This window comes from Allobosea sp. Root483D1 (assembly GCF_001429505.1).
In the GTDB taxonomy this organism is placed as follows: Bacteria; Pseudomonadota; Alphaproteobacteria; order Rhizobiales; family Beijerinckiaceae; genus Allobosea.
Map to the genome: position 1 here is coordinate 427,161 of NZ_LMJW01000020.1, position 360,934 is coordinate 788,094.

At 67.1% G+C, this 360,934-nt stretch carries 342 protein-coding genes, 2 tRNA genes and 3 pseudogenes (1 of these 347 running past the window's edge); 183 read left to right on the forward strand and 164 right to left on the reverse strand.

Features of this window, described 5'->3' with window-relative positions; genetic code table 11:
- Together ASE66_RS20615 and ASE66_RS20620 are read right to left on the reverse strand one after the other, a co-directional pair.
- On the reverse strand, positions 1 to 502 hold the 5' portion of the coding sequence (locus ASE66_RS20615; protein ID WP_057191569.1) for a helix-turn-helix transcriptional regulator. 584 nt of this gene lie to the left of the window's left edge; the window shows 502 of its 1,086 coding nt (coding positions 1-502); it begins with the start codon at positions 500 to 502; its stop codon lies off the left edge, out of view.
- 181 nt (positions 503 to 683) lie between these two features.
- Positions 684 to 944 (reverse strand): hypothetical protein, encoded by a 261-nt coding sequence (locus tag ASE66_RS20620; RefSeq protein WP_057191570.1) that lies wholly within the window; start codon positions 942 to 944, stop codon positions 684 to 686.
- A gap of 349 nt (positions 945 to 1,293) precedes the next feature.
- Between ASE66_RS20620 and ASE66_RS20625 the strand changes: the two genes are divergently transcribed.
- Both ASE66_RS20625 and ASE66_RS20630 read left to right on the forward strand, forming a co-directional pair.
- Complete coding sequence (locus ASE66_RS20625; RefSeq protein WP_162262515.1) at positions 1,294 to 2,190, forward strand: ABC transporter substrate-binding protein; 897 nt, start codon at positions 1,294 to 1,296, stop codon at positions 2,188 to 2,190.
- Positions 2,187 to 4,865 (forward strand): ATP-binding protein, encoded by a 2,679-nt coding sequence (locus tag ASE66_RS20630; RefSeq protein ID WP_057191572.1) that lies wholly within the window; start codon positions 2,187 to 2,189, stop codon positions 4,863 to 4,865. Before ASE66_RS20625 ends, ASE66_RS20630 begins: the two co-directional genes overlap by 4 nt.
- 32 nt (positions 4,866 to 4,897) lie before the next feature.
- Here the strand turns inward: ASE66_RS20630 and ASE66_RS20635 are convergent, their stop codons facing one another.
- The 5 genes from ASE66_RS20635 to ASE66_RS20655 all read right to left on the reverse strand — a co-directional run bounded on the left by ASE66_RS20635 (position 4,898) and on the right by ASE66_RS20655 (position 10,667).
- The gene (locus tag ASE66_RS20635) at positions 4,898 to 5,617 is read right to left on the reverse strand and encodes a response regulator (RefSeq protein ID WP_057191573.1); all 720 of its coding nucleotides are present in this window, start codon (positions 5,615 to 5,617) and stop codon (positions 4,898 to 4,900) included.
- A gap of 233 nt (positions 5,618 to 5,850) precedes the next feature.
- The gene (locus ASE66_RS20640; RefSeq protein WP_057191574.1) at positions 5,851 to 6,792 is read right to left on the reverse strand and encodes an ABC transporter permease; all 942 of its coding nucleotides are present in this window, start codon (positions 6,790 to 6,792) and stop codon (positions 5,851 to 5,853) included.
- Positions 6,758 to 7,717, reverse strand: a complete 960-nt coding sequence (locus tag ASE66_RS20645; protein WP_057191575.1) for an ABC transporter permease — start codon at positions 7,715 to 7,717, stop codon at positions 6,758 to 6,760. Before ASE66_RS20645 ends, ASE66_RS20640 begins: the two co-directional genes overlap by 35 nt.
- Before the next feature lie 145 nt (positions 7,718 to 7,862).
- Positions 7,863 to 9,650, reverse strand: a complete 1,788-nt coding sequence (locus ASE66_RS20650; RefSeq protein ID WP_057191576.1) for a peptide ABC transporter substrate-binding protein — start codon at positions 9,648 to 9,650, stop codon at positions 7,863 to 7,865.
- Positions 9,651 to 9,782: 132 nt separating this feature from the next.
- Positions 9,783 to 10,667: a LysR family transcriptional regulator gene (locus ASE66_RS20655; protein ID WP_057191577.1), complete on the reverse strand. Its 885-nt coding sequence runs from the start codon at positions 10,665 to 10,667 to the stop codon at positions 9,783 to 9,785.
- 144 nt (positions 10,668 to 10,811) lie between these two features.
- Between ASE66_RS20655 and ASE66_RS20660 the strand changes: the two genes are divergently transcribed.
- From ASE66_RS20660 to ASE66_RS20785, 26 genes are all read left to right on the forward strand, one after another.
- Positions 10,812 to 12,371 (forward strand): ABC transporter substrate-binding protein, encoded by a 1,560-nt coding sequence (locus tag ASE66_RS20660; protein ID WP_057191578.1) that lies wholly within the window; start codon positions 10,812 to 10,814, stop codon positions 12,369 to 12,371.
- Between the two features lie 13 nt (positions 12,372 to 12,384).
- Complete coding sequence (locus tag ASE66_RS20665; RefSeq protein ID WP_057191579.1) at positions 12,385 to 13,329, forward strand: ABC transporter permease; 945 nt, start codon at positions 12,385 to 12,387, stop codon at positions 13,327 to 13,329.
- Positions 13,326 to 14,210, forward strand: a complete 885-nt coding sequence (locus tag ASE66_RS20670) for an ABC transporter permease (RefSeq protein WP_082613606.1) — start codon at positions 13,326 to 13,328, stop codon at positions 14,208 to 14,210. Before ASE66_RS20665 ends, ASE66_RS20670 begins: the two co-directional genes overlap by 4 nt.
- Positions 14,207 to 15,172 (forward strand): ABC transporter ATP-binding protein, encoded by a 966-nt coding sequence (locus ASE66_RS20675; RefSeq protein WP_057191581.1) that lies wholly within the window; start codon positions 14,207 to 14,209, stop codon positions 15,170 to 15,172. Before ASE66_RS20670 ends, ASE66_RS20675 begins: the two co-directional genes overlap by 4 nt.
- Positions 15,169 to 16,041, forward strand: coding sequence for an ATP-binding cassette domain-containing protein (locus ASE66_RS20680; protein WP_057191582.1), 873 nt, complete (start codon positions 15,169 to 15,171; stop codon positions 16,039 to 16,041). The genes ASE66_RS20675 and ASE66_RS20680 overlap by 4 nt, the downstream gene beginning before the upstream one ends.
- Positions 16,028 to 18,103: a hydantoinase/oxoprolinase family protein gene (locus ASE66_RS20685; RefSeq protein WP_057191583.1), complete on the forward strand. Its 2,076-nt coding sequence runs from the start codon at positions 16,028 to 16,030 to the stop codon at positions 18,101 to 18,103. Before ASE66_RS20680 ends, ASE66_RS20685 begins: the two co-directional genes overlap by 14 nt.
- Positions 18,100 to 19,842, forward strand: coding sequence for a hydantoinase B/oxoprolinase family protein (locus tag ASE66_RS20690; RefSeq protein WP_057191584.1), 1,743 nt, complete (start codon positions 18,100 to 18,102; stop codon positions 19,840 to 19,842). The genes ASE66_RS20685 and ASE66_RS20690 overlap by 4 nt, the downstream gene beginning before the upstream one ends.
- Positions 19,839 to 20,996: a DSD1 family PLP-dependent enzyme gene (locus ASE66_RS20695; protein WP_057191585.1), complete on the forward strand. Its 1,158-nt coding sequence runs from the start codon at positions 19,839 to 19,841 to the stop codon at positions 20,994 to 20,996. Before ASE66_RS20690 ends, ASE66_RS20695 begins: the two co-directional genes overlap by 4 nt.
- A gap of 259 nt (positions 20,997 to 21,255) precedes the next feature.
- On the forward strand, positions 21,256 to 21,492 hold the full coding sequence (locus ASE66_RS20700) for a hypothetical protein (RefSeq protein WP_057191586.1): 237 nt from the start codon (positions 21,256 to 21,258) through the stop codon (positions 21,490 to 21,492).
- Between the two features lie 65 nt (positions 21,493 to 21,557).
- Complete coding sequence (locus ASE66_RS20705) at positions 21,558 to 23,309, forward strand: ABC transporter permease (RefSeq protein ID WP_057191587.1); 1,752 nt, start codon at positions 21,558 to 21,560, stop codon at positions 23,307 to 23,309.
- Positions 23,310 to 23,331: 22 nt separating this feature from the next.
- Complete coding sequence (locus ASE66_RS20710; protein WP_057191588.1) at positions 23,332 to 24,663, forward strand: AAA-associated domain-containing protein; 1,332 nt, start codon at positions 23,332 to 23,334, stop codon at positions 24,661 to 24,663.
- A gap of 85 nt (positions 24,664 to 24,748) precedes the next feature.
- Positions 24,749 to 25,825, forward strand: a complete 1,077-nt coding sequence (locus ASE66_RS20715) for a sensor histidine kinase (RefSeq protein ID WP_057191589.1) — start codon at positions 24,749 to 24,751, stop codon at positions 25,823 to 25,825.
- On the forward strand, positions 25,818 to 26,447 hold the full coding sequence (locus tag ASE66_RS20720; protein ID WP_057191590.1) for a response regulator transcription factor: 630 nt from the start codon (positions 25,818 to 25,820) through the stop codon (positions 26,445 to 26,447). Before ASE66_RS20715 ends, ASE66_RS20720 begins: the two co-directional genes overlap by 8 nt.
- On the forward strand, positions 26,444 to 27,358 hold the full coding sequence (locus ASE66_RS20725) for a LysR family transcriptional regulator (protein ID WP_082613607.1): 915 nt from the start codon (positions 26,444 to 26,446) through the stop codon (positions 27,356 to 27,358). The genes ASE66_RS20720 and ASE66_RS20725 overlap by 4 nt, the downstream gene beginning before the upstream one ends.
- 92 nt (positions 27,359 to 27,450) lie before the next feature.
- Positions 27,451 to 28,284: an NAD(P)-dependent oxidoreductase gene (locus ASE66_RS20730; protein WP_082613608.1), complete on the forward strand. Its 834-nt coding sequence runs from the start codon at positions 27,451 to 27,453 to the stop codon at positions 28,282 to 28,284.
- Positions 28,281 to 29,267: a Bug family tripartite tricarboxylate transporter substrate binding protein gene (locus tag ASE66_RS20735; protein WP_057191592.1), complete on the forward strand. Its 987-nt coding sequence runs from the start codon at positions 28,281 to 28,283 to the stop codon at positions 29,265 to 29,267. The genes ASE66_RS20730 and ASE66_RS20735 overlap by 4 nt, the downstream gene beginning before the upstream one ends.
- 4 nt (positions 29,268 to 29,271) lie before the next feature.
- On the forward strand, positions 29,272 to 30,354 hold the full coding sequence (locus tag ASE66_RS20740; RefSeq protein ID WP_057191593.1) for a 4-oxalomesaconate tautomerase: 1,083 nt from the start codon (positions 29,272 to 29,274) through the stop codon (positions 30,352 to 30,354).
- 17 nt (positions 30,355 to 30,371) lie between these two features.
- Positions 30,372 to 31,094 (forward strand): PIG-L deacetylase family protein, encoded by a 723-nt coding sequence (locus tag ASE66_RS20745; protein ID WP_057191594.1) that lies wholly within the window; start codon positions 30,372 to 30,374, stop codon positions 31,092 to 31,094.
- Entirely contained in the window at positions 31,091 to 31,780 is a 690-nt protein-coding gene (locus ASE66_RS20750; protein WP_057191595.1) for a 4-carboxy-4-hydroxy-2-oxoadipate aldolase/oxaloacetate decarboxylase, read from the forward strand. Before ASE66_RS20745 ends, ASE66_RS20750 begins: the two co-directional genes overlap by 4 nt.
- 50 nt (positions 31,781 to 31,830) lie before the next feature.
- Complete coding sequence (locus tag ASE66_RS20755; protein ID WP_057191596.1) at positions 31,831 to 33,003, forward strand: ABC transporter substrate-binding protein; 1,173 nt, start codon at positions 31,831 to 31,833, stop codon at positions 33,001 to 33,003.
- Positions 33,004 to 33,024: 21 nt separating this feature from the next.
- Positions 33,025 to 33,882 (forward strand): branched-chain amino acid ABC transporter permease, encoded by an 858-nt coding sequence (locus ASE66_RS20760; protein WP_057191597.1) that lies wholly within the window; start codon positions 33,025 to 33,027, stop codon positions 33,880 to 33,882.
- A complete protein-coding gene (locus tag ASE66_RS20765; RefSeq protein WP_057191598.1) occupies positions 33,879 to 34,886 on the forward strand; it encodes a branched-chain amino acid ABC transporter permease in 1,008 nt (335 codons plus the stop codon). Before ASE66_RS20760 ends, ASE66_RS20765 begins: the two co-directional genes overlap by 4 nt.
- Entirely contained in the window at positions 34,883 to 35,635 is a 753-nt protein-coding gene (locus ASE66_RS20770; protein WP_057191599.1) for an ABC transporter ATP-binding protein, read from the forward strand. Before ASE66_RS20765 ends, ASE66_RS20770 begins: the two co-directional genes overlap by 4 nt.
- Positions 35,628 to 36,335, forward strand: a complete 708-nt coding sequence (locus ASE66_RS20775) for an ABC transporter ATP-binding protein (RefSeq protein WP_057191600.1) — start codon at positions 35,628 to 35,630, stop codon at positions 36,333 to 36,335. Before ASE66_RS20770 ends, ASE66_RS20775 begins: the two co-directional genes overlap by 8 nt.
- A 33-nt stretch (positions 36,336 to 36,368) precedes the next feature.
- The gene (locus ASE66_RS20780) at positions 36,369 to 37,478 is read left to right on the forward strand and encodes a 5-methyltetrahydropteroyltriglutamate--homocysteine S-methyltransferase (protein ID WP_057191601.1); all 1,110 of its coding nucleotides are present in this window, start codon (positions 36,369 to 36,371) and stop codon (positions 37,476 to 37,478) included.
- Positions 37,475 to 38,434 (forward strand): catechol 2,3-dioxygenase, encoded by a 960-nt coding sequence (locus tag ASE66_RS20785; protein ID WP_057191602.1) that lies wholly within the window; start codon positions 37,475 to 37,477, stop codon positions 38,432 to 38,434. Before ASE66_RS20780 ends, ASE66_RS20785 begins: the two co-directional genes overlap by 4 nt.
- Positions 38,435 to 38,569: 135 nt before the next feature.
- On the opposite strand, the gene ASE66_RS20790 is transcribed toward ASE66_RS20785, so the two are convergent.
- Genes ASE66_RS20790 through ASE66_RS20805 form a run of 4 tightly spaced genes read right to left on the reverse strand, consistent with a single transcriptional unit; the run spans position 38,570 to position 45,652 of the window.
- Complete coding sequence (locus tag ASE66_RS20790; protein ID WP_057191603.1) at positions 38,570 to 39,241, reverse strand: AroM family protein; 672 nt, start codon at positions 39,239 to 39,241, stop codon at positions 38,570 to 38,572.
- 59 nt (positions 39,242 to 39,300) lie between these two features.
- Entirely contained in the window at positions 39,301 to 40,974 is a 1,674-nt protein-coding gene (locus ASE66_RS20795; protein ID WP_057191604.1) for an OPT/YSL family transporter, read from the reverse strand.
- Between the two features lie 47 nt (positions 40,975 to 41,021).
- A complete protein-coding gene (locus ASE66_RS20800) occupies positions 41,022 to 44,870 on the reverse strand; it encodes a hydantoinase B/oxoprolinase family protein (RefSeq protein ID WP_057191605.1) in 3,849 nt (1,282 codons plus the stop codon).
- Entirely contained in the window at positions 44,867 to 45,652 is a 786-nt protein-coding gene (locus ASE66_RS20805) for an IclR family transcriptional regulator (protein ID WP_057191606.1), read from the reverse strand. The genes ASE66_RS20800 and ASE66_RS20805 overlap by 4 nt, the downstream gene beginning before the upstream one ends.
- Before the next feature lie 403 nt (positions 45,653 to 46,055).
- Between ASE66_RS20805 and ASE66_RS20810 the strand changes: the two genes are divergently transcribed.
- The 11 genes from ASE66_RS20810 (at position 46,056) to ASE66_RS20860 (ending at position 56,385) form a co-directional block, all read left to right on the forward strand.
- Complete coding sequence (locus tag ASE66_RS20810; protein ID WP_057191607.1) at positions 46,056 to 46,748, forward strand: MtnX-like HAD-IB family phosphatase; 693 nt, start codon at positions 46,056 to 46,058, stop codon at positions 46,746 to 46,748.
- On the forward strand, positions 46,741 to 48,192 hold the full coding sequence (locus ASE66_RS20815; RefSeq protein WP_082613609.1) for an aspartate aminotransferase family protein: 1,452 nt from the start codon (positions 46,741 to 46,743) through the stop codon (positions 48,190 to 48,192). The genes ASE66_RS20810 and ASE66_RS20815 overlap by 8 nt, the downstream gene beginning before the upstream one ends.
- Positions 48,193 to 48,209: 17 nt before the next feature.
- Positions 48,210 to 49,133 carry an arginase family protein gene (locus ASE66_RS20820; protein WP_162262516.1) on the forward strand — a complete coding sequence of 308 codons (924 nt, stop codon included), beginning with the start codon at positions 48,210 to 48,212 and terminating at the stop codon, positions 49,131 to 49,133.
- The gene (locus tag ASE66_RS20825; protein ID WP_057191608.1) at positions 49,130 to 49,492 is read left to right on the forward strand and encodes an EamA family transporter; all 363 of its coding nucleotides are present in this window, start codon (positions 49,130 to 49,132) and stop codon (positions 49,490 to 49,492) included. Before ASE66_RS20820 ends, ASE66_RS20825 begins: the two co-directional genes overlap by 4 nt.
- Before the next feature lie 13 nt (positions 49,493 to 49,505).
- Positions 49,506 to 50,348, forward strand: coding sequence for an alpha/beta hydrolase (locus ASE66_RS20830; RefSeq protein ID WP_057191609.1), 843 nt, complete (start codon positions 49,506 to 49,508; stop codon positions 50,346 to 50,348).
- A 2-nt stretch (positions 50,349 to 50,350) separates the two neighbouring features.
- On the forward strand, positions 50,351 to 51,505 hold the full coding sequence (locus ASE66_RS20835) for a GNAT family N-acetyltransferase (RefSeq protein WP_057191610.1): 1,155 nt from the start codon (positions 50,351 to 50,353) through the stop codon (positions 51,503 to 51,505).
- The gene (locus ASE66_RS20840) at positions 51,502 to 51,894 is read left to right on the forward strand and encodes an EamA family transporter (protein WP_057191611.1); all 393 of its coding nucleotides are present in this window, start codon (positions 51,502 to 51,504) and stop codon (positions 51,892 to 51,894) included. Before ASE66_RS20835 ends, ASE66_RS20840 begins: the two co-directional genes overlap by 4 nt.
- Positions 51,891 to 52,310 (forward strand): DUF2147 domain-containing protein, encoded by a 420-nt coding sequence (locus tag ASE66_RS20845; protein ID WP_057191612.1) that lies wholly within the window; start codon positions 51,891 to 51,893, stop codon positions 52,308 to 52,310. The genes ASE66_RS20840 and ASE66_RS20845 overlap by 4 nt, the downstream gene beginning before the upstream one ends.
- A 70-nt stretch (positions 52,311 to 52,380) precedes the next feature.
- Positions 52,381 to 54,096 (forward strand): sensor histidine kinase, encoded by a 1,716-nt coding sequence (locus ASE66_RS20850; protein ID WP_057191613.1) that lies wholly within the window; start codon positions 52,381 to 52,383, stop codon positions 54,094 to 54,096.
- A complete protein-coding gene (locus ASE66_RS20855; RefSeq protein ID WP_057191614.1) occupies positions 54,093 to 55,472 on the forward strand; it encodes a sigma-54-dependent transcriptional regulator in 1,380 nt (459 codons plus the stop codon). Before ASE66_RS20850 ends, ASE66_RS20855 begins: the two co-directional genes overlap by 4 nt.
- Before the next feature lie 22 nt (positions 55,473 to 55,494).
- Positions 55,495 to 56,385, forward strand: a complete 891-nt coding sequence (locus ASE66_RS20860; protein ID WP_057191615.1) for a MipA/OmpV family protein — start codon at positions 55,495 to 55,497, stop codon at positions 56,383 to 56,385.
- Between the two features lie 213 nt (positions 56,386 to 56,598).
- Here the strand turns inward: ASE66_RS20860 and ASE66_RS20865 are convergent, their stop codons facing one another.
- From ASE66_RS20865 to ASE66_RS20890, 6 genes are all read right to left on the reverse strand, one after another.
- Complete coding sequence (locus tag ASE66_RS20865) at positions 56,599 to 57,660, reverse strand: ABC transporter ATP-binding protein (RefSeq protein ID WP_057191616.1); 1,062 nt, start codon at positions 57,658 to 57,660, stop codon at positions 56,599 to 56,601.
- Between the two features lie 9 nt (positions 57,661 to 57,669).
- Positions 57,670 to 59,859 (reverse strand): ABC transporter permease, encoded by a 2,190-nt coding sequence (locus ASE66_RS20870; RefSeq protein WP_057191617.1) that lies wholly within the window; start codon positions 59,857 to 59,859, stop codon positions 57,670 to 57,672.
- Between the two features lie 43 nt (positions 59,860 to 59,902).
- On the reverse strand, positions 59,903 to 60,943 hold the full coding sequence (locus ASE66_RS20875) for an ABC transporter substrate-binding protein (RefSeq protein WP_057191618.1): 1,041 nt from the start codon (positions 60,941 to 60,943) through the stop codon (positions 59,903 to 59,905).
- Positions 60,944 to 61,011: 68 nt separating this feature from the next.
- On the reverse strand, positions 61,012 to 61,812 hold the full coding sequence (locus ASE66_RS20880) for an inositol monophosphatase family protein (protein WP_057191619.1): 801 nt from the start codon (positions 61,810 to 61,812) through the stop codon (positions 61,012 to 61,014).
- Positions 61,812 to 62,813, reverse strand: coding sequence for an inositol 2-dehydrogenase (iolG, locus tag ASE66_RS20885; RefSeq protein WP_057191620.1), 1,002 nt, complete (start codon positions 62,811 to 62,813; stop codon positions 61,812 to 61,814). The genes ASE66_RS20880 and iolG overlap by 1 nt, the downstream gene beginning before the upstream one ends.
- Before the next feature lie 36 nt (positions 62,814 to 62,849).
- Positions 62,850 to 63,650, reverse strand: coding sequence for an SDR family oxidoreductase (locus tag ASE66_RS20890; protein ID WP_057191621.1), 801 nt, complete (start codon positions 63,648 to 63,650; stop codon positions 62,850 to 62,852).
- Positions 63,651 to 63,773: 123 nt separating this feature from the next.
- Here ASE66_RS20890 and ASE66_RS20895 point away from each other — a divergent pair, with 123 nt between their 5' ends.
- The 7 genes from ASE66_RS20895 to ASE66_RS20925 all read left to right on the forward strand — a co-directional run bounded on the left by ASE66_RS20895 (position 63,774) and on the right by ASE66_RS20925 (position 71,491).
- Positions 63,774 to 64,622 carry a MurR/RpiR family transcriptional regulator gene (locus ASE66_RS20895; protein WP_057191622.1) on the forward strand — a complete coding sequence of 283 codons (849 nt, stop codon included), beginning with the start codon at positions 63,774 to 63,776 and terminating at the stop codon, positions 64,620 to 64,622.
- Positions 64,615 to 66,522 (forward strand): bifunctional 5-dehydro-2-deoxygluconokinase/5-dehydro-2-deoxyphosphogluconate aldolase, encoded by a 1,908-nt coding sequence (locus ASE66_RS20900; RefSeq protein ID WP_057191623.1) that lies wholly within the window; start codon positions 64,615 to 64,617, stop codon positions 66,520 to 66,522. Before ASE66_RS20895 ends, ASE66_RS20900 begins: the two co-directional genes overlap by 8 nt.
- Positions 66,523 to 66,586: 64 nt before the next feature.
- The gene (iolD, locus tag ASE66_RS20905) at positions 66,587 to 68,425 is read left to right on the forward strand and encodes a 3D-(3,5/4)-trihydroxycyclohexane-1,2-dione acylhydrolase (decyclizing) (protein WP_057191624.1); all 1,839 of its coding nucleotides are present in this window, start codon (positions 66,587 to 66,589) and stop codon (positions 68,423 to 68,425) included.
- 161 nt (positions 68,426 to 68,586) lie between these two features.
- The gene (gene iolE / locus ASE66_RS20910) at positions 68,587 to 69,486 is read left to right on the forward strand and encodes a myo-inosose-2 dehydratase (RefSeq protein WP_057191625.1); all 900 of its coding nucleotides are present in this window, start codon (positions 68,587 to 68,589) and stop codon (positions 69,484 to 69,486) included.
- A gap of 13 nt (positions 69,487 to 69,499) precedes the next feature.
- A complete protein-coding gene (gene iolB / locus ASE66_RS20915; RefSeq protein WP_057191626.1) occupies positions 69,500 to 70,303 on the forward strand; it encodes a 5-deoxy-glucuronate isomerase in 804 nt (267 codons plus the stop codon).
- Positions 70,304 to 70,308: 5 nt separating this feature from the next.
- On the forward strand, positions 70,309 to 71,055 hold the full coding sequence (locus ASE66_RS20920; protein WP_057191937.1) for a hypothetical protein: 747 nt from the start codon (positions 70,309 to 70,311) through the stop codon (positions 71,053 to 71,055).
- A gap of 157 nt (positions 71,056 to 71,212) precedes the next feature.
- Positions 71,213 to 71,491: a hypothetical protein gene (locus ASE66_RS20925; protein ID WP_057191627.1), complete on the forward strand. Its 279-nt coding sequence runs from the start codon at positions 71,213 to 71,215 to the stop codon at positions 71,489 to 71,491.
- An 18-nt stretch (positions 71,492 to 71,509) separates the two neighbouring features.
- Here the strand turns inward: ASE66_RS20925 and ASE66_RS20930 are convergent, their stop codons facing one another.
- Positions 71,510 to 72,145: a hypothetical protein gene (locus ASE66_RS20930; protein ID WP_057191628.1), complete on the reverse strand. Its 636-nt coding sequence runs from the start codon at positions 72,143 to 72,145 to the stop codon at positions 71,510 to 71,512.
- A gap of 88 nt (positions 72,146 to 72,233) precedes the next feature.
- Positions 72,234 to 72,440, reverse strand: coding sequence for a hypothetical protein (locus tag ASE66_RS31495; protein ID WP_082613612.1), 207 nt, complete (start codon positions 72,438 to 72,440; stop codon positions 72,234 to 72,236).
- Between the two features lie 249 nt (positions 72,441 to 72,689).
- Here ASE66_RS31495 and ASE66_RS20935 point away from each other — a divergent pair, with 249 nt between their 5' ends.
- Entirely contained in the window at positions 72,690 to 73,166 is a 477-nt protein-coding gene (locus ASE66_RS20935; protein WP_057191629.1) for a hypothetical protein, read from the forward strand.
- A 67-nt stretch (positions 73,167 to 73,233) separates the two neighbouring features.
- On the opposite strand, the gene ASE66_RS20940 is transcribed toward ASE66_RS20935, so the two are convergent.
- The 3 genes from ASE66_RS20940 to ASE66_RS20950 all read right to left on the reverse strand — a co-directional run bounded on the left by ASE66_RS20940 (position 73,234) and on the right by ASE66_RS20950 (position 75,889).
- Positions 73,234 to 74,628, reverse strand: coding sequence for an amidohydrolase family protein (locus ASE66_RS20940; protein ID WP_057191630.1), 1,395 nt, complete (start codon positions 74,626 to 74,628; stop codon positions 73,234 to 73,236).
- Positions 74,629 to 74,779: 151 nt separating this feature from the next.
- Positions 74,780 to 75,637: a LysR family transcriptional regulator gene (locus ASE66_RS20945; RefSeq protein ID WP_057191631.1), complete on the reverse strand. Its 858-nt coding sequence runs from the start codon at positions 75,635 to 75,637 to the stop codon at positions 74,780 to 74,782.
- Positions 75,638 to 75,813: 176 nt separating this feature from the next.
- Positions 75,814 to 75,889 (reverse strand) — tRNA-Ala (locus tag ASE66_RS20950).
- A 110-nt stretch (positions 75,890 to 75,999) separates the two neighbouring features.
- Here ASE66_RS20950 and ASE66_RS20955 point away from each other — a divergent pair.
- The 4 genes from ASE66_RS20955 to ASE66_RS33735 all read left to right on the forward strand — a co-directional run.
- On the forward strand, positions 76,000 to 76,280 hold a 281-nt coding region (locus ASE66_RS20955; RefSeq protein ID WP_244495001.1), incomplete at its 3' end, for a YggT family protein.
- Positions 76,281 to 76,295: 15 nt separating this feature from the next.
- The gene (locus ASE66_RS20960; protein ID WP_057191632.1) at positions 76,296 to 76,610 is read left to right on the forward strand and encodes a DUF167 family protein; all 315 of its coding nucleotides are present in this window, start codon (positions 76,296 to 76,298) and stop codon (positions 76,608 to 76,610) included.
- Between the two features lie 71 nt (positions 76,611 to 76,681).
- The gene (locus ASE66_RS20965; RefSeq protein WP_057191633.1) at positions 76,682 to 77,401 is read left to right on the forward strand and encodes a carbonic anhydrase; all 720 of its coding nucleotides are present in this window, start codon (positions 76,682 to 76,684) and stop codon (positions 77,399 to 77,401) included.
- A 178-nt stretch (positions 77,402 to 77,579) separates the two neighbouring features.
- Positions 77,580 to 78,248 (forward strand): cold-shock protein, encoded by a 669-nt coding sequence (locus tag ASE66_RS33735; RefSeq protein WP_057191634.1) that lies wholly within the window; start codon positions 77,580 to 77,582, stop codon positions 78,246 to 78,248.
- Between the two features lie 104 nt (positions 78,249 to 78,352).
- Here the strand turns inward: ASE66_RS33735 and ASE66_RS20975 are convergent, their stop codons facing one another.
- The 6 genes from ASE66_RS20975 to ASE66_RS21000 all read right to left on the reverse strand — a co-directional run bounded on the left by ASE66_RS20975 (position 78,353) and on the right by ASE66_RS21000 (position 83,579).
- Positions 78,353 to 78,892: an MOSC domain-containing protein gene (locus tag ASE66_RS20975; RefSeq protein ID WP_057191635.1), complete on the reverse strand. Its 540-nt coding sequence runs from the start codon at positions 78,890 to 78,892 to the stop codon at positions 78,353 to 78,355.
- Between the two features lie 124 nt (positions 78,893 to 79,016).
- Positions 79,017 to 79,505, reverse strand: a complete 489-nt coding sequence (bfr, locus tag ASE66_RS20980; RefSeq protein ID WP_057191938.1) for a bacterioferritin — start codon at positions 79,503 to 79,505, stop codon at positions 79,017 to 79,019.
- Between the two features lie 112 nt (positions 79,506 to 79,617).
- A complete protein-coding gene (locus ASE66_RS20985; RefSeq protein ID WP_057191636.1) occupies positions 79,618 to 79,905 on the reverse strand; it encodes a bacterioferritin-associated ferredoxin in 288 nt (95 codons plus the stop codon).
- Positions 79,902 to 80,438 (reverse strand): iron response transcriptional regulator IrrA, encoded by a 537-nt coding sequence (irrA, locus tag ASE66_RS20990; RefSeq protein WP_057191637.1) that lies wholly within the window; start codon positions 80,436 to 80,438, stop codon positions 79,902 to 79,904. Before irrA ends, ASE66_RS20985 begins: the two co-directional genes overlap by 4 nt.
- Positions 80,439 to 80,607: 169 nt before the next feature.
- The gene (locus ASE66_RS20995; RefSeq protein WP_057191638.1) at positions 80,608 to 82,197 is read right to left on the reverse strand and encodes a DHA2 family efflux MFS transporter permease subunit; all 1,590 of its coding nucleotides are present in this window, start codon (positions 82,195 to 82,197) and stop codon (positions 80,608 to 80,610) included.
- A 176-nt stretch (positions 82,198 to 82,373) separates the two neighbouring features.
- A complete protein-coding gene (locus ASE66_RS21000; protein WP_057191639.1) occupies positions 82,374 to 83,579 on the reverse strand; it encodes an HlyD family secretion protein in 1,206 nt (401 codons plus the stop codon).
- Between the two features lie 149 nt (positions 83,580 to 83,728).
- Between ASE66_RS21000 and ASE66_RS21005 the strand changes: the two genes are divergently transcribed.
- On the forward strand, positions 83,729 to 84,403 hold the full coding sequence (locus ASE66_RS21005) for a TetR/AcrR family transcriptional regulator (RefSeq protein WP_057191640.1): 675 nt from the start codon (positions 83,729 to 83,731) through the stop codon (positions 84,401 to 84,403).
- Here ASE66_RS21005 and ASE66_RS21010 read toward each other — a convergent pair.
- From ASE66_RS21010 to ASE66_RS21020, 3 genes are all read right to left on the reverse strand, one after another.
- Positions 84,376 to 85,263: an alpha/beta hydrolase gene (locus ASE66_RS21010; protein ID WP_057191641.1), complete on the reverse strand. Its 888-nt coding sequence runs from the start codon at positions 85,261 to 85,263 to the stop codon at positions 84,376 to 84,378. The two genes, ASE66_RS21005 and ASE66_RS21010, sit on opposite strands and share 28 nt — an antisense overlap.
- 72 nt (positions 85,264 to 85,335) lie before the next feature.
- Positions 85,336 to 86,262: a DMT family transporter gene (locus tag ASE66_RS21015; RefSeq protein WP_057191642.1), complete on the reverse strand. Its 927-nt coding sequence runs from the start codon at positions 86,260 to 86,262 to the stop codon at positions 85,336 to 85,338.
- A gap of 171 nt (positions 86,263 to 86,433) precedes the next feature.
- Positions 86,434 to 87,468 (reverse strand): aspartate-semialdehyde dehydrogenase, encoded by a 1,035-nt coding sequence (locus ASE66_RS21020; RefSeq protein ID WP_057191643.1) that lies wholly within the window; start codon positions 87,466 to 87,468, stop codon positions 86,434 to 86,436.
- Positions 87,469 to 87,919: 451 nt separating this feature from the next.
- Here ASE66_RS21020 and ASE66_RS21025 point away from each other — a divergent pair, with 451 nt between their 5' ends.
- Both ASE66_RS21025 and ASE66_RS21030 read left to right on the forward strand, forming a co-directional pair.
- Complete coding sequence (locus tag ASE66_RS21025; protein WP_057191644.1) at positions 87,920 to 88,975, forward strand: hypothetical protein; 1,056 nt, start codon at positions 87,920 to 87,922, stop codon at positions 88,973 to 88,975.
- Between the two features lie 123 nt (positions 88,976 to 89,098).
- Positions 89,099 to 89,404 carry a hypothetical protein gene (locus ASE66_RS21030; RefSeq protein ID WP_057191645.1) on the forward strand — a complete coding sequence of 102 codons (306 nt, stop codon included), beginning with the start codon at positions 89,099 to 89,101 and terminating at the stop codon, positions 89,402 to 89,404.
- Between the two features lie 61 nt (positions 89,405 to 89,465).
- Here the strand turns inward: ASE66_RS21030 and ASE66_RS21035 are convergent, their stop codons facing one another.
- The 4 genes from ASE66_RS21035 to ASE66_RS21050 all read right to left on the reverse strand — a co-directional run bounded on the left by ASE66_RS21035 (position 89,466) and on the right by ASE66_RS21050 (position 93,838).
- Positions 89,466 to 90,902, reverse strand: coding sequence for a homospermidine synthase (locus tag ASE66_RS21035; protein ID WP_057191646.1), 1,437 nt, complete (start codon positions 90,900 to 90,902; stop codon positions 89,466 to 89,468).
- A gap of 83 nt (positions 90,903 to 90,985) precedes the next feature.
- Positions 90,986 to 91,798: a phosphodiesterase gene (locus ASE66_RS21040; protein WP_057191647.1), complete on the reverse strand. Its 813-nt coding sequence runs from the start codon at positions 91,796 to 91,798 to the stop codon at positions 90,986 to 90,988.
- Positions 91,799 to 91,921: 123 nt separating this feature from the next.
- Positions 91,922 to 92,458: a GNAT family N-acetyltransferase gene (locus ASE66_RS21045; protein WP_057191648.1), complete on the reverse strand. Its 537-nt coding sequence runs from the start codon at positions 92,456 to 92,458 to the stop codon at positions 91,922 to 91,924.
- Positions 92,459 to 92,692: 234 nt separating this feature from the next.
- Complete coding sequence (locus tag ASE66_RS21050; protein ID WP_057191649.1) at positions 92,693 to 93,838, reverse strand: type III PLP-dependent enzyme; 1,146 nt, start codon at positions 93,836 to 93,838, stop codon at positions 92,693 to 92,695.
- A 667-nt stretch (positions 93,839 to 94,505) separates the two neighbouring features.
- Between ASE66_RS21050 and ASE66_RS21055 the strand changes: the two genes are divergently transcribed.
- Complete coding sequence (locus ASE66_RS21055; protein ID WP_057191650.1) at positions 94,506 to 96,083, forward strand: glucan biosynthesis protein; 1,578 nt, start codon at positions 94,506 to 94,508, stop codon at positions 96,081 to 96,083.
- An 8-nt stretch (positions 96,084 to 96,091) separates the two neighbouring features.
- On the opposite strand, the gene ASE66_RS21060 is transcribed toward ASE66_RS21055, so the two are convergent.
- Positions 96,092 to 96,520 carry a RidA family protein gene (locus tag ASE66_RS21060; protein WP_057191651.1) on the reverse strand — a complete coding sequence of 143 codons (429 nt, stop codon included), beginning with the start codon at positions 96,518 to 96,520 and terminating at the stop codon, positions 96,092 to 96,094.
- A gap of 246 nt (positions 96,521 to 96,766) precedes the next feature.
- Between ASE66_RS21060 and ASE66_RS21065 the strand changes: the two genes are divergently transcribed.
- On the forward strand, positions 96,767 to 97,489 hold the full coding sequence (locus ASE66_RS21065) for an AprI/Inh family metalloprotease inhibitor (protein WP_057191652.1): 723 nt from the start codon (positions 96,767 to 96,769) through the stop codon (positions 97,487 to 97,489).
- Between the two features lie 21 nt (positions 97,490 to 97,510).
- Here ASE66_RS21065 and ASE66_RS21070 read toward each other — a convergent pair whose 3' ends face one another.
- Positions 97,511 to 98,128, reverse strand: coding sequence for a GNAT family N-acetyltransferase (locus ASE66_RS21070; protein ID WP_057191653.1), 618 nt, complete (start codon positions 98,126 to 98,128; stop codon positions 97,511 to 97,513).
- A gap of 163 nt (positions 98,129 to 98,291) precedes the next feature.
- Positions 98,292 to 98,888: a LysE family translocator gene (locus tag ASE66_RS21075; protein ID WP_057191654.1), complete on the reverse strand. Its 597-nt coding sequence runs from the start codon at positions 98,886 to 98,888 to the stop codon at positions 98,292 to 98,294.
- A 97-nt stretch (positions 98,889 to 98,985) separates the two neighbouring features.
- Here ASE66_RS21075 and ASE66_RS21080 point away from each other — a divergent pair, with 97 nt between their 5' ends.
- The 12 genes and pseudogenes from ASE66_RS21080 to lpdA all read left to right on the forward strand — a co-directional run bounded on the left by ASE66_RS21080 (position 98,986) and on the right by lpdA (position 111,767).
- Complete coding sequence (locus ASE66_RS21080) at positions 98,986 to 99,849, forward strand: LysR family transcriptional regulator (RefSeq protein WP_244495003.1); 864 nt, start codon at positions 98,986 to 98,988, stop codon at positions 99,847 to 99,849.
- Positions 99,850 to 99,929: 80 nt separating this feature from the next.
- Complete coding sequence (gene zapE / locus ASE66_RS21085) at positions 99,930 to 101,108, forward strand: cell division protein ZapE (RefSeq protein WP_057191656.1); 1,179 nt, start codon at positions 99,930 to 99,932, stop codon at positions 101,106 to 101,108.
- 2 nt (positions 101,109 to 101,110) lie between these two features.
- The gene (locus ASE66_RS21090; RefSeq protein ID WP_244495004.1) at positions 101,111 to 101,713 is read left to right on the forward strand and encodes a TetR/AcrR family transcriptional regulator; all 603 of its coding nucleotides are present in this window, start codon (positions 101,111 to 101,113) and stop codon (positions 101,711 to 101,713) included.
- Between the two features lie 245 nt (positions 101,714 to 101,958).
- Complete coding sequence (mdh, locus tag ASE66_RS21095) at positions 101,959 to 102,921, forward strand: malate dehydrogenase (RefSeq protein WP_057191657.1); 963 nt, start codon at positions 101,959 to 101,961, stop codon at positions 102,919 to 102,921.
- 85 nt (positions 102,922 to 103,006) lie between these two features.
- Positions 103,007 to 103,813 (forward strand): ATP-grasp domain-containing protein (locus ASE66_RS21100; protein ID WP_244495005.1); only part of this gene is annotated, 807 nt, incomplete at its 3' end.
- Position 103,814: 1 nt separating this feature from the next.
- Positions 103,815 to 104,145: pseudogene (sucC, locus tag ASE66_RS33345) on the forward strand (succinate--CoA ligase subunit beta); the annotation flags it as partial.
- A 9-nt stretch (positions 104,146 to 104,154) separates the two neighbouring features.
- The gene (gene sucD, locus ASE66_RS21105) at positions 104,155 to 105,039 is read left to right on the forward strand and encodes a succinate--CoA ligase subunit alpha (protein WP_057191658.1); all 885 of its coding nucleotides are present in this window, start codon (positions 104,155 to 104,157) and stop codon (positions 105,037 to 105,039) included.
- A 109-nt stretch (positions 105,040 to 105,148) separates the two neighbouring features.
- Positions 105,149 to 108,106 carry a 2-oxoglutarate dehydrogenase E1 component gene (locus ASE66_RS21110; RefSeq protein WP_057191659.1) on the forward strand — a complete coding sequence of 986 codons (2,958 nt, stop codon included), beginning with the start codon at positions 105,149 to 105,151 and terminating at the stop codon, positions 108,104 to 108,106.
- 94 nt (positions 108,107 to 108,200) lie between these two features.
- On the forward strand, positions 108,201 to 109,487 hold the full coding sequence (odhB, locus tag ASE66_RS21115) for a 2-oxoglutarate dehydrogenase complex dihydrolipoyllysine-residue succinyltransferase (protein ID WP_057191660.1): 1,287 nt from the start codon (positions 108,201 to 108,203) through the stop codon (positions 109,485 to 109,487).
- A 29-nt stretch (positions 109,488 to 109,516) separates the two neighbouring features.
- The gene (locus tag ASE66_RS21120) at positions 109,517 to 109,900 is read left to right on the forward strand and encodes an MAPEG family protein (protein WP_057191661.1); all 384 of its coding nucleotides are present in this window, start codon (positions 109,517 to 109,519) and stop codon (positions 109,898 to 109,900) included.
- A 16-nt stretch (positions 109,901 to 109,916) separates the two neighbouring features.
- Positions 109,917 to 110,345 (forward strand): VOC family protein, encoded by a 429-nt coding sequence (locus tag ASE66_RS21125; protein ID WP_057191662.1) that lies wholly within the window; start codon positions 109,917 to 109,919, stop codon positions 110,343 to 110,345.
- Positions 110,346 to 110,366: 21 nt separating this feature from the next.
- Positions 110,367 to 111,767: a dihydrolipoyl dehydrogenase gene (gene lpdA, locus ASE66_RS21130; protein WP_057191663.1), complete on the forward strand. Its 1,401-nt coding sequence runs from the start codon at positions 110,367 to 110,369 to the stop codon at positions 111,765 to 111,767.
- 119 nt (positions 111,768 to 111,886) lie between these two features.
- Here lpdA and folD read toward each other — a convergent pair whose 3' ends face one another.
- On the reverse strand, positions 111,887 to 112,741 hold the full coding sequence (gene folD / locus ASE66_RS21135; protein WP_057191940.1) for a bifunctional methylenetetrahydrofolate dehydrogenase/methenyltetrahydrofolate cyclohydrolase FolD: 855 nt from the start codon (positions 112,739 to 112,741) through the stop codon (positions 111,887 to 111,889).
- A gap of 167 nt (positions 112,742 to 112,908) precedes the next feature.
- Here folD and ASE66_RS21140 point away from each other — a divergent pair, with 167 nt between their 5' ends.
- From ASE66_RS21140 to ASE66_RS21160, 5 genes are all read left to right on the forward strand, one after another.
- Complete coding sequence (locus ASE66_RS21140; RefSeq protein ID WP_057191664.1) at positions 112,909 to 114,237, forward strand: cytosine deaminase; 1,329 nt, start codon at positions 112,909 to 112,911, stop codon at positions 114,235 to 114,237.
- Complete coding sequence (locus ASE66_RS21145) at positions 114,234 to 115,661, forward strand: FAD-binding oxidoreductase (RefSeq protein ID WP_057191665.1); 1,428 nt, start codon at positions 114,234 to 114,236, stop codon at positions 115,659 to 115,661. Before ASE66_RS21140 ends, ASE66_RS21145 begins: the two co-directional genes overlap by 4 nt.
- Positions 115,662 to 115,668: 7 nt before the next feature.
- Positions 115,669 to 116,250 (forward strand): NAD(P)H-dependent oxidoreductase, encoded by a 582-nt coding sequence (locus ASE66_RS21150; RefSeq protein ID WP_057191666.1) that lies wholly within the window; start codon positions 115,669 to 115,671, stop codon positions 116,248 to 116,250.
- A 93-nt stretch (positions 116,251 to 116,343) separates the two neighbouring features.
- On the forward strand, positions 116,344 to 116,817 hold the full coding sequence (locus ASE66_RS21155; protein ID WP_057191667.1) for a MarR family winged helix-turn-helix transcriptional regulator: 474 nt from the start codon (positions 116,344 to 116,346) through the stop codon (positions 116,815 to 116,817).
- A 204-nt stretch (positions 116,818 to 117,021) separates the two neighbouring features.
- Positions 117,022 to 117,957 (forward strand): DMT family transporter, encoded by a 936-nt coding sequence (locus ASE66_RS21160; protein ID WP_057191668.1) that lies wholly within the window; start codon positions 117,022 to 117,024, stop codon positions 117,955 to 117,957.
- 248 nt (positions 117,958 to 118,205) lie between these two features.
- Here ASE66_RS21160 and ASE66_RS21165 read toward each other — a convergent pair whose 3' ends face one another.
- Positions 118,206 to 119,108 carry an NAD(P)-dependent oxidoreductase gene (locus ASE66_RS21165; protein ID WP_057191669.1) on the reverse strand — a complete coding sequence of 301 codons (903 nt, stop codon included), beginning with the start codon at positions 119,106 to 119,108 and terminating at the stop codon, positions 118,206 to 118,208.
- Between the two features lie 104 nt (positions 119,109 to 119,212).
- Here ASE66_RS21165 and ASE66_RS21170 point away from each other — a divergent pair, with 104 nt between their 5' ends.
- Positions 119,213 to 120,298, forward strand: coding sequence for a LacI family DNA-binding transcriptional regulator (locus ASE66_RS21170; RefSeq protein WP_082613616.1), 1,086 nt, complete (start codon positions 119,213 to 119,215; stop codon positions 120,296 to 120,298).
- A gap of 4 nt (positions 120,299 to 120,302) precedes the next feature.
- Here the strand turns inward: ASE66_RS21170 and ASE66_RS21175 are convergent, their stop codons facing one another.
- The 5 genes from ASE66_RS21175 to ASE66_RS21195 all read right to left on the reverse strand — a co-directional run bounded on the left by ASE66_RS21175 (position 120,303) and on the right by ASE66_RS21195 (position 125,617).
- Positions 120,303 to 121,193, reverse strand: coding sequence for an NAD(P)-dependent oxidoreductase (locus ASE66_RS21175; protein ID WP_082613617.1), 891 nt, complete (start codon positions 121,191 to 121,193; stop codon positions 120,303 to 120,305).
- A gap of 49 nt (positions 121,194 to 121,242) precedes the next feature.
- On the reverse strand, positions 121,243 to 122,145 hold the full coding sequence (locus ASE66_RS21180) for a carbohydrate ABC transporter permease (protein ID WP_057191671.1): 903 nt from the start codon (positions 122,143 to 122,145) through the stop codon (positions 121,243 to 121,245).
- On the reverse strand, positions 122,138 to 123,091 hold the full coding sequence (locus tag ASE66_RS21185; RefSeq protein WP_057191672.1) for a carbohydrate ABC transporter permease: 954 nt from the start codon (positions 123,089 to 123,091) through the stop codon (positions 122,138 to 122,140). Before ASE66_RS21185 ends, ASE66_RS21180 begins: the two co-directional genes overlap by 8 nt.
- Before the next feature lie 60 nt (positions 123,092 to 123,151).
- Entirely contained in the window at positions 123,152 to 124,459 is a 1,308-nt protein-coding gene (locus tag ASE66_RS21190; RefSeq protein ID WP_057191673.1) for an ABC transporter substrate-binding protein, read from the reverse strand.
- A 105-nt stretch (positions 124,460 to 124,564) separates the two neighbouring features.
- Positions 124,565 to 125,617 carry an ABC transporter ATP-binding protein gene (locus ASE66_RS21195; RefSeq protein WP_057191674.1) on the reverse strand — a complete coding sequence of 351 codons (1,053 nt, stop codon included), beginning with the start codon at positions 125,615 to 125,617 and terminating at the stop codon, positions 124,565 to 124,567.
- 245 nt (positions 125,618 to 125,862) lie between these two features.
- On the opposite strand from ASE66_RS21195, the gene ASE66_RS21200 reads away from it, so the two are divergent.
- From ASE66_RS21200 to ASE66_RS21210, 3 genes are all read left to right on the forward strand, one after another.
- Positions 125,863 to 126,624: a FadR/GntR family transcriptional regulator gene (locus ASE66_RS21200; protein ID WP_057191675.1), complete on the forward strand. Its 762-nt coding sequence runs from the start codon at positions 125,863 to 125,865 to the stop codon at positions 126,622 to 126,624.
- 178 nt (positions 126,625 to 126,802) lie between these two features.
- Positions 126,803 to 127,777, forward strand: coding sequence for a 2-hydroxyacid dehydrogenase (locus ASE66_RS21205; RefSeq protein WP_057191676.1), 975 nt, complete (start codon positions 126,803 to 126,805; stop codon positions 127,775 to 127,777).
- Positions 127,762 to 128,586: an AprI/Inh family metalloprotease inhibitor gene (locus tag ASE66_RS21210; protein WP_162262517.1), complete on the forward strand. Its 825-nt coding sequence runs from the start codon at positions 127,762 to 127,764 to the stop codon at positions 128,584 to 128,586. The genes ASE66_RS21205 and ASE66_RS21210 overlap by 16 nt, the downstream gene beginning before the upstream one ends.
- Before the next feature lie 90 nt (positions 128,587 to 128,676).
- On the opposite strand, the gene denD (ASE66_RS21215) is transcribed toward ASE66_RS21210, so the two are convergent.
- The 8 genes from denD (ASE66_RS21215) to ASE66_RS21250 form a co-directional block, all read right to left on the reverse strand.
- Entirely contained in the window at positions 128,677 to 129,660 is a 984-nt protein-coding gene (gene denD, locus ASE66_RS21215; RefSeq protein ID WP_057191678.1) for a D-erythronate dehydrogenase, read from the reverse strand.
- Positions 129,661 to 129,686: 26 nt separating this feature from the next.
- Entirely contained in the window at positions 129,687 to 130,679 is a 993-nt protein-coding gene (denD, locus tag ASE66_RS21220; protein ID WP_057191679.1) for a D-erythronate dehydrogenase, read from the reverse strand.
- A gap of 20 nt (positions 130,680 to 130,699) precedes the next feature.
- Complete coding sequence (locus ASE66_RS21225) at positions 130,700 to 131,446, reverse strand: SDR family oxidoreductase (protein WP_057191680.1); 747 nt, start codon at positions 131,444 to 131,446, stop codon at positions 130,700 to 130,702.
- 39 nt (positions 131,447 to 131,485) lie between these two features.
- The gene (locus ASE66_RS21230) at positions 131,486 to 131,932 is read right to left on the reverse strand and encodes a GNAT family N-acetyltransferase (RefSeq protein ID WP_057191681.1); all 447 of its coding nucleotides are present in this window, start codon (positions 131,930 to 131,932) and stop codon (positions 131,486 to 131,488) included.
- Between the two features lies 1 nt (position 131,933).
- Entirely contained in the window at positions 131,934 to 132,608 is a 675-nt protein-coding gene (locus tag ASE66_RS21235) for a GNAT family N-acetyltransferase (RefSeq protein WP_057191682.1), read from the reverse strand.
- On the reverse strand, positions 132,605 to 132,931 hold the full coding sequence (locus ASE66_RS21240; RefSeq protein WP_057191683.1) for a hypothetical protein: 327 nt from the start codon (positions 132,929 to 132,931) through the stop codon (positions 132,605 to 132,607). The genes ASE66_RS21235 and ASE66_RS21240 overlap by 4 nt, the downstream gene beginning before the upstream one ends.
- Entirely contained in the window at positions 132,928 to 133,767 is an 840-nt protein-coding gene (locus tag ASE66_RS21245; protein WP_057191684.1) for an isocitrate lyase/PEP mutase family protein, read from the reverse strand. Before ASE66_RS21245 ends, ASE66_RS21240 begins: the two co-directional genes overlap by 4 nt.
- Positions 133,768 to 133,914: 147 nt before the next feature.
- Positions 133,915 to 135,753, reverse strand: coding sequence for an IlvD/Edd family dehydratase (locus ASE66_RS21250; protein WP_082613618.1), 1,839 nt, complete (start codon positions 135,751 to 135,753; stop codon positions 133,915 to 133,917).
- 337 nt (positions 135,754 to 136,090) lie between these two features.
- On the opposite strand from ASE66_RS21250, the gene ASE66_RS21255 reads away from it, so the two are divergent.
- Positions 136,091 to 137,275, forward strand: coding sequence for a pyridoxal phosphate-dependent aminotransferase (locus ASE66_RS21255; RefSeq protein ID WP_057191685.1), 1,185 nt, complete (start codon positions 136,091 to 136,093; stop codon positions 137,273 to 137,275).
- Positions 137,276 to 137,277: 2 nt separating this feature from the next.
- Positions 137,278 to 137,613 carry an NIPSNAP family protein gene (locus tag ASE66_RS21260; protein ID WP_057191686.1) on the forward strand — a complete coding sequence of 112 codons (336 nt, stop codon included), beginning with the start codon at positions 137,278 to 137,280 and terminating at the stop codon, positions 137,611 to 137,613.
- A gap of 6 nt (positions 137,614 to 137,619) precedes the next feature.
- On the opposite strand, the gene ASE66_RS21265 is transcribed toward ASE66_RS21260, so the two are convergent.
- Complete coding sequence (locus ASE66_RS21265) at positions 137,620 to 138,933, reverse strand: MFS transporter (protein ID WP_057191687.1); 1,314 nt, start codon at positions 138,931 to 138,933, stop codon at positions 137,620 to 137,622.
- A gap of 70 nt (positions 138,934 to 139,003) precedes the next feature.
- Positions 139,004 to 139,888: a tellurite resistance TerB family protein gene (locus tag ASE66_RS21270; RefSeq protein WP_057191688.1), complete on the reverse strand. Its 885-nt coding sequence runs from the start codon at positions 139,886 to 139,888 to the stop codon at positions 139,004 to 139,006.
- Positions 139,889 to 140,165: 277 nt separating this feature from the next.
- Here ASE66_RS21270 and ykgO point away from each other — a divergent pair, with 277 nt between their 5' ends.
- The 7 genes from ykgO to ASE66_RS32185 all read left to right on the forward strand — a co-directional run bounded on the left by ykgO (position 140,166) and on the right by ASE66_RS32185 (position 145,622).
- Positions 140,166 to 140,291 carry a type B 50S ribosomal protein L36 gene (ykgO, locus tag ASE66_RS21275; protein ID WP_038363015.1) on the forward strand — a complete coding sequence of 42 codons (126 nt, stop codon included), beginning with the start codon at positions 140,166 to 140,168 and terminating at the stop codon, positions 140,289 to 140,291.
- A 167-nt stretch (positions 140,292 to 140,458) separates the two neighbouring features.
- Positions 140,459 to 141,103 carry a tetratricopeptide repeat protein gene (locus ASE66_RS21280; RefSeq protein ID WP_156412258.1) on the forward strand — a complete coding sequence of 215 codons (645 nt, stop codon included), beginning with the start codon at positions 140,459 to 140,461 and terminating at the stop codon, positions 141,101 to 141,103.
- A gap of 183 nt (positions 141,104 to 141,286) precedes the next feature.
- Positions 141,287 to 141,700, forward strand: a complete 414-nt coding sequence (locus ASE66_RS21285; protein ID WP_057191690.1) for an MbcA/ParS/Xre antitoxin family protein — start codon at positions 141,287 to 141,289, stop codon at positions 141,698 to 141,700.
- Positions 141,694 to 142,422: an RES family NAD+ phosphorylase gene (locus tag ASE66_RS21290; protein ID WP_057191691.1), complete on the forward strand. Its 729-nt coding sequence runs from the start codon at positions 141,694 to 141,696 to the stop codon at positions 142,420 to 142,422. The genes ASE66_RS21285 and ASE66_RS21290 overlap by 7 nt, the downstream gene beginning before the upstream one ends.
- Before the next feature lie 216 nt (positions 142,423 to 142,638).
- Entirely contained in the window at positions 142,639 to 143,913 is a 1,275-nt protein-coding gene (locus ASE66_RS21295; RefSeq protein WP_057191692.1) for a S8 family serine peptidase, read from the forward strand.
- A complete protein-coding gene (locus ASE66_RS21300; protein ID WP_057191693.1) occupies positions 143,910 to 145,475 on the forward strand; it encodes an autotransporter outer membrane beta-barrel domain-containing protein in 1,566 nt (521 codons plus the stop codon). Before ASE66_RS21295 ends, ASE66_RS21300 begins: the two co-directional genes overlap by 4 nt.
- A 3-nt stretch (positions 145,476 to 145,478) precedes the next feature.
- Positions 145,479 to 145,622 (forward strand): hypothetical protein, encoded by a 144-nt coding sequence (locus ASE66_RS32185; RefSeq protein WP_156412259.1) that lies wholly within the window; start codon positions 145,479 to 145,481, stop codon positions 145,620 to 145,622.
- Between the two features lie 426 nt (positions 145,623 to 146,048).
- Here ASE66_RS32185 and ASE66_RS21310 read toward each other — a convergent pair whose 3' ends face one another.
- From ASE66_RS21310 to ASE66_RS21330, 5 genes are all read right to left on the reverse strand, one after another.
- Positions 146,049 to 147,083: a helix-turn-helix transcriptional regulator gene (locus tag ASE66_RS21310; RefSeq protein ID WP_156412260.1), complete on the reverse strand. Its 1,035-nt coding sequence runs from the start codon at positions 147,081 to 147,083 to the stop codon at positions 146,049 to 146,051.
- Between the two features lie 174 nt (positions 147,084 to 147,257).
- Positions 147,258 to 148,562 carry a nicotinate phosphoribosyltransferase gene (gene pncB, locus ASE66_RS21315; RefSeq protein WP_057191696.1) on the reverse strand — a complete coding sequence of 435 codons (1,305 nt, stop codon included), beginning with the start codon at positions 148,560 to 148,562 and terminating at the stop codon, positions 147,258 to 147,260.
- 194 nt (positions 148,563 to 148,756) lie between these two features.
- Entirely contained in the window at positions 148,757 to 150,196 is a 1,440-nt protein-coding gene (gene pyk / locus ASE66_RS21320; protein WP_057191697.1) for a pyruvate kinase, read from the reverse strand.
- A gap of 90 nt (positions 150,197 to 150,286) precedes the next feature.
- Positions 150,287 to 150,724, reverse strand: coding sequence for a DUF1036 domain-containing protein (locus ASE66_RS21325; RefSeq protein WP_082613621.1), 438 nt, complete (start codon positions 150,722 to 150,724; stop codon positions 150,287 to 150,289).
- Entirely contained in the window at positions 150,721 to 152,040 is a 1,320-nt protein-coding gene (locus tag ASE66_RS21330) for a glycerate kinase (protein WP_057191699.1), read from the reverse strand. Before ASE66_RS21330 ends, ASE66_RS21325 begins: the two co-directional genes overlap by 4 nt.
- Before the next feature lie 236 nt (positions 152,041 to 152,276).
- On the opposite strand from ASE66_RS21330, the gene ASE66_RS21335 reads away from it, so the two are divergent.
- Together ASE66_RS21335 and ASE66_RS21340 are read left to right on the forward strand one after the other, a co-directional pair.
- Complete coding sequence (locus ASE66_RS21335) at positions 152,277 to 153,062, forward strand: N-formylglutamate amidohydrolase (RefSeq protein WP_156412278.1); 786 nt, start codon at positions 152,277 to 152,279, stop codon at positions 153,060 to 153,062.
- A gap of 79 nt (positions 153,063 to 153,141) precedes the next feature.
- Complete coding sequence (locus ASE66_RS21340; RefSeq protein ID WP_057191700.1) at positions 153,142 to 153,384, forward strand: DUF2312 domain-containing protein; 243 nt, start codon at positions 153,142 to 153,144, stop codon at positions 153,382 to 153,384.
- A gap of 145 nt (positions 153,385 to 153,529) precedes the next feature.
- On the opposite strand, the gene pcaQ is transcribed toward ASE66_RS21340, so the two are convergent.
- Positions 153,530 to 154,492: a pca operon transcription factor PcaQ gene (pcaQ, locus tag ASE66_RS21345; protein WP_082613622.1), complete on the reverse strand. Its 963-nt coding sequence runs from the start codon at positions 154,490 to 154,492 to the stop codon at positions 153,530 to 153,532.
- Between the two features lie 185 nt (positions 154,493 to 154,677).
- Here pcaQ and pcaF point away from each other — a divergent pair, with 185 nt between their 5' ends.
- From pcaF to ASE66_RS21360, 3 genes are read left to right on the forward strand one after another with little or no spacing between them, the layout of a single operon-like run.
- Positions 154,678 to 155,886 carry a 3-oxoadipyl-CoA thiolase gene (gene pcaF, locus ASE66_RS21350; RefSeq protein WP_057191701.1) on the forward strand — a complete coding sequence of 403 codons (1,209 nt, stop codon included), beginning with the start codon at positions 154,678 to 154,680 and terminating at the stop codon, positions 155,884 to 155,886.
- Between the two features lie 49 nt (positions 155,887 to 155,935).
- Complete coding sequence (locus tag ASE66_RS21355) at positions 155,936 to 156,646, forward strand: CoA transferase subunit A (protein ID WP_057191702.1); 711 nt, start codon at positions 155,936 to 155,938, stop codon at positions 156,644 to 156,646.
- The gene (locus ASE66_RS21360; RefSeq protein ID WP_057191703.1) at positions 156,646 to 157,305 is read left to right on the forward strand and encodes a 3-oxoacid CoA-transferase subunit B; all 660 of its coding nucleotides are present in this window, start codon (positions 156,646 to 156,648) and stop codon (positions 157,303 to 157,305) included. The genes ASE66_RS21355 and ASE66_RS21360 overlap by 1 nt, the downstream gene beginning before the upstream one ends.
- A 74-nt stretch (positions 157,306 to 157,379) precedes the next feature.
- Here ASE66_RS21360 and ASE66_RS21365 read toward each other — a convergent pair whose 3' ends face one another.
- The 3 genes from ASE66_RS21365 to ASE66_RS21375 all read right to left on the reverse strand — a co-directional run bounded on the left by ASE66_RS21365 (position 157,380) and on the right by ASE66_RS21375 (position 161,298).
- Positions 157,380 to 158,813 carry an NAD(P)(+) transhydrogenase (Re/Si-specific) subunit beta gene (locus ASE66_RS21365; RefSeq protein ID WP_057191704.1) on the reverse strand — a complete coding sequence of 478 codons (1,434 nt, stop codon included), beginning with the start codon at positions 158,811 to 158,813 and terminating at the stop codon, positions 157,380 to 157,382.
- 10 nt (positions 158,814 to 158,823) lie between these two features.
- Positions 158,824 to 160,398 (reverse strand): Re/Si-specific NAD(P)(+) transhydrogenase subunit alpha, encoded by a 1,575-nt coding sequence (locus tag ASE66_RS21370; protein WP_057191705.1) that lies wholly within the window; start codon positions 160,396 to 160,398, stop codon positions 158,824 to 158,826.
- 312 nt (positions 160,399 to 160,710) lie between these two features.
- Positions 160,711 to 161,298 (reverse strand): nitroreductase family protein, encoded by a 588-nt coding sequence (locus ASE66_RS21375; protein ID WP_057191706.1) that lies wholly within the window; start codon positions 161,296 to 161,298, stop codon positions 160,711 to 160,713.
- Between the two features lie 195 nt (positions 161,299 to 161,493).
- On the opposite strand from ASE66_RS21375, the gene ASE66_RS21380 reads away from it, so the two are divergent.
- Both ASE66_RS21380 and ASE66_RS21385 read left to right on the forward strand, forming a co-directional pair.
- Positions 161,494 to 162,474, forward strand: coding sequence for a LysR family transcriptional regulator (locus ASE66_RS21380; RefSeq protein WP_057191945.1), 981 nt, complete (start codon positions 161,494 to 161,496; stop codon positions 162,472 to 162,474).
- Positions 162,475 to 162,552: 78 nt separating this feature from the next.
- Complete coding sequence (locus tag ASE66_RS21385; protein WP_057191707.1) at positions 162,553 to 163,161, forward strand: glutathione S-transferase family protein; 609 nt, start codon at positions 162,553 to 162,555, stop codon at positions 163,159 to 163,161.
- A 12-nt stretch (positions 163,162 to 163,173) separates the two neighbouring features.
- Here the strand turns inward: ASE66_RS21385 and ASE66_RS21390 are convergent, their stop codons facing one another.
- The 3 genes from ASE66_RS21390 to ASE66_RS21400 all read right to left on the reverse strand — a co-directional run bounded on the left by ASE66_RS21390 (position 163,174) and on the right by ASE66_RS21400 (position 168,694).
- Entirely contained in the window at positions 163,174 to 164,910 is a 1,737-nt protein-coding gene (locus ASE66_RS21390; RefSeq protein WP_244495007.1) for a DUF882 domain-containing protein, read from the reverse strand.
- Positions 164,911 to 165,168: 258 nt separating this feature from the next.
- Positions 165,169 to 167,052, reverse strand: coding sequence for a L,D-transpeptidase family protein (locus tag ASE66_RS21395; protein WP_057191709.1), 1,884 nt, complete (start codon positions 167,050 to 167,052; stop codon positions 165,169 to 165,171).
- A 151-nt stretch (positions 167,053 to 167,203) separates the two neighbouring features.
- Complete coding sequence (locus tag ASE66_RS21400) at positions 167,204 to 168,694, reverse strand: sigma-54-dependent transcriptional regulator (RefSeq protein WP_057191710.1); 1,491 nt, start codon at positions 168,692 to 168,694, stop codon at positions 167,204 to 167,206.
- A 203-nt stretch (positions 168,695 to 168,897) separates the two neighbouring features.
- Here ASE66_RS21400 and ASE66_RS21405 point away from each other — a divergent pair, with 203 nt between their 5' ends.
- Genes ASE66_RS21405 through ASE66_RS21415 form a run of 3 tightly spaced genes read left to right on the forward strand, consistent with a single transcriptional unit; the run spans position 168,898 to position 172,074 of the window.
- Entirely contained in the window at positions 168,898 to 170,739 is a 1,842-nt protein-coding gene (locus ASE66_RS21405) for a M3 family oligoendopeptidase (RefSeq protein WP_082613623.1), read from the forward strand.
- A 13-nt stretch (positions 170,740 to 170,752) separates the two neighbouring features.
- Complete coding sequence (locus tag ASE66_RS21410; protein WP_057191711.1) at positions 170,753 to 171,637, forward strand: methyltransferase domain-containing protein; 885 nt, start codon at positions 170,753 to 170,755, stop codon at positions 171,635 to 171,637.
- Positions 171,634 to 172,074, forward strand: coding sequence for an acyl-CoA thioesterase (locus ASE66_RS21415; RefSeq protein WP_057191712.1), 441 nt, complete (start codon positions 171,634 to 171,636; stop codon positions 172,072 to 172,074). The genes ASE66_RS21410 and ASE66_RS21415 overlap by 4 nt, the downstream gene beginning before the upstream one ends.
- 17 nt (positions 172,075 to 172,091) lie before the next feature.
- Here the strand turns inward: ASE66_RS21415 and ASE66_RS21420 are convergent, their stop codons facing one another.
- Together ASE66_RS21420 and ASE66_RS21425 are read right to left on the reverse strand one after the other, a co-directional pair.
- Positions 172,092 to 172,481: a PIN domain-containing protein gene (locus ASE66_RS21420; RefSeq protein WP_057191713.1), complete on the reverse strand. Its 390-nt coding sequence runs from the start codon at positions 172,479 to 172,481 to the stop codon at positions 172,092 to 172,094.
- Complete coding sequence (locus ASE66_RS21425; protein ID WP_057191714.1) at positions 172,478 to 172,693, reverse strand: type II toxin-antitoxin system VapB family antitoxin; 216 nt, start codon at positions 172,691 to 172,693, stop codon at positions 172,478 to 172,480. Before ASE66_RS21425 ends, ASE66_RS21420 begins: the two co-directional genes overlap by 4 nt.
- A gap of 158 nt (positions 172,694 to 172,851) precedes the next feature.
- Here ASE66_RS21425 and purL point away from each other — a divergent pair, with 158 nt between their 5' ends.
- The 3 genes from purL (at position 172,852) to grxD (ending at position 175,753) form a co-directional block, all read left to right on the forward strand.
- Positions 172,852 to 175,062: a phosphoribosylformylglycinamidine synthase subunit PurL gene (gene purL, locus ASE66_RS21430; protein WP_057191715.1), complete on the forward strand. Its 2,211-nt coding sequence runs from the start codon at positions 172,852 to 172,854 to the stop codon at positions 175,060 to 175,062.
- 72 nt (positions 175,063 to 175,134) lie between these two features.
- A complete protein-coding gene (locus ASE66_RS21435; RefSeq protein ID WP_057191716.1) occupies positions 175,135 to 175,371 on the forward strand; it encodes a BolA/IbaG family iron-sulfur metabolism protein in 237 nt (78 codons plus the stop codon).
- Positions 175,372 to 175,417: 46 nt separating this feature from the next.
- Positions 175,418 to 175,753 (forward strand): Grx4 family monothiol glutaredoxin, encoded by a 336-nt coding sequence (grxD, locus tag ASE66_RS21440; RefSeq protein ID WP_057191717.1) that lies wholly within the window; start codon positions 175,418 to 175,420, stop codon positions 175,751 to 175,753.
- Positions 175,754 to 175,854: 101 nt separating this feature from the next.
- On the opposite strand, the gene ASE66_RS21445 is transcribed toward grxD, so the two are convergent.
- The 3 genes from ASE66_RS21445 to tlpA form a co-directional block, all read right to left on the reverse strand.
- Positions 175,855 to 177,585, reverse strand: coding sequence for a carbamoyltransferase (locus ASE66_RS21445; protein WP_057191947.1), 1,731 nt, complete (start codon positions 177,583 to 177,585; stop codon positions 175,855 to 175,857).
- 77 nt (positions 177,586 to 177,662) lie between these two features.
- Entirely contained in the window at positions 177,663 to 178,655 is a 993-nt protein-coding gene (locus ASE66_RS21450; protein WP_057191718.1) for a hypothetical protein, read from the reverse strand.
- 116 nt (positions 178,656 to 178,771) lie between these two features.
- The gene (gene tlpA / locus ASE66_RS21455) at positions 178,772 to 179,380 is read right to left on the reverse strand and encodes a thiol:disulfide interchange protein TlpA (protein WP_244495008.1); all 609 of its coding nucleotides are present in this window, start codon (positions 179,378 to 179,380) and stop codon (positions 178,772 to 178,774) included.
- Positions 179,381 to 179,536: 156 nt separating this feature from the next.
- Here tlpA and argH point away from each other — a divergent pair, with 156 nt between their 5' ends.
- The 4 genes from argH (at position 179,537) to ASE66_RS21475 (ending at position 185,465) form a co-directional block, all read left to right on the forward strand.
- Positions 179,537 to 180,943 carry an argininosuccinate lyase gene (gene argH / locus ASE66_RS21460; protein ID WP_057191720.1) on the forward strand — a complete coding sequence of 469 codons (1,407 nt, stop codon included), beginning with the start codon at positions 179,537 to 179,539 and terminating at the stop codon, positions 180,941 to 180,943.
- Between the two features lie 130 nt (positions 180,944 to 181,073).
- Entirely contained in the window at positions 181,074 to 181,334 is a 261-nt protein-coding gene (gene lptM / locus ASE66_RS21465; RefSeq protein ID WP_057191721.1) for an LPS translocon maturation chaperone LptM, read from the forward strand.
- A gap of 7 nt (positions 181,335 to 181,341) precedes the next feature.
- Positions 181,342 to 182,631, forward strand: coding sequence for a diaminopimelate decarboxylase (gene lysA / locus ASE66_RS21470; protein ID WP_057191722.1), 1,290 nt, complete (start codon positions 181,342 to 181,344; stop codon positions 182,629 to 182,631).
- A gap of 134 nt (positions 182,632 to 182,765) precedes the next feature.
- Positions 182,766 to 185,465: a TIGR02302 family protein gene (locus tag ASE66_RS21475; RefSeq protein WP_057191723.1), complete on the forward strand. Its 2,700-nt coding sequence runs from the start codon at positions 182,766 to 182,768 to the stop codon at positions 185,463 to 185,465.
- Positions 185,466 to 185,502: 37 nt separating this feature from the next.
- Here the strand turns inward: ASE66_RS21475 and ASE66_RS21480 are convergent, their stop codons facing one another.
- Entirely contained in the window at positions 185,503 to 186,804 is a 1,302-nt protein-coding gene (locus ASE66_RS21480) for an aminotransferase class V-fold PLP-dependent enzyme (protein WP_057191724.1), read from the reverse strand.
- Between the two features lie 133 nt (positions 186,805 to 186,937).
- Here ASE66_RS21480 and ASE66_RS21485 point away from each other — a divergent pair, with 133 nt between their 5' ends.
- Positions 186,938 to 187,540 carry a glycoside hydrolase family 19 protein gene (locus ASE66_RS21485; RefSeq protein WP_057191725.1) on the forward strand — a complete coding sequence of 201 codons (603 nt, stop codon included), beginning with the start codon at positions 186,938 to 186,940 and terminating at the stop codon, positions 187,538 to 187,540.
- A 3-nt stretch (positions 187,541 to 187,543) separates the two neighbouring features.
- On the opposite strand, the gene ASE66_RS21490 is transcribed toward ASE66_RS21485, so the two are convergent.
- Positions 187,544 to 188,698 (reverse strand): trans-sulfuration enzyme family protein, encoded by a 1,155-nt coding sequence (locus ASE66_RS21490; RefSeq protein ID WP_057191726.1) that lies wholly within the window; start codon positions 188,696 to 188,698, stop codon positions 187,544 to 187,546.
- A 154-nt stretch (positions 188,699 to 188,852) separates the two neighbouring features.
- Between ASE66_RS21490 and ASE66_RS21495 the strand changes: the two genes are divergently transcribed.
- Positions 188,853 to 189,314: a TspO/MBR family protein gene (locus tag ASE66_RS21495; protein ID WP_244495009.1), complete on the forward strand. Its 462-nt coding sequence runs from the start codon at positions 188,853 to 188,855 to the stop codon at positions 189,312 to 189,314.
- Between the two features lie 4 nt (positions 189,315 to 189,318).
- On the opposite strand, the gene ASE66_RS21500 is transcribed toward ASE66_RS21495, so the two are convergent.
- The 5 genes from ASE66_RS21500 to ASE66_RS21520 all read right to left on the reverse strand — a co-directional run bounded on the left by ASE66_RS21500 (position 189,319) and on the right by ASE66_RS21520 (position 192,136).
- A complete protein-coding gene (locus tag ASE66_RS21500; protein ID WP_057191728.1) occupies positions 189,319 to 189,726 on the reverse strand; it encodes a type II toxin-antitoxin system VapC family toxin in 408 nt (135 codons plus the stop codon).
- Positions 189,727 to 189,735: 9 nt separating this feature from the next.
- Positions 189,736 to 190,005: an antitoxin gene (locus ASE66_RS21505; protein WP_057191729.1), complete on the reverse strand. Its 270-nt coding sequence runs from the start codon at positions 190,003 to 190,005 to the stop codon at positions 189,736 to 189,738.
- A 71-nt stretch (positions 190,006 to 190,076) separates the two neighbouring features.
- Positions 190,077 to 190,451: a response regulator gene (locus ASE66_RS21510; RefSeq protein WP_057191730.1), complete on the reverse strand. Its 375-nt coding sequence runs from the start codon at positions 190,449 to 190,451 to the stop codon at positions 190,077 to 190,079.
- A gap of 4 nt (positions 190,452 to 190,455) precedes the next feature.
- Positions 190,456 to 191,016, reverse strand: coding sequence for a hypoxanthine phosphoribosyltransferase (hpt, locus tag ASE66_RS21515; RefSeq protein ID WP_057191731.1), 561 nt, complete (start codon positions 191,014 to 191,016; stop codon positions 190,456 to 190,458).
- Positions 191,017 to 191,308: 292 nt separating this feature from the next.
- On the reverse strand, positions 191,309 to 192,136 hold the full coding sequence (locus ASE66_RS21520) for a zinc-ribbon domain-containing protein (protein ID WP_057191732.1): 828 nt from the start codon (positions 192,134 to 192,136) through the stop codon (positions 191,309 to 191,311).
- 271 nt (positions 192,137 to 192,407) lie between these two features.
- Between ASE66_RS21520 and ftsE the strand changes: the two genes are divergently transcribed.
- The 5 genes from ftsE to ASE66_RS21545 all read left to right on the forward strand — a co-directional run bounded on the left by ftsE (position 192,408) and on the right by ASE66_RS21545 (position 196,284).
- Positions 192,408 to 193,067, forward strand: coding sequence for a cell division ATP-binding protein FtsE (gene ftsE, locus ASE66_RS21525; RefSeq protein WP_082613625.1), 660 nt, complete (start codon positions 192,408 to 192,410; stop codon positions 193,065 to 193,067).
- Positions 193,054 to 194,031, forward strand: a complete 978-nt coding sequence (locus tag ASE66_RS21530; protein WP_244495011.1) for a cell division protein FtsX — start codon at positions 193,054 to 193,056, stop codon at positions 194,029 to 194,031. The genes ftsE and ASE66_RS21530 overlap by 14 nt, the downstream gene beginning before the upstream one ends.
- Positions 194,032 to 194,168: 137 nt before the next feature.
- A complete protein-coding gene (locus ASE66_RS21535) occupies positions 194,169 to 194,903 on the forward strand; it encodes a YdcF family protein (protein WP_082613626.1) in 735 nt (244 codons plus the stop codon).
- Positions 194,904 to 194,956: 53 nt separating this feature from the next.
- A complete protein-coding gene (locus ASE66_RS21540) occupies positions 194,957 to 195,739 on the forward strand; it encodes a lysophospholipid acyltransferase family protein (RefSeq protein ID WP_057191734.1) in 783 nt (260 codons plus the stop codon).
- Between the two features lie 59 nt (positions 195,740 to 195,798).
- Positions 195,799 to 196,284, forward strand: coding sequence for a hypothetical protein (locus ASE66_RS21545; protein ID WP_057191735.1), 486 nt, complete (start codon positions 195,799 to 195,801; stop codon positions 196,282 to 196,284).
- Positions 196,285 to 196,288: 4 nt separating this feature from the next.
- Here the strand turns inward: ASE66_RS21545 and ASE66_RS21550 are convergent, their stop codons facing one another.
- Positions 196,289 to 196,846: a gamma-glutamylcyclotransferase gene (locus ASE66_RS21550; protein WP_057191736.1), complete on the reverse strand. Its 558-nt coding sequence runs from the start codon at positions 196,844 to 196,846 to the stop codon at positions 196,289 to 196,291.
- Positions 196,847 to 196,985: 139 nt separating this feature from the next.
- Between ASE66_RS21550 and ASE66_RS21555 the strand changes: the two genes are divergently transcribed.
- Complete coding sequence (locus tag ASE66_RS21555; protein ID WP_162262518.1) at positions 196,986 to 198,044, forward strand: DUF2125 domain-containing protein; 1,059 nt, start codon at positions 196,986 to 196,988, stop codon at positions 198,042 to 198,044.
- Here ASE66_RS21555 and rpoH read toward each other — a convergent pair whose 3' ends face one another.
- From rpoH to hemC, 5 genes are all read right to left on the reverse strand, one after another.
- On the reverse strand, positions 198,045 to 198,941 hold the full coding sequence (rpoH, locus tag ASE66_RS21560; protein ID WP_057191738.1) for an RNA polymerase sigma factor RpoH: 897 nt from the start codon (positions 198,939 to 198,941) through the stop codon (positions 198,045 to 198,047).
- A gap of 320 nt (positions 198,942 to 199,261) precedes the next feature.
- Positions 199,262 to 200,296 carry an RluA family pseudouridine synthase gene (locus ASE66_RS21565; RefSeq protein ID WP_082613656.1) on the reverse strand — a complete coding sequence of 345 codons (1,035 nt, stop codon included), beginning with the start codon at positions 200,294 to 200,296 and terminating at the stop codon, positions 199,262 to 199,264.
- A 161-nt stretch (positions 200,297 to 200,457) separates the two neighbouring features.
- Complete coding sequence (locus ASE66_RS21570; protein WP_057191739.1) at positions 200,458 to 202,137, reverse strand: heme biosynthesis protein HemY; 1,680 nt, start codon at positions 202,135 to 202,137, stop codon at positions 200,458 to 200,460.
- 14 nt (positions 202,138 to 202,151) lie between these two features.
- Positions 202,152 to 204,116, reverse strand: coding sequence for a uroporphyrinogen-III synthase (locus tag ASE66_RS21575; RefSeq protein ID WP_057191740.1), 1,965 nt, complete (start codon positions 204,114 to 204,116; stop codon positions 202,152 to 202,154).
- 24 nt (positions 204,117 to 204,140) lie between these two features.
- On the reverse strand, positions 204,141 to 205,091 hold the full coding sequence (gene hemC, locus ASE66_RS21580; protein WP_057191950.1) for a hydroxymethylbilane synthase: 951 nt from the start codon (positions 205,089 to 205,091) through the stop codon (positions 204,141 to 204,143).
- 166 nt (positions 205,092 to 205,257) lie between these two features.
- Between hemC and tsaD the strand changes: the two genes are divergently transcribed.
- The 4 genes from tsaD to ASE66_RS21600 are packed head-to-tail and all read left to right on the forward strand — an operon-like array spanning position 205,258 to position 208,051.
- Positions 205,258 to 206,301: a tRNA (adenosine(37)-N6)-threonylcarbamoyltransferase complex transferase subunit TsaD gene (gene tsaD, locus ASE66_RS21585; RefSeq protein WP_057191741.1), complete on the forward strand. Its 1,044-nt coding sequence runs from the start codon at positions 205,258 to 205,260 to the stop codon at positions 206,299 to 206,301.
- A gap of 5 nt (positions 206,302 to 206,306) precedes the next feature.
- Positions 206,307 to 207,296, forward strand: coding sequence for an NAD(P)H-dependent glycerol-3-phosphate dehydrogenase (locus ASE66_RS21590; protein ID WP_057191951.1), 990 nt, complete (start codon positions 206,307 to 206,309; stop codon positions 207,294 to 207,296).
- A gap of 15 nt (positions 207,297 to 207,311) precedes the next feature.
- Complete coding sequence (locus tag ASE66_RS21595) at positions 207,312 to 207,641, forward strand: hypothetical protein (protein WP_057191742.1); 330 nt, start codon at positions 207,312 to 207,314, stop codon at positions 207,639 to 207,641.
- Positions 207,641 to 208,051: an EVE domain-containing protein gene (locus ASE66_RS21600; protein ID WP_057191743.1), complete on the forward strand. Its 411-nt coding sequence runs from the start codon at positions 207,641 to 207,643 to the stop codon at positions 208,049 to 208,051. Before ASE66_RS21595 ends, ASE66_RS21600 begins: the two co-directional genes overlap by 1 nt.
- Before the next feature lie 4 nt (positions 208,052 to 208,055).
- Here the strand turns inward: ASE66_RS21600 and ASE66_RS21605 are convergent, their stop codons facing one another.
- The gene (locus tag ASE66_RS21605; RefSeq protein WP_057191744.1) at positions 208,056 to 209,192 is read right to left on the reverse strand and encodes a DUF2235 domain-containing protein; all 1,137 of its coding nucleotides are present in this window, start codon (positions 209,190 to 209,192) and stop codon (positions 208,056 to 208,058) included.
- A gap of 258 nt (positions 209,193 to 209,450) precedes the next feature.
- Between ASE66_RS21605 and acs the strand changes: the two genes are divergently transcribed.
- Positions 209,451 to 211,403: an acetate--CoA ligase gene (gene acs / locus ASE66_RS21610; protein WP_057191745.1), complete on the forward strand. Its 1,953-nt coding sequence runs from the start codon at positions 209,451 to 209,453 to the stop codon at positions 211,401 to 211,403.
- Positions 211,404 to 211,418: 15 nt separating this feature from the next.
- On the opposite strand, the gene ASE66_RS21615 is transcribed toward acs, so the two are convergent.
- A complete protein-coding gene (locus ASE66_RS21615) occupies positions 211,419 to 213,218 on the reverse strand; it encodes a sensor domain-containing diguanylate cyclase (RefSeq protein WP_162262519.1) in 1,800 nt (599 codons plus the stop codon).
- 97 nt (positions 213,219 to 213,315) lie between these two features.
- Positions 213,316 to 213,771 (reverse strand): Fur family transcriptional regulator, encoded by a 456-nt coding sequence (locus ASE66_RS21620; protein ID WP_057191747.1) that lies wholly within the window; start codon positions 213,769 to 213,771, stop codon positions 213,316 to 213,318.
- Between the two features lie 129 nt (positions 213,772 to 213,900).
- Between ASE66_RS21620 and ASE66_RS21625 the strand changes: the two genes are divergently transcribed.
- From ASE66_RS21625 to ASE66_RS32765, 5 genes are all read left to right on the forward strand, one after another.
- Entirely contained in the window at positions 213,901 to 214,821 is a 921-nt protein-coding gene (locus tag ASE66_RS21625; RefSeq protein WP_057191748.1) for a metal ABC transporter substrate-binding protein, read from the forward strand.
- Positions 214,818 to 215,726 (forward strand): manganese/iron ABC transporter ATP-binding protein, encoded by a 909-nt coding sequence (locus ASE66_RS21630; RefSeq protein WP_082613629.1) that lies wholly within the window; start codon positions 214,818 to 214,820, stop codon positions 215,724 to 215,726. Before ASE66_RS21625 ends, ASE66_RS21630 begins: the two co-directional genes overlap by 4 nt.
- Positions 215,726 to 216,577, forward strand: coding sequence for a metal ABC transporter permease (locus ASE66_RS32190; RefSeq protein WP_200964634.1), 852 nt, complete (start codon positions 215,726 to 215,728; stop codon positions 216,575 to 216,577). Before ASE66_RS21630 ends, ASE66_RS32190 begins: the two co-directional genes overlap by 1 nt.
- Positions 216,574 to 217,422 carry a metal ABC transporter permease gene (locus ASE66_RS32195; RefSeq protein WP_057191750.1) on the forward strand — a complete coding sequence of 283 codons (849 nt, stop codon included), beginning with the start codon at positions 216,574 to 216,576 and terminating at the stop codon, positions 217,420 to 217,422. The genes ASE66_RS32190 and ASE66_RS32195 overlap by 4 nt, the downstream gene beginning before the upstream one ends.
- A gap of 133 nt (positions 217,423 to 217,555) precedes the next feature.
- Positions 217,556 to 217,816, forward strand: a complete 261-nt coding sequence (locus ASE66_RS32765; RefSeq protein ID WP_200964626.1) for a hypothetical protein — start codon at positions 217,556 to 217,558, stop codon at positions 217,814 to 217,816.
- Positions 217,817 to 217,848: 32 nt separating this feature from the next.
- Here the strand turns inward: ASE66_RS32765 and ASE66_RS21650 are convergent, their stop codons facing one another.
- Both ASE66_RS21650 and ASE66_RS21655 read right to left on the reverse strand, forming a co-directional pair.
- Positions 217,849 to 218,655: a transglutaminase-like domain-containing protein gene (locus ASE66_RS21650; protein WP_057191953.1), complete on the reverse strand. Its 807-nt coding sequence runs from the start codon at positions 218,653 to 218,655 to the stop codon at positions 217,849 to 217,851.
- Positions 218,656 to 218,763: 108 nt separating this feature from the next.
- Positions 218,764 to 219,516: an enoyl-CoA hydratase-related protein gene (locus ASE66_RS21655; protein ID WP_057191752.1), complete on the reverse strand. Its 753-nt coding sequence runs from the start codon at positions 219,514 to 219,516 to the stop codon at positions 218,764 to 218,766.
- A 160-nt stretch (positions 219,517 to 219,676) separates the two neighbouring features.
- Between ASE66_RS21655 and ASE66_RS21660 the strand changes: the two genes are divergently transcribed.
- Positions 219,677 to 221,737 carry a 3-hydroxyacyl-CoA dehydrogenase NAD-binding domain-containing protein gene (locus tag ASE66_RS21660; protein WP_057191753.1) on the forward strand — a complete coding sequence of 687 codons (2,061 nt, stop codon included), beginning with the start codon at positions 219,677 to 219,679 and terminating at the stop codon, positions 221,735 to 221,737.
- A gap of 6 nt (positions 221,738 to 221,743) precedes the next feature.
- On the opposite strand, the gene ASE66_RS21665 is transcribed toward ASE66_RS21660, so the two are convergent.
- Positions 221,744 to 222,223, reverse strand: a complete 480-nt coding sequence (locus ASE66_RS21665; protein ID WP_057191754.1) for an Lrp/AsnC family transcriptional regulator — start codon at positions 222,221 to 222,223, stop codon at positions 221,744 to 221,746.
- A 187-nt stretch (positions 222,224 to 222,410) separates the two neighbouring features.
- On the opposite strand from ASE66_RS21665, the gene ASE66_RS21670 reads away from it, so the two are divergent.
- Together ASE66_RS21670 and ASE66_RS21675 are read left to right on the forward strand one after the other, a co-directional pair.
- Positions 222,411 to 222,932: a cysteine dioxygenase gene (locus tag ASE66_RS21670; RefSeq protein ID WP_057191755.1), complete on the forward strand. Its 522-nt coding sequence runs from the start codon at positions 222,411 to 222,413 to the stop codon at positions 222,930 to 222,932.
- Between the two features lie 169 nt (positions 222,933 to 223,101).
- Positions 223,102 to 223,962, forward strand: coding sequence for a calcium-binding protein (locus ASE66_RS21675; protein WP_057191756.1), 861 nt, complete (start codon positions 223,102 to 223,104; stop codon positions 223,960 to 223,962).
- Positions 223,963 to 223,978: 16 nt separating this feature from the next.
- Here the strand turns inward: ASE66_RS21675 and ASE66_RS21680 are convergent, their stop codons facing one another.
- Together ASE66_RS21680 and ASE66_RS21685 are read right to left on the reverse strand one after the other, a co-directional pair.
- On the reverse strand, positions 223,979 to 224,662 hold the full coding sequence (locus ASE66_RS21680) for a nitroreductase (RefSeq protein WP_057191757.1): 684 nt from the start codon (positions 224,660 to 224,662) through the stop codon (positions 223,979 to 223,981).
- Between the two features lie 2 nt (positions 224,663 to 224,664).
- Positions 224,665 to 226,380, reverse strand: a complete 1,716-nt coding sequence (locus ASE66_RS21685; RefSeq protein ID WP_057191758.1) for a lysine--tRNA ligase — start codon at positions 226,378 to 226,380, stop codon at positions 224,665 to 224,667.
- Positions 226,381 to 226,582: 202 nt separating this feature from the next.
- On the opposite strand from ASE66_RS21685, the gene ASE66_RS21690 reads away from it, so the two are divergent.
- The 5 genes from ASE66_RS21690 to ASE66_RS21710 all read left to right on the forward strand — a co-directional run bounded on the left by ASE66_RS21690 (position 226,583) and on the right by ASE66_RS21710 (position 231,421).
- Entirely contained in the window at positions 226,583 to 227,662 is a 1,080-nt protein-coding gene (locus ASE66_RS21690; protein ID WP_082613630.1) for an ABC transporter substrate-binding protein, read from the forward strand.
- 92 nt (positions 227,663 to 227,754) lie between these two features.
- Complete coding sequence (locus ASE66_RS21695) at positions 227,755 to 228,555, forward strand: ABC transporter ATP-binding protein (protein WP_082613658.1); 801 nt, start codon at positions 227,755 to 227,757, stop codon at positions 228,553 to 228,555.
- Between the two features lie 25 nt (positions 228,556 to 228,580).
- Positions 228,581 to 229,357: an ABC transporter permease gene (locus ASE66_RS21700; protein ID WP_057191761.1), complete on the forward strand. Its 777-nt coding sequence runs from the start codon at positions 228,581 to 228,583 to the stop codon at positions 229,355 to 229,357.
- 87 nt (positions 229,358 to 229,444) lie between these two features.
- Entirely contained in the window at positions 229,445 to 230,824 is a 1,380-nt protein-coding gene (locus tag ASE66_RS21705; protein WP_057191762.1) for a PLP-dependent aminotransferase family protein, read from the forward strand.
- A gap of 153 nt (positions 230,825 to 230,977) precedes the next feature.
- Positions 230,978 to 231,421 (forward strand): DUF983 domain-containing protein, encoded by a 444-nt coding sequence (locus ASE66_RS21710; RefSeq protein ID WP_082613631.1) that lies wholly within the window; start codon positions 230,978 to 230,980, stop codon positions 231,419 to 231,421.
- On the opposite strand, the gene ASE66_RS21715 is transcribed toward ASE66_RS21710, so the two are convergent.
- From ASE66_RS21715 to uxaC, 9 genes are all read right to left on the reverse strand, one after another.
- The gene (locus ASE66_RS21715) at positions 231,376 to 232,236 is read right to left on the reverse strand and encodes a transporter substrate-binding domain-containing protein (protein WP_057191763.1); all 861 of its coding nucleotides are present in this window, start codon (positions 232,234 to 232,236) and stop codon (positions 231,376 to 231,378) included. The two genes, ASE66_RS21710 and ASE66_RS21715, sit on opposite strands and share 46 nt — an antisense overlap.
- A gap of 138 nt (positions 232,237 to 232,374) precedes the next feature.
- Entirely contained in the window at positions 232,375 to 233,844 is a 1,470-nt protein-coding gene (locus ASE66_RS21720; protein ID WP_057191764.1) for a mannitol dehydrogenase family protein, read from the reverse strand.
- Positions 233,841 to 235,121, reverse strand: coding sequence for a TRAP transporter large permease (locus ASE66_RS21725; RefSeq protein ID WP_057191765.1), 1,281 nt, complete (start codon positions 235,119 to 235,121; stop codon positions 233,841 to 233,843). The genes ASE66_RS21720 and ASE66_RS21725 overlap by 4 nt, the downstream gene beginning before the upstream one ends.
- A 3-nt stretch (positions 235,122 to 235,124) precedes the next feature.
- Entirely contained in the window at positions 235,125 to 235,658 is a 534-nt protein-coding gene (locus ASE66_RS21730; RefSeq protein ID WP_057191766.1) for a TRAP transporter small permease, read from the reverse strand.
- A 172-nt stretch (positions 235,659 to 235,830) separates the two neighbouring features.
- Entirely contained in the window at positions 235,831 to 236,814 is a 984-nt protein-coding gene (locus tag ASE66_RS21735) for a TRAP transporter substrate-binding protein (protein ID WP_057191767.1), read from the reverse strand.
- 96 nt (positions 236,815 to 236,910) lie between these two features.
- Positions 236,911 to 237,252, reverse strand: coding sequence for a cupin domain-containing protein (locus ASE66_RS21740; protein WP_057191768.1), 342 nt, complete (start codon positions 237,250 to 237,252; stop codon positions 236,911 to 236,913).
- Entirely contained in the window at positions 237,249 to 238,013 is a 765-nt protein-coding gene (kduD, locus tag ASE66_RS21745; protein WP_057191769.1) for a 2-dehydro-3-deoxy-D-gluconate 5-dehydrogenase KduD, read from the reverse strand. The genes ASE66_RS21740 and kduD overlap by 4 nt, the downstream gene beginning before the upstream one ends.
- Positions 238,013 to 238,849, reverse strand: a complete 837-nt coding sequence (kduI, locus tag ASE66_RS21750) for a 5-dehydro-4-deoxy-D-glucuronate isomerase (RefSeq protein ID WP_057191954.1) — start codon at positions 238,847 to 238,849, stop codon at positions 238,013 to 238,015. Before kduI ends, kduD begins: the two co-directional genes overlap by 1 nt.
- Positions 238,850 to 238,860: 11 nt before the next feature.
- Positions 238,861 to 240,264, reverse strand: a complete 1,404-nt coding sequence (gene uxaC / locus ASE66_RS21755; protein WP_057191770.1) for a glucuronate isomerase — start codon at positions 240,262 to 240,264, stop codon at positions 238,861 to 238,863.
- Between the two features lie 161 nt (positions 240,265 to 240,425).
- Here uxaC and ASE66_RS21760 point away from each other — a divergent pair, with 161 nt between their 5' ends.
- From ASE66_RS21760 to ASE66_RS21780, 5 genes are all read left to right on the forward strand, one after another.
- Entirely contained in the window at positions 240,426 to 241,163 is a 738-nt protein-coding gene (locus ASE66_RS21760) for a GntR family transcriptional regulator (protein ID WP_082613632.1), read from the forward strand.
- Positions 241,164 to 241,309: 146 nt separating this feature from the next.
- The gene (locus ASE66_RS21765; RefSeq protein WP_057191771.1) at positions 241,310 to 242,800 is read left to right on the forward strand and encodes an ABC transporter substrate-binding protein; all 1,491 of its coding nucleotides are present in this window, start codon (positions 241,310 to 241,312) and stop codon (positions 242,798 to 242,800) included.
- Positions 242,801 to 243,028: 228 nt separating this feature from the next.
- Positions 243,029 to 243,976, forward strand: a complete 948-nt coding sequence (locus ASE66_RS21770; RefSeq protein WP_057191772.1) for an ABC transporter permease — start codon at positions 243,029 to 243,031, stop codon at positions 243,974 to 243,976.
- Positions 243,973 to 244,830: an ABC transporter permease gene (locus ASE66_RS21775; protein WP_057191773.1), complete on the forward strand. Its 858-nt coding sequence runs from the start codon at positions 243,973 to 243,975 to the stop codon at positions 244,828 to 244,830. The genes ASE66_RS21770 and ASE66_RS21775 overlap by 4 nt, the downstream gene beginning before the upstream one ends.
- A gap of 28 nt (positions 244,831 to 244,858) precedes the next feature.
- Positions 244,859 to 246,256, forward strand: a complete 1,398-nt coding sequence (locus ASE66_RS21780) for an amidase (protein ID WP_057191774.1) — start codon at positions 244,859 to 244,861, stop codon at positions 246,254 to 246,256.
- On the opposite strand, the gene ASE66_RS21785 is transcribed toward ASE66_RS21780, so the two are convergent.
- The 5 genes from ASE66_RS21785 to ASE66_RS21805 are packed head-to-tail and all read right to left on the reverse strand — an operon-like array spanning position 246,257 to position 248,192.
- Positions 246,257 to 246,670, reverse strand: coding sequence for a DUF1801 domain-containing protein (locus tag ASE66_RS21785; protein WP_057191775.1), 414 nt, complete (start codon positions 246,668 to 246,670; stop codon positions 246,257 to 246,259).
- A 26-nt stretch (positions 246,671 to 246,696) separates the two neighbouring features.
- Positions 246,697 to 247,173: a DUF1801 domain-containing protein gene (locus tag ASE66_RS21790; RefSeq protein WP_057191776.1), complete on the reverse strand. Its 477-nt coding sequence runs from the start codon at positions 247,171 to 247,173 to the stop codon at positions 246,697 to 246,699.
- 10 nt (positions 247,174 to 247,183) lie between these two features.
- On the reverse strand, positions 247,184 to 247,405 hold the full coding sequence (locus ASE66_RS21795; protein ID WP_057191777.1) for a hypothetical protein: 222 nt from the start codon (positions 247,403 to 247,405) through the stop codon (positions 247,184 to 247,186).
- A 35-nt stretch (positions 247,406 to 247,440) separates the two neighbouring features.
- Positions 247,441 to 247,851 (reverse strand): SRPBCC family protein, encoded by a 411-nt coding sequence (locus tag ASE66_RS21800; RefSeq protein WP_156412281.1) that lies wholly within the window; start codon positions 247,849 to 247,851, stop codon positions 247,441 to 247,443.
- Positions 247,852 to 247,868: 17 nt separating this feature from the next.
- Positions 247,869 to 248,192, reverse strand: a complete 324-nt coding sequence (locus ASE66_RS21805; RefSeq protein ID WP_057191779.1) for an ArsR/SmtB family transcription factor — start codon at positions 248,190 to 248,192, stop codon at positions 247,869 to 247,871.
- Between the two features lie 208 nt (positions 248,193 to 248,400).
- Between ASE66_RS21805 and ASE66_RS21810 the strand changes: the two genes are divergently transcribed.
- A complete protein-coding gene (locus tag ASE66_RS21810) occupies positions 248,401 to 249,201 on the forward strand; it encodes an SDR family NAD(P)-dependent oxidoreductase (protein ID WP_057191780.1) in 801 nt (266 codons plus the stop codon).
- 21 nt (positions 249,202 to 249,222) lie between these two features.
- On the opposite strand, the gene ASE66_RS21815 is transcribed toward ASE66_RS21810, so the two are convergent.
- Complete coding sequence (locus tag ASE66_RS21815; RefSeq protein ID WP_057191781.1) at positions 249,223 to 249,804, reverse strand: DUF4337 domain-containing protein; 582 nt, start codon at positions 249,802 to 249,804, stop codon at positions 249,223 to 249,225.
- 81 nt (positions 249,805 to 249,885) lie between these two features.
- Complete coding sequence (locus ASE66_RS21820; RefSeq protein ID WP_057191782.1) at positions 249,886 to 250,812, reverse strand: tyrosine recombinase XerC; 927 nt, start codon at positions 250,810 to 250,812, stop codon at positions 249,886 to 249,888.
- A gap of 94 nt (positions 250,813 to 250,906) precedes the next feature.
- On the opposite strand from ASE66_RS21820, the gene ASE66_RS21825 reads away from it, so the two are divergent.
- The 3 genes from ASE66_RS21825 (at position 250,907) to ASE66_RS21835 (ending at position 254,327) form a co-directional block, all read left to right on the forward strand.
- A complete protein-coding gene (locus ASE66_RS21825; RefSeq protein WP_200964627.1) occupies positions 250,907 to 251,953 on the forward strand; it encodes an MBL fold metallo-hydrolase in 1,047 nt (348 codons plus the stop codon).
- Between the two features lie 146 nt (positions 251,954 to 252,099).
- The gene (locus tag ASE66_RS21830) at positions 252,100 to 253,020 is read left to right on the forward strand and encodes a UbiA family prenyltransferase (protein WP_057191783.1); all 921 of its coding nucleotides are present in this window, start codon (positions 252,100 to 252,102) and stop codon (positions 253,018 to 253,020) included.
- Positions 253,017 to 254,327, forward strand: coding sequence for an FAD-binding oxidoreductase (locus ASE66_RS21835; RefSeq protein ID WP_162262520.1), 1,311 nt, complete (start codon positions 253,017 to 253,019; stop codon positions 254,325 to 254,327). Before ASE66_RS21830 ends, ASE66_RS21835 begins: the two co-directional genes overlap by 4 nt.
- A 6-nt stretch (positions 254,328 to 254,333) precedes the next feature.
- Here the strand turns inward: ASE66_RS21835 and rnk are convergent, their stop codons facing one another.
- The 4 genes from rnk to ASE66_RS21855 form a co-directional block, all read right to left on the reverse strand.
- Positions 254,334 to 254,759, reverse strand: coding sequence for a nucleoside diphosphate kinase regulator (gene rnk, locus ASE66_RS21840; protein ID WP_057191784.1), 426 nt, complete (start codon positions 254,757 to 254,759; stop codon positions 254,334 to 254,336).
- Between the two features lie 327 nt (positions 254,760 to 255,086).
- A complete protein-coding gene (locus tag ASE66_RS21845) occupies positions 255,087 to 256,535 on the reverse strand; it encodes an aspartate aminotransferase family protein (RefSeq protein ID WP_057191785.1) in 1,449 nt (482 codons plus the stop codon).
- On the reverse strand, positions 256,532 to 257,524 hold the full coding sequence (locus ASE66_RS21850) for an NAD-dependent epimerase/dehydratase family protein (protein WP_057191786.1): 993 nt from the start codon (positions 257,522 to 257,524) through the stop codon (positions 256,532 to 256,534). Before ASE66_RS21850 ends, ASE66_RS21845 begins: the two co-directional genes overlap by 4 nt.
- Positions 257,525 to 257,646: 122 nt before the next feature.
- Positions 257,647 to 258,015: a transporter gene (locus tag ASE66_RS21855; RefSeq protein WP_057191787.1), complete on the reverse strand. Its 369-nt coding sequence runs from the start codon at positions 258,013 to 258,015 to the stop codon at positions 257,647 to 257,649.
- 243 nt (positions 258,016 to 258,258) lie between these two features.
- On the opposite strand from ASE66_RS21855, the gene ASE66_RS21860 reads away from it, so the two are divergent.
- On the forward strand, positions 258,259 to 259,200 hold the full coding sequence (locus ASE66_RS21860; protein ID WP_057191788.1) for a pentapeptide repeat-containing protein: 942 nt from the start codon (positions 258,259 to 258,261) through the stop codon (positions 259,198 to 259,200).
- A gap of 103 nt (positions 259,201 to 259,303) precedes the next feature.
- A complete protein-coding gene (gene cynS, locus ASE66_RS21865) occupies positions 259,304 to 259,792 on the forward strand; it encodes a cyanase (protein WP_057191789.1) in 489 nt (162 codons plus the stop codon).
- Between the two features lie 6 nt (positions 259,793 to 259,798).
- On the opposite strand, the gene ASE66_RS21870 is transcribed toward cynS, so the two are convergent.
- Together ASE66_RS21870 and ASE66_RS21875 are read right to left on the reverse strand one after the other, a co-directional pair.
- Positions 259,799 to 260,416, reverse strand: coding sequence for a glutathione S-transferase family protein (locus ASE66_RS21870; protein ID WP_057191790.1), 618 nt, complete (start codon positions 260,414 to 260,416; stop codon positions 259,799 to 259,801).
- Between the two features lie 154 nt (positions 260,417 to 260,570).
- The gene (locus ASE66_RS21875; protein WP_057191791.1) at positions 260,571 to 261,206 is read right to left on the reverse strand and encodes a class I SAM-dependent methyltransferase; all 636 of its coding nucleotides are present in this window, start codon (positions 261,204 to 261,206) and stop codon (positions 260,571 to 260,573) included.
- A gap of 258 nt (positions 261,207 to 261,464) precedes the next feature.
- Here ASE66_RS21875 and ASE66_RS21880 point away from each other — a divergent pair, with 258 nt between their 5' ends.
- From ASE66_RS21880 to ASE66_RS21900, 5 genes are all read left to right on the forward strand, one after another.
- Positions 261,465 to 263,204: an alkaline phosphatase gene (locus tag ASE66_RS21880; protein WP_057191792.1), complete on the forward strand. Its 1,740-nt coding sequence runs from the start codon at positions 261,465 to 261,467 to the stop codon at positions 263,202 to 263,204.
- Positions 263,205 to 263,224: 20 nt separating this feature from the next.
- Entirely contained in the window at positions 263,225 to 263,695 is a 471-nt protein-coding gene (locus ASE66_RS21885) for a hypothetical protein (RefSeq protein ID WP_057191793.1), read from the forward strand.
- Positions 263,696 to 263,708: 13 nt separating this feature from the next.
- Positions 263,709 to 264,398, forward strand: a complete 690-nt coding sequence (locus ASE66_RS21890) for an ABC transporter ATP-binding protein (protein ID WP_200964628.1) — start codon at positions 263,709 to 263,711, stop codon at positions 264,396 to 264,398.
- Positions 264,395 to 265,630 (forward strand): FtsX-like permease family protein, encoded by a 1,236-nt coding sequence (locus tag ASE66_RS21895; RefSeq protein ID WP_057191795.1) that lies wholly within the window; start codon positions 264,395 to 264,397, stop codon positions 265,628 to 265,630. Before ASE66_RS21890 ends, ASE66_RS21895 begins: the two co-directional genes overlap by 4 nt.
- Before the next feature lie 65 nt (positions 265,631 to 265,695).
- Positions 265,696 to 266,253, forward strand: a complete 558-nt coding sequence (locus ASE66_RS21900; protein WP_057191796.1) for a L,D-transpeptidase — start codon at positions 265,696 to 265,698, stop codon at positions 266,251 to 266,253.
- Here the strand turns inward: ASE66_RS21900 and ASE66_RS21905 are convergent.
- Complete coding sequence (locus ASE66_RS21905; protein ID WP_082613634.1) at positions 266,250 to 267,572, reverse strand: DUF3422 domain-containing protein; 1,323 nt, start codon at positions 267,570 to 267,572, stop codon at positions 266,250 to 266,252. The genes ASE66_RS21900 and ASE66_RS21905 overlap by 4 nt on opposite strands.
- Positions 267,573 to 267,692: 120 nt before the next feature.
- Here ASE66_RS21905 and ASE66_RS21910 point away from each other — a divergent pair, with 120 nt between their 5' ends.
- The 4 genes from ASE66_RS21910 (at position 267,693) to ASE66_RS21925 (ending at position 270,908) form a co-directional block, all read left to right on the forward strand.
- The gene (locus ASE66_RS21910) at positions 267,693 to 268,319 is read left to right on the forward strand and encodes a hypothetical protein (RefSeq protein ID WP_057191797.1); all 627 of its coding nucleotides are present in this window, start codon (positions 267,693 to 267,695) and stop codon (positions 268,317 to 268,319) included.
- A 110-nt stretch (positions 268,320 to 268,429) separates the two neighbouring features.
- Positions 268,430 to 268,930 (forward strand): hypothetical protein, encoded by a 501-nt coding sequence (locus ASE66_RS21915; RefSeq protein ID WP_057191798.1) that lies wholly within the window; start codon positions 268,430 to 268,432, stop codon positions 268,928 to 268,930.
- 293 nt (positions 268,931 to 269,223) lie between these two features.
- A complete protein-coding gene (locus ASE66_RS21920; protein ID WP_057191799.1) occupies positions 269,224 to 270,150 on the forward strand; it encodes an ABC transporter ATP-binding protein in 927 nt (308 codons plus the stop codon).
- A complete protein-coding gene (locus ASE66_RS21925; RefSeq protein ID WP_057191800.1) occupies positions 270,147 to 270,908 on the forward strand; it encodes an ABC transporter permease in 762 nt (253 codons plus the stop codon). Before ASE66_RS21920 ends, ASE66_RS21925 begins: the two co-directional genes overlap by 4 nt.
- A gap of 62 nt (positions 270,909 to 270,970) precedes the next feature.
- On the opposite strand, the gene ASE66_RS21930 is transcribed toward ASE66_RS21925, so the two are convergent.
- Positions 270,971 to 272,653, reverse strand: a complete 1,683-nt coding sequence (locus ASE66_RS21930) for a methyl-accepting chemotaxis protein (protein WP_057191801.1) — start codon at positions 272,651 to 272,653, stop codon at positions 270,971 to 270,973.
- A 181-nt stretch (positions 272,654 to 272,834) separates the two neighbouring features.
- On the opposite strand from ASE66_RS21930, the gene ASE66_RS21935 reads away from it, so the two are divergent.
- From ASE66_RS21935 to ASE66_RS21950, 4 genes are all read left to right on the forward strand, one after another.
- Positions 272,835 to 274,457, forward strand: a complete 1,623-nt coding sequence (locus ASE66_RS21935) for a peptide chain release factor 3 (RefSeq protein WP_057191802.1) — start codon at positions 272,835 to 272,837, stop codon at positions 274,455 to 274,457.
- A gap of 73 nt (positions 274,458 to 274,530) precedes the next feature.
- Positions 274,531 to 274,728 carry a type II toxin-antitoxin system VapB family antitoxin gene (locus ASE66_RS21940; RefSeq protein WP_057191959.1) on the forward strand — a complete coding sequence of 66 codons (198 nt, stop codon included), beginning with the start codon at positions 274,531 to 274,533 and terminating at the stop codon, positions 274,726 to 274,728.
- Positions 274,725 to 275,090: a type II toxin-antitoxin system VapC family toxin gene (locus tag ASE66_RS21945; RefSeq protein ID WP_057191804.1), complete on the forward strand. Its 366-nt coding sequence runs from the start codon at positions 274,725 to 274,727 to the stop codon at positions 275,088 to 275,090. Before ASE66_RS21940 ends, ASE66_RS21945 begins: the two co-directional genes overlap by 4 nt.
- A 208-nt stretch (positions 275,091 to 275,298) precedes the next feature.
- Positions 275,299 to 276,672, forward strand: coding sequence for a hypothetical protein (locus tag ASE66_RS21950; protein ID WP_156412264.1), 1,374 nt, complete (start codon positions 275,299 to 275,301; stop codon positions 276,670 to 276,672).
- A gap of 16 nt (positions 276,673 to 276,688) precedes the next feature.
- Here the strand turns inward: ASE66_RS21950 and ASE66_RS21955 are convergent, their stop codons facing one another.
- Both ASE66_RS21955 and ASE66_RS21960 read right to left on the reverse strand, forming a co-directional pair.
- Positions 276,689 to 277,912 carry a hypothetical protein gene (locus ASE66_RS21955; RefSeq protein WP_057191807.1) on the reverse strand — a complete coding sequence of 408 codons (1,224 nt, stop codon included), beginning with the start codon at positions 277,910 to 277,912 and terminating at the stop codon, positions 276,689 to 276,691.
- 31 nt (positions 277,913 to 277,943) lie between these two features.
- The gene (locus ASE66_RS21960; protein WP_057191808.1) at positions 277,944 to 279,236 is read right to left on the reverse strand and encodes an adenylosuccinate synthase; all 1,293 of its coding nucleotides are present in this window, start codon (positions 279,234 to 279,236) and stop codon (positions 277,944 to 277,946) included.
- A gap of 245 nt (positions 279,237 to 279,481) precedes the next feature.
- Here ASE66_RS21960 and ASE66_RS21965 point away from each other — a divergent pair, with 245 nt between their 5' ends.
- The 3 genes from ASE66_RS21965 (at position 279,482) to ASE66_RS21975 (ending at position 282,115) form a co-directional block, all read left to right on the forward strand.
- Complete coding sequence (locus ASE66_RS21965; protein WP_057191810.1) at positions 279,482 to 280,048, forward strand: dihydrofolate reductase family protein; 567 nt, start codon at positions 279,482 to 279,484, stop codon at positions 280,046 to 280,048.
- Between the two features lie 88 nt (positions 280,049 to 280,136).
- Positions 280,137 to 280,715 (forward strand): tyrosine phosphatase family protein, encoded by a 579-nt coding sequence (locus tag ASE66_RS21970; RefSeq protein WP_057191812.1) that lies wholly within the window; start codon positions 280,137 to 280,139, stop codon positions 280,713 to 280,715.
- Positions 280,716 to 280,903: 188 nt separating this feature from the next.
- The gene (locus ASE66_RS21975; protein ID WP_057191814.1) at positions 280,904 to 282,115 is read left to right on the forward strand and encodes a M20 aminoacylase family protein; all 1,212 of its coding nucleotides are present in this window, start codon (positions 280,904 to 280,906) and stop codon (positions 282,113 to 282,115) included.
- Positions 282,116 to 282,147: 32 nt separating this feature from the next.
- On the opposite strand, the gene ASE66_RS21980 is transcribed toward ASE66_RS21975, so the two are convergent.
- The 4 genes from ASE66_RS21980 to ASE66_RS21995 all read right to left on the reverse strand — a co-directional run bounded on the left by ASE66_RS21980 (position 282,148) and on the right by ASE66_RS21995 (position 287,451).
- The gene (locus tag ASE66_RS21980; RefSeq protein ID WP_057191816.1) at positions 282,148 to 283,833 is read right to left on the reverse strand and encodes a mucoidy inhibitor MuiA family protein; all 1,686 of its coding nucleotides are present in this window, start codon (positions 283,831 to 283,833) and stop codon (positions 282,148 to 282,150) included.
- A 159-nt stretch (positions 283,834 to 283,992) separates the two neighbouring features.
- On the reverse strand, positions 283,993 to 284,904 hold the full coding sequence (locus ASE66_RS21985) for a hypothetical protein (protein WP_057191818.1): 912 nt from the start codon (positions 284,902 to 284,904) through the stop codon (positions 283,993 to 283,995).
- A gap of 233 nt (positions 284,905 to 285,137) precedes the next feature.
- Complete coding sequence (locus ASE66_RS21990) at positions 285,138 to 286,760, reverse strand: ABC-F family ATP-binding cassette domain-containing protein (RefSeq protein ID WP_057191819.1); 1,623 nt, start codon at positions 286,758 to 286,760, stop codon at positions 285,138 to 285,140.
- An 82-nt stretch (positions 286,761 to 286,842) separates the two neighbouring features.
- Positions 286,843 to 287,451 carry a TetR/AcrR family transcriptional regulator gene (locus ASE66_RS21995; RefSeq protein ID WP_057191820.1) on the reverse strand — a complete coding sequence of 203 codons (609 nt, stop codon included), beginning with the start codon at positions 287,449 to 287,451 and terminating at the stop codon, positions 286,843 to 286,845.
- Positions 287,452 to 287,528: 77 nt separating this feature from the next.
- On the opposite strand from ASE66_RS21995, the gene ASE66_RS22000 reads away from it, so the two are divergent.
- On the forward strand, positions 287,529 to 288,131 hold the full coding sequence (locus tag ASE66_RS22000; RefSeq protein WP_057191822.1) for an NAD(P)H-dependent oxidoreductase: 603 nt from the start codon (positions 287,529 to 287,531) through the stop codon (positions 288,129 to 288,131).
- Positions 288,132 to 288,155: 24 nt separating this feature from the next.
- Here the strand turns inward: ASE66_RS22000 and ASE66_RS22005 are convergent, their stop codons facing one another.
- Complete coding sequence (locus tag ASE66_RS22005) at positions 288,156 to 289,037, reverse strand: type 1 glutamine amidotransferase (protein WP_057191824.1); 882 nt, start codon at positions 289,035 to 289,037, stop codon at positions 288,156 to 288,158.
- A gap of 112 nt (positions 289,038 to 289,149) precedes the next feature.
- On the opposite strand from ASE66_RS22005, the gene ASE66_RS22010 reads away from it, so the two are divergent.
- A complete protein-coding gene (locus ASE66_RS22010; protein WP_057191825.1) occupies positions 289,150 to 290,058 on the forward strand; it encodes a DMT family transporter in 909 nt (302 codons plus the stop codon).
- A 108-nt stretch (positions 290,059 to 290,166) separates the two neighbouring features.
- Here the strand turns inward: ASE66_RS22010 and ASE66_RS22015 are convergent, their stop codons facing one another.
- The 8 genes from ASE66_RS22015 to ASE66_RS32200 all read right to left on the reverse strand — a co-directional run bounded on the left by ASE66_RS22015 (position 290,167) and on the right by ASE66_RS32200 (position 296,974).
- Entirely contained in the window at positions 290,167 to 290,433 is a 267-nt protein-coding gene (locus ASE66_RS22015; protein WP_057191827.1) for a hypothetical protein, read from the reverse strand.
- 23 nt (positions 290,434 to 290,456) lie between these two features.
- Complete coding sequence (rpsU, locus tag ASE66_RS22020) at positions 290,457 to 290,723, reverse strand: 30S ribosomal protein S21 (protein WP_057191829.1); 267 nt, start codon at positions 290,721 to 290,723, stop codon at positions 290,457 to 290,459.
- 151 nt (positions 290,724 to 290,874) lie between these two features.
- Entirely contained in the window at positions 290,875 to 291,084 is a 210-nt protein-coding gene (locus ASE66_RS22025; RefSeq protein WP_057191831.1) for a cold-shock protein, read from the reverse strand.
- Between the two features lie 220 nt (positions 291,085 to 291,304).
- Positions 291,305 to 292,315, reverse strand: a complete 1,011-nt coding sequence (gene bla, locus ASE66_RS22030; protein WP_057191832.1) for a class A beta-lactamase — start codon at positions 292,313 to 292,315, stop codon at positions 291,305 to 291,307.
- A 71-nt stretch (positions 292,316 to 292,386) separates the two neighbouring features.
- A complete protein-coding gene (gene serA / locus ASE66_RS22035) occupies positions 292,387 to 293,976 on the reverse strand; it encodes a phosphoglycerate dehydrogenase (RefSeq protein ID WP_057191960.1) in 1,590 nt (529 codons plus the stop codon).
- Between the two features lie 217 nt (positions 293,977 to 294,193).
- Positions 294,194 to 295,372, reverse strand: coding sequence for a phosphoserine transaminase (locus ASE66_RS22040; protein ID WP_057191834.1), 1,179 nt, complete (start codon positions 295,370 to 295,372; stop codon positions 294,194 to 294,196).
- A gap of 89 nt (positions 295,373 to 295,461) precedes the next feature.
- Positions 295,462 to 296,316, reverse strand: a complete 855-nt coding sequence (locus tag ASE66_RS31505; RefSeq protein ID WP_082613636.1) for an HAD family hydrolase — start codon at positions 296,314 to 296,316, stop codon at positions 295,462 to 295,464.
- A 4-nt stretch (positions 296,317 to 296,320) separates the two neighbouring features.
- Entirely contained in the window at positions 296,321 to 296,974 is a 654-nt protein-coding gene (locus ASE66_RS32200) for a hypothetical protein (RefSeq protein ID WP_156412265.1), read from the reverse strand.
- Between the two features lie 633 nt (positions 296,975 to 297,607).
- Between ASE66_RS32200 and ASE66_RS22045 the strand changes: the two genes are divergently transcribed.
- From ASE66_RS22045 to ASE66_RS22055, 3 genes are all read left to right on the forward strand, one after another.
- Positions 297,608 to 297,946: an endonuclease domain-containing protein gene (locus tag ASE66_RS22045; RefSeq protein WP_057191835.1), complete on the forward strand. Its 339-nt coding sequence runs from the start codon at positions 297,608 to 297,610 to the stop codon at positions 297,944 to 297,946.
- Between the two features lie 678 nt (positions 297,947 to 298,624).
- Positions 298,625 to 298,993 carry a hypothetical protein gene (locus ASE66_RS22050; RefSeq protein WP_057191837.1) on the forward strand — a complete coding sequence of 123 codons (369 nt, stop codon included), beginning with the start codon at positions 298,625 to 298,627 and terminating at the stop codon, positions 298,991 to 298,993.
- 37 nt (positions 298,994 to 299,030) lie between these two features.
- Positions 299,031 to 299,291 carry a hypothetical protein gene (locus ASE66_RS22055; protein WP_057191839.1) on the forward strand — a complete coding sequence of 87 codons (261 nt, stop codon included), beginning with the start codon at positions 299,031 to 299,033 and terminating at the stop codon, positions 299,289 to 299,291.
- 4 nt (positions 299,292 to 299,295) lie between these two features.
- On the opposite strand, the gene putA is transcribed toward ASE66_RS22055, so the two are convergent.
- Positions 299,296 to 302,412, reverse strand: coding sequence for a bifunctional proline dehydrogenase/L-glutamate gamma-semialdehyde dehydrogenase PutA (gene putA, locus ASE66_RS22060; protein ID WP_057191961.1), 3,117 nt, complete (start codon positions 302,410 to 302,412; stop codon positions 299,296 to 299,298).
- 113 nt (positions 302,413 to 302,525) lie between these two features.
- Between putA and ASE66_RS22065 the strand changes: the two genes are divergently transcribed.
- From ASE66_RS22065 to ASE66_RS22075, 3 genes are all read left to right on the forward strand, one after another.
- A complete protein-coding gene (locus ASE66_RS22065; RefSeq protein WP_057191841.1) occupies positions 302,526 to 302,999 on the forward strand; it encodes an Lrp/AsnC ligand binding domain-containing protein in 474 nt (157 codons plus the stop codon).
- Positions 303,000 to 303,183: 184 nt separating this feature from the next.
- Complete coding sequence (locus ASE66_RS22070; protein WP_164470446.1) at positions 303,184 to 304,248, forward strand: ABC transporter substrate-binding protein; 1,065 nt, start codon at positions 303,184 to 303,186, stop codon at positions 304,246 to 304,248.
- 173 nt (positions 304,249 to 304,421) lie between these two features.
- The gene (locus ASE66_RS22075) at positions 304,422 to 306,038 is read left to right on the forward strand and encodes an acyl-CoA synthetase (protein WP_057191843.1); all 1,617 of its coding nucleotides are present in this window, start codon (positions 304,422 to 304,424) and stop codon (positions 306,036 to 306,038) included.
- Here the strand turns inward: ASE66_RS22075 and ASE66_RS22080 are convergent.
- From ASE66_RS22080 to ASE66_RS22095, 4 genes are all read right to left on the reverse strand, one after another.
- Positions 306,010 to 307,092 carry a GNAT family N-acetyltransferase gene (locus ASE66_RS22080; protein WP_057191845.1) on the reverse strand — a complete coding sequence of 361 codons (1,083 nt, stop codon included), beginning with the start codon at positions 307,090 to 307,092 and terminating at the stop codon, positions 306,010 to 306,012. The genes ASE66_RS22075 and ASE66_RS22080 overlap by 29 nt on opposite strands.
- A gap of 121 nt (positions 307,093 to 307,213) precedes the next feature.
- Entirely contained in the window at positions 307,214 to 308,308 is a 1,095-nt protein-coding gene (locus ASE66_RS22085; protein WP_057191847.1) for a CobW family GTP-binding protein, read from the reverse strand.
- A gap of 6 nt (positions 308,309 to 308,314) precedes the next feature.
- Positions 308,315 to 309,232: a DMT family transporter gene (locus tag ASE66_RS22090; protein WP_057191849.1), complete on the reverse strand. Its 918-nt coding sequence runs from the start codon at positions 309,230 to 309,232 to the stop codon at positions 308,315 to 308,317.
- A gap of 15 nt (positions 309,233 to 309,247) precedes the next feature.
- Positions 309,248 to 310,816 carry a D-alanyl-D-alanine carboxypeptidase family protein gene (locus ASE66_RS22095; protein ID WP_057191851.1) on the reverse strand — a complete coding sequence of 523 codons (1,569 nt, stop codon included), beginning with the start codon at positions 310,814 to 310,816 and terminating at the stop codon, positions 309,248 to 309,250.
- A gap of 187 nt (positions 310,817 to 311,003) precedes the next feature.
- Here ASE66_RS22095 and ASE66_RS22100 point away from each other — a divergent pair, with 187 nt between their 5' ends.
- The 3 genes from ASE66_RS22100 to ASE66_RS22110 all read left to right on the forward strand — a co-directional run bounded on the left by ASE66_RS22100 (position 311,004) and on the right by ASE66_RS22110 (position 314,476).
- Positions 311,004 to 311,909: a DMT family transporter gene (locus ASE66_RS22100; protein WP_057191853.1), complete on the forward strand. Its 906-nt coding sequence runs from the start codon at positions 311,004 to 311,006 to the stop codon at positions 311,907 to 311,909.
- A 142-nt stretch (positions 311,910 to 312,051) separates the two neighbouring features.
- A complete protein-coding gene (locus tag ASE66_RS22105) occupies positions 312,052 to 313,221 on the forward strand; it encodes an acetyl-CoA acetyltransferase (protein WP_057191963.1) in 1,170 nt (389 codons plus the stop codon).
- A gap of 61 nt (positions 313,222 to 313,282) precedes the next feature.
- Positions 313,283 to 314,476 carry an MFS transporter gene (locus tag ASE66_RS22110; RefSeq protein ID WP_057191855.1) on the forward strand — a complete coding sequence of 398 codons (1,194 nt, stop codon included), beginning with the start codon at positions 313,283 to 313,285 and terminating at the stop codon, positions 314,474 to 314,476.
- Between the two features lie 3 nt (positions 314,477 to 314,479).
- On the opposite strand, the gene ASE66_RS22115 is transcribed toward ASE66_RS22110, so the two are convergent.
- Positions 314,480 to 314,743: a BolA family protein gene (locus tag ASE66_RS22115; protein ID WP_057191964.1), complete on the reverse strand. Its 264-nt coding sequence runs from the start codon at positions 314,741 to 314,743 to the stop codon at positions 314,480 to 314,482.
- 102 nt (positions 314,744 to 314,845) lie between these two features.
- Here ASE66_RS22115 and ASE66_RS22120 point away from each other — a divergent pair, with 102 nt between their 5' ends.
- The 3 genes from ASE66_RS22120 to ASE66_RS22130 all read left to right on the forward strand — a co-directional run bounded on the left by ASE66_RS22120 (position 314,846) and on the right by ASE66_RS22130 (position 318,212).
- Entirely contained in the window at positions 314,846 to 316,480 is a 1,635-nt protein-coding gene (locus ASE66_RS22120) for a M14 family metallocarboxypeptidase (protein ID WP_057191856.1), read from the forward strand.
- Between the two features lie 174 nt (positions 316,481 to 316,654).
- The gene (locus ASE66_RS22125; RefSeq protein WP_057191858.1) at positions 316,655 to 317,272 is read left to right on the forward strand and encodes a J domain-containing protein; all 618 of its coding nucleotides are present in this window, start codon (positions 316,655 to 316,657) and stop codon (positions 317,270 to 317,272) included.
- A 67-nt stretch (positions 317,273 to 317,339) separates the two neighbouring features.
- The gene (locus ASE66_RS22130; protein WP_057191860.1) at positions 317,340 to 318,212 is read left to right on the forward strand and encodes an urea carboxylase-associated family protein; all 873 of its coding nucleotides are present in this window, start codon (positions 317,340 to 317,342) and stop codon (positions 318,210 to 318,212) included.
- Positions 318,213 to 318,224: 12 nt separating this feature from the next.
- Here ASE66_RS22130 and ASE66_RS22135 read toward each other — a convergent pair whose 3' ends face one another.
- The 3 genes from ASE66_RS22135 to ASE66_RS22145 form a co-directional block, all read right to left on the reverse strand.
- On the reverse strand, positions 318,225 to 319,232 hold the full coding sequence (locus ASE66_RS22135) for a trypsin-like serine peptidase (protein ID WP_057191862.1): 1,008 nt from the start codon (positions 319,230 to 319,232) through the stop codon (positions 318,225 to 318,227).
- A gap of 182 nt (positions 319,233 to 319,414) precedes the next feature.
- Entirely contained in the window at positions 319,415 to 321,418 is a 2,004-nt protein-coding gene (locus ASE66_RS22140; protein WP_057191864.1) for a protein meaA, read from the reverse strand.
- A 115-nt stretch (positions 321,419 to 321,533) separates the two neighbouring features.
- The gene (locus ASE66_RS22145) at positions 321,534 to 322,697 is read right to left on the reverse strand and encodes a mandelate racemase/muconate lactonizing enzyme family protein (protein ID WP_057191865.1); all 1,164 of its coding nucleotides are present in this window, start codon (positions 322,695 to 322,697) and stop codon (positions 321,534 to 321,536) included.
- A 148-nt stretch (positions 322,698 to 322,845) separates the two neighbouring features.
- Here ASE66_RS22145 and ASE66_RS22150 point away from each other — a divergent pair, with 148 nt between their 5' ends.
- Both ASE66_RS22150 and ASE66_RS22155 read left to right on the forward strand, forming a co-directional pair.
- A complete protein-coding gene (locus ASE66_RS22150) occupies positions 322,846 to 324,084 on the forward strand; it encodes a PLP-dependent aminotransferase family protein (RefSeq protein ID WP_057191866.1) in 1,239 nt (412 codons plus the stop codon).
- 31 nt (positions 324,085 to 324,115) lie between these two features.
- Positions 324,116 to 324,787 (forward strand): RraA family protein, encoded by a 672-nt coding sequence (locus ASE66_RS22155; RefSeq protein ID WP_057191867.1) that lies wholly within the window; start codon positions 324,116 to 324,118, stop codon positions 324,785 to 324,787.
- Positions 324,788 to 324,793: 6 nt separating this feature from the next.
- Here ASE66_RS22155 and ASE66_RS22160 read toward each other — a convergent pair whose 3' ends face one another.
- From ASE66_RS22160 to ASE66_RS22170, 3 genes are read right to left on the reverse strand one after another with little or no spacing between them, the layout of a single operon-like run.
- Positions 324,794 to 325,486: an SDR family NAD(P)-dependent oxidoreductase gene (locus tag ASE66_RS22160; RefSeq protein ID WP_057191868.1), complete on the reverse strand. Its 693-nt coding sequence runs from the start codon at positions 325,484 to 325,486 to the stop codon at positions 324,794 to 324,796.
- 14 nt (positions 325,487 to 325,500) lie between these two features.
- Positions 325,501 to 326,814: an MFS transporter gene (locus ASE66_RS22165; RefSeq protein ID WP_057191869.1), complete on the reverse strand. Its 1,314-nt coding sequence runs from the start codon at positions 326,812 to 326,814 to the stop codon at positions 325,501 to 325,503.
- Positions 326,815 to 326,860: 46 nt separating this feature from the next.
- Positions 326,861 to 327,259, reverse strand: coding sequence for a MarR family winged helix-turn-helix transcriptional regulator (locus ASE66_RS22170; protein ID WP_057191870.1), 399 nt, complete (start codon positions 327,257 to 327,259; stop codon positions 326,861 to 326,863).
- Between the two features lie 1,028 nt (positions 327,260 to 328,287).
- On the opposite strand from ASE66_RS22170, the gene ASE66_RS34015 reads away from it, so the two are divergent.
- Both ASE66_RS34015 and ASE66_RS34020 read left to right on the forward strand, forming a co-directional pair.
- On the forward strand, positions 328,288 to 332,165 hold a 3,878-nt coding region (locus ASE66_RS34015; RefSeq protein WP_413814283.1), incomplete at its 3' end, for an autotransporter-associated beta strand repeat-containing protein.
- 1 nt (position 332,166) lies between these two features.
- Positions 332,167 to 332,589: pseudogene (locus ASE66_RS34020) on the forward strand (autotransporter domain-containing protein); the annotation flags it as partial.
- 28 nt (positions 332,590 to 332,617) lie between these two features.
- Here the strand turns inward: ASE66_RS34020 and ASE66_RS22180 are convergent.
- From ASE66_RS22180 to ASE66_RS33355, 5 genes and pseudogenes are all read right to left on the reverse strand, one after another.
- Entirely contained in the window at positions 332,618 to 333,115 is a 498-nt protein-coding gene (locus tag ASE66_RS22180) for a DUF1178 family protein (protein WP_057191872.1), read from the reverse strand.
- 66 nt (positions 333,116 to 333,181) lie between these two features.
- Positions 333,182 to 334,045 carry a carbon-nitrogen hydrolase family protein gene (locus ASE66_RS22185; RefSeq protein ID WP_057191873.1) on the reverse strand — a complete coding sequence of 288 codons (864 nt, stop codon included), beginning with the start codon at positions 334,043 to 334,045 and terminating at the stop codon, positions 333,182 to 333,184.
- Between the two features lie 12 nt (positions 334,046 to 334,057).
- On the reverse strand, positions 334,058 to 334,318 hold the full coding sequence (gene grxC / locus ASE66_RS22190) for a glutaredoxin 3 (protein ID WP_057191874.1): 261 nt from the start codon (positions 334,316 to 334,318) through the stop codon (positions 334,058 to 334,060).
- 45 nt (positions 334,319 to 334,363) lie between these two features.
- Positions 334,364 to 334,863, reverse strand: a 500-nt coding sequence (locus ASE66_RS33350) for a ComF family protein (protein WP_244495014.1), incomplete at its 5' end; no start/stop codon positions are given.
- Between the two features lies 1 nt (position 334,864).
- A pseudogene (locus tag ASE66_RS33355) lies at positions 334,865 to 335,135 on the reverse strand (double zinc ribbon domain-containing protein); the annotation flags it as partial.
- Between the two features lie 179 nt (positions 335,136 to 335,314).
- Here ASE66_RS33355 and ASE66_RS22200 point away from each other — a divergent pair.
- From ASE66_RS22200 to ASE66_RS22235, 8 genes are all read left to right on the forward strand, one after another.
- The gene (locus ASE66_RS22200) at positions 335,315 to 336,445 is read left to right on the forward strand and encodes an alkene reductase (protein ID WP_057191875.1); all 1,131 of its coding nucleotides are present in this window, start codon (positions 335,315 to 335,317) and stop codon (positions 336,443 to 336,445) included.
- 117 nt (positions 336,446 to 336,562) lie between these two features.
- A tRNA-Glu gene (locus ASE66_RS22205) sits at positions 336,563 to 336,637 on the forward strand.
- 261 nt (positions 336,638 to 336,898) lie between these two features.
- Positions 336,899 to 338,362 (forward strand): SLC13 family permease, encoded by a 1,464-nt coding sequence (locus ASE66_RS22210; RefSeq protein WP_082613638.1) that lies wholly within the window; start codon positions 336,899 to 336,901, stop codon positions 338,360 to 338,362.
- Positions 338,363 to 338,468: 106 nt separating this feature from the next.
- Positions 338,469 to 339,644 (forward strand): glycerate kinase, encoded by a 1,176-nt coding sequence (locus ASE66_RS22215; protein WP_057191876.1) that lies wholly within the window; start codon positions 338,469 to 338,471, stop codon positions 339,642 to 339,644.
- Positions 339,641 to 341,020: a S8 family serine peptidase gene (locus ASE66_RS22220; protein WP_057191877.1), complete on the forward strand. Its 1,380-nt coding sequence runs from the start codon at positions 339,641 to 339,643 to the stop codon at positions 341,018 to 341,020. Before ASE66_RS22215 ends, ASE66_RS22220 begins: the two co-directional genes overlap by 4 nt.
- Positions 341,021 to 341,038: 18 nt before the next feature.
- Positions 341,039 to 341,590 (forward strand): RNA polymerase sigma factor, encoded by a 552-nt coding sequence (locus ASE66_RS22225; RefSeq protein ID WP_082613639.1) that lies wholly within the window; start codon positions 341,039 to 341,041, stop codon positions 341,588 to 341,590.
- Positions 341,587 to 342,339: an anti-sigma factor family protein gene (locus tag ASE66_RS22230; protein WP_057191878.1), complete on the forward strand. Its 753-nt coding sequence runs from the start codon at positions 341,587 to 341,589 to the stop codon at positions 342,337 to 342,339. The genes ASE66_RS22225 and ASE66_RS22230 overlap by 4 nt, the downstream gene beginning before the upstream one ends.
- A gap of 144 nt (positions 342,340 to 342,483) precedes the next feature.
- Positions 342,484 to 343,173 carry a L,D-transpeptidase family protein gene (locus ASE66_RS22235; RefSeq protein ID WP_057191879.1) on the forward strand — a complete coding sequence of 230 codons (690 nt, stop codon included), beginning with the start codon at positions 342,484 to 342,486 and terminating at the stop codon, positions 343,171 to 343,173.
- Positions 343,174 to 343,287: 114 nt separating this feature from the next.
- Here the strand turns inward: ASE66_RS22235 and ASE66_RS22240 are convergent, their stop codons facing one another.
- From ASE66_RS22240 to ASE66_RS22280, 9 genes are all read right to left on the reverse strand, one after another.
- Positions 343,288 to 343,620, reverse strand: a complete 333-nt coding sequence (locus ASE66_RS22240; RefSeq protein WP_156412267.1) for a cupin domain-containing protein — start codon at positions 343,618 to 343,620, stop codon at positions 343,288 to 343,290.
- Between the two features lie 29 nt (positions 343,621 to 343,649).
- Entirely contained in the window at positions 343,650 to 344,528 is an 879-nt protein-coding gene (locus tag ASE66_RS22245; RefSeq protein WP_057191881.1) for a branched-chain amino acid ABC transporter permease, read from the reverse strand.
- Positions 344,521 to 345,324 (reverse strand): ABC transporter ATP-binding protein, encoded by an 804-nt coding sequence (locus ASE66_RS22250; protein WP_057191882.1) that lies wholly within the window; start codon positions 345,322 to 345,324, stop codon positions 344,521 to 344,523. The genes ASE66_RS22245 and ASE66_RS22250 overlap by 8 nt, the downstream gene beginning before the upstream one ends.
- Positions 345,321 to 346,286 (reverse strand): branched-chain amino acid ABC transporter permease, encoded by a 966-nt coding sequence (locus tag ASE66_RS22255; RefSeq protein WP_082613640.1) that lies wholly within the window; start codon positions 346,284 to 346,286, stop codon positions 345,321 to 345,323. The genes ASE66_RS22250 and ASE66_RS22255 overlap by 4 nt, the downstream gene beginning before the upstream one ends.
- Positions 346,255 to 347,001: an ABC transporter ATP-binding protein gene (locus ASE66_RS22260; protein ID WP_057191884.1), complete on the reverse strand. Its 747-nt coding sequence runs from the start codon at positions 346,999 to 347,001 to the stop codon at positions 346,255 to 346,257. The genes ASE66_RS22255 and ASE66_RS22260 overlap by 32 nt, the downstream gene beginning before the upstream one ends.
- Positions 346,998 to 348,137 (reverse strand): ABC transporter substrate-binding protein, encoded by a 1,140-nt coding sequence (locus ASE66_RS22265; protein ID WP_162262522.1) that lies wholly within the window; start codon positions 348,135 to 348,137, stop codon positions 346,998 to 347,000. Before ASE66_RS22265 ends, ASE66_RS22260 begins: the two co-directional genes overlap by 4 nt.
- A gap of 92 nt (positions 348,138 to 348,229) precedes the next feature.
- Positions 348,230 to 349,795, reverse strand: coding sequence for a hydantoinase B/oxoprolinase family protein (locus tag ASE66_RS22270; protein ID WP_244495015.1), 1,566 nt, complete (start codon positions 349,793 to 349,795; stop codon positions 348,230 to 348,232).
- 5 nt (positions 349,796 to 349,800) lie between these two features.
- Positions 349,801 to 351,864 (reverse strand): hydantoinase/oxoprolinase family protein, encoded by a 2,064-nt coding sequence (locus tag ASE66_RS22275; RefSeq protein ID WP_057191887.1) that lies wholly within the window; start codon positions 351,862 to 351,864, stop codon positions 349,801 to 349,803.
- A gap of 4 nt (positions 351,865 to 351,868) precedes the next feature.
- A complete protein-coding gene (locus ASE66_RS22280) occupies positions 351,869 to 352,663 on the reverse strand; it encodes an IclR family transcriptional regulator (RefSeq protein ID WP_057191888.1) in 795 nt (264 codons plus the stop codon).
- Between the two features lie 176 nt (positions 352,664 to 352,839).
- Between ASE66_RS22280 and ASE66_RS22285 the strand changes: the two genes are divergently transcribed.
- Positions 352,840 to 353,724 (forward strand): LysR substrate-binding domain-containing protein, encoded by an 885-nt coding sequence (locus ASE66_RS22285; protein ID WP_057191889.1) that lies wholly within the window; start codon positions 352,840 to 352,842, stop codon positions 353,722 to 353,724.
- A gap of 3 nt (positions 353,725 to 353,727) precedes the next feature.
- On the opposite strand, the gene ASE66_RS22290 is transcribed toward ASE66_RS22285, so the two are convergent.
- The 6 genes from ASE66_RS22290 to ASE66_RS22315 form a co-directional block, all read right to left on the reverse strand.
- A complete protein-coding gene (locus ASE66_RS22290) occupies positions 353,728 to 354,573 on the reverse strand; it encodes an EamA family transporter (RefSeq protein WP_057191890.1) in 846 nt (281 codons plus the stop codon).
- On the reverse strand, positions 354,570 to 355,118 hold the full coding sequence (locus ASE66_RS22295) for an RNA pyrophosphohydrolase (RefSeq protein ID WP_320409777.1): 549 nt from the start codon (positions 355,116 to 355,118) through the stop codon (positions 354,570 to 354,572). The genes ASE66_RS22290 and ASE66_RS22295 overlap by 4 nt, the downstream gene beginning before the upstream one ends.
- Before the next feature lie 18 nt (positions 355,119 to 355,136).
- A complete protein-coding gene (locus ASE66_RS22300) occupies positions 355,137 to 356,801 on the reverse strand; it encodes a Na/Pi cotransporter family protein (RefSeq protein ID WP_057191968.1) in 1,665 nt (554 codons plus the stop codon).
- Between the two features lie 22 nt (positions 356,802 to 356,823).
- Positions 356,824 to 358,539: a putative 2-aminoethylphosphonate ABC transporter permease subunit gene (locus ASE66_RS22305; protein ID WP_082613641.1), complete on the reverse strand. Its 1,716-nt coding sequence runs from the start codon at positions 358,537 to 358,539 to the stop codon at positions 356,824 to 356,826.
- Positions 358,536 to 359,627, reverse strand: a complete 1,092-nt coding sequence (locus ASE66_RS22310) for a putative 2-aminoethylphosphonate ABC transporter ATP-binding protein (protein ID WP_057191891.1) — start codon at positions 359,625 to 359,627, stop codon at positions 358,536 to 358,538. The genes ASE66_RS22305 and ASE66_RS22310 overlap by 4 nt, the downstream gene beginning before the upstream one ends.
- A gap of 117 nt (positions 359,628 to 359,744) precedes the next feature.
- Positions 359,745 to 360,764, reverse strand: coding sequence for a putative 2-aminoethylphosphonate ABC transporter substrate-binding protein (locus ASE66_RS22315; protein WP_057191892.1), 1,020 nt, complete (start codon positions 360,762 to 360,764; stop codon positions 359,745 to 359,747).
- Positions 360,765 to 360,934 lie beyond the last annotated feature (170 nt).

The window sequence follows — 360,934 nt, forward strand, 5'->3', positions numbered from 1 at the left end:
CGAGCCGGCGGGCGATGGTGGCGGCACGGGAGACGACATCGCCGAGCCTCGCCAAGCGAACCTGGTCCTCCGGGAGATAGGCGCCGACATCCTCGCCGCGCTGGAAGGTCAGGCACCACAGGTCGTCGCCGGTCGTGACGCGCAGCCCCGCGAACCAGCCGAAGCCCATCGGGCGCAGGAAGTCGGCATAATAGTCCATGCGGGCCATGCGGTCCGGAGCGACGATGTCCTGGTCGACCATGATGCCGCTGCGCTTCATCAGCGGGATGCCGGCGTAACGGAAATCGCGTTGGTGCCAGCCATCCTTGACGTAGCGTTCCGCAAGCTCTCCCATCTCCGAGGTCGGCAGGACGAACGGGCCGCGCCCCTCCACGGTAAGGATCGCGGCGCCCTTCGACCTTGTGGCGCGCGCCACCATCTCCAGCGCCGCTTGCCAGGCTTCGGGATCGGTCGCGGCGTCGAGAAACATCGTCTCGGCGCGCTGCAGTGTCTCGTCGTCCATCGTCAACCCGAGCGAAGATGGTGCCTGCCACAGGAGCCGGAGCGATGGGGCCGGGGCGCAGCGGCATTTGCGATGAATGACGCCAAGCATCCTGCCGTAAAGTCAACCCGACAATCGAACAAGGAACTTGCGCGCTGGCTGGACGACACCGCGACATTCGCCCTGATAGGAGCTGGCAGTCTCAGATCGAAATCCCGCACTTGGCGTGCTGCTCGTTCTTGTAGCCGACCGCGGCCTTGCCGGTCGGAGCTCTCCACTGGCCCTTGGAGTTCTGGGCTGCGTAGCTGGCAAAGACATCGGCATAGCAATTCGGGTTCGAATAGCCTCGCTTCTTTGCGATCGACATGCCGGTCTGCTGCGCGGTCTTGCCCTCCTGCGCCCAGGCCGGGCTGGACAGCGCGATGACTGCCGCGACAACGGCATAGGTTTGCTTCGAGATCATCGGCGTTTCCTGAGTTGGCTTGCCTCACCTGCCGCGTCTCTTCGCTTGAAAAGTGCCCAGGCGAGGCGTCGAGAAGGATATTCGCAAGGTGCCGCCGCGCCTCACCCGATCGGGTGAGGCTGTCGGGCTGCCGGAACGGTCGCGCCGGAGTGCTTCTGCAGCGGCCGTCGCCTCTCGACGTGAGCGGGCGGAGCATGCCAGATTGCCGTCAGGGGAGCGGCCGGGCTCCGTGCTTCATTTGGTTCGCAGCATGCATCGCCGCTCCCTCCTGGTCGCCCTGGCAACCTGCGGCCTTACGATAACGGGACGGGCGGCCCGATCGGCGGAGCCGACGAAGCGGATTTCGATCGTGATCGGATTGCCGCTCGACCATCCCGTCGTGAGCGCGCGGACGGCCGAGCTGTATGGGCTGCTGGCTGAGCGAGGATGGGTCGACGGCAAGAACCTGCGCATCGCCTTGCGATCTTGGGGGACGAGCGCGGCGGACCTCGCACGGACCGCCGCCGAGGTGGTTCGCGACCGGCCGGACATCATCGTCGTCGGCTCCAGCGCCGAGACCGCAGCCGTGCTGGCCGAGACCCGGCAGATTCCCGTGCTGTTCGCGACAGCCTCCGATCCCGTGGGGAGCGGCTTCGTGCGTTCTCTCGAACGCCCCGACGGAAACGCCACCGGCTTCAGCAACAACGACCCGGTCATGTCGGAGAAATGGGTCGAGCTCCTGAACGAGATCGCGCCGGCGACGCGCCGCATCGGCGTGGTCTTCAATCCCCGTACGACGCCGGCAGCCGGCGCGACCTATCTCGCGCGCCTGCAGGCGACCGTGCCCGCCGGCGGGCCGGCCTTCGAGACCATCCACGTGAACGAACCCTCCGCCATCGACGGCGCGATCGCCGGATTTGCCGGCAAGGGGACGGGCGGCGGCCTGGTCTTCCTGCCGGACAGCTTCACCTTCCGCAATGCCGCGCTTTGCACCGCCGCCGCCGCGCGCCTGGCCCTGCCGGCGGTCTACCCGTTCGACACCTTCACCCTGCAGGGCGGGCTGATGTCCTATGCCGGCGCGCGCGAGGAGACGGCCGAGATGGTCGCCTCCTATATCGACCTCATCCTGCGCGGGGCCGACGTCGCCGAACTGCCGGTGCAGTTCTCGCGCAGCTTCGAGCTGGTCATCAACGAAAAGGCCGCTGCGGCCCTGGGGCTCATCCTGCCGGCCTCGCTGCGGATACGCGCGCAACGGATCTTGTCGTGACGCAGGGCGATCTGGTCGCGCAGAGCAATCCCCCGCGCCGGCGCGGCGAACTCGCCCGCAAATATGCGGTCTTCGTCGGCGTCGCGATTTGCCTCGCGCTCGGGCTCAACACGGCGATCACGACCTTCTTCGCCTTCTCGGACCAGAGGGCGCTCCTGGTCCGGGTCCAGCAGGAGCAGGCCAGGGCGGCGGCCCAGAAAATCGGAGCCTTCGTCACCGAGATCATGGATCATCTCGACTGGGCCTCGCAGAGCGGCGCGACCAGCAACTCGCCCGAGGAGCGCCGGCTCGACGGTCTGCGACTGATGCGGCAGGTTCCGGCTGTCCTGGAGCTGCGCCAGATCGATCCGGCGGGACGCGAGCAGCTCTTTCTGTCGCGCTATGCGCGGGACCGCGCGGATGGCGGCACCGACTGGTCGACCGATCCAGGCTTCCAGGCCGCCCAGGCGCAGGGCAGCTTTCATGGCGAGGTTGAATTCCGGCGCGGCTCTGAACCGCACATGGTGCTGCTCAGGCGAGCGGCGTCGCCTCCGCAGTGGACCGCGCGGGCGACCGTCAATCTCGTCTTCATCCGGGAGTTGGTCTCCCGGCTCAAGGTCGGCGAGGCCGGACGCGCCTATATCGTCACGCGCTCCGGCCGGCTGATCGCGCATCCCGATCTGCGTTTCGTGCTGCGCAACACCAACCTGGCCGCGCTTGTGAACGCGCATGAGGCCGCCGGTGCGGCCGGGGCCGGGCTTTCGGTAACGGATATCGAGGGCAGGCGCGTCCTGTCCGTCATGACCGCGGTCCCCGACGTCGACTGGAACGTGGTGATCGACCTGCCGGAGAGCGAAGCTTTCGCGCCGATCCATGCGTCGATCCTGCGCTCGCTGATGCTTCTGCTGCTGACCCTGCTCGTCACGGTGCTGGCCGGGATCATCCTCAGCCGCAAGCTCGTCGCGCCGATCAAGACCCTCGGCGAAGGCGCGGCGCGGATCGGCCGGGGCGATCTCGATGCGCGGATCGAGATCCACACCGGCGACGAGTTGCAGGAGCTGGGGGAGCAGTTCAACGTGATGGCCGGGCGCCTCGCGGAAGGCCGCGCCGTCCTGGAGGACAAGGTCGCTGAGCGCACCGCGGCGCTGGAGCAGGCCCTGCGACTGGCCTCTGCCGGGCAAAAGGCGGCGGAGGAGGCGACACGGGCGAAATCCCGGTTCCTGGCGGTGGTCGGGCACGATATCCGCACGCCGCTATCGGGCGTCCTCGGCGTGCTCGAACTGATCGACCGGCGCCGCCTGAGCCAACGCGACCGCCGCCTCATCACCATGGCCGCGACCTCGGGGGAGGCGCTGGTCGATCTGGCCAATGCGACACTCGATCTGTCGCGGCTGGAGGCCGGAACCGAAAACATTGATCGGCGCGATTTCGATCTCGGCGCGCTCCTCGGCGCGGCCGCGGCGCTGATGCGTCCGCTGGCGGAGCAGAAGGGGCTCATCCTGACGCTGCGCCCTCCATCCGAGGGGCTGCGGCTGCATGGCGATGCCGGCAAGATCCACCGCATCCTGATCAACCTGCTCCGCAATGCGGTCAGCTTCACCGAGCAGGGAGAGGTCGAGCTCACTGCCGAGCTGCAGCGCGTGCCGTCCGAGAAAGGCCTCGAGCTGCGGCTCGAGGTGCGCGACACCGGCATCGGCATCGACCGGGCGATGCAGCGCCAGATTTTCCGGGATTTCGTGCAGGTCGACCCGGAAACAGGGCGGCGCAATGGCGGCGTCGGGCTCGGCCTGGCGATCTGCAGCAAGCTGGCGGAATTGATGGGCGGCTCGATTTCTGTCGTCAGCGCCAAGGGGCAGGGCAGCACCTTTTCGGTCAAGCTGCCGGTGGCTGCGGCCAAGGCTGCGGCCCGGCCGGGCGAGATCGCGCCGGGACAATTGCAGACGATCCTCGTGGTCGACGACGATCCCGTGACCCGCGAGGTCGCGCGATTGATGGTCGGCAAGGCCGGCCACAAGGTGCAGGCCGCGGCCTCCGGCGAGGCCGCGCTCAAGACGTTGCGCAAGCGCAGCTTCGATCTCGTGCTGCTCGACATGCACATGACCGGGATCGACGGCATCGAGACCACCCTGGCGATCCGAGACTTGCCCGGCATCACGCAGCCCCGCATCGTCGCGCTGACGGCGGACGTCTCGCCGCAGACGATGCGGCGCATGCGCGCGGCGGGGCTGACCACGATCCTGTCTAAGCCGATCACCTCCACGGCCCTCCTGCAGGTGATCGGGCGCGGCAGCAATCGTGCCAGCCGGAGCCAGATCGTCGCCCTGTCGGCCGAGCAGCCCATCGACGCCGCCTTCTTCCACACGCAGCGCCGCCTGATCGGGCATGAGCGCACGCGGCAGCTCGTGGCGCTCTTCGCGACCGTGTCCGAGGCGATCCTGACGGAGATGCAGGCGTCCTTGCGGGCTCCCGACCGAAGCGAGCTGGGACGCCTGGCGCATCAATTGGGGAGCTCGGCCGGGGCGGTCGGCCTCGGGCAGGTCTTCGCGCTCGCCGCCACGCTCGAACGCGACGCGGCGAGCGCAGACCCGGAGGCGCTCGCGGCGGCGGTGGAGGCCCTCGGGCTGGCCCGCGATGATGCCCTCGAGGCCCTGGCCGGGCTGGCGGACGAGGCTCCTGCCGCGGCGGGTGTAACTTAGAGCACGCCGCGTTCGAATCGCCAGGGAACTGTCTAGACGTCGCGCTCGACCGGCACGCCGATCTTGTAGCCTTTTCCGCTGACGGTCGCGATAATCCCCGATTTGGCGGTGTCGCCCAGCTTTTTCCGCAGGCGCGCGACCAACGCATCGACGCTGCGCGCGTCGACATCGGTGAAGCGGTTGCTGATGACCTCGATCAGGTAGTCGCGGCTGAGGGGATGACCGTTGCTCTCGATCAGCGCAGCCAGCAGGTCGAACTCGCCTCTCGTCAGGCGCATGGGCTCGCCATTGTTCGTGGCGAGCTCGCGGCGCAGCAGGTCGATGGTGAACGGGCCGAAGGTGGCGACGGTGTCGCGGCGCGCCGTGTCGCGCTCGATACGGCGGCGACGCAGCAGCGAACGGGCTCTGGCGAGAAGGTCGCGCAGGTCGACGGGCTTGTTGACGTAGTGATCGGCGGCGAGCTCGAGGCCGACGATCCGATCGACATCGGCGTCGCGCCGGGTCACGAAGATGATGCCGGCATCGGAGACAGACTGGAGCTCCCGGGCGAGTTCGAAGCCGTCGCCGTCGGGCAGGACGACGTCGATGAAGATCAGGTCCGGCCTGAAGCGCCGCACCGCCTGCCGGGCCTGGACGATGGTCTCGGCTTCCTCGACCTGGAAGCCCTGGTCGGTGAAATAGCCGGCGATGACCGTACGGGTGACGGGATCATCCTCGACGATGACGAGCCGGTCGCGGAATGTCGCATCCATCAGCTCTGCTTCCCCTGGTCGACGCCCCGAGTCTCCCGCGATTCGCACCGGGCGGACGATTCACCGGGGATCGATGCGCCGCAAGCGATCGAGAGCCCGATTGTTGACCGCTGTTCACCGTGCAGTCAAAGCCCGGCCGGCTATCCACGGCCCGTTCCGCCGGAAGCCGGCGGAGGGCTCAGGACCGATAGCGCCGCCAGGCCGGATTGCCGGACTGGCGGCGTCTTGCACGCTCAGATCACGCGGCGCGGGTCGAGCGCGTCGCGCAGGCCGTCGCCGATGAAGTTGATCGACAGCACAGTCAGGAAGATCGCGGCGCCCGGGAACAGGGCCCAGTGCGGCGCGGTGTCGAGATGGTCCTTGGCGTCGAAGAGCAGACGTCCCCAGGTCGGGATGTCCGGCGGGAAGCCGAGGCCGAGGAAGGAGAGCGTCGATTCCGCGATGATCGCCGAGGAGACCTCGATCGTCGAGGCGACGATGACCGGCCCGAGCGCGTTGGGCAGGATATGGCGCATCATCTGGCGGGATTTGGTGGCGCCCTGGGCCCGGGCAGCCTCGACGAATTCCTTCTCGCGGAGCGAGAGGAACTGCGCCCGCACCAGCCGGGCGACCGGCATCCAGCGCAGGCCGCCGATGACGACGACGATCAGGATGAAGACGCCGCCCTCGACGCCGAAGACCGCCTTCAGCTGCTCGCGGAACAGGTAGATGATGAGCAGCAGCAGCGGCAGCTGCGGCAGCGACAGGAAGAGGTCCGTCACCCACATCAGCACGGGGTCGGCGAACTTGCGCGACATGCCGGCTGAGGCGCCGATCAGGACGCCGACGGTGGTCGCGACCACCATGGCGGCGAGGCCGACGGCAAGCGAGATGCGCCCGCCATACATCATCCGCGCCAGGATATCCTGGCCGAGATCGTCAGTGCCCAGGGGATGCGCCCAGGACGGGCCCTGCAGCTGCGCCGAGAAATCGATGTCGTTGATCGGCACGGGCCAGAACCAGGGACCGACGACGACGCTGAGGATCAGCAAAGCGAGGATGACCGCGCTCGCCATGGCGAGCTTGTGACGGCGGAAGCGCCGCCAGGTTTCACGCCCGGGCGAGACCGATACGCTTGCCGCGAGCACGGCCGCAACCGGATCAACGGAAGGAGATGCGAGGGTCGAGCCAGCCATAAAGCAAATCCGCGATGAGGTTGAAGAGGACGACCAGGCAGGCGAAGACGAAGGTCACGGCCATGATCACGGGTGTGTCGTTGGCGAGGATGGCGTCGATCAGCAGCGAGCCGATGCCGGGAATCCGGAAGATCTGCTCGGTGACGATGGCACCGCCGAAGACCGCCGGCATCTGCAGGGCGACCAGGGTCACCACCGGGATCAGCGCGTTGCGGGTGATGTGCCGCAGCGTGACGGTTTTCTCGCCGAGCCCCTTGGCGCGCGCCGTGGTGACGTAGTCGAGCCGGATCACGTCGAGCACCGCGGAGCGGACATAGCGCGTATAGGACGCCGCCTGGAACAGGCCGAGCACCGTGATCGGCATGATCGCCTGGCGGAACATCTCCCAATACCAGCGCCAGCCGCTCGCGGCGATGTCGGAGCGGTAGACGAAGGGAAACCAGTCGAGCTTGATCGAGAACAGCAGGATCAGCAGCAGGCCGGTGAAGAAGGTCGGCAGCGAGAAGCCGACGAAGGCAAGCGTGTTGGCGATCTGGTCGAAGACCGAATAAGGCCGCGTCGCCGCGTAGATCCCGACCGGCAGCGCGATGCAGAGGGCCAGGATCTGCGAGGTGCCGACGACGAAGAGCGTGGTCGGCACACGCTGCAGGATCAGGGTGTCGACATTGATGCGGCTGGCGAAGGAGAAGCCCCAGTCGCCCTGCGCCATCGCCGACAGCCAACGCAGATAGCGCACCATGACCGGATCGTTGAGGCCGAAGCTGGCGCGCAACGCTTCGCGCACCTCGGGCGGGACGTTGGGGTTGGTCGCCATTTCCGAAAACGGATCACCCGGCGCCAAAGCCAGAATCGTGAACAGAATCAAGCTAATGCCGAGCAGGCTCGGAATGGCGATCAGCAATCGCCGCAGAAGATAAGTCGCCATCAAGGATTCCCGTGAAGCGGGGTGTCGCTGGAGCGAGCCGCACGAGCCAATGGCGATGAGACACCATCGGGCCGAGCCGGCTCGCGCGGAAGCGGCAGGGGCCGNCGCGGACGGCATCAGCCGTCCGCGAGCGGTTTAGCCGGCCTCAGCTGCGATACCAGGCAGCCACGTTCCAGGTGTCGACGTCCCAGCCGCTGTGATCGTGCATCAGGTTGGTCACCGAGGCGGCGACGCGGGTGCGCGACAGCAGCGGCAGGATCACATTCGCTTCACAGAAGATCTCGTCGACCTTGATCAGCAGCGCGGCGCGCTTGGCCGGGTCGAGCTCCTTCTGGGCAGCCTTGTAGGCCTCGTCGGCCGCGGGGTCCGAATAACGCGAGACGTTCCGGCCCAGCCACTTGTTCTCCTTGTTGGCGACCTCCCAGGACACGAACTGGTTGAGGAAGCGCTCCGGATCCGGCTGCGGCTGGGTGGTCGTGTACATCTCGATGTCGACATAGAGCTTGGTGTAGGTGTCGGGGTTCGCCACGTCGGAGGAGAAGAACACCGAGGCGGTGACCGACTTCAGCTCGAGGTCGATGCCGGCCTTCTGGCAGGCCTGCTTGATGATCGCCTGCGTTTTCTGCCGCGGGGCGTTGATCGAGGTCTGGTAGACGTATTTGAGCTTCTTGCCGTCCTTCTCGCGGATGCCGTCGGAGCCACGTTTCCAGCCGGCGTCGTCGAGGATCTTGTTGGCCTTGTCGATATTGAACTCGTATTTGAGCTTCTGCGACCTGAACTGCTTGGGCTCGTTGACGAAGCTCGCCGTCGCCCTGCCGCCGCGGCCATAGATGAACTTCTGGATCGAATCGCGGTCGATCAGGAGGTTGAACGCCTGGCGTACCTTGGGATCCGACAGGGTCGGGTGCTTGGTCTTGACGCTGGAGCGTTCGCCGTCGACCTCGGTCCAGGGATCGGTGGTGTTGAGGATGATGAACTCGATGTCGCCCGATGGCACGGCACTGACCTTGCCGCGGCCGCCGGTCTCCATCTTCTTCAGGATCTCGTCCTCGACCTGCAGGTTCCAGGCATAGTCGAACTCACCGGTCTGCAGCACGGCACGGGCCGCGGAGACCGCGTCGCCGCCGCCCTTGACCTCGATCGTGTCGAAATGCGGCTGGTTCTTGACGTGGTAGTCCTCGTTGCGCGTGCCGGTGAGGATGTCGCCCGGCTTGAACTCGGCGAACTTGTACGGGCCGGTGCCGACCGGTTTCAGATTGGCCGGGGCCTCGCGCGACTTGGCGCCCTTGTACTCGCCGAAATGATGCTTCGGCAGGATCTGGCCGACGACGCCGACGAAGGGGTCGGCCCAGAACGGCGTCGCTTCCTTGAAGATCACCTTGACGGTGTGGTCGTCGACCTTCTCGACCTTGATGTTGGTGTAGGAGCCGGTGGTGTAGGCGGCGGTGGCCGGGTCGGCGGCATATTCCCAGGTGAAGACGACATCGTCGGCGGTGAAGGGCTTGCCGTCATGCCATTTGACGCCCTGCTTCAGCTTCCAGGTCACCACCTTGCCGTCCTCGGACAGCCCGCCATTGGCCCGCGTCGGGACCTCGGCGGCGAGCTGAGGCGTGAGGTTGCCGTCCTTGTCCCAGCCGGCCAGCGGCTCGAAGAAGATGCGGCCGGCGATCTGGTCCTTGGTGCCGCTGGCGAAATGCGGATTGAGCAGCGTTGGCGCCTGCCAGAGCAGGATCTTGAGCGGCCCGCCGCCGCCGGCCTTGGTCGGCTTGTAGGCCAGCGAGGCCTGCGCCATGGCGACATTGTTCCAGGCCAGGATCTGCGAGGCGAAGGGAGCCGAAATGCCGACCGCGGCCAGTTTTCGCATGAAGGATCGGCGGGAGATCGCGCCATCCTTCACGTTCTCGATCAAGCTGCTCAGCTTACGCTCGTCCATCATATTCCCCTGTTTTAGCTGGCCTATTATGAGGTGGCCCGAAGGGGAGCGTAATGCATGCTCGGCCCGGCGGCTATGGCCTCTATCGACGACAAATCGAGCGGTTTGCGCGCACGAAGAGCACGATGCTGCTCAGCCCGTCGCGATCTCGCGCGCGAGACTGGCGAGATAGCCGCATTCGTCGGCGGATTCGTTGTTCCACCACATCGCACACAGATTGTGCGCCGGGATCGGCGGATCGGCCTCGAGCACGCGCAGCGCGAGTTTCTCGCCCGAAAGATGGATCATCTCGCGCGGGATCATCGCCGCCCCGGTGCCGGCGCTGGCGAGGCGGGCGATCACGGTAAGCGGATTGCAGGTGTTGAGACGGCGCGGCTTCAGGCCATGTGCGCCGAACCACATCTGGATGGTGGTGAACAGGCCGGACGGCGAGCCGTTGGTGAAGATCGGCAGGTCGACGAGGTTCTCGGGCGTGGCGACGTTTCCGGGGAAGGGGAGTCCCTCGCCGATCACCCAGACGAGATCGATCAGCCAGAGCGGGACGATGGTGATCCCGTCATGGGCGCGCGGCTGCGACAGGAAGGCGATGTCGATCGAGCGGTCGAGCAGTAGCTGCTCCAGCTTCGTGCTGAAATCGACGGTGACGTCGACCTGCAGCTCGGCATGGCGGCGCGCCAGCTGGGCGAGCAGATCGGGCAGGATGGCGGCGGCGAAGGAATCGGCTGCGCCGATGCGCAGCAGGCTCTTGCCGCGCAAGCCATCCTTGCTATGGCGCTGCACCTGCTCGGCATGGGCCAGCATGCGCTCGACATCGGCATAGATAGCGTTGCCCAGCGTCGTCGGTACCGGGCGGTAGAGCGAGCGGTCGAACAATTCGCCGCCGAGGGTGCGCTCCAGCTCCTTGATGCGCAGGCTGACCGTCGGCTGCGACAGGTTGAGGTGCAGGGCGGCGGCGCGAAAGCCGCCCAGCCGCGCCGCCCAGTAGAACGCCTCGGCCTGACCAAAGGTATAGCGCATCGTTCAAGATGATAGCCGGAGGCAATCGAGCGGCAAGCACTTCCTATTTTTATTCGTCGCCCCGCCGATCTAGCTTTCCCTCGTTCGGCGCGGCGCCGGTCTCCGGCGCCGCCAAGGCATTGCCATAAAAACAGGGGGACTCCGATGCTGACCGTGCCGACAGATCGCCGTGCGTTTCTCGCAGCTGCAGCAGGCGGCGCCCTTGGCGGCCTCTTGCCCGCGAGCCTGCTCCACGCCCAACCGAACAATGGCAAGACGCTCACCATCGTCCTGCCGAGCAATCCGATCACCATCGATCCGATAAACCAGCTCAATCACGACGCCATGGTTCTCGGCCAGACCGTGTTCGAGAACCTGGTCGAATACGATGTCGATGGCGTGCTGAAGCCGCAGCTCGCCAAGGCCTTGCCGACCATCTCGGCCGACAAGAAGACCTACACTTTCGAATTGCGCGACGACGTCACCTTCCACAACGGCAAGAAGATGATGGCGGAGGATGTGAAATACTCCTTCGACTACCTGCTCGACCCCGCGAACAAGGCGCTGCGCCGTCCGATCTTCGGCAAGATCGCGAAGGTCACCGTCCTCGACCCGCTCAAGGTCCAGGTTGAGCTCTCCGAGCCTTATGGCCAGTGGGTCTATTTCCTGACCAAGTACATGGGCATCTTCCCCGCCGGCTCGCGCAAGGAGCTGGGCGACGACCATTTCAAGCAGAAGCCCGCGGGCGTCGGCACCGGCTTCGGCGTCTTCGAGGAGTGGAAGCCGAACGACTACATCAGCTTCAAGAAAAATCCGAACTACTGGCGCAAGGGCCTGCCGGCCTGGGACCGGCTCGTCGTCAGGATGATTCCGGAGGATGCGACGCGCGTCGCCTACCTGCTGACCGGCCAGGTCGACATCATCAGCGCCCCGCCGCCGCGCGAGTTCAACCGGCTGAAGACCATGCCTGGCATCACCGGCGCCTCGCGACCGACGCTCGGTGGCTCGCTGCTGATGTTCACCAACAATCTCAAGGCACCATTCGACGACGTGAACTTCCGCAAGGCGCTCGCCTGCGCGACCGATCGGAAGACCATCGCCGACAAGGTCTATTACGGCCTGCTCGACCCGACGGGCGGGCTCGCGCCGCCGCGGAGCTGGTGGTTCAATCCTGAGGCCGACAAGGAAATCGCCTTCGACATCGAGAGGGCGAAGCAGTTCCTCGCCAAGTCGAAATATCCGAATGGCGCCGAGATCGACATCAGCATCCAGGCTGAGCCCTATCTGCTCGACACCAAGGATGCGGCGATCTTCCTGCAGGCTCAGCTCGCCAAGATCGGCATCAAGCTCAACCTCAAGGTCTATGAGTTCTCGGTGCTGATCCAGCAGATCGCCCGGGGTGAGCACCAGATGGCGATGCAGGTCTACATGTCGCCCGGCGAGCCGACCTATACGATCGCCAACACGGTGATGCCGGGTCAGTTCCTGTCGAAGAGCACCGGCTACGACAATCCGGAGCTCAACGCGCTGATGTCGGCCGCTTTCGCCGAGACCGACGAGGCCAAGCTCAAGGACCTCTACGGGAAGATGCAGATGATCCTGGCCCGCGACGCGCCGATCGGCGTGCTCGGTTTCGTTCACGCCTCCAACCTCTGGCGTCAGGGCGTTCAGGACTTCAAGGTCAACCAGGCCCTGACGATGAGCGTCGGCGAGGTCAAGATCTGAGAGCGAGTCTGCAATGCTCCGCCTCGTCGCAGGTCGCATCCTCTCCTCGATCGGCACACTGCTCTTCGTCGGCCTCGCGCTCTTTGCGCTGACGCGCTCCGGTCCGGGTTCTCCGGCCCGGATCGTGCTCGGGGCCGACGCGACGACCGAGCAGATCGCGCAGTTCGAGCAGTCGCATGGCCTCGACCGGCCGTTCCTGTCGCAATATGCCGCCTGGCTCGGCGACGTCATGCGCGGGGATTTCGGCAAATCCTTCGTCACCGGCCGCGACGTCGCAGCTGAGATCGCCAATGCGCTGCCGGTGACGCTGGCGATCGTCCTCTTCGCCTTCCTGATCGCGCTGATATTCGGCATCGGCATCGGCGTGCTCGCCGCGCTCAAGCCGGGCGGCGTCTTCGACCGGGTCAGCCGCTTCGCCGCGGTGCTCGGCCTGTCGATCCCGGCCTTCTGGCTCGGCATCGTCCTGATCCGCTTCCTCGCCGTCGATCTGCGCTGGCTGCCGCCCGGCGGTTATTTCCCGCTCTCGGCCGGGCTGTCGCTGCACCTGCAGAGCATCCTGATGCCCTCGGTCTCGCTCGCGGTCTACTACATCGCGGTGCTCGCCCGGATGACGCAGGCGAGCCTGCAGGAGACCTTGCGCGGCGACTATGTCCGCACCGCCCGCGCCATGGGGCTCTCGTCCCGCCAGGTGGTGTTCTATGCGCTGGTCAACGCGCTGCCGCCGGTGGTCAACCTCGCCGCACTCTCCTTCGGCTACATGTTCGGCTGGGCACTGATCATCGAGCAGGTCTTCAACATCCCCGGCCTGTCGCGCGCTCTGCTGAACGCGATCTCGCAGCGCGACTTCCTGCTGCTGCAAGGCATCGTCTTCCTGTTCACCGCGATCTTCGTCTGCGCCAATCTTGGCGCCGACCTGATCAACCGCGTGCTCGATCCGCGCCAGAGGGCGACGGCATGAGCAATCTGCGCAAAGCCCTCGATGGCCTCGACTGGAGCGGCTGGCTCGGAGCCGGCATCGTCGGGCTGATCGTGCTCGCCGCGATCTTCGCGCCGCTGATCGCCCCTTATGATCCGCTCGCGCTCAACATCGAGGACAGGCTGGCCGCGCCCGATGCCGCGCACTGGCTCGGCACCGATCAGGGCGGCCGCGATGTGCTGAGCCGTATCCTGTTTGGCGCGCGCGCCTCGCTCTCGGTCGGGGTCGGCGCGGTGCTGATCGGCGCCCTGATCGGCGTCTCCGCCGGGATCTTCGCGGCCTACAAGGGCGGGTTCGGCGAGCAGATCGTGATGCGCATCGTCGACGGCGTCGCCTCGATCCCGCTGCTGGTATGGGCGATCGCGATCGTCGGCATCCTCGGCGTCGGGCCATTGCCGCTCGGCCCGCTGCTCCTGCCCAACGAGGTCAAGATCGTCGTCCTCGTCGGCGGCCTGTTCTCGCCGGTCTTCGCCCGCGTCACCTATGCCGTGGCGAGGCGCATCGCCGGCGCCGACTATGTCCGCGCCCGCTTCCTGCAGGGCGCCTCGCACTGGCAGATCGTCATCGGCGACGTGCTGCCGAACTGCCTGTCGCCGATCATCGTACAGGGCACGCTGCTGGTCGCGATCGGCATCGTCATCGAAGCCTCGATCAGCTTCGTCGGCCTCGGCGTGCAGCCGCCGCAACCGAGCTGGGGCACGATGCTCTCCGATGCCCGCAGCGCGATCTACTCCGGCGAATGGTGGCTGCCGGTTTTCCCCGGCCTCGCGATCTCGCTGACTGTGATCGGCTTCAACCTGCTCGGCGATGCGGTGCGCGAATTGTTCGATCCGCGCAGCGAAGCCAGGACGCTGGTCGCATGAGCGCCCCGCTGCTCAGCGTCGAGGGCCTGCGCGTCGGCTTCCGCTCGGCCGGTGGCGGCGTCGTCGAGGCCGTCCGGGGCGTCGATTTTTCCGTCGCGCCCGGTGAAGCCGTCGGCATCGTCGGCGAATCCGGTTCGGGCAAGAGCCTTACGATGCTCGCGGTGATGCGTCTGCTCGGCGCACCGGCGCGCGTGACCGGAGGGCGCGTGATCTTCGACAGCGAGGATCTGCTCGTGGCCGACGAGAAGCGCATGCGGGCGCTGCGCGGACGCGATATCGCCATGGTTTTCCAGGATCCGCAGAGCTCGCTCAACCCGGCGCTGACCATCGGCCGGCAGATCACCGACGTCGTGCGGGCGCATCGCAATGTTTCGATCGGTGAGGCACGGCGCATCGCGGCGGAAGCGCTGGAGCGCGTCGGCATCCCCGATGCGGGCAGGCGCCTTGCCTCCTATCCGCACGAATTCTCCGGCGGCATGCGCCAGCGCGCACTGATCGCGATGGCGATCGCCTGCCGGCCGCGCCTGCTGATCGCCGACGAGCCGACCACGGCGCTCGATGTCACCGTCCAGGCGCAGATCGTCGACCTGATCGCCGAATTGCGCCGCGAGCTCGGCCTCGCCGTCGTTTTCATCTCGCACAATCTCCGGCTCGTCGCCGAGATCGTCGACCGCGTCGTCGTGATGTATGGCGGCAAGGTCGTCGAGGACGGCCCGGTCGAGGCGATCGAGCTTGCGCCGCGTCACCCCTACACCAGCCTGCTCAAGGCCTGCGTGCCGAGCCTGACCGGCCCGGTCGGCCCGCTCACCGCCATTGAGGGCGCGCCGCCGCGGCTCGGCCGCCTGCCGGCCGGTTGCCCGTTCTCGCCACGCTGCCCCGACGCCGCCGAGAGCTGCAGCCATCAGATGCCGCCGCTCATCGATGAAGCCGGACACCGCGCCGCCTGCTGGAGGCCGCGATGACCGGTCCGGTCCTCTCGCTGCGCGGCGTCTGCAAATCCTTCCCGCAGGGCGGGCTGCTCGACCGCCTGCTCGGGCGCGACGACCGGCTCGTCGCGCTCGACGATGTCAGCCTCGACGTCATGCGCGGCGACGTCGTCGGCATCGTCGGCGAAAGCGGTTCGGGCAAGTCGACGCTGGCTGGACTTGCGGTCGGGCTGGCTCGGCCGACCTCCGGCGAGGTGCTGCTCGATGGCGTGCCGATGGCTAAGCTGATGCGCGACCATGCCGGGCCGTGGCGCCGGCGCGTCCAGATGGTCTTCCAGGATTCGAGCAGCGCGCTGAACCCGCGCAAGAGCGTCGACCGCTGCCTTGGCGAGACGCTGGCGCTGCAGGGCGTCCCGAGGGCGCAACGCGAGCGCGAGATCGCCGAACTGCTGACGCTGGTCGGGCTCGGCCCCGAAATCGGCCCGCGCCTGCCGCACGAGCTTTCCGGCGGCCAGCGCCAGCGCATCGGCCTGGCGCGGGCACTGGCGATGAAGCCGGAGGTACTGATCGCCGACGAGCCGGTCTCGGCGCTTGATGTCTCGCTGCAGGCGCAGGTGATCAATCTGCTCTCGCGACTGGCCCGCGAGCTCGGCCTGACGTTGCTCTTCATCAGCCACGATCTCGCTTTGGTGCGCACGCTCTGCAGCCGCATCGTCGTGATGCGCAAGGGGGCGATCGTCGAGCAGGGACCCTGCCTCGAGGTGCTCGACCGACCGCAGCATCCCTACACGCAAGCCCTCATCGCAGCCGTGCCGAAGGGCCTCGCCGGCCGGCGCACACCGTTGCCCGTGCGTGCCGACGCGGCGGCTCCAGAAACCCGGGAAGAGATCCATGGCGCAGCATAGCTACCGGGTCGGCATCGACATCGGCGGAACCTTCACCGATATCGTGGTGGCGCGCGATGACGGGCTGATCGAGACCCGCAAGGTGCCCTCGACCCCGGACGATTACAGCCGCGGCATCGCGCAGGCGCTGAAGGCGCTGATCGAGGATTACCAGACCACGCCCGACCGGATCACCGGCATCGTCCATGCGACCACGGTCGCGACAAACGCCATCCTCGAATACAAGGGCGCCCGTACCGGGCTTTTGACCACCGAGGGCTTCCGCGACGTGCTCGAGATGCGCCGCTTGCGCATCCCGGTGCTCTACGATCTGCAATACGACAAGCCGAAGCCGCTCGCGGCCAGGCATTTGCGGCTCGAGGCGCGCGAGCGGCTCGCTGCGGATGGCGCGGTACGGATCCCGCTCTCTCGCGAGGACGTGGTCGCCGCGGCGAAGCGCTTCCGCGAGGAGGGCGTCGAGGCGGTCGCGATCAGCTTCCTGCACGCCTACGCCAATCCGCAGCACGAGATCGAGGCTGAAGACATCCTGCGCGCCGAGCTCGGCGACGGCGTCTATATCTGCCGCGGCTCCGAGATCCTGCCCGAGATCCGCGAATACGAGCGCACCTCGACCGTGGTGGTGAACGCCTATATCGGCCCGGTCGTGCGCAACTATGCCAGCGCGCTGACGGCACGGCTCGCCTCGATCGGCATCACCTGCCAGGTCGAGATGATGCATTCCGGCGGCGGCATCATGCGGCTGGGCTCGGCGGTAAAGCGCGCCGCGTCCCTGGTCGAATCCGGCCCGGCCGCCGGGGTCATCGCCTGCGCAAGGCTGGTCTCGGGAAGCGACGAGCCCAGCATCATCTCCTTCGACATGGGCGGCACCACTGCCAAGGCTGCGCTGATCGAGCACGGCGAGCCGGCCCGCACCACCGAATACGAGGTTGGCGCCGGCATCAATCTGTCGAGCAAGCTGGTCAAGGGCGGCGGCTATCCGATCAAGATGCCCTTCATCGACGTCTCCGAGATCGGAGCCGGCGGCGGCAGCATCGTCGCCATCGACCGGATGAACCAGGTCTCGGTCGGTCCGCAGAGCGCCGGCGCCTGGCCCGGTCCGGTCTGCTACGGGCTTGGCGGCAAGCAGGCGACATTGACCGACGCCTTCGTGACGCTCGGCTACATCAACGATGTCGCGCTAGCCGGTGGCAGCTTCCCGCTCCAGGCCGATGCCGGCCGCGCCGCGCTGAACGACCAGGTCGCCCGCCCGCTCGGCCTCGACCTCCAGCAGACGGCGCGCGGCGTGCTGACGCTCGCGGTCACCACCATGACGCGGGCGGTCAAGGCGGTCTCGACCTATCGCGGCCGCGATCCGCGCCAGGCGATCCTGGTTGCCTTCGGCGGCAATGGCCCGGTGGTCGCTGCCGAAGTCGCGAGCGCACTCGGCATCCGCCGCGTCATCGTCCCGCGGGCCGCCGGCGTCTTCAGTGCGCTCGGCCTGCTGCGCTCGGATGTCGAGCAGGAGTTCGTGCGGCCGTCACGGCGGCGGGCGGGAGAACTGGACGATGCGGGGCTGGAGCAGCTTTTCGCCGAGCTCGGCGCGGACGCACGCAGCATCCTCGCACTGGAGGGCTATGACCTCGCCCAGGCCGAGTTCCGTTATTCCGCCGATCTTCGCTATGTCGGTCAGGCCTATGAATTGACCGTGCCGGCGAAACGCTTCGACATCGCCGAGCTGGGCGAGCTGTTCCACCGCGAGCACGAGCGCACCTATGGCCACCGCTCGCAAAAGGACGCGGTCCATCTCGTCAATGCCCGCCTGACGGTGCGCCTGCCGCTTGTCGCGCCGCGCCACCAGTTCGCGGCCGAAGCGCCGATGCGCCGCGCCGACCGACCGGTCTCCTTCAACGCCGGCGGAGCCACAGCCTCGATCGCCGTGATCAGCCGTGCCGATCTCGACAGTACCGCAAGGCGCGGCCCCTTCGTCGTCGAGGAGTACGACTGCACCTGCGTCGTCGGCCCCGGCCAGAGCGCAAAGCTCGACGAGGCCGGCAATATCGACATCGCCCTGGAGGCCGCATGAGCATGCGCGAGATCGACCCGATCACCCTGGAGGTGATTCGCAACGCGCTCGCCTCGACCGCCGACGAGATGGCGCTGATCGTGATGCGCTCGGCCTATTCGCCGGTGGTGCGCGACATCATGGATTACTCGACCGCGCTCTGCGACGCGCAAGGGCGGGTGATCGCGCAGGGGTTGACGCTGCCGATCCAGCTCTGCTCCTTCCCGCGCATCATGGGCTTCGTCCGCGAGCGCTATGGCGACACGCTAAAGCCGGGCGATGTCCTGATCGCCAACGACCCCTATGGCTCCGGCGGCCAGCATCTGCCCGATATCTACATCCTGAAGCCGATTTTCGTCGCCGGCCGGCTCTCGGGCTTTGCCGCGACCGTGGCGCACCACACCGATCTCGGTGGCATCGTGCCCGGTTCGGTCGCGATCTACGCGACCGAGATCCAGCAGGAAGGCCTGCGCATTCCGCTGCTCAAGCTCTACGAGGCCGGCGAGCCGGTCGAAGCGGTCTTCCGCATCCTCGAGGCGAACACCCGCTCGCCGGTCGAGGTGCTCGGCGACATCCGCGCCCAGATCGCAGCCTGCAATGTCGCCGAGGAGGGGCTGAAGACGCTGATCGGCCGCTACGGTGCGGAAAAGCTCGACGTCTATATCGACGCGCTGCACGACCATGCCGAGGCGATGATGCGCGATGTCATCCGCGCCCTGCCCAACGGGGTCTACCGCGCCACCGACTATATCGACGGCGTCGGCGAGAACCCGCAGCCGCTGGCCATCGTCGCGACCGTCACTGTCGCCGACGACACGATCGACATCGATTTCACCGGCACCGCCGACCAGGTCGCGGCCTCGATCAACTGCCCGATCTCGCTGCCGGAATCGGCCTCCTTCTGCGCGATCCGCTGCCTGTCGCAGCAGGACATTCCCAATTGCGAAGGTTACCTCAGGCCGATCACGGTCCGTGCGCCCGAGGGTTGCCTGGTCAATCCGCGCTATCCGGCCGCCTGCGGCGCGCGCGGCGTTGTCGGCTACCGCGTCTTCGACGCGATCATGCAGGCGCTGGCGCAGATCGTGCCCGAACGTGCGATGGGCGGCTCGGAAGGTGGCCCCTATCTGCTAGCAGGCGGCGGCACGCATGAGGGACGTCCCTTCGTGCTCAACGAGATGGTGGTCGGCACCTGGGGTGCCCGCGCCGGCAAGGACGGCATCGAGGGCATCTCCAATCCCGCCGCCAACCTCTCCAACCAGCCGGTCGAGATGGTCGAGGCCGACATGCCGGTCGAGGTGCTGCGCTATGGGCTCGTGCCGGATACGGGCGGGCCGGGCGAGTTCCGCGGCGGGCTTTCCTTCATCCGCGAATTCCGCTTCCTCGCCCCGATCCGCTTCGTGCTGCGCGGCGACCGGCGCGATCACCCGCCCTTCGGCTTAGAGGGTGGCAGCCCCGGCGCGCCCTCGGCCCACATCCTGATCCGCGCCGATGGCACGGAGCAAGGCCTGCCGACCATGCCGATGGAGAGCTTCAGCGCCCGTGCCGGCGACGTCTTCCGCCTGATCGGAGCGGGTGGTGGAGGCTATGGCGATGCGCTGCAGCGCGATCCGATCCGCGTCGAGGACGATCTGCGCGAGGGCAAGGTCACGCTGGCGGGGGCGGTGCGTGACTATGGCGTGGTCTTCGCCGCTGACGGCGCAACCATCGATCTCGCGGCCACGACGCGTCGGCGGGCCGAGCTTGCGGGAGCCAAGCCATGACCATGCCTCTGTTCGGCGCGGCTGCGCTCAACCAGAATCTTGTCGGCGAGCCTGGCAGCCGGGCGCGGCTGGAGACGCCGGCGGCGGTGCTCGATCTCGACCTGTTCGAGCACAATATCGCGCTGATGGCAGAGACCTGCCGTGCAGCGGGGCTTAAGCTCAGGCCGCATGCGAAATCGCATAAATGCGCCGAGATCACGCGCCGGCAGATCGCGGCCGGGGCGCTCGGCAATTGCTGCGCCAAGCCGGGTGAATTGCTGGCGCTGTTCGAGGGCGGCGTCCGCGACCTCCTGCTCAGCGCCCCGATCGCCAGTCCGGCCAAGATCGATGCTCTGGCGCGCGCTGCGGCGGCCGGCGGGCGCATCGGCGTCGTGGTCGACCGGGCCGATCTCGCCACCGCCTATGCGCAGGCGGCGCAGCGGCACGGCACCGTCTTGGACGTGCTGGTCGATCTCGATGTCGGGTTGAAGCGCAGCGGCGTCGCGACGCCGGCCGAGGCGGTCGAATTAGCTAAGCTCGTTTCGGGGTTGGCCGGCCTGCGCTATCGCGGCGTCCAGGCCTATCAGGGCCGCGTCCAGCATATCGATGACTTCGCCGCCCGCCGCGCCGCCAACCGGGAGATGGGGCGCCTGCTGGCCGCCATGATCGAGGCGCTGCGCGAGGCCGGCTTCGCGCCGGAGATCGTCTCGGGCGGCGGTACCGGCAGCCATCTCCTCGATGGCGAGGACCGATTGCTGACCGAGATCCAGGCCGGTTCCTATGTCTTCATGGACGAAGCTTATAACAGTGTCGACATGCATGGCCGGGGCGGTCCGGAATTCAAGCCGGCGCTGCGCATCGCCGTCACCGTGATCGGCCACAGCTCGCTCGGCTTCGCGATCACCGATGGCGGCAGCAAGAGTTTTGCGCTCGATGGCCCGCCGCCGCGCGTCTTCCTCAACGGCGAACTGGTCGGGCGGATCGAATGGTGCGGCGACGAATATGGCCGCCTCCTGCCGGAGCCGGGATGCGCGACCCTGCCGATCGGTACGGTTATCGAATGCACCGTTCCGCATTGCGACCCGACGATCAATCTGCACGACGTGCTGCACGTCGTGCGCGGCGTCGATCTGGTGGCACAATGGCCGGTCGAGGCGCGCGGCCGCGCCGACTGATCCGGAGCTGCGAGGTGCGGGCGGCGCTATACCAAGGTATCGGCCGCGATCCCATCGTCCGATTGATCGCGGCCGCGCCGGGGCGCAGAGAGGCGCTGTCTTCGCGGCGCTGACCGCGAGGCGCTTTCGCAACAGCCGGCTTTCCATCGCAGGGACGTGGCCACACCGACCGATCGTCCGCAGCACAGGCTGCGGCGCGCATCGGCATGCGCGCCCGCTCGCTTTTCGGACGGCCCCACCGGGATCGGAGAGGTGGGTCATGAGCAACGTCATCGCATTTCGGCATCCTGCAACCCGACCGGTGCCGGAACGGCCCGGCCTCAGCCGGACCGGCTGCACGATCCTGCGCGCAGCCACGCCGAGGCGGCAGGTCCTGGTCGCCGAATGGCGGGTCAATGCCACCGACGGGCGCCTGGAGTGCCGCTGGCGCAGCGAGGGCAACGAGGGCCGCGACGAAGACGGTAGTCGCCGCTCGCGGCACAGGCGTGCCGCCTGACCAGGTCGCCCAGCCCGCAAGTCCGGCCGCCCACCGCGGCCGCCTCCATTCCGCCGAGGTCCACCATGGCGTTTTCAACGAACCGCGATGCCGGGCGCAGCGCGCTTGCCGCCCTGACGCGCAACCGCGTCCTGCCGAATCTCTATGACCTCGCGGCATTCGCGCTGCTGGCTGCGCTCGCGGTCCTGGCGCTGCACGGCGCGGCGGCGATGCACGCGCCGCTTTCCGGCCTTGCGGCGGAGCCGGTCGTGCTCGATCCGGCGCTGCTGCCGGACTACGCGCTGCGCACCACCATCAGGATGTTCGCGGCGATCATCGCCTCGCTCGTCTTCACCTTCGCTATCGCGACGCTGGCGGCCAAGAGCCGGCGCGCCGAGATGGTGATCATCCCTGCGCTCGACATCCTGCAATCGGTTCCGGTGCTCGGCTTCCTGACTTTCACCGTCACCTTCTTCATGGGGCTGTTCCCCGGCAGCCAGTTCGGTGCCGAATGCGCCTCGATCTTCGCGATCTTCACCAGTCAGGCCTGGAACATGGCCTTCTCCTTCTACCAGTCACTGCGCACGGTTCCCCGCGATCTCGACGAGGTCAGTCGCAGCTTCGGCCTCTCGTCCTGGCAGCGCTTCTGGCGGCTGGAGGCGCCCTTCGCCATGCCGGGCCTGGTCTGGAACACGATGATGTCGATGTCAGGCGGCTGGTTCTTCGTCGTCGCCTCCGAGGCGATCACCGTCGGCGGCACCACGGTGCAATTGCCCGGGCTCGGCTCCTGGCTGGCGCTCGCCATCAAGGAGCAGGACTTCGCCGCGGTGGCTTGGGCGGTGCTGGCGATGGCGATCGTGATTGGCCTCTACGACCAGCTGCTGTTCCGGCCGATCGTCGCCTGGGCCGACAAGTTCCGCTTCGAGCAGACCGCCGGCCAGCAGAAGCCGCGCTCCTGGGTCCATGGCCTCGCCCGGCGCACCCGCCTGCTCAAGCGCCTGACGGCGCCGCTCGCCTGGCTGGGCGGCCGGCTGCTGCTGGTACGCTTCCACAGTGCGCCGTCGGCGCGCCGTGAGGTCAGTGCAGGTACCAGCAAGGCGCTCGACCGGGCCTGGCTCGCTCTGGTCCTCGGGCTCGGCCTCTGGGCGATGTGGACCGCGGTCGCCTATCTCGGGAAGAGCCTGTCCTGGTCCGATGCCTGGGACCCGCTGGCGCGCGGCCTCGTCACGCTGCTGCGCGTCACCGGGCTGATCGCCGTCGCCAGCGTGATCTGGATCCCGGTCGGCGTCTGGATCGGCCTGCGCCCGGCTGTCGCCGAGCGCGTCCAGCCCATTGCGCAGTTCCTCGCCGCCTTCCCGGCCAATGTGCTCTTCCCCTTCGCCGTCATCGCGATCGTCAGCACCGGCGCCAGCCCCGACATCTGGCTTTCGCCGCTGATGGTGCTCGGCACGCAATGGTACATCCTGTTCAACGTCATCGCCGGGGCGAGCGCCTTCCCGACCGATCTGCGCGAGGCGGCGAGCGTCTACCAATTGCGCTCGTGGACCTGGTGGCGGCGCGTCATGCTGCCGGGGATCTTCCCCTATTACGTCACCGGCGCGCTGACCGCGTCGGGTGGCTCGTGGAACGCCAGCATCGTCGCTGAGATCGCGAGCTGGGGCGACACCAGGCTCGAAGCCTACGGCCTCGGCGCCTACATCGCCAATGCGACCGAGGCCGGCGACTTCCCGCGCGTCGTGCTCGGCATCGCCGTCATGTCGCTCTTCGTCACGCTCTTCAACCGCCTGCTCTGGCGCCCGCTCTATGTCCTGGCGGAACGCCGGATGCGCCTCGACTGACCTTTCGCAGGAGGATGCTGCCATGACCGAGATCGTCGTGACCCGCGATTTCAAGGCCGACAAGGCGCCCCCGCTCGTCAGCGCCAGCCAGGTCTGCCAGAGCTATGACAAGGGCACGGCCGGCTCGCTCGTCGTGCTCGACAAGGTCGATGTCGACCTGCACTCCGGCGAGATCGTCGGCCTGCTCGGCCGCTCCGGTTCGGGCAAGTCGACGCTGCTGCGGGCGATCGCCGGGCTGATCCAGCCGAGCGGCGGCAGCGTCACCTTCGAGGGGCGGGTGGTGACGGGTCCCACCTCTGGCGTCGCCGTGGTGTTCCAGAGCTTCGCGCTGTTTCCCTGGCTGACCGTGCTGGAGAATGTCGAGCTCGGCCTGGAAGCGCAGGGAGTCGCGCCGGCCGAGCGGCGCAAACGCGCGCTGGCCGCGATCGACCTGATCGGCCTCGACGGCTTCGAGAGCGCCTATCCGAAGGAGCTCTCCGGCGGCATGCGCCAGCGTGTCGGGCTCGCCCGCGCCCTGGTCGTGCATCCCAAGGTCCTGCTGATGGACGAGCCGTTCTCGGCGCTCGACGTGCTCACCGCCGAGACGCTGCGCACCGACCTGCTCGACCTCTGGTGCGAGGGGCGCATGCCGATCGAGGCGATCTTGATGGTGACGCACAATATCGAGGAAGCGGTGCTGATGTGCGACCGCATCTTGATCTTCGGCTCCAATCCAGGCCGGGTCATCGCCGAGTTGCGGGTCGAGCTGCCGCAGCCGCGCAACCGCCTCGATCCAGCCTTCCGGGCCCTTGTCGAGGACATCTATGCCCGGATGACCGCGAAGGCCGGCGCGCCGGCGCGCGACGGCTTCTTCCCCGGCACCGGCATCGCGATGGCGCTGCCACGGGTCTCGACCAATCTGATGGCGGGGCTGATCGAGACGATCGCGGCTGAGCCCTACAGGGGCGAAGCCGACCTGCCGCCGCTCGCGGCCGAACTGCACCTCGAGATCGACGATCTCTTCCCCGTGGCCGAGACGCTGCAGCTGCTGCGCTTCGCCGATCTCGAAGGCGGCGACATCAGGCTGACCGCTGCCGGGCTGCGCTTCGCCGACAGCGATGTCGATGGGCGCAAGCGCCTCTTCGCCCAGCAGCTCGCCACTTACGTGCCGCTCGCCGCCCATGTAAGGCGGGTGCTCGACGAGCGCTCCAGCCACAAGGCCCCGGCAAGGCGTTTCCGCGACGAGCTCGAGGACCATATGTCGGAAGACTATGCCGCGACGACGCTGAAGGCTGTGACGAACTGGGCTCGTTATGGCGAGTACTTCGCCTATGACGAGGATGCTGACCTGTTCACGCTGGACAATCCGAGCTGAGGCGCCGGCGCGGGCTGGACAGAGCCGCCAGTGGCCTGTCTTGTCGGATGTGGCAGCCGAGCGGGCCAGCGGCGAGGGGCGGGGCATGATGCGCGATCGCGAGCGCATGCGCATCGAGAGGCCATGGCTCTGGCTCGGCCTTGTTGCGCTGATGGCCGCGATCTTCGCGGCCGATACGCTCACCAATCTGGAGATCGCGGTCGCCGTTCTCTATGTCGCGGTGATCCTGATCTCGGTCAGGTTCGACCGGCCGGTGGTGGTCGTCTCGTTCGGCCTGGGCAGCGCGGTCCTGACCGTCCTCAGCTATCTGCTGACGCAGCGCGGGGCCCAGGAGTCCGGGCTGGTGAACGGGGCGCTGAGCTTGATCGCGATTGCCGCCACGACCTATCTGGCATTGCGGATCGAGGCGGCCGAAGCGCGGGTGCGCCAGGCACAGGCCGAGCTGGCGCATATGTCCCGCGTCACGACCATGGGCGAATTGACCGCCTCGATCGCGCACGAGGTCAGCCAGCCGCTCGCCGGGATCGTCGCGAGCGGCCATGCTGCCCTGCGCTGGCTCGCGGCGACGCCGTCTGATGTCGGTGAGGCCAGGCGGGCATTGGAGCGCGTCGTGGCGGATGCCGACCGTGCCGGCGAGGTGGTCGGCCGCGTGCGCAATCTCGTGGCCAAGTCCCCGCCCTCACGGGACAGGCTCGACATGGTCGCGCTCATCGAGGAAGTCCTGACCCTGACCCGCAGCGAACTGCGCAGGCATCGCTTGGTGCTTCGTACCGACTTGGCCGATGATTTGGCGCAGCCGCTTGGTGATCGGGTCCAGCTCCAGCAGGTCGTGCTCAATCTGGTGATCAACGCAGCCGAAGCGATGGGCGGGCTGGAGTCAGGGCCTCGCGATCTGCTGGTCGGCGCTGCGAGCGACGGAGGCAGGATCACGGTGAGCGTTCGCGATACCGGCGTCAGCCTGACCCCGGCTGCGATCGAGCAGGTCTTCGAGGCCTTCCATTCGACCAAGCCGGGCGGGATGGGCATGGGCCTGGCGATCAGCCGCTCGATCGTCGAAGCGCATGGCGGGACGATCTATGCCGCCGTCAATCACCCGCGCGGCATGGTCTTCGGCTTCACCTTGCCGGTGGCCGGCGCGACATCGGAGCGGCAGCATGGATAGGCTGCAAGCGACCGTCTTTGTCGTCGACGACGATGTCTCCGTCCGCGAGGGGCTCGACAGCCTGTTCCGCTCGGTCGGTTATGCGGTGTCAGCTTTCGCTTCGGTCCGGGAGTTCGCGCTGCTCCGGCGGCCCGACATGCCGTCCTGCCTTGTCCTCGACGTCAGGATGCCGGGCCCGAGCGGCATCGACTTCCAGGCCGAGCTCGCCGGGCTGAATGACCCGATCCCGATCATCTTCCTCACCGGCCATGGTGACGTGCCGATGGCGGTGCGGGCGATCAAGGCCGGCGCCGTCGAATTCCTGCTGAAGCCGTTCCGCGAGCAGGATCTGCTCGACGCGGTGCGCGTGGCGATCGAAAAAGACGAGGTCCGGCGCCGTGACGAGGCGGCGCTCGCCGAGCTGAAGGCGCGTTTCGTGACGCTGACAGCGCGGGAGAAAGAGGTGCTCGCCTTTGTCGCCCAGGGCCGCCTCAACAAGCAGATCGCGGCCGATCTCGGCCTGAGCGAGGTGACCGTGAAAGTCCATCGCGGCCAGGTGATGCGGAAGATGGGCGCCGCGACGCTGGCCGAGCTGATCCGGCTCGCCGATCTCATCTCCGGAAAGGGACAGGCGGTCCGATGAGGGTGGACGTCCTTGGGCTGCAGGCCTTCGTCAGCATCGCCGAGCGTGGCAGTTTCCGGGCCGCCGCCTCGCATCTCAACCTGTCGCAGACGGCGCTCAGCCATCGCATCCGCAAGCTCGAGGAATCGCTGGGAACGCCGCTGTTCCTGCGGACGACGCGGCAGGTCTCGCTGACCGCGGCCGGCACGACGCTGCTGCCCCGGGCGCGGCGCATCTTCGAGGATCTCGGTTTCGCCATCAACGAGGTCCGGGTCGATCTGCGCGACGGTGACGAGCAGGTCTCGCTCGGCTGCCTGCCTACGGTGGCGGCGCATTGCATGCCGGCAGTGATCGCCGCCTTCGCTGCGCGCCATCCCGGCGTCGGCGTCCGCATCCACGACAACTCGGCTTCTGAGATCGCCGACAAGGTCCAGTCCGGCGAGGCCGAGTTCGGCGTCACCATCGTCGCCGCCAATCGCTGGGATCTCGAGCTGAAGCCAGTCGTCAAGGAGCCCTTCGTGCTGGTCAGCCATCGCTCGATGCCGCTGGCGCAGGCGACCTCGCTGACCTGGGCGCAATTACAGGACGAGCCGCTGGTCAGGATCAGCGCCGAGACCGGCAATCGCATCCTGATCGACGATGCGCTCGGCGCGCGGCGCGAGAGCCTGACCTGGCGCTACGAGGTCCAGCGTGTCGTCACCGCCGTCAGCCTGGTGCGCTCGCGCATAGGCTATGCGATCGTGCCGCAGCTCGCGCTCGATGTCGTCGATGCCGGCGATCTGGTCGCAATCCCGCTGCGCTCGCCGGCCGTCACCCGGACGCTCGGCATCATCACGCGCAAGTCAGTGCCGGTGCGTGCCGTTACGCGTGATCTGATGGCGCTGCTGAGCCAGGCGCTGAAGCGCAGTGTCGCGTCAAAGCGAGATGAATAAAACTAATCAATCGCTGCATTCTTATCATTTGATGGCAGAATGGCTTTGGCCGAACCTCGCGGCGGGACGAAACGCGCGAGGGGAGGCCAGCGATGGCAAGCGCCAACACGGCAGCGATCGCCTTCATCGGCTTCGGCGAGGTCGGGCAAAGCTTTGCGCGCGGGCTGCTGGCCAATGAAGGCGTTGCCATCCGCGCCTATGATCTGCTCTTCGGCAGCGCTGCCGGCGCCCGCCTCGAAGCGGCGGCGCAGGGGCTCGGCGTCGTCTGCATGGCTTCGGCGCAGGAGGCCTGCTCGGGCGCGGCCTTCGTCTTCTCGGCCGTAACCGCCGACCGGGCCGAGGCGGTGGCTACCGAAGCCGCAGCCTGGCTGAAGCCGGGACAGGTCTTCGTCGACGTCAATTCGGCCGCGCCCTCGACCAAGCAGCGGGCGGCAGCGGCCGTCAGCGCGAGCGGCGCCTACTATGTCGAGGCGGCCGTGATGGCGCCGGTGCTGAAGCCTGGCCTCAAGGTCGCGATCCTCAGCGGCGGCCCGAAGGCGCAGGCTGTATCGGGCGCGCTCAACGCGCTCGGCATGAACCTGACGCCGGTCTCGGAGGTCTATGGCCGGGCTTCGGCGATGAAGCTCTGCCGCTCGATCGTCATCAAGGGGCTGGAGGCGCTGATGGTCGATTGCGCCGCCGCCTGCGAAGCCTGGGACGTCAAGGATCCGGTCTTCGCCAGCCTGCACGCGACCTTTCCGTCGATCGACTTCCATGCGCTCGCCGCCGACATGCGCGAGCGCGTCGCGACCCATGGCGTGCGCCGCGCCGCCGAAATGCGAGAGGCGGCCGAGATGCTTTCAGTCGCCAGTCTTCACCCCGGCTTGGCGCAGGCGATCGCCGACGCCCAGCTGCGTGGGGCCCGTCGCAAGGAGGGCACACGATGATGCTGGATCGTCGCTCCGTCCTCGCCGGCCTTGGTCTTTCCGGCTTCGCTGGACTTGGGTCGGCGCGCGCCCAGGCGGACTGGCCGAGCCAGCTGATCCGGATCGTCGTGCCGTTCACGCCCGGCGGCAGTACCGACGTGCTGGCGCGGGTGATCGCCAGCAAGCTCGAGCGGGTTATTCCCGGCAAGGGCTTCGTCATCGAGAATCGTCCCGGCGCCGGTGGCATGACGGCGGCAGGGCAGGTGGCGAAAGCCGATCCCGACGGCCACACGCTGATGATGGGCCATATCGGCACGCTGGCCTTCGCGCCCTCGCTTTACGCCAATGTGCCTTATGATCCGGTCAAGGATTTCCAGCCGGTCGCGCTCGTCGCGATGCTGCCGAACATCCTGGCGATCAACCCGACGCTGCCGGCCAAAACCCTCGCGGAGTTCATCGCCTACGCCAAGGCGAACCCCGGCAAGCTGAATTACTCGTCCGGCGGGCAGGGCAGCGCCGCCCATATCGCCACGGCCTATTTCTGCCATCGCGCCGGCATTGAGGCCATTCACGTGCCCTATCGCGGCACGGCGCCCTCGGTGAACGATATCGTCGCCGGCAATATCCAGTTCACGCTGACCGGTGGGCCGGCGGTTCTGCCACTCGCGGAAGGTGGCCAGCTCCGGGTGCTCGGCGTCGCCGGGCGCGAGCGCGTCGGCTTCGCGCCTGACCTGCCGACGCTGGCCGAGAGCGGCCTGCCGGGTTTCGAGGCGGTGCAATGGTACGGGATCGTCGCGCCGGCGCGCACGCCGCCACGGATCGTCGAGAAGCTCAACCGCGAGATCAACGCGCTGCTCGGCCAACCCGACTTTGCGGCGACCCTGGCCAAGGATGGCGCCATTGCCCGGCCTGAACCGCCCGAGGGCTTCGGCAAGCTGATCGCCTCGGAGCTGGCGCTCTGGCGCGACGTCATCACCCGTGCCGGCATCAAGGCGGCGGAGTAAGGCGATGGGCCAGCTTGCCGTTCCCTGCATGCTGATCCGCGGCGGCACCTCCAAGGGCGCCTATTTCCTGGCCGGCGATCTGCCGGCGGATGTCGCTGCGCGCGACGCCTTCCTGCTCGCGGTGATGGGCTCGCCCGACAAGCGCCAGGTCGACGGCCTCGGCGGGGCCCACCCGCTCACCAGCAAGGTCGCGATCGTCTCGCCTTCGAGTGAACCCGGCTGCGATATCGACTTCCTGTTCGCGCAGGTCGGGATCGAGACGGCCTCGGTCGATACGACGCCGAATTGCGGCAACATCCTCGCCGGGATCGGGCCGTTCGCCCTGGCGCGTGGTTTGGTGAAAGCGAGCGGCGCGCGCACGACGGTGCGGGTCCGGACGATCAACACCGGCACGATCGCCGACCTGACCATGGATACGCCCGATGGCGAGGCGAGTGCCGAAGGGATTGCGCGCATCGACGGCGTGCCTGGGACCTCGGCGCCGATCGATATCGGCTTCCTCGATGCGGAAGGCTCGGTCTGCGGCGCGCTGCTGCCAACCGGCAATGTCGTCGATGTGATCGAAGGCGTGCCCTGCACGCTGATCGACAACGGCATGCCGGTGATCGTAATGCGGGCGGCCGATGTCGGCCGCACCGGCTATGAGCCGCGCGACCAGCTCAACGAGGACGCCGAGCTCAAGGCCCGCATCGAGGCCATCCGCCTCGCGGCCGGGCCGCTGATGAATCTCGGCGATGTCGCGAAGAAAGTCGTGCCGAAGATCGCGCTGGTCGCGCCGCCACAGGCGGGCGGGTCCATCTGCACCCGCAGCTTCATCCCGCATGAATGCCATGCCTCGATCGGGGTCTTCGCGGCGGTGACGGTCGCGACCGCTGCCGTGTTGCCGGGTTCACCTGCTGCCTTCGTCACAGTGATGCCTGAAGGGCGCGAGCGGACGCTTTCGGTCGAGCATCCGACCGGTGAGTTCACGGTGACGCTGACGGTCGGCGGATCGGTGGAGCAGCCGGTGGTCGAGCGGGCCGGGCTGCTGCGCACCGCGCGCATCCTGATGGCCGGACAGGCCTTCGTGCCGGCTGGTAGATTGTGAGAGAGGAGCGCATTGCGATGAGCGCCCAGAAGACAGGCCTGGTGATATCAGCCCATCCCGGCGACTTCGTCTGGCGTGCCGGCGGGGCCATCGCGCTGCATGTCAAGCGTGGCATGCGCGTCAAGATCCTCTGCCTGTCCTATGGCGAGCGCGGCGAGAGCCAGTTCGCCTGGAAGAAGGCGGGCGTGAAGATGGCGGAGGTCAAGGCCCAGCGCCGCGAGGAGGCGGAAGCGGCCGCCACCGCGCTCGGCGCCGAGATCGAGTTCATGGACGCCGGCGACTATCCGCTGCGCACAACAGAGCCGATGCTGGAGCGCACCATCGACATCTTCCACGAGCTGGGTCCGAGCTTCGTGCTGACCCATGCGCTCGAAGATCCCTACAATGTCGACCATCCCGAGGCGGCGCGCTTCGCGCAGGAGGCGCGCATCATCGCGCAGGCGGCCGGGCACAAGCCCGATCCCAACCGCGCCTATGCCGCCCCGCCGGTCTTCCTGTTCGAGCCGCACCAGCCGGAGCAGTGCAACTTCAAGCCGAACGTGATCCTCAACATCGACGAGGTCTGGGAGCAGAAGCGCCGGGCATTCGAGATCCTCGCGGCGCAGAAGCATCTCTGGGAATATTACACCCGCGTCGCGCTCAATCGCGGCATGCAGGGCGGCCGCAACTCCGGCAAGGCGATGACCTATGGCGAGGCCTATCAGCGCCTCTTCCCGGAAGCGCTGGAGACGCTGGCATGAACCCCGTCGTCATCCGCACCAGGAAGCGCGCTCCGGCCGCCGCGATGGCCGATCTCGCCGCGCTCGGCGTTTCCACCACCCATGAGGCGATGGGCCGAAGCGGGCTGCTGAAGCCCTATATGCGGCCGATCTACGCCGGCGCGCAGATTGCGGGCGGGGCGGTGACCGTGCTCGCCCAGCCCGGCGACAACTGGATGATCCATGTCGCGATCGAACAGGTGCAGCCGGGCGACGTGCTCGTTGTCGCCTGCACCACCGACAACACCGACGGCATGTTCGGCGACCTGCTCGCGACCTCGCTCAAGGCGCGCGGCGGCATCGGCCTCGTCATCGATGCCGGCGTGCGCGATGTCCGCACACTGACCGAAATGGGCTTCCCGGTCTGGTCGCGGGCGATCTCGGCGAAGGGCACGGTCAAGGCGACGCCCGGCTCGGTCAACGTACCGGTGGTCTGCGCCGGGGCGCTCATTCATCCCGGCGACGTGATCGTCGCCGATGATGACGGCGTCGTGGTGGTACCCAGGCGCGAGGCGGAGGCGGTCGCTGCCGCCGGCCGCAAGCGCGAGGCCAATGAAGACGAAAAGCGTAGGCGCCTGGCTGCTGGCGAACTCGGGCTGGACATGTACGCTATGCGCGACGGCCTCGCGAAGGCGGGCCTTACCTATCGCGACGACGAAGACGACTGAGCAACCCCGAAAAACGGGGATCAGGCACAACTCTCGGGAGGAACGATGACATGACAATTCGCAGGACTGTTCTCAAAGGTATGCTCGGCCTGGCGCTGGCCGCCTCGGTCAGCGGCGCGGCTCTGGCGCAGGACGCGGTCAAGATCGGGCTGATCCTGCCGATGACCGGCCCCTTCGCCTCGACCGGACGGCAGATCGCCGCGGCCGCCAATCTCTACATCCAGGAGAAGGGCGCGACCGTTGCCGGCAAGAAGATCGAGCTCATCCTCAAGGACGATACCGGCACGGCCGACGTCACCCGCCGTATCGCGCAGGAGCTGATCGTCAACGACAAGGTCACCGCGATCGCCGGCTTCGGCCTGACGCCGCTGGCGCTCGCAACCGCGCCGCTGGCGACGCAGGCCAAGACGCCGATGGTGGTGATGGCGGCCGCGACCGGGATCATCACCGAGCGCTCGCCCTTCATCGTGCGCACCAGCCAGGTCGTGCCGCAGATCGGTTCGCCGTTCGGCACCTGGATCGCCAAGCAGGGCACCAAGCGCGTCATCACCATCGTCTCCGACTATGGTCCTGGCCATGACGTCGAGAGCTCGTTCTCGGAGGCGTTCAAGGCCGGCGGCGGCCAGGTCGAGAACATCCGGGTGCCCCTGCAGAACCCGGACTTCTCACCCTTCCTGCAGCGCGTTGCCGACAGCAAGCCGGAAGCGCTGCTGGTCTTCGTGCCGTCCGGCGTCGGCGCCCAGTTCATGAAGCAGTTCGTCGAGCGCGGCCTCGACAAGAGCGGCATCAAGCTGATCGGCACCGGCGACCTGACCGATGACGACATCCTCAACGGCATGGGCGACATCGCGCTCGGCGTCATCACCGCCCAGCATTATTCCGCGTCCCATGACAGCCCGGAGAACAAGGCCTTCGTCGAGGGGTTCAAGAAGGCCAATCCCGGCATGCGCCCGAACTTCATGGCGGTCGGCGGCTATGACGGCATGCACGCGCTCTATGAGGGCCTGAAGAAGACCAAGGGCGAGGGCGGCGAGGCGTTGGTCACCGCGATGAAGGGGATGAGCTGGGTCAGCCCGCGTGGGCCGATCTCGATCGATCCCGAGACGCGCGACATCATCCAGAACGTCTATATCCGCAAGGTCGAGCGCGTGAACGGCGAGCTCTACAACCAGGAGTTCGAGACGATCCCGAACGTCAAGGACCCGACCAAGGCCAAGAAATAGGCCGGCCAAGGCGGACCCGACGTGCTCACCATCCTGTTCGACGGCGTCGCCTACGGCATGATCCTGTTCGTGCTGGCCTGCGGGCTGTCCGTGACCATGGGGTTGATGAACTTCATCAACCTCGCCCACGGCGCCTTCGCCATGCTCGGCGGCTATGTCACCGTGCTGGCGATGCAGCGGCTCGGCCTGCCATTCCTGTGGGCGCTGCCGGCGGCCTTCCTTGCCGCCGCGCTCGCGGGGCTGGTGCTGGAGCGGCTGGTCTACCGGCCGATGTACGCCAAGAGCCATCTCGACCAGGTGATGTTCTCGATCGGGCTGGTGTTCATGGCCGTCGCCGGCGCCGACTACCTGATGGGGTCGAGCCAGCAATTCGTGCATCTGCCGGCCTGGCTGAGCGGACGCTTCGATCTCGCCGGCATCGGCGTCGGTCGCTACCGGCTTTTCATCATCGTGCTCTGCGGCGCTTTGGCCTTCGCGATGCAGTGGGGCTTCACCCGCACCCGCTTCGGCAGCCGGCTTCGGGCTGCGGTCGACGATGCCCGGGTGGCGCGCGGCCTCGGCATACCCGTCAACCGGCTGTTCGCGCTGACCTTCGCCTTCGGCTCAGGCCTCGCGGGGCTAGGCGGCGCGCTCGGCATCGAATTGATGGGACTCGACCCGACCTTCCCGCTGAAGTTCATGATCTACTTCCTGATCGTCGTGACCGTCGGCGGCACCTCGACCATCTCCGGACCGTTCTTCGCCGCGATGCTGCTGGGGGTCGCCGATGTCGGCGGCAAGTACCTCGTGCCGCAGCTCGGCGCCTTCATCATCTACGCGCTGATGGTGGTCCTGCTGATCACCCGGCCGCACGGTCTCTTTGCGAGAGGTCGGGCATGAGTGCCGACAGCGTCGAAACACGCGTCCGGCGCTCGCTCTATGCTGCGCGCCGCTGGCACCCGGCCGAGATCACGTTCTGGGTCCTGGCCGTGGCGGCCTTCTTCCTGCTGCCGCGCCAGCTCCTGATCCTCAACGAGATCGCGATCCTCGGGCTCTTTGCCGTCTCGCTCGACCTGATCCTCGGCTATGCCGGCATCGTCTCGCTCGGGCATGCCGCCTTCTTCGGCTTCGGCGCCTATGCCGCCGGGCTCTTCGCCAAGCATGCCAGCGCCGATCCGCTGGCGGGATTGCTGGTTGGAATGGGGGCCGCCGGGCTGCTCGGCCTGCTGACCAGCCCGCTGATCCTGCGTGGCAGCGACCTGACGCGCCTGATGGTGACGCTCGGCGTCGCGCTGATCCTGGGGGAATTGGCGAACTCGCTCGGCGGGATCACCGGCGGCGCCGACGGCCTGCAGGGCATCGTGATGGGGCCGGTGCTCGGCCTGTTCGAGTTCGATATCTTCGGCCGGGTCGCCTATCTCTATTCGCTCGCCGTGCTGTTCGTGCTGTTCGTCCTGGCGCGGCGCATCACCGGTTCGCCCTTCGGCCTGTCGCTGCGGGCGATCCGCGACAACCCCTTGCGTGCCTCGGCCTCCGGCGTGCCGCTGCAATGGCGGCTGGTTGCGGTCTACACGCTGGCGGCGGCCTATGCCGGGGCGGCCGGGGCGCTGCTCGCCCAGACCACGCAGTTTGTTTCGCTGGACGTGCTCGCCTTCCATCGCTCGGCCGATTTGATGCTCGTGCTGATCATCGGCGGCGCTGGTTATCTCTATGGCGGGCTGATCGGCGCGGTCGCCTTCAAGCTGCTGCAGGACGTGATCGCGAGCTTTACGCCGCAATACTGGATGTTCTGGATCGGGCTGTTCCTGGTTCTGTTCGTGCTGGGCGGGCGCGAATTGATCCATGGTGGGATCAAGGCAGTGGCTGTCCGGATCGGGCGTCTTGTCCGGAGATCGCCGACATGACGGCGGCGCTCCGGACCTTCGACCTCTGCAAGAGCTTCGGCGGCATCACCGCGACCGACCATGTCGATTTCACGCTCCAGAAGGGTGCGCGCCATGCGCTGATCGGCCCGAACGGCGCCGGCAAGACCACTTTCGTTAATCTCCTGACGGGAGTGCTGCGCCCGAGTTCCGGCCGCGTCGAGCTCCTGGGTGAGGACATCACCAGGCTGCCGCGCGAAGCCCGGGTCGGGCGCGGGCTGGCGCGCACGTTCCAGATCAATCAGCTTTTTGCGACCATGACGCCGGTCGAGATGATCGCGCTCGTGACCTCCGAGCGGCTCGGTCGTGGCCGGCAACCCCTGCGCGCGCTCGATCGGGATGGAGAGCTCGTTGCCGAGACGGCCGAGATCCTCGCCCGCTTCAAGCTCGACGACATCATGGACGAGCGCATCGCCACCTTGCCCTATGGCAAGCAGCGGCAGATCGAGATCGCCGCCGCCTTCGCGGCGAAACCCAGCGTGCTCCTGCTCGACGAGCCGGCGGCGGGCGTGCCCGAGGCCGAGCGGCGCGAGTTGATGGCGATGGTCGCAGGCCTGCCCGAGGATGTCTCGGTGCTGCTGATCGAGCACGACATGGACCTCGTCTTCCGCTTCGCGACGCGGATCACCGTGCTCGTCAATGGCCGCCTGCTCGCCGATGGAACACCGAGCGAGATCGCCAATGATCCGGCTGTCCGTGCTGCCTATCTCGGGGAGCACGGCCATGGCTGAGCTCCTCACCGTCGAGCGCCTCAGCGCCGGCTATGGCGAGGCCATAGTGCTTTTCGACATCGACCTTTCGCTCGCCGAGGGCCGTTCGCTCGCGCTGCTCGGCCGCAACGGCGTTGGCAAGACGACGCTGGTCAACAGCATCATCGGCGTCACCCGCCGCCGCGGCGGCAAGATCGCGTTCGCCGGGCGAGACATCACTGCGGCCTCCCCCGAGCAGCGCGCCCATGCCGGCATCGGCTGGGTGCCGCAGGAGCGCAACATCTTCAAATCGCTGACCGTGCTGGAGAACCTGACCGCGGTGGCCAAGCCCGGCCCGTGGACGACCCAGCGTGTCTTTGCAATGTTCCCGCGCCTTGCCGAGCGAAAAACCAATCTCGGCAACCAGCTCTCCGGCGGCGAGCAGCAGATGCTGGCGATCGGCCGGGCGCTGATGCTCAATCCGAGGCTCCTGCTGCTCGACGAACCGACCGAGGGGCTGGCGCCGATCATCGTCGAAGAATTGCTGCGCGCCCTGAAGCGTCTGGTCCGCGAGGAGGGGCTTTCGGCGATCGTGATCGAGCAGCACGCCCGCAAGATCCTCGAACTCACAGACGAGGCGATCGTGCTCGAACGGGGCCGCGTCGTCCTCGCCGCGGAGAGTGCCGAGCTCCTTGCCGATCCCTCGCGGCTGGAGCGCCATCTCGGCCTCGCCGCCGCCTGATCCATCAAGAAATTAACGAGGAAAGGAAACGCCATGAGCCAGAGACAGAAGCCGCCGTTTCGGGGCGACATGGTCGGCAGCCTGCTGCGCAGCGCACCGGTCAAGGACGCCCGCGCCAAGCTCGCGGCCGGTGAGATCAGCCAGGCCGAATTGACCGCGATCGAGGACGAGGAGATCAAAAAGCTCGTCCGCAAGCAGGAGGAGGTCGGCCTGCAGGCGGTGACCGACGGCGAGTTCCGCCGCGCCTTCTGGCATTTCGACTTCCTCGACGGCCTCTCCGGCGTCACCAGCTTCGAGACCGATTCAGGCATCCAGTTCAAGGGTGTCACCACCAAAGGGCATGCGGTCCGCGTCACCGGCAAGCTCGATTTCCCGGACGACCACCCGCATCTCGCCCATTTCAAGTTCCTGGCTTCGACGACCAGCCGGGTGCCGAAGATGACGATCCCGAGCCCGTCCATGCTGCATTATCGCGGCGGACGGAAGGCGATCGACCCCAGCGCCTATCTCAGGGTCGAGGACTATTATGCGGATCTCGGCAAGGCCTATGCCAAGGCGATCAAGGCCTTCTACGATGCTGGCTGCCGCTATCTCCAGCTCGACGACACCAGCCTGTCCTATTTCTGCGATCCCGAGCAGCGCAAGATGCTGGCCGAGCGCGGCGACGATCCCGAGCAGCTGATCTTCATCTATCGCGACGTGCTCAACGCAGCGCTGAAGGCCAAGCCGGCCGACATGCAGATCACCACCCATACCTGCCGCGGCAATTTCAAGTCGACTTTCATTGCGTCTGGCGGCTACGAGCCGGTCGCCGAGATGGTCTTCAACGAGATCAATGTCGACGGCTACTTCATGGAGTGGGACGATGACCGCTCCGGCGGCTTCGAGCCGCTGCGCTTCCTGCCCAAGGGCGACAAGCAGGTCGTGCTCGGGCTGGTGACCTCGAAGTTCGGCGAGATCGAGAGCAAGGACAACCTCAAGCGCCGGATCGAGGAAGCCGCCAAGTTCGCGCCGCTGGAGCAGCTCTGCCTGTCCCCGCAATGCGGTTTCGCCTCGACCGAGGAGGGCAATGTCCTCGCCGAGGAAGAGCAGTGGGCCAAGCTCTCGCGCATCCTCGAGGTTGCCAAAGAGGTTTGGGGATGAGCGGGGAGCCCTGCTTCGACATCGCCCATCTCGGCCATGTCGAACTCTTCACCGACAAGCCGCAGGAGAGCCTCGACTTCTTCGTCAATATCTTCGGCCTGACGGAGAGCGGGCGCGAGGGCGACAGCGTCTATCTGCGCGCATGGGACGATTACGAGTTCCACACGCTGAAGCTGACCGCGGCGAAGACGACCGGCGTCGGCCATATCGGCTATCGCGCCACGAGCGAGGCGGGGCTCTTGCGGCGCGTCGCGGCGATCGAGGCGATGGGCTGCGGCATCGGCTGGACCGAGGGCGACCTCGGCCATGGCCGGGCCTATCGCTTCCGCGACCCGGACGACCATGTCTTCGAGATCTATTTCGAGACCAACAAATATGCCGCTCCCGAAAAGGAGCGGCCTGCCCTGAAGAACCAGGCGCAGCGCAACCATGGCCGTGGCTGCGCCGTGCGCCGGCTCGACCATCTCAACCTCCTGGCGCAGGACGTGGCGGCGATCCGCGATTTTCTGCCGAAGGCGCTGGGCAGCCGCGTCACCGAGCAGATCGTGCTCGATTCCGGCGAGGTCGGCGGCTGCTGGTTCACCGTCAACAACAAGAGCTACGACATCGCCTATACCCGCGACCACACGCCGGCGCGCGGGCGCTTCCACCACGTCACCTACGCCGTCGACCAGCGCGAGCACATCCTGGAGGCGGCCGATCTCTTCCTCGAGAACGGCGTCTTCATCGAGACCGGACCGCACAAGCACGCGGTGCAGCAGACCTTCTTTCTCTATGTCTACGAACCAGCCGGAAATCGCGTCGAGATCGCCAATGCCGGCGCCCGCCTGATCCTCGATCCGGACTGGCAGACGGTGACCTGGACGGAAGAGGAGCGGAAGAAGGGCCAGGCCTGGGGGCTGAAGACGATCGAGAGTTTTCACACCCATGGGACGCCGCCGACGGTGAAGGGGTAGAGCGCCTTTCGATCAGATGGGTCGCTGGAACCGTCATTGCGAGGAGCGTAGCGACGAAGCAATCCAGGGGGACGTCGAGCGCTGCCGCTCCTGGATTGCTTCGCTACGCTCGCAATGACGGCCAGCTGATTGCCCTCAAACCACTTCCGAGACGATCTTGGCGATCAGCGCATTCGACAGGATGACCGGGAGGCCGGCTGCGGCCGCCTCCTGACGGTGGCGCTCGACGAAGCCCATGCAGTCCATCAGCAGGACACTGGCGCCACGCTCGGCGAGCGCTTCGGCGGCCTCCGCAACGGACAGTCCATTGCCGCTATAAGGCGAGGCGGCGGCATAGATCGGTGGACGGGCGAGCGGCGCCCATTTCCCGGCTTCGGAGGAGATCTGTTCGGCGAGCGGCACGATGATGCCGAGCTGCTCATCCTGGACCAGCGCCGCGACCGTCGGAGGCAGGATGCGGTCCGGCTCGATCAGCCGCGCACGCTTGGTGGCGAGGCTCGCGAAATGCCCGGTGCAGAGCATCAGGATCGTGCTGCAGCCGGCCGCTTCGAGCGCGGCGAGCTTGGTTTGCGCTGCGCGCTCGGTGCGCTGGCGGTCGATCACGACTGAGGTGCCATCGAGCAGCTTGGTGATCAGGAGGGCGCCGCCGGCCTCGGGTGCGAAATCCCGGGCGATCTCCTCGCGCGACAGCCCGTCGAGCACGCCCGCATGCAGCCGCGGCAGCTCTAAGCGCAGCACTGTATCGAGGATCGGCGTGATGTCGGCGCGCGGCGCCTGGCCGATGGTGAGGGTGCCGAGTTTGCCCATGGGCCTTTCCTTCCGCAAACGGTGAGGTCCGGGCCGTTGCCAGCCCGGACCTCCGGTGTTCAGCGCTTGAAAAAATTCTTCGAGACGGAGTCGAAGAAGGAGAAGATCGCGTCGCCGGCAATGACACCTGCGGCGAAGACCTCCATGTCGCCTTCGCCGTTCGTGCCGCGCAGCTTCTCCCAGACCAGCCTGCAGAGGATGCCGGCCAGCACGGCCCAACCCGCCATCGGGAAGGCGATCAACAGGCCGGTGGCGAAGAGCACGCCGATCTGCCGCTTGGGTCCGCCGACGAATTGCAGGATCGCGCCGGGGATCGCCCAGAGGAAGAGTTGCCAGGCGACGCCGGGCGCGACGCCGGCCTTGATCGTCGCGGCATAGACCTTGTTGACGGGTGCGACGAGGTTCTGGTCGAAGAAGGACTGGTAGGAGACCAGCACGACCGCGCCGGCGATGACGAAGGCAAACATCGCGGCGAAGAGCTGCTGGCGGCGGCCCTCGCGCTCGAAGGCGGGATCGGCGCCGTTGCCGCGCAGCAGGTAGCCAGCCTTGAGATCGTAGCCCATGTCGGCGAAGGCAGGACCGGTCGCGGCCGAGAAGCCGACGAGCAGCGCCAGTGCCGGCATCGGGAAGCCGATGAGCATGCCGATGATCAAGGTGATTAGCGCGACAGCGAAGGCGGGGAACCAGCCAGAATGCATCGCGGCGAGGCCGACGATCAATTCATGCACATAGGCCGCGAAGGCGGCATAGAGCACGAACAGGATCAGCATGCCGATCGACATGTCGCTCATCAGTCCGCCGACCAGCGCGATGAAGATGGCGATGACGAGATAACCGATCGTGCCGAGCCCGAGCGCGCGCTTCACCTCCGCATCGGTGGTGCCCGATGCAGCCTCGGCCTGCTTCTGCGCCTCGCTGCGGCGGAAGAGCAGCAGGCCGACCTGCAGCAGCGCGACCAGGCCGGCGCCGATCATGAAGCCATGCGGGATATACGCCGCCATCAGGTCGCCCTTCGGGATGATGGTCTCGAAGAGCGGGCCGCCGAAGATCTGGCTGGAATAGCCGCGCAGCAACAGGCCGATGCCGAACATCGTCAGCGCCCAGATGTTGCCGATGAAGGCGACGCCGAAGGCTGACATCGGAATGCCGGAGACGGCGGCCGAGCCGGCGAAGCCGATCCAGGCCAGCGGCACCTTGACGAAGCCTACGAGGATGGCGGTGACGAAGCCGACGCCCATCAGCACCGCCTTGCGGCCGCCCTCGTCGCCGGCCTTGATCGCTTCGGCGGCGGCGACGCCCGGAGGCCAGGCTCCGGTCGCCGGGAAGACACGGGAATCGAACATCCGGTAGAGCAGGTAGCCATCGAGCAGCATGGCGAAGAAGGCGCCTGCCAGCATCGGCAGCACCAGGTCCGGCCGGCCGAGCAGCCAGGGGATGCCGACCGGCAGCAAGAGGCTGTTCGCCGCGCCGAAGGTGGCCGAGGAGATCGCGCTCTGGGCCAGGTTCTGGACATGGATCGAGCGGTAGCGCGCGAACATGGCGAGCGGCACACGCGCCAGCGCCATGGCGGCAAGCGCCCCGATCAGCGAGGTGTTGGCGGTGATGCCGAGCGACACCAGCAACTGCATCCCGATGATCGCGCCGAAGACGCAGAGGATCGCGATCAGCGCCAGCGTCGCCGGCTCGAACAGGCTGGGGTGCCGCCGAGGCACTCCGTCATTTTGCGTCGTCATGCCTCAATCCCCTTATTGGCCCCAGCGGGCGTCTTTCGCTTGATCAGTCAGGCAACAAGGATGCCGGTCTTGGCCTCGCCGACATCCTGGGAAGCATGGGCGGCATGCACGCCGTAGTCGCGTCTGGCCGCTTCCGGCGAGACGAGGCCGAGCGCGATGTCGCGGGCGATCGCCTCGCGCGGGCGCTCGGAGGCCGGGCCGTAGCCGGCGCCGCCGGCGAGCACGAGCTCGACGATCTCGTGCGGCTGCTTGACCTGGACGAGCTCGCCGGTGCCGACGTCCTTCAGCACATGGCCCTGCTCGTCGATGACCCGGCCTGAGGCGCCGCCGCCGGCCTTGCCCTCGAACAGGCCCGGGATCGGGTTGTTAACCCCTTCCGGATAGAGCGAGACCAGCGTCGGCAGGCCGTCATCGGAGAGCTTGCGCAGGCGCACACGCTGGCCGAGGCCGCCGCGCTGGCGGCCAGCACCGCCGGAATCGGTCAGATAGGTCTTCTCGACCACCAGCACCGGCACGCGCGATTCGAAGGTCTCGATCGAGGTGTTGGCCGCTGAGGTTGGGTAGAGCAGGCCCGACTTGCCGTCGCCATGGGCCGAGCCGCCCTGGCCGCCGCCGACGAAGAGCATGTCGGAATAGGTGTCGCCGGCCTGGTCTCGGCCATAGACGCTGGCCGCGACGGGCAGGCCGGTGAAAGCCTGCACCTGTTTCGGCGCCGCCCGCGACAAGGCGCGGAAGATGTTCGGCGCGAGATACCAGCCGGTGCGGGTGCGCAGGTTGACCGCCAGCGGCTTGTCGCAGTTCAGGATCGAGCCCTTGGGCGCATCTATGGAGAAGGCGCGGTAGCAGCCGGCATTGCCGCGCACACCCGGAGTGAGCATGCATTTCAGCGGGTAGGTGGCGTGCGCCATCGTGTAGTTGAGCGTGCAGTTCAGCCCGCCCTGCGGCAGCTGCGGCGGCGCGCCGGCAAAGTCGAGATGGATCGTGTCGCCCTTGACCGTCAGCGCCAGCGGATAGGTCATCGGCGTGCCGAGCGGATTGTTCGAGACGGTGCCGTGATAGACGCCGTCCGGCAGCGCGCGGATCGCCTCGCGCATCGCCTTCTCGGAGCGGCTCTGCACGACATGGGCCAGCGCCCGCAAATCCTGCATGCCGTAATCGGTCAGGAAGGAGGCCAGCCGCTCGGCGCCGATCGCATTCGCCGCCACGAAGGAGTGCAGGTCGCCGAGCACCTGCTCGGAGTTGCGGACGTTCTCGGCGAGCAGGCGGACCAGCGTCTCGTTGATCTTGCCGGCCTCGTAGAGCTTCATCGGCGGGATCTGGAAGCCTTCCTCGTAGATCTCGCGGGCCCGCAACGAATCCTTGGTGCCGCCGATGTCGGAGACGTGGCCGACGGTGCCCATCAGGCCGACGACGCGGTTGCCGAGGAAGACCGGGGTAACGATGGCGATGTCGAAGAGATGGCCGGCGCAGAGCCAGGGATCGTTGGTGATCAGGACGTCGCCGGGCTTCAGCGTCTCGGCCGGATAGCGCTCCAGCAGCGCCTTCACCGCGCGCGGCAGCGTCAGATTGAAGACCGGCATGGCACGGGGCGAGTGCGCCAGCGTCTCGCCTTCCGGATCGAGCAGTTCGCAAGCGAAGTCCTGCGCCTCCGAGATCACCAGCGAGAAGGCGGTGCGGCAGACGGTCAGCCACATCTCCTCGACGACGTTGATCATCCGGCTCCACATGATCTCCAATGAGATCGGATCGGCCTCGATGCGCCGCGCGGCCTCCGCCAGCGGCATGTCGGCGGTGATGGTGGTTTCGACCGCGTTGGCCTGGCCGACATGGATGATCAGGTTCAGGACATCGTCGATCACGACGCTGTCGCCGGGCGGGACGATCGTGGTCGCCTCGCGCTCCTCTATGATCGCCGGGCCGCTGATCGTGTCGCCCGAACGCAGGGCGTAGCGGTCGTAGACCTCGGCCTCGCTCCAGCCGCCCTCGAACCAGGCGCGGCGGCTGCCCTTGAGCTTGACCGTGGTGTCGCCGCCACCGGCCGCGCCGGAGAGCGAGAGCGTCGGCACCGGGCCGGCGCAGCGGACGCGGAAGTTGATCGCCTCCAGCCGGGCGCCCTCATAGACCGAGGTGTAGCGGGCCGAATAGGTCTTGCTGAAGGCGGCACGGATCGCTTCCAGGCTGGACGCGTCGATCGCGCCTGACGGCAGCGGCACCGAAATGTCGTGCATCTGGCCGACCAAGCGCATATCGGCCGAGCGCTCGACCGTGACGTCGCCAGGCTTCACCCCGGCCTCGATCAGGTGTTTGCGGCCCTCTTCCTCGAGCTCGGTCAGCACGCGGTTGACGGCGGCAGCGTCGAAGCCCTCGGAGAACTCGACCGGCAGCGAGCGCACCTGATCGAAAGAGAGCGGCGCGGCGAGGAAGCCGAGCGCCGAGGCTGCGCCCGAGGCCGGCGGGATGATGACCCGCTTGACGCCGAGCACGCGGGCGACGTCGACGGCGTGCGCCGGGCCGGCGCCGCCGAAGCCAACCATGGCGTAATGGCGGGGATCCTTGCCCTTCTCGACGAGATGGACGCGGGCGGCGGCGCCCATGCTCTCGACCACGACCTTGTGGATGCCCCAGGCCGCTTCCTCGATGGAGAGGCCGAGCGGCTCGGCGACAGTGGCGACGGCCTTGCGCGCCGCGTCCAGGTCGAGCGCCATGCGCCCGCCGAGGAAGAAGCCGGGGTCATAGTAGCCGAGCACGAGATTGGCGTCGGTAACGGTCGGCTTCTTGCCACCCATGCCGTAGCAGGCCGGGCCGGGATCGGAGCCGGCCGAATGCGGGCCGACCTTGAGCAGGCCGACCTCGTCGATCGCCGCGATCGAGCCGCCGCCGGCGCCGATCTCGATCATGTCGATCACCGGCGCCTTGATCGGCAGGCCGGAGCCCTTGGCGAAGCGGTTGACGCGGCCGGCCTCCAGCATCGGCGCGATCTCGGCGCGGCCGTCCTCGATCATGCAGGCCTTGGCGGTGGTGCCGCCCATGTCGAAGGAGATGACGTCCTTGTGGCCGGCAAGCTCGCCGAACAGCGCAGTGGCGAGGCCGCCGCCGGCCGGGCCGCTTTCGAGCAGGCGGATCGGGAAGGTGCGGGCCGTCTCGGGCGAGACCAGGCCGCCGGCCGAATGCATCAAGCGCAGCGCGCCACGGAAGGAGCGGGCGGAGAGCTCGCGCTCCAGCCGTTCGAGATAGCGCCGCATCAGCGGCTGGACATAGGCGTTGGCGGCGGTGGTGACGAAGCGCTGGTACTCCCAGATCTCGGCGACGACCTCGCTCGACAGGGAGACGGTGAGCTCCGGGCAGGCCTCGCGGACGATGCGGCCGGCTTCCTGCTCATGCGCCGGGTTGCGGTAGCTGTTGAGGAAGCAGATCGCGATCGCCTCGCAGCCGGCGGCGGCAAGCTCGCGGGCCGCCTTGCGCACGGCCTCGGCATCGAGCGCGGTCACGACCTTGCCATCGCGGTCCATGCGCTCGGGCACTTCGAGGCGGTGTTCGCGCGAGACCAGCGGATCGGGGAAGGTCAGGAACAGGTCGTAGATGTCGTAGCGCTGCTCGGTCCCCATTTCGAGGATGTCGCGGAAGCCCCTGGTGGTGATCAGGCCGAGCTTGGAGCCCTTGCGCTCGATCACGGCGTTGGTGACCAAAGTCGTGCCATGGACGATGTCGCCGACATCGGCGAGCGTGATCCCAGCCATCTCGACGAGTTCGCCAAGGCCGATCAGCGCCGCCTCGGACGGGTCGTGCGGGGTCGTCAGGCGCTTGTGCAGGAGGACGGAGCGCTCCTCACCGTCATAGAGGATGAAATCGGTGAAGGTGCCGCCGATGTCGAAGCCGATGCGCCAGCGATTGCTCATGGAGCAGTCTCCGAAAGTGAGAGTTTCAAGGGAAAGAAGCGCTTGTCCTGGGTCAGGGCCGCGATCTCGGCGGCGGCTTCGGCCAGGGAGTTGATGATGGCGAGACGCTCGCCGGGTTCGACCATCGCGGCCGGGAAGGAGATGCAGAGCGCGACCTCGTCGCCGGTGGCGGGATCGCCGACGCCGACCGAGATGGCGTGGACGCCGCGCACCGCCTCGTCATGGGATTCGGCGAAGCCGGCGCTGCGGACCTCGGCCAGCCGCGCCAGCAACTCGTCGATATCGCGGGGGGCGGTCTGCGACGGGGCGGTGAATCCGTCCTTGTAGAGCGCACGGACGTCCTCGTCGGACAGCCTTGCGAGGAGGGCACGGCCGGTGCTGGAGGCGAAGGCCGGAATGCGGTCGCCGATCGAGGTGACGACCCGCAGAGCGTGTCGGCCGGGATGGGCGGTGACGGCGATGATCTCGGTGCCGCGGCGGACACTGACATACGCGGTGTGGCCGATCACGTTGGAAGCGCACCCGACCACGGCGTCGGCGCGGTCGATCAGCGAGGCGGCGAAGCGATAGAGCTGGCCGACCTGGGCGAGCAGCAGTGCCGGGCGATAGCGCTTGCTGTCGCCGACCGTTTCCAGAAGCCCCTCGTCGCGCATCGCTCGCAGCAGGCGCGAGGCGTTGCTCTTGGGCATGCCCAACAGAGTGACGAGGTCGGTCACGGTCACGTCGTGACGCGTGCTGGAGAAGCAACGAAGCACGTCTGCGGCTGCCGTCAGGATGGACATCCGGTCGCTTCCAAAGAAAGTTCCATTAAATGGAACTTAAGTTGCAATAAAGGGAACAGTACGCTGAAGCGACGATGAGTCAAGACGTTTTGTGTCGCGGGGGTGTCTGGTCCGGTTCGAATCGTTCGTAGCGATGATGTCGGACGGGCAGGCCGCGAGCGGCGCGGGCGCTTTCAAATGATCAATTCGAGCCTAAACACAGTGTCATTTCGGGTCTCTCTTCGGTCGCCCGGGACGATGCACCCCGTCTCGCAAGGCGCGAAGCTCCAAAAAATGGAGACCCCTCCAAAAGGCGAGAGCTGCAGCCCGGATTGCAGCCCTCTTCAGCTCGATTTTTCAATGACTTGGCGTGTGGCACGGGGGTTGCTGAGGCGACACGCGGACTGGCTGGAGCACAGCGGGCATGAACTGGCAGGCAATCGTCGATTTCGACGGGACCATCTCACGCGAAGATACGACCGACCGAGTGCTGCAACGTTTCGCGGAACCAGGCTGGGAAGAGATCGAAGCGGATTGGGTCGCCGGGACGATCGGCTCGCGCGAATGCATGGAACGCCAGGTCGCGCTGCTGCGCGCCTCGCCCGACGTGTTCGACACCTTCGTGTCCTCGCTCGCGATCGATTGGGGCTTTGCCGCCTTCGTGCGGCTGTGCCAGCGCGCCGGGATTCCGGTCACGGTCGTCTCCGACGGGCTCGACCGTACCATCCATGCGCTGCTCGGTCGTGCCGGCCTGAGCGGCCTTGCCATCGTCGCCAATCATATCGAACCGCTGCCGGGCGATCGCTGGCGGCTGACCTCGCCGCATGCCGACCCCTCCGGCGGCTGCGCGAGCGGCACCTGCAAATGCCGCGTCGCCAGCAGCCTGAGCCGGCCGCTGACCCTTCTGGTCGGCGATGGCCGCTCCGATTTCTGCGTGGCCGGCCAGGCCGACCTCGTCTTCGCCAAGAATGGGTTGATCGCGCATTGCCGCGACAACGGCATCGGCCACCGCCCGTTCAAGACCTTCTCGGAGGCCGTCAGCCTCCTCGAAATCCTGCTGTCGGACACCACGACCGAACCGGCAGCCCCTGCACGCAAGGACATGATCAATGGATGACGGCTTCACCCTGCTCGACCGCGCCGAGCCGGTCGACACCTCCGCTGCGCCGGCTGCGCTGACGCTCGCCGAGGAAGAGGCCCGCCTGCTCGCGCTCGAGGCCGAGTACTGCTCGCATGGCGACACCGTCCACTACACGCAGTTCCCGAAGATCTTTTCGGGTTGCGAGGGCTCGTTCATGCTCGATGCGGCAGGCAATCGCTTTCTCGACCTGCAGATGTGGTACTCGGCCGTCAATTTCGGCTACGCCAATCCCCGCCTGAACAATGCGCTGAAGCGCCAGATCGACACGCTGCCGCAGGTGGCGAGCCAGTATCTCCATCGCGAGAAGATCGAGCTCGCGGCGATGATCGCTAGGGATGCGCAGCGCAAATTCGGCGCCAGGGGCCGCGTCCACTTCAATGTCGGCGGCGCCCAGGCGGTCGAGGATTCGCTCAAGCTCGTGCGCAACGCCAAGAACGGCAAGAGCCTGATGTTCGCCTTCGAGGGCGGCTATCACGGCCGCACGCTCGGCGCCTCGGCGATCACCTCGTCCTATCGCTATCGCCGCCGCTTCGGCCATTTCGGCGAGCGCGCGCATTTCATCCCGTTCCCCTATCATTTCCGCGGCCCCAAGGGGATGAGCAAGGAGGAGTACGGGCATCACTGCGTGCAGCAGTTCGCCCGGCTGTTCGAGAGCGAGTACAACGGCGTCTGGGATCCGAAGGTTCGCGAGGCCGAATACGCCGCCTTCTATGTCGAGCCGCTGCAGGGCACGGGCGGCTACGTCATCCCGCCGCCGAACTTCTTCATCGAGCTCAAGAAGGTGCTCGACCAGCATGGCATCCTGCTCGTCGTCGACGAAATCCAGATGGGCTTCTTCCGGACGGGCAAGCTCTGGTCGATCGAGCATTTCGGCGTGCAGCCGGACGTGATCGTCTTCGGCAAGGCGGTGACCAATGGTTTGAACCCGCTCTCCGGCATCTGGGCCAAGGAAGAGCTGATCAATCCGACCGTGTTCCCGCCGGGCTCGACCCATTCGACCTTCAACGCCAACCCGCTCGGCACCGCCGTCGGGCTCGAGGCGATGAAGATGATGGAGGAAGAAGACTACGAGACCATGGTCATGGCCAAGGGCGCGTATTTCCTCGAAGGCCTGAAGGGGCTGGAGCGCCGCCACAGAATCGTCGGCGAGGTCGACGGGCTCGGCATGGCGCTGCGCATCGAGATCTGCGAGCCGCATGACAGCTTCACCCCGTCGAAGCGGCTGGTCGATCTGATGTGCGACGAGGGCATGAAGGCCGACCTCGAAGCCGGCGGCAAACGCTATGGCCTCGTGCTCGACATCGGCGGCTACTACAAGAACGTCATCACCCTCGCGCCGGCATTGACCATGAGCTATGCCGAAATCGACCTCGCGATCGAGCTGCTCGACCAGCTCTTCGCCCGGGTCGCCAGCGCCTGAGCCGCGGAGACGGGCCGGTGCGTCTGCGTGTGATCGATCTCGATGGCAGCGTGGCGGCGCAGGAGCCGCTGCGCCGGCAAATCGACGCCGGCACCGCCGCGCGTATCGATGCCGCCGACCTCGCCGGCGCGCTGCGCATCGTCGCGGGCCGCCGGGCGAAGGCGGAACTGCTCCAGCGGCTCGGCCGGCGCGACGACGAAGGGCAGGGCGTGCCCGTTTTCTTCTACGGCTCGGGCGATTTCCATCACGTCACCTCGGCTCTGCTGAGCCGGGTCGAGGAGCCGGTCACGGTCGTGCATTTCGACAACCATCCCGACTGGGTCAGCTTTCCTGCGACGGTGAATTGCGGCGCCTGGGTCAACCGGGCGCTGGAGTTGCCTGAGGTGCGCAAGGTCGTGACGATCGGCCCGTGCAGCGATGATCTCGTGCGCCCGGAATGGCGGTTCGCCAACCTCCGGGCCGTGGCCGAGGGGCGGATCGCGCTCTACCCGTGGCGGCACGCGCCCTCGCGGGTCTGGGGTCGCTATGGCGACGCCGAGAGCTTCCGCCAGAAGGGCGGGCATCTGCACTGGCGCAATCTTGCGGAGGTGGATTGGTCCGACTTCCTCGACGAGCTGATCACTGCGATTCCGACGACCGCCGTCTGGCTGACGATCGACAAGGACGTGCTCGGGCCGGGCGATGCCTGCACCAACTGGGACCAGGGCGAATTGCCTCTCCGGCATCTGCTGGCGGCGGTCGAGCGGCTTGCAAGTGAGCGCCGGATCGTCGGTGCCGACGTCTGCGGCGACTGGTCGGAGCCGCGCTTCACCGATCCGTTCCGCGCGACGCTCGCCTATTTCGACCATCCGGCGCGCTTCAGGCCGACGCCCGAGCAACTCGCAGTCAACGCACGCGTCAATGCCAGCCTGATCGACTGCTTCCAGCGAGTGCTGCCATGAGCACCACCATCATCCTCTGGTTCGTAGCGTCGGTCGTTTGCGATGTCGTTGGCCAGCTCTGCTTCAAGATCGGCGCGGACAAGCTGCCGCAAGGCGCCGATTTCCGTGCGACTGCCGTGGCGATGGCGCGCTGCGGCTGGGTCACGGCCGGCCTCGCAACTTACGTCGCCGAGTTCTTCATCTGGTTGCGCATTCTGGCCGAGGTGCCGCTCTCGATCGCCTTTCCGATCGCCAGCGCCAACTTCCTCGCCATTTCCCTGGCCAGCGCCGTCTTCCTCGGCGAGCGCGTCGGCCGGCGGCAATGGCTCGGCTCCTTCCTGATCACCTGCGGCGTCATCGTCGTCGCCCGAACCGCCTGACGGACATGTTCCGATGACCATGCGCGATTTCAACGTCCGCCTCGCCGGGGACCGGACCGGCTTCCTGCTCATCCACGGTCTCGGCGGCACGCCGACCGAATTGCGCTTCGTCGCCCGCGCGCTGCATCGTGCCGGCCACACCGTCCATTGCCCGCAGCTCGCCGGGCATTGCGCCGGGGAGGCCGAGATCCTCGCCACTGGCTGGCGCGACTGGACGGGCAGCGTGTTCGAAGAGCTCGAGCGGATGCGCGGGATCTGCGACACCGTGATCGTCGGCGGGCTTTCCATGGGCGCGGTGCTCGCGCTGCATGTCGCCGCCCAGCGTCCGGACCAGGTCGATGGGCTCGCGCTTTACGCCCCGACCTTCCGCTATGATGGCTGGTCGATCCCTCGCTACGCCTTCCTGCTGAAATGGGTGATCAACACGCCGTTTGGGCGCCGCTACCGCTTCGTCGAGCGCGAGCCCTACGGGCTGAAGGACACGCGCACGCGCGCTCTGGTGGTCTCGTCGCTGGCGAGCGGCGACAGCTCGGAAGCCGGCCTGCTCGGCACGCCCTCGGGCTCGCTGAAAGAGATGTGGGACCTGATCGCCGTCACCCGTCGCGAGCTGGCGCAGGTCAAGTGTCCCGCCCTTCTGGTCCACCCGCGCGAGGACGATATCGCCGACCTGTCGAATGCCTTCGAGATTCAGCGCAAGCTCGGCGGGCTGGTCGATGCGGTGATCCTCGACGACAGCTATCACCTGGTCACCATCGACCAGCAGCATGAGATCGTGATCGAGCGCTCGCTGGCGCTGGCGGACCGGCTCGCCAAGGCCCGTGTCCCGGCGCTGCTGCAGATCGTAGCGGCGGAATGAGCATGGTCCAGGCCCGCATCCTGGCTGATATCGCGGATATCGCTTCCACCGCCTGGAACGCTTGCCTGCCGGGCGAGGCCGAGTGTCATGCCTATTACAGCGCCTGCGATGCGGTTGCGGCAGAGACCGGCATCGGGCTGCGGATGGCAGCGGCCTGCGCCGAGGACGGCGGCGAGGTCGTCGCGGTGGCACCGTTCTTCCGGCTGAACTACCGGCTCGACACGGCGCTGCAGGGCAAGCTCAGGAGCTTCGGCGACGCGCTGTTCCGCCATGTGCCCGGCCTCGTCACCCTGAAGCTGCTTTGCGTCGGCTCGCCCTATGCCGAGCGCTGCCATCTCGGCTTTTCGCCTAAGCTCGATGCGGCCGGGCGTGCGGCCGCCTTTCAGGTGCTCGCCACCGCGCTGGAGCGGCAGGCGGCGGAAGAAGGCGCTCATCTCGTGGTCTGGAAGGACCTGGCGCCGGCGGAGGACGACGGCTTCGGCGAGACTTTGAAACAGGCCGGCTTCGCGCGGCTCGGCAGCCTGCCGGTCGCGCTGCTCGACCTGCCCTTCGCCGATGAAGCGACTTATCTTGCCTCGCTTTCGGCGGCGACGCGCAAGGACATCAAGCGCAAGCTCGCCAAGGCCGATGAGGTGCGCATCGCCGTCCATACCGAAATCACCGGGCTGGAGCGCGAGATCGGTGATCTCTACGAGGCGACACGGGCGCAGAGCGGGCTCGATTATGGCGAGCTCGAAGTGCTGCCGCCGGGCTATTTCGGCGCGGTCTCGCGAGCACTCGGCGAGCGTGCGGTGTTCGTGCTCTACTGGATCGGCGAGGAGCTCGCCGCCTTCAACCTGCTGCTGGTCGAGCCCGACCGCGTGATCGATAAGTTCCTGGGCATGCGCTACCCGCTGGCCCGCGAGCATAATCTCTATGCTGTGAGCTGGATGGCGAATGTCCGCTTCTGCCTCGAGCGCGGCATCCCCAGGCTCCAGAGCGGCCAGACGGCTTACGCCTCGAAGCTGCGCTTCGGCAGCCGGCTGGTGCCCTCGACCCTGCATGTCCGACACCGGCTCGCGCCGCTGCAATGGGCGCTGCGTTCCTTAAGCCCCTGGCTCGGCTTCGAGCGCTTCGATCCCGATCTCGCGGCGCTCGCCCGAAAGAAGGCCGCATGAGCAGCATCTCGCCCCCGCAGACGACGCCCTGGGTGCGCCAGCTCGCGGTCTGGCTCGTCTTCATCGTGCTCGACACCGGTACGCAGCTCGCCTTCAAATGGGGCGCGGACGGGCTCGGCGACATGGATTTCGGCCTCGCCATGATGGCCAAGGCGGTGTCGCTGCCGGGCGTCTGGCTGGCGACGCTCGGCTATATCGGCACTTTCGTCGTCTGGATGGCGATCCTGCGCGACATGCCGCTCAGCCGCGCCTTCCCGATGACGGGGATGGTCTATGTCACAGTTCCGCTGCTCGCCTGGCTCACCTTCGGCGAGCAGATCGACCTGGTCCGCGCCGGTGGAATCGCATTGATCATTGCAGGCGTGGTCCTGCTGGGGAGTGATGAATGATGCGCGGGATTGGCTCGGCCTTCGTGGTCGTTGCGGCTCTGATAGCGGCGCTGCCGGCCGCTGCCGATCCGATGGGCGACATTGTCGGCCGCTGGCGTGACTCGGACGGTGAGTCTGAAATTGCCATCAGCCGGTGCGGCCCGGCGCTGTGCGGCAAGATCGTCTGGCTGAAAGAGGCACGCTTCGACATGTTCAACCCCGACGAGGGCTTGCGGAAGCGCTCGCTGCTCGGCCTCCAGGTGCTCTCCGGCTTCAAGCCGGCGAAGGGTGGGCTGGAGGGCGAAGGCTACAACCCGGCCGACGGCAAGACCTATCGCACCACGCTCGAACTGACTTCGGCCCAGAGTCTCGTGATACGTGGCTGCGTGCTCGGCGGCCTGATCTGTGACGACGATATCTGGTCGCGGCAGCAATGATTTCGGCCAACGCGGTGCCGCCGGCCAGCGGCCGCAAGTGAGGGGGATTGGGCCCGGCATGTCGATACGGATGACGTCGCTCAGGTTCCGGCTGGTGATCGGCTTCATGCTGGTCAGCGTGCCGGCGATGCTGGCGTCCGCCTATATCGCGGCCCGGCTGATCTCGGACGCCTTCGAGGAGAATGTCGAGCAGTGGCTCGGCGACACCTCGCGTTTTTTCGCGCTGGAGATCGCCGAGTCGACGCAGGAGGCGCAGCGCGTCGCGGGCGTGATCGGGCACCGGCTTGAACAGTCGAGCGATGACCACAAGATGCAGCGCACCGTCGAGCGCGAGTTCGCGGTGCTGAGTTCGGTCGGCTACGACCTGATCGCGATCTATCGTCCAGGCGGCGAGGTCCTGTTCAAGACCCGCGATTTCAGCAGCCTCACCCCCTTGCCGGCAGAGACCAGCCTCGGCCTGTTCCGGATCGAGACGGACGGCAAACGCTGGATCATGGCGGGCGCGGTCCAGGCCGTTCAGATCGGCGGCCAACCGGCCAACCTCCTGGTCGGGACCTGGCTTGACGAAGGCTCCTTCGGCGGCATCAAGGTGGTGACTGCGCTGGAGATCCGCTTCTTCGCGCTCTTCAACGGCAAGCCCGAACTGGTGATGCAGACGCATTCCGACCGCACGGCTACCGTGCCGGAGGACATACGGGCCCGATTGGAGGCCGGAGAGGAGGGGGTCTTCGACTCCGAGGCCGATGGCGGCGCCTACCGCGCCGTCTATTCGGGCCTGCGCGGCATCGACGGCCAGCTCGCGGCGATCAGCTTCATCGGCATGCGCAGCGAGGCGGGCTTCTTCGAGAAACTCGGCCGGGAGAGCCTGTTCCTCGGTATCTTCCTGCTCGGCAGCGCGATCTCGATCGTTGTCGGCATCCTGACCTCCGACCTGCTGGTGCGGCCCCTGCGTGCGCTGACCCATGGCGTGCGGGCGATCGCGGGTGGGGATTTCGGCCAGCGCGTCTCGGAGGGCGGCGGGCGTGAGATCGTCGAGCTCGCCAATGGCTTCAACGGCATGGCCGAACAGCTCGGCAAGCTGCAGGAACTCGAGGCGGAGCTGAGGCGAAAGGATCGGCTGTCGGCGCTCGGCCAGGCGGCGATGGTGATCGCCCATGAGGTGCGCAACCCGCTCGGGATCATCAAGACCTCGACGGAGGTGGTGCGCAACCGCGCCAAGCTTGGCGGCGCCGAGGAGAAGATGCTCGGCTACGTCATCGACGAGGTCCACCGCATCGAGACGCTGGTGCGCGACTTCCTCGACTTCGCCCAGCCGAAGCTGCCGGTGAAGGTCGAGCTCCCCCTACGCGCGGTGATCGACCGGGTCGCGGCGATCGCGGCGCCGGAGTTCTCCCGCCAGAAAATCGAGCTGGCGATCGAGGACCAGAGCGGCGGTGCGACCGTTCTCGGCGATCCCGACCAGTTGCATCAGGCCTGCCTCAACCTCATCCTCAACGCGATCGACGCGATGCCGGAGGGCGGCATGATCCGGGCGAGCGTGCGTGCCAGTGACGAGACGGTCTCGCTGACGATCAGCGATGAGGGTGCAGGCGTGCCGGACGCGATCCGCCCGGAGATCTTCAATCCGTTCTTCACCACCAAGGCCAAGGGCACTGGGCTCGGGCTGGCCAAGGTGCAGAGCGTGGCGGAGGCGCATGGCGGCAGCACGGCTTGCGTCTGCGAGCCGGGGCGGGGCGCCGCCTTCACCATCGCGCTGCAGCGGGCGAAACCGGGAGTGCCGGCATGAGCCATTCCATCCTGGTGGTCGACGACGAGGTGCGGCTCGCCGATGTGCTGGCGGCAGCGCTGGAGGATCTCGGCTATCGCGCCACGGCGGTGCACAGCGCCCGCGCCGCGCTCGCCGAGCTTGAACAGGCGCGCTTCGATCTGGTGCTGACCGACCTCCGGCTGCCGGTGATGGACGGGCGCGCCTTGCTGCGCGAGGTCCGCCGGCGCTGGCCAGAGGTCCCGGTGATCATCATCACCGCCTTCGCGGCAGTGCGCGACGCGGTCGACCTCGTCAAGGAGGGCGCGTTCGACTACATCGCCAAGCCCTTCGAGATCGACGACGTCTCGGCCACGATCAGGCGGGCGCTGCGCCTGGCCGACGTGGTGCGGGACAATGAAAGGCTGCGCAGCGAGCTCGAAGGCCGCTACAGCTTCGATACTCTGGTCGGCAACAGCGCCCCCTTCCGCCGCGTGATCGAGCAGGTCACGGAGGTCTGCGAGACCAAGGCGACCGTGCTGCTCAACGGCGAGAGTGGGACCGGCAAGGAGCTGGTCGCGCGCGCGATCCACTTCAACAGCCCGCGACGCGACAAACCCTTCATCGCGGTCAATTGCGCGGCGATCCCGGAATCCCTGCTGGAGAGCGAGCTTTTCGGCCATGTGAAGGGCGCCTTCACCGGCGCGCTCGCCAACCGTATCGGGCGCTTCGCCGCTGCTGATGGCGGCACGCTCTTCCTCGACGAGATCGGCGACATGCCGCTGCCTATCCAGGCCAAACTCCTGCGGGTGATCCAGGAGCGCAGCTTCGAACCGGTCGGCGCGACCCGGACCCAGACGGTCGACGTGCGGCTGGTCGCCGCGACACACACGGACATGCGCCAGGCCGTCGACCAGGGCAGATTCCGCGAGGATCTGTTCTACCGGCTCAACGTCTTCCCGATCCAGTTGCCGCCCCTGCGCGAGCGGGCCGACGACATCCCGCTGCTCGCCGCGCATTTCCTGGCGGAGCTCGCCGAGGCGATGGGCAAGCGCGCCACCGGCTTCTCGTCGCCGGCCATGGCCGCAATGAGCGCCTATGGCTGGCCCGGAAACATCCGGGAATTGCACAACTGCATCGAGCGGGCCGTGATCGTCGCGAAGGCGCAGACGATCGACGCAGCCGACCTGCCGCAGGACCTGTTCAACAGCAGCAGCCGCCGGAGCGAGCGGGACGGCTTGCCGCGCGATCTCGACGCCGAACTCGAACGGATCGAGCGCGAGTTCATCCTCGAGGCGCTGCGCCGTAGCGACGGCGTTCAGGTGCGCGCTGCGAAATTGCTAGGCATAGCGGAAAGAAGCCTTTGGCACCGCATTAAGAAACTCGGTATTAGGCTGGGCCGCGCGATCGCGGACTGACGACTCACGGGATGCCTTCTCCATGCTTTCTCTCGTACGTCACGAACGCCCAGCCGGCGCCCGGCGCCGGCACGTCGCCGTCCTGGCCGGGCTCGTCGCATTGCTCGCCCTCTCCAACGGGGCGGTGCGGGCGAATGACGATGATGACGACGACGATGACGATCCCAAGCGGGTCCTGACCGATCCGACACCGGCCAAGGGCTGGATCATCACGCTAGGCGGCTCCGTCCAGGTCGGCCCGCGCTATGACGGCGCGAAGTCCTTCGGCCCGTCCTTCATGCCGTCGCTCTCCTGGCGCCGAGTCGGCGAGCCGGCCGGTTTCAGCGCTCCGGACGACAGCTTGGACTACGCCATCTACGATACCGACCGCTTCGATGTCGGCGTCGTCGGCAGCTATAATGGCGGCCGCTATTCAGGCTCGACCTACCGGCTCCGCGGCATGCGCGACGTGCCCTGGGCGGTCGAGGCCGGCCTCTACGCCGAATATTGGGTTCTTCCCGACCGGCTGCGCACCCGCGTCGAGATCCGCCAGGGCTTCAACGGCCATCACGGCGTGGTCGCCGACTTCTCGGCCGATTGGGTCGAGCGGTTCGGCAGCTTCACCTTCGCCGTCGGCCCGCGCTTGTCGCTCGGCAGCGCCTCCTATATGCGCCGGAATTTCGGCGTCCTGCCGGGCGAGGCAGCGCTCAACGGCATGATCACGGCCTACAAGCCCGGCGCGAGTGCCAAGTCGGTCGGCCTCGCCTCGTCGCTGGAATATGCGTGGTCGCCGAGCTTCTCGACCACGCTGTTCGGCCGCTACGACCGGCTGGTCGGCGATGCCGGGAATTCGCCGCTCGTCGACAGGCTGGGGGAGCGCAACCAGTTCACGCTCGGCATCGGCGCGAGCTATTCCTTCCAGGTCGGCGGCTGAAGGCGCTGATTTCACGCGGGTAGCGCTCTGTCATTCCGGGGCAGGCCGACAGGCCTGAGCCCGGAACCCAGAACCGATGTCCCTTCCAAAAAGGCGCGTCGATTGCAGCGCCGGGATGATAACCCGCATCGGTTCTGGGTTCCGGGCTCGACGCTTCGCGTCGCCCCGGAAAGACAGCCTGTTCCCTCCGAAGGAAGCGGCTCCAGGGCGGGCTCAGGGAACCAGGATCACTCCGGAGCTGGCGAAGGAGAGCCAGACCGGCGTGCCCGGCGCCAGCATGTCGTCGACATCGTGGCTGATGACGAAGAGCTCGCCGACCGCGGTCTCGATCATCAGGTCGAGATGGTTGCCGAGATAGGCGCATTTGCTGACCTTGCCGGGCAGGGTGCCCTGGCTCTCATGGCGTTTAACCAGGAGGCTCTGCGGCCGGATCGCTGCCTTGGCCGATCCAGGCTGTAGGCCGCGCGCTGCCAATGAAACGTTCGCCGGACCGATCGCGACAGCAGCCCGCCCGTCGGCGACCGATGTCACGGTGACGCTGACCATGTTGGCATCGCCGATGAAGTCGGCGACGAAGGCGTCGGCCGGCTCCTCATAGAGCTGGCGCGGCGTGCCTTCCTGGGCGATGCGGGAATTCGACATCACGATGATGCGGTCGGAGACGGCGAGCGCCTCCTCCTGGTCATGGGTGACATAGGCGACGGTGAGATTGAGCGTCTGCTGCAGCTCGCGGATCTCCTCGCGCACGCGCCGGCGCAATTTGGCGTCGAGATTGGAGAGCGGCTCGTCGAAGAGCAGCACCTGCGGCTCCAGCACCAGCGCCCGGGCGACGGCGACGCGCTGCTGCTGGCCGCCGGAGAGCTCGGACGGGTAGCGCTTCTCGAAGCCCTTGAGGCCGACCAGGGCCAGCTTCTCCAGCGCCATCTCCTGCGCCTTGGCCTTGGGCAGCCCCTTCACGGTCGGGCCATAGGCGGCGTTGTCGAGCACGTTCATGTGCGGGAAGAGCGCATAGGACTGGAAGACCATGCTGACGTCGCGATCGGCGGCCGACAGCCGGGTCACGTCCTTGCCGCCGATCAGGATCTCGCCTTCGCTGGCGATCTCGAGGCCGGCGATCATCCGCAGCGTCGTGGTCTTGCCGCAGCCGGAGGGGCCGAGCAGCGTCACCAGCTTGCCGGCCTCGATCGAAAAGCTGACGTTGTCGACCGCCGTCACCGCGCCGTAGCGCATGCTGACATTGCGGAATTCGACGGAGGCGGGGCCGGCCTTGGACATGGGAGGCGCTTATCCTTGTTTGATCGGCTCGGCGGCGGAGGAGGCGAGGGCGGGCGTGCCGCGCCGGCCGAGCTTGCGCTCGCCGACGCCGAGCTGGATCAGGCTGATGCCGATCGCCATGACCACGATCAGCACCGAGGAATAGGCGATGGCGAGGCCGAATTCGCCGGCCTCGACCCGGCCGACGATATAGGCGGTGGCGAGGTTGTACTCGGCCGAGACCAGGAAGATCACGGCGCTGACCGTCGTCATGCTGCGCACGAAACTATAAACCAGCGCGGCGACGAGGGCGGGGCGCAGCAGCGGCAGCACCACCCGCCAGAGCGTGGTGAAGCTGCGGGCCGAGAGCGTGGCCGAGGCCTCGTCGAGGCTCCTGTCGATCTGCGACAGCCCGGCAATGCCGGAGCGCACGCCGACCGGCATGTTGCGGAAGACGAAAGCGATAACGAGGATCAGCCCGGTGCCGGTGATCTCGACCGGCGGCACGTTGAAGGCGAGGATATAGGCGACGCCGAGCACGGTGCCGGGAATGGCGAAGCTCAGCATGGTCGCAAATTCGAGCATGCCGCGCCCGGCGAAGCGCTGGCGCGTCAGGAGATAGGCGGTGAGCAGGCCGATGATCGCCGTCAGTGGCGCCGAGATCGCCGCGAGTTTCAGCGTGGTGAAGAAGGACGGCCAGGCCGAGCCGTCGAAATAGAGCCCGCGGCTGAAATCGATCGAGAAGCCGGTGATGTAGTGCTGCAGTGTCGGGGTATGGTCGCGTCCCATCGTCTTCACGAAGCCGCCCATCAGGATGACGACGTAGATCACCGCGGTCAGCGCGACCCACGGGCCAATGACGAGGGCGGAGATCCAGGTGATCCGACGGGGCAGAGGCGTCGGCAGGCCGGAATCGCCCTTGCCGGTGACGGTGGTGTAGGACTTGTCGCCGAGCCAGCGCTGCTGTGCCCAGAAGGCGGCCAGCGTGAAGCCGAGCAGGACGACGGCGAGGACTGCCGCCTGGCCCTGGTTGTGCGCGGCGCCGACCACGGCAAAGAAGATCTTGGTCGAGAGCACTTCGAAATTGCCGCCGAGCACCAGCGGATTGCCGAAATCGGCCATGCTCTCGACGAAGCCGAGCAGGAAGGCGTTGGCAAGGCCAGGGCGCAGCAGCGGCCAGGTCACGGTGCGGAAGGTGGTCCAGCGTTTGGCGCCGAGCGTCTGCGAGGCTTCTTCCAGGCTCGGCGCGATACCCTGGACGACGCCGATCAGCACGAGGAAGGCGATCGGCGCGAAGGCGAGCACCTGGGCGAGCAGCACGCCGGGCAGGCCGTAGATCCAGCGCGAGCGCGGCACGCCGAACCAGTCGAACAGGAATGTCGAGAACAGGCCGGAGCGCCCGAAGAGCAGGATCAGCGCCAGGCCGATGACGAAGGGCGGGGTGATGATCGGCAGCACGGTGAGCAGGCGCATCGCCCGCTTGCCCGGCATGCCGGTGCGCAGGATCAGCAGCGCGCAGGCGAGGCCGAGCAGGGTGGTGATGAGGCCGGTCAGCACCGCCAGGATCAGCGTGTTCCAGGCGACGCCGCAACTGGTGTTGGCGCTGAGGCAACCCAGCCCCCAGATCGTCGGGCTGAAGAAGCGCTCGACGAACTCGCCGAGGACGAGTGCGCCGCTGGAATCGACCAGAGCGCTGCGCAGGATCGTCGAGACCGGCAGGAAGATGAAGAGCGCGATCAGCATGATGACGATGCCGATCGAGGACGTCGTGAACAGGTCGCCACGGCACAGGCCACGATAAGCCAGGCCGTGGCAGAGCAGCAGCAGGAGCGAGACAAGCGTCACCAGCGCGCCGAAGCCCATGCCGGGCTGGGCGGCGCCAGCGCCACCGAGCAGGGCTGCCAGAGCCGGCATGCCCTGGTCCTTGAGCGTGATGGCAAAGCCCTGGGCGAAGAAGACGACGAGGCCGACAAAGCCTATCCAGGCCAGCAGCTTGCCGGTGGCGGCATTCTCCTGCCGGGCGCTGAGCAGGCTGGCGAGGACGAGGGCGATGCCGATCGGCATGAGCCAGGGCGCCGCCCCCGAGAGCACGAGCGCCAGTGCCGTACCGCTCTTGCCGAACGGGTAACCGGCGAGGTTCATCCCCTCGGGCAGATACCAGGGGATGAGCGCATAGCCGAGCCAGCCGGCCAGCAGCACAAGCCTCGTCGCGGAACGCATCGCTTCTCGCCTCTCGTCTCAGATGGCCGCGATCAGTCTGCGCTCACTTCGGCAGCGCCTTGATCTCCTTGTCCCACTTCGTCAGCAGGCGGACGCGCTCGGCCGAGGAGCCGTATTTGACGAAGTCGTAGTTGATCAACTTCATCTCCGACATCTTCGGCGCCTGGGCCGGAACCGGTGCGTTCTTGTTCGAAGGTACCTGGTAGGACTTCGCCGGCGCGGCCAGCGCCTGCGCCGCCGGGGTCAGCGCCCAGTCGTAGAACTTCTTGGCGTTGTCGAGATTGCGTGCGCCCTTGATGATCGACATCGAGCCGATCTCGTAACCGGTGCCCTCGCAAGGAGCGACCGGCTTGATCGGGTCGCCCTGCACGGCGAAGACGACGGCGTCGTGGATGAAGACGATGCCGACCGCGGTCTCGCCGAGGCTCGCCGCTTTGGCCGGGGCGGCGCCAGACTTGGTGTACTGGCTGATGTTCTTGTGCAGGGCCCTGAGATAGTCGAAGCCCTTGTCCTCGCCCATCAGCTGAACGACCGTGGCGAGCAGCGTGTACGCCGTGCCCGACGAGTTCGGGTCGGCGACCTGGACATCGTCTTTCAGTTTGGCGTCGAGCAGATCGGCCCAGCATTTCGGCTCGTTCAGACCCTTGGCCTTGATCTGCTGGGTGTTGAAGCCGAAGCCGAGCGCGCCGGCATAGATGCCGATCGAACGCTGCTTCGCCGCCTTCCACTGCGAGATGGACCAGTCGTTCAGGTCCTTGTTGGCCGGCGACTCGTATTCCTGCGTCAGGCCTTCCTCGGCCGCCTGAAGATGCGGGTCGCCGGTGCCGCCCCACCAGATATCGCCGCGCGGATTGGACGATTCCGCCTTGAGCTGGGCGTAGATCTCGCCGGCGGATTTACGGGTCATCGCGACCTTGATGCCGGTTTCCTTCTCGAAGGCGCCGCTCATGGCGCGGCACCACTCTTCCTGCACGCCGCAATACATCACGAGCGAGCCCTGGGCCTGGGCTGGGGCAGTGGCGAAAGCAGCCCCGGTGGCCGCGACCGCGAACAGTCCGGCGCGAAGCCGGTTCAATGACAGCATGTTTTCCTCCCGATGTCTGGTTCTGACTTGTTCTTGTTGGGTCGATAGTGACCGTTTGCTCGAAAAGATCAACGATCCTTGTGCCGGCTTACTATACCGGTGATGCGCTCCAACTCATCTTGCAGCTCCGGCGTGCAGCACAGGACCGGATTCCCTGCCGCGATGGCATCGCCGCTGAAGAAGTCGTTGATCCGGGCGCCGGCCTCGGACGCGATCACCAGGCCGGCGGCGACGTCCCAGGCGTTGATATGCAGTTCGGCATAGGCCTCGGTGCGGCCGTTCGCGACATGGCAGAGGCCGAGGGCGCCAGAGCCCGAGCGCTTCACGGATGCACCGGCAGCAAAGCCGCGCCCCGCCATGGCGAGGTAGTCTTCATTAGGGATACGCGTCGACCAGCCGAATTCGAGATAGGCGCTGCGGATGTCGGCCCTGCCAGACACTTTGATTGGCTCGCCGTTCATGGTCGCGCCGCGGCCGCGGCGGCCGAAATAAATCTCGCCCAGCGCAGGGGCGGCGATGATGCCGATCTCGGGTACGCCATTGAGCAAGAGCCCGATCGAGATGCACCAGTTGCGATCGCCACGAGCGAAGTTCGAGGTTCCGTCGATCGGGTCGATGATCCAGACCGCATCCGCCGCTTCGCCGCCGCCCTCTTCGCCGATGACGGCATCAGCGGGGAAGAGCACGGCGAGACGCTCGCGCAGGAAGGCTTCGACCGCACCGTCGGCGACGGTGAGCCAATCCTGAGCGCCTTTCATGCTGACGCCGAGACTGTCCTTGCGGCTGAAATAGTCGAGCGCCAGGCGGCTGGCCTCCTCGACCAGGCCGAGCACGGCATACTGGCGTAGGTCCAGCTCTGCAAGCGTCATCACAGCGCCTCGAGCGAAACGGCGACGGGCTTGCCGGTACGACGCGATTCCGTCGCGGCGTCGGCCAGGATCTGGGCCTTCAGCCCGTCGAGGCCGGACGGGGAGGGCGCGCGTCTGTCGCGGCAGGCCGTGACGAAGGCGTCGAGCTCGGCGCGGTAGGCGGCGGCGTAGCGTTCGAGGAAGAAGTTCTGCACGGGATCCGCCCGGAAGCCGGTGCCGGTCGCGATCTCGACCGTGGTCTCGTGGATATTGCCGGCGCGCAGCATGCCCTTGGAGCCGTGCACCTCGATGCGCTGGTCATAGCCATAGGTCGCGCGGCGGGAATTAGAGATCTGGGCGATGCGCCCGCTCGCGGTGCGCATCAGCACGGCGGCGGTGTCGACGTCGCCGGCGTGGCCGATCGCCGGATCGACCAGCGCCGAGCCGAGCGCGAAAACCTCGACCGGTTCCTCGGCGAGGAGGAAGCGGGCCATGTCGAAGTCATGGATCATCATGTCGCGGAAGAGTCCGCCCGAGCGCTTGACGTATTCGACCGGCGGCGGGCCGGGATCGCGCGAGATCACGCTGACGATCTCGATCGCGCCGGCCTCGCCAGAACGCAGGCGCCCTTCCAGCGCGGCGAAATTCGGGTCGAAGCGGCGGTTGAAGCCGATCATCAGCGGCTTGCCGGACTTTGCGACCACCTCGAGGCAGCGGCGGATGCGGCTGGCGTCAAGATCGACCGGCTTCTCGCAGAACACCGCCTTGCCGGCGGAGACCGCGGCCTCGATCAGGTCGGCATGGGTGTCGGTCGGGGTGCAGATCACCACGGCGTCGATGCCGCTATCAGCAAGGATCGCCTCCGTGCTGGCGATCTTGGCGCCTGAGGTCTGGGCGAGCGCGGCGGCGGCGTCAGCGGAGGCATCGGAGAGCGCGACCAGCTGCGCATCGGAGCGCGCGGCGACGTTGAGCCCGTGAATGCGCCCGATGCGGCCGGCGCCCAGCAATCCAAATCTCATCACGTCCGTGGTCCTGCGGTTCGAGAGTGTTTCGGGGCCTCAATCGTGCGCGCCGAGAATGGTCTGGTCGAAGTCGATATTGGCGCCGGTCATCAGCCCCGATTCGGATGACGCCAGATAGGCGACGGCCTTGGCGACCTCGCGCGGATCGATCAGCCGGCCGAACGGCCGGCCGGCCTGCGCCTTCTCCAGCCAGCCATCCTGCGCATCATGGCGCAGGCGCATGATCGCGTCTTCGCCCGGCGTCGCCATCCAGCCGATATTGAGGCCGTTGACGCGGATGCGGTCGGAAAGCAGCCCATAGGCGGCGTTGCGGGTCAGGGTCGCCAGCGCGCCCTTCGAGACGCTGTAGGCGGCGAGGAAGGGCTGGCCGCCATGGGCCGACATCGACTGGATGTTGACGATGCTGCCTTCGATCTTCTCGCGCCGCATCAGGTTGGCCGCATCCTGGATCAGGAAGAAGGGCGCGGTCAGGTTGACCGCCATGATGCGGGCATAGAGTTCGGGGCTGGTGTCGAAGATCGTGCCGCGATCGGTGTCGCCGGCGGCATTGACGAGGATGTCGAGCCGGCCGAAAGCTTGCTCGGCAGCAGGGACAATTCCGCGGACCGCGTCGAGATCGGCGAGATCGGCGGCGTGGAAGATCGCGTTGCAGCCGGTGGCCTTCAGGCTCGCTGCGACGGCCTCGCCCCGCTCGCGGTTGCGGCCGGTGAGGATGAGGCCGGCGGCGCCGCGCGCGGCGAATTCGCGGGCGATCGCCTCGCCGAGGCCCTGGCTGCCACCGGTGACGATGGCGGCCTTGCCGTCGAGTTCGCGGCGAAAGTCGGAAGGCTCGGACACCCCTGTTTCTCCCTGACGGCGCCATTGTCACAATGGCATATTATTTTTATTGCGCTTGACTAATAGAACAAACATTCCATTCTCTCCCGGCACAAGTCAAGGCCGCGAAAGCCCCTATTCTCCATGTCGTCGCCACAGCAGCAGGATCCGCCACGGGACGATTTCGACGGCTTCGTCGCCCTGCTGCGCGAGCGCGGGCCGAACCTGCCGAAACGTCTGCGGCAGGTGGCCGATTACGCACTCGCCAACCCCGACGACATGGCGCTCAGCACCGCGGCGCAGGTGGCGCAGCAGGCGGGCGTCCAGGCTTCGACGCTGGTGCGTTTCGCTCAGGCGCTCGACTATTCCGGCTTCAGCGAGTTGCAGCAGCTCTTCCGCTCGCGGTTGCGCCAGCAATTCCCCGACTACCGCGAAAGGCTGGAAGCCTTGCGCGAGAAGAGGGTGGCCGGGCCGAACATGGCGCAGGGGCTGCTGGACGGTTTCGTCGAGGCGAGCCGCAGCTCCCTGTCGCGGCTGCAATCGACGGTGCGGTATGACGATATCGACCAGGCGGCCGATCTGCTCGCCAAGGCCGAAACCATTATTCTGGTGGGCGCGCGCCGGATGTTCCCCGTCGTGTCCTATCTCGCCTATGTTTTCGGCAAGCTCGGCATCCGGGCCGTGTTGATCGACAATGTCGCCTCGCTTGGGCCCGAGCAGGCAGCGATCGCACGCAAGGGCGATGTCGTCGTCGCGTTGAGCTGCGCACCCTATACGCCGGCGACGATCGCGATCGCTGCCGACGCCCATCGCAAGGGCATTCCCGTCATCGCCGTGACGGATGGGGCACTCAGCCCGCTCGCTCAGAATTGTCTGTTGTGGATCGCTGTCGAGGAGGCCGACTACGGCGCCTTCCGCTCGATGACCGCAACCTTCGCACTCGCCATGACGCTTGCCGTCGGCGCCGCCGAGAAAGCCCGCTCCGATGCCTGAACCCGTGCTCGATTTGATCTCGATCGGCCGCTCCTCGGTCGATCTCTACGGCCAGCAGATCGGTGGTCGGCTGGAGGACATGGCCTCGTTCTCCAAGGCCGTCGGCGGCTGTCCGACCAATATCGCGATCGGCACGGCCCGGCTCGGCTTGAAATCGGCGGTAATCACCCGCGTCGGCGACGAGCAGATGGGCCGCTTCATCCTGGAGCAGCTCCAGCGCGAGGGCGTCGAGACCAGGGGCGTCGTCGTCGACCCCAAGCGGCTGACCTCACTGGTCATTCTCGGCGTGCGCGACGAGAAGACCTTCCCGTTGATCTTCTACCGCAGCGATTGCGCCGATGCGGCGCTCGACGAGAGCGAGATCGACGAGGCCTTCATCGCCTCGGCCAAGGCTGTCGTGGTCACCGGCACGCATTTCGCGATCCCGAATGCGGCCAAGGCTCAGCGCAAGGCGATCGCATTCGCCCGCAAGCATGGCCGCAAGGTCGTGTTCGATGTCGACTACCGACCCAATCTCTGGGGGCTCGCCGGCCATGCCGCCGGCGAGGAGCGCTATATCCGCTCCGACACGGTGACCCAGCATCTGCAGGCAATCCTGCCGGACTGCGACCTGATCGTCGGCACCGAGGAGGAACTGCACGCTGCCGGTGGCTCGGAGGACACGCTCGCCGCGATCCGCAACATCCGTGGGCTGAGCAAGGCGACGATCGTCTGCAAGCGCGGGCCGATGGGGTGTGTTGTTTTCCCAGGAGCCATTCCGGCCTCGATCGAGGACGGCATCAAGGGGCCGGGTTTCCCGGTCGAGGTCTACAATGTCCTGGGGGCCGGCGACGCCTTCATGTCCGGCTTCCTGCGCGGTTATCTCAGCGACGAGCCGATCGAGACCTGCTGCACCTGGGCCAATGCCTGCGGCGCCTTTGCCGTCTCGCGCCTGCTCTGCTCGCCGGAGAGCCCGACCTTCGCCGAATTGCAGTTTTTCCTGAAGCAGGGCTCGCCGCACCGGGCGCTGCGCCACGACGTCGCGATCAACCACGTTCATTGGGCGACGACGCGCCGGCCGCAGGCCGCGACGCTGATGGCGCTCGCCATCGATCACCGCTCGCAGATCGAGGCGATGGCCGATGAGGCTGGCGTGCCGCGTGAGCGCATCGCGGTATTCAAGCGGCTCGCCGTCGATGCCGCGGCGCGGATCGCCAAGGGCACTGAGGGTTTCGGCATGCTGCTCGACGGGCGCCATGGCCGCGAGGCGCTGTTCCGCGCCGGCGATCATGGCTTCTGGATCGCGCGACCGCTGGAGGTGCCGGGGTCGCGGCCGCTGCGCCTCGAAACCGATGCGGATGGCTCGCTCGGCGCAGCGCTGAACGAGTGGCCGGTCGACCATGTCGTCAAGGTGCTGGCCTTTTATCACCCTGGCGACGATGCCGAGCTGAAAGCGGAGCAGGAGGCGACCCTGAAGCGGGTTGCGCTTGCCTGCCGGCAGGTTGGCCGCGAGCTTCTGGTCGAGATCATCTGCTCGAAGAACGGGCCGCTCGGTGACGACACCATGGCCAGCGTGATGCGCCGGCTCTACGCGATCGGCATCAAGCCGGACTGGTGGAAGCTCGAGGGGCAGCCTACCGAGGCGGCCTGGGCTGCCGTCGATGCCGCGATCGCTGAGAACGATCCCTATTGCCGCGGCGTCGTGCTGCTCGGCCTCGATGCACCGCTGCCGGAGCTGGAGCAGGCCTTCAGGCTGGCGCAGACGGCGAAGACGGTGAAGGGTTTCGCAGTCGGGCGCAGCATCTTCGGCGAGGCGGCGCGCGGCTGGCTCGCCGGCACGCTCGACGACGAAGCCGCGACCGCGATGATGGCCGAGCGCTTCGGCCGGCTGGTCGACGCCTGGCAGGGTTCGAATTCCTGAGTTTGCAAGACGCTTGCGCTCGTCCATCACCGGATGAGCGACGGGCGCGCCGAGGAGACGCACGATGAGTACGGTCAGGCTCACCATGGCGCAGGCGCTGGTGGCTGCGATGGCGGCGCAGAAAACGGTCGTCGGCGGCCGGACGCTGCCGCTCTTCGCCGGTGTCTGGGCGATCTTCGGGCATGGCAATGTCGCCGGCCTCGGCGAGGCGCTGCATGGCGCCCGCGACATCCTGCCGACGCTGCGCGCCCATAACGAGCAGGCGATGGCGCATGCGGCGATCGCCTTCGCCAAGGCCTCGCGCCGGCGCCGGATGATGGCGGTGACGAGCTCGATCGGGCCAGGCGCGACCAATATGGTGACCGCTGCAGCGGTCGCGCATGTCAATCGCCTGCCGCTGCTCTTGCTGCCTGGCGATGTCTTCGCCGGGCGCCGGCCCGATCCGGTGCTGCAGCAGATCGAGGATTTCGGCGACGGCACCGTCTCGGCGAATGATTGCTTCAAGCCGGTCTCGCGCTATTTCGACCGGATCACGCGGCCTGAGCAGCTGATTCCCGCCTTCGAGCGGGCGATGCAGGTTCTGACCGATCCGTCGGAATGCGGGCCGGTGACGCTGGCGCTGTGCCAGGACGTCCAGACGGAAGCTTATGACTATCCGGAGAGCTTCTTCGCCGAGCGGATCTGGACGCCGCGCCGGACACGGCCGGACGAGCAGGAACTGGCCCAGGCTGTCGCGCTGCTGAAAGCGGCGAAGCGGCCGCTGGTCGTGGCAGGGGGCGGCACTCTCTACAGCGAGGCCGAGGGTGAGCTCGCCCGTTTCTGCCTGGCGCACGGTATTCCGAGCGCGGAGACGCAAGCCGGCAAGAGCGCCCTGCCGCACGACCATCCGCTCAATCTCGGTGCTATCGGCGTCACCGGCACCGGCTCCGCCAACGACGCCGCGAAAACTGCCGATGTCGTGCTCGCGGTCGGGACGCGCCTGCAGGATTTCACCACCGGCTCGCGGGCGCTTTTCGCCGATCCGGACTGCCGGATCATCGGCCTGAACACGCAGGTCTTCGATGCGGGCAAGCATGGCGGACAGCCGCTCGTCGCCGATGCCAGGGCCGGCCTCGCCGAGCTGGAAACCGCGCTGGCGGGCTGGAAGGCGCCGACCGGCTGGACCGCTCAGGCGCAGGCATCCCGCGATGCCTGGCTCACCACCGCCGCGCGCTATACCGCCGCGAGCAATCAGGCGCTGCCGAGCGATGCGCAGGTGGTTGGCGCGGTGCAGCGCCAGAGCCGGGCGAGCGATGTCGTGCTCTGCGCCGCCGGCGGGCTGCCGGGCGAGTTGCACAAGCTCTGGCAGCCGGGAGCGCCCGGCGGCTACCAGATGGAATACGGCTATTCCTGCATGGGCTACGAGATCGCCGGGGGCCTGGGCACCAAGCTCGCCGATCCCGCCCGCGAGGTCTTCGTCATGGTCGGCGACGGCTCCTATCTGATGATGAACTCGGAGATCGCGACCTCGGTGATGCTCGGGGTCAAGCTCACCATCGTCGTGCTCGACAATCGCGGTTTCGGCTGCATCAACCGTTTGCAGAACGCGACCGGCGGCGCCTCCTTCAACAACCTCTTGCGCGACACCCGCCACGAGGTGCTGCCGGAGATCGATTTCGCCGCCCATGCCGGCTCGATGGGGGCGATTGCGCGCAAGGTTGCGAGCCTGGCGGAACTGGAGTCCGCGCTCGCCGAGGCGCGCGGGCATGACCGCACCAGCGTCATCGTCATCGATACCGACCCGTTGATCTCGACCGATGCCGGCGGGCACTGGTGGGAGGTCGCGGTGCCCGAGGTTTCGGTGCGCGACGAGGTCAAGGCGGCGCGCAAGCGCTATGAGAATGCGCTCCAGGCGAGAGATTGATCGGGTTTCCCTCAAGCCCTCATCCTGAGGAGCAGCCGGAGGCTGCGTCTCGAAGGATGTTCCAGCTGGTTCTGGAGCCTCCTGGAGCATCCGTCGAGACGCGCTCTTGGAGCGCTCCTCAGGATGAGGGCTGAGGGTGTGATTTGAGAAGGACGAAGGACATGCCTATCCGCATCGGCGCCAATCCCATCGGCTGGTCGAATGACGATCTCCAGGACATCGGCGGCGCGACGCCGCTCGAAACCTGCCTGGCCGAGGCTCGCGAAGCCGGCTTCGTCGGCATGGAACTCGGCCACAAGTTCCCGCGCGAACCCGGGGCGTTGAAGGCGGCGCTCGATCCCTTCGGCATGGCCTGCATCTCCGGCTGGTATTCGGCTGAATTGCTGACACGCGATGCGGATGCAGAGCTGCGACGCCTGCGGCCTCATCTCGACCTGCTCAAGGCGATGGGCTCGACCGTGCTGGTCTTCGCTGAGACCTCGAACGCGATCCACGGCGACCGCAGCAAGCCCTTGTCGCAGCGGCCGATGATGGCTGATGAGGATTGGGCCGAGTTCGGCCGGCGCGTTACCCAGGTGGCAGAGCAGACGCTCGCGGAGGGCGTCAGGCTGGTCTACCATCACCATATGGGCACGATCGTCGAGAGCGAGGCCGATATCGACGCCTTCATGACGGCGACGGGCGAGGCGGCGCATCTCCTGCTCGATACCGGCCACGCGACCTGGGGCGGGGCCGATCCGGTCAAGCTCGCCGAGCGCTACCGCGCCCGCATCAGCCATGTCCATGCCAAGGATGTGCGCAAGGCGGTGATGGAGCAGGCGCGCCGCGAGGACTGGAGCTTCCTCGACGCCATTCTCGGCAAGGGCAAGGAATTGGGCGTCTATACTGTGCCGGGCGACGGCATGGTCGACTACCCCGCGGTGTTCAAGGCGCTGCCGGGCTATTCCGGCTGGGTCGTGGTCGAGGCCGAACAGGATCCCGAGAAAGCCCACCCGCTGACCTATGCCAAGAAGGGCGTCGCCCATCTCGAGCAGAGCCTGAAGGAGGCCGGGCTCGTCTGAGCCCGGGAACGTCATGTCGAAGTTGCTGGTCAAGCCGCAGGCACCCGATGCCGAGGGGCGCATCCACGAGGTCACGCCTGAAATGGCCGGTTGGGGACATGTCGGCTTTGCCGTGCATCGCCTTGCCGCCGGACAGAGCCTGTCGCGCCAGACCGGGGACAGGGAGCATTGCCTTGTCGTGCTCTCGGGCAAGGTTGCGGCCAACGCCGGCGGGCAGGATTTTGGCGTGATCGGCGGGCGTTCCTCGCCCTTCGAGCCAGATCCCTGGTCGCTCTATGTGCCGGCGGGCTCCAACTGGAGTGTCACGGCGCAAGGGACGTGCGAGCTTGCGATCTGCTCGGCGCCGGGCAAGCCGGGCGCTCGGCCGGCGCGCGTGATTGCGCCCGCTGATGTTGGCGCCCTGACGCGAGGGGAGGGCTCCAACACCCGCCATGTCCGCAACATCCTACCCGAGACGGAAGCAGCGGACGGCCTGCTCGTCGTCGAGGTGATCACGCCGTCTGGCTGCTGGTCGAGTTATCCGCCGCACAAGCACGATCAGGACAAGCTGCCGGCGGAATCGCTGCTGGAGGAGACCTATTACCATCGGCTGAGCCCGCCGCAGGGCTTCGGCTTCCAGCGCGTCTACACTGACGACCGCTCGCTCGACGAGACCATGGCCTTCGCGGATGGCGACGTCGTGCTGGTGCCGAGGGGCTATCACCCGGTCGGCGCGCCACATGGCTATGATCTCTATTATCTCAACGTCATGGCCGGGCCGAAGCGGGTCTGGAAGTTCCACAACGATCCCGCGCATGAGTGGATGCTGAAGGCGTGACGACCATGACGACGCAGGCCGAGCTGATCGGCGACGATGAGCTCGCCTATCTCCGCAGCCGGACGGCGTTCGTTGCCGGCGCCGGGATGACGCTCGACGATGGCTACCGGCTTGCGCATCTGCCGCTGATCGATCCGGGCCATCCCAAGGCGATCGCGCGCAAGGACGGCACACATTACGAGAACGGCCGGCACCCGCCGATCTATTCGCTGGTGATGCCGACGCCCGGCTTGCACGAGGCGCTGGCGTACCGGGAACTCGAACAGGAGCTGCGCGAAACTCCGGTTGCGAGCAAAATCGCCTGGGACATCGTCGCGCGGCGACAGCCGAAGCTGCACGCGACGGTATGCGGTTCGCTGTCGATCGGCGTGCCGCCGGTGATCGCCCCGGCCGCGCGGGATGCCCTGTCGCGCCTTGGACCGGTCGAGATGGAGCTGCGCGGCCTGTTCTCCGGCAATGTCAATCGCGGCCGGCTTTATCTTCGGCTCTACCCTGAGCGCCGCGACGGCCAGAATACCCTGCACCTCATGCAACGGGCGCTCGGGCGGCCGACCAGCGATCTCTACGTCGTCGGCATCTGGAACCTGAACGATGATCTCGACGTTGCCGAGGCGGCAGCGCTCGCGAGCCTGATCGAGCGCTGGTGGGATCGGCCGATCTTGCGCTTCACGGCCGATCATCTCTGGCTGATGGGGGCTCGGGATGATCTTGTGCTCGACTCGGAGATCGTCGAGACGCTGAGCCTGCGCTAGTTTGGCGGGTGGCGGAGTCAGCGTTACGGCTTGCCTTGTCGGCGCGACGGAGTTACCTCGCGCTCACAGCATTCTGCCGCCTCTGTGCGGCTCCGCGATCCCTCGGCCCGCCCCGTGCGTCGCGGCCAGGCGGATCGCCCAACCGACAGGATCGATCATGGCCCGCAAGAAATCGAAACCGCTCGACGCCGCCTACGTGCTGTTCGACGTGTTCTACGAGGATGGCTCGCGCAGCTCCAACCGCCGCGTTCCCACCGAATTACTGGGGGGGATCGACGGCGATGAACCGGCGCGCGAGACGATCATGGAGCAGGACCGCATCATCGCCGAGAAGTCGGGCAAGCGCCCGCTCGCGATCACGAGCCTGGTCCGCGCCGGCGAGGCTGAGAAGAACGCAGCCCGGCAGGCGGAGAAGGCCTCGCGCCGGTCGGGCTGACTATCGCTCGGTAGAAGCTTAGCGCTTGGCGCGGCGCCGGGCGGCCGTGGCTTGCGTCTGGCTGGTGCTGCTCAGAAGCGAGCCGACCAGATAGAGTGCGAGGCCGATGCCGACCACTGCTGCGAGCGGCTCACGCTCGCCGCGGCGCACCAGCGCCCGGCCGCCTTCGCGGGCGTAGTCGCGGCCGATGTCGAGATAGTCCTGCCCGCGGGCCGCATAATCCCGGCTGCGATCGAGCTGCTCGCGACCGCTGCCGACGAGATCGCGCCCGGCGCGAAGCGCCTGATCGCTGTAATCGCGCAGCATGGTTCCCCAGCCGCTCGTGTCCGGCTGCCAGCTCGAACGACGGGGCGTCATCGCCCAGGCGAGCAGACCGACGCTGAGGGCGCCGACGGCGAAAGCCGCGAGCGGATGCCGGTTGACGGTTTCCACCGCCGCTTCGCCGGTCTCCTGGGCATAGCGGCCAGCATCGCGCAACGTGTCGCGCGGATCGATCTCGGCCAGCTTCTCCTTGGCCCGGCCATAGCCGTCCTTGACGGTCTCGGCCGTGCGGTTGGCGAGGTCCGCGGCCCGCGCCGCGACGCTGCCCGTCGCCCGATCGATCTCGTCCTCGTTGGAATGCACGTCCGGCGGCAGGCGCTTGTCGTTGTCCATCGTTCGACTCCATGGGCTCGAATGCTTCATGGTCGAAACGAGGCAGCGGCGGCAGGGTTCCGCCGCTGCACGAGAAAGGTCCTGAGGGTCAGCGTGTCGCGCGCCGGGTGGTGCGAACCACGGTGGGAGCAGTAACCGCGCCGGCCGCGCCGCCGACGACTGCGCCGACCGGTCCGGCGACGACAGCTCCGGTTCCGGCACCAACTGCCGCGCCGCCGACGCGCTGCTCGACCGTTGAGCAGGCGCCCAGCCCCAAAGCCATTATGGCGAGGCCGGTGAGAGTGGATGTCTTCATGATCTGATCCTCCGTATTTACCGGGGCTGTAAACGCCCGACTGGCCCAGAAGTTGCCGCAAGGCGATGGCAGAGATTTCCATCGTTGGTTAAGCTCGCCGCGGCGAGTTCGACTCATCGCTAGGGCAGGATGCGAAAAAGTGGGAACCGGTTTTTCGCGGGGATCCTGCGCTAAGTTTCTAGAATCGATTACGTTTTATGGTTTTGGATCAGTTCGATTCAAAACCATCGTGATCTAGGGAGACTGCACATGAAGACGCTTCTGTTCTCCACCGCGCTTGCTCTGCTGACCATGGGACTTGCCGGTGCGCCGGCCTCGGCCCTGACCATGAAAGAGTGCAGTACCAAGTATCAGGACGCCAAGAAGGCGAACACGCTGAAGGGCCAGAAGTGGAACGATTTCCGCAAGGCCAACTGCGCCGATGACGACGCCTCGGACAACGATGCGGCGGCGGCAGTGACGGATGCTCCGGCCCCGGCTGCGACGCCCGCCGCGACCACGGCAGCCAAGCCGGCGACGGCCAAGCCCGCCGGCAAGGCCAAGGCCGCGGTCTTCCCGCGTGCGGTGGCGCCGAAATACTCGGACGAGACCGCGGGCAAGGCGCGTCTCAAGACCTGTGTCGACCAGTACAACGCCAACAAGGCGGCCAATGCCAATGGCGAGCTGAAGTGGATCGAGAAGGGCGGCGGCTACTGGAGCCAGTGCAACTCCAAGCTCAAGGGCTGAGCCGGGACTAGTGCGGCGCGCCCGGATCTCGGGCGCGCCATCTCACTTGGTCGAGCGTCGCGAAGCGTCAGGCCTTGCCGACGCTGCCGTAGACCATCCGGCCTTGATGGAAAGTGGCGCTGCGCGCCGGCACGCGCGCGACCGCTTCCGCCGAGCAGCTGGCGCCGACCAGGGTGAAGGCCGCATCGTCGCCGACCTTCGGCCAGGCGCGCTTGCCCTCGTCGTCGAGCGGGAGGATGCCGCCAGTGGCGATGGCGAGCGAGCGCGACAGGCGGAACTCGTCGGAATTCCGGTAGACCTGCGCGTAGAAATACGACCGCTCCAGCATGTCGCCGCTGCCGAAGGGCGACCAATGGTCGATCACGCTATCGGTGCCGGTCATCACGAAGACGCCCTTGTCCTGCAATTGCGGCAGCGGCATCGTCAGGGCGCCGAGCGGCACGGTCGAGGCGATCGTCATCTTCTGGGCCGAGAGGCGGGCGATCGTCTCGACCTGGAGGCCCGGCGCCATCGTCGCCAGCGCGAAACCGTGGCTGATCGTCACCTTGCCGCGCAACGCCGGGTTCTTCTCCACCGTGTCGATCATGTAGGTGATCGCGGCGGCGCCGGACGGGCCGGTCTCGTGCAGGTGGATGTCGACGCCCTTGCCGGTGTCGAGCGCGATCTGGAACATCGCGTCGAGCGATTTCTCCATCGCTTTGTCGACATTGGTCGGGTCGAGCCCGCCGACATATTGCACGCCCATCTTCATGGCCTCGCGCATCAGCCCGTCGACCTTGGAGTGCAGCAGGCCGTGCTGCGGGAAGGCGACGATCTCGCAAGCGAAGTCGTCGCGATGCTTCTCGAGCGCGAGCAGCAGGTGCTCGAGGCTCTTCAGCCCGCTGACCGGGTCGATGTTGCAATGGCTGCGGGCGGTCGTGGTGCCCTTCGACTGCAAGAGGGCGATCAGGCCCTCGGCGCGCTCCTGCGAGGTCGGCAGCAGGGTCGGGATCAGCTTCTCCTCCAGCGCGATCATGTCCATGATCGTCTTGCCCTGGCGTGGGCGCGGCGCCTGCCAGGGGCCGCCATAGAAGGTCTTGTCGAGGTGGATGTGCATGTCGCGCATCGCCGGCAGCGCGAGCTGGCCATCGGCGTCGTAGCGCGGCAGCGTGGCGGAGAGGGTGGCGCCGGCCGGGTGCAAAGCGGCGATCTTGCCGTCCTTGATCTCGAGCGTGTAGAGGCCGGTGCGGGTGCCGACCACGGTCTCGCCATCATAGTCGAAGCTGTCTTCGAGCCGGACGCCGCCGAGATAGTAGTGGCGGTGGGTCAACGTCGTGACGCTGGTCTTGCCAGCGTCCTTATCGGCCTTGCCCGGCGCCGCCTGAGTGCTGCCAGCGGACAGGCCGATGAGCGCGGCGGTGGTGGTGAACTGGCCCGACTGCATGAGAAAGCCCCTGCGGCTCTGGTGCTGCACGCTGCCCATGGTGTTTCCCCGATCTGAATTTGAGCTTGTGGCCCTGATCTACGGGACGGCCGCGAGCATTGGCAGCGATGTTTGCCCATGATGATCATTCGATTCGGCAATGATTAACGCGCTCAAGCCGATAGCCGATGATGGGCGGTCAAAAATCGCGCTATGGCTGCAGACCGCAGAAGGCGGCCAGCGTCCCGGCCAGGGCCGTGGTCGCGTCCGGGGCATTGTCGCGGTGGTAGAGCGCCAATTCGAAGCCGGTGACCTCCGGCAGGCCTTCCGCCGTGCCCAGCACGCGGTGGCCCTGTTGTCGGCAACTCGCAGGTAGCAGGGTCAGGCCGAGACCGGCGGCGGAGGCCGCGGTGAGGGCGGCGAGACTCGTGCTGGCGTAGCTGACGCGCCAGCGTATGCCGAGGCCATCCAGCGCCTCGCACAGTTCCGCACGGTAGAGCCCGTTCAGCGGGAACACGGCGAGCGGCACCGGCGCGCGCTCGATCGCGGGATGGGCGAGGCTGTCGAGCCAGAGCAGCGGCTCGGGCCTGGCCGCGCGCGGCGGCTGGCGGCGACGCTGCTTGACCAGGACGAGGTCGAGTTCCTCGCGCTCATAGGCGCTGTAGAGGTCGGCGCTGAGGCCGCTGGTCACGTCGAGGCGCAGATGCGGTTCGGCAAGGCTGAACTGCGCCAGCAATCCGGCGGTGGGCACGGTGAAATCCTCGGGCATGCCGAGCCTGAGTACGCCGTCGCGCCAGAATCCGGTCAGCGCATCATGCGCCTCTTCGTGCAGAGCAAGGATGCGCCTTGCATAGCTCAGGAGCCGCCCGCCCTCCTCGGTCAACTGGACCTGATGCGGATTACGCTCGAACAGCGGCTTGCCGAGCATCTCCTCCAGCCGCCTGACCTGCTGGCTGACCGTCGATTGCGACAGGGAGACGCGCTCGGCGGCGCGGGTGAAGCTCATGCTCTCGCAGACAGCGACGAAGCTCTGCAAGAGCTGCGGGTTGAACATGGGATAGCGAGTCATCGTCGCGCCGCCGGGCTGATCGTGGCCGATCAGGCGATACTAGGCGGCGTGGCCTGGACACGCCAAGGCGAGCCACTCCCGTTCGAGTAGGCAAGTCGCGGAGTCAGTGGAACCAAAGATGGTGCCGACCACGAATTCTGGCGGTTTTTCGGGAGATCAACGAATTGTCGTTGGCCTGGTGGAGCTGAGGGGATTCGAACCCCTGACCTCTGCAGTGCGATTGCAGCGCTCTCCCATCTGAGCTACAGCCCCCAGGGCGCTGGCCTTCTAGGCCTTGCGTCGCGCTTCTGTCAATCGCTTGCGACAGGAGTTTTGTGGGTGCCCTCTGGCGGAGCGCCCGGCCTTCTCGGAGATCCTGCTCGATGCGTTCCGTTCTCGACGTCGTGATGCTGGCGCTGAACCTCTATGTCTGGATCCTGATAGCCTCGGCGGTGCTGAGCTGGCTGATCGCCTTCAACGTCGTCAACACCCGCAACCAGTTCGTCTCGGCCGTCTGGGATTTCCTCTACCGCATCACCGAGCCGGCGCTGCGGCCGATCCGCAACATGCTGCCCAATCTCGGTGGCATCGACATCTCGCCGATCATCCTGCTGCTGCTGATCTTCTTCATCCAGAGCGTGATCCAGCGCTACATCTACCCCAANCGTGTTCTAGCCGGATGGCGGCCTGGTCCGTCACGACGGACGGGCTTGCGATCGCCATTCGCCTGACGCCGCGCGGCGGGCGTGACGGTCTCGACGGCGTCGAGATGCTGGCCGATGGGCGCGAGGTGCTGAAAGCCAGGGTCAGGGCCGCTCCGAGCGAGGGCGAGGCCAATGCCGCGCTGATCGCGCTCCTGGCCAGGGAATTCCAGGTCTCCCGCTCGCAGGTGTCGCTGACGGCCGGCGCGAGCGCGCGCCTGAAGCGCATCCTGGTTCACGGCGATGGCGAAGCGCTGGCGGCGCGATTGCAGAAGCGGCTTTGCGAGATTTGATGCTGCATTGCAGCAGAATCACTGGCGATGGCTCTTGACGAGGGTACTCGCCTTCTGGCCCAACTGCGCCCATGGACCAGCCAACGTCTCAGCCGTTCCCCCAGCGCCTGACGGAGGGGTATCGCGCCTTCCTCGACGATCGTTTCACGCGCGAGAAGAGCCGCTACGAGGAACTCGCCGAGAGCGGGCAGACGCCGAAGATCATGTTGATCGGCTGCTGCGATTCGCGAGTCTCGCCGGAGGTGATCTTCGATGCGAGCCCGGGCGAGATGTTCGTGGCGCGCAATGTCGCCAATCTCGTCCCCCCCTTCTCGCCCGACGATCAACTGCACGGAACATCCGCCGCGCTCGAATACGCCGTGCAGGCACTCAAGGTCGAGCATATCGTCGTGCTCGGGCATGGCCGCTGCGGCGGCATCAGGGCTTTCGCCGACGATGCGCAGGGACCGCTCTCGCCCGGCGACTTCATCGGCAAGTGGATCACGCTGATCGAGCCGGCGGCGCGCCGCTCGGGCGGACGCAGCCGCAATGAGAGCTTCGAGGCTTATGTCGAGCGCCTCGCTCTGCTCTCGATTCAGCAATCGCTCGCCAATCTGCGCACCTTTCCTTGCATCAGCATCCTCGAGGGCAAGGGCCGCCTGCACCTGCACGGCGCCTATTTCGCGGTCGCGACCGGCGAGCTGATGTTGCTCGATCCGCAGTCAGGGCAGTTCGTTCCGGCGGTCGGCGAGATGCCGAAAAAAGTGCAGATGATCCGCTGCTCGGAGGCCGAGCCGGGACAGGATGGTTGACGTCTGCTCCCGATAGGGTGAATTTTGAACAATCCGCCGCTTTAAACGGCGTCGCTGGGGAAAAAATTTGCAATCCGGCAGGATTTCGCCGGACGGGCATTTTTGCTGCGCCGCACCGATGACGAACCCGGAAGCTTGCGCTAGATTGCGCTCTCCCGGTCACTATCGTTGAAGCTGCATGTTCGATCGTCGCAAGCCCGCCGCCCCGGCGCCCTTCGTCACCCACGAGAATATCGAAGCCAAGGTCAAGTGGTTCGATCCGGAGAAAGGCTTCGGCTTTGCCTCTCCGGCGGATGGCTCTGGTGACGTGTTTCTTCACATCTCGGCCATCGGCCCGCAGGATCCGCAGGACCTGCAGCCCGGTGCGACCATCATCTGCGATCTCGGCGAAGGCCGGCGCGGCCTTCAGGTCGTCTCCGTCCACGAGATCGACGCCTCGACCGCGGCTCCCGCCGCGCCGCGTGGCGCCGGCGGTCCTGGCGGCGGTGGCCGTCCGTTCTCGCCGCGCCCGCCGCGTGACGATTTCGGCGGCGGCTATGGCGGTGGCGGCGGCGGTTACGACCGCGGCGGTGACCGCGGTGGCTTCGACCGCGGCGGCGATCGCGGCGGCTTCGATCGCGGCGCCAGCGCCCCGATGGAGGGGCCGTTCGACGGCGCGGTGAAGTTCTTCAACACCGAGCGCGGTTTCGGCTTCATTGCCCCGGACCAGGGCGGGCCAGACGTGTTCCTGCACGTCTCGTCGCTGAGCCGCAGCGGCCTGCAGCCGCCGATGGACGGGCAGCGCGTGCGCTTCTCGATTCGTGCCGGCAAGAAGGGCCCCGAGGCCGCCAACATCAGCTTCCTCTGAGAGGCTGGTCGCGAGCGGATGTGGTCGGTCAGGCTGAACCAGCCTGACCGGGACAATAGGTTTTGACATATCGATGAGGCGGCGGGCCGGAAGGCTCCGCCGCCTCAAACGCGTTCAAGGGCTTTGTGTGGCGGGGCTGGCAAGGTGACGCCGATCGAATCGCCGGGCCGGACGTCGCCGCCTTCGAGCACGATCGCCATGACCCCGGCCTTGCGGATCAGGTTTCCGTTCGCGTCGCGGCCGAGCACGGCCTTGAGCAGGCCGGGCTGGAAGGCCTCGATCTGGACGCACGGGTTGCGCAGGCCGGTGACCTCGACGAGCGCCTCGGAGCCGAGCCGCAGGCGGGTGCCGGCGGGCAGGGCGAGCAGGTCGAGCCCGCGCATGGTGAGGTTCTCGCCCATGTCGCCCGGCCGGAGCGGGAAGCCCCTGCCTGCGAGCTCCTCGAACAATTCGGCGTGGATGAGGTGGACCTGGCGCAGATTGGGCTGCGTCGGATCGACGGCGACGCGCGAGCGGTGCTTCACCGTCTCGCCGCAATGGGCGTCACCCTCGACACCAAGGCCGGCAAGCAGCCGAATCGTCGGCAGGACCGGCTTGCTGAAGCGGTGACCCTCGTCCCGCGCTACGGCTACGATCGTTCCCATCGCCCTGACCTCCATGCTGGTGGCCGCTCTCTGGCACGAGGCGTGACGATTCGGGAGCCGGGGGCGCGACAAAAAACCGGGCCTGTCACCAGGCCCGGTCGATCGCCCCTTCAACAGTGATCGTTCAATGCTCGTCGCCCTCGAGCCCGCCGACATGCTTCTGGGTGTAGAGTTCGAGGCCGATGCGGCCGATCAGGTCGAGCTGCGTCTCGAGGAAGTCGATATGGCCTTCCTCGTCCTTCATCAGCGCCTTGAACAGGTCCTCGGACGGGTAGTCACCGACATCGCGGCAGTACTTCGCCGCTTCCTGATAGAGGCTGCGCGCCTCGACCTCGGCCTTGAGGTCGCACTCGATCACTTCCTTGACGTTCTCGCCGATGCGCAGCGCGTCGAGCGTCTGCAGGTTCGGAAAACCTTCGAGGAAGAGGATGCGGTCGACGAAACGGTCGGCATGGACCATCTCCTCGATCGATTCCTTCTTCCAGGTCTTGGCCATGTCCTTCAGCCCCCAATTGTCGAGCATCCGGTAGTGCAGCCAGTACTGGTTGATGGCCGTGAGCTCGGAGCGCAGGCCCTTGTTGAGGTATTCGATGACCTTCTTGTCGCCCTTCATGCCGCTCTCCATCGCAATGAGTTACATTAGAATGATCCTAATGTAGAGCGGCCGGAGCAGAAAGGGAAGGGTAGATCGGGCGCTTTGCGGGAGAAAAATCGTGCCGCGTCGATCAGGCGGCGACGCGGTCGTCGTTCTCTTCGACACCCGCCATCATCAGGCCGACGGAGACATGCACGGCGCATTCGAGATCGCGGCTGGCGCAGCTATGGCACTGGCTGGCGCAGGCGGCGCGCGCCTCGGCGAGCAGGCTGCGCACCTCGCGGGCGCAGCGGCCGCAATCGGGACTGCAGCCGAGGCAGTCATAGGCTTCGCCCGCGGTGCGCGGCCCGCTGCCGTCCGGCGCGATCGTGTTCTTGATCTGCCGACAGGAGAGAACGTTGCAGGAGCAGACGATCACGCCCGGTGGCCCCCGGCGACCTTCGTCACCGTCTCCTCGCCATCGGCGCGCCGCAGCCGCACGATCACCTCGACCGAGGAGATCAGCATGCCTTCCGGCGCGACCGGCAGGCCCGAGACGTGGATCTCGGAGCCGGGAATGTCGACGACGCTCTCGTCGTCCTCGTTGTAGAAGTGGTGGTGCTCCGAGACGTTGGTGTCGAAGAAGGTCTTGGGACCCGACACCGAGACCTGGCGCAGCAGGCCGGCTTCGGAGAACTGGCGGAGCGTGTTGTAGACGGTCGCGAGCGAGAGCGGCTCGCGGGCGCGCAGCGCCTCCTCGTAGAGCATTTCGGCGCTGACATGGCGGTCGCCCTTGGCGAAGAGCAGCCAGCCGAGCGCCATGCGCTGGCGCGTGGGCCGGAGGCCGACGCTACGCAGCCGCGACTTGACCGCGCTGATCGGGCAGGCGGCGGGCGCCTTCTGCGGCCAGGGAATCTGTTGGTCCACCTGGGCTCGCACCGGGCTGCCATCCTTGAGGGACAGAATGCTCATGAACGCCTTCCAACTCGAAGATCGGTGTCTCCGTAGTTTAGAATTCATCTAAACTACTGATATTATTGGTATTTTTGCCTTCTCTGAAGCTAACTGTCAATTCTTCATACCCTGCGGCATGACGCATCAGGGGGTTGTCCACGGCGCAGGAGGCCTCACTCCGGAGGCATCAGTGCCCGCTGCCGCCGCCGCCCGGTGCGGCCGCCGGCGGCTTGCTCATGAAAATGGCGAGCAGCACCAGCGCGGCGAAAATGAAGGTCAGGCCGAGGAAGACATCGCCGAAAGCCATGACCAGCGCCTGTTTGTGAGCCCGCTGCGTCAGCAGCTTCAGCGCCATGGACTGGGCGGCGTCGCCGTACTCGATGAAGCGCTGGGTCATCGAGGCGAGGTTCTCCTCGGCGATCTGGCGCCCGGCGGCGACGGCTTCGTGCAGGCGGGCGATGTGCAGGTCGGTGCGGCTGTTGAGCAGGGTGTTGATCACCGCAAGGCCGACCGCGCCGCCGAGATTGCGGGTCAGGTTGTAGAGGCCCGAGGCGTTCTTGAGCTGCTGGGGCGGCAAGGTGCCGAGCGCCAGGTTGTTGATCGGCACCATGCACAGCATCAGCGAGCAGCCGCGCAGGATCTGCGGGATCAACAGTTCGTGAAAGTCCCAGTCGGCGGTGATCCCCGAGGCGAGCCAGGTGCCGAGCGCGAAGCCGCCGAAGCCGATCATCATCATGATGCGCGGGTCGAGCTTGGCCGAGAGACGGCCGGCGATCGGCGCGGTCAGGAACATGGCGAGGCCGGTGACGAACATGGTCTCGCCGATCATCAGCGCGTCATAGCCGCGGATGCGTCCAAGATAGACCGGGTAGAGATAGGTCAGACCATAGAGGCCGATGCCCATGGTGAAGGAGAACAGCGAGCCGAAGGCGAAGTTGCGGTTCCGGAAGGCGTAGAGATCGACCAGCGGATCGTCGCGCGTCAGCGCCCGCCAGAAGAACATGATGGCGCCGATGATCATCACGCCGGTGAACAGAACGATCTCGTGGCTCTCGAACCAGTCGAGCCGCGTGCCCTCTTCGAGCACGTACTCCATGCTGCCGAGGAAGGCGGCCATGGACAGGAGCCCGACCCAGTCGAAGCGCTTGAGCAGGCTGTGATCGGGCTTGTCGAAGTCGATCAGCTTCCACGCAGCGATGGTGACGGCGATGCCGGGCACGACATTGACCAGGAAGAGCCAGTGCCAGGAGAATGCGTGGCTGAGATAGCCGCCGACGGTCGGGCCGATGGTCGGCGCGAGCGTCGCGATCAGGCCGATCAATGGCGAGACGATCGGCCGCTTCGAGGCCGGGAAGATGGTGAAGGCCGCGGCGAAGACGCCGGGAATCATGCCGCCGCCGATGAAGCCCTGGATCGCGCGCCACAGGATCATCTCGTTGATCGAGCTCGAGGTGGCGCAGAGGATGCTCGCGACGGTGAAGCCGGCGGCGGCGATCGAGAAGAAGACGCGGGTCGACAGCGCCCGGCTGAGATAGCCGGAGAGCGGGATCATGATGACTTCGGCGATCAGATAGGCGGTCTGGACCCAGGCGATCTCATCGCTGGAGGCCGACAGGCCGGCCTGGATCTCGGCGAGCGAGGCCGAGACGATCTGGATGTCGAGGATCGCCATGAACATGCCGAAGACCATCGCCAGGAAGGCGAAGATCCGGCGCATCGGGATGGCGTCTTCGGCCGGCGCGGCAGCGGCCGGCAAGGCGGTCGTGGCGGTGGCCATGCCGGCCTCCAAGACAGGTTACAGCTTCGGGCTTCAGCTTGGGTTGCGGGCCGGGCCCCCGACCCGAGGAGCGCCGTGAGGCGCGGTGCGCTTTGGCCCAGAAGGGGCGATTGAACCTCAGCACATCGCCATTTCCCGGTCGGAAATGGCTCCTCGGGTCGAGGGCCCGGAAATCTTCAGTTGCGAGCGTTCGGCCGCGGATCGATCGAGACCACGACCGACATGCCCGGGCGCAGCACATGCTTGCCGGCCGATTCCGGCGACAGGGCGATGCGGACGGGCACGCGCTGGACGATCTTGGTGAAGTTGCCGGTTGCGTTGTCTGGCGGCAGCAGGGTGAAGACCGAGCCGGTGCCGCCGGCGATACCGCTGACCGTGCCGTCGAAGACCTGGCCGGGCAGGGCGTCGATGGTGATCTTCGCCTTGTCGCCGATCTTCAGCGGGCCGACCTGCGTCTCCTTGAAGTTGGCGTCGACATAGACCTTGTCGAGCGGGACGATCGACATCAGGCGCTTGCCGGCGCTGACGAGGTCGCCGAGCTGCATGTTGGTGTTGGCGATGAGGCCATCGATCGGCGCGGCGATCATCATGAAGGAGAGGTCACGCGTGGCCTTGTCCTCGGCGACCTTGAGCTCGTCGATCTGCCGGGCGGCCTCGACACGCTGTGCCTTCAGCACTTCGATATTGGCCTGTGCCTGGACGACGCCGGCCTTGGCGCTGGCGAGCGAGGCAACGGCCTGATCGCGCGCTGCGGTGGCGGCGTCGAGCGTCGCCTGCGAGCCATAGGACTTGGCGGCGAGGTTGTGAGCGCGCTCGAAATCCGCGGCGGTGCGGGTGACGGCGGCCTCGGCCGAAGCCTGCTGCGCCTGCGCCTGCAGCAGGCTGGCGCGGGCGGCCTCGACCTGGGCATCGATGCGCGAGAGCGTGGCCTTGGCGGTCGCGCTCTTGGCCTGTGCGCTCTCCAGCGCGATGCGCTGGTCGCCGTCGTCGAGCTTGACCAGTTGCTGGCCGGCCTTGATCTCCTGGTTCTGCGTCACCGAGATCGTGGCGATGTTGGCGGGCAGCTTGGCCGAGATCGTCGCCATCTCGGCTCCGACATAGGCGTCGTCGGTCGAGATGATGAAGCGGCCATTGCGCCACCAGTCGACACCGTACCAGAGCCCGGCGGCGAGGGCGGTGCCGGCGACGAGGATGAGGGCGATGCGCTTGGCGCCGCGCCGCTTGGGCGCCGGCTTGTCACCCGCCTGTGGCGGGGCGGCGGTGTCCTCACCGGCCTTGCGGGCCTCGATGGGAGCAGGCGTCTGCTCGAGTACTGGATCGACCAGCTTTAAACGGTCGCGACGCGGCTCGAGGCGCTTTTCAACGGCGGATTCGGCAGTCATGGTGACAATGCCCTGACGATCTGGTTTCGAACCGCTTGGTTCGATTGCGCTTGAAATAGCGCCGTACGCAGTGCATATCAAGAGGAAATCGAACCGATCGGTTCGATTATTTTTGCAAGCGCGAACATGCGCGAAACGGATGGAACACGATGACCGCGACGCTTGAGCCGCGACATATCAAGGTGATCTCTCGCAACCGGCGCGTCGCCGGGGCCGACCCCGAGAAGCGCCATCAGATCCTCGAAGGGGCGCATGCCGTGTTCACGGCGCGAGGCTTCGACGCGGCCAGCATGAACGACATCGCCGCGGCGGCGAACGTCTCCAAGGGCACGCTCTATGTCTATTTCGAGGACAAGGAACATCTCTTCGTCGCGCTGATCGAGCGTGAGCGCGAGAAGCAGAAGCAGGGCATGTACGAGGCGCTGGCCGAGGAGCCGGATCTCACGCTGGCGCTGACGAGTTTCGGCACGGGGCTGGTGCGCCTGCTGACCGGCCCGTTCGCACTGAGCGCCCACCGCATCGTGCTGGGGGTCGCCGAGCGGATGCCCGAACTTGGCCGCGAATTCTACGAGCGCGGCCCGATGCAGGGCGCGCGGCATCTGGCCGCCTTCCTCGATCAGCGCGTCGCCAAGGGCGAGTTGGCGATCGCGGACACGGCCCTGGCGGCGGCGCAGTTCGTCGATCTCTCGCAGTCGACCCTGATGCGGCCGCGCCTGTTCAATGCGCTGCGCACGCCGCCGAGCGAGGGCGAGATAGCCCATGTCGTCGGCGAGGCGGTGGCGACCTTCATGGCACGCTATCGGCGGCTGCCCGCGAAGCCCTGAGCTTTGGCGAAGCGCACGATATCGGCAAGGACCGGAGCGCGGCTGCGGAAACCGGTATTCAGCGCGAGCAGGATGCCGGCATGGCCGAGGCCGGGATAGGTCTTCAACTCGACTGCTGCTCCCGTCGCCCGGAGCTTTTCAGCCAGTGAGACGCTGTTGCGCGGCCTGACCGTTTCGTCCTCGTCACCAGTTGCGAGGAAGGCGCGGGGCGCGTGAGCGTCGGCGAAGCTGATCGGCTGGGTCTCGCGCGGTCGCGGGAACTCGCCGAAGGCGGCGATGCTGCGCGGATCGTCGAACGGCAGGAAATCATAGGGGCCTGCGAGCCCGATGGCGCTGCGCACGAAGCCCGGCGGCAGGCCGGCACGGGCGAGAAAACGCCGGTCCAGCGCCAGCATCATCGCGATATGGGCGCCGGCCGAATGGCCGCTCAGCGCAATGCCGGCAGCATCGCCACCATAGGCCGCGATGTGGTCGCGCACCCAGCGCAGGGCAAGTGCGCCGTCCTCGACGAAGGCGGGGAAACGCACTTGGGGCACCAGCCGATAGTCGGGGATGACCGTGACGAAGCCCTGCGCCGCGAAGGCGCGGCCGACGAAGGCATAATCGGCACGCTCGCCATTGTTCCAGCCGCCGCCATAGAGGAAGACCATGACCGGCGCGCGGTCCGCGCCTTGCTCCGGCACGTAGACGTCGAGCCTGTGGCGCGCGTCCGGGCCGTAGGCGATGCCGCCGGCTGCAAGGCGGCCGCCAGCATCGGCCGGGGTGAAGGCATTGAGCAGGCCGAGCGGCGAGCAGGCCGATAGCAGTGCCGAGCCGGCGGCGAGGACGGCGCGGCGGCCGAGGTCGATGAGAGAGGCCATGGCGATGCGAGGCTAGGATGAGGGCGACACTCTGGATAGAGCGCTACCCGCCGGCTGGATGCAGGATTTCGTCTACTGGCCCGTGACCTTGCGCGCCCTGATGCGCTCGCGATGGGCGGTGTAGAGGCCGGAGGCGATGATGATCGCCGAGCCGAACCAGGTGAAGGCGTCGGGCAGCACCGAAAACAGGATGAAGCCGAAGGCCGAGGCCCAGAGCAGCTGGACATAGGAGAAGGGCGCCAGCAGCGAGGCGTCGGCATGCCGGAAAGCCTGGATGATGAACCAGTGGCCGACAGTCGAGGAGACGCCGATGAAGAGGCCGACGAGCAGCGCCTCGGTCGACAGCGGCTGCCAGGTCAGCGGCTGCAGTGCGGACAGCACGAGGCAGCCGACGACCGCCGACCAGGCGAGCGTCGTCACCGGGTTCTCGGTCGCGCTCATCATCCGGGTGACGATCAGCGCGAACGCCCAGGTTACCGCCGACAGCACCGGCAATATCGAGGCGAGTTGGAAGTCGCTGCCGCCCGGACGGACGACGATCAGCACGCCGACCAGCCCGACCGCGGTCGCGGTCCAGCGGCGCCAGCCGATCTTCTCGCCGAGGATCGGGATCGACAGGGCGGTGACGAAGAGCGGCGAGACGAAGCTCGTCGCGGTCGCGTCGGCGATCGGCAGATATTTGAGCGACGAGACGAAGAGGATCGAGGAGACCGTGACGGCGACGCCGCGCAGGATCTGCATGCTCGCGCGCCGCGGCTTCAGCTGCTTGAAGCCGCCGGGGGCGGCGACGGCCAGCATGATCAGCGCAAAGGCCGCATAACGCAGCCAGACGACCTGGATGGCCGGCGTCGTGGCGGTGAGGTATTTCGAGGCGACGTCGGCGGCGGAGAGGAAGACGCTGCCGAGCAGCATCAGGCCGATGGCGCGCAGACTGTTGTCGTGCCGTGACGCAGGTCGCTGCGGCGGCTCGGCCGGAGCTGGGTCGACCGGCAGAGGCACTCTGGTCAAGGTGTCGGGCAAGGTCTTCGGCGAATCTCGGTGAGAGGCCGACCCTAGCCGAGGATCATGGCGAACCCTTGCGCAAATCCGGCACGGCCGCCATGCGTCGCGCAAGAAAAAGGCGGACGCAGGGCCCGCCTTGAAATTTTCTTTAAATCGCGGGGCCTGTTATCAGGCCGCCTGCTTGCGCGGCTGGATCAACTTGCGATTGACCAGCACCTCGGCGATCTGGACCGCGTTGAGCGCCGCGCCCTTGCGCAGATTGTCGGAGACGCACCAGAAGGCGAGTCCGTTCTCGACGGTGGCGTCCTCGCGGATGCGCGAGATGTAGGTCGCGTCCTCGCCGGCTGCCTCGTGCGGGGTGATGTAGCCACCGGGCTCGTGCTTATCGATGACGAGGATGCCAGGGGCGGTGCGCAGCACCTCGCGCGCCTCGTCGGCGGTGACGGGCTTCTCGCACTCGATGTTGACGCTCTCGGAATGGCCGATGAAGACCGGCACGCGCACGCAGGTCGCGGTCAGCTTGATCTTCGGATCGAGGATCTTCTTCGTCTCCGCCATCATCTTCCACTCTTCCTTGGTGAAGCCGTCTTCCATGAAGACGTCGATGTGCGGAATGACGTTGAAGGAGATGCGCTTGGGGAACTTCTTCACCTGGACCTCGCCGGCGGCGAAGACCGCGCGGGTCTGGTTGAAGAGCTCGTCCATCGCCTCCTTGCCGGCGCCGGAGACCGACTGATAGGTCGAGACCACGACGCGCTTGACGCCGAAGCGGTCATGCAGCGGCTTCAGCGCGACGACGAGCTGGGCGGTCGAGCAGTTCGGATTGGCGATGATGTTCATCTTGGTGAAGCCGGCAGCGGCCGCGGCATTCACCTCGGGCACGACCAGCGGCACGTCGGGATGCATGCGCCAGGTCGAGGAGTTGTCGATCACGACGCAGCCCTGCGCGCCGATCTTCGGCGACCATTCCTTCGAGACGGCCCCGCCCGCCGACATCAGGCAGATATCGGTGTCGGAGAAGTCGTAATGCTCAAGCGCCTTCACCTTCAGCGTCTTGTCGCCGAACGAGACCTCCGTGCCGATCGAGCGCGAGGAGGCGAGCGCCACCACCTCGCTGACGGGAAAAGCGCGCTCGGCGAGGATGTCGAGCATCTCATGGCCCACATTGCCCGTGGCGCCGACGATCGCGACCTTGAAGCTCATGCTGGAATTCCTTCTGGCGAAACCGGTTCAGCCTCCCCGGGAGGCCGTCGCCGCTGATCTCGCTTGCGGGTTCGGCCGGTTGACCCCGGCCGGGGGGGAGATCCCGGAATCGAGGCGACGTGTCAGTGCGACGTCCGGGTTTTCCCGGCCGTCGTTTTGGTCGTGGTTTTCGTCGTCAGAGCGAACGTCACGGAACCAACCAGAGCTGAACATCATCGCGAAGCCGGAGGAGAAGCGTCCGGCGCGCCATCCCAAACACAAGCCGCCGTAAAAAGTCAATCACCTGGCCCGTGGCGCCGACGTTAACCCTGCCTCCTTACCGGCCATTGACCCTGTTTCGTGATGGAAGGCGCCCGGTAACGGCCTGCTCATCGCGGCCAGCGAAAGCTCCCTGCGAGTGGGGCGAGGCGGCTTGCAGGGGAGCGAGCCGTCCAACGGGTTGGGTTCTGTCGTGTCCGGGGACGAGATCAGCACCATCTGGCAACGGTTCAAGCTGCGCCTGCAGCCGCGCCTGCAAGGCCTGGCTGCGACCGCTCCGGGCCGCTTCGACCTCGCCGCGCGACTGGTCGACCTCGCCGACGCCACCGAAGCCGGCTTCGCCCGGATCCTGCGGCCGGTGCGGCGTGCTTTGCGCTCCGGCGCGATCGGCTTGACCGGCGGCCTGGTCTGGCGCGGCCTCGCAGCGCTGACCGGCGTGAGCCTGACAGCCATGCTCGTGGCCGGCCTCTCTTCCGGTTCTTCGGAGCCAGCGCTCGCCAGCCTGACACTGACGGAGGCTTCGGCCGCTCCCGTGGTGCGCGATGTCCGCACGCAGGCACTGCCGATTGCTTCTGGACAGGAGGGCTGGGTGACGATCGGCCGCCCGATCGCGCTTTTCGGCGTGGAATCGCCGGAACTCGACAAGCGCAGCGCCTATGAAGCGCGGCGCAGCGAGGACGGCCAGCGTCGCGAGGACGTGCTGACTTTCGGCGCGTTCGACGACGGCAAATCGTTCCTGTCGCTCAAGTTCCAGGTCAATCGCGATGCGCAGGCGCAGAAGGCGCTTGCCGGCGTGTCGCAGCCCTTCGTGATCGGTCTTGTGCGCGAGAGCGCGGCGCGAGGCCTCTCGGTCGGGCGCAGCGGCGCGGCGACCACGATCGAGACCAAGTTCGGCACCGTCGAGACCGCCGATATCGGCCTGAGCGACGGCGCGGCCGGGCGGGCCTGCATCGCTTTCCGTCATCTCGACGCGGCGGCGCATCTCTCCTTCTCGGGCTGGTGGTGCGGCAGCGAGGCCAAGCCCGCCGACCGGGCGCAACTGATCTGCCTGATCGACCGGATCGACCTTCTGAGCGCCGGCGACGATCCGGAGCTGCGCGCCAATTTCGCCCGCACTGAGCTCAACCGCCGGCAGGGCTGCTCGGTGCCGCGGCTCGCCGCGACCGGCCGCAAGGGCTCCTGGCTCGACGCCGACGCCAAGGCGCCGGCCCTAAGGCCGACCAGCGGCAAGCAGGCGCAGGCGCGGTAACGGCCTCGTGTGGCTGTCCTGCACTGGCGAGCCGCAACAAAAGCATTAACTCTGAGGTTGTATCGTCAGCGACAGCCGATCCGCCGGCAGCTTCGGCGGAGGCAACCGCCTCAGGAGATCGTCATGCGTTCGCTTTCTCGCCTCGCCGCCGGCTTGGCCTTGTCCGTCGCAGCCGTCACCTTCGCTGCATCGGTCGCGGAAGCCCAGCAGCAACGCAAGCCCCTGCGCGTCATCGTGCAGAAGCGCAGCTATTTCGACATGGGCAATGTCGTGCCCGTCGGCAGCATGAACCGCTATGCGACGCAGAACATCGTGGCGAGCCCAGTCTATTCCGCGGCAGGCGAGCTTTATGGCGAAGCCACGCTGCCCTCGCGCATCGGCTCGGGCGCCAACCCCTTCGCCAACAGCTTCTCGACGCCGCGCTTCTGAGCGGCGGCAAGCTCGAAATGAAAAGGCCCGCCGTGAGGCGGGCCTTTTTTTATCTTTGGCGTCACCGCACCAGGATGTTGCGGAACTGCCAGGGGTCGGAGGTGTCGATATCCTCCGGGAACAGGCCCGGGCGGCCATCGAGCGGGGTCCAGTCGGTGTAGTAGCCGGCGACGGGGCCGAGATAGGGCTGCTGGATCGCAAGGCAGCGCTCGACGTCCATCTCCTCGACCTCGACGATGCCGGCGCGCGGGTTCTCCAAAGCCCAGACCATGCCGGCGAGCACGGCAGACGTCACCTGCAAGCCGGTCGCGGTCTGGTAGGGGGCCAGGGTGCGCGCCTCGTCGGTCGAGAGCTGCGATCCGAACCAGTAGGCGCCCTTCGCGTGGCCGTAGAGCAGCACGCCGAGCTCGTCGATACCGTCGACGACCTCGTTTTCCTCGAGGATGTGCTGTTCTTCCTGCGGACGACCGGCATTGCCGAACATCTCGTGCAGCGACAGCACAGCGTCATTGGCCGGATGATAGGCGTAGTGGCAGGTCGGCCGGTAGACGGCCTTGCCGCTGTCGTCGCGTACGGTGAAATAATCAGAGATCGAGATCGCCTCGTTGTGCGTGACGAGGAAGCCGTATTGCGGGCCGGGCGTCGGGCACCAGCTCCGGACCTTGGTCTCGGCACCCGCCTGCATCAGATAGATCGCGGCCTGCGATCCGGTCTCATGCGTGTGGGCGTTCTCCGGCATCCAGCGTTCATGCGTGCCCCAGCCCAGTTCGGAGGGCTGCAGGGCTTCCGAGATGAAGCCTTCGACCGACCAGGTGTTGACGAAGACGCCCTGCGGCTTGGGATTGCGCGAGCGTTGCGTGTCGCGCTCGGCGATATGGATGCCCTTGACGCCGGCATGTTGCATCAGCGCGGCCCATTCCTCGCGGGTGGTCGGCTGGGGCAGGTTCAGGCGCAGATCGGCGGCGAGGTTGAGCAGGGCCTTCTTGGCCAGCCAGGAGGCCATGCCGGGATTGGCGCCGCAGCACGAGACAGCCGTCGTCGACCCCGGGGCGCGGGCGCGCTTGGCGGCGAGCGTCATCTCGCGCAGCGCATAGTTCGAGCGCTCGGCCGGGCCCTTGCTCTGGTCGAAATAGAAGCCGAGCCAGGGCTCGTTGACCGTATCGATATAGAGGGCTCCGAGGCTGGAGCAGAATTCCATCAGGTCGCGCGAGCCCGTGTCGCAGGACAGGTTGACGCAAAAGCCCTGCCCGCCGCCAGCGGTCAGCAGCGGCTCGAGCATGGTCTTGTAGTTTTCGAGCGTCACGGCTTCATGGATGAAGCGGATGCCGCGCTCGTCCAGAAGGGCCCGGTTGTCGTCGTCGGGTGCGATCACCACGAACCGGCTCTTGTCATATTTGAAATGCCGCTCGATCAGCGGCAGTACCCCGCGGCCGATCGAACCGAAGCCGATCATCACGATCGGGCCGCTGATCTCGCCGTGTACGGGCCAATCCATCATTCTTTTCAACTCCTGGGTGGTCTGGTTGTGGGATAAGCGGACGCTGGTATGGGGCGGGCTCTCCGGCGTCAATGCCGGCGAACTCACTCCTTGCCGAGGCTGAACGGGTAGGGCCCCTCGAAGGCGCCGACATAGGCCATGTGCGAGATCAGGCCGGAGCCGGGCTGCCAGGAGTGCAGCATGAAGGCCGGCGGCTCCATCAGGAAGCGCGCCTGCGCCCCCGGCGTCAGGTCGAGGATGACCTGGTGGGCGACGCCGGGCACGACCTGGCCGATCGTGCCGGCATAGCGCACCTGGACCGGGCGGTGATGGTGGCCGCTGAGCACGCGCTCGATGTTCGGGTGTCGCGAGACGATCTCGGTCAGCCGCTCCGCGCCGTCCTTGAGCATGACCGCGTCCATGTAGCCGAGGCCGCAGGAGAAGGGCGGGTGGTGCGTGAACAGGACGACGGGCCGGCCGTCAGCTTCCGCCAGCGCCCGTTCGAGGACGTCGAGACGCATGTCGCAGATCGCGCCGGCGCTGGAGCCGGGCAGCAGGGTGTCGAGGCCGATCAGCCTGACAGGGCCGAGATCGGCTGAAAATTGGATGAAGCCGCCGGTGAGATCGGCATGGGGGCCAAGGTCGAGCCCGGCGACCATCGCCTTGCGGACATCGTGGTTGCCGGGGATCAGCAGCGTCGGCAGGCCGAGCGTCTCCAGCATCGAGCGGACGAGCGCATATTCCTCCGGCAAGCCGCTCTCGGTGAGGTCGCCGGTGATGACGAGGACGTCCGGCCGGACGGGCAGGGTGGCGACGGCTTCGAAGGCGCGCCGGGTCATGCCGATCGTGTCGGAGACCTTCAGGGCGAGCCGGCCCGGCGGGCAGATGTGCAGGTCGGAAAGATGGGCGATCAGCATGTCGTCTTCTTCGTCAGGGAGGCAGCCGGGACCGCCTTACCTGACGGCAGCCCGCGCGGCCAAGGCCGCGCGGGCTTCAATGACGTGATTTGATGACGGATCGACTACGATCCGAGTGCGCAGTCAGGCGGCGCGACGTCGGAGACCTTCCGCTCCGTCGGCTGCGACGAGCGCCCCCGTGGCTTTCAGCACGCCGCTCGCGCCCTGGAGCGCGCCGTCACGCAATTCCAGGCCGAGGAAGCGCTCGCGCTCGAACGGGCCGGGCATGGAAAGATCGGCTATCGGCTCAGGCGTGAAGCCGAAGCGCTCGTAATAGGGCGCGTCGCCGACGAGCAGGATCGCGCCATGGCCACGGCAAGCGGCGCGCCAGATCGCCTCGCGCATCATCGCCTTGCCGAGACCTTCGCCCTGCAATTCGGGCGCGACCGCGAGCGGGCCGAGCAGCAGCGCCGGCTTGCCATCGGCCTCGACATGCCAGAGGCGCACGGTTGCGACGACGACGCCGTCGCGCTCGGCCGTCAGGGCGAGGCCCTCGGCGGGCAGGCGGCCTTCGCGCAGGCGCTCGCTCGACTTCGACATGCGGCGCTCGCCGAGGCAGCGGTCGAGCAGGGCCTCGCGGGCCGGGACATCGGTGTCGATCTCGTCGCGGATCGTGATCATGACGCACCTCCTACCGGAGCGTCCGCCATCTCGCGGACCTTCCCGGCGCCGCCCGAACAGGCGGCCACAAGCAAACAGGGATGTGTGGAAGAGGGGCCGGCGGGAGCCACGTCCGCGCGCCCCATTCTTGGAGGCACGAACGCTCCGCCCGGTTTCCCGGGCAGCCTGCCGATAGGTGGCAGGGCGCTTCGCCGGACCCGATTGGTCAGGGGCGCGGTGGCGCGCCCCTATTCGTCAGATGACGTACTGCTTCAGCGGCGGGAAGCCGTTGAAGGCGACGGCCGAGTAGGTCGTCGTATAGGCACCGGTGCCCTCGATCAGGACCTTGTCCCCGATCTCGAGGCTGAACGGCAGCATGTACGGGGTCTTCTCGTACATGACGTCGACCGAATCGCAGGTCGGGCCGGCCAGCACGCAGGGAACCGTGGCGTCGCCGTCACGGATCGTGCGGATCGGGTAACGGATCGCCTCGTCCATCGTCTCGGCAAGACCGTTGAACTTGCCGATGTCGAGATAGACCCAGCGAACCTGGTCGTCCTCGCTCTTCTTCGAGATCAGCACGACCTCGGCCTCGATCAGGCCGGCTTCGCCGACCATGCCGCGGCCCGGCTCGATGATGGTCTCCGGCAGACGGTTGCCGAAATGCTTCGACAGCGCCTGGAAGATCGCATCGCCATAGGCCGGAACGCCCGGGATGGGCTTCAGGTAGCGCGCCGGGAAGCCGCCGCCGAGGTTGACCATCGACAGCGAGAGACCGCGGGTGGCGCACTCCTTGAACACGGCCGAGGCCGAGGCCAGGGCCGAATCCCAAGCGTTCACATTCGCCTGCTGCGAGCCGACATGGAACGAGATGCCATAGGCCTGCAGGCCGAGGCGATGGCCGTGCTCGAGCACGTCCGCTGCCATCTCGGGCACGCAGCCGAACTTGCGCGAGAGCGGCCAATCGGCGCCGGCGCCGTCGCAGAGGATGCGGCAGAAGATGCGCGCACCCTCGGCCTTGGTGGCCGTGGCGGCACGGGCGACCTTCTCGACCTCGGCCTGGCAGTCAACGGCGAACAGGCGCACGCCGAGCTCCATGGCGCGGGCGACGTCGCGCTCCTTCTTGATGGTGTTGCCGAAGGAGATGCGATCCGCCGTGGCGCCGGCCGAAAGAGCGAGCTCGATCTCGACGACCGAGGCGCAATCGAAGCAGGAGCCGAGCTTGGCCAGGAGGCGCAGCACTTCCGGCGCAGGGTTTGCCTTGACCGCGTAGAAGACGCGGGTGTCCGGCAGCGCCCGGGAGAAGGCGACATAGTTCTCGCGCACGACCTCGAGGTCAATCACGACGCAGGGACCATCCTCGCGGCGGTCACGCAGAAATTCACGGATGCGCTCGGTCATGAGACGCTTCTCCTACGGCGCAGGCGGCGCCGATGCGACATGAAGCCGGCTGACGCGTCAGCGATTCAAGGCGCGATGGAGACGCCGAGAACAGCCGAACGTGACATTCGGACTCTGATAACCGTCGCTTGGGGAGACCCCGCACGCCCGGCAATGAAGGACAAGCCTCTTCGGTGCTGGTCTTTGGAGGACCAGCGAGACCAAAAAAAGCCCGTTCCGTCGTTGCTTTAAGCTGCGTCCCCCGTGGAGATTCGGGGTTCGCCGGTTTCGCCTCCGGCTGCCAGTCGCTGTTCGATGACAGTTTCCCTTGGGAGGAAACCGGGAGCGTGATTTGAGGGGATATCCATCCCCCTCCATCCGTCTCCAACACCTGGGCGGCTGTCCGGCCTCTTGTCCGGATGCCCACCGACTGACACGCGGCCACAGGCACGTGCGAATTGGGTGAGCTCCATATACGGATGGGTGCCCCCGGCTTCAAGTTTTTTCTGACGGCCAGGATCGGATTTTTTAAAGGACGGGACGTGGGCGGGAGGGCGCTGCCGTCACGGTCTCTAGATGTTGGCCGACGTGGGCCGCGACTGTGCCCTAGACCAGCCCCATTTCATCGCCTAAGTCGTTGGCGCAGCGCGCCTTCGCGCGCTTTATTTCTATGGGGCGAGCTTCGATCATGACGGTTACCGATCGCCGGCGGGTTCTGGCTGGACTGAGCGCCGCCTTGTGCGCCACCGCCGCGCCGCAGGCTTTGCTGGCGCAGCAACCGGAGCAGGCGCCGCCGCAGCCGCGATTCGGCTTCGAAGAGGTCGCCCGCCGGGCCCGCGAGATCGCCGCCGTTCCTTATGAAGCGGGGCCGGCATTGCCGGAGGCGCTGACGCGGCTCGATTTCGACGCCTGGCGCGAAATCCGCTTCCGGCCGGAGCGGGCTTTGCTCGCCCAGTCGAATTCCGGCTTCCGCATGCAGATGTTCCATCCCGGCTTCCTGTTCACCCGCCCTGTGACGGTGAACGTGATCCGCGATGGCGTGCCGATGCCGGTGCCCTATGCCGCCAACCTCTTCGATTACGGGCGGACCAAGTTCGACAAGCCGCTGCCGGTCAATCTCGGCTTCGCCGGCTTCCGCCTGCACTATCCGCTCAACGATCCCCGCATCTTCGACGAGCTGATCTCCTTCATCGGTGCCAGCTATTTCCGCGTGCTCGGGCGCGGCCAGCGCTATGGCCTCTCGGCGCGCGGCCTCGCCATCGGCGCGGGCATGCCGGGCGGCGAGGAATTCCCGATCTTCCGCGAGTTCTGGGTGGAGACGCCGACGGCCGACGCCGAGCGCGTCACCGTCTATGCGCTGCTCGATTCGCCCTCGGTCGCGGGGGCCTATCGCTTCCATATCTATCCGGACGGCGACAGCGTGGTCGATGTCGGCGCGGCGCTGTTCCCGCGCAAGCCGATCGAGAAGCTGGGCCTGGCGCCGCTGACCTCGATGTTCTTCACCGGCGAGAACGACCGGCGCTTCCATGACGACTTCCGCTCCGAGCTGCACGATTCCGACGGGCTGATGATTCATTCCGCCACCGGCGAGTGGATCTGGCGGCCGCTGCGCAATGCCCGGGTCCCGGCCGCCTCGTCCTTCGTCGAGCGCAATGTGCGCGGCTTCGGCCTGATGCAGCGCGACCGCGTCTTCGAGCACTATCAGGATCTCGATCTCGCTTATGAATTGCGCCCGTCCTACTGGATCGAGCCGCAGGGCGACTGGGGCGAAGGCGTGGTCGAGCTGATCGAACTGCCGACCACCGACGAGACCAACGACAACATCGTCGCGCTCTGGGCGCCGAAGCTGGCGCTGGAGCCGGGCCGCGAGTTCCGTTTCGGCTACAAGCTGACCGCGATGGTCGATTCCAGCGACCTGCATCCCGGCGGGCGGGCGATCAACACCTATCAGGCCAAGCCCAAGGCGCTCGGCTCGGGCGAGCCGGTGACGGAGAATGCAAGGCGCTTCATCGTCGACTTCGCCGGCGGCGATCTCGGCTACTACCTGAAGCAGCCGGAAAAGGTCGAGATCGTGCCTTCGATCGCCTATGGCCGGATCAACCGGGCCTTCCTGGTGCCGAACCCGAAGACGGACGGTTTTCGCGCCTTCATCGATATCGTGGTCGAGCCGGGCCAGTTGGCGGAAATGCGCGCCTTCCTGAAGAGCGGCAGCAAGACGCTGACGGAGACCTGGAGCTTCCCCTGGCGGGCGCCCGACGCGAGTTGACGGCCAGCTTAGAACTGCGGGGCGGTCTTGCTGCGCGTCGGCTTGCGCCGCTTCTCGGGGGCAGCGGCGACGACCTCGATCTCGATCTTGAACTCGGGCAGGGTGAAGCCGGAGACGATCACCAGGGTCGAGGCTGGCGGCGGGGTGCCGACATGGGCGTCGCGTGACTCCATATATCCCTTCATATGGGCGCGGTCGGTGACATAGGCGTTGATGCGGACGATGTCCTTCAACGTCATCCCGGCTTCGCCCAGGATCGCCGCGATGTTGGCGAAGCAGAGATCGGCCTGCTCCCGGGCGCCTTCGGGGATCGTGCCGTCGGCCGAGATGCCGAGCTGGCCGGAGCAGAACACGAGGCGCTGGCCGGCCGGCAGCTCGGCGCCATGGCTGTAGCGGGCGAAAGGGGCGCGGATCGAGGAAGGATTGAGCGGCTTCATCTGATGGTCCGGATGGTCGGGGCACCGTTCTGCCATGCCGGGCCGCCACTGCAAAACCATGTTGAGACTTGACCGGCGCCCCCTTTGCGGCCTTGAAGGCGCTCATGTCACGTTCACGCGGCATGACCATAATGCCGCGGACGGTCAGAGCCGGATCCGATCAGGTTGGAACAACCCGGTCGGTGAATCCGTCTTTGCCTCTGTGGTACAGATCGGGCCGGGCTCCAGGCTATCAAGATGACGGGGATGAGCTTGAAGACTTCTGCGCTGCTGCGGGCTGCGAGCCTGCTGCCTCTCGTGCTGCTGACCGCTTGCGCTGGCTCGCAGCGCTTTGACGGGTATGGCTCCGGTTCGGGGCAGGCCGTGGCCCGGGCGCCGGTTTACGGCGAGCCGATCCAGTCGGCGCCGCCGATTCAATCGGCACCGATCACGTCCGAGCCACTGCCGCCGCCGGGAGGCTATCCGAGCGGGCCGCCGCCGCAAGCGGGCGGTTATCCGCCTGGTGGTCCGGCGCCGGGCATGCCGCCACAGAACGATCCGTTCTTCGATCCGCAGGCAGCACAGCCGGGGCAGCCGCCGCCAGTGCAGCAGCGCCCGGTCGAGCCGGCGCCGCCGAGCAATCAGGTCGCCAACGCCAATCCCGGTGCGACGCCAGGCGGCGGCTCGACCCGCGGTGGTGCGGTCTCCACGCGCGACGGCGTCATCGGCAACTGGACGGCGCAGGAGGCGACCGGCGGTTCCTGCCGGGTGCAGCTCTCGAGCTCGCCCTCGCTCGATCTCTACCGCGCCAACGCCACGGGCTGCAGCAATCGCGACCTGCAGCAGGTCAACGCCTGGGATTACCGTGACGGCGAGGTCTATCTCTATCAGCGCGGCGGCTCGGTGGTGGCGCGCCTGCGCGTCGGCAGCGGCGGCGCCATGAACGGCGCGATCACGAAATCGGGCGCCGGGCTCTCGATGAATCGCTGAGCCCGGCGCCTTGCCGTAAGGTCAGTGCCGCGAGGCGCTCCGGCCGAACAGGGCCGAGGGCCAGAAACTGCGCTGCAGCGAGAGCGACAGGGTCGCGAAGCTGCGGGCGTTGTCCATCGCTTCGTCGAGCAGGGTGAACGGCGTCGGCGCGCCGGTGGCGATCCGGCCCTCGACATCGGCGTAGCCGCCGACCATCTCGGCCTCGAACTTGCGCGCGAGATTCCGCATCGCGGCGTTCTCGGGCAGGCAGGTCATGTAGAGCGTGCGGATGTTGCGGTTGCGCGCCGCCGTGATCAGGCGGCCGAACAGGATTTCGCCGATACCACGCCGACGCCAGTCGCGCTCGACGCTGAAGGCGGCTTCGCCGGTCTGGACGATGATCTCCTCCAGCCCGCGCAGCTCCGCGGCGCCGCGGACCTCGCCGGCCTCGACATAGGCGTAGACGAGTCCGCCGACGCCGAAGGTGGTCTCGGCATAGCTCGTGAGAAACTCATCTGTGACCGCCGTCCCGAAACGCTCGCGCCGCGTTGCGGCGTCGAGGCGAAGCAGATGGGCGGTGAAGAGATCGCGCTCGGCAGGCCAGAGACGCCTGACCTCGCCGTGTCTGGCTTTGGCGCCAGCTTTGATCGAACGATTCAATTGCAGCTCCTGTGAAAGCGCGGATGGGCGCTACCCCCAGGAGGCGAATCTTCCCTAACTCGAAGCGCAAGATGCGCCTCCGATCTGGGAATACAAGAGGCGCGATTGCGGCAATTTACGGCTAACTGACTGTAAAAACGGCGGAAATGGTTAAGGGCGTGCGCTAACGCCACATCGTCGCGATCGAGGCTGCAAGGGCTGCTGCGAGCGCGATGTTTAGGACGCGCCACTGCCAAGCCTGCGTCAGCAGTTTCGCCAGAAGCAATCCGGCGACGCACCAGAGCATCAGCGACAGCAGCGCGAGGACGCCGAAGATGGTTCCGAGCAAGGCGGCGAGTTCGCCTGCGCCGCGGGCGAGTTCGCCGAACGAGGCGGCGGCGCCGAGCGTCATCGCCCAGCCCTTGGGATTTTGAAGCTGGATCCAGAGCGCGCCGGCAAAGCTCGTCGGCTTGGCGATACTCCTGTCGAGATGCGGCGGGCCGCTGCGCGCGATCCTGATAGCGAGCCAGAGCAGATAGGCCGAGCCGGCGAGCTTCATCGCGAATTCCAGCGACGGCATCGCCAGCAGCAAGCCGGCAAGGCCTGCCGCTGCAGCGACCGCCATCCCGGCCAATCCGATCGCGACGCCGATCATGAAGGGCAGGGAACGCCGAAAGCCGAAATGGGCGCCCGACGCAGTAGCGAGCGTGGTGGTGGCGCCCGGTGTCACGGTCGAGATGGCGGCGAAGGCGATGAGCGGCAGGACCTGGTCGAGTGACATGGGTGGCTCCGGGCGGGAGCCATGGGATTAGGTTTGCGTGACGGATGATGAAAACGAATGTTGAAGCGATGCAGCATTACGATTGATAATGCTCGGCATGCGCAATCTCGACCTCGAACTGATCCGGGCCTTCGTCGCCGCTGCCGACCATCGCAGCATGACCGTCGCCGGCAATGCGCTGCATCTGACGCAGAGCGCCGTCAGCCAGCAGATCATGCGGCTGGAGCGGCGGCTCGGGCAGGCTCTGTTCCTGCGCGAGCGGCGCGGGCTGAAGCTGACCGCGGCAGGCGATCGCCTGCTCGCCAAGGCGCGCCGGCTGATCGGCCTCAATGACGAGATCTGGGCGGAGATGACGACGGGGTTCGCCGGCGCGGTGCGGCTCGGCGTGCCCTATGACCTCGTCGGCATCTCCCTCGCGCCGATCCTGAAGGGCTTTGCCGAGGCGAGCCCGCTGGTGGAGATCTCGCTGGTCTGTGCCTCCTCGCCGCAATTGCTGGAGGCGCTCGGCAAGGGCGAGGTCGATCTGGCCCTGGTCGAGGAACCGCTCGCGGCGGCGGGAGGAGAATGCCTCGGCATCGAGCGGCTGGTCTGGGTCGGCGCCAAAGCCGGCACCGCCCATCTGAAGCAGCCTTTGCCGCTGTCGCTGGTCGCCGACACCTGTGCCTTCCGTCCGGCGGTGACTGAAGCGCTCGACGCACAAGGCCGCGGCTGGCGCAGCGTGTTCGAGAACGGCAATATCGATGCGACCACGGCAACGGTCAGGACCGACCTTGCCGTCACCGCCTGGCTCGCCTGCACGGTCCCGCCAGATCTCGACATCCTCGGCTCGGAGGAAGGCTTGCCCGAGCTGCCACCCTTCGCGATCACGCTGCATCTGTCGCGCTCGCAGCCTTCCGAGGCGGCGCGCGAGCTCGCCCGCTATCTGCGCGCCGGCTGGTTGCGTCCGCGGCAGGCCGCATAGCTCACCGGCCTCGCAGAGGGTTGCAGGCTGGCCAGCCCTGCCGTAACCCCAAGGACGACGCCCATTCCTGCCTGAAGGCCATGTCCGCCACGCTCCCCGAACGTTATGACGCTCTCGTCGCCTCGGGCGCGATCGAGCGCGATCCGGCGCAGGTCGCCGTCGTCAGGCGCTTGCAGGCGCTGTCTCAGACGCTCGCCATCCGCAAGCTGGCGAAGAAGAGCAGCGCGCTCGGCTGGCTGTTCGGCCGCAAGCAGCCGGCGGCGGAGGAGGTCAAGGGGCTCTATATCTGGGGCTCGGTCGGCCGCGGCAAGACCATGCTGATGGACCTGTTTTACGAGACGGTCCCGGTCGGGCTACGCCGGCGCGTGCATTTCCACGCCTTCATGGCCGATGTCCACGAGCGCATCCACGCCTACCGCCAGGCGCTCAAGGCCGGGACGGTCAAGGAACCAGATCCGATCGGGCCGGTGGCGGCCGAGCTGGCGGAAGAGGCGACCCTGCTCTGCTTCGACGAATTCACCGTCACCGACATCGCCGACGCGATGATCCTCGGGCGGCTGTTCACGAAACTGTTCGCTGACGGGGTCATCGTGGTCGCGACCTCGAATGTCGAGCCGTCACGGCTCTATGAGGGCGGACTCAACCGCGCGCTCTTCCTGCCCTTCATCGAGATGCTCGCCAGCAAGGTCGATGTGGTCAAGCTGGAGGCGCGCACCGATTTTCGGTTGGAGAAGCTCGGTGGCGCGCCGACCTATCACGTTCCCGCCGACGACGAGGCCAAGGCCGCGCTCGACAAGGCCTTCAGCCAGCTCACCGGTGTGGCGCAGGGCGCGCCGGTGACGATCACGATCAAGGGTCATGAACTGAAACTGCCGCAGGCGGCGGGCGGCGTGGCGCGGGCGAGCTTCGCCGATCTCTGCGCCCAGGCCTATGGCGCCTCGGATTATCTCGCACTCGCCCAGCACTTCCATACGCTGGTCCTCGACGACATCCCGGTTATGGATATGGAGCGGCGCAACGAGGCCAAGCGCTTCATCATCCTGATCGACACGCTCTACGAGAGCCATGTGAAGCTCGTCGCCTCGGCGGCCGCCGAGCCGACCGGTCTCTATCTCGCCCAGAGCGGCCGCGAGGCCTTCGAGTTCGACCGGACGGTGTCGCGCCTGATCGAGATGCGCTCGGAGGAATACCTCGCATTGCCGCATGGCCGGGCCGACTCGGCCGCGAGCGGCGACGCGACCGGGCTGGTGGAGACCTGACCTTGGCGACGCCGCGCGAGCCGAGCGAGATGCGCATTCTTTCGGTCGCCGGCGAGCATCTGCGCTTACACGGCCTGCGCCGCTTCACCGTGGTCGCGGTGGCGGAAGAGGCGGGCATGACCCATGCCAATGTCTACCGCTACTTTCCCTCGCGCACGGCGCTGATCGATGCGGTCGTCGATGTCTGGTTGAAGTCGGCCGAGCGCTCGCTTGCCGATATCGCCGACGGGCCGGACCCGGCCGAGGACAAGCTCGAGCGCCTGATCCTGGCGCTCGCAAAGGCGAACCGCAACCTGCTGCACGAGGAGCCGCATCTGTTCGCGGCACTGTCGCAGGCGGTGGCAAAGCGCCATGCCATCAGCCGGCGCAACCGCACCCGGGTGCGCGCCTTGTTCGAGCGCGTGATCGACGACGGCATTGCGACAGGGGCTTTCGAGCCGCGCGATCGCGACCGTGCTATCGCCTTCGTGATCGATGCCACGCACCGTTTCATCCATCCTGCGGCGCTGGAGCTGGAGGCGGATGTCCCGCAGGAGTCGGTCGACGCCAGGCTCGCTACGCTGATCAGGGTGGCGCTGCGCACGCTTGCGACCGGCGTGATCTAAAAAAATGACAGATTTTGTAAAATGTAACCGCCCATTTTCAAGAGAGGTTGACGGCGCGTTTTCCTGAGTTAGCTTCTAACGGATTGGTTTTGCTACGCATTCCGTGATCTGAAGGCCAAAAACGCCGCTTGAAGACATTCCAATGTCCAATTTTGGACAGGGTTGAGCCCGAGAGCAGCTTGGGTCAAAGAACCGTCGGCTTTTTGGCTTCACCTGCTTTCGCATCCAACAACAAGGATTCGGCAATGGCCCGCAAGAAGATCGCCCTTATCGGCGCCGGACAGATTGGCGGCACGCTCGCTCACCTCGCCGGTCTCAAGGAACTGGGCGACGTCGTCCTGTTCGACATCGCCGAGGGCATCCCTCAAGGCAAAGGCCTCGACATTGCCGAGTCCGCTCCGGTCGACGGCTTCGACGCCGGCTATAAGGGCACGAATTCCTACGAGGACATCAAGGGCGCCGACGTGATCATCGTCACCGCCGGCGTGCCGCGTAAGCCCGGCATGAGCCGCGACGACCTGATCGGCATCAACCTCAAGGTCATGAAGTCGGTCGGCGAGGGCATCAAGCAGTATGCTCCCAAGGCCTTCGTGATCTGCATCACCAACCCGCTCGACGCGATGGTCTGGGCGCTGCAGAAGTTCTCGGGACTGAAGCCAAACATGATCTGCGGCATGGCCGGCGTGCTCGACTCGGCCCGCTTCCGCCATTTCCTCGCCGACGAGTTCAAGGTCTCGGTCAAGGACGTCTCGGCCTTCGTGCTCGGCGGCCATGGCGACGACATGGTGCCGCTGGTCCGTTATTCCGGCGTCGCCGGCATCCCGCTGCCGGACCTCGTCAAGATGAAGTGGACGACGCAGGAGCGCATTGACGCGATCGTCGACCGGACCCGCAAGGGCGGCGGCGAGATCGTCAACCTGCTCAAGACCGGCTCGGCCTTCTACGCCCCGGCCGCCTCGGCGATTGCCATGGCCGAGAGCTATCTCAAGGACCAGAAGCGCGTGCTGCCTGCGGCTGCCGCGCTCAGGGGCCAGTACGGCGTCAAGGACATGTTCCTCGGCGTGCCGGTGGTGATCGGCGCCAAGGGCGTCGAGCGCGTCGTCAAGATCCGCCTCAACGGCGCCGAGAAGGAGATGCTGGCGAAGTCGGTCGCCTCGGTCCAGAGCCTGATCGACGCCTGCAAGACCGTCGATCCGTCATTGGCGTGAGACAGATGGGTGGCGTGATGGCCGGCGGTAACGTCGCCGGCCACAGCGTCGCCGCTTCTCCCTTTTCCGGCACAGGACATCAGGCATGAACATCCACGAATATCAGGGCAAGGCGGTTCTCAAGGAGTACGGCGCGCCCGTCTCCGCCGGCTTCCCGGCGCTCTCAGTGGCAGAAGCCGTCGAGGCGGCGAAGAAGCTGCCCGGACCGCTCTATGTGGTGAAGAGCCAAATCCATGCCGGCGGCCGCGGCAAGGGCAAGTTCAAGGAACTGCCGGCCGACGCCAAGGGTGGCGTGCGGCTCGCCAAGTCGATCGAAGAGGTCGAGAGCCACGCCAAGGAGATGCTCGGCAACACGCTGGTGACGGCGCAGACCGGTCCGGCCGGCAAGCAGGTCAACCGCCTCTATATCGAGGACGGCTCGGACATCTCGAAGGAGTTCTACCTCTCGGCGCTGGTCGATCGCGAGACCTCGCGCGTCGCCTTCGTGGTCTCGACCGAGGGCGGCATGGACATCGAGAAGGTGGCCCATGACACGCCGGAGAAAATCCTGACCTTTTCGGTCGATCCGGCCACCGGGATCATGCCGCATCACGGCCGCACCGTTGCCAAGGCGCTCGGCCTCGGCGGCGAGCAGGCCAAGCAGGCCGCGACAGTGCTCGGCCAAGTCTATGCCGCCTTCGTCGGCAAGGACATGGCGATGCTTGAGATCAACCCGCTGATCGTGACGACGCAAGGCCAGGTCAAGTGCTTGGACGCCAAGGTCTCGTTCGACTCGAACTCGCTCTACCGCCATCCCGAGCTGATGGAATTGCGTGACGAGACCGAGGAGGACGCCAAGGAGATCGAGGCCTCGAAACATGACCTCGCCTATATCGCGCTCGACGGCACGATCNTGGCGAAAGCCCCGCCAACTTCCTCGATGTCGGTGGCGGCGCCACCGAGGAGAAGGTCACGGCGGCCTTCAAGATCATCACCGCCGATCCGAAGGTGAAGGGCATCCTGGTCAACATCTTCGGCGGCATCATGAAATGCGACGTCATCGCCCGCGGCGTTATCGCGGCGGTGAAGACGGTCGGGCTCGAAGTGCCGCTGGTGGTGCGCCTCGAAGGCACCAATGTTGCCGAAGGCAAGGAGATCATCCGGACGTCGGGCCTGAACGTCATCCCGGCCGATGATCTCGACGACGCCGCGCAGAAGATCGTCGCCGCGATCAAGAAGGGTTGAGGTAAACCGATGTCCATCCTGATCGACAAGAACACCAAGGTCATCTGCCAGGGCTTCACCGGCAAGAACGGCACCTTCCATTCCGAGCAGGCGATCGCCTATGGCACGCTGATGGTCGGCGGCACCTCGCCGGGCAAGGGCGGTTCGCTCCATCTCGGCCTGCCGGTCTTCGACACCGTCGCCGAGGCGCGCGACAAGACCGGTGCGACCGCCTCCGTCGTCTACGTCCCGCCGCCGGGCGCGGCCGATGCGATCTGCGAGGCGATCGACGCCGAGATCCCGCTGATCATCTGCATCACCGAGGGCATTCCGGTGCTCGATATGGTCCGGGTGAAGCGTTCGCTCTCCGGCTCCAAGTCTCGCCTGATCGGGCCGAACTGCCCGGGCGTCGTCACTGCCGGCGAAAGCAAGATCGGCATCATGCCGGCCAACATCTTCAAGCCGGGCTCGGTCGGCATCGTCTCGCGCTCCGGCACGCTGACCTATGAAGCGGTGTTCCAGACCACGAACGAGGGCCTCGGCCAGACCACCGCGGTCGGCATCGGCGGCGACCCGGTCAAGGGCACCGAGTTCATCGACATGCTCGAGATGTTCCTCGCCGACGAGAAGACCACCTCGATCGTGATGATCGGCGAGATCGGCGGCTCGGCCGAGGAAGACGCGGCGCAGTTCATCAAGGACGAGGCCAAGCGCGGTCGCAAGAAGCCGATGGTCGGCTTCATCGCCGGCCGCACCGCGCCTCCGGGCCGTCGCATGGGCCATGCGGGTGCGATCATCTCCGGCGGCAAGGGCGGCGCGGAAGACAAGATCGCGGCGATGGAAGCGGCCGGTATCCGGGTCTCGCCGTCGCCGGCTCGCCTCGGAAAGACCTTGGTCGAGGTGTTGAAGGGCTGATCGTTAGGCGCGACGGCCGGGGCGACCCGGCCATGCGTTTCCCATCAGTGATGTAGACGATGGTCGGCGCGGGGCCGACCGTGATGCGGTAGGAAAAGGCAGGACGACCATGGCTCGCCAGGATATCAATGAGGCTCTCGCGCAGACCGGGTTCCTCTATGGCGGCAACGCGGCCTATATCGAAGATCTCTACGCCCGCTATCAGGCCGATCCGAAGTCGGTCGATCCGGAATGGCAGGGCTTCTTCGCCGGGCTGAACGACGACAAGCAGGCGGTCGCCGCCAACGCCAAGGGTGCGTCCTGGAAGAAGCCGAACTGGCCGATCCCGGCCGGCGGCGAACTGGTCTCGGCGCTCGACGGTAACTGGGCCGCGGTCGAGAAGGCGGTGGGCGAGAAGCTCGGCGCCAAGGCCAAGGCCGCCGGCGCGACATTGTCGGCTGCCGATGTCCAGCAGGCGACGCGCGACTCGGTGCGCGCGATCATGCTGATCCGCGCCTATCGGATGCGCGGCCACCTTCATGCCCAGCTCGACCCACTCGGCATCGAGAGCCAGAAGGACCCGGAGGAGCTGTCCCCGGCGGCGTTCGGCTTCTCTGACGCCGATCTCGACCGCAAGATCTTCATCGACAACGTGCTCGGCCTGGAGTTCGCCACCATCCGCGAGATGACGGCGATCCTGCAGCGGACCTACTGCCAGACGATCGGCATCGAGTTCATGCACATCTCCGATCCCGAGCAGAAGGCCTGGCTGCAGGAGCGGATCGAGGGACCGGACAAGGAGATCGCCTTCACTCGCGAGGGCAAGAAGGCGATCCTGAACAAGCTGGTCGAGACCGAGGGCTTCGAGAAGTTCCTCGACCTGAAGTTCACCGGCACCAAGCGTTTCGGCCTCGATGGCGGCGAGTCGCTGGTCCCGGCGCTGGAGCAGATCATCAAGCGCGGCGGCTCGCTCGGCGTGCGCGACATCGTCTTCGGCATGGCCCATCGCGGCCGCCTCAACGTGCTGACCCAGGTGCTGGGCAAGCCGCACCGGGCGCTGTTCCACGAGTTCAAGGGCGGCTCCTTTGCCCCCGACGATGTCGAGGGCTCGGGCGACGTCAAGTACCATCTCGGCGCCTCGTCGGACCGCGAGTTCGACGGCAACAACGTCCATGTCTCGCTGACCGCCAACCCCTCGCATCTCGAGATCGTCGATCCCGTCGTGCTCGGCAAGGTCCGCGCCAAGCAGGACCAGTTCGGCGACATCGTCGAGCGCTCCAAGGTGCTGCCGCTGCTGATCCATGGCGATGCCGCCTTCGCCGGCCAGGGCGTGGTCGCCGAATGCCTCGGCCTGTCCGGGCTGAAGGGCCACCGCACCGGCGGCTCGCTGCATTTCATCATCAACAACCAGATCGGTTTCACCACCTATCCGCGCTATTCGCGCTCCTCGCCCTATCCGTCCGACGTGGCCAAGATGGTCGAGGCGCCGGTCTTCCACGTGAACGGCGACGATCCGGAAGCGGTGGTCTTCGCCGCCAAGATCGCGATCGAGTTCCGGCAGAAGTTCCACAAGCCGGTCGTGATCGACATGTTCTGCTATCGCCGCTTCGGCCATAACGAAGGCGACGAGCCGGGCTTCACCCAGCCCCTGATGTACCGCAAGATCCGCGGCCACAAGTCGACGCTGGAACTCTATGGCACCAAGCTCGAGGCCGAGGGCGTGATCCAGCCCGGCGAGCTCGACCAGATGCGCGCCGCCTGGAAGGACAAGCTCGAGGTCGAGTTCGACGCTGGCCAGGCCTTCAAGCCGAACAAGGCGGACTGGCTCGACGGCCGCTGGGCCGGCATGAAGGCGATCCGCGCCGACGAGGACGATCCGCGTCGCGGCGCGACCGGCGTGCCGGAAGCGACCCTGAAGGAGATCACGCAGAGGATCACCGAGGTTCCGGAAGGCTTCAACGTCCACAAGACGATCCAGCGCTTCCTCGACAACCGCCGCAAGGCGGTCGAGAGCGGGCAGGGCATCGACTGGGCGACGGCAGAATCACTCGCCTTCGGCTCGCTGCTGCTTGACGGCAATCCGGTGCGCCTCTCCGGCCAGGATTGCGAGCGCGGCACCTTCTCGCAGCGCCATTCGGTCCTGATCGACCAGGAGAACGAGGCCCGCCACACCTCGCTGAACCATGTCCGCGAGGGCCAGGCCCGCTACGAGGTCATCAATTCGATGCTCTCGGAAGAGGCGGTGCTCGGCTTCGAATACGGCTACACCCTGTCGGAGCCGAATGCGCTGACCTGCTGGGAGGCTCAGTTCGGCGACTTCGCCAACGGTGCGCAGGTCGTGTTCGACCAGTTCATCTCCTCGGGCGAGCGCAAGTGGCTGCGCATGTCGGGCCTCGTCTGCCTCTTGCCGCACGGCTATGAGGGCCAGGGTCCGGAGCACTCCTCGGCGCGCCTCGAGCGCTTCCTGCAGATGTGCGCGGAAGACAACATGCAGGTGGCGAACTGCTCGACCCCGGCGAGCTATTTCCACATCCTGCGCCGGCAGCTTAAGCGCGACTTCCGCAAGCCGCTGATCCTGATGACGCCCAAGTCGCTGCTGCGCCACAAGCGCTGCGTCTCCGACCTCTCGGAGCTGGCCGAGGGCTCGACCTTCCACCGCGTGCTGCACGACGATGCCGAGCGCGGCAAGTCGACCACCAAGCTGGTCAAGGATTCGAAAATCCGCCGCGTCGTGCTCTGCACCGGCAAGGTCTATTTCGACCTGCTGGAGGAGCGCGAGAAGCGTGGGCTGGACGATGTCTACCTGATGCGCGTCGAGCAGCTCTATCCGTTCCCGCTGAAGTCGCTGGCGCAGGAGCTGGCGCGCTTCAAGGGCGCCGACGTCGTCTGGTGCCAGGAGGAGCCGAAGAACCAGGGCTCCTGGACCTTCGTCGAGCCCTATCTGGAGTGGGTGCTGGGCCATGCCGGCTCGAAGTCGAAGCGGCCGCGCTATGTCGGCCGCCCGGCCTCGGCCGCGACCGCGACCGGCTTGATGTCGAAGCACCTCGGCCAGCTCAACGCCTTCCTGGACGAGACCTTCGCGGTCTGATCCGGATTCATTCAGCGGAGCATGATCTTCCCCGAAAACCGGTTTCCACTTTTCGGGATCATGCTCAGACAAAAGACACGAGAAGAGGCCTGACATGGCGACCGAAATCCGCGTTCCGACCCTCGGCGAATCCGTCTCCGAGGCCACTATCGGCAAGTGGTTCAAGAAGCCCGGCGACGCGGTGAAGGCGGACGAGCCTTTGGTCGAGCTCGAGACCGACAAGGTGACGCTCGAGGTCAACGCGCCGGCGGCCGGCGTGCTTGGCGAGATCGTCGCCAAGGAAGGCGAGACGGTCGGTGTCAGCGCGCTGCTCGGCACGATCTCTGCGGGCGACGGCAAGGCCGCGGGATCGGCCAAGGACGAGAAGAAGGCCGATGCAGCCGTCGCGCAGGCCGCCGGCAAGGCCGGCGCCGAGACCTCGGCCGACGCGCAGAAGAAGGCCGGCGAAGTCGCCGGAGCCACGCCTGTGAAGCCGGCGACCAAGGCGGCGGACTCCGGTCCCGCCGTCTCCCGCCTCGCCGCCGAGAGCGGCGTCGATCCCTCGACCGTCGGGGCTTCCGGCAAGGACGGCCGTGTCACCAAGGGCGACATGCTGGCGGCGATCGCGACCGGCCCTGCTGTTGCCGCTGCGGCGCCGGCTGCTCCCATTCAGGTGCGGGCACCGTCGGCCCCCGACGACGCCTCGCGTGAAGAGCGGGTCAAGATGACCAAGCTGCGCCAGACCATCGCGCGCCGGCTCAAGGAAGCCCAGACCAACGCCGCCATGCTGACCACCTTCAACGAGGTGGACATGACCAACGTCATGGCGCTGCGCAACCAGTACAAGGACGTGTTCGAGAAGAAGCACGGCGTGAAGCTCGGCTTCATGGGCTTCTTCGTGAAGGCCTGCGTCCAGGCGCTGAAGGAGATCCCCTCCGTCAACGCCGAGATCGACGGCACCGATATCGTCTACAAGAACTACTACCACGTCGCGGTCGCGGTCGGCACAGACAAGGGCCTCGTCGTGCCGGTGGTGCGCGATGCCGACCAGCTCTCGATCGCCGGTGTCGAGAAGGAGATCGGCGCACTCGGCAGGAAGGCCCGTGATGGCGCCCTCAAGATCGAAGAGATGCAGGGCGGCACTTTCACCATCTCGAATGGCGGCGTCTACGGCTCGCTGATGTCGACGCCGATCCTGAACGCGCCGCAATCGGCGATTCTGGGCATGCACAAGATCCAGGAGCGGCCGGTTGTGGTCGCCGGCAAGATCGAGATCCGGCCGATGATGTATCTGGCGGTTTCCTATGACCACCGCATCATCGACGGCAAGGAGGCGGTGACCTTCCTCGTCCGCGTCAAGGAAGGCCTGGAGGACCCGGCGCGCCTCGTCCTCGACCTCTGAGGTAACCGCCCGTGGCGGGCATACACTTCATGGCGCTGCCGATCGCCGCGAGCATGGTCTTGCTCCTGGTCCATATCGGCGTTCAAGCCATTACGGTGACGCGTGAGTTCGGTTCGGCCTGGAATGCCGGACCTCGCGATGAGGAACTGAGGCCAAAGGGCGTTCTTGCGGGGCGCGCCGAGCGCGCGCTGCGCAACTATCTCGAAACGTTCCCCGCTTTCGGCATTCTGGCCTTGACCCTGGCGGCGATGGAGCGGGCCGATGGGCTGGGACTGTTTGGAGCGCTGCTCTGGCTCGTCGGGCGCATCATCTACCTGCCGCTCTACCTCGCTGGCATTCCGTACTGGCGCAGCCTGGCCTGGACCGCTGCTACTGGCGGATTATTGCTGATGGTCGTGCGAACGATCCTCTAGACGGGAAGGAGTAGCCGTGTCCTTCGGACCCAACCCGCCGCCAATCCAGGCGCATATCTGCGTCAAGGGCGGTGACGAGGCGATCGCCTTCTACGAGAAGGCCTTCGGCGCGCAGTGCACCTTCAAGGCGATGGCCGATGACGGCAGACGGGTGATGCACGCCAATCTGGCACTCTTCGGCGGCGAGGTCATGCTGCATGACGAGTTCCCGGAGTTCGGCGGCGATGTCATGGCGCCGAGTTCGCATGGCGGCGCCAGCATCGCGATCAGCATCAACCTGCCGGCCCCGGCCGACGTCGATGCCGCGATCGCCAAGGCTGAAGCCGCCGGTGCCGACGTCATCATGCCGCCGAGCGACGTGTTCTGGGGCGCTCGTTATGCACGGCTCCGCGATCCCTTCGGCCATGTCTGGGCCTTCAACGCGCCGCTGGCGCAGCAATCGTAAAATCTGACTGAAAGAGAGACCATGTCCTACGATCTCGTCGTCATCGGAACTGGCCCCGGCGGCTATGTCTGCGCCATTCGTGCCGCCCAGCTCGGCCTCAAGGTCGCGGTCGTCGAGAAGCGCAAGACCCATGGCGGCACCTGCCTGAACGTCGGCTGCATACCCTCGAAGGCGCTGCTGCACGCCTCCGAGATGTTCGACGAGGCGAGCCACACCTTCCCGAGCCTTGGCATCAGCGTCGGCAAGCCGAAGCTCGATCTGAAGCAGATGCTGGTCCACAAGCAGGAGACCGTCGACGCCAACGTCAACGGCGTCGCCTTCCTCCTGAAGAAGAACAAGATCGAGCCGTTCCACGGCACGGCCTCGATCCCGGCCGCCGGCAAGGTTGTCGTCACTGCCGAGGACGGCAAGACGCAGGAGCTCGAAACCAAGAGCATCGTCATCGCCACCGGCTCTGAATCGACGGCACTGCCGGGTGTCACCACCGACGAGAAGACAGTGGTGACCTCGACCGGCGCGCTCGAACTCACCGCCGTGCCAAAGGAGCTGCTGGTGGTCGGCGCCGGCGTGATCGGGCTCGAGATCGGCTCGGTCTGGGCCCGGCTCGGCGCCAAGGTCACGGTGGTCGAGTTCCTCGACCGCATTCTGCCCGGCATGGATGACGAGATCGCCAAGCAGTTCCAGCGCATCCTGCAGAAGCAGGGCTTCACCTTCCATCTCGGCTCCAAGGTCACCAAGGTCGAGGTCGCCAAGAAGGGCGGAGCCACCGTCACGGTCGAGCCGTCCGCCGGCGGCGAGGCCAGGTCGCTCAATGCCGACATCGTGCTGGTCGCGATCGGCCGGCGCCCGAACACGGATGGCCTCGGCCTCGACAAGGCCGGCGTTGCGACCGAGCGCGGCCGCGTCGTCATCGACGACCATTTCCAGACCAATGTCCCCGGCATCTACGCGATCGGCGACGTGGTGCGCGGGCCGATGCTGGCGCACAAGGCCGAGGATGAGGGCGTTGCCGTTGCCGAGATCCTCGCCGGCAAGCACGGCCATGTGAATTACGACGCCATTCCCGGCATCGTCTACACCGCCCCAGAGGTTGCCGCGATCGGCAAGACCGAGGAAGAGCTCAAGGCGGCGGGCGTCGCCTACAAGGTCGGCAAGTTCCCGTTCACGGCCAATGGCCGGGCGCGGGCGATGCGGCACACTGACGGCTTCGTCAAGTTCCTTGCCGACGCGGCGACCGACCGCGTGCTCGGCTGCCACATCATCGGCCCGCATGCCGGCGACCTGATCGCCGAGGTGACCGTGCTGATGGAGTTCGGCGGCTCGGCCGAGGACCTCGCCCGCACCTGCCACGCCCATCCGACGCTGGCCGAGGCGGTCAAGGAAGCGGCGCTCGCCGTCGACAAGCGCCCGATCCATATGTGAGCGGGGCCAAACGCGTCATTCTCGGGCGGCGCGCAGCGCCGGCCCGGGAATCTCGTGCAGAAAGAGGCGCTTTGTCGTCCTGCGATGCTCGGGTCTTCGCCCGAGCATGACGTGCCTTGTCAGCCTCGCCGCGCCCGGTAGGCGGTCAGCGTGTTGCGCAGCAGGCAGGCGATGGTCATCGGGCCGACGCCGCCCGGAACCGGGGTGATCGCGCCAGCGACTTCGACGGCCTCGGCATAATCTACATCGCCTGCGAGCTTGCCGTCCGGCATGCGGTTGATGCCGACGTCGATCACCGTGGCGCCGGGCTTCAGCCAATCTCCCTTGATCATGCGCGGACGGCCGACAGCCGCGACGACGATATCGGCGCGGCGGACCACAGCCGGCAGGTCGCGCGTGCGCGAATGGGCGATGGTGACGGTGCAGTCGGCTTGCAGCAATAACTGCGCGACCGGCCGTCCGACCAGTTCCGAACGGCCGACGACCACCGCTTCCAGCCCCGACAACGACGGCAGCGCCTGCTTCAGCAGCAACATGCAGCCGAGCGGCGTGCAGGGCACGAGGCCGTTCTTGCCGCCGGCGAGCAGCCCGGCATTGATCGGATGGAGACCATCGACGTCCTTGGCCGGATCGATGGCGTCGATGATGCGGCCGGTGTCGATATGCTTCGGCAGCGGCAACTGGACGAGAATGCCATCGACGCCGTCGTCGGCGTTCAACTCGGCGATCTTGGCGAGCAGCGCCGCCTCGGTCGTCTCTGCCGGCAGGCGGTGGGCGACCGAGTTCATGCCGATCTCGGCCGCGAGCTTCTCCTTGGAGGCAACATAGACCTTGCTGGCCGGGTCCTCGCCGACGAGCACGACATGCAGGCCGGGGGTGGGCTTGCGGGCTGCCTTGAGCGCCGCGACCTCGCGGCCGATCTCAGCCCGCAATTCAGCCGCTGCCGCCTTGCCGTCGATGATGCGTGCCGTCATGACCAGCTCCGTCCTGCGCATTCGTGCGTCCTCATGCGCGATCACCGGGCGGGCGGCAAGTATGGATGCGACGCCGCCTTGCCGATCTGCGTCTCGCTTGCTTGTTCTCGTCCGAGCCGGCCTGTATCGACCAATGTGCAGCAGCAGCCGGCAGGGGAGACAGCGACGTGACCACCGGCTTTGCGGCAATCCCGGCTTCCGGCAGCTATGTACTGCGCAATGCCAGGGCCCCTGCCTGCCTGGTCGAGGCCGGCAGCCTGGCGAGCGATCGTGACGGCCTGGCGCTGCTCGACATCGCCGTCGAGGATGGCGTCATCGCCTCGATCCTGCCCGCCGGCACGCCCCCGCTCGATGCCGTAGCGGCGCTCGATCTCGATGGCGGCATCGTGCTGCCACGCTTGGTCGACGTCCACACCCATCTCGACAAGGGCCATATCTGGCCGCGCCGACCCAATCCGGATGGCAGCTTCATGGGGGCGCTGAGCTCCGTCGCGGCCGATCGGGATGCGAACTGGTCGGCCGGGGACGTGCGGGCGCGCATGGAATTCGGCCTGCGCTGTGCCTATGCCCATGGCACGGCGGCGATCCGCACCCATCTCGATTCGCTCAGCAAACAGATCGGCATCTCCTGGCCTGTCTATGCCGAACTCAGGGCCGAATGGGCCGGGCGGATCGCATTGCAGGCCTCGCCGCTGTTCGGCATCGACGCTGTCGCCGATCCCGCGCATATGTCGGCGATCACGCGTGCCGTGACTGATCATGGCGACAGCCTGCTCGGCGCCGTCACCTATATGGTGCCGGAACTCGATGCCGCGCTCGATATGCTGTTCCGGACGGCGATCGAGCACGGCTTTGATCTCGATTTCCATGTCGACGAGACCAACGATCCCTCGGCGCGCTCGCTCGAGCACATTGCAGATGCGGCGCTGCGCCATCGCTTCCAGGGCAGGATCCTTGCGGGCCATTGCTGCTCGCTCTCGCTGCAGCAGCCGCAGGACGAGGCGCGCATCATCGGCAAAGTGCGCGAGGCCGGCATCGCCGTGGTCTCGCTGCCGATGTGCAACATGTACCTGCAGGACCGCCAGCGCGGGCGCACACCGCGCTGGCGTGGTGTCACCGCGCTGCATGAGTTGAAGGCGGCGGGCGTGCCGGTGATGATCGCGTCCGACAACACCCGCGACCCGTTCTACGCCTATGGCGATCTCGACCTCGCCGAGACGTTGCGCGAGGGCACCCGCATCCTCCAGCTCGATCACTCGGATCGGGATTGGACGAAGGCGGTCGCTGCGACCCCGGCCGAGATCATGGGCCTCCCGGGCACCGGCCGCCTCGCAGCAGGTGGTCCCGCCGACCTGATCCTGACGCGCGCCCGCGACTGGACCGAATTCTTCGCCCGGCCGCAGGCCGACCGGACCGTATTGGTCAATGGCCGCGCCATCGACCGCGCCTTGCCCGATTACCGTGAACTCGATCACCTCATGAGCCGCTCCGCATGACCGCACGCTACGATATCGACGCCCTGAAGCGCCGCCTGAACGGCATCCGCACCGAGGACAATCCGGGGCTGGTCAAGCAGAAGAGCCGCGACTTCTTCTGGTACTCGCCGAAGCTGAAGCGCCAGCTCGACCATGTCGTCGCCGACATCATCGTCTCGCCGGTGAGTGAGGCGCAGGTGCTGGAGACACTCTCGGCGGCGCATGCGCTCGGCATTCCCGTGACGCCGCGCGGCACCGGTACCGGCAATTACGGCCAAGCCATGCCGCTCTCAGGCGGCATCGTGCTCGACCTCTCCGGCTTCAACAAGGTGACGAGCATCGAGGCCGGGCGCTATGCCGCCGAGCCCGGCGCCGTGCTGGCCAAGATCGACCAGGAGACGCGGGCCCATTCGCGCCAGGAGATCAGGCTTCATCCGTCGACCTATCACACGGCTTCGGTCGGCGGCTTCATCGCCGGCGGCTCCGGTGGTGTCGGCTCGATCAAATGGGGCGGCTTGCGCGACTGGGGCAACATCATCTCCCTGCGCGTCGCAACGATGGAGGGCACGCCACGCATCCTCGAACTCCAGGGCGATGACCTGCACAAGGTCGCCCATGCCTATGGCACCAACGGCATCATCACTGAGGTCGAGATGCCGCTCGGCCCGGCCTATGCCTGGGTCGACGTCATCCTCGGTTTCGGCGAGCTGCGCGCGGCGACGGAATTCGCCAACGCGCTCGGTGAGCAGGACGGGCTGGCGCTGAAGAACCTCGCGGTGGTCGCCGCGCCCGCACCGCACGACTATTTCCTGCGCCACAGGAAGTTCCTGCCGCGCGAAAGCCATTGCGTCCTGATCATGGTCGCCGACTTCGCAGTGGAGTCGATGCTCGCATTCGCACGCCGCTTTGGCGGCTCGCAGCTGCTGATGCGTTCCGACAAGCTGACGGCGGAGGAAGCGAAGGGGCTGCCGCCGACCTTCGAGCTCGGCTGGAACCACACCACCTTGCGGGCGCTGCGGGTCGACCCGTCGATCACCTATCTGCAGGTGCTCTATCCCTTCCCGAACCAGGTCGATCTCGTCGACAAGATCCATGCCCGCTTCGGCGACGAGGTCACCTGCCATCTCGAATTCGTCCGCTTCGACGGCAAGATCACCTGCTTCGGCCTGCCGCTGGTGCGCTTCACCAGCGAGGAGCGGCTGGAGGAGATCATGGCGATCCATGAGGAGATGGGCGCACCGATCTTCAATCCGCATCGCTATACCCTGGAGGAGGGCGGGATGAAGCAGACCGACGAGGTCCAGCTCGCCTTCAAGCGCGAGGCCGATCCGCAGGGGCTGCTCAATCCCGGCAAGATGATCGCCTGGGAGGACCCGAACTACGACTACCGCTCCGGCAAGACCTTCCTGTTCCGCGCGCTCGGCGAAGCCGGCGTCGGCGCCTGAGCCATCCATGCGCGCACTCGTCCTCTACGCGCATCCCGATCCCGCGAGCTTCGGCGCGGCGGTGCACGAGACGCTCGTTTCGGGCCTGCGCCGGGCCGGGCATGAGGTCGACGATTGCGACCTCTATGCCGAAGGCTTCGACCCGGTTCTCAGCCGCGAAGAGCGCGTCGGCTATCATGATCTCGCCAGCAATCGAAGTTCAGTAGCCGGCTATGTCGAGCGCTTGCTTGCGGCGGAAGCGCTGTTTCTCTGCTTCCCGGTCTGGAACTATGGCTACCCGGCGATCATGAAAGGCTATTTCGACCGCGTCTTCCTGCCGGGCGTTTCGTTCAAGCTGGTCGACGGTTCGATCCGTCCCAATCTCTGGAATATTCGCCGGCTGACGACGGTGACGAGCTATGGCGGCTCGCGCTGGCGGACCTTTCTGATGGGCGATCCGCCACGCCGGCAGATCAAGCGGGGCTTGCGGGCGGTCTGCCATCCGGCAGCGCGGGTGTCTTACCTGGCGCATTACGATATGAACTGTTCGACGCCACAGAGCCGCGCCGCTTTTCTCGCCAGGGTCGAGCAGGAAATCGCACGGATTTAAGAGCCTGTCTGACAATTGTCATCGGCCTGTCATGAAGGCAGGCGATTGCACAGCCGGCGAAAAGTATCCGCAACCTTTTCCAAGGGCCGGCTCATGACCAAGTCCCTCGAAAAAAGCGTCGGCCGGGCTCTGCTGGTGACGGCGCGACTACACAGGGCACGGATGGGCGAGAGGCTCAACGCGCTCGGGCTCTTTCCAGGCCAGGAGCAGGCGCTGAAATCATTGCAAAGCGCGCCGATGACGATGGGCGAGCTCGCGATCTTGCTGCGGGTCAAGCCGCCGACGGTCTCGAAGACCATTGGCCGGCTCTCGCTGCAGGGCCTGGTCACCCGCGAGGGCGGCGGCCGCGACGGCCGGCTGGTGCAGGTCGCGCTGACCGAGAATGGCCAGAAGACTGCGGCGGCGCTCGATGCGGTCTGGAATCAGGTCGAGGAAGAGCTGCTCGAGAAACTCGATGCCAAGGAGCGCAAGCAATTGCGCAAGTTGCTGCGCAAGGCGGCAAAGGGCCTGTCGAAGGCCGGTGCCGATGTCGAAGACGCCGATGACGAGGCTGAAGACGCGGCCTGATATCGGGCGCGTCGGCAGCATGACTCGCATGCGCTGAGAGGCTGGTTTCAAGTCTTAAATCGGTTCATCTATGTCTCGTCATTCCTCCAGAGCATGCTCCGCAAAAGTGGGGACCACTTTTGCGATGAGAGCATGCTCCAACATTATGGGTTGGCGCGAATTCTGATCGATCGACCGTTTCGGTCGATCGGAAAGCGCGCCAGCATGACGAGACGCTCAGCCTTGTCGGCCGCTCCCGCTCCGCTTCCGGATACGCGCCGGACACGCCTGACCGCCATCGCCTTGATGAGTGGAGCGATCGTCTGCTTCTCGCTGCTCGATGCCTGCGCGAAATGGCTCGGCGGCACGATGCACCCGATGCAGGTGGTGCTGGCGCGCTATCTGGTCAGCGTCGCGCTGGTCTCGCTCCTGCTCAATCCCTGGAGCCATCCGGGCATCACCCGGACCAAGCGGCCCTGGCTGCAGGGCTTCCGCTCGCTGCTGCTGCTCGGCTCGACGGCGCTGAACTTTGTCGCGCTGCAATATCTGCAGCTGGCCGAGACGGTCTCGATCATGTTCGCAGCGCCTCTGCTGGTCGCGCTGGTGGCCGGGCCATTGCTCGGGGAATGGGCCGGCCCGCGCCGGCTGATCGCGATCGGCGTCGGCTTCCTCGGCGTCCTCGTGGTGACGCGGCCGGGGCTGGGCGGCCTGCACCCGGCGGCGCTGCTCAGCGTCTGCGGCTGCTTCTGCTACGCCTTCTACGCTTTGTCGACGCGGATGCTGGCTTCGAGCGATTCACCGCAGACGACGATGTTCTATTCCGGCATCGGCGGGGTGGTGATCATGCTGCCCTTGCTGCCGCTGTACTGGTCGTGGCCGGCCGACTGGCGGAGTTGGCTCCTGATGGGCGGCACCGGCTTCTTCGGGGCGGTCGGCCACTGGCTGTTGATCCTGGCGCATCAGCGGGCGCCGGCGACGATCCTGGCGCCGTTCATCTATTCGCAGATCGTCTGGATGATCCTGCTCGGCTGGTTCGTCTTCGGCCAGATCCCCGACCGCTTCACCTTCATCGGCGCAGGGATCGTCATCGCGTCGGGGCTCTATCTGCTCTATCGCGAGCGTGTCCGGGCCGTGCCCGAAGGCTCGGCCCGGCTCGATTGACCAGAGCAGGATGCGAAAAAGTGGAAACCGGCTTTTCGCAGAAATCCTGCTCTAACTCTTAGAATCGATCAGGTTTTATGATTTTTGATCGGCTCGATCCAAAATCATCGTGATTTAGGCACGGCCCTTGAAGCTTCCATCCGTGGATGGAGGCCATGATGACGGTTTTGCACCGCAACTGGCTACCGGCGGCTCCGTTCGGCACAATCGTGGTCCGGGCGTGTCCCGCCATGGCACGGGCGCTCGCGTCAGCCGAGCGAGACCTTGCTCTGCCCGGCGACGAAATCCGAGAGCATCGGCACATAGTCCTCGCCCTTGCCGCTGGCGACGGCCGCCGCATAGACGTTCTTGACCGCTCCACCGACCGGATTGGGAACGCCGGCGGCGTTGGCGAGGCTCTCCAGATAGCGGACATCCTTCAGCGCGTTGGAAAGCGTGAACTTGTGTGCATCCGGATCGCGCTCGAGCACGTATTGCATGAAGGTCCGGTAGAAACCGCACTCCATGCGCCCGCCGGTGATGACGCTGTCGAAGGTCTGCGGGGTGATGCCGACCTTCTGCGCCAGGGTCAGAGCCTCGGCGTAGATCGCGCCGTAGCCGAGGGAGAGGAAGTTGTTGAGCAGTTTCATCTTGTGGCCGTCGCCGACCGGGCCGAGATGGACGATCTTCTGGGCCCAGGCTTCGCAGACCGGGCGGATGCGCTCGAAAACCGCGCTGTCGGCGCCAATCATCGTCGAGAGTTGACCGAGCTTAGCTTGGGCGGGCGTCCCGCCCAGCGGAGCGTCACAGAGGTGCAGGCCCATGGCAGCGAGCCGTTCCGCCAGAGCGATCGTCGAGACCGGGTCGGAAGTCGAGCAGTCGACGATGATCGTGCCGGGCCTGGAGCCGGCGGCGATGCCGTTGGGGCCGCCCACGACCTGCTCGACCTGCGGCGAGCCGGTGACGCAGAGGAAGATGATGCTCGCCTTCTCGGCGAGCTCCTTCGGCGTGGCGGCTTCCGCCGCGCCCGCCGCCTTGAGCTCCTCGACCGGCCGACGATTGCGATGGCCCATGACCGTGAGAGGGAAGCCTTTGGCGAGAATGCAGCTCGCCATGCCCTGACCCATGTACCCGACGCCGATGAAGCCGATCGATTCTTTAGTCGTGCTCATCTTCAGTTTCTCCGAAATCTATGAGATGGAACAAGGTAATGCGGAACGATTTGGCCAAGAACTGGTTGAATGCATCGGCTTCTAGGCTTCAGGAGAAGCGTTTGATGGCGAATGACGGACACTCGCGCGATCCCTCGGGAGCAGGGAAGGCGGGTGTGAGACCCGGTGGGCGCGGGCGCGTAACCTTGCAGATCATCGCCGATCGGCTGGAGGTCTCGACCGCGACCGTCTCGCTTGCCTTGCGCGAAAGCCCGCTGGTGGCCGACGGCACGCGCCTGCGCGTACAACAGATCGCGCGAGAGATGGGCTACAGTTACAACCGTAGCGCGGCCTCGCTGCGGACCGACAGGACCAATATCCTCGGCGTCGGCTTCCACGACATCACCAATCCCTATTTTGCCGAGCTGCTCGCGGCGATCGAGGAGACGGCGGCCGCGCATGGCCGCTCGATCCTGCTCGGCACCTATGCTGAGAACCTGCAGCGGCAGGAGCGTGTCCTCACCACGCTCAAGGAATACCGCCCCGACGGCATGATCATCTGTCCGGCCGGCGGCACCACGGCCGAGACATTGCAGCACCTGTTGGCGGCGCAGGTGCCGCTGGTGCAGCTCTCGCGCGAAATTCCCGGCATCGGGCTCGACTTCGTCGGTTCGGACGACCGGCACGGCACGGTGCTCGCCGTCGAGCACCTGCTCGCGCTCGGCCATCGCCGCATCGCTTTCCTCGGCGAGAGCCCGCTGATCTCGACCGGCCGCAACCGCTACCGCGGCTATTGCGAGACGCTGGCCAAGCACGGCCTGCCGCTCGATCCGGTGATCGTCTATTCGGCCTATGGCACGCGCGAGAACGGGCTCAAGGGCGTCCAGAAGGTGCTCGACGCGGCGAATCCGCCGACCGCCGCGGTTTGCTTCAACGATCTCACCGCCTTCGGCGCCATGCTCGGCCTGCGCCATCGCGGGCTCGAGGCCGGCAGCGATTTCTCGCTGATCGGCTGCGACGACGTGCAGGAAGCGGCGCAATGGTATCCGGGGCTGACCACCGTCAAGAACTTCCAGGACGAGATGGGCCGCAAGACCGCGGAGATGCTGATCCGCCGGATCGCCGACCCGTCCGCACCGCCGCAGCGTGTGGTGCTGACGCCGGAGTTGGTCGTGCGCGGGACCACGGCGCCGCCGAAGGCGGCGCGCTGAGGCTTCAGATATCATTGTCCGGCTTGCGGTTCAGCGCCCGGTAAGCACGCACCACATGCGAGTCGTCGCGCCCGCCATGGCCGAGGCCGGAGGCGGCGAGGAACATCTGGTGTGCGGCTGCGGCGATCGGCAAGGCCGCCTTTGCGGCACGGCCGGCATCGAGGACGATGCCGAGGTCCTTGACGAAGATGTCGACGGCGCTGGCGACCGGCGGCTCGTCTTCGAGCATGCGCGGGCCGCGATCCTTCAGCATCCAGGACGAGGCGGCCGAGCCGCCCATGATCTCGAACAGCACCGCGCCGTCGATACCGGCCTTCTGCGCCAGCGAGAGCGCTTCCGCCGCGACCGCGATATGGACGCCGCAGAGCAACTGGTTGACGGTCTTCACCGTCGCGCCCTGGCCCGGCTTCTCGCCGACATGGAAGACCTTGTCGCCCATCGCGTCGAGCACGGGTCTGGCCTTGGCGAAGCTCTCCGCGGGAGTGCCGGCCATGATCGTGAGCGTGCCGCCCTGAGCGCCCTTGACGCCGCCCGAGACCGGCGCATCGACGAAGTGCCGGCCTGTCTTCGTCACGGCCTCGGCGATGGCCTCGACCTCGCCCGGCGGGCAGGTCGCCATCAGGATGACGGTTGCGCCGGGGCCCAACGCAGCGAGCGCGCCGGCGTCGAACAGGACCGAGCGGGCCTGCGCGGCGTTCACGACCATCAGTACGAGCGTGTCGGCATCCTCTGCTGCTGCGGCGGCGCTGTCGGCGGCGTGGCCACCGGCTGCCACGAGCGCGGTTCGCGCGCTCTCCCTCATGTCGAAACCGGTGACGTGGAACTGACGCTTGACGAGATTTTCGGCCATCGGCGCGCCCATGGCGCCGAGCCCGACGAAGGCGATGGAAGTCACGTGTGTTGGCCTTGGTGATGAGGCAGGCGGCACAGCCGCCCGCCGGGAGTTACTCCTTCACCGCGCCGGTCAGCGAGGCGACGTAGTAGTCGACGAAGAAGGAATAGAGCAGGGCGACGGGGATCGAGCCGAGCAGAGCGCCCGCCATCAGCGAGCCCCAATGGTAGACGTCACCCTCGACGAGCTGGGTCAGCACTGCGACCGGGACCGTCTTCTTCTCGGCCGACTGGATGAAGGCGAGCGCGTAGATGAACTCGTTCCAGGACAAAGTGAAGGCGAAGATGCCGGCCGAGATCAGCCCGGGCAAAGCGAGCGGCAGGGTGATCTTCCAGAGCGTCTGCAGCCTAGTCGCGCCATCGATCATGGCGCATTCCTCAAGCTCGTAGGGGATCGATTTGAAATAGCCGATCAGGAGCCAGGTGCAGAACGGGATCAGGAAGGTCGGATAGGTCAGGATCAGCGCGAGTTGCGAGTCGAACAGCCCGAACTGGAAGATCAGTGTCGCCAGCGGGATGAACAGGATCGAGGGCGGCACCAGATAGGCGAGGTAGATCGCGAGGCCGACATAACCTGAGCCCTTGAATTTCAGGCGCTGGATCGCATAGGCGGCGAGCACGCTGGAAAAGAGCGAGAGCGCGGTCGCGACCGTCGCGACCGTCATCGTCGTCAGCAGCCATTGCGGGTAGTCGGTCTGGAAGAGCAGCTTGTTGATGTTGTCGAGCGTCGGCGACTTCACCCAGAACGGGTTGTTGTTTTTGTAATCGAGCAGCTCGCCGTTCGGTTTGATCGCCGTGATCGCCATCCAGTAGAACGGGAACAGCAGCACGATCACGAAGATCGAGAGCGGCAGGTAGACCGTGATGAAGCGGCGCGGGCCCGACGACCAGTCGATGACGCCGGTCTGCTCCTTCTCGACGAGGTGCGGACGTTCCGCGGCAGCGTGATCAGTCATTGTCTTCTCCCTGCTGCCATTTGCGGCGGGCGAGCGCGAAGTAGCTGAACAGCGTGGCCAGCACGAGGAAGGGGATCATCGCCACCGCGATCGCGGCACCCTCGCCGAGCTGCCCGCCGGGAATGCCGCGCTGGAAGGCCAGCGTCGCCATCAGATGGGTCGAGTTGATCGGGCCGCCGCGGGTAATGGCGTAGACGAGCTGGAAATCGGTGAAGGTGAACAGCACCGAGAAGGTCAGCACCACCGCCAGAATCGGCATCAGCATGGGGAAGGTGACATGGCGGAAGCGCTGCCAGCCATTGGCGCCGTCGAGCATCGCCGCCTCATAGAGCGCCGGCGAGATCGTCTGCAGGCCGGCGAGCAGCGAGATCGCGACGAAGGGGATGCCGCGCCAGGTATTGGCCGCGATCAGCGACCAGCGCGCAGCCCAGGGCTCGCCGAGGAAGTCGATATAGGTGGTGCGCCAGCCGAGTACGTCGACCAGCACATAGGAAATGATCGAGAATTGCGGATCATAGATCCACCAGAAGGCGATCGCCGAGAGCACGGTCGGCACGATCCACGGCACCAGGATCAACGCTCTCAGCAGTGACTTGAAGGGCAGATGGTTGTTGAGCAGCAGCGCCAGCCAGAGACCAAGTGCGAACTTCCCGACCGTGGCGACGCCGGTATAGAGCAGCGTGTTCCAGACCGAGGTGATGAAAACCCGATCCTGCATCAGCGAGGTGAAGTTCTCGAAGCCGATGAAATGGCCGGAGCGGCCGATCTTCGTATCGGTGAAGGCGAGCCAAATTCCTAGGCCGAGCGGATAACTCAGGAAGATGAGCAGCAGGCTGGCGGCCGGAAGGAGGCAGAGGAAGATCAGGAAGGGCTTGTGGTCGAGCAGCCGGACCAGCCAGTTTTGAGGCAGGTGGTGGATGGTCCGGGCTTCCGCGGCGATCGTCATGGCGCTCTTTTCCGTGAAGCGGTCGCGCCGCCGGATGGACCGGCGGCGCGGCGTTGACGATCAGGTGCGATAGTAGCGCTTGGCGCGCCGCTCAGCCTCGGCGGCGGCTTCCTCCGGCGTCGCCTGGCCGCCGCAGACGGAAGCGACCATCTGGACCATGACGTATTCGGCGTTGACGGTGCCGGCAGCCTCGGTGATCGCGCCCTTGTAGCCGCTCCACAGCGCGCGCTCCCAGGTGTCGCGATAGACCAGGATCTTGGGATCGCTCTCCCAGACCTTGCTCTTCGCGTAGCCCTTGAGCGGCTGCGTCCAGTAACCGAAGCAGCCGGTCAGCCATTTGTCGTACTGCTCCGTCTCCATCATGAAGCGGAGGTATTCCTTGGCGGCGTTCGGGAACTTGGTGTGCTTGAACACCATGGCATTGATGACCAGCGCCGTCTCGGTCGGCCGTCCGACGCCGGCGCCGACCGGCATCGGCGCATGGTTGAGATCCTTGCCGATCGCCGCGATCTTCTCGTCCTTCGAGTTCTTGATCGAGAAGTAGAGCGACACGCCGTTCTGGGTCAGGCCGACCTCGCCCGCCGTCAGCGCCTTGTTGTTGCTGATGTCGAGCCAGGACAGGGTGCCCGGGATGAAGGTCTCATAGAGCGCCTTGGCGTATTTCAACGCCTCGATCGTCTCCTTGCTGTTGATCGCGACCTTGTTGTTCTCGTCGACCATGTAGCCGCCATGCGACCAGACCAGCCAGTTGCAGAAGGAGTTGCCGTCCCCGACCGCGTTGCCGAGCGCGAAGCCGGCCGGGTGGCCCTTGGCCTTGAGCTTGCGGCAGAGATCGAGGAAGCCGGCATGGTCGGTCGGGAACTTGTCGAAGCCGGCTTCCTTGACCCAGGCTTCGCGATAGACCGCCGGGCCGCCGGAGCCGCCCATCGGGATCGAGATCCAGGTATTGGTCTTGTCCTTCTTGCCGTATTTCTCGGCGACCGGGTACCAGCCGCCATGCTTCTTGCCGAGGTCCTCGGCGACCTGCGTCAGGTCGACCAGCTTGTCGGCGAAGATGTGCGGATCGTCGGCCCAGCCGACGACGATGTCGGGGCCGGCGCCGGTGTTGGCGGTGACGGCGGTCTGCGGGCGCAAATCTTCCCAGCTGGCATAATCGACGCGGACCTGAACGCCGGTCGCCTTGGTGAAGGCTTCGGTGTTCTCGTTGAAGATCGTCTGGTCGGGGTCGACGAACTTGGTCGGACGCAGCACACGCAGCGTCGCGCCTTTCTCGATATTGGCCGTCTGGGCGATCGACGGCGCGGCAAGTGTGGCGCCGGCTGCCAGGCCCGCGCCGCCAATCAATACGTCACGTCTGGAAATGCTCATCGCTTGTCTCCTCCGGGTTGCCGCGAGGCCCTGCATGGGAGCCTCGTCGCGATTTTGTCGGACGTCGCCGCCGCCGGAGTGTTCTCCGTGCGGCGGCGACGGAAGTCAGATGCGCTTGGTCGTCGCGGCGTCGAAGAGGTGGGTCACCGAGGTGTCGGGCCGGATCTTGATCGTCTCGCCGGGCTTGGCGGTGATGCGCTCGCGGAAGATGCAGGTCAGGTCCTGGCCGCCGCAGCGGACGACGACCTGCGTCTCCGAGCCCATCGGCTCGATGACCACGACCTCGGCGGGAAGGCCGGTCGGATCGAGGATGAGATGCTCGGGGCGGATGCCCAAAACGGCGGCCCGGTCGTTCGAATCGGCCGGATGCTTGCCGATCGGCCAGATCACGCCGCCTTCGGTCTCGAAGCCGTTGGCGCGGATCGTGCCCTTCAGCAGGTTCATCGAGGGGGAGCCGATGAAGGCGGCGACGAAGAGGTTGGCGGGGTTGTCGTAGAGATCGAGCGGGGCGCCCATCTGTTCGACGATGCCGTCATGCATCACGACGATCTTGTCGGCCATGGTCATGGCCTCGATCTGGTCGTGGGTGACGTAGACCGTCGTGGTCTTGAGGCGCTGGTGCAGCTCCTTGATCTCGGTGCGCATCTGCACGCGCAGCTTGGCGTCGAGGTTGGAGAGCGGCTCGTCGAAGAGGAAGACCTGCGGGTCGCGGACGATGGCGCGGCCCATGGCGACGCGCTGGCGCTGGCCGCCCGAGAGCTGGCGCGGATAGCGGTCGAGCAGCTTGTCGAGGCCGAGAATGCCGGCGGCCTTGCCGACGCGCTCGTCGATCTCGGCTTTGGGCGCCTTCCGCAGCTTCATCGAGAAGGCCATGTTGTCGGCCACCGTCATATGCGGGTAGAGCGCATAGTTCTGGAACACCATGGCGATGTCGCGCTCCTTCGGCGGCACGTCGTTGACGACGCGCGGGCCGATGCGGATCTCGCCGCCGGTGATGTTCTCGAGGCCGGCGATCATGCGCAGCAGCGTCGACTTCCCGCAGCCCGAAGGCCCGACCAGGATGACGAACTCGCCGTCGTCGATGTCGATGTCGACGCCATGAATGACCTGCGTCGAGCCATAGGCCTTGCGCACGTCGGCGATCTGGACGGATGCCATCTTGAGTTTCTCTCCCGCTCTTTAGGTTGCCCCGGGGTGCCTGACACAATCCCCGTCGGCGGCGCTGCAGATATCGGTTTCTGACGACCGATCGACACGAGACCACGCAAGCCAGGCGAGCCGCCTGTTGCGTCAACCTCGTTCCCGGATAAAGTCATACGATAGAAACGGGCGTGTCAAGCGCAGGACGGGCCGCGGGACAACCTCTGCGGCACCGTCGATCACGGAGGAAAAAGCGCGGTTCGATGCAGCTCCACGTCAATGCACGCGCGACAAGGCTCAATCCGGACCGACTGTTCGGCCAGGTGGCGCACAGGCTCGCGGTCGCGATCATCACCGGCGCCTCGCCAACCGGCGCGCTGCTGCCGAACGAGGATGACCTGAGGGACGAGATCTCGGTCTCGCGCACGGCCTATCGCGAGGCGGTGAAGTTTCTCAGCGGCAAGGGGCTGGTCGAGGCGAGGCCGAAGAGCGGCACGCGGGTGGCGCCGCGCGAGGCCTGGAACCTGCTCGATCCCTATGTGCTGGCCTGGCATTTCGAAGCCGATCCCAACGAGAAATTCATTCGCGATCTGTTTGAGCTCAGGCTTTTCGTCGAGCCGAGCGCGGCGCGTCTGGCAGCGCAGCGACGCAGCGACGCCGATCTCAAGCGGATCGAGGCGGCCTTTCGCGGCATGGTCGAGAACCCGCCCTATGCGGCGCCGACGGTCAATGCCGACCTTGCCTTCCACGAGGCGATCTTCGCCGCGACCCGCAATCCGCCGCTGCAATGCCTGGCGCCGGCCGTGTCCGCGACGATCCAGTGGTCGCTGTTCCTGAAGGCGCCCGACGACCGCTTCTTCTTCACGGCGTCGCTGATCGATCACGAGCGTGTCCTCGACGCGATAGTGCAGCGCGACGGCGACCTTGCTGCGGCGCGGATGAGCGGGCTGGTGATCGACAGCCTGAACAGCACTTTGGGTCTGCTCGCTGCGCGGGTGCAGGCAGAAGCGGCGAAAAGCGCGTGATTAAATCATACTATATCGGCCTGAATCGACAGCCAGGCCGAGATGGCATAACCGGCTCTGCAAGCAGCCCCAGTCTGCGGCTGCGGGAATTCCCCGGCGGCGCCCCAGCGGCTAGATTGATCTAATCGTTTTAAGAATTTGAAATCAAGCCACGCACGCGTTCCACGAAAGCAGGACCATGACCGCGCAGAACAAGATCGAGATCGTCATGACCGGGCCGCTGATGGCCTATGCCGCCGACCAGCTCAAGGAGCGCTTCATCGTCCACGAGCTCTGGAAGGAGCAGGATCGCAAGGCGGCGCTGGCCGCGGTGAAGGATCGGGTGCGCGGCGTCGCCGGCGGCGGCGCGCACGTGCGGATCGACGATGCGCTGTTCGATGCCCTGCCGAAGCTGGAGGTCGTTTCGAATTTCGGCGTCGGCTACGACAATGTCGATGCCAAGGCTGCCGGCAAGCGCGGCATCACCGTCACCAACACGCCTGATGTGCTGACCGACGAGGTCGCCGACCTCGCCGTCGGCCTCCTGCTCGCCACCGTCCGGCAGCTGCCGCAGGTCGACCGCTATCTGCGCGCCGGCAAGTGGCTCCAGGGCGCCTATCCGCTCACGACTTCGCTGCGCAAGCGCAAGATCGGCATCGTCGGTCTCGGCCGGATCGGCAAGGCGGTGGCGCGGCGGCTCGAAGCCTTCGACGTGCCGATCGCCTATCACGGCCGCTCGCGCCAGGACGACGTCGCTTATCGCTACTATCCCTCGCTGGTCGAGATGGCCCAGGATGTCGACACCCTGGTCTCGGTCGCGCCGGGCGGCGACTCGACCCATCACATCATCAATGCCGAGGTGCTGAAGGCGCTCGGGCCGAACGGCATCGTCGTCAATGTCGGCCGCGGTACGGTGATCGACGAGCAGGCGCTGATCGAGGCGCTGAAGTCCAAGACCATCCTCTCCGCCGGCCTCGACGTGTTCGAGGACGAGCCGCGCGTGCCGGCCGAGCTGATCGCGATGGACCATATCGTGCTCTTGCCGCATGTCGGCTCGGCATCGGTGCATACGCGCGAACAGATGGGCCAGCTTCTGGTCGACAATCTGGTTTCATGGTTCGATGGCAAGGGTCCCTTGACGCCGGTTGCCGAGACGCCATGGAAAAAAGCCTGATCACGATCCGAACCCGCCGGATGCGGCGAGGCGCGACAGTCGCAGCTCTGGCGCTGCTCGCGACCTTGCCCGCTGGAGCCCAGACGGTGCCGCTGCCACGCGGCGCCGCGCAGGCGCCCGAGGCGCTGAAGCCCTTCATCGGCGCCTGGGACCTCGAGAAGCTCGGCGCCACGCGGGAATGCACCGTGACCTTCGGCGCCGAGGCGGCCGGGCAGGGTCGTCAGGTCCGCTTTCCTGCCACCTGCCGGCGCGCTTTGCCGATCCTCACCGCGGTGGTCGCCTGGGATGTGGCCGATGGCGCCCCGAGGCTGCTCGACGGCCAGGGCAAGGCGGTGATCGTCTTCAGCGAGAAGGCCGACCCTGGCCGCCGCGGCAAGGGCAGCGACGGCGCGCAATACGGGCTCGATCCTGCCGGCTATGTCCGGGCGCAGCAGCGTCCGGCGCCGGGCCGGGCCGAGCTTGCGGCGACCGCGGCTGCCCGCCCGACAGCGATCGATCCGGCGAGCGCGCCGGCGGCAGGAAGCGTGCCTGGCCGCTACGCGGTGATGCGACAGGCCGGCCGCGAGGTCTGCAAGCTCGCTCTGTCGACGAGCCCCTCCGCCAACGCCGGCGCCTTCGTGACGAGCTTCGACGGGCTCTGCCCCGATACCGGGCTGACGATCTTCTCGCCCGTTGCATGGCGCTATGAGGCGGGGCGGCTCGAGCTGATAGCCCGCAAGGGCCACAAGGTCGACCTGGTCTTCGAAGGCGGGCAGTGGCGCAAGGATCCGGCGGTCGGCGCGCCGCTGATGCTGAAGAAGCTGCCCTAGACCGCTGCCGTCATGCTCGGGCTTGACCCGAGCATCTCTTGCTCATTTGGGACGAGATGGTCGGGTCAAACCCGACCATGACGCCCTGTATCACGCGACGAATTTCCCGCCGAGCTCGTCGTCGATATGGGCGCGGATGATCTCCTCGAAGCTCGATTCCGCTTTGAAGCCGAGCGCCGGGGCGCGTTTGGCGTCGAAATTGCGCGGCCAGCCGGCGACGATGGCGTCGATCACCGGATCGGGCACGCGCTTGATGCGCTTCACGACGTTCTCGCCGGCGACCTTGCGCAGCGCCTCGATCTGTTCGGCGACGGTCGCGGAGTAGCCCGGCATGGTCAGCACCCGGCGCGGGCCGATCGCGTTGGTGTCCATCGTCGCGGCGTGAACGAGGAAGCCGACGGCCGAGCGCGGCGAGGCGTGCCAATGGCGAACCTGGTCGGAAACCGGCAGCACCGCGTCCTGGCCGGCGAGCGGCTCGCGGATGATGTTGGAGAAAAAGCCGGAAGCTGCCTTGTTCGGCGCGCCGGGGCGCACACAGATCGTCGGCAGGCGGATGCCGACGCCATCGAAGAAGCCGCGGCGGCTGTAGTCGCAGAGCAGCAGCTCGCCGATCGCCTTCTGCGTGCCGTAGCTGGTCAGCGGCGTGGTGAAGAACTCATCCTCGATCTTGTCGTGGAAGGGCGCCCCGAAAACGGCGATCGAGGAGGTGAAGATCACGCGCGGCTTGTAGCCGTCGCCGACAAGGCGGATCGCGTCGAAGAGATAGCGCGTGCCGTCGAGATTGATGCGGTAGCCCTTGTCGAAATCGGCCTCGGCCTCGCCGGAGACGATCGCCGCGAGATGGACGATCAGCTCGGGGCGCGAGGCGATCAATTTCTCGGCCTCCCCCGGCTGCGACAGGTCGGAGATCAGGGACTCGAAGGAGAAGGGCGCGTTGGCCGGCGCCTGGGCCGGGAAGATGTCCTGCGCCGTCACCTTGTCGATCGCCTTGCCGCCGAGGCCGCCGTCGCGCGCCAGGCGCTCGATGAACTTGCGACCGACCATGCCGGCGCCGCCGATGACGAGGATATGCATGCTTTTGTCCGATCTATCTTCTGCGTTCAGTTGGGTAGATGGCCGCCGAGATCGTCCTCGATATGGACGCGGATGATCTCGTCGAAATCCTGTTCGGCTCGGAAGCCGAGCGACAGCGCACGCTTCGCATCGAAGCGGGTCGGCCAGCCCTTGACGATGTCGGCGGCGGCCTTGTCGGGGGCGCGCCGGATCAGCTTCACCGCCTTGTCGCCGGCGATGCGGCGCAACGCCTCGATCTGCTCGCCGACGGTGACGCAGACGCCCGGCATGCTCAGATTGATGCGCGGGCCGAGCTGTTCGCGGCTGAGCGACGCCCCGTGCAGCAGGAAGCCGACGGCCGAGCGCGGCGAGGCATGGGTGAAGATGACGTCGTCGCCGACCGGCAGCAGCGCCTCCAGCCCCTGCAGGGGCTCGCGGATGATGCCGGAGAAGAAGCCGCCGGCCGAGGCGTTGGGCTTGCCCGGTCGGATCACGATCGAGGGGAAGCGGATGCCGACGCCGTCGACGAAGCCTCGCCGTGAATAGTCGGCGAGCAGGAGTTCGCCGATCGCCTTCTGCGCGCCGTAGCTGGTCAGCGGCGTGACGTGGAACTCGTCGGAGATCGCCGGCGGGAAGGGTGCCCCGAAGATGCCGCTCGACGAGGAGAAGACGAGTTTCGGGACGTAAGCGTCGTTCTTCATGCTCTCCTGCCGGACCGCCTCCAGCAGATTGCGCATGCCGTCGAGATTGATGCGGTAGCCCTTGTCGAAATCGCGCTCCGCCTCGCCGGAGATGATCGCGGCGAGGTGGAAGATGATGTCGGGTCGCAGGGAAGCGAGCTCAGCTGCGACCGCAGCCGAACTCGAATCCTCGGTGCGGGTCTCAATCGGCCCGTCGAAGCCGGCCGGGCGCGGTGGCTCGAAGACATCGGTGAGCGTCAGCCGTGTGAGCGGCTTGCCGGCACAGGCGCCCTCGCGGGCGATGCGCGCCGCGAGCCGCGAGCCGATCATGCCGGCGGCGCCGCTGATCAGGACATGCATGGCGTTCCTCCCGCGCTGGTCTAAAGCGCGAAGCCGCCATCGGCGAGATGGATCTGGCCGGTGGTGTAGCTCGCCTCGTCCGAGCCGAGATAGACCGCGAGCCAGGCGATCTCCTCGGCGGTGCCGAGCCGGCCCATCGGCTGGCGATCGACGAAGGCCTGGCGGGCCGCCGCCTCGGTCGTCTTGGTCACCTTGGCGAGCTCGATGATGCGTTGATCGAGCGAAGGCGACTGGATCGTGCCGGGGCAGATCGCGTTCGAACGAATGCCCTTCTTGATATAGTCTGCCGCGACCGCCTTGGTCAGGCCGATCACCGCCGCCTTGGTTGCGCCGTAGACATAGCGGTTCGGGATGCCGCGGACCGAGCCGGCGCCGGAGGCGATATTGACGATCGAGCCCTTGCCGGCGGCGAGCATGCCGGGGACGAAGGCCTTGATCGTGCGGTGCATCGATTTGACGTTGAGGTCGAAGGAGAACTCCCAGGCCTTGTCGTCGCACTCAAGGATCGTGCCGTGATGGACGTAGCCAGCGGCGTTCACGAGGATGTCGATGGTGCCGACCTTCTCGGCGAAGGCCTCGACCGCCTTGGTCGAGAGCACGTCGAGCTTGCGCTTCTTCGCCTTCGGGATGCCGTCGAGCAGGGCAACGTCCTTGTCGGTCGCCCAGACGGTCGCGCCTTCGGCGACGAAGGCTTCGGCGATCGCCCGGCCGATGCCCTGGCCGGCTGCGGTGACGACCGCGACCTTGCCCTTCAAACGTCCTGCCATGTCGTTTCTTCCCTTAATTGTCCGATTATCGGAGGCTGGTTATCGAAGGCTCTTGCGCATGTGGATCAGCCGGCGATCCGGCAGATCCTCGTAGTGGGTGGTCTGGTAGCCGAGCCGCTCATACCAGCCGATGCGGTCGGCAAGCTTGACGTGGGTGTAGAGGTGGACGGCGTCGTGGCCGAGCGCCCGGGCGCGCTCCTCGGTGAAGTTCATCAGTGTCGAGCCGATCTTCTTGCCGGTGGCTGCAGGCGAGACGGCGATGCTCCAGAGCGTGAACTTCGCCGGCTCCTCCTCGAGCACGAGGACGCCGTCGAGCGCTCCCTCGCTCTCTGCGAGCCAGACCTCATGCTCTGCCAGCACCTGACGATAATCGGCGATGCGCGGCAGCGAGGGCACGCCGATGATGCCCTCGTTCGGCAGATAGGCGGCCTGCGTCAGCGCGACGATCGCCGGGATGTCATCCGTCGAGGCGCGGCGCAGAGCCATGTCAGGCGGCCCCCGCAGTCTTCATGCAGTCAGCCAGCGAGTTCTTCTGCTGGCCCTGCGCGTCGAAGTTCTCCGGCGCCAGCCAGTTCCGGAAGGCCTGCCCGACCTTCGGCCATTCACCGTCGAGGACCGAATACCAGGCGGTGTCGCGGTTGGCGCCCTTCACCACCTGGTGCTGGCGGAAGAGGCCCTCATACTGGAAGCCGAAGCGCAGCGCGGCGCGCTTCGAGGGCTCGTTGAGGTTGTTGCACTTCCACTCATAACGGCGATAGCCGAGCGAGAAGCCGTAGTCGCCGACGAGATAGACGGCCTCGGTCGCCATGCGCGTGCGCTGCATCGACGGGGAATAGGTGATCCAGCCGACCTCGAAGACGCCGTGCTCGGGCCTGATCTCCATCATCCAGAGATGGCCCTTGGCCTTGCCGTCGGCTTCGTCGATCACGGCGAAGGGAATGATGCCGGCCTTTCCCGCCATCATCGCCAGGAGCTCGCCATAGGCCTCGCGGCTTGGCGGAAGTGTCGAGGGCAGCCAATCCCAGACCGAGACATGGCCTTCCATGGCCTGCCAGATGTCGTCGAGATGGCGGGCCGGATCGAGCGGCTCGAGCCGGCAATAGCGGCCCTGCAGCACCTTGGCCGGCGGGAAGGAGCGGGGCGTCCAGTCGAGCGTCGTCATGCCTTGATCGTCCTGCGCCAGGCGGTGAAGTCGTGGGTGATCTGCCAGTCCGGGCCGAGCTCGGCGGCGATGGCGGCGGCGAGCGCCGAGCCCTCCGCCTCCCAGGCGATACGCTCGGCCTCGCCAGCGAAGTCGGAGGCGGCCTCGTTCGCCTCGTCATAGATCGCGTCGAACACGTCCATCCAGCTTTCCAGCCGGTCGGCGAGATCGTCGGACAGGCCGACATCGTCGGCATCGACCGGCTTGTGCTTGCCCTTGGCGTCGGTCAGCCAGAGGCCGCTCTTGCCGAGCCATTCCGGGGCGATGAGAAGCTGTCCGCTCACGAGCGCGCCTTCAGGTCGTCGCGGAAGAACGGGTTGAGCGGGGCCGAGGCGCCGTTGCCGGCAAAGCCCTTGAAGCTGCCCTCGTCCTTGATCAGGCGGGTCGCCTCGATGAAAGCGGCCCAGGCGGCGCGTGCCAGGGCGCCGCCGATCGAGATGCGACGCGCGCCGGCGTCGGCGATTTCGGACACGCTGAGGCCGAAATCGCCATAGACCAGGGCGTTGACCGGTTTGCCGCCGGCGGCCGCGACGATGGCCCCGATATCAGCGACCGTCCTGGGGCCAGGGGCGTAGAGCACGTCGGCCCCTGCCTCGGCATAAGCCTCGATCCGGCGGACTGCTTCCTTCAGTGGCTCGGGATGGCCAGTGAGGAAGCATTCGGCGCGGGCGGTCAGAAGCACGCCGGAGCCGGTCTCGTCGACGGCGCGGCGCGCCGCCTTGATACGCTCGACCGCGAGTTCGAACGGATAGAGCGTCTCGCCTGCGCGGCCGGTCGCATCCTCGATCGAGAGGCCGGCGACGCCGGTCGCGATGCAGAGCTTGACGTTGGCGGCGACGCCGTCCGGGGTATCGGCATAGCCGTTCTCGAAATCGGCGTTGACGGGTAAGTCGGGCACCGCCTTCACCAGGTCGACGAGGTGGGCCAGCATCATGTCGCGCGGCACGTCCTGGTCGGCTCGCCCCTGCGTGAAGGCGAAGCCGGCGCTGGTCGAAGCGAGGGCCTTGAAGCCCTGGCCGCGCAACCAGCGGGCCGAACCCTCGTCCCAGGGGTTCGGCATGACGAAGCAGCCGGATTCGTGGAGTTTGCGAAACGCGTCGACTTGCGAGCTGTAAGTCATTTTAAATCGTTTCAAATGAGCTCAGGGGCGTCATACTGTCGCCCCTGAGCCGATTTGTCAGCCCCGCTCCCACGCATCTGCCGGCGAGGCGCGATGCGCCGCGGGAATGGCCGGCGGCAGGAGTTCCGCCGCCGGCCTTCGCCTGCGTCAGTGGTTGTCGCGCGGAATGCCGAACTTCTTGTGGATCTTCTGGTACTTGACCGCCGGCTTCAGCACCATGCCTTCGGAGAGCTCGTCGACGATCTTGCGCTGGATCTCCTGCCAGGGCGTCTGGCTCTTCGGATACTTGTAGCCGCCGGCCGCCTTGAGCTCGGCGCGGCGCTTCTCCAGCTCCGCGTCCGAGATCAGCATGTTGGCGGTGCGCTTCTTCAGGTCGATGCGGACCATGTCGCCGGTCTTGAGCAGCGCCAGCCCACCGCCCGTCGCCGCTTCCGGCGAGGCGTTGAGGATCGAGGGCGAGCCCGAGGTGCCGGATTGGCGGCCGTCGCCGACGCAGGCGAGCGCGGTGACGCCTTTCTTGATCAGGTAATCCGGCGGCCGCATGTTCACGACCTCGGCCGCGCCGGGATAGCCGACCGGGCCGACGCCGCGGATGAACAGCACCGAGTGCTCGTCGATCCCGAGCGCGGGATCGTCGATGCGGTGGTGGTAATCCTCCGGCCCGTCGAAGACGACGGCCTTGCCCTCGAAGGCCATCGGGTCCTTCGGGCTCTCGAGATAGCGCTTGCGGAACTCCGGCGTGATCACCGAGGTCTTCATGATCGCCGAGTCGAACAGGTTGCCGGAGATGTTGAGGAACCCGGCCTCCTTCTTCATCGGCTCGTCATAGGCCTTGATGACCTCGCGATCGCCCGTGAAAGCGCCTTCGCAGTTCTCGATATGGGTCTTGCCGTTGGCGGTGATGGCGGGCTTGAGCCTGCCCTTGGCGATCAGCTCGGCGATCACGGCGGGCAGACCGCCAGCGCGGTAATAGTCCTCGCCGAGATATTCGCCGGCCGGCTGCATGTTGACCAGCAGCGGCGTATCGTAGCCGATCTTGGTCCAGTCCTCATTGTCGAGCTTGACGCCGATATGTTTGGCGATGGCGTTGACGTGGATCGGCGCATTGGTCGAGCCGCCGATCGCCGAGTTGATGACGATGGTGTTCTCGAAGGCTTCGCGGGTCAGGATCTTCGAGGGGATCAGGTTCTCCCAGACCATCTCGACGATGCGGCGGCCGGTGAGGTAGGCCATCTCGTAGCGGTCGCGATAGGGCGCGGGGATCGCGGCGGCGCCGGGCAGGGTCATGCCCATCGCCTCGGCCAGCGCGTTCATGGTCGAGGCCGTGCCCATGGTGTTGCAGTGGCCGGCCGACGGCGCCGAGGAGGCGACTAGGTCGACGAAGCCGCGATAGTCGATCTCGCCGGCCGCCATCATCTGGCGCGCCTTCCAGACGATCGTGCCCGAGCCGGTGCGCTCGCCGCGGAAGGAGCCGTTCAGCATCGGTCCGCCGGGCAGCGCGATCGCCGGGATGTCGACGGTCGCAGCCGCCATGATCTGGGCCGGCGTGGTCTTGTCGCAGCCGGTGGTCAGCACGACGCCGTCGATCGGGTAGCCGTAGAGGATCTCGACCAGGCTGAGATATTGCAGGTTGCGGTCGAGCGAGGCCGTCGGCCGCTTGCAGGTTTCCTGGATCGGATGGATCGGGAACTCGAAGGGCACGCCGCCCATCTCGCGGATGCCGTCGCGGACGCGATGGGCGAGCTCGAGGTGGTGGCGGTTGCAGGGGGCGATGTCGGAGCCGGTCTGGGCGATGCCGATGATCGGGCGGCCGGACTGCAGTTCCTCGCGCGACAGGCCGAAATTCATGGTCCGCTCGATATAGAGCGCGGTCATGTCGGCATTGGCCGGATTGTCGAACCAGGCCTTGGAGCGGAGCTGCTCCGGCTTGATCTTCCGCACCGGCTTCTTGCCGTTCGGCGTCTTGCTAGTAGGCGTCTTGGCCATCCTGTCATTCCCTCTCGCGGCCAGGCGGCCTTCGCGCCGCTTCGGCATCGTCTTTAAATCGATTTGATCGGCAGGTCATGCCGATCACGGGCAGAACGGCAAGGGCGCTTGCCGCAATCGCTGTATGCTGCATACAACGACTTGGCGCACCGTGCCAATCGCTCGGTGGCGCCTGCACCAGCAAAGGTCGCCACGGCGCAGTTTGCAAGTGTTCCAAATGCGTCCCTGTCCGGACCGGGACGCACGAGGCGCACTTGCGTGGCCGCCGGCTTTGCGGCCAAGACAGGTTCGGACAGGCGGCGGCGCAAGACCGGCCGCGAGCGAAGAGGAAACCGCCATGACGCTGCACGTCGTCCCTTCATTTGGCCGGATCGGCGAGGAGAACGCCTTCGCAGTGCTCGCCCGCGCGACCGAATTGCAGCGCCAGGGCAAGGACATCATCAATCTCGGCATCGGCCAGCCGGATTTCCCGACGCCGGAGCATATCGTCGAGGCGGCGGTGAAGGCGCTGCGCGACGGTCATCACGGCTACACGCCGGCGAACGGCATCCTGCCGCTACGCGAGGCGGTAGCGGCCGACCTGCACAAGCGTTTCTCGGTGAACGTCTCGCCGGAGGAGGTGATGATCGTGCCGGGCGGCAAGGTCACCATGTTCATGGCGATCCTGATGTTCGGCGAGCCCGGCGCCGAGATTCTCTATCCCGATCCCGGCTTCCCGATCTATCGCTCGATGATCGAATACACCGGCGCGACGCCGATCCCGGTGCCGATCCGGGAAGAGAACGGCTTTGCCTTCTCGGCTGAGGAGACGCTGTCGCTGATCACGCCGAAGACCAGGCTGCTGATCGTCAACTCGCCGGCGAACCCGACCGGCGGCGTCACGCCCAAGGCCGAGGTCGACAAGCTCGTCGCTGGTCTCGCCCGCTTCCCGGACGTGGCGATCATGTCGGACGAGATCTACGACCAGATGCTCTATGACGGCGAGAAGCATGTCTGCCTCTTGAGCTATCCGGAGATCCGCGACCGGCTGATCCTGCTCAATGGCTGGTCGAAGACCTATGCGATGACCGGCTGGCGCATGGGCTTCTCGATCTGGCCGAAGCCGCTCTACGACAATGCCCGCAAGCTCGCGGTGAACTCGCATTCCTGCGTCAACGCGCCGGCGCAATGGGCGGGGCTCGCGGCGCTGACCGGCCCCCAGGACGCAGTCGCGATGATGCTGGCGGAGTTCGACCGACGCCGGAAGGCCGTGGTCGCCGGGCTCAATGGCCTGCCCGGCGTCTCCTGCATCGTGCCGAAGGGGGCGTTCTATGCCTTCCCGAACGTGTCGCAGACCGGCTGGAAGGCGAAGAAGCTGGCCTCGGCCCTGCTCGAAGAGGCCGGCGTCGCCACGATCGGCGGGCCGGATTTTGGCGTCCATGGCGAAGGCTATATCCGGCTCTCCTACGCCAACTCGCTGGAGAATATCGAGCTGGCGCTTGGGCGCATGGGCGATTTCCTCAAGAACGCGAAGGCCGCCTGACCATGACGATCACCTGCCATCTGCGTTACGTCGTCGACCCCTATCAGCTCCCGGCCTTCGAGGCCTATGGCAAGGCGTGGATCCGCCTGGTCGAGCGGTTCGGCGGCAAGCACCACGGCTATTTCATGCCGTCGGAAGGCACCTCCAACGTCGCGCTCGCGATGTTCAGCTTCCCGTCCTTCGCCGCATACGAGACCTATCGCGAGGCCGCGTCCAAGGATGCGGAATGCCTTGCCGTCGTCGCCGAGAATGACAAGCATCGCTTCATCGTCAGCTATGAGCGCAGCTTCTTGCGGCCGGTCTTCGAGGACGACCAGGGCGTCAAGCGCGCGCCCTGATCGCGGTCAGCCGGACGACCTGACGCGCCCCGGCACCAGCCGCACCTTGCGCGGCGCCGCCAGCCAGATCGCCGCTGCCGAGACGAGGCAGCAGGCGATCGCCAGCAGGAAGGCCAGGCGATAACTGCCGGTGGCGTCGTGGATTGTGCCGGCCAGCCAGGGCCCGGCTGCGCCGCCGCCGAGCAGCGCCACCGTGACCGTCCCGAAGATCGCGCCGAAATGCGGCCCTTCGAAAATCTCGAAGACGATCGCGCCCATGACCGAGGTCAACGCATAGCCCAGAAAGCCCTGCGTGATCACCATCAGGTAGAGCAAAGCGGGTGACGGCGTGTGCTCCAGCGCGATCAGCGCGGCATAGCAGATGGCGAAGCCGAGACAGCCGGCCATCCAGATCCATTCGCGGCCGATCCGATCGGACAAGGCGCCGAGGCCAATCTGGCCAGGGATGGCGACGGCGCTGACCAGGCCTAGCGCCCAGGCGGCCGCGATTGGGCTGAAGCCGACCTCGATCAGGTATTTGGTCTGATGGACCTGCACGGCATACCAGGCGATCAGCGCGCAGAAATAGCCGAGCATGATCCACCAGAAGCGCGCGGTGCGCAGTGCCCGCGCCAGCGTCCATTCGATCGCGACCCAGGCCGGATCGACCACGGCCGCCTTGCGCTGCGCTGCACCGGTGCCGGCCGAGCCCGTCTCGCCGTCCGGCAGCAGGCCGAGGTCCTGCGGTCTGCGGCGAACGAGCAGATTGAGCGGGCCGAGCACCAGCAGCACGATCAGGCCCATGATCCAGCAGGCGGCGCGCCAGCCCTCCCGGCTGATGATCGATTGCAGCCACGGCAGGAGCAGCAACGCGCCGACGCCGACGCCGGAAAAGGCGATGCTGATTGCAAAGGCCCGGCGGCGCACGAACCAGTTCGGCAGGAACAGCGACTGCGCCGAAAAGCTCATCAGATTGGCGCCGCAGCCGACGAGGACGCCGAGCGTCAGATAGAGGTGCCAGGCCGCGCCGATCGCTGGCGCGAGCAACATTCCCGCCGCCAGCATCGCCACGCCGGTCTCGATCACGACGCGCGGGCCATGCCTGTCCATGACGCGGCCGACGAAGGTGCTGGTCACGGCCGAGAGCAGGAAGCCGAACGAGAAGGCGCCCGAGGCGAGTCCACGGTCCCAGCCGAACTCGTCGATCAGCGGCGGCAGCAGCAGCGAGAACGCCGTGCGCGCGTTGACGGCCACCGCCATGGTGACGAAGGCGATGCCGATGACGAGCCAGCCATAATAGAACGGCAGGCGCGCCGACCAATGCGGATTTGGTGATTGCATCCCGCATTGGATGGCCGGAGGCGTCGGGCGGTCAATCCGTGCCCGGCGCACTCCGGCCCTGCGTCACGGGTCAGGCCTTCGCGGCGCTCGCCGCCGCGTCGATGTTCGCGACGAGCTCGGCATCGAGGCCGAGCGAGCCGGCGAGACCGGCGAGGAAGTCCTTCTCGGCCGGGGTGTCCGGATTGATGGCGATCCGGGCGGCCGTATAGATCTGGGCGGCGAGCTCGGGGCTCTTGGCGCCTTCGACCAGCGTATCGACGCTCGCCGGGTTCGCCAGCTCGTTCGCGAGCCACTCATTGGCTTCGGCGTCGAGGCCGGCCTCGCGCAGGCCGCCCATGATGGCATTGCGCTCGGCGTCGTCGATATGGCCGTCGGATGCGGACGCCGCGATCATGGCGCGGATGAAGACCAGCGCATGCTCGTTCTTCGCCGCTTCCGGCTCGAAGCCGGAGCCGGCGGGAGCCGGCAGCGCCGCCTGCTGGTCGGCACCGAGCATCGGCTTGCCGGCCTGGTAGTTCTGGAAGGCCTTGTAGGCGAGGCCGCCGATAAGAGCGAGGCCGCCCATCTTGGCTGCCGAGCCAGCGATCGAGCGCCCGGCCGAGGTGCCGAAGATCAGCGCGCCAAGGCCGCCGAGCACTGCGCCGGCGGCGAGCTGGTTGCCGCCGAGCATGCCCTTGGCCTGCTCGATCAATTGCCCCGGTGTCTTGCCACCGGAGAACTGGCCGACGATGTCGGTCGTGCCCTGCTGTAGGCCGGTGTTGCGGGCGGCGTCCTGCACGCCCTGCGTCGCCTGGCCGAAGATCTGGCCGGCCATGCCGGCGAGGCCGCCGGGCTGCTGGACCTGCTGGGCGAGGTTGCCGAGCACGCCGCCCAGCCCGCCTGCCTGGCCGCCCTGGGCGCCAGCCTGGCTGCCCGCATTGACGAGGGCGTCGAGGAGGGACTTGGCGTTGAACATCGAGAAAGCTCCCTGATAGGTCTGCTGCCGCCGCAATCTAGGCATGCGCCAGCCGGGATACTAGGGCGGCCATGCGATTGCGACGGGAGCATGACGCATGCGATTCCGCGGCGGAAAAACGCGGCGGGGCCTTGCCAATCCCAGCAAAATCCTTATACAGCCGGCCATCGCATCAGGCGCGCATGTCGTTTGCTCGATGAGAGCCGGTTTCCGGTTCGCGTCGCCTTCAGTTTTTTGACCGGTTCCGCCGAAAGGCGGGCCGATGGGAGTACCGGCTATGAAGATCCGCAATTCGCTGAAGTCGCTCCGTGCGCGCCACCGCGACAACCAGCTCGTGCGCCGCAAGGGCCGCGTCTACATCATCAACAAGGTCCAGAAGCGCTTCAAGGCGCGTCAGGGCTGAGGCTGCGCGTGGCCTGAAGGCCGCGCTGGCAAGCTTCCTTGTCGAGATGAAAAGAGCGGGCTGCACGATGTGCGGCCCGCTTTTTTGGCTTGTGCCCGACCTCGTTCTCCAACGATCTCGCTGGGCCGTGAATTGACGTGCGACCCCATCGCGCCCACCTTGGGAGCATGAGGTTCTTTCGTCTTGCCCGTCTTGCACTGATTCCGGGGCTGCTCCTCGTAGCCGTGCCGGGGGTGGTCGCTCAGCAGGCGCCGCTGCGCGACGGCGCGGTGCCGAACGCCGACCGTGACGACAAGCCGAATCTGCCGGAAGCGCCGCTGCCGCGCAGCCCGGCCGCCACGCTCGACCGGCTGTTCGAGCGGCTCGCTGCGGCGAAGACCGCCGAAGAGGCGAAGGGTATCGCCAACCTGATTCAGCGACGCTGGGCCCGCTCGGGCTCGGACACGGCCGATCTGCTGATGACGAGGGCGCAGGACGCGCTGAAGGCGCGCGAGCTGCCGCTGGCGATCGAGCTGCTCGACCGCGTCATTACCCTGGAGCCCGATTGGGCCGAGGGCTGGAATCAGCGAGCCAATGCGCTGTTCCTGCAGGGCGATCCGATTCGCTCGATGCTCGACATCGCCGAGACGCTGAAGCGCGAGCCGCGCCACTACGGCGCGATGACGGGGCTCGGCACGATCCTGCGCCAGCAGGGCGACGACAAGCGCGCCATGGTCGCCTATCGGCGGGCGCTCGAGGTCTACCCGCAGCTCGAGGCGGTGAAGGACGCCGTCGACTCGCTCAAGCTCGAGGTCGACGGCCGCGACGCGTGAGGCGTTTCGCACGTCATGCTCGGGCCTGATCCGAGCATCTCAGGCCGGTCGAGGCTCCTATCAACACTTTCTCGTCCTGAGATTCTCGGGTCTCCGCTTCGCTGCGCCCGATGACGCGCCTTTGCGCTCTCTCTTGCCATTTGGCAGCATTTTATCTATATTCTGCCAAATGGAGATTATCTGATGAGCCAGCTCTCGTCGGTTCCGACGTCCCCCGCGGCCTTCTCGCCCGCCGCGATCACCGAAGCGGAGGCCGCGGCGATGTTCCGCGCAGCCGTGAACCTGTTCCGCGTGTGGGGGCTGACTGACGAGGACGCCGCGGTGCTGCTCGACCAGCCGGTGCGCAGCTATCGGCGCTGGAAGGCGGGAGAGATCGGCCGCATCGATCGTGATGCCAGGGCGCGGCTCTCCAACCTGATGGGCATCCACAAGGCGTTGCGCCTGATCTTCCGCGAGCCGCAGCGCGGTTATGCCTGGATCAAGGCGGGCAACGAGGCCTTCGGCGGCAAATCGGCGCTCGACGTCATGCTCTGCGGCGAGCTTACTGATCTGATGCGGGTGCGGCGCTATCTCGATGCGGAGCGCGGGCTCTGGTGAGTCCGGGCGACTTTCCGGTCGCGCCGGTCGCTTGGCCCGGGGCGGTCCGCATCATCCGCAGCGCCTTTCCGCCGATCGACCTGTTCGAGGATATCGCCGATCCGGCCGACTGGCCGCTGCTGATCCAGGCCGAGATGAAGACCAACCCGCGGCTGATGGAGACGATCGGCAATCTCGATCTGGTGCCATCGGCACGCCGCGTCTCGGGACCGGGCGCGAGCTGGTTGATGGCGCCGTTCACCCATGTCAGCCGCGACCGGCCGAGCCGGTTCAGCGACGGCAGCTATGGCGTGCTCTATGCCGGCGAGAGCTTCGAGACGGCGCTGTTCGAGACGATCCACCACCATGGCCGCTTCATGGCCCGAACCAGGGAAGCGCCGGGCTGGACCTCGCAGTTCCGGGAGCTGGTGCTGTCGGTCGATGCCGCCCTGCACGATCTGCGCGGCGAACGGGCCGGGGAGAGTCCGCTGCTGCGGCCGGAAGACTATGCAGCTAGCCAGGCGTTGGGAGCCAGGTTGCGTGCCGCCAAGTCGGAGGGCGTCGTCTATCCGAGCGTGCGCCGATCGGGCGGGGAGTGTGCCGGGCTGTTCTGGCCCGATCTTGCCGGGAATCCCGTCCAGGGCCGGCATCTCGACTATCACTGGAACGGCGAGCGGGTCGATCTCTACCGCGAGGCGGGGACCGGAAAGGTCTTCCGTATCAGCGAGGTCGCGTCCTCTTAGGCAGCGCGATGGAGCGAAAGCCGGCTTTTCCGTTCACTGGTCGGGAAGCAAGGATTCCATCGACTGCTCCGAGGCATCGAATGATGCGCGGATAGGCCATCAGGTATCGCGTGCTGCGTATTGACCGGTGCGGATTCGCCGCGGCAGGGTGCCGCAAGCGAGCTCTCGGGAGGGACTCGCATTCGTGTCGCCGGGGGCTGCGTGAAAATCCTGCCTATGCCTACCGTCGCGGCCCTGCTGCTGTCGACGGCACTCGTCAATCCGGCTGCGGCCCAGTCGCCCGGCCTGCTCACCGACCCCAACAGCTGGCGGACGCCCGAGTACAAGGCGCAATGGGGGCTCGAGACGATCCGCGCCGCCAATGCCTATGCGCGCGGCGTCGACGGCACCGGTGTTCTGGTCGGCATCATCGATTCGGGAATCTTCGCCGGGCATTCCGAGTTCATCGGCCGGTACGGCGGAGGCTACGACTACCAGTCGGAAACGGCGCAGGCGATTGACCGAGGCGGCCACGGAACCATGGTGGCATCGGTCATTGCGGCGAACCGGGACGGCAAAGGCATGCACGGCGTGGCGCCAGGCGCCATCCTGATCGTAGCGGGAGCAGACGACAGTCAAGGACTATTCATCGATGGTACGTTCGCGGCGAGAGCCTATGCCGATCTGCAGGCGCGCGGTGTCCGCATCATCAACAACAGTTACGGCGACGACCGCCCGGTTACGGCATTCACTCGGGACAGCTACCTGTCTGAGTATGGGTCGAGTGTCACGGCCTATCAGCGCGCTATCGCTGCAGGCGTTCTCAGCATCTGGGGCACGGCCAACCAGGGCCTGAATCAACCGAGCGCCCAGGCCGGCCTGCCTCACCTCTTTCCCGAATTGGAACGGGGCTGGCTCGCGGTTACGGCAGTCGGGCCGGGCTACGAGCCCGATTACACCAATCGTTGCGGCGTGGCCAAGAATTGGTGCCTGGCGGCACCCGGCGGCGGCGACTGGTGGTTCCCCAATCCCTATCCGGACGATCCCATCGTCGTCGCCGACAAGGACGGCGGCTACACCAAGGTGAACGGCACTTCCTTTGCTGCGCCACATGTCTCGGGGGCCGCGGCGCTGGTCTGGCAGATGTTTCCGTTCTTCAGCGCCGACCAGGTCCGCCAGACCTTGCTCGGCACGGCGCGCGATATCGGCGATCCCGGCGTCGACGAGGTCTACGGCTATGGCCTGCTCGATGTCGGCAAAGCGGTGCTCGGCCCGGGCCGTTTCGACTGGGGCGATTTCGTCGTCGAGCAGCCTGGCGGTGTCGCTTTCTTCGAGAACGACATCGTCGGCGCAGGCGGGCTGGTGAAGCGCGGCGCGGGCGAACTCGTGCTGACCGGCCACAGCACCTATGCCGGCGCCACACGGGTCGAGGGCGGTTTCCTCTCGGTGATGGGCAGCACACCTCGCCGACCAGCATTGCGGCTGCGGGCACGCTGGCCGGCACTGGCTTGATCACCGGCAATGTCGGCAATGCCGGTGCGGTCTGGGCCGGCGACCAGGACGGTATCGGTACCCTCACCATCGACGGCAATTATGTGCAGGAAGCCGGTGGCCTGCTGGTCCAGCAGGTCGGCTGGTCCGGCGGTCAGAACCATCTTGCGATCACCGGCACGGCGAGTCTCGCCGGTTGGGTCACTCTCGGCGGGCGCCCGCAGCTCCTGCCGCGCTCCCTTTCCGTGACGATGCTCACTGCCGATCAGGGCATCAGTGGCCAGTTCGCCGGTGTCGCGGGCCCGTTCGGCGACGGCAGCGCGCCCTTTCTCCAGGCGAGCCTGCGCTATCAGCCGAACACGGCCCATCTCGAAATCCGGACACTGCCCTTCGACACGCCGGGCATTTGCGCCTCGGCCAATCAATGCGCCGTCGGAGCCGCGCTCGAGCGCGGCCTGGCCGGCGCGGATCGGGATCTGCGCGACGTCGCCGGCCTGCTGCAGGCGGCCGGCACGCGAGATGGCGCCCGAGGCGCTCTCGCCAACCTCTCCGGCGAAGTGCATGCCGGCCTCTCCACTCTGGCCCTGAGCGGGGCTGCCCAGTTCGGGGGCATGATCTCACAGCGCCTCGGTGCGTTGCGCTCCGGGCAGGCCGGAGCCAGCCTCGCCGATGCACCGCTCGCCTATACGTCAAGCCTGGCGGCCAACCCGGCCGCGGCGATGCTGATGCGGCTGCCTTCACAGACGCCGGCGTCGAACAATGCCTGGGCACGCGGCTATGGTTTTGGCGGCAGGCTTGGCGGCGATGCCAATGCCGGCAGTACCACCTATCGCGGGAGCGGCATGATCGGCGGCTTCGACCGACAGATCACGCCCTCCTTCCTGGCTGGATTGAGCTTCGGCTACGCCAGCACCGACACCGATTTTCGTCGGTTCTCCGGCAAGGGCAGCATCGACGCTTACGAGGGCGCGCTCTACGGCAGCTTCACCAGCGGCAAGCTGCGCCTCGATGGCCTCGTCGGCTATGGTCGCCTCAATCTCGAATCCGAACGCAGCATCGATTTCGGCGGTCTCTCGCGGCAGGCGAAGGCGAAATATGACGGTGACCGCTTCACCGGCGCGCTGGAGGCCGGTTATGCCGTCGATCTCGGGTGGTCGACGATCGAGCCGCTGGCGGCGCTACGCTACACCTTCCTGCGTCAGGGCGGTTTCAGCGAAACCGGGGCCGGCAGCATTGGCTTGACGGCACCTGGGCAATCCGCTTCGAGCCTGCTCGGCAGCATCGGTTTGCGGCTGGCGCGGGAGTTCGAGCTCGGCGAAGGCCGCTTCGCGTTCGAGGCGAGGGGTCGCTGGCAACGCGAATTCCTCGATGACACCGTGGCACTCGATACCGCCTTTATCGGGGCGTCTGCAGCGAGCTTCGCGGTCAGTGGGGTGCAGATCGCCCGCGACAGTGCGGTGCTCGGCATTGGCCTGTCGGCGCGCGCCGGCCGCACTCTCACGCTGTTCGCGGACTATGACGTCCGCCTCAACAGCGACACCACGGCCCAAGCGGTCACGGCCGGACTGCGCACCACCTGGTAGCGTTTGGAATGGGCGTTCTGGCCCGACCTCGCCGGCAATCCCGTCCCGGGCCGGCATCTCGACTATCACTGGAACGGCGAGCGCGTGAACCTCTATCGGGAGGCCGGGACCGGCAAGGTGTTCAGGATCGGCGGACTGGTCGCATAGCTCACCGTTTGCAGGGGACAGCCGGATACTGCCCAAACGCAGGCCATATTCCCGCGCTCTTCGCTTGGGCGTAGTAACCGTCGCACATAGATACCTCTCGTCCCGTAGAGCGGCTCACGCAGCGCTTGTGAATGGCAGCGCAGGTGTAGATCTGCTGTTGCTGCGCTTGCTGCTGCCCCCTTTGCTGCTGGCTCAGGGCAGGGGCGGCGAGAAGCATGGTCAGCCCCAGCGCGGCCGTTCCGCCGATGACCGCTTGATATGCCCTCTTATGCATGACGAGATCCTCCCATGGCCCGCTCGAAAGCGTCGTCCCAGCCGGTGAGGGAACTCGTTCATGACGCCCCCGGCCGTGGATGACAGGGGATGGTTACCGATCCCGGCTGCGTCCAAACCTCTCAAATGAGAGGTGGATGCAGGCGCATTCGGCTATCCGGCGTTGGGGAGTGCCGTGCCGGACAGCAAGGCCACCAGGTCGACCTGGCGACTGACGCCGGTCTTGGCGAAGACGCCTTTCAGGTAGAAGCGGACGGTCTCGCGCGACAGTCCCAGCGCGGCCGCGACTTCGTCGGTCGAGTGCCCTTCCGACAGGCAGCGCGCGACCTTCGCCTCCGAAGGCGTCAGGTCGAACAGGCCGGTGAGAAGCTCCGCGGTGGGGGAGGTCGGGCGGTCGAGCTGCGTGACGATCAGCAGGGCCTTCGCGCCGTTGAAGACATCCCTCGCATTGCCGGGCAGCGGCAGGACGTGGAGGACGCCGGCGGCGGCCTCGTCGGCCGAAGGCAGGGGGATCGAGCTCGTGCTGTCGCGCCGGCCCAGAGCGGCCAATGTGGTCGTCAGGAGCTGGTTGCTCGCGGGATCGGACAGGCCGAGCTTGCCGTGGGCGAGGAAGACGATCTGCCGGGACAGGGCCTGAAGGGCCTGGTTCGCGGCCAGGACCCGATCTCCGGCGCCGAGCACCGCGGCCGGCATGCCGGCCTGGCCGAGCGCCTCGACGACGGCGCGCGCCTTTTCGAGGTTCAGCCTGGTCGAGAGGGCGGCGGCGCGGGCGAGATGTGGTCGAATGGCATCCAGCCGTGCGATTTCCTCGGCCGAGACCGGTCCGTCCGAGAACCGCCTTTCCAGATCGAAAACGGCGATGTCGCCATTCGGCATGGGCAGGATGCTGCCTGCTGCGTAGCCAAGACCCTGGGGGAAGAAGAAGGTCGTGTAGATGGCGCTCCGTTCCATTTCGGCGCGCCCATACAACTGATGATTTCCGAAGAAGCCGTGATGCTTGGCAGCGATGCCATGTTTCAATCGGATGTTGTCTTCCTGCGCCTCGCGGTTTGCAAGAAACCCCTCGAACAGGCTTCTCGCGCCGTCGGAGCTGGTCCAGTGCGTGATCTGCCGAGCGGCAGTCGTGAACAGGATTCCGCCGAAACAGCCGGCGAGTTCCGAAACGTCATGCAGGACGCCCGGCCACAATTCAGGGACGACAGCCGCCTCGTAGATGCGGTCTATCAATGTTTCCCGGTCCACCATCGTCCGTCGCCTGGCCAGTGATCACCTGAAACATTACTTTCTGCTTTGAACAATGTTGGTTGTCCATGGCAGCTTTCAGATACTCTTGAACCGTCGCGCGGCCCGCGGCTGGGCCGTTCAGACCCTCACCGCCTTCGCCTTCCGGTCAGCCCCACCGAAAACCCGCAGATACCGCGCGATCTCGGCCGGATCGCCGGTCGCCTTGTTGGGGTTGTCGGAGAGCTTGACCGCCGGGCGGCCATTGGCGCTGACGACCTTGCAGACCAGCGAGATCGGGTCGAGATCGGGCGTGCCGACCGGCGAGCAGCCGACGAAGTCGTTGGTCAGGTTGGTGCCCCAGCCGAAGCCGGTGCGGACCCGGCCATGGAAATGCCGGTAGGCCTCCTCGATCGAGTCGATGTCCATGCCGTCGGAGAAGATCAGGAGCTTGGTCTTGGGATCGCGCTCCTGGGCCTTCCACCAGGCGATGATCTGCTCGCCGGCCTCGATCGGCGGGGCGCTGTCCGGGCGAAAGCCGGTCCAGTCGGCGAGCCAGGACGGGGCATCGTCGAGAAAGGCTGTGGTGCCGAAGGCGTCCGGCAGCACGATCAGCAGGTTGCCGCCATAGACCTGGCGCCATTCGTCGAGCACGCGATAGGGCGCGCGCTTCAGCTCCTCGTCGCTGTCGGCGAGGGCAGCCAGCACCATCGGCAATTCATGGGCGTTGGTGCCGATCGCCTCGAGATCGTGCTCCATGGCGAGGAGGACGTTGGAGGTGCCGGTGAAGGTCGGCCCCAGGCCTTCCTTCAGCGCCTCGACGCACCAGCGCTGCCAGAGATGGCCGTGGCGCCGCCGCGTGCCGAAATCGGAGATGCGCAGGTCCGGCAGCTTCTTCAGCCGCTCGACCTTGTCCCAGAGCTTCGACTTGGCGCGGGCATAGAGCACGTCGAGCGCGAAGCGATCCCAGGCCTTGAGCGCCTGGCGCGAGCGCAATTCGTTGACGATGGCGAGGGCCGGAATCTCCCACATCATCGAGTGGGTCCAGGGGCCGGCGAAGGTCAGCTCGTACTGACCGTCGACCTTGCGCAGCTCGTACTCCGGCAGACGGAACTCGGCGAGCCAGGCGATGAAGTCCGGCGTGAACATCTGGGTCTTGCCGTAGAAGCTGTTGCCGGCGAGCCAGATCAGCTCCTTCTTGGTGAAGCGTAGTTCGCGGGCATGGTCCAGCTGGGCGCGCAGCTCGGCTTCGTCGATGACCTCGGCGAGGCGGATCTGCCTGGTGCGATTGATCAGGCCGAAGGTGACCTGCACCTCCGGATGGAAGCTCCTGATCATCTGCAGCATCAAGAGCTTGTAGAAATCGGTATCCAGCAGGCTGCGGATGATCGGATCGAGCCGCCAGCTGTGATTATAGGTCCTTGTCGCGATGTCGGTCAGGGCCATGGGCGTCGCTGGCTCGCAGAGGCTGATGGCTCAAGCAGTAGAGCAGCGGTGGCCGCAGGGGAATGGCGGCTGCCCGTCATGCTCGGGCTTGACCCGAGCATCTGATGCCGGAAAAAGCGCCCTGTCCTGCCAGCGATTCTCGGGTCTGCACTTCGCTTCGCCCGAGAATGACGCCTCCGGCGCATAGGGTAGGCTCACGCCTGCTCGACATGCTCCTTCGCGACGAAGGCGATGCGGACCATGTTGGTCGCCCCCGGCGTGCCGAACGGGACACCGGCGACGACGATCAGACGGTCGCCCTCGGCGGCGAAGCCCTCGCGCACCGCGAACTTGCAGGCGCGGAAGGCCATGTCGTCGACGTCGCTGGCGTCCTTGGTCACGACCGAATGGACGCCCCAGACCAGAGTGAGCCTGCGGGCCGTGGCGGCGTTCGGCGTCAGCGCGACTACGGTCGAATTCGGGCGCTCGCGGGCAATGCGGAAGGCGGTCGAGCCCGAGGAGGTCCAGGCAGCGATCGCCTTGAGATTGAGCGCGTCGGCGATCTCGTGCGCCGCCTTGGCGATCGCGTCAGCGCCGGTCGCCTCCGGTTCGGCCTTCTGCGATTCGAGGATGGAGCGGTAGATCGAATCGTTCTCCACCTCCTCGGCGATGCGGTTCATCATGGTCACCGCCTCGATCGGGTACTGGCCGGCGGCGCTCTCGGCCGAGAGCATGACGGCATCGGCGCCCTCGAACACGGCAGTCGCGACGTCGGAGACCTCGGCGCGGGTCGGCACCGGCGCGGTGATCATGCTCTCGAGCATCTGCGTCGCGACGACGACGGGCTTGCCCATGCGCCGCGCCATGCGGGTCATGCGCTTCTGCGTGCCCGGCACCTTCTCGATCGGCATTTCGACGCCGAGATCGCCGCGCGCCACCATGATCGCGTCCGAGGCCTCGATGATTTCCTGGAGCCGGGCCACGGCCTGCGGCTTCTCGATCTTGGCGAGCGCGAGCGCCCGCCCACGCACGATCTTGCGGAGGTCCGCCATGTCCTCGGGGCGCTGCACGAAGGAGGCCGCGATCCAGTCGACGCCGGCTTCGGCTGCGGCCTCGGCATCGGAGCGGTCCTTGTCGGTCATGGCCGAGACCGGGATCGTGGTGTCGGGGAGACTGACGCCCTTGCGCGAGGAGAGGCGGCCGCCAACTATGACCTTGGTCACGGCCTGCTTCGGCGAGGCCTTTTCGATGACGAGGCGGATCTTGCCGTCGTCGAGGATGAGATGATGGCCGGGCTCCAGCGCCGAGAGGATTTCGGGATGGGGCAGGTGAACGCGCTTGGCGTTGCCCGGGGCCGGATCGGAATCGAGGACGAAGCGGGCGTCCTTCTCCAGCATCACGCCGCCATCGCCGCCGAACTGGCCGACGCGCAGCTTGGGCCCCTGCAGGTCGGCGAGGATGCCGACCGGCCGGCGGAACTCCTTCTCCAGCTCGCGCAGCATTGCGACCTTTGCTGGCAGGTCCTCGCGCTGGGTATGGCTCATATTGATGCGGAAGACGTCGACGCCGGCCTTGAAGAGCGCAGCGCACATCTCAGGAGTGGACGAGGCTGGTCCCAGCGTCGCGATGATCTTGATCCGCCGTTCCCGCCTCATCGCGTCATTCCCCTGAAAAACCACATATGCCTGCCCAGTGCAGGCCTTGCCGATTCAAACGAATAGAGCAAGCCAATTGCCGCACCGCAGTCATGGGCGCGGCGCCGCGCCGGCCGTATCGGTGAGCTGGATCGTCCAGCCCTTCTGCTCGCCCGTGTCGACCTCGAAGAAGCCGGAGCGCTCATAGCCGCGCGCCAGGCAGTCCTCGATGCCGCGGATGGTGAACTCCTTGTTGCGCGTGCACATGACGGATTTGCCGGTCCACTCGCCACCCTTGTCGTAGTCGACGGCGTGGACGTAGTAGAAGCGCGCCGCCAGCGTGCCGCGCAGCAAGGTCTCGCAGGCGCGCGGCGCCAGATTCCACCAGCCTTCGGTGACCCAGCCCTGCGCATCGCGATAGCCGAGCGCGACGCCGATGCGGCTGCCGGTGGTGTTGCACATGCGCAAATCCGCCAGCGCGGGGCTAGCGCCGGCCAGGAGCAGCCCGGTCGCGAGTGCTGCTGGAAGAAGAAATCCGCTTCGGCTCATGTATCGTGTCTTGGATCAATCAGAATCACGCGGCAATCATTGACATTGGTCAGGGTCGGGCCGGTCTGCAATAGATCGCCGAGCGCTGAGAAGAAGCCCGTCGAGTCGTTCTGGCTCAGCGATTGGGCGGGATCGAGGCCAAGAGCGCGGGCGCGCGCCAGCGTGGTCTCGTCGATGACGGCGCCGGCCGGATCGGTTGCCTCGCCGCCGCCGCCATCGGTGCCGTCTGTGTCGCCGGAGAGCGCGACGATGCCGGGCTCGCCGGCGAGCGCGATCGCCAGGGCCAGCGCGAATTCCTGGTTCGGACCGCCGCGGCCATTGCCGGCGATGGTGACGGTCAGCTCGCCGCCCGAGATCAATGCGGCGCGGCGACCGGCGGCCTTGAGCTTCCGGGCACGGGCTGCCTGAGCGGCTGCGACGTCGCGCGCCTCGCCTTCGAGGTCGGGGCCGAGATCGATCGGCTCGTAACCGGCTTCAGCCGCGGCCTTCACCGCCGCGGCGATGGCGTCGGCCGGGCGGGCGACGATGCGGTATTCGCTGCCGGCGAAGGCGGGGTCGCCGGGCTTGGGCGTCTCGCTGGCGTCGTCCGCGAGCAGGGCCTGCGCCGCCGGTGGCAATACGAGTCCGTAGCGCGCGACGATGGCGCGGGCATCGGCCATGCTGCTCGGATCGGGCACGGTCGGCCCCGAGGCGATCGCTGCGGGATCGTCATGCGGCACGTCCGAGACCGCGAGCGTGAGTAGTCTCGCCGGCGCGGCGGCGAGCGCCAGCCGGCCGCCCTTGATGCGCGAGAGCCGCTTGCGGACGATGTTCATCTCGCCGATCGGCGCACCGGAGCGCAGCAGCGCCTTGTTGACCGTCTGCTTCTCGGCCAGCGCAAGCGTGCCGGCTGGCGCGACCCAATTGGCCGAGCCGCCGCCGGAGAGCAGCACCAGGACGAGGTCGTCGGCGGTGGCGGAGGCGGCGAGTTCGAGAGCGCGCGTCGCGCTGGCGATGCTGCCTTCGTCGGGCACGGGGTGGCCCGCGGCCAGCATCGGGATGTGACGGGTCTGCGCCTCATAGCCATGGCGGGCGACAGCATGGCCGATGAAGCGTTCGGGCGGCAGCTTCAGCGTGTCGAGATAATGGGCTTCGGCCAGCACGGTCATGCTGCCGGCGGCCTTGCCCGCGGCGAGCAGGATCAGGCGGCCGTTCGGCGGGGGAGGAGGCAGATGCGCGGCGAGCCAGCTCCGAGGGTGAGCCCTGGCCACGGCCGCGTCGAAGATCCGGCGTGCGGTCCGGTGCCGCTCCGCGATGACATCCTGCCGCTGCTCCAAGCGTCTTCCTCGTGCGAATCTGCTGCTGGCAATCGACTTTCGTCTTAGCCTCTTATCGGCCTCTTACTAGAGCATGTCCTCCAAAAGTGACTACCGCATTTGCGATCAGGACATGTTCCAGGATGGTGAGTGGCTACGGTTTCTTTTCGCGCCACCGTTCCGGGCGACGCGAAAGCGCGCTATGTCGCGCCGGAGCGGGCGCCGCCCGCGATGCGACGATGCAGTCCGAGGTCATGATGCGCGCGGACGAGGGCTTGCAGAGCGGTATCCCGGTTCGGCAGCCCGGTGAGGTCGAGATCATCGCGGGCGACCCGGCGACGGGCATCCTGCTGCTCTGCGACCATGCGACGAACGCGATCCCGCCCGAGCTCAACCTGCTCGGCCTGCCACCGCAGCAGCTCGAACGCCACATCGCCTACGATATCGGTGCTGCCGAGATGACGCGCGCCATGGCGCAGGCGCTCGGCGCTCCGGCCGTGCTCAGCAACTTCTCGCGCCTGCTGATCGATCCTAATCGCGGCCGCGACGACCCGACACTGGTGATGCGGATCTCGGACGGCGCCATCGTGCCCGGTAACGCCCGCATCGACGAGGCTGGCATAGCCGAGCGGATCGCGCGCTACTACGCGCCCTATGACGCGGCGATCGATACCGCGGTCGAGACGGCGCTCATGGCCGGCCACCCGCCGGCGATCGTTTCGCTGCATTCCTTCACGCCGTTCTGGAAGGGCGTGCCACGGCCCTGGCAGGCCGGGGTGCTATGGGACAGGGAGGGACGGCTGGCGCGAGCGCTGATCGCGGCGCTGCAGGCGGAGGGCGACCTGATCGTCGGCGACAACGAGCCTTACAATGGCGGCCTGCCGGGCGACACGATCGACCGTCATGCGACGCGGCGTGGCCTGCTCGATGCGCTGATCGAGATCAGGCAGGACCTGATCGGCGAACCGCATGCGGCCCGTGCCTGGGGCCTCAGGCTGGCGCGGCTGCTGCCGGGTGCGCTGGCTGCGGCGCGAGAGATGTGAACTCAGAGCCGTTCTTGCTTGACCTCGGCGCTCATCCTTGCGAACCCCTGCGGCCGAATTCCGAAGAAGGGTTTTGAGAATGGACGATCCGGTTGCAGGCGATCAGCTCAAGAGCATCGTGCAGCGCATCGAGCGGCTCGAGGAAGAGAAGAAGACGATCTCCGACGACATCAAGGAGGTCTATTCCGAGGCCAAGGCCAATGGCTACGACGTCAAGGTCCTGCGCAAGGTAGTCGCGCTGCGCAAGCGTGACCTCGACGAGCGCAAGGAGGAAGAGGCGATCCTCGACCTCTATCTGCAGGCGGTCGGCGAGAGCGCCTGAGAAGGCTGCGCGAGCCTTCGCGCAGCGTACGCGTTCAAGCCGGAATCGTCCCTCGGGCCCTTGCGACAGGCGGCCCGAAGAGACGGCTCCGGTGTCGCCGCCTGAACAAGGCGGCTTCGAGCGGCGTCGCCCTGCGCGCTCGCTCTCACGATCTGCCGGGCAGCTCTCCCGCGCGCCAACTCGCGGCGACTTCCCGCAGAGCCGTGATGAAGATCTGTGCCGACAGCGACAGGACGGCATCGGCGCGCGTCGTCAATCCGACTGGCCCCAGCGTGTCCTCGGTATAGGCCGGCAGCAAGGCCAGCAGGCCCCTGGCGACATCCTCGGCGACCACGCCTTCCGAAATGAACCAGATCGCATCGGTCTGCAGCAGGTAGCCGCGTGCGAAGGCGTCGGAGACGGTCTCGATCGCGCCGGCGCGGGGCTGGACGGAATTGGCGATCATGTAGCGTTCGACCGTCGAGCTGATGACCGAGCCCGGCGGCGGCATCAGCAACTGATACTGCGCGATCGCGGCGGGGGCGAATCCATCCGCGTGAAGCAGGGGATGTCCGGGCCGGACCACCAACGCGATCCGCTCGGAATACAGGTGCTCGAAGTTGAAGCCCGTCATCGTCTCCGGTGCGGCCATGCGTCCGATGACGAGATCGACGTCGCCGAGCCGGAGCTGCGCCATCAGCACATCGTTCGCTCCGGTCACGACCCGCGGCCTGAGGCGTTCATAGCGCTGCGTCACATGGGCGATGGCGGCCGGCAGGATGCGGGCCGACGCCGTCGGCAGCGCGCCGACTGTGAAGGCGTGCTCGGGGGACATCTCGTCGCCGCCCACCATCCGGACCCCCTGCTTCAGTGCCGTGACGCTGGCGCTCGCATAGCGCAGGAAGATCTCGCCTGCGCCCGTGAGCAGCATGGTGCGGCGGTTGGGCTCGAACAGGGCGACACCCAGAAGGGCTTCGAGCTCCTGCACCGTCTTGGAGATCGCGGGCTGGCTGACATGCAGCACCGAGGCCGCCTTGACCACGCTCTTCAGCCGCGCAACCTCGATGAAGCAGCGGAGGTGACGAAACTTGACGCGCCGATCCATCGACGACAGGCGCTGTTCGACCATGTCTCGATAACCTCTAGGTTATTATCTCGGGCGGTGATTTCATTTAACATAAGAGTTTGGCTGCTGCATATTCCCGATGCAAGCAGGCGCCGGCAGCTTCAGCACTGGCGGTCCGGGCAAAAGATAATTGCATTCGTCGCCTCCGGCGGCGGATGCATCCGAGGAAACAACAAGGGTTTTTCCGCATGAGCGAAGCCTTCATCTGCGCCTATGTCCGCACGCCGATCGGCCGTTTCGGCGGCTCCCTGTCCGCCGTGCGGCCAGACGATCTCGGGGCCGTGCCGCTGAAGGCCCTGATCGAGCGTCATCCGGGTGTGGATTTCGGTGCGGTCGACGACGTGATCTTCGGCTGCGCCAACCAGGCGGGCGAGGACAATCGCAATGTCGCGCGCATGTCGCTGCTGCTCGCCGGCCTGCCGAAGGAGGTGCCCGGCACTACGATGAACCGGCTCTGCGGTTCGGGCATGGACGCGGTCATTGCCGCGGCCCGCGCGATCAAGGCAGGCGAGGCCGAGCTGATGATCGCCGGCGGCGTCGAGAGCATGTCGCGCGCGCCCTTCGTCCTGCCCAAGGCCGACAGCGCCTTCTCGCGCCATGCCGAGATCCACGACACCACCATCGGCTGGCGTTTCATCAACCCGCTGATGAAGGCGCAATACGGTGTCGATTCCATGCCGGAGACGGGCGAGAACGTCGCCGCCGACTGCAAGATCAGCCGTGCCGACCAGGACGCCTTCGCCCTGCGCTCGCAACTCAAGGCCGTCGCGGCGCAGCAGAACGGCCGCCTGGCCAAGGAGATCGTGCCGGTCGTGATCCCGCAGCGGAAGGGCGATCCGATCCGCGCCGAGAGCGACGAGCATCCGCGCGGCGACACCACGCTGGAGAAGCTCGCCAAGCTGCCGACGCCGTTCCGCAAGGAGGGCGGTACCGTCACTGCCGGCAATGCCTCGGGTGTCAATGACGGCGCTGCGGCGCTGATCGTCGCCTCCGAGGAGGCGGTGGCGAAATACGGGCTGACCCCGCTGGCGCGCGTGCTTGGCGGTGCAACCGGCGGCGTCGCACCGCGCGTCATGGGCCTAGGCCCGGTGCCGGCGACGCGCAAGCTCTGCGAACGCCTCGGTCTCAAGCCAACTGATTTCGACGTGATCGAGCTGAACGAGGCCTTCGCCAGCCAGGGCATCGCCGTGCTGCGCGAGCTCGGCATCGCCGAGGACGGCGTCCATGTGAATCCGAATGGCGGCGCGATCGCGCTCGGCCATCCGCTCGGCATGTCCGGCGCCCGTATCGCCGGCACGGCCGCGCTGGAGCTTTCGCTCACCGGCAAGCGCCGCGCGCTCGCCACCATGTGCATCGGTGTCGGCCAGGGCATCGCCATCGGGCTCGAACACGTCTGAGCGGCAGCGGCCGACGGCACAATTCAACGGGTAACGGGAGAGGAAACGGATGACGCGCAAGGTCTATGACGGCCCGGCAGCGGCCCTGGAGGGACTGCTGTTCGACGGGATGACGATCATGTCGGGCGGCTTCGGTCTGTCGGGTAATCCCGAGAGCCTGATCCCGGAGGTCCGCCGGTCCGGCGTGAAGAACCTGACCGTGATCTCGAACAATGCCGGCGCCGACGGCTTCGGCCTGTGGATGCTGCTGGAGACGCGGCAGATCAAGAAGATGATCGCGTCCTATGTCGGCGAGAACAAGCTGTTCGAGCAGCAATACCTCTCCGGCGAGCTTGAACTCGAACTCAACCCCCAGGGCACGCTGGCCGAGCGCATCCGCGCCGGCGGCGCCGGCATCGCGGCGTTCTACACCAAGACGGGCGTCGGCACCGTCGTCGCCGAGGGCAAGCCGGTCGAGGAGTTCGAGGGTGGGCTCTATGTCCGCGAGACCTGGCTCAGGGCCGATGTCGCCATCGTCAAGGCGTGGAAGGCGGACACCGCCGGCAACCTCGTCTACCGGCGCACCGCGCGCAACTTCAACCCGAACATGGCGACCGCCGGCAAGGTGACGGTGGCCGAGGTCGAGGAGATCGTGCCGGCCGGCTCGCTCGATCCGGAGGCGATCCACACCCCCGGCATCTATGTCGACCGCGTCATCAAGAGCACGATCAACGAGAAGAAGATCGAGAAGCTGACCGAGCGCAAGAGGGAGACCGCCTGATGGCCTGGACCCGTGAACAGGTGGCCGCCCGCGCGGCCAAGGAGCTGAAGGACGGCTATTACGTCAATCTCGGCATCGGCATCCCGACGCTGGTGGCGAACTACATTCCCGATGGGGTGGACGTCACGCTTCAATCCGAGAACGGCCTGCTCGGCATCGGCCCCTTCCCTTATGAGGGCGAGGCCGATCCCGACCTGATCAATGCCGGCAAGCAGACGATCACGCTCCTGCCGAGCTCCAGCTTCTTCTCCTCGGCCGATAGCTTCGCGATGATCCGCGGCGGCCATATCGACCTGACCATCCTCGGCGCCATGGAAGTGGCCGCCAATGGCGACATCGCCAACTGGACCATTCCCGGCAAGATGGTGAAGGGCATGGGCGGCGCGATGGATCTCGTCGCTGGCGTCAAGAAGGTCATCGTGGTGATGGATCACGCCAACAAGGCGGGCGAATCCAAGGTGCTGGAGCGCTGCTCGCTGCCGCTGACCGGCGCGGGCGTGGTCGACCTGATCGTCACCGACCTCTGCGTCATGGCCTGCGACAAGGTGAAGGGCGGGCTCACCCTGATCGAGCTGGCGCCGGACGTCACGCTCGACGAGGTCAAGGCCAAGACGGCGGCGCCCTTCACGGTCGCGCCTGGTCTCGCGCAAGCCGCCTGAACGGCGCCTTCGAGAAAAAATAAAGCCCGCCCGGCGACATCGCCGGGCGGGCTTTTCCTTGCTGCCAAGCAGGCTCAGGCGATCTGCGGCAGCAGCTTGTCGATCGAGGCCTTGGCGTCGCCGTAGAACATCCGCGTGTTCTCCTTGTAGAAGAGCGGGTTCTCTATGCCGGAATAGCCGGTGCCCTGGCCGCGCTTGGAGACGAAGACCTGCTTCGCCTTCCAGACCTCGAGCACCGGCATGCCGGCGATCGGCGAGTTGGGATCTTCCTGCGCCGCCGGATTGACGATGTCGTTGGAGCCGATGACGATCGCGACGTCCGTCGAGGGGAAGTCCTGGTTGATCTCGTCCATTTCCAGAACGATGTCGTAGGGGACCTTCGCCTCGGCGAGCAGCACGTTCATATGGCCCGGCAGGCGGCCGGCGACCGGATGGATGGCGAAACGGACCTCCTTGCCGGCAGCCCGCAGCTTGCGGGTCAGCTCGGAGACCGATTGCTGCGCCTGCGCCACCGCCATGCCGTAGCCCGGTACGATGATGACGCTGTCGGCGTCGTTCAGCGCGGTCGCGACGCCGTCGACATCGATCGCGATCTGCTCGCCCTCGATCGCCTGGGCCGGCCCGGTGGTATTGCCGAAGCCGCCGAGGATGACCGAGATGAAGGAGCGGTTCATCGCCTTGCACATGATGTAGGAGAGGATCGCGCCGGAGGAGCCGACCAGCGCGCCGACGACGATCAGGAGATCGTTGCCGAGCGTGAAGCCGATCGCCGCCGCGGCCCAACCCGAATAGCTGTTCAGCATCGAGACCACGACCGGCATGTCGGCGCCGCCGATGCCCATGATCAGATGGTAGCCGATGAAGAAGGCGAGCAGCGTCATCAGGATCAGCGCCCAGATGCCGGCGCCCTGCACGTAGAGGATCAGCAGCAGCAGCGAGAGCGCGGCGGCGCCGGCGTTCAGCATATGGCCGCCGGGCAGCTTCTTGGCCTTGCCGTCGACCTTTCCGGCGAGCTTGCCGAAGGCGACGATCGAGCCGGTGAAGGTGACCGCGCCGATGAAGACGCCGAGGAAGACCTCGACCTTCAGAATTGATATCTCGACCCCGGTCTTGTGCGCCAGCACGCCGGCAAAGCCGGTGAGGGTCTCGCGTGCCGCCGCGCTCAGCGCCTGGACTACGCCGAGCTCGATATGGGCGTTGAAGCCGATCAGGACCGCTGCGAGGCCAACGAAGGAGTGCAGCGCCGCGACCAGCTGCGGCATTTCCGTCATCTGCACCTTCATCGCCACCTGCCAGCCGATCGCGGCGGCGATGGCGAACATGACGATGACGAGCCAGAGCTTGCCGCTGCCGGGACCGAAGGCCGTGGCGATGACGGCGAGCGCCATGCCGGCGATGCCGTACCAGACCGCGCGCTTGGCGCTTTCCTGGTTCGACAGGCCGCCAAGGGAGAGGATGAACAGGATGGCGGCGGAGATGTAAGCCGCTGAAACGATACCGATGCTCACCGCGACCCCCTCAGGACTTCTGGAACATGGCGAGCATCCGGCGCGTGACCAGGAAGCCGCCGACGATGTTGATGGAGGCGATCAGCACCGAGATCATCGCCAGGAAGACGACGAGCCAGCTGGATGAGCCGATCTGCAAGAGGGCACCGAGCACGATGATGCCGGAGATCGCGTTGGTGACGGCCATCAGCGGCGTGTGCAGCGAGTGCGACACGTTCCAGATCACCTGGAAGCCGACGAAGCAGGCGAGGGCGAACACGATGAAATGGCTCATGAAGCTCACCGGCGCATAGGCGCCGACGATCAGCATCAGCACCGTGCCGATGCCGAGCAGCATCAACTGGGACTGGGTCTGCGCCTTGAAGGCGGCGGTTTCCCGTGCCCGCTTTTCCGCCGGGGTCAGCTCCTTGGCCTTCTCCTTCGGCTTCTGCGCCGCGATCGCAGCCACCTTGGGCGGCGGCGGCGGGAAGGTGACGGCGCCTTCGAAGGCCACGGTCGCGCCGCGGATGACGTCGTCCTCCATGTTGTGGACGACCGTGCCGTCCTTGCCCGGGGTCAGATCCGTCATCATGTGGCGGATGTTGGTGGCGTAGAGCGTCGAGGACTGGGCCGCCATCCGGCTCGGGAAATCGGTGTAGCCGACGATCGTCACGCCGTTCGGCGTCACGATCTTCTCGTCCGGCTTGGTCAGCTCGCAATTGCCGCCGCGCTCGGCGGCGAGGTCGACGATGACCGAGCCGGGCTTCATCGCCTCGACCATGTCCTTGGTCCACAGCACCGGCGCATCCCGGCCGGGGATCAGCGCGGTGGTGATGACGATGTCGATCTGCGGCGCGAGCTCGCGGAACTTCTTGAGCTGCGCTTCGCGGAATTCGGGGCTGGAGGGCGCGGCATAGCCGCCGGTGGCGGCGCCGTCCTGCTGCTGCCCCTTGAAGTCGAGGAAGACGAACTGCGCACCCATCGATTCGATCTGCTCGGCCACTTCCGGGCGGACGTCGAAGGCATAGGTGATCGCGCCGAGCGAGGTCGCCGTGCCGATGGCAGCAAGGCCGGCGACACCCGCGCCGACCACCAGCACCTTGGCCGGCGGCACCTTGCCCGCCGCCGTGATCTGGCCGGTGAAGAAGCGGCCGAAATTGTTGCCGGCCTCGATCACCGCGCGATAGCCGGCGATGTTGGCCATGGACGAGAGCGCGTCCATCTTCTGGGCGCGCGAGATGCGCGGCACCATGTCCATCGCGATGGCGTTGGCGCCCTTGTCCTTGCAGAGCTCCATGAGCTCCTTGTTCTGCGCCGGATAGAAGAACGAGATCAGCGTCTTGCCGGCCTTGAGCCGCTCGACCTCCGCCGGCTCGGGCGGACGCACCTTGGCGACGATGTCGGCCTCGTCCCAGAGCTCCGCGGCGCTGTCGACCACCTTGACCCCGACGGCCCGGTAGGCCTCGTCGATGAAGCCGGCGGCAACACCCGCTCCGGCCTCGATAAGGCAGTCATAGCCTAGTTTCTGAAGTTGCAGCGCACTGTCGGGGGTCATGGCGACACGCGCCTCTCCCGCGAAGACTTCCTTAGGCGAACCGATCTTCACTACGCTCCCCCTTCTGCTGTGAGCCCGGCCGTCCAGCTTAGCGAGCAACTTCCAAACGTGCAGCCATGTCCTTATGGCATCCGACAGGCGCGGCGTCTTTGCAAGCGCCGAGGTGCTGGCGGGTAGGCCTCGAGTCGGCGCCCGCGGGATAGCGGCGCTGACGAGAGCGTGGCCTTTCCGGTGGGAATCGGGGCGCATCCGCAAAAAAACGCCCGGGGGAGGTTCCCCGGGCGGCATTTGTGTCTTCGAAGTGTTTATTCAGGCGATGAGCTTGAGCCCGGCCTGGGCGGCGCCGTTCAGCCCGAATTTCGATCAGCGGTGGGTGCGGAACCGGAGCTCGTCGTCGATGAAGGTCTTCTCCGGGAAGGCCGCCTCATTGGAGCCGAACGGCATCTGCGCCGTGAGCTTCCAGGACGCAGGGATGTTCCAGGTCTTGGCGACTTCAGCGTCGACGAGCGGATGGTAGTGCTGAAGGCTCGCGCCGATGCCGACATCGGCAAGCGTGGTCCACACCGCCAACTGCGCCATGCCGGTCGAATGCTCCGACCAGATCGGGAAGTTGTGCGCGTAGAGCGGGAAATTGGCCTGGAGAGCCTTGACCGGCTCCTGGTCCTCGTAGAACAGCACCGTCCCGGCACCGCTGGCGAAGCTCTCGATCTTCTTGGCTGTCGCGGCGAAATCGGCAGCCGGCACGACCGCCTGCAGCGCTTCCTTGGCGATGCTCCAGAACTTGTCGCTCTCCCTGCCGAAGAGAATGACGGCGCGGGAGCTTTGCGAGTTGAAGCTGGAGGGCGCCAGGCGGATCGCCTCCCGGATCAGGCCATCGACCTGCGTTTCCGAGATGGGCAGATTCTTGCCGAGGGCATATTGCGTACGGCGCTTCTTGAGCTTGTCGAGCATGGCTTCCTCATCTGTGAACGCGTGTCACGCCGGCAGGCCGATGAAACGGGAGTTTTCTCGGAGCGCCCCTTTTGGGCGCCCTTCCTGCGAGAGCGGGATTTGATGAGCGAGAGGTAGCGGTTCACTTGTCGCACCAGAATGCCCATATTGGGCACCAATCTGTTGCTCATTCAGGAACGCTTGCAGGAACGCTTCATGTCCGAGATCGACGATATCAGGAGCTTTGTCGCCGTCGTCGACGCCGGTGGCTTCGGCCGGGCGGCGCATAGCCTCGGCCTGGCGAAGTCGATCGTCAGCCGCCGCATCGCCCGGCTGGAGGCCGATCTCGGCACGCGTCTGCTCAGCCGCACGACGCGCGGCGTTGCCGCGACCGAGGCCGGGCTGGAGTTCAAGGTGCGGGGCGAACGCATCCTGTCCGAGCTCGCCGAGGCACGCGAGGCGATGGCGCAGCAATCGGAAGGCGTCGCGGGGCGCTTGAGGCTGTCGATGCCGCTCTCGTTCGGATACCGGCATCTCGCGCCGGTGCTGGCGGAACTCGCACAGCGGCACCCGCGATTGGAGCTCGATGTCGAGGCGAGCGACCGTCAGGTCGACCTGATCGGTGAGCGCTTCGACGCGGCGATTCGCATCGGCTCTCTCAAGGACTCCACCCTGGTCGCGCGCCGCATCGCCCCGGTGAAGGGAGCGGTGCTCGGCAGCCCGGACTATTTCGCCCGGCATGGCCGGCCGGAGACGCCGCTCGATCTCGCCCGCCACGAATGCCTGATCTATTCCGGCAACAGCGTCGTCGACTGGGGCTTCCGCGTGAACCGGCGCTGGGTTTCCGTGCGCCCCTCCGGCCGCCTGCGCTCTGACAATGGCGATACGCTGTTGCGCTGGGCCGAGGCCGGATTGGGGATCGCCGTACTGCCGACTTTCATCGCCAGCGACGCGATCCGCGCCGGCACGGTCGAGCACATCCTCTGGCGTTATCCGATGCGCGAGAGCGCCTTGCACGTCGTGCGCCCACCCGGCCCCTACGTGTCCGGCAAGGTGCGCGTGCTGATCGATCTGATGCTGGAGCGCTTCGGCAGCACCCCTGCCTGGGACCCCTGCCAGGCCGCCGTTCAGGCGAAGATCGCAGCCGGGGAGTTGGCTCCCGAGGACTATCCCGCCGACGAGCATCAAATGGCGTGAAGTCAGGCTTCACGCGAATTGGCGTGGCAAGCGGCGCGCCAGCAGTCAGTGTTCCTCCCACAACAACGGGAGATTGCCATGCTGCTGGTTGGAATGCTCGACAGCCCCTATGTGCGGCGTGCCGCCATCACCGGGACCTTGCTCGGCCTCGATTTCGAGCATCGCTCGGTCTCGGTGTTCCGGCACATGCCGGAGTTCCGCAAGATCAACCCGCTGATCAAGGCGCCGACGCTGGTCGCTGCCGACGGTACGGTGATCAGCGAATCGCTGCTGATCATCCAACATTTCGAGGACATCGCTGGCCGCTCGCTGCGGCCGACCGACAAGGCGGCGCGGGTCAGGGATCTCAGCCTGACCGGCATCGGCATCGTCGCCGCGGACAAGGCGGTCTCGGTCGAATACGAGCGCAAGCGGCCTGAGGAGAAGCGCTACGACAACTGGCAGGAACGCATCCTGTCGCAGCTCCACACCGCGCTCGACCTGCTCGACCAGGCGGCGGAGCGTGGCGAGATCGGAGCAGGGCCGGAACTCAGGCCCGGCGACATCGCCGCCGCGATCGCCTGGGGCTTCTGCCGTTTCGTCATTCCGGAATTCGCCCCGGAGGGACGCTGGCCGGCGCTGGCGCGTCAGGCCGCCGCCTGCGAGGCGCTCGACGTCTTCAAGGCCTGGCCGATCGACAAAGAGTGATAGCGGGTCGGCTCAGTTCTGGACGAAGGTGGTCGGCAGGGCCTTGACCGCCGGGCCGCTGAAGCCGCTGGTGCCGACATCGCTGGGCTCGGCGGCGGAGAAGCCGAGCGACGCGGCCGGGTTTGCACCGGCGACCCAGCCCTTGGCATGGGCCTCCGAGCCGGTCTTCGCCTTGGCGGTCGCGACCGTCGCGCGGCGGGTGGGAGGTGTCTCCGGCGCCGAGACCGCGGCGAAGAGCGAATCGAGGCCGGCGCGATCGGCGTTGTATTCGGCTGCCATCGGGGTGCTGCGCGGCTGCGCGGCGATCTGCGTCGTGGCCGGACGTTCGGGGGCAGCGCCCGGCAGGCGCGGCCGGATCGGCGGCGGTGGATGATTGACCGCGACCAGCTTGGCGCCGGCGGGCACGGCGTCCTCGGCTTCGTCGCTGAGCCGCAGGCCCTCGGTCGACAGGCTTGCAATCTCGACGGGGCGGGAGGGCGGCAACGGTGCCGAGACAGACCGGCCGGTCAGGATGGTTTCCAGCGCCGGGGCCGCCGCCGGCAAGTCGGTCGGCCGCCGCGGCGGCAGCGACGCCAGAATGAGCTTCTGCTCGGCTGCCGGTAGCGGCAGCGCCGAGGCCTCTGCCGCCAGGGTGGCAAGTTGCGGCGAGCCGGCTGGCAGATTCGGTACTGGCGGCGTCAGGCCGCTCGGGCGCGCGACGGGTAGCGCGGTCGCGATCGGGCTCGGCTTCGGCGGCTCGGGCGGCGCCACCTCGGCGGGGGCGAGCGCCGCGACCTGGGTTTCCGCCGGCGGTTGGGCCGTGGTCGTCGTCGCGCGGTTCGAGCGCTCGCGCAGAACGGCGCGGCCGGCAGGCTCGGGCTGGGCAGGCTGCCCGTTGAAGACAGCGAAACGGCCGCCATCGCCGTTATTGCTGTCACCCGCATAGGCCATGACCGTCGGCTGCGGAGCAGGCGCGCGGCGAGCTGCGGCGCGACCGCGGACTGGACGGGCGTCGGCTTCCTCGTCGTCGCCGCCGAACAGCGCGGCCCAGAAGCTCTTGCCGCCGCCGCTCGACGCCATGATCGCGCCTTCGTCGTAATCTCCGGCCGCATAGCCCATCACTGAGCCACCGCTGGACATGATCTCGGCCTTGGCGGTCTCGTAGCCGCTGAGCGGCTTGCCGTCGGCCGGTAGATGGACGGTCCGCTCATCGGGGAAGAGGCGCACGAGCTGATCGCGGGTCATGCGCGGCCAGGAGCGGACGGAGCCGGCGTCGAGATGGACGAAGGGCGTATGGGCGCCCGGATAGAAACCGACGCCGCCGCGCTGCATCCGCATCGCCGTCTCGCGCATGCGGGCGGTCGGGGTGTCCGGCAGGTAGAAGTCCATCGCCTTGCCGAGCATGTGCTGGCTGTGCTTGGCGACGCCGCGCGAGCGCCGGCGCAGCATGGAGTTGGTGCCGGGCGAGCGATAGGCGGAGACGACGTGGAAGGGCTGGTCGGAGCCGACCTTGCGATGGACTTCCCAGGCGATATCGAACAAGCGCGGATCCATCCGGATCGGCTCATCGGTGCGCCAGTCGCGCAGCGCCCAGTTGAGCTTCTCCAGCCCCGAGGAATCGTAGCGGCCGTCACGCTTGAAGGTGACGGTCGTCTCCTCCTTGGTGTGCATGTGCTTGACGGTGATGGTGCGGGTGTCGCCGTTGGCGACGGCGTTCTGCGTGCCGCGTACCCCCAGGACCAGGAGGCTCGCGCTGGCGATCAGGAGCAAGCCGACACGTTTGCTGCGCCGCAAAGAATGCGGGAGCCGTGCTGCGATCTCGGCTTTCGACCTGCTCACTCTGTCAGACCCGTCTCGAAGCGCCGGGCAAGCCGGAGCGATAAACGTGAAGGAACAGTTGCCGAGAAGGCTTAACGGGAGGTTACCGGCGAGGCAACTCCCCGCCGGAACCCCGGCAAGCAAGATTGCTCGCTACCGGCAGATCGTGGCGAAACCGTGCCGAATGGGACTTTTTCCAGGCCCTGCTGTTCAGGAACGTTGTTCGAGCGCGTTCCGTACCAGCCTGTGGAAACCGTAGATGTCGTCGAAGGTCGTGACGGCGCCGGCTTCGTTTACGACGATGGTCTCATAGACCAGATGGATCTGCAGGGGCTGCGGCAGCTTGATGGTGCGCTCCCCCGAACCGATCAGTCGCTTCAGCCGCTCGGCGGTCCATTCCGGCCCGAGCACCTGGTCGGCGAGGGCGAAGGGATTCTCGACGCGCACGCAACCATGGCTGAAGGCGCGCTTGCCGGCACCGAACAGGCTGCGATTCGGCGTATCGTGCAGATAGACGGCGTGGTCGTTCGGGAACATGAACTTGATCCAGCCGAGCGCATTGCGCTCGCCCGGCGGCTGGCGCACCGAGATGCTGCCGTTCTTGCCGCGTGTCACGACATAGCCGCGCCTTGCGGCGTAGTTCGGATCGTTGGCGAGACCCGGAAGGATCTCTTTGCGCATGATCGAGGGCGGAATGTACCAGGACGGATTGACGACGACATGGTCCATCCGGTGCGAGAACACCGGCGTCGCCGATTCCGGCTTGCCGACGATGACGCGCGACTCATAGGCGAGCTTGTCGCCGTGCATGACGCGCATCCGGTATTCGGGGATGTTCACGATCACGCGGTTCTCGCCGAGATCGCTCGGCAGCCAGCGCCAGCGCTCCATCTGAGCGACGATGTCGCTTTCCAGGCGTGTCGAAGGCGGCATCGCGAGCGCGGCGACGGTCTGGTCGCTGAGCACGCCATCGGCGCGCAAGCCCGCCTGCTTCTGGAAGTCGGCCAGCGCCAATGCGGTCGAGCGGTCGAAGACCGGCTCCTCGCTGCTGCCCAGGCCGAGCCGGGCACGGACGAGCGGCACGCGGGCATCGCGCATGCCGACCTTGAGGGAGGGGCCGGCCGGGATGCGGGCGACGGGCGTTTCGGACTTATGGGCGCGCAGCTCGGCGAGCTTGGCCTTCAGGCGCTGATAGCCGCCATGCTGGGGATTATAGGCGGCAAGCACCGCACCGGGATCGGTGGCGCCGGCGAGTTCCGACAGCACTTCGGTCGCCGAGGGCAACTCGAGCTTCGGGGTGATCAGCTTCGAGAGGCGGCGCGGATCGATGCGTCCGCCGCGGGCGTCGCGGGCGTAGAGCACGGCGAGTGCCGACAGCCGGATATCGGCCGCGGCGAGGCTGTCCTTGTCGGCGCTCTCGAAGACCGGCAGCAGGTAGTCGCCGGCGCGCAAGCCGTCGTCACCCGCGCGGCCGAGCCGGGCGACGATCTGCTTGCCGGCGGCGCTCAGATCCTTGCCGTCGATCCAGAATGGCCGGTTCTCGTTGGCGGCATAGGCGGCGACGATGTCGGCGCGCTCGCGGGCGGCGAGGCGGGGCAGGGCGGAGGCGATCTCGGCCTGCGCCGCGATCCGGCCGGAGAGTTCGAGCCCCGCTGGCATCGTCACCGCGACCTCGGGAAGCGGCGGCAGATCAATCTGCGAGGGCTTGGCCAGTTGCGGTTGCGGCGAGGGCTCGGCCGGCTTCGTCAGAGCCGGATCGACCGGTGGCATCTCGGGCTCGGGCAGGTCGAATTCGAGCTCGGCTGGGGCCTGATCGGGCCTGGTCGAGAGCGCGCCGGTGACCATCTCCTTGGCCTCGGCCGCTTCGGCCGACTGCAGGCTGGTCGATGGGCGCAGATCGAGCGTCACCTCCGCGGGGGCGGGGATGTCGAGCTTTTGCGGTTGGGTGTCGCTGTTCAGGATGACCAGGGCCGGCTGCTCGGGCAGCGGCACGCCGAGTTCGGCCGCCGCCTCCTGGGCAGCCGCGGGAGCGAGGAGCAGCGCGAGGCCAAGCGTGGTGGCTGAGACGGTTTCCGCCAGGCGGCGAAGGCGCATCGATTAACTTCCCAGTCCTTGGCCGAATCCACGCCGATAACTGCGTGACTCGGCCTGCTTCGACAAGATGCCGCCCTGCAACAGCGGCCGATATTCGCCCTCTGCAACCCGTCCCCTGTCGGTTGCAGAACGCGTTTCGCTGTGGACTAGCTCAAGCCGCGTCCGCCCCGTCGGAGGCGTCCTCGCCGTCGATCAGCCCGTAATCCTTGAGCTTGCGGTAGAGCGTCGAGCGTCCGATGCCGAGCTTGCGCGAGATCTCGGACATGTGGCCGCGATAATGGGCCAGCGCGAACCGGATGATCTCGCGCTCCAGCTCGTCGAGCGTGCGCATGTCGGAGCCGGCGACGAGGTCGAGCGCATTGGGATCGCGCACCGGAACCTGGATGACGCGCGGCGGCGCCTCGCCGCGCGGTTCGCTAGCGATCGAGGCTGGCGCCGGCGGGATCCGCACGTCGAATCCGTCCATCTGGGCGGCGATCTGCGGGAACTCGGCGACGGTGAGCTCGTCGCCATCGGAGAGCACGACGGCGCGGAACATCGCGTTCTCGAGCTGGCGGACATTGCCCGGCCAATCATAGTCGGCGAGCAGGCCGAGCGCCTCGGCGCTGATCCCACGGAGCTTGCGGCCCTCTTCGGCAGCGAAGCGGGCAAGGAAGCCGCGGGCGAGGTCGGCGACATCCTCGCGGCGCCGGCGCAGCGGCGGCAGGGTGATCGGGAAGACGTTGAGCCGGTAATAGAGGTCCTCGCGGAACTCGCCGCGCTTGACCTGCTCCAGCAGGCTCTTGTTGGTCGCCGAGATGATGCGGATGTCGACACGCACCGACTTCTTGCCGCCGACCGGATCGACCTCGCTCTCCTGGATGGCGCGCAGCAGCTTGACCTGCGCATCGAGCGGCAGTTCGCCGACCTCGTCGAGGAAGAGCGTGCCGCTATTGGCCTCGACGAACTTGCCGATATGGCGCTCGGTTGCGCCGGTGAACGAGCCCTTCTCGTGGCCGAACAGGATGGATTCGACGAGGTTGTGCGGGATCGCACCGCAATTGACGGTAACGAAGGGCTTGCCCCTGCGATCGCTGGAGCCTTGGATGGCGCGGGCCAGCACCTCCTTGCCGACGCCGGATTCGCCTTCGATCAGGATCGGAATGTTGGAGCGGGCGGCGCGTTCAGCCAGCTGGATGACGCGACCCATGTCCTGGCTCTTGCTGGCGAGATCGCGGAAGCCGAGCTGGCCGGAGGCGCGCCGCTTCATGTAGCGGATCTCATGCTCGAGAGCCCCGAGCTTGAGCGCGTTCTTGAGCGAGATCTGCAGGCGCTCGGCGCCGGCCGGCTTGACCACGAAGTCGACGGCGCCGGCACGCATCGCCGTGACCACGGTCTCGATCGAGCCGTTCGCGGTCTGCACGATCACAGGCACCTCGCTGCCGCGTTCGCGTAGCGCCGCGAGCACGCCCATGCCGTCGAGGCCGGGCATGACGAGATCGAGGATCAGGCAGTCGATACGGCGCGATTCGTCGACGAGAACCGCCAGGGCCTGCTCGCCGCCTTCGGCGAGCGCGACGTCGTAACCGAAGCGCTTCAGCATTGCATCGAGCAGCCGTCGCTGGACGGGATCGTCGTCGACGACGAGAACAGTGGCGGACATGAAACCTCGGCGGGCCAGGCAATTAGCCGGAATCGGCTGTTCCGTTTCGGGTCACTGTCGAGGAGAACGGTTAAGCGCCGCTTAAGCCGGCGAAGCCTTCAGGAAATCGGGCGGCTGTGACAGCGTCGCCGTTGATCGCGAGCGGCAGCCCGCGCATATGAGAGGGCCACAACCCTCCCCAACAGGCCGAGGCAGGATACGCAATGACCCGCTCCTTCGACCGCCCCGCAATCGCACGCGCCGCTTATGCCGGGGGCGCTGCCGAGGCGCTCGGCGTCTTGCCGGAATGGGACCTGACGCATCTTTATCCGGCAACGGATTCGCCGGCCTTCGCCGCCGATGTCGAGCGCGCCGCAGCCGAGGCGCGGCGTTTCGCCGAGCTCTATCGCGGCAAGCTCGCGGCGCTCGCCGCGCGCGACGATGCCAGCGCGGCGCTGGCCGAGGCGGTCAATGCCTATGAGGGGTTGGAGGACCTGGTCGGCAAGATCATGTCCTATGCCGGCCTGGTCTATTCCGGCGACACCACCGATCCGCAACGCGCCAAGTTCTATGGCGACACACAGGACAAGGTGACCGCGATCTCGACCGAGCTGCTGTTCTTCGGGCTCGAGCTCAACCGGATCGACGAGGTGCTGCTTGCCACGGTGGCGGGACAGGCCCCGCTCAGCCACTGGAAGCCCTGGCTTGAGGACCTCGCCAAGGACAAGCCGCATCAGCTCGAGGACCGGATCGAGGAGCTTTTCCATGAGAAGTCGGTCACCGGGCACGGGGCCTGGAACCGGCTCTTCGACGAGACGATCGCCTCGCTGCGCTTCAAGGTCGGCGACGACGACCTTACCCTCGAACTGACGCTGAACCGGCTGCAGGACGCCGACGGTGCCGTGCGCAAGCAGGCGGCCGAGGTGCTCGGTACCGTCTTCCGCCAGCATCTGCGCACCTTCGGCCTGATCACCAACACGCTCGCCAAGGACAAGGAGATCTCGGACCGCTGGCGCAAGTTCGCTGATGTCGCCGATTCCCGCCATCTGGCGAACCGGGTCGAGCGCGAGGTCGTCGATGCCCTGGTCGCGGCGGTGCGCGAGGCCTATCCGCGGCTGTCGCACCGCTATTACAAGCTGAAGGCGCGCTGGTTCGGCCAGGAGGCGCTCGACTATTGGGACCGCAACGCGCCGCTGCCCAAGGTCGAGCAGCGGACGATTCCCTGGACGGAAGCGCGCGACACGGTGCTCGACGCTTATGGCGCCTTCTCGCCGGAGATGGCGGGAATCGCGCAGCGCTTCTTCGACGAGCGCTGGATCGACGCGCCGGCCCGTCCGGGCAAGGCGCCGGGCGCATTCGCGCACCCGACCGTTCCGTCCGCGCACCCCTATGTGCTGCTGAACTACCAGGGCAAGCCGCGCGACGTGATGACGCTGGCGCATGAACTCGGTCATGGCGTGCACCAGGTGCTGGCCGGGCCGAACGGAGCGCTGATGGCGCCGACGCCGCTGACGCTGGCCGAGACGGCGAGCGTGTTCGGGGAGATGCTGACCTTCCGCAAGCTGCTCGACGGAACGACCGACCCGAAGCAGCGCAAGGCGATGCTAGCCGCCAAGGTCGAGGACATGATCAACACGGTCGTGCGCCAGATCGCCTTCTACTCCTTCGAGCGCAAGGTCCACGAAGCCCGCCGGCAGGGTGAGCTGACGGCGGAGAATCTCTGTGATCTCTGGCTCAGTGTGCAGTCGGAGAGCCTGGGACCGGCGATCCGGCTCGGGCCGGGCTACGAGACCTTCTGGGCCTATATCCCGCACTTCATCCATTCGCCCTTCTACGTCTACGCCTATGCCTTCGGCGATTGCCTGGTGAACTCGCTCTATGGCGTCTACCAGAACTCGGCTTCGGGTTTTCAGGAGCGCTATTTCGCGCTGCTCTCGGCCGGCGGCACCAAGCATCACTCCGAGCTGCTGAAGCCGTTCGGGCTCGATGCACGCGATCCGGCCTTCTGGCAGATCGGGCTCAAGATGATCGAGGGGCTGATCATCGAGCTCGAAGGAATGGAATGAAACGAGGCGCGCGGTGAGCTCCGTCGTCTTCGACCGCGCGCTCTATCGCCGCCGTCTCACGGCAGCGCTCGCAGCTGGCTATCCCGATTTCCTGCTGGCGCGCTGCGTCGCCGATCTCGACGAGCGGCTTTCCGCCGTGCTGCGGCGCTTCGAGCGGGCTGCCGATCTCGGCACGCCGCTGCCACTGGCGGGACCGGCGCTGCGGGCGCGGGCAGGTGAACTGCTGCGCATAGCGGAAGTGCCAGACGCCAGTGCCGGCCTCGTCGGAGACCTGGAGGCACTGCCCTTCACGGCGGAGTCGCTTGATCTCATCGCCTCCGTGCTGACGTTGCACACCGTCAACGACCTGCCCGGCACGCTGGTGCAGATCAGGCGGGCGCTCAGGCCCGACGGGCTGTTCATCGCCTGCCTGCTCGCCGGCCAGAGCCTGACCGAGCTCCGGCAATCATTGCTCGCGGCCGAGGTCGAGTTGACCGGCGGGGCGAGCCCGCGCGTCGCCCCCTTCGCCGATCTGCGCGATCTCGGCGCTCTGCTGCAGCGGGCTGGCTTTGCGCTGCCCGTGATCGACAGCGAGAGCGTGACCGTGCGCTATGGCGACATGTTCGGGCTCTTGCGTGACCTGCGCGCCATGGGCTGGGCCAATGCGCTGACCGAGCGTAGCCGCAAGCCGCTGCGGCGCGGCGTGCTGCTGCGCGCGGCCGAGCTTTATGCCGAGCGCTTTTCCGATCCCGACGGTCGCCTGCGCGCGACCTTCGAGATCGTCTGGCTCTCGGGGTGGGCTCCGCATGAGAGCCAGCAGAAGCCACTGCGGCCCGGCTCGGCCAAGGCGCGGCTGGCGGATGCGCTCGGCGTGAGTGAGATCGGCGCGGGCGACAAGGCGGGTGGGGACGAGCGATGAGCGAGAGGCCGGTCAGGCTCGGGCGGGCCGATTTCCGCCTGTTCCGCACGATCCCGACGCGCTGGGCCGACAATGACGTCTTCGGCCACGTCAACAATGTGATCTACTACAACTGGTTCGACACGGTGGTGAACGCCTGGCTGATCGAGCAGGGCTTTCTCGATGTGAAGGACAGCAGGATCGTCGGCCTCGTGGTCGGCACGCGCTGCGACTATTTCGAGAGCGTGGCGTTTCCGGAGATCGTCGAAGGCGCGCTTGCGGTCGAGAAGCTCGGCCGCTCCTCGGTGACCTACCGGATCGGGATCTTTCGGCAGGGCGGTGTGCTGACGGCGGCGCAGGGCCTCTTCACCCATGTCTATGTCGAGCGCGGCCCCCAGACGCCAGTGCCGATCCCGGCGAAGCTGCGTGCGGCCATGGCGGAGATCGGGGTGGGGTAGGCGGGGTTGGCCGCCACTCACGCAATCAGCAAACCGCAATGCTCGGCGAAAGGATCGAAGTCGCGATCCTGATGCAGGAGGCGATGGCGGTTGGCGATGCAGTAGGTCGCGATGATCAGGTCGGGCGTCTTACGGATGGTGATGCCACGGGCCTGCAGGTCGCGGTAGTGCGCAGCTCCCTCTCGCGCGAGAGCGGAAGAGAGCATGCGGGCGACCACAAACTGACGCAGCCTTGTCTCGATGGCGAGAGCTTGCTGATCGCTTCCGGCGCCCCGCAGGATCTCCAGCAGTACGATGTCGCCGACGAGAACGTTCTGTGTTTCCTCCAGCTCGCGCAGCCTGACCACCGGTGGTGAGCGATCGCCGCGAAGCAGCCCGATCCAGGCGGAGCTGTCGACGACGATCACCAGGTTTTGGCCGGATCGTCGATATCGCGCCGCATGGCGTCGAGATCGCCATCCCAGCCGAGTCCGTCGAGCTCTTTCAGGGCCTGACGCTGGCGATGCTGCTGCACCAGCTTGCGCAAGGCCTCCTCGACCGTCGCCCGCTTGGTCGGCAAGCCGGTTGCTTCCATCGCCTCGGCGAGCAAGTCGTCATTAAGTTCGATATTGGTCCGCATGGCGGCTCGATGTGTAATGATTGCGCAGATCATACACATCATACGCAGATGATTCAATCGGCGCGCTCCGCTGCGATTGTCTCACCGGCCGCTTTTAGGCTATTGCCCCCGCTTGAGATCGAGCCCTGCGCTCGCCCCCTCCGTCAGGAACAGGCCGCGTGATTCCCAACGACATCAAGATCACCCCGCAGCTGGTCGCCGAGCACGGCCTCAAGCCGGACGAATATCAGCGCTTCCTGCACCTGATCGGACGTGAGCCGTCGATCACCGAGCTCGGCATCGTCTCGGCGATGTGGAACGAGCACTGCTCGTACAAATCGTCGAAGATCCATCTGAAGACGCTGCCGACCAAGGCGCCCTGGGTGATCCAGGGGCCGGGCGAGAATGCCGGCGTGATCGACATCGGCGACGGGCTCGCGGTGGTCTTCAAGATGGAGAGCCACAACCACCCGTCCTTCATCGAGCCCTATCAGGGCGCGACCACCGGCGTCGGCGGCATCCTGCGCGACGTCTTCACCATGGGCGCGCGGCCGATCGCGGTGCTCGACGCGCTACGCTTCGGCGATCCCAGCCATCCCAAGACGCGGCACCTGGTCTCCGGCGTCGTCGCCGGCATCGGCGGCTACGGCAACTCCTTCGGCGTGCCCAATGTCGGTGGCGCCACCGGCTTCCATCGGCGCTATGACGGCAACAACCTGGTCAACGCCATGGCGGTCGGCCTCGCGCGCTCCGACGAGATCTTCTACGCCAAAGCCTCGGGCGTCGGTAAGGCGATCGTCTATCTCGGCTCAAAGACCGGCCGCGACGGCATCCATGGCGCGACCATGGCCTCGGCCGCCTTCGGCGAGGGCGCCGAGGAGAAGCGGCCGACCGTGCAGGTCGGCGACCCCTTCGCCGAGAAGCTGCTGCTCGAAGCTTGCCTCGAGATCATGGCCGCCGGCCATGTCGACGCGATCCAGGACATGGGCGCGGCCGGCCTGACCTGCTCGGCGGTCGAGATGGGCGCCAAGGGCGACCTTGGCGTCGAGCTCGACCTCAACGCGGTGCCCTGCCGCGAGGACGGCATGAGCGCCTATGAGATGATGCTCTCGGAAAGCCAGGAGCGCATGCTCATGGTGATCAAGCCCGGCCATGAGGAGCCGGCCGAGGCGATCTTCCGTAAATGGGGCCTCGATTTCGCCGTCGTCGGCAAGACCACCGACACGCTGCGCTTCGTCGTCAAGCATGACGGCGAGACGATGGCCGACCTGCCGATCAAGGAACTCGGTGACGAAGCTCCCGAATATGACCGGCCCTGGGTCGAGACGCCGAAGCGGCCGGTGATCGAGGCGGCAAGCGTGACGCCGCCGATGTCGAACGCGGAAGCCCTGCTCGCGCTGGTCGGCTCGCCGGACCTTTCGTCGAAGCGCTGGATCTACGAGCAGTACGACACGCTGATCCTCGGCAATTCGGCGGTGACGCCGGGTGGCGACGCCGGCATCGTGCGCATCGAGGACGGCCCCAAGGGCCTCGCCATGACTGCCGACGTGACGCCGCGCTATTGCGAGGCCGATCCGTTCGAAGGCGGCAAGCAGGCTGTCGCGGAAGCTTGGCGCAATCTGGTCGCCGTTGGAGCCTTGCCACTGGCCATCACCGACAACCTCAACTTCGGCAATCCGGAGCGGCCGGAGGTGATGGGCCAGCTCGTCGGCTGCATCAGGGGCATCGGCGAGGCCTGCAAGGCGCTCGATTTCCCGGTCGTCTCCGGCAATGTCTCGCTCTACAACGAGACCAATGGCGTCTCGATCCTGCCGACCCCGACGATCGGCGGCGTTGGTCTGCTCGCCGATGTGACCAAGCACGCGACTATTGGTTTCAAAGCCGAGGGCGAGGCGATCATCCTGATCGGCGAGACCAAGGGCTGGCTCGGCCAGAGCGCCTATCTCGCGACGGTCTGCGGCCGCGAAGAGGGCGCGCCGCCGCCGGTCGATCTCGCCGTCGAGCGCCGCAATGGCGAGTTCGTGCGTTCCCTGATCACCGCGGGCCGTCTCAGCGCCTGCCACGATCTGTCGGATGGCGGCCTTGCCGTCGCGCTCGCCGAGATGGCGATGGCGAAGGGCATCGGCGCCACCATCGCGGCTCTGCCCGCGGGGCCGGCTCATGCGGTGCTGTTCGGCGAGGATCAAGGCCGTTACCTGCTCTCGCTGCCGGCTGGCGCTGCCGAGGCGGTCGTTGCTGAAGCGAAGGCCGCAGGCGTACCGGCTGAGATCATCGGCAAGACCGGCGGCAGCGAGCTTGCCCTGCCGGGCGAACCCGCCGTCTCGGTCGCCGCCCTGCGCAAGGCGCATGAGAGCTGGCTGCCGGATTATATGGCCGGCAAGGCCGGATAGAGTTGTTTTGACGCATTTTCTTCACGCGAACCGGTTTCCACTTCGCTTGAAAATGCTCTGAGGAGATCAGCCATGGCGATGGAAGCAAACGAGATCGAGCGCATGATCAAGGCGGCGTTCCCCGACGCCGTCGTCGAGATCAAGGATCTCGCCGGCGATGGCGACCACTATGCCGCGACGGTGACCTCGGCCGCCTTCAAGGGCAAGTCGCGCGTCCAACAGCACCAGATGGTCTATGCCGCGCTGCAAGGAAACATGGGCGGCGTGCTGCATGCCCTTGCGCTGACGACGACGGTTCCCCAAGATTAGAACGAGTTCATCCGGCGGGCCTTGAACCCGCCGCAGGAGAAAAGACATGAGCGACGTCAACGCCCGTATCGATGCCGAAGTGAAGTCCAGCGACGTGGTGCTCTTCATGAAGGGCACGCCGCAATTCCCGATGTGCGGCTTCTCCGGCCAGGTCGTGCAGATCCTCTCTTACGTCGGCGTGCCGTTCAAGGGCGTCAACGTGCTCGAGGATCAGGAGATCCGCGAGGGCATCAAGGCCTATTCGAACTGGCCGACGATCCCGCAGCTCTACGTCAAGGGCGAGTTCGTCGGCGGCTGCGACATCACCCGCGAGATGTTCCAGGCCGGCGAGTTGCAGACGCTGCTCGAAGAAAAGGGCATCGCCGTCAAGCAGGCGAGCTGAGCCTCTTCATCTCCGCAGAATCGAAAAGGCGGCGCGTGAGCGCCGCCTTTTTTCATATCCGGATATGGCTGTTACCGACGGTTTCCCTACGAAGCAGACGCTCACTTCACCAGGAGCCAGTCCTCGACCACGAGCGCATCCAGTCCGCTGGTATAGAACATCAGGATCGCGTCCTCGCTGCTGTGCAGGATCGGCTTGCCCATGATGTTGAACGAGGTGTTGAGGATCACCGGCACGCCGGTGAGCTCGTGGAAGGCGGTGATCAGCGCGTGATAGCGCGGATTGCGTTCGGCCGTGACGCTCTGCAACCGCCCGGTCGCGTCCTCGTGGACGACGGCGGGAACGCGATTGCGCGCCGCCTCCTTCCAGGTCAGCGTGCGCTCCATATAGGGCGAGTCCTGGTAGTTCTCGAACCAGTCGGGCCCATGCTCGGCGAGGATCGAGGGCGCGAAAGGCCGGAAAGCCTCGCGATACTTCACCTTGGCGTTGAGCAGGTCCTTGGCGTCGGCCGGGCGCGGATCGGCGAGGATCGAGCGGTTGCCGAGCGCGCGCGGCCCGAACTCGGCGCGCCCCTGCGCCCAGCCGATGAGCTTGCCTTCGGCCAGGAGCTTTGCCGTCGCGGCGATGATCTCGTCGGGCGAGAGCTTGCGTAGCCTGGGCTCCCAGGCCGCCATGCGCTCGAAAGGTTCGGTCGAGAGCCTCGAGCCGAGATAGGGGCTCATCGGCCCCTTCGGCGCCCTCCAATCCGGATTCGCCTCGGCATGCGCGAGCCAGGCGGCGCCGATGGCGTTGCCGTCATCGGCCGGGGCGGAGGGGACATAAACCTGCTTGAAGCCGTGGCGGCCGACGATCTTGCCGTTGAAGGAGGAGTTGAGCGCGCAACCGCCGGCGAGCACGAGGTTTTCCGATGGGCAGAGCGCCGCCGTCTCGGCGAGCAGCGCCTCCATCATCTCGGCGAAGACATCCTGGCCGCAGCGCGAGAGATCGGCCCAGCCCTTGTCGAGCGCGTCGGCCGGACGACGGGCGAGGATGTCGGTGGCGACCTGCTGGACCGTCGCTGCGTCGGCGAAGGTGAGCTTGGTGCCCTCGACGCGATAGAGCTTGCGCAGCAAAGCCAGCAATTCGGGATCGCTTTTGCCATAGGGCGCGAGCCCCATGATTTTCCATTCCTCGCCCTTGGCTTGGTCGAAGCCGGCGAGGTCGGTGACGAAACCGAAATAGAAGCCGATCGATTCGCGGCCGCGATGGCGCTTCAGCTCGGTGAGACGACCGTCCTTCAGAGCGAAGATCGCGGAAGCGCCGGTCTCGCCCATGCCGTCGACGACGAGGCAGGCGGCGTCGCGGAAGGGCGAGGACCATGAGGCGTAAGCCGCATGGCTGAGATGATGGCCGTAGCGCTTGATCCCCGTGACCTTCGCCTCGCCGAAGGCGCGGTCGAGTCCCAGCAAGGTGCCAAGGCCGGCGCGCTGCTGTTGGTGATGCAACGAGGCGATCAGGGCGCGCTCGCTGCGCTCCGGCACGAGGGAGCGGTTGAAGGCGGGCGAGAGCTTGAGCAGCGCGTCGATGCTGAATGAGCCGGCACGGCTCATCTGGTCGAGGAAGCCGGTGAACTCCTCGCCCCAGCTGGTCGCGAGCCTGATCTGCGCGCCCTTCGGGATGTAGCGCTTGAGCAGGCTCTCCATTCGCACCGCCGTGTCCGGCTCGCAGTTCGGCGCTCGCTTGTACTGCAAATAGCGCTCGGTCGCTTCGGCGAACAGGACCTCACCGCCGGGATCGATAATGGCGATGGCCGGGTCGTGGAAAGTGGTGGCGAGGCCGATGGTGTAGCTCATGGCCGGCAGCGTATGGAGCAGCCGGCCGGCCATGGCAAATGTTGCAGATCGGTGACGCCGGTCGCGGCGTCAGTCGATCATTTGGCGAAGGCGATGCTGTCGGCGATCGCCTTGATCGCCGACTCGAGCGAGGGATACGTCGCTTCGTCGGCGCTGACGATCATACGCACGAAGCGACCATCGGCACCCAGGCCCATATACTGGGCGAAGCGCTTGCGGGCCGAGCCCTCAGTGATCGTGCCCGACAGCATCGCGCCGTCCTTGCTGCCGGCGAAGGCGACGGTGTCGCGCTTGGTGATCTCGGCCTTTTCGAAGCCGCGCGTCGTCTGCAGCAGCTTCTCGCCCACGGCGGCGAGCTGCCCGGCGGCGACCTGGCCACCGGTCTGGTAGCTGACGATCAGCATGGGCTGCGAGCCCTTGGGATCGACGTTCAGCGGGCCGGAGGTCATCAGCACGCCGAGGCCGCCGAAGGTGTCGACGACGCGGAAAGGCTCGCTGGCGCGGACGCGGAAGGGCAGCGCCGCGAGCTTCTGGTCGAGGGTCGGCTCGGCGCCGAGCGAGACGCTCTTCAGCATGGTGACGACATCATCGCCGTCGAGATCGGAATCCTCCGGTGCCTGCACCGTGATCATCACGGTCTTGGCGCCCTTGAGCAGCACGATCCATTTGTCGAAGGTCGTGCCGGCGACATTCTGCTGGCCGGTGAGGATGCGGCCTTTGCCGCCGGCCGTCTCGATGTCCTCGGCCTCGTCGATCACGATGTTCTGCTTGGCGAAGTTCGCCTTGGCGGTATCGGCGTTGCCGAACAGGGTCGACAATTGTGCATGCGCCTCGGGCGGCATCTCCACCACCAGGACCGAAGCCTTGGCCTCGGCATGCTCCAGGCCGGCGAACTTGGCCGAGGGGGCAAAGCCCTTGAGAGGGGTCAGCGAGACCGTGGTGCCGGAAATCGCGGTGCGCTCCTGCGCCGAGGCGCCGGTCGCCAGCCCGGCGACGAGCATGCAGCCCATCAGGAGATGAAGGGCGCTTCGGCCGGCATCCTGTGCCGCCCGTCTGATGGTCGTGATCATAAGCTCGCTCCGCTCGCAAAAACAGGCCGCCATCGCTGCGCTAAGGGCTGACGCAGCGGTCGGCTATCCCTTTTGTGAAGGTCAGGGCCCTGTTCGACGAGAGGGATACGCTTGGGTCAGCGGCGGCCGATCGCGGCGGTGATCATCGCCTTGGCATCGGCGCCCGCCCATTCTGCCGGGCCCTGGAGCAGAGCGAGCTCGCAGCCGGCAGGGTCGATCAGCAGGCTGACCGGCATGCCCTCGACCTTCTTCACGGCGCGGATGTCCTGGAAGACCTTGGCCTGCGGGTCGGCATAATAGGCGAGGCGCGTGATGTTCTTGTCGGCCAGCCATTTCTTCGGCTTGTCGGGATGGCGCGTGTCGATGTTGATCGCCACAACCTCGAAATCGGGGCCGCCGAGCGCACCCTGGAGCGCATCGAGCGCCGGCATCTCGGTGAGGCAGGGCAGGCACCAGGTCGCCCAGAGATTGACCAGCACGGTCTTGCCGCGGAAGGCCGAGAGGCTCATTGGCTTGCCGTCGGGGCCGTTGAAGGCGAGATCAGGCAGAAGCGCCGGCTGCTTCGCAACCTCGACGGCGGCGACCTCGCCCTTTGCGAGGGGACGCAGTATCTCAACCTTTGCCGCAGCTGCGCTGCAGACGGAATTGCCGGCTGCGCCCCGTACGGAGTAGAAGGCCGCAGCGCCGCCGAGCACCAGCAGCGCCAAGGCCCCACAGGCTAGCATCCGGCTATGCTTTCGAAACATCATAACCGAGCGCCAAGCTCCTTGTTTTTACGCAATTCCGAACGCAAAACCGCTGCGCACTTTTGCTGGAATTGCTCTAGCGCCATTTTCGACCGAGACGTCATCGTGCGTCCTTGAAGAGCAGGAAAGACCGCCGTGAGCAACCGCATGTGGGGTGGGCGTTTCGCCACAGGTCCCGACGCCATCATGGAGGAGATCAACGCCTCCATCGATTTCGACCAGCGCCTGTGGCGCCAGGACATTCGCGGCTCGCTCGCTCATGCCGCCATGCTCGCTGAGACCGGCATCCTGACGAAAGACGACGTGGACGTCATTTCAGCCGGACTCAAGGGCATCGAGGCCGAGATCGAGGCCGGATGCTTCACGTTCTCGCGCGCGCTCGAAGACATCCACATGAATATCGAGAGCAATCTCAAGGAGCGGATCGGCCTTGCTGCCGGGCGCCTGCACACCGCCCGCTCGCGCAACGACCAGGTCGCGACCGACATGCGGCTGTGGGTGCGCGACGCGCTCGACCAGCTCGACGAGCAGGTTGCCGATCTCCAGCTCGCTCTGGCCGAGAAGGCTGATATCCATGCCGGCTCGGTGATGCCCGGCTTCACCCATCTGCAGTCGGCGCAGCCGGTCACCTTCGGCCATCACCTGCTCGCCTATGTCGAGATGCTGGCGCGCGACCGCAGCCGGCTCAGGGATGCGCGCGAGCGGATGAACGAATGCCCGCTCGGCGCCGCCGCGCTCGCCGGCACCTCCTTCCCGATCGACCGGCACATGACCGCCAAGGCGCTCGGCTTTTCCCGGCCGACGGCGAACTCGCTCGATTCGGTCTCGGATCGCGATTTCGTGCTGGAGACGCTGTCGGCCGCCTCGATCTGCGCCATGCACCTGTCGCGCCTGGCCGAGGAGATCGTGCTGTGGGCGACGCCGCAATTCGGCTTCGTCAAGCTTTCCGACAAGTTCTCGACCGGCTCCTCGATCATGCCGCAGAAGCGTAATCCCGACGCCGCCGAGCTGGTGCGCGGCAAGGCCGGGCGCGTCTTCGGTGCGCTGCAGGGCCTGCTGACGATGATGAAGGGCCTGCCGCTGACCTATTCGAAGGACATGCAGGAGGACAAGGAAGGCACGTTCGACGCGGTGCAGACCCTGTCGCTCTGCCTTGCCGCGAGCGCCGGCATGGTCCGCGACATGCAGCCCGACCTCAAGGTGATGAAGAAGGCGGCCGGGCTCGGCTATGCCACCGCGACCGACCTCGCCGACTGGCTGGTGCGCGTGCTGAAGATGCCGTTCCGCGACGCCCACCATGTCACCGGCCGGCTCGTCGGCATCGCTTCCGCCAAGGGCGTCGGGCTGGAGAAGCTCTCGCTCGCCGAGATGCAGGAGGTCGAGCCGAAGATCAGCGACGAGATCTTCGGCGTGCTCGGCGTCGAGCGCTCGGTCAAGAGCCGCACCAGCTATGGCGGCACCGCTCCCGCCAATGTGAAGCGGCAGGCCAAGCGCTGGCTGAAGCAGCTCGCCAAGGACGGGACCCGTCATGCTCGGGCTTGACCCGAGCATCTCCTGAGCGAGATTCTCGGGTCTGCGCTGCGCTCCGCCCGAGAATGACGCCCGTGAGGCTCGCAAGCTTGCACGCCATTCGCTACACTCGCACCGAAGCTTCGCCTAAGGATCATCGTTCGTGCCGCAATCCCGCCTGAAATTCGGCCGCACCGTGCTGGTGGTCGGCGTGCTCGGCCTCGCGCTTGCGGCTTGCGGCCGCCGCGGACCGCTGGAGCCGCCGCCGAACGCCAAGAATGCGATCGACCTGCCGGATAAGCAGACCGGTGCGGTCGAAGACACGTTCAACTCGACGGAAGCTTCGCCGCTCGGCAAGCCGCCGAAGCGCAACAAGGCGATCGAGGTTCCCGAGAAGCCCTTCGTGCTCGACCCGTTGCTCTGAGCGTCCGATGCATCACTTCGCCTACCGCGACGGCGCGCTCTTCGCCGAGGATGTCGACCTGCGCGAGATCGCGGAGAAGGTCGGAACGCCGGTCTATGTCTATTCCTCAGCGACGATCGAGCGCCACTACCGCCTCTATGAAGCGGCGATGACGTCGACCACGCCTGGCAAGCCGGCGCATGTCTTCTATGCCATGAAGGCGAACAGCAATCTCGGCGTGCTGAAGACGCTGGCCGCGCTCGGCGCAGGCGCCGATACGGTTTCCGAGGGCGAGATCCGTAAGGCGCTCGCGGCCGGCTTCCCGGCCGACAAGATCGTCTTCTCCGGCGTCGGCAAGGCCGAGAGCGAGCTCGCTTTTGCCGTCGAGGCCGGCATCTTCCAGGTCAATATCGAGACCGAAGGCGAGCTCGACCTGCTGTCGAAGGTGGCGCAGCGCCTGGGCAAGCGCCAGGAGGCGGTGTTCCGGGTCAATCCAGATATCGGCGCCGGCGGCCACGCCAAGATCACCACGGGCTCCTCGGCCAACAAGTTCGGTGTCTCCTTCGAGGAGGTGCACCGGCTCTATGCCCGCGCCGCCAATATGGCGGGCGTGCGTATCATGGGGCTCGCCGTGCATATCGGCAGCCAGATTCGCGAGACGGAAGCGTTCGAGGCTGCATACGCCAAGATGCGCGATCTCGTGCTGGCGCTGCGCGCCGAGGGACACCGCGTCGACCGGCTCGACCTCGGTGGCGGGCTCGGCATCCCCTACGAAGTCCCCAGGAATTTCGACCATGGTCCGGGGCTGATCGAGGCCTATGCCGCGATGGTCGCCAAGCTGATGCAAGGGCTCGATGCCGAGCTCGGCTTCGAGCCGGGCCGGCTGATCGTCGGCAATGCCGGCGTCCTCCTGACCAAGGTGCTCCACCTCAATCCGCGCCCGACCAAGGAGTTCCTCGTCGTCGATGCGGCGATGAACGACCTGCTGCGGCCGGCGATGTACGAGGCCTATCACGAGATCTGGCCTGTAGAAGAGCCGGCTGAGGGCGCAAAGACGATCGCTTACGACGTCGTCGGGCCGATCTGCGAATCAGGCGACACCTTCACTACCGGGCGTGAACTCTCTGAACTGAAGCCCGGCGACCTCATCGCCTTCATGACTGCCGGTGCCTATGGCGCCAGCATGTCCTCGACCTACAATCAGCGCCCGCTGGTCGCCGAAGTGTTGGTGAAGGGCGACAAGTTCGCGGTGACGCGGCCGCGCCAGACCTATGAAGAGCTGATCGGCACGGATCGTGCACCGCCTTGGCTGCCCTGACGACGCTTCACAATAAGCGGAGCGCCTGTGGGCTCGGGCGCCTAGGTGCTGGTCACGCCACATTCCCGTGCTAGCCTCTTTGCTCGATCGATGAAGCCAGGAGAGGCGCCGCGGGGGGCGGCCCGGAGCATCGGATGAGCGAAACACCGCGCCGGACGGCGCTCGACCCAGTCCAGACGATCCGCAAGAGGCTGGAGCGCCTCACTGCGGCATCGCGGCTATCGCTGGCCTGGGAGCGCATCTGGCCGAAGCTGTGGGCGCCGCTGTGCGTCGTCCTGCTCTTCCTCGCCGTCTCCTGGTTCGGGCTCTGGCTGCATTTGCCCTGGTGGGGGCGGGCCGCCGGCTCTGCCATCTTCGCTTTGGCGCTGCTCGCAAGCTTCTGGCCGGCCGTCACCGGCCGCTGGCCGAGCCGCCGCGAGGCACTGGCCCGGCTCGACCATTCCATGGACGGCGCGCATCGTCCGGCGACCGCGCTCGAGGACACGCTCGCCGTCGGCGGTAAGGACCCGGTCTCGCAAGCGCTGTGGACGCTGCATCTGCAGCGCCAAAGCGCCCATGTCGCGGCGCTGAAAGTCGCGCCGCCGCAGCCGCACATGGCAGGGCGGGACAAGCGCGCGCTGCGGGCGGCGCCATTGGTCGCGGCCGTCGCCGGTTTCTTCGTTGCCGGGCATGAGGCCCTGCCGCGGCTCGCCGCCGCCTTCGACTGGCGCGGGCCGGCATTGGCCGCCGCCGCGGTCCGGATCGACGCCTGGATCGACCCGCCATCCTATACGCGCATGCCGCCGATCCTGATCGACTTCGCCAGACTCGCCAGCCCGAACTTCAACGTGCCCGAGAAGTCGACGGTGGTGGTCCGCATCGCTGGCAAAAGCGGCATGGATGTCGCGACCACCGGCCGGCTCGATGCCGTGCCGGCCGAAAGCAAGCCCGGCGAGGTCAAGCCAACTGATGCGAAGGCCGTGCCGGCGAATACCGTCGCGGTGACGGAGAAGCGCTATCTCGTCGCCGGCGACGGCACGTTGCGGATCACCGGGTCGGGTGCGCCTGCCCAGACGCTGAGCCTGCACGCGATCATCGACCAGAAGCCGGAGATCGCCTTCGTCGAACCGCCGAAGGCGGTCAGCGGCGTGCAGGGCGGGCTTGGGATCAGCTACCGCGCCAAGGACGATTACGGCATCGCCTTGGCCGAGGTGCTCGTCTCGCGCGTCGCTCCGCTTGCGGGCGGCCGCTCGCTGGTCGAGGCCCCGAAGCAGGTGCTGCCGGTGCCGTCCTCCGGCTCCGGCGAAGACGAGATGAAGAGCACGGTCGACTTCTCGGCCCACCCCTGGGCCGGCGCCAAGGTCAATATGAGCCTGCTGGCGCGCGACGAGACCGGACAGGAGGGGCGCAGCGAGACCGTCGAGGTCGTGCTGCCGCAACGGACCTTCACCAAGCCGCTGGCCAAGGCGCTGGTCGAGCAGCGGCGCAAGCTCGTCATGGACGTCGACAACCGCAGGAAGGTCCAGCTCGCGCTTGACGCGCTGCTGATCGAACCCGACCGCTTCATGAAGGAGACCGGCGTCTATCTGGGCATGCGCATGATCGGCGAGCGGCTGCGCCGCGCCGCCAGCGACGAGCAGCTCCGCGACGCCGCCGAGATGATGTGGGCCCTGGCGCTGCAGCTCGAGGATGGCGACCTCTCGGATGCGGAAAAGGCGCTGCGGGCCGCGCAGGAGAACCTGGCGCAGGCGCTGGAGCGCGGCGCCTCCGAAGAGGAGATGAAGAAGCTTACCGAGGATCTGCGCCGCGCCATGGACCAGTACATGCGCGAGCTCGCCCAGCAATGGCAGCGCCAGCAGCAGAATGGCGAGCAGAACCAGGCGCAGATGCCGGAGAATTTCCGCACGGTGACCCCGCGCGACCTGCAGAACATGCTCAACCGCATCGAGGAGCTGACCAAGCGCGGCGACATGGCCGAGGCGCAGCGCCTGATGGAGGAGCTCAACAATCTCCTCAACAATCTCAAGACGGCGCGCCCCGGCCAGCAGGATCCGCGCCAGCGCGAGATGAACCAGGCGCTCGGCGATCTCGACAAGATGACGCGCGAGCAGCAGCAATTGCGCGACGAGACCTATCAGCAGGACCAGCAGCGCCAGAACCGCGCCCAGCGCGGTCAACGCCCCGGCCAGCAGCAGGCCCGCCCGGGCCAGCAGGGCCAGCGCCAGCAAGGGCAGCAGGGACAACGCGGGCAGCGCGGCCAGCAACCCGGTCAGCAGCCCGGCGAGAACGGCGAAGAGGGCGAAGGCGAGGACGGCCAGAACGCCGAAGGCGGCCAGGGCCAGGGTCAGGGCCTGTCGCAGCGCCAGCAGGCTCTGCGCGAACGGCTGCAGGACCTGCAGCGGCGGATGCGCGGCATGGGCGCCGATCCCGGCGAGCTCGGCGAGGCCGAGGACGCGATGCGCGAGGCGGAAGGCCAGCTCGGCCAGGGCCAGGACGGGTCAGCGGTCGACTCGCAAGGACGGGCGCTGGAAGCACTGCGCAAGGGCGGCCAGAATCTCGCCCAGCAGATGCAGGGCGAGCCCGGCGAAGGCGAGGGTAACGACAACGCCTATGGCGATCCGGATGGACGCCCGGCGGGGCGGCCCTCGGCCCAGCAGCGTGACAACAACGATCCGCTCGGGCGGCCGCAGCGCCAGCGCGATTGGGCCGATGGCCGTGTGCGTGTGCCCGGCGCCGACGAGAGCGCGACGCAGCGGGCGCGGCGCATCCTCGAGGAGCTGCGCCGGCGTCTCGGTGACCCCCTGCGCCCGACCGAGGAACTCGACTATCTCGAGCGCCTGTTGCGGCGGAATTGACGAAAGGCCGCGCCGGGCGCGGCCTTTCTCTTAGGGATCACCCCGCCCGATTACCCGAGACGACGGCGAGCGCCGCGATGAAGCGGTCAAGATCAGCCTCAGTCAGATAAGGCGCGGGCGAGATGCGGATGGTGTTGCCCTTGGCGATGCCGCCGCGGCGCACCGTCATCACCTTGTGCTGGTCGCGCAGCGCCGCGACGACGGCGTTGCAGTCGGCGGCCGAGCGCTTGCCCGTCAGGGCGAAGGAAGTGATGCCGGCGACCATCTCGGGATCATCAGGCGTCTGGATCTCGACGCCCTTGAGTTCGCGCGCCTTTGCGACCCAGTAATTGCGCAGATGCCGGTAGCGCGCCTCCTTGGCCTGCGGACCGACCTCCTGATGGAGGGCGAGCGCTGCGGGAACGGCGAGCTGCGCGGCGAAGTTCGGTGTGCCGGTGTGGATGCGCGAGCGGACATCGTCCGGCTTGAAATCCTCGTCGCCGTAATGGGTGTCGATGTCGGCCAGCCGCTCGCGGGCGATGTACATGACGCCGACGCCGAGCGGCGCGCCGATCCATTTGTGCAGGTTGAAGCCGATGAAATCGACGCCGAGATCCCTGGCCTTGAAGTCGACCTGGCCCCAGCTATGGGCGGCGTCGAGGATGACGTCGATGCCGCGCGCCTTCGCCATGGCCGCAAGCTCCCTGACCGGCATCATCAGCCCGGTGCGGTGGCTGATATGGGTGAGCAGCAGCAGCTTGGTCTTCGGATTGGCCTTGAGCGCGGCCTCATAGGCTGCGAGCACGTTGGCCTTGGTCGCCGGTTCAGGGATGTCGAACTTCGCGACCTCGACGCCGCGCCGGTCCTTCAGCCAGTTCATGGCGTACTGCATCGAATCATAGTCGAGATCGGCATAGAGCACACCGTCGCCGGGTTTCAGCTTGTTGTAGCCGGCGATCAGCGTCTGCAGCGCTTCGGTCGCACCGCGGGTCAGCGCGATCTCCTCGCGGGCGACACCGAGGAAGCCGGCGACGGGCGTGCGGACCTCGTCGAGATCGTTGCCGATCTTGGTGCGGGCGTAGACGGTGTTCTCGAAGTTCACGAAGTCGGTCAGGCGCTTGTATTCGGCCTTCACCGGCTCGGCCATGATGCCCCAATAGCCGTTCTCCAGGTTCACCATGTCGGGCGTGACGCTGTAGAGGCGCCGGACCGAATCCCAGTAGCCGGTGTCTGTGCCGAGGCCATTGGCAGGCAGCGGCGGAAGCGAGCGGGCGAGGGCGGGAGCTGCCGCAGCCGCGAGTGCGGCGGTGCCGAGGCCAGCGAGCAATGTGCGGCGGCTGAGAGCGGTCTTGTCGGTCATGGCGGGCTTTTCCTGTGTTGGTGGCCCTCGCTAGACCCGGGCTGTTTCAGGGCCATGACGGCTTCAGGGCGAACTTATCCCCGCGCCGCGAAACCGGTGCATACTCGTGCAAAAGCGCAACAGGAGTGCCGCCATGTCGATGCAGGGATCGCCAGCCGAGGAAGCGCCAGTCGAGGAGCCGCAGGTTCCGCGGGTGCCGGATCTCGCCGTCACTGTCGCGCGGCTCGCGCGTTTTGCGCCGATCGGCAAGGCCGAGATCATGAACAACATCGCCCTGCATTTCGATCGGCTCGCCGCCGAGGCGGACCTGACGACGCCGCTCCGCGTCTGCCATTTCCTGGCCCAGGCGGCGCACGAGACCGACCGCTTCCGCACGCTCGAGGAGAAGGGCGGGAAGAAGCAGTTCGCCAAGTACGAGGGCCGTGCCGATCTCGGCAACACCGAGCCCGGCGACGGCGCGCGCTATCACGGCCGCGGTATCTTCCAGCTGACCGGGCGGGCCAACTACAAGCGCATCGGCCGGGTGCTGAACATCGATCTGGAGGGGCGGCCGGAACTGGCGCTCGATGCGCGCATCTCGGTGCAGATCGCCTTCGCCTACTGGCGCGACCGCAAGATCAACGCCGCCGCCGACCGCGACGACGCTGCCCGCGTCACCCAGTTGATCAATGGCGGCGTCAACGGCCTCGCCGATCGCCGGCAATTGCTGACGATGGCGAAGGGGATCTGGTTCTAATCGTCAGCGATGCCCGGCCTTCAGGGCCTGGTCGAGATCGGCGTAGAGATCCTCGACATCCTCGATGCCGGTCGAGAGGCGCAGCAGATCCGGCGGGCAGGGCGAACCCGGGCCCTCGATCGAGGCGCGATGCTCGATCAGGCTCTCGACGCCGCCGAGCGAGGTGGCTCTCTTATAGAGTTCGACATGAGCTGCTGTGGCAACCGCCGCCGCTTCGCCGCCGTTGACCTGGACCGAGAGCATGAAGCCGAAGCCGCCCTCCATCTGCCTCGCGGCGATGTCGTGGCCGGGATGCTGCGGCAGGCCGGGATAGAGCACGCGCGAGACCAGCGGGTGAGCTGAAAGCTTCTGTGCAAGTGCCATGGCCGAGGCCGACTGGCGCTCCTGCCGGACATGGAGCGTGCGCATGCCGCGCATCAGCAGATAGGCTTCGAACGGGCCGAGGATGCCGCCCTGTCCCTTGCGGATGGTCTTGATCCGGCTCCAGAGCTCGTCGTCGGCCGCGGCGCAGAGCGCGCCGGCGATGACGTCGGAGTGGCCGTTGAGCACCTTGGTCGCGGCGTGCATGACGATGTCGGCGCCGAGCGTGAGCGGGCGGGTGTGCACCGGCGAGGCGCAGGTCGAGTCGACCGCGAGCCTGGCTCCCGCGGCATGGGCGATCTTGGCGACGGCGGCGATGTCGGTGATGGTCCAGAGCGGGTTGGACGGCGTCTCGGCCCAGACCAGCTTGGTGACGCCGGGCTTCACCGCATCCTTGAGCTTGGCGAGATCGTCGGTCTCGACGAAGTCGATCTTCAGCCCCCAGCGTGTCGCCTCGGTGAGCAGCCAGGCGCGCAGGGCCCAGTACATCACCTTGGAGGCGACGACGTGATCGCCGGGGGAGAGCGCCTGGAACACGGCGGTCGCCGCGGCCATCCCCGAGCCGAACAGCAGCGCGCCGGCCTTGGCTTCCTCCAGCATGGCGAGCACGCCTTCCGCCTCGCGCACGGTCTCATTGTCCGGCCGGCCATAGATGAAGCCGGTGGAATACGCGTTGTCCTCGTCGCGAATATAGGTGGTGGAGACGTGGATCGGCGGCACCACGGCCTTGGTCAGCGGGTCGATCTTGCCCAGTGCCTGGGCGGCGAGCGAACGGGGGTGAAGCGGGCGCGCGGTCATGGCTGATCCAGGATTTCCACTATGAGAGACGATTCATCTCATCAAGATTGCTGCAGTGCAAGAGGCTCGTCTTGTGCGGCGCGCAGATGCACCCCATTCTCGCCGCATGAGCATATCGTCAGATAGCGCCGATCGTCAGCTGAATGTCTGGCTTGTGGCGCTCATCGCCATCCTGCCGGTTGTGGCGGCCTCGCTGATCGGCAGCGCCGTTACGGTTCCGCAGATCCCGGGCTGGTATGCGGGCCTGGTCAAGCCGCCTTTCAACCCGCCGAACTGGCTGTTCGCACCGGTGTGGACCGTGCTGTTCGCCCTGATGGGCCTGGCGGCGTTCCGCGTCCTGCGCTTGCCGAGCGACAGGTCGGGCAGGGCGCAGACGCTGCTCGCCTATCATGTCCAGCTCGCGCTCAACATGCTGTGGTCCTGCGTGTTCTTCGGCCTGAACAGCCCGGCCGGCGGACTCGTCGTGATCGCGCTGCTGCTGGCCGCGATGATCTGGACGATGCGGTGTTTCGCGGGGCTGGGCGACAGGCTGTCCGTGGGCCTGTTCGTGCCCTATCTCGCCTGGGTCTCGTTCGCGACCCTGCTCAACGCCTCGATCTGGTGGCTGAACCGCTGAACGATCACCCCGCCCAATCGGTGACCATCAGGCCGGGGACGCGCTCGAACTCGCGGCGGTTGCCGGTGACGAGAACCGCACCGCGTCGCCGGGCCTGGGCTGCGATCAGGATGTCGTAGGCACCGATCGGCATGCCGGAAGTTGCGAGCGCGGCGCGGATGTTTCCGGCCTCGATAGCGTCCTCGGCATCGAAGAGGAGTTCCTCGAATCCCTCAGCCACGAAGGCGTCGAGCACCTTCGTGGACGCTTCTCGCCGAACGCTCTTGGCGATGCCGTAGCGCAATTCGAAGAGGACGATGGTTGGGATGAGGAGTGCTGTGCCCGCCGCCAGCTCCCGCCGAAGTCGCTGCTCGATGGCCGGAACGCGGCCATTGATCGCGAACACGATCACATTGGTATCGAGACAGAACATCGGAGCGGCTCAGCCGAATGCGATCTCGTCCTCGTCGCCGGGCGGGGGATCATCCGGCAGCTCATCGACCAGGAAATCGCGCGCACCGAGCGCGTCGAGACGGGCGCGCCAGGCGGCAGCATCGAAAGGCGCACGCGCGACCGGTTCGAGGATGACCCTGTCGCCGACCTTGCTGACCTGCACCTCGCTGCCTTCGAAGCGGAACTCCTTCGGCAGCCGCACGGCCTGGCTGCGGCCGTGCATGAAGAGCTTGGCCCTCGCCGATGACGCCGTCCTCATTGCGCATCCTCCAGGATTGATATCTACCCAAGATAGATATCATCTTTCCAGCGTCAATGGATGAAGGGGGCTCAACCGATCGAGCGCTCGATCACGCGCAGCACCGTCTCGCGCAATTCGGCGATGGTGAAGGGCTTGGTCATCACCTCCTCGACGATCGTCTCGAGGCTCTTGGCCCGTTCGCGCTGCTCGGCATAGCCGGTCATCAGCATGATGGTGAGGTCTGGGAATTGCTGCTTGGCGGCGAGCGCCAGCGCGATCCCGTCCATCAGCGGCATGCGGATATCGGTGAGCAGCAGGTCGAAACGGCCCTGCTCGGCCATCAGGATGTCGAGCGCCTCGGCGCCGTCGCCGGCGGTCAGGCAGTCATGCCCGTCCATGGCGAGGCCGCGCGCGACCAGCGAGCGCAGGCTCTCCTCGTCATCGACCACGAGAATGCGCGACATATCCTCAGATCCCCGGCAGGCCGGCCTGATCGGCGGTCTCGATCACGCCGACATAGGGCAATTGGCGATAGGAATGGGCGACGTCCATGCCGTAGCCGACGACGAAATAGTCCGGGCATTCGAAGCCGACATAGTCCGCCTGGATATTGACGGCGCGCTTGGCCGGCTTCTCGAGCAGGACGGCGGTCGAGACCCGGGCGGCGCCGCGTGCAGCGAGCAGATCCTTGGCGAAGGCGAGCGTGCGGCCGGATTCGAGGATGTCGTCGACGAGCAGCACATGCCGGCCGCGGACATCGCTCTGGACGTCGCGCAGGATCTCGACCTGGCCGGAGGAAATGGTGGCGGCGCGATAGCTCGACAAATGGACGAACTCGACCTGCGGGCTCATGCCGGCGCGGTGCATGGCGCGGATCAGATCGGCGACGAACATGAAGCTGCCCTTCAGCACCGCGACGACGAGCAGGTCCTCGCCGGCGCTGGTGGCGATCTCGGCGGCCATCTCGGCATTGCGCTCGGCGATCGCCACCTCGTCATAGAGAACGCGGATACGCTTGGGCTGGGACATTGACGACCGTTCCTTTCGGCGCGGGCCCATGCCCGCGCAGCCCCGTGATCGCGGGCTAAGAGCCTCTAACTAAACCTGGACCTATCTGGACGCCGGCAATTCGTCCACTCCGCCAGGAGCAACGCGCGGCCGATATCGAAGGATATCGGCTGCACGCTCCTCCTGGCATTCGGCTCCTCCAAGACCCATCCAGATAGGTCCAGGTTTTGTTAGAGGCTCTAACTCTTCTGGCCTCAGTCATAGCGTCCGCGCCCCGACAATTGAAGCGGCCGGATTCCAGGGGTGTGGGAAATCAGTAGAGGCTGGCGATGCCGTCCGGGTTAGCCGCGCCGAAGCGCAGCTGGACCAAGCGGCCATTCTCGGGTGGCGAGGCGAGGCGGGCGCGGAAATGCATCAGCTCGGCCGGCTCCAGCGACGGGCGCGGCGGCTCCGTCGTCCAGCTGTAGAGCAGTTTGCCGTCCTCGCTCTGCACCATCACCGTGATCGGCGGCACCTTCGTCGCGCCCTTGGCGATGTTGGTGACATCGCCCGAGACGACGAGGAAACGGCCCTGCGGATCCTGGACCAGCTCGCTCTCGACGGCGCTGAAGGCGAGGCCGCGCACGTTCACCGGCAGGCCGATCTTCGCGTAGAGCCCGGCAAATTGCGGGATTGCCCGGACCACGCGCTCGCGCTGCCAGAGGCCGAGGCCGAGCGCGGCGAGGCCGGCGGCCACGAAGATGCCGGCGGCTGCCGCTGGCAGGCGCGAAGCCAGGTTGCCCACGCCGGCCCGGTTTCGCTTGCGCTTGGGCGGCATGGCCTGTGCGGCATTCGTCTGCGGCGGCTCCGCCCGCTCGGATGCGACCGCTGAGATGTCGGCAGCGATCTCGGCGGCGCGGCGAAGTTCCTCCTCCAGCTCCGCGGCGGTCTGCTCGGGGCTGGGGGGGCTCGGAAGCTCGGGGATAGCGGCATCGAGATCCGATTGCAGGACTTCGTCGGTCGGCTGCGCTTCGGCCGCCTGCAGCGCCTGAATCTGCCAGGTCGTCTGGCAACTGGCGCAGCGCACCTTGCGGCCGCCGGTCCCGATCTTGGCCTCGGCGATCTCGTACCGGCTGGCGCAGGTGGGGCAGACGATCAGCATGGCCTTAAAAACGCTCGCTCCGCGCTGCATGCCAGAGGGTATCGGTCTGGAGCCTGATCTTCCCGTCGCTGCGCGCAAGCACAAGCGGGGGCGGTTGATGGCTCCGCCTCCCATAGGGTCGATTTATGGTTAACGTCGCGTAAAGCCTGCGCCATGCAGGGCTGAGGAAAACACGCCGGAGCTTCCCGCCGGCATATGGTCTCGGTGTAGGATCGCGCGGGCTCGGCCGCCGTCCGATACGATTCGGAAAGTTCAGCGAGAGGAACTGCGTTTGGTTCGGTTCGAGAATGTCGGCTTGCGGTACGGGATGGGCCCGGAGGTGCTGAAGGACATCAACTTCAGCATTGCGCCGCGCTCTTTCCAGTATCTGACCGGGCCGTCGGGCGCGGGCAAGACCACGCTGATCCGGCTCGTCCTGATGGCGCTCAAGCCGACGCGGGGGCTGGTCAAACTGTTCGGTCAGGACGTCTCGCGCCTCGAAGCTGCTACACTCACCGATTTCCGTCGGCGCATGGGCGTGGTCTTCCAGGACTTCCGGCTGCTCGACCATCTGACGGTCTACGAGAACGTCGCCTTGCCGCTGCGCGTCCTCGGCAAGGAGGAGGCGAGCTACCGTGCCGAGGTCGTCGAGCTCCTGCGCTGGGTCGGCCTCGGCGAGCGCATGCATGCGGTGCCGGCTGTCCTCTCCGGCGGCGAGAAGCAGCGCGCCGCGATCGCGCGTGCCCTGATCAGCCGGCCGCAGCTGCTGCTGGCCGACGAGCCGACCGGCAATGTCGACCCTGGCCTCGGGCGGCGTCTGCTGCGCCTGTTCATGGAGTTGCAGTCATTGGGAACCGCGGTGGTGATCGCGACGCATGACATCGCCTTGATGGAACTCTACGACGCGCCGCGTCTCGTGCTGGCGGATGGGCACCTGCATGTCGATGCCTGACCATCTGGACATGGACGAAGCCGAGGAGGAGCGGCCGCGCAGCGGGCAGCGCCTGCCGCCGAGCCTGCGCCGCGATCAGCCCCTGGTGCCGGTCGATTCGGTGGCCGGGCGGGCGCTCGTCGTCGTCATCGCCATCCTGACCTTCCTGGCGGCGCTGAGCGCCGGGGCGGCGCTGCTCGCCGCTCGCGCCTCGGAGCAATGGCGCGGTGCCGTCGCGAATGAGATGACGATCCAGGTCAGGCCCGATCCGCGCCGCAACATCGAGCAGGACATTGCGCGTGCGGTCGAACTCGCCCGGGCGGTGCCGAGCGTCGCCGACGTCAGGCCGATGCCGCGGGCGGAATCGGACAAGCTGCTCGAGCCCTGGCTCGGCGCCGGGCTCGATCTGGTCGAACTGCCCGTGCCGCGGCTGATCGTGCTGCGGCTGTCCTCGACCGTCGCCAACGACCTCGTCGCTTTCAGCCAGACGCTGCGGCGCGAGGTGCCGAGCGCGATGCTCGACGACCACAGGCTCTGGGTGCGTCGCCTCTCGACCATGGCGAGCACGATCATCCTGGCCGGCGTCGCCGTGGTGCTGCTGGTGCTGGTGGCGGCCGGGCTCGCCGTGGCCTTCGCGACTCGAGGCGCCATGGCCGGCAGCCGCGATTCGGTCGAGGTGCTGCATTTCGTCGGCGCGACCGACGAGTTCATCGCGCGCGAATTCCAGACCCGTTTCGTCGCGCTCGGCCTGCGCGGCGGCGCGGCCGGCGGGCTCGCGGCGATCATCGCGATCGCGCTGCTCGGCTTCCTGTCCTCGGCCTGGAGCGCGACCCCGGAGGCCGACCAGTTGCAGGCGCTGTTCGGCGCCTTCGAGATCGGCTGGTCGGGTTATGCCGTCGTCATCCTTGTCGCGGCGGTGGTCGCGGCGATCGCGGGACTCGTCTCGCGGCTGACGGTGCGGCATTATCTGCGGGCAATGAGCTGACTCGCTTCGCGGTGGGGTTGTGAAGGTGCCGTCATTGTGCCCGATTGGGCGTTTAGTTTTCCGATCTCATGGTGCTGCTTGGAACCCGGCAAGGCCATCTTCCCTGTGTTGAGGACAGCCTGGCTGCCCTGCGACCGATGACGACGCCTGCCTCCCCGCGGCGCCGCTGGCTCCGTCATGTCCTGCTCTGGTCGTGCCTCGTCGGCGGTTTTGCCGTGGCTGTGGGCTATGTCCGGTTCGCCATGGGGCTGTCGGTGACCGAGTCCCGCTCGCCGCCGCGGACGGACGCGATCGTCGTCGTCACCGGTGGGGCGCAGCGGATCGGCGACGCCGTCAGCCTGCTGAATGCCGAGCGGGGGCGGCGCCTTCTGATCAGCGGCGTGAACGAGAAGACCGGCCGTGACGAGCTGGCCAAGCTCAACCCGAGCGCGCGCGAGGCGCTCGCCTGCTGTGTCGATCTCGACTACCGCGCCCGTAACACCATCGGCAACGCCATCGAGACGCGGCGCTGGGTCCGCCGCCATGACTTCCGCTCGCTGCTGGTGGTGACGTCGAACTACCACATGCCGCGCACGCTGCTCGAACTCGGCCATGCGATGCCTGGTGTGCGCTTCGTGCCGCATCCGGTGGTGACCGATCAGGTCGATGTCGCCGGCTGGTGGCGCGACTGGCACACGATCCGTCTGTTGGTCCCGGAATATCTCAAATATCTGGTCGCCGCCGTGCGCAGCAAATTGGAGACGGACCCGGAAACCTCGCGGCTCTCGGTGATCATCGGCGGGCGCAAGCCCGTCTCGCCCAAGCCGGGCGACCTGATCGGCCCCGAGCACGACAAGCGCTCGCGAGCGCCAATGTCGGCACGCGGAGCCTGATTCGGTGCAAGACGGCTCTTGACGCGATCTGGCTGCCGGGGTTCTTGCGGACCATGCTGCTGATCCGCTCGCTCCTGTTCAACGTCGCCTTCTATCTGAACCTCGCATTCTGGCTGCTCGCAGCCATGGTGACGATGGTGCTGCCGCGGCGCTTCCTGCTGAAGATCGCATTATGTTGGGCAGACACCTCGGTCTGGCTGATGCGGGCGGTCGTCGGCACGCGCTGCGAGATCGTCGGCCTCGAGAACATTCCGCCGGGCGGCATCATCGTGGCTGCCAAGCACCAATCGACCTGGGAGACGTTCGCGCTGGTGACGATCTTCCGCAACCCGGTCTACATCCTCAAGCGCGAACTGACCTGGCTGCCCTTCTTCGGCTGGTGCCTGCTGAAGATGCGGATGATTCCGGTCAACAGGGGCGCCGGCAGCCGGGCGCTGCAGATGGCGACCCGCCGTGCCAAGGTCGAACTCGGCCAGAACGGGCGGCAGCTGATGATCTTCCCGGAAGGCACGCGCCGCCCTGCCGGCGCGGAGCCTGCCTATAAATACGGGGTCACCCATCTTTATGCCGAGCTCGGCGTGCCCTGCGTGCCCGTCGCGCTCAATGCCGGGCTGTACTGGCCGCGCCGCAGCCTGATCAAGCGCCCGGGCACGATCCGCGTCGAGATCATGCCGGCGATTCTGCCAGGCATGAGCAAGGTCGCGTTCCACGCCCTGCTGCAGGAGCGGATCGAGACGGCTAGCAACCGCCTCCTGGTGGACGGGCTGGCCGAACTTGAGCAGCTCGGCGTGCCTGCTCCTGTCAGGACATGGCAGGAGCCGCCAGCCAACGCCTGATCGGCCTTGACAATGGGGCTCACTGTTCCGATTTTGTTCTAGAACAAAGGAGGAACGACATGGCTGCTTTGGCCCGAGCCCGTTTCCCACTCGACCGCAACCGGTCGATCGACAAGATGCCGCGCCAGCTCAACCTGCTGGAGGCGCTCCAACCCGCCAAGGCGGAGCGCGCCGCTCCGCTGTTCAGCGACGACGCCGCGGTTCCGGGGCAGGTACGCGAGATGCCGTTGCGCGCCACCGCCCATCTCGCCGAGCGTCGCTTCACCGCCTGGCGCGGCCGCTCCAGCCGGCGCTATGTCGCCTCGGTCTTCGCCATCCAGGACGGGCATGCGCTCGGCTTCAGCGATGCGGTGCTGCTGGCGGTCTCGCCCGAGCGCAAGATCGTCGCCGCGCGCGACAGTGGCCCGTTCGGCATCGATGCGGCGCTGACTCGCTGGCGTGATGCCGTGGCCATGGCCGGCGCCAGCGAGATCCACGTCCATCTCCTGGCCGAGGACGGCGCGGGCCGCCGAGCCGTGCTCTGCGATTTGATGCCGGAGGCATGAGCGCTCAGAGCGCGGCTGGTCCGCTCGTCCTGTCGAGCTCGGCGACGAGGTGCGCCAGCAGCGGGTCTTGGATGCCCATCTCGTGCAGATGCTCATGGGTGCGCCGGACATAGTCCGGATTCTCGCCCGAGACGCCCTTGCCCTGGCGCACGAACGCGAGCACCGCCGCCTCCGGCAGGCGGCCGGCATATTGCTCATGGTTGCGGTCGGCGATGTAGGTGAGCGCATTGAGGCGTCTTCCGTCGTCGAGCCGCAGCGCCAGCCGCCGTTCGAGATAGACCGCGGTCGCCTGCTCGCGGGCGCGCAGGTAGTCGATCGTCTCCTCGGCCTGGTCGGCGGCGATGCGGAAGGCAACGCCGCGGCAGATGCCGCCCCGATCGAGGCCGAGCACCAGTCCCGGTACCTCGGGCGTGCCGCGATGGACGTGCGAATAGATGCAGAGCGCGCGGTGGTAGCCGTGCAGGCGCGCGCCGGCGCGTTCGACGAAGGCAAAGCCGGGACGCCAGATCAGCGAGCCGTAGCCGAACACCCAGAGATCTTCCGGCGGAAGCGGCGCTGTCATCCGGTCCTCACAATTTAGCCCGCTTGCCTCGCCAGAGAGGCATTCGCGACCTGCTGGCGGACAATCTCCGACAGCGCTGGCGCGTTGCGGCCTCGGTCGCTATCAACCTGCCGAGATTTTCGCAATGGAGCGCCCGCGCATGTCCGATACCACGCCTGTGCGCCGGCATGGCCGCTTCTGGCTCTATGCGCCCTTCGTGCTGCTGGCGCTGCTCGCCGCTGGCTGGTCCGGCATCTGGGGCTTCGCGCGCAATAAGGTCGATCAGGAACTCGATGCCGGCATCGCTCGCGAGGCGCGGGCCGGGCGCAGCTGGACCTGTCGCGAGCGCAGTGTCGGCGGCTACCCGTTCCGCATCGAGGTGCGCTGCGCCAGCTTGACGCTGACCTCTTCGCGCTGGGGTGACGAGGTCAAACTCGATGCCGGCCCGGCCGTCGCGATTGCACAGGTCTGGACCCCGGGCCACATCATCCTGCAGATGACCGGGCCGATGCTGGCGAACCTGCCGCAAGCGCGTAAGGCCGTGCTCGACTGGAAGGCATTGAGCGCGAGCCTGCATCTCACCGGCCTCGCCTTCGAGCGCTTCTCGCTGGTCTTGGGCGAGCCGGTTCTGACGGTCACCGAACCCGGGCAAGGTGCCGCAGAGACCTGGCGTGCCGCCGCCGCCGAGGCGCATCTGCGACCCAATCCGCAGCGCTTCGCCAGCGAGGGCACGGTCGATCTCGCTATCAGCGCCAAGGGCGGCGTGCTGCCGGCGCTGGAAGTGCTGATCGGCAACGGCCAGCTCGCCGATCTCGACCTGCAGGCCAGCCTGTCGCGCGCGCTGTCCTTCCGGCGTGGCTTCAATCCCGATGCGCTTGAAGCCTGGCGTACCGCCGGCGGCGGCCTCGACGTGACCAAGCTCGTCCTGACCAAGGGGCCGACTCGGCTCGAGGCCACCGGCCTGGTGGCGCTCGACGAGGCGCATCGGCCGGCTGGCAAGGTTTCGGCGGCGATCGCCGGCGTCGACCGCATTGCCGGCATCAAGGTCGGCGGCCTGACCGCAGGCCTCGGCGCGCTGCTCGGCGGGCGTCTGGGCGATAGTGGGCAAAGCAATACGGCGGCAGGGCTTTCGCCGCTGCCGCCGCTGGTCCTGCGCGAAGGCAGGGTCTTCCTCGGGCCGCTCAGGCTGCCTCTGCAGCCCTTGCCGCCGTTGTACTGATCAGGCTGCGGGCAGGGCTGCCCGCGGCGCCTCGATCTTCACCAGTGCCTTCTTGACCGCCTCCTGCACCTTCTCGAAGGCGCGGACCTCGATCTGGCGAACGCGCTCGCGCGAGACGCCGAACTCCTCGGAGAGCTCCTCCAGGGTGATCGGGTTCTCGGCGAGGCGGCGCGCCTCGAAGATGCGGCGCTCGCGGTCGTTGAGCACACCCAGCGCCTCGCGCAGCGCCAGATGGCGGTTGTCGCTCTCTTCCGAATCGGCGAGGCGGCGCTCCTGGCTCTCGCTGTCGTCGACCAGCCAGTCCTGCCACTCGCCTTCGCCGTCCTCGCGCAACGGCGTGTTCAGCGAGGCATCGCCGCCGAGACGGCGGTTCATATCGATCACGTCCTGCTCGTTGACACCGAGCTTGGTCGCGATGGTCTTAACCTGGTCGGGCTTGAGATCGCCTTCGCCGAGCGCCGAGATCTTGCTCTTGGCCTTGCGCAGGTTGAAGAACAGCTTCTTCTGGTTGGCGGTGGTGCCCATCTTCACCAGCGACCAGGAGCGCAGGATGTATTCCTGGATCGACGCCTTGATCCACCACATCGCATAGGTCGCGAGCCGGAAGCCCTTGTCAGGCTCGAAGCGCTTGACCGCCTGCATCAGGCCGACATTGCCTTCCGACACCACCTCGCCCATCGGCAGGCCGTAGCCGCGATAGCCCATGGCGATCTTGGCGACGAGGCGTAAGTGCGAGGTCACGAGCTTATGGGCCGCATCGCGGTCGCCATGCTCGCGCCAGCGCTTGGCCAGCATGAACTCCTGATTCGGCTCCAGCATCGGGAACCGACGGATCTCGTCCAGATAACGTGAAAGTCCGCCCTCCGCGGACATGACGGGCAACGACGCAATCGCCATGCTCGTACTCCTTTCCCGGCTCCCGCTGCGCGGCGAGCCAACCACCCGATGTTCCATCGGGCAGGATGATCCGGTGCCTTGCTTGGCGACGACCTTCGCCCTGTCGCCCGCGATAAGCACCCGGCGCGCTTTCCGTTCAGCCGGACCCGGCTGAACGACGAGAATTCGCGCCAACTCTCATGTGGAGCATGTTCTCATCGCCAAAGTGGTCCCCACTTTTGCGGAACATGCTCAAGCGGCGCCCCTTTAGCCATCCGCTTTCGCAGCGCAGTATAGACGATGCGAGGGTGGCGGAAAGTGGGCAGCGCAGCAAAAATCCGTCACAGGATCGAGAGCTCGGCTTGCAAACGTGCAAAGTCGGCCGGCGGTTCCGACTCGAAGCGCAATTCCTCGCGGGTGACCGGATGCTCGAAGCCGAGCAGGCGCGCATGCAGTGCTTGGCGGCCGAGATCGGCGAGCGCGGCCCGGGCATTCTCCGGCAAGCGGCCTGCCTTGGTCATGAAACCGGAGCCGTAGAGCTGGTCGCCGAGTAGCGGGTGGCCGATATGACTCATATGGACGCGGATCTGGTGGGTGCGTCCAGTCTCGAGCTGGCACTCGACCAGGCTCGCCAGCGCCTCGATCTCCTCATGGCCACGCAGCAGCGGCGGATAGCGCTCGATCAGTTCGATATGGGTGATCGCCTCGCGGCCTCGGCCTTCGCCGACCACCATCATCTTCTCGCGATTGCGGTTCGAGCGCTCGATCGGGGCATCGATCGTGCCGGTCTGCCGGCGCAGCGCGCCCCAGACCAGAGCCAGATAGGCCCGTTCCAGCGGCCCGGTGCGGCCATGGTCGGCGAATTGCTTGGCGAGGCCGTGATGCGCCTTGTCGTTCTTGGCGACCACGAGCAGGCCGCTGGTGTCCTTGTCGAGCCGGTGGACGATACCCGGCCGGCGCACGCCGCCGATGCCGGAGAGGCTCTCGCCGCAATGGGCGATCAGCGCGTTGACCAACGTGCCGTCCTCATGGCCGCCGGCGGGATGGACGACGAGCCCGGCCGGCTTGTCGATCACGATCAGGTGCTCGTCCTCGAAGACGACGGTGAGCGGAATGTCCTGGCCGATCGGCGCGGCGGGCTTGGCCTCGGGCATGACGAGGGAGAGGCGCTGGCCAGCGGAGACCTTGCGGCTGCCATCGACGACAACCGCGCCGTCGACGCTGACGCCGCCCTCCTTGATCACCTGCTGCAGGCGGGCGCGCGAGACCTCGCCGCCGAGCAGAGCGAGCGCCTTGTCGAGGCGCAGGCCAGCCTGCTCGGGGGCGATGACGAGTTCGGTGGCGGATTGCGAGGTAGCGATTTCGAGCGTGGTCATGCGCCGTCTATAGGCGGGCGGGAAGAAAATCGCACCCAAAGATCATACGTCATGCTCGGGCCTGACCCGAGCATCTCAGGCCAGAGGAGGCTCCGGGCGGCGCCCTCTCGTCACGAGATCCTCGGATCTACGCTTCGCTCCGTCCGAGAATGACGCGCAAATCAGCTGAAGATCCGGAAGCGCCCCTTGGCCTCGCCCGGCGCCTGCTGCTCAGGACCTGGATCATCCGGGGCATGCGCGACCGGGAAGACGACCGGCGCGGGCTTGCCCTGCTGTGGCGCCGGCTTGGTCGTCGCGGGAGCGATCTCGACGACCGGCTCGGTCGGAGCAGGGTGCAAGGCGGCGGTTGGTTCAGGCTTGGTCTCGACCTTGGGTTCCGGCTTTGGCTCTGGCTTTGGCTCGGACTTGGGCGGTTCGGGCGTGAGAGGCGGGGCGAGCCCGGCTGCTGCCGGAATGGTCACTGCTTCCGCGACCTCTACCTTGCCTTCCAGCAGTGGCGCTGAGGGTTCGTCGAGATCGGCGAGCACGTCGTCGTTGAGATGAGTCCCCTGGCTGCCGAGCGTCGCCGGTGGCACTGTCCAGACGAAGGCGTCGAGCCGGCCCGAGATCGGCGAGATCGGCAGCCAATGGTCGGAGACGAGGCCGTCTGCGACCCAGGCGGCGTCGCGCGGGGCGCGGGTGGCTCGGGCCAGCCATTCGCGGACGCGGCCGGTGGCGCCGTGCTCGGCCTCCTCCAGCTCGGCCATCAGCAGGCAGGCGCGGACCGAGGCGCCACCAGCGAGCAGCGGCTTCAGCGTGGAGCGAGCGCGGGCGAAATCCTGGGCGTGGATGGCGGCGCCAGCGAGCGCCAGGACGCCCTCCGGATCGGCCGGACGCAGCTTCGTCAGCGTCTCGGCACGGGCGAGGCGGTCGCGGGCGCTGTCGCCGGGGCGGACATCGAGATAGGCGTTGGCGACATCGGGATGCGAGACCAGTTTCCAGGCCGCCTCGAGCAGCCTTGCAGCCTTCTTGATGTCGCCGCGTTCCGACAGCATCCGGCCGGCCAGCGCTGCAGCTGGCGTGAGGCCCGGCGAGAGCTTGACTGCTTCGAGCGCAGCGGCGAGCGCCTTCTCCGGCTCGCGGTCCTTGGCGTCGAGCGCCTCGGCTGCGAGCAGGACGGCGCGCTGGCGCTTGGCCTCGCCCTTGTCGGCAAGGCGCAGCGCGGCGCGACGCTCGACGGCGGTACGGGCCGCCTGCCAGTCGCCGGCGGCTGTGTGGAAGTCGAGCAGAGCGTCATTGGCCCAGGCGAGCGAGGGCGAGCGGCGCACCGCGTCGTCGGCAAAGGCGCGGGCGGCGGCCATGTCGCCGCGCCGGCGTGCTTCGACGAAGAGGCCGCGCAAGCCGAGCACGCGCGTCTCCGGCTTGTCGAGCATCGCCTTGAAGGCGGCCTCGGCCTGGCCGCGATCGCCGGAGAGCTGCGCCGATTGCGCTTCGAGCAGCAGCGTCAGCGGCTCGCTGGCTGCGAATTTGCGGGCATCGACGGCGTGGCGCCCGGCGGCGACGGGATCGCCCGCGCCGATCGCGACCATGCCGCGCGAGATCGCCTCGAAGCCGCGGGCCCGGCGCCGGGCTCGCGAGGCGAAGCCGAAGGCCGACGGCAGGCCGAAGACGAAGCGCATCACCGCCCAGGCGACCAAAGCGAGGAAGGCGAGTATGACGACGCCGACCGCGGCGATCGCGACGCTGGTCTCGATGCGGTAGCCCTGCCAGAGGATCGAGACCTCGCCCGGCCGGTCGGCGAGCCAGACGGCGCCGGCGGCGAGCAGGGCGATGATGAAGAGATAGACCAGTACGCGAACCATCGGGATCTATCCTCTCAGCCTGCCGTGCCCAGCGCCGCGACCGCATCCTGCGCGATGCGGTTGATCGTCGATTCCGCGATTGCGCGCAGCCTCAACGCCAGGCCGAAGGCTTCGCTGCCGCGCCGCGCGGGCTCGGGCAATTGCGTCCAGAGCTCGGCCGCCTTCGTCACGTCGTTCTGGACGAGCGCACCCTCCAGCCGGATCGGCAGGGTCGCGGGATCGCTGGAGCCGGAGTCTCCGACCGGGCGGATGGTGACGATGCGGCTGGCCAGGCCGAGCAGCTTGTCCTCCCAACTGTTCGCCGCGGGGGTGGTCTCGCGCACGAACAGCGTATGGTGGCTCTTGAACTGCGCCAGAAGCTGGTCGCGGGTCGCAGCACCGGTGCCGGCCACGGCAGCGAGCGCCGCCTTCTGTTCGGCGGGTATGTCGCCGAGCGCGGCGAGATCGGGCTGGAAGGGGCGGCCGGAGGCGATCGCGTCGCGGATGCGCTCAGCGAGGACGACACGCGCCGCCGCTACCGCCTGGCGGCTCGGCTGGGCGGCACTCCTGGCCGCAGCTTCGACGCCGGCGAGGCGCTGGCCCAACGACGCGGCCGCGTCGCGGGCGGCGGTGGCGTTACTCTCGGCAAGGTCGAGCTTCTGGTTGAGTCCGGCGGCGAGGTTGGCATCCGCCGCCGGAGTGGCCTTGGCCAGCTCGGCGAGCCGGCTGGCGTTGGCCTGTGCCTCGCTGCTCGCCTTGGCGGCGCTTTCGGCTGCGGCAGCGGCCTTGCGGTCGACGGCGTCGAGCGCGGCGCGGTTGGGCAAAGCGGCGTTCTGTGCCTGCAAGGTCTCGACGCGCTTGGCGAGCTCGGCCAGCCGCGCGCCGTCATCGGGAGCGGAGAGACGCAGGCCCAGCAGCACCAGGCCGGCGCCGATCACGCCACCGGCGAGACCGGCGAGCGCGACGGTCGGCAGGCTGTAGCGCCGCTGATGCTCGGGCACCGGCGGCGGCGTGAATTCCTGGGCGAGCGCCTCGGTCGGCAGCACGGCTTCGGCCTGCGTCTCGGCGCGCTCGGCCTCGGCTGCGGTCGCGGCGGAGCCGGAAGCCTCCGGAGGCGGCGTCCCGACGGTTTCCGTGGCGGCGAGCTCGATGGTCGGCGGTGTTCGGCCTGAGCGATTGCGGCGCTTGCCCGCCTGGCCCTGTTCGCTGCTCGGCTCTGCCGTCATGCCGTCCTTGCCCGCCTTGTCGTCCGCCGCTTCTGGCTCCTTAGCATCGCTGCTCAGCAGAGTGCGAGCGGGAAGCTGGTCGAGCGCGGCGAAGAGCGCGGCTTCCTCGGGATGCTCGGCGACGAGCACGGTGTCGGCGCCAGCCGAGATCAGCGGCGCCGCGACTTCGGCCGACAACGTGACCTGCGGCAAGGCCTGCGCCTGCTCGGCTAGTCCGGCCTTGCCGGCGAGATCGAAGAAGACCTGGGCGCTGCGCGGCGAATAATGCAGGGCGGCATCGGCCGAGCCGTCCCGCAAGGCATCGGCGGCCGGAGCAGGCAGAACCTCGACCGCCTTGGCCTCATAGGCGGTCCAGACCGTCACCTCATGGCCGGCATCGCGCAATTGCTGCGGCAAATCCTCGTGCCGGTCGCGACCGGCGACAAAAAGGAGTTTCTGGCCCTTCGGCAGGCGCTCGGTGATCAGCGCCAGCAGTTCGGCGCGCCCGCCCCGAGCGCTGTGCGCGGTGAAGCCGAGCTGGCCGGCGGCTTCCGCCGTGCGCGTGCCGACGCAGAAGGCGGGGAGGGTGGCGCGCCAGCTCTTCGGCAGGTTTTCCAGCGCCGGCACGGCATTGCCGCTGGTCAGCACCAGCGCATCGAACGGCCCCTTGGGCGGTTTCTCGCCGCTGGGCAGGACCTCGAACAGCGGCGCGACCACTGGATCCCTGCCGCGCTCGCGCAAGGTCCGCGCGCTGCGTTCGGCATCCTCAAGCGGTCTGAACACCAAAACGCGCATATCGCCTCCTCGTGCGGCCGTAGCTCAAGCCGGATAGTAGATGCCGGCCGGAGCGCGGGCGCGCAATTCGCGCCCGAGATCAGCTCCCAGTTGCGCGGCCTCCGTGACGGAACCAAGGCGTTCGCCCTCGGCGCTCGCCGTGCCGTCGGGCGAGAGGATCAGGCCGCGCAGATGCAGACGCTCGCCGTCGATGGTGGCGTGGCCGGCGATAGGGGTGCGGCAGGAGCCGTCGAGCTCGGTCAGATAGGCGCGTTCGGCAGCAAGGGCATGGCCGGTGTCGCGGCAGATAATCGGATCTAGCGCTCCTGCCGCGGCGGTGTCGCCGACGCGAATCACCACGGCGATGGCACCCTGGCCGACCGCCGGCAGGCATTCGTCGAGCGAGAGGATGCCGCTCGCCTTGTCGGCGAGGCCGAGGCGGCGCAGGCCCGCGAGCGCAAGCAGCGTGGCATCGATCTCGCCATTCGCGACCTTTTCGAGCCGCCGGCCGACATTGCCGCGCAGCAGCGTCACGTCGAGATCGGGCCGCGCCCGTTTCAGGATGGCCTGGCGACGTAACGAGGCCGAGCCGACGATGGCGCCTTGCGGCAGGTCGGCGAGGCTGGAGATGCCGCGCGCGATCAGCGCGTCGCGGACATCCTCGCGCGGCAGATAGCCGGCAATGACGAGGCCATCAGGCAGGGCGGTCGGCAGGTCCTTGGCGGAATGGACGGCGAAATCGATGGTGCCGGCGAGCTGGGCGGCGTCGATCTCCTTGGTGAAGAGCCCTTTGCCGCCGGCCTCCGACAGCGCCCGGTTCTGGATCGCGTCGCCGGTGGTGCGGATCACGTCGAGCGGCAGTTCGGCGCTGTCCCAGCCATGGGCGGCGCCGAGCCGGCGCGCGAGTTCGTGCGCCTGCGCCAGAGCAAGCGGGCTGCCACGCGTGCCGAGAATGAAGCGGCCCGGAAGCCGGCTTTCGCGTGGCGGGGTCGGCATGTCGGTCATTCTCTGCGAGGTCTCCGGTTCTCGGCATTCAAGCCCGGGCTGGCCATTGGCCTTCTCGTTCATGCAGCACTATACGGAGGAAATCCCCGCGCGAAACCGCGCACCCCGGCGGCAGCCCGGCCATCACCGCCGATGCCCGCCCAACGTCACGATGAGCATGCGAGTTCTGGGCATAGAGACGACCTGCGACGAGACGGCCGCCGCGATCGTCTGCGTCGAGCGTTCCGGCGAAGCGAAGATCCTCTCTAACGAGGTCCTCAGCCAGATCGCGGCGCATGCCGCCTATGGCGGCGTCGTGCCCGAGATCGCGGCGCGCGCCCATGTCGAGGCGATCGACCGGATCGTGATGCGCGCCTTCGAGACCGCTGGCATGAAGCCTTCCGAGATCGACGGCGTCGCCGCGGCGGCGGGGCCGGGGCTGGTCGGCGGCGTCATGGTCGGCCTCACCACCGCCAAGGCGATCGCGCTGGTGACCTGCCGGCCCTTCATCGCGATCAACCACCTCGAGGGCCATGCGCTGACGGCGCGGCTGACCGACGATCTCGCCTTCCCCTATCTGCTGCTGCTGGTCTCAGGGGGACATACGCAATTGCTCGCCGTGCGCGGGGTCGGCGATTATCTCAGGCTCGGCACCACGATCGACGATGCGGTCGGCGAGGCCTTCGACAAGATCGCCAAGATGCTCGGCCTGCCCTATCCGGGCGGCCCTTCGGTCGAGCGCGAGGCGCGCAGCGGCGATCCCGAGCGCTTCGAGTTCCCGCGGCCGATGAGCGGGCGGCCCAATCCGGATTTCTCGCTGTCGGGCCTGAAGACGGCGGTGCGGCTGGTCGCGGAGCGGATCGCGCCGTTGTCCGATCGCGATGTCGCCGATCTCTGCGCCTCCTTCCAGGCCGCGGTCGTCGACGTGCTGGTCGACCGGACGCGGGCCGGCCTGCGTGCCTGCCGCGAGGCCGGAATCAAGCCGACTTCCCTGGTCGTGGCCGGTGGCGTCGCTGCCAACCAGCAGATCCGCAACGGGCTGGTGCGGCTTGCGACCGAGGCCGGGCTGCCGATGGTCGCGCCGCCGATGGCGCTGTGCGGCGACAATGGCGCGATGATCGCATGGGCCGGGCTGGAGCGCCTGCGGCTCGGCCTGGTCGACGATATGACCGCAGTGGCGCGCCCGCGCTGGCCGCTCGACGAATTGCGGGCGAAGGGGTGAGCGGAATTGCCCGTTACCAGACTGTCGGCGTCGCAGGAGCTGGCGCTTTCGGCACGGCGCTGGCACTCGCCGCGGCGCGGGCCGGGCGCCGGGTGCTGCTCTGGGCCCGCGACGAGGAGACCGTGGCGAGCCTGCGCGAGCGGCGCGAGGCGCCGCGATTGCCAGGTGCGAAGCTGCCCGGCCTGATCGAGCCGGTTTCGGATATCGCGGCACTGGCACAGGTCGGGGCGCTGATCCTGGCCGTGCCGACGCAGGCGCTGCGGGCGGCTTCGACGCTGCTGGCGCCGGCGGTGGGGGCGGGACTGCCGGTGATTTCGGCCGCCAAGGGTATCGAGCAGGGCAGCGGGCGCTTCACCACGCAGATCATCACCGAGGCAATGCCGCATGCGATTCCGGCGGTGCTGTCCGGGCCGAGTTTCGCTGCGGATATCGCCCGCGGCCTGCCGACAGCGCTGACGCTTGCCTGTGCCGACGCCGCGCTGGCGCAGGGCTTGGCCGAGGCGCTGAATTCGCCGACGCTGCGCATCTATCACAGCAATGATCCGCGCGGTGTCGAGATCGGCGGGGCCGCCAAGAACGTGCTCGCCATCGCCGCCGGCATCGCGATCGGCCTCGGGCTCGGCGAGAGCGCCCGTGCCGCACTGGTAGCGCGCGGCTTTTCGGAACTGCGGCGCTTCGGCGAAGCGCATGGCGCGCAGGCCGAGACGCTGATGGGGCTTTCGGGACTGGGCGACGTCGTGCTCTCCTGCGCCACGGCACAGTCGCGCAACTTCGCCTATGGCCAGGCGCTGGGGCAGGGCAGGTCGCCGGCCGAGGCGTCCGGCGGCAAGCTCGCCGAAGGCGCGTTCACCGCGTCCGTGCTGGTCGAGATGGCGCGGGCGCAGGGGATCGACATGCCGATCGCGGAAGCGGTCGCGAGCATCATCACCGGCACCGCCGGCGTGCGCGAGGCGGTCGCAGACCTGCTGGCGCGGCCGGTGCGGGCGGAAAACTGAGCGGAGAGGGCACGCATGGCGAATGACTGGTCCGATCTGACGAAACGCGTCGCGCGCGGCATCGCCGAGGTACGCAAGACGACCGGTGCCGAACTGGTGGCCGAGAGCCAGCCGGTGCCGCTCGCCGGTCGCATCGCCGGGCGGGTGATCGAATTGCGCCGCAGGCGCGCCGAGGACACGCATCGCTTCGTGCTGGTGCTGCCTTTCGGCGAGGCCGAGGTCCGGGTCGAGCTCAGCCCGCAGGATTACGCCGCGCTGACGCGCGAGATGGTCAGGTTCTGGAACGAGACTGGCGAGGCGGCATCGCGGCCGCCGGCGCCCCAGAAGGAAGAGGACGAGGGCTGATGGCGCACTGGCTGATCAAATCGGAACCCTCGGTCTGGTCCTGGGACGACCAGGTCAAGGCCGGGGCGAAGGGCACGCATTGGGACGGGGTGAAGAACCACACCGCCAAGCTCAACCTGATGGCGATGAAGAAAGGCGACCAGGTCTTCTTCTACCACTCCAATGAGGGGCTCGAGGTCGTCGGTATCGTCGAGGTGATCAAGGAGCACTATCCCTGGACGGAAGCCGGCCCGCCCTGGGTGCTGGTCGATTTCAAGGCCGGGAAGCCGTTGCCCAAGCCGGTCTCGCTTGCTGCCGTGAAGGCTGAGCCGAAGCTCGCCAAGATGGCGCTCGTCACCTCCTTCCGCCTCTCGGTGCAGCCGGTGACAGACGAGGAATGGGCTCTCGTCTGCAAGATGGGCGGGCTTTAGGCGCTCAGGCGCTATAGAAGTCCCTGACGCGCGGGTGGACCGACGGTCTGCCCAGCGCCTTCGGACGATAATTGGCTTTCGTATCCCTGAAGCGTTCCTCGATGTTCTCGCAGAGCCGGTCCCGATCCGGCTTATGCTTGAGGACGAAGGCCGAGCGGTCACCTTCGCGCCAGAACAGCCCGAAGCCGGTGCGCTCATCGTGCTGTGCCGCGGTAAGCGAGCCCTGGAAACGATAGCCGCCGGGCTCGAAGCCAATGTCGACTCCGGGCTGCGCGCATTGCGCGATCATCCAGGCGAGCGCCGCATCCGAGAGGCCGCGGTCGGGGTAGCCGCCGCCGATGTCCGAATGGACCCCCGGAAACCAGACCTGGTCGATGCGCTGGTCCGGATGCGCCTCGGTCTCGTCCCAGGGCACCGGCGCGAAGACCTTCCGGTTCTCGTCGATGGCGAGGGCCTGAAAACCGAAGGGCACGCGGCTGCTCAGCTTGGCATCGTGGAAGCGGTGCCGGAACGGATTGACCAGATTCATGACGCCCGGCAAGCCGAGCGCAGCCACGGTGTCGAAGACCGCGACGAGATGGATCGGGGCGTCGCGGCAGGCATAGGTCTCGCGAAAGACGGCGGCCTTGGCGCGCCGCTCTTCCGCTCCGCGCGGGCCGTATTGCGTCTGGTAGATGCCGATCGCTTCCGCGACGATCCTGTCCCGTTCCTTCTTGGCATCGGCGTTGTCGGCGGTGATGTCGATGCCGTTCTGTCGGCGTGCCGGGATGCCGCAGAGCAGGACCGCAGAGGCCAGGCTGCGCGCAGTGTAGGCGCCGCGGCTGAAGCCGAAGACGGCGATGCGGTTGCCGGCGATCTCTGTTCCGGCCGGCCCGTCCCAGTTGAGGAGCAGGAACTCGTAACAGTCATGGATGTTCTGGGTTATGCCCGATCCGGTGGCTTTTCCGGCAAGATTTCGCGCCCAGCGCGACCAGCTCAATTTCTTTCCGGGTTCGGTCCCGACGCCGGAATCATAGAAGCAGACCTGGTCCGGAGCCGATCTCGCCCATTCGTACATCTTGAAGATGTTGGTGGCGCCGTCGTCGACGCGTACGCCGCGCTGGCCTGTCCCGTCGGAAAAGACGCAAAGTGTCCTGGCCATGGTACCGGCTTCCTCCCCTGCCTCTAGGTCATTTCTAACACGATCACTCTCAACCGGGGATTGAAATCTTGGGCGCTGCGCGACGGTTGCACTCGCCGAAAGTCGCAGCAACGAAAGTGCGAGCCCGTAGCGCTTGTCGGCGCGAGCTTGCTGCCTATGATGCGACCAACTCGAAAAGGGCCGGTCGGATCGCGTGGCATCGCTCTCGCAATCTGCACGCCGGCCCCGATGAAGGCCCAGCCTGGGGAGACGCCTGTTATGACTGAGATGATCTACGATGTGCCGGCTTCCTGGGCCAAGAAGGCATGGTTGAACGACGCCAAGTACAAGAAGATGTATGCGGCCTCGATCAAGGATCCCGACAAGTTCTGGGCGGAACAGGGCAAGCGAATCGACTGGTTCAAGCCCTACAGCAAGGTCCGCAACGTCAGCTACAAGCCGGGCAAGGTCTCGATCAAATGGTTCGAGGACGGCACCACCAATGTCGCCTACAACTGCATCGACCGGCACCTCGCGACGCGGGCCAAGCAGACGGCGATCATCTGGGAAGGTGACGATCCCAGCGAGTCGAAGAAGATCAGCTACGGCCAGCTCTATACCGAGGTCTGCAAGTTCGCGAACGTGCTGAAGGCCAAGGGCGTCAAGAAGGGCGACCGGGTCACGATCTACCTGCCGATGATTCCCGAAGCGGCCTACGCGATGCTGGCCTGCGCCCGGATCGGCGCGATGCATTCGGTGGTGTTCGGCGGCTTCTCGCCGGATTCGCTGGCGAGCCGGATCGAGGATTCCGATTCAAAGATCGTGATCACGGCCGATGAAGGCCTGCGCGGCGGCCGTGCCGTGCCGCTCAAGAAGAATGTCGATGCCGCCGACGACAAGGTGAAGGGCGGCATCGCCACGGTGATCGTGGTCAAGCGCACCGGCGGCAACGTCACCATGAAGGACGGCCGCGACGTCTGGTACCATGAGGAGGCCGCGAAGGCCTCGGGCCATTGCCCGCCGGTCGAGGTCAAGGCCGAGGACCCGCTGTTCCTGCTCTATACCTCGGGCTCGACGGGCAAGCCGAAGGGCGTCCTGCACACGACCGGCGGCTACCTCGTCTATACCGCGATGACGCATCAATACGTCTTCGACTACCATGACGGCGACATCTACTGGTGCACGGCCGATGTCGGCTGGGTCACCGGCCACAGCTACATCCTCTACGGCCCGCTCGCCAACGGCGCGACGACGCTGATGTTCGAGGGCATCCCGACCTATCCGTCGATCTCGCGCTTCTGGGAGGTCATCGACAAGCACAAGGTCAACATCTTCTACACCGCCCCGACCGCGATCCGCTCGCTGATGGGCGCCGGCGAGGAACCGGTGAAGAAGACCAAGCGCAAGTCGCTGCGCCTGCTCGGCTCGGTCGGCGAGCCGATCAATCCCGAGGCCTGGGAGTGGTATCACCGCGTCGTCGGCGAGCGCCGCTGCCCGATCGTCGACACCTGGTGGCAGACCGAGACTGGCGGCATCCTGATCTCACCGCTGCCGGGCGCGACCAAGCTGAAGCCCGGCTCGGCGACGCGGCCCTTCTTCGGCATCAAGCCCGAACTGGTCGATGCCGAGGGCAAGGTTCTGGAGGGCGCGGCCGAGGGCAATCTCGTCATCGCCGAGAGCTGGCCCGGCCAGATGCGTACGGTCTATGGCGACCATAAGCGCTTCGAGGAGACCTATTTCGCGACCTATCCGAACAAGTACTTCACCGGCGATGGCTGCCGGCGCGACGCCGACGGCTACTACTGGATCACCGGCCGCGTCGACGACGTGATCAACGTCTCCGGCCACCGGATGGGCACGGCCGAGGTCGAATCGGCGCTGGTCGCGCATCCCCAGGTCTCGGAAGCGGCGGTCGTCGGCTATCCGCACGACATCAAGGGGCAGGGCATCTACGCCTATGTCACGCTGATGGCGGGCGAGAAGCCGTCGGCCGACCTGAAGAAGGAACTGGTCTCCTACGTCCGCAACGAGATCGGCCCGATCGCCTCGCCGGACCTGATCCAGTTCGCGCCCGGCCTGCCCAAGACCCGCTCCGGCAAGATCATGCGCCGTATCCTGCGCAAGATCGCCGAGGACGAGTTCGGCGCGCTCGGCGACACCTCGACGCTGGCCGACCCGGCCGTCGTCGACGACCTGATCGCCAACCGCCAGAACAAGCGCAAGGCGGGCTGAGGGCCCGGCCGGACTTCAGGCCACACGGATCGGCTTGATCGCGACAGGACCGGCGAGCAATTGCTCGCCGGCGATGCTGACCCGGTTCCGGCCTCCCGCCTTGGCTGCGTAGAGCGCCTGGTCGGCAGCTTCGATCAGTACCTTCCAGCCGGAGCCGTCGCGCCGCCCCACGGCGACGCCGAAGCTTGCGGTGACCCGCAGCTCGGTGTCGTCGTCCAGGATGATCGCCTGCTCGGCGAGCGCCGCGCGCAGCGTCTCCGCGATCCGGGAGAGCGTGCGCAGGCTGGTGTTCGGCAGGACGATGGCGATCTCCTCGCCGCCATAGCGCATGACGAGATCGTTCTTGCGAACCATCTCCGTTACCAGTGCCGAGACGGCGCGCAGCACCGTGTCGCCGGCGACATGGCCATGGCCGTCGTTGATCAGCTTGAACCGGTCGATGTCCATCAGGATCAGGCCGGTCTCGACCGGCAGATAGTCGAAATCGGGATCGTCCTGGCCGAGGCGGTCGAAGGTGCGGCGGTTCAGCAGGCCCGTCAGCGCGTCGGTCTCGGCCTGCACTTTCAGGCGCTCGGTCAGCCGCAGGCGCTCGCGCAGCTTGAGGCGCAGGATCTCGAGAGCGGCGAACAGCTCATGCATCTCGCCGCCATGCTTGCGGATCCCCACCGGCCGATCGAGGCTGCGTTCCTCGGCAAGCGCAACGATATGGTCGCGGGCCTGGAGCAACGGCCTGAAGATGCGGCGGCGCGCCGCCAGAAGCAGGGACAGATTGATCAGCACGATCAGCACGGTGAAGGCGGCGACGGCCTGCAGCCACCAGGCGCTGGCTTTGCGGGTCTCTTGCGCGTGCATCAGCATGTCGTCGAGGAAGCGCTCGCGCAGCTGCTCCAGCGGCGCCATCGACGGCACATATTGCAGGGTCATCTCTTCGGTCGTGACCGAATAGCGGTTCGAGCGGCCCTCTGCGGTCAAGCGCGCGATCAGGCCGAGGCCGGTGCCGAAATAGAGCCTGTTCGTCTCGTGCACGGCCGCGACCAGCTCCGGTGCGTCGGCATGGACTGAAAGCTGGCGCTCCAGCGATTGCCAGATCTGCAGGATGCGGCCGCGGGTGAGGGCGAGCTCGTCCTGGGCAGCGGCGGAGAGCGGCTCGCGTGCGGCGATCGAGGGGGCGAGGTAGGAGCCCATCCGCCCGGCATATTCGCGCAGGTCGCCGAGCATCTGCCCGGTCAAGGCGTGTCCGGCCAGAGCGCCGTCGTGCTCGACCAGCTCGGCCATGGCGGCGCTCACCACCGGCCGCATCACCTCGACCACGTCGAACATGCCGGCGATGACGCCGCCGATTTCGGCGACGCTGCGCTCGGCCAATGGCAGGGTGCTCACCCGATCGGCCGCATGACGCGCCTCGACGAGGCGCAAATGGACGGCTTCCAGCCCGTCGCGCGTGACGAGGTGCGGTGTGAACCCGCTATCGGCATCCGGGTTGATCTCGGCCAGGGCGCGGTCGCTCAGCGCGCGAAATTCCGCGAGCTTGCGCCGGGCCGGCGTACCGGGTGCAGGCTCCTCGCCGAGCACGCTGTTCATCGGGCCACGTTCGGCGGAGAGCCGGTTCGCGGCGGTCAGCACCTTGCGGTACAGCGTCAGGGCTTCGAGATTGCGGCTGGCGCGGACATGGTCGCTGCCGAGAATGCTGATCAGGCCGAGTGCCAGCGCAAGCGACAGCGCGAGCAGGACCATGCAGCCCAGGACGAGCTTGGTATCGAGGCTGGCGCCGCGTCGCGCGCGGGAGGCGGCAGGCTTTGAGGATCGATCACTCAACAGGGGCGTGCTTCGCAGAGGACGAGTTGCCGTTGCGTGAGCTATCGAAGGTGGCCCTTGAGATTCGGTAAAGTCGATGCCGCCAAAGGCTGACGCTTCAACCCTCGACCGGCTTGCGGCGCGCCTTCCGGCCGAGCTTCCTGCCGTAGAGTTCGAGCTTGTGCCGGACGATCTCATAGCCGAGTTCGGCTGCGATCTTGGCCTGCAGTGCCTCGATCTCGGGAGATGAGAACTCGACGACCTGGCCGGTCTCGACATCGATCAGGTGATCATGATGCTGTTGGTCGGCATGCTCGTAGCGCGAGACGCCGTCCTCGAAGGCATGGCGTTCGATCGCGCCTTGCGTCTCCAGCAGCTTCATCGTGCGGTAGACCGTCGAAAGCGACAGGGTCGGGTCGTGCACGAAGGCGCGTGTGAAGATGCCCTTCGCATCGGGATGGTCGTGGGCCTCGGCCAGGACCCGCAGGATCAGCCGGCGCTGCTGGGTCATGCGCAGCCCCGCCTTGCGGAGCTGGTGCTCGAACTCCGTCACCCGCTGGTCGATTCCCTTCATGCGCGAGAGGTAGCAACCCTGAGACGCATTTGCAAAAATCCCTTATCGCAATTCGTTTGCAATTGCGTTGACAAATGCAAGTGGTTTGCAATAGCGTGAGATATCCCCCGTTCCGCCATCGGAGAGATCATGCTGTCGCGCCGCTATTCCCTTGCCCTTGCCGCTGTCATGACGCTGGTGGCCGGTCTTTCCGGTTCCATCGCCAGCGCCGTCGCGCAGGCCACGCCAGGCAAGCCCTTGCGCGTCGTCACGACCTTCACGGTGATCCAGGATATCGCCCAGAACGTCGCCGGCACGGCCGCTATCGTCGAGTCGATCACCAAGCCGGGCGCCGAGATCCACGACTACCAGCCGACGCCGCTCGACGTGGTGAAGGCGCAGTCGGCCGATCTCGTCTTGTGGAACGGCATGAACCTCGAGCGCTGGTTCGAGAAGTTCTTCGACAATGTGAAGGACGTGAAGAGCGCCGTGGTGACCACGGGCATCGAGCCGATGGGCATCAAGGAAGGGCCCTATGAGGGCAGGCCCAACCCGCATGCCTGGATGTCGACGGCAAGCGCGCTGATCTATGTCGAGAACATCCGCAAGGCGCTGGCCGAGGCCGATCCGGCCAATGCCGCGACCTATGCCAAAAACGCCGCTTCCTATTCGGCCGAGATTAGGGCGATCGACGCTCCCCTGCGCGCCCGTCTCGACAAGGTCCCGGCCGACAAGCGCTGGCTGGTCTCCAGCGAGGGCGCCTTCAGCTATCTCACCCGCGACTATGGCTGGCGCGAAGCCTATCTCTGGCCGATCAATGCCGACGAGCAGGGCACGCCGCAGCAGGTGCGCCGGCTGATCGACCTCGTCCGCAAGAACAAGCTCCCGGCGGTGTTCAGCGAGAGCACGATCTCGGACAAGGCCGCGAAACAGGTCGGACGCGAGACCGGCGCCAAGTACGGCGGCGTGCTTTATGTCGACTCGCTCTCGGATGCCCGCGGCGCGGTGCCGACCTATCTCAAGCTGCTCGAAGTCACCGTCGACACGATCGCCAAGGGGTTCGGCCAGTGAACGTGCAGACTGCCGAAATCCGCCCGGGGCAGGGGCCGCTGCCCTCGATCGTGGTCAGCGGCGTCACCGTGCGCTACGCCAATGGCGTCACCGCGGTGAACGACGCCTCCTTCGCGCTCGGCCCGGGCACGATCTGCGCGCTGGTCGGCGTCAACGGCTCGGGCAAGTCGACGATCTTCAAGACACTGATGGGTTTTCTCAAGCCGGCGCAAGGACTGGTCAGCATCGCCGGCATGGAGGTGCGCCAAGCGCTGAAGCGCGGGCTCGTCGCCTATGTGCCGCAGGCCGAGGAGGTCGACTGGACTTTCCCGGTCCTGGTCGATGACGTCGTGATGATGGGGCGCTATGGCCATATGGGCTTCATGCGCCTGCCGCGAAAAGCCGATCGCGAGGCGGCCGAGCAGGCGCTCGAACGCGTCAACATGCTGGAGTTCCGCCGCCGCCAGATCGGCGAGCTCTCCGGCGGCCAGCGCAAGCGCGTCTTCCTCGCCCGCGCTCTGGCGCAGGGCGGGCAGGTGATCCTGCTCGACGAGCCCTTCACCGGCGTCGACGTCAAGACCGAGGACCAGATCGTCGGGCTGATGCGCGAACTCTGGGCGGAAGGTCGGCTGATGCTGGTCTCGACCCATAATCTCGGCTCGATCCCGGATTTCTGCGACCAGGTCGTGATCGTCAACAAGACGGTGCTCGCGGCCGGGCCGACCGAGACGACCTTCACACAGGACAATCTGCAGAAGGCCTTCGGCGGCGCGCTCCGGCATTTCCGCCTGGAAGGTGCGAGCCTGCATGCCGATGCCGACGATCGGCGTGTCACCGTGATCACCGATGACGAGCGTCCGCTCGTCTTCTATGGCGATCGCGATCACGAGAAGCCTGCCGCCGGCAGGAAGGATGGCCGGCCGTGATGGAGCTCCTGCTCGAACCGTTCGGCTACCAGTACATGGTCAAGGCGATCTGGGTCTCGGCCCTGGTCGGCGGTGTCTGCGCCTTTCTGTCCTGCTATCTGATGCTCAAGGGCTGGTCGCTGATGGGCGATGCGCTGGCGCACGCGATCGTGCCCGGCGTCGCGCTCGCCTATCTCCTGAAGGTTCCCTATGCCGCCGGCGCCTTCTTCTCCGGCCTGCTGGCGGCGCTCGCCATGGCGCTGGTCCGGGTGCGCACGCAACTGCGCGAGGATGCCGTCATCGGCATCGTCTTCACCAGCTTCTTCGCCGTCGGCCTGCTGATCGTCTCGATCAACCCGACCTCGGTCAACGTCCAGTCGATCGTGCTCGGCAACATCCTCGGCATCTCCGACGAGGACGTGATCCAGGTCGCGATCATCGCTTTTATCTCGCTCGCCATCCTGCTGCTGCGCTGGAAAGACCTGATGCTGGTCTTCTTCGACGAGAACCAGGCGCGTGCCGTCGGCCTGTCGCCGACACGGCTGAAGATCCTGTTCTTCGTGCTGCTCTCGGCCTGCACGGTCGCGGCTCTGCAGACGGTGGGGGCCTGCCTCGTCATCGCCATGGTGGTTACGCCAGGCGCGACCGCCTATCTGCTGACCGACCGCTTCGGCCGGCTGATCGCGATCGCGGTGACGATGGGCGTCGTGACCTCGGCGGTCGGCGCTTATGCCAGCTATTTCCTTGATGGCTCGACCGGCGGGCTGATCGTCGTGTTCCAGACGGCGCTGTTCCTCCTCGCCTTCCTGTTCGCGCCCAAGCATGGCCGCCTCGGTGCGCGTCGCGCCGCCAGCGTAGGAGGCGCGGCATGAGCCTGATCCAGGACTGGCTGCTCGCGCCCTTCGCGCATGAGTTCATGCTGCGCGGCCTCGCCATTGCGGTGATGGTCGGCTTCGTCTGCGCCGTGCTGTCCTGCATTCTGGTGCTCAAGGGCTGGTCGCTGATGGGCGATGCGGTCTCGCATGCGGTGCTGCCCGGCATCGTGCTGGCCCATATCGCCAGCCTGCCGCTGGCGCTCGGCGCTTTCGCTGCCGGCCTGACCTGCGCCTTCGGCATCGGCTACCTCAAGGAGAACAGCCGGGTGAAGGAGGACACGGTGATGGGCATCGTCTTCTCCGGCATGTTTGCGCTCGGCCTCGTGCTCTTCGTCAAGGTCGATAGCGACCAGCACCTCATGCACATCCTGTTCGGCAACATGCTCGGCGTGACCTGGGCGGACATCGCCGAGACGGCGCTGATCGCCTTGCCGGTTGCCGGCATCATGCTGGCGAAGCGACGCGATTTCCTGCTGCACGCCTTCGATCCGGCGCATGCCCGGGCGATCGGTTTGCCGGTCAGGGCGCTGCATTTCGGCCTGCTCGCCATGCTGGCGCTGACCATCGTCGCGGCGCTGAAGGCGGTCGGCATCATCCTCGTCGTCGCCATGCTGATCGCGCCGGGCGCGATCGGCTATCTGACGACACGCCGCTTCGACCTGATGCTGCTGGTCGCGATCGCCGCCGCTGTCCTGTCGAGCGTCTTCGGAACGATCCTGAGCTTCCATCTCGATGTCGCGACAGGACCGTGCATCGTCGTCGTGCAGGCGGTCATCTTCCTCGCTGCGCTGGCGCGCAGTCTCCTCAAGACGCGGAAGCTGGTCACGGCGCAGCCGATCTGAACCGGACCGTGGCGACTGACGAAAATCGAAAGCCGCCCGCCGGGAATAAAGCCGCTCAGCGTTCGTTCATCTCAAACCCGCCGTGTTGTGTCGGGGGAGGAGGCCGGCCAGGGCCGGCAGAGAGGAGCGGATGATGACCGAGATCGACGAAAGACGACGGGGTTTGCTGCGGCTGGCGCTGGCGGTCCTGCCCCTGGCGATCGCCGGCTCAGTGCTGACCGTGACGACGGCGCAGGCCGACGATGATGATGACGACGATGACGATCGTCGGCGCCGCCGCCGGTGGTATCGCCGCCGCTATGACGACGATGGCTACCGGCGGCGTTGGCGCGATGACGATTACTATCGCTGGCGGAGGCACAGGCGCCGTCGTGACGATGACGACGATGATTGAAGCCGCGGCTGAGCGGCCGGCTCATCGGCGAGTCAGGCCGCCTCGGCGGGCTCGCTGTCCTCGGTCCGCGTGACCTCGACCCATTGGCTGAGGCACTGGCATAGGCTGCCGCTGGTCAGGAAGGCGATGTCGGCAGCGTCGCGCCCGGCGGCGATGCGGACCATGCCCTCGATCGGCGCAAGCCGGGTTGGGTCGACCAGCCACCAGCGCCCGTCGAGGAAGACCTCGAAGACGGCGTGGAAATCCGGCGGGTCGAGGTCGGCGGCATAGGCGCTGACGGCACGCGCCGGCAGGTTGAGCGCGCGGCAGAGCGCGATGCCGAGATGGCTGAAGTCGCGGCAGACACCGGCCCGGTCGATGAAGGTCTGCTCGGCCGTGGTCTGGGCGTTGCTGACACCGTGGACGTAGTCGACATGCTCCTGGAGCCAATCGACGACGGCGAGCACCTTGGCGCCGCCGGCCTCGATGTCGCTGAACTCGCGCTGGGCGAAGCGCATCAAGCTGTCGGACGGGCAGAACCGGCTCGGCAGCAGATAAGGCAGCACCTCCGCCGGCAATTCGGCCCAGGCATGCTGCTGCGCGCCAGCCTGCAGGAAGGGGCGCAGGCCATTGTCGATCGTGCCCTGATACTGGATCGAGACCTGACCTGAGAGCACGGTGCGGAAGCGACGCATGCCTGTGTCCGCGTCCAGGTCGCGGATCAATTCGGCGGGCTGATCGATCAGCAGCCGCTCCGAGAGGATGGTCTGATCCGGGGATCGCGCCGGCTCGATCGCGACGATCACCGGCGTTTCGTGGTCGAAGCGATAGACGAGGGTGGCGACGACCTTCAGTTTCACTTCCTGCTCCTTGTGGTCGTTGACGCGCGTCAACGTGATGAGGAGCAGGAAGTTCCGCGATTCCCGCGACAGCGACGCGACGGATGGGCGCCGGGATTGTGCTCGGCGTCAGCGCTTGGTCAGGAAGGCCATGAAGGCGGCCTGCGCTTCGGCCGATTGCAGCCGCTCGCCGAAATGGCGCGCCTCGGTCGCGATCGTCTCGGCGACGGCCGCGGCACTGCCGCGCTTGAGCAAAGCCTTGGTCAGCGCGACTGATTGCGGCGGCAGAGCTGCCAGTGCTTTTGCCTTCTCCAGCGCAACTGCGAGCGCGCCACCCTCGTCGGCGACGCCGTTGATCAGGCCGGCTTCCTGCGCCAGTTCGGGGCCGAAGGCTTCGCCCAGCATCAGCAGCTCGGCGGCGCGCTTGGAGCCGGCGATCAGGGGCAGGAGATAGCTCGACCCGCCTTCCGGGCAGAGGCCGAGGCTGACGAAGGGCAGGCGGAAGCTCGCGCTGCGCCCGGCGAAGGCGAGATCGCAATGCAGCAGCATGGTGGTGCCGATGCCGACGGCGAAACCTTCGGCCGCGGCGACGATCGGCTTCTTCGCGGTCGAGATCGCGGTCAGGAAGTCGATGGCGATCTCGGCGCCGACGCCGGTTGCAGCCGCCACGGCGAAATCCTTGATGTCGTTGCCGCTGGTGAAGCAGCCGCCCGCGCCGGTGAGGACGACGGCCCGGACCGTCTCGTCCGCATCCGCGGCGGCGAGCGCGTCGATCAGCCCCTGATAGGTCGCCCGGTCGAGCGCATTGCGCCGGTCGGGCCGGTTCATGGTGATCTGCCTGATGCCCTCGGCCGGGGTCTCGCTCAGAACGGTCTCGGTCATGCAAACCTTCTCATCGTCTCTCCCGCCGGAAGCGGGCGGCAGACGATGGGCGAGCCAAGCTGACCGGTCAAGGAAGCGGAGCGGGCGCAACGGTGTCTGGCTTGACAGCATCGCTCGCGCTCGGCTCCTTGCGGCTCGCAGCGCACAAATGGAGGCAGGCATGCAGACCGTCACCCTCACCCGCCAAGGCCAGGTGGCGATCGCGACGCTGCACAATCCGCCGGTCAACGCCTTGAGCGCAGCGCTGCGTGCCGACCTCCTGCGGGCGCTGACGCAGGCGATGGCTGACAGCGACGTGGTTGCGCTGGTCATTGCCGCGCAGGGCAAGGCTTTCATCGCCGGCGCCGACATCAGCGAATTCGGCAAGCCGCCGGCGCCGCCGATCCTGCCGGATCTGCTGGCAGCCATCGAGAACGCGACGAAACCGGTCGTCGCGGCGATCGAAGGCGTCGCTCTCGGCGGTGGGCTCGAAGTCGCGCTCGTCTGCCATGGCCGCGTTGCGACGCCGGCCGCCAGGCTCGGCCTGCCGGAGATCAAGCTCGGCCTGATCCCCGGCGCCGGTGGCACGCAGCGCCTGCCGCGCCTGATCGGGGCCGCCGCCGCCTTCCCGATGATGCTCTCGGGCGAGCCGATCCCGGCGCAGAAGGCGCTGGCGCTCGGGCTGGTCGACAAGCTCGTCGAGACCGACGCCGTCGGAGCCGCCATTGCGCTGGCGCAGGAGCTGGCAGGCAAGGGCGCGCCGGCAAAGACCGGCGAGCGCATCGACAAGCTGACGGCGGCCGAGCGCGAGGCCTTCGAGGCGCTGGCGAAGGATGTGCTGGCGAAGTCCGGCGAGATGCCGAATGTCGCGGCGCTGGTCGAGGCGGTGCGCGGAGCGCTGACGCTGCCGCTGTCGGAAGGGCTCGCGACCGAGCGGGCGCTGTTCGTGAAGCTCCTCGCCGACGAGCGCTCCAAGGCGCTGCGCTATGTCTTCTTCGCCGAGCGCGAAGCGGCGAAAGTCCCCGGGATCGACGATAGCGTGAAGCCGCGCCCGATCGCGCGCGCTGCCGTCATCGGCGCCGGCACCATGGGCGGCGGCATCGCCATGTGCTTCGCCAATGCCGGCATCCCGGTGACCCTGATCGAGACCACGCAGGAGCAGGTCGACAAGGGCCATGCCCGGGTGCGCGACACTTATGGCTTCTCGGTCAAGCGCGGCTCGATGAGCGAGGCGGTGCGTGAGCAGCGCATGGCGCTGATCACGCCGGCAGTCGGGCTTTCTGCTGCGGCGGAGGCCGATATCGTGGTCGAAGCCGCCTTCGAGGAGATGGGCGTCAAGCGCGAGATCTTCGGCGCGCTCGACGGTATCGCCAAGCCGGGTGCGATCCTCGCCAGCAACACCTCCTATCTCGACCTTGCCGAGATCGCCGCCGTGACGAGCCGGCCGGCGGACGTGCTCGGCCTGCATTTCTTCAGCCCGGCCAATGTGATGAAGTTGCTCGAGATCGTCCGGCCCGCCGGTGTCGCCGCCGATGTGGTCGCCACCGCGATCGCGCTCGGGCGCAAGCTCGGCAAGGTCCCGGTCGTGGTCGGCAACTGCTTCGGCTTCGTTGGCAACCGCATTCTGGAGGCACGCACCCGCGCCGCCGAGCGCCTGCTCGTCGCCGGTGCCTTGCCGCACGAGGTCGATGCGGCGCTGACCGGCTTCGGCTTCAAGATGGGGCCCTTCGCCATGTCCGACCTCGCCGGCAACGACATCAGCTGGCGCAGCCGAAAGGCGCGCGGCAAGAGCGCGGCGGTGGCGGATGCGATCTGCGAGCGCGGCTGGTTCGGCCAGAAGACCGGGCGCGGCTATTACCGTTATCCCGAGGGTGCCCGCGCCGGCGAGCGCGATCCGGAGGTCGAGGCGCTGATCGCTGAGGTCTCGGCCAGCAAAGGCGTGACGCGGCGCAGCTTCACCAGCGAAGAGATCCTGGCGCGGTTGCTCGACCCGATGGTGAACGAGGGCGCGCGCATCCTCGACGAGGGCATCGCGACGCGCGCCGGCGACATCGATACGGTCTGGCTCAACGGCTACAACTGGCCGGCCTGGCGCGGCGGGCCGATGCATTGGGCTGAGAGCACCGGGCTCGACGTGATCGTCAAGCGGCTGGAGCAGCAGGCGGCGGAGAGCGGCGATGCCTCGCTCGAACCGGCTCCGCTACTGCGCCGGCTGGCGGCCGAGGGCAAGGGCTTCGCTTGAACGACGCTACCGTTCCTCGGCGGCGAAGCCGAGGGGGATCGCCGTGGTCGACTTCAGCTCCTCCATGGCGAACATGGAGGTGACGTCGCTCAGCTCGATGCGCGAGATCAGCTTCTTGTAGAGCGCGTCATAGGCGGTGATGTCCGAGACATAGGCCTTGAGCAGATAGTCGATGTCGCCGCTCATCCGGTAGAAATCGACGATCTCGGGCAAGTCGTGCACGGCGGCGTGGAAGCGCTCGAGCCATTCCATCGTATGCCGTGCGGTCTTCACCGCGATGAAGACGGTGACGCCGGCTTTCAGCTTGTCGCGGTCGAGCAGTGCGACCCGCTTCCTGATATGGCCTTGCGCCTCAAGCTTCTGGATGCGTCGCCAGCAGGGGGTCGGTGACAGCCCGACCGCTTCGGCGAGCTCAGCCAGCGGCTTGCTCGTATCCTCCTGCAGGAGCGCGAGAATGCGCAGGTCGAAGGCATCGAGCTTTGCCATGCTTGCGAGCTTTCTCGGAACAAAATATCAAACGTGATCTATCATGAGGAATCTGTTTCTCATATCGTTATAGAAATTGGTATTGTTTTCTAATTCCGACTCGCTTCGGGCGGGGTTTTGCAAACCATTGCCCTCGGGCTCGGCTTATCATTCTCCCTGTCATCGATCACGACGGGAGACGGGGAATATGCAGGGCTTTCTGGGCGAAGAGCGGCGCGGGGCGGTCCTGAATGCGCTGCGGACCCATGAGGGAACTTGCTCGCGCGATTATCTTGCTGCGGCCCGTGCTGTTCTCAACGAGCTCGTCGCCGTTCCCGATTTGATCCAGCGCCTGCCGCTGCTGCGCAAACCGGGCGGCTATACCCGCAACCTCCTCGCCGGCAACGATGCCGTCAGCGTCTGGGCGATCGTCTGGGGCGAGGGCTCGACGACCTGCATCCACGACCATCACTGCTCGTGCTGCTTCGGGGTCGTATCGGGCACGGTCACGGAAACCTGGTATCGCGCTATCGATGCGAACCGCGCCGTGCCGACCGAAGAGCAGGAGCGCCAGGCTGCTTACGTCGCCTGCATGGTGCCATCAGGCCCGAACATCCACCGCATGCAGAATCGCGGCATGGGCGACGCGATCTCGATCCACATCTACGGCTACGACCACCATCTCCACGATTCCTCGGTCGAGACCGAATACACCGCCGTGGCGGGCTGAAACTCCGGGCAGTCAGGCAAAAGCGCTGGCCGGGATGCCGGCTGCGCCTGCGATCATGCGCCGGGGAACTCTCGGGTCGCGCCTCTCTGCCATCATGATGTCGTAACCTGCGCCGACCCTGTCGGCGGGGAGATCAACGGGTGGGCCAGCTGTCAAGGAGACTTGAGGCATGAGCCTGAACGTTCTGCAGAACCGTTGGGACGGTACCGAAGGTAACGATTCCTGGGTGGCCGAGACCGGCACAACAGGTTGGACCGCCTATGGTCGCGGTGGTGATGACCATATGACGGGCAGCTCGCTTGCCGACATGTTGTCCGGCGGCGACGGCTTCGACGTCATTCATGGCGGCGGTGGGAATGACCGCCTCTATGGCGGCGAAGGCCAGGACCAGCTCTATGGCGGTGACGGCAACGACCTCATCGACGGCGGCGGGCAGTACGACCTGATCTATGGCGGCAATGGCAACGATGTCGTGCTCCGCGGCGGCATCGCCGATGGCGAGGGCGGCAACGATACGCTCTATGGCAGCGACGAGCGGGACATCATGTCCGGCGGCGACGGCAATGATACGCTCAACGGCGGCAACGGCGCCGATTTCCTTCTGGGCGGTGCCGGCTCCGACACGATCCAGAGCGGCGGCGACAATTCCGGCAATTTTTTCTACACGGACGAGTTGCAGGGCGATGGCGGCAAGGATTTCCTCTACGGCGATCTCGGCCGCGACGTCTTCGTCTACTGGAATGCCAGCGACAGTGCTCCGGGAGCAGCCGCGCGCGACGTCATCCATGGCTTCACGCAGGGCGCAGACGACATCCTGCTGGCGATGGATGCCGATGCCAACACGGCCGAGCAGGAGGATTTCGCCTTCATCGGCACGGATGGGTTCAGTGGCGAGGCAGGCCAGCTTCGCTATGAGGTTTCGAACGGGAACACCTTCGTCACCGGCGATGTGAACGGCGATGGCGTGGCTGATTTCGAGATCGATCTCGTCGGCGAGATCAATCTCACGGCCTCCGACTTCATGTTCTGAACGCAACAGCTCCGGGCTAGTCCAGCCAGCTGGTGAAGCTCTCGACCGGCTCGCGCTCCGGCACGAGCCGGTTGGCCGGCGCATCCGGATCGGCCTTGCCGAGCGCGATGCCGCAGACCACGACCTCGTTCTCCGGGATGACGAGCTCGCGCCTGACGACCCTGTGAAAGCTGGCGAAAATCGCCTGAGGGCAGGAATCGAGGCCGTGGCCCTGCGCCGCGATCAGCAGTGTCTGGATGAAGCCGCCGAGGTCGAGCCAGGAGCCGATCTCGAGATCGCGGTCGACCGTCAGCATCAGCGCGACCGGCGCGCCGAAGAAACGCAGATTGGCCTCGGTCTGACGGCGCATGCCGGCATGGTCGCCCTTGGCGACGCCGAGCAGGCCGTAGAGATCCCAGCCAATCTTGCGGCGGCGCGAGAGATAGGGCTCGCGGAAGGTCGTCGGATAATAGCGATACTCCTCCTCCCGCGGGGATGGATCGTCGAGCGCGGCAAGCAGCGCTGTCTCCAGCCGAGCGCGCGATCGAGGGCCGAGCACGCGCAGGCGCCAGGGCTGCATGTTGGTGCCGCTCGGAGCCTGCGCCGCCAGTTCGACCAGGCGGCGCACCAGCGCAGGATCGACCGGATCGGGCAGGAAGGCGCGCACCGCGCGGCGGCCGGCGATGGCCTTTTCGACCGCCTCCGCCGCCAGCGCTTCCATGGTCAGGCGCTGAGCGGCTGGCGCGCCGCCAGGAAAGCCTCGTGCTCGCGGATCAAGCCGCCGTCGAGCGCCTTGGCGATCAGCTTTCGGGTGTTGTCGAGCCCGTAGATCGCGGCAAAGGAGCCGAAGCGCGGGCCCTGATCCTCACCGAACATCACCTGGTAGATCGCCTTCCACCAGTCGCCGGAGACGCCCGGCCGCTCGGGCGTCGCGTTCTTGGCGGTGAGGTTCTGATAGCGCGGGATGGCGCGGGCGACATCGAGCGCTGTGTCCTGCACCGTCTCGGCGCTCGCATCGGCCGGCAGAGCGGCAATGGCGGCGTCGAGCGCGATGAAAGCCGCACGCTCGGTCTCGTCGGCCGGGCGGTAATGCTTTGCCGGCTTTACGAAGTCGCGGAAATAGGCGAGCGCGTAGCCGACCAGCGCGTCGAGCCGCGGATGCGTCTGCGGCGAGATGCCGGGCGCATAGCGCTGCAGGAAGCCCCAGAGCACGGCCTTGTCCTCGGAATTCGCGACGGCGACGAGGTTCATCAGCAGCGAGAACGAGATCTGCGTGCGTACCGCATTGTCGCCTTCGCCGGTGGCGATCACCTCCGGCTGCGGCGGCGTGCCGGCATGGATGTGCCAAACCGGGTTGCCGAGCCGGTTCTTCAAGTCCTGCCGGTCATAGCCGCCAAGGAACTGCAGGTAGTCGTCGACCGCGCGCGGGATCACGTCGAAATGCAGCTTCTTGGCCTCGCGCGGACGCGAGTACATGAACAGCGCCAGCGATTCCGGCGAACCGTAGCTCAACCAGTCCTCGATGGTGAGGCCGTTGCCCTTCGACTTCGAGATTTTCTGGCCCTGCTCGTCGAGGAAGAGCTCGTAGTTGAAGCCCTCGGGCGGCGTGCCTTCGATGGCGCGGGCGATCTGCGAGGAGACCTTGACCGAGTCGATCAGATCCTTGCCGGCCATCTCGTAGTCGACGCCGAGCGCGACCCAGCGCATCGCCCAGTCCGGCTTCCATTGCAGCTTGGCATTGCCGCCGGTCACCGGGGTGGTGAAGCGCTCGCCCGTCGCCGGATCGGTCCAGGTGATGGTGCCGGCCTCGACGTCGCGCGCTTCGATCGGCACCTGCATGACGATCCGGGTCTTCGGGTGGATCGGCAGGAAGGGCGAATAGGTCGCGGCGCGTTCTTCGCGCAGGGTCGCCAGCATGATCGACATGATCTTGTCGAAGCGGGCCAGCATCCTGAGCAGGGTCGCGTCGAACTCGCCGGCGCAATAGGCGTCGGTCGAGGACTTGAACTCGTAGTCGAAGCCGAACTGGTCGAGGAAGGCGCAGAGCCGGGCATTATTGTGCCGGCCGAACGAGTCATGCGTGCCGAACGGATCCGGCACCTCGGTCAGCGGCTTGCCGAGATGGCGCGCCAGCAGCTCCTTGTTCGGGACGTTGTCCGGCACCTTGCGCAGGCCGTCGAGATCGTCCGAGAAGGCGATCAGCCGGGTCGGGATGGCGCCGTTGGTCAGCACCTGAAAGGCGTGGCGCACCATCGAGGTGCGCGCGACCTCGCCGAAAGTGCCGATATGCGGCAGGCCGGAGGGACCGTAGCCGGTCTCGAAAACCGCCTCCTGCTTGCCCGATTTCTGCAGCCGCGCCACGAGCTTCTTGGCTTCCTCGAACGGCCAGGCGGCCGAGACGCGGGCGGCTTCGATGAGCGCGGGGTCGAAAGCGGGCATTTTGGCTTCAAGTCTCGCTGGACAGGGCAGGGAAGCGGGCGGTTTCGCAGATATGGGGGGGCCGCGCAACAGCCGCAGCGCTGCCTGCCGGCAAGATGGAAAACGCTTGCTCAAAAAACCGGCAGACAACCCCGGCCGGTCGATTGACTCCCGATAGGGCCCCGCTAGCGTCGTCGTACAACAAAAGCAGGGGTCGGTTTCGATGTTTCGTGAGGTGAAGTGGGGGCAGTCCGGCTCACAGCGGGCCGGCGGAGGCTTGGCGCGGGCGATCAGCCGGCGTTTCGTGCTTGCCGGCGCAGCGGCCTTGGCCCTGGGAGCGATGTCTCCGGCCCAGGCGCAGACCGCGGTGAAGTTCACGCTCGACTGGGTGTTCCAGGGGCCGACCTCGCCCTTCCTGGTGGCGCTGGAGAAGGGCTACTACAAAGCCGAGGGGCTCGACGTGACCATGGATCCCGGCCAGGGCTCGGCTGGCGCGGTCCAGCGCGTCGCCACCGGCGCCTACGACATCGGTTTTGCCGATGTGAACTCGCTGATCGAATACAACGCCAAGAACGCCGGCAAGGAGATCCTCTGCGTCTTCATGGCCTATGACTTCCCGCCCTTCGGCGTGCACACGCTGAAGAAGACCGGGATCAGCAAGCCCGCCGATCTCGCCGGCAAGAAGCTCGGCGCGCCGGTGTTCGACGCCTCGTTCCGGCTCTTCCCCGCCTTCGCCAAGAAGGTCGGCATCGACTCCAAGACCGTCAATCACGTCAACCTGACGCCGCAATTGCGCGAGCAGTCGATGGTGCAGGGCACGGTCGACTTCATCAGCGGCCACTACTTCTCCTCGGTTCTCGACCTCAGGGCGCGCGGTGTGAAGCTGGAGGACATCGTCTCCTTCAACTACTCCGACTACAAGATGGACGTGTACGGCAACGGTATCATCGTCTCGCCGGCCTTCGCCGAGAAGCCGGAGGTGGTCAAAGGCTTCCTGCGCGCCACCGCCAAGGCCTGGAAGGAAGTCGCTGCCAATCCGGCTCTGGGTATCGCTGCCGCCAAGAAGCGCGATCCGCTGATCGACGAGAAGCTCGAGACCGAGCGCCTCGACCTGTCGCTCAAGATGAACATCCTGACGCCGTTCGTGAAAGAGAACGGCATGGGCGATGTCGATCCGGCCCGCTTTGCCCGCTCGGTCGTCGATGTCGCCGATGCCTTCGGCCTGCCTGCTGCGCCGGCGCCCGACAAGGTGTTCACCAACAAGTACCTGCCGCCCAAGGCGGAGCGCATGGTCGCGCCGTAGTGTTCGGCGGAGTTGGCCGGCCTTGAGCCGGTCAGCTCCTGGAGTTTTTTCGTCCTGAGATTCTCGGGACAAGCCCGAGAATGACGCTCTTCATGCCGGCTTCTTCCGACACGCCTCTTGTCGAATTGCGCAAGGTCAGCCTTGCCTATGGCAGCGGTCCCTCGCGCATGCTGGCGCTGGAGGATGCGACGCTCGACATCGCCAAGGGCGAGTTCATCGCCGTCGTCGGCCCTTCCGGCTGCGGCAAGTCGACCTTGATGAAGCTGGTCACCGGGCTGCTGCCGCCGACGGGTGGCGAGGTCCGCGTCCATGGCCAGCCGGTCAAGGGCCCGATCCGCGGCGTCGGCATGGCCTTCCAGGCGCCGACCCTGATGCCCTGGCGCACGACGCGCGACAACATCCTGCTGCCGCTCGAAGTGGTCGAGCCGCATAAGCGCCGTTTCCGCAAGAACAAGGCGGAGTATATCGAGCGGGTCGAGAAGCTGCTCGCCTCGGTCGGCCTTGGCGGCTTCGGCGACAAGTTCCCCTGGCAGCTCTCGGGCGGCATGCAGCAGCGCTCCAGCCTCTGCCGGGCTTTGGTGCACGAGCCCGAGATCATGATGCTCGACGAGCCCTTTGGCGCGCTCGACGCCTTCACGCGTGAGGAGCTCTGGGGCGTGATGCAGGCGCTCTGGCTCGAGCGGCGCTTCACCGCCGTGCTGGTGACGCATGATCTGCGCGAAGCGGTCTATCTCGCCGATACCGTCTATGTGATGAGCCGCCGGCCGGGACGGATCGTCAAGGTCAGCAAGATCGAGCTGCCGCGCCCGCGCACGCTGGAAACGACCTTCACCGCGGAATTCGTCGAGATCGTCCACGACCTGCGCGAGCGCATCCATATGGAGCATGCCTGATGCGGCCCCCGGCAGGACCGAGACAATGACCGAGACGCAAAGGCGGCTTCTGCTCGTTGCCATGCCCTGGCTCGCCATGGCGGCGCTGCTGATCCTCTGGGAGCTCGCCTGCATCGTCTTCGACGTGCCGGAGATCCTGGCGCCGCGGCCGTCCCGCATCTTCGAGGTGATGGTCCTGCGCTGGGACATCCTGCTGAAATACTGCCTGGAGACCCTGTGGACGACGGCGATCGGCTTCGTGCTGGCGATCGGCTTTGGCGTGCTGCTCGGCCTTGCCGTCGGCGCCTCGCCCTTCGTCTACTCCGGCCTCTACCCGCTGCTGATCGCTTTCAACGCCGTGCCCAAGGTCGCGATCGTGCCGATCCTGATGATCTGGCTCGGCGTAGGCGCCTTGCCGGCGATCATTACCGCCTTCGTCATTTCCTTCTTCCCGATCGTGGTGAACGTCGCGACCGGCCTTGCCACGATCGAGCCGGAGATGCGCGATGTGATGCGCTCGCTTGGCGCCAGCCAATGGGAGATCCTGACCAAGGTCGGCGTTCCCCGCGCCATGCCCTATCTCTTCGCCAGCCTGAAGGTCGCGGTGACGCTCGCCTTCATCGGCTCTGTGATCTCCGAAACGGTCGGCGGCAATCGCGGCATCGGCTTCCTGATGCTCTCGGCCGGCGCCCGCAACGATTCGGCCACGACCTTTGCCGGCCTCTTCGCCATCGCGATCATGGGCGTGCTGATGTACGCAGCCTGCGCCCTGGTCGAGCGCCGCATGACGCGCTGGGCCTTCCGCGGCGAGATCGTCGGCTGAAGAGGCGTTTCGCCGCTAGTGACAGAGCGGTCACGCAACAATATACAGTCAATCCATTCAGCGTTCGCTTCACTACGGATCGCATCGATGGATTGGCTCCCTGACCTGACCCAGAGCGACAAGCCGCGCTATCTCGCCATCGCCGACCGCATCGCCGCCGACCTCGCGGCGGGGACGCTGTCGGCCGGGGAGCGGCTGCCGCCGCAGCGCAGGCTGGCCGAGGCGCTTGCCGTCGACTTCACCACGGTGGCGCGCGGCTATGTCGAGGCGCAGCGGCGCGGGCTAGTCGAGTCGCGGGTCGGGCAGGGGACCTTCGTCAAGGCTGCGCCAGCCAAGGTCACCGTGCCGCGAGCGCCCTCGCCGGAACTGGTCGATCTCTCCATGACCCTGCCGCCGGAGCCCGACGATACCTCGCTGATTACTCGACTGCGACAGGGCATGGTGGGGGTCAGCGACCGGCTGGTCAGTCTCATGCGCTATCAGCCGCTGGGCGGCGCGCCCGCCGACAAGGCAGCGGCTGGGCTCTGGCTCGGCCGGCGCGGGCTTATGCCGGCGCCTGAGCAGCTTTTTGTCGTGCCGGGCGCGAATGCGGCATTGCTGGCGATCCTGAGCAGCCTCGCGAAGCCGGGCGATGCAGTGCTGTGCGAGGCGCTGACCTATCCTGGCATCCGCTCGATCTGCGCGCAGCTCGGCCTGTCTCTGACTGGCCTGGCGATGGATGGCGACGGCCTTGATCCCGAGGCCTTCGCCGATGCCTGTACGCGATTGAAGCCCAGGGCGCTCTATCTCAATCCGATCCTGCAGAATCCGACGACGATCACGATGCCGGCTCGGCGGCGTGAAGAGATCGCGGCGGTCGCGCGCCGGCATGGCGTGGCGATCATCGAGGACGATGCCTATGGCTTCGTGCCGACGGCGGCGCCCGCTCCCTTCGCCGCACTTGCGCCGGAGCTGACCTGGCACATCGCCGGCCTGTCGAAATGCCTCGGCGCCGGCCTGCGGCTCGCCTATGTCGTCGTGCCGGACCTCCGTTCGGGTTGGCCCTTCGCCGCGGCCTTGCGCGCCAGCAGCATCATGGCCTCGCCGCTGACCGCCGCGCTGGCGACGCGCTGGATCGAAGATGGCAGCGCCGATGCACTGCTCGACTTCATCAGGGCGGAGACGGCGGCGCGCCAGCAGCTTGCGGGCGAAATCCTGCCGGCGGGCTTGGGGCGCGCCGATCCGCTGAGCTTCAATCTCTGGCTGGAACTGCCGCCGCCCTGGACCCGCGCCGCCTTCGTCGGGCAAATGCAGGCGACCGGGGTCGGCCTCGTCGCCAGCGACGCCTTTGCCGTGAAAGGTCCGGCGCCGGAGGCCGCCCGCATCTGCCTGGGCGGGCCGATTGGGCGCAAGGCGCTCGGCGATGCGCTCGCTTTCATGGCGCATGCGCTGGAGCAGGCGCCGGAAGTCAGCGCCCGCGCGCTCTGATGAGGACTGCAGCCACTGCATGCCCAGCGAATGCATGCCTGCGGCAATGTTGCATTTCATCAGATATTGACTGCAGTCAATATTGAGCTTATGTAGCGCTGTATCTTCGGTGAATGCAGTCAATCAGGTCGCATCCACCGCCTGGAGAACGACATGGCTCATCAGCATTGGCCGGCATTGTCTCCGCTCAAGACCGGTTTGCGTGGCCGCTGCCCGCGTTGCGGCGAGGGCAAGCTCTTCGATGGTTTCCTGACATTGAAGCCGCGTTGCGAGGCTTGCGGGCTCGATTATTCCTTCGCCGATCCGGCGGATGGGCCGGCCTTCTTCGTGATGATGTTCGTCTGCGTGCCGGCGGTCGCCTTCCCGCTCTGGCTGGAACTGACTTACACCCCGCCGACCTGGGTGCATCTGGTCACGACGCTGCCGTTGGTGCTGCTCACCTGCATTCCGCCCTTGCGACCGCTCAAGGGCTGGCTGGTCGCTTCGCAGTTCTTCTACAAGGCCGAGGAAGGGCGTTTGGCAAAGCCGAGCCAGCCGGCCAAGGATGACGGTCAGAATGGGCTGACCGGGAAGAACCGGATGAACAGCCTGGCATAGGTGCCATCGTCCCAGAGGCCCTGCAGGGCGTAGTCGATCGCCCGCTTCAGAGCGAGATCGTCCTTGCGCAGCAGGAAGCCGATGCCTTCGCCGAAATAGCGTGCTTCGAGATAGGGGCCGCCAGCGAAGGCGAACTCGCTGCCGCCGCGGCCGGCGATGCTCAGCGAAAGCGAAACCCCGTCCCCGAAGACATATTCGGCATCGCCGCTGCGGAGCAGAGCAAGGGCCGCCTGCAGGTCCGGAGCCGTGCGGCGCTGGATGAAAGGCGCCAGGCGTTCGAGGAAAGCCTCGTGCGACGTGCCCGAGACGACGGCGACGCGCGTGCCGCGCAAGCCCGCCAGCTCGATATCGGCCCGGGCATTGCCGCGTGTCGTCAGCAGCCTTGCCGGCGAGCGATGGTAGATCTGGCTGGCGGCGAAGCGTGTGCGTAATTCGCTCGTGACCGGAATCGCAGCGGCAAGCACATCGCCGCGGCCTTCGGCGAGCGAGTCCAGCAAGGTGTCGAAGCGGCGCGCCTGGATGGTGCAGCTCAGGGCCAGCTTCTCGCAGACGGCGCGGGCGAGCTCGACCGAGAAGCCGGTGACGCCGCCTTCGGGCGTGGCGAAATGCATAGGCGGGAAATCATCGTCGGTCAGAAAGCGGATCACCCGCGGCGGGCCGAGATCAGGCCGCTCGACCCGGACATTCGGATCCCAGTAGTTCGGCACGACATAGGTCGCGGCCGGCTGCGTCTGGGCCTTCGCTCCGCTCGCGGGCAGGGCCAGCAGGGCGGCGAAGGCGCTCATGGCCAGGGCGTTGGCGAGGCGGGCAAACATCGCCTGTATCTGGCGTCAGGGTGGGGTGGGGATCAAGGGCAGAGGCTCGTCATTCTCGGGCGGAGCGAAGCGCAGACCCGAGAATCTCAGGACGAGAAGGGCGCAATAAGAGCCTCCTCCGGCCATGACGCGCATCCATTATCCCAGCGCCGCGGCCGTTGCCTTCGCGCCCTTCTGGAACAGGCTGTCGAGATGACCGGCTACTGCCCGCGTGAAGCGCTGCTCGCGCGGAAGGTCGTCGCCGAAGATCGCGCCGATGCCGAACAGGGCCGTGCTCAACGCCACGGCATCCCGGCCAAGTGCCTTGGCGCGCAGCGCGAACTCGGCGGCGAGCGGATCGCGCACGTCGATGGCAGCGCCCGTCTCGTCGGTGCCGGTGACATAAGACATCCAGGCGGCGACGCCGAGCGAAAGATGTTCGATCGGCGCTCCGGCCTTCAGGCGTTCGCGGATGGTGCCGAGCAGGCGTTGCGGCAGCTTCTGCGAGCCGTCCATGGCGATCTGCCAGGTGCGATGCTTGATCGCCGGGTTCTGGAAGCGGGCGAGCAGATCGGCAGCATAGGTCTTCAGGTCGACGCCCTGCGGTGCGGGGACGGCCGGGATGATCTCGGCCCAGAGGCCCTGCAGGAAGCGGGCGAAGACCGGATCGCCGCTCGCGGCCGCGACCGTCTCGTGCCCGGCGAGATAGCCGAGATAGGCCAGGCTCGAATGCGCGCCATTGAGCATGCGCAGCTTCATGAACTCGAAGGGGGCGACCTCCGAGACCATCTGCGCGCCAACCTCGTGCCAGCGCGGGCGGCCGGCAGCGAAGATGTCTTCCACCGCCCATTGCCGGAAAGGCTCGCCGATCACGGGCGCGGCATCATCGAGCCCGAGAAGGCTCGCGACCTCGGCGATGTCGGCGTCGGTCGTTGCCGGCACGATCCGGTCGACCATGGTCGAGGGGAAGGCGCCGTTGGCTTCGATCCAGGCGGTGAGCCTGTCGTCGCGCAGCGCAGCGAAGTCGCGGACGAGGCCGGCCAGCACATGGCCGTTGGAGGGGAGGTTGTCGCAGCAGAGCGCGGTGAAGGGGCTGAGGCCGGCGGCCTTGCGGGCGGCGAGGCCGGCGACGATCAGGCCGACTGCCGAGCGCGGTGCATCTGGATTGGCGAGGTCGTGGACGATGTCGGGATGATCGGCCTTGAGCTTGCCGGTCGCCGGGTCGTGGCAATAGCCCTTCTCGGTGACGGTGAGCGAGACGATCTTCGTCTCCGGTGCGGCGAGGCGCGCGACGAGCGCCTGCGGGCTCTCGGGGGCGACGAGGACGTCGAGCACCGAACCAATGACGCGCAGCTCCGGTCCGGAAGGCGCGCGCTTCAGGAAGGTATAGAGCCCGTCTTGCGGTTTCAGCCGGTCGCGCTGGTCCGGCCGCTGCAGGCTGGCGCCGATGATGCCCCAGGCGCCGAATTCGGTCTCCAGCGCGTCGTCCGTGAACTCGCACATATGGGCGCGAGTAAAGGCGCCGAGGCCGAGATGGACGATGCCGGGCGTGAGCTTGCTCCGATCATAGCCCGGCCGCCTGACGGCAGCCGGAAGGGAAGCGAGCGTGGCGGAGGACAGACGGGTCAATGGAACAGCCTCGGCAGCCAGAGGGAGATGCCGGGCACATAGGTCACCAGCAGCAGCACGGCAACAGAGGCGCCGTAGAAGGGCCAGATCGTGCGCATGGATTCGCCGATAGAGATCCGCCCGATGGCGCAGGCGACGAACTGCACCGAGCCGACCGGCGGGGTGTTCAGTCCGATGCCGGCATTGAGGATCAGGATCACGCCGAAATGCACGGGGTCGACGCCGAAGGCCTTGACCACCGGCAGGAAGATCGGCGTGCAGATGATGATCATCGGCGCCATGTCCATGAAGGTCCCGAGCACCAGCAGGATCAGGTTGATCATCAGCAGGATGACGAGCGGGTTGTCGGAGACCGCCTTCATCGCCGCGATCGTCGCCTGCGGCACTTCGAGGAAGGCCATCAGCCAGCCGAAGGAGCCGGCCGTGCCGATCACCAAAAGCACCATCGCCGTGGTTCTGACAGCGCCGAGCGTCGCCTCGACGAAGGCCGTCCAGGTCAATTGGCGGTAGACCAGGATGGTGACGAGGATGGCGTAGACCACCGCGACGCAGGAGGATTCCGTCGCGGTGAAGACGCCGGAGCGAACGCCGCCGAAGATGATGCCGATCAGCAGGATGCCTGGCGTGGCGACGACGACATAGCGGCCGACGGCGGCAAAGCCCGGAAAGGCCTCGCGCGGGTAGCCGCGCTTCACCGCCACCGCCCAGGCGGCGAACATCAGGGCGCCGCAGAGCATCAGGCCGGGAACGACGCCGGCGGTGAAGAGGTCGGCGATCGAGATGTTGCCGCCCGCCGAGAGCGAATAGATGATCATGTTGTGCGAGGGCGGAATCAAAAGCGCGATGATCGCCGCGTTCGCCGTGACGTTGACGGCGTAGTCGGCGTCGTAGCCGCGCTTCTTCATCTGCGGGATCATCAGACCGCCGACGGCGGAGGCATCGGCCACGGCCGAGCCGGAAATGCCGCCGAAGAGTGTGCAGGTCACGACGTTGACCTGGCCGAGGCCGCCGCGGAGATGGCCGACCAAGCTCGACGCCATCTGGATCAGCCGCTCGGCGATGCCGCCGCGGATCATCAGGTCACCGGCATAGATGAAGAACGGGATCGCCATCATGGCGAAGGCGTTCATGCCGGAATTCATCTGCTGAAAGACGACGACCGGCGGCAGGCCCATAAAGGCCACGGTCGCGACCGAGGCGATGCCGAGGCAGAAGGCGACGGGGACGCCGATCAGCAAGAGCAGCGAGAAGACGCCGAAGAGAACCCAGAGTTCCATGGATCAGACCTCCTGCTCGGAGCCGAAATGGCCGAAGCCGAGCGGGGCCTGCTTCTCGCCGGTGACGAAGAGCAGCATCTTCTCGAGCGCGAACAGGGCGATCAGGGCGCCGCCGGCGGCGATTGGGACATAGTCCCAGCCGCGGGAGATGCCGATGATCGGCATGCGGTCGCTCCAGGTCCCGGCGGCGAGCTGTGTGCCATAGCCGAGCATCGCCAGGCCGAAGAGGCAGACCAGGCCCTCGCCGATGAGAACGAGCGCGGCCCGCAAACGCGGCGGCGACATCACGAGCCCGACCTCGAAGCCGAGATGGTCGCTCTCGCGCACGCCGACGGCGGCGCCGAGCAGGATGAACCAGGACATCAGGAAAAGAGAGCCGGCCTCGACCCAGATCGGCGTGTCGTTCAGCACATAGCGGCCGAACACGCCCCAGGCGACCATGATCGTCATGAGGACGAGGCCGGTGCCGGCGGTGAACAGGGCATAGAGGCTGAGCTTGGCGCCGAGGCGCGTCAGAAGCGCGGTGAAGGCGTGCATGGGATGTCCGGTTCTGTCTAATTTTTCGAGTCATCCCGGGCGCAGCGAAGCGAAGACCCGGGATCCATGCCGGAACGGTTCAGGCATGGATCCCGGATCGGCGCCGCTTCGCGGCTTGTCCGGGATGACAAAATCGGGCGGGGCGGCCCGGAGGCCGCCCCCGGGAGTCAGCTCACTTCACCGCCTGGATGGCGGCGACCATGTCCTTGAGCTTCGCGTCGGTGACGAATTTTTCGTAGACCGGCTTCATCGCGTCGATGAAGGGCTGCTTCTCGACCGTGTTGACCTGGGCGCCGCCGGCCTTGACCTTGGCTTCGGAGGCCTTCTCGCGGGCGTCCCAGAGCTCGCGCATCTTGGCGACCGATTCCTTGGCGGCAGCCTTGATCAGCGCCTGGTCGGCGGCGTTGAACTTGTCGAAGCTCCTCTTCGACATCACCAGCACCTCCGGCGAGAGCGAGTGCTCGGTCACCGAATAGAACTTCGAGACCTCGAAATGCCGGGTCGATTCATAGGACGGCCAGTTGTTCTCGGCGCCGTCGATGACGCCGGTCTGCAGGGCCGAGTAGACTTCGCCGAACGGCATCGGCGTGGCGTTGGCGCCGAGAGCCGAGACCAGCGCGACGAACATGTCAGACTGCTGCACGCGGATCTTCATGCCCTTCATGTCGGCGGGCGTGTTGATCGCCTTCTTGGAATTATAGAAGGAGCGCGAGCCGGAATCGTAGAAGGCCAGGCCGATCAGGTCGTGCTTCTCGAAGTCCTTCAGCAGGTCATCGCCGATCTTGCCGTCCATGACCTTCCGCATGTGGTCGACAGAGCGGAAGATGAAGGGCAGCGACGGCACGTTGGTCGCCGGGATCAGGTTGTTGAACGGCGCCATGTTGATGCGGTTGATGTCGATGACGCCGAAGCGCGTCTGGTCGATCGTGTCCTTCTCCTGGCCGAGCTGGGCCGAATGGAAGACGTTGATCTTGATCCGCCCTTGCGTGCGTTCCTCGAGCAGCTTGCTCATGTGGCGGACGGCCTCGACCGTCGGATAGTCGGTCGGGTGGATGTCGGTCGAGCGCAGGGTGACGTTCTGCGCCTGAGCCGAGGTCGCGAGCAGCGCGGCGAAGGCGACGCCGGCGAGCGCGGAGAAACTCCGTCGATTGAACATGGTCTTATTTCCTCTCCCCAAAATGATCGCCGGCTTATTCCGGTCGTTCTTGTCCCCTGACGGGAGCCGCGCCGGCACGGCCGGCACGGCGAGTTCTCACAGAAATTCCGTCCGCATCGGTGTGAAGGAATCGATCAACTGCCCGGCCTCGATGTTGACGACGCCGTGGACGAGGTTCTCGGGCACGAAGAAGGTGTCACCGGCAGCAAGCCGGCTGGTCTTGCCGTCGATGGTGACGTCGAACACGCCGCTCTCGACGTAAGAAGCCTGACGGTGCGGGTGCTGGTGCGCCTTGCCGACGGCGCCGGTCTCGAAGGCGACGCGCACCACCATCAGGTCCGGGCCATAGGCCATGATCTTGCGTTTCACACCGGGCTCTGTCGGCTCCCAGGCGATCCCGGCGTCATGCTGGAAGAAGGCGTTGAGACGGTCGCTCATCGGGCCAGCCAGCCTCCGTCGACAGGAAGGATCGCGCCGTGGATATAGGCCGCCGCGTCGCTCGCCAGGAACACCGCCGCGCCGCCGATATCCGATGGCTTGCCCCAGCGCCCGGCCGGGATGCGCGCGAGGATCGCGGTGTTGCGGCTAGGATCGGCGCGCAAGGCCTGCGTGTTGTTGCTCTCGACATAGCCGGGGGCGATCGCGTTGACATTGATGCCCTTGGCCGCCCACTCGCAGGCGAGCAGCCGCGTCAGGCCGGCGAGCCCGCTCTTGCTCGCCGTGTAGGAGGCGACGCGGATGCCGCCCTGGAAAGAGAGCAGCGAGGCGATATTGACGATCCGCCCGCCGCGACCGGTGGCGAGCGCCGCCTTGGCGAAGGCCTGGGCCAGGAAGAAGTTGGCCTTGAGGTTGAGGTTCATCACCTCATCCCAGTCGCTCTCGCTGAAATCGAGTGCGTCGGCCCGGCGGATGATGCCGGCATTGTTGACGAGGATGTCGAGCGGACCGGCGAGCTCCGAGGCCTGCTCGATGACGCGCGCCGCGATGCCGTTCTGCTGGAGGTCGGCCTGAAGTGCGAAGCAGGTTCCGCCGGCCTCGGCGATCAGCTGTTCCGTCTCGGCCATGCTCGAGCGCCCGGCGGCGACGACGCTGGCGCCGGCCTGCGCCAACGCCAGCGCGATGCCCTGGCCGATGCCGGTGTTGGCGCCGGTGACCAGCGCCGTGCGGCCTTCCAGCGAGAAGGGCGAGCGCGTCGTCATCAGCGCAGCGTATCCACCGGGGCGGCGTCCATGTCGGTGAACTCGACATTGTCGCCGGCCATGGCCCAGACGAAGGAATAGTTCGAGGTCCCGCAGCCGCAATGGATCGACCAGTTCGGCGCGATCACCGCCTGCTCGTTGGCGACGAGGAGGTGGCGGGTCTGCTGCGGCTCGCCCATGAAGTGGAAGACACGGTGGGCCGGATCGAGGTTGAAGTAGAGATAGGCCTCCATCCGCCGGGTGTGGGTGTGGCAGGGCATGGAGTTCCAGACCGAGCCGGGCTCCAGCGCCGTCATGCCCATCACCAGCTGGTTGGTGCCGGTGGTGTTCGGCATGATGTATTGCCGGATGGTGCGCTTGTTCGAGGTTTCGCTCGCGCCGAGATGGATGGTGTTGGCGTCTTCCTTGCGGATGAGTTGGTGCTTGGCTTCGCGGTGCGCCGGCGCGCTGGTCAAATAGAACTTTGCCGGGTTCGCCGGGTCGGCGCTGGCGAAGGAGACGTCCTTCGCTCCGAGCCCGACATAGAGCGCATCAAGACTGGGCAAGTCGAAGCGCTCGCCGTCGACTGTGACCGAGCCGGCGCCGCCGAGATTGATCACCCCGAGCTCGCGGCGCGCCAGGAAGAAGGGCGTGCCGGTCGGCGGGAACGGATCGAGCGTCAGCGGCTTGGCGGCCGGCATCGCGCCGCCGACGATCATGCGGTCATAATGGCTGTAGGTCAGCGCGACCTCGCCCGGCACGAAGATGCGCTCGATCAGGAAGTCCTGGCGCAGCGTCTCGGTGTCGTAGCCACGCACATCACGGGGATGGGCGGCCTGGCGTTCGTCGATCGTCATGGTGGCGCTGGTCACAGGCGGTAGGCCTCCTTGGCCAGGCGGTAGGCGAGATCATGGGCGACTTCGGCCGCTTCTTCCTCGTCGAGACGGTGCTCGGCGACGAGCTTGGCGAGGTAGGCGCAATCGCAGCGGCGGGCGACGTCGTGGCGCGCGGGGATCGAGAGATAGGCGCGGGTGTCGTCGTTGAAGCCGACCGTGTTGTAGAAGCCGGCGGTCTCGGTGGTGAGCTCGCGGAAGCGCAGCATCGCCTCGGGCGCATCGAGGAACCACCAGCCGGGTCCGAGCTTCAGCGCCGGGTAATGGCCGGCAAGCGGGGCGAGCTCGCGCGAATACACGGTCTCGTCGAGGGTGAAGGCGATGACCGTGAGGTTGCGCTCATTGCCGACCGCGTCGAGCAGGGGCTTCAGCGCCGAGACATAGTCCAGGCCGCGCGGGATGTCGGAGCCCATGTCACGGCCGAACTGCTCGAACAGATGCGGGTTGTGGTTGCGATGGGAGCCGGGGTGGATCTGCAGGACGAGCCCGTCATCGAGGCTCATCTTCGCCATCTCGGTCAGCATCTGGCCGCGGAAGAGATCGGCGTCCTCGGCCGAGAACTTGCCCTTCAGGATCTTGCCGAAGAGCTTCTCGCATTCGGCCGCGGTCAGGTTGGCGGTGCGGGCCGTGGCATGGCCGTGGTCGGAGGAGGTCGCGCCGCGTTCGATGAAATAGGCGCGGCGCTTGCGGTGGGCTTCGAGATAGCCGTTCCAGCTGGTGACATCCTCGCCTGTCAACTCGCCGAACTGATCGAGATTGCCCTTGAAGCCCTCGAACTCGGGGTCGACGACGCTGTCGGGACGATAGGCGGTGACGACCTTGCCGCCCCAGCCGGACTCCCTGATCATGTCGTGCCATGTCAGCGGATCGAGCGCGCCTTCGGTCGTGGCGATCGCCTCGATCTTGAAGCGCTCGAACAAAGCGCGCGGGCGGAAAGCGTCCTGCTCCAGCTGCTCGGCGATGCGGTCATAGATCCGGTCGGCGCTCTCGGCCGAAAGCCGCTCGGTGATGCCAAAGGTCGAGAAGGCGGCGTGCTCGAACCAGAGCCGGGTCGGCGTGCCCCTGAACAAATGCCAGTTGCTGGCGAAGAGCTTCCAGATCTTGCGCGGATCGCTTTCGACCTCACCGCCGTCCTTTCGGGCAATGCCAAGCTGCTCGAGCCGGATGCCCTGCGAATAGAGCATGCGGAAGATGTAGTGGTCCGGCTTCACCAACAGTGTCGCCGGATCGGGGAAGGGCTTGTCCTCGGCGAACCAGCGCGGATCGGTGTGGCCGTGCGGCGAGATGATCGGCAGGTCGCGGATGCCGGCATAGAGGCGGCGCGCGATCCCGCGCGTCACTGGCTCGGCAGGCAAAAGACGATCGTCGTGCAGCAGCATTGCTGGCGTTTCCTCTGATGGGCCGGACCATAGGGCCGGCGTTGGTAGCGCGTCAATATACTAATATACTAGTTTGCGATGCTCGGCCGTGTTACGTCCCGATTGGCCGCGCAGCACGCATCGTGGTCCAATAAGGGAGTGATCATGGCCGGGATAGGACGATGTCGGAGGCGCTAGGGATAGGCGAGGCCGGGGCCTCGCGCCGCGAGCGCAAGCCGCAACGCCTGGCCGGAGCGTCGGCAGGCCGTGCCACGGCCGCTTCCGTCGTGCAGGACGAGCTTCGCCGCGAGATCCTCGACATGGTGCTTCGGCCCGGCGTGGCGCTTTCCGAGAAGGACCTCACCACCCGCTTCGGCATGAGTCGCACGCCGGTGCGCGAAGCGCTGATTCGGCTGAAGGAGGAGGGGCTCGTCGAGATTTTCCCGCAGGCCGGTACCTTCGTCGCCCGCATCCCGATCGGAGCGATCCCCGAGGCGGTGTTCATCCGCCAGGCGCTGGAATGCGCCACGGTCGAGGTACTGGCGCGAATAGCGACCGCGGAGGACATCGCCCGGCTCGACGCGACGATCGCCGTCCTGCACGAGTCGCACGAGGCGAACGATCAGGAGCGTTTCCATCTCGCCGACGAGGATTTTCACGAGGTGCTTGCCGACATCGCGGGCTATCCCGGCGTCTGGAAGCTCGCCCAGGCGGCGAAGAGCCAGATCGACCGCTGCCGGCGGATGACATTGCCGGTGCCGGGGCGGATGGCGATGGTGATCCGCGAGCACCTCGCCATCGTCGACGAGATCAGGCGGCGCGACGCCTCGGCCGCGGTGGTCGCGATGCGCCAGCATCTCGGCACGCTGCTGCCCGATCTCGTGCACCTCAAGGCGAGCTATCCGGATTATTTCGTGTGATCTAGGTCGTCATTCTCGGGCGAAGCGAAGCGCAGACCCGAGAATCTCGTGACGAGAGGCGCTATCGGAGCTTNTGCCCTTCAGCACTCTTGCCTCCCGCTTCGTTCCCGCGCCATCTTGCGCCGCAACGACATGGAGGCAGGACGATGACGACGCGGCGCGATCTTCTGGCGGGAGCGGGCCTCACCGCGCTCGCAACCCAGCTTCCGCTCGCCGCCTTCGCCCAGGCGAAAGATAGCATCACCGTCGGAATGACGCTGGAGCCGCCGACGCTCGATCCGACCTCGGGCGCGGCGCAGGCGATCCGCGAGGTTGTGCTGCAGAATATCTTCGAAGGGCTGGTGGCGATGGACCGCACCGGCAAGCTCGTGCCGTCGCTCGCCGAGAGCTGGACGATCTCCGTCGATGGGTTGACCTACAGGTTCAAGCTCCGGCCGAATGCGCGCTTCCATGATGGCACGCCGTTCTCCGCGCGCGACGTCAAATTCTCCTTCGAGCGGGCGGTGGCGCCGGATTCGACCAACGCCCAGCGCTGGATCTTCGCGCCGATCGAGAGCATCGAGGCGCCGGAGCCGATCACGCTCACGATCAAGCTGAAACAGCCGGCCGCGAATTTCCTCTACGGCCTCGCCTGGGGCGATGCGATTATCGTCTCGCCCGCGACGGCAGCGAACAACAAGACCAACCCGGTTGGCACCGGCCCGTTCAAGCTCGCGCGCTGGAATCGCGGCGACCGGCTCGAGCTGGCGCGCAACGACGAGTACTGGGGCGCCAAGCCCTCTCTCGCCAAGGCGACCTTCCGCTTCATCTCCGATCCGCAAGCGCAGGTTGCGGCGCTGCGGGCCGGCGATATCGACGCCTTCACCAATCTCTCGGCGCCGGAGGCGATCCCCCAACTCAAGGCGGATCCCAAGCTCAAGGTCACGCTCGGCAAGACCGAGGGCGAGACCATCCTCGCCATCAACAACGCCAAGGCGCCGTTCAGCGATATCCGGGTGCGCCAGGCGATCTCGCATGTGCTCGACCGCAAGACGATCGCGCTCGGCATCTACGGCTTCGACCTCGACTATATCGGCAGTCATTTCTCGCCGCTGCACCCGGCCTATGTCGACCTGACCCAGACCTATCCGGTCGATCTCGCCAAGGCGAAGAGCCTGCTCGCGGCCGCGGGCTTGCCGAACGGCTTTGAATGCACGCTGCGGCTGCCGCCGCCGGCCTATGCCAGGCGCGGCGGCGAGATCGTCGCGGCGCTCTTGGCGCAGATCGGGATCACCGCCAAGATCGAGCCGCTGGAATTCCCGCAATGGCTGGAGCGGGTGTTCAAGGCCAGGGATTTCGACCTCACCATCATCTCGCACACCGAGCCGCTCGACATCGCCAATTACGCCCGCGACGACTACTATTTCCAATACCGCAATCCCGAGTTCAAGGCGCTGATCGAGAGGATCGACCGCACGGTGGACGAGGCCGAGCGCAACAAGCTCTATGGCGATGCCCAGCGCATGCTGGCGCGCGATGCGGTCAACGGCTTCCTGTTCATCCTGCCGAAGATCACGGTGACGAAGGCCGATCTCGACGGCATGTGGACGGACTGGCCGCTGCCGCTGACGCCGCTGGCGGAGGTGCGCTGGCGGTAGGTGTTTTGCGATGACGATCGGGACATCCGCAGGGAACCCCTCTCCCGGATGGGAGAGGGGCAGGGGTGAGGGACCGCCGCTGATCGATAAGCGAAGCGTCGCCGTAGCGCCCATTGTAGTTGGGGCAGGCTCTCATCCCTGCCCTTCTCCCACACGGGAGAAGGGTTCCCCGCGCCTCTCAAATCCGTTTCGCGTCGCCTCGTCCGGCCAGAGCCAGCAGAGTGGCGAATGACCACCTACCTGCTCCGTCGCCTCCTCTCGTTCGTCGCGACATTGCTCGGCGCGGCGATCGTCATCTTCCTCGTGCTGGAGATACTGCCGGGCGATCCGGCGGCGGTGACGCTCGGGCTCAACGCGGCGCCCGAAGCGCTCGCGGCGCTGCGGGCCGAGATGGGGCTCGACCAGCCGGCGCTGCTGCGCTTCTTCAGCTGGATCGGCGGGCTGCTCACCGGTGATCTCGGCCTCAGCTACACCTATCGCGTGCCGGTGACGCAATTGATCGGAGAGCGCATGGTGGTGACGCTGCCGCTCGCTTCCATGGCGATCCTGCTCGCTTCAGCTATCGGAATTCCGCTCGGTGCGCTCGCCGCGGCCAATCACAACCGCACCGGCGATGCGGCGGTGATGGTCTTCGCTCAGGCCGGGCTCGCCATCCCGAATTTCTGGTTCGGCCTGCTGCTCGTGCTGGTCTTCGCCGTCGGTGCCGGCTGGCTGCCGGCCGGGGGCTTCCCGGGTTGGCAGGCCGGCTTCTGGCCGGCGCTCAAGGCGCTGCTGCTGCCGGCTGTCGCGCTCGCTCTGCCGCAGGCGGCGATCCTCGCGCGCGTCACCCGCGCGGCCATGCTCGAGACCATGCAGGAGGACTATGTCCGCACTGCCCGCGCCAAGGGTGTGAGCCGGCGGCGCACCATGTTGCGCCATGTCCTGCGCAACGCGCTGATTCCGGTCGTCACCGTGCTCGGACTGCAATTCTCGGTGCTGCTGGCCGGTGCGATCATCATCGAGAACGTCTTCGCCCTGCCGGGACTCGGCCGGCTCGTCTTCCAGTCGATCGCGCAGCATGACCTGATCGTGGTCAAGGACCTGGTGATGCTGTTTGCAGGCCTGGTCGTCTTCATCAACTTCGCGATTGAGCTGCTCTACGGGCTGATCGATCCGCGTCTGCGGCAGGCGTCATGAGCGTAATCGCGCCACGTTCCCGCCCGCGGCGCTGGTGGGCCGGGCCGTCCTTCCTGGCCGGCCTGCTGCTTGGCGGGCTCGTCGTCGCGATGGCGCTGATCTCCTATCTCTGGACGCCTTATGAGCCGACGCAGATGGCGATCCTGAAGCGCTTGCGGCCGCCTTCGGCCGAGCACTGGTTCGGTACCGACCAGTTCGGCCGCGACGTGTTCTCGATGATCATGGTCGGTGCCCGCAATTCGCTCGCGGTCGGCCTCGGTGCGGTTGGTCTCGGCCTGACGGCCGGCAGCGCGCTCGGGCTGATCGCCGCAATCCGGCGCGACGGCTGGCTCGACAACCTGATCATGCGCATGGCCGATTTCAGCCACGCTTTTCCGGCTGTGCTCTCGGCGATCATGATCAGCGCGGTCTGGGGACCCGGCATGATGAATGCGGTGATCGCGATCGCGCTGTTCAGCCTGCCCTATTTCGCCAGGCTGGCGCGCGGGGCGGCGCTGCAATGCTGGGCGCTCGATTATGTGCTGGCGGCGCGCGCGGCCGGGCTGACCGAGATGGCGATCACGCGCCAGCATGTCCTGCCCAATATCGCCGGCGTGCTGGTGGTGCAGGCGACGATCCAGTTCGCGCTCGCCATCCTCGCCGAAGCCGGTCTGTCCTATCTTGGCCTCGGCACGCAGCCGCCGGCGCCGAGCTGGGGCAGGATGCTCAACGAGGCGCAGACCTTCATGGCGGCGCAGCCCTGGCTCGCGATTTTCCCCGGCGCGGCGATCGCGCTTTCGGTACTGGCCTTCAATTTGCTGGGCGATGGTTTGCGCGACGCGGTCGATCCGCGCATGCGCCGTTCGCGGGATTGATTATGGATATGCTTGCGGAGTCTCACCCATGATCGAGTTCGCCGATCTCAGCGCCGTCGACATGCTCAGGGCCTTCCGCTCGCGCGAGCTCTCGCCGGTCGAGGTCACCGAGGCGGTGATCCAGCGCATCGAACTCTGGGAGCCGTCGCTGAAGGCGCTCTACGCCTATGACCCCGATGGCGCCCGCGCCACGGCGAAGGCGAGCGAGGGCCGCTGGCGCCGGGGCGAGGCGCTGGCGCTCGACGGCGTGCCCTGCACGATCAAGGAGAACATCGCGACCAAGGGCACAGCCGTTCCGCTGGGCACGGCGGCGATGGAGCTCAACCCAGCCGCGGCCGACGCGCCGCCGGCGCAGCGCCTGCGCGAGGCCGGCTGCGTCATCCTCGCCAAGACGACGATGCCCGATTACGGCATGCTCTCCTCCGGCCTGTCGAGCTTCCACGAGCTGGCGCGCAACCCGTTCGATCTCTCGAAGAACCCCGGTGGCTCCTCGGCCGGGGCGGGCGCTGCGGGGGCGGCAGGCTACGGCCCCTTACATGTCGGCACCGATATCGGTGGCTCGATCCGGCTGCCGGCCGGCTGGTGCGGATTGGTCGGCCTGAAGCCGAGCTTCGGCCGCGTGCCGATCGACCCGACCTATTACGGCCGTGTCGCCGGGCCGATGACGCGCACTGTCGCCGATGCCGCGTTGATGATGAGCGAACTGTCGAAACCCGACGAGCGTGACCCGATGTGCCTGCCGCCGCAGGAGATCGCCTGGGGCGAGCTCGAGCGCGAGCCACGCGGGCTCAGGATCGGACTTCAGCTCGAAGCCGGCATCGGCCTGCCGGTCGAGCCCGAAGTGAGGGCAGCGGTCGCCAAGGCGGCCGATGCCTTCCGCAAGGCGGGTGCGATCGTCGAGCTGGCGCCGCCCTTCCTGACGCAGGACATGCTCGACGGGCTCGACGATTTCTGGCGCCAGCGCGCCTGGGCCGAGATCGGTTCGCTGCCGCGGGAACGGCAGGACAAGGTGCTGCCCTATATCTACGCCTGGGCCGAGCGGGGGAGGGCGCTTACTGGCGCGCAGGTCCATCGCGGCATGAGCCAGATGCTGGCGATCCGCCATGCGGGGCTGAAGGCAATCGCTCCCTTCGACTATGTGCTCTCGCCGGTCTCGCCGGTGCCGAGTTTTCCCGCCGAGCTGGCATCGCCGCTCGACGATCCTGAGCGGCCCTTCGAGCACATCGTCTTCACCGTCGCCGCCAACATGTCGGACCAGCCGGCGATCTCGGTGCATGCCGGCATGACGGCGTCGGGCCTGCCGATCGGCCTGCAGATCACTGGCAAGCGCTTCGACGATCTCGGCGTGCTGCAAATGGCGCGGGCATGGGAGCGTTTGCGTGGTGATGGGCCGGAGTGGCCGCGCGCTCCGCAGAATGCGGGTTAATCAAGCTTTCTTCGACTTTTTCCCAGCCGTGTTGAGCGCCACGGCTGCGCGGATGAGCGCCGTCAGCGCTGCTTTGTCGATCGCAGTGCCCTCATGGATGTCGATGGCGCGCCGCGTGTTGCCATCGAGGCTGGAATTGAACAGGCCTGAGGGATCGGGCAGCGAGGCGCCCTTGGCGAAGGTCAGCTTCACCGCGGCCTTGTAGGTCTCGCCGGTGCAGATGATGCCGGCATGTTCCCAGACCGGGACGCCGCGCCATTTCCAGGTCTCGACGACCTCGGGATCGGCCTGCCGGATGATCGCGCGGACCTTGGCGAGTGCTGTGCCGCGCCAGTCAGTCAGTTCCGCGATCCGGGCGTCGATCAGTTCGGAGGCCGAGGCTCCGTCGTCCGTCTTGTCGTTCGCCTGCTTCATCGGGCCGATATCCTTAAGACTGCCGTTCACATCTTCTCGCCGGGCATGGCAGCGGCCTGCTTCACCCAGGCAGTGAATTGCGCCTCGTCGAGACCGTCGTCCTCGCGGATGTCGAGATAGCGTACCTCCTTCTGCTTCGAGGTGCCGGGCGGGACGGGGTCGAGAGAGGCGCCGCGGAAGAAGGCGACCTTCACGTATTTCGCGAAGACATGGATGCCGAGGAACCAGTAATCGTCTTCGAGCCCATAGAGCGGCGAGTTCCATTTCACCGCTTTCCTGATGCCGGGCACGGCGCTGGTGATCAATGCGTCCAAGCGGGCTCCGAGCCCGCTCTTCCAGCCCGGCATGGCGGCGATATAGGCCTGCACCGGCGCATCGCCATAACCCTTCGCGATTTGCGGATTCCCGCCGGAGAGGAGAACAGGGCCAGCGCTCGCGCTGGCCTCTCCTGCCGCCTTCGTCGCTGTCTTCTTCGCCGATGCTTTGGTGGTCTTGCCCGCCATGTCCCGACTCCTATCCGCCAGCCCGTCGCCCATTCCGCCAGCCGGCGGTGTAGGGCAGCACGAACATATAGAGGCCCGAGAACAGCAGCAGGAAGAGCGGCAGCAGCGGTGAGTAGACGATCCAGGCCGGCGGCGGTCCCAGCGCCATGGCTATGAAATTGGCGATGACGGTCGCCGTGAAGATGAGGGCGAGCCAGCGATGGCCCTGCCGAATAGCGCTGCTCCAGGTCACGGGTACCTCCTTTCCAAATATGACAGCCGACATGGTCACTCTGCCCGGGCCAGCAGCTCTTCGAGCTTGCCGAAGAAAGCCTGCCAGCCGGCCTTGGCACCGCCAAAAGCCTGCTTCTGCTCCGGCCGGAAGCCTGCCTGCTCCATGCGTAGCAAAGTGCCCTTGGGCGTAGCGGTGAGGGTGAAGGTCACCGTGCTCTTCATGTCGAAGGCGGGGTCGTCATGGGCGAAGTCCCAGCTGTAGGACAGCGTCCGGTTCGGCTCGATGTCGAGAACCTCGCAATCGAGCACGCCGCCCCATTCGCCGCGCAGGTTGAAGCGATGTCCGACGACCGGCGAAAAATCGTTCTTCATCAGCCATTCCGCGATCAGGTGCGGCTGCGTCAGCGCCCGCCAGAGCTTTTCCGGAGGGTGGGCGATCTCGCGCTCGACGACGACGGAGCGCATTTGCGTTGCGGCGGTGTTCACTGGTCCATTCTCCCAAGCAAATTTTCAAGGTCGTCGAACCGCGCCTCCCAGAACCCGGCCATCTGGCTGGTCCAGTCGATCAGCGGGGAGAGCGCGCCGAGTTGGGCGCTATAATGGGTCTGGCGGCCGGCATGCCGGTCGCGCACCAGCCCGGCCTGCTTCAGCACGCCGAGATGTTTCGAGACCGCCGGTTGCGAGACACCGGCCTGCGCCGTCAGCGCCCCGACCGTCTGCTCGCCGTCCCGGCACAGGCGCTCGAAGATGGCGCGCCGCGTCGGGTCGGCGAGTGTCCTGAAGAGGAGGTCATGCGCATCCTGCATCTAGATCAATAACCCGTTGGCTATGGATTTATTCATAACCACAGAGATATGAGTTGGTCAAGCGCTTTCGCTGATGGTGCGGGGCAGGGGCGCGGCGGGCGCGCTGGACCCTGTCTCGCCGTTCCAGCAGGATGCCTGGCGAAACCGCGGGGCGCCCCGGCTTCCCTGCCGGGATGTCCCTGCGATCCTGCCTTCGAGGGACTTCACCATGGATCTGATGCTGAACGGCAAACGCGCTTTGGTCACCGGCGGCAGCAAGGGAATCGGCCGCGCCATCGCCCGGCAGCTGGCGCTGGAAGGCGTCGATGTGGTCATCGCCGCGCGCAACCAGGCGGAGCTCGACGCCGCCGCTGCCGAGTTGGCGCAGGAGACCGGCCGCAAGGTCGTCGGTCTCACCGTCGATACGCAGGACGATGCCTCGGTCAAGGCGCTGGTCGCCGGCACCGTCGCGGCGCTGGGTGGGCTCGACATCCTCGTCAACGCCGCGGCCAAGCCTGGCGGTCAGGCGACGCCGCCCAAACTCGCCGAGATCACCGACGCGCTGTTCTTCGACGACGTCAACGTCAAGGTGATGGGCTATCTGCGCATGGCCCGCGAGGCGGCGCCGGTGATGGAGGCCAATGGCTGGGGCCGGATCATCAATATCAGCGGGCTGGCGGCGCGCCTGACCGGCTCGACTATCGGCTCGATCCGCAATGTGGCCGTCGCGGCGCTGACCAAGAACCTCGCCGACGAACTCGGCCCGAAGGGCATCAACGTCACCGTGGTGCATCCCGGCACGACCCGCACCGAGAAGACGCCGGGCGTGGTCGCGGCGCGGGTGGCGGCGTCCGGGCTGGCGCCGGAAGAGGTCGAGCGCCGCATGGCCGCCAATGTCACGATCGGCCGGCTGGTCGACATGGCCGAGGTCGCCGACATCGTCGCCTTCCTGGCCTCACCGCGCAGCGTCGCCATCAATGGCGACGCGATCGCCTGCGGCGGCGGCTCGAAGGGCGCGATCCACTACTGAGCGGTCGCGCCCGCTCGCCGGCTAGAACAGCGCGGTCGGCGCGACCTCGGCGATGATCATCAGCGCGAGTCCGAGCACTCCGAGGCCGACGCCGGTCCAGGCGAGCAGGGCGACGCCGGTGATGATCGCCGCCGAGGCGACGACGATGGCGATCTGCAGCAGGCCCGAGACGATGTCGTATTTGTCGTCGCGGGCGCTGGAGATGTCGCGCCGGGCTTCGGCCGCCTTGGCGCGGGCGATCAGCTCCTTGCGGCCCTCATTGGTTTCGGGCTCCGACTCATAGCGGGCGATCGTCGCCTTCCAGCTGTCGATGCGCTTCTGCAGGCGTTCGCGTGCCGCCGGCTCGGTGGCATTGCCGAGCTCGACCTCCATCGCCTCTGCGGCGGTGCGTAGCGTCGTGCCGCGGATCGTCTTGGCCTGGAAGAAGGCCCAGAGATTGGAGGCCTCGATGTTCTTGGACAGCGCGTCCTGCTCGGCGTTCTTGCCGCCGATCTCGGAGAAGGCGAGCAAGAGCGCGAGAATGCCGATCAGGAGGGCGATGCGCTTGTTGGTCTTGCTGGCCGGCTGATTGTCTTCGGTGACGTCTGGTGCAGCTGAGGCCACGAACTGATTCCCCCCGGAAAAGCCCTGCGTGATGGCTGGGTCGGGTGACGGAATCAAGACGCTTTCGCGGAGACGGGCAGACTATCCCCGGGCGCGGGGATGGGCGGAATCATAGGCCGCGAGCAGGCGGGTGGAATCGATCCGGGTGTAGATCTGCGTCGTCGAGAGCGAGGCGTGCCCGAGCAACTCCTGGATCGCACGCAGATCGCCGCCGCGGCCGAGGAGATGGGTAGCGAAGGAGTGGCGCAGCGCATGCGGCGTCGCGCTGCTGGCCAAACCGAGCGAGCCGCGCAGGCCCTCGACGGCGAGCTGGATGATGCGCGGTGAAAGCGGCCCGCCCTTGACGCCGACGAAGAGCGGCCCCTCCGGCGCGAGCCGCCACGGGCATTGCGCGAGATAGGTGGCGATCGATTCGACCACGATGGGCAGCACCGGCACCATCCGGGTCTTGCCGCCCTTGCCGAGCACGGTCAGCGCATCGGCGCTGCTCACGGGCGCTTGGAAGCGCGTCAGGCCGAGCGCCTCGGAGATGCGCAGGCCGCTGCCATAGAGCAAGGAGAGCACGGCGGCATCGCGCGCCAGCACCCATTCGGGCCGTTCCTCGCCGGCGCGGCTGTCGGCCTTGGTCACCGCCGCCGCCGCCTTGGCGTCGAGCGGGCGGGGCAGGCCCTTGCCGAGCCGGGGCCCGCGCGTCGCGGCGAAGGCGGCCGCCGTCAACCGGCCGCTGCGCTCGCCGAAGCGCGCCAGTGAGCGCAGGGCCGCCAATTGGCGCATCAGCGTGCGGTTGCCGACGCCGTCGCGGCGGCGATAGCCGAGGAAGGCGCGCAGATCCGCCGGCTTCAGGGCGGCGACTGCCTTCAGGCTCGGGGCAGCATCGAGATGGTGGGTCAGGAAGGTGGCGAACTGGTCGATATCGCGGCCATAGGCCTCGAGCGTCTTCGGCGAGAGCCGGCGCTCATGGCCGAGATGGCTGAGCCAGTCGCGTCGGAGGGTATCGAAATCGCTCATGCCGCCGATCTTGCCGCGCGAGGCTTAACAACCGTTGTCGGGCTCGATCACAGCCTGCTATGAACCCTGCAGACATTGTTCAGGGCTGACCAAATTGCACGCTCCCGACCCGCACGGCCTGATCTTCCCCTTTCCCGAACCGCCGGCGCCCGGCCAGCTGATCGAGGTCGCGCCCGGCATCTTCTGGGCGAGGATCGCGCTGCCGTTCCGGCTCGACCACGTCAACATCTACCTGATCGAGGATGGCGACGGCTTCGCGGTGATCGACACCGGCATTGGCGACGAGGCGACCAGGCAGGCCTGGCTCGCGCTGATGGCGGGTGCGCTCGCCGGCAAGCGGCTGACCCGGCTCTTCGTCACGCATTTCCATCCCGACCATATCGGGCTCGCCGGCTGGCTGCATGAGCGCTTCGGCACGCCGCTTCTGACCAGCCAGACCAGCTATCTCGGCTGCCTCAACATCTCGCTGAGCCCGGGGGCCTCCGAAGCGCCGGTCTACAGGGATTTCTACCTGCGCCACGGCCTTTCCGCCGAGGTGACTTCGGTCGTCTCGACGCTGGGCCATGGCTACCTCAAACAGGTGACGCCGCTGCCGCCGACCTTCACCCGGGTCGTCGCGGGCGACGTCCTGAAGATCGGCGGGCGCGATTTCTTCGTGCTGTCGGGGGACGGCCATGCGCCGGAGCAGCTGATGTTCCATTGTCCTGAAGCCAACGTCTTCCTGGCGGCAGACCAGGTGCTGGCCAAGATCACGCCGAACATCAGTGTCTGGGCGGTCGATCCCGAGGGTGACCCGCTCGGCCTCTATCTGCGCTCGCTGGCAACGCTGCCGCGGGCGATCCCGCCGGGGACGCTGGTGCTCCCCGGGCACCAGTTGCCGTTCTACGGTCTTGCCGAGCGCTGCGCCGCGCTCGCCGCCCATCACGCCGAACGCTGCCGTCTGATCGCCGGAGCGGTCGCCAAGGGGCCGCATTCGGTCGCCGAACTGGTGCCGGTGATGTTCACACGGCCGCTCGACCCGCATCAGCTCTCCTTCGCCTTCAGCGAGGTCTTCGCGCATGTGAACGCGATGCTGCGGCTGGGCGAGCTGCGCTGGGCCGAGTCGCAGGCGGGGATCATGCGGGTCATGGCGGCCGCCTGAGGTCGGAGCATTTGAAAATTAAGGATGATCCGAGAAGGCGGCCCGGCTGGACCTGCCGGTCCACGCGGAATTAGGATTCCCCGCCGCATCAATACACGCGATGAGCGCGCGGGCGGTTCGGAACAAACCGGACCGAGCCGTGTCATGTGTTCGGCAGGCTGACGAAGACGAGGACGATGGCTCTACCGGCGATGCTTCGGGCGATGCGTCCGCATCATTGGGCAAAGAACGGGCTCGTCTTCGTGCCGATCCTGCTCAACCACGATGTCTTCGCCTCGCATGCGCTGTTCTACGGCCTCGTCGCGTTTGTCTCCTTCTCGCTGATGGCGTCGGCGATCTACCTGCTCAACGACATCAAGGACGTCGAGGCCGACCGGCGCCACCCGACCAAGTGCAAGCGCCCGCTCGCGGCCGGCGAGATCACCAAGGGCCAGGCCTATGCGATGGTGCCCGGCCTCTTGATCGCCTCCGGCGCCCTGACGGCGCTGCTGCCGCGGCCGGAGCTTTATCTGATGGCCTGGGGCGGCTATCTCGTGCTGGCGCTCGCCTATCTCTTCGTGCTGAAGCGCAAACTGCTGGTCGACGTGCTCGGCCTCGCCGCCCTGCACACGGTGCGCATCATCGCCGGCAACGCGGCGGCTGCGATTCCAATCTCGTCCTGGCTGCTCGCCTTCTCGATGTTCCTGTTCCTGAGTCTGGCGCTGATGAAGCGCTATGCCGAGCTGCGGATCACCCAGGACCAGTCCGGGCTGAAGAAGGCGGGCCGCGGCTACCAGGCCGAGGATATCGAGGCGCTGTCGCAGCTCGGCATGGCCTCGGGCTGCACCTGCGCGCTGATCATGGCGCTCTATGTCGACAGCGCCGCGGTCAAGCAGCTCTACCGTCATCCCGAAATGATCTGGCTGGTCTGCCCGATCATCCTCTACCAGATAGCGCGCATGTGGTTCCTGGCCAGGCGCGGCAACATGCCGGACGATCCGCTGATGTTCATGATCCGGGATTGGCGCAGCCAGCTGATGGGCGCGGTCGTCGTGCTGGTCATGGTCGGAGCGAAAGTGCTGCCGTGAGCGGGGAGCGCGCTGTCTTGCGCTCCTGGGGCGGGCTGGAGGCCACGGATTCCGCCCTTATCGAACCGGATGACTGGCTCGCCGGGCGCCGGAACGATCAGCCGGTGCTGGCCTATGGCAATGGCCGTTCCTATGGCGATTCCTGCCTGAACGATGGCGGGGGCCTGATCGCGGCGCGCCGCCTCGGGCGGATTCTCTCCTTCGACGTCGAGACCGGGCTCATGGTCTGCGAGGCCGGGGTGCTGCTCGACGAGGTGCTGAAGCTTTGCGTCCCGGCCGGCTGGTTCCCGCCGGTGACGCCCGGTACCAGCCTCGTCACCATCGCGGGGGCGCTCGCCAACGACGTCCACGGCAAGAACCATCACCGCGCCGGCACCTTCGGCCGGCATGTCCGCAGTTTCGAGCTGGCGAGATCGGACGGCCCGGTCCTGACCTGCACGCCGACTGAGAATGCCGAACTCTTCGCCGCGACGATCGGCGGGATGGGTTTGACCGGGCTGATCACGCGGATCGAGCTGCAACTGATGCCGGTGACCTCCTCGGAGATGCTGCAGGAGGCGGTCCGGTTCGATGGGCTGGGCGGCTTCTTCGATATCGCCGCCGAATCCGACGCGACGCATGACTACACTGTCGCCTGGATCGATTCACTCGCCGGCGGCCGGAATTTCGGCCGTGGCGTGTTCTTCCGCGCCAACCATGCGCCGGCCTCCGATGTTCCGCCGGCGAAGGTCGGACCGACCCTGCCGTTCCCGCTGAGGCCAGCTTTCCCGCTGATCAACCGGCTGAGCCTGCGGGCCTTCAACGCGCTCTATCGCGCCGCCCAGCCGCGGACGCCCGAGCCCCGGCGCATCGCCTATCGCCCCTTCTTCTATCCGCTCGATCGCGTCCGTGACTGGAACCGCGCCTATGGGCCCAGAGGCCTGCGCCAGTTCCAGTGCGCCGTGCCGATGGCGACCGCGCGCGAGGCGGTCGAGGCGATGCTGCACCTGACGCTGAGGGCGGGGGAAAGCTCCTTCCTCACCGTGCTGAAGCTGTTCGGCGACGTGCCGTCGCCGGGAATGATGTCGTTTCCAATCCCCGGCGCGACGCTCACGCTCGATTTCCCGCATCGCGGCGAGCGCACCCTCAAGCTGCTCGATGCGCTCGACCGCATCGCGATCGAGGCCGGCGGGCGGGTCAACCCTTATAAGGACGCGCGGATGTCGGCAGCGACCTTCGAGGCTTCGTTCCCGCACTGGCGCGACTTCGCGCGCCATGCTGATCCCGCTTTCTCGTCGAGCTTCTGGCGGCGGGTGACCGCCGCCTGACACGGCTTACGAGGCCGCCAGCGCCGGCTCCGGCTGCTCGACCGCCGTCACCGTCAGCACATGCTTCTTGCCGTCGCGGGCGGTCCAGGCGATCGACTGGCCGGCGGCGAGGCCGATCAGCGCCGCGCCGATCGGGGTCAGCACGGAGATACGGCCCTGCTCGATATCCGCCTCGCCGGGATAGACGAGCTGGACGCGGCGATGCTGGGCGCTGTCGGAGTCGAAGGTGACGAAGGAGCCCATGCGCACGACGTCGGCCGGCACCTTCCCTGGCGCGACGACCTTGGCGCGGTCCATCTCGGCGAGCAGCTCTTCGGCGACCTCAGGCACGCGCTCGAGCGCGGTGGTGGCGAGGCCGGTCAGGCGCTCATGGTCGATTTCGCCGACGATGATCTTCGGCTTGCGATGGGTCTTCTGGGGCAACTGGGTCATGGTTTGTATCCTGCGATGACGCGCGCGACGGCGGCGACAGAGCGCGACCGGCCAATTCAAAGGGTTTTTCTAGGGGAGACGCCTTGGTGTCGTGCTGCGGTGACGAAAGACAGCATCGACGGCACCCCAGGACTCGGGGCGCGCTCGGGCCGAGTCCGGGGCTAGAATTCCGCGATCGGGGCGATCCGGATCACGAGGCTGCACTTCGTCGTCATAGTCATAGAGTTGGGGGCTTAGGCCTTGCTGTCAAGGCTGACCGACCGTGCTGCCCAAAGCAAAAGGGCCGGCGCGAGCCGGCCCTTCGACAAGCGGGGTCGTCAACCCGGCTCAGCCCTTCGCCACCGCGACCTTGCGCAGATAGTCGGTGACGATGCGGGTGATGCCGCGCGAGAGCAGGTCGTCGAGCGCGTCGATGAACTCATCGCACTGCTCGCGCGTGACGATCAGCGGCGGCTCGAGCCGGATGACGTTGCGGTTGTACTCGGTGAAGGCGACGAGCATGTCGTAATCCTTCAGCAGCAGCGCGCCGATGAAGCCGCAGAGCGAGCCCTTCAACTTGTCGTCGAGCAGCGCGACCATGTGCTTGACGCCGAAGGGCATGGTCTCGCTGATGTCCTGGAACTCGACGCCGATCATCAGGCCGCGGCCGCGGATCTCCTTGAGCAGGGTCGGGTGCTTGGCGCGAAGCTCGTTCAGGCGCTCGATCAGGTAGTCGCCCTGGCGCTTGGCATTGCCCATCAGGTCCTCGTCATAGAGGACGTTGAGAGCCTCGATGGCCGAGACGCAGGCCTCGCCCATGCCGCCGAAGGTGGCCTGGGCATGGATCAGCGCCGTCTTCGGCTTGCCATAGGCCTTCATGTAGAGCTCGCGGCGGGCGATCATCGCACCCATCGCTGCCTTCGAGCCGCCGAGAGCCTTGGCGAGCGCGGTCACGTCCGGGACGACGCCGTCACGCTCGAAGGCGAAGAACTGGCCGGTGCGGCCGAGCCCGCATTGCACCTCGTCGGCGACCCAGAGCACGCCGTGCTTGTCGCAGAGCGCGCGCAATTGCCGCCAGAAGCCATCGGGCGCCTCGACGATGCCGCCGCCGCCCTGGATCGTCTCCATGACGACGATGCCGATGGAAGGATCGCTTTCCAGCGCCTGGCGCACCGCCTCGATGTCGCCGAAGGGCACCTTCACCCGGTTCTCGACCAGCTTGAACCCGGACTGGTAGAGGCTGGAATCGGTGATCGAGAGCACGCCCTTGGTCTTGCCGTGGAAGGAATTGGCGGCGTGCAGGATCTTGGACTTGCCCGGCCCCTGCGCCTGCTCGGCGACCTTCAACGCGGCTTCCATCGCCTCCGAACCGGTCGAGCCCAGGAAGACCATGTCGAGATCGCCCGGTGCGATGGTGGCGAGGTTCTTCGCCAGGGCCGAAGCATATTGCGACATGAACGCCATGCAGATCTCATGGCGGTTCTCGTCCTGGAATTTCTTCCGGGCCGCGACGATGCGCGGATGGTTGTGGCCGAAAGCGACCGAGCAGAAGCCGCCGAAGAAATCGAGGATCTTGCGGCCGTCCCTGGTGATGTAATGCATGCCCTCGGCGCGATCGACGATGATCCTGTCGAAGCCGAGCAGCTTGAGGAAATGCACCTGGCCCGGGTTGATATGGGCGGTGAAGAGCTCCTTCACCTGCTGGGCGTCGAGCTGCTTGGCAGCCTCGACACTGATCAATTGCGGGCGCGAGGGCTGCGGAGCCGCCTCGTCCGTCTTGTAGGCGGGCATGCTCATGCGGCCTTCCTCCTCAGCTCGTCCTTGGTCTTGCGGTATTCGGTGTAGGCCGCCAGCAGCATGTCCTCGTCGCGGTGTTTCGGCACCCAACCGAGCTCGCGCTTGGCCCTGGAGGTGTCGAGGATGCAGATCTCGTCGGCGATCATGTACTGCTCGGGGTCCATGATCGGCAGGTTGATCGCATCGAGACCGTTCAGCGTCAGCTTGACCAGCGAGGCCGGCGTCGGCAGCAGGATCGATTTCGAGCCGGCATGCCGGATCAGGTCGCCGAGCAGCTTCTTCACCGGCGGCGGGTCGTCCGAGCCGAGATTATAGGCGCTGTTGGGGAAATTGGCCTTCCAGGCAGCGATGCAGGCGCTGGCGCAGTCGAAGACCGAGATGAACTGATAGGGATTGTTGCCCGAGCCGATCATCGGCACCGGCAGGTTCATGTCGATCAGCTTGAACAGCTTGACCAGGATGCCGAGGCGGCCCGGCCCGATGATCAGGCGCGGCCGGAAGATCGGGATGCGAAAGCCCTTGTCGCGATAGCTCTGGCAGAGCGTCTCGGTCGCGAGCTTGCTCTCGCCATATTCGCCGAGCGGTTTGGCCGGATGCGTCTCGTCCTGCGGGACGGTGACCGAATGGCCGTAGATCATGTCGGTGGTGAAGTGGACGAGCCGGCTGGCGCCGTTCGTCTCCATCCAGTTCAGGATGTTCTGCGTGCCGTGATAGTTCACCGGCCAGAAGAAGTCGTGGCGCTCCTTCCGCGTCACGATCGGCGACAGCATCTTGGCCGAGAGATTGTAGACGAGGTCGTCCGGCGCCAGCGCGATCGCCTCGACGCTTGCCGGATCGGTCACGTCGACGCGCTGGAACGGCACCTCGCCGTAGTGCGGATGGGCGCTCTGCTGGATGTCGCAGACGAGGACGTCCTCGCCCATGCCTGCGAGATCCGCCGCCAGATGCGAGCCGACGAAGCCGTCGCCGCCGATGATGATGTGCTTCATGGATCAGCGTCGCTGGTCGGGTCGTCGGGCCGGGACCGGGATCGGCTTCAGCTGCGGCTGAACCGGAGCGAAGAGAGCGCCGAGACGGAGAATGAAGCGGGCGAACAGGTCCATGACGTCCCTCAGCTCTGTGCGATGAAGATGGTCCCCAGGACGATGAAGCCGATGCCGGCGATGCGGGCCGGGCTCAGATCCTCCTGGAAGACGAAGTAGGCGTAGACCGCGACCACGACGTAGGCGAGGCTCAGGAAAGGGTAGGCGTAGCTGATCTGCACTTTCGATAGCACGATCAGGTGCGAGGCCATGCTGACCACGAAGGTGCATAGCCCCGCGAAGACGAACGGGTTGAAGACGACGCGGAAGACGGTGGGAATCAGCCCATGACTGCCGACGTCGAGCGCCCCGACTCCGCCCATGCCGCGCTTCAGCATCAATTGCGCTGCTGCGTTGGTCAGCACCGTGAACAGAATCAGAGGCAGGTAGGCGTTCATCGACGCTGGGGTTCCGCGTGGCTGATGCAGCCATGGATCGCGCGGAAACTACTTCAAATGCCTTACGCCACAGAAGGTTATCGGCCCGTAACCTTAAAAGTGTGCTGCGCCGAACGATGAAACTCGCGGGCGCGCGGGCGTCAGAGCGCGAAGTCAGCGGCCGCGATGACAAAAGCAGCGATTGAACGATGTCGGCGGCTCGCATATGGCTAATGAACTGTTAACCGAGGGCGTCCTCCGAACATGGCCAGCCTGTTCCGGCTCGTACCCGATGCACGTGCCGAACTCCTGCAGGTGAATTCCTGGGCGCGGCCGCATCAGGCCGGCTTTGCCGCTGCGCAGCGCGCGGCGCGTTTCGGCGCGGCCGGGCCCGAGGCCTCCGCCTTCATGGCGGCGCGGCGCGAGGCGACATTGGCGCGGCTCGGCGAGGGCGCCGCAAGCTGGAACGGCTGGGCCGGCGAGATGCTGCGCCTGCGCGGCCGGATCGGCGCCGATGGCGCGCTTCTCGCGCTCTGGCGCCTCTTCGCCGATGTCGAGCTGGTCGATGAGATCTTCGAGGGCGATTTCAACGTCGCCGGCATCATCTTTCCGGCGGCCGCCCGCTTTGCCGGCAGCGCCTTCTGCGGCGACGCCTGGTTTTCCGAGGCGCATTTCCACGGCCCGGCCAGCTTCCGCGATGCCAGCTTCCGTACCGACGCCTTCTTCGACCGGTCTCATTTCGCCGGTGATGCGGATTTCGGCGCGGCGACCCTGCATGGCACGGCCGAGTTTCGCGACATGCGCTGCGAAGGCGTGGCCTGCTTCGTCGAGGCGGAGTTCGTCGGCGACGCCTGGTTCCGCGGCTCGCGCTTTGACGGCGTGACGCAGTTCCGCGGCGTGCGCCATGCCGGTGAGGCCGGTTTCGGCGATTGTCGCTTCGCCGGGGCCGCCGATTTCGGCGAGGCCGAATTCGCCGGCAATGCCGGTTTCGAGGAGACCCGTTTCGGGCAGATGGTGAGCTTCGCCGGCGCCCGTTTCGACCGCGGCGCCTGGTTCAGCAATGCTGCCTTCGACGGCCGCTCGAATTTCGAGCGCGCCCGTTTCCGCGGACGCCGGCATTTCGAGGGCATCTCGCTGGCGGCGCAGGTCTCTCCGGTCGCGCAGCAGATCGCGGCGCTGGAGCAGTTGCGCTTCGGCCGGCGCTGACTGAGCAACCGCCGCCTCTTCATCTACTCCGGCGGCTCTGGCCCGTGCCTTGCTGGCCCTCCTGCCGACGCCGCCATGAGCGGATGCGGTAAGCGAGGACGAGATGAAGCGCGAAGAGCTCACCGAGAAGATTCTCGACATCAAGCGCGAGAAGGGCTGGAGCTGGAAGCACATCACCGACGAGATCGGCGGCATGTCGGAGGTGCTGGTGATCGGCGCCTTGCTCGGCCAGATGAAGCTGGTGAAGCCGCTCGCCGAGAAAGCCGCGACCCTGTTCGGCCTCTCGGAAACCGAGAAGCGCATGCTGAACGAAGTGCCCTATCGTGGCACCGGCACGCCGATGCCGCCGACCGATCCGCTGATCTACCGCTTCTACGAGATGGTGATGGTCAACGGTCCCGCCTGGAAGGCGCTGATCGAGGAGGAGTTCGGCGACGGCATCATGTCGGCGATCGACTTCAACATCGCCTTCGAGCGCGAGCCGAACCCCAAAGGCGACCGGGTCAGGATCGCAATGTCCGGCAAGTTCCTGCCGTACAAATACTACGGCAACGAGCAGGGCATCCCGGATTACGGCTTCAAGGAAGACTGATCCGGTTCAAGGCACCTGGCCGGGCTCGAGCGTGCCGTCCTTCTGCATGGTCCGCTGCAGGGCAGGGCGTTCGAGCATCCGGCCCATATAGGCCTCGAACACCGGCAGGCGCGGCAGCACGCCGACGATGTTCATGCCGAAATGCAGGCCGGCGCCGAGCTGGGTGTCGGCGGCGGTGAAGCGCTCGCCCGCCGCATAAGGCTGCTCGCCGAGCTTCTTCGCCAGGTTGGCGACCGTGTCGGCATGCGAGCCGAAGGAGAAGCTGCGCGCTTCGTACTGGTATTTGTGGACCGCGGTCGCGATGATCGGGTCGAGCACGGCGTCGGTATAGACCAGCGAGGTCAGGAAGCTCGAGCGGTCGGCATCGCCAATGGCGGGAGCCAGCCCGGCGTCCGGGAACTGCTCGGTGAGATAGAGGCAGATCGCGGCGCGCTCGGTAACGGTCGTGCCGTCATGCACGATCGCCGGCACCTTCTTGTGCGGCTGGACGGCGCGATAGCTTTCCGGCGGGCCGCCTTCGGCGCGGATGTCGACGAGCTTCATCTCATAGGGCTGGCCGAGCTCCTCGAGCAGCCAGAGGATCGAAAAGGAGCGCGATTGCGGCGCGTGGTAGAAGGTCAGCATGGCGGTATCTCTTTCGGCGTTTCCCTGAGCGGTTGGCGAGACTGATAGGGCTCGAATCTGTCAGGAGTTGTCAGGAGTGGCCTGATATCGCCGGAGCCTTTCGGATCGAAACGCGGGTCGCTGCGGATTGGTCCCTGTCATTGGGCCGTTGCGGTTACGTCTTGCGCGCCACGAGATAGGGACGGGCGTCCCTGCCCCGGCTCGCATGGCCTTCCGCGCAGAGGATGTCGAAGCCCGCGGCCGATACGAGCTGCTTCAGATCCGGCGCCCGGAAGACGCTGACATAGGGCGCCTTTCCGAGGGCGCGCGCCATCGGCAAGGCAAGCCGGATGAGCGGGTTCATATCACCGAGACAGGCCGTCTTCGAGATGAACAGCCCGCCCGGGGCGAGCAGTGTATGGATGCTGCGCAGCGTGCCGGGCAGGTCGCGCAGCAGATGAAGATAATTGAAGCCGAGAACCGCATCGAACCGGGCCGGCTCGAACGCGAGTGCTTCCGCCGTCGCGGCGCGGAAGGCAAGTCCCGCAATCGGGCTGGCTGCGCGCTTCTCCTCGGCGATGGCGATCATTCCGGCGGAGAGGTCCGTCGCGAGATAGCTTGTGACCTCGCTTGCGAGCCGCAGCGCCGTCGTCCCGGTTCCGCAGCCGAGTTCCAGCACCGTGTCGTCCGGCTTCAACAGGGCGCGGGTCCGCTCCAGGGTGCGCTCATATCCGGCCTGGTCGGAGATCGGCGACTTGGCATATTTTCGTGACGACCGGTCCCAGAACCCGGCATCGCTCGCTGTGCTCATCCCGTGTCCCCATTCTGCGCGGCGGCTCGGCATCGGAGCTGGTATGGTTCGTAAGCCCTCGGCTTGCGAGGCAGGCCGCGACGTCACACAGTCTTTGTTGCCGAGAGATGACCTGACTGTTCGGCAGGTTCAAGCAGCAGGCCTTCATCGCACTGTACTGTTATAATATTACAATGCGCTTGGCCAGGCAGTAATCATAGTGTCATCTCGCGCGCCTAACGGACCGGCCACCGGGTTTCACTGGGGCGGAGAGGTATCATGCAGAAGCGAACTTGGCTGATGGCGGCGGCGATGCTCGCCAGCGTGGCGCCGGCGACGGCGCAGACCATCTATCCGCTGAACCGCGCCGAGATCCTCGAAGGCTCGCGCTTCGACTTCAAGGTCGAGTTTCCGAACGCGCCGGTCTCGGCCGACGTCAAGGTCACGATCAACGGCAAGCCGGTGAACGAGGCCTTCGGCCGCGAGGCCCAGTTCGTCCAGAGCGAGGAAGGCCAGAAGCACTCGGCGCTCTGGCTGCGCGGCGCCCAGCTGCCGGCCGGCCAGTACGTCATCGAGGCGACGCAGGGCAGCGACAAGGCGACCGTCAACTGGAATGTCTACGCGACCCCGGAACGGCGCGCCAAGAACGTCATCCTCTTCGTCGGCGACCGCATGTCGGTCGCGCATCGCACCGCTGCCCGCATCCTGTCGAAGGGCTGGGAGCAGGGCCTCTATGGCGGCGAACTCGCCATCGACGACATGCCGAACATGGCGCTGATCTCGACCTCGGGCACCGACTCGATCGTCACCGACAGCGCCAACTCCGCCAGCGCCTACACCACCGGCCACAAATCCTGTGTCAACGCGCTCGGCATCTATTGCGCCAAGAACGCGCTGACGCTCGACCATCCCAAGGTCGAGACGATCTCCGAGGTGATCAAGCGCAAGCGCGCCGGCATGGCGATCGGCGTCGTCACCAATTCCGAGATCGAGGATGCGACGCCGGCCTCGATGGTCGCCCATACCCGCCGCCGCTCTGACTTCAACGACATCGTCAAGATGTTCTTCGACGTGCAGCCCGACGTGATCATGGGCGGCGGTTCGCCGAACTTCCTGCCGAAGTCGACGCCCGGCACCAAGCGCACCGACGACCTCGACTTCATCGCCAAGTTCAAGGACGCGGGCTACGCGCTCGCCACCACCAAGACCGAGATGAACGCTGCGGTCGCCGGCGGCGCCAAGAAGATGCTCGGCCTCTACAACACCTCGAACATCGACGGCGCCTTCGACCTGCGCCTAGCCAAGAAGGGCTCGATCTCGAAGTTCCCGGACCAGCCGGATGTCGTCGAGCAGACCAAGGCTGCGCTCGAGATGCTGAAGGGCGCGCAGGACGGCTTCTTCCTGATGGTGGAATCGGCCCGCATCGACAAATACAGCCACTCGCTCGACTGGGAGCGCGCGGTGTTCGACACGATCATGCTCGACAATGCGGTCAAGGCGGCCAAGGACTTCGCCGGCGATCGCAACGATACGCTGATCATCGTCGTGCCGGACCACGCCCATCCGATCTCGATCATCGGTACCTATGACGACGATCGCCCCGGCCAGCTGCTGCGCGACAAGCTCGGCACCTACAACGAGTCGCTGCCGCCGAATTACGGTCCGCGCGATGCCGACGGCTACCCGACCAAGCTCGACACCTCGCGCCGCCTCGCCGTCGCCTTCGGCAGCTATCCCGACACCTGCGACACCGGCCGGCCCTATCTCGATGGCGAGCGCGTCCCGGCTGTGAAGGGCCCGGACGGCAAGACCAACGTCGCCAACGAGAAGGACTGCACCGGTCCGCTCGCCACCCGCAAGCAGGGCAACCTGCCCTTCGACGCCAACTCCGGTGTCCACGCGGCCGACGACGTGCTGCTCACTGCGATGGGCCCGGGCGCCGAGCGCTTCCGCGGCCACAAGCCGAACACCTTCGTCTTCCGCGTCATGGCGGAAGCGCTGGCCCTCGGCGGCAAGTGACCTATGATCGAGCAGGACGCATGATCTCGCATCGGCCGCACCTGCTCCCGACGCTTTCCCGCCGCGGGCTCCTCACGGGGCTCGCGGCGTTGCCCGTCTCGCTGCGCGCGTTCGCGGCGGAGGTGGAGACATTGACCTTCGACGGCCTCTACAAATCCTTCGGCGTGCTCGGCTTCCAGTTCTCCGACCGGGCGACCTCGCTGCGCGGCAAGCCGGTCCGGATCACCGGCTACATGGCGCCGCCGCTGAAGCCGGAGAGCCATTTCTTCGTGCTGACGCGCGAGCCGCTGGCGATCTGCCCGTTCTGCCAGTCGGATGCCGACTGGCCGGTCGACATCGTCGTGGTGTTCATGCGCGCGGCGACGCCGATGGTCAGTGCCGGCCAGAAGGTCGCGGTCAGCGGCCGGCTCGAGATCGGCTCCTCGACCGATGCCGAGACCGGCTTCGTCAGCCAGATCAGGCTCGTCGATGCCGGTTTCCACAGCGTTTGAGTGGCAGCCCGGCGTGGCCCGGCCCTTGCGGTTTTCCGGTGTGCAGGTCGACCATCGCGACGGTGACGGGCGGCCTTTTCGCGTGCTCGACATCCCCGAATTCACCGTGCCTCCCGGCGCGCTGATAGGCCTGCGCGGCCCATCCGGTTCGGGCAAGACCTCGCTTCTGCATCTCGCCGCCGGGCTGTTCTCGCCTGATGCCGGCAGCGTTGGCTGGGGCGATGTCGCGGTCTCCTCGATACCGGGTGTGGCGCGCGACCGCTGGCGGCGCGAGACGGTCGGCTTCGTCTTCCAGGATTTCCATCTCGTGCCCGAGCTCGACGTGCTCGCCAACATCACCCTGCCGGCGAGCTTTTCGGGTTGGCGGCGGACGGAAAGCCAGGTCGCGCGCGCCACCGCACTCGCCGGGCGCATGGGCCTCAACGATCTGCGCCGGCGCGCCGCGGTGCTCTCGCGTGGCGAGCAGCAGCGCGTCGCGATCGCGCGGGCTTTGTTCAACGCGCCGGCGCTGATCCTCGCCGATGAGCCGACGGCGAGCCTCGACCCGGCGCATGCGGCCGAGGTCGGGGCCCTGCTGGTTGAGATCGCGGCCGAGAGCGGCGCGACGCTGCTCTGCGCTTCGCATGACCAGGCGCTGCTGGCGCGGATGCAGCATGTCGCAGCGATCGGCGAGGGGCCGCTCCTCCTGAGGGACGCGGCATGAACCCGCTGCCGATGGTCATCGCCGACCTCCGAGCGCTGCGCTGGACCGCCGCGGCGATCATGGCGCTGGTCGCGCTGGCGGTGGCGATCGGCGTCGCCATCGGCGCGCAGGAGCGGGCGTTGCGTCAGGCCTCGGCCCGGGCGGCCGATGATTTCGACCTGCTGATCGGCGCGCCCGGCAGCCAGACGCAACTTGTGATGTCGGCGATCTACCTGCAGCCCGAGGCGCTGCCGCTGATCGACGGGCGCCTGCTCAATGAACTTTCCCGCGACCCGCGCGTCGCCGCCGTCGCGCCGCTCGCCTTCGGCGACATCGCCCGCGGCCATCCGGTGATCGGCACGACGCTTGGCTTTGCCAGCCGCTGGGGCCGCCTGCAGCCGCGCGAGGGGCGCCTGTTCGCGCGCGAGGGCGAGGCCGTGCTCGGCGCCGACGTCACCTACAAGCTCGGCGAGAGCATCGAGCCGTCGCACGCCATCGCCGGGCATTGGCCCAAGCGCGGCTTCGCCGATGCCGAAGAGGCGAGCCATCGTCATGAGGGTCACGCCTATGTCGCGGTCGGCCGCCTGCCGCGGCTGGGCTCGCCCTTCGACCGGGCGATCCTGGTGCCGGTCGAGAGCGTCTGGGAGGTACACGGGCTCGGCAACGGCCATGCCGGCGAGGGCGCTGCGCTCGGGCCGCCCTTCGACGGCCAGCGCATTCCCGGCGTGCCGGCGCTGGTGGTGAAGCCGAAGGGCGTCGCCGACGCTTATGCGCTCCGGGCGCGCTATCGGCAGGGCGGCACCATGGCCTTCTTCCCGGCCGAGGTGCTGGTCGGGTTCTACCGCACGCTCGGTGATGTCGGGCAGGTGCTCAGCGTCGCCTCGCTGCTCAATGCCGTGCTGATCCTGGCGGCGATTTTCCTGCTGCTCGTCGCCGTGACCGGCCTCAGGCGCCGTCGCTACGCGGTGCTGCGGGCGCTCGGTGCGCCACGCGCTTATGTGCTGATGGTGGTCTGGCTCGGTATGGCCGGGTTGGTCGCGGCGGGGTGTGCGCTCGGCCTTGGGCTAGGGGCGGCCGCGACGCTCGCGGTCTCCGGCCTGTTCGAGGCGCGGACGGGCCTCAGGCTCTCTTTCGCGCTCGGCTCGGCGGAGCTGTCACAGGTCGGGCTGATCCTGCTGCTCGGCTCGCTGGCGGCGCTCATTCCGGCGGCGCTGTCCTATCGCCGCTCGATCACGGCAGGGTTGCGCGGCTGATCCGGGGTTGACCCCGCTTTGCCTCTTCCGGTTAAATCCCGGCGGGGGGCGTTGCAGGGATCATCATGCTACGCGCCATTATTCTGACTGCCACGATTCTCGCCTTCGCCACGCCTGCGTCGGCCTATTCCAATCCGATCAGCCGCGGGCTCGCGGACTTCCTCAACATCTTCAGCGAACAGCCGGTGCCACGCCAGACCGTGGCCTGGAGCGGCAAGCAGGCGCCCGGCACGGTGGTCGTCTCGACCAGCCAGCGGCGGCTCTACTACGTGCTCGGGCACGGGCAGGCCATCCGCTATGGCGTCGGCGTCGGCCGGCAGGGCTTCAGCTGGTCGGGAACCAAGACCGTCACGCGCAAGCGCGAATGGCCGGACTGGCGCCCGCCCGCGGCGATGCTGAAACGCCGCCCCGACCTGCCGCGCTACATGGAAGGCGGGATGGAGAACCCGCTCGGCGCGCGGGCGATCTATCTCGGATCGAGCCTCTACCGCATCCATGGCTCGAATGAGCCCGACACGATCGGGGCCGCGGTCTCGTCGGGCTGCATCCGGATGACCAATCGCGATGTGACGGATCTCTATGATCGCGTCAGGCCGGGCACCAAGGTCATCGTGCAGCGCTAGCTGTCGCTGTGGCCGCGCCTGATGCGCCGGACCATCAGCCAAACGCCGAGGATCGCGACCGGCACGAACAAGGCGGTCGCGATACCGACATCGATCGGCAGGTAACCGGCATCCTTGGCGCCCTTGGCGAGATAGCCGAACAGGCTGACGATGTAATAGCCGATCGCCGCGACCGAGAGCCCTTCGACCGTCTGCTGCAGGCGTAGTTGCAATCGCGTGCGATCGTTCATCGCCGCGAGCAGGTCACGGTTCTGCTGTTCGAGCGCGACATCGACGCGGGTGCGCAGGAGATTGGCGGCACGGGCGAGCCGTCGCGACAGGTCGAGCTGGCGCTGCTGCAGCATCTGGCAGGTGCGCATCGCCGGCGCCATCCGCCGCGACAGGAAGGCGGCGATGGTCGGCCAGCCGCCATAGGGCGCCTCGCCGATCGCCTCCAGCCGCTGGCCGACGATGCTGTCATAGGCGCGGCTGGCGCCGAAGCGATAGTTCGCCGAGGCTGCTTCCGACTCCATCGTCGCGGCGATCGCCGTCATCTCGTCGAGCAGGGCATTGTCGGCGGCGAGCCCGTCGGTCTGCATCATCGTGCCGGCGATGCGGACCAGCACCTCCTCGGTTCGGCGCACGGAGGGCGCGAGGCGGTGCGCCTCCGGCAGGCCAAGCAGCGCCAGCACGCGATAGGTCTCGACCTCCAACAACCGCTGCGCCAGCGCGCCGGCCCGTGCCGGGGTGAGCGCCCGGTCGAGCACCAGGATGCGCACGAAGCCGTCGGCGCCGGCGCGGAAATCGGTCGCGGTGATGGCCGCCTCGCCATCGACCAGCGAGGCGGCGAGGCTCGCCGGGTCGAATAATGGTCCGGGATCGGGGGCAGCCACTTCGGGCAGCAAATGCAGGTCGACAGCCACCAGATGCGGCCCGGGCTGCGGCAGGGCGTGCATGCCGTGCGGCAGGACGGTGGTCGACGGCAGGAAGGGGATCGTGCCGGGGGAGGGCAGTTCCCAGGTGTAGGTGGTGAACTCGCTGTGCTGTTCCCAGCGCAGGCTGGCCTCACCGAGCCTCGTACGATGATGCTTGGCGCCCTCGGCCGGGCCGGGTACGCCGCGCTCGGCACAGAAGCGGGCCAGCGCCTCGCGATCGGCGGCGGCCTGCGCCTGATCGGTCATGAAGGCGAAATGCAGCAGCCGCTGCGGCGTCGACAGGGCTGCGAAGGGGCGGGCATGGATCTCGCCGAGGATGGCGCCGCGCGACGGGTGTGCGACCAGCGTCGGCGCGCCGTTTTCGGTGATCCGGTCCATGTTGTCCTGCCCCTTTGCGCGCGCCATTCGGCTTTCACGCGATTGGAAGCTTGCCGGAAAGCGCAGTGCGCCGCGAGTCGGGCACGGTGTCGCAAGGGCAGTGCACTGGTGACATGATCCGGCGCCGTTGCTGCCTAGGTTTCGCCCATGCCACTGCCCAATCGCATCCGCCCCGATGGCTCGCTCTTCGCCGATCCGGCGCGGGGTCTCCTGTTCGGCAATCGCGGCGGCAAGTTCCACGACCCGGCGACGCAGGCGCTGCCGATGCGGCTGTTCGCGACCAAGCAGTGGATCTGCTGCGTGCTCTCGTTCAAGGGCCGGCAGCGTGATGTCTGGGGCCGCTATTACACCGAGCTGTTCTTCTGCGACGAGGTGACGGCGCTTGCCGCCGGGCATCGCCCTTGCGTCGAATGCCGGCGTGCCGATGCGCATGCTTACCGGGCAGCGTTGGTCAACGGACTCGGTCTCACCGAGGTGCCGCTTTTTCCTGTGATCGACGAGCGGCTCGATCGCGAGCGGCGCGACGGCAGGGAAAAGCGCCTGCATCGGCTGCCGGCGGAGAACCTGCCGGACGGGGCGATGATCGTCACGCCCGAGGGCGAGTTCCTCGCTCTGCGCGGCTCCAAGGCCCTGCTCTGGTCGCCCTCAGGCTATGTCGCGAGCCGGCCGCGCCCGGCCGGGCAGGTTTCCGTCGTCACGCCGCCGTCGTCGCTGACCGCGCTTGTGAACGGCTATCAACCTCTCTGGCATCCGAGCGCTGCCGAGATGGCCTGAAAGCCAGGGAGCCCGCCTTGTCATCCCCACGGACTGTGGCACACCCTTGCGCCTGGCGGATCGCGGCGCGCGCAGGGGCGCATGGCCTGGCCGATCCCGGGGGAAAGCTCATGTTGCGGAAGACCGTCCTCGCGCTCGCCTTTGCGCTCGCCGGTTTCAGCGGTTCGCCCGGCTTGGCCGGCGCGCTCCAGATCACCGATGCCGACCCGATCGCGGTGGTCACGGTCCCGGACTCCTGGACGACGGCGAAGATCAAGCGCGGCGTCGAGATCAAGACGCCGGACGAGGAGATCTATCTCTGGTTCGAGCTGATCGCGCCCGGCGAGCTCGACACTCTGCAGAAGGAGCACAACAGCTATTTCGAGAAGGAAGGCGTGACCGTCACCGGCGCCTCCGAGACGGTGAAGCAGGAGGTCAAGGGCAAGGCCTGGTCGTTCACCGAGCTCAAGGCCAAGAGCAAGGACGGCGACTCGCTGATCCGCTACGTCGCGATCAATCCGAACGTGGCGAGCGGCAAGATCATCATGATGACCTATTGGGCCTCGCTCGACGGCCACAAGGAGCATGATGCGGCGATGAAGGGGATCATCGACAGCATCGCCTATAAATGAGATGGCGCCGGCGGTGGAACCGCCGGCCGGTCCGCGACGTTGTCCCGTCATCTTCACCCGATGACAATCAAGGGGTTAGCGTCGATGCGTTCGATCATTCTGTGGCTGGTCGGCATTCCGATCCCGATCATTATCCTGCTCTGGTTCTTCATGCGCTGACAGGAACTGGTAGAAGGACTTGCTATGGCCGGGCTCGCCCGGCCATTCTTGTTTCGCGGGATGTCGTGCCGGCAGGGCGAAACGGCACCATCCCGCTTCATCCCTTTGCCGTGCTGCGAGTATAGCGTTCGCCCATGCAACCGATCATCCAGATATCCGGCCTGTCGAAGACCTATGCTTCGGGCTTCCAGGCACTGAAAACCGTCGACCTCGACATCCGGCGCGGCGAGATCTTCGCCCTGCTCGGACCCAACGGCGCCGGCAAGACGACGCTGATCAGCATCGTCTGTGGCATCGTCAATCCGAGCACCGGCACGGTCCTCGCCGATGGCCACGACATCATCCGCGACTACCGCGCCGCGCGCAGCCGGATCGGCCTCGTGCCGCAGGAGCTGACCACCGACGCCTTCGAGACGGTGTGGGCGACGGTGAGCTTCAGCCGAGGCCTGTTCGGCAAGCCGAAGAATCCGGCGGTCGTCGAGCAGGTGCTGCGCGACCTCTCGCTCTGGGACAAGCGCGACAGCAAGATCATGACGCTGTCGGGCGGCATGAAGCGGCGCGTGCTGATCGCCAAGGCGCTGGCGCACGAACCCCAGATCCTTTTTCTCGACGAACCGACCGCAGGCGTCGACGTCGAGCTCCGCCAGGACATGTGGAAACTGGTGCGGCGGCTGCAGGAGAGCGGCGTCACCATCATCCTGACCACGCACTATATCGAGGAGGCCGAGGAGATGGCCGACCGGGTCGGCGTGATCAGCAAGGGCGAGATCATCCTGGTCGAGGAGAAGGCCGAGCTGATGCGCAAGCTCGGCCAGAAGCAGCTCACCCTGCACCTCCAGACGCCGCTCGCTGCGGTACCTGAAGCGTTGGCCGGTTACGGCCTGACGCTCCAGGCCGAGGGCGAGGAACTGGTCTACACCTACGACACCAAGGCCGAGCGCACCGGCATCACCGCCTTGATGAAGGATCTCGCCGACGCCGGCATCCGCTTCAGCGACCTGCGCACCAGCCAGTCCTCGCTCGAGGACATCTTCGTCGGCCTGCTGAGGGCGAACGCATGAACCTGCACGCAATCAAGGCGATCTACCGTTTCGAGATGGCCCGCACCTGGCGTACGCCGCTGCAGAGCATCCTCTCGCCGGTGATCTCGACCTCGCTCTATTTCGTCGTCTTCGGCGCGGCGATCGGCTCGCATATGGGCGCTATCGACGGCGTGCCCTATGGCGCTTTCATCGTGCCCGGCCTGGTCATGCTCTCGCTGCTGACCCAGAGCATCGCCAACGCCTCCTTCGCGATCTATTTCCCGAAATTCGTCGGCACGATCTTCGAGCTACTGTCGGCGCCGGTCGCCTGGTGGGAGGCGGTCTTCGCCTATGTCGCGGCGGCGGCGACGAAATCGGTGATCCTCGGGCTGATCATCCTCGCCACCGCCTTCCTGTTCGTGCCGCTGAAGATCGCCCATCCGGTCTGGATGCTGCTCTTCCTGATCCTGACGGCGGCAACTTTCAGCCTGTTCGGCTTCATCATCGGCGTCTGGGCCGACGGCTTCGAGAAATTGCAGGCGATCCCGCTGCTGATCATCACGCCGCTGACCTTCCTTGGCGGCTCGTTCTACTCGATCGACATGCTGCCGCCGTTCTGGCGCGCGGTGACGCTTTTCAATCCGGTGGTCTACCTGATCAGCGGCTTCCGCTGGAGCTTCAACGGCGTCGCCGATGTCGGCATCGAAGTCAGTCTCGCCATGACACTGGTCTTCCTCGGCGCCTGCATCGCGGTGATCGCCTGGATCTTCAAGACCGGCTACCGGCTGAAGAACTGAAACCCGAGCCGGATCCGATCAGGTTGGCACAACCTGATCGGTGAAACCGTCTCGCGGGCGTTTCAGGCGGCCTTGATCTGGCCAAAGAAGGTCGCGACGGCGCCGCGCAGCGCTTCGGCCTCGCGCGCCAGGTTCTCGGCGGTGCGCAGCGTGTCGGAAGCGGCGCCGGTCGCCTCGCCGGAGGCCGCGGCGAGGCTGTCGAGCGCCATGGCGGCGGTTGCGGCGCCATCGGCCGTCGCCTGGGCGTTGCGGGCGATTTCCGAGGTCGTGCTCTTCTGCTGCTCGGTCGCGGCGGCGATGGCGCTGGTATGCTGCGAGACTTCGGTGATCGTCGCTGCGATGGCGCTGATCGCGTTGACGGCGTCGGTGGCCTCGCCATGGAAGGTCCCGATCTGGCGGGCGATCGCGTTCGTCGCTTCGGCGGTGCGGCTGGCCAATGTCTTGACCTCGGTGGCGACGACGGCAAAACCGCGCCCGGCCTCGCCGGCGCGAGCGGCCTCGATCGTCGCGTTGAGCGCCAGCAGATTGGTCTGCTCGGCGATGTCGCGGATCAGGTCGATGACGTTGACGATGCGTTCGGAAGCACGCGCCAGGCCATCGACGCGCCGGCTCACGCCCTGTGCATCGTCTGCGGCACTGTTGACCATCGCACTCGCCCGCGTCACGCGCTCGGCGATCTCGGCGATCGAGCTCGACAGTTCTTCGGCCGCGGCCGCGACGTGCTGGACTTTGCCGGATGCATCCTGCGAGGCGTTCTGTGCCCCGTCGATCTGCATGGTGCGGGCGCTGGCGATCTCGCTCACCGCCCGCGCTGCGCCTTCGAGCGTATGGGCGCCGGTCTCGACGGTCTCCAGCGCATCGGCGAGCCTTGCGTCGAAGGCGGCGACGATTTCGGCGATCCGCTGCTGGCGCGCGGCGCGGCCGGCTTCGGCTTGCGTCGCGGCGGCTTCGAGCGTCCCGCGGGCGCGGGCGTGATCGCGGAAGACCTCGACGGCCCGCGCCATGTCGCCGATCTCGTCCTGACGCTGGACCAGCGGCACGGCCGTGATCGGCTCGGCATCGGCCAGGCTGCGCATCGTCGTCGCCAGTGTCTGCAGGGGCCGGGCGACGCGCCGGTTCACGACCAGCAAGGTGAGGGCGAGGCCGATCAGGATCAGCAGGGTGCCGAGGCCGATCTGCAGGTCGGCGCTGTCGCGCTGCAATATGGCGAGCCCGGTCCCGATCGCATCGCTACGGGCGGCGTCGCTGGCGGCGAGGCGCTTCAGCGCCTCGTTCAACGCCTTTCGCGCATTGCGATTGGCCTCGTCGTCTCCGAGCGCGCGTGCGGCGGCGATCGAACCGTCGCGCCCGAGACGGACGATCTCGCGGCGGAAGCGGATGAATTCCCGCATGCTGGTGTCGACGGCAGCGAAGGCGGCGCGGTCCTGCTCGTCGATCAGCAGGCGCCATTCGTCCATCAGGATATCGATCTCGGCGAGCCCCTGCAGCAGGAGAGGCGCGAAGCGCTCGGCCCCGGTGCTGTCGGCGCTCATGTAGATGCCGCGCGATTCCATCACGGAGGCGTTCACCAGGCCGTTGACCCGCTCGGCGACGCTGGAGCGGCGCGAGGCCGCCTGCATCTCCTGCGTCACCCTGGCGTATTGCCCGAGGCTATGGACGCCGAGGCCGATCGCCAAGGCGGCTGCTATGACGAGAAGCGATATCGCAGCGAGGATCTGGCTCGAGATGGTGCGTGGCGTGGCCATCTTTGTCGCGAAACGGCAGGCCGCGGCTTGGTCACGGTGCGCAGCTGGGAACCCAGCGCCCATAAAAGCATGGTCCGGTTAAATTTGCGTTGGAACGCAGGCCATGCGCACGCGGACCGGGACGTCGCGATGATGCTTCGCCCGATTGACTCGGACGGCGGCATCCTGTCTTGACCACGCCATGACCGATCTTTCGACCTTCGACAACCCGGCGGCCGCCGCGGCGCCCCATGCGCGCCGGCGGACCTTCGCCATCATCTCGCACCCGGACGCGGGCAAGACCACGCTGACCGAGAAGCTGCTCTATTTCGGCGGCGCGATCCAACTCGCCGGCGAGGTGCGCGCAAAGGCGGGCCGGCGCCAGACTTCCTCCGACTGGATGAAGATCGAGCGCCAGCGCGGCATCTCGGTCGTCACCTCGGTGATGACCTTCGAATATGACGGGCGCGTCTTCAACCTGCTCGACACGCCGGGCCACGAAGACTTCTCGGAAGATACCTATCGCACGCTGACCGCCGTCGATTCGGCGGTGATGGTGATCGACGCCGCCAAGGGCATCGAGGCGCGCACCAAGAAGCTGTTCGAGGTCTGCCGTCTCAGAGACATCCCGATCGTCACCTTCATCAACAAGGTCGATCGCGAGACGCGCGATCCCTTCGACCTGCTCAACGAGATCGAGACGACGCTGGCGCTCGACGTCGCGCCGATGACCTGGCCGGTCGGGCGCGGGCGCGAGTTCGTCGGCACGCTCGACCTTGCCTCCAATACGCTGCGCCGCAACCAGAAGGGCGACGAGAGCGATGCCGGCCAGGCGGTCGACGGCGAGGACGACAAGCTCTTCGACGAGTTGCTGCCCAATGGAGCCGTCGACACTTTCCGCGAAGAAGTCTTCCTGGCGCGTGAGGGCTGCAAGCCCTTCGATCTCGAAGCCTTCCGCGAGGGCCATCTGACGCCGGTCTATTTCGGTGCGGCGCTGCGCGATTATGGCGTGCGCGATCTGATCGATGCACTCGGCAAGCTGGCGCCGAGCCCGCGGGCGCAGCAGGCGGACAAGCGCGCGATCGAGGCGGGCGAGCCGAAAATGACCGGCTTCGTCTTCAAGATCCAGGCGAACATGGACCCGAACCACCGCGACCGCATCGCGTTCATGCGGGTCTGCTCGGGCAAGCTCTCGCGCGGCATGAAGGCCAAGCTGGTGCGCACTGGCAAGCCGCTGCCGCTGAACGCGCCGCAATTCTTCTTCGCCCGCGACCGTTCGATCGCCGAGGAGGCTTTTGCAGGCGACATCGTCGGCCTGCCGAACCACGGCACGCTGCGCATAGGCGACACGCTGACCGAGGGCGAGGACATCGTCTTCCGCGGCGTGCCGAGCTTCGCGCCGGAAATCCTGCGCCGCGTCAAGCTCAAGGACGCGATGAAGGCGAAGAAGCTGCGCGAGGCCTTGCAGCAGATGGCGGAGGAGGGCGTGGTCCAGCTCTTCCTGCCGCATGACGGCGCCCCGGCTATCGTCGGGGTCGTCGGCGCGCTGCAGCTCGACGTGCTCAAGGAGCGCATGGAGGCTGAGTATTCGCTGCCGGTCGATTTCGAGCCCTGCCAGTTCGCGATCGCGCGCTGGATATCGAGCGACGACAAGCTTGCCCTGCAGAAGTTCGTCGGCGCCAAGCCCTCGTCCATGGCGGATGATCTCGACGGCGATCCGGTCTTCATGGCCTCGTCGCAGTTCACCCTGAAATACGACGCCGAGCGCGCGCCGGAGATCAATTTCTCCGATGTGAAGGACTATCAGAAGGTGTCCGGGAGCTGAGCCGGAGGCAGGTTCATGCGCATGGCTTTGCGCATCATCTGATACTAGATTTGATGCGCAGATGGAGAAAGCCATGCGCACCACGGTGACCCTCGATGCCGAGCTCGTCGAGAAGGCTCAGGCTTATACCGGCATAACCGAGCGCTCGACCCTGCTGCGGGAGGCGCTCGCGGCTTTGATCCAGCGTGAGGCGGCACGGCGGGCGATCAAGCTGGGTGGCTCTGATCCGAAAGCGACCGTGGCGCCGCGCAGGCGCTCGCCGACGGCATGATCCTGCTCGATAGCTCCGTCTGGATCGATCATCTTCGACATGGCGAGCCGCGGCTGGTCGAGTTCCTCGCCGATGGCCAGGTGCTCGTTCATCCATTCGTCGTCGCGGAGATTGCGCTCGGCTCGTTGGCAGGACGAAATAGCGTGATCGGAATCCTGGAAGCCCTGCCGCGGGCGCCAGTCGCCCTCCATGAGGAGGCCATGGCCCTGATCGAGGGTGAGCGACTATACGGGCTCGGCATCGGCTACATCGATGTCCATCTCCTCGCCTGCGCGCGTCTCGCCGGTGCTCCGCTCTGGACCAGGGATCGTCGCTTGCGCGCCGCCGCCGAGCAACTGGGCGTGGCGGCCGAGGAAGACTGAAGGCTTCCCTCCGCTTGCTTGGCAGGAGCGCAGATGACGGCTTTTGACGTCGACGCCGTGTATCCCTGCCGATATGGGGGCAAGCGCCGTCCCGCGCGTAAAGGTGAGGCGCTCCTCCGTGGAGATCGGACCGGTCAGGCCCATGCGACGAGACGGTGAGATTCCCAGGCGATCGTGGCGCCGACGCGGGCTCAGGCTGCTCGTGGTCGTGGCTGCATTGCTCGCTCTCGTCGCGACCCCGCTCGCCATCATCCTCTATCCGACGCTGAAGCCGTACCCGGCGGCGAGTTTCCCCGCGACGACCTCGCAGCGCGACAGGAACCTGCAGGATCTGGCGCATCTGCGGCGCCTGCCGGAGGTCGAGCGCAGCTTCACGGCGCAAAGCCGCATGGCGTTCGACCAGGCCATCGCCACACTCGAGCCACGGGCGAGCGATCTCGACCGAGCCGGCCTGGCCATGGCGGCGGCGAAAGCCGTGGCCCTGGCCGATAACGGCCATTCCAATGTGCTCGGGCTCGCCGGCGACCACGGCTTCAACGCCGTGCCGATCCGCCTCGGCTGGTTCGGCGACGGGCTGTTCGTGGTTGCGGCGGACGAGGAGCGGCGCGATCTCCTCGGCGGGCAGATCCTCGGCGTGAATGGGCGCGCGACCATCGCGCTGGTCGAGGCGCTGCGCCCCTATGTCGGCGGTCCCGCCAATCTCGCCCGGGAGTTTGCGCCGAACCTCCTGATCTCGCCGGAGCTGCTGCACGCGGCCGGTCTCGCCGCGACGGCGAATGGCAGCAGCTTCGAGATCCGCCTGGCCGATGGCCGCGTGGCCTTCGTCGAACTTGCTGCCAGGGCGGCCACGCGCGCGCCTACGACTCGCTTTTCATGGCCGAAAGGCAATCTGGGTCCGACGCAGCCGAAAGGGTGGGGGCATGTGCTCGATGGTGTCGCGTTGCCAGCCTATCTCACGCGCCTCGACGCCAATTACTGGCACAGCTATCCCGCGTCCGACCTGCTCCATGTGCAAATCAACCGCGTCGCCGATCAGGGGTCGGTCGGCGTCGCCAAATACCTCTCCGACCTGCTCGATGAAGCGGCGCGCAAACCCGTCCGCAATGCCGTCGTCGACCTGCGCTTCAATCCCGGCGGCGACTATACGTTGACGGCCGATTTCGCGCGGCGCTTGCCGGAGCTCCTGCCGCCCGACGGCAAGCTCTTCATCCTGACCAGCGCCAACACCTTCTCGGCGGCGATCAGCACCGCGGCGAGGCTGAAACACTTCGCCGGACCACGCGCCATCCTCGTCGGCGAGGCGATGGGAGACCGCTCGCAATTCTGGGGCGAGGGCGGGCTCACCTTGCTGCCGAATTCGAAGGTCGCGGTGCGCTACACGACCGCGTTCCATGACTGGGAGCATGGCTGCGGCCTGTCGCAGGTCACGACCTGCTTCCTGCTGAACTATGTCTACGGCGTGCCTGCGGGCGCACTCCAGCCGGCGCTCACGATCGTGCCAAGCTTCGCCGATTACGCTGCGGGCAAGGACGTCGTGATGTCGGAGGTCATGCAGCAGCTGGCATCGGGCCAGGGGCGCTGAGGCGTCTTAACCTGCCTCAGCCCTGCCAGCGGCTCAGCGCCTCGGCGATGGTCTGGTTGCCGGCGCCGCCCTTCTCGAAGGTGAGGATGCCGCGCCGGCCGGAGTTGAAGCGCACCGGCAGGTCGATCCAGTTGCGGTTGCGCAGCAAATCGAGATTGCGCTCGGCCTCGACCGGGACATTCGACAGGGCCGCGACGAACAGGTTCTCGCCCAGCGCCGAGGAGATCGCCGAGAGCGGTGCGCCGCGCTCGCCTTCTTCCAGCTTGAACTGCGGCACGCCGACCTCGCGGATCGCATCGTTCGCGGCTTCGCCCGTGGTGGTGAAGCGCATGCCGATGATGTGCGAGGCCGGGAAGGCCGGATCGGTGTTGCGCCGGACGGTGAAGTCGAGCGAGAGCCCGGCATCGGCGACCTCGATGGTGCCGCGTACGATCGTCTCGACCGGCCGGCCGGGGCCGGCGGTGTCGCTGTCGAGCCGCCAGAGGACGCGGCCTTGCACGGTGCGCGGCTGCTGTGGCGTCTCCGGCACCTCGATATAGAGGATGGCGCGCTGGGCGACGGTGATGTCGCTGCCGGGCTGGGCGCCGGCCTGCTGGTTGGGGCGCTGGCCGGAAGGCTGGCTCGGCGCCGGGGCCGACTCGCCGCCGGCGCGCTCGCTGATCTTGCCGGCCTGGTCCTGCTGCGCCGGCGGCGCCTGCGTCTCGACACGCGGCTGCCGGACCTGCTGGTCCTGCGGGGCGATCTTGTTGACGTAATAGGCCGCGCCGGCGATCACCGCGACGGCGAGCGCCACACCGCCACCGACGATGGCGGTGCGGACATGGCCAGGGTCGACGCTGCGCTTGCGCGGCGGGGCGACGCGCGGGCGGATGGGCTGGGGCTCGTCGCGGGCCGCCGGCTCGTCGAAGCGCGGCATCTCCTGCGACAGCGCCGGGCGCGGCTTCGGCTCGGGACGCGCCGGAGGCGTAGGCGGTGCGGGCGGCGGTTCGTCGAGGGGCAGAGGCGGCAGGCTCGGCTCGATCGCCTCGGCGAGCGCGATCTCCGCCTCGATGCGCGACACTGCCTCGTCGAGCGAGAGCCGCTCGCGGGTGATGTCGGCTTCCGAGAGCGGTGGATCGAGGTTACGCAATTGCCCGAGCAACGCCGTGCGCGCCCGGTCATAGACGGAGCGGCGCGCTTCCGGCGACTTGTCGGTCAGTCCGGCGATCGCACGCGCCAGAATGGGGTGGAAATCGGCCATTGGCCTCACATGTCCGCGTTGGCCCGGTCCGTCAACCCTCGAACGGGTTCTGGACCAGGATCGTATCGTCGCGCTCCGGGCTGGTGGAGAGCACCGAGACGGAAGCGCCGATCAATTCCTCGATGCGACGCACATACTTGATTGCCTGCGCCGGCAGCTCCGCCCAGGAGCGTGCGCCGGCGGTCGAGCCTTCCCAGCCCTCGATTACCTCGTAGATCGGCTCGACCCGGGCCTGGTCGCGCTGGCCGGCCGGCAGATGCTCGAGGATCTCGCCGTCGAGCTTGTAGCCGGTACAGACCTTGATCTCCTTGAAGCCGTCGAGGATGTCGAGCTTGGTCAGCGCGATCCCGTCGATGCCGGAGGTCTTGACCGTCTGGCGCACCAGGCAGGCGTCGAACCAGCCGCAGCGGCGCTTGCGGCCGGTGACCACGCCGAATTCCTTGCCCTTCTGGCCGATCAATTCGCCGATCTCGTCGAAGAGCTCGGTCGGGAAGGGGCCTTCGCCGACGCGGGTGGTATAGGCCTTGGCAATCCCCAGCACATAGCCGACGGCGGAAGGGCCGAGGCCGGAGCCGGTCGCCGCTTGGCCGGCGACGATGTTGGAGGAGGTCACGAACGGGTAGGTGCCGTGGTCGACGTCGAGCAGGGCACCCTGCGCGCCCTCGAACAGGATGCGCTTGCCGGCGCGGCGCTCTGCGTCGAGCAGGGCCCAGACCGTGTCGGCGTAGGGCAGCACCTGCGGAGCGATCTCGGTCAACTGCTTCAGCAATTCGCCGCCGTCGACTTCGGCGATGCCGAGGCCGCGGCGCAGCGCGTTGTGATGGGCGAGCAGGCGCTCGATCTTGGCCTTCAGGACCGCCTCGTCCTTGAGGTCGATGACGCGGATGGCACGCCGGCCGACCTTGTCCTCATAGGCCGGGCCGATGCCGCGCTTGGTGGTGCCGATCTTCAGCGCCGAGTTCGAGGTCTCGCGGAAATGGTCGAGCTCGCGATGCAGCGGCAGGATCAGGGTCGCGTTGTCGGCGACGCGCAGGTTCTCAGGCGAGATCGCGACGCCCTGCGTGCGCAGCCGGGCGATCTCCTCGACGAGGTGCCAGGGATCGACGACGACGCCGTTGCCGATCACCGAGAGCTTGCCCGGGCGCACGATGCCCGAGGGCAGCAGCGAGAGCTTGTAGACGGTGCCATCGATGACGAGGGTGTGCCCGGCATTGTGGCCGCCCTGGAAGCGAACCACGACGTCAGCCTGGCTCGACAGCCAGTCGACGATCTTGCCCTTGCCCTCGTCGCCCCACTGGGCGCCGACCACGACCACGTTCGCCATGGAGGAGATTCCCTCTTTGCTGTTGGCGCAAGCGCCCGCACGAACAAAAACCCCGGCGCAAGGCCGGGGTTTCGGGTGGGTCCTTGCAAGCCCTCTTCGGCCAAGAGGATGGCAAGGTCAAGGCTGACGGCGGCAAAGCCGGGGAAAGAATTTTTCGGGACGCTGTCGATTCCGTCGCTTCCGGTTCGACGCATGGGCAGAGGGAGCGGTGCAGCACTGCTTCGGGAGCCCACAGGAGAAGCAGCATGCGCAAGCTCGTCGTCACCCAGTATATCTCGCTCGACGGCGTCATCGAGGACCCGGTCGGCATGGAGAATTCCGGCCTCGGCGACTGGACCGGGCCGTTCTCGCGCGGGCCGGAAGGCGAGCGACTGAAGCAGGAAGAGCTCGATGCCGCGGGTTCGCTGCTGCTCGGCCGCGGCACTTACGACGCCTTCGCCGCGGTCTGGCCGCATGTGACCGACAGCCCTTTCGCCGACCAGATCAACGCGCTGCCCAAGCATGTCGCCTCGACGACGCTGACGAAGGCCGGATGGCAGGGGACTTCGATCCTGGTGGGCGACGCGCTCGCCGCCATCGCCGCGCTGAAGGAAGGGATCGGCGGCGACATCCTGGTCTATGGCAGCCTGAAGCTCGTCCACGGCCTGCAGCGCGCCGGGCTGGTCGATGTCTACAACCTGATGGTCTATCCGGTCGCGCTCGGCGCCGGCGGGCGGCTCTTCGCCGATGGCGCCCGCAGCAATCTTGCGCTCGCCGGGGCGAAAACCCTGGGCGAGGGCATCCAGTGGCTGCGCTACGAGGTCAGGCACTGACGGGCAGGGCGGCCTTGCGGCCGCGGTGGTTGCAGGCGAGCGCCGGGAGGATTAACCCGGCACCATCAACCCTGCGGGACCTAAGCCGATGCAGCCGATCGCCATTTCCATCCTCACTGTCTGCGGGATCGAGGAACTGCCGGCGCAGAGCGCGCGCAAGGTCAGCCATGTGCTGTCGCTGCTCGACCCCGACCTGCCGGAGCTCGAATCCTTTGCGGCCTACAACGCCCATGAGCGCGTGACGCTGCGCTTCCACGACATCATCACGCCGCAGGAAGGCCGCGTGCATCCGACCGACGCGCATGTCGCGGAAATTCTCGACTTCGGTGCCAGCTTGCGTGAGTCGGCGCTGAAGCGGCAGGAGGGGCACCTGTTGGTGCATTGCCATATGGGCATCTCGCGCTCGACCGCGGCGATGCTGTCGCTGATGGCGCAGGTGAACCCCGAGGAGGGCGAGGACGCCCTGTTCGCCCGCCTGCGCGGGATCCGGCCGCAGGCCTGGCCGAACTCGGTGATGATCGGTTTCGCCGACGCACAGCTGAAGCGCGGCGGGAAGCTCACCGATGCGCTTCGCCGGCACTATGCCCACCAGCTCGAGGCGCAGCCGCGATATCGCCAGTGGATGGCCGATCTCGGCCGCGGCGCCGAAGTCGCGATGGCGGGCTGAACGCTTTCAGCTCCGGCTGCCAGCTCATTACCCCTCCGACCCGCCGTCAGTCTCCTGGAGCATGGCTGTTTTGCCGTGTTCGCAGAATGACTTGGCGGTGTTCGGTCGTATGAGAAGGAGGGGGCGGCGTAAGGCAGTGGCATGAGCCATGCCTGCAAAAGAACGCTGCGGGCCGGGGGACACCGATCATGACGAAGCTCGACGACTGGCTCGGCGCGCACCACGCCGAGTTCACGGCGATCCGCCGCGACATCCACGCCCATCCCGAGCTCGGCCTGGAAGAATATCGCACGGCCAGGCTCGTCGCCGACAGGCTGCGCGAATGGGGCGTCGAGGTCACCGAGACGATCGGCAAGACCGGCGTCGTCGGCGTCATCCGCGGCAGCCAGCCCGGCCAGCGTGCCATCGGCCTGCGCGCCGACATGGATTGCCTGGCGCTGGAGGAACTGACCGGGCTGCCGCATGCCTCGAAATTTCCCGGCCGCATGCACGCCTGCGGCCATGACGGCCACACCACCATGCTGCTCGCGGCGGCCCGCTATCTCGCCGAGAACCGGGATTTCGGCGGCACGGTCAACCTGATCTTCCAGCCGGCCGAGGAAGGCCGCGGCGGCGCCAACGCCATGCTCGCCGACGGGCTGTTCGAGCGCTTCCCCTGCGATGCGATCTACGGACTGCACAACACCCCCGGCCAGCCGGCGTCGAGCTTCGGCACGGCGGTCGGCCCCTTCCTGGCGGCAGCCGATTCCTGGCGGGTGACCTTCCGCGGCGTCGGCGGCCATGGCGGTTCGCAACCGCATCGCTCGACCGACATCACCTATGCGCAGGCGCATTTCGTGCTCGGGCTGCAGGGCATCGTCGGCCGCAATGTCGCGCCGCTCGACACGGCAGTGATCAGCGTCGGCTTCATCCATGGCGGCGACGAGAACGCCTCGAACGTCATCCCCTCGGAGCTGGTGATCGGCGGCACGGCGCGGACCTATTCGCAGGAGGTGCGCGATCTGGTCGAGCGGCGCATCGCCGAGCTGGCGGCGGCGACGGCGCAGGCCTGGGGTTGTGACGCCGAGGCTCATTATCACCGCGGCACGAGCCCGTTGGTGAACGCCGCCGAGCAGGTGAAGGTCGCTGTCGCGGCGGCATCCGCTGCCGCCGGGCCTGAGCATGTCGACGGCGAGATGCGGCGTGGCACGGGCGGTGAGGATTTCGCCGAGATGATGCTGGTCTGCCCCGGCGCCTTCATGCGCATCGGCAACGGCGTCGCGGCGGACGGCTCGTTCAAGGGGCTGCACACCCCGCTCTACGACTTCAACGACGCGATCATCCCGGCTGGCGTGCGCTACTGGGTCGGCCTGGTCGAGCAGGAACTCGGCCAGGGCTGGCAGGCGATTGCAGCCGAGTAGGGGGCAGCAGTGCGATGGGGGGCTGAGCCCGCCTACCGCCGCGGCTGGTCGAAGATCACCTCGCGGTCGCCGGGATATTTGATCCGGTAGGCGAGGCGGATCTCCTTCTGCGCGCCGGGAGCGAGCTCGAAGCTCCAGGCCGAGACGCCGCGCTTGTCGCCGACCTGCTTCTCGGTCGGTGGCGTGCTCTGCGACAAAAGCTCGACCGTGATCGCGCTGTTCTCCGAGAACGGCACGCGCTCGGTCACGATGAGCTTGACCGGCTGGGCGTGCAGGCTCTTCACCACCGTCTTGAACTCGCGCTGGTCGGTCCGGGTCGAACCGAGCCAGCCGGAATCGTTCTCGCGCCTGCGCACCGGCACGCGGGTCACCTTGAGGCGGTCGTCGGCGCCGAAGCCGAGCTCGACCTTGTCGCCGGGCGCGACCTGCCCGAGGCGGCCCTTGCCGATATAGGCGCCGTCGCGATGGAGATAGACCTCGCCGGCGAGCAGTGGCGCCTCGTCCTCGTGGTTGAAGCTGGCCTCGAGATAGGCCTTCTCCTCGAGCTCCGGCGTGGCGCGGGCGGATAGCTCCGGCTTGACCTTGCCTTGTGTCAGCACCACGGCCTTGCTGGAGCCGTCCTGCGGGATAGTGACCCGGCCGGGTACCTTGAAGCTCGCCTGATAGGCACCGGCGCTGACGCTCGCGGTCTGCACCTCGGCCTCTTTGGGGGCGGCAGCGCCGAGAGCCTGGTCGGCCGTGGCGGGCGCCGGTGCGATTGCCAAAGCCGGGGGTCTGGCTGCGCGCTCGGAGGCCTGTTTCTGCAGGCGCGCCCGCTCCTCATAAATCTCTGGCGGCTCGTAGAAGGCGATGCGCAGCGGATTGAGCTCCGGCGCCCGCGTGCCCTGGGCCGAGCGCGTCGTCGAAAGCTCGACCGAGACCTCGCTCCAGTCCTCGCCGGTGCGCTGGCGCAATTCGGCGCGGCGGGTGAAGGCGATCTCGGCGGCGCCATTGGCACTGCCGGTGGTGAGCCGGGCCTCGTAGACCGGGAGCCAGCTCGCGCCTGCGACGCGGTAGCTGACGGAGATGTCGGCCGCGACCGGCGCCTTGGCCTCGACGGCGATGGCGACGTCGCGCTTGGGCTGGCTGGCGCGCGGCGCCAATGGCCTCGCCTTTTCCAAAGCGGCGATCTCGGCGTCGAGATCGGAGATGCGGTTGCGCAAGCCGAGCAATTCGCCCTGGACCTTGACCAGTGCGGTGCCGATCGCGTCGAACACTGCCGGCCAGTCGCTCACGGGGAGGACCTTGCCGTCCGGACCGAGCTTGTCGGGTCCGACCTTGCCGAAATTCTCGATGGTGGCGCGCTTGGCCTCGATGGCGCTGACCTCGCCGGTGAGCTTGGCCTTCTCGCCCTGGAGCGCCCGGATCTTGCCTTCCAGAACCTGGTCAAGGGCGGGACGGGCCTCGCCCGGGACCTGGCGGACATCGACCGCGCCGATCGAGAAGGCGCCGGTCCCTTGCGCCTCGACCCGGATCGAGGCGGGGTCGACGGAGGCAGGCAGGCCGCGCAGCACGATCTGCGAGACGCCCTCCAGCAGCGAGGCTTTGCCGAGCCGGGTCACCACCGCACCGTCGGGGTAGACGGTGACGTGGTCGATCTTCGAGGCAAGTTCGATCTCGGCGGCGCCGACGAGGCTCGGTGCGAACATCAAGGCTGCGGCCAGTCCGGTCTTCATCATTTTAGTCCCCCGACAAATCAAGCGGCCGCGATTTGTCCGGTGGATTTCGGCGCGGCGAGGGCGGAATTGAGCCGGAACGCGGGATGGCGCCGCGCGGGCGCCATCACCGCCCGGCGACGATGGCTGGCCCTTGCCGGCGCCAGCGCGGTTTTCGCTACGTCAAGGCGTCGGCAGCGGCGGGATCATCGGCTCGAAGCCGTCGGAATTCTTCTGCCGCGCCCGGTCGTGCAGGTAGGCGACGACCTGCGCCATGGTGTTGGCGTTGCCGAGCGCGTTGGCGGTCGTGTTCACCTCGATGTCGCCGAGACCGACCGTGTGGAAATACTCATGGGTGACCACGTCGCGCTGGAGGTCGGCATTGGCCGAGAACCAGGAATTGCAGAGATCGGTATCCGGCGGCTTGCGGCCCGGCGTCGTCCAGGCATAGGCGGGCTTCGGATTGCTGCACTTGCCACCGGCATGAGCCGGGTTGAGGGATTTCGGCAAGGCAAGATTCTGCTCGATCAGTCCGACCGCCTTTCCCAGTGCGTCGCGAAAAGCCGGATCCATCGGATTGGATGGCACCAGCAGCTTGCGCGAGATCACCGCCATGTCGCGCCGGTAGTTCCGGCGCAATTCGTTGAAGGCGTCCTCGCTGCCATGCGAATCCTCGAAATACTTGATCTGCCGCTGCAGGAGCTTCAGCCGGTTCAGCGCGAAGCGGAGCGAAGAGCGGCTCGCATCCCAGGCGGCGTCGATACGGGTCGCATCGGTCGGCCCCGATGGCGGGGTCGGCGAGGGCGGGACGAAGCCGGTCTTCTCGATCCGGTACTTGCCGCGATAATAGGACGCTTCGTACCAGGTGTGGTCGCTGCCGGTGGTCAGCGGCCTCTGCCAGCTCTCGCGGGTGGTCGAGCCCTTCCACCACATGTTGACCAGCTTGGAGGTGGCGGCCCAGTTGCCGACGCCGCTTTCCATGCTGCCGAGGTCGCGCCAGGTCACGCCGCCATCGCTCCGGAAATCATACTCCCAGACCCAACTCTTGACCCGGACCGTCCAGGTTCCGATCAGCAAATCGAGATCGCCGGCCATCTGCCATCCCCGTTAAGGAGGCAAGTCAGGCTACCGGGCCGGGCCACCTGTCCTTGCGAAAGGCAAAGAACGCATCGTCAGAGGAATGGCGGATAGACTTGCACGAAGCGATGACGCCAACAAGATCGCAGTGCGCAGTTCGCGCGTCGGCAGTTTAGCCAGCGAATTCAGTACATTCGTAAGCGGTGTCGATGCGGATGTCGCGCGGCTCGATCCGCAGACGACGTCCGCGCTCAACTCCGCAGGCCCGGTGCCTCCTGGCCGGTGCTGGCGACGTATTCGGTGTAGCCGCCGCCATAATTGTGCACGCCGTCCGGCGTCAGCTCCAGCACCCGGTTGGAGAGTGCCGCCAGGAAATGGCGGTCGTGGCTGACGAACAGCATCGTGCCCTCATATTCCGCGAGCGCCTTGATCAGCATCTCCTTGGTGGCGATGTCCAGATGGTTTGTCGGCTCGTCGAGCACGAGGAAGTTCGGCGGGTCGTAGAGCATCTTGGCCATGACCAGCCGCGCCTTCTCGCCGCCCGAGAGGAAGCGGCAGCGCTTTTCGACATCGTCGCCCGAGAAGCCGAAGCAGCCGGCGAGCGCGCGTAGCGAGCCTTGCCCGGCCTGGGGGAACGAGCCTTCGAGTGACTGGAAGACGGTTTCGTCGCCGTCGAGCAGCTCCATGGCGTGCTGGGCGAAATAGCCCATCTTGACGGTGCCACCGACAACGACCGTGCCTTCGTTCGGCTGCGTGGCGCCGGCGATGAGCTTCAACAGGGTCGACTTGCCGGCCCCGTTGACGCCCATCACGCACCAGCGCTCCTTGCGGCGGACCTGGAAGTCCAGCCCCTCATAGATCGTGCGGCTGCCATAGCGGACATGGACGCCCTTCAGCGTCGCGACGTCCTCGCCCGAGCGCGGCGCCGGCTGGAACTCGAACTGCACGGTCTGGCGGCGCTTGGGCGGCTCGACGCGCTCGATCTTGTCGAGCTTCTTGACGCGGCTCTGGACCTGCGCCGCATGCGAGGCGCGCGCCTTGAAGCGCTCGATGAAGGCGACCTCCTTGGCGAGCATGGCCTGCTGGCGCTCGAATTGCGCTTGCTGCTGCTTCTCGGCCAGTGCGCGCTGCTGCTGATAGAACTCGTAATCGCCGGAATAGCTGGTCAGCGTGCCGCCATCGATCTCGACGATCTTGCCGACGATGCGGTTCATGAACTCGCGGTCGTGCGAGGTCATCAGAAGCGCGCCGTCATAGCCCTTGAGAAAGCTTTCCAGCCAGATCAGGCTTTCGAGGTCGAGATGGTTGCTCGGCTCGTCGAGCAGCATCGCGTCGGGCCGCATCAAGAGGATGCGGGCAAGCGCCACGCGCATCTTCCAGCCGCCGGAGAGGGCGCCGACATCGCCCTCCATCATCTCCTGGCTGAAGCCGAGGCCGTCGAGCACCTCGCGTGCACGGCCGTCGAGCGCGTAGCCGTCGAGCTCCTCGAAGCGCCCCTGCACCTCGCCATAGCGGGTGATCAGCTCCTCCATCTCGTCGGCGCGGTCGGGGTCGCCCAGCGCGGTCTCGAGCTCCTTCAGTTCGGCCGCGATGGCGCTGACCGGGCCGGCGCCGTCCATCACCTCGGCGACGGCGCTGCGGCCCTTCATGTCACCGACATCCTGGCTGAAATAGCCGATGGTGGTGCCGCGATCGACGCTGACCTGGCCTTCGTCGGGCAGGTCCTCGCCGGTGATCAGCCGGAACAGCGTGGTCTTGCCGGCGCCGTTGGGGCCAACGAGGCCGATCTTCTCGCCCTTCTGCAGCGCCGCCGAGGCCTCGATGAAGATGATCTGCTGGCCGTTCTGCTTGCCGATGCTTTCGAGGCGAATCATGATGTCCGGAACGCTGAGAGAATGGGAGTTGCCGCGCACTTACAGGGCTAGCGGCGCATGTGGAACCCCGTAAGCGGCCGTCTCAAGCCTTTGCGCTGCGCGCGACCATGGCGGTGATCGTCTCGAACAGCTCCTGCTTCGCCTCGCTGGCGTCGACCTCTCCGGTCGCGGCGGCATGCGAAAGCCCTTCGGCGGCGCCGAGCATGGCGCGTAGGCCGGCGGTCGGGATCGTACGGCCCTCGGCGAAGGGGGCGAGCAGGCTCCGGCATTTCTCCAGGAAGATCACGTCGCAGTCGCGCTTGACCGCGGCAAGCTCGGGCGAACCCGCCAGAGCCGCGACGACACCGGGAATCTCGCGGCCCTGGGTCAGCACGCAATCGACGTAGGAAGAGGCGATCGCTCCGGCCTTGCCGGCGAGGGTGGCTTCGCTGCTTTCGAGCGCCGCATCCATGATCGCGTACTCGCGCGCGTCAAAGTCGCGATAGAGCGCGATCAGCAGGCCGCTACGGGTGGCGAAGTGGCTGTAGACCACCGGCTTGGCGACGCCGGCCCGCTCGGCGAGGCGGCCGAGCGTCAGGGCGTCGGTGCCTTCCTCGCCGACGATCCGCCAGGCGGTCTCGATGAGCTGGCGCTGGCGGTCCTCGCGCGTCAGGCGCTGACGGCGCGGCCGTTCGATATCAAGGCTTGACATATCTTATGTACCAAAAGTAACTTACTAAAAGTATATAACGATCGCAGGCCGATCGCAACCACCGCAGGAGACACCCCATGCATGCCCTAGTCGTCGTCGCCCATCCCGATCCCGGTTCGCTCAGCCATGCCGTGGCGCAGGCCCTGGCCGACGGCGTCTCCGGCGCCGGCCATACGGTCGAGATCGCCGATCTCGCCAAGGAAGGGTTCGATCCGCGCTTTTCGCTGAACGATCTTGCCGTCCATCGCCGCGAGATCGCGCAGCCCGCCGACATCGCCTTCGAGCAGGCCAGGGTCGACCGGGCGGATGCGCTGGTGCTGGTCTATCCGGTCTACTGGTGGTCGATGCCTGGGCTGATGAAGGGCTGGATCGAGCGCGTCTTCGCCAATGGCTGGGCCTATGACGAAGGGGCCGACCTAAAGACGGTCAAGAAGCTCGGGCACCTGCCGGTCCATCTTGTCGGGATCGGCGGCGCCACCATGCGCACCTATGAGCGCCATGGCTATCTCAGCGCGATGAAGACGCAGATCGACCACGGCATCTTCGGCTATTGCGGCGCGCCGGTCGTGACCTCCGAGCTGCTGCTGCCGATTCCGCAGATGTCAGAGCACCTCGATACGGCGCGCGACCTCGGCGGCAAGGTGTTCACACCGGTGAGCAAGGCCGCCCAAGCGGCTTGACGGACGTGCTGCGGGCCGCGCGGTTCACGCCCGTCCGCGCACGCTTGCCTGGGGCTTCACCCGCATCTCCAGGAAGTTGCGCAGCTCGGTCACCCGCTTGACCGGATCGAGCACCTCCTCGTCCAGCCCATGGGCCCAGGCGAGATCACGGCGGGAGGGATCGGCGTCGAGCGCATCGAGATCGGCGAGCCAGGCCGCCGTATCGGTCTCGTCCTTGCGGAAGCCGCGCTCGATCAGGATCTTGCTGTGCCGTCGCAGGATCGTGGCGACGAGCCGCAGCGAGAATTCCGGGTGGTACTGCACGCCCCAGAAGGTACCGCCGTCCTGGCGGAACTCGGCGGCCTGGATCGGGCTCATCGCATTCGAGGCCAGGATCGTCGCGTCCGCGGGCAGCGCGACGATGCTGTCGAAATGGATTGCGGGCGCATCGAAAGCGGCAGGGCGACCGGCGAGCAGAGGATGTTTGGCGCCGGTGTCGTTGACGGCGATGCGACGGGCGAAGCCGATCTCGAGCCCCTTCGGGTTGAGCGCAACCGTTCCGCCCGCGGCGACGGCGCCGATCTGGATGCCCCAGCACGAGCCGAAGCAGGGCGTTCCGCTTCTGTAGATCGCCCGCATCAGCTCGATCTGACGCGTCACCGCCGGCTCGGGGCTGTGGATGTGGAGCGAGGAGCCGGTCAGGGCGATGCCGTCATAGGAGGCGAGGCCTGAACCATCCGGCAGGTTGGCGCCCTCGTCCGCGGGCAGGCAGATATCGGTGATCAGCGACGGCTCGATCCGGCGCAGTTCCGCGGCATAGGCTTCCGACGGCGTCGCACCGGCGTCGCGAATGTATTCCTCGCGTTGCGCGCGCTTGTAGCCGTCGACGACAAGGACGCGGAGCGGTTTCGAGCTGAACACGTTCATGGCTTTCTCGGCACGTTGCGTGCGGCGACGGGCTGCGTTGCGCCTCCTCTCATAGGACAAGCGCCACGTGCAAGGCTATGCAAGCGCTCCTCCGACATGGAGACCATGCGCTTTGCAGCAGCCGGCCGCCTCCCTCCCGCAGCGAATCTGGGCGAACGCCTATGTGCTGCTGACGCTGACGACGCTGATGTGGGCCGGCAATGCGGTGGCGAGCCGGCTTGCCGTCGGCGAGATCGCGCCGATGACGCTGACCTCGCTGCGCTGGGCCTTCGTCTGCGCCATCATGCCCTATCTGTTCCGCCAGGGCCTGCGCGAGCACTGGCCCGTGCTCAGGGCGAACTGGCTCAAGGTGACGCTGCTCGGCGCCTTCGGTTTCACCGCCTTCAACACGTTGATGTACATCGCGGCCTATTCGACCACCGCAATCAATATCGGCATCTTGCAGGGCTCGATCCCGGTCTTTGTGCTGCTTGGCGCCTTCCTCGCCTTCCGCATGCCGATCGGCGGTTTGCAGGCGCTCGGCGTCACTGTGACCATCCTCGGCGTGCTGGTGACAGCGAGCCGCGGCGACTGGCACGTCCTGTCGCAGCTCAGCTTCGTGCCGGGTGACTTGTGGATGATGATCGCCTGCGTGCTTTATGCCGGTTACACCGTCGGCATCCGCACGCGCCCGCCCATGCCGGGGCTGATCTTCTTCACTGCGATGGCGATGGTCGCCTGTATCGTCTCGCTGCCGCTGCTCGGGGTCGAGATCGCTACCGGCAGGGCCTATTGGCCGACGACGAAGGGCTGGCTGATCCTGATCTTCGTCGTGATCGGCCCTTCGATCCTGTCGCAGCTTTTCTTCATCCGGGCGATCGAGCTGATCGGCCCGAGCCGCGCCGGCGTCTTCGTCAATCTCGTGCCGGTGTTCGCGCCGCTGCTCGCCGTGGCGATCCTCGGCGAGCAACTCGCGCTCTATCACGGGCTGGCGCTGGTGCTGGTGCTCGGCGGCATCTGGATCGCCGAGCGGAAAATCTGAGGCTCGGACCGAAACGTGGAATCCACTTTTCGGAAAAATCCGATGCTACAACAATGAGATGGATCGCCGTTATCGCGTCCTATTGGACGCGCGCTGATCTAGGGGGCGCTACTTGGCTGCGGCTACTTTGGCGCGACGAACCTTGGGCACCTTGACTGGTGCGTTCTTCGCGGCCGTGGCGGCGGCCTCAGCGTCCGCCGCCTCCTTGGCGAGCCGTAGTGCCCGCAACCTGGCTGTCTTTTCGGCGACAGCCTGCTGCTCGGTGCGCACGGCTTCGAGCGCACTCTCCGCTTCCTGGCGACGCTGCTCGCCCTTGGCGAAGTTGCGCTCCGCACGCAGCTTGGCTTGCTCGGCCGTGAGCCCCTTGGTTGCCATGGCTGCAGCTCCTCTGGTCTGGGTCAGGAAGCGACTGCTGTCGGGCGCGGCGGCCGGACCGGACGCGGCTTCGGCTTGGGAGCGGGGAGCAGGCCCTCGCGCTGCGCCTGCTTGCGAGCAAGCTTGCGGGCGCGGCGGATGGCGTCGGCCTTCTCGCGGACGCGCTTCTCAGAGGGCTTCTCATAGGCCGAGCGCCGCTTCATCTCGCGAAACACGCCTTCGCGCTGCATCTTCTTCTTCAGAACGCGCAGCGCCTGATCGACATTGTTGTCGCGGACGAGAACCTGCATTCGGACTTACCTCTTGTGTCGACTTCTCTTGGAAACAAAAAAGGGTCGGGTGATCCCGACCCTTCCTCAGCTATCCTGCGCGGAGCGGGTCTGGCGCCGGTACATCCACGGTCGCCTGCCCCTGATCTCTTATGCCGGATAGCGTATCAGCTCACTCGGCGCGGAGGTTGTCGGCCGACATCTTGCCCGAGCGCTTGTCCTGGACGAGCTCGTACGAGATCTTCTGACCGTCGCGCAGATCGCGCATGCCGGCGCGCTCGACGGCGCTGATGTGGACGAACACGTCCTGGCCGCCATCATCCGGCTGGATGAAGCCGAAACCCTTGGTGCCGTTGAACCATTTCACTGTGCCACTGGCCATAGTCGTATTCCTTCTTGCGGGTGGTAATTCACACGCAGCCGCATGCCACGCATGTTTTCGATTTGAGCAGGAAGGTCGTCAGCGGTGCGCAAAAGTCGCGCGGGGCCAATTCGTTCGGCCTAGATCGAGCGCTACAAATGGGGGCTTGCCCCTCATTTGTCAACGCAACTTTACCGTGTGCCGGCGGCGGCCTCTGACGAAACGCCGCCAGACAGGCAATCTAGCGCAGGCTCTCGACCGCCAAACGCGCCACCGCGGCATGGGCCGCCTCGCGCTCCTTTTCGCCGACCTGCGCGCCGGCGAGGTAGACCGCGACGGCGAAGCGGCGCCCGTCCGGCAGGGTGACGATGCCGATATCGTTGGTGGCGTGGTTGAGCCCGTCGGCGCTCGGTCCCAGGCCCGTCTTGTGGGCGAACCGCGCCCCGGCCGGCAGGCCGGCCTTGATCCGGTTCGGCCCGGTCTTGGCCTCCAGCATGATCTTGTCGAGCAGCGCGGCGTTTGCGGGATCGCGCAGCCAGGTGCCCTTGGCGAGGCCTTCCAGGAAGGCGATCGAGGCCTCGGGCGAAGCGGCGTCGCGCTTGTCGGTCAGCGTCGCCGCGAGGCGCTTCTTGCGCTCGGCCGCGGGAATGGCCTGGATCGCCTTGTAGAATTTGGCCGTGTCGATCGCCTGGTCCCAGCCATAGCCGGGCAGGCCGAGGATCTCGGGCTGGAAGACGCGCTCATAGCGATCGACCGAGATGCCGGTGACGCCGCCATCCTTCAGTATCGCGGTCAGCGCCTGCGGCCCGCCGATCAGTCGCAGCAGGAGGTCGGCGGCGGTGTTGTCGCTCTCGCCGGTCGAGCGGGCCAGAAGCTCGCGCAGCGGATAGTCGTTGCGCTCGCCCTTGAAGGCCTTGGCGAGCGGGCTGTGATAGAGCGAGAGATCGTTGCGGGTGACGGTGATCTTCTGGTCGAGCTTGAATTTGCCGGCCTCGACCGCCTGCAGCACGCCGATCGCGAGCGGCAGCTTGAACACGCTCTGCAGCGGGAAGGGCTCAGCCCCGCGATGCGACCAGCTCTTGCGATCCTTGAGGTCGATCAGTCCGACGCCGAGGCGACCCTTCGTACTCTGCTCGATCGCCTTGATGCCGCTGTCGAGCCTGGCCTTGTCCCAGTCGGCGAAGGCGGGCGAGGCGGCGAGGACGACAAGAGCAGCGGAGCAGGCGTAAGCGAAGGCGCGGCGGGTCGGCATGAAAAATCCCCTGTGGTGGCGCCACAGGGGAGGGTGATTGCGGCGCCGTTTGGGCGCGATGCGGGCGGCCTTCAGAACTTCAGCCTGCGCGCCCGCTTCACCATCGGGATCTCGTGGATCTTGGCGAGCAGTTCGTCCGAGATCGCCTCGTCGACGGCGACATAGCAGATCGCGTCGCCGCCCGGCTTGTCGCGGCCGAGATTGAAGGTCGCGACATTGACGCCGGCGGCGCCGAGCAGCGAGCCGAAAGCGCCGATGAAGCCCGGCTTGTCGGCATTGCGGACATAGAGCATGTGCGGCGCGAAATCGGCGTCGATGGCGATGTCGCGGATCTCGACGATGCGCGGCTTGCCGTCATGGAAGACCGTGCCCGAGGCATGGCGCGGCATGTCCTCGGCCTCGACGACGATGCGGATGACGCTTTCGAGATTGCCGGCGACCTCGCGGGTCAGCTCCTCGACGACGATGCCCTTCTCCTTCGCCACCATGGCCGAGTTGACCATGTTAATCTCGGGCAGGAACGGCCGCAGCACGCCGGTGATCGCCGCCGCCGAGATCGCCTTGAGATTGAGCGCCGCGACCGCGCCCTCGTACTCGATGCGGATGCCCTTGACCGGCGCCTCCGTCAGCTGGCCGAGGAAGGAGCCGAGCTTCTCGGCGAGATCGACGAAGGGCTTGATCCGCGGCGCCTCTTCCGCCGAGATCGACGGGAAGTTCACCGCATTGGTGATCGCGCCCTTGAGCAGGTAGTCGCTCATCTGCTCGGCGACCTGCAGCGCGACGTTCTCCTGCGCCTCATTGGTCGAGGCGCCGAGATGCGGGGTGCAGACGACGTTGTCGAGGCCGAACAGCGGGTTCGACTCCGCCGGCTCCTGCGAGAACACGTCGAAGGCGGCGCCGGCGACATGGCCGGACTTGATCAGCCCCGCCAGCGCCGTCTCATCGACCAGCCCGCCGCGGGCGCAGTTGATGATGCGCACGCCCTTCTTCGTCTTGGCGAGGTTCTCGGCCGAGAGGATGTTCTTGGTCATCGCCGTCATCGGCACATGCAGCGTGATGAAGTCGGCGCGCTTCAAAAGCTCGTCGAGCTCGACCTTTTCGACGCCGAGCTGCACCGCCCGCTCCGGCGAGAGATAGGGGTCGAAGGCGATGACGCGCATCTTCAGGCCGATGCCGCGCTCGGCGACGATCGATCCGATATTGCCGCAACCGATCAGGCCGAGCGTCTTGGCCGTGATCTCGACGCCCATGAAGCGGTTCTTCTCCCATTTTCCCGCTTGGGTAGAGAGATCTGCAGAAGGGATCTGCCGGGCGAGCGCGAACATCATGGCGATGGCATGCTCGGCGGTGGTGATCGAGTTGCCGAAAGGCGTGTTCATCACGATCACGCCGCGGCTGGTCGCGGCCGGGATCTCGACATTGTCGACGCCGATGCCGGCGCGGCCGATCACCTTCAGGTTCTTGGCGGCCTCCAGCAGCTTGGCGGTGACCTTGGTGGCCGAGCGGATGGCGAGGCCGTCATAGTCGCCGATCACAGCGGCGAGCTTGTCCTTGTCCTTGCCGAGGTTCGGATCGAAGGTCACGTCGATGCCGCGATCCCGAAAGATCTGCACGGCGGCGGGGGAGAGAGCGTCGGAAATCAGGACGCGGGGTTTGGTCATCGGGATGGCTCCGGCAGCGCGCCGCGAGGCGGTCGCGCGCATAGGGTTCAATGAAAAGCGCGGGTCGTTCCGGGCGACCGGAGGGAGACCCGGGACCCATTCCGGAACGGTTCCGGAATGGGTCCCGGATCGGCGCCGCTCACGCGGCTTGTCCGGGACGACTGCGCCTCATTCGAAAAAGAGATGGTCGGGTCAAGCCCGACCATGACGGCAAGCCTCAGGCCGCCTTCTTGCCCAGCGAAGCCTTCGCCTCGTTGAAGGCGTATGCGATCCACGGCAGCAGCGCCTTCACGTCGCGCGACTGCACGGTCGCGCCGCACCAGATGCGCAGGCCGGGAGGGGCGTCGCGGTAATGGCCGAGATCGTAGCCGGCACCGGCCTTCTCGATGATACCGACCACCTGCTTGGCGAAGGCCGCCTGCGCGTCGGCCGGCAGCGCCGTCACCGCCGGGTCGGTGAACCTGAGGCAGACCGAGGTGTTCGAGCGCGTCTTCGGCTTGACCGCGAGGAAGTCGATCCAGTCGTTCTCGCGCACGAACTTGGCGATGACGCGGGCATTGCCGTCGGCGCGCTTCACCAGCCCGTCGAGGCCGCCGACCTTCTTGGCCCAGGCGAGCGCATCGAGATAATCCTCGACCGCGAGCATGGACGGCGTGTTGATCGTCTCGCCGGCGAAGATGCCTTCGGAGAGCTTGCCGCCCGAGGTCATGCGGAAGATTTTTGGCAGCGGCCAGGCCGGCTTGTAGGTCAGGAGCCGCTCGACCGCGCGGGGCGAGAGCACGATCATGCCATGCGCGGCCTCGCCGCCGAGCACCTTCTGCCAGGAGAAGGTGACGACATCGAGCTTTGGCCAGTCGAGCTTCTGGGCGAAGGCGGCCGAGGTCGCGTCGCAGATCGTCAGCCCCTCGCGGTCATCGGCGATCCAGCTCGCGTCGACGACGCGCACGCCCGAAGTCGTGCCGTTCCAGGTGAAGACGACGTCGCGATTCCTGGTGTCGACCTTCTTCAGGTTCGGCAGCTCGCCATAGGGGGCGGTGAAGGTGCGCACATCCGCCAGCTTGAGCTGCTTGGCGACGTCGGTGACCCAACCCTCGCCAAAGCTTTCCCAGGCGACCATGTCGACGCCGCGGGCGCCTAAGAGCGACCACATCGCCATCTCGACGGCGCCGGTGTCGGAGGCCGGCACGATGCCGATGCGGTAATCGGCGGGAACCTGCAGCACCTCGCGGGTCAGGTCGATCGCGAGCTTGAGCTTGTCCTTGCCGACCTTGGCGCGGTGCGAGCGGCCGAGCGCTGCGTCACCAAGGGCCTTGAGGGTCCAGCCGGGGCGCTTGGCGCAGGGGCCGGACGAGAAATGCGGCACGCGCGGGCGCGCTGCCGGAATCGTATTCGCCATCGATGTCTCCATCCTTACAGATGGGCGCGCCGCGTTGGGGCGGCGTGTCCCGTCGATGGGCGTAGGATGGGAGGGGGAGGGGAGTCAAGCTAGCGCAGGAATATCCCTTTAATCTCGTCGAGCGAGCGCTCACAGACAAAATCGGGAACAACAGTTTTAGCTTCAACTGCGTAGTTCTTCTCACGATCTATATCTGATTGAGTCCAATGTGAAATCCTTACCAGCTTTTCGTACATCTCTCTATCCGTGTGTGTTCCATATTTCGCCCATACCGCAAAGCACCCGGCCCTCTTGGCCATCAAAATATCTTTAGATATGCTGTCTCCTACATATATAACCTTATCGATATTTACATTTTCGACGGACGCAATTTCGAGTAAAATCTTTGGATTTGGCTTCATCTCGTGCGATGGTATCTCAAATATCTTCGAGGCAATTTTGTATTTTTTTGTACCTGCGTAATTTGATGGAATAATACTTACTCCCTTCTCACGGCAGTATATCTTGCTAAATATTTCGCCGATGTTGAGTCGTTCTACGCGCCCCGCTGCAGCAAAAAATTTACTGTCGGTATACGCAATTATTTTAATATCAGAATCGGATAGATATCTAAGCGCCTCAATAGAGCCCGGAAATGGCTTTAGATTTGCTTTTCGAATACGATTAAATGCATGGAAAGCTTCGTCTAATAAAGTAAGAATCGTATCTTGCCCTTCGAGTTCGGCGCGCTCTTGAACAATTTTGGTTTCTAATAGGCTGAATGGATGCTCGACGTCCGCATGGCGTATATGAACTTGACGGAGCTGCTCCAATAGAGTGTCAAGATCGCAGTTTAGAATTTCCGCGGCAATGCGGGACATCTCATAAAAAGCCGGCAGGAAAGCCGAATACCAATCGTAAATGGTGTTGTCTAAGTCGCAGACGACAAGGGAAAATTTACTCATCGTGCTATAGGAATTTATTTCCAACAACAAATAGAAATATTGCTGAAGCAATTAATGACGATATCACAACCCAATAAAACCTGTTAATTTTTTGACCTGCATTCTTTTTATTGCTCCCATTGTAGCGGTATTGACCATTTTCCAGAGTTACTTTCGCGTCTGAGTTTCGGCTAAAATGTGATATTGCCTGCGTCATTCCTTTATTTAGGCCAAAAAGTTTTCTTAAATGAACTTCCTCCAAATCTTCTCCAAAGGCAACGGAACCTCTGAGCATCATGTGGTAAACGCCAAGATCAAGTAATTTGACAGCATAAACGGAAGCTGCGGCCGCAAGTATTATTAGAACGGCAACATGAAGCGTTATTTGATTTCCAAGAACAGTGATTTCAAAGGCGTATCTCGCTTCGCTTGTTGGGCGAGAGAAAAGAAAAATAGCTAAGCCGAGTGCGGCTGCGACAAACGTTAGACCAAGTTGGCGAGACTTAACGCTCATCTCGTTAAAATGCATTTGCGTGTCTACCGTCTTTGACCAGACAGCAATCAAGTTCTCTGAAAATTTACCTTCGCTATCAGGCTCTTTCGAGTCGTGGGGCATATCGGCCTCATCTTCAGAGCAAGAGAGAATCGTACGACTTTCATTCTCGTCAAATTCCCGCATGCTGCAACCGCGCGTTTGTACGGTACGGCTTCATCGTGCTGCGCTTCGCCAACCGGCAAGTGCTCGACGATCGCGACGCGGTGGTGGCGGCAATCAGGACGGCGTAGCGGGTTTAGGCGCGTGAACCGCGGGGAACCCTTCTCCCGTGTGGGAGAAGGGCAGGGATGAGGGCCTGCCCTCACCGCAGAGGACGCAGCGGCACCGTTGCGTTTCAGTAATCAGCGGCGGTCCCTCACCCCTGCCCCTCTCCCATCCGGGAGAGGGGTTCTGTCGCGGTTCCCACGCTCGATGGGGATGAACTGCAAACTTATCCCCGCCCTCCCAACCTCCCGTATGATCCGCCGCATCCCACCCCCGAGGGGCGGCCATCCGGAGGCATGTCGTTTGGCGGGTGGCGCCTGCGGGCGAGGGTTGCGCCTCGCTCCCGGGAGGCTTCGGGAGCCGCGGCGCAGAACCCCTCTCCCGGATGGGAGAGGGGCAGGGGTGAGGGCCCGCCGCTGATCATCTGAANGACGGAGCCGCTGCAGCCTTCTGCGGTGAGGGCAGGCCCTCATCCGGCGCTCCGCGCCACCTTCTCCCATCCGGGCGAAGGCAGGGTTGCGGTTCCGGTGCCCGACGATGCATCCTCACCCGATGACGACCGAGCAGCGCAGCTTCGCCCGCAGGCTGCGCCGGCGCGCGACGCCGGCCGAGGAGGTCGTGTGGCAACTGCTGCGCAACCGCAGGCTCGACGGTCTCAGGTTCCGGCGGCAGGTGCCGCTGCTCGGCTACACGGTCGACTTCGTCTGCATCGAACGCCGGCTGATCGTCGAGATCGATGGCGTCCAGCATGATCACGAGCGGGACTACGATGCGGCGCGGACGCAAGAGATCGAGCGGCATGGCTTCACCGTGCTGCGCTTCGCCAATCGGCAGGTGCTGGATGATCGCGATGCGGTGGTTGCGGCGATCAGGGCGGCGCTGCGGAATTAGGCGGGCGAACCGCGACGCAGAACCCCTCTCCCGGATGGGAGAGGGGCAGGGGTGAGGGCCCGCCGCTGATCATCTGAANAACGGAGCCGCTGCGACTTCTCTCGGATAGGGCAGGCCCTCATCCGGCGCTCCGCGCCACCTTCTCCCATCCGGGAGAAGGTTGGGTCGCGGTTCCCGGCGCCCGACAGGGATAGACCGGCAACTTATCCCCGCCCTCCCAACCTCCCGTATAATGCCGCACATCCATCCCCGAGGGGCGGCCATCCGGAGGCATGTCGTTTGGCGGGGTGGGTGCGGCGCCTGCGGCCGGGTTTGCACCCCGGACTCGGGAGGCTTCGGGAACCGACCTGGGGGTACTACGGCCCCTGCGCGAGGAGCTCGCTAGCTGGACGGCCCGCCGATGACACACCGCCCGAATGCCGACGCGACCACCCGATGAGGGGACTGGCGAAGGCGGCGGGCGGGATCGGCGGTACGTCCGAATGAAGCGCGGCCCGGAGCTTTAAAATCGCCGATGGCGGAGCGCCACGGGGCGTGCGGAGGGTGGNCGCGCCTCGCGGCGCTCCGCTGCCCCTCGATTGCGACAACGCCCGCGGGATGAGCCTGCGGGCGGGGAAACCTCATGCGTCATGCTCGGGTCAAGCCCGAGCATGACGCGCGTGTCGAAAGGAGCCCCCGATGCCCCGCAATCCCGACCACCGCGGCGCGACGAAAGAGGAATTCGAGCGCTTCCAGCGCGAGCGGCCGATCATGCTGCGCCAGATCGCGACGATCTGGGAGCTCTGGCGCATGTGCGGCCGCAAGGACTGCCGGCGGGCAAAAGCCTGCACCGGGCCGAATGGCGACCAGTGCGCCGGCGAGTTCATCTCGACCGCGCTCTCGGAGGAAGAGCGCGCGACCTTCCAGGAGGCGATCCGCCTGCGCAGCCAAGGTGCCGACGCCGACACGGCGTGGTGCGAGGCGGAGCGGAAGATCGCCGCGCACAAGGCGCAGATCGAGGCGGTTCCGGGGATGCGGGGCGAGCGCTTTGCCGGCAGGCTGCTATAAGCTCGCCCTCAATCGCGATTCACGGAAAACACAGACCATGGCCAGGAAGACTCCCGAACAGCTCGCCAAGGAATTCGAGGGCCGCAAGGCCAAGGGCCTCGCCAAGGGCGGCGCCGCCTTCTGGCCGAACGTGCTGTCGAATGCCGTGCTGAAGCTCGTTGCCGCCGGCGAGGTGCTCAGCGTCGAGGCCCTGATCGCCCGCATCGAGCAGGATTCCGGCTCTCACGACATCCAGGTCAAGGCCGGCGCCGACGAGGCGATCGCGCGGCTGCGGCAGGCGGTGGCGAAGGCGAGCTGAGCAGCTACTCTCCCATCGCGATCAGGCTCGCATTGCCGCCCGCCGCCGCGGTGTTGATCGTCACCGTCTGCTCGGTGGCGAAGCGGGGCAGATAGTTCGGGCCGCCGGCCTTGGGGCCGGTGCCCGACAGGCCGTGGCCGCCAAAGGGCTGCACGCCGACGACCGCGCCGATCATGTTGCGGTTGACATAGATATTGCCGGTCGAGAGCCGGTCGATGACCAGCTCGACCGTCGTCTCGATGCGCGAATGCAGGCCAAAGGTCAGGCCGTAGCCGGTCGCCTCGATCTCGGCGAGAACCTTGTCGAGCTGGCCCGCCTTCCAGCGCACGACATGCAGGACCGGGCCGAAATGCTCGGCGGTGAGGTCGGCGACCTTGTCGAGCCGGATGATGTGCGGGGCGACAAAGGTGCCGGGCAGCGCCGGCGTCTTGCCGGCGTAGGTCACGCGGCCGGCCGCGCTCATCGCGGCGATGTGGGCGTCGAGGCGCTCCTTGGCGGCCTGGTCGATCACCGGGCCGACATGGGTCTCGATCTCACGCGGGTCGCCCAGCGTGAGCTCGCTCGCGGCGCCCTCGATCATCTCGACCATCTTGTCGGCGACGTCCTCCTGCACGACGAGCAGGCGCAGCGCCGAGCAGCGCTGGCCGGCCGAGCGGAAGGCGGAAAGGACGACGTCGTCGGCGACCTGCTCGGCCAGCGCGGTGGCGTCGACGATCATGGCGTTGAGGCCGCCGGTCTCGGCGATCAGCGGGACGATCGGGCCGTCCTTGTTGGCGAGCGCCCGATTGATGGCGCGGGCGGTCGCGGTCGAACCGGTGAAGGCGACGCCGGCGACGTGCCTGTGGGCGACGAGGGCCGCGCCGAGCTTGCCGTCGCCGGGAGCGAAATGCAGCGCGGACTTGGGGATGCCGGCCTCATGGAGGAGGCGCACGGCGAGCGCGGCGATCAGCGGGGTCTGCGGCGCGGGCTTCGCGACGACGCTGTTGCCGGCGACCAGCGCAGCGGCGACCTGGCCGACGAAGATCGCGAGCGGGAAGTTCCAGGGCGCGATGCAGACAAACGGGCCGCGGCCGCGCAGGATCAGGCGGTTGTCCTCGCCGGTCGGGCCCGGCAGTGCGGTCGGCACGGCGAACTTGGCCTCGGCTTCGGCGGCGTAATAGCGCAGGAAGTCGACGGCTTCGCGCAGCTCGGCGATGGCGTCGTCCAGCGTCTTGCCAGCCTCGGACTGGAGCAGCGCCAGGATCGGCCCGCGGCGCGCTTCCATCAGGTCGGCGGCCTGGCGAAGGCTGGCGGCGCGGTTGCGGGCGGGCGTCGCGTTCCAGGTGTGGAAGCCGGCCCTGGCGGCGGCCATCGCCTTCTCGGCGCTGGCGGCATCGCCCTCGGTGACGCGGCCGACCGGCTTGCCGTCGATCGGCGAGAGCACGTCGCGGGTGGTGCCGGTGCCGGGCTTGCCGTCGATCAGCGGCACGGCGTCGGGCACGGGCTTCAGCGCAGCGGCGTGGATCTCGGCGAGCAGGGTCGCGAGGCTTTCCGCGTCGCCGAGCTCGACGCCGGCGGAGTTGCGGCGGGACGGTCCGAACAGCTCGGCCGGCAGCGGGATGCGGCGATGCCGCGCGGCGCTCGGCGTGCCGATCAGGTCGGCCGGCGGCACCAATAGCTGGGCTACCGGCACGTCCGGATCGCCGGAGACCGAGACGAAGGAGGAGTTGGCGCCGTTCTCGAGCAGGCGGCGGACGAGATAGGCGAGCAGGTCCTGGTGGCCGCCGACCGGCGCATAGGTGCGGCAGGCGAAACCGGAATCCTCCTGCAGCAGGCGCTCATACAGCGCTTCGCCCATGCCGTGCAGGCGCTGGAACTCGAAGTTCTCGGCGTTGCCGGCCATCTCGGCGACGGCTGCGACGGTCAGCGCGTTATGCGTGGCGAACTGCGGGATGATGCGCGGGCGCAAGGCGAGGAGCTGCTTTGCGCAGGCTTCGTAGTTCAGGTCGGTCATCGCCTTGCGGGTGAAGACCGGATAATCGGGCAGGCCGCGCTCCTGGGCGCGCTTCAGCTCGGTGTCCCAATAGGCGCCCTTGACCAGGCGGACCATCAGCCGGCGGTCATAGGTCTCGGCGAGGGCGGCGATGTGGTCGATCACCGCGGCGGCGCGCTTCTGATAGGCCTGGATGGCGAGGCCGAAACCGTCCCAGCCGGCGAGCGAGGCATCCGCCATCACGGCGGCGATGACGTCGAGCGAGAGCTCGAGACGGTCGGCCTCCTCGGCGTCGACGGTGAAGTTGAGGTCGTACTTCTTGGCCTGGCGGGCGAGCTCGATCACCTTTGGCGTCAGCTCGGCCAGCACGCGCTCGCGATTGGTCGCCTCGTAGCGCGGATGCAGCGCCGAGAGCTTGACCGAGATGCCGGGCCGGTTCGGCAGCTTGTCGTTGCCGGCCGAGCGGCCGATGGCGTCGATCGCGTCGGCATAAGAGGCATAGTAGCGGTCGGCGTCGGCCTGGGTGCGGGCGCCTTCGCCGAGCATGTCGAAGGAGTAGCGGTAGAGCTTGCCCGAGCCTGAACGGGCGCGCTTCAGCGCCTCCTCGATCGTCTGGCCGAGCACGAAATGATTGCCCATGACGCGCATCGCCTGGCGCGTCGCGGTGCGAACGGCCGGCACGCCGAGGCGCTTGGAGAGGCTGCCGATGATGCTGGTCGGGGTCTCGCCGGGCTGGATGATGCGGGCGGTGATGCCGAGCGCCCAGGACGAGGCCGAGATCAGGAAGGCGTCGGACTTGGATTCATGATGGGCGAAATCGCCCTGGCCGAGCTTGTCCTCGATCAGCCGGTCGGCGGTGGCGGCGTCGGGCACGCGCAGCAGCGCCTCGGCCAGCACCATCAGCGCGAGGCCTTCCTTGGTCGAGAGCGAATACTCGCGCAGCAACTCCTCGATGCCGCCGAGGCCGACCTTGCGGGTGCGGATCGCCTCGACCAGCGAGGTGGCGCGGGCATCGATCCTCGCCTTGGCGGCAGGCTCGCGCCGGCCGCCGGAGAGCAGGCGACCGGCGATCGCGGCGTCGTCCTCGGCATAGGGCGCGTGGAAGACGGGCGCAGTGTCGGCGGCAGGTCGCGGGGCAAAGGCTGCCATGAAGAGGGCTCCGGGTCTGGGCGGCGGGATGATCTGCAGAATCATCGCAAGCAAGCTGGATATCAATGGAGATTTCAGCGAGTGTGCCGTGATTAATCCTGTAGGACTTTTAGATGGCAGAGAATAATCCGGTTCTTGATCGGACCGACCGGCGCCTGCTCGCTCTGCTCCAGAACGACGGTCGTGCCGCCGGCGTCGAGCTGGCGGAGAAGGTCGGCCTGTCGCCGACCGCGACGGGCGAACGGCTGAAGCGGCTGGCGCGCGAAGGCTTCATCACCGGCTACCGCGCCACGCTCGATCCGGTGAAGCTGGGCCTGCACCTCCTGGTCTTCGTCGAGGTCTATCTCGACAAGACGACGCCGGACGCCTTCGAGCGCTTCGCCGCGGCGGTGAAGCGGGCGCCGGAGGTGCTGGAATGCCATATGGTCGCCGGCGGCTTCGACTATCTGGTCAAGACCCGTGTCGCCGATATGGGCGCCTATCGTCGTTTCCTCGGGGAGGTACTGCTGGCGCTGCCGGCGGTGCGCGAGACGCGGACCTATGCGGTGATGGAGGAGGTCAAGACCGACGGGGCGCTGCCGCTGTGACCGAAGCGGCACTGCCGCAGAAAAACGTAACCATTTCCGCGATTTCGCCGCGATCTCGCCCTGTTGGCGCTTGACCTGCCGGCTAGGGAGGTCTTGGTTGCGAGGCAACTTCGATTTGTGCTCGTCGAGCGCCTTCGAAGGGATGCTTCCATCCGTATCGGCTGTGGTCGCTCCGGAGTTTGCCATGTCCGTCGTCATGCCCCTGCTCGGCGCGCCGATTTCCCGGCGCGGGTTCGGGCGTTTTCTTGCAGGATCCGGCCTCGCCGCCTGGGCGGGGCTGCGTGCCGCGCCGGCCTCTGCCGCATCGATCCCGCTGCGTTTCACGCTGGATTGGCGCTTCGAGGGACCGGCGGCGTTGTTCCTCACCGCCCTGGACAAGGGCTATTTCCGCGAAGAGGGGCTCGACGTCACGATCGAGCCCGGCACGGGCTCGCGCGAAGCGATTCCGCGGGTCGCGACCGGCGGTTTCGATGCCGGTTTCGGCGATGTGAATTCGCTGATCCGCTTCCGCGACGAGAACCCCGCGGTCGATCTCAAGGCGGTGATGATGGTCTATGACCGCCCGCCCTTCGCGATCGTCGGGCGCAAGAGCCGCGGCGTCACGAACGATCCCCGGAGTCTCGAGGGCAAAAAGCTCGGCGCGCCCGCCGCCGACGGCGCCTTCGCGCAATGGCCGGTGTTCAAGAAGGTCAACGGCATCGACGACAGCAAGATCAAGCTCGAGAACATCGGCTTCCCGGTACGCGAGCCGATGCTGGCGTCCGGCGAGCTCGACGCGATCTTCGGCTTCGCCCACACCTCCTTGATCAATCTGAAGGCGCGCGGCGTGCCGGCCGACGACATCGTCACCCTGCTGATGGCCGATCACGGCGTCGAGCTCTATGGCAACGCCGTCATTGTCTCGCCGAAGCTGCTTGCCGAGAAGCCGCAGGCGGTGCGCGGCCTGCTGCGGGCGATCACGCGCAGCGCCCGGGATGTGGTCGCCGAACCGGAAAAGGCGATCGCCGGCGTGATCCAGCGCAATGAGGGCGCCCGTCCCGAGATCGAACTGGAGCGCCTGAAGATGGCGCTCGCGCATTATGTGATGACGCCCAACGTCAAGGCGAACGGTTTTGGCGGCATCGACAAGGCACGCTGGCAGAAGGCGCTCGACCAGATCGCACTGACCGTCTCCTTCAAGGACAAGGCGAAGGCCGGCAACGCCTTCGCCGAGGGCTTCCTGCCGGCGGAGGCCGAGCGGGCGTTCTGAACCGCACGGCCAGCTTACTTTAGGCCATGGTGACAGCGGCTTCGGGCTTCGCCTATCGTGCGCCGCTTTTCGCAAGAGCATGCGCTGATCGTCGCGTGCTCGATCCGTCATTTTTGAGCCATGGCCGATCAGGTTGAAACAACCTGATCGGCCATGGCTCTTGGGGCCTGCCCATGCTTCCCGACATCCGAGATTATGAGCGCCTGCGCGCTGCCTTCCGCTGGCGGATTCCGGAGCGCTACAATATCGGCGTCGATTGCTGCGATCGCTGGGCGTCGGTAAATCCGACCAAGGTCGCGATCCTCGAAGTCCAGCCTGACTGGTCGGTGGTGCCGGTCAGCTATGGCGAGTTGCGGGCGCAGTCGAACCGCCTGGCGAATGCGCTGCGCAGGCGTGGCGTCGGCGAGGGCGACCGGGTCGCGATCCTGCTGCCGCAGGGGCGGCTGGTGCCGATCGCGCACATGGCGGCCTACAAACTCGGCGCCATCGCGGTGCCGCTGGCAGCGCTGTTCGGCGCCGACGCACTGTCCTACCGCCTGCGCGATTGCGGGGCTAAGGCGCTGGTGACCAACGCCGCCGGGCTCGCGAAGCTCGGCCAGATCGAAGAGAAGCTGCCCGACCTCGAACTGGTGGTCTCGGCTGACGGGCCGGATGGACAGGCCGAGGGGCTCGCGCGCCTGCTCGAAGCGGAGGACGAGAATTTCGCGCCGGTCGACAGCGGGCCGGACGATCCGGCGCTAATGATCTACACCTCCGGCACCACCGGCAATGCCAAGGGCGCGCTGCATGGCCACCGGGTGATGCTCGGCCACCTGCCCGGCGTCGAGATGCCCCACGAATTCCTGCCGCAGCCGGGCGACCTGCTCTGGACGCCGGCCGACTGGGCCTGGGCCGGCGGGCTGCTCAACAACCTGCTGCCGGCGCTGCATCACGGCGTGCCGATCGTGGCCCGGCCGACGGCGAAGTTCGACCCTGACGAGGCCTTCCGGCTGATGGCCGATCTCGGCGTGCGCAACTGCTTTATCCCGCCGACGGCGCTGCGCATGCTGCGGGCGGTGGAGAACCCCCGCGCACGCTATGACCTCAAGCTGCGCACGGTCGCTTCGGGTGGCGAGTCGCTCGGGGCCGAGACGCTGGCCTGGGGACGCGAGAAGCTCGGCCTCACCATCAACGAGTTCTACGGCCAGACCGAATGCAATCTCGTGCTCGCCTCCTGCGCCGCGATCGGGGTGGTCAAGCCGGGCTTCATCGGCAAGGCGGTGCCGGGCCATGAGGTCGCGGTGATCCGGCCCGATGGCAGCCTGTGCGAGCCGGAGGAGGAGGGCCAGATCGCAGTGCGCCGGCCCGACCCGGTGATGTTCCTGCATTATTGGCGCAAGCCCGAGGCGACCGAGGCCAAGTTCATCGGCGACTGGATGACGACCGGTGACCAGGGCTCGCAGGATGCAGACGGCTATGTCCGCTTCGTCGGCCGCGACGACGACGTGATCACTTCGTCCGGTTACCGGATCGGGCCAGGCGAGATCGAGGATTGCCTGCTGCGCCATCCGGCGGTGGCGCTCGCGGCGGTGGTCGGCAAGCCCGACGCGCTCCGGACCGAGATCGTCAAGGCCTTCATCGTGCCGAAGGCGGGCTACGAGGCCTCGCCGCAACTGGTCGCGGAGATCCAGGGCTTCGTGCGCGAGCGGTTGGCGGCGCACGAATATCCGCGTGAGATCGAGTTCCGCCAGGAATTGCCGATGACCACCACCGGCAAGATCATCAGGCGGCTGCTGCGCGACGCCGGCTGAGGAGCGGCGCGCGGCGGGTGGCCGCCGCCGTGACGGTGAGCCGGACGTCGCCGAGCCGCAATGGCGCCGTGGCGGGCATATCGCCGACGATCTCGCGCCGGCGGCTGCGCCGGCCGAGCCAGGAGAGAAGCTGCGGCAGCGGCGCAAAGCTGGCGAAGCGCTCGTCCTCGGCTCCCGAATAGAGCCAGAGGCGCTGGCCCTTGCCGATCAGGATCGCGCCGGCGACCGGCTTGTCGTCGAGGCTCAGCAGGCCGACCCGGCAACGATGGGCGCGCGCCAGGTTGCGGGTCATGCTGCGCAGGAAGGCGCTCTCGCGGGTGTCCTGAAGCGCGGCGGCGCCGGCGCGGGCGCGCGAGCCTGAGGCTTCGAGCGCCAGATGAAGCTCGACCATGTCGCGCAGCTCCTGGCGCGAGCCGGATTCGGCGAAGGAGAGCTTGCCCTGACGCGACAGGCCTTGGCGCAGGTCGGTGAGGTCGGGTGCGCCCGCGATGGCTGGCGGCGCCGGCAGCGGCTCGAGCGCGGCTGCGTGGCCGGTGTGCTTGGCCATCTGCAGGACATTGCGCAGGAGCGGGCCGTCGAGATCGAGGCGATGCAGCTGGAGGTTCTGGGTATTGGCGAGGCCCCAGCGGCCGGGGGCGTGGAGCAGGGCGGCGATGACGCGCCCGGCCTCATCAGCGTCGACCAGCGGCGTGGCGATGCCGAGGCGGGGATTGCTCCAGCCGGTCAGTTCGTCATGGCCGAGCAGCCTGTGCCGGAGGCGGGCGGGAACGAAGCCGAGTAGGCGCCGCGAAGCGGCCGCGCCGTCCCAGAGCAGCAGTACCGGCGCATCGCGGAAATCGACAAGGTGCTGAGCGGCGGGGAGGGCGAAGTCGGGCTCGAAGAACGGGTTCGGCTCGATGGCGCGGCCGGCGAGATCGCGCCATTCGGCCTCGATGGCGGCGCAGGCGGCGAGCGGACGGCGTTCGATCGAGAGGCCGGCCGGGCCAGACATGACGGCGCTCTGCTTGAGCGTCGTCTCGGCCGGCGCAACCGGGGAGGCGGCGAGGTTCGGCATGGCGCAGCCCTTTCGCGGGTCGCTCCGCTTCGGCGCGCTTTCGTACCGGAGCGGCACAGGGGCGCGGAGCGGAGCAGGGGTCTGCGCGGGACGAACCAAGAAGCGGGCCGGTGGGAGCCAATCAGGCGTGGTGGTGATGCACTTGTGCCTCGGCGGGGGCGGACCGGCCGAGAAAGGCCGACCAGAGCCGGGCGACCGTCTCCTCCTCCAGGTCCTTGACGATCAGCACGAGGCGGGAGCGGTGGTCGGCATCGGGCCAGGCCGGCAGCAGCACCGGCGGATGCAGGATCTGCTGGACGGCGTGGACCAGCAGCGGCCCGTTCGGATGCTCGGCGAGCGCGACCAGCCCCTTCAGCCGCAGCAGCCTGGCGCCATGGGTCGAGCGCAGCAGGGTCCAGAACAGGTCGAAGGTCGCCTCGCGGATCGGCGCCTCGGCGGTCAGCGTGAAGGCGCGGATGCTGGCGTCGTGGCGGTTGACGTCGTGGTGATGATGATGGCCATGGCCGCCGTGATGGTGGCCGTGATCGTGACCCTCCAGGGTTTCGGCCGCGAGCCAGCGGCGTAGTTCGTCCGGGCGCGCGGCAATGTCGTAGAGGCCCGCGCCGACTATCGCCTCAGCCGGTGTGTCGGGCGCGAGGATGGCGATGCCGGGATTGAGTTCGCCGAGCCGTTTGCGCAGGGCTCCGACGGCTTCGGCATCGCTCGCGATGTCGGCCTTGGTCAGCACGAGCCGGTCGGCGGCGACGACCTGCCGGAGCGCCTCTGGGTGAGCGTCGAGCGTCGCCATGCCGTTGACCGCGTCAACCAGTGTGACGACGCCGTCGAGCTTGTAGCGCATTGCTAGATAGGGGTGGTTGATCAGCACGTTGAGGATCGGCGCGGGATCGGCGAGGCCGGTGGTCTCGATCACCAGCCGCCGGAACGGCGCCATGCGGCCATTGTCGAGCCGGCGCAGCAGGTCCTCGAGCGTGACGATCAGGTCGTCGCGGATGGTGCAGCACAGGCAGCCCGAGGCGAGGAGGATCATGCCGTCCTCGCTGCCCTCGATGAAGAGATGATCGAGGCCGATCTCGCCGAACTCGTTGACCAGCACCACGGTGTCGGCGAGCGCCGGGTCCTTGAGCAGCCGATTGAGCAGGGTGGTCTTGCCGGCGCCGAGGAAGCCGGTCAGCAGGGTCAGCGGGATCGGCTCGGGACGGACGGGCTGCTCGGACATGGAGTATCAGGTTCCCGGTGCGGCCACCGCAGGCAATCGGCGGGCTCGCTTTTGTTCCAATATTACATTGGCGATGATCGCGGCGACGACAAGGGCGCCGCCGGCATATTGCAGCGAGCCGACGCGCTCGCCGAGAAAGACGGCAGCGATCGCGACGGCGAAGACCGGCTCGGCGCAGAAGGCCAGCGACGCCGGGCCGGGCGCGACCCGGGCGAGCGCCAGCACCTGCAGCAGGAAGCCGATCAGATAGCCGCCGATCGTGATTGCGACCGCGATCGGCGCGAGCATCAGGGCCGAAGGTGATTGGAACAGGCCCGTAAGGGCGAGGATAGCCAGCGTCACCGGCAGGATGACAACGTGCGACCAGAACAGCTTCGGCAAGGTCCCGGTGTCGCCGCAGCGTGCCGCGGAGAAGAACTGGACCGCGGCCAGCACGCTCGCGGCGAGCGCGAGCGCGAGGCCACGCGGGTCGAGCCCATGCCAGTCCGGTCCGACCACCATGGCGACGCCGACGAAGGCGACGAGCGCGATCACGACGCGGTCGAGGCTGAAGCGGGCTGGGGTGAAGAGCGGCTCGGTCAGTACGATCAGAATGGGGAAGGTGTAGAAGACCACGGCCGCCACCGTGATCGGCAGAAAGGCGACCGAGGAGAGATAGGCGCAGGCGGTGAGCGCCGTGCTGATGCCGAAGAGGGCAAGCGCTGACCAGCGATGGCGCGGCACGGCAAGGCTGGCGCGCCAGATCATGGCTGCGCCGACGACGAGCGCCAGCATCAGGAAGACGCGGTAGAAGACGATGAGCGGGCCGCTCAGCCCGGCATGACCGGCGAGCTGGGCGCTGACGATGTTGGTGCCGAAGGCGGCGGCGGAGGCGAGCGCCAGTGCAAGACCATGCTGGGCCGAGGAGGCGCCGCGCTCGTACACGCTATCGCCGTCGGATCAGGCTTCGGGCTTGTTGGCTTCGGGCTTGGCGACCGGCTTCGCGCCCGGCCGGGCCGGCGGCTTCACGAGCGGCTTGGCCTGCGCCTGGCTCGGCTTGGTCTTGGCCGCAGCAGCCTTCTCCTGCTTCGCCTTGGTCAGCAGCGGCTTGGCGGCCGGCTTGTTCGCCGCCTTGATGCCGGCGGCGGCGCCGGGGCGCAGGCTCGCAGGCGTCGCGGCGCCGGGCTGGATCGCGCCCTGCAGGCGCATCGGGGCAGAGCCGAGGGCAGCGGCAGCGGGCGTCTCCTCCTGCGTCGGCGCGACCGGCGCGAAGGCGGAGGATGAGGGCGGGATCGCGCCGTTGCGCGATAAGGTGCGGTTGCCGGCGGTGAGGCCGGCCGCGACCGGCGCACCGGGCTGGATCGTCTCGCGCGCGACCCGGGTGTCGGGTTTTGCCACGGCATTGGCGGCAAGCGGCGCCGAGGCCGAGCCCGGCGAGCGGCCGAAGGAGACGGGGTACGGATCGAATTTGGCGCGCGGGCCGAGCGTGACGCGGCCGGAAGGCGAGCGCGTCAGCACCGCGCCGGAGGCGCCGGCCTGGGACACGGCCGTGGCGAAGCGGTCCGAGGTGCCCTCGCCATTGCCGCCGACGCCGCTATTCGTCGAGATGAAGCTGATCGGCCCGGAGGTCTCGGCATCGTCGCCAAGCGCGTGACCGCCGCGGCGGACGCTGTCGCAGATGCTGTAGGCGCGCCCGCCATTGCCGGACGGCATGCTGGCGATGCTGCCGCCGAAACCGCCCCATTTGCCGAAGCCGTCATCGAGTAGTTGCGCTGCCTTGACGGTGCGTTCCGCGCCGGAACTGGCACCGAGGACGACGGCGATCAGCGTGCGGCCATTGCGCGTCGCGGTGGTGACGACATTGAAGCCGGAGGCGCAGACGAAACCCGTCTTCATGCCAGTGATGCCGTAATAGCGGCCGACGAGCCCGTTAGTGTTGTTGAGCACCTGCTTGCCGAGCTGGACGGCGCCGGTGTTCCAGTAGTCCGAGTAGCGGCCGAACTCGCTCATCAGCGCCATGGCGAGCACGGCGAGGTCGCGGGCGCTGCTCTGCTGGTCGGGGTGGTGCCAGCCGTTCGGATTGACGAAACGGGTGTCGTTCATGCCGAGCCGCTGGGCCTCGGCATTCATCATCGAGACGAAGGTCTCGACATCGCCGCCGACGCCCTCGGCGATGACATAGGCGATGTCGTTGGCCGACTTCACCATCATGATGCGCATGGCGTTGTCGAGCGTGATCTCCTGCCCGGCCTTGATGTAGACCTTGACCCGCGGCTGGCTGGCGGCCCGCTTCGAGGCGGGGATTGCGGTCTCGAGCCCGAGCTTGCCCTCGCGCACGGCCTTGAGCGCGAGATAGAGCGTCATCATCTTGGTGGTGGAGGCCGGATGCCAGGCTTGCGTCGGGTTCTCGCTCGACAATACGGCGCCGCTCGAGGCGTCGACCACTACGCTCGTGCCGGCCTGGGCCGGCGAGGCGACAGCGAGGAGCGAGGCGAGCATGGCGCCGGCGGCGAGGCGAGGTGCGATCATCGGCTGGGGTCTGAACCTGTCTTGGCGGGGGTCGACGGCTTCAACGCGACGCTTGAGGCATTTTCGAGACGGCGGGCGACAATCCAGCCTCGCTCATTACGCATACCTACCCTTCATCCGGCGATTTGCCTAGCGCGGCGTGCCGGTCCAAAGCATCGGAGGTGCTTTTTCTGCAGGATCCTTGCGCGTGAGTCTCACCCTACTGTGGATACCGGTGACGCTCGCCGCCTCGCTGCTGCAGACAGCGCGCAATCTGACCCAGCGCTCTCTGACCGAGGTGATCGGCGTCGTCGGGGCCACGCAGGTGCGCTTCCTGTTCGGCCTGCCCTTCGCGCTCATCTTCCTCGTCCTGGTCTGCCTCGCCAGCGGCCGCCTGCCGCCGATGCCGGATCTGCGTTCCTTCGGCTTTGCCGTGTTCGGCGCGCTGACCCAGATCCTCGCCACGGCGCTGATGCTGGCGGCGATGCGCGAGCGCTCCTTCGCGGTGGCAACCGCCTATACCAAGACCGAACCTGTGCAGGTTGCGCTGTTCGGTACGGTGCTGCTCGGCGATGCGCTGGGTTGGGCGAAGTTCTCGGCGATCGTCGTCGCCACCGCCGGCGTGGTGCTGATGTCGTGGAAGCCGGGAGACAAGCTCAGCGCGGCGGGCCTGCGCCCGGCGGCGCTCGGGATCGGCGCTGGCACCGCCTTCGCGCTGTCGGCGATCGGCTTTCGCGGCGCGATCCAGTCCCTGCCTGAAGGCCATTTCCTGATGCGGGCGACCACCATCCTCGCGCTCGGGCTGGCGCTGCAGACCCTGATCCTGACGCTTTACATGCTCGTCGCCAATCGCAAGGCATTGGTTCTCAGCCTGCGCAACTGGCGCCGCTCGTTCACCGCCGGCTTCCTCGGCGCCGCCGCATCGCAATGCTGGTTCCTCGGCTTCTCGCTGACGACGGCCGCCAATGTGCGCACGCTGGCGCTGGTCGAGGTGCCGCTGGCGCAAATCGCCTCGCGCCGGATCTTCTCGGAAGGCACGAGTTGGCGCGAGCTTTTCGGCATGGCGATGATCGTCGCCGGCGTCGGCGCGCTGCTCGCCCTGTCCGTAGGGTAGGGCAGGGCCGCGAGCCCAGCGCTTGACTCGCCGCCCGATCATTGGCCTTTCCTCGCACAGGAGGAATGCGTGCTTGCCGGCTTGTGGCCGCACGCACGCAGGGGCAGATATAGTGTATCTGCACATCAACCAGGAGAAGGCCATGAGCGCTGCAATCGTCGGCTGGGCACATACCCCCTTCGGCAAGCAGGACACCGAAACGGTCGAGAGCCTGATCGTGCGCGTCGCGACCGACGCACTGGTCGATGCCGGCATCGCCGCCGACCAGGTCGACGAGATCGTGCTCGGCCATTTCAACGCCGGCTTCTCGGCCCAGGACTTCACCGCCTCGCTCGTGCTGCAGGCCGACCCGGCCCTGCGCTTCAAGCCGGCGACGCGCGTCGAGAACGCCTGCGCCACCGGCTCGGCTGCGGTGCATCAGGGCGTGCGCGCGATCAAGGCCGGCGCCGCCAAGGTGGTGCTGGTCGTCGGCGTCGAGCAGATGACCACGACGCCCGGGCCTGAGATCGGCAAGAACCTGCTGAAAGCCTCCTATCTCGCGCAGGAAGCCGACGTGCAGGGCGGCTTCGCCGGTGTGTTCGGCAAGATCGCCTCGTCCTATTTCCAGCGTCATGGCGACCAGTCGGACGCGCTCGCCATGATCGCGGCGAAGAACCACAAGAACGGCGTCGACAACCCTTACGCCCAGATGCGCAAGGACCTGGGCTACGCCTTCTGCCGCGAGGAGAGCGAGAAGAACCCCTATGTCGCCGGCCCGCTGAAGCGCACCGACTGCTCGCTGGTTTCGGACGGCGCCGCCGCACTCGTGCTTGCCGACGAAGAGACCGCCAAGACCATGCGCCGCGCCGTCGGCTTCCGCGGCATGGCCCATGTCCAGGACTTCCTGCCGCTTTCGCGCCGCGATATCCTGAAGTTCGAGGCCGGGGCGCTCGCCTGGCAGCAGGCGCTGGCCGCTGCCGGCATCGCGCTCGACGATCTCTCTTTCGTCGAGACGCATGACTGCTTCACCATCGCCGAGCTGCTCGAATACGAGGCGATGGGCCTGACCAAGGAAGGCGACGGCGCCCGCGCCATCAAGGAAGGCTGGACGCAGAAGGACGGCAAGCTGCCGGTCAACGTCTCCGGTGGCCTCAAGGCCAAGGGCCATCCGATCGGCGCGACCGGCGTCTCCATGCACGTGCTCTCGGCCATGCAGCTCGTCGGCGAGGCGCCGGAGGGCATGCAGGTGCAGGATGCCCGTCTCGGCGGCATCTTCAACATGGGCGGCGCTGCGGTCGCGAACTACGTCTCGGTGCTCGAGCGGGTGAAGTGAGGCGAGGGGCCGCCGACGAATTCAGGTCGGCGGTCGTTTTGAAACTGGCCGGAGACGCAGCGTGACCATCTTCTTCGCGCTGCTGCCGGCCTATGTGCTGTCGATCTTCTACCGTTCCTTCCTGAGCGTGATCGCCGGGCCGGTGATGGGCGACCTCGGCATCGGGCCGGCCGAGTTCGGACTACTCGGCGCCGCCTGGTTCATGGCCTTTGCACTGGCGCAGTTCCCGGTCGGCTGGGCGCTCGACCGGATCGGGCCGCGCCGGACGGTCACTGTGACCATGGCGATCGGCAGCGCTGGTGCCTTCCTGTTCGCGCAGGCGGGCAACGCCAATATCGCCACGATGGCGATGGCGCTGGTCGGGATCGGCTGCTCGCCGATCTTCATGGCGTCTCTCTACCTGTTCGCCCGGACGGAGGCGCCGGCGCGCTTCGGCCTGCTGACCTCGATCTTCATCGGCCTCGGCTCGCTCGGCAATCTCGTTGGCGCGGCGCCGCTGGCCCTGGCTGCGCAGGCCTATGGCTGGCGCTCGACCATGCTCGCTTTCGCGGTGGCGTTCCTGCTCGCGACGGTTCTCGCCGCGGCGCTGGTGCGCGATCCGCCTGAGGTCACCGACGCCTCGGGCAAGCATGAGGGCCTGCTGCAAGGTCTCAAGAGCATCGTCGCGATCGGGCCGCTCTGGCTGCTCGCGCCGATCACGCTCGTCGGCTACGCGATCATCGCGACGGCGCGGGGCTTATGGATCGCGCCCTATATGACGCAGGTGCATGGGCTCGACGGGATTGCTGCCGGCCATGCGGCCCTCGGCATGGCGACGATGATGGTCGTCGGCGCCTTCGTCTATGGCGGCCTGCAGAAGCGGGCGGGCCGCAGCAAGGCGCTGGTCGCCTGGGGAACCGTGGCGACCGGCGTAGGTTTCGCGCTGCTGGCGCTGATCGGTGCACAGTCGCTGGCCGGTGCCATCTTGCTGTTTGCGATCGTCGGGGGGACGGGTTTCACCTACGCGATCCTGATGGCGCATGCGCGCGTCTTCTTCCCCGATCATCTGGTCGGGCGCGGCATGACCTGCCTCAACTTCCTGTTCATCGCCGGGGCCGGGTTGATCCAGTGGGGCTCCGGCTGGTTCGTCGCGGCGCAGCGGGCCGCTGGGCGCGATGCGGCGGTGGCCTTCGCCAACATGCACTGGGGCTTCGCGGCGCTGCTGCTCGTCTCGACCGCGATCTATCTGGCGACACCGGAGCGACGCGCGGCCTGAGGCTCAGGCTTCGCCCGGTGCCCGCGCCACGATCGCCAGCGCGTGCACGCTGCCGGCGAGTTCCTCGGACAGTGCGGCGTTGACCAGGCGGTGGCGTTCGAGCCGGCTCTTGCCGGCGAAGGCGGGCGAGATGACCTCGACCCGGAAATGCGTCTCGCCGCCCTCGCGCCAGCCGGCATGGCCGTGATGCTGGTGGGATTCGTCGATCACCTTGAGCTGCTCGGGCGCGAGCTCTGTGGTGAGCTTGCCGGCGATCCGGTCGGCCATGGTCGGCATGCGGGTTCTCTCGTGTTGCTTGCTCGGCTTCCAGGGCAGTCTCATAGTCGCTGACGAGCGGGGCGGAAACGCGTCTTTCTGTCGGAGGCGACGATGGTGACGATCTGGCGCATGCTCGCCTTGGCGCTTTGCGCCGCTGCAAGCCCCGCTCTGGCGCAGGATGAGGGGCGCGTCGCCGACTACAAGCAGAGCGAGGCGGTGCTGGCGCGCTACAAGCCCGTGCCGATACAGCTCGCAACGCCCTCGTTGACGCGCGGCATGCCTGGGCTGACGACGCAGGCCGAACTCGAGGCTTTCCTCGCCGATCTCACGGCAAAGGCACCTGGCCGGGTCGTGCTCGGCTCGCTCGGCCAATCGCAGCAGGGGCGCGATCTGCCCTATCTGGTCTTCTCGAAGGAGGGGCTGAAGGACCCCGCCGCACTGAAGGCGCTGGGACGGCCGGTCGTCTGGTTCGTCGGCCAGCAGCACGGCAACGAGCCGGCCGGGGCGGAGGCGATGCTGGCGCTGGCGCATGACCTGGCGCTAGGCGACCTCGGCGCCGTGCTCGACAAGCTCGTGGTGGTGATCGTGCCGCGCAGCAATCCGGATGGCGCGGCGGCCGACAAACGGCCCGGCGCCAGCGGCTTCGACCTCAACCGCGACCATCTGCTGCTGACCCTGCCGGAGACGCGGGCTCTGCATGCCAAGTTCGCCGAGCTGCCGGCTGACGTGATCATCGACGTGCACGAGTTCTCGGTGGCCAATCGCTGGCTGGAGAAGTTCGGTGGGCTCAATGCCGCCGATGCGATGATCCTCTACGCCACCAACCCGGCGGTGCCGCAACCGACGACGAGGATCGCGGCCGAGCTGGTCAAGCCCGCCATGGACAAGGCGATGGCGGAGAAGGGCCTGACCTCGTTCTGGTACTTCACCACCAGCTATCGCAAGGACGACAAGCTCGTCTCGATGGGCGGCAATGCGCCCGGTATCGCGCGCAATCTGTTCGGGCTCTCCGGCGCGGTCTCCTTCCTGATCGAGACGCGCGGGGTCGGCTTGCAACTGGAGAACCTGGAACGCCGCATCGCCACGCATTACGTCATCTCGCGCGCCGTGCTCGACACGGTCGCGGCCAACGACAAGGCGGTGCTAGAGGCGGTGAAGGCGGCGCGGGCGGAATTGGCGCGCAACCAGGGCGAATTGATCGTCGCCCATCGCATCGCCACCGAGACGGTCGCGATCCCGCTGGTCGATCCGGCGACCGGTGCCGACATGCCGACCCCGGTCGCGTTCCGCGACTCGCGCAAGGTCACGGTGACGAGCCGGCGGGCGCGGCCGGAGGGCTATCTCGTCCTGCCGGCGGGGCAGGCGGCGCTCGACGCGCTCAAGCTGAAGGGTCTCGCAACCTGTGCACTGGGCGGTCCGGCGACGCTCGAGGTCGAGGCCTTCATGGTCGAGCAGAAGGGGCCGGTGAAGAAGATCGACGGCGAGAACATCAATCCGGACCAGGCGGTCAAGGTCGAGCTCAGGCCGCGCCGGATCGAGGTGCCGGCTAATGCCGTCTTCGTGCCTATGACGCAAACTGGGGCCAATGTCATCGCCGCCTCATTGGAGCCGGATTCTCCGGGCTCTCATGTCGGTGTCGGGGTGGTAGAAACTGCACCGGCCTCCGGCGAGGCGCCGATCTATCGCGTGCCTCGCGGGACGAAGCTGACGTTCGCGGCCGGAGGCGATGTGGCCTGCGGCCGTTGAGATCGGCGCGCCGGACCACTACCTACCGAGGTTGCCGGCCGTTACGGGGGGCCGGGTTCCTTAAGCAATCGAGGCCATGCTGAGGCCAGACGATTCGCTTGCCGCGGACGCGAGAGCGATCTGCGCAGCGGCCGGCTTGTCGAAGCAGCGTTCCGCCCGCATAACCATGAGACGATGAACTTCAACTCGCGCCTTTTCGACCGGATCAGGATCGGCCCTTCCGAGGCGGAAGAGGTGGTCGAGGCCGATGCACGCCATTGCGACCATCCCGGCTGCACCAAGACGGGGGAGTTTCGCGCGCCGATGGGCCGCGGCAAGGAAGGCAAGTTCTTCCAGTTCTGCCTCGAGCATGTGAAAGCCTACAACGCGACCTACAACTACTTCTCCGGCATGAACGACGAGGCGCTCGCCGCCTACGCGAAGCAGGAGGAGATCGGCCACCGGCCGACCTGGAAGCTCGGCGTCAATGCCAGCGCAGCCCGGATGGCGCAGCGCGGGCGGGCGACCGGAGGGCAGGAGGGCGCCGAAGTCGAAGATGCCTTCGGTCTGTTCCGCGGTCGCATCCGCCGCGAGCAGGAGCGGCCCGAGTCGCGCGTCGGCGTGGTGGCGAAGAAGGCGCTGGAGACGCTCGGCCTCGATGAGAACGCCGACCGCGCTGCGATCAAGGCGCGCTACAAGGAGCTGGTGAAGCGCTTCCATCCCGACGCCAATGGTGGAGACCGTTCGCGCGAGGGCCGGCTGCAGGAAATCCTCAAGGCCTATCAGACGCTGAAGAGCAGCGGGCTGGCCTAGCGCGGCTTCCGCGGGACTCACCGACGCCGACAGGCATTTGCAAAAATCAGCACGAGCTGGAGAGGCCATGACCACGGATTCGCAGGTGATCGCCCCCGCCGATGCGGCTGAGCGGCGGGCCAGGCCTCCGGTCGTGGTCTACCCCAATGGCAGCCTGCCCGGCGCCGACATGGCGATGCTGGCGAAGGCTCGCCAGACCCTGACCAAGCGCGACGAGATCATCGTGCCGCCGCGCGAGGCCGGCAGCTTCCGTGTGCCCAAGGGCCATTTCTTCCGGGTCGTCAGCATCGAGGGCCCACAGGTCGGCGACCTCAACCTGTGGAACGCGGACGATCTCGACGAGCGCTTCTTCAGCGGCAAGACGCGCGCGCTGCACGCGACCCATGTCGGGCTGGGCGACCGGCTCTGGAGCAGCCTGCCGTACCTCAGGCCGATGGCGACCATCAGCCATGACACGCTCGGCTGGTATGGTTTCGACCAGGATGGCGCCGGCGTGCACGACGTGATCGGCACGCGCTGCGATCCCTATACCCACCGGCTGCTCGGCGAGGGTGGCGACTATCATCATTGCTGCCATTCGAATCTCGCCCGCGCGCTGGGAAAGGCGCGAGGGCTGCCGGCGCGCGAGGTCGAGCAGCACGTCCATGACGTGCTCAACGTCTTCATGTGCACCGGCTTCACCCGCGACACGCAGCAGTACTTCATGAAGGCGAGCCCGGTTCGGCCCGGCGACTTCCTCGAGCTCTTCGCCGAGATCGACCTGCTCGGGGCGATCTCGGCCTGCCCGGGCGGCGATTGCGGCCAAACCCATTCGAGCGATGTCGCCGTCTGCCACCCGCTCAAGGTCGAGATCTACGAGGCCGATCCAGCGACGTTGACCGGCTGGCGCTCGCCGCAGCGCAGCCCTTACGGGCGCAGCCACGGCGAGACTGGCGGCTGAGGGCGAAGACCCTCAGTTCTTCAGCAGCGAGTTCATCCCGTCGGTGTCGAGATTGTCGGAGCTGCGCAGCGCGCGGGTGCCTTCGGCCGAGGTGGGTTGGTCGCCATCCTGGCCGCCGCCGCTGGACGCAACCGGTGCGTCGCCGGATGGCGCCTGTCCGCCCGCGCCAGCCATTTTGCGCAGAAGCGGGCTGGCCTGGAGCAGCGCGGTCATGCTGGTCGCGGTGTTGTAGCTGTTGGGATCATTGGGAGCGAGGCCGCCCTGCTTGTGAAGGGCGATGCCCGCATTGCCGGCGTTGTAGAGGAGCGAGCCGGACGAGCCGCCGAGCGTGTCGCAGCGATGGCGCAGCTCGGCCGCCTCGCCTTGCTGGCGTGTCGCCATGCAGCGGAAGCGGCTCATCACCTTGGGCCGGCCTGCCGGATGGTGGATCACCATCAGCGAGGGGGCGCCGCCGGACGGCGTCGCCGCGAGCTTGACCGAGCCATAGGTCGCGGTCGGATTGCCCTTCGCCTTGGCGATTGCGTAGTCGAGATTGGCATTGAACTCGACCGGCTTGGGGTCGAGCTCGAAGACTTTCGCGCCTTTGCCGTCCTGCGTCAGGAAATCCATGACGATGATGGCGCGTACCGGCGTCATCTCGCCGCTCTGCGGCAGGCAGTGATGGTTGGTCAGGACATAATCGCCCGGCAGCAGCTCGCCGGTGCAATGGGCGCCCGACTGCTTGCCGGTCTTATTGTCCTTCAGCAGGATGTCGATCCGCCCGACGGGCTTGGCCATCTTCGCGAGTGGATCGCGCTGATCGAGCTCCGCGATCGGCTCGAAGGCACCCTTGTTGTTCTCGATCTGGGTCGCGGCGTCGCCGGTGCTCTGCCGCCGGGGCATGCTGACCTTGCCGAAATCGCTGGGATCGAAGCCCATCGTCTGGGCCGCGGCGGGGCCGGCAAGGGCAAAGCCTATGGCGCCGATAAAGGCGGCGCGGATGTTGGCGCCGGTCAATGCGGTCTGCAGCCGTGCGGGCATGCGCTTCTTCCTCTCCTCAAGCGGGTCCCTCGCGGCCCTGCCGACGACCGCCTTCAGGCACGAACCAGCGCCGCGGGACGCGGGCACGGCCGAGCAGTACCGGGACGATAGTCGTCCGCACGCGCTTGCGAAAGCCTGAGCGCTTTTCGCGTGTACGGGAAGCTCGGGAAGGCGACCGGCTCTCAGCGCGCCTTCGCTGCCAGCCCGGCGACGTCGGCGATGATGCCGTCGAGCGCGAAATCCTTCGGGGTGTAGACGCGCGCCACGCCCATGTTCTTCAACGCGTTCTCGTCGTCGGGCGGGATGATGCCGCCAACCACGACTGGCACGTTCATACCGGCGACGCGCAGCCTTGCGGTGACGTCGCGGACCAGCGGCAAATGCGAGCCGGAGAGGATGGAGAGCCCGATGATATCGGCTTCGGTCTCCTGCGCCTGCGTCACGATCTCCTCCGGCGTCTGGCGGATGCCGCCATAACTCACCGCCATGCCAGCATCGCGGGCGCGCACCGCGATCTGCTCGGCGCCGTTCGAGTGGCCGTCGAGGCCGGGCTTTCCGACGAGGAAGCGCGGCGGCCTGCCGAGTTTCTCGGTTGCCAGGGCGACAGCGGCCTTGACGGTAGCCAGCCCGGCATCGTCGCCGAGCTTGGTCGTGTCGACGCCGGTCGGGGCGCGGTACTCGCCGAAGATCTCGCGCAAGGTCTGGGCCCACTCGCCGGTGGTGACGCGGGCCTTGGCGCAGGCGATCGAGGCCGGCATGACGTTGCGGTCCTCCTTGGCGGCGCTGGCGAGTTCGGCGAGTGCGGCCTCCGCCTCCTTGCCGTCGCGCGCTGCGCGCCAGGCCTTCAGCCGGCCGACGGCCTCGATCTCGACCGAGTCCGGAACCGTCACGACATTGCCTTCGCCGGCCGAAAGCGGCGAGGGCTCGCTGGTGGTGAACTTGTTGACGCCGACGACGATCTGCTCGCCGCGCTCGATCGCCTCGATGCGGCGCGCCCCGTTCTCGACCAGGGCCATCTTCATGTAGCCGCTCTCGACCGCGGCGAGCGCGCCGCCCATCGCGTCGATCTTCGCCAGTTCCGCCAGTGCGGCCGCTTTCAGCTCTTCGACCTTGGCATCGACCTCTTTCGAACCGTCGAAGATGTCGCCGAACTCGAGCAAATCGGTCTCGTAGGCCAGCACCTGCTGCATGCGCAGCGACCATTGCTGGTCGAAGGGACGGGGCAAGCCGAGCGCCTCGTTCCAGGCTGGCAATTGCACGGCGCGGGCCCGGGCCTTCTTCGACAGGGTCACCGCCAGCATCTCGATCAGGATGCGATAGACATTGTTCTCGGCCTGCGGCTCGGTCAGCCCGAGCGAGTTGACCTGCACGCCATAGCGGAAGCGGCGATGCTGCTCCTCCAGCACATTGAAGCGCTTCAGCGTGATCTCGTCCCAGAGATCGACGAAAGCCCGCATCTTGCAGAGCTCGGTGACGAAGCGCATGCCGGCGTTGACGAAGAAGGAGATGCGGCCGACGACGCTGCCGAACTCCTCGGGCGCCACTTCCGGCCGGGCCCTGATCGAGTCGAGCAGGGCGATCGCGGTCGCCAGCGCGAAGGAGAGCTCCTGCACCGGCGAGGCGCCGGCCTCCTGCAGATGATAGGAGCAGACATTGGTCGGGTTCCACTTCGGCAGCTCGCGCGCCGTAAACACGACGATGTCGGTGGTCAGCCGCATCGAGGGGCGCGGCGGGAAGACGTAAGTTCCGCGCGACAGGTATTCCTTGACGAGGTCGTTCTGGGTCGTGCCCTGCAGGGCGGCACGCTCGGCGCCCTGTTCGTCGGCGGTGGCGATATAAAGCGAGAGCAGCCAGGCCGCCGTCGCGTTGATCGTCATCGAGGTGTTCATCTGCGCCAGCGGGATCTGCTCGAAGAGCGCTCGCATGTCGCCGAGATGGGTGATGGGCACGCCGACCTTGCCGACCTCGCCGCGCGACAGCACGTGGTCCGGGTCGTAGCCGGTCTGGGTCGGCAGGTCGAAGGCGACGGAGAGGCCGGTCTGGCCCTTGGCGAGATTGGTCCGGTAGAGCTTGTTCGATTCGGTCGCGTCGGAATGGCCGGCATAGGTCCGGAAGATCCAGGGCTTGTCGCGCGGCAAAGCCTTGTCGCGCTGGGTCTGTTTCCCGAGCGGATCGATCGCGTTCATGCTCGCTCCCTGCCGTGCCGTCTTGATGTGCTCGTGCAAATTGATTGTTGCACTGCAGCGAAGATAACGCCAGAGGGCGGGAAAGGTCGCGTCAGACGATGGGATAAGGTGGGCGCTACTCCGCCAGCTCCCGCATCACCTTGATCAAGTCGCTCTTGCCCTCGAAACCGATGCCGGGCAGCTCCGGCATGGTGATGACGCTGTCCTCGACGCGGACCGAGTCGGGAAAGCCGCCATAGGGCTGGAACAGGTCAGGGTAGCTCTCATTGCCGCCTAGTCCGAGGCCGGCGGCGATGTTGAGAGACATCTGGTGGCCGCCATGCGGGATGCAGCGATCCCAGCCCCAGCCAGAGACCTTGAGTGCGGCCAGTGTGCGCTGGTACTCGCACAGCCCATAGGAGAGGGCGCAGTCGAACTGCAGCCAGTCGCGGTCGGGGCGCATGCCACCATGGCGCAGCAGGTTGCGGGCGTCCTGGTGGCTGAAGAGATTTTCGCCCGTGGCCATCGGGCCGGGATAGAACTCGGCCAGCGCCGCCTGCAAAGCGTAGTCGAGCGGATCGCCCGCCTCCTCGTACCAGAACAGCGGATACTCCCGCAGCGCCTTGGCATAGGCGATGGCGGTTTCCAGATCGAAGCGGCCATTGGCGTCGACAGCGAGCTCAGCATCACTGCCAATCTCGGTCAGCACTGCCTCGATGCGGCGGCGATCCTCCGCCTGCGACGCGCCACCGATCTTCATCTTCACGACGCGATAGCCGCGGTCGAGATAAGAGCGCATCTCGGCGCGCAGCGCATCGTCGTCCTTGCCGGGGTAATAGTAGCCCCCGGCGGCGTAGACGAAGACGCGCGGGTCGGCCTCGCGGCCATGGCGGTCGGCGAGCAGGCGGAACAGCGGCTTGCCGGCGATCTTGGCGGTCGCATCCCAGATCGCCATGTCGAGCGTGCCGACGGCGACCGAGCGTTCGCCATGGCCGCCCGGCTTCTCGTTCTTCATCATGGCCGCCCAGCAGCGGTCGGGATCGAGATTGTCGCCGGTGTCGTTCAGCAAGCCCTTGGCCTCGGCCTCGAGCAGGCGGGGAGCGAAACGCTCACGGATCAGGCCGCCCTGGCCGTAGCGACCGTTGGAATTGAAGCCGTAGCCGACGACGCGGCGGCCGTCGCGGACGACGTCGGTGACGACCGCGACGAGGCTGGTCGTCATCTTCGAGAAGTCGATATAGGCGTTGCGGATCGGCGAGGCGATCGGCTGCGTGATCTCGCGGACATCGACGATGCGCATGCTCTGTTCTCCCTCGCTCCGTTTATGCCCCGGCCTGAACGGGCGAGCCACCGCCGATCCCGGGAGAGGCCATGCGTTGGCCACGGTTTCGCTGGGCGGCCTGGCTCTGTAGGCTTCGCCGCGATCGTCACGCAGCATCGGGCCAAGAATGTCTCCTCCCAAATCGCAGCTCGAGCGGCCGGCCTTCGCGCGCTGGCTCTCGACCGGCAACAGCATCACCCAGCAGTTCATGGCGATCGGCGGGCGGGCAGACGTCGTCAGTCTCGCGGGCGGGCTGCCCGCGGCCGAGCTCTACCCCGTCGAGGCGATCGCGGCGGCGCAGGAGCGGGCGCTGACGCGCTGGGGCACGCAGATCCTCGAATACGGCCCGATCGAAGGGCTGCCGGCGCTGCGGGCGGCGATCGCCGAGCGCTTCACCGCGACGACCGGGCGCCGTTTCGGACCTGAAAACGTGCTGCTGACGACGGGCGCGATGCAGGGGCTCGACCTCGTCGGCAAGGCGCTGGTCGATCCCGGCGAGCTGATCCTCTCGCAGTTCCCGACCTATCTCGGCGCGCTCGATGCCTGGCGCCCGCGCATGCCGCGCTACGAGAGGCTCGACTGGAGCCTGCAGGCGCCGGGCTTCGACGCGGCGCTGCGCCAGGCCAAGTTCGTCTATGCCGTGCCGAACTACTCCAACCCGACGGGCGTGCTGGTGCCGCAGGTTGAGCGCGCCGCCCTGCTCGACAAGGTCGAGGCGGCCGGGACCTGGCTGCTCGAGGACGATCCCTATCTGCCGCTGCAGTTCGACGGGCCGGCCGGGCCGAGCATGCTGGCCCATCATGCGCAGCGCCATCCGAACGGCGCCTATGCCGGGCCGGTGATCTATCTAGGCACGCTGTCGAAGAGCCTGGTGCCCGGCTTGCGCGTCGGCTGGGTCGTGGCCGACGCTTCGCTGATTGCGACGCTGGCCTTGGCCAAGCAGTCGACCGACATCGCTTCCAGCCTGCTGACGCAGGCCATCGCGCTGGAGATGATCGAGAGCGATTTCGAGGCGCAGCACATCCCGAAGATCGTCGCGACCTATCGCGAGCGGCGCGATGCGCTGTGCGCCGCCGCGGCGACACATCTCTCCGACTGGTTCGAGTGGGAGGTGCCGCCCGGTGGCATGTTCGTCTGGATGCGGGCCAGGGACGGCGCGATCGACACCGACGCACTCTATACCCATGCGCTGGCCGAGAATGTCGCCTTCGTGCCGTCGAGCGTGTTCGATCCGACCGGCGCGCTGAAGAGCGCCATGCGGGTCAATTTCACCCGCTCGCCGCCGGAGGTACTGGTCGAGGGCGTGCGCCGGCTGGAGCGGGCGGTGCGCCGCCTTCTCGCCGAGCGGCCCGGCCGGGCGGCGTGATCCCAAGAAGCAACAGACCGAGGAAACGCCGATGCCGACCCGTCTCGCCACGCCCGCCCATCCGCGCCTGCCGCAAGCCCTGATCGAGGCCTGGCAGGGCGTGCCGAGCTCGGTGATCGCCGACCAGCTCGGCGGCACCGGCCATGCCGACCCGGCGATCCGGCCGACCCGTCCCTTCGCGCCGGGCAAGCGCCTGGTCGGCCAGGCGATCACCGCCTGGTGCGAGCCGGCCGATTACGGGCCGGTGCATCATGCGATCGGCATCGCCGAGCGCGGCGACGTCATCGTGGTCGCGGCGGGCGGTCGCAAGGATGCGGCGATGATCGGCGACCTGCTTGGCGGCGCGGCAAGGCGAAAGGGCATCGCGGGCGTCGTGGTCGACGGCGCGGTGCGTGATGTCGGGCCGGTGTCGCAATGGCCAGACTTCGTCTTCTTCTCGCGCTGGGTCATGCCGCGCGGCCCGTCCTCGATGGAGCGCGGCATCGTCAACGGGCCGATCGTCTTCGGCGGCGTCGCCGTCCATCCGCACGATCTCGTCGTCGGCGACGATGACGGGCTCGTCTTCGTGCCGCATGGCCTGGTCGAGGCGAAGCTCGCGCCGTGCCTCGCGCGGGTGAAGGCCGAGGCGGAATGGGAGGTGCTACTCGCCGGCGGCGCCTCGACGGTCGAGACCTTCAAGGTGCCGCCGATGGAGAAGCTTTGAGCGGCTTCAGAAGCTCTCGACCCAGGGCCTGAGCTCGACCTCGAGCGACCAGGCGCTGCGCGGCTGCCTGAGCACGTCGAGATAGCTCTGGGCGATGGCGTCCGGGTCGAGCGTGTTGTCGTTCGCATCGGGGCGGTTTGCGCTGCGCACGCCGCCATCGATGACGAAATGCGCGACATGGATGCCCTTAGGCCCGAGCTCGCGCGCTGCGCTTTGCGCCAGCCCGCGCAAAGCGAACTTGCCCATGGCGAACGGCGCCGACAGCGCAAAGCCCTTGATGCCAGCCGTCGCGCCGGTGAGCAGGATCGCGCCGCGCCCATGCGGCAGCATCCGCCGCGCCGCCTGCTGCGTCACCAGGAAGGCGCCGTAGGCGGTGACCGCGAGCGCCTGCGCGACACCTGCCGGATCGAGTTCCGCGATCGGCCCGCGCAGGCGGCCGCTGGCGTTGTAGATGACGATGTCGGGCTCGCCGATCCCGGCCTCCGCCGCCTCGAACAGGCCGGCGACGGCGGCCGGATCGGCGGCGTCGACTGCGAAGGTCGCAGCGCCGGTTTCCGCTGCCAGTGCCGCGAGCTTCTCGGTGTTGCGCGCGGCAAGGCCGACCTTGATGCCTTGGGCGGCAAGCGCGCGGGCGACCGACGCGCTGATGCCCGAGCCGGCTCCGACGATCAGGGCGCTGCGATAGGGAAGGGAGGTCATTGTGGTATCTCCGTTCAGGCGGCCGCGGGTACGGGCTTGGCCTCGCCGCCCCGCATCATGATGCAGAAGCCGGCGGCGAAGAGGCAGAGCGCACCGGCGATGAAGAAGGCCGGCAGATAACTGTCATAGACGGTGCGGCTGAAGCCGGCGCCATAGGCGGCGAAGGCGGCGCCGAGCTGGTGGCCGGTGAAGATCCAGCCGAAGACGAGGGTCGCCTTGTCGCCGAAACGGTCGGCGGCGAGCTTGATCGTCGGCGGCACGGTCGCGACCCAGTCGAGCCCGTAGAACACTGCAAAGATCGAGAGGCCGTAGAACGAGAAGTCGGTGAACGGCAGGAACAGCAGCGAGAGCCCGCGCAGGCCGTAATACCAGAACAGCAGCCAACGGCTGTCATAGCGGTCCGAGAGCCAGCCTGAGCCGACCGTGCCGAGGAAGTCGAAGATGCCGATCACGGCGAGCACGCTCGCCGCCGTCACCGCCGCCATGCCGTAATCGCCGCAGAGCGAGACGAAATGGGTCTGCACCAGCCCGTTGGTGCTGGCGCCGCAGACGAAGAAGGTGCCGAACAGGATCCAGAAGGTGCTTGTCTTCGCAGCTTCGCGCAGCGCGACGATGGGGGAGACGAGCATCGCCTTGAGGCTGGTGGCTTGCGCCGGGGCCGGCACGATCTGCGTCCCGCCATAAGGGGCAAGGCCGACATCGGCCGGCCGGTCGCGCATCAGGGCGAGCACGCCGACCGCGGCGAGCGCGATCATGCCGAGCACGAAGAGCATGGCGGCGCGCCAGCCGACCTGCTCGGTCAACGATGCGAGCAGAGGCAGGAAGACGAGCTGGCCGGTCGCGGTGCTGGCGGTGAGCAGGCCGACGACCAGGCCGCGGCGATGCACGAACCAGCGTGTCGCGACGGTGGCGCCGAGCACCATGGCGGTGAGCCCGGTGCCGAAGCCGAGCACGATCCCCCAGAGCAGCACCAGCTGCCAGAGCTGCGTCATGGCGAAGGAGCCGAGGATGCTCGCCGCGATCAGGCTGAGCGCGACCATGGCGACGGGCCGGACGCCGAAGCGGTTCATGAAGGCGGCGGCGAAGGGCGCCATCAGCCCGAACAGCAGGAGCCGAACCGCCAGCGCCGAGGAGATCTCGGAGGTCGCCCAGCCGAACTCCTTCTGCAGCGGCTGGATCAGCACGCCCGGTGCGCCGACGGCGCCGGCGGTGACCAGCATGGTGAGGAAGGTCACCGCCGCCACGGCCCAGCCATAATGGATGCCGCGGCGGGCGAAGGCGGCGGCGAGGCCGGCGGGTTGAACCGGTTCAGCGAGATCTGTCGGCATGGCTGGGTTCCTTTTACGGGTATATGCCCGCATGTGCATGAGAAAATCAGAGTGAATCGAGCGCCGTGTGCAGCTGTTGCATGAATTCGACGCCCAGACGGTCGTCGAGAGACTTCTGGGCGCCATCCCACAGGGGAGCGCCGTCTTCCAGAACCTTGTGACCGGCCTGCGTCAGCGTGACCGTGGCCTCGCGCTGGTCCTCGCCGCGGCCGAGTTCGACCAGGCCCATCTTCTCGAGCACGCGGACGTTGCGCCCAATGGTCGAGCGGTCGAGCTCGACGCGCCGGCCGAGTGCGGTCAGCGTCACCGGTTCGACCCGGGCGATCGAGCGCATCAGGCTGAACTGCGCGATGTTGACGCCGACCGGAGCGATCGTCTCGTCATAGAAGGCGATCATCCGGCGCGAGGCCGAGCGCAAGGTCGTGCAAATGCAGGGAACCGACATAGATTGTGGGTATATGCCCGTGATTCCGGAATTGCAAGTCGCCGACTGGTTCGTGGGAACCGGAATGTCGAACTGTGACTCAACTGTCACATGCCCACGGATTAATCAGCCACGGCCGTCCGCATGTTGCCCTTGCGTCAGGCTAGCGTAAACTCGCTACGAGGATCGGGCTGTATTGCGCGACATTCAGGTTGCAAGCGGAGGCGCGGCTTGCGTGGCCAGCTTCGAGGTCAACCGCTCCGTGACATGGCTTATTTTGTCGCTTCGTGGACGATAATCCAGCGCCACCGAAAGAATCGTAGCCGTTTACAGCACGTCGGCGATGAGTTTCTGACACGGAGGATTTGCGACAACCGCTACCATCGACTTCTGCGAATGATGGTTCATTGCTTCGAGGGGCGCCGCAGCCTCGCATAGACCTGCGGCAGGGGGATTTGGTGACGTCGATGTTCGTGCCCGTGGTCGCGTACCGCGCGCCGCTCGCTTTGCGTCTGCTCGCGGGCACGGCGTTCCTGTCGATCGCCATGACATTCGCCGGGCCTGCGGTGGCCGATGGCGGAGCAGGCGGAAATCGCAGTTCCTTCGGCTCCGGTGGTGGTGCGGGAGGCATCAACGTACCCACCGCGGCCGGCGGGGCCGGCGGCAATGGCAGCAACGACTATGGCGGCGGCGGCGGCGGCGGCGCGGGCGCTGGAACCGGCGGCGCCGGCGGGGTGGGCGCAGCGTTCGGCGGAGGAAATGGCGGGACCGGCGGCGTCCACGGCATCGTGCAAGCGACGATTCCGCTGAGTGCGACGCCAGGCAGTGCAGGTGACCCCGGCGCCGGTTCAGGCAGCGGCGCCGGCGGTGGCGGTGGTGCCGGCGGTTATGGCGCTGTCGTGACCGGAGGTGGCTCAGGCACCGTCAGCGGCGCGATCACGGGCGGTGCGGGTGGCGCGGGCGGCGCGTCGACCGGTAATTTCGACCAGGGCGGCTCCGGCGGCTCGGGCGGCGTCGGGCTGCTCTTCACCTCCGGCGGCGCGACGCTGATGGTCACCGGTGCGATCCAGGGCGGCAACGGCGGCGTTCGCGGCAGCTCGAACGGTATTGGCGGCCCCGGCGCCCATGGCCCCGGTGGCCAGGGCATTGTCGGCTCGAACCTGACGATCATCAATAGCGGCACGATCGAAGGCGGCCTGTCCGGCGACGGCACGACCCGGGCGGCGGCGCTTCATTTCACCGGCGGCGGCAACACCCTCACCTTCCTCAACGCCACCACCGGCGTGAGCGGTGGCATCGTCATCGACTCCGGCGCGCTGGCCTTCAACCAGTCGACCGCCATCACGGTCGGCAACGTCATCAGCGGTGGCGGCGGCGTGAACAAGCAGGGCAACGGCACGCTGACGCTGTCCGGCTCCAATACCTATACCGGCGGCACGACGCTGACCGCGGGCAAGCTCGTGGTCTCGCAGAACGCCAATCTCGGCGCGCCCTCAGGCAACCTCAACTTCAACGGCGGCACCTTACAGGTGACCTCGGGCTTCACGACGGCGCGAACGGCGACCCTCGTCTTTTCGAGCACGATCGAGGTGGATGCCGGCCAGAGCTTCACCATGAGCGGTGCGATCGGTGGTGCGGGAACCTTGACCAAGACCGGAGGCGGGACGCTGACGCTCTCCGGTTCCAATACCTATTTCGGCGGCACGACGATCTCGGATGGCACGGTCTCGGTCTCGTCCGACGCCAATCTCGGTGCGGCTTCGGGCGGGCTCACCTTCAACGGCGCCAGCACCCTGCAGGTGACGGGGAGCTTCACCACGGCGCGGGCAACGGTGCTCAACGCCAACGGCGCGGTCGAGGTGACCGCCGGCCAGAACTTCACCATGGGCGGCGCCATTTCCGGCACGGGCGGCGTCATCAAGACCGGCACCGGCACGCTGACCCTGACTGGCACCAACACGTATACCGGCGGCACGACGATCTCCGACGGGACGGTGTCGATCTCGTCGGACGCCAATCTCGGTAATGCCAACACGCCGATCACGCTGAACAATGCGACGAATGTCGGCGGGGCAGGGACTGGAGCCGACGCGGTGCTGCGCACGACGGCGACGTTCTCGAGCAGCCGGAACATCGCCTTCACGAGCTCCGGTGGTGGTCGCATCGAGACCGATGCGGGAACGACGCTGACGCTGTCCGGCGCGATCACCACCGGCGGCAGCGCCAGCTTCATCAAGCAGGGCGCCGGCACGCTGGTGCTCACCGGCGACAGCTCGGCCAATTATGCCGGCCGGACCTGGGTCAACGACGGCACGCTGCGGATCGAAGGCGGCGGTAAGCTCGGCAGCACGACCACCGGCGGGCAGGCCTATATCAGCAACGGCGCGACCGCGATCGTCACCGGCCTGGGATCGAGCTGGGAGACCTTCGGCGCGATGCGGGTCGGCGAGCACGGCTCGGGCACGCTGCGCATCGAGAATGGCGGCTCGGTGAAGACTGGCGGGGGCTCGGGCACTGTCGGCATCGTCGGCGGCGGTGGCGACAGCTCGGTCACGATCACCGGGGCGGGCTCGCAATGGGTCGGCAACGGCACGCAGGTCTATATCGGCCATTCCAACGCCGGCACGCTGACGCTCTCCGACGGCGGCAAGTTCGAGCTCACGGGCGCCAATTCGACGCTACAGGCCGGCCTCGTCGGTGGCACTGCCGGCGGCACGATCAACATCGGCGCGGCCGAGGGCAGCGCCGCCGCCGCGGCGGGCGTGCTGCTCGTTGGCACCGTCGCCCTGAACACCAGCGCCAGCAAGATCGTCTTCAACCACACCAGCAGCAGTTACAGTTTCGCGCCGACGATCAGCGGGGCCGGCTCGGTGCGCCAGGTCGCCGGCACGACGATCCTGACCGGCATCACCACCTATTCCGGCGCGACGGCGGTTACGGGTGGGACGCTGCGAGCCGGACAGGCGGGCTCCTTCTCGGCGAACTCGGCCTTCACGCTGTCGAGCGGCACAACCCTCGATCTCGCTGGCTTCAATCAGACGATCGGTTCGCTCGCCGGGGCTGGCGCGGTCACGCTCGGCGCCGGCACGCTGACCGCGGGTGGCAACAATACCTCGACGACCTTCTCGGGATCGATCACCGGCGCGGGTGGCTTCACCAAGGCCGGCAGCGGCACGTTGATGCTGTCGGGCACTAGCACTTATTCGGGCGCAACGGCGGTCACGGGCGGGACGCTGCGGGCCGGACAGGCGGACTCCTTCTCGGCAAGCTCGGCCTTCACGCTGTCGAGCGGGACGACCCTCGATCTCGATGGCTTCAATCAGACGATCGGCTCGCTCGGCGGGGCTGGCGCGGTCACGCTCGGCGCCGGCTCGCTGACCGCGGGTGGCAACAACACCTCGACGATCTTCTCGGGATCGGTCACCGGCACGGGTGGCTTCACCAAGACCGGCAGCGGCACGTTGATGCTGTCGGGCACCAGCACCTATTCCGGCGCGACCACTATCCAGCAGGGCCGGCTCTACGCCGCCAATGCGGGCGCGCTCTCGGCCGCGTCGGACTACACCATCGCCGGCGGCGCGGCGTTGGAGATCGTCGACGCTCCCGGCCTGATCGGGGTGGTGGGCTCGATCGCCGGGGCAGGCTCGATCCAGATCGGCACCGGCGCGACACTGAAGGCCGGCAGCAGCAATGCCTCAACCAGCTTCTCGGGCAAGATCGAGGGCAATGGCGGCCTGACCAAGGCCGGCACGGGCACATTGAGGCTGTCCGGGACCAGTACCTACACCGGTGCGACGAGAGTCGAGGCCGGTAAGCTGGTGGTCAACGGCTCGCTGGCGAGCAATGTCACGCTGGACGGCGGCACGCTCGGCGGCTCCGGCACGATCGGCGCACTCGCGGTCGCGAGCGGCGGCACGGTGGCGCCGGGCAACTCGATCGGCACGCTGAACGTCTCCGGCAACGTCGCCTTCGCCGCGGGCTCGACCTATCAGGTCGAGATCAACGCCGCCGGCCAGAGCGACCGGATCGTGGCGACCGGTCTGGCGACCATCAGCGGCGGCACGGTCGCGGTGCTGGCCGAGACCGGCAATTACGCCGCGAGCACGACCTACACCATCCTGACGGCAACCGGTGGCGTCACCGGCCGCTTCACCACCGCCACCTCGAACCTGGTCTTCCTGGCGCCGTCGCTGGCCTATGACAGCAACAACGTCATCCTGACCATGACCCGCAACGCCACCGGCTTCGGGCCGGGCGCGGGCACGACCTTCGTCGCCTCGACCCGCAACCAGGGCTTCATCGCCAACGCGGCGGAGGCGCTGGGCGCCGGCAATGCGGTCTATGACGCGCTGCTCTCGGGCACCGCCGCCGAGGCCCGGGCCGGCTTCGACATGCTGTCCGGCGAGGCACATGCGCAGGCCGTCAGCGTCCTGATCGACGAGAGCCGTCTGGTGCGCGAGACCATCCTGTCGCATCTGCGTGGGCCGTTGCTGACCGCGCCGGGTGGGCAGGTCGCGGCCTCGTTCAGCGCCGACCTGCCTGGCCGCAAGGGCGCGGTGCTGATGGCCGCACCGCTTCCGCAGCCGCGCTACAGCTTCTGGGGCGAGGCTTTTGGCGGCACCGGCAACACCGATGCCGACGGCAATGCCGCGAGCCAGTCGCGTCGCACAGGCGGCGCCCTGCTCGGCGCCGATCTGATGCTCTACGAGGCGCCCGGCTCCTCACTGAAACTCGGCGTCGCCGGCGGCTATAGCCAGTCGCGCTTCGATCTCGATGCAAGGCGATCCTCCGGCAAGCTGGAGAGCGGCCATGCCGCGCTCTATGCCGGCGCCCGCTTCGGCAATCTCCGTCTCGATGCCGGCGTGGCCTACTCATGGTCGGAGAGTGATATCCGCCGCCAGGTCCAGGTCCGCGGCTTCGGCGACAGNCAGGGCTTCGCACTCGAACCCTTCGCGCAGCTTGCCTTGATCCGGGTCTCGACCGAGGCAGGCACCGAGCGCGGCGGCGTTGCGGCACTGCGCGTCCTCTCCTCCGAGCAGACCCTCGGCTTCACCACGCTTGGCCTCAGAGCCGAGGCGCAGATCGGCGCGATGCCCTTGTTCGCCCGCGGGCTGATCGGCTGGCGTCACGGTTTCGGCGAGCTCACCCCGGTGGCGAAGACGGCCTTCGTTGCCGGCATCACGCCGTCCCGCGCCTTCGCCGCCCCGATCGACCGCGAGGCGCTGGTGGCGGAAGCCGGCCTCGACTGGCGCATCTCCTCTTCCACCGCGCTCGGCCTGACCTACTCCGCCGCCATCGGCGAGCGCTCGCGCGACCACGCCCTCAAAGGACGCGTCGAGATGCGGTTCTGAAGGGGCGCGAGGGGCCGAACGTCTGCCTTCAGTTCCGCCCCTCGGGCAAGCGCGGCAGCGGCAGGAACTCGACGCCTTCCTCATGCAGCATCTGGGCGTCCTCGGCGCTCGCCTCGCCATAGATGGCGCGGCTTTCGCTCTCGCCATGATGGATCTTCAGCGCCTCCTCGGCGAAGTTCTTGCCGACGGGCTCGGCGTTTGCGGCGACATGCTCGTGCAGCGCGGTCAGCATGGCGCGAAACGCCATCTCCTTCTCGCCCATCAGCGCGGCTGGCTGGGCGACCGGGGCAGGGGAGGGAGCGGGACCGGGCGACGGGGCGGCAGCCTCCGGCGCAGGCTCAGCCGAGCGCCGGCCGCGATCGGTTCGCGCCACGGCCGGGGCCATCACGGCGCGCTCGACCCTGGCGCTGTCGCAGATGGGGCAGGTGACGAAGCCGCGCTTCGCCTGCTCCTCGAAGCTGCCGGAACTCGCGAACCAGCTCTCGAACTCGTGGGCGTTGTCGCAGATCAGGGTGTAACGGATCATGTCAACTCAAAGCCGGCGGTAACGGCAGCAGATAGGGGCGCGGCCGTCCCGCGGCAAGTTTCACGCTCATTCGGCCGCGTCGAGCCGTGGCTGTTGCGCCTTGTGGATCTCGACCGCGAAGGAGCGCGTATGGCGCAAGGTCGGGATGCGCTGGCGCGCGTCAGCGACCAAAGCGAGATCGATCTCGGCCATGACCAGCCCGGGCTCGTTGCCGGCCTCGGCCAGCACGCGGCCCCAGGGATCGACGATGATCGAGTGGCCGTAGCTCTCGCGGCCATCCTCGTGCAGGCCGCCCTGCGCCGCCGAGATCATGAAGGCGCCGTTCTCGATGGCGCGGGCCCGCTGCAACACCTGCCAATGCGCCTCGCCGGTCTGGCGGGTGAAGCAGGCCGGCGCGGTTAGCATGAAGGCGCCAGCCTCGGCCTCGGCCCGATAGAGATAAGGGAAGCGGACGTCGTAGCAGATCGACATGCCGACCAGCCCCCAGGGGGTTTCGACCAGTGTCGCCTGGTCGCCGCCGGAGAATGTGTTGGATTCGCGCCAGGTCTCGCCATTGGGCAGATCGACGTCGAAGAGATGGATCTTGTCGTAGCGCGCGACGATCTCGCCGGCGGGGTCGATCATAAAGGCCCGGTTGGCGATCTTCTCGCCGGCCCTGACCGAGAGCGAGCCGATCTGCAGCCAGAGCTTCGCTTCGCGCGCCGCCTGCCGCAGCCCGGCCAGCACCTCGTGCTCGCCTTCGCTCTGGCTGATCTCGCGCAGGCGCTTGGTGTCGCGCTCGCAGAGATTGGTCACCTCCGGCGTCTGGACGAATTGCGCACCGGCTGCCGCCGCCTCGCGGATCAGGCTGACAGCGTCGTCGCGATTGCGTAGCGGGTCGCGCGTCGAACGCATCTGGACGCAGGCGGCGGTGAAGCGGGGTGCGGTCATCGATGCGTCTCCTCAGGCTGCCTTCAGCAGCGGATCGAGCTCGCCGCGCGCGTCGAGCGCATGCAGGTCGTCCGAGCCGCCGACATGGCGCCCGCCGATGAAGATCTGCGGCACGCTGGTACGCCCGCCGGCCTTGGCCGTCATCTCCTGGCGTAGCTCCGGCTTGCCGTCGACGCCGATCTCCTCGAAGGCGATACCCTTCTTCGTCAGCAGCGCCTTGGCGGCATGGCAATACGGGCACCAGCCCGTGGTGTAGATCGTGACCTGCGGCATCTGACAGTCCTGAACGAATGCTTCGCCTCGCAATATAGGGAGCCGTCACGCTTCCGTCACGACCCGGGCGAAGGTCAGTATGTCGACTGCACTCGCGCCGCCGCGCAGCAAGGCGCGCGAGGCGGCATTGGCGGTCGAGCCGGTGGTCAGCACATCGTCGACGAGCAGGATGCGCCGGCCTTCGATCTGCGGGCGCATGGCGGGCAGGACCTTGAAGGCGCCCTGCAGGTTCTCGGCCCGCTGGGCCCGCGTCAGCCCGACCTGCTGCTTCGTCCGCTTGACGCGGGCGAGCGCCTGCGGCGCACAAGGCAGCTTCGATTGCCGCGCGATCGTCGCGGCGAGCGCCGCCGCCTGATTGAAACGCCGTGTCCACAGGCGGAAACGGTGAAGCGGCACCGGCACGACGAGATCGGCCTCGGCGATCAGCTCGCGGCCGGCCTGCGCCATCATCCGGCCAAGCATCAGGGCAAGCTCGGTCCGGTCGCCATATTTCAGCCGGTGCACCAGTTCGCGGGCCGTGCCGTCGAAGCGGCAGGCGGCGCGGGNCGGCCGGCGAGATCGGCCCGGGCCCGAGATCGACCTCGAAGGGCGTGCCGAGCCGCTCGCAATAGGGCCGCTCGATCAGGCTGAGCCCGCTCCAGCATTGGGCGCACAAGCCCTGCGCCTCGCTCGTGGCGGCCCGGCAGCCGACGCATGCGGGCGGGTAGACGAGGCCGACGGCGCTGGCGACGCCCGCGCGCAGCCAGCCGCGCCCGCGATACAACCAGCGCGTGGAGAGCGTTTTTTCCGTCCCCTCGGTTTTTTCGGAAAGGCTCATGCTCGGCACGGCCTGCGAAGAGAGTATCTTCGCTTTCTCGTGAGCGGGGCAGGGTCGCCCCTGCCAATTCCTGCCATGTGGCCTATGTTCCTCGCGACGGCTCCGGCCCGCATGACGGTGACTGGCGCCATGGATGCCTCCCTCGGCCTTGCGGCCGCTTCGCGACAAGGATCGCCACGATGAGCCATGCCGGTGCCTCCGCCACCTTGCCCAAGCTGTTCACGCCGTTCCGCCTCGGCGATCTCGAACTCAAGAACCGCGTCGCCATGGCGCCCTTGACCCGAAACCGCGCCAACAAGCACGATGATGCGCCGAACGCGCTCAATGTCGAGTACTACCGCCAGCGCGCCGGCGCCGGCCTGATCATCACCGAAGCCACGCAGATCTCGCAGCAGGGCCAGGGTTACATCTGGACGCCCGGCATCTATCGCGACGCGCAGGTCGACGGCTGGAAGGCGGTGACCGACGTCGTGCATGAAGCGGGCGGGCGGATTTTCGCGCAGCTCTGGCATGTCGGGCGCGTCAGCCATGTCTCGCTGCAACCGGGCAACCAGGCGCCGGTCGCGCCCTCGGCTGTGCTGGCCAAGACCAAGACCTATATCGAGAGCGGCTTTGCCGAGGTCTCGCAGCCGCGCGCGCTCGGGCTGGGTGAGATCCCCGGCATCGTCGCCGATTTCGTCAGGGCGGCCGAGAATGCCAAGGCGGCCGGCTTCGACGGCATCGAACTGCACGGCGCCCATGGCTATCTGCTCGACCAGTTCCTGCGCGACGGCTCGAACCAGCGCCAGGACGCCTATGGCGGTCCGATCGAGAACCGGCTGCGGCTGACGCTGGAAGTGATCGACGCGGTGACCAAGGTCTTCCCGAAGGAGCGCGTCGGCATCCGCATCTCGCCGGTGAGCCCGGCCAACGATGCCCGCGATACCGATCCGCAGGCGCTGTTCGGCCATCTCGTCGCCGAGCTCGACAAGCGCGGCATCGCCTTCATCCACGTCGTCGAGGGCGCGACGCGCGATGCGCGCGACTACCTGCCCTTCGATTACCTGGCTCTGCGCAAGGCTTTCCGCGGCGCCTATATCGCCAATAACGGCTTCACCCGCGAGCTCGCGATCGAGACGGTCGAGAAGGGCGAGGCCGACCTCATCGCCTTCGGCCGGCTCTTCATCGCCAATCCCGATTTGCCGGAGCGGCTCAAGCTGAACGCGCCGCTGAACACGCCGGATGTCGCGACCTTCTATGGCGGTGATGCCAAGGGTTACACCGATTATCCGGCGCTGGCGCCAGCCGAACGCTCGCACGCCGCCAGCTGAGGCGTCCGACCGGTTCCTGCGGGCATCTCTTCCTGCCCGCAGGTTTTTCGTCTTCGGCCGCACGGAAGGGCTTGCAGCGCGAGCCAGTGCCGATTATACGGACGGCCTTGCCGCGCTGCTCCCATCGTCTAGCGGTTAGGACGTCGCCCTCTCACGGCGAAAACTGGGGTTCGATTCCCCATGGGAGCGCCATTATCCTCTGAAATGATTGATTTTCAGGTAGGGCGCGATCTCGGGCGTCGAGATGCCCGTCGTCGGAGATCGGGATCCGGCGAGGGAGTTCTCTATCTGCAAGGTTTCATGAGATTCCGAGGGCCGAACAGGATTCGGACCTCTCACGGCCTTTCCGGTCAATTCCGAATCTGTCCCTTGGCCGACGTCGTAGATGTCCGGTTCCTCGGAATAGTTCGACCGGCTTGGGAATAATCGCATCCGCGCGACGTTTCCGTTGCCATGACGATGCTCTCCTCCTCCTCGTCCGCCGAGCTCGCCAGGGCCGGCGGCCCCTCCTTCGATCATCGGCGCCTCGCCGGAACGGTGCTCCGGCTGGGATCGCCCATCCTGATCGCCATCGGCGTTATCGCCGCCATCTGGCTCGGCCTGTCGCTCGATGCTCGCGCGAAGATGGCCCTGAGCGTCTTCGCGCTCGCCATTATCAGCTGGTGTCTCTCCGACATCGACGACACGCTGATCGCCCTGGCGGCTGCAGCCGCTCTCGTGCTCTGCGGGCTAGCCCCCGCCCGCAACCTGCATGCGGCGCTCGGCAACGAGCTGACCTGGTTGCTGATCGGCGCTTTCATCATCGCTGCAGTGCTGCGCGCCTCCGGCCTCACCGAACGCCTGGCCTCGGCGGTGCTGAGCCGGACCCGGTCCGTGCGCGCACTGTTCCTCGCCACGACCGGCGTGGTCGTCGCGACCGCGCTCTTCGTGCCCTCGACCTCCGGGCGCGCGGCACTTCTCCTTCCGGTCTATCTCGCCTTGGCTGCCGCGATCGAGGACAGGCGCATCCGGCGGGCGCTCGCGCTGCTGTTCCCGACCGTGATCCTGCTCTCCGCCGGAGGAACGCTGATCGGTGCCGGCGCCCATCTGATCGCGATCGAGATGATCCAGCGCAGCGGCGGGCCGGGCCATGGTTATCTCGGCTGGCTACTGCTCGGGATGCCGCTCGCTGTTCTGGCGAGCTTCGGAGCAACCTTCACCATCCTGTTCGCCTTCCTGAGACCGGCCGAGCGCGCGCAGTTGGTCAGCTTGCCACCGGCCTCGGCGGAATCGCTGTCGGGGCGGCAGCGTTATGTCGGAGCGCTCGTGCTGCTCGTCGTCATCGGCTGGTGCACGCAGCCGCTGCACGGCGTCGATGCGGCCCTGGTGACGCTGTGCGGCGCGATCGCACTCACGCTGAAGCCCTTCGCGCCGCTCTCGATGAAGCAGGCGGTGAAAGCCGTCGAGTGGCAGCTCATCCTCTTCCTCGCGGCAACCACGCTGATGGGGCAGGCGCTGATCGAGACCGGCGCGGCGAGCGGCCTGCTGCAGCCCGTACTGACCGCGCTGCCTCGTGATGCCCTGATGCATCCCGCGACGGTCGCGGCGCTGGTTGCCGCCGTCGCCCTGTTGTCCCATCTGCTGATCACCTCGCGCAGCGCCCGGGCGACCGTGCTGATCCCGTTGCTGGCGCCGCCCCTGGTTGCGCTCGGCTATGATTTCGGCGCGCTCGCCATCCTCATCGTGATGGGGACCGGCTTCTGCCAGACCCTGGCGGTCAGCGCCAAGCCCGTCGCGCTCTATGCCGCTCTCGAGCACGAGACCTATCGGCCGCGCGACCTGATCGGACTGTCGCTGCTGCTGCTGCCGATGATGGGCGCGCTGCTGATGGTCTTCTCGCTCTGGATCTGGCCGCTGTTCGGCCTCTCCCTGCGTTGATCGCCTCTCTCGAAAAAATTTGAGCCGGCAACGGAATAAGCCGCCCATGCCGTCGTTTTCAGCTTCAGAGGCGTTTGACGGCCTCGGGATTTCGAGAGGATTTGCAATGACCCTCAATATTCTGATCGCCCCCTCCGGCTTCAAGGAATGCCTGGACGCCAGCGATGTCGCCCGCGCCATCGCCGAAGGGGTCAAGACGGCGATGCCGCAGGCCAGGACGATGCTGGCGCCGCTGGTCGATGGCGGCGAGGGCTTCACACGGGCGCTCTGCGCCGTGACCGGCGGCGCCCTGCACGAGCGCACCGTGACGGGCCCGGTCGGCGACCCCGTGACTGCGCATTTCGGCTTCCTCGGAGGAGTTGGACCGAAGACGGCGGTGATCGAGATGGCGGCCGCTGCCGGCCTGGCGCTGGTGCCGCGCGACCGGCGCGACCCGACGCTGACGACCAGCTACGGCGTCGGCGAGCTGATCGCAGCGGCGCTCGACGCCGGGGCCGAGCGCATCCTGCTCGGCTGCGGCGACAGCGGCATCAACGATGGCGGCGCCGGCATGGCCGAGGCTCTGGGCGTGCGCCTGCTCGATGTCGAAGGCGCGCCGATCGGCCGGGGCGGCGCGGCGCTCGGCAGGCTCGCCCACATCGATCTCGCCGGGCGCGACCCGCGCCTCGACACCGTCAGGATCGACGCGGCGGTCAACTGGCACAATGTGCTGCTCGGTCCGCGTGGCGTGGCCCGCGTCTTCGCCCCGCAGAAGGGCGCCAGCCCCGAGCAGGTCGTGATCCTGGAGGCGGCGCTCGAACTCTATGCCGACAGGCTGCACGCGGCGACCGGCCGGGATGTCTCGACCGCTCCTGGTTGCGGCGCCTCGGGCGGACTTGGCGCCGGGTTGCACGCGCTGTTGGGCGCGACGCTCCACCCGCGCTATGACATCGTGATGCGATATCTCTCCTTCGAAAGCATGCTGCGCCGGGCCGATCTGGTCATCACCGCCGAGGGTTGCCTCGACGAGCAGACCCCGTTCGGCAAGATCCCGGCCGAGGTCGCACGCCAGGCGCGGGCTCGCGGCATCCCGGTGATTGCGTTGGCCGGCACGATCGGGCGCGGCAAGGTCCGGATCAATTTCGAGCATGGGATCGACGCCTTCGCCAGCATCCTCAAGCGGCCCTGCACGCTGGAGGAGGCGATTGCGGAATCGGAGAAGCTGCTGCGTCGCGCCGCCGAGGACGCGATCAGGATGATCGGTGTCGGCATCCGCCTGCGGCGTGAGAAGGTGGCGGCATGAGCCGCCTCCGCCTTCGCCTCGGTTCCGGGCTGCGTGTCTCGCTGCTCGGCCTTGCGCTCGCCGGCGCGCCCTTCCTGGGCGTGCCGGACGATGCGGGCCGCATCCTTCCTGCGCTCGCTGATGACAGCGATGGCGACGACGGTGGTGATGGCGGTGGCGGGGCTGGCGGCGGAAGCAGCGGTGGCGGGGGCGGTCAAGGCGGTGGTGGCGGCAGCTCGGGCCGCTTCCGCACCGGCGGTGAGCACCGGATCGATGCCGGCCGCCTACTGCGCTTCTTCGGCGTTGAGGCGAGCCGGCCCCGCCGCGCCGAGCGCAGCGCGGCCCGCGCCGCTGCCTTGGCGGTGCCGCGCGAGATCGTCGCCGCCGGGCTGACCCAGGCCGAGCTCGACATCCTGAGCGGCGAGGGGTTCCGCGTCGTCGCGCAGCGCAATCTCGGCCTGCTCGCCAATCTGACAGTGCGGTTGCGGGCTCCCGCCCGGCTGTCGATGCAGCGCGCCCTCGCGCGCGTCCGCGCGCTCGCTCCCTCGGCGCTGGTCGACCTCAACCATCTCTATCGCGGCGCTGCCAGGCCTTGCCCCGAGGAGCAGTGCTTCTCGCTGGTGGCGCAGGATGCCCGGATCGACGGCGCCTGTCCCGCGCGCGGAATCATCGGCATGGTCGATACCGGCGTCGACACCGAGCATCCGGCGCTCGCCGGCAGGCCGGTCGAGACGGAGACGATCCGGGGGCCGGGCCACCGGGCAGCCTCGACGCAGCACGGCACCGACATCGCCATGCTGCTCACGCGTGGCACAGAGGCCGGCGGCCAGGAGCGCATCATCGCGGTCGATGCCTTCCATCGCCGCGGCGGTGGCGACAATGCCGACAGCTTCGACCTCGTCGGCGCGCTCGACCTGTTGGCGCAACGCAATGTCCGTGTCGTCAATCTGAGCCTGGCCGGGCCGGCCAACGCGCTGGTCGAGCGGATCGGCCGAACGATGCACGAGCGCGGCGCCGTGCTCGTGGCGGCCGCCGGCAATGACGGGCCCGGCGCCGAGGCGCGCTATCCGGCCGCCTATCCCTGGGCCGTGGCCGTCACCGCGATCGACCGCGACGAGCGCATCTATGCCCGCGCCAATCGCGGCAGCCACATCGCCTTCGCCGCGCCGGGCGTGCGCGTTCAGCTGAGCGACAAGGCGATGCGCCCGGCCGCGCCGCGCTCGGGCACCTCCTATGCGGCGCCGCTGGTCACGCTCGCCTTCGCGCAGCGGGCGGCGCGGGGGGACGCAATGAGGCCATCGACCCTGCTCGCCGCGCTATCGGTGGAGGCGCGCGATCTCGGCGAGCCCGGACATGATCCGGTCTTCGGCTGGGGCCGCCTCTCCTGCAGCCCGTGACGGAAGCGGGTCACGGCAATGCATGAGACCGGCACCAACCCGCAAGGATATGCCGCCCCTCCGCAGGCAGCGACGACCCCTGCCTTCGCGACCGAGCTGATCGCGCTGCTGCCGCGCCTGCGGCGCTACACGATGACGCTGACGCGCTCGACCAGCGAGTCGGAGGATCTGGCGCAGGCTGCCTGCGAACGGGCTCTGCGCGCCCAGGCGCAGTGGCAGGAGGGGACGCGGCTGGACGCCTGGCTGTTCAGCATCGCCCGCAACCTCTGGATCGACCAACTGCGCAAGCGGCGCCGGGAAGGAGCCAGCGAGGCGCTGGACCTGCATCCCGAACTGCAGGGCGAGGATGGCAGGCAGGTCACCGAGAGCGCGCTGACCGCCGGCTCGGTCCAGGAGGCGCTGGAAGAGATGCCGTCCGAGCAGCGCGACCTGCTGCTGCTCGTCTGCGTCGATGGCCTGAGCTATCGCGACGCCTCCGACCGACTCTCGATCCCGATCGGGACGGTGATGAGCCGGTTGTCGCGCGCGCGCCTTGGCCTGGCCCGAAGATTGGGAATGGAACCGAGATGACGAAACTCGCTGTGACCGACGAGGAACTGGTGGCGCTGGCGGATGGCGAGCTTGCGCCCGACGCGGCCGAGCGCCTGCATGGGCTTGTCGTCGCCGATCCCGATCTCGCGGAGCGTTTTGCGATCCTGGCGGAAACCCGCTTCCTGCTCGAAGGGGAGAAGGCGGAGGCGCCAGCGCTTCCGGACCAGCTCCCGGCAGCCGTCGCCGGGGCCGGCAGCCCGCCGGCCGCGCCGCGCCTGTCGGTGATCGGCGGCGGGAAGCCGGCGGTTTCAGGCGCGCCTTCGGCGCGCCGGTGGCCGCGTCTCGCCCTGCCGCTCGCCGCCAGCTTCCTGTTCATGGCCGGCGGACTGGCGGGCTACCTCGCGGGTGGTGGCGGGCGCTCCGATACGGGCGTTGTGCTGGCCGGTTTCTCCCGCGACGGCATCGATGCGGCCTTGTCGCAGACGGCCGGCGGCGGTGAAGCAGCCCTGCCGGGCGGCACGTTGCGCGTGGTTGCCTCCTATAAGCTCGGCGACGGACGGTTCTGCCGGGAATACACGCTGACGCGGGCCGCCGAGCCGGGTTGGGACGCGGTCGATTGCCGTGACGGCGGCAACTGGCGCACGGAATTCCTCGCCGCCAAGGCGCCGCCGGCACCCGGCTACGTGCCGGCAAGCGGCGATACCAGCATCGGAGCTTTTCTGAGTGAACGTGGCGCGGAGCCGGTCTCGCCCGACGAGGAACGCAAACTGCTCGGTGCCGGCAAGTAGTTGGTGCCGATGGCATGCCCCGCGGCGAAGGTCTGCGCTTGCCAGGCGGGCCATGTGACGGCAATGTCCGCGCGGCTATGATGTTCAGCAGATGTATGCCGGAGCGTGTTCTCGTCGGGCAGCAGGACACGGGAAGTCCAAAACATGATCATGCACGATGAGAAGGCCGGTGCCGGCAAGATGGGCGCAGTCACTCCGCTGAGCCGCCGCTCGTTTCTGGCCGGCTCGGCCGCCAGCCTTGGCGCGCTCGGGCTCGGCGGCTGCGTTACGCCAGACGGCATGAGCCTCGCCGAGGCTCAGAAGCTCTACGGGCCGGTCCCCGAGGAGAAATTCCCGATCCCGGCGATCGATGTCAGCCACGTCGATCCAAAATATTTCCGCCGGACGGTGGCCTATGACACCAAGGAAGCGCGCGGTACGATCATCGTCGACCCCGGCAACTACTATGTCTACCGCGTCGAAGGCGACGGGACCGCGACCCGCTACGGCGCCAATGTCGGCCGCGACGGCTTCCGCTGGAGGGGCGACGCCTATGTCGGGCGCAAGTCCGAATGGGCGACCTGGACACCGCCCAAGGAGATGATCAAGCGCCAGCCCGAAGCGGCCAAATATGCCCGCGGCATGCCCGGCGGCCTCGACAATCCGCTCGGCGCGCGCACGCTCCATCTCTATCAGAACGGCGCCTACACGCTCTATACGATCTACGCGTCCCTCGATGCGGAATCGATCGGCAACGGCATCACCAGCGGCTGCATCGGCCTGCTCACGCAGGACATGATCCACCTGTACAACGACACGCCGGTCAAGACGAAGGTGGTTGTCCTGGCGGCCTGAGGCAGCGGCGCCAGCCCCTGATATGGGCGCTGCCGGATCAGGCGGCGCTTGGGCGGGCTGGTTCTCGAAGTCCGGGCGGTTGTGCGGGTGGCGAGCGGGCGCGCCGCCGCCGGCTCAGGCGTATTCGGGCCGGCGCGGGGTGAAGACGTCGAGATTGATCACAGGCTCGTCGCCGACGACCTCGCCCCAATGCTCGACATTGGAGGGGATCACGACGAGGCCTCCGGGGCCGATCAGATGCTCCTCCCCGCCGATGAAGAAGCGGATCGTGCCGCTGACGATATAGGCGATCTGCTCATGGGGATGGCTGTGCGGCTTGGGCTCATGCCCCGGCATCAGCCGGTGCAGCGCCAGCGTCGCCGCCGAGCCGGAGAATGCCTTGCGGTCGACGCCCGGGCGAACCGGCGTCCATGGAATCTGGCTCCAGTCGATCTTGTGAATGTCCATGGCTGCGGCTCCGATCGTCGCTTGGTTGGTCATTTGGCGGCGCCGAGGATTCCCGACGGCCGGATGAACAGGAACAGCAGCAGCACCGACAGCGCCGCGACGTTCTTCAGCCCGGCGCCGAAGCCGACGATGGCGAGCGCCTGCAGCAGGCCAAGCAGCAAGCCGCCGAGAAAGGCGCCGAAGGGCCGGCCGAAGCCGCCGACGATCGCGGCGATGAAACCGCTGATCGCGAAGGGAACGCCGACATTGAAGGCGGTGTACTGCGTCGGCGTGATCAGGATGCCGGCGATCGCGCCCAGCGCCGCGCTCAGCGCGAAGGCCAGCGCCAGCATGCGCGAGACCGGGATGCCCTGCAGCGCCGCGGCCTCCCGGTTGATCGAGCAGGCGCGCATCGCCTTGCCGGTCCGGGTCAGCCCGAAGAAGGCGGCGAGCGCGGCGACGATCGCGAGCGATCCGCCGACGATCCAGATCAACTGATAGCCGATCGCGACCGAGCCGATCATCAGCGGCGGCCGGTCGGTGAAGACGGGCAGGGTCTTGGGCTGGTCGCCGACGGCGATCAGGGTCAGTCGCTCGACCACGATCTGGGCGGCGAGCGTGGCCAGGATCATGACGAACATCGTCGCCTTGCGGTTCCACAGCGGCCTGACGACGACGCGCTCGATCGCGACGCCGAGCGTCGCCACCGCCGCGATCGCGACCAGCGCCGCCAGGGGCAGGGGCACGCCGTTCCGGGCGAACAGCACATGGGTGATCATGCCGCCCAGCATCACGAACGCCCCCTGGGCGAAGTTCACGATACCGCTGGCGTTGTAGATCACGCAGAAGCCGATGCCGATCAGCCCGTAGACGCAGCCGATGCCGAGCCCGCTGACGAGGACCTGGGGGATATAGGACCAGTCAGCCATGGGGCGCCTCCTGCATGGCCGGCTCGCCTGCGGACGATTTGCCGGTGCCCAGATAGGCCGCGATCACGGCCGGGTCGGCGCGGACTTGCGCCGGCGTGCCCTGCGCGATCTTGCGGCCGAAATCGACCACGACGACGCGATCGGCGGTGTTCATGACCAGCGTCATGTCGTGCTCGATCAGGAGCACGCTGGTGCCGTCCTCGGCGATGCGGCGGATGATGCGGGACAGCACCGCCGATTCCTCGGTGTTGAGGCCGGCGGCCGGCTCGTCGAGCAGGATGAGCCGTGGACCCGCGGCCATGGCGCGTGCGAGCTCCAGCATGCGCTGGCGGCCATAGGGCAGCGCCGAGGCGGGCTCGTCGGCCATCACCGCCAGCCCGGCGAAGGCGAGGAGCTCGCGCGCCCGCGCCTCGACCGCCTGTTCCTCGCGGCGCGCCGAAGCCGGCCGCAGCAGCGCCGAGAACAGCCCGGCCTTGCCCTGCAGGTGGCAGCCGACCTTGACGTTGTCGAGCACGCTCAGATCCTCGAACAGCTTGACGAGCTGGAAGGTCCTGACCAACCCGCCGGCGGCGATCTCGGCCGGCGAACGGCCGGTGATGTCCTTGCCCTCGAAGGTAATCCGCCCGGCGCTCGGCGGCAGGAAGCCGGAGATCAGGTTGAACAGCGTGGTCTTGCCGGCGCCGTTGGGGCCGATCACGGCGGTGACGCCCTCGGCCGGCACCTCGAAGGAGACGTCGTCGACCGCCACCAGCCCGCCGAAGCGGCGCGTCACGCCTTCCAGCCTGAGCCGGGTCATGAGCGGCCTCGCGGGGAAAACAGGCTGGCGAGCCCGCGGGGCGCATAGATCAGCAGCACGATCAGCACCGCGCCATAGGCCAGGTCCTGATAGTCCTTGAAGGCGCGGAAGGTCTCGGGCAGCAGGCTGACGATCAGCGCGCCGACCAGCGGGCCTGCGACCGTCCCGATCCCGCCGACATAGAGCATGGTGAAGGTGACGATGACCATGTGCAGCCCGAAGACCTCGGGGCTGACGAAGCCGACGACATGGACGAAGAGCGAGCCGGCGAGCGCGGCAAACCCCGCCGACAGCAGGAAGGCGAGGAGCTTGTAGCGAGCGACCTCGATGCCGAGCGCCGTCGCCGCTTCCTCGCTGCCCGCGACCGCCGACAGCGCCCGTCCGAAGCGCGAGCGGCGGATCCGCGCGGCGGCGAAGGCGCAGGCCGCGACGACCAGCGACAGCAGGATGAGCTGGCCGCGGTCGGAGGTGACCTCATAGGGGCCGATGCCGAAGGGCGGGATGCCGGAGATGCCCATATAGCCCTGCGTCACAGACTGCCATTCGACCGTGATCTCATAGGTGATCAGGCCAATGGCGAGCGTGCCCATGGCGAGGTAGTGGCCCTTCAGCCTGAGCGTGGGAATGCCGACGATCGCGGCGACCAGCACGGCGGCCACGATGCCCAGCAGCATGGCGGGAACGGGAGCCCAGCCATGGCTGGCGGTCAGCACCGCCGAGAGATAGCCGCCGATCGCGGCGAAGGCGTTCTGGCCGAAGGAGACCTGGGCGGCAAAGCCCATGAACAGGTTCAGGCCGGTGACGAAGACCGCGTAGATCAGCGCGAAGGAGACGACGGTCGCCGCGTAGCCGCCGACGACCATGGCATAACCGACCACCACTGCGGCGAAGAGCCAGGGCAGCAGGCCGGCCAGCCTGAGCGGGCGCCGTTCAGGCGAAGTAATGCTGGGCGAGATCGTCATGGGAGGTGATGTCACGCGGATCGAGTTCGGCGACGATGCGCCCGAGCGAAAGCAGGTAGACACGGGCGGCGAGCTCGAGCGCCAGCGGCGCCTTCTGCTCGACCAACACGATCGACAAGCCTTCGCGGTTCAGGAGGCCGAGCGTCTCCAGGATCTCCCCGGTGACGCGCGGTGCGAGGCCGAGCGAGGGCTCGTCCAGCAGGAGGAGCTTCGGCCCGGCCATCAGCGCGCGACCGAGCGCGAGCATCTGCTGCTCGCCGCCCGACATCGAGCCGGCGGCCTGGCCGAGCCTTTCCTTCAGGCGCGGGAACAGCGTCAGGACGCGCTCGCGGCGGCGGTTGAACTCGGCCTTGTCGCGCAGGCGATAGGCGCCGAGCTCGAGATTGTCGGCGACGCTCATCGGGGCGAACAGGCCGCGTCCCTCCGGCACCAGCACGATGCCGCGCGCCGCGACTGCGACCGCATCGTTCCGCGGCAGCACCTCGCCACGGAAGCGGACCTCGCCGCCATTGACTGCCAGCCCCATGATCGCGCGCAGCAGCGTCGACTTGCCGGCCCCGTTGGGGCCGAGCACGGCGACGAGCTCGCCTTCGCCGATGCGCAGGTCGACCCCATGCAGCGCATGGATGTGGCCATAGCGCGCCGAGAGGGCGGTCGCGGTCAGGATCGGCGGGGCAACGCTCGCCTGGGTCTTGGCCGCGGCGGCGAGGCTCATTGCACCACCTTGACCTTGCCGCCTGCGATCGTGGCGAGCACGAACGGGTTCTCGGTGATGCCCTGGTGCAGGTCCGGCCGGAAGTTGTAGATGCCGGTCGTGCCCTGGAAGCCGCTGAGCTCCTCATAGGCCGCGCGAACCTTCTCGCCTTCGAACGACTTTGCTTTTTCGATCGCCGCGGCGGTCAGCATGACGCCGTCCCAGCCGCGCGAGGCCCAGTTCGGGTCGCGATCCTTGAATTTTTCGCGCCAGGGATCGAGGAAGCTCTTGATGCCGGCCTTGAGCGGTCCCTCGGGCAGCGCCTCGTAGACCTGCGAGGGCGAGGCGACGAAGAAGAACTTGTCGCCGAGCACCTCGGAAACGGGGCCGAACACGGCCAGATCCTCGAGGCTGGTCAGCAGCAGCATGTCAGCGCCGAGCTGCTTGATGTTCTTGGCGGCGGTGAGGGTCGTGCCACCGAGCCCGATCTTCAGGATCGCGCCGGCGCCGGCCGAGCGCGCCTTGCTGATCTGCACGCTGAGATCGGCGTCGTCCTGCTTGTACTGGTCGACCGAGACGACCTCGAGGCCGAATTTGGCGGCGTTGCGCTCGGCCACGCTCTTCTGGAGATTGGCGTAGGGGGTCGGGTCGTGCAGCACCGCGATCTTGCGGATTTGCGTCTTCTCCTTGAGGTATTCCAGACGCTTGTCGACCTCGAAGCCGGCCGGCGGCAGCGTGCTGAAGGCCCAGACCAGATGCTCGGCCTGCGTCGGCAGGATCGAGCACAGCATCATCGGCACCTTGGCCCGCAGCAGCAGGCCCGCCGCCGCGAAATTGCCGGCCGAGACGCAGCCGCTGACGAAAACGTCGACCTTGTCAGAGCTCAGCATCTTCCGGTAGACGGTCACCGCCTCCTGCGGCTCCGAGCGGTTGTCCTCGACCACCACCTGGATCTTGCGGCCCATCACGCCGCCCTTGGCGTTTACCGCGGCGGCTGCGAGCTCGACGCCGTCGCGCCAGGCGCGGTCGACGGTCGCAGCATAGCCGGTCAGGCCGGCGGAGACGCCGATCTTGTAGGGTTCCTGGGCCCTGGCGGGCATCGCGCCGGCCAGGGCGAGGCTCGCGGCAACGCCGGCCGCCAAAAGGGTCTGCTTCATCATCTGTCCTCCCCGTTTCGCTCGTTCCCGGTTGGTGGCCCCGCTGCGGGGCCCCGCCTTCTTCTTGGCTTCCAGTCTGGTGGCGGTCGCCGTCAGCTCGGCTTGCCGTAGCCGCCGCCGCCCGGCGTCTCGAGCAGCACCACGTCGCCGGCCTGCATGGTCAGCTTCCTGGCCTCGCTGACGGACTTGCCGTTGACGAGGAAGCGGCCGGGCGCGCCCGACAGGCCGCCATCGATGCCGTCAGGCCCGCGTTCCAGCCGACTCGGCACGGCGTTCAGCAGCCAGGGATGCTCGGTCAGCATGTGGAACTGGATAATCTGGCCGTCGCCACCCTGCATCCGGCCCTTGCCGCCCGAACCCGGCCGCAGTTCCTTGCGGTCGAAGACGATCGGCATCGTCGCTTCCAGGATCTCGATCGGCACGGCGGCGACGCCGGTCGGATAGCAGGTGGCGCTGGGGCCAGGCTTGCCGGCGCGGGCGCCCATGCCGCCGGAATAGTTGAACATCGACGAGGTGAAGGCTTCGCCGCTGGCGCGCCGGCCCTGGATCTGGATGGTCCAGACCGCGCCGGACCCTTCCGCCAACACGCGCTCCGGCATCACCTGGTGCAGCGCTTTCAGGATCGGCATCGGCACGTACATGCCGACGACATGGCGCGCATTGACCGGCGCCGGATAGGCGCAGTTGACGATCGAGCCGACAGGCGCCCGGACCTCGATCGGCGCCAGCGAGCCGGTGTTGTTCGGCAGCTCCGGGTTGAGGCAGGAGCGGATCGCGAAGGTCGAATAGGCATGGGTGTAGTTGAGGACGACGTTGATGCCGGTCGTCGTCTGCGGCGAGGAGCCGTCGAAATCGACGATGATCGAACCGCTCTCGGTATCGACCGTGACGGCCGTCCTGAGCGTGATGACCTCGCCGCCGGGCACGTCGAAGATTGCCTCGCCGTGATAGGTGCCCGGCTTCAGCTTGCGGATGGCGTTTCGCGTCGCGTCCTCGGAGCGGCTGATGATCTCGTCGGACAGGGTCTCGATGTCGTCGATGCCATAGCGCTCGCACAGCGTGACCAGATGCTCGGCCGCCGCCTCGCCGGAGGAGACCTGCGCCGAGAGGTCGCCGAAGACGGCATCGGGCGTGCGGACATTGTGGCGGATGATGTCGTGCAGCATCGCGCTCGGCTTGCCGCGCTCATAGAGCTTGAGCGGCGGGATCCAGAGGCCTTCCTCATGCACGTCGCGGGCGCCGGCGCCGATGCCGTAGCCGCCGATATCGGTGTGGTGGATGGTCGAGCCGATATAGGCGAGCAGCTTCTCTCCGTCGAAGATCGGCGTCAGGATGGTGATGTCGAAGAAGTGCCCGGCCGAGAGCCAGGGGTCGTTGGTGATCAGCACGTCGCCGGGCTCGCAGCGGTCCTTGAACAGGCGCACCAGATGCGCACCGGCGAAGGCGAGCGAGTTGATGTGGCCGGGCGTGCCGGTGTTGGCCTGCACCACCATGCGGCCGCGCTGGTCGAACAGCGCGCAGGCGAGGTCGCCGGCCTCGCGCACGATCGGGCTGAAGGCGATGCGCTGCAGCGCCTTGGCCCGCTCGGTGACGATGCCGATCAGGTTCGACCAGAGGATTTCGAGTTCGACCCCGTCCATCGGATGTGAACTTGCCATCGGACTTACCCTTTCGTGGCGACGATGCAGCCGAGCGCGTCGATCGTCGCGCTCCAGCCGGGCGGCAGCGCGGTCGTGGTCTCGCGCTCCTCGATGATGGCGGGGCCGGCGATGGTCTGGCCGGTGGCGAGCGCCGCACGCTCGTAGACGGGCACCGACTGGCCGTCTTCCCAGGCATGGACCGGCCGGTGGCCCTTGGGTGTTCCGGCAGCGATCTCGGGTACGGTCTGGCTGGCGGAATGGGGCAGGGGACCGCGCGCGACGACACGCCAGGTCACGAGCTCGATCGGGACATGCGAGGGGTTGACGCCGTAAAGCGTGCGATAGGCCGCCTCGAACTGCGCGGTCAGCGCGCCTGTGTCGCGGCCGAGCCGCGGATCGACCTCGAAGATGATCGTGACCTCGTGCTGCTGGCCGACATAGCGCATGTCGGCGCCGACCAGGATCGTGACGTCGGCGGGCGCGCAGCCGGATTCGCCCAGCGCCGTCAGTCCTTCCTTCTCGAGATCGCCGAGAACGCGATCGACACGGGTCCAGTCGAGCTGGTCGATCCGTGTCAGGTCGCTGCGCACGAGGTCGAGCCGCACGGGGGTGACGAGCGTGCCGAAGGCCGAGAGCACGCTCGATTGCGGCGGCACGATCACGCTGGTGCTCTGCAGCAGCTCGGCGACGCCGCAGGCATGCAACGGCCCGGCGCCGCCGAAGGCGAAGAGCGGCAGGCCGCGATAGTCGACGCCGCGATCGGTGGCATGGGTCCGTGCCGCCGAGGCCATCGCCTCCGTGACGACGCGGTAGATGCCGCGCGCTGCCTGCACGGGGCTGAGGTCGAGCGCCTCGCCGAGCCGTGCCATGGCGCCGTCGCAGGCCGCCTTGTCGAGCGACATGTCGCCGCCGAGGAAGTTCTCGGCATCGATCAGGCCGAGCACGAGATCGGCATCGGTGACGGTCGCGTTGCGGCCACCGCGGCCATAGCAGGCCGGGCCGGGAGCGGAGCCGGCGCTTTCGGGGCCGACCTTGAGCAGGCCGAGATCGTCGACATGGGCGATGCTGCCGCCGCCGGCGCCGATCTCGATCAGGTCGATCGAGGGCACGGTGACCGGCAGTCCGCTGCCCTCGCGGAAGCGGTAGCGGCGGTCGACCTCGAACAGCCCGGTGATCAGCGGCGTGCGGTTCTCGATCAGGCAGGCCTTGGCGGTGGTGCCGCCCATGTCGAAGGACATCAGCCGGTCGATGCCGAGCAGCTCGGCATAATGGCAGGCCGCGAGCGCGCCCGCCGCCGGGCCGCTCTCGATCATCCGCACCGGGTTTCGGCCGGCCGTCTCGGCCCCGACCACGCCGCCGGAGGACAGCATGATCAGCGGGGTGTTGGCGAAGCCCTCGCCGCGCAACCGGTCGCTCAACCGCTTGAGATAGGGCTGCGAGATCGGCATCGCATAGGCGTTCACCGTCGCCGTCGAAGCGCGTTGGTATTCGCGGATCTGCGGCGCGACCTCGGCGGAGCTGCAGATGAAGACGTCGTTGAGCTCGCGCGACAGGGCGGCTGCGACCAGAGCCTCGTTGTCCGGGTTGGCGAAGCTGTTGAGAAAGCAGATCGCGACGGCGCGCGCGCCGCTGGCGCGGATGTCGGCTGCGAGCTTGGCGATGTCCTGCGGGCTCGGGGCCAGTGCCAGCGTGCCGTCGGCCAGGACGCGCTCCTTCAGGCCGAAGGTCAGCTCGCGCGTGACCAGCGGCTCGGGGAACTCGATCTGCGGGTCGTACATGTCGTAGCGGTGCTCGTTGCGGATCGAGAGCACGTCGCTGAAGCCCTTGGTGACGACGAGCGCCGTCGGCAGGCCCTTGCGCTCGATCAGCGCGTTGGTCACGACGGTGGTGGCATGGACCACGACGCCGTCGACCGCGTCCGCGGCGATGCCGGCCTTGCCGAGCACGGAATCGACGCCGCGGAAGAACCCCTCCAGCAGGTCGTGATGCGTGGTCAGGGTCTTGTCGACGCTGAGGCTGCCGCGGGAATCCCGCAGGACGATGTCGGTGAAGGTGCCGCCGATGTCGACGGCCAGCGAATAGGTCATGGGCTCAGTCTTTCCAGGTCAAGCCACGCGAGATGCGTGCGGCGCTGCTGACGACTTCACGGATCTGCTCGGGATCGGGAACGGGCGGAATGAACTGCGTCGCGCCGACGATGGCGATCGAGCCGACGAGAACCTTGCGGTGGTCGAAGACGGGGGCGGCCACCGTGTTGACGCCGGTAATGACCTCGTCGGGCGCCGTCGCCCAGCCGCGGTCGCGCACCACGTCGAGATCGGCGAGCAGCTTCTCCCGCGAGACGATCGTCGCCGGGGTCCAGGCCTCGAGCGGGCCGTCGGCAATGGCCGCCGTACGCTGCTGGGAGCCGAAGGCGAGCCAGATCTTGCCATGGGCGCTGGCGTGGAAGGCGAGCCGCGTGCCGGGCCGCGTCGAGAACTCGATCAGCGTGCGGCCCTGGATCAGTTCGAGGACGATCAATTCGTCGTCGACCGCGGCGCAGACCGTGACCGCCTGGCCGGTGCGGTCGCGCAGGGTCATCAGCTCCTCGCGCGCGGCGCTGACGATGTCGAAGCGCTGCCGCAGCTGCTCGCCGAGCACCATCAGCTTGATCCCGGCTTCGTAGCGGCCGGTCTCGGCCTCCTGCCGGACGAAACCGTGGCGCTGCAGCGTCACCAGATGCCGATAGATCGTCGCCTTCGAGGCCGAGAGTGCCTCGGCGATCTGGGCGAGCGACGCCGGACGGCTCTGCTGCACCAGATACTCGACCGCATGCAGGGCGAGGTCCAGCGTGCTGGTGCCGGCCGGCGCAGGCTTTTCCGCGGCTTTTGGCAGCTCCGTCGACAAAGGCGTTTCCTGGGTTGCGTTTCAAATAATGAAACGTCATTTTGATATTTGATACGCTACGAGCGAGCCGCGGGGCCTGTCAAGGTGCTCGGTGGCAATCTCGGGAGCGGCTGATACTTTGTTCGTGTTGACTTCGACCGAAGCGATAGCTTCCTTCGCTGCCATAGAAGGGGTCTATGGCGATGACGATCAGCTATTCAGGGCTTGCTGCGTTCCATGCCGTCGCCGAAGCGAGCAGCTTCACGGGCGCCGCCAAAGCGCGGAATGTGAGCCAGCCGACCTTGTCGTCGCAGGTACGGGGGCTGGAGGAGGCCTATGGCGTCCGGCTCTTCGATCGCATGGGGCGGCAGGTCAAGCTGACCCCGCTCGGCCAGAACCTCTTCGTCATCACCGCTCGTCTGTTCGCCGCCCAGGACGAGGCGCAATCGCTGCTGGCGGGAACACGCACCCTGCAGCGCGGGCATCTGCGCATCGCTGCCGACAGCGCGACCCATGTGATGACGGCGCTGGCCCGCATGCGCGAGAAATATCCGGGCCTGACCTTCTCGATGACGATCGGTAATTCGTCGCAGGTCGTCGATCAGATCATGGACTTTGCCGCCGATGTCGCGATCACGGCGCGGCAAAGCTCGGACCCGCGGCTCTACACGGTCAAGCTCCGCTCGGACCGCCTGGTCGCCTTCGTGTCGAGCAGCCATCCGCTGGCGGTCCATGACGCGATCCCGATCGAGGCCTTCGCCGGCCAGGACATCGTCCTGCGCGAGCGCGGCTCGATCACGCGGGAGGTCTTCGAGGGGCGGCTTTTCGAAGCGTCGGTGCGGCCGGCCAACCTGCTCGAGGTGCAGTCCCGCGAGGCGGTGCGCGAAGCGGTGGCCGCAGGGTTCGGCATCGGCGTGATCTTCAGCGCGGAGTTCCGGGCCGACGAGCAGGTGAAGTGCCTGGCGATCACCGGCACGGATCTTTCCGTGGGCGAATACGCGGCCTGCCGCGCCGAGCGACGGCGCATCCCGCTCGTCCGCAGCTTCTTCGAGACGGTTCAGGAACTGGCGGCCGCGGATTGACGCTCACGCCATGCGCATCAGCACGAGCGAGGCCACGATCAGGCCGCACGCCAACAGGCGCGAAGGCTGCAGCGGCTCCTTCAGCCACAGGAACGCGATGACCGCGCCAAACAGCACCGAGCTCTCGCGAAGCGCCGCGACCAGCGGAATCGGCGCCACCGTCATGGCCCAGATCGCGATCCAGTAGGCGCCGAGCGCGAGTGCCCCGCCCGCAGCGCCCTGCAGCCAGAACGGCTTCATCTCGGTCCAGGCGGAACGGCCGCGGCGCAACATGACGAAGAGCGTCAGCGGCAGCGCGTCGATGGCGAAGAGCGCCGCCGAATAGGCATGGGGATCGCCTGCCGCGCGCGCGCCGAGCCCGTCGGCCAGCGTGTAGCCGCAGATCATGACGGCGGCCAACCCGGCGAAGCCGATCGCCGCGAAGTCGAACCGGCTGCCGCGCCGGCGTCCGAGTATCGAGATCAACATGATCCCGAGGCCCAGTACGAGGACTGCGAGGAGCTGAAGCGGAGCGAGCTGTTCGCCGAGGAAGGTCACGCCGATCGCGGTCGTCAGCAACGGCGCGCTGCCGCGCGCCAGGGGATAGATCTGGCTCATCTCGGCGCGCCGATAGGCCTCGGCGAGCCCGATATAGTAGCCGAGATGCAGCAGGAGCGAGGCGACGAGCCAGGGCCAGGCCTCGATACGAGGCAGCCCGGTGACCGCGAGAGCCGGCAAGGCCAGCAGGCCGGCGGTCAGCGAGATCATCGTCATCGCCAGAATGGGTTCCAGCCGGACTTTGACGAAGGCGTTCCAGCCGGCATGCATCGCCGCTGCCGCGAGGACCGCGAGGAAGGTTCCGAGGGTCATGCCGGGAGCTCGATGAAAGGACAGGACGTGGGAACGGCGAAAGGCGAGAAGGCGAGGGCGACCTTGCGGTAGATCTCGCGCTTGAAGGAGACGACCCGCGCCGGCATGTCGGCGAGTGGCAGCCAGGCCCATTCGGAGAATTCCGCCGGCTCGTCGCCATTCGGCCTGGAGATGTCGAACTCCGCCTCGCTACCCTCGAAGCGAAACGCGACCCAGCGCTGGCGCTGCCCCCGGAAGGCAGCGAGCCTGTGCGGTGGTCCGGCGTAGGGCGGGAAATCGTAAGCCCACCAGTCCCCGGTCACGGAGAGAAGCGAGAGCGAGCTGGCGCCGGTCTCCTCCGCGAGCTCGCGGCGCGCCGCGGCGACGATGTCCTCGTCCGGATCGATCCCGCCCTGCGGCAATTGCCAGTCGAAGCCGGGCTCGACGATCTCCGGTCCCGAGCTTCGGCCCCGCCCGGCGAAGACGAGGCCCTCGGCATTGAACAGCGCGATGCCGACATTGGGGCGATAGGGCAGGCCGGGCTGGCCGGAGAGCGGCATGGTCATGGGGGGCTTCCTTGCCGATCACTCGGCCGCGTTCAGCAGGCGCGTCGCCTGGAGCAGGCCGCGATGCTCCAGCAGGCCGTGCACGGTCGCCGCGATATGGGCCTCGATGCGCTTCAGGTCGCGGGTGATGTCGAGCCGCAGGGCGCTGAGGACCAGGGCCTCGCGGTCGCCCTTGCGCATCTCGGCGAGATGATCCTCGATCGCCTCGCGCTCGAGCTCGCGGAAGGTCTCCTTCTCGCGCACGAGCCGTCGGGCGGTCGCCTCGTCCTGCGAGATGAAGACGGTCACGGCCAGGCGCAGATGGTGGCGCAGGCGCTCATGCATGTCGCAGAGCGAGGCGAGCGCCGCGCTTGGCAGGCGGCGCTGGTCGCGAATGCGCTTGCCGGCCATTTGCATCAGGTTCTTTTCGACGATGTCGCCGATGTGCTCCAGGTTGATCGCCAGCGCGAGCAGCGCGGACAGGCGCCGCTCGTCATGCTCGGAGAGCGCTTCATGCGCGATCGCGCCGACATAGAGCTGGATCTGGTCGTAGAGGCTGTCGAGCACGTCGTCGGCGCGCCGGATGGCGGCGACGCAGCCTGCATCGTCGCTCTCCATCGCGCTTGCCGACGTCTTCAGCATGTCGTCGACGACATCCGCCATGCGCAGCACCTCGCGCGTCGCATTGGAGAGCGCGATCGTCGGCGTCGCGAGCGCCGACTCGTCGAGGTAGCGCGACCGCGCCGGATCGAGTTCCGGCGCGGGCTCCGGCAGGAACCGGGTCAGAAGCCGCGCAATCGCGGGCAATGGCAGCAGGAACAGGGCGGCCATGACGAGATTGAACGCCAGGTGGAATGCGGCGGCAGCCGGCGCCGCGGCAAGCGGCAGCGCGGCCAGAAGCTTGACGATCAGGGGCAGCGCGAGGAGGCCGAGCGCGCAGCCCGCGAGCCGGTTGGCGAGATTGCCGACCGGTACGCGCATCGCCGCGTTCCCGGCGCTGCGTGCCTGCACCAGCGGATTGATGGCGGTCCCGAGATTGCAGCCGAGGACCATCGCGACTATTGCCTCCGGGCCGATGGCACCGGCAGTCGCAAGGCTCATGACGACGAGAATGGCCGCCAGCGAGGAATGCGCGGCGAAGCTGAGCACGGCGGCGAGCAGAAGCGCGACCGCGGGGTCGCCCGACAAGGCGGCCAGCAGCGTGCGCAGCACGCCGGAGTGCTCCACCGGCTGCATGGTCGCCTGCATCAGCTTGAGCGCGAGCAGCATGAGGCCGAGGCCGAACACCACCTTCGCGCCCTCATGAGCGGCGATCCGCGTCAGGCGGCGCATGCCGACATAGCCGGCGAGCAGAAGGACCGGCACGGCGGGGCTGATGTCGAAGCTCACGACCTGCACCAGCAGCGTCGTGCCGACATTGGCGCCGAGCATCATGGCCAGAGCGGCCGGCAATGCCACGAGGCCCGCCCCGGCAAAGGAGCTGATCATCAGCGCGGTCGCCGTGCTGGACTGCAGGACCGCCGTCACGCCCAGTCCCGCCAGGAAGGAACGCCAGCGGCTCGACAACCCCGATGCCGCGAGCGCCCGCAAGCGGCTGCCGAGTGCCGCTGACACGCCGGCGGTGACGAGTTGAACGCTCCATAGCAGCAGCGCGACCTCGCCGGCCAGCGCGAGCAGGGTCTGGGTGGGGCTCTGCGTGGGCATGATCTCGCCGCCCAAGTTCTGCTCAGCGCTGCCGCCAGCGCTGAAGACGCCCGAAGACCATCCGGTCCAGGGCCAGATGCGCCAGCTTCACCGTGATGGCAGTCGCCATGATGACGGCTGCCATGCCGGCCGCCGGAGCGACAGCGCCGGCCTCGTCCATATGGACGATCGCGATCGAGGCGAGCTTGGTGTCGGCGCCGTAGAGGAAGATGACGGCCGAGACGGTGGTGAGCGCATTGACGAAGACGTAGACCGCGATGTTGAGGATCGCCGGCATGCAGATCGGCGCCGTCACGCGCCGGAAGGTCGACCAGAACGGAACCTTGAGCGAGGCGGAGACGGCTTCGAATTCGGAATCGATCTGCTTGAGGCTCGTCACCGAGGTGATGTGGCCGACCGTGTAGAAATGCGCGATCGTGTTGATGACGAGGATGGCGAGCGTCCCGTAGAGGAAGCCGAGCGGGTTCCAGCCGGCATTGAAGAAGAAGACGTAGCCGAGGCCGAGGACGAGGCCGGGAACCGCCATCGGCAGCATCGCCAGGAACTGGGCGAAGGCGCGCAGGCGCGGGGCGACCTTGAGCTTCTCGATCAGATAGGCGCCGCTGAAGATCAGCGCGGTCCCGATCACCGCCGTCAGCGAGGCCAGCATCAGCGAGTTGCGGTAGGGTTCCCAGCCGCTGGGCTCGACCGCGGAGAAATCGTAGTTCGCGAGCGTCAGCGACAGGTTGTACGGCCAGTAGCGGACGAAGGAGCCCCAGACCGCGACGGCATAGGGGCCGACGACCGCAAGCGCGACCAGGCCGGCGAAAGCCAGCAATGCGAGGTCCCGCCGCCGCTCCGGCTTCGGCTCATAAGGCACGGCCCGCGCCGACAGCATCGCGCTTTGGCGCTTCTGGACCAGCCGGTCGGCGAAGAAGGCGAGGACCGCAGGCACCAAGAGGATAATGCCGACCACGGCGCCCATCGGGAAGTTCTGCTGGCCGACGACCTGCCGATAGGCATCGGTGGCGAGCACGCTGAACTGGCCGCCGATGACCTTCGGGATGCCGAAATCGGTGACCACGAGCGTGAACACCACGAAGGTGGCGCTGATCACGCCATAGCGCGCGCCGGGAAGGGTGATCGTGCGGAAGATGCGCCAGCGGGTGGTGCCCATGGCCTCGGCCGCCTCGCGCAGCCGCCCATCCGAAAGCGCGAGCGCGGTGACGAGGATCAGCACCGCATGCGGGAAGCTGTACAGGGTCTCGGCGGCGATGATGCCGATCGGCCCGTAGAGCGAGGCGCCCATCATCCAGGATTTCAGCAGGCCCTGGTTGCCGAACAGGTAGATCAGCGCGAGCCCGGACAGCAGCGAGGGCGCGAACACCGGCACCATGGCGGCCGCATAGAACAGGCCCTTGCCGGGAATCCGGCTGCGGCAGAGGGCGTAGGCATAGACGAAGGCGAGCGGCACCACGATGGCGGTCGTCAGCCCGGCCACGAACAGGCTATTGACCAGCGACGCCAGGAGCGTCGGCGTGGTCGCATAGGTGATGAAGTTCGCGAGGCCGACGAAGCGCCCTTCGACATCCTCGACACTTTTCGAGAGCAGCGCCCAGAGCGGCAGGGCGATGATCAGGAAGAGGACCGCGCACAGCGCCAGGATCAGCGCGCCGGCGACATGACGCTCGCTGAGCCGCGGCGGCGAGAGCTTCACGGTCGCATCCGTCATCGCCAGCGGGGTTGCGGCGTCGCTCATCGCCCGCTCCCGGCAAAGACGTGCAGCGCCTCGGGCGGAAAGGCGACCGCGCGCACCTGCCCCGGCAGGATGCCGAGATCGCGCATCGCATTGGTCGAGAAATCGGCAGCGATCCTGGTCGAGCGCGAATGTGTCGGCTCGAGATGCGCTCGGCAATAGGAGCCGAGAAAGGACAGGTCGCCGATCGTCGCCTCAAACCGGTTGGGGGTGTCGGCGGTGATCGAGCGGGTGCGGACCTCCTCGGGGCGCATGGCGAGCCGCACCGGCGTGCCCACGGCGAACGGCGCGGCATTGGCGACGAGCAGGTCGAGCTCGCCGACCCGCACCTGGCCAGGCCCGGTGACGACGGCGTCGAGGAAGGTCATGTGGCCGACGAAATCGGCGACGAAGGGCGTGCCCGGACGCCGGTAGATCTCCTCGGGCGTGCCGACCTGCTCGACGGCGCCGTCGCTCATCACGACGATGCGATCGGCCATGGCGAGCGCTTCTTCCTGGTCATGCGTCACCATGATCGTGGTCACGCCGAGACGCTGCTGCAGCGAGCGCATCTCGTCGCGCAGCCTGACCCGGACCTTGGCATCGAGCGCCGAGAGCGGCTCGTCGAGCAGCAGGAGTTCCGGCGAGGTCGCGAGCGCGCGGGCGAGGGCGACGCGCTGCTGCTGTCCGCCGGAAAGCTGGATCGGATATTTCCTGCCCTGATCGGGCAGGCCCACCAGCGTCAGGAGCTCGTCGACGCGCCGGCTGATCTCGCTGGCCGGGCGGCGCCGGTTGACGAGCCCGTAGCCGACATTGTCGATGACCGTCAGGTTCGGGAACAGCGCATAGGACTGGAAGACGATGCCGAAATCGCGCTCCGAGGGGCTTGCCCGCGAGACGTCGCGCCCGCCCATCTGGATGCTGCCGCTGTCCTGCAGGTCGAGGCCGGCGATCGCGCGCAGCAGGGTGGTCTTGCCGCAGCCCGATGGGCCGAGGAAGCAGACGAACTCGCCGCGACGAATGTCGAGGTCGATGCTGCGCAGGGCCTGGAAGCTGCCGAAGCTCTTGGCGAGCTTGCGGACCGAGAGAAACGGAGCCGTGTTCGTGGTCATCGTACCGACCTTCTTTTGAACGCGCAGCGATGGCGTCGGGTGAGCGACCACCCCGTCGCGCCCTGCATGAAACGCGCCGGACGACCCGCTGCGGCGGGCCGCGCCGGCGCGATGGCGTCAGTTCTTCGGCGCCGCCTTCGACTCGTAGCGCTTCGACCATTCGGCGAGGACGCGCTCGCGATTGTCGGCCATCCAGGACAGGTCGTTCTTGATCATCCCGGCCTCAGCATTGGCCGGGTAGTTGGCGGGCTTGTTCTCGATGCCGCGCGCCGCGACGATGGCATAGGTCTTCGAGTAGAGCTCGTTGGCCTCCTTGCTCGTCGACCAGTCGGCGACCTTCTTGGCGACACTGAGGTTCTTGCTGCCTTTGACGATGGCGCTGGCCTCCATCTCCCAGCCGACGCCCTCCTTCGGGATCACGACCTCGATCGGCGCGCCCTTGCTCTTCTCGGCGGCGCCGCGCATGTCGAGCGCCAGGCCCACGGTACGCTCGCCGCGCGCCGCCTGGACGCAAGGCGCCGAGCCGGAGTGCAGATAGGCGGCGATGTTCTCGTGCAGGCCGTCCATGAACTTCCAGCCCTCGGCCTCGCCCATGCTCTGCAGCCAGCCGGCGACCATCAGATAGCCGGTGCCGGACGAGGCCGGGTGCGGCATCACGATCTTGCCCTTGAGCGCCGGGTTGAGCAGGTCCTTCCAGGAATTCGGCACCGCGATGCCCTTGGCCTCGGCGGTGTTGAAGCAGACGACGCCGAGATAAGCGTCCATGCCGGTCCAGGTGTAGGGTTCGTTGCCGTCACGGAAGACCGGCTTCAACGCGTCTGCGCCAGCAGGCTTGTAGACTTCGAGCAGGCCGGCCTTCTCGAACATCAGCAGGCTCGATGCCGCCAGGCCCATCACCATGTCGGCCCGCGGATTGTCCTTCTCGGCCAGGAAGCGGGCGGTGATGACACCGGTGGAGTCGCGGACCCAGACCACATCGGCGTCCGGTACGGCCTTCTCGATCGAGGCCTTGAACGGCGCGAGCTGGTCGTTCTCCAGTGCTGTGTAGATGGTCACCTTGGTCTTCTGTGCCTGGGCGACGCCAGGAAGGGCAAGTGCGAAGGCGCCGATGACGCAGGAAGCAAGCCAGTTCTTCATATTCTCATCCCCTCTTTCTGATTGGTTTGAACGCTCTTTCGACGTTTCTTTCCCCTGACATACGAAAACGCAGGCGGATCGCTCCGCCTGCGCCTGATTTCCTGGTTACGCGTTCCAGGGCGTCGACCAAGTTTTGACGTTGGTGAAGGACTTCATGGCTTCGACGACGC

Coding starts and splice junctions, on each gene's coding strand:
- ASE66_RS21985 (WP_057191818.1), bottom strand. CDS start 284,904: ATGGCCGGCGATCTCGATTTGCTGATCGGAACCTGGACGGTCCGGGTC.
- ASE66_RS21705 (WP_057191762.1), top strand. CDS start 229,445: ATGGATTGGCTCCCTGACCTGACCCAGAGCGACAAGCCGCGCTATCTC.
- tsaD (WP_057191741.1), top strand. CDS start 205,258: ATGCGAGTTCTGGGCATAGAGACGACCTGCGACGAGACGGCCGCCGCG.
- ASE66_RS22270 (WP_244495015.1), bottom strand. CDS start 349,795: ATGGCAAGTTCACATCCGATGGACGGGGTCGAACTCGAAATCCTCTGG.
- ASE66_RS21475 (WP_057191723.1), top strand. CDS start 182,766: ATGAGCGAAACACCGCGCCGGACGGCGCTCGACCCAGTCCAGACGATC.
- ASE66_RS21885 (WP_057191793.1), top strand. CDS start 263,225: ATGATCTCGCATCGGCCGCACCTGCTCCCGACGCTTTCCCGCCGCGGG.
- ASE66_RS20935 (WP_057191629.1), top strand. CDS start 72,690: ATGAAGACGCTTCTGTTCTCCACCGCGCTTGCTCTGCTGACCATGGGA.
- ASE66_RS21490 (WP_057191726.1), bottom strand. CDS start 188,698: ATGACCGCGCGCCCGCTTCACCCCCGTTCGCTCGCCGCCCAGGCACTG.
- ASE66_RS21230 (WP_057191681.1), bottom strand. CDS start 131,932: ATGGCTCTGCGCCGCGCCTCGACGGATGACATCCCGGCGATCGTCGCG.
- ASE66_RS22265 (WP_162262522.1), bottom strand. CDS start 348,137: ATGAAGCAGACCCTTTTGGCGGCCGGCGTTGCCGCGAGCCTCGCCCTG.
- ASE66_RS21730 (WP_057191766.1), bottom strand. CDS start 235,658: ATGCACGCCTTCACCGCGCTTCTGACGCGCCTCGGCGCCAAGCTCAGC.
- ASE66_RS20790 (WP_057191603.1), bottom strand. CDS start 39,241: ATGGGCAAACTCGGCACCCTCACCATCGGCCAGGCGCCGCGCGCCGAC.
- ASE66_RS21395 (WP_057191709.1), bottom strand. CDS start 167,052: ATGCGCCTTCGCCGCCTGGCGGAAACCGTCTCAGCCACCACGCTTGGC.
- ASE66_RS21260 (WP_057191686.1), top strand. CDS start 137,278: ATGACGATCACCTGCCATCTGCGTTACGTCGTCGACCCCTATCAGCTC.
- ASE66_RS20635 (WP_057191573.1), bottom strand. CDS start 5,617: ATGGATGCGACATTCCGCGACCGGCTCGTCATCGTCGAGGATGATCCC.
- ASE66_RS22115 (WP_057191964.1), bottom strand. CDS start 314,743: ATGGCCGACCGGATCGCCGGCAAGCTCACCACAGAGCTCGCGCCCGAG.
- ASE66_RS21340 (WP_057191700.1), top strand. CDS start 153,142: ATGGACGATCCGGTTGCAGGCGATCAGCTCAAGAGCATCGTGCAGCGC.
- ASE66_RS21035 (WP_057191646.1), bottom strand. CDS start 90,902: ATGATGGATTGGCCCGTACACGGCGAGATCAGCGGCCCGATCGTGATG.
- ASE66_RS21400 (WP_057191710.1), bottom strand. CDS start 168,694: ATGTCCGCCACTGTTCTCGTCGTCGACGACGATCCCGTCCAGCGACGG.
- ASE66_RS22305 (WP_082613641.1), bottom strand. CDS start 358,539: ATGAGCGACGCCGCAACCCCGCTGGCGATGACGGATGCGACCGTGAAG.
- rpsU (WP_057191829.1), bottom strand. CDS start 290,723: ATGCAGGTTCTCGTCCGCGACAACAATGTCGATCAGGCGCTGCGCGTT.
- ASE66_RS21955 (WP_057191807.1), bottom strand. CDS start 277,912: ATGGCCGATTTCCACCCCATTCTGGCGCGTGCGATCGCCGGACTGACC.
- cynS (WP_057191789.1), top strand. CDS start 259,304: ATGAAGCGCGAAGAGCTCACCGAGAAGATTCTCGACATCAAGCGCGAG.
- ASE66_RS20750 (WP_057191595.1), top strand. CDS start 31,091: ATGAACCCCGTCGTCATCCGCACCAGGAAGCGCGCTCCGGCCGCCGCG.
- ASE66_RS21565 (WP_082613656.1), bottom strand. CDS start 200,296: ATGACCACGCTCGAAATCGCTACCTCGCAATCCGCCACCGAACTCGTC.
- ASE66_RS21600 (WP_057191743.1), top strand. CDS start 207,641: ATGGCGCACTGGCTGATCAAATCGGAACCCTCGGTCTGGTCCTGGGAC.
- ASE66_RS21995 (WP_057191820.1), bottom strand. CDS start 287,451: ATGTCAAGCCTTGATATCGAACGGCCGCGCCGTCAGCGCCTGACGCGC.
- ASE66_RS21780 (WP_057191774.1), top strand. CDS start 244,859: ATGATCGAGTTCGCCGATCTCAGCGCCGTCGACATGCTCAGGGCCTTC.
- ASE66_RS22250 (WP_057191882.1), bottom strand. CDS start 345,324: ATGACCCGGCTCAGGCTGGAAGGCGTGACGCGCCGCTTCGGCGGGCTG.
- ASE66_RS21010 (WP_057191641.1), bottom strand. CDS start 85,263: ATGGCCTCTCTCATCGACCTCGGCCGCCGCGCCGTCCTCGCCGCCGGC.
- ASE66_RS21325 (WP_082613621.1), bottom strand. CDS start 150,724: ATGAGCCGAAGCGGATTTCTTCTTCCAGCAGCACTCGCGACCGGGCTG.
- ASE66_RS21765 (WP_057191771.1), top strand. CDS start 241,310: ATGACGACGCGGCGCGATCTTCTGGCGGGAGCGGGCCTCACCGCGCTC.
- ASE66_RS22045 (WP_057191835.1), top strand. CDS start 297,608: ATGACGACCGAGCAGCGCAGCTTCGCCCGCAGGCTGCGCCGGCGCGCG.
- kduD (WP_057191769.1), bottom strand. CDS start 238,013: ATGACGACGCGCTCGCCCTTCTCGCTGGAAGGCCGCACGGCGCTGGTC.
- ASE66_RS21505 (WP_057191729.1), bottom strand. CDS start 190,005: ATGAGGACGGCGTCATCGGCGAGGGCCAAGCTCTTCATGCACGGCCGC.
- grxC (WP_057191874.1), bottom strand. CDS start 334,318: ATGCCGCAGGTCACGATCTACACCACGGGCTGGTGCCCGTATTGCCAT.
- ASE66_RS21040 (WP_057191647.1), bottom strand. CDS start 91,798: ATGCTGATCGCCCATCTTTCCGACCTGCACATCTGCCCGCCGGGCCGG.
- ASE66_RS21945 (WP_057191804.1), top strand. CDS start 274,725: ATGATCCTGCTCGATAGCTCCGTCTGGATCGATCATCTTCGACATGGC.
- irrA (WP_057191637.1), bottom strand. CDS start 80,438: ATGAGCATTCTGTCCCTCAAGGATGGCAGCCCGGTGCGAGCCCAGGTG.
- pcaQ (WP_082613622.1), bottom strand. CDS start 154,492: ATGGTCGAACAGCGCCTGTCGTCGATGGATCGGCGCGTCAAGTTTCGT.
- ASE66_RS22230 (WP_057191878.1), top strand. CDS start 341,587: ATGACGAAACTCGCTGTGACCGACGAGGAACTGGTGGCGCTGGCGGAT.
- ASE66_RS22005 (WP_057191824.1), bottom strand. CDS start 289,037: ATGAACGTGTTCAGCTCGAAACCGCTCCGCGTCCTTGTCGTCGACGGC.
- ASE66_RS21860 (WP_057191788.1), top strand. CDS start 258,259: ATGGCCAGCCTGTTCCGGCTCGTACCCGATGCACGTGCCGAACTCCTG.
- ASE66_RS22290 (WP_057191890.1), bottom strand. CDS start 354,573: ATGACCCTCGGAACCTTCCTCGCGGTCCTCGCGGCAGCGGCGATGCAT.
- ASE66_RS20880 (WP_057191619.1), bottom strand. CDS start 61,812: ATGACGCTTGCAGAGCTGGACCTACGCCAGTATGCCGTGCTCGGCCTG.
- ASE66_RS21235 (WP_057191682.1), bottom strand. CDS start 132,608: ATGACGACGCTCGACTGGACGCCCCGCTCCTTCCCGCCGGCCAAGGTG.
- ASE66_RS21970 (WP_057191812.1), top strand. CDS start 280,137: ATGCAGCCGATCGCCATTTCCATCCTCACTGTCTGCGGGATCGAGGAA.
- ASE66_RS20965 (WP_057191633.1), top strand. CDS start 76,682: ATGGACCAGCCAACGTCTCAGCCGTTCCCCCAGCGCCTGACGGAGGGG.
- ASE66_RS21990 (WP_057191819.1), bottom strand. CDS start 286,760: ATGATTCGCCTCGAAAGCATCGGCAAGCAGAACGGCCAGCAGATCATC.
- ASE66_RS21620 (WP_057191747.1), bottom strand. CDS start 213,771: ATGAAGGGAATCGACCAGCGGGTGACGGAGTTCGAGCACCAGCTCCGC.
- rnk (WP_057191784.1), bottom strand. CDS start 254,759: ATGACCCAGTTGCCCCAGAAGACCCATCGCAAGCCGAAGATCATCGTC.
- acs (WP_057191745.1), top strand. CDS start 209,451: ATGACTGAGATGATCTACGATGTGCCGGCTTCCTGGGCCAAGAAGGCA.
- lysA (WP_057191722.1), top strand. CDS start 181,342: ATGCATCACTTCGCCTACCGCGACGGCGCGCTCTTCGCCGAGGATGTC.
- ASE66_RS22170 (WP_057191870.1), bottom strand. CDS start 327,259: ATGTCGGTTCCCTGCATTTGCACGACCTTGCGCTCGGCCTCGCGCCGG.
- ASE66_RS22315 (WP_057191892.1), bottom strand. CDS start 360,764: ATGAAGAACTGGCTTGCTTCCTGCGTCATCGGCGCCTTCGCACTTGCC.
- ASE66_RS21805 (WP_057191779.1), bottom strand. CDS start 248,192: ATGCAGGATGCGCATGACCTCCTCTTCAGGACACTCGCCGACCCGACG.
- ASE66_RS21285 (WP_057191690.1), top strand. CDS start 141,287: ATGAGCCAGCTCTCGTCGGTTCCGACGTCCCCCGCGGCCTTCTCGCCC.
- ASE66_RS20805 (WP_057191606.1), bottom strand. CDS start 45,652: ATGTCCATCCTGACGGCAGCCGCAGACGTGCTTCGTTGCTTCTCCAGC.
- ASE66_RS20925 (WP_057191627.1), top strand. CDS start 71,213: ATGGCCCGCAAGAAATCGAAACCGCTCGACGCCGCCTACGTGCTGTTC.
- ASE66_RS21980 (WP_057191816.1), bottom strand. CDS start 283,833: ATGATGAAGACCGGACTGGCCGCAGCCTTGATGTTCGCACCGAGCCTC.
- ASE66_RS20675 (WP_057191581.1), top strand. CDS start 14,207: ATGAGCGCCCCGCTGCTCAGCGTCGAGGGCCTGCGCGTCGGCTTCCGC.
- ASE66_RS20830 (WP_057191609.1), top strand. CDS start 49,506: ATGACCATGCGCGATTTCAACGTCCGCCTCGCCGGGGACCGGACCGGC.
- ASE66_RS20755 (WP_057191596.1), top strand. CDS start 31,831: ATGACAATTCGCAGGACTGTTCTCAAAGGTATGCTCGGCCTGGCGCTG.
- iolD (WP_057191624.1), top strand. CDS start 66,587: ATGAGTACGGTCAGGCTCACCATGGCGCAGGCGCTGGTGGCTGCGATG.
- ASE66_RS21800 (WP_156412281.1), bottom strand. CDS start 247,851: ATGCGCTCCGTCGTCGTCGAGCGCGAGATCGCCCACCCTCCGGAAAAG.
- ASE66_RS32200 (WP_156412265.1), bottom strand. CDS start 296,974: ATGCGGGAATTTGACGAGAATGAAAGTCGTACGATTCTCTCTTGCTCT.
- ASE66_RS21485 (WP_057191725.1), top strand. CDS start 186,938: ATGTCGATGCAGGGATCGCCAGCCGAGGAAGCGCCAGTCGAGGAGCCG.
- ASE66_RS21405 (WP_082613623.1), top strand. CDS start 168,898: ATGACCCGCTCCTTCGACCGCCCCGCAATCGCACGCGCCGCTTATGCC.
- ASE66_RS20800 (WP_057191605.1), bottom strand. CDS start 44,870: ATGAGCAATCGCTGGCGCATCGGCTTCGACATCGGCGGCACCTTCACC.
- ASE66_RS20850 (WP_057191613.1), top strand. CDS start 52,381: ATGACGTCGCTCAGGTTCCGGCTGGTGATCGGCTTCATGCTGGTCAGC.
- ASE66_RS20660 (WP_057191578.1), top strand. CDS start 10,812: ATGCTGACCGTGCCGACAGATCGCCGTGCGTTTCTCGCAGCTGCAGCA.
- ASE66_RS21660 (WP_057191753.1), top strand. CDS start 219,677: ATGCAGACCGTCACCCTCACCCGCCAAGGCCAGGTGGCGATCGCGACG.
- ASE66_RS21055 (WP_057191650.1), top strand. CDS start 94,506: ATGACGGTTACCGATCGCCGGCGGGTTCTGGCTGGACTGAGCGCCGCC.
- ASE66_RS21900 (WP_057191796.1), top strand. CDS start 265,696: ATGCTACGCGCCATTATTCTGACTGCCACGATTCTCGCCTTCGCCACG.
- ASE66_RS22015 (WP_057191827.1), bottom strand. CDS start 290,433: ATGGCAACCAAGGGGCTCACGGCCGAGCAAGCCAAGCTGCGTGCGGAG.
- ASE66_RS22185 (WP_057191873.1), bottom strand. CDS start 334,045: ATGACCGCACCCCGCTTCACCGCCGCCTGCGTCCAGATGCGTTCGACG.
- ASE66_RS21940 (WP_057191959.1), top strand. CDS start 274,531: ATGCGCACCACGGTGACCCTCGATGCCGAGCTCGTCGAGAAGGCTCAG.
- ASE66_RS22210 (WP_082613638.1), top strand. CDS start 336,899: ATGACGATGCTCTCCTCCTCCTCGTCCGCCGAGCTCGCCAGGGCCGGC.
- ASE66_RS20690 (WP_057191584.1), top strand. CDS start 18,100: ATGAGCATGCGCGAGATCGACCCGATCACCCTGGAGGTGATTCGCAAC.
- ASE66_RS21595 (WP_057191742.1), top strand. CDS start 207,312: ATGGCGAATGACTGGTCCGATCTGACGAAACGCGTCGCGCGCGGCATC.
- ASE66_RS22300 (WP_057191968.1), bottom strand. CDS start 356,801: ATGCCCACGCAGAGCCCCACCCAGACCCTGCTCGCGCTGGCCGGCGAG.
- ASE66_RS21445 (WP_057191947.1), bottom strand. CDS start 177,585: ATGAGCTACACCATCGGCCTCGCCACCACTTTCCACGACCCGGCCATC.
- ASE66_RS20685 (WP_057191583.1), top strand. CDS start 16,028: ATGGCGCAGCATAGCTACCGGGTCGGCATCGACATCGGCGGAACCTTC.
- ASE66_RS21670 (WP_057191755.1), top strand. CDS start 222,411: ATGCAGGGCTTTCTGGGCGAAGAGCGGCGCGGGGCGGTCCTGAATGCG.
- ASE66_RS20710 (WP_057191588.1), top strand. CDS start 23,332: ATGACCGAGATCGTCGTGACCCGCGATTTCAAGGCCGACAAGGCGCCC.
- ASE66_RS20775 (WP_057191600.1), top strand. CDS start 35,628: ATGGCTGAGCTCCTCACCGTCGAGCGCCTCAGCGCCGGCTATGGCGAG.
- ASE66_RS22135 (WP_057191862.1), bottom strand. CDS start 319,232: ATGCCCGCACGGCTGCAGACCGCATTGACCGGCGCCAACATCCGCGCC.
- folD (WP_057191940.1), bottom strand. CDS start 112,741: ATGACGGCACGCATCATCGACGGCAAGGCGGCAGCGGCTGAATTGCGG.
- ASE66_RS21975 (WP_057191814.1), top strand. CDS start 280,904: ATGACGAAGCTCGACGACTGGCTCGGCGCGCACCACGCCGAGTTCACG.
- ASE66_RS22050 (WP_057191837.1), top strand. CDS start 298,625: ATGCCCCGCAATCCCGACCACCGCGGCGCGACGAAAGAGGAATTCGAG.
- ASE66_RS20785 (WP_057191602.1), top strand. CDS start 37,475: ATGAGCGGGGAGCCCTGCTTCGACATCGCCCATCTCGGCCATGTCGAA.
- ASE66_RS20730 (WP_082613608.1), top strand. CDS start 27,451: ATGGCAAGCGCCAACACGGCAGCGATCGCCTTCATCGGCTTCGGCGAG.
- ASE66_RS21265 (WP_057191687.1), bottom strand. CDS start 138,933: ATGCAATCACCAAATCCGCATTGGTCGGCGCGCCTGCCGTTCTATTAT.
- ASE66_RS20720 (WP_057191590.1), top strand. CDS start 25,818: ATGGATAGGCTGCAAGCGACCGTCTTTGTCGTCGACGACGATGTCTCC.
- ASE66_RS21665 (WP_057191754.1), bottom strand. CDS start 222,223: ATGGCAAAGCTCGATGCCTTCGACCTGCGCATTCTCGCGCTCCTGCAG.
- ASE66_RS22225 (WP_082613639.1), top strand. CDS start 341,039: ATGCATGAGACCGGCACCAACCCGCAAGGATATGCCGCCCCTCCGCAG.
- ASE66_RS21575 (WP_057191740.1), bottom strand. CDS start 204,116: ATGCGCGTTTTGGTGTTCAGACCGCTTGAGGATGCCGAACGCAGCGCG.
- ASE66_RS22245 (WP_057191881.1), bottom strand. CDS start 344,528: ATGGCTGACTGGTCCTATATCCCCCAGGTCCTCGTCAGCGGGCTCGGC.
- zapE (WP_057191656.1), top strand. CDS start 99,930: ATGTCCGCCACGCTCCCCGAACGTTATGACGCTCTCGTCGCCTCGGGC.
- ASE66_RS22310 (WP_057191891.1), bottom strand. CDS start 359,627: ATGACCACGAACACGGCTCCGTTTCTCTCGGTCCGCAAGCTCGCCAAG.
- tlpA (WP_244495008.1), bottom strand. CDS start 179,380: ATGCTAGCCTGTGGGGCCTTGGCGCTGCTGGTGCTCGGCGGCGCTGCG.
- ASE66_RS21655 (WP_057191752.1), bottom strand. CDS start 219,516: ATGACCGAGACCGTTCTGAGCGAGACCCCGGCCGAGGGCATCAGGCAG.
- ASE66_RS20975 (WP_057191635.1), bottom strand. CDS start 78,892: ATGGGAACGATCGTAGCCGTAGCGCGGGACGAGGGTCACCGCTTCAGC.
- ASE66_RS21210 (WP_162262517.1), top strand. CDS start 127,762: ATGGAAAAAAGCCTGATCACGATCCGAACCCGCCGGATGCGGCGAGGC.
- ASE66_RS20920 (WP_057191937.1), top strand. CDS start 70,309: ATGACGACGCAGGCCGAGCTGATCGGCGACGATGAGCTCGCCTATCTC.
- ASE66_RS21450 (WP_057191718.1), bottom strand. CDS start 178,655: ATGATCACGACCATCAGACGGGCGGCACAGGATGCCGGCCGAAGCGCC.
- ASE66_RS21920 (WP_057191799.1), top strand. CDS start 269,224: ATGCAACCGATCATCCAGATATCCGGCCTGTCGAAGACCTATGCTTCG.
- ASE66_RS21925 (WP_057191800.1), top strand. CDS start 270,147: ATGAACCTGCACGCAATCAAGGCGATCTACCGTTTCGAGATGGCCCGC.
- ASE66_RS20645 (WP_057191575.1), bottom strand. CDS start 7,717: ATGGCGACTTATCTTCTGCGGCGATTGCTGATCGCCATTCCGAGCCTG.
- ASE66_RS22000 (WP_057191822.1), top strand. CDS start 287,529: ATGCATGCCCTAGTCGTCGTCGCCCATCCCGATCCCGGTTCGCTCAGC.
- ykgO (WP_038363015.1), top strand. CDS start 140,166: ATGAAGATCCGCAATTCGCTGAAGTCGCTCCGTGCGCGCCACCGCGAC.
- pncB (WP_057191696.1), bottom strand. CDS start 148,562: ATGGCCCTGACCGACATCGCGACAAGGACCTATAATCACAGCTGGCGG.
- sucD (WP_057191658.1), top strand. CDS start 104,155: ATGTCCATCCTGATCGACAAGAACACCAAGGTCATCTGCCAGGGCTTC.
- ASE66_RS21195 (WP_057191674.1), bottom strand. CDS start 125,617: ATGGCATCCGTCCAGATCGCCGACGTGCGCAAGGCCTATGGCTCGACG.
- ASE66_RS21165 (WP_057191669.1), bottom strand. CDS start 119,108: ATGAGCACGACTAAAGAATCGATCGGCTTCATCGGCGTCGGGTACATG.
- ASE66_RS21845 (WP_057191785.1), bottom strand. CDS start 256,535: ATGAGCATGCCCGCCTACAAGACGGACGAGGCGGCTCCGCAGCCCTCG.
- ASE66_RS20640 (WP_057191574.1), bottom strand. CDS start 6,792: ATGGCTGGCTCGACCCTCGCATCTCCTTCCGTTGATCCGGTTGCGGCC.
- ASE66_RS21360 (WP_057191703.1), top strand. CDS start 156,646: ATGGCCTGGACCCGTGAACAGGTGGCCGCCCGCGCGGCCAAGGAGCTG.
- ASE66_RS32765 (WP_200964626.1), top strand. CDS start 217,556: ATGACCGAGATCGACGAAAGACGACGGGGTTTGCTGCGGCTGGCGCTG.
- ASE66_RS21700 (WP_057191761.1), top strand. CDS start 228,581: ATGACCGAGACGCAAAGGCGGCTTCTGCTCGTTGCCATGCCCTGGCTC.
- ASE66_RS21380 (WP_057191945.1), top strand. CDS start 161,494: ATGTCCGAGATCGACGATATCAGGAGCTTTGTCGCCGTCGTCGACGCC.
- mdh (WP_057191657.1), top strand. CDS start 101,959: ATGGCCCGCAAGAAGATCGCCCTTATCGGCGCCGGACAGATTGGCGGC.
- grxD (WP_057191717.1), top strand. CDS start 175,418: ATGAGCGACGTCAACGCCCGTATCGATGCCGAAGTGAAGTCCAGCGAC.
- ASE66_RS21185 (WP_057191672.1), bottom strand. CDS start 123,091: ATGACGATCGCCGCGGAAGCCCGGACCATCCACCACCTGCCTCAAAAC.
- ASE66_RS21225 (WP_057191680.1), bottom strand. CDS start 131,446: ATGGCAGGACGTTTGAAGGGCAAGGTCGCGGTCGTCACCGCAGCCGGC.
- denD (WP_057191679.1), bottom strand. CDS start 130,679: ATGCATGTCCTGATCAGCGGCGCCGCCGGCATGATCGGCTCGCGGCTC.
- ASE66_RS21205 (WP_057191676.1), top strand. CDS start 126,803: ATGACCGCGCAGAACAAGATCGAGATCGTCATGACCGGGCCGCTGATG.
- ASE66_RS22235 (WP_057191879.1), top strand. CDS start 342,484: ATGATCATGCACGATGAGAAGGCCGGTGCCGGCAAGATGGGCGCAGTC.
- ASE66_RS21050 (WP_057191649.1), bottom strand. CDS start 93,838: ATGACCGAGCGCATCCGTGAATTTCTGCGTGACCGCCGCGAGGATGGT.
- ASE66_RS20870 (WP_057191617.1), bottom strand. CDS start 59,859: ATGCGTTCCGCGACGAGGCTTGTGCTGCTGGCCGGCTGGCTCGGCTAT.
- ASE66_RS21850 (WP_057191786.1), bottom strand. CDS start 257,524: ATGAAGCACATCATCATCGGCGGCGACGGCTTCGTCGGCTCGCATCTG.
- ASE66_RS22215 (WP_057191876.1), top strand. CDS start 338,469: ATGACCCTCAATATTCTGATCGCCCCCTCCGGCTTCAAGGAATGCCTG.
- ASE66_RS22150 (WP_057191866.1), top strand. CDS start 322,846: ATGTCTCCTCCCAAATCGCAGCTCGAGCGGCCGGCCTTCGCGCGCTGG.
- ASE66_RS21555 (WP_162262518.1), top strand. CDS start 196,986: ATGTCCGATACCACGCCTGTGCGCCGGCATGGCCGCTTCTGGCTCTAT.
- ASE66_RS20900 (WP_057191623.1), top strand. CDS start 64,615: ATGCCTGAACCCGTGCTCGATTTGATCTCGATCGGCCGCTCCTCGGTC.
- ASE66_RS21060 (WP_057191651.1), bottom strand. CDS start 96,520: ATGAAGCCGCTCAATCCTTCCTCGATCCGCGCCCCTTTCGCCCGCTAC.
- hemC (WP_057191950.1), bottom strand. CDS start 205,091: ATGCCGACCCCGCCACGCGAAAGCCGGCTTCCGGGCCGCTTCATTCTC.
- ASE66_RS20695 (WP_057191585.1), top strand. CDS start 19,839: ATGACCATGCCTCTGTTCGGCGCGGCTGCGCTCAACCAGAATCTTGTC.
- ASE66_RS21810 (WP_057191780.1), top strand. CDS start 248,401: ATGGATCTGATGCTGAACGGCAAACGCGCTTTGGTCACCGGCGGCAGC.
- ASE66_RS33735 (WP_057191634.1), top strand. CDS start 77,580: ATGTTCGATCGTCGCAAGCCCGCCGCCCCGGCGCCCTTCGTCACCCAC.
- ASE66_RS22065 (WP_057191841.1), top strand. CDS start 302,526: ATGGCAGAGAATAATCCGGTTCTTGATCGGACCGACCGGCGCCTGCTC.
- hpt (WP_057191731.1), bottom strand. CDS start 191,016: ATGTCCCAGCCCAAGCGTATCCGCGTTCTCTATGACGAGGTGGCGATC.
- ASE66_RS22070 (WP_164470446.1), top strand. CDS start 303,184: ATGTCCGTCGTCATGCCCCTGCTCGGCGCGCCGATTTCCCGGCGCGGG.
- ASE66_RS20665 (WP_057191579.1), top strand. CDS start 12,385: ATGCTCCGCCTCGTCGCAGGTCGCATCCTCTCCTCGATCGGCACACTG.
- ASE66_RS21770 (WP_057191772.1), top strand. CDS start 243,029: ATGACCACCTACCTGCTCCGTCGCCTCCTCTCGTTCGTCGCGACATTG.
- ASE66_RS21530 (WP_244495011.1), top strand. CDS start 193,054: ATGTCGATGCCTGACCATCTGGACATGGACGAAGCCGAGGAGGAGCGG.
- ASE66_RS21690 (WP_082613630.1), top strand. CDS start 226,583: ATGTTTCGTGAGGTGAAGTGGGGGCAGTCCGGCTCACAGCGGGCCGGC.
- ASE66_RS21895 (WP_057191795.1), top strand. CDS start 264,395: ATGAACCCGCTGCCGATGGTCATCGCCGACCTCCGAGCGCTGCGCTGG.
- ASE66_RS21870 (WP_057191790.1), bottom strand. CDS start 260,416: ATGCTGACCTTCTACCACGCGCCGCAATCGCGCTCCTTTTCGATCCTC.
- ASE66_RS22200 (WP_057191875.1), top strand. CDS start 335,315: ATGAGCCATGCCGGTGCCTCCGCCACCTTGCCCAAGCTGTTCACGCCG.
- ASE66_RS21110 (WP_057191659.1), top strand. CDS start 105,149: ATGGCTCGCCAGGATATCAATGAGGCTCTCGCGCAGACCGGGTTCCTC.
- ASE66_RS20705 (WP_057191587.1), top strand. CDS start 21,558: ATGGCGTTTTCAACGAACCGCGATGCCGGGCGCAGCGCGCTTGCCGCC.
- ASE66_RS20875 (WP_057191618.1), bottom strand. CDS start 60,943: ATGCTGTCATTGAACCGGCTTCGCGCCGGACTGTTCGCGGTCGCGGCC.
- ASE66_RS22105 (WP_057191963.1), top strand. CDS start 312,052: ATGAGCGCTGCAATCGTCGGCTGGGCACATACCCCCTTCGGCAAGCAG.
- ASE66_RS31495 (WP_082613612.1), bottom strand. CDS start 72,440: ATGAAGACATCCACTCTCACCGGCCTCGCCATAATGGCTTTGGGGCTG.
- ASE66_RS21270 (WP_057191688.1), bottom strand. CDS start 139,888: ATGTTCAACGCCAAGTCCCTCCTCGACGCCCTCGTCAATGCGGGCAGC.
- ASE66_RS21120 (WP_057191661.1), top strand. CDS start 109,517: ATGGCGCTGCCGATCGCCGCGAGCATGGTCTTGCTCCTGGTCCATATC.
- ASE66_RS21820 (WP_057191782.1), bottom strand. CDS start 250,812: ATGAGCGATTTCGATACCCTCCGACGCGACTGGCTCAGCCATCTCGGC.
- ASE66_RS21245 (WP_057191684.1), bottom strand. CDS start 133,767: ATGACTTACAGCTCGCAAGTCGACGCGTTTCGCAAACTCCACGAATCC.
- ASE66_RS21915 (WP_057191798.1), top strand. CDS start 268,430: ATGTTGCGGAAGACCGTCCTCGCGCTCGCCTTTGCGCTCGCCGGTTTC.
- ASE66_RS20650 (WP_057191576.1), bottom strand. CDS start 9,650: ATGGACGAGCGTAAGCTGAGCAGCTTGATCGAGAACGTGAAGGATGGC.
- ASE66_RS21675 (WP_057191756.1), top strand. CDS start 223,102: ATGAGCCTGAACGTTCTGCAGAACCGTTGGGACGGTACCGAAGGTAAC.
- ASE66_RS20835 (WP_057191610.1), top strand. CDS start 50,351: ATGGTCCAGGCCCGCATCCTGGCTGATATCGCGGATATCGCTTCCACC.
- ASE66_RS20995 (WP_057191638.1), bottom strand. CDS start 82,197: ATGGCCACCGCCACGACCGCCTTGCCGGCCGCTGCCGCGCCGGCCGAA.
- ASE66_RS21740 (WP_057191768.1), bottom strand. CDS start 237,252: ATGAGCGACCGTCTCAACGCCTTCTTCCAGCATGACGCCGGGATCGCC.
- ASE66_RS20680 (WP_057191582.1), top strand. CDS start 15,169: ATGACCGGTCCGGTCCTCTCGCTGCGCGGCGTCTGCAAATCCTTCCCG.
- rpoH (WP_057191738.1), bottom strand. CDS start 198,941: ATGGCGATTGCGTCGTTGCCCGTCATGTCCGCGGAGGGCGGACTTTCA.
- ASE66_RS22140 (WP_057191864.1), bottom strand. CDS start 321,418: ATGAACGCGATCGATCCGCTCGGGAAACAGACCCAGCGCGACAAGGCT.
- ASE66_RS21425 (WP_057191714.1), bottom strand. CDS start 172,693: ATGCGGACCAATATCGAACTTAATGACGACTTGCTCGCCGAGGCGATG.
- ASE66_RS21965 (WP_057191810.1), top strand. CDS start 279,482: ATGCGCAAGCTCGTCGTCACCCAGTATATCTCGCTCGACGGCGTCATC.
- ASE66_RS21605 (WP_057191744.1), bottom strand. CDS start 209,192: ATGGCCAGGACACTTTGCGTCTTTTCCGACGGGACAGGCCAGCGCGGC.
- ASE66_RS20765 (WP_057191598.1), top strand. CDS start 33,879: ATGAGTGCCGACAGCGTCGAAACACGCGTCCGGCGCTCGCTCTATGCT.
- ASE66_RS20620 (WP_057191570.1), bottom strand. CDS start 944: ATGATCTCGAAGCAAACCTATGCCGTTGTCGCGGCAGTCATCGCGCTG.
- ASE66_RS31505 (WP_082613636.1), bottom strand. CDS start 296,316: ATGAGTAAATTTTCCCTTGTCGTCTGCGACTTAGACAACACCATTTAC.
- ASE66_RS21375 (WP_057191706.1), bottom strand. CDS start 161,298: ATGCTCGACAAGCTCAAGAAGCGCCGTACGCAATATGCCCTCGGCAAG.
- ASE66_RS21295 (WP_057191692.1), top strand. CDS start 142,639: ATGCCTACCGTCGCGGCCCTGCTGCTGTCGACGGCACTCGTCAATCCG.
- ASE66_RS21160 (WP_057191668.1), top strand. CDS start 117,022: ATGACGAGACGCTCAGCCTTGTCGGCCGCTCCCGCTCCGCTTCCGGAT.
- ASE66_RS22240 (WP_156412267.1), bottom strand. CDS start 343,620: ATGGACATTCACAAGATCGACTGGAGCCAGATTCCATGGACGCCGGTT.
- ASE66_RS21500 (WP_057191728.1), bottom strand. CDS start 189,726: ATGTTCTGTCTCGATACCAATGTGATCGTGTTCGCGATCAATGGCCGC.
- ASE66_RS20940 (WP_057191630.1), bottom strand. CDS start 74,628: ATGGGCAGCGTGCAGCACCAGAGCCGCAGGGGCTTTCTCATGCAGTCG.
- ASE66_RS21000 (WP_057191639.1), bottom strand. CDS start 83,579: ATGACTGCCGAATCCGCCGTTGAAAAGCGCCTCGAGCCGCGTCGCGAC.
- ASE66_RS20845 (WP_057191612.1), top strand. CDS start 51,891: ATGATGCGCGGGATTGGCTCGGCCTTCGTGGTCGTTGCGGCTCTGATA.
- ASE66_RS22220 (WP_057191877.1), top strand. CDS start 339,641: ATGAGCCGCCTCCGCCTTCGCCTCGGTTCCGGGCTGCGTGTCTCGCTG.
- ASE66_RS21045 (WP_057191648.1), bottom strand. CDS start 92,458: ATGATCACGATCCGCGACGAGATCGACACCGATGTCCCGGCCCGCGAG.
- uxaC (WP_057191770.1), bottom strand. CDS start 240,264: ATGCTGCTGCACGACGATCGTCTTTTGCCTGCCGAGCCAGTGACGCGC.
- odhB (WP_057191660.1), top strand. CDS start 108,201: ATGGCGACCGAAATCCGCGTTCCGACCCTCGGCGAATCCGTCTCCGAG.
- ASE66_RS21075 (WP_057191654.1), bottom strand. CDS start 98,888: ATGTCACTCGACCAGGTCCTGCCGCTCATCGCCTTCGCCGCCATCTCG.
- ASE66_RS20735 (WP_057191592.1), top strand. CDS start 28,281: ATGATGCTGGATCGTCGCTCCGTCCTCGCCGGCCTTGGTCTTTCCGGC.
- ASE66_RS21540 (WP_057191734.1), top strand. CDS start 194,957: ATGCTGCTGATCCGCTCGCTCCTGTTCAACGTCGCCTTCTATCTGAAC.
- ASE66_RS21545 (WP_057191735.1), top strand. CDS start 195,799: ATGGCTGCTTTGGCCCGAGCCCGTTTCCCACTCGACCGCAACCGGTCG.
- ASE66_RS22145 (WP_057191865.1), bottom strand. CDS start 322,697: ATGCGCATCGTCGATGTCCGCGAGATCACGCAGCCGATCGCCTCGCCG.
- ASE66_RS20715 (WP_057191589.1), top strand. CDS start 24,749: ATGATGCGCGATCGCGAGCGCATGCGCATCGAGAGGCCATGGCTCTGG.
- ASE66_RS20810 (WP_057191607.1), top strand. CDS start 46,056: ATGAACTGGCAGGCAATCGTCGATTTCGACGGGACCATCTCACGCGAA.
- ASE66_RS20815 (WP_082613609.1), top strand. CDS start 46,741: ATGGATGACGGCTTCACCCTGCTCGACCGCGCCGAGCCGGTCGACACC.
- ASE66_RS22255 (WP_082613640.1), bottom strand. CDS start 346,286: ATGACGATCTCGCCCAGCATTACTTCGCCTGAACGGCGCCCGCTCAGG.
- ASE66_RS21145 (WP_057191665.1), top strand. CDS start 114,234: ATGACCGCACGCTACGATATCGACGCCCTGAAGCGCCGCCTGAACGGC.
- ASE66_RS21855 (WP_057191787.1), bottom strand. CDS start 258,015: ATGAACGCCTACCTGCCTCTGATTCTGTTCACGGTGCTGACCAACGCA.
- ASE66_RS22085 (WP_057191847.1), bottom strand. CDS start 308,308: ATGTCCGAGCAGCCCGTCCGTCCCGAGCCGATCCCGCTGACCCTGCTG.
- ASE66_RS22155 (WP_057191867.1), top strand. CDS start 324,116: ATGCCGACCCGTCTCGCCACGCCCGCCCATCCGCGCCTGCCGCAAGCC.
- ASE66_RS22095 (WP_057191851.1), bottom strand. CDS start 310,816: ATGATCGCACCTCGCCTCGCCGCCGGCGCCATGCTCGCCTCGCTCCTC.
- ASE66_RS21905 (WP_082613634.1), bottom strand. CDS start 267,572: ATGGCGCGCGCAAAGGGGCAGGACAACATGGACCGGATCACCGAAAAC.
- ASE66_RS21535 (WP_082613626.1), top strand. CDS start 194,169: ATGACGACGCCTGCCTCCCCGCGGCGCCGCTGGCTCCGTCATGTCCTG.
- ASE66_RS22120 (WP_057191856.1), top strand. CDS start 314,846: ATGGTGACGATCTGGCGCATGCTCGCCTTGGCGCTTTGCGCCGCTGCA.
- ASE66_RS21710 (WP_082613631.1), top strand. CDS start 230,978: ATGGCTCATCAGCATTGGCCGGCATTGTCTCCGCTCAAGACCGGTTTG.
- ASE66_RS21785 (WP_057191775.1), bottom strand. CDS start 246,670: ATGAAGCAGGCGAACGACAAGACGGACGACGGAGCCTCGGCCTCCGAA.
- ASE66_RS21960 (WP_057191808.1), bottom strand. CDS start 279,236: ATGGCGAACGTGGTCGTGGTCGGCGCCCAGTGGGGCGACGAGGGCAAG.
- ASE66_RS22075 (WP_057191843.1), top strand. CDS start 304,422: ATGCTTCCCGACATCCGAGATTATGAGCGCCTGCGCGCTGCCTTCCGC.
- ASE66_RS20740 (WP_057191593.1), top strand. CDS start 29,272: ATGGGCCAGCTTGCCGTTCCCTGCATGCTGATCCGCGGCGGCACCTCC.
- ASE66_RS20860 (WP_057191615.1), top strand. CDS start 55,495: ATGCTTTCTCTCGTACGTCACGAACGCCCAGCCGGCGCCCGGCGCCGG.
- ASE66_RS22040 (WP_057191834.1), bottom strand. CDS start 295,372: ATGGCGAATACGATTCCGGCAGCGCGCCCGCGCGTGCCGCATTTCTCG.
- ASE66_RS22055 (WP_057191839.1), top strand. CDS start 299,031: ATGGCCAGGAAGACTCCCGAACAGCTCGCCAAGGAATTCGAGGGCCGC.
- ASE66_RS21935 (WP_057191802.1), top strand. CDS start 272,835: ATGACCGATCTTTCGACCTTCGACAACCCGGCGGCCGCCGCGGCGCCC.
- ASE66_RS21480 (WP_057191724.1), bottom strand. CDS start 186,804: ATGACCGACAAGACCGCTCTCAGCCGCCGCACATTGCTCGCTGGCCTC.
- bla (WP_057191832.1), bottom strand. CDS start 292,315: ATGCCGACCCGCCGCGCCTTCGCTTACGCCTGCTCCGCTGCTCTTGTC.
- ASE66_RS21200 (WP_057191675.1), top strand. CDS start 125,863: ATGCAGCTCCACGTCAATGCACGCGCGACAAGGCTCAATCCGGACCGA.
- iolE (WP_057191625.1), top strand. CDS start 68,587: ATGCCTATCCGCATCGGCGCCAATCCCATCGGCTGGTCGAATGACGAT.
- ASE66_RS21170 (WP_082613616.1), top strand. CDS start 119,213: ATGGCGAATGACGGACACTCGCGCGATCCCTCGGGAGCAGGGAAGGCG.
- ASE66_RS21355 (WP_057191702.1), top strand. CDS start 155,936: ATGACGCGCAAGGTCTATGACGGCCCGGCAGCGGCCCTGGAGGGACTG.
- ASE66_RS22275 (WP_057191887.1), bottom strand. CDS start 351,864: ATGACCTATTCGCTGGCCGTCGACATCGGCGGCACCTTCACCGACATC.
- ASE66_RS21760 (WP_082613632.1), top strand. CDS start 240,426: ATGTCGGAGGCGCTAGGGATAGGCGAGGCCGGGGCCTCGCGCCGCGAG.
- ASE66_RS21735 (WP_057191767.1), bottom strand. CDS start 236,814: ATGTTCAATCGACGGAGTTTCTCCGCGCTCGCCGGCGTCGCCTTCGCC.
- ASE66_RS20825 (WP_057191608.1), top strand. CDS start 49,130: ATGAGCACCACCATCATCCTCTGGTTCGTAGCGTCGGTCGTTTGCGAT.
- ASE66_RS21250 (WP_082613618.1), bottom strand. CDS start 135,753: ATGGCCAAGACGCCTACTAGCAAGACGCCGAACGGCAAGAAGCCGGTG.
- ASE66_RS21005 (WP_057191640.1), top strand. CDS start 83,729: ATGACCGCGACGCTTGAGCCGCGACATATCAAGGTGATCTCTCGCAAC.
- ASE66_RS21775 (WP_057191773.1), top strand. CDS start 243,973: ATGAGCGTAATCGCGCCACGTTCCCGCCCGCGGCGCTGGTGGGCCGGG.
- ASE66_RS22180 (WP_057191872.1), bottom strand. CDS start 333,115: ATGATCCGTTACACCCTGATCTGCGACAACGCCCACGAGTTCGAGAGC.
- ASE66_RS21080 (WP_244495003.1), top strand. CDS start 98,986: ATGCGCAATCTCGACCTCGAACTGATCCGGGCCTTCGTCGCCGCTGCC.
- ASE66_RS21180 (WP_057191671.1), bottom strand. CDS start 122,145: ATGACTGATCACGCTGCCGCGGAACGTCCGCACCTCGTCGAGAAGGAG.
- ASE66_RS21625 (WP_057191748.1), top strand. CDS start 213,901: ATGCTGTCGCGCCGCTATTCCCTTGCCCTTGCCGCTGTCATGACGCTG.
- ASE66_RS22130 (WP_057191860.1), top strand. CDS start 317,340: ATGACCACGGATTCGCAGGTGATCGCCCCCGCCGATGCGGCTGAGCGG.
- ASE66_RS21880 (WP_057191792.1), top strand. CDS start 261,465: ATGCAGAAGCGAACTTGGCTGATGGCGGCGGCGATGCTCGCCAGCGTG.
- ASE66_RS22025 (WP_057191831.1), bottom strand. CDS start 291,084: ATGGCCAGTGGCACAGTGAAATGGTTCAACGGCACCAAGGGTTTCGGC.
- ASE66_RS20700 (WP_057191586.1), top strand. CDS start 21,256: ATGAGCAACGTCATCGCATTTCGGCATCCTGCAACCCGACCGGTGCCG.
- ASE66_RS22080 (WP_057191845.1), bottom strand. CDS start 307,092: ATGCCGAACCTCGCCGCCTCCCCGGTTGCGCCGGCCGAGACGACGCTC.
- ASE66_RS22295 (WP_320409777.1), bottom strand. CDS start 355,118: ATGACCATGCCGCTCTCCGGCCAGCCCGGCCTGCCCTATCGCCCCAAT.
- ASE66_RS21790 (WP_057191776.1), bottom strand. CDS start 247,173: ATGGCGGGCAAGACCACCAAAGCATCGGCGAAGAAGACAGCGACGAAG.
- ASE66_RS20770 (WP_057191599.1), top strand. CDS start 34,883: ATGACGGCGGCGCTCCGGACCTTCGACCTCTGCAAGAGCTTCGGCGGC.
- ASE66_RS21020 (WP_057191643.1), bottom strand. CDS start 87,468: ATGAGCTTCAAGGTCGCGATCGTCGGCGCCACGGGCAATGTGGGCCAT.
- ASE66_RS21910 (WP_057191797.1), top strand. CDS start 267,693: ATGCCACTGCCCAATCGCATCCGCCCCGATGGCTCGCTCTTCGCCGAT.
- ASE66_RS20945 (WP_057191631.1), bottom strand. CDS start 75,637: ATGACTCGCTATCCCATGTTCAACCCGCAGCTCTTGCAGAGCTTCGTC.
- iolB (WP_057191626.1), top strand. CDS start 69,500: ATGTCGAAGTTGCTGGTCAAGCCGCAGGCACCCGATGCCGAGGGGCGC.
- ASE66_RS21570 (WP_057191739.1), bottom strand. CDS start 202,137: ATGGTTCGCGTACTGGTCTATCTCTTCATCATCGCCCTGCTCGCCGCC.
- ASE66_RS21930 (WP_057191801.1), bottom strand. CDS start 272,653: ATGGCCACGCCACGCACCATCTCGAGCCAGATCCTCGCTGCGATATCG.
- ASE66_RS21725 (WP_057191765.1), bottom strand. CDS start 235,121: ATGGAACTCTGGGTTCTCTTCGGCGTCTTCTCGCTGCTCTTGCTGATC.
- bfr (WP_057191938.1), bottom strand. CDS start 79,505: ATGAAGGGCGACAAGAAGGTCATCGAATACCTCAACAAGGGCCTGCGC.
- ASE66_RS21520 (WP_057191732.1), bottom strand. CDS start 192,136: ATGCTGATCGTCTGCCCCACCTGCGCCAGCCGGTACGAGATCGCCGAG.
- denD (WP_057191678.1), bottom strand. CDS start 129,660: ATGCATATCCTCGTCATCGGCGGCGCCGGCATGGTCGGTCGCAAGTTC.
- ASE66_RS20725 (WP_082613607.1), top strand. CDS start 26,444: ATGAGGGTGGACGTCCTTGGGCTGCAGGCCTTCGTCAGCATCGCCGAG.
- ASE66_RS22260 (WP_057191884.1), bottom strand. CDS start 347,001: ATGAGCCTCGCCGCCGCGGCCAAGACCCAGGCGAGCGTTGCCCCGCCG.
- pcaF (WP_057191701.1), top strand. CDS start 154,678: ATGAGCGAAGCCTTCATCTGCGCCTATGTCCGCACGCCGATCGGCCGT.
- ASE66_RS21280 (WP_156412258.1), top strand. CDS start 140,459: ATGAGGTTCTTTCGTCTTGCCCGTCTTGCACTGATTCCGGGGCTGCTC.
- serA (WP_057191960.1), bottom strand. CDS start 293,976: ATGACCAAACCCCGCGTCCTGATTTCCGACGCTCTCTCCCCCGCCGCC.
- ASE66_RS20795 (WP_057191604.1), bottom strand. CDS start 40,974: ATGACGACGCAAAATGACGGAGTGCCTCGGCGGCACCCCAGCCTGTTC.
- ASE66_RS20865 (WP_057191616.1), bottom strand. CDS start 57,660: ATGTCCAAGGCCGGCCCCGCCTCCGTCGAATTCCGCAATGTCAGCATG.
- ASE66_RS20960 (WP_057191632.1), top strand. CDS start 76,296: ATGGCGGCCTGGTCCGTCACGACGGACGGGCTTGCGATCGCCATTCGC.
- ASE66_RS22285 (WP_057191889.1), top strand. CDS start 352,840: ATGGCGATGACGATCAGCTATTCAGGGCTTGCTGCGTTCCATGCCGTC.
- ASE66_RS21680 (WP_057191757.1), bottom strand. CDS start 224,662: ATGGAAGCGCTGGCGGCGGAGGCGGTCGAAAAGGCCATCGCCGGCCGC.
- ASE66_RS21685 (WP_057191758.1), bottom strand. CDS start 226,380: ATGCCCGCTTTCGACCCCGCGCTCATCGAAGCCGCCCGCGTCTCGGCC.
- ASE66_RS21255 (WP_057191685.1), top strand. CDS start 136,091: ATGACGCTGCACGTCGTCCCTTCATTTGGCCGGATCGGCGAGGAGAAC.
- ASE66_RS20840 (WP_057191611.1), top strand. CDS start 51,502: ATGAGCAGCATCTCGCCCCCGCAGACGACGCCCTGGGTGCGCCAGCTC.
- ASE66_RS20780 (WP_057191601.1), top strand. CDS start 36,369: ATGAGCCAGAGACAGAAGCCGCCGTTTCGGGGCGACATGGTCGGCAGC.
- ASE66_RS21695 (WP_082613658.1), top strand. CDS start 227,755: ATGCCGGCTTCTTCCGACACGCCTCTTGTCGAATTGCGCAAGGTCAGC.
- ASE66_RS21875 (WP_057191791.1), bottom strand. CDS start 261,206: ATGAGCACAGCGAGCGATGCCGGGTTCTGGGACCGGTCGTCACGAAAA.
- ASE66_RS21335 (WP_156412278.1), top strand. CDS start 152,277: ATGCGCGCGGACGAGGGCTTGCAGAGCGGTATCCCGGTTCGGCAGCCC.
- ASE66_RS21550 (WP_057191736.1), bottom strand. CDS start 196,846: ATGACAGCGCCGCTTCCGCCGGAAGATCTCTGGGTGTTCGGCTACGGC.
- ASE66_RS22165 (WP_057191869.1), bottom strand. CDS start 326,814: ATGCCGACAGATCTCGCTGAACCGGTTCAACCCGCCGGCCTCGCCGCC.
- ASE66_RS21030 (WP_057191645.1), top strand. CDS start 89,099: ATGCGTTCGCTTTCTCGCCTCGCCGCCGGCTTGGCCTTGTCCGTCGCA.
- ASE66_RS21415 (WP_057191712.1), top strand. CDS start 171,634: ATGAGCGAGAGGCCGGTCAGGCTCGGGCGGGCCGATTTCCGCCTGTTC.
- kduI (WP_057191954.1), bottom strand. CDS start 238,849: ATGACGATCGACGAACGCCAGGCCGCCCATCCCCGTGATGTGCGTGGC.
- putA (WP_057191961.1), bottom strand. CDS start 302,412: ATGGCAGCCTTTGCCCCGCGACCTGCCGCCGACACTGCGCCCGTCTTC.
- ASE66_RS21155 (WP_057191667.1), top strand. CDS start 116,344: ATGACCAAGTCCCTCGAAAAAAGCGTCGGCCGGGCTCTGCTGGTGACG.
- ASE66_RS21150 (WP_057191666.1), top strand. CDS start 115,669: ATGCGCGCACTCGTCCTCTACGCGCATCCCGATCCCGCGAGCTTCGGC.
- ASE66_RS20895 (WP_057191622.1), top strand. CDS start 63,774: ATGTCGTCGCCACAGCAGCAGGATCCGCCACGGGACGATTTCGACGGC.
- ASE66_RS21435 (WP_057191716.1), top strand. CDS start 175,135: ATGGCGATGGAAGCAAACGAGATCGAGCGCATGATCAAGGCGGCGTTC.
- ASE66_RS20655 (WP_057191577.1), bottom strand. CDS start 10,667: ATGCGCTATACCTTTGGTCAGGCCGAGGCGTTCTACTGGGCGGCGCGG.
- ASE66_RS21190 (WP_057191673.1), bottom strand. CDS start 124,459: ATGAGCATTTCCAGACGTGACGTATTGATTGGCGGCGCGGGCCTGGCA.
- ASE66_RS21385 (WP_057191707.1), top strand. CDS start 162,553: ATGCTGCTGGTTGGAATGCTCGACAGCCCCTATGTGCGGCGTGCCGCC.
- ASE66_RS21715 (WP_057191763.1), bottom strand. CDS start 232,236: ATGTTTGCCCGCCTCGCCAACGCCCTGGCCATGAGCGCCTTCGCCGCC.
- ASE66_RS21510 (WP_057191730.1), bottom strand. CDS start 190,451: ATGTCGCGCATTCTCGTGGTCGATGACGAGGAGAGCCTGCGCTCGCTG.
- ASE66_RS32195 (WP_057191750.1), top strand. CDS start 216,574: ATGAGCCTGATCCAGGACTGGCTGCTCGCGCCCTTCGCGCATGAGTTC.
- ASE66_RS21065 (WP_057191652.1), top strand. CDS start 96,767: ATGAGCTTGAAGACTTCTGCGCTGCTGCGGGCTGCGAGCCTGCTGCCT.
- ASE66_RS20930 (WP_057191628.1), bottom strand. CDS start 72,145: ATGGACAACGACAAGCGCCTGCCGCCGGACGTGCATTCCAACGAGGAC.
- ASE66_RS20745 (WP_057191594.1), top strand. CDS start 30,372: ATGAGCGCCCAGAAGACAGGCCTGGTGATATCAGCCCATCCCGGCGAC.
- lpdA (WP_057191663.1), top strand. CDS start 110,367: ATGTCCTACGATCTCGTCGTCATCGGAACTGGCCCCGGCGGCTATGTC.
- ASE66_RS20670 (WP_082613606.1), top strand. CDS start 13,326: ATGAGCAATCTGCGCAAAGCCCTCGATGGCCTCGACTGGAGCGGCTGG.
- ASE66_RS32190 (WP_200964634.1), top strand. CDS start 215,726: ATGGAGCTCCTGCTCGAACCGTTCGGCTACCAGTACATGGTCAAGGCG.
- ASE66_RS20855 (WP_057191614.1), top strand. CDS start 54,093: ATGAGCCATTCCATCCTGGTGGTCGACGACGAGGTGCGGCTCGCCGAT.
- ASE66_RS22160 (WP_057191868.1), bottom strand. CDS start 325,486: ATGACCTCCCTTCCCTATCGCAGCGCCCTGATCGTCGGAGCCGGCTCG.
- pyk (WP_057191697.1), bottom strand. CDS start 150,196: ATGAGGCGGGAACGGCGGATCAAGATCATCGCGACGCTGGGACCAGCC.
- ASE66_RS22125 (WP_057191858.1), top strand. CDS start 316,655: ATGAACTTCAACTCGCGCCTTTTCGACCGGATCAGGATCGGCCCTTCC.